A 461373-nucleotide genomic window follows, 5' to 3' on the forward strand; every position below is an offset into this window, starting at 1 on the left:
GGACCGGCTGGCACCGGTGTTCGTGTCGGAGCCGCTGACCGAGCTGCTGAATCGGTACGCCGCCGACGTGCCGGTGTCGTTGGAGGTACTCAACCCCGAGCCGCACCGCGAGGCGGTATTCAACGCGATCCGCCGGGAGCGCGAGCAGCTGCGTGAAAGCCGCAGGCGCTCCTACGATGAGCTGGCCCGTATCCTCAACACGTTCGATACCGCGTTTCCCGACGCGATCCCCAACGACAGCGATGTGTTCGACGAGCGGGTGCACGACTACGTCGCCCTGTGTCGGCACATCGACGAGCGCGAGCTGCCCGAGGCCTACGAGCGGATGATGCGCCTGGTCACCGAGCAGGCACCCGACGCCATCCTGACACTGCACCGAGTCGCCGAGCAGGAGACACGGCGGATCAGCGAGCAGATCGACCGGGTCAACACCGGGCTAGGTGCCGTCGAGTTCAACAACGGCACCCGGCTGACCCTGCGCGCCACTCCCCGCAGTCTGACCGCGGTCGCCGAACTGACCGAGATCGTCCGGGCCATCTCCCGGCGCATCGCCGAAGTCGGACTCGGCGACAAGCAGGCGATCCTGGATCAGTACGCCGACATTTTGCGGTTGCGCAACCGGCTGGCGTCGACCGCACCGGAGGACAAGGCCTGGACGCGTGACGCACTGGATGTCCGCAACCGGTTCACCTTCGACTGCGCCGAATGGGACGTCCGCACCGAGGAGCTGATCCGCACGCACAGCAATGCCGGCGACAACTCCGGCGGCGAGCAGGAGAAGCTGATGGCGTTCTGCCTCGCAGGCGCCTTGAGCTTCAACCTGGCCAGCCCCGACAGTTCTGACAACAAGCCGGTTTTCGCGCAGTTGATGCTCGACGAGGCGTTCTCCAAGTCGGACCCGCAGTTCGCCCAGCAGGCGCTGCAGGCGTTCCGGAAGTTCGGCTTCCAGCTCGTCATCGTGGCCACCGTGCAGAACGCCACCACGATTCAGCCCTATATCGACAGCGTCATCATGGTGTCGAAGACCGAAGCCACCAGCCGCAACGCCCGCCCGGTGGCTACTGTGGCGGCCAAGACGATCTCCGACTTCACCACGTTGCGGGCCGAGATGCGCAGTTCGGCGGCTCGGGAGCGAGTGCCTGCGGGGGTGTGATCGTCGATTTCCCGGCATCCGCCGAATCGGTGAGACGGAAATTTGCCGCAGGTGGCATGTTGCCGGAGGTGAAGATGAGGCTGCGCAACACGCGCAGTCGGTCCCAGGTGTCGTGACCTCATTTGCCGTCCGGATAGGATGTGGCGCGCGGGCGACTTGCCCCAGCTGGTCAAACAGGGGGTGAGGCGTGTGATATCGCGGCAGTTGGCGGATGGTGAATTGCTCAACGAGCTACACCACGTCGCGGAGGACAACCTCAATCGCCATCTGTCGGTGGCCACCGAGTGGCATCCGCATGATTACGTGCCGTGGGATCTTGGCCGCAACTTCGCGGCGATGGGTGGCCAGGACTGGTCGCCCGAGCAGTCGCAACTCAGTGAGATTGCGAAAGCGGCCATGATCACCAACCTCCTGACCGAGGACAATTTGCCCTCGTATCACCGCGAGGCGGCGCAGTATTTTTCGCTCGACAGCGCATGGGGAACATGGGTGGGTCGGTGGACGGCTGAGGAGGCTCGGCACAGCATCGTGCTGCGCGACTACCTCGTCGTCACCCGCGGAGTCGATCCGGTCGCACTGGAGCGGGCCCGGATGGCGCACATGACGACCGGTTTCGGCGCGACCGCTGAGGAAGAAGCGCAGCACAAGACGGACTTCCTGCTGTCGATTGCCTACGTGTCTTTTCAGGAGCTCGCCACCCGGGTCAGCCATCGCAATACCGGAAAAGTGTGTACCGATCCCGTCGCCGACCGGATGCTTGCCCGCATCGCGGCCGACGAGAACTTGCACATGATCTTCTACCGGAACGTGTGCGGCGCCGCGCTCGACCTCGTACCCGATCAGGCCATAGACGCCGTTGCCGCCGTTGTGGAGAACTTCCGGATGCCCGGCCGGGGAATGCCCGACTTCCGCCGCAACGGCGTGTTAATGGCCAAGCACGGTATCTACGATCCTCGTCAGCATCTCGAAGAAGTGGTGACCCCGACGCTGCGTAAGTGGCAGATATTCGAACGCACTGACTTCAGCGCCGCCGGTGAGAAACGCCGCGAACAACTCGCCGTGTATTTGACGAAACTGCAGGCCGAAGTCGTCAAGTTCGAGGAACAGCGCGACCGCCTGCTGGCCCGCGAGGCGAAGAAGAGGGAACTGCAGGCAACCTGAACGAGCCGGTAGCTTCGCACGCCCGCTGTGAGTGTGCGGTTTCGCACGCAACACGCCGGCGCGAGCGGATCGAGATGCACACTCGCTGCGGCTGCAGCGCTACTCAACGCTTCAAGCTCGACTGGGCCGCCGCAACCGGCCTCTAGACGCGAAAAGGCCGGGGGCTCAACACCCCCGGCCTCAGCGCAAGCGATTACTTCAGGTCGGGCAGGGCTGCCTGGATCGCAGCAACCTGGGCCTTACCGACGGTCTCGGTGTAGTCCTGCGGGACCGGGTTGAGGTCGCCGGGTCCGCTACCGAACACGATCACCGCGACGGTGCGGTCGACGGTGAACAGCAGCGCCGCCATCGCGGACTTGCCGTCGGGTGACGTTCCGATGGTGACGGTCGCGTCGGGGCTGACCGCAGGCAGCGGCACCGCGGTACCGGTCACCTGGGACGGAACGCTGTTCGCGGCGCCGGTGAGTGCCGTCGCGGCCTGCGCGGCGTCGTCGGCGATGATGATCGACACGTTGATGGCATTGGTCCCGGACGTGAAGGTCTGGGTGACGTCCGGCGGCGCGGGATCAAGGGTGGTCTTCGGCGTATCGCCGACCCACGGTGCCCCAATCTCAGGAATGGCTGAGGCCTTGATCAGCAGCGACTCGTAGTTGTGCTCGCCCGCGGGCGCTGCCGCAGCGCTGGTGGTGGTCGATGTCGAGGTGGACGTCGACGTCGATGTCGAGGTGCTTGTCGACGTTGAGGACGACTTTTCCTCATCCTTACCGCAGCCGGCTACGACCAATCCCAGGGCGACGGCCGCCGCCGTGACTCGGACGATTCCTCGCGTGCGTACAGGACTCATAACGGCGCGCTCCCATCTGGCCACCCCCCTGTGGAGCGCCAGGTGCAGCCTAAACGACGAGGTGGCCAGCTCGCTTTGTTTCACAGATTCGTTGCAATCCTGCCACCTACCGGCGATGACGGGTTAGGCAACCGCTTGCGGAGTCACGAGGAATTTCTCCCCCGTCGCCCGCTTGACATAGTCGTTGAACGCATCCGGCTGCAGCATGCCGGCCAGCGACACCTCCCGGGTATAGCTGCTGGCGAATGTCGTGGTGAGTTCCGCGGCCACCCGAGCGCGCAACCGGCCGATGGTCTCGGCTCCGGCGCCTGCCAGGAACGGCGTCAGCAGCCAGCCACCGACGCCCCACGCCATGCCGAAGTTCCTGGTGAGAATCGTTGGACTGGTGTCGAGTGCACCGTAGATATAGACCTGTTTATGGACGTTCGATCCGTAGCGGGAGTACTCCGATGCCGTGGCGTTGGCAGCATCTTCCATGCCATTGAGGATCTGGCTGGCCAGCGTTCCACCGCCCGTCGCGTCGAACGCCAGTGTCGCTTTGGTCTCTTTCAGAGCGTCGACGAGGTCGGTGGCGAACGACGGCGATGTCGAGTTGAGGACATGTGTGGCCCCGAGCGACTTGAGGAGCGCTTCTTGGTCGGGCTTGCGCACGATATTGACCAGCGGTATGCCGTCGTTCTGGCAGAGCTTGACCAGCATTTGCCCGAGGTTGGACGCGGCCGCGGTGTGCACCAGGGCTGAATGTCCTTCGCGGCGCATCGTTTCCGCCATACCGAGCGCCGTCAATGGGTTGACGAACGACGATGCCCCTTCCCGGGCCGTGGCGCCTTCGGGCAAGACCAAACACATGCCAGCGTCGGCTGCTCGGTACTGCGAGTACATCGCGCCCCCGGCAATCCCCACCGTCTTTCCGAGCAGAGCCTGGGCCGCCGGAGACGACCCGGCAGCCACCACGGTGCCCGCGCCTTCGTTGCCCACCTGGAGTGATTTGTCGAGCCGCGCCGCAAACGCTTTCAGGGCACCGTCACCGAGTGGCGCGGTAACGACAGGACGCTCCGGCGTGCCCGTCACCGTCGCCGTTGTCATGTCCGCACCGGCTACCAGGAGGCCCAGGTCGGACGGGTTGATCGGCGAGGCCTCGACCCGCACCAGTACCTCGTTGTCGGCTGGCTTTGGCACGTCAACCTCGTGTAGCGACAGTTCGAGCGTGCCAGCTGACGTGACCAACGAGCGCAGCTCGAGGGCTTTTTCAGGCAGATCTGCGGCCATGGGCGGCGCCTCGTTCCTGGTTGTGGCTGATGCTCAAACCATACGAACTCAAGACACCGGACCAAAAATTTCCGCATTGGTAGGGCGGGCGGGGCTCGAACCCGCGACCAATGGATTATGAGTCCACGGCTCTAACCGACTGAGCTACCGCCCCCTGTAGGTTTACCTGCACGCATGCAGGTCCCAGCTAACTTCCTACGTACCTCCCCGAATCTCGATACCGGTAGGATACCGGTGTTGCATCTCTCGCCTTGCTCAACGCCGCAGCGGAAGGGGCGAGGTCGTCATCGAACAGGTCGGGTTGGCTGGGGACTTCTCCGGTTGATTAAATCCGTCGTTGCAGATCACCAGGCTTGCCTTGAATCCCATTGCTAGGGCTCTCCTGACATTCCGTCGCTGATTGAGCGCATCGAAACGAAGGCGAACACTTTGCGCAGCCTCTCGCCCCAGGTGTAGCCGTCTGCGGTGACCCGCCACCAGGTCGACTCGTTGCGACCCTTGTAGTAGATATGGCGTTCCCATCCGACCGGATGCCTGACCTTGCCTTCATGCCATAGGCGGTCGAGAATTTTGCCCATCGTCTCGTACGACGTGTCGAAGTCGTGCGCAAGCGATTCAGTCAGCCGGAAGTTGGACGGCGAACTGCTGATGACACCGAGTACCAGCTCAGCATTGATGTGGCCTTTCGGCCGAATGTCGTAGTGCTCCAGTAAGAATGGAGCCAGATTATCGCCGATTTCCCACGCGTCTTCGCGCCCGAGCAGGTGCGATGCGATGGATGTGCGCAGTTCTTTTTCGTCGTTCATCTGCGATACCTCTTCCACCAGAACCGCCAGATCCACCTCGGATCGTCGCCGCTCTGGTAGTCGTCCCAACTGTCCTTGACGCGTCCCCAGAATTGCCGGATGTCCCACAACGACAGCGATGGGCCGACCAGGTTGCACCGGGCTCCGGCATCGTCTTCCTGCTCAACGAGCCCTGTAGCCAGGAGCGCAGTTTCCCCTGTTACCGTTCCGACGGTCAGCTTTTCGATTCGCTCGGCGTTGCTCATTGACCCCCTAGCAAATGTCTGTGTGTCGGCCCCGTTTTTATACACACTGGGTCCGCGCCACAGGTCGAGTAGTCGACTACGCATTTCAGGTACCCCCACTTGTGGTACACGATAACCTGGTCAGGGGCGGCACCTGGGGTGACCAGCATGGTTGGCGTCGTGCCCTCGACGAGGTCGACCTCGTGCTCACGGAAAAACTTAACGGCGTAGGGGTCGCCCCAACGTGGAGTTTGAGCAACCACCCGCTATTACTACCCGTGTCGCCCAAAGCTCACGTGCGCGACGTTGGTGATTCCGTCGGCCACTCGGCCAGGAAATTCGTCCATGTCTTTGGCGCCGAGCTCGCGGACGACGGCACCAACCCCCGGGCGTACCAGGACCGGCTCAGCCCAGCGCGGTGTCGTCTTCGCGGACCACGTCCTCAACGTCACCGGCGAACGCGGCCAGCTCCGAGCGCTGCTCGTCGGTGTAGTCGCGCGCCGAATCGTCAAGCACGCACACTGTCCCGACGACCTTGCCCGAACCGTCGTGAATCGGCAGCCCGAGATAGTTGTGCAGGCCGAACTCCACCTCGTCCTCGTTGCCGGCGAACGTCGAGTCCTCGCGGGAGTCGCGGACGAACACCGCGCCGTCACTGTCGACCACGCGCTCGCAATACAACGGAACCCGGGTGGCATCGGTGAGAGCCTTCTTACCGGCCGCCCCGACGGTGTAATGCTGCGTGGCCTCACCCGCGGTGGCGGCAACCACCATGGAATCCGGCTCGGAGCGCATCACCAGAACCGACTTCACCCCGAGCCGCTCGGCGAGGTGATCCAGTCGTCCCGCCAGCGGGGCGAGCCCTGCCGTGGTGTCGGTCTTGTGAGGTTCGGCACCGGCCATGCCCACATTGTCACGGCGGGCAATCGAGCGGGCAACCCTTCCACTCACGACGAGTGAGGACACAACCAGTGACATCATGGACAGGGTGCCTGCCGTGCCTGCCGCGTCCACCGCGTTCGCCTCCGACAACGCCGCCCCCGCACATCCGAAGGCCCTCGAAGCGATCTTGGCCGCCAACGATGGCACCGCCGCGTCGTACGGTGGCGACCCGATCACCCAGCGCGCCGCCGAGCGCGTCAAAGAGCTCTTCGACTCCCCTAACGCCGAGGTCCTGTTTGCCTTCACCGGCACCGGTGCCAACATCATCGCGCTGGCCTCTGCGGTCCGGCCCTGGCACGAAATCCTCTGCAGCGATATCGCTCATTGCCTGCTCGACGAGGCCGGCGGTCCCGTCCTGGTCTCCGGCGCGAGCCTTCTCGCGCTACCAAGCGACGATGGCATCATCGACCCGGCCGTGTTGGACCGCCGCATTACCCGCCGCGGCGACGTCCACCACTCCCAGCCCCGCATCGTCACCATCACCCAGTCCACCGAGAACGGCCGGCTCTGGCAGCCCGACGCCATCGCCGAATTCATCGACCACGCCCACGATCTCGACCTGCTGGTCCACATCGACGGCTCCCGGATCGCCAACGCGATTGCCGCCCTTGATGTTCCGCCGGCCCAGGCCGTCGGCGACGCCGATATCGTCACCATCGGCGGCACCAAGAACGGCATGCTGTTCGGCGACGCGATCCTGGTCCGCCGTCCCGAGCATTTCACCGGCATCGAGTTCGTCCAGAAGCAGATCGGCCATCTGGCAAGCAAACATCGTTATGTCTCAGCGCAATTCGACGCCATGCTCGCCGACGACGTATGGCTTGAGGCGGCCGCCCACGCCAATGCGATGGCTGCCCGGCTCAGTACCGGCATCACCGGCCTCGGCCTGCATCTGAGCTCGCCGACCGAGGCCAACGAGGTGTTCGTCGACCTCCCCGCCGAGGCGCTGTCTGCGGTACGGCAGCGCTTCGCTGTGCATTCACCCGACCCACACAAGCTGGCGGTAAGGTTCGTCTGTTCGTGGGCGACCACCGACGACGACGTCGACACCGCCCTGCACGCACTGTCGAAAGCCCAGGATCGCATCGTCTAAGGAGCGACGGGATGTCAGTCACCACGGTGTATCTGGCCCGGCACGGCCGCACCGCTTTCAATGTCGAGGACCGCATGCGGGGCCTGAGCGATCCGCCACTCGACGATGTCGGCATTGCCGAAGCCCAAAAACTGGCGAAAGCGCTGGCCGACGAACGCCCGGCCGCTGTGATCAGCAGTCCGCTGCAGCGCGCGGTCGCCACCGCGCAATCGATCGCCGACGCCGCCGGGGTGCCTACGACCGTCGACATCCGCCTCAACGACCGCGACTATGGCCCGCACACCGGCGCCAAGCGTGCCGAGGTCATCGCTCGCTTCGGCAGCATCGACAACGCCCCGGGAGTCGAGCCGCCGGCGGCTGTCCGGCAGCGAGCCATCGCCGCGTTCACCGCGCTGGTCGACGAACATGACAGCGGCCCTTTGGTTCTCGTCTCGCACGACGCGTTCAATCGCGCGCTACTCGGCCAGCTCGACCCCACCCTGACCGACGCGCCACAGCGCACCGCGTGCTGGAACAAGCTCACCAGGGTCGGCGGCGTGTGGCGCGTCGCAGAATACGACCAGAAGCCGGACTAGAGCTCGGCGAAGACTGTCTGGCCGTCGGCGTCGATGCTGTAGCGGTCGGTACCCTCGGCGACCCGAGCCTGATCGGCCTTCAACGACACCGCGATCTTGTTGCTCGCGTTGCGCATCACATCCAGCGTCAGCTCGCGGGCCTGCTCATGCGAGAAGTGCTCCCGCACACCGGCAGCCACCGCGGGGCTGATCCGCGCCGGTGACCAGATCAACGCGTCGGCGTAACGCAGCGCCGCCTTGTGTGCATCGGTCAGCAGCTCGGAGGACTCGAAGTGCTCGATGTCGTCGTACATCGACTCGCTGCCTCCGGCGTCCAGCGCATTGCTCTCGCGCAGCGACTTGCACAGCCGGCAGTCGTGCGCGACGGCCCCGCGCAGCCGGACCACCTCGGTGGTGACCGGGTCCACCGACTTCAGCTTCGCCACCCCCGGCAGCAGCTGGTTGAACAACACGTCGGCGGCGTCGATGCCCGGGTCCCAGACCGGATTCTCGGGCACCCAGCCCACCGGTAGGCCCAGCACCTCCAGCCCGTTGCGCACCCGCGGCAGGAAGTCGGCGAAGAACATCTGCGCGACAGCCCCGAACACCCCTGCCCCCAGTGCGGTGGTCAGCGACTCCCGCTGGCGATCGGTGATCGCGGACACGTCGACGCAGAACTGCTCGGCGAACTCGGCCACCACCTTCTCGGCGTCCGTCTCCGGCGCGCTTACCGGCGTCTGCGCGGGCAGCGGCGTCAGCGACAGCGTGTTGCCGCATGTCGCGCGGATCAGTCCCACCAACCGCTGCTGATCGGCCGGTGACTGCACCACCAGCTTGGTCAGTACTGCAGCAAGATGGTCAGCCATCTTTGGATTATTGCGCTTGGCTGACCGAGGACATGTGGAAGTCGGGGATTCGCAGCGTCGGCATCACTGCGCGGGTGGCCCAGTCACCCCACTCCCGGGGCAGGGTCGGCTCGGCCACGCCCGCCTCGGTGGTCCGGCGCAGCAGATCCAGCGGGCTCTCGTTGAAGCGGAAGTTGTTGACCGCCGCGGTGACTTCGCCGTCTTCGATCAGGTAGACGCCGTCGCGAGTCAGCCCGGTCAGCAGCAGCGTGGTCGGATCGACGGTCCGGATGTACCACAGCGTGGTCAGCAGCAGCCCGCGCTCGGTGGCCGCCACCATATCGGCCAGCTCGGCGCTGCCGCCGGTCATCAGCAGATTGTCGGCCGGTACTGCCGGTGCGGTCCCGAACTCGATGGCCGCCGCCCGCGGGTAGGCCAGCGCGTTGATGACGCCGTCGCGGATCCAGTCCACCCGCCCGATGTCCATCCCATTGTCGAACACCGAGATCGTCTCCGATCCGCTGGCGGCCGCGACGAACGGCGCGCACTGAAGGCCCGCCGCGTTCGGGTCGGAGTACATCGTCAGCGGCAGCCCGGTAAGCTTCTCCCCCACCCGGGTTCCACCGCCGGGCGCCGACAACGCGGTGCGGCCCTCTTCGGCGCCGCGGCCGTCCATCGACCAGCCCAGGTAGATCATCATGTCGGCCACCGTCGAAGGCGGCATCAGCGTCTCGTAGCGGCCCGCGGGCAACTCGACGGTGCGGGCCGCCCAGCCCAGCCGCAGCGCCAGGTCGTCGAGCAGAGCATCGGTCGAGACGTCGACGAACCATGGCGTGCTCACCCCCGCCCACGCGCTGGCACCGTCGCGTTTGGCGTTGATCTCCACCGAGCCGGTCGGCTGGGTGAAGCGCCGGCGGATCCCGGTGGAGGTGGCCAGGAACGTCGTCTCGACGACGTGGTGGGCGTAGCCATAGAGCCGGTCGGTGCGGCCGAAGCCACGCGACAACGATTCGGCGACCTCGGCGAACACCGCAGCACCGGTCTGCGGCACCGGCTCATTCCAGCCGTCGGGAGTACCGGTGCCGGTCAGCAGTGGTGCGCTGTCCCGGGCGTCGGGAGCGGCGTGCGCGGCCTGCTCGGCGGCGGCCACCAGCGCACCGATCGCCGCCGGGTTGACGTCGCTGGTGCGGATCGCCCCGGTGTGCGAGGTATCACCTTTGCGCACAATGGAAATCACGGTGGTTGACCGGGTTGTCGAGACGCCGTTGGTGGTCATCGAGTTGCCGGCCCACCGCAGCGAGGCCTCGGCGCGGTCGGTGACGATGACGATGGTCTCGTCGACGGTAGCGGCCTGCAACGCCAGCTCGACTACCTGCTGTGCGGGAATCATCGGGCCCACCCCGATTTGGCCTCTTCGCTGCCGCTCATCGGCCGGACTCCTCCCGCGTATTGAGCACGTTCACACCTCGGAACAGGGCCGACGGGCAGCCGTGGCTCACCGCGGCGACCTGACCGGGTTGGGCCTTGCCGCAGTTGAACGCCCCACCCAGGCGCCAGGTCGACGGGCCGCCAACGGCTTCCATCGAATTCCAGAAGTCAGTGGTGGTGGCCTGGTAGGCCACGTCACGCACCTGGCCTTCCAACCGACCGTGCTTGATCTGATAGAACCGCTGCCCGGTGAATTGGAAGTTGTAGCGCTGCATGTCGATCGACCAGGACTTGTCTCCGACGATGTAGATGCCGTCATCGACTCGGGCGATCAGGTCGTCGGTGCTCAGATCATCGGTGCCCGGCTGCAGGGACACGTTGGCCATCCGCTGGATCGGGACGTGGTGCGCGGAGTCGGCATACGAACAGCCGTTGGAGCGGGCCTGACCCAGCCGCGGCGCGAACACCCGGTCCAGCTGATAGCCGACGAACATGCCGTCGCGCACCAGGTCCCAGCTCTGGGCAGCCACCCCTTCGTCGTCGTATCCGATTGTGGCCAAGCCGTATTCGACGGTACGGTCGGCGGTCACGTTCATCACCGGCGAGCCGTAACGCATCGTGTTCAGCTTGTCCGGGGTGGCGAACGAGGTGCCCGCGTAGGCCGCCTCGTAACCGATCGCGCGGTCATATTCGGTGGCGTGCCCGATGGATTCGTGAATCGTCAGCCACAGGTTGGTCGGATCGATCACCAAGTCGGTTGGACCGGCGACCACCGTGGGCGCCTTCGTCTTGTCGGCCAGCAGGATGGGCAGCTCGGCCAGCTCGGTACTCCAGTTCCACACGTCGTCACCGGCGACTGCCTCCCAGCCGCGGGCCATCGGCGGGGCCAGCGTCCGCATCGATTCGAAGCTGCCCGCGGCGGCGTCGACGGCCACCGCGTCCAGCGCCGGCATCACCCGCACCCGCTGCTGGGTGATCGACGACCCGAAGGTGTCGGCGTAGAACACCTGCTCCTTGACCGCGTTCACCGTCGCCGAGACATGGTCGACACCGTTGCTGGCCAGCAGCCGCCCCGAGTACTCCCCCAGCACGGCGATCTTGTCGGCGGTCGACACCGTGAACGGATCGATGGCATAGCTCGACACCCAGGTCACATCGGCGTACACCGGCTCGGGCGCCAGCTCGATGCGCTCGGCATTCAGCGCGGCCAGCGAGGTGGCCACCTCGACCGCGCGCCGCGCCGTGTCGGCGGCAACCTCGGGGGCCAGCTCGGCATGCGAGGCGAACCCCCAGGTGCCATCGACGATCACCCGCACCGCCAACCCGATCTCACGGTCGGTGACCGCGCTCTGCAGCTCACCGTCGCGCAGCTGCACCACCTCGGTGGTGATGGCATGGATGCGCAGGTCGGCGTAGCTGGCGCCGGCCGCACGGGCCGCCGACAGGGCGGCGTCGGCGAGCGCATGGCGCGGCAGGGCCAAGAAGTCGGCGTCAACATCACGAGGACTCACGGCTACACCGTAACTGCCATGTCGGCGGACCCGCTTTAATGGCCAAGGTGACCACTCGGCGTGTGCGTTCCACCCTGCTGGGGTACGCGCTGTTGGCGCCGAGTCTGTTCGGGGTGGTGTGCTTCCTGCTGCTGCCGATGCTGGTGGTGGTGTGGCTGAGCCTGCATCGCTGGGATCTGCTGGGCCCGATCCGCTATGTGGGGCTGGATAATTGGCGCTCGGTACTCACCGATGCCAGTTTCGGCAATTCGCTGCTGGTGACGCTGGTCTTCATCGCGATCGTCGTTCCCGCCCAGATCGTCCTCGGTTTGGTGGCCGCCGCGCTGCTGGCCCGGGAGCTGCCGGGCAGTGGCGTCTTCCGCACCGTGTACGTACTGCCGTGGGTGTGCTCGCCGCTGGCGGTCGCGGTGCTGTGGCATTGGATCCTGGCGCCCACCGACGGTGCGGTGAGCACCCTTGCGGACCGCCGCATCGAATGGCTGACCGATCCGGGGCTGGCGCTGCCGGTGGTCTCGGCGGTGACGGTGTGGACCAACGTCGGTTACGTGACGCTGTTCTTCCTGGCCGGTATCCTGGCGATCCCCCCGCAGATCCACGCCGCCGCGCGACTCGACGGCGCGACGAGCTGGCAACGGTTCTGGCGTATCACCCTGCCGATGCTGCGCCCCACGCTGTTCTTCGTTTCGGTCACCGGCATCGTCAGCGCGGCCCAGGTGTTCGACACCGTGTACGCGCTGACCGGGGGCGGACCGGCCGGCCGCACCGATCTGGTGGCTCACCGTATCTACGCCGAGGCGTTCGGCGCCGCGGCGATCGGGCGGGCCGCGGTGATGGCGCTGGTGTTGTTCGTCATCCTGGTCGGCGCAACGATCGTCCAGCATCTCTACTTTCGCCGCCGGATCAGCTATGACCTCACGTAACGCGCTGATCTACCTGGGGCTGCTGGCCGGTGCGCTGATCACCCTGGCCCCGTTCGGGTTGGGGCTTTTGACGTCGTTCACCTCCGCGCAGCAGTTCGCCACGGGCACACCGCTGTCGCTGCCCAACCCGCCGACGCTGGCCAATTACGCCGGGCTCGGTGACGCCGGCTTTGGCCGGGCGCTGGCGGTCACCGCGCTGATGACAGCGATGATCACGCTGGCGCAGCTGACGTTTTCGGTACTGGCGGGCTACGCGTTCGCCCGCTTGGAGTTCGCCGGCCGCGATGCGTTGTTCTGGGTGTACATCGCCACGCTGATGGTGCCTGGCACCGTCACGGTCATTCCGCTCTATCTGATGATGGCCGAGCTGGGGTTGCGGAACACGTTCTGGGCGTTGGTGTTGCCGTTTCTGTTCGGCTCGCCGTATGCGATCTTCCTGCTGCGCGAGTACTTTCGGGGCATCCCCGCCGACCTGGTCAACGCCGCCCGCCTGGACGGGGCCAACACCCTGGACGTGATCGTGCACGTGGTGCTGCCGGCCAGCAAGCCGATCCTGGTGACGCTGACGTTGATCACCGTTGTCAGTCAGTGGAATTCGTTCATGTGGCCGCTGGTCATCACCAGCGGCGGCACCTGGCGGGTGCTGACCGTTGCGACGGCCGGGCTACAGACCCAGTACAACGCCCAGTGGACGCTGGTGTTGGCGGCGACGACGGTGGCGATCGTCCCGCTGATCGCGCTGTTCCTGGTGTTCCAACGCCAGATCGTGCGCTCGATCGTCGTCACGGGGCTGAAGTGAGCTGGCCACCGCGGTTCTCCACCCGGATGCTGGCCGGGCTGATCACGGCCGCGTTGCTGCTCGTGGCCGGCGCACTGGTACTGGGCCGGACCGACGAGTCGTCCGGGAAAATCATTGTCACGGTGCGGCTGTGGGACCCCGCAGTGGCCGCCGCCTACACCGAGTCGTTCGCGGAGTTCAGCCGCACTCATCCCGATATCGAGGTGCGCACCGACGTCGTCGCCTACGCCAGCTACTTCGACACCCTGCGCACCGACGTGGCCGGCGGCGGCGCCGACGACATCTTCTGGATCAACAACGCCAACCTGGGCGAATACGCCGACAACAACCGGCTGATGGCCATCGAGCCCAACCCGGACTGGGACCCTTCGGTGGTCGCCCAGTTCACCCGCGACGGCAGGTTGTGGGGTGTTCCGCAGTTGACCGACGCCGGAATCGCCCTGTACTACAACGCCGACCTGCTGGCCGCCGACGGTGTCGAACCGGCCGAACTGGACACCCTGCGCTGGGATCCCAACCCAGGTGTGGACACCCTACGGCCGATGCTGATGCGTCTGACTCATGGCAGGCAGTGGGGCTACAACGCCGCCAACGACTTACAGGCCATCTACCTCAACTACATCGGCTCGGCGGGCGGGATATTCTCCGACGGCGACCGCTTCGCTTTCGACAACCCGCAGGCAGTCACCGCATTCCGTTACGTCATCGGCCTGATCAACACCGATCGAGTCGCCCCTCCCGCGTCGGACACCAACGACAACGGCGACTTCTCCCGCAACCAGTTCCTGTCCGGTCGGATGGCGCTGTTCCAATCCGGCACCTACAACCTGGCCCAGGTGGCGGAGCGCGCGACGTTCCGCTGGGGTGTTGCGCTGCTGCCGGCCGGACCTGCGGGCCGGGTCAGCGTCACCAACGGCATTGTCGCCGCGGGCAATCCGGCCAGCCGCCATCCTGAGGCAGTACGCCAGGTGCTGGCCTGGCTGGGCGGCACCCGAGGCAACGAGTATGTCGGCCGCCACGGTGCAGCCATCCCTGCGGTGCTGCCGGCCCAGGCGGTCTATTTCGACTACTGGTCGGCCAAGGGGGTGGACGTGCGGCCGTTCTTCACGGTGCTCGACGGTCCGCGCATCGCGGCGCCGGGTGGGGCCGGTTTCGCCGCCGGGTATCAGGCGATCAAGCCTTATTTTGACGAGATGTTCCTGGGCAGAACGCCCGTGCCCGAGTCACTTGCCGCCGCCCAGCGGGCCGCCAACGCCGCCGCCGCGCGTTAGATCCCGGCGAGCACTGTCGCCTGGAGAACCACCGACACCACACACACCACCGCCGAGACGGTCAGTACCACCCAGTCGGCCCGTCGCGGGCGCGACGGTGCCGCCGAAATCATGCCGGTCCCGCCACGTGTGGTGATCGCATCGCCCATCTCGTCAGCGCGGCGCAGTGCGACCGTGATTCCCGCTGCCAGCAGATCCACCATCTCGATGGACCAGCGCCGGCGTCGGGCCCGCCGGCTGGTCAGCACTGGTGGTGGCCGCAGCCGACGCGCCGCGTAGAGCAACCGGAACTCGTCGAGCAGCATCGGAAAAGCCCGCAGCGACAGGGCAAGTGCGACCGCCCAGTCGTCGACCGGGATACCGAAGACCTTCAGCGGCCGGCCCAGTCGCGCCACCGCGGGTGCGACATCGGCGACGTTCGTCGTCCACGACACCAACATGCCCAGCGCCAATAGCACGATCGACACCACGGTGAAGCGCACAAATTTCAGGAGGCCACCAAGCGCGATGCCGTAGGGCCCCAGGTGGAATTCCGGGGACCCGCCTCCGATTGTCGCGGTGACGGCGCCCAGCAGCAGCAGAATCCACAGCCACCTGGGCACCGACGGCACAGCGCCGCGCGGGATTCGCGCCAGCCGGATCGCGATGCCTATTCCGATCGTGACCAGCGCCAGTGGCACCCAGTCCGGGTAGAACGCCAGCAGGGCCGAAAACCCGAGGACGACAATTATTTTGGTGCCCGCCCACAGCTCGTGGATCGGCGAGGTGCCGGGTACCGGACGCAGCAGCACCACCGGGCGGGTTTGACGTGCAGTCGTCATGACGACCCCTCGGTCAGCACGCCCTCGCGCAGATGCAGGGTGCGCGGACACAGTTCTTCCAAGCCGACGAAGTCGTGCGAGATCACCACGACGGTCAGGCCACTGTTGCGGCGCAGATCGCTGAGCAGCCGCAGTAGGCCGCGCTGACTGGCAGCATCGAGCCCGGCCAGCGGCTCGTCGAGGATAAGTGCCTGCGGCGAGCGGGCCAGCAGCCCGGCCATCACCACCCGGCGCATCTGCCCACCGGAGAGCTGGTCGATCCGGCGCCCCGCCAGCGACGCGTCCAACCCAACCTTCGCCAGTGCGGCACCCACCCGGGCGCTGTCGTGGGGTGAAAACCCGGCCGCAGAAGCGACTTCGGTGTCCACGCGGCTGCGCATCAGCTGCAGCCGGGCGGCCTGGAATGCGATCGCCACGTCGCCGACGCACTCCGACGCGGGGCGTCCGCGCACCAGGCAGGAGCCGGTGGTCGGCGTGGTCAGCCCCGCCATGATCCAGGCCAGAGTGGACTTTCCCGAACCGTTGCCACCGTGGATCAGGACGCCTTCGCCTTCGTGGACGGTGAAGTCGATATCGTGCAGAGCAGCCTTGGACCACGGTGTGCCACTGGCATATTCGTGGCCGACATGCTCGAGCTGCAGTACCGGCTCAGCCCCACCCGGCGCGGCGTTGACCGTCGGCGTGGGTGCGGCGGTGCTCTCGACCAAGTGAGCGTTGTCCTGCGACTCGCTGAGCTTGACGATCCGGTCGGCGGTATCGGCCTCGTTGTTGTAGTGGGTGATCTGCACCAGCGCCATCTTGTGGCGTTCGGTAAGGCCGGACAGCACGCTCAGCAAGGCCTCCCGCCCGCGTTGATCAACCATGCTGGTGACCTCGTCGGCGATCAGCAGCGACGGCTGACGCGCCAGCGCGGCGGCGACCGCCAGGCGCTGCAGCTCGCCACCGGACAATCCGCCGGTGTCGCGCTCCTCCATGCCGGCCAGGCCGACCTCGCCGAGCAGTCCCGCCACGTCGGTCTCCGTTCCCGGTGGCAGACCCCAGACGACGTCGTCGGCGACTCGCGTTCCCAGTACTTGACTTTCGGGATGCTGCATGATGACCGCCGTCCCGCCCAGCTGACCGAGACCGACCGCACCGGGGCGCTCGATCACGCCGGAGGTGGGTTCACGCCCGGACAGCAGCAGCATCAGCGTGGTCTTCCCGGACCCGTTGGCTCCGGTGATCGCCACGTCCTCTCCCGCGTCGACAGTCAGGCTGAGCGGTCGCAGCGCGTCGTGCGTGGCGTTGGGGTAACGAAAGCGGGCGTCGACCAGCCGCACCGGAACCGGTGCGACAGGCCCGGTTTCGTCGGGGGTCTCGAGCTTGTGCACGTCGGGGATACCGCTGAGCCGATCCAGTACCCGCGACAGTGCCCACCACCCGACCAACGTCACGATCATGATCGAGAACATCGCGTAGACCATCAACAGCAGCGGCCAGTACTGCAGCGCGACACCGAAGAGGTGCCTGGCGTCTTGGGCCGCCGGCCGGAACGGCTCGAAGTGCGACACCACCGACACGACGCCGTCGAAATTCGCGGTCATCGCTGAGAAGGTCAAGGAGCGCAGCCGCACCAGAACGGTCAGCGCGGCGACGATGAAGAGCCCGAAGACCACGCCGGCCACCAGGCCCACGGCGATGACGGTGGGGGTGCCGCGCCCACGGCGTTTCATGATGCCGGCCAGCCCACCCACGTAGGCGCAGTTGACCACCACCATCAACCCGCTGACACCAGCGATCAGGAACGCGACGACACTCGCCGCGAACGTCGCGGCCACCAGCACGCGCAGCCGGTAGCGGTAACCGAGCAGTCCCATCGGAACGGTGGTCAGCAGCGACAGTCCCCCGGCAAACGGAACGACGACGGCAATAATCGACAATGCGGCCGCGAGTGCGGCCATCACGGAGGCCTGGGCCATCTCCACCGGTGACAGCGCGCCACTTCGGCGGCGATCGACCGCTGACTCGGAGGGCTGCGCCGCAGTAGCCTCCGGTCTGGTCGCGGTCATCACCCGATTCTGCCAGCCGTTGCGACCGGGCAGTCGGGTCGACCTGCCGCCGCCAGGCCACCTGTGGACATCCTGTGAGGAAGGCCACCAGGCCGCTAGGCGACAACATAGTATTTCTATGTAAATATGGGAGGTATGAATCCGACGCCCACCCAGGAACGGCCCGGTGCCGCATCAGGACTGGGATCCGAGCTACTCACGGTGGTCGCGAGGCTCAACCGGCTGGCCACCCAGCGCATCCGGCTGCCGCTGCCCTGGGCGCAGGCCCGACTGCTCGGCACCATCGACGACCAGGGCGAAGCCCGTATTTCCGATCTGGCCGAACTCGACCACTGTTCCCAACCGACGATGACCACCCAGGTCCGCCGTCTGGAGGACGCCGGCCTGGTGGCCCGCACCCCCGATCCTGGTGATGCGCGCGCCGTCCGCATCCACATCACCGGAAAGGGCCAGACGATCCTGGCTCAGGTCCGGGCAGACCGCGCCGCGGTGATCGACCCACGCATCGAGCGGTTGTCTGACGAAGACCGCGAAGTTCTGTCGACCGCCATCGGAGCACTGCATCGCCTGCTCGACGACCTCGACACCTCCCCGAAGTAGTGAGGCCCGAAATAGTGAGGAGTGAGCCACTCATGTGGCGTCAACCCAGGGCCGTTTGGGCAGTCGCGTTCGCATCCGTCGTCGCCTTCATGGGCATCGGGCTCGTCGACCCGATCCTGAAACCCATCGCCGACAATCTCGACGCCACCCCGTCACAGGTGTCACTGCTGTTCACCAGCTACATGGCTGTCATGGGTGTGGCGATGCTGATCACCGGCGTGGTGTCCAGCCGCATCGGCCCGAAACGCACACTGCTGCTAGGCCTGGTGATCATCATCGCCGGCGCCGGACTGGCCGGGATGAGCGACACCGTGATGGGCATCGTCGGCTGGCGCGCACTGTGGGGCCTGGGTAATGCGCTGTTCATCGCGACCGCGCTGGCCACCATCGTCAACTCCGCGCGCGGCTCGGTGGCCCAAGCCATCATCCTCTACGAGGCGGCGCTGGGTCTGGGCATCGCGGTCGGCCCACTGGTCGGCGGTGTGCTGGGTTCGATCTCGTGGCGCGGACCGTTCTTCGGGGTGTCTGCACTGATGGCGGTCGCACTGGTGGTGACGACCCTGCTGCTACCCGAAACGCCGCGCCCGCAACGGGTGACGACATTGGCCGATCCGTTCCGAGCGCTGCGGCACCGTGGCCTGCTCGGCGTCGCAATCACCGCTCTGCTGTACAACTTTGGGTTCTTCACGCTGCTGGCGTTCACACCGTTCCCGCTCGACATGACCGCCCATGAGATCGGGCTGATCTTCTTCGGCTGGGGCCTGTGCCTGGCGTTCACCTCAGTGGTGGTCGCACCCAGGCTGCAGCACCGCTTCGGCACCGTGCGGGTGCTGGTGATCAATCTGCTGTGTTTCTCTGCGTTATTGGCGGTGATGGCGGTGGCCACCGACGACAAGGCCGTCCTGGCCGCATGTGTGGTGGTCGCCGGTCTGTTCATCGGTATCAACAACACGCTGATCACCGAGACCGTGATGAAGGCCGCGCCCGTCGAGCGCGGGGTGGCCTCGGCCGCGTACAGCTTCATGCGATTTGGCGGCGCTGCCGCCGCGCCGTGGCTGGCTGGGGTGCTGGGCGAACGGGTCAGCGTGCACCTGCCGTTCTGGGTGGGCGCGGGTGCAGTGCTGGCCGGCGCCGGCGTCCTTGCTCTGACGGCCCGGCATCTGGGCGCTCTTGACACTTCCGGTGGGCAGGAGCGAAGCGAATCGGGGATCACCGGGGAAGATGCGTTGGAGGAGATCACCGAGCAGGCCACTGCGGTGACCATCGGCAGCGACAGCTGAGCGGCGCGGGAAACCGCGGCCGGCGAGAACATTGTCGCCCAGTGCCGTGAACGCTCACATCCAGATGGTGGCCTTCGGCCCCTCCCTGGGCTGAGCGAGCGGATGGCCGGCGCCGAGCAGGTTGCCGGAGATCACACTGCAGAACCGGTACATCGCAATGTCGAAGATGCTGTTGCTCATCGGTGTCTCGATGAAGTGCCCGAGTCGTTCGGCGCCGATGAACACCACCATCAGTAGCAGTCCGATCACGACGCCGGCATAGGGGTGGGCGGACCCGTCCAACCGGCTGAAAGCCATCACCGCGAAGAACCAGGCCAGCGAGCGAATGAAGATCTCGTACTGCAGCGGGATCGGCTCGTTGCGGATGCGCTCCAGGCCGCTCTGCGCGCTCACCAGCGCGGTGTTGACGCTCATCAGCATGACGCGGGCCTGGTTGTCGATACTGCCCGCGGCCGACAGCGCCTGAATGTCGACGGCCTGGCGGGTCATCAGGTCGACGGCGGTGGCGTCGGCAGGATCCTCCGGCGTCAACTCGACGACCCCGGGAACCGGGGTGACGCCACGCAGCTCGGCGGCGAGCTGCCAGGAGTACCGGACCTGCCGCCGGCGCATCCGGTCCAGGATGGGGGTCATCTCGGGCGCACCGGAGTCCACCGAACACAGGGTGTTGTGGGTCGCGCGGGAGTTGATGATGATGTTGCCCCACAGCGTGCGGGCCTCCCACCATCGGTTGTAGGCGGTGGTGTTGCGAAAGCCGATGAACACCGAAGCGCCGATGCCCAGTACGGACAGCACGGCTGCGGCGTAGTCGATCTGGGTGGGATCGGGAATGGGGATCAGTGCGGCGGCCACCACAACGATCGCCAGCAGATCCCATCGCATCTGCTGGCATACCAGCCACGACACCTTGAGTGGGCCCAGCTTCCCGACGCTACGAATCACCGCGTCAGCGTATTACCTGGGCCGGCCCAGGTCGGGCAGATACGGCGGGCCCGCCACGATGAACGCATCTTCGCCGAGCACCCGACCGCAGCGCCGGCTCCGGCGTGCGGAGTGGCGTGTGGCCATTGAACGCCAGGCGGCCGGCTCACATTCATTGAGGTTGGCCTGCGTTTGCCACATCCGCGTTTACGGAAAGGGCCGCGGGGATACTTTCGGGGGATGACCACCACTGCGGAACACCTGCGAAACGCCCTCGACGGCCGCTGGCGCGACGTCAAGAACGAAGTGCGCGCCGAACTGGCCGCCGAGGTTTTCCGGCCGCACTACACCCCCAACACCGCCATCGCCCGCGCGAAAGTGGCCGAGCAGATGAAGATCATGGCCGCGGCCGGCGCCGCCGAGGACGGGTTCCGAAAAGAGCACGGCGGCAACGGCGATGTCGGCGCAGCGGTTGTCCGCATCGAGATGCTCGCAATGTCCGACCTGTCCCTGATGGTCAAGGCCGGGGTGCAGTGGGGGCTGTTCGGTGGCGCCATCGAGAACCTCGGCACCGAGCGCCACCACAAGGCCTACGTGCAGCGCATCATCGATCTGGACCTGTTGGGCTGTTTTGGGATGACCGAAACCGGACACGGCAGCGACGTGCAGTCGCTGGAGACGACCGCCACCTACGACCCGGCAACCGAAGAGTTCGTGATCAACTCCCCCACGCCGTCCTCACGCAAGGACTACATCGGCGGCGCGGCCGAAACCGCCCGGGTGTCAGCGGTTTTCGCTCAGCTGATCACCGGCGGCGAAACGCATGGCGTGCACTGTTTCGTGGTGCCGATCCGCGACGAGGACGGAAACGACCTGCCGGGCGTGACCACGTCGGACTGCCTCTACAAGGGCGGGCTGCCCGGCGTCGACAACGGCCGCATCATGTTCGACCACGTCCGCGTTCCGCGGGAGAACCTGCTGAACAAGTACGCCGATGTCGCCCCCGACGGCACGTACTCCTCGCCGATCGAGAACCCCAACCGACGCTTCTTCACCATGCTGGGGACCTTGATCCGCGGCCGGGTCACCGTCGGCGGCAGTGCGGCCGCCTCGGCTCGGGTGGCCCTGGACATCGCCGTGCGATATGCCCTGCAGCGCAAGCAGTTCAGCGCCCCGGGCGACGAGGACGAGGTGCTGATCATGGACTATCTGGCCCATCAGCGCCGCCTCTTCCCGCTCATCGCCCGCTCGTACGCGCTGCAGTTCGCCCAGAACGAGTTGGTGGCCAAGCTGCACGATGTACAGACCGCGGACAGCGCTGACGCCGAGGAGCAGCGCGAGCTGGAGTCCCGTGCCGCAGGCCTGAAGGCAGCCAACACCTGGCATGCCAGCGCCGCGATCCAGGAAGCCCGTGAAGCATGTGGCGGCGCAGGCTATCTCGCCGAGAACCGGCTGATCGCCCTGCGCGCCGACACCGACGTGTTCACCACCTTCGAGGGTGACAACCACGTACTGACCCAGCTGGTTGCCAAAGAACTGCTGACCGCCTACGCCGACGACATCAAGAGCATGAGCCCGGTGGAATGGGTGCGCTTCGCCGCTAACTTCGCCGGCGACCGGGTGCTGAAAAGGACTGCCGCCGAGACGATCATGCAGACCATCGTCGACTCGCGCCAGGACAACGAAGAGGAAGGCAGCCTGTTCAACCGCGGCACCCAGGTGAAGATGTTCGAGGACCGCGAGCAGTATCTGCTCTCGTCAGTAGCCCGACGGTTGCAGAGCAAGTCCAAGGAGATGTCGGCGTTCGATGCGTTCAACGCGGTGCAAGATCACGTGCTGCACACCGCCAAGGCGCACATCGACCGAATCGTGCTCGAGGCATTCGTCGCGGGTATCGATGCCTGCGAGGACGAGGAAGCCCGCACCATTCTCGGGTTGGTGTGCGACCTGTACGCGCTCTCGGTGATCGAAGACGACAAGGCCTGGTTCGTCGAACACCGCTTCCTGTCCACCGAGCGAGCCAAGGCCGTCACTCGCGGCATCAACGAACGCTGCCGGGCGCTGCGGCCGTATGCCGAACTGCTGGTCGACGGATTCGGGGTCCCCGAGCAGCTGCGCTACGCGGCGATGCTGCACCCCGAGCAGCTGGACTAGCAGGCCGGTTGTTTTGACAATTTTGACAAAACACCGGCGCTGACCCCGTAACGTCGCCGCCGTGGAATTGACGCTGCAACGCATCGGCGCGTGGTGCGGGACCATCATGATCGTGCTGTACGGGACGAGCCTTTCGGGGATAGCGCGGATGTTTCCGCCGCTGTCACCTGTCGCGTCTCCCGAGGAGATCGCCGACTTCTACATCGACCACAAGATCTGGATCCGCATCGGCGTCGCCGGGTGCCTGCTGACGTCGGTGATCGCGCTACCGTTCCTGGCCACCATCGTGCTGCGCATCCGCCGCATCGAAGGGCAGTGGGGCATGCTGTCGATCACGCAGCTGTTCGCCGCGACGATTTTCGTTCCCGCCCTGCTGTTTCCGTTCCTGATCATGGCGGCGGCTGCATTCCGTCCCGAATCCCGGCCACCGGATATCACCCAGGCACTCAACGACGTGTTCTGGCTGATGTTCATCGGCATCGTCGGGACGATCATCGTGCAAAACATCACCCTGGCGATCGCGTCCTTCATCGACAAGACCGAGCCGCAGACGTTCCCGCGCTGGTACGGCTACCTCAACCTGTGGGTGGCCCTGCTGTCGCTGCCGGGGTGCGTGGTCGTGGTGTTCAATGACGGCCCACTGGCCTGGCACGGGGTATTCGCGTTCTACATTCCGGGTGCGGCGCTGACGATATGGATGTTCTCGACAACCTACGTGCTGAACCGCGGCATCAAGGCCCAGCAGCTCGCCGAAGCACAATGACGGCGGTGGGACAACCACCAGCCAGCGCGCGACGCATTCCCGGCGAACAGGGCACGTGGGTATTCCTGTTCGGCGACATGCTGGTGTTCGCCGTGTTCTTCGCAACCTTCATGGTCGAAAGATCCAAGGCACCAGAAGTTTTCGACGTGGCGCGCAAGACTTTGCATGTCAACATCGGCCTGGTCAACACGCTGGTGCTGCTGACCAGCTCGCTGTTCGTGGTGGCCGCGATCGGCGCCATCCGCACCGGTGCGCGCTCGATTGCCGCCCGCGCGCTGCTGATCGCGATCGGCTGCGGTGTCGCGTTCGTGGCCCTGAAGGTGACCGAGTACGTCTTGCTGGGCACTGCCGGGCATGGGCCGGGCGCCAACCACTTCTACCTCTACTACTTCATCCTGACCGGGCTGCACCTGCTGCACGTCCTCATCGGGCTCCTGGTGCTGACGTTGATGTTCACCCAGACCCGGCGGACCGAACTCTCGGCCACCCGGCTTGCGGTGATCGAGGGCGGCGGCTGCTTCTGGCACCTGGTGGACCTGTTGTGGATCGTCTTGTTCCCACTCCTGTACCTGGTGAGCTGATGTTGCAGTACGTGCGTAACCGCGCCGGCGTGAGCTGGCTGATCCTGGTCGCCGCCACCCTCGCCTCGTTTGCACTGGGCGCCGACCACGGCACCGGGTCCCTGGTCGCGGTCGCCGTGTTGGCGATCGCGGCGATCAAGGTGCGGCTGGTGGGCCTGGACTTCATGGAATTGCGGCACGCCCCGATTCCGTTGCGGGTGGCGTTCGAGGTGTACTGGGTGACGCTATGGGCGCTGCTGTCCGGCCTTTATTTGTGGCTCTGACGCGATCGCCTTGGAAGGTCTTGCTCCCCCGCTTGGACTCGAACCAAGAACCGTCCGATTAACAGTCGGAAGCTCTGCCAATTGAGCTACAGGGGACTATCTTCTTCCCGCGCCAGCGCGCTTGCGCTGATGCGGACCGGAGAGTGACTCTAGCCTATCGGGCACCCTCGACGCCAAAACGGGTGGGCGGGCGCCAACCCGGTCGCGTCAGGCAGGATGGTGGGGCGGGGTTTCGATGGAGGGAGCGCAGTGATCCGGTTTCTAGCCGCACTTGGAGTGGGCTACGTGTTGGGCACCAAGGCCGGTCGTAAGCGCTACGAGCAGATCGTCGGCACCTATAAAGCGCTGACCGGTCATCCCGCCACCAAAACCGTCATCGACGCCGGGCGCCGCAAGATCGCCGACCGGGTGTCACCGGATCCGGATCCGAAGATGGTCACACTGACCGAAATCGACGCCAACACCACCGTGGTGGAACCACAGCGGTCGGAGAACTAGGCACAACGAGATCGACCCTAGGGTCGTCAGTAGAAGAGAATCACAGCCCTCGTGTCGGTCTCGACGACCGACCGACGATTAGCCCAGCGGAATGCTGATGGTCTGACCCGGCAGCAGCGGGCCAGTGCTGACACCGATACCGCCGCCACCGTAACCCGGGCCGCCCGCGTCCGGGCCCCAGACGCCGAGCTGCGGGGTGCCCACGCTGACGTTGTTGTTCGAGTAGCTCAGGCACTGCCCGTCGCCGCGGGAACCGAACCACGCCAAGCAGGTGCCGCCGGGGTTCGCCGACGCGGTCGGGGCGGTCAGTGCAGCCACAGCCGGGACCGCAGCCGCAGCCACGGCGAGCGCGCCAACAACGGCGATACGCCGAGCACGAGTATTCGCGGTAGTCATATCTGACCTTTCGCTCCAGACAGGCAGTCCGTTAACCATAGCCTGCTGACTCTTCTCACGCAGTCAGGTCGTCGCCGCTCGCTTGTTCCAGCAGGCTGCGCCGATACGCCTCCAGCGCCACCAGATCGCCGAACAAGGCGTGATATTCGTCTCCCTGTTCCACCGGCGACATCCGCTGCAGCTTGGACTTGACCTCGGCGACTTGGCGGCCCACCCAGACCTCCTGCAGCCGGGCCAGCACACTGCCGATGTAGCGGGGCAGTTTCTCCTCGTCCTCGACCCGGATCGTCTCCACCCCGAGCTCCATGATCAGGCCTTCTGTCGCAGCGGCGCCGCTCTGTTCGCGCACCGTATCGATCCACTGACCGCCGGTCATGCCCGACGACGTCCCACCGGCCACCTCGATCGCGGTGCGCACCGCGGCATAACCGGGATGGGTGAAGCTCTCCACGGTCAGCGAATCGAAGACCGGTCCCGCCAGCGCGGGATACTGCAGCGCGGCCTTGAGCGCTTCACGTTGCGGCCACAGCGTCGGATCGCGAGGGTCAGGACGGCGGGCCGCACCATCGGCAACCGGTTTGGGCCCCCCAGCGGCCGCGCGCCGGTTGTCGCCTCGGGCCCCAGGCTTGTGGCCGGCCTCCTCACGGACCCGTGCGATCACCTGGGCGACATCCTCCCAGCCGACCCAGCCGGCGAGCTGGCGGGCGTACTCGTCGCGCAACGTCGGGTCCTTGATCTGGGCGACCATCGGCACGCACCGACGTAACGCCGCCACCCGGCCCTCAGCCATGTCAAGGTCGTGCTCGGCCAGCGCGGTGCGGATGGCGAACTCGAACAGCGGCGTGCGCCGGGCCACCAGATCGCGCAGCGCCGTGTCGCCCTGCGCCAGCCGCAGATCGCACGGGTCCATGCCGTCGGCCGCGACGGCCACGAAACTCTGGCCCGCCAGGTTCTGTTCACCCGCGAACGCCTTCAGGGCGGCCGCGCGGCCGGCTGCGTCTCCGTCGAACACGTAGATCAGTTCGCCGCGAAAGAACTTGTCATCCATCATCAGTCGTCGCAGCATCGACAGGTGTTCGTCGCCGAACGCCGTGCCGCAGGAGGCGACCGCGGTGGTCACCCCGGCCAGGTGCATGGCCATCACATCGGTGTAGCCCTCGACGACGACGGCTTGATGGCCCTTGGCGATGTCCCGTTTGGCCAAGTCGATGCCGAACAAGACGTTGGACTTCTTGTACAGCACGGTTTCTGGGGTATTGACGTACTTGGCTTCCATCTGGTCATCGTCGAAGATCCGGCGCGCGCCGAAGCCGACGACCTCGCCGCTGGCGCTGCGAATCGGCCACAGCAGCCTGCGGTGGAAGCGGTCCATCGGACCGCGCCTGCCCTCCCGGGACAACCCGGCGGCTTCGAGTTCCTTGAACTCGAAGCCTTTTCGGATCAGATGCTTGGTCAGCGAATCCCAGCCCGACGGCGCGAATCCGCAGCCGAACTGCCGCGCCGCGGCGGCGTCGAAGTTGCGCTCGGTGAGGTAATTCCTGGCCGGCGCGGCTTCCTCGGATTCCAGTGCGGCAGCATAAAACTCCTGCGCGGCGGCGTTCGCGGCGGTCAGCCGGCTGCGGCTGCCGCGGTCGCGCTGCACGCTCGTGCCGCCGCCGCTGTAGGTCACGGTGTAGCCGATGCGGTCGGCCAGCATCTCCACGGCTTCGACGAAGCTGACGTGTTCGATCTTCAGGATGAAGGCGTAGACGTCACCGCCCTCCCCACAGCCGAAGCAGTGGAAGTGGCCGTGGTTGGGGCGCACATGGAACGACGGCGATTTCTCGTCGTGGAACGGGCACAAACCCTTCATCGAATCGGCACCGGCGCGGCGCAACTGGACGTAGTCGCCGACGACGTCTTCGATGCGGACTTGTTCGCGGATGGCGGCGATATCGCGTTCGGAGATGCGGCCCTTTCGGTCCCCGCTCCCGCTTACCGCTGTCACCATCGGCACAGTCTAGAGCTCGATGCGCTCCAGCCGGCCTTCGGTGAAGGACGCGATCTGATCGACAACAACGCGCATCCGGGCGGCGTCGTCGGCAGCGCCGTTGAATTCGGGCGCGAACACCGGATCCAGCGTCGCTGGCGCGCCGTCGAGCAACCAATGCGCCACCTGGTGAATGCGCTCCCGCTGCCGTGCCTGCAGTTCGAGGTGCCGTGGGTCGGACATGATGAATTGCAGAGCCAGCGTCTTGAGCAGCGCGACCTCGGCCCGGACCGTCGCCGGCACCTGCAGATCAGCCTGATAACGCACCAGCGGCTGCGGCCCGGCCTGGTCGTGGGTGAGCCGCACCGCCGCCGAGGCGAACCGGCCCACCAGTTCACTGGTCAGCCGCTTGAGTGCGACCGACGCCGCGAGGGTCCCGTCGTACTTGCCGATGCCGGCCACCACCGGCAGCTGGGACAGCCGGCGCGCCGCGGCCTCCAGATCGTCGGCGCTCACACCGCTGGACTCCCCCAGCCGGCCCAACGCCGCCGCGGCGTCGTCGTCGGCCAGCACCCGCAGGTCGATCCGGCCCGACACCACACCGTCCTCGACGTCGTGCACCGAGTAGGCGACATCGTCGGCCCAGTCCATCACCTGGGACTCCAGACAGGGCCGCTGCGACTGTGCGCTTGTCCGCACCCAGTCGGCGAGCGCCCGGTCGTCTTGGTAGAAACCGAACTTGCGTCCGCGCTCACCACGGAACCACGGGTATTTCGTGACCGCGTCCAACGCCGCGCGGGTCAGGTTCAGTCCGACGCTACGACCCTGCCCATCAAGCACTTTGGGCTCGATGCGGGTCAGGATCCGGAAGTTCTGGGCGTTGCCTTCGAATCCGCCGCAGGCGGCCGCGAACTCGTCGAGGGCGCGTTCGCCGTTGTGGCCGTACGGCGGGTGACCGATGTCGTGGGCCAGTCCGGCCATGTCCACCAGGTCGGGATCACAGCCCAGCGGCACCGCCATGCCTCGCCCGATCTGAGCGACCTCCAGCGAGTGGGTCAGCCGGGTGCGGGGGTTCTCACTCTCCCGGGGTCCGACCACCTGGGTCTTGTCGGCCAGCCGGCGAAACGCAGCGCAATGCAGCACGCGCGCGCGGTCGCGGGCGAAATCGGTGCGGTGCTCGGTCGACGTACCGGGCAGCCCGGCAGTCTTCGGGGGTTCATCCACCACCCGCTCACGGTCGGCCTCGTCGTACTGGCCATGCTCATTCGTCCTCACCGAGGCATAGTCTGCCAGCCCAGCCCTACTACATTTGACGCTCATGCGCCTCACTCGTGTGCTCAGCCTGCTTGCGGCCATCCTGACCGCTGCCACCTTGGTCGCGCCCGCCGCGGTGGCCGACCCGCCATTCCGGCTGCCGAACTACGTCACCGACGATCTCGGCATCCTGACCCACAATCAGCTCACCGAAGTGCAGCAGGCGGTCGACGCGCTGTATCGCGACCGGCACATTCGTCTCTGGGTGGTCTACGTCCGCTCCTTTTCGCCTCAGACCAGCATGGGCTGGACTCAGGCGACCCGACAGGCCAGTGATCTCGGCGATTTCGACGCAATTCTGGCAGTGGCAGTCCTAGACCGCTCGTATTACTTCCAGGTGCCATCCGACGCGGTCGGTGGCGCTGCGGCGGAAGTCGATGCACTGCGCCGCGACAAGATCGAGCCCGCGCTGCACAACGACCACTGGGCGGATGCTGCGATTGCTGCGGCTGATGGGCTGACCACTGTCGGCACCGGCAGTTCCAACAGATCCTGGTTGAAGCCGCTACTGATTGTTCTGGCGGTCATTGTGCTGGCGATCTCAGCGCTGCTGTTGTGGAGCTACCGGCGCTCACGCAAGCGGCACGAAGCCCAGCTAGCGGCCGCCAAGCGAGTGGACCCGACCAACGCCAAGGCGCTGGCCGCGGTCCCCCTCGACGTGCTTGACGAACTGTCCCGATCGATCGTCGTCGATGTCGACAACGCGGTGCGTACCAGCACCAACGAATTGGCATTGGCTGCCGAGGAATTCAACCACCAACAGACAGATCGGTTCAAAAGGGCCGTCGAGAACGCGAAGTCCACACTGCAACAGGCGTTCAATGTGCGCCTCGTACTCGACGACGAATATTTCGAAACGCCGGAAGATCGCCGTAATCTGCTCACCCGGGTCGTGGTCGCGGCCGCGCGAGCCAACCGCGAACTGGACGCCCAGACGAAGTCGTTCCACGAACTCCGGGATCTAGTCATCAATGCCCCCGACCGGCTCGACAGTCTGACCCAGAAGTTGGTGGACATCAGCGCCCGCATTGACCCCGCTAAGGCAAAGCTGACCCAGCTGCATGGTGAATTCGCCGAGACCGCGCTCGTGTCGGTGGCCCGCAACGCCGACGCCGCCAAGGAGCGGCTGGACTTCGCCGACCACTCGATCAGCCGCGCCCGCGAGTTGGTGGCCAGACCGGCAACCGGTGGGCAGAGTGAACTGGTCGACTGTGTGCGCGCCGCGGAAGCCGCTCTGCAGCAAGCCGGTTCGATACTCGATGCGGTGGACAGTGCGGCAAGCGACATCCGGCGCGCGGTGGCCACCCTGCCGGCCGCCATCGACGACACGCAGCAGGGCATCAACGAGGCCGTGGCCCAGCTAACCCAGGGCGGACTGTCCAACGCCGAAGAGCTGACGAAGGGGCGCGATGCCGCAGTGGCAGCCGTTGCCGCCGCGCAGGCGAACGGGAGCGCCGATCCGCTGGGAGCATTCACCCAGTTGACCCAGGCCGACGCCGAGCTGGACCGGCTGCTGGCCGGCGTGACGCAGGAGCGCGCAACTGCCGAGCGGCTCAGCCGTTCGTTCGACAAGGCGCTGTTCACCGCGGAGTCGCGGGTGCGCTCGGTGACCGACTACATCGATACCCGCCGCGGGAGCGTCGGTCCCGAGGCCCGGACTCGACTCAGCGAGGCAGCACGCCAACTGGAGGCTGCACAGGCAAAGCAGAAGACAAACATCACCGAGGCCATTGCGCACGCCAACGGTGCGTCGAGGCTGGCCGCTCAGGCCCAGCAGTTAGCCAACGACGACGTCGAGTGGACCCAGCAGAGATATATGAATAACAACGCCGGACAGAGAGATCCGGTCGAGACGGCCGCGATGGTCGGCGGAATCATCCTCCGCGCCCTTGCGAACGGGGCTTCAAGCCCCAGATACCGCAGTGGCGGCGGATCGACCTCGAGCAGTGGCGGCGGATCGACCTCGAGCAGTGGCGGCGGTGGATGGACGTCGAGCACCTACGGCGGATCATCGGGATCCTCCGGGGGCGGGATGCTCGGCGGCGGCGGCCGCTTCTAGCCCTTGAGCCGGGTGGCCAGGTAGTCGACGACCGAATCGATGCCGATGCGTTCCTGCGTCATCTCGTCGCGCTCACGCACGGTGACCGCGTGGTCGTCGAGAGTGTCGAAATCGACTGTCACACAATAGGGCGTGCCGATCTCGTCCTGGCGGCGATAGCGTCGGCCGATCGCACCGGCGTCGTCGAACTCGATGTTCCAGTACTTACGCAGTTCCGCGGCCAGGTCCTTGGCCTTCGGGCTGAGGTCGGCGTGCCGGGACAACGGCAGCACCGCGGCCTTGACCGGCGCCAGCCGCGGGTCCAGCCGCAGCACCGTACGCTTATCCACCCCGCCCTTGGCGTTGGGCGCCTCATCCTCGGCGTAGGCGTCGACAAGGAACGCCATGAACGAACGGGTAAGTCCCGCTGCGGGTTCGATGACGTAGGGGATGTAGCGGGTGTCGGCAGCCTGGTCGTAGAACGACAGGTCGGTCCCCGAATGCTCCGAGTGCGTCTTGAGGTCGAAGTCAGTGCGGTTGGCGATACCTTCGAGCTCGCCCCACGGGTTGCCCTGAAAGCCGAACTTGTACTCGATATCGGTGGTGCCGGCCGAGTAGTGCGACAGTTTCTCCTTGGGATGCTCGAAGAGCCTCAGGTTGTCGCGATTGATGCCAAGGTCGATGTACCACCGCAGCCGAGTGTCGATCCAGTACTTGTGCCATTCCGGCGCGGTGTCGGGTTCGACGAAGAACTCCATCTCCATCTGTTCGAACTCGCGGGTGCGGAAGATGAAGTTGCCCGGGGTGATCTCGTTGCGGAAGCTCTTGCCGATCTGGCCGATGCCGAACGGCGGCTTCTTGCGCGAGGTCGTCACCACATTGGCGAAGTTCACGAAGATGCCCTGCGCGGTCTCCGGGCGCAAGTAGTGCAGGCCTTCCTCGGATTCGATCGGCCCGAGGTAGGTCTTGAGCATCATGTTGAATTCGCGAGGCTCGGTCCACTGACCCTTGGTGCCGCAGTCCGGGCAGACGATGTCGGCCATCGGGACCGATTCGGGGTCCGCGAGTCCCTTCTTCTCGGCGTAGGCCTCTTGCAGGTGATCCTGGCGATGACGCTTGTGGCAGTTCAGGCACTCGATGAGCGGATCGTTGAACACCTCGACGTGACCGGAGGCAACCCACACCTCGCGCGGCAGGATGATCGAGCTGTCCAGGCCGACGACGTCGTCGCGGCCGGTCACCACCGAGCGCCACCACTGGCGCTTGATGTTCTCCTTGAGCTCGACGCCTAGCGGGCCGTAGTCCCATGCCGACTTGGTGCCGCCGTAAATCTCGCCGGCTGGGTAGACCAAACCACGACGCTTGGCCAGATTGACGACGGAATCGATGACGGACGCCACGGTGGGTGCCACTCCTATCTATTGACAGACGCATTCTGCGGACGTGCAACAGCCCATACAGCCTAACGACACGCCAAACCGACTTTTGACATGCGTCATCGTGCATGGAAAAGTGGCCGGTAGTGGAAATCGTTTCCAATAACGCGGAGGTGACGACATGACCACACCCACCCACGGGCGGGTCGACGAACTGTCATCGCCGCGCGCCGACATCCTGGAACATGCCGGCGAGCTTCTACGCGCACTGGCGGCACCGGTGCGCATCGCGATCGTGCTGCAGCTGCGGGAATCCCAGCGCTGTGTGCACGAGCTCGTCGACGCCCTCGACGTCCCGCAGCCGCTGGTCAGCCAGCACCTGCGGATCCTGAAGGCCGCGGGGGTGGTGGCCGGCGAACGCTCCGGGCGCGAGGTGATGTACCGGCTGGTGGACGATCACCTGGCCGAGATCGTCGTCGCCGCGATCAGCCATGCCAGCGAGGAGCGTCCGTGACCGGAGCCGATATTCGTCCCCGCGCCACCGCGACCGGGGTACGCGCCACCCGCCAGCGGGCGGCGATCATCGCGGTGCTCGACACCGTCGACGAATTCCGCTCGGCCCAGGAGTTGCACGACGAACTGCGCCGCCGCGGCGAGAACATCGGGCTCACCACGGTGTACCGGACGCTGCAGTCACTGTCGGCGGCCGATCTGGTGGACATGGTGCGCACCGACACCGGGGAGTCGATGTACCGGCGTTGCGAGGGTGCGGACCATCACCATCACCTGGTGTGCCGCAGCTGCGGCGCGACGGTGGAGGTCAGCGGGCGCGAGGTCGAGGCATGGGCCGCCGAAGTGGCGCAGCAGCACGGGTTTTCGGATGTGAGCCACACCATCGAGCTGTTCGGCACCTGCGGTCAGTGCCGGAGCTGAGCCGGCAAACCTCGCCACCTCGAGGCGACAACCGCGCACGGCCAGGGGCGCCATCGCGAGATTGAACTCACGCAGAGAGTCACTCGCACTTTCTCCGCGCAGTGTCAATCTCGCGGGGACGCGACGATTGCGCGGCGGGCATCGGCTCCGCCGGCGAGCACCATCAGCACCAGCGTCTGCAACGCCTTGTCAGCCAGCCCCTCGCCGGGAAAGTTGTAGCGCAGCATCACATCTCCGCGCTTGCCGGACTGTTCAACGAAGGTCACAGTACCCAGCATCGTCGACTGCGCAAGGGCGGCAACCCGTTTGCGCAGATCGGCGTTGACCGGCAGATCCCACGCCAAAACCTGCGTCACCGAGACCATCTCGATGTCGTCGGCGATCGTGACCGTCCGCAGCGAGGCGAACGTCCCCTCGTAGCGCACCGTCAGTGCACCGTCGGGTTCCACCTCGACGGGGACCACCGCGGTCAGCACCTCGGCCAGCCTGGCCCCTAGCTCCACGATCAGGCCCGGCCGAAGCGCCGGTTTCGCTCGGCGTACTCTTCGCACGCCGCCCACAGATCCCGCCGGTCGTAGTCGGGCCAGAGCTTGTCCTGGAACACATATTCGGCGTACGCGGCCTGCCACAGCATGAAGTTGCTCGAGCGCTGCTCCCCCGACGTCCGGATGAACAGGTCGACGTCAGGAATGTCGGGCCGGTGCATGTATTCCGAGAGCGTGGCCTCGTTCACCCGTTCCGGGTCGACTCGTCCAGCCACCGCGTCACGGGCGATATTCTTTGCCGCCTCCGCGATTTCGGCCCGCCCGCCGTAGTTGACGCAGTAGTTCACCGTGATGACGTCATTGCCCACCGTCATGTTCTCGGCGACGTCGAATTCCTTGATGACGCTGCGCCACATCCGCGCGCGCGAACCCACCCAGCGCATTCGCACACCCATGGCGTCGAGGTTCTCGCGCCGCCGGCGTACCACCTCGCGGTTGAAGCCCATCAGGAAGCGCACCTCCTCGGCACTGCGCCGCCAGTTCTCGGTGGAGAACGCATACACCGTCAGGTGTTGCACGCCGATCTCGATGGCTCCGCAGGTGATGTCGATCAGCACCGCCTCACCCATCTTGTGGCCTTCGGTGCGGCTCAGCCCGCGCTGGGTGGCCCAGCGTCCGTTGCCGTCCATCACGACGGCGACATGCTTGGGCATCTGGTCGGCGGGGATCGCCGGCGGCACGGCCTTGGACGTGTGCTGGGGCGGGCGGCGCGGCCCACCGCCGGGTGCCGGCGGCAGCTCAGGGAACACCACCGGCCATACCGAGGTGTCGGGGAATATCGGGTAGTCGTCGGGCGCCGGGGGGAGCTGCGGAAACTGGTCCTTCCGCTTGCGCTCAGCCCCCCGCCACGAGCTGGTTACCCGGTTCATCGCCATGGGCCTCATCCTGCCTGAACATCTCCTTGACGTGATCGGCGGGCTGCCGGTAGACACGCTCCACCAGCGGCAAAGTGCGCAACTGGCGTTCCAGGTGCCACTGCAGATGCGCGGCCACCAGGCCGCTGGCGTGGCTGCGGTGCGACGCCGACGACGCCTCGGCGGCCTCCCAGTCGCCGTCGTGCAGCGCCGACATCAGATCGAGTACCGCCTGCGGCGGGGTGGTCGAACCCGACGGCCGGCAATGCATACAGACGCTGCCACCAGCGGCGATGTGGAAAGCGCGGTGCGGGCCTGGCGCCGCACACCGAGCACACTCGATCAGCGAGGGCGCCCAGCCGGCGATGCCCATGGCCCGCAACAGGTAGGCATCCAAGACCAGCTCACGAGACCGTGCCCCGTCGGCTACCGCCCGCAGCGCACCGACCGTGAGCCGGTGCAGCGCCGGCGCCGGGGCGCGCTCCTCGCCGGCGAGCCGCTCAGCGGTTTCCAGGATCGCGCAGGCGCTGGTGTAGCGGCCGTAGTCGCTGACGATGTCGGTGGCGAAGGCGTCAATGGACACCACCTGGGTGACGATGTCCAGGTTGCGGCCGGGATGCAGCTGGACGTCGATATGCGCGAACGGTTCCAGCCGGGAACCGAATTTGCTGCGGGTACGGCGCACTCCCTTGGCGACCGCGCGGACCAGGCCGTGGTCACGAGTCAGCAGGGTGACGATGCGGTCTGCTTCACCGAGCTTGTGCTGGCGCAGCACAACAGCCCGATCCCGATACAACCGCATCGGAGAAGTTTCCCACCGCAATGCGACATAAGTGCGGACGCGCGCCGTTAGTCTCGACGTCGCCATGACAGCTCATGCGAGTTTGGGCAGGCCGCCGCGGTTTCCCACCATCGGCGAGCAGCTCTACCAGCTGGCCAGCGGGACGGTGACCTCCACCGAGCTGGTCCGCCGCTCGTTGCGCGCGATCGCGGCCAGCCAGTCCACCCTCAACGCCTTCCGGGTGGTGCTCACCGAATCGGCGCTGGCCGAAGCCGCCGACGCCGACCGGCGTCGTGCCGCGGGCGAGCAGGCACCGCTGCTGGGGATCCCGATCGCGGTCAAGGACGACGTCGACGTTGCCGGGGTGCCGACCTCTTTCGGTACCGCCGGACCTATCCGGCCGGCCACCGAGGACTCCGAGGTGGTGCGCCGGCTGCGGGAAGCCGGCGCGGTGATCGTCGGCAAGACGAACTGCTGCGAACTCGGCCAGTGGCCGTTCACCAGCGGGCCGGCCTTCGGCCATACGCGAAATCCCTGGTCGCGCAAGCACACTCCGGGTGGATCGTCGGGCGGCAGCGCGGCGGCGGTAGCCGCCGGCCTGGTGGCCGCGGCCATCGGATCCGATGGCGCGGGCAGTGTCCGGGTGCCCGCCGCCTGGACCCACCTGGTCGGCATCAAACCGCAACGGGGGCGCATCTCGACCTGGCCGATTCTCGATCCGTTCAACGGCATCACGGTCAACGGCGTGCTGGCCCGCACGGTCGCCGACGCCGCACTGGTCCTCGATGCGGCGTCGGGCAACGTCGAGGACGACCTGTACAAGCCGCCGCCGGTGCGGATGTTCGATTCTGTCGGCGCTGCGCCGGGGCCGTTGAAGATCGCGCTGTCGACGCGGTTTCCGTTCACGATCTTCCCCGCCAGGTTGCACCCCGAGATCCGGGCGGCGCTCACCGAGGTTGCCGAACAGCTTGGCATGCTGGGCCACACGGTGATGGAAGGCAACCCGAATTACGGGCTGCGGCTGCCGCTGTCGTTTCTGCCCCGTTCGACCGCCGGGCTGCTGGAGTGGGCCGAGCGCCTCGGCGACGACGTCACACTGGACCCCCGGACCGAGGCCAACATGCGGATGGGCCGGCTGCTGTCGGGTGCCCTATTGCGCTGGGCCAAGGCCACCGAGCCGCTCCTGCACCGCCGGGTCGGGGCGATCTTCCGTTCCGTCGACGTCGTGGTGGCTCCGACGACGGCGCAGCCACCACCGCCGGCCCGTAAGTTCGACGACCTCGGCGCAAGCGCCACTGACCGCGCAATGATCGCCGACTGCCCGGTCACCTTCCCGTGGAACGTACTGGGCTGGCCCTCGATCAACGTCCCGGCCGGCTTCACCTGTGATGGACTGCCCATCGGCGTGCAATTGATGGGCCCGGCCAACAGCGAGCCGCTGCTGATCTCGCTGGCAGCCGAGCTGGAGGCCATCAACGGCTGGGCCAACAAGCAGCCAGAGATCTGGTGGAACACTCCCCTGGCAACCGAGAGCTAAAACCCAAGCCGCCCAAGCTGTTTGGGATCGCGTTGCCAGTTCTTGGCGATCTTGACCCGCAGGTCGAGGTAAACCTTCGTGCCCAACAGCTTCTCGATCTGCGTACGAGCCGCCGTCCCAACCTCTTTGAGGCGGGCGCCGCCCTTGCCGATCACGATGCCCTTTTGGCTGTCCCGCTCCACGTAGAGCACGGCATGCACGTTGATCATGTCGTCGCGGTCGGGATGATCCTCGACCTCCTCGATCACCACGGCCAGCGAGTGCGGCAGCTCGTCGCGCACCCCTTCTAGTGCGGCCTCCCGGATCAGCTCGGCCATGAGCACCTCTTCGGGCTCGTCGGTGAGCTCCCCGTCGGGATAGAACGCCGGCCCGGGCGGCAGCTGACCGGCCAGCACATCGGTGAGGACATCGACCTGGTCGCCCCGGGTCGCCGAGACCGGCACGATCTCGGCGACAGTGTCGCCGACCAATTCCTGGACGGCCATCAACTGCCCTGCCACCCGGTCCTTGGTCACCTTGTCGATCTTGGTGACGATCACGACGAGTGTGGTCCTGGGGGCCACCTCGCGGATCTGCGCGTAGATCCACCGATCACCGGGCCCGATCGCCTCGTCGGCGGGAATGCACAGCCCGATCACGTCAACTTGCGAGTAGGTGTCGCGTACCAGGTCGTTGAGCCGCTTGCCCAGCAGGGTGCGCGGCCGGTGCAGGCCGGGGGTGTCGACGAGCACGATCTGGAAGTCGGGGCGGTGCACGATGCCGCGGATGGTGTGCCGAGTGGTCTGCGGCTGGTTGGCGGTGATCGCCACCTTGGCGCCGACCAGTGCGTTGGTCAGCGTCGACTTGCCGGTGTTGGGCCGGCCCACCAAACATACGAAGCCGGAACGGAACTCGCTCACTGCAGTGCCCCCGAGCGGTCGGTCACGACGATCGTCGCGGTCGGCGAGAGTTCCCGGACAGCGGCGACACCGTCGTCGTCAACCGAGCCGCCGACCAACACCGCGGCCTCCAAACCCGTTGCGCCACTGGACACTGCTGCAGCGACGGCCGCCTGCAGACCCGTCAGCCGCAGGGCCGACAGGGTGACCGGCGCACCGGCGTAGGTGCGCCCGTCGAGATCGCGGACCGCAGCCCCTTGGCCTGACTCAGCGCGCGCCATCGCGCCGCGCGCGAGCACGACCAGCTTCGCGTCTTCGGCCTCTAGCGCATCACTCATCTTCGTCTTCTTCCTCCAGGTCGGTCCGGCTGACCAACACGGTGCCAATGCGCAGCCGGCCGCGATGGTCGCGGCCGCCCTCGGCGCGCAGCCGCAGCCCATGGGACACCACCTCGGCGCCGGGCAGCGGAATTCGCCCGAGCTCGAGGGCCAGCAGCCCGCCCACGGTGTCGACGTCCAGGTCTTCTTCGAACTCGACGTCGTACAGTTCGCCGAGGTCTTCGATTGGCAGCCGAGCCGACACCCGGAACTTGTTGTCGCCGAGCTTCTCGACCGGCGCCACCTCGTCGTGGTCGTACTCGTCAGCGATCTCGCCGACGATCTCTTCCAGGACATCCTCGATGGTCACCAGACCGGCGATGGCACCGTATTCATCGACCAGCAGGGCCATGTGGTTGCGGTCGCGCTGCATCTCGCGCAGCAGTTCGTCGAGCGGTTTGGAGTCGGGAACGAAGACCGCCGGGCGCATGATCTCGGACACCTTGGCACCCTGGCCATTGTCGGACGAATAGTAGGTGCGCTGGACGAGGTCTTTGAGATAGACGACGCCGACCACGTCGTCGACGTTCTCCCCGATCACCGGGATGCGGGAATAGCCGCTGCGCACCGCCAGTGATGTCGCTTGGCTCGCCGTCTTGTCACTTTCGATCCACACCATCTCGGTGCGCGGGACCATCACCTCGCGCGCGGCGGTATCGCCGAGTTCGAACACGGACTGGATCATCCGGCGTTCGTCGTCGGCCACCACACCGCGCTGCTGCGCCAGGTCGACCACCTCACGCAGCTCGATCTCGGAGGCGAACGGCCCGTTGCGGAAACCGCGGCCCGGGGTGAGCGCATTACCGAGCACGATGAGCAGCCGACTGATCGGGGTCAACAGAATCGAGATCGCCTGCAGCGGAACCGCTGAGGTGAGCGCGATGGTGTAGGCGTTCTGGCGACCGATGGTGCGCGGCCCCACTCCCATGGCGACGAAGCTGGCGACTGTCATGATCGCGGCCGCCGCCACCAGGCCCCATGTCAGGCCGAGGTCGTCCCATAGGAAGGCGACCAGCAGTACCGTCGCCGCCGCCTCGCACGCAATACGCAGCAGCACAACAAGATTGATGTAGCGCGGCCGCTCAGCCATGATCCGGGCCAGCCGCAAGGCGCCGGGCCGCTCATCGCGCACCAGTTCCTCGACCCGCGCGATCGACACCGTACTGATGGCGGCGTCGATCGCGGCGAACAGACCACCCAGTGCTATCAGCGCGATCGCACCGAGAAGCGCACTGAAGCCCGTCACGGTTCGTCGAAGAACTGTGACTTATCGAGCAGTCGACGGTCCTTCTCGATTTGCCGATCCTGGTGGTAGGCCTGCACCTGCTCGCCGACCCACTCCTCGAGCAGCTTGCGCTGCAGGTCGAACATCTCTTTTTCCTCGTCAGGCTCGGCGTGGTCGTAGCCGAGCAGATGCAGCACACCGTGCACGGTCAGCAGGGCGAGTTCCTGGCCGAGGCTGTGTCCTGCCGCGGCGGCCTGGTCGGCGGCGAACTGCGGGCACAGCACGATATCGCCGAGCATCGACGGCCCCGGCTCGGGCGCATCGGGGCGGCCGCCGGGCTCGAGCTCGTCCATCGGGAAGCTCATCACGTCGGTGGGACCGGGCAGGTCCATCCAGCGCATGTGCAGATCGGCCATCGCACTGGTGTCCAGCAGCACCATCGACAATTCGGCGGCCGGGTTGACATCCATTCGGCGGATCACGAAGCGGGCGACACTGATCAGTTCCTCTTCGGACACGTCAAGGCCGGATTCGTTGGAAACCTCGATAGTCATGTTCGCACTCGCCCCTAACGCCGTGTCGAGCGACGTTGGGAGCGGTTCACCAGACCGGGCTGCTCAGCCTTGGCGTAGGCATCGACGATCTCCGAGACCAGCCGGTGGCGCACCACATCGGCGCTGGTGAGTTCGGAGAAGTGGATGTCGTCGATACCGTCGAGCACATCCATCGCCGCGCGCAGACCGGATTTGGCGCCGCCGGGCAGATCGACCTGGGTGATGTCACCGGTAACCACGATCTTGGATCCGAAGCCCAGCCGAGTGAGGAACATCTTCATCTGCTCGGCGGTGGTGTTCTGGGCCTCGTCGAGGATGATGAAGGCGTCATTGAGCGAGCGGCCACGCATGAATGCCAGCGGCGCAACCTCGATCACACCGGCACTCAACAGGTTCGGGATTGCGGTGGGATCCATCATGTCGTGCAGCGCGTCATACAGCGGCCGCAGGTAGGGGTCGATCTTCTCGGTCAGCGTGCCGGGCAGAAAGCCGAGGCGCTCACCGGCTTCCACCGCAGGGCGGGTCAGGATGATCCGGGTGACCTGTTTGGTCTGCAGCGCATTGACCGCCTTGGCCATGGCCAGATAGGTCTTGCCGGTACCTGCCGGGCCGATACCGAACACGATGGTGTGGGCGTCGATGGCATCGACATAGCGCTTCTGGTTCAGCGTCTTGGGCCGAATTGTCTTGCCACGCCGGGACAGAATGTCCAGGGTCAGCACCTCGGCCGGCGACTCGTTGTCGGCGCCGGTAACCATGGCGATGCTGTGTCGCACCGCATCCGGCGACAGCGTCTGGCCGCCGGCCACGATCGCGATAAGTTCGGAGATCACCCGCTCGGCCATCGCGACATCGGCCGCCTCACCGGACAGGGTGACGGTGTTTCCTCGGACGTGCAGGTCGGCTGACAGGCTGCGTTCGAGGGCGCGCAAGTTTTCGTCGGCGGAACCCAACAGGCCCATGACGAGGTCGGGCGGAACACTCATGCTGCTGCGCACTTGCGAGGCAGCGGTCGTCTCGCGGGGCGTCACGTGGTCTTCGATGCCTGCTTCCTGGGTTTCCGGTGAACGTTGCACCCAGTTTACCGCCAGGAAGGCACAGCTCTACCGGTTCATCCACGCGCTTCTACTCGCGGGTGAAAGCGTCGTGGGTCAGTGCGGAGTTCATGAAGTCGCGGAAGTGCAGCCACTTGCCGCCCCGCAGCGCAATGATGTGGGCGAACTCCGACTCCCAGGTGTGCCCGGTGGCTGTCCGAAGGAACGTCTGATGACCCCAAACCGCCAGGTTGTCACCGTCCTCGATGAACAGCCACGGTTCCATCGCCGTGATCTGGATGTGGCTGCCGACAATGGTGAAGAAGTCCACCGCCTCCTTGATCCCGCGGTAGTCACCGGCATACGGGATGGCGTCACTGCCGTAGTAGGTGATCCGGACCTCCGGATCCAGATGGCTCAGCGCGGTTTCCAGATCACCGGCGGGGACCGCGGCATAAATCGCCTTGGTGGCGGCGATGTTGCCGCTCTCGACCGTGGTCATCGGACCAGCTGCAGCGGCAGGCGGACGAAACCGTGGGTCAGCAGGCTGGCGGTCTGCCGCACGCCCGGTTCCTCGGAAAGGCCGATCGCCGAATAGCGGTCCAGCACCGCGTTGACGACCGCGAACACCTCCAGTCGAGCCAGCGGCGCGCCGAGGCAGAAGTGCAGGCCGTGGCCGAAGGCCAAATGCTGACGGATGTTGGGCCGATCCAGGTCCAGGCGTTCGGGATCTTCGAAGACCGCCGGGTCGTGGTTGGCCGCTCCGAAGAACAGCGCCACCCACTCCCCCTTCTTGATCTCGGCGCCGCCGATCTCGATATCGCGGGTCGCGATCCGGAACAACCGCTGCGGCCCGGTCAGCCGCGCGACCTCCTCGATGAAGGTGTTCACCAGCGAGCGGTCGGCCCGCAGCCGGGCGGTCACCGCAGGCTCACGCGCCATCGCATGCAGAACGCTGCCGATCAGATAGGTCGTCGTCTCGCTGCCGGCGACCACCAACGTCACGCAGAGCCGCACGATCTGCTCCGGGGTGAGCCGCTGCCCGTCGAGCTCAGCCCGCAACAGCGCCGAGATCAAATCCTCCGCCTCCTCGACATCCTGCGAATCATCAAGGCGGGCACTGTGTTCGATGACCCGTTCGGTGAACGCGGTCACCATGTCGGCATTGCTGGCCATCCGCTCCTCGGGTGTCATCGTCGACGACAACATGAAGGCGTTGGCCCAGTTCTTGAACCGGATATGGTCTCCGTCGGGCAACCCCAGCAGCCGCACCATCGCGCGGGTGGGCACTTCGTCGGCGAACTCCATGACGTCGGGATCACCGTCGCGGGTACGGGCGTCGAACTCGGCGAGCAGGACCGGTACCAGTTCGGCAAGCCAGTTCTCGAGCCGGCGGATGCGCCGCGGTGAGAAGGCCTGGCTGACCAGTTTGCGTTCGCCGGTGTGCGCGGGCGGGTCGGTGTTGACCAGCATCAGACTCGGGGCCGATGACGCCTCCTGGATGGGGTCGCGCGAGGAGAACGTCTCGCCATCACGGGCCGCCGCGAGGACCTGGTCGTAGCGGAACAACGCCCAGGCGGTCACCGGCTCGTCGGCGCCGGGCACGGTCCCCGGGGGCCAATCCTGGTAGCCCGCCACCGGCGAGGATTCCCGCAGTTGCTCGAAGAGCGGGTACGGGTTTGCGATCCCCTCGGGAGTGGTCAGCAGTTGGAGTGCAGAAGCGGTGGTCGAGGTCATGTGAACAGCTTCGATGCTCCTACGGGGCCGGTCGATCTCCCGATAGAGGTCAGTTGCGCCCCCGACCGGGCGGTTTTGCCACAACTACCCCCGTCGCGGTGAGACGATCGGCGCACTGTGACCGCCACCACTGACTCTCTTGACTGCCTGCCCGTGACCGCGCTCGTCGACGGCAATCACCCCGGCTGGGCCTCCAAACAACCGCCGACCAGCGCGGTGACGCGCCGCTACGACGAGGCCTGCCGGCTGGGCATCGTCGAGCGGGCAGACGATCCGATCCGGGCTGTCGCCGACACCGTCGACGCGCATGCCACCCTGGTGCGCGAGGCGCTGGAAAGCCTCGGCGACGAGAAGGCGCTGGCCGCGCTGGAGGCGGTGCTCGATCTATCGCTGCTGGAGCGCCAACTGATCGAGGATGCCGCCCGGCGCAGAACGCTGGCGCTGCTGCGTGTGCAGGAAGGGTTGTCCAAACTGCGCGGCATCGATGAGGTCGCCAAGATCGTCGACCGCGCCCCGCGCGAGCTCGTCGAGTCGTGCGGCTTCGACCGGGCGGTGCTGTTCCGGGTCCACGAAGGCCGAATGATGATGGAGGCGGCGTACTTCGGTGACGACGTCGAGGGTGCTGAGAAGATGGTCGCCTTCGCCCAGTCCGTCGCCCCGCCGCTGGACCACATGCTGCTCGAGACGCAGATGATCCGCAGGCACGCACCGGAAATCGTGCGCGACGCCCAGAACGATCCCCGCGTCAACCGTCCGATCATCGACTTCTCGCTGACCCACTCCTATGTCGCGGCTCCGGTCATGCCGACCGGAAAGGTGATCGGCTTCCTGCACGCCGACCGGCTGTACTCCGGGCGGACCGTCGACGAGATCGACCGCGACACCGTGTGGGCGTTCGCCGAAGGGTTCGGTTACGCCTTCGAGCGCACCGTGCTGATGGAACGGATGCGCCGCCAGCACGCCGAGGTGCGTAGCGCGCTGGCCACCGCCGAGCAGGCCGCCCAGGCATTGCAGGATGCCGATCTGGAATTGCGCAAGGTCGAGCCGGCCGAGCGCAGCCCGGCCAGTCGCCGGCTGGCCGAGGTCGAGTCGCGGGTCCATGACATGCTGACCCGCCGCGAAGCCGAGGTGCTACGGCTGATGGCCGATGGCCGGACCAACCAGCAGATTGCCGACGAACTGGTGATCACCCCGGGCACGGTGAAATCCCATGTGAAGCGGGTGCTTCGGAAGCTGCATGCCAGCAACCGGGCCGAGGCCGCATCGATCTATGCGCGGCTAGCGGCCCGGACCGATCCGGCCTGACCGGTCCGCTCAGCTGATCGACCAGCGCGGCGTCAGTACCCCCAGCGCGCCCAGGGCGACGGCCGCGGCCGTGGTGGTGCGCAGAACCGTAGGCCCCAACCGGACCGCCATAGCGCCTGCGGCGACCAGCGCGTCGAGCTCACCGCCACTGATCCCCCCTTCGGGCCCCACGATCAACATGATCGAATCCGCTTGCGCGACAGGGAGTTCAGCTAGTGGCCGGTCAGCGGATTCGTGCAACGCGAGGACCAGTCCACCAGCGGCTACCCGCTCGGCGACCTGCGCGACCAGCGCAGGCTTGGCCACCGGCCCGCTGATGTCCGGGATGTAGGCGCGCCGCGACTGCCGGGCAGCCGACCGCGCCACCGCACGCCAGCGACGCAGCCCCTTCTCCGCGCGCTCGCCGTCCCAGCGGGCGACACACCGCTCCGCCTGCCAGGCGATGAAGTCGTCAGCACCGGCTTCGGTGGCCAGTTCGATTGCCAGCTCTGAGCGTTCCGATTTCGGGATGCCTTGTGCGACAGTCACCGTCGGGGCGGGGCGGGCTGCAGTCCAGCACTCGAGCACCCGGGCGGAGAACCCCCGCTTGCTCGTTTCCTCGACCTCGCAACGGGCTAGTGCGCCGTTCCCGTCGGAGAGCACCAACGCCTCACCGGGACGGATGCGCCGCACCGTGGCGGCGTGGAAGCCTTCGTCGCCCTCGACGACGGCCCACTGCCCGACCGCCGGGATGGCGTCGGCGTAGAACAGGGTGTCGGCCAACGCCTCAGCGGCCGCTGAAGGTCTCGCGCAGCCGGTTGAACAGGCCGCCGGAATTGGCGGTCGCGGCGTGCGTGGATTTGACCTCGGCTTCGGCGTGGCTGCGCGTCTTGAACTCACTGAGCAGTTCCTTGGCCCGCGCATCGAGCTTGCCGGGGACCGTCACCTCGATGTGCGCGTGCAGGTTCCCGCGAACACCCGAGCGCAGATGGGGCATACCGTGCCCGCGCAGCGTCGTCACCGAGCCCGGCTGAGTGCCGGGCGCGATCGTGATCTCGGTCAGCCCGTCGAGGATGGCGTCAACGGTGACCGTGGTCCCCAGCGCGGCGTCCACCATCGGCACCGAGACAGTGAAGTGCAGGTCGTCACCGTCTCGGATGAAGATGTCGTGCTGCTGCTCGTGGACCTCGACGTAAAGGTCGCCCGCCGGGCCACCGCCCGGGCCCACCTCACCCTGAGCGGCCAGCCGGACTCGCATGCCGTCGCCGACTCCGGCCGGGATCTTGACGCTGATGTCGCGGCGGGCCCGCACGCGGCCGTCGCCGGCGCACCGGTGACACGGGTCGGGGATGACCTCACCGACTCCGCGACAGGTCGGGCAGGGGCGTGAGGTCATCACCTGTCCGAGCAGCGAGCGCTGGACGGTCTGCACCTCGCCACGGCCGCCGCAGGTGTCACAGGCGACCGGAGTGGAATCGGCATGGGTTCCCTTGCCCTGGCAGACGTCGCACAGCACGGCGGTGTCGACGGTGACCTGCTTGGTCACGCCGGTCGCGCACTCGGACAGATCCAGCCGCATTCGCAGCAGCGAGTCCGAGCCGGGGCGCACTCGGCCGATCGGGCCGCGCGATGCACCGCCGCCGCCGAAGAAGGCTTCGAACACGTCACCCAGGCCACCAAAGCCACTGAACCCGTTGGCCGCGGCGGCGCCTTCCAGCGGATCACCGCCGAGGTCGACGATGCGGCGCTTCTCCGGATCGGACAGCACCTCATATGCCGCACTGATTTCCTTGAACCGGTGCTGGGCGGCCTCGTCGGGGTTGACGTCGGGATGCAGCTCGCGGGCCAGCTTTCGATAGGCGCGCTTGATCTCCTGATCGCTTGCGCCCTGACTCACCCCGAGCAAGCCGTAGTAATCCCGTGCCACAGTTGACCTTTCGACAATCTCGCCGGTTATCCGGCCCGGTGTCCTAGGACATCGCCGATGTACATCGCAACCGCGGCGACATTGGCGATAGTTCCCGGATAGTCCATTCTGGTGGGCCCCAACACACCCATGCCGCCGTACACGGTGCCCGAACTGCCGTAGGTCGTGGTCACCACCGAGGTGCCGACCATCTGCTCGGCCTCGGTCTCATGGCCGATGCGCACCGTGACCTTACCTGCTTCCTGCTGGGCGGCCAGCAGCCGAAGGACCACCACCTGTTCCTCGAGGGCTTCCAGGATCGAGCGCAGCGAGCCACCGAAGTCGGCGGTGTTTCGGGTCAGGTTGGCGGTGCCGCCCATCAGCAGACGTTCTTCATTGTGTTCGACCAGCGACTCCAACAGGACGGTCGCCGAGCGGCCGACGGCGTCGCCCAGCCCGCCGGAGCCATCGAGCCGGGCAGCGAGGTCGGCCACCGCCGCCGAGGCCGCCGCGAGCCGTTTACCCTCCAACGCCTGCCCGAGCAGTTCACGCAACTGGGACAGCTGCTGATCGTCGATGGTGTCACCCAGCTCGACGATGCGCTGGTCGACCCGGCCGGAGTCGGTGATGACGACCATCAGCAGCCGGGCGGGCGTGATCGAGACGATCTCGAGGTGGCGCACGGTCGATGTGGACAGGGTCGGGTACTGCACGATCGCCACCTGGCGGGTCAGCTGGGCCAACAGCTTCACCGCGCGGCGCAGCACGTCGTCGAGGTCGACTCCGGACTCAAGGAACTGAAGGATCGCGCGGCGTTCGGGCGTCGACAGCGGCTTGACGTCGTCGATGCGGTTGACGAACTCGCGATAACCCTTCTCGGTGGGCACCCGCCCGGAGCTGGTGTGGGGCTGGGTGATGTACCCCTCGGCCTCCAGCACCGCCATGTCATTGCGAACGGTCGCGCTCGATACGCCGAGGTTGTGACGGTCGACCAGGGCTTTGGAACCGATCGGTTCCTTGGTCGCGACGAAGTCGGCGACGATCGCGCGCAGCACCTCAAAGCGACGGTCGTCGGCACTTCCCATCTGAGTACACCTCCAAGTTGCCCCCATTTTACGGCCAGTATCAGCTCAATTAGCACCCACGCGCTGCGAGTGCCATCACGCACCGTCGACACAAGCCCACCGTCGGCTGGCATTCCGGCCGCCAGCGACTAGCCTTGCTCGAATGTGGATGCGGAGTCGGGGGGCTGCGCTGGGGGCGACGGCCCGATGATCTTCAAGGGCGTTCGGGAGGGCAAGCCGTATCCCGAGCATGGTCTGACCTACCGCGACTGGTCGCATATTCCCCCGCGACAGATCCGCCTCGACGAGTTGGTCACCACGACCACCGTGCTCGCACTGGATCGTCTGCTGTCCGAGGACTCCACCTTCTACGGCGACCTGTTTCCCCATGCGGTCAGGTGGCGGGGCGTGGTCTACCTCGAAGACGGCCTGCACCGGGCGGTGCGGGCCGCGCTGCGTAATCGCACCGTGCTGCACGCCCGGGTCTACGACATGGACCCCGGCACCGACGGCCAGTTCTCGGGGAGCTGACCGGGCACGGGCGCTGACCCCGCAGGTAGCCGAACCATGAATACTGTTCTGCCCGGTCTAGATTCGGCCACAACGGTACCTTTGTGCGCCTCCACGATCGACAGGACGATCGCCAGCCCGAGGCCACTGCAGCCGAGTTCGCGAGACCGCGCCTTGTCGGCGCGGACGAACCGACCGAACAGATTGGGCATGATCTCGTCGGGAATCCCGGGCCCGTCGTCGGCCACCACCAGCTCGACCACCGTGCCGGTGCCTGCGGCGCGGGTCGACAGTGACGTCGTCACGGTCACCCCGTCGGGGGTATGCACTCGCGCATTACTCAGCAGGTTGCCCAGCAGCTGATGGAGCCGGGCACGATCACCGCGCACCCAAATCGCGTGGTCGGGCAACTCGGTGACGAAATGGTGTTCCGGTGCGGTCACCGACACGTCGTTGACGGCATCGGCGACAACATCGCACAGATCGAGATCCTCGAGCTCCAGATCGAGTCCCTCGTCGAGCCGGGACAGCAGCAGAAGATCCGCCACGAGTGCGGCCATCCGCCGCGACTCCGCCTCGATGCGCGCCAGGGCGTACTCGGTGGTCGGCGGCAGGACGTCGCTGTCTTGCCGGGTGAGTTCGGCATAGCCGAGGATCGCGGCCAGCGGAGTGCGCAGTTCGTGGCTTGCGTCGGTGAGGAACTGCCGCGTCCGCCGATCCGACGCCGCCATCTCGGTCAGTGCGGTGTCGACGTTGGCCAGGAGCCGGTTCAGCGTCTGCCCGACGACACCGACCTCGCTTTCCGGGTCGGTGTCGGCGTCCCCCACCCGTGCGGTGATGCGATGGTCCGTGGCATCCAGCGGCATCGCGGCGACCTGGCCGGCGACCGCGGCGACGCGCCGGAGTGGCTTCAGCGCATAGTTCACCGCCACGACGGTGCCAAGGGCGGTAGCCACCAGCGCGAGCACCACCAGTCCCACCACGGTCAGTACCTTGCCGGCCACGGTCTTGTTCGCTTGATGCAGCGATACCGCTGAAACCAGCCGCTCGCCGCCGGCGAAGTCGCGGTGGCCAACGCGATGCGAGCCAAGATCACCCAGCTCGACGGTTTGGGGATCCCCGTCCCCCCAGTCGATGGATTCCAACGCCCGCATGACGTCCGACGACGCCGGAAGGGGCTCGCCGTCGGTGAACACCGTGCCGTACACGGCGGTGTCGTTGCCCAGCATGGCGATGACCGTGCCCGGCGCCTGACCGGGGAAGTCGATCAGATCCCCGTGCGACTCATCGGCCGGCACCAGGGCGGTCTGACCCCGCTTGACCTTGGCATAGGAATAGCTGAATACCGCCAACGAGTTGGACACTTGACTGTCGGCCAGGCTGACAGCTTCATCTCGCAGGCTGATGACGGCGACCGCACCAACGCCGACCAGCGCGACGCTGACGATCACCGACACCCACAGAACCAGCCGCCGGCGCAGCGACCTCGGCCGCCACGACCAGGTTCGGGGATTCACTGCTGGGGCCGCAGCATGTAGCCGACCCCTCGAACGGTGTGGATCATCGGCTCACGGTTCGTGTCGATCTTTCGACGTAGGTAGGAGATGTAGAGGTCGACGATGCTGGACCGTCCACCGAAGCCGTAGTTCCAGACCCGATCCAGGATCTCCGCGCGAGGCAGCGCGCGCCGGGGGTTGCGCATGAGGTAGCGCAGCAACTCGAACTCGGTCGTGGTCAGCGAGATGGGTTCACCGGCCCGGCGAACGTCACGGCTGGCACCGTCGAGGACCAGGTCGCCCACCTTGAGCACCTCGTCCTCGGGGTCCATGGTGGCCTTGGCCCGGCGCAGCAGGCCGCGCAACCGGGCCACCAGCTCCTCGAGGCTGAAGGGTTTGGTCAGGTAATCGTCGGCGCCGGCGGTCAGGCCCGTCACCCTGTCGATCACCGAATCGCGCGCCGTCAGGAACAGCGTCGGCGTGTAGCCCTCCGATTCCCTGGTCATCTTCAGGATCTGTAGGCCGTCGGTGTCGGGCAGCATGATGTCCAGGACCAGCAGGTCCGGCTCGAAATCCCGAAACTTCTCCAAAGCGTCGTGGCCGTCGCCGGCCGTCTCCACATCCCAGCCCTCATAATGCAGCGCCATCTTGACCAGATTGGTCAACGCCGGCTCGTCGTCGACGAGCAGAACACGAATCGGCGATCCGTCGACCCGTGAGATGCGGGGCAGCTGGCCGAGAATCGCCTGGCGCGGCTGGAGTGGACGGGACGAAGTGGGTGCGACCGGTAGAGCCATATTTCAATTCTGTAGAAAACACACGAATCTGTCATGGAGCCCATATCTGTTTCATATTTTGGCTGGCAGCAGCGCATCACACGAGGTGACGTATTGCGTTCGCCGCCATGATCTTCCGCAAAGTTCTGTTACGCGCGACACAGTTTGATCACGACCGCGCACCGTTCATCGGATCCAGATATGGATCCGATATGGATTCCTTGAAGACTTTGCGACACCACACCTACTGTCGCGCTTGTGAATTCGATCCGCATCAGCGGCTCGATACGCGAATCGCTTGTTACTGAAAAGATCTCGCATGCGCAGACAGGAGTCTTACCTTGCAGCGTTCCACCGAGCCGACCACGGGTTCTGATGACCCGGGCAGGATGTCCACGATCCTGCGCCATGATCTACCGGCCTCGCTGGTGGTCTTCCTGGTGGCCTTGCCGCTTTCACTGGGTATCGCGATCGCCTCCGACGCACCGGTGCTGGCCGGCCTGATCGCCGCGATCGTCGGCGGCGTGGTCGCCGGCGCGCTAGGCGGATCACCACTGCAGGTCAGCGGCCCTGCCGCCGGGCTGACGGTCATCGTCGCAGGCCTGATAGCCGAATTCGGCTGGGCGGTGACCTGCGCTGTCACCGTCTGCGCCGGACTCCTGCAGATACTGCTCGGGGTCAGCCGGGTCGGCCGTGCGGCGCTGGCGATTTCACCGATGGTGGTGCACGCCATGCTGGCGGGCATCGGTGTCACGATCGCACTGCAGCAAGTCCACGTCCTCCTTGGCGGCAGCTCCGAAAGTTCGGCCTGGCGCAACATCACCGAACTGCCCGATCAGCTCATCGCCGCCGATGGGGCCGGGTTGGCCGTCGGCTTGCTGGTGATCGGAATCCTCGTGGCGTGGCGCTGGGTCCCCGCACGGATTCGCAAAGTGCCCGGCCCGCTGGTCGCCATCGTCGTCGCCAGCGCGGTATCGGTGCTCTTCGCCTTGAACGTGCCCCGCATCCAGCTCAACGGGTCGCTGCTCGACGCCCTGCAGGCACCCGGCCTGCCGGCGGGCCATTGGGGAGCGTTCGCGACGGGCGTCATCACTGTCGCGCTCATCGCCAGCGTGGAAAGCCTGCTCACGGCCGTCGCCGTCGACCGCATGCAAGACGGTCCGCGGTCGAACCTGAACCGTGAACTTGTGGGCCAGGGTGCGGCCAATGTGGCCTCGGGCGCTGTCGGCGGACTTCCGATCACGGGTGTGATTGTGCGTAGTTCGGCCAATGTGACCGCAGGCGCCAAGACCCGTGCATCGTCAATCTTGCACGGCCTGTGGGTGCTGGTCTTCGCCCTGCCGTTCGCCGGCCTGGCCCAGCAGATTCCGACCGCGGCGCTGGCCGGTCTCCTCATCGTCATCGGTATCCAGCTGGTCAAGCTCACCCACATCAAGACGGCCCGACGGACCGGCGACATCGCGGTCTATCTGGTGACGATCACCGGCGTGGTGTTCCTCAACCTGCTCCACGGCGTCCTGCTCGGGCTGGCGTTGGCGATCGTGCTGACCGTGTGGCGGGTGGCGCGTGCCAGGATTCACGCCCAACCCGCCGACGACGCGGACAACGATGATTGGCGCGTCGCCGTGGAGGGGTCGTGCACGTTCTTGTCCCTGCCCCAGCTGCACAAGGCGCTGGCATCCGTGCCGCCGGGCGTGCGCGTCACGCTGGAGGTATCGGTGGACTTCATCGACCACGCCGCACACCAGGTGCTCGAGGATTGGCAGCGTCAGCACGAGGCCTCCGGCGGCAGCGTACTGGTGCAGGAAGTCGGTTCCGTCGAGCTGCGCAGCGCGCTCACCGGTCCGCCGCAGCGCGCCTTCACGCTCATCGACAAGAGGCTCGGAGTCGTGCCGTGGAGTTCGTGGCAGGACCCGCATACCAAGAACGGCCATGAACGGCGCGATACCCCGCCTCAAGCGGTTCTCGACGGCCTGGAGGTGTACCACCGCAGGACCGCGCCTCAGATACGCCCGCATATGGCGAAATTGGCGCATACCCATCAGGCCGAGACACTGTTCATCACGTGCACCGACGCCAGGATTGTGCCCAATGCGATCACCAGCAGCGGCCCCGGTGACCTGTATACGGTGCGCAACGTCGGCAACCTGGTACCCGCCGATCAGCTCGACCCTTCCGTGGAAGCGGCAGTCGCCTATGCGGTCGGCAGGTTGGCGGTGTCCTCGATAGTCGTGTGCGGCCATTCCGCTTGTGGCGCAATGCACGCCGCTTTGCGTGAGCAGGGCGTCGCCGCCGAGCGAGTGCCCGGCGAGGAACACCTGCGGTCCTGGCTCAAGTACGCACAGCCGGCTTTGGACGCCTTCGACGAAGGCCGTCACCCCATCGCCCTGTCGGCCGCTGATCAAGGATTCAACACCGTGGACCAGCTGAGCATGGTCAGCGTCGCGGTCCAGGTCGACACTCTGGTACGGCATCCACTGGTCCGTGGACCGCACGAGGAGGGCCGACTGAAGGTCGTCGGCTTGTTCTACGACATTGCCAGCGCACAGGTGCTCCACGTCGACCCGACCACCACCGCGTCGTTGCAGACCAATGGAATTGCTGTCCGATGAGCGAGATCTGCTGGCCATCAACATATTTGACTCCGATATGAATAGCGTGACGCGCCAAAGTCCATCGCATATGTTGGAGATATCGGGCAGATACCACGAAACCTGCACTCCCCCAATGGGTTTCTCTTCCCGAAACACGAAAGGACGACCAATGACCATCAAACTCCGCCACCTCGCCCCCCTCGTCGCAGCCGGTGCAGCCGCACTTGCCGTCAGCCTCGCTCCCAGCGCTGCGGCAGCACCCAATCCGATGGACTGCCTTCAGAAGGGCGGCGCGACCATGTGCCAGAAGCAGGGCCACGCCCGGATTCACGCCACACCCCCTGTCACCTCGCCCCAGCAGGCATTCGGATTCAACGGAATTCCGGTGTGGGCGCTGGGCTAGACGGCAGGCCCGCCGAGCAAGGCCGCGGGAAGTGCCTACCCCCCAAGGCTTCCCCGCGGCCTTGCCATGTCCGACCTTCAGTCGTCGAGCACGTCGCGCACCACGGCGTCGGCCAGCAACCGGCCGCGGTCGGTGAGCACCAATCGGTCACCTGCGTGGATCAGCAGGCCGGAAGCCACCGCGTCGTCGGCCCGCAGTCGCTCGGAGTCGGTCAGCGCCGCAACCGGCAGCCCGGTACGCAACCGGATCTGCAGCAGGACGTTCTCGATGTGGCGGGCGTGGGCGTTGAGGCGCTCGAACTCCGCGGCCGGCAGCTGACCACCGGCGAGCGCTTCGGCGTAAGTGCTCGGGTGCTTGACGTTCCACCAGCGGGTGTCACCGACGAACGCGTGTGCGCCGGGCCCTGCCCCCCACCACTGGCCGCCGTTCCAGTACCCGACGTTGTGCCGGCACTGCCCGTCGGGACGGCTCCAGTTCGACACCTCGTACCAGCTCAGCCCAGCCGCCGACAGCCGCTGGTCGAGCAGTTCGTAGCGGTGCGCAAGCACGTCGTCATCGGGTGCGTCGATCTCACCGCGCCGCACCCGGCGGGCCAGCGCGGTGCCGTCCTCGACGACCAGCGCATAGGCCGACACGTGGTCGACGCCGGCGGTGAGCGCCGCGTCGAGCGAGCGCAGCAGATCGTCGTCGGTCTCCCCCGGCGTGCCGTAGATGAGGTCGATGTTGAGGTGTTCGAAGCCGGCCGCCGTCGCTTCGGCGGCGGCATGCAGCGCCCGGCCCGGTGAGTGAGTCCGGTCCAGCACCGCCAACACCCGCGGCGCGACCGACTGCATGCCCAGCGATACCCGGGTATAGCCCGCGGCGCGGATCTGCGCGAAAAACTGCGGTGACGTCGACTCCGGGTTGGCCTCGGTGGTTACCTCCGCGTCGGGGGCCAGGACGAAATTGCCCCGCACCGCGTCGAGCACCTCGGCCAGTCCGGCGCCCCCGAGTAGCGACGGTGTGCCGCCGCCGACGAACACGGTGTCGACAGGCACCGTGCCCATCAGGTCGGCGGCCAGTTCGAGCTCGGTACGCAGCGCGGTCAGCCAGCCCTGCGGGGATGCGCCGCCGAGCTCGGCGGCGGTATAGGTGTTGAAATCGCAATACCCGCAGCGGGTGGCACAGAACGGCACATGAACGTAGATGCCGAACGCCGTGCCGGGAGTCAGGACGACTTGCGGCAGGGCGGCCAGTGCGGGACGGACCGACATCCGTTCAGTGTCCCAGAGCCGACTTTTACTCACCGCGAACCAAAATTTGTCCCGGTTAGAGCTACCGGCGCGGTTCGTGGCAGAATGGCCGGCATGCCCGCCCCCCAGAACCTGCGCCCGGTGGCTCTGGTGGTTCGGCGGCATGTTGATTTCAAGCGCGTCTGTACCTGTTGTTGTCTGGCTTGACGCCGTAGACCCGCCCACCTGCACTTCAGCTGGCCGCCGGATCTGCGCCGCCGGTACAGCTCACCGGTGGGCCGCGCGATTCGAACGCCAGCTCCTTGACATATGAGGAGCACAATTCATGAGTCAGCCGACCAAAGCCGCGCCGAAACCGCGTGATGAGGGCCAATGGGCCCTGGGCAACCGCGAACCCCTCAACGCGAACGAGCAGAGCAAGAAGGACGATAACCCGCTCAATGTGCGGGCACGGATCGAGGACATCTACGCCAAGAACGGCTTCGACAGCATCGATAAGGGTGATCTGCGGGGCCGCTTCCGCTGGTGGGGTCTCTACACCCAGCGCAAACCCGGTTATGACGGCACCTGGACCGGTGACGAGAACACCGACATGCTCGAAGACGAGTTCTTCATGCTGCGGGTCCGCAGCGACGGCGGCGCCCTGACCACCGCGGCACTGCGCACGCTCGGCGGCATCTCGACCGAGTTCGCCCGCGACACCGCCGACATCAGCGATCGCGAAAATGTGCAGTACCACTGGATCCGGGTCGAGGACATGCCTGAGATCTGGCGTCGGCTCGACGAGGTCGGCTTGCAGACCACCGAGGCGTGCGGTGACTGCCCCCGCGTGGTGCTGGGCTCCCCGCTGGCCGGGGAATCGCTCGACGAGGTCATCGACGGTACCCCCGCGATCGACGAGATCGTCAAGCGCTACATCGGCAAGCCGGAGTACTCGAACCTCCCCCGTAAGTTCAAGACCGCCATCAGCGGCCTGCAGGACGTGGTGCACGAGGTCAACGACGTCGCCTTCATCGGGGTCAACCACCCCGAGCACGGCCCCGGTTTCGACCTGTGGGTCGGCGGCGGATTGTCCACCAACCCGATGCTGGGTCAGCGGGTCGGCGCCTGGGTGCCACTCGACGAGGTGCCCGACGTGTGGGAAGCCGTGGTCAGCGTGTTCCGCGACTACGGCTACCGCCGGCTGCGCGCCAAGGCGCGGCTGAAGTTCCTGATCAAGGACTGGGGTGTAGAGAAATTCCGTCAAGTTCTCGAGACCGAATACCTCAAGCGCCCGCTGACCGACGGACCCGCGCCCGAACCGGTCACCCGTCCCATCGATCACGTCGGCGTGCAGCGGCTCAAGAACGGGCTCAACGCCGTCGGGGTGGCACCGATCGCCGGGCGTGTCTCGGGCACCATCCTGACGAAGGTCGCCGACCTGGCTGAGGCGGCCGGCTCCAGTCGGGTCCGGTTCACCCCGTACCAGAAGCTGATCATCCTCGATGTCCCCGACGACAAACTGAACGAGCTTCGCAGTGGGCTCGACGCCATCGGCTTGCCGTCGACACCCTCGCACTGGCGGCGAAACCTGATGGCCTGCACGGGAATCGAGTTCTGCAAGCTCAGTTTCGCCGAGACCCGGGTACGCGCTCAGAGCTTGGTGCCCGACCTTGAGAAGCGGCTCGAGGACATCAACTCCGACCTCGATGTGCCGGTCACGGTGAACATCAATGGCTGCCCCAACTCGTGCGCTCGGATCCAGATCGCCGATATCGGATTCAAAGGCCAGATGGTCGACGACGGCGACGGCCCGGAGGAAGGATTCCAGGTTCACCTGGGCGGCAGCCTCGGCCTGGACAGCGGTTTCGGCCGCAAGCTGCGTCAGCACAAGGTGCTCTCCTCCGAGCTCGGCGACTATATCGAGCGGCTCGTTCGCAACTTCGTGAAACAAAGACACGAAGGAGAACGTTTCGCCCAGTGGGCGGTACGAGCGGAAGAAGATGATTTGCGATGAGTATTGGGGTGGGTGAATTGACGGAGGCCGACCTACGGCAGCTTGCCGAGCAGGGCGCCGCCGAACTGGACGGCGCCAGCGCGGCCGAGCTGCTGGCCTGGACCGACCAGCATTTCAGCGGCGAATACGTCGTGGCCTCCAACATGCAGGACGCGGTGTTGGTCGACATGGCAGCCAAGGTGCGCCCCGGAGTGGACGTGCTGTTCCTGGACACCGGCTATCACTTCGCCGAGACGATCGGCACCCGTGACGCGGTCGAGGCGGTCTATGACATCCACGTCGTCAACGTCACACCCGAGCACAGCGTGGCCGAACAGGACCAGCTGCTGGGCAAGGATCTGTTCGCCAGCAACCCGACCGAGTGCTGCCGACTGCGTAAGGTGACTCCACTGCGCACGGCGCTGCAGGGATATTCGGCCTGGGTCACCGGCATCCGCCGCGTCGAGGCGCCCACCCGCGCCAACGCGCCGCTGATCAGCTTCGACGAGGCGTTCAAGCTGGTGAAGATCAATCCGCTGGCGGCATGGACCGATGACGAAGTAGACGCCTATATCCAGGCCAACAGCGTGCTGGTGAATCCCCTTGTCGAAGAAGGCTATCCGTCGATCGGCTGCGCGCCGTGCACGGCGAAGCCGATCGAGGGCGCGGACCCGCGCAGTGGACGCTGGCAGGGTCTGTCCAAAACCGAATGCGGCCTCCACGTTTCGTGAGGCTCGTCTTGACGGCACACGGCAGTGCTGATCCGCGCTCATCGGCCACCACACATGCGGTGGCCGAGCTCATCCGCGCGCTGCGGCCCGAGCTGGACGTCCGAGTAGCGTTCTGCGAACAGAACTCTCCGAATCTCGGCGACGTTCTGCGCACTCTCGATGGTCCCGCCGTCGTCACGCCCCTGCTACTGGCCAGCGCTTACCACGCCCGCACCGATATCCCGGCGATGATCGCCGACTCCGGCGCCGACGTGATCCAGGCCGACACCCTCGGTGAGGATCCTCGGCTGCTCCACGTCATGCGGGAACGCCTGGCACAGCACCAGATTCACCAATTCGAGCGCGGCCTGGGCGTGCTGGTGGTGGCGGTCGGTTCCTCACACGCCGCCGCGAACGCCCGCACCTCGGCGCTCGCGGACACACTGGCACGAGGGACCCGATGGTCCGGGGTCCAGGTGGCCTACGCCACGGGACCCCAGCCATCGGTCTTGGACGGGGTCGAATCGCTGCGCCGCCAGGGCGCCCGGCGAATCGTCGTGGCACCGTGGTTCATCGCGCCGGGACGGATCACCGACCGGGTGGCAGCCATCGCGGACGCCGAGGGCATGTCGATGGTCGCGCCACTGGGCGCACATCCGTTGGTGGCCCAGACCGTGCTCGACCGGTTCGACCACGCGGTGGCCGCCAGGGCCGCGGCGGCCTAACTCGCCGCAACCTGCACTTCGCCGGCGATCGGCGGCACCCGGGTGGCCCGCACATACACCGAGTCGCCCTCTTTCAGCCCCAGGGCCTCGGCGTCGCCGCGAGTGATCTGGGCGGTGAACGGCGCGCCATTGGTTGCGCTGGTCAGTTCGACTCGCACCTCGAAGCCCAGGTACACGACCCGGTCGATGGTGGCTCGCACAACACCCGTGGACTCCGCGGTGCCGTCGCCCGCGGCGATCGCCATCTCGGGGTTGCGTCCGACCCGAATATCGTGCGGGCGCACCAGGATTCCGTTGAGCGACGACACCGTGCCCAGGAACGACATCACGAACGCGTTGGCCGGGCTGTCATAGACATCGGTCGGTGAGCCGACCTGCTCCACGCGCCCCTTGTTGAGCACCGCGATCCGGTCCGCGACGTCGAGCGCCTCGGCCTGGTCGTGGGTGACGAGCACCGTCGTGACGTGCACCTCGTCGTGCAGCCGGCGCAGCCAGGCCCGCAGATCCTCGCGAACCTTGGCATCCAGCGCGCCGAACGGCTCGTCGAGCAGGAGCACTTCGGGATCGACGGCCAACGCCCGGGCCAGTGCCATCCGCTGGCGCTGGCCGCCGGAAAGCTGGTTGGGATAGCGGTTCTGGAAGCCGGCCAACCCGACGACCTCAAGCAGATTGTCGACCTTGTCCTTGATCTCGGCTTTGGGCTTCTTGCGGATCTTGAGCCCGAACGCGACGTTGTCGCGCACGGTCAGGTGTTTGAAGGCCGCGTAATGCTGGAACACGAAACCGATACCGCGACGCTGTGGCGGCACATTGGTGACATCGCGACCGTTGATGGTGATGCTGCCAGTGTCAGGCTGGTCCAGTCCGGCGATGGCGCGCAGCAGCGTGGACTTGCCCGACCCACTGGGGCCCAGCAGCGCAGTCAACGACCCGGCGGGTACCACGAAGTCGACGTTGTCCAGGGCCGCGAACTCGCCGTAATGTTTGTTGGCGCCGGTAACGGTGATGGCATTGGTCATGAGAGTCGTTCTCCTAGTTGGATTACTCGCTCGCCTTGGCGCGCCGAGCATCGAGGATCACTTGAACGATGAGGACGATCACGGCCACCGCCATCAGCAGTGTGGAGATCGTGTAGGCGCCGTATTGGTCGCCGCGACTGTAGCGGTCGGACACCAACAGCGTCAGGGTCTGCGAGGTGCCCGGCAGATTGGACGACACCATGATCACACCGCCGTACTCACCGAGTGTGCGGGCGATCGTCAATACGACGCCGTAGGTGAGTCCCCACCGTATCGACGGCAGGGTGATCCGCCAGAACGTCTGCCACCAGCTGGCTCCCAGCGTGGCGGCCGCCTGCTCCTGGTCGGTGCCGATCTCGTGCAGCACCGGTTCGACCTCACGGATCACGAACGGAACGGTGACGAAGATGCTGGCCAGCACGATCCCGGGGAACCCGAAGATGATCTTGAAGCCGAGGCTGTTCTCGACGAACCCGAACACTCCCGCGCTGCCCCACAGCAGGATCAGTGCCACACCGACAACCACCGGCGACACCGCGAAGGGAAGATCGATGATCGCCTGCAATGCAGACTTTCCGCGGAATTTGTTGCGCGCCAGCACCAGCGCGGTGGGTATCCCGAAGATCACATTGAGCGGCACCACGATCGCGACCACCAGCAGCGAAAGCTGCAATGCCGATATCGCGGCCGGCGTGGTGATCGAGTGGTAGAACGCAGTGATTCCCGGCTCGAATGCCCGCAAGAGGATCAATCCAACGGGGACTATCACCAGCACGGCGACGTAGGCCAGCGCGACATAGCGCAGGAGGTACTTAACCAGCGGTGACAGTGTCACTGTGCCAGCTCCTCACGCTTGGCTGCCCGCGATCCGATGGTGCGCAGGATGAACAACACGATGAAGGAGACAAGAAGCAGCACAATCGAAATCGCCGCCGCACCGGTCCTGTCATCATTCTCGATCAGCGTGCGGATCCACTGCGAGGACACCTCGGTCTCCCCCGGCACCGCGCCACCGATCAACACCACCGAACCGAACTCGCCGATGGCACGGGAAAACGCCAGACCCGCACCGGACAACAGCGATGGCAGCAGCGCGGGCACAATCACCTTGGTGAAGATGATCGTGTTGCTGGCGCCCAGCGATGCGGCCGCCTGCTCGACCTCGCGGTCGAGCTCGAGCAAGACCGGCTGAACGGAACGCACAACGAAGGGCAGCGTGACGAACAGCAGCGCCACCCCGACACCCCACTTGGTGTGCTGCAGATGGACGTCGATCGGGCTGTACGGGCCATACAGCGCGAGCATGACCAGGCTGGCGACGATGGTGGGCAGCGCGAACGGCAGGTCGATCACGGCATCGACCAATCGCTTGCCCGGGAAGTCATCGCGGGTCAGCACCCAGGCGACCAGCAACCCGAAGACCGCGTTGACCAGGGTGACGCCGATCGAGATCGTGAGCGTCACCTTGAACGACTCCAACGCGGCGTTCGAGGTGACCGCCAGCCAGAAGAGGCGCCATCCGCCCTTTGCCGACTGCCACACGATCGCGGCCAGCGGGAGCAGGACGATGACACTCAACCAGATGGACGCCGCCCCAACCCGCAGGCTGGTCGTGCCGTGCCTGCGGCCGCCGAGGCGGGACGGCCCGCCCGAGTCACCTCCGGTGAGCTCGGGCCGGACCGCCTGCGGATTCGGTTCGATGGCTGCTGTCATCCAGTGGCCTGCTTGTAGATCTTCGTGATGGAGCCATTGTCCTTATCGAAGAGCGCCGGATCCACCTTGCTCCAGCCGCCGAGGTCGGCGATGGTCCACAGCTTCTGCGGAGTCGGGAAGTCGGTGGCGAAGTCAGCGGCCACCGCGGGATCGACCGGACGGAATCCGGCCTGCGCCCAGATCTTCTGCCCCTCGGGGGTGAAGAGGTAGTTGTTCAGCGCGGTCGCCTTGTCCACATGCGCGCTGGTGGTCACGACCGCGACCGGGTTCTCGATCTTGAACGTCTGCGGCGGGTTGATGTGCTCAACCGGCTTGCCCTGACGCTCGGTGTTGATGGCCTCGTTCTCGTAGCTGATCAGAACGTCACCGGTGCCCTGCAGGAACACGTCGGTGGCTTCCCGACCGGAGCCCGGACGGGTCTTGACGTGCTCGGTGACCAGCTTGGTGATGAAGTCGAGGCCGGCTGCGTCATCCTGACCGCCGTTGCTCTTGGCAGCGTAGGGCGCCAACAGGTTCCACTTGGCCGATCCCGAACTCAGCGGGCTCGGGGTGACAACCTCGATGCCAGGCTGCAGCAGGTCGTCCCAGTCCTTGATGTTCTTCGGGTTGCCCTTACGGACAACCAGCGAGACCACCGAGCCGAACGGGATCCCCTTGGTGGTGGCCTTGTTCCAGTCGGCGGAGACCTTGTTGGCCTTGACTAGGCGGGTGATGTCCGGCTCGACCGAGAAGTTGACGATGTCGGCCGGCTTGCCGTCGACCACTGCGCGCGACTGGTCACCGGAGGCGCCATAGGACGTCGTCACTGCCACGCCCTTGCCTTCCGGGGTCGCGGCGAACGCGGGGATGATCTTGCTCCAGCCAGGTTCGGGCACCGCGTAGGCAACCAGAGTCAGGGTGGTGTCAGCCTTGGGTTGGTTACCGCCGCCGGCAACATCGCTCGAACCGCCGCCGCCACAGGCGGCGAGCACCGTTGCGGTCGTCGCGAGCGCGACTGCTGTGCTCCACCGTCTGACGGGGACGTGAATCTTGGGCATTGCTGGCCTTTCTCATTGCGGGTTACGGGAATCGAGCCCCGTCGCAACGGAATGGCGATGTTTGACAACTAAAGCCAACGACCATCACCGACACCAGACCGCGGACGGGTAGAGGGTGTCAGCGACAACAAGCAACATCAGCAACGGCCAACGCACCGACGGCAATAAGGGCCAAAACATGGCCCTCGCCGTAACCGGTCGCCGCTTGCATGGCGCGAAGCTTAACAGACATTTTTTCGGCAGCCAGCCGGGGTATCAGCGGTTGATCAACCACACGACGACGACGAGAATCAACAGCGCGACCAGGGCCAGCGTCACGCGCGAACGCGGCATCCCGCTCATCGGAGCCGCCGGTCGGGGCCGCGCAGCCGACGCAACACCCGGATGCCGTTACCCAGGATCACGTCGATGACCAATGCGATGGCGTAGGCGAGCATTAAAACCACGGGCATCACGATTATCGTCTGGAGAACGAAACCGAGGCCGGACAACCACAGTTCGACGCCGTCCCACCAACTCAACAGCCCGTGCACGGCACCAGCGTATGCCGCGCCCGTCACCGCGTTGTCACCGGCAGTAACAGCAAAGCCACGGATCGGCGCATAAGTGGACGCCGCGTGGCCCCGCGGTTGATGATGTCCCCATGGTTCTGCAAGCCCAGCCGGCCGGCGAGGACACTAGAGACGTGGCCATCGACTCAGCCCCGCCGCCGTTGTCCGCAACCGCCCCGGTGCCGTATGCCTCGCCCGCTGCGCTGCGCAACCCATTCCCACCGATCGCCGACTACGCCTTCCTGTCCGACTGCGAGAACACCTGCCTGATCTCGTCGGCCGGCGCGCTGGAATGGCTGTGCGTACCGCGACCGGACTCCCCCAGCGTGTTTGGGGCGATCCTGGACCGCGGTGCCGGGCATTTCCGGCTTGGGCCCTACGGCGTATCGGTGCCGGCCGCCCGCCGCTACCTTCCCGGCAGCCTCATTCTGGAGACCACCTGGCAGACCCACACCGGCTGGCTGATTGTGCGGGATGCCCTGGTGATGGGTCCGTGGCACGACATCGATACCCGGTCCAGGACGCATCGGCGCACCCCGATGGACTGGGACGCCGAGCACATCCTGCTGCGCACCGTGCGGTGCGTGAGCGGGACGGTGGAGCTGGTGATGAACTGCGAGCCGTCCTTCGACTACGCCCGGGTCAACGCCAGCTGGGAGTACTCGGCCAACGCCTATGGCGAAGCGATCGCGCGGGCCAGGAAAGACCCGGACGCCCATCCCACGCTGCGCCTGACCACCAACCTGCGGATCGGGCTGGAGGGCCGCGAAGCACGCGCCCGCACCCGGCTCAAAGAGGGCGACAACGTGTTCGTCGCCCTGTCATGGTCGAAGCATCCGTCGCCGCAGACCTACGAAGAAGCCGCCGACAAGATGTGGCAGACCAGCGAAGCATGGCGGCAGTGGATCAACATCGGTGACTTCCCCGACCATCCGTGGCGTTCCTACCTGCAGCGCAGCGCGCTCACGCTCAAGGGCCTGACGTATTCGCCGACCGGCGCGCTGCTGGCCGCCAGCACTACGTCGTTGCCGGAGACTCCGCAGGGCGAACGCAACTGGGATTACCGCTACGCCTGGGTGCGTGACTCGACGTTCGCGTTGTGGGGTCTCTACACCCTGGGCCTGGATCGGGAAGCCGACGACTTCTTCTCGTTCATCGCCGACGTGTCCGGCGCCAACAATGGTGAACGGCATCCGCTTCAGGTCATGTACGCCGTCGGCGGGGAACGCGAGCTGGTCGAGGAAGAACTCAACCACCTGTCCGGCTACGACAACGCCCGGCCCGTCCGCATCGGCAACGGCGCTTACAACCAAATGCAGCACGACATCTGGGGCACCATGCTCGACTCGGTGTACCTGCACGCGAAGTCCCGCGAACAGATCTCCGATCAGCTGTGGCCGGTGCTCAAGGAGCAAGTCGAAGAGGCGATCAAACACTGGCGGGAACCCGACCGCGGTATCTGGGAAGTGCGCGGTGAGCCGCAGCATTTCACCTCATCGAAGGTGATGTGCTGGGTGGCTTTGGATCGCGGCTCCAAACTGGCCGAGCTGGTCGGTGAGAAGAGTTATGCCCAACAGTGGCGGGCGATCGCCGAGGAGATCAAGGCCGACATCCTGGCGAACGGGGTGGACAAGCGCGGAGTCCTCACGCAGCGCTACGGCGACGACGCGCTGGATGCGTCGCTGCTGCTGGTCCCGCTGGTGCGGTTCCTGCCATCCGACGACCCCAGGGTGCGGGCTACGGTTCTGGCGATCGCCGACGAGCTCACCGAAGACGGGTTGGTGCTGCGGTATCGCGTCCACGAGACCGACGACGGCCTGTCCGGCGAGGAGGGCAGCTTCACGATCTGCTCGTTCTGGCTGGTGTCGGCGCTGGTCGAGATCGGCGAGGTCAGCCGGGCCAGGCATTTGTGTGAGCGGCTGCTGTCGTTCGCCAGCCCGCTGCACCTGTATGCCGAGGAGATCGAGCCACGTACCGGCCGGCACCTGGGTAACTTCCCGCAGGCATTCACCCACCTGGCTTTGATCAACGCGGTGGTGCACGTCATCCGGGCCGAAGAAGAAGCCGACAGCACGGGGGTGTTCCAGCCGGCGAACGCGCCGATGTAGGCGGATGGCCTACAAACAGGCAGATGTAGGCGGATGGCCTACAAACAGGCAGATGTAGGCGGCGTCAGCCCAAGCGGCCGGCCACCAGCCCCGCTTCGACGCGCTCGAGCAAGGCCTTGGCTGATGCCACGTCCTGGAGGTCGCCGCCCAGCGCGCTTGCCATCTGATCGGCCCACTGCCGACGCAGCCGCTTGAGGTTGTCGGCGGCCCGGTCGGTGGGAAACAGATTGATGCCCCTGGCGTCGTGCGGATCGGTGCGACGCTCGACGAAGCCACGACGTTCAAGCGCGCGCAGCGCGGTGGACAGATTGCTGCGCTGCAGGCCAGTCGCGCGCGCAACATCGCTCGGTGTGACGCCAGGATGGTGATCGATGTGCCGCATGACGTGGGCTTCCTGTGCGGTCAAGTGGATGACAGCCGCATCAGATGTCGCCGGCCCAGTGGCTCCGGCCTCGATCCGCAGCCGAAGTTCTCGCCCGACGCCGAGGATCGCTTCGGCCAGATCGGCCAGCTCACTATCCATGGACAAATCCTACCTCACTAGTTATGATTCAATAGTTATAGTTTCATAGCTAACCAGACTGAGGACTTCATGCCCGCCGCAGTGCAACCCGCCCCCAATCCCGGCCCGATGTCGCCGGCGGAGCGGCTCCAGCCGCGCGAAGGCGTCATTTCGCCGTGGCTGCTGGTCGTCCTCGCCCTGCTGAGCGCCGTCGCACCGGTGGCCACCGACCTCTACCTTCCGGCGTTCCCCGAGATGACCGCGGAGTTACAGGCGAGCGCCACCACTGTGCAGCTGACGCTGACGGCGTTCCTGCTCGGGCTGACCTTCGGACAGTTGGTGTTCGGCCCCCTCTCCGACCGACTCGGCCGGCGCCGCCCGCTCGTCGTCGGCGCCCTGCTGTGTGTGGTCGCGAGCATGATCGCGGCCACAGCGCCGAATATCGGCATTCTCATCGCGGCGCGGTTTGCCCAAGGCTTCACCGGCGCCGCCGGCATGGTGATCGGCCGCGCTGTGATCTCCGACCTCACCACCGGTAAGACCGCCGGGCGGGCGTTCAGCCTGATGATGATCGTCGGCGGTGTTGCGCCGGTGGTTGCGCCGTTCGCCGGGGGCCTGCTGGTGAACTCACTCGGCTGGCGCGGCATTCTCTGGGTGGTCTGCGCCATCGCGGTGGCGATGCTGATCTCCATCGTGGCAGTGGTCCGCGAGTCGCACCCCGAAGCGCGCCGAGGCGAGCTGAAAGCCGATGCTGCTCAGGGCATCTCACCGTGGTCTGCGTTACGGTCCCGAACCTACCTCGCCAACACACTGGCCTTCGGGTTCGGCTTCTCGGTGATGATGGCCTATATCTCAGCCTCGCCGTTCGTCTACCAGGTGATGGTGGGCCTCACGCCAATGCAGTACGGCATCGCCTTCGGCGTCAACGCGTTGGGCATGATCACCGTCAGCGCGGTGTCCGCACGGCTGAACCACACCATCTCCAGCGCCAAACTGCTCGGCGTCGGGCTCGGGCTGACCCTGGCTGCGACGCTGGTACTGCTCGCGTTGGTGCTCACCGGCATGCCGGCGCGGCTGATCATGATCCCGATTTTTGTCGCGGTCGCCTGCCAGGGCCTGGTCCTCGGCAATGCCACCGCCTTGGCGTTGTCCGCCGTTCCGCGTGCGGCCGGGTCCGGCTCGGCCGGCCTGGGCGCCCTGCAGTTCGGGCTCGGCGCTGCCGTCTCACCCTTGGTCGGCCTCGGCGGCGAGCACACCGCCCTGCCGCTGGCCGTGGTGATGGTGACGATGACAGTGCTGGCACTGGCGGCCTACCTGGCCGGCCGGCGGGTCAGCTGACCAACGCCGGCTCATGGGCGGCCGAATACTCCTGCCACGCAACCAGAACGGCCTCCAGCTGTTCGGTCGAGTGCCGGCCCAGACCGCACTCGGTGGATATTCCGAACTCGGGCAGGAACTCAGCCGCCAAATCCGCGCGGGTCTTCGCCCCCTGCGCGCCGTCCTCGGCGTGCAGCAGCCCAAGGTAGAACTCGGTGCTGGGCTCCAGCGCCAGATCGGCCAGCGGCTGCCAGTGTGCACGTTTGGTCCAGGCGGCCATCGTTGCCGCCTGAATCGCATCGATGCGCCGGGTTACGTGACGAGACAAACCGTTGGCCAACGCGACGACGGCCGACGCGTCGCGGGGCAGGATGTGCCGTCCGCCGCGGGCGGCGGCCTCCTCGTTGGGCGGTGCACCCATGAACGGCGAGGCACCGAACTTCGAGTCGCCGTAGCACAAATGGAAGGTCAGCTCGGCCTCGGGACGGACCCAGTCGCCCACCCGCCCGGTCGCTGCGAAGATCGGTTCCAGGCTTCCGTAGGGATTGTCGAACCAACCTTCGACTGTCGCGAGCTCGGTCGGTAGATCCCACTGAATAGCCAGGTCAGCGGGTGGAATGGCATCCTGGATCGCATCGACGCTGTGCCGCAACGCCTTCTCGTAGGCATAGGCCACCTGAACGCGGTCGGCGAACTCGACGAACGAGTTCACCGCGTTGAACGGGGTCGGAATCGACACCAGAAACCGCGAATCCGCCGCGAGTACGCCCTCGTCGCGGGCGCGGCGGAAGCTGGCGTACGACTCGGTGGCAATGCTGTGGTAATCCACCGGCCCGAACTCCACTGGCACCCCGGGCCGGGTCCTGACGCGGTCCCCGACGACCTCCAGCGTCGGATTCTTCTGGAAGTGGTCAGCCTGGGTGAACACCCAGTTGGCCCTGTCCCCCGGTTCACCGTCGGGCACCCGGCGGACGCCGGGCTGCAGACGAGAACCAACCAGCCGGAAGGCCTCGTCGACGGTCGGAACATTGATGCTGCCGGTCACGTAGAAGGTGGTCATCGAAACTCCAATGATTGCACTGGTTTACAACAGGACACCGAGGCGCGGCGGGAAGGTGCCGCGCAGCGTGAAATTGCCGAGGTGGACGTATTTCCACCGGGCCGGGTCGTGAAGGGAATGCACCCGAACGTTGCGCCAGTGCCTGTCCAGGGCGAGTGCGCGGTCGGTGGCCGAGGAACCGGCGAGTTCGAGGACCCCGCTGGCGATCTCGACCGCGAACTCCTGGGCCAGCGCTTTAGCCGCCGCCACCTGCAGCGAGGCGGCGGCCGCAGACTCGCGCGTCAGCTCCGGTTCAGCCAGCGCTTTGTCGACGAGTTCCGCACCGTGCGCCAGCAGCGCCTCCAGCGCGAACAACCGCGCGGTGAGCTCACCGAAGCGCCGCACCACGTGTGGTTCCTCGGCCGCCGAATCGACCTGCGCCTCGAACCACGGCCGGCTCCTGGTGCCGACAAATTGCGCACCGTCTTCCAGCGCAGCCCTGGCGATGCCGATGTCGACGGCGGCGTGCAGCGCCTGGTCGAACGCGCCGAGGACCGACGGGTCCGCTGTCACCGGATCGGGTGCCGGCCCCTCATCGAGGACCAGAGCGTCGTCGACCACGACGTTGTCGAAAACCACCTCGCCGCTGGCCGTACCGCGTTGGCCGAACGATGACCACTTCTCCAGATTCAGCGTCACGCCCGGGTCGTCGGTACGGACGAACACCGTTGCACCGTGGGCAGGTTCGGTGCCCGGGATGCGTGCGGCGACACCAATCCACGTCGACCCCAGGGTGCCGGTGGCGTAGTACTTCGTACCGTTGAGCAGCCAGCCCCCCTCGGGCCTGCGCGCCACGGTGGTCAGCCGATCGACCGAGAGGCGGGTGCCACGTTCGACGGTGGCGTTGCCCAGCTGGGCACCGGCCAGGATGTCGGCGAAGATCCGGGGCGCGGGGTCGGTCTGACCCAGTCCCCGTATCGCCGCGCTGAGCACGAAGTGCGCGAGCAACAACTGCCCAACGGCCGAGTCGGCCCGGGACAGGATGCGCAGTACCTCGACCGCGGTGGCCCGCGGCAGGTCTGGACCGCCGTGTTCGGCGGGCACGATGATGCCGAGCAAGCCTGACGACGCGACGGCGCGCAGCTGTTCGGTCGGCAAGGTGCCGTCGATCTCGCGCTGGACGGCGCCGGCGGCGATGTCAGCGGCAACCTCAGCGGCGACTGCCAGCGCGTCGTCGACCGACTGCAGCACAGGGGTTTTCGATTCAATGGTCGTCATACAACTCACTCCTCGGGAAAGGTGTACCGAAATATTAAGGGGCGCTGCGCTATCGGAGAGTAGGCGTCAAGCAACGCTGGATGGGCGTGCAGGAACGCTGTACACGGCATCCGCCGCCAGGCGTGCACCGACGCCCTGCAGGAGCGCGACCAGAGTGGCCAAGGCAGTCCCCTGTCCCGGGGGTGCTGCAGTCGCCACCGCGATACGTCGCGCCGGGCGACGGCCCGCCACCCGGCGCACGGCCACATCTGAGCGGGCGCCGGCGGCGGCAAGCGAAGGCACCAACGACACCCCCAGGTTCGCCGCAACCAGACCCTGCACCGTCGAGTAGTCCTCGGCACGGAACGTCACCGAAGGCTCGAAACCCGCATGACGGCAGGCATTGTGGAAGACGCGGGTGTCCGGACAGGTGCCCGTTGCCGAGCTGACCACCCACTGCTCAGCCGCCAGTGCGGGCAGCGCCACCTCGGCGGCCGCAGCCAACCGGTGATTGGGTGGCAGGACGACGAAGAACTCGTCGTCGTAGACGGGTACAGCCACGACGCCGGTGTACCGGCTGGGCTCACCGGGAACCTCGGTGATCATCGCCGCATCGGCGCCGCCGTTAGCCAGTAGCGCGACCCCGTCGTCGGGGTCGGCATCGACGAGTTGCACCTCGGTGCATGGGTGCCGGGGCCGAAACCTGGCCAATGCTCGCGGCAGGATCGCCGCGGCAGCGCTGGTGAAGGACGCCACCCGGATGAGGTCGGGCCCTGCGGTAACCAGGCTTTGGAGATCCTGCTCGGCCTGGGTTACCGCGTCGAGGATGCGTTCGGCGTGCTCCAGCAGCTTCGTCCCGGCCGGCGTCGGGCGGGCGCCAGAGGGGCCGCGCACCAGAAGAACGGTACCCACGTCACGCTCAAGCGCGGAGATCTGTTGGGACACAGCTGAGGTCGTGTAGTTCAACACCGCGGCGGCAGCACTCAGCGATCCGCAGCGCGCGACCTCCTGCAGTACCCGCAGCCGTCGCACATCGAACATCCTGGCCAAACTAGCCGCTGCCGGCAGAGCTGCCCATGGTTGTGATCAGGGCGAAGTAATCGCCCGCACCCTCAATAGGAAGTGGCCGCGCCGGCCGGTTTGATTCCGTGGTGCAACTCGGCGACGTCGGGGTGCGCACGCGTGCGAGATTTCCACGCGTTCTCGCCGTAGGTGTTGAAAATCGGGTTGTTGGGATCGGCTTCCACACCTCGCGAGCGCGCGGCAAGCTCGGGCGGCAGATCGATGATCGGGATCGTGGCGTCCAGCGCCGGATTGACGAAGTACGGAATGGACACGCGGTCGACGCCGGGCCGCGGTGCCAGCACCCGATGCTGGGTGGCGCGCAGGTACCCACCGGTAGCTACCTCGAGTAGTTCACCGATGTTGACGACGAACGCCCCGGCCAGCGGCGGTACGTCAAGCCACCGTCCGTCGGCCAGCTCCACCTGCAGCCCCGTCGAATCGGACTCGAGCAACAGTAAGGTGAGGACACCGGAATCCTTGTGGGCACCAACGCCTTGCGCGTAATCGTCGCGGCCGGGATACCGCACTACCTTGATCAGGGTGGCAGGCTTGTCGGCGAACGCGGGATCGAACGTGTCCTCGGCGGCGCCGAGGGACACCGCCCAGTGCCGCAGCAGTCGCAACCCCACTCCGGACAGGTTGGCATCCCAGCGTTCGAACGCGGCGCGAAAGCTGGCCGGGGTGGCTGGCCACAAATTGGGCCCCTGCAGCCGCCAGTATCCGGCGGCGCCGTCGATCGTCGGGCGTTGTGGCCCGATGTCGATCTGCTCGCGCCAGTCCACCTTGCCGTTGGTGAGTTCACCGCCGAGGCGGGAGTAGCCGCGAAACTGCGGGCTCTTCAGCTGGCTGATCTCGTTCTTGGCCTCCAGCGGTAGCGCAAAGAACGTCCGCGCGAGCGCCAGCACCTCTTCTATCTGAGCGTCCGGGACACCGTGGCCGACCAGATAGAAGAAGCCGATGTCGTGGGCGGCTTCGCGCAACCGGGCGCGGAATGCGTCTGCATCACGGTCGGCTTCGGCGAGGTCGAGTACGGGCAACACGAGAGCCATTGTGGGCCAATGTGGTGTCTGCGCGCCACAGGCGTTCACGACAACTGAACGGGTGTGAAGCAATCACGGTGCTTCGATTTCTTGCCAAGCCGGCACACCGGCGCGAACCATGGTCCCCATGAGCTATCGCACTGTCGACACGTCACGCCGGGTGATCGATCTGGCCACCGGGATTCTGGTGGGCCTGCGCGGGTGTTCGGAACGCGACGCGTTCGCCGAACTCGTGGCGGTGGTTCAGCGCACGGGCATCGGTCTCGGCAGCATCGCGCGGGCACTGGTGGCAATCGCCGGGTCCTCGGATGACTCGGTGCCCTACCAGGCAGAGGCATTCGATGCCTGGGCGGACCTGCTGGCGGCACGAGCGGTTGCCGCCGCGGCGCACTAGACTCGGGGGCGGCGGAACGTTGGGAGCACCATGACCACAGCCGAGGACACCACACCTGCGACCTTTACGGACGCGTGGATTGAGTGGCATCGCGAGCGGGAGCACTACTACGGCGATCCACTCGGCTGGGTGAGTCTGACCGGCTTGTACTGGCTCACAGATGAATTCACCTCAGTCGCCGACCTCCCCGGTCGGTGGCGAGCCGACGCCGAGGCCGTCTATATCGAAGGCATCGACGGGACCGAAACGCTGCAACCGGCCGAAGGTGCACCGGGACTGCTCGTCGAGTCCGGCGACCGGCGAATCGAGGTCATCCGCCGAACAGGTTCGGTCGCGCTGCGCGTGCACGACCCAGCATCGCCCCACCTGTCGGAATTCCAGGGCATTCCCGCCTACGCACCGGACGAACGGTGGCGAGTGCCGGGCAGGTTCACCCCGCATCCGCAGCCGAAGGTCGTCACAACAGGGGCCGTCGTCGAAGGCCTCGAACACCACCACACCGCGGTCGGTGTCATCGACTTCGAACTGTCCGGTACCGCTTTGCGTTTAGTCGCGTTCGGCCGCCCTGACGGCAGTCTCCATGTGCTCTTCACCGACGCCACCAGCGGAGTGACCACGTACCCGGCCGCCAGGGGGCTCGGCGTCGACGAGCCGGACACCGACGGCGCGGTCACCCTGGACTTCAACCGGGCGTCGAACCTGCCCTGCGCGTTCACCGACTATGCGACATGCCCGGTTGCGCCCGCGGAGAACCGGTTGTCCGTCGCGATCGAGGCTGGCGAGAAGAACCCCCGCTGAGCGGAATGCAGTCGGGATAGTCGGGACCCACCGTTTCCGGCCCGGTCCACAGTTTCTCCAGCCCAATAGTTTTGACACTTTCACTGTCGAGATAAACGCGCGGTGAGCAGAACTGGGTGCCGCAGGGCCTTCACAGCATGTTCGGCGGATTTCGGGATCTCCGCGCCGGGCCGGCGGAGCTTGGCGGTTGAGCCGACACCGGCGAAAGGCGCCTATCATCACCCGATGTCGACACGGGGATCCCAGCATTCGCCAGCGCGCCGGACACGGTCGGACCGCATCGTCGTCGGCGGCGGAGGGTTCAGCGGACCGTACCGTGGCTTCTTGCGTTGGGACCGCTATTGCGGGGTACCCACGCGGGCCGAAGAAGAGTGTCAACTGCAGCTGGAATACATGATCTGACCGTCGAGGAGGGAGTAGGTAGTCTCCGATCCTGCAGCGGTACAGCACTTTCCACAGATTCTTGTTCATCCACAGATGATTTTCGCGCGACTATTGTGTCGGTGGGTAGGAATCGTATTCGACACATGGGTTCGATCGTTGGTCTGCTGGATGCGCTCGACGAGGTTGTCGGGGAGCTGGCCGCGGTCGATTTCCAGATTGTGCCTGCGCCGGAGCGGTTTGCGGTCTTGGAGCGGGTGGAAACGGTCCAGCGTCGTCTGAGGGCGGTGTCTCATGCCGGGGTCGCTCGGTTGGAGCGGTTCGAGGGCTGCCCGCCGCTGCGGATCGCGTTGGCTGATGTGTTGCCGATCAGCCCGACCGAGGCGCGACGCCGGATCCGCGATGCCGAGCAGTTGGCGCCGCGGACGGCGTTGACCGGTGAGTTGTTGCCGCCGGTGCTGCCCGAGACGGCGAAGGCCTGGCAGGCCGGGCAACTCGATGGCGAACACCTCGAGGTAATTCAGAAGTTCGTCCATGCGTTGCCCAGCCATGTGCCGCCGGTTGAGGTGGAACTGGCCGAGAAGTCGTTGGCCGAGCATGCGGTGAACCTGCGCCCCGATCAGTTGGCCAAGGTGGCCACCCAGTTGAGTCTGGTGCTCAACCCCGACGGAATATTCTCCGACAGAGACCGTGCACGACAGCGCGGCTTCACCTGGGGTCGGCGCCGCGCTGACGGCATGCGGGAGGGCAAGCTGGTCGCTGACCCGGAGTTGCAGGCCGAGATGGAACCCTGGTTCGCGAAATTCGCCGCCCCAGGGATGTGCAACCCCGACGACGAGAACCCCACCGTGTTCGGTGCACCCACCGACGGGGCTGCCGTGCGGGATTCGCGCAGTCACGCCCAGCGCCAACACGATGCCCTCACAGCACTCGTCCGCGCCCGGTTGGGAGATCCGAAACTCGGTCAGCACAACGGGTTACCGGTCACCGTGATCGCGACCGCCACCCTGCAAGACCTGCACGCCAAGACCGGCCACGCCGTCACCGCCGGCGGCACCCTGCTCCCGATCCCTGACCTGATTCGGATGGCCACCCACGCCTACCACTACCTCGCCCTCTTCGACGGGATCAACGGGCGCGCGTTGTGGCTGGGCCGCACCAAACGCATCGCCACCGCCGATCAACGAATCATCCTGCACGCCAGGGATCGTGGGTGTACTCGACCGGGCTGTGATGCCCCCGGCTATCACAGCGTGGTCCATCACGCCGCCCAAGACTGGAAAAACGGCGGCACCACCGACATCAACGACCTCACCCTGGCCTGCAACCCCGACAACGAGCTCGTCGAAACCGGCGGCTGGGACACCCGAATACTGCCCAACGGTCAAACCGAGTGGATCCCACCACCCGGACTACCCATGCTCAAAAGCGGCATCAACGACTACCACCACCCCGAAAGACTGTTAGCCAACGACAGCGACCCACCATCCGACGACGCAGGCGCGGCCTAACCCGAGTCTTCGACCACCACATCGACGGGCCGCTGGGTCCGTTCCGCTCGATCGTCCGACTAATTGCCCTGTCCCCCACGGCCGAGTGACGCCAGATCAGCGACCGGATCGATGCGGTTGATCAGCCAGTCGCCGAGGATGCGCGCCTTGTAGACCCGGGGGTTGTGCGACGCCAGCGTGCGGGCGTTCTTCCAATGCCGGTCCAGACCGCGGCGTTCGGACACTCCAGATGCACCGAGCGCGTCGAAGATCTTCGTCGTGGCCGACAGCGCCGCCGCGATGATCACCAGCTGGGCTTGGTCGACGGCCACTTCTGCATCGATCAGCAACCGGCGCGCACTCGTCTCGTCGCCGACCAGCCGACCGGCCACAATACGGTCGAGCGCTGCGGTGCTACGGGACAGCGCCGCCTCGGCGGCGAACACATCAGCCGACACCTCGCCGACCACCTGCAGCAGTTGCGGATCGAACGACGGAACGGGCGTCAATCCCTGCGGGTAATTGCGGACTCGTTCGGCCAGGGCGACCGAACCGTCACGCAGCGCGGCCTTGGTGATTCCAGTCAGCACCGCGTGCATGGCGGTCTGATAAAAGTGCGCCTGGTAGCCGAACCGTTCGGTGGCCGGGAAGACATTCCCGGGCTCGGCGCGCGCCCGCTCGTACCGCGCGGTGCCACTGGCGGTGGTGCGCTGACCGAACCCGTCCCAGTCGTCGACGAGCGTCACTCCCGGATCGTCGCGGCGCACCAGCGCTGTCACCAGCGTGCCGTCATCACCGCGTCCGAGCACATCAAGCCAGTCGGCGTAAAGGCTCCCGGTGGCATAGTATTTCGCGCCGTTGACCACCCAGTGGTCGTCCTCGGCGGTGATGGTGGAGGTCAGATTGTCCAGGGTGACATTATTGGCCTCGGTCCAGCCGCCACCGACGAATTCACCGGCAAGGAACCGCTTGATCCAGGTGTCGTTCGTATCGGTTTGAGGTGCGTTGAGCCGATCCTCGACGAACGCGAGATGGTTGCGCCAGATGTGCGCGACGTTGGGATCCGCCTGGGCCAGCTCGGCCAGCAGCGCGAAGGTCTGCTCCAGCGAGGCGCCAAACCCACCGTGGATGACCGGAATTCGCACCGTGCCGAAGTCGACGTCGGCCAGCCAGCGGACCTGCTCATGCGGGAATACCCGATCACGTTCCCGCTCGAGGTTGCCCTGGGCGATCTTGTCGAACACCGGCCGGAAGACCGAGAACAGGCCTTCGTCGGAGGCGGTTGGGTCCACCAAATACGTCGCACTCACTGTCGAACCCCTGCATTGTCGATGCGATATGAGTATTGCTCCTCGACCGCGACGTACCCGAGGCGGCGGTAGAGCAGGTGCGCCTTGCTGCGGTTGTTGATGTCGGTGCCCAATGAGGCGACGGTCAACCCACGCCGCAGGGCGGCCAGCCAGATCTTCTGCAACAGCAACTCGCCGATGCCGTGCCGGCGCAAGTCCGGGCGCACCCCGATGTAATCGGTATGCGCGCTGAGTTCTTGGGCTCCGGCCACCCCAGAGGTGAACGTCGAACCCAGCACGTAGCCGACGACCTCCCCCGCCTCGTCCAGCGCAGCGATGCTGAAATCGGGCGTGAACGCCCGGCTGGCGATGTGGTGCTCCCAGTCCTCCGGACTCTTGGCCATATTGCCGAAATGCTCGAGGAAGGTGCTGTGCTGGAGTCGCCGGACCTGCTCGCCCAAGCCTCTGTTGATGACCTCCGGCCAGCTGATCACCGTAATGCCCGGCGCGCCGGAGCTCTCCAGCGCAGCACGGTCCTCTCCATGCAGCGGCTTGCGGGTACGAATGAACTCGGCTTCGCGCACAGCGCCACGCCGCTTCAGCGCATCGATGACCACGGGCTGATTGGCGCCGACGATCACCCGCAGATACGCCCCCGGCACGGCCGCGGCCTCCCGCTCAAACCGGTTCACTCCAGCGCGCACGACGTCGTCGATGATGTCGGAGGAGACATCGGGATCGATGACGTAGTCGCCGATGATTTCCGGCTCGGCACCGTGCGGACGATGCACGGCGGAGTAGCCGCGGACTCGTCCCGAAGCATCGCGCAACACCGCCGCCTCGAATGCCGACGCCAGCTGCTCGGCGACGTCGCGGGAATCGGCCGCGAACTTACGCCCGCTCAGCCCATAAGTGGTGGCCAGGAAGTCGGCGATCAGGGGATGGTCGGCGGTGCTGACCGGTGTCACCGACCAGTTCCCGGTCACCGTGACATCGAGCAATGTCATCGGATGCTCCTCGGAGCCGGTACCGAAATCCCTACCAGCGTCGCCTCATTGAGCCATGTCAGGGCGATCTCGGGGCGTGCATCGACCGGGACGACCGGTGCGCTCGCCCGCAGAAAACCCTCACGAAGCGCCGAGGCGATATCCCGTAGCCGGCTCATGGTGCCACCACCTCCTTGCCCTTGTCCTTGTCGCGGTCCGCCCGGGGGTCCTCGTGGCTCAGTACGTCGAGAATCCCCTCGTCGATGAGCCGCTGTTGTTCGGCCTCCGACAGCGTCTGGATACTGCCGAGTCGCGCGGCCACCTCAGGGCGAGTCGCCCGCAGGTACCAGAACCAGAGCAGACCCACGAAGAGCAGCCCGAAGAAGACGAACGGCAGGATGTTGAAGGGGAACTCGGGGACCGGGAAGAAGTTGGAGAAGATCACGTAGCCGATTCCGAGCGCGGCGGCCACCGAGATGACCAGCCGAGTGGTGTTGAGTGCCTTGATCTTTCGCAACCAGATCGGGGTGGCAATGACCACCAGCAGATAGCTGACCAGGAATCCCCAGTTAGCGACGTAACCACCGTAAACGTCGAACACCAGCCTGCCCACCGAGCTGAAGGTGGCTGTCACCGAGAACACGAAGGCCAGCGCGCCGACCAGCGCGATACCCACCCACGGCGTCCGGTGCTTGGCATGAACCTTCGTCAGCGCGCTCGGTAGCGCACCCTCGTGGGCAAGGGTGAACAGCGAGCGGGCCGCTGCGGTGGTGACCGCGGTGACGAACACGATGAACGCGATGGCCACCGCAGCACTCACCACGTAGTTGACCCACGACACGCCGGTCACGTCGGCCAGCTGCGGCAGGACCGCCTTGTCACCGTTGATGTCACCGAAATGCAGGATCTGCGGGTAGGTGGCGAAGATGTACAGCACACCGATCAGCAGCACGACCCGCAACAGGGAGCGCGCAATGTTCTGGTGCGCATTCTTGGCTTCCGCGCCGAGCGAGGCGACACTCTCGAAGCCCGCATAGGAGCCGACGGCGGTGACGGCGGCGATGAACGTCGCACTCGACCCCAAGTGCGCAAGGCTGAACTGCTCGGTGTCGATGTGGAAGCCATAGCTGACGTAGGAGGCCACGATGATCACCAGGATCGAGGCGATCGCCACCACCTCGAAGGCGAGCTCGTACTTGGCGGCGATGGCCACACCCCGGAACGGCAGGTACGTCGCCGCGGCCACCACGACGATCACCAGGAGTAAGCGGAACCACGTGGCCTGCGAGCCCAAACCGATGGACTCCAAGAACGAGTCCAGGTACAGCACTCCGCCGAGGGTCCCGGTGATTGCGAAACCGATGTAGCCCAGCAACAAGCTGAAGCCGGCCGCATAGGCGAATCCAGGGCCAAGACCGTTCCCGGTGTAGGTGCCCAGCGAGCCCGACGACACGGTGCGCCTGGCCTGGAAACTGATCGTCGTCGCGATGAGGATCGTCAGCGCCAGACCGACGATCACCGCCCAGGAGGCGCCCTCGCCGGCGGCGACGAACAACGAGTACGGCACCACGGCCACGGCGACGCTCGGCGCCGCCGCCGCGAGGCCCTGGGCGAAGACGCCCCACGGCCCCAATGCTTCTCGTTCGAGCCCGGTCGACTCCGCGGCGGTCAGTGAGCGGCCGCCGAGGCCGAATTGTGGTGTGGACATGAAGCCGCCTTCCCGCCCGCGTGCGCCATCAGCGCCACGCATTCGCTTGGCACGCAGGGATTTAACGTAGTGTTGATGTACCTGACACGGTGCCGGAAAATGGCCCCCTGCGTCAGTTATCGGATCGCCGAGATTCTTTTCCGCGGCGCCGCGCCGGGGTGCTCGTCGGGCAGCAGTGCCGTACCGTTCGGAAACAGCCTCTGCCGCAACGTATCCGAACGGTCCGCACTCACCAACCCGCGCCGCCGCAGCTCAGGGATGAGGAACTCGGCAACGTCAGCGAAGCTGCCGGGTGTGACGTGGTAGGCGATGTTGAACCCGTCGACCCCGGTTTCGGCGGCGAAGTCGGCCAGCCCGTCCGCGACGGTCGAGGCGTCACCCACGAACAGCGGGCCGCCGAATCCGCCGAGACCGCCGACATAGTCACGCAAGGTGATCCGCTGCCGAAGCCCGTCGGAATCGTCCACTGAGGCCAGGATGGACTGGCTGGCATCGGTGTCGAACTGCTCGATCGGCCGGTCGACACCGTAGGTCGACCAGTCCACCCCGCTCAGCGCCGACAGCAGGACCAGACCACCTTCGAGGTCGGCATAGCGGGACAGTTCGTCGGCCTTGGCCTGCGCCGCGCGTTGCGTGCTGTCGACGACGATCTCGACCGAGCTCAGAAACCGCACCGAGTCCGGGCTGCGACCGTGACTCACAGCACGGCGGCGCACGTCGTCCACCCGCGATCGCACGACAGCTGGCCGCGGATCGGACAAGAAGACGATCTCAGCGTTGCGAGCCGCGAATTCTCTTCCTGCGGTGGATGATCCGGCCTGGAACAGCACCGGCGTGCGCTGCGGAGATGGCTCCACCAGATGCGCTCCGGGCACGCTGAAGTATTGGCCCTCATGGCCGATCGGATGCACCTTGGTCGCATCGGTGAACACCCCGTTGGCGCGGTCACGCACCACGGCTGCGTCCTCCCAGGAGCCTTCCCACAGCTTGTAGGTGACATCGAGGAACTCCTGCGCGATGGCGTAGCGCTCATCGTGCGGAATCTGGCGCTGTCGCCCGATGATGTTGCGAGCAGCGCTGTCCAGCAGCGACGTGACGATGTTCCAGCCGATCCGGCCGCCGGTAAGATGATCCAGGGTGCTGAACTTGCGGGCCAGCAGGTAGGGACTCTCGTAAGTGGTCGACACGGTGATACCGAAGCCCAGCCGCCGGGTTGCGGCGGCCATCGCCGACACCGCGAGCAACGGGTCGGTGACCGGGGTCTGCACACCGTGTGTCAGCGCGGCGTTCGCACTGCCGCCGAACACGTCGAGCTGGCCGACCGCGTCGGCGATGAACAACAGGTCGAATCCGCCGTCGTCGAGCAGGCGCGCCAGATCCACCCAGTAGTTGAGGCTGGTGTACTGCGCGGTCCTGTCCTGCGGATGGCGCCACATGCCGAAGTTGCCGTGCGACACCGTCGACATCGAGAACGCCGACAACACAAATGGCGCTGGCACCCTCATGCCGACGCCTCTTGGCGTTCCGGAACGGACAGGCCCAGGTGCGAGCGCAACGTCGTGCCCCCGTACTCGTGTCGGAACAGCCCGCGCTTGCGCAGCACCGGGACCACCTGGTCGACGAAATCGTCGAGCTGTCCGGGCAGCCCGGAATCAGTCAGTACGAACCCGTCGGCGGCATGAGATCTGAACCATGCCTCGATCTCATCGGCGATCTGCTCCGGTGTGCCGATGACCTGGGCACCCCAGCCATTGATGGTGCGGTACAGGAACTCTCGCACGGTCGGATTGCCTTCCTTCGCCAGTGCACGGTAGCCGGCCAGGGCCGTTTGATGGGTTTCAGTGCTTTCGGGAAACGCCGTACTCGGCACCGGGCCGTCCAGGTCGGCTCCGACCACATCGACGTCGACCTCGAGCAGCCAGCCGGCCTGGTACTCGGGACTGAAATACTCGAATGCCGCCTGTTCGATGCGGCGAACCTCGTCCTCGCCTGCGCCGACGATGAACCTCAGCGACGGGGTGATCAGCGGTGGGGCCGGCCGGCCGACTCGGCGGGCCTCGGCATGAACCTGGCGGTAGAACTCCTGCGCACGAGCGATTGTGCCCTGCCCGGTGAAGATCACTTCTGCGTGCCGTGCTGCGAACTGCCGGCCGCGCGGGGACGATCCGGCCTGAAAGATCACCGGCCGCCCCTGCACCGACCGGGCGGCGCCGATCGGACCCGCGACCTGGAAGTGTGGGCCCTGGTGGTCGGCCACCTGAATCGCACTGACGTCGTTGAAGACGCCTCGTCCGCGGTCCTCGACGATAGTCTCGGCCCCCCAGCCGTCCCAGAGCTTCTTGACGACCTCGATTGCCTCGTCGGCGATCTCGTAGCGGGTGTCGTGCTCGATCACTCCCCTGCCGCCGAAATTCGCTGCCGCGGCGTGGGCAAAGCTGGTCACCAGGTTCCACCCGGCCCGGCCACCGCTGAGATGGTCCAGCGACAGCAATTGCCGGGCAAGGTGATAGGGATGGGCCAGCGTCGCCGACCCGGTGACCACCAGGCCGATATGCTCGGTCACCGATGACAGGGCCGCCGTCGCGGTCAGTGGCTCAAAGTCCTCAGTTGTCTTGTACGCCCAGGTTTCCCGTGGACCGAAGTTGAGCCCGTCGGGGAAGAACAGCGCGTCGAAGGTGCCCCTCTCGGCGGTCTGGGCACGCTCGATGAGCCGTCGACGCACCGCCGCGGTGCTGTTGTCGATCTGGGGGTGACGCCAGGGGCCCGCCGACCGGGTGCTGCCGAAAGTCAGGAGGTGCACTTCGCGGGACACCTGGGCAGCCTAAGGCCGTGCGTGCTCGACACACACCGGTTAAACCCGCGCCGAATTGAATTGCCGCCCAGCGGGAAGCAAGTCTGCTACGGCTACTTCCCCGCCGCGTTCTTGATCATCTCCGAGGCGATGCTCTTGGCCTCGTCGTTGATCGAGTTACTGCACGCCCAGGCCTCGACAACCAGATTGGACGCCGATGTCAGAGCGTGCTGGCAGCCCCATCCGCCGGCATTGCGCTGACTGGACTGCTGGGTGAGGATGTCGCCAGTTACGTTGGCCTGATCGATCTTCCAGGTGGAGTGCACATCGGAGTTATCGATATCGATCGATGTGCCGCCGCACTTCTCCCACGTCGTCCTGGAACCGTCGACGAACGCACTTGCCTTATCTGCCGACGGGAAGAGCACGGCGATCTGTTCGACCCAGTGCGCATTGTCGGTCGTCGGCTCCTGGAGCACCTCATCACGGACGGCGGCCCAGTCGCTGCCGTGGTAGACCAGTTCTTCAGCGCCGTAGATCGCGCCGAGGCAGTCGACGTCGGATACCCCGCGGGAATTGTCGCTCATATTCTGCGATGACGCCGTCACCCGGATTCCGGTGGCGTCCATGACGCCGTTCACCTCGCCGGCGCTGAGCAGCACCCGGTCGAGGTCGGACTCCTCGAGCTTGGGCACGGTGACGACGGTGGGGCCGGCATCCTGGCCGCGCAGCGCGGTACCGCTCACCGTGGACACGCATCCGGACAGCAACGCGCCGGCCACAACGGCGGTGCAGAACACGGGCGCACAGCGGTTCACGGACGCCATTGTCCCTCAGCCGGCAGTTTCTGCGTGCCCCAACCGTCGATTAACGTCCCTGATTCACCGCGTGCTGCATCGTCGCGGCCAGGCTCAGCGCCCGGCCGGATGGCCGCTGCTGAGCGAGCGTGCCGCCGGTGACCGCGACGTCCACATCGACGACGCAATCAGCCGCCAACCCGATGGCCCGCTCGGTGGGAAACATCGAGTCACCCTGGTTGTCGGAGTTGACCACCGTCGCCGACAGCACCGGCCCGTCCACCTTCACGTCGGTGATCTTCTGGTACAGCTCGATGTTGGCCGGGCTACGCAGAACGCTGCGCACCGTCTTGCCCTCACAGGCCTTCCATCGGGAGACAAAGGCACCGAACATCCGTTGAGCCTCAACCTCGGAGCTGAACTCGACGACCCCGGCGTCGACACTGGACACCGTCTGGCCGCCGCCGAAGTTCGAGAACTCCTGCCAGGCGGTGCGACGCACATCGCCGCCCTCGTACACCACACGCATGAACGGGGTGACCGGGCCCAGGCATTCGATAGGATTGGCGTCGCTGTCGTCACGAATCCCGTTGGGCAGCACATCAATCCCGCCGACTTCCGGGAATCCGTTGCTGGACAGCGGGTTTCCCGCAGCCTGACCGGCCTGCGTACTGTTCGGCAGGATCGCGGCGAGATCCCGCACCGCGCTGACAGGGTCCTTCCGCGCCACGGTGCCCTCGACCGTGCTTGTGCAGCCCGCGAGCACGGCGATACCCACCACGGCACCAACTATCGATCGCCCCCGAACGACATGAAGGTCGCGTGTGATGAAATCCCCTACTTCTTCGCCTTGTCGCCGGCCTTGTCGCCGCCGTCGGTGGACAGCGCGGCGACGAAAGCCTCCTGAGGCACGTCAACCCGCCCGATCGTCTTCATCCGCTTCTTGCCCTCTTTCTGCTTCTCCAGCAGCTTGCGCTTACGGGTGATGTCACCGCCGTAGCACTTCGCGAGCACGTCCTTGCGGATCGCCCGGATGTTCTCGCGGGCAATGATTTTCGCCCCAACGGCCGCCTGCACCGGCACCTCGAACTGCTGGCGCGGGATCAGCTCCTTGAGCTTAGTAGTCATCTTGTTGCCGTAGGCCTGGGCCGAATCCTTGTGCACGATCGCGCTGAACGCGTCGACGGCTTCACCCTGCAGCAGGATGTCCACCTTGACCAGTGCGGCCTCCTGCTCGCCGGACTCCTCGTAGTCCAGGCTGGCATAGCCCCGGGTGCGCGATTTCAGCGAGTCGAAGAAGTCGAAGATGATCTCGCCCAGCGGCATGGTGTAGCGCAGTTCGACACGCTCGGGCGACAGATAGTCCATGCCGCCGAGTTCGCCGCGCCGAGACTGGCACAGCTCCATGATCGTGCCGATGAACTCGCTCGGCGAGATGATCGTGGTCTTCACCACCGGCTCGTAAACCTCGCGGACCTTGCCCTCGGGCCAGTCCGACGGGTTGGTCACGATGAGCTCGGTACCGTCGTCCCTGATCACCCGGTACACGACGTTGGGTGAGGTGGAGATCAGGTCAAGATCGAACTCGCGCTCGAGGCGCTCCCGGGTGATCTCCATGTGCAGCAGGCCGAGGAAACCACAGCGGAACCCGAATCCCAGCGCTACCGACGTCTCCGGCTCGTAGGTCAGCGCGGCGTCATTGAGCTGCAGCTTGTCCAGCGCCTCGCGCAGATTCGGGTAGTCGGAGCCGTCGACCGGATACAGCCCCGAATAGACCATCGGTTTGGGTTCGCGATAACCGGTCAGCGCCTCGGTAGCGCCGTGCCGGGCAGTCGTGACCGTGTCACCGACCTTGGACTGGCGGACATCCTTCACGCCGGTGATGAGGTAACCGACCTCCCCGACGCCCAGGCCGTCGCTGGGTTTGGGATCGGGTGAGACGATGCCGACCTCGAGCAGTTCGTGGGTCGCGCCGGTGGACATCATCTTGATCCGCTCGCGCGGGTTGAGCTTGCCGTCCACCACGCGGACGTACGTCACGACGCCGCGGTAGATGTCGTAGACCGAGTCGAAAATCATCGCCCGGGCCGGAGCGTCGGCCTCCCCGACCGGCGCCGGGATCAGTCGGACCACCTCATCGAGCAGCTCAGCCACACCCTCACCGGTCTTGCCGGACACCCGAAGCACGTCGCCGGGTTCACAGCCGATGATGTGGGCGATCTCGCCGGCGTACCGATCGGGGTCGGCGGCGGGCAGGTCGATCTTGTTGAGCACCGGGATGATGGTCAGGTCCCGGTCCAGCGCCAAGTACAGATTGGCCAGCGTCTGTGCCTCGATGCCCTGAGCGGCGTCGACCAGCAGCACCGCGCCTTCACAGGCCTCCAGCGCGCGCGACACCTCGTAGGTGAAGTCGACGTGGCCGGGGGTGTCGATCAGGTGCAGGACGTAATCGGTGTCCCCCACTTTCCAGGGCAGGCGCACGTTCTGCGCCTTGATCGTGATGCCGCGTTCGCGCTCGATGTCCATCCGGTCGAGGTACTGGGCGCGCATGTCGCGGTCGGCGACCACGCCGGTGATGCCGAGCATGCGGTCGGCCAGCGTGGACTTCCCATGATCGATATGAGCGATGATGCAGAAGTTCCGAATCTGCGCCGGCGCAGTGAAAGTCTTGTCGGCGAAGCTGCTGATGGGAATCTCCTGGTCGGGTCGTGCTTCGAGGGGGCCCTCGGGCCTCTCCAGGGTATCGACTAGGGCCCTTCCGGACACAATCGCGCGCCGCAAGCTCATGTCGTTCCGCCTATGCTGTCGAGAATGGCGTCGCAGTGGAGGACGTTCCAGAAGTTGGCGGAGCACCTCGTGTTCAACGAGGCGCCCAAGTTCATTCGGCAATTGCCGATTCCCCAGGCGGTGCCGCGGACGATCCAGCAGGGCCTTCGGCTGGGCATCGAGGCACTGGTGGCCAGCTCGGTGTCCACCGAGCAGCCCACCGCGATCACCGCAGGTCGGCCGGTGACCAGTAGCAGCGTGCCGACCGCGCACCGCGCCCGCCGCGTGGCGTACGCACCCGATCTCGACGGCCGTGCCGACCCGGGCGAGGTCGTCTGGACGTGGGTGGTCTACGAGGACGACCCGACCCGGGGCAAGGACCGACCGGTGCTGGTCGTCGGCCGCGACCGTCAGACTCTGCTGGGCCTGATGCTGTCCAGCCAGGCCCAGCACGCCGAGGACCGGAACTGGATCGGTATCGGCTCGGGCGGCTGGGACTACGACGGCCGGCCCAGCTGGGTCCGGCTGGATCGGGTCCTCGACGTCCCCGAGGAGGGCATTCGTCGCGAAGGCGCGATCCTGGAAAAGTCGACGTTCGAGCTGGTCGCTGCCCGGCTGCGCGCCGAGTACTCCTGGAGCTAACCGACGACCGCGGGCTCCTGCACCAATGGCAGCACACCGGCGCCGAAGTGCTGGATCTCGTCGGTCTGCGGGTAGCCAGACAGGACGAACTCCGTCACCCCTAGCGCGGCGTACTCCCGCAGAACGTCTGCCACCGCCTGGTAGCTGCCTATCGCGGCGGTCCCGGCACCATCGCGCAGCAGGCTGGGACCGGCCCACAACCCCGGATACACCTCGAGGCTGCGCGCGTCGACAAGTTCGCCGTTGGTCAGCGCCGCCATCCGCCGCTGCCCCTCGGATCCGGACCGAACGAATCGTTGGTGGGCGGCGCGCACGGCACCGGCGGTCACGCCACTGAGCAACTCCTCGGCCCGCGCCCACGCCGCCGCCTCGTCGGGCCGCGCGACGGTATGCAGCCGCACCCCGTAGCGCAATGTGCGGCCGAACCGGGCCGCGGCCACGCGAACCTGTTCGATTTTCTCCGCCACTTGGTCCGGTGGCTCGCCCCACGTCAGGTACACGTCGGCATGCTCGGCGGCGATCTCGATCGCCTCGGGTGAGGAGCCGCCGAAATAGATGGTCGGCACGGACGTGACCGGATAGGCGATGCGCGCGTTCTCCACGGTGTAGAACTCGCCGGCGAAGGAGAACTCGCCGCCCTGCCACACCCCGCGTAGGACGGTGAGAAACTCACCGGTGCGCCGGTAGCGCGCGGCCTTGTCGAAGTGGTCGCCGTAGCGGCGCATCTCGGCTTCCTCACCACCGGTCACGATGTTGAGCGCCAGCCGGTTTCCGGTGAAACGCTGGTAGGTGCTGGCCTCCTGCGCGGCGAGCACCGGCGAGAGCACGCCGGGACGGAATGCCACCAGGAACTTGAGGTGGCGGCTGTGTTGAGCCAGCGCCGCGGTTGCGATCCAGGAGTCCTCGCACGCCGAACCGGTCGGTGTCAGGGCGGCCTCGAAGCCGAAATCCTCGGCCACCCGCACCAGCGACGTGAGGTTCTCCAACGTGGGTAGCAGGTGGGACTGCGCCCGCGCCTGGAAGTCGCTCTGGTTGTCGGCGATCGTGGTGGTGTCACCATGGGTGGGTAGATACCAATGGAATTTCAGCGGCTCACTCATGAAATCTGCTCAGCTCCAACTCTTTTCGGCGGGCACACCCCATGTGAGCATGGCCGATGATGCGTCACGGCACCAGGGTTGCAACCACGATGAGCACATCATCACCGGCCCAGTAAAGATCATCAAGATCACTACCCTGGTGGGTCCCAGCCGCTCGGCATAGCGTCAGGTGTCGTATGTCCTGCAGTGTTTCTGACAAGGCGGTCGGACTGCGGCGACACCAATCCACTTGTGATACTTCCTGGCATCTAAGCGAGCGTTTGTGATCGAAATCGAGAATCTGACAAAGCGATTCGGTGATCGAACCGTCCTTGACGACATCTCACTGTCGGTGGCCAGCGGGGAGATCCTTGCCGTCGTCGGTCCGAGCGGCGCAGGCAAGAGCACATTGTCGAGGTGCGTCAGCTTCCTGGAGCGGCCCAGCAGTGGCACGGTGCGGGTCGACGGTAAGGACTTCACCCGACTCGACGGCACCGAACTCATCGCGGCACGCCGCAGCGTCGGCGTCATCTTCCAATCGGCGCCGCTACTGAGGCGCCGCACGGTCTCGCAGAACATCGCCCTGCCGCTGGAATACATCGGAGCCACTAGCGCTTCCGCCGATAAGCGAGTCACCGAACTGCTCGACCGGGTCGGGCTGGCCGACCGCGCGTCGTTCTACCCGGCTGCGCTCTCCGGTGGCCAGAAGCAGCGCGTCGGCATCGCCCGTGCGCTCGCGCTCGGACCGTCCAACCTACTGTCCGACGAAGCCACCTCAGGGCTGGATCCCACCACCACCAAGTCAATCCTGGCTCTGCTCAGTCATCTTCGCGACGAGTACGGCCTGTCCATCATCCTGATCACCCACGAGATGGAGGTGGTCCGCGAGGTCGCCGACTCAGTGGCACGCATCGACAACGGTCGTATCATCGAAAGCGGCTCGGTGGAGGACATTATCCTGGACCCGGCCTCGGCCCTGGCTCACGAGTTGTTGCCCGACCGGCCCGCCGTGCCTGCTGCCAGCGACGGCGAAATCTGGGAAATCTCCTACGCCTCCCGGGACGTGCCGCTGGACTGGCTGACATCCCTTCAGAACATCCCCGGCTTCTCTGGAACTCGGGTCAACGTGCTCAGTGCCAGCGTCGAGGCGATTCGCGGCGTGGCAGTCGGCCGGGCCGTGCTGTCCATATCCCCCTCCGCCCCCGCAGGTTTCGCCGATTACCTGCGGCATCGTGGGCTGCATGTGCGCACCACCGGGGCCAAGGCCGGAGAGCAGGCGGCGTGACGACGTACTTCGCGCAGAAGGACTTCAGCACACCATGGGACAAGGTCCCCGAGCTGCTGCTGCCCGCCTACGGGCAGACCTGGCTGATGGTGGGAATCACTATGGTGCTGGTCGTCCTGATCGGGATACCGGTCGGGATCACCCTGCACAACACCTCCGAATTCGGACTGTTTCCCGACCGAAGGGTGTTCTCCGTCCTCGACACGATCGTCAACATCGGCCGTTCCCTTCCGTTTCTGATCCTGATGGCCGCGATCATCCCGGTGACACGGTTTTTGGTCGGGACGACCATCGGTATCTCGGCGGCGATCGTCCCGATGACGACAGCGGGCGTTCCGTTCTTCGCACGCCTCGTACAGAACGCACTGCGCGACGTCCGCTCCGACGTGACTGATATGGGGCAGGTCTCGGGCGGTTCGCATGTCCAGCTGATCCGTACGGTCCAGCTATCCGAAGCCCTTCCCGCGCTGGCCAGTGCGTTGACCGTCAACACCATCGCGATGATCGATTACTCGGCCATCGCCGGGTCAATCGGCGCCGGTGGGATCGGAAACCTGGCAATTACCTACGGCTACAACCGCTTCGATCACAACATCATGATCGCCACTGCGGCCTCCCTGATCGTCACCATCCAAGTGGTGCAGTTCGTGGGCGATCGCGTCGTCAAAGCCCTCACCCGCTGAAAGGACCACTCATGACCGATCAGATCAGCTCGCCCGTCGGCGGCAGCGTCGACATCGAGATCAAGAAAAAGAAACGGTGGCCGTGGATTGCCGCCACGGTAGCCGTCGTCGTGGCCGTCGCCGGCGGGGTGACATACGCGAAACTCTCGAACCGGGACAAGCCGTTCGGGACCACACTTCCGGTCGCCACGTGGAGCACCGATATCGCTGCTGAGCAACTGCTGCAATACATCTCGGCCAATGTGGCCCCGGATCACGGGATCACCATCCAACCAGTCAAGATCGACAACCTCGTCGAGATCAACCGTGCCGTCGACGCGGGCACCGTGGCCGGGAACTTCTTCGAGCACCAGCCGTTCCTCAATGACGCCATCGCGGCCAACGGATTCAAGCTCACCCTCGCTGCCCCGACCTTCACCTGGGACCAGGCGACCTACTCCAACAAGTACCGCAGCTGGGATCAAGTACCCAACGGCGCCAAGATCGCGTTGCGCGACGACCCGGCCGGGCAGGCCATCGCACTTCTGGACCTGGCCCACGACAAGCAGATCACGCTGAAGCCGGGCAAGGACACTGTGGCCGGGCTGCCGCAGCTGTCCGACGTTGCGTCAAATCCAAAGAATTACCAGTTCATTCAGGTTCCCATTGGCCAGCTGGCCCGCAGCCTGGCTGACGTAGATGCCGTCGTCGTGCATATCTCCGACGTGTATGCCGCCGGGCTGACCGAGAACCAGATACTGGCTCGCGAGCCCGCGCCTAAAGGCAGCGAGGGCGGACTGGTGGTCAGCGACAAGCACCTCAACGATCCGAACGTGCAGAAGCTGATCGAGACCTTCAAGGACCCGAAGGTCGCCGAGTTTTTGCAGACCACCGACAACCAGCTGATTCGCAACACACTCGGCCCGATCGGGCAGTAGGAGATATTCCCATGGCCAAGCGTCCCGCGAAGTCGAACGAAGAGAGACGAGCCATCAAACCCCTGTACTTCTCGGCGTTCGTCATGAACACCGCATCACATGTGCTGCATGGACTTTGGCGGTCACCGGAGGCACAGAACCACAAGTTCAACTCCCTTCGGCATTGGACCTCGGTGGCAAGCCAGGTCGACAAGGCCGGCTACGACCTGCTGTTCTTTGCCGACGTGTTCGGGCTGCGGGCACCGTGGAACGGCAACTGGCGCAAGTCGGTGGAGGGCGGAATCCAAATTCCGGTCAACGATCCCTCGGTGCTGGCTTCAGCGCTCGCGGCGGCGACCGACCATTTGGGGATCGTGTTCACCAGTTCGATCATCCAGGACCACCCGTTCAACTTCGCCCGTCGGATGTCCTCCCTGGACCATTACACCGACGGCCGGCTGGGCTGGAACATTGTGACGAGCTTCAACGAGAACATGTTTCGCAGCTTCGGCCACGAAGGCACCCTCGAGCACGACGAGCGTTACAGCTGGGCCTACGAATATGTCGATGTCGCCTACAAGCTGTGGGAAGGCTCATGGGACGACGACGGACTGGTCCAGGACAAGGATCGCGGCGTGCACTCCGACCCCGCCAAGATCCACAAGATCAACCACGTCGGCAAGCGCTACAACGTCGAAGGCCCGCACTTCGTCTCGCCCTCACCGCAGCGCACGCCAGTGCTCTTCCAGGCCGGATCCTCCCCTGCCGGACAGCTCTTCTCGGCCCGCAACGCCGAAGGCGTCTACATCAGCAGCCCCACCCCGGAAGCCGCACACGGACTGACATCCGAAACCCGCGCGCTGGCGGCCGATAACGGGCGGGATCCGTCGGACATCACTTTCGCCCAAGGCCTGTCCTTCGTGATCGGCGATACCCACGCCGAGGCGGTCCGCCGCAACGACGAGCTCAAGCGCTACCTGGATCTGGAGGGCGTCGCTCTGCACGCACTCGGCGACGCCGGGATCGATGCCGGCCGGCTGCCGCTGGACACCCCGATCAGCCAGCTCGGTGAATTCACCGGCATCAAGAGCTTCATCCGCTGGGCCACCGAGATTTCCGGCAGTGCCGAACCGACCATCCGCGACATGGCCTGGGCGCTCGAAGGGGCCAACCGCGTTGTCGGCACCGCCGAAGAAATTGCCGACTACCTCGAGGAATGGCGCGAAGCCGGTGTCGACGGGATCAATGTCTATCACGCGACGGTGCCCGGCTCCTTCCAGGAGGTCGCCGACCGGCTCTTCCCAACGCTGCGGGAACGCGGGCTGATCGCGACCGACAAATCAGGCACCTTGCGACAAAAGCTGCTGGGCCGCGGCGACCGGCTCCCCGATACCCACCCGGCTGCCGCCTATCGCGGCGCATTCACCGACAACGACCTGCTCAACGGCGTCGACGAGGACATCCGGGCGGCCGGCTAACCGCCCTGGGTGATGTAGGCCTGCAATTGCTGCTGCTCGGCCTGCAGTTGTTCCATCCGGTTCTTCACGACGTCGCCGATGCTGACGATGCCAACCAGCCGGCCGCCCTGCATCACCGGGACGTGACGTACCCGGTTATTGGTCATCAACGCACTCAGATCGTCGATCTGGTCGTCGGGCGTGCAGGTCACCACGATCTGGCTCATGATGTCGGAAACCGAGCTGCGTAGCAGCTCAGGGCCATGATCGTGGAGCTTGCGCACGACGTCGCGCTCCGAGACGATGCCCACCACACCATCGGGTCCCACCACGACCATTGCGCCGATGTTGTGGATGACCAACTCGGCAAGCAAACCAGTCACTGTGGTCGTCTCGGTGACCGTGGCCACCGCCGCGCCTTTGGTGCGCAAAATGTCTGCGATGCGCATCGCCACTCCTTGTGATGGATGTCACATCAGGCTAAGGCTTATCGGGGCCCTGTGGAAGCAAACCGCAACGGTTGCGTTAAGACAGAACGGGGCGAACCGAGGAGGTCGGCAATGGACACACTGCCTACAACGGTGTTGGGTGACGGACTCGCGGTGAGTGCGATCGGTTTCGGCGGGATGGCGCTGACCCCGGTCTACGGCGCGGTCGACGACACCGAGTCGCTGAGAACACTGCATCACTGCCTCGACGTGGGCATGACCTTCATCGACACCGCCAACGTCTACGGCGTCGGCGCCAACGAGCTGTTGATCGCGCAACTGCTGGCCGGTCGCCGTGACGAGGTCCAGCTGGCGACGAAGTTCGGCATCAATGGCGACCCGACGACGGGGAAGCTCAAGGCCCGCGGCGACGCTGCGTACGTGCGGCAATGCCTCGATGAAAGCCTGGGGCGGCTGGGCGTCGACACCGTCGACCTCTATTACATGCACCGCCGCGACGTGTCGGTGCCGATCGAGGAGACCGTCGGGGCGATGGCCGATCTGGTCGCCGCCGGCAAGGTACGCCATCTGGGTCTCTCCGAGGTGACCGCCGACGAGTTACGTGCCGCGGTGGCAGTGCACCCGATCGCGGCGGTGCAGAGTGAGTGGTCGATCTGGAGCCGCGATGTCGAACGCAACGTCGTGCCCACCGCCGCGAAGCTCGGTGTCGGATTCGTGCCGTATTCGCCGCTGGGCCGCGGGTTCCTGGCCGGCGCCGTCCGCTCGGCCGCTGATCTGTCGTCGGGTGCGGACCTGCGTAACTTGATGCCACGTTTCACCGGCGAGGCACTGGACGCGAATCTGGCTGTGGTGCAGGTGGTTACCTCGGTCGCCGAGGAGGTCGGCGCCACGCCGGCGCAGGTGGCGCTGGCCTGGCTGCGACAGCGCGCCGAGGTGCTCGGCGTGACGTCGGTGCCAATCCCGGGGACACGGCGCGCCGCTCGGGTCGACGAGAACGCCGGCTCACTGTCGGTGTACCTGAATCCCGAGCAGATGACAGCACTGGAGACCGCCGGCGCGACGGTGTCCGGCCACCGATCGATCGACCCGGGTTGGGTGTCGTCGGCCCGCGAATGACGATCCGGCGTGTAGTAATGACCGCATGATCGACATCACGCTGCTGGGCACTGGAAGCCCGATGATCGACCCGAACCGCGCCGGACCGTCGACCCTGGTGCAGGCCGGTGCTGCGACGTTCCTGGTGGACTGCGGGCGCGGGGCACTGATGCGCGCCGCCGCGGTCGGTGTCGGCGCAGCCAATATCACCGCGCTGCTGCTGACCCATCTGCACAGCGACCACATCACCGACCTGTCCGACGTCATCACCACCCGTTGGGTGACGACGTTCGTGCCCACCCCGCTGCCGATCATCGGGCCGCCGGGCACCAAGGCCGTCGTCGATGCGACGCTGGCCGCGCTGGCCCCCGACATCTCCTATCGCATCGGCCACCATCCTGACATCACCGAACCACCGTCGATTCAGGTGTACGAGTACACCGAGGGCCAGGTGTGGGATGACGGCGGTGTCCGCATCATCGCTGCCCCCACCGACCATCGGCCGGTCGAACCGACGCTGGGGTTCCGCGTCGAGTACGACGGCGCGACGGTGGTGCTGGCCGGCGACACCGTGCCGTGCACGGGCCTGGACGCTCTCGCTGTGGGTGCAGACGCATTGGTGCACACGGTGATCCGTGCGGATCTTGTCGCGCAGATACCGGTACAGCGACTCCGGGACATCCTCGACTACCACTCGTCGGTGGAGCAGGCCGCGGCCACCGCGGCCCGCGCCGGGGTCGGCACGCTGGTGCTCACCCACTACGTGCCGGCGCTGGTGCCAGGGCAGGAGGACCAGTGGCGGGCGCTGGCCGCAGGAGAGTTCAGCGGGCCGGTCGAAATCGGCGACGATCTGCTCCGGGTGTCCGTCGGGTCAAGGGCGTGACTGCGACCGCAGATCATCGGAGGGGCTGACCCCGAACTCCGTCCGATAGTCACCCGCAAACCGCCCGACATGCAGGAATCCCCAGCTGTGAGCGATATCCGTGACGCTCATGTCGTGGTGATCGGATGCCAAGAGCTGGCGACGCGCGCCCCGCAATCGAACAGTCCTGACATAGCGCATCGGTGACGTCCCGAGCACCTCGCGGAAGCTGACTTGCAGGGTGCGAACACTCACCCCGACTGAATGTGCAACCCCGGCCACGGTGAGTGGCTCCGCGGCGTGCGCCTCGATGTAGTCGACGGCCGCCCGAACCGATCGCGGCAGCAGCCGAGCCGGAGCACGTAACCGATCGCTGTACGCGTGTTCGGCAGCCAGCAGCAGACCGCCCATCAGCAGCTCGGCGAACGGGTCGACCACAAGGGGATTTGTAGCCATGATCCACGGGCGGTCGAGTTGACCGGTGATGGCCTCAACCACGGTCACCCACTGCCGTCCTTCCACCGAATCCAGATCTAGAGCCAGCCCGAAAGGGATCGGACAGTCGATCTCCACGCCGAGGTGGCGGCCCAACTGTTGTTCCAAGGCGCGTCTGTCGATCTTGACTGCCAGTACGGGCGATGGGTGAGGTGACGACCAACCACGCAGCAGCGACTGCGCATCGCACCGGTAGACCGCGCCACGATGGGGAGTTGCAACGGTATTCATGGGGCCGGAGGCCGTCAGCAGATGGCCGCGCATCGGTATGTTGACTTGATAGGCATCGGTAAGTTCGCTGGTGCGGATCTCCACCTCGGTGGAGTACTCCAGCCGTCCGAGCGTGATCGGACCGATCGAGGCCGCGACGAGTTTCATCTGGAAACCGGTCTCGTCGCCGTGCACCCGGATGTCGTGGGGATGGAATACATCGCTGCCGACAACCTGCGCATCCTCGGCCGTGGTGGCCACAAACACCCGCGTTCCATTGTCCCGGGCAGGACCTGAGGTCATCTCAGCCCCAATCGACCAAAGTTAGGGAATCACACGGCGACCCGCCTCCCCCGCGAACTGGATCAACGTCTGCGCGAAGGGGATGTCAACGTGTGTGAGTCACACCATACTCTCGGCCTCACACGATCGAAATCACTCATGACACGCCGAGGAACAATCAATGACTGTCGACGAGACTCCGCTGCGCATCACGTCACCAACCGGATGCCCAGTCTCCGCCCTGGCAACCGGGTTCAATCCATTCGAAGGCTCGTATCAGGTCGATCCAGGAAGTTCCTTGCAGACCGCGCGGGTCGAGGAACCGGTCTTCTACAGTCCCCTCCTGGACTACTGGATCGTCACCAAATATGAAGATGCCAAACAGATCTTCAAGAATCCCGACGTGTTTTCGGCATCGATAACCCTGGATCAGATCACGCCGATCAGTATGGAGGCGATGCAGATCCTGGGCAGTTACAACTTCGCCCCGGGGCCGACCATCGTCAACGAAGACGAACCGCTGCACACCCGGCGGCGTCGCCTCCTCATGCAACCGTTCCAGGCGGACAACGTGACAACCTTGGAACCCAGAATCCGCGAAGTGGTCAACTCCTACCTCGACCGGGTGGTCGCTGTCGGCAAAGCTGACCTAGTCGATGATCTGCTCTACGAGGTTCCCTGCATCGTGGCACTCATCTTTCTCGGCGTTCCCAACGAAGATATTGAAACCTGCCGTCATTTCGGCATGCAACAAACATTGTTCACGTGGGGCCATCCCGATGGAGACGAACAGCTGCGGGTCGCCACCGGAATGGGTAAGTTCTGGCAGTTCGCCGGCGAACTGGTGCACAAGCTGAAGTCCGACGCCGCCGCCCAAGGCTGGATCCCACACCTCATCGAGATGCAGCGCCAGCACCCGGATCTCTTCGATGACAACTACCTCCAGAACGTGATGATGAGTGGAGTCGTTGCGGCACACGAAACCACGACGAACGCCACCGGCAACGCCTTCCGCGTGCTACTCGAAAACCGGCTCGCTTGGGACGAGATATGCGCCGATCCGACGCTGATTCCCGGCGCCATCGAAGAATGCCTCCGCTACAGCGGATCAGTCGTCGCCTGGCGGCGTAAAGCGCTGGTAGACACCACCGTTAACAATGTGGACATCCCAGCGGGTGGCCGGATCCTCATCGTGACCGCATCGGCCAACCGAGACGACGACATCTTCACCGATCCGGACACATTCGACATACAACGCCCCAATTCGCGGCGGCACTTGACATTCGGGATAGGTACACATACATGCCTCGGCGCGACACTCGCGCGTCTGGAGATGCGGATCTTCATCGAGGAAACCGTGCGCCGCCTACCGCACCTTCGGCTGACCGAAGGCCAACAGTTCTCCTACCTGCCCAACACTTCCTTCCGTGGGCCCGCCCACCTGTTGGTCGAGTGGGATCCGCACGCCAACCCTGTGCTGTCGGACCGCCCGACACACGCCTGAGCCCCGGACGAGACAAGGGACCCACACGATGCCAAAGATCATCTATGTCTCCACTGCTGGAGACACCCACACACTCGATATCCCGACCGGAACACGAGTGATGCAAGCGGCTATCGCCGCCGGCATCGAGGAAATTGTCGGCGAATGTGGCGGACAAGCCATGTGCGCAACCTGTCACGTCTACGTCGACGAGCCCTGGGCCGGCAAGCTTCCGCCCCTTTCGGCGGAAGAGGACGCGATGCTCACCGAGACTGTCAGCCCACGGACCGACGCAAGCCGGCTGTCGTGTCAGCTAATCGTCAACGAAGACGTCGACGGACTCGTCGTACGGTTGCCGACGGCGCAGGTATGACGGCCGGGGTCGTCATCATAGGTGGTGGACAAGGCGGTTTCGAGACGGCAATACGGCTACGCGCCAATGGCTTTCAGATGCCGGTAACCCTGATCTCAGACGAGGACGAAGTCCCCTACCAACGCCCCCCGCTGTCGAAAAGCTGCCTTGTCGACGGCCTGGACCGCGACCTGCTGCGATTGCGCCCGGCGCGGTATTTTCCCGACCACGACATCACGCTGATCCGCGGTGTCGCCGCAACGGCTATCGACCGCCCACGACAACGCGTCCTGCTCTCCGACAGATCCCATCTCCCCTACGACCATCTGGTGCTCGCGCTCGGTGCCCGCAATCGAATCCTGCCTGTGGTCGGAGCCGGCGCTACAGGAGTGCACTATCTGCGTACCGTGGCCGATGCCGACGGGCTGCAGGCCGATCTCGGCCGTTGCGCTTCGATCGCGATCATCGGCGCGGGATTCATCGGCCTGGAGGTCGCGGCCGCCGCGCGCAAGCGCGGATTGAGCGTGACAGTTATCGAGTCACTGGCAAGGCCCATGGCGCGCGCCGTTTCGCCGATCGTGTCCGATTACTTCTTGAAGCAACACGCGGCGCACGGCGTCCGACTGGCCACGCGAACTGGAGTTGACACCATCCTCACGGAACGCGGCACCGTAACCGGAATACGTACCACCATTGGCGAGGACATCCACGCCGAGGCTGTTGTCGTGGGTATCGGGGTGATCCCGAACACTGAGCTTGCCGAAGAAGCCGGCCTGCCAACACAAAACGGGGTGATCGTCGATCGGCAATTACGCACCGTCGACCAGCGTATCTTCGCTATCGGCGACTGCGCTGCCTTCCCAGCTCGGTCAGGCAGCGAGCTGGTCCGGCTGGAATCAGTGCAGAACGCAGTCGACCATGCGCGCTGCGTCGCGGCCCAGCTGACAACCGGGCCAGACATGAGATACCAAGACATCCCGTGGTTCTGGTCGCAGCAATACTCCTACAAACTGCAGATCGCCGGACTGACATCGGCGGCGAGCGACTTTGTACTGCGAGGCTCGTTCGAGAGCGGGTCGTTCTCGGTGTTCTGCTACCAGCAAGAATCACTGCTGGGCGTGGAGTCGGTCAACGCCCCACACGACCACTTGGCCGCCCGAAAGATCCTCGCTGCCGGGATGCTGCTCACCCGTGAGCAAAGCGCTGACACAGGTTTCGATCTGAAGTCCGCGGTGAAGGGCTTGGCCCCCGCCACGGCCGGGTGACATCACCGCCTCGTCAAAGGCTCATACGATGACTACTGAGCGCAGGACTTCGCCGGTGTGCATCTTGTGGAAGGCGTCTTCGATGGCGTCCAGGCCGATGCGTTCGGAGACGAACTTCTCTAGCGGGAGGCGGCCCTGGCGGTAGAGGCTGATCAGGGTGGGGAAGTCCCGTTCGGGTAGGCAGTCGCCGTACCAGGAGGACTTCAGTGATCCGCCGCGGGAGAAGAAATCCACCAACGGCATGTCCAGGCGCATGTCCGGGGTTGGAACACCCACCAGGACAACGGTTCCGGCAAGGTCGCGGGCGTAGAACGCCTGCTTCCAGGTCTCCGGGCGCCCGACGGCGTCGATCACCACATCGGCGCCGAACCCGTCGGTCAGATCCTGGATGGTCTCCACCGCGTCGAGCTCGCGGGCGTTGACAGTGTGGGTGGCCCCGAACTCACGGGCCCAGGCCAGTTTGGTGTTGTCGGTATCCACCGCGATGATCGTGCGCGCACCCACCAGAGCGGCCCCGGCGATCGCGGCGTCCCCGACCCCACCACAGCCGATCACCGCGACAGTGTCGTCGCGGCCAATGGCACCGGTGTTGACCGCCGCACCCAGCCCGGCCATCACCCCACAGCCCAACAGCCCCGCCACCGCGGGGTCAGCCTGCGGATCAACCTTGGTGCACTGCCCCTCATGGACCAGGGTCTTATCGGCGAACGCACCAATACCCAGGGCCGGCGTCAGCTCGGTGCCGTCGGTCAACGTCATCTTCTGGGTGGCGTTATGGGTATCGAAGCAGTACCACGGGCGGCCACGCTTACACGCCCGGCACTGACCACACACCGCACGCCAATTCAGGATCACGAAATCACCCGGCACGACATTGGTCACGCCGGCACCAATCGACTCCACCGTGCCCGCGGCCTCATGACCCAGCAGGAACGGATACTCGTCGTTGATACCGCCCTCGCGATAAGTCAGATCGGTATGACACACACCGCACGCCATCACCGTGACCACCACCTCACCAGGCCCAGGATCGGGAATGACAATGTCGACCAACTCAACCGGCTGCTTCTTAGACCGAGAAATCACACCGCGCACTGTCTGACTCATGAGCTTTGATCACTTCCGAAGATGTTGCGAGTTGCCATCAGTTGACTCCACCGATCATGCGTTGACGTCGCCACAGTTCGGGGTGGTGGGGATGCCGTTGAACCGGTCAGCGATCCACTGCATCGCGCGTTCGCCGTCTACGAAGTACGGCAGTAGGTGGTTGATCGACAGCTTATTGAGAAAGGGCGGTTGTTCGTTCGTCCACAGTTGGACATCGGCTCCCTTAGCGCACCAGTCGGCCGCGAGCTGACGCGAGCCCTCCCAGGGACTGAACGAGTCCCATCGATTTGTCGAAATAAGCACGGGTGCAGACGGTTTCATACTTCCCAGCCGTTGGAGGTCGAGTATTCCCTTGAGGGGCTCGTTGTTTGCGAGCGCTATCGGATCCGTGGTGAACCAGAACTGGAGATGGCGGAAGGCGTAGTCGGCAACAGTCTGCAGCGTGCAGATGTTCTGCGACCAATCGAACATCTGCCTGCCGCGATCGGTGAGCACCGACAACAACCCGTCGCGCGCTTCTGGATAAGCGGCCACGATGCCATTCAGGATATAGCCGGTAGCACCGGCCAGCAGATTGCCGTCGACGAATGGCAGCAGGGCGGCAAGGTCCATGGGGGGCGCTCCTGACCACGCTCCCACCACCCGAAGATCGGGAGCGTATGTGGGTGCGAGTTCGGCGGCGGACGCTGAGGCCTGCCCACCAGAGGACCATCCCCAGAATGCCACGGGCCCAGCAGGATCCAGAGACGTATTGGGTAGCTGCATAGCGGCCCGGCCAGCGTCGATGAGTGCCGTCCCCGCAGCGATCCGATTGCCGAACTGCGGGACAGCGCCCGGAATACCAAGACCCACACCGTCGGTGACCACTACAGCGAATCCGCGGGCCACCATGGTAGCGACAAACGTCTCTTCGTAGCCGAACGTCAGGTCAAAGCCCTGAGAGAAGTGGATGCCCTGGTTGAACAACCGTGATGGGGCGCATTGCTCGCCCATCCCGTAGGGGCCGGTTGCGAACGCGATCAATGGGCGCGGCCCCTTGCCCGGCCAGGGATTGTCGGGTTCGAAGTAGGTGCCCGTGACCGCAACCGGGATACCACGCGCGTCGGTACTGCGGTACATGATGCGCGTCCCCGTCGCCACGTAGGCACCCAGTTGACCGGAAGGCTCGAGTACCAGCCGCGAGGGCTCGCTGCGGATCAGGTCGCCAGGCTTGCCGGGCGGCAGTGGGGCCGGCGGCGTGTAGAACTCCTGATACAGACTCTCGTCGGCGCGGGCCGGCCAGGCCCCCAATGAGGGCGACACCAACGAGGTCACGGCCATCGCCATCGCGACGAACACCGCCGCCCAGCGCATTGGAATTGGGCGTGCAAGGTCGGATCTCACAGTTGGCCACGGTCTGCGCATGGGACACCTTCGTCCTGTCTATTGTTTCGTCGTACCTGGAAATGGCGATGCAAATGAGCCGCAGTACGGTGTATGCGGCGAGCGGCCTATACGTCTCTGGTTCGGGCCCGCGCGAGGGGCCTGCGCAGGCTAGGGCGCGGTCGAGTTCGGCGCGAATACCTCGCGAAATATCAGCCGCGGCGCGATTCGGCGTCGCTTGAGCGCCCTGACCGCAGCATCCACCATGGGAGGCGGCCCACATAGGAAGGCGCTCATCCCCCGGCAACTCGCGAAATCGTTGGTGACCACTTCGGTGACCAAACCGGTCGCTCCGTCCCAGTCCTGTTCGCTGAGTGCGGGTCGATAGTGGAAGTTGCGGTGCTGGTGCGCAAGCCTCTCGAAGAAGTCGGCGTCGTAAAGGTCGCACCGTCGCCTGCCGCCGTGATAGAGGTACAGCTCCGGCACCAAGTCCTCACTCAAAGCGTGTTGGACAATCGATTTCAACGGCGCCAGGCCTGTGCCACCGCCGATGAGAATTGCCGGTTCGTCCTGCTTTTTGACCAAGTGGAACTGGCCGAGCGGTCCTCGTAGCGTTATTCGATCGCCCACCTGCAACGACCGGAAAATCCAGCCTTCGGTCGCAACGCCTCCGGGAGTCAGCTTGATGTGTAGCTCGAGATTGCGTGTCTGCGAGGGCGGGTTAGCCATCGAATATTGCCTGGCCACACCGGAACCGGGCACGATCAATTCACAGTACTGGCCGGCATTGAACGACATGTCGTCATCGAGCTTCACCACCAGCCGTTTCGTTGCGTGGGCGATGTCCTCGAGGACGATCACCGTGCCGCAGTAGTCCCGGAGCCGATGGTGGGGCACCTCGCCGTCGACGGCCGTCAATGGTTCGACGGTGAGATCAGACAACGGCGTGGCCATGCAGCTCAGTGCCAGCCCGCTACTGCGCTCAGCACAGGTGAGCGTGTAATCGGGAGAACCGTTGTGGCACAAGTCGCCACGGATCACTCTGATCTTGCAGGTACCACAGGTGCCCTGGGTGCAGGAGTGGGGCAGCCATACGTCAGCGCGCAGCGCCGCATCGAGTATCGATTGATTCCTGCCAACCGTCACCTCCGATTCCCTTGCGGGTGGACACTGGATCCGCACAGCGAAGGAGTCGGACACGTAATCGCCTACTTCCCTATATGGTCGCTTTTCCGGCGGCGCGATGACTGTGTCGAACGACTCGCCGTTCATACTTCCCATTGCACATACAGGCTTTTGGGTCCGCGGAACCCCCAGCCCCAGAAGTCCACTTCGTGTGCCTCGTCGCGTTCGAGATTGGGGATGGCTTCGAACAGCTCCTCGAGGCCAATCCGCATCACATGGTTAGCGAAATACGTTCCAGCGCAGGCATGCACACCGCCTCCGAACGTCATATTGGGAATGATGGTGCGATCGAGGTCATACTCAGTTGGTGCGCGGTAGGCGTGCTCGTCGCGATTCGCCGACCCGTAAGACAGCATCACGACAGCCCCCTCGGGCAATTCGACACCCCCGACGGTCACTGCCTTGGCCGCTCTTTTGACGGCAGCCGACCAGATGGGGGCCACCCACCGCATGCCTTCGGCAATCGCCCGAGGCAGCAATGTCGGGTCGTCCACCACCCGCTCGAGCTGATCAGGCTGGGTGAACAACCCCGCCAACGTGGTCGCCATCGCGTGTCCCGGTTCCTGCATCGCTCCCAGCAGGAACACATAAAGGTTCGGATAGATGACGTCCCGGCCTCGCGTCTGCCCGGCGGGCATACCGTCGTGCAACCAGTGAGAGATCGCCGAGTGATCGGGGTGGGCAATCCAGTGGTCGATCTTGGGGTCGACATGAGCGACGATCTCGGCCTTTGCCTCGTCCCCCGGGGCGAACCCATCGGGGTTGACGAACTCACCGCCTTCGTCGACGCCGGCGTTGGTGAAGGAGACACTGAGCTTGTGGAACCACTCCCGCAGCTTGTCGGTGCTGACGTCGTCGAGACCGAGTAGATCACCGAGGGCACGCACGCTGACCGGTTCGCAGTATGCCGAGACGATCTCGGCGCTACCGTCGTTCTCGAATTCCTCCAACAGCTTTCGTGCATAGGGACGAACCAGGTCGTCGACGTACGTGTCGACCATCGACGGTTGTAGGTGGGGTTCGACCATATCGCGCAGGGCGCGATGCTCGGCGCCGTTGGTATCGAGCAGTGCGCCCGGACCAAACGTGCGATGCCCTGCCGCCGAGATCACTGCCGGCCAATCTTCGCTGTCCCGGGCGATCTGCATGCACAGCTCTCGGGTCGAGACGATGTACATGCCCAGGGCCGGGACATAGGCGACGGGCGCCTCCTTGCGCAGCCGCTCATAGAACGGGTGCGGGTCGGCTTCGAGCTCCTCGATCGTGATCTCGTCGATGAAGCTGGGTGTGGTGGTCATCGCCAGAACTCCTGGGCTTGGGAAGGTGATGGCTTGATCGGCACCGACAGAGGTCCCCTCACGCGGGTGCACCCGCAACCGCGCCGACATCTCCGAGATCGAGTTCCTCGATCGACGTACCCGGGCCGAAATGCGCAAACTTCTCGATGTGTTGATCCAGTGCCAACGGGCTCGGTGTGCCGTACGTGAAGTATGTTTCCCACGGCAGATGGGCGCCGCCGACCGCGAGCCCGGTGTCGATATCAGACATCTGCCACGTCTTGGTCGTCGCATCGGGGTCCAGGTGCAGATAGCCCGCCTCACCGAACAGTTCGATGCGGTTGCCGCCCGGCTCGAACACGTACAGGAACTGCCCCTGGGTGATCCCGTGCTTATCCGGGCCCGCCTCGATCTGGATGTCGTACTCGCGGAACATCTCCACGGCGTCGGCAAGGTGCTGTCCAGTGCCGTAATAGAACGCCAGGTGGTGGAGTTTCCCGCGCCCACCGGTCATGTCCCGCATGCAGGCCACCTCATGGCCCAGCAGGTTCGAACTCATCCACGCACCGATCTCCACCGAGCCGTCGACGACCCGCTCGGTCGTGCGCAAGCCCAGGTGCCGCTCGAAAGCGCTCTTGACGGCCGAAACGTCCGACGCCATCAGATTGAGATGGTCGATCCGCTTCACCGGAATGCCCTGCAGTGGTTTGCGACTGGGCCGCGTGACGATCTTGCTCTGTAGTTCCGCTGGGGCGGAGTACTTCTCGGCTTCCCACAACAGCTGTAGCGGATGTCCGTCAGGTGATCGGAACGCGAAGGTCTTGCCATAGCCGAATTCGTCGTCGAACCACGTTCCCTCGACGTCGCCCTGCTTGAGGGAGGCGACCCGCCGCTCGAGCGCCTCGGATGAACTCGACCGCAATGCCGCGTGGCCCATACCCGCCGCGGACGCTTCGGTGACCTTCAGGCTCCATGGGTACGGGTCTTCGTAGCCCCTCAGGTAAACCGATTGGCCCTCTCGGTAGGTCACGTACATGCCCAGGAACTTGGTAAAGAAGTCCAAGGTCTCCTGCGGCCGTGGGCTCAGCAGTTCGGCTCGCGCGAGATGAGCGATGTCGAAACGGGCGTTGGGGTCGGTCATCGATACTCCTGACATTTGTGCCGTCCGCTCGGCTGCACTGGCAGCCCGGCAGGTGTCACCAGGATGTGGTGAGCCAGGTCACGTGGTGTGAACGATTCGGGATAGCCGAACGACCACACGGTTTCCCAGCGTCGTTGTCCACAAGGTCCGGAACACCTTCGGCCAGACGATGCGATCTTCCTAACGTCGAGTCCACACACCGCATAGCGAAAGGGCCCGCCCATGCGTCGATGGAAAGCGGCGATCATCGGCTCCGGCAATATCGGAACCGACCTGATGTACAAGCTGCTCCGATCACAGTGGGTCGAGCCGATCTACATGGTCGGCGTCGACCCCGCGAGCGAGGGGCTGGATCGCGCACGGCAGGCCGGCCTGGAGTCCTCTGCCGGAGGGATCGACTGGCTCCTATCGCGACCGGAGTTGCCCGACGTCGTCTTCGAGGCCACCTCCGCCAAAGTGCATACTGCCGCCGCACCTCGTTACGCTGCGGCCGGCATCACCGCGATCGACCTGACACCGGCATCGGTGGGACCGTATGTGGTTCCCGCCGTGAATCTCACGGAGCACCTCGGGGCCCCCAATGTCAACATGGTCAGCTGCGCCGGGCAGGCGACGATCCCGATCCTCCACGCCATCAACGCCGTAGCCGACGTCGCCTACGGCGAGATCGTCGCCGCGATCGCAAGCAAGAGTGCGGGCCCTGGCACCCGGCAGAACCTCAGCGAGTTCAGCGAGAAAACCGGTCGCGCACTGGCCCTCGTCGCCGGTGCGGACCGGGCCAAGGCCATCTCGGTGATCAATCCCGCCGAGCCCCCGATGAACATGCGAGACACGGTGTACGCCAAGGTGCGCCGCCCTGATCCGCAAGCCATCGAACGTGCCGTGGTCAATATGGTCGCCAAGGTCGCCGAGTACGTCCCCGGTTATCGCCTGCGACTCGTCGACGTCGAAGGTGACCTGGTCACGGTCATGCTCGAGGTGGTCGGTGCCGGTGACTTCCTACCAACTTATGCCGGCAACCTCGACATCATCACCGCGGCGGCAGCGCGGGTGGCCGACGTCATGGCCCACCAGAATCTCACGCAAGGAGCACTCCAGTGAGCGGCACCGAGAACAGCACCGTCAACAAGCCCCGGGTCACCCTTGTCGACACCACCCTCCGAGACGGAATGTCCTCGGTTTCACACCAATTCACGCCGGCTAACGTCGCCGACATCACCGCCGGACTCGACCGGGCCGGCGTCAGCACCATCGAAGTGGCGCACGGCATCGGTCTGGGCGCCTCATCAATCCAGTACGGCTTCGCCGCGGCCAGCGACCCCGAGTATGTGCGCGCGGCGGTTGAGGCCGCGGACAGCGCTGACATCGCGGTCCTGTACGTGCCCGGCATCGCTACCCTGCCCGAGTTGCAGAAGGCAGTCGATGCGGGGATCAGCACGGTGCGCGTTGCGGTGCACTGCACCGAGGCCGACTGCGCCGAACAACCCGTTGAATGGGCCAAGAACGCCGGCCTCACCGTGATGACGTTCCTGATGATGAGCCACAAACTGGGCGCCGAGGCGCTGGTCGAACAGGCTGCCAAGCTCGACTCCTACGGAGCCGACGTGGTGTACGTCGTGGACTCGGCGGGAGCGATGGTGCCCAGCCAGGCCGCGGGCCGCGTCCGCGCGCTGTGCCAGGCCATCTCGGCAGAGGTGGGCTTCCATGCCCACAACAACCTCGGGCTGGGCATCGCGAATGCGCTCGCCGCCGCCGAGAACGGAGCAACCTTCATCGACGGCTCGCTGCGCGGGCTCGGTGCCAGCGCCGGCAACGCGCAGACCGAGGTACTGGCAGCTGCCTTCGAGCGCGCCGGATTCGACACCGGCGTCGACTTGTTCCCGCTGATCGACACCGCCGAACGAATCGTCGCGCCGCTCATGACCGAACCGCAGATCGTCGACGAGACGGCACTGATCCTTGGCTATGCGGGCGTCTACTCAACGTTCTTCCATCCCACCAAGCGCGCCGCCAAGAAGTTCGGTCTACCCACCCGTGACATCCTGCTGGAGCTGGGCCGTCGAGGTGTGATCGGCGGCCAGGAAGACATGATCATCGACGTCGCCAATGAGCTGGCCGGACGCACCGCCGGCGTGCGCGCCCCGGCCACCGTGTGAGGTGAGGACACCAATGCCGCAACAACTCGCAGCCCCCGTTGCCGATATCAAGCACCTCATCGGCGGCCGATTCACTCCCGCCTCCGACTGCACAACGTTCGAATCCCGTGACCCACATGACAACTCGCTGCTGGCGCACGTCGCTCGCGGGACCGCCGAGGACGGATCTGCCGCGATCACTGCGGCCCGAGCCGCTTTCGACGACGGCCCCTGGCCGAAGATGACAGCCAAGCAACGCGCAGCGGTCTTGCATGCGCTCGCCGATGAGGTCGACGAGCATCGCGACGAGCTGGCCATGCTGGAAACGCGCGACGGTGGCAAGACGATCAATCAGTCGTTGCACGCCGAAATCCCCCGCGTGGCACACAATCTGCGGTTCTTCGCCGACTACGCTGCGATGGCCGCCAACGAGGCATACCCGGACGGCGATCTGCTCTCGTATGTGCTGTACCCCCCCGCCGGGGTGGTGTCCGCAATCAGTCCGTGGAACGCCCCGCTGATGCTCGCGACCTGGAAAATCGCTCCCGCGTTGGCGTTCGGTAACACCGTCGTGCTCAAGCCCGCCCCCCAAACGCCGTTGACGGCGCACCGTTTCGGCGAGCTCGCGTTGGCCGCCGGGCTGCCGCCAGGGGTGCTCAACATCGTTCACGGGTTCGGCGGTGAAGCCGTGGCCGGGCCGTTGACGTCCGACCCGCGCGTTGACCGCATCACGTTCACCGGCTCGAGCGCCACCGGCGTGAAGATCCTGCAGGCCGCTGCGGCGCACCACACCCCCGTCTCAGCTGAGCTCGGCGGCAAATCGGCCAACATCGTCTTCGCCGACGCCGACCTGGACGTCGCGGTGCCGATGTCGATTCGAGCGATCTTCGCCGGCAATGGGCAGGTGTGCCTCTCGGGCTCGCGACTGTTGGTCCATAACGACATCATGGACACCTTCCTCGACAGGTTCGTCACCGAAGCGGACCGGCTCATCGTTGGTGATCCCAAAGAAGCGTCGACATTCATCGGGCCTCTCATCGAGGAGCGCCACCTCGAAAAAGTGCACCGCTATGTCGAACTCGCCGAAGAAGAGGGCGGAAAGATCGTAACGGGAGGAGCACGGCTGGTGGACGACGCGCACCGGAACGGCTTCTACTATCCACCGACCGTGATCACGGGCTTGACCAACAACGCCCGCACCGCGCGGGAGGAGATCTTCGGGCCCGTTGAAACCGTTCTGGGCTTCGACACCGAGGAGGAGGCGCTGCGCATCGCCAACGACTCGCCGTACGGGCTGGCCGGCATGTTGTTCACCCAGAACCTCGACCGCGCACACCGGATGGCTGCGCGATGGCGCGCAGGCACGGTCTGGATCAATACGTTCTTCGAACGCGACCTTCGCCTGCCGTTCGGCGGCGAGGGTGCCAGCGGGTTGGGCCGCGAAGGTGGTCAGTACTCGCGGGAGTTCTTCACCGAACCACGCGCGGTGACCTTGCGACTGCACCCATGACGTCGCAATCTTCGTTGGCCGTCGTGGTCGGGGCCACCGGCGCCATGGGTGCCGAATTCACCGGGCGGCTGGTCGCGCGCGGATACCGCGTGGTGGCGGTCGCCCGGGACGGCTCAGCCCTGAATGCCCTTGCCGAGGTCCACGGACCGAACATCATCCCATGCGTGGCCGATGTCGGTGACGACAGCGCAGAGGCGGCGATACGGCAGTCGCTCGATGAGCAGGTGAAGATCGCCGTCTTCGCGGCCGGCCTACCGGTGCGGGGCTCGGCGGACGTCATCTGTCCCGCCGAACTCGCCGCTGCTGCCAACATCAAGGTTGGCGGGGTGGTCCGCCTCCTGCGTGGAGTACGTGACCACCTGAGCACCGGATCCCGCTTCATCACGATCGCCGGTTCGCTGGGGATCGAACCCGGTCCCCTCGACGCGGCGCCGGGTACGGTCAACGCGGCGTTGTTGAACCTGATGCGCCAACTATCGGTCCTCTACGGCGCCAAAGGCATTACGACGCACACCATCGCCCCGGGACCGATTGACACACCGCGATTACGTGCCCTCGTTGCCACCCAGGCCACCGAGACCGGCACCGACCCGGGTGAGGTCTGGCAGCGTTACGTGTCTCGGACATCACTCGGAAGACTGCCGGCCCTGCGGGAGATCGGCTGGCTGCTAGAGACGCTGTTGTCACCGGAGGCCGACGTGTTGCACGGCGCCGTGCTCAGCGCGGATGGCGGGACTCGGCACGGCCTGCAATAACAGGCGGCACACCGAACCGACCAGCCAGGAAGAGAAGGAAGTCCCTTGCCAGTAGCCCACTTCCACCTCATCGATGGCGCCTTCACCGACGCCCAACGCCATCGGCTGCTGACCGAAGCCAGCCGGTGCTACGCGGAGATCCTCGCATCCCCACTCGATCGAACACGTGTGTTCATCGTCGGCTACAAACCGGCCGATGTCGCCGTCGGAGGACTGATCGACCCCGAAACAAGCAATACCGCTCCATATTTCACCGCTATCGTGTTGGCTGGCCGGTCGGTCGAACAGCGCCAACAACTCGCCGCACGCTTCACCGACCTGCTCGAAACCATCATGGGAGTGCCCCGGGCCGCGATACGCGGGCGAATCATCGAGGTAGAACCGGAGAATTGGTCCATCGGCGGTCGATCAGCCGCCGAGCAACGCGCCGAGGAGATAGCGGCGCGCCGATAGCCTCGACTATCTAGCCGCTACGACCGTCAGCTACATCCGGAGCGTCAGCGCTCAACCGCTCTGCGAGGGTCACGTCGCCGGCAGCGAAGTGTGTTGTCGGGATCTCACGCAGCAAGACCCGGATGGCACCCAGCGGAGCATCAAGGGCGCGGTGGGTGGCCACGGTCAGTTCGTGGATGAGACTCCGCAGCTGCGCCGGATCTCGCCCAGCACTGATGGTGACCTCGATGATCGGCATTCATCGACCCCCGCACACGGTGATCGAGCCCAGATGGGTGAATTGGGCACTCACCCGCGTTCCCGCCTGCACGGCCACGGCATCGGTCATCCCTCCGGTGAGGACCACCCAGCCAGGCTGGAGTTCAATTCCCCGGCTAGCCAACGTGTTCGCGGCGAACGCCAGGGCTTCGGCCGGGTGACCATGCACAGCGGCACCAGTCGCCGAATCCACGACCTCACCGTCGACCTCGAGCACACACGCCTCCAACGCCAGATCGAGATCCAATGGACCGATTGCGACGGAGCCAGTGACGTAACGCCCCGAGGAATTGTTATCGGCAATGGCATCCATCATCGAGAACTTGTAACCGGAAAAGCGGCTATCGATGATCTCGACGGCCCCGAGGACGTGGTCGACGGCTGCCAACGCGGTGGCCGCCGATACGCCAGGACCCTTGAGCGGACGCCCGAGAACGAAGGCAATCTCCGGCTCGGCTCTGGGATGGATCATCGCGCCGCACGGCACAGGCTCGCCCATCGGCAGGATCATCACGTCGGTGAGCCACGCGGTCGACGGGCTGTCAACTCCAACCTGGCGCTGTTTGGCTTTGGAAGTCACCCCAAGTTTGACCCCCGTCACGACTTCGCCTCGAGCGCGCCGCATTTGGAGAGTGAGATCCTGAACTTCGTACGCTGCCGGCAGATCCAAGCCGTTCCACTCCGCCAGGATCGAGGTCAGTGGAGACGCGTCGCTCTCAGCGTGCAACAGCAGATCCGCAACCCGACTGTGACTCCACTCTCGGTCGTTGAACATCCTCACTCCCGTCCTGCCATCACCGCAGTCACGGTGCCCATGCCGCTGATCGTCGCCACCGCCGTGTCTCCAGCGCGGATCGGAAACGCGGCGGTCATGGAACCGGGCAGTATGACATGTCCCGGCTCGAGCGTTACACCTAGCGGACCTACTGTATTCGCGAGCCATACAAGGGAATTCAGTGGTGTTCCCAAGACCGCCCCGCCAGCGCCGGTAGCCGCGAGCCCGCCTCCGATGTGCAGTGTGCACCCAACGGTCCGAAGGTCGAGGGAGCCCAGTCGCACCGGACAGCTGCCGAGCACCACGCCACCGGACGACGCGTTGTCAGCGATGGTATCGAAGATGCCGATCCGCCAGTCACGGATGCGGGAATCAACGATCTCCAGCGCAGGTAGTACGAATTCGACTGCCCGTGCTGCGTCTGCGATGGTCAATCCAGGTCCGCTCAGTGGCCGCCCCAGGACGAAAGCCACTTCGGGTTCGACCCGGGGCTGCAGAAATTGGTCGGCCGGAATCGGTTGGTGTTCAAGGTGGAACATGCTCGTGGTCAGGTGGCCGAAGTCCGGTCGGTCGACTCCCATCTGCCGTTGGATCGCCCGCGACGCCAGACCAACCTTGTGCCCCTTCACGATGTCGCCTGCGCGCACCCATTGCTCAACCTGCAGCTGCTGGATCTGGTACGCCAGTTCGATCGAAGAGTCCGGATGCTCGGTCGCCACCGGATCGATCGGGCTGCGAGTACGGTAAACCTCGGCGAGCCGGTCTGCAGTCCGCTGTGCGGCCGGGTCAATTGCCATTGTCATTGTGCGCCCGTGGTTCACGATGCCCGTGTCGCGAGAGCGTGCAGGACTTCCCGGTCAGCCTCATCGCCCAAGGTGGCCGGCCGGTTGTCTGCCGCCGCGATCGCACTGGTGATGGCCCGGCAGGCCGCGACTACTGATTTCTCCAGCTGCGGGCGGTGGCGCGCGAACCGGCTCGCCGGCACGCTCACGCTGACAGCTGCTACCACAACGCCCATTTCGTCCCTCACCGGCCCAGCCACACAGTGCACCTCGGGGACGGTTTCACCTAGGTCGACCGCAACGCCATCCTGACGCACCTTCTCGAGGTTCGAGGCAAGCGCGTCAACACTGGTCACCGTCGATGCGGTCAGCCGACGTAGCGGACGCAGCGCAAGATACCGCTTCCGTTCGGCGTCATCGAGGTGGGCTAGCAGCACCTTGCCGACAGCCGTGCAATGCGCGTCGAGACGGGCACCGACACGGGCACCCTGCACCGTGATGTTGTGTGTGCCAAGGACCTTGTCCACATACAGCACATTCCAGCGGTCCATGACCGCCAGGTGGGACGTTTCGCCGTGTTGCTGAGTCAGTTGTTCCAACAGCGGGGCCGCGCAGGACCGGACATCGACGCTGCCCCGCAGCGTCTCGCCGAGCTCGACAATCCGCCAGCCCAACCGGTAACGGCCACGCGCTCGACACTGCAACAACCCGGTGTCCACCAGGCTCGACAACAGTGCATGCGCGCTGGAGCGTGGCAGCTGGGTGGCCGCAGCAACTTCGGACACTCCCCATTCGGGCTGTCGAACGGAGAACAAGTCCAACACCGGTCCGATCTTCTGTACTGTCTGCAACGTTGCCACGGCACGAGTCCCTTTCCCATTCCCAGCTGCGCGGAATTGTGTTGAGCTACCTCCCCACCGAATCCGCTTGTGATCTGGAACACTAGGACGCGAGAGGTGACACGACCATGGCTGACGACGCACGAATTACCGACTCTGCGCGCACCAGAGCCGGTGCGCTGGAGTCACTTGCCACTGGGCAACTGGATCCGGGGCAGGCTCGCGGCGAATGGTCGGAGACCTTGAACCGCCACTACGGCGAGCTCGACGTCGAGTGGCCCCGCGCCGACAGTTCTTTCGAGGCCCAATGGACTGGACGGGCCTTCGGGGACCTGCACATCAGCACTATTCACGCCCAACGGCACGGTGTCGTCCGTAGCCCCGCGATGATCAGCTCCGACGGAGTGCACGACTACCTCGTCGGCCTGATCGTGGACGGACAAGCCGAGATCACCCAGAACGGCCGCACCGCTCAGCTAGGGCCCGGCTCCTTCGTCATCCTCGATTCAGCCCAGCCTTTCCGTTATAGCTGTCCTACCGACTTCCGACAGATTGTCTTGACTGCCCCGCGCGCGCTGCTCACGGCCCGACTGCCAGATCGTTCTCTGCGGTCGGCCACCGCGCGCACCGTGTCCGGTACCAGCGGTGCGGGCGTCCTGGTCACGAGCGTCTTCTCGGGTATCGCCGACATCGACTCCGATATTTCGCCGGCCTCCACCGAAGCGCTGGTGTCGTCAGCACTCGACATCTTGGTGACCGCCATGACCGAAGCGCAGCTTCCCCTCAGCGCTCCGGCAACCGCGCGCGATCAGGACCTTGCCGTAGCCAAACATGCGATCGTCCGTCACCTGCACCAGCCCGACTTCTCTATAGGCGACGTCGCCGCCGAACTCGGCATGTCCGTGCGGTACGTCCAGAAGCTTTTCGCGGCAGAGGGCAGTTCCCCCAGCACGTGGCAACTCGAACAGCGCGTTGAGCGAGCCCGCAAATACCTGCTGACCACCAATCTCACCGTGTCCGAGATCAGCTCCCAGGTCGGGTTCCGCGACCCATCCCACTTCAGCCGACGATTCCGGCACGCCTTCGCGGTCAACCCGCAGCGGTTCCGCAACGATCACCGGGGTGCTTCAGTCGAACAAATCGGCACGGATCCTTGCATGTCCCCGTCGGCGAAATCCTCGGAAGTCACTGAACCACAATAGGTTTGGGCAGTTTTCCAACTCTCGGCGCGAAGCCCAGCTCCCGCCCGATCGGTTGACTGCCCACCCATCCGGCGGCTCTTGTCGGGCAACCAGTCCCGGTTCGCGCCAATGCCGACGGGCGGCGCAACGAGGGTTGGTCGGTGCCAAATCGGTCACATTGCGGAACCAACACGGCCAATTGTGCGACTGATGCCACGTCAGCACAATCTCGACCCCCACAACTGCCTGCCCTGCCCTAAGGATGCTATGACTACGACGGAAACTTCGACGCGACGCGCTGACTCCGCGGTGCTGCGCCGGATCTGGCGGCTGCACTTCTGGGTGGGATTGTTCGCGGCGCCGGTACTGGTAGTGCTGGCCTGCTCCGGTTTGGTGATCCTCTACAGCCAGCCACTCGACGCGTGGACGAACCGGCATCTGTTGGTGGTCGAGCCGGGACCGCAGACCGTGCCGCTGGATGCGCAGGTCGCCACCGCCAAACTGCACGTCAGTGCGACAGACACGCTGGAAGCGGTGACGCCGCCCGACGGCGCGAGCTCCTCGACGCGGGTGGACTTCGTGTCCGCGACCGCGCAGGGCTACCCGCAGGCCGAAGCCAACGTCACCCAGGTGTTCGTCGATCCCTACACCGGCGCGTATCTGGGCCAGCGCGACCAACTGTCGGGATTGGTGGGCTGGGCCAACCAGCTGCACCGGATGTTCGGCAACGACGGGCCGCATGTGCAGCTGCCGTCATTGGGGCACCTGATCAACCCGTCGGCGTATCCCGAGTCCACAATCCCGGTTGGGATCGGCAATCTCTGGATGGAGCTGACCGCGACATGGATTCTGGTGCTGCTGGCTAGCGGCGTCTATCTGTGGTGGCCCAGGGCGATCGAAGCCGCCAAGCCACTGCTGAAAGTCCGGTGGCACAACGGCGGCCGGGTCCGCTGGCGCGATCTCCATGCACTGACCGGCGTGATCGTCGCCGTCATCCTCGCCGGCTACGTCCTGTCGGGAATGACGTGGACGCGGTACTGGGGCGAGAACTGGCGGGCGGTGGCCGCGACGGTCACGCCGTCGACCGGAATCGATGCGCCGTCAACGCCGGCGAAGCTCGGCGACTACGACCGGTTGGGGCGCCGCATCGCCTGGGCCGCCACCGACGACCCCATCTACGCCTCACAACCGGACGGAACCGCGACCCGGCTGTCGTACGCCGATATCGACCGCATCGCCAAGGATGAGCACATGGTCCCCGGCTACTCGATCTTCCCGCCGTCGGACTCGACGCAGGACGGCGGGGAGGTCTACGGCAGCTATACGGTGGTCAATCGGTGGCCGCAGCGGGTTTCCGAACAGCGGACGCTCTACCTGAACCAGTTCACCGGAGCGACGATCACCAACGCGACCGCCGCCGCAGACGGGGCGCTGTCGCGGTTGACGAGTTTCGGGATCGCCATGCATATGGGCAACCAATTCGGTTGGCTGACCCGCATTTCGGCCACCGTCGCCTGCCTCGGTGTGCTGCTGAGCGTGCTCACCGGCCTTCTGATGTGGTGGAAGCGGCGTCCGTCGGGGCGTAGCGGTCTGCCCGGTCCTGCCAGTCCAGCCACTCGCGCCAACACCCCGAAGCGGGCAATGGTCACGGTGGCGGTCGTCGCCGTCGTGCTCGGAGTGCTGTTCCCTGCGTTCGGAATATCCCTGATCGTGGTACTGATCGCCGAGGCGATCGTCGCCGCTCGGCGTGATCACGCCAGCCGGGTTACCTCTACCACCACATCGAGGTCGGTGGATCCCTCGCCGGAGTAAATGCCCTTCAGCGGAGTGACGTCGGCGTAGTCCCGGCCGACCCCGACGCTGATGTACTGCTCGTTGATCTCCGAATCGTTGGTCGGGTCGTAGTTCCACCAGCTACCCGTCCACGCCTGAATCCAGGCGTGACTCTGTCCGTCGACGGTGTCGCCGACCACCGCGTTGCGCCTGGGGTGCAGATATCCCGAGACGTAACGCGCTGGAATTCCCATGCCCCGCAATAAAATCAGAGTCAGGTGCGCGAAATCCTGGCAGACGCCCTTGCCCTCACGTAGTGCGTCGATGCCCGACGAGTGCACCCCAGTGGTACCGGGAACGTATTCCAGTTCGCTATGCGCCCATTGAGCGGCCGCGATCACCGCTGCCTGCGGATCGTTCTCTTTCACGATGCGCTTGCCGACCCGCTCGATCCGCCGGCTGGCCGGCGTGTAGTGCGTGGGGGTCAGTACCTCATCGAAACGGTCTCGCACCGCCTCGGAAGCCAGTTCCTTCCACGACACTTCGCCCGTCGGAGCTTCCGGCTGCTCGGTCTCGACCACCGAGGACGCCGTCACCTCCAGCTCGGTGTGCGGCGCATGCAGGTCGAAAGCCGTTACCGCGGTGCCCCAATAGTCGACATAGCGATAGGACCGGGTGGCCGGAATGGTCTCGACACGGTTGAGGATGACGTTCTGCCGGGAATCCGAACGCGGCGTGAGTCGGGCTTCGTTGTAGGAGGCAGTAACCGGTGACTTGTAGGCGTACCCCGTCGCGTGCACAACCCGCATCCGCCACATCTAGATCTCACCTTCCTCGATGACCAACTCGGCGCCCTGCCCGGCATCCGACCACGCCACCCACGGCGCGGAGTGGAAGTACTGCAGCGCCACCGCTTCTCCAACATCACGACAGGTCTCTTGCAAACTGGCGAGCCGTTCTTCCAATGACTCGAGCAGCACCCCGGGCTGGATGAATTCCAGCTCGCTTCGGGCTCGCCCGAGCAGACGCTGCGCCTCGGCGGTGGACCCGATGCGGTTATGTGCGCGGTGCATCAGTTCGTCGAGACTGTGCTCGGCCAGCTTCAGCGAGTAGTAGATCGATCGCGGAAAAAGCCGGTCCAGCAACATGAATTCGACGACCCGGCTGGCGTCGAGCACACCGCGGTAGGTGCGCAGGTAGGTGTCGTGGGCACCAGCCGACCGCAGCACCGTCACCCACGCCGGCGAGGACGCACTGTCCCCGACGCGAGATAGCAACAGCCGCACCGTCATATCGACCCGCTCGATCGCCCGGCCGAGCACCAGGAAGCGGTAGCCGTCGTCGCGCGAGAGGGTTGAGTCGGCCAGCCCGGCGAACATCGCCGCCCGGCCCTCGATGAAGCTGAAGAACTCGTGCGGGCCCAGCCTGCGGGCCGCACGCTCGCGTTCGGCCAGCGCGTTGTAGGTGGTGTTCAGACACTCCCACATGTCGGTGGACGTGACTTCCCGTGCCGATCGGGCATTTTCGCGTGCTGCCGAGATCGCGTCGACGATCGAGCAGCCGCCCTCCAGGTCGCGGCTGAACGCCACCAGATCGGTCAGTGACCACAGGTCGAGCTGGTGTTTGGGCGGCTCGATGCCCAGCACCTGCAACAGCACCCGGGAGGTGTGGTCGGGGTCGACACTGGAATCCTCGAGCAGCTGATGGACGGTGATGTCGAGAATGCGGGCGGTGTCGTCGGCCCGCTCGACATAGCGTCCGATCCAATAGAGCGCCTCGGCGTTACGGGCCAGCATCAGTGCATCACCTGCTGTTGCTGCTGCTGGTTCTGCTGTTGGCCTTGCTGTTGCTGACTGGAGGACTGTTCGGAGCCCTTCTCTGCGACCTGCGCCTTGGACGGTTTGGGGATCTTGCGGACGACCTCGGCGGCGCCAAGCTCGCGAGCGGCCACCGATGTGCGCGAGGCCAGCACCCAGGTGTCCTTGGACCCGCCGCCCTGACTGGAGTTGACCACCAGCGAGCCCTCGGTAAGGGCCACCCGGGTCAGCCCGCCGGGCAGCACCCACACCTGCTCGCCGTCGTTGACCGCGAACGGGCGCAGATCGACATGGCGTGGCGCCAAGGCATCGCCGACCTTGGTCGGCACCGTCGACAGCTGCACCACCGGCTGGGCGATCCAGCCGCGTGGATCGCCGATGACCTTCTTGCGAATGGTCGCCAGTTCCTTCTCGGAGGCGTCCGGGCCGAACACGATTCCGTAGCCGCCCGAGCCTTCGACCGGCTTGATCACCAGCTCGTCGAGGCGGTCGAGCACCTCTTCGCGTTCGGTGTCGAGCCAGCAGCGCAATGTGTCGACGTTGGCCAGCAACGGCTTCTCGCCGAGGTAGTACTCGATGATGGTCGGCACGTAGGTGTAGACGAGCTTGTCGTCGCCGACGCCGTTACCCACCGCGCTGGAGATCACGACGTTGCCGGCGCGCGCGGCATTGAGGAGGCCCGCGACTCCCAGCACGGAGTCGGGCCGGAATTGCATCGGATCGAGGAAGTCGTCATCGATGCGGCGGTAGATGACGTCGACCTGACGTTCGCCCTCGGTGGTGCGCATGTAGACGACGTTGTCGCGGCAGAACAGGTCGCGGCCCTCGACCAGTTCGACGCCCATCTGCCGGGCCAGCAGGGAATGCTCGAAGTAGGCGGAGTTGAACGGGCCCGGAGTGAGGACGACGACGGTGGGGTCGGCCTCATTGGTGGCGGCGGCGTTGCGCAGCGCCCGCAGCAGATGTGACGAGTAGTCGCCGACGGCGCGCACCCGATGGGTGGCGAACAGGTTCGGGAAGACCCGGGCCATGGTCCGCCGGTTCTCCATGACGTAGGAGACACCGGACGGGGACCGCAGGTTGTCCTCGAGCACCCGGAAGGTGCCCTGGGCGTCGCGAACCAGGTCGATGCCGGCGACGTGGATACGCACACCGTTGGGCGGGTTGATCCCGGCGGCTTGCCGGTGGAAGTGCTCGCAGGAGGTGACCAACCGGCGCGGGATGACCCCGTCGCGCAGGATCTCCTGGTCGCCGTAAATGTCGTCGAGGTACATCTCCAGCGCTTTGACCCGCTGGGTGATGCCGCGTTCCAGCCGGGACCATTCGGCGGCAGAGATGACGCGGGGCACCAGGTCCAGCGGAAAGGGCCGCTCCTGGCCGGACAGCGAGAAGGTGATGCCCTGGTCGATGAAGGCGCGGCCCAACGCCTCGGCCCTGGCCTCGAGCTCCTCGGCGTCGGACGGGGCAAGCTCGGCGAAGATGCCTTTATACGGCCCGCGGACGTTGCCCTGATTGTCGAACATCTCGTCGAAGGCTTTGGCGTAGGAGCCCATGGCGTTGTAGCCGCCGAAGATATGGTCATGTCGGCGCGGCTGTCGCGAACCGTTACGTGACGTCCGACTGGCTTCCGAAGGCAGGGTACGAAGGCTCACCCGACACATGCTGCCCCAATCTCGCCGTTTCGGCAGGCCAGTGAGCTCCGCTTTGGGAGATTGAACCCCTAACTGGTACCCTGAGCAGTCGCTGCACGAGGGCCCGTCGGCCCCTGCAAGACCGAGACCCCCAAGCTTGAAGACGAGGAACTAACGCGTGGCCAACATCAAGTCGCAGGAAAAGCGGATCCGCACCAACGAGCGGCGCCGTGTGCGCAACAAGTCGGTGAAGAGCTCGCTTCACACGGCGATCCGCGGGTTCCGCGAGGCAGCTGCCGGTGGCGACAAGGACAAGGCCGCCGAGTTGCTGGCGTCGACCAGCCGCAAGCTGGACAAGGCTGCCAGCAAGGGTGTCATCCACAAGAACCAGGCAGCCAACAAGAAGTCTGCGCTGGCTCAGGCCTTCAACAAGATCTGATCAATCCCGGCCGCTGCCGGCGGCCAGGTGCGCGACCTTGCGCACCGCATCCTCAAGGGCGTAGTCGGCATCAGCCGCTACGCCTTTGACGTCTGCGTTCAGCGCCGCCACCAGCCGCATCGCCGTAGCCACCTTGTCGCGCGACCAGCGCCGCGACTGTTTCTGCGCCTTCTGGATGCGCCAGGGCGGCATTCCCAGCTCACCGGCCAGCCGGTAGGGATCGCCCGACAGCGGGGCCACCCGCGCGATTGTGTGCAATGCCTCGGCCAGCGCGTCGGCCAGGACGACATGCGGGACGCCGGCCATCATCGCCCACCGCAGCGCTTCGGCCGACCCGGCGATATCGCCCACCACGGCCTTGTCGGCGATTTCGAACCCGGTGACCTCCGCCTTGCCGCTGTGATAGCGCCGGACCGCGACGGCGTCGATCTGGCCATCGGTGTCGGCGACCAGCTGCGAGCAGGCCGCTGCGAGTTCTCGGATATCGGAGCCGACGGCGTCGAGCAATGCGGTGACCGTGTCGTCGGCGACCTTGATCTTCAGTGCGCGGAACTCGGCGCGCACGAAGTCGGCCCGTTCGGCGGCCTTGGTGATCTTGGCGCAGGGATGCACCTGGGCGCCGAGCTTCTTCAGCTGATCAGCCAGCGCCTTGGCACGCCCGCCGCCGGTGTGCACGACCGCCAGCACGGTGCCGGGCGGCAGGTCCGCGGCCGCCGTGGCGATCAGCCCGACAGCATCCTTGCCGGCTTCGGCGGCCGACTCGAGCACCACCACCCGCTCGTCGGCGAACAGCGAAGGGCTGAGCAGTTCGGCCAGCTCGTTGACCGAGACCTCGCCGGCGCGCAACCGGTCGACCGGGACGTCGGCGTTGCCCGCCATGGCGCGGGCGGCCCGCAGCACCTCGGAGATGGCGCGGTCGACGAGAAGCTCCTCGTCACCCAGGATCAGATGCAGGCCCGCCGTCTCGCTCACCACCCGATCGTTTCACGACCGGCCGACAGCGGCTGACACCGACCTTGATCCACCGCCACAGCACCACGACGGCCAGCGTCGTTGCGGCGACGGTCACGACCCCAGCGAGCCCGGAGGGCACCGACAGCGCGGCACCGGGCACCCCCGCAGCCGTCGACGCGACGTGCAGCAGCCACCACAGCTCGGGGCCGGTGAAACGGATCAGCAGCCCGGCGGCCGGCGGCATGAGCCAGCACATCGCCGCCGCGGCGGTGCCCAGGACGGTGATCGGTGGAATCACCACAGCGACAGCCAGGTTGGCGAGTACTCCGACCACGCTCAGGCGCCCGGAGATCGCCGCGACCAGCGGCGCGGTGACCAGTTGGGCGGCCAGCGCGATGCAGACCGCCTCCGCTAGCGGTTTCGGCCAGCCGTGAGCGATCAGCCGCGCCGCCCAGCCCGGCGCCAGCACGACGAGTGCGGCCGTGGCTGATACTGACAGCGCGAAGCCGGCGTCGACCGCCAATTGCGGCGCGACGATGAGCAATCCGAGGACGGTGGCCGCCAGCACCGGAATGGCTTGGCGCCTGCGGGCACTCACGATGGCCACCAGCGCGATGGCGCCCATCACCGCAGCGCGCAACACGCTGGCAGTCGGCTGCACGACGAAGACGAACACCATCAGCGCCACCGCCGCCAGACCGACCGCTGCGCGCGGTCCGACCAAGCCTGCCGACAGCAGTACCGTGCCGCAGACGATCGTGACGTTGGCACCGGATACGGCGGTCAAGTGGGTGAGCCCGGCTGTGCGGAATTGCGCTGTGGTGGTGCCACTTACGGCGGAAGTGTCACCCAGAACCAGCCCGGGCAGGATGGCGGCCTGATCGGCCGGCAGCACATCGCGGGACACTTCCGCGAAGCGCACGCGCACCGCCCGCGCTGCGCGCTGTAGCGGCGAGGCCCGGCCCAGCGTTGGCTCACCGGTGGCGTTGAGCATCGCCACCGTCAGGTCGTGCCGGGACGGGCGGGTGATCCGCGCCCTGAATCGGGCCGGCTGGCCTGCCATCAGCTCGCTGAAGCCCGACATCGACGCGAAGACAACAACGGTGCCCGATAGTTCGGTGCCGTTCAGCTCGGCCAACGAGCCGCGGAACATCAGCCGGCCACTGCCCAGCGGCCGGGGGTCTTCGGTCGGTGTCACAGTCACCGTGGCCACGGTGCCGAATCGTTGCGTGATGGGGTGGCCGCTGACGGCGGCGCTGCGCATCGTCGCCACCAGTGCGAAACCCGCTCCCACAACCGCGGTGCCGATCACCGCGACGGCGGCCGTCCGCAATACCGGCCGGGCGTGGCCATACCATCGGGCCAGCGCTACCCAGCCGAGCCCGACGGCCGCGCAGACCGCAGCCAGCAGCGGCCCGATCGGCCAGGTGATACCCGCTGCGGTGACCGCCCAGGCGGCCAGGGCCGCAGGCACCAACCGCAGATCCAGGCGTGCGGGCGCATCGATCACACCCGCACCAGCGCGCGCAGCTTGTCCAGCCGCGCCGGGCCGATGCCGTCGACATCGCCGAGTTGGTCGACGCTGCTGAACTTTCCGTTGGTGTCACGCCAAGCCACGATCGCGGCGGCCGTCACGGGTCCGACGCCGGGCAGTGCGTCGAGTTGGTCGACGGTGGCGGTGTTCAGGTCGATAGGTTCGGCTGGTGCCGCCTTCCCCGGCGCTGCCGGTGAAGTGGAGGCGGTCGAGGCTCCCCCACTGACCGAGCTACCCAGCGCAGTCGGTTGGCCCGCCGGGGTGCCGATGCCGACCACGATCTGCTCGCCGTCGGTGAGATGGCGGGCCAGGTTCAGCCCGAGCGTGTCGGCACCGTCGATGGTGCCGCCGGCGGCCGATACCGCGTCGGCGATCCGGGCGCCGGGGGCCAGCGTCACCAGGCCTGGTTTGGTGACCAGCCCGACGACACTGACGACGACCGGTTGATTGGCATCCGGGCTGGGCCGCGCGGACGCCGAGGACACCATCTCCACCGGCGGGAGTTTGGCCGACACGACGGGCGGTGGATCGTCGCGCATCAGGGTGAACACCGTGACGAGCACGGCGACAACGGCGATCACGGCCAGTGCAATGCCGCCGGAGCGGCCCGGGTCGGCCCGGATCGCAGCCAGCCAGCCACGTTGGGCGTGCCCGTCGGGAATCCAGCTCGGTACCGGAACCTCCTCGGCATCCTCGTCGCCGGCGGGCACGGCGTCACTCGCTTCGCCGGGGTGCAGGCGGCGGTGCAGGCTGGCGAACGGCTGCTCGGTGCGCATGCCGCGACGGTAGGTCCCCGCCGGGACGGCGTCCGCTCATCCGGGTGCGCCACAGCCGACCCTGTGGATGAAGTCGGGCCTGTGGATAGCGGCGTCGATGTTCCAACCGCCCGGTCCGTCGTCTGGTGAGACATCACCTACCGAGAGCGCGGTCCGCGGTGATAGACCCGTCAGGAGTATTCGCCAGCTGAGGAGGGCTTCCATGACCGCCACCGCCGACCGCCCCATTCGGGTGATCCAGTGGACCACCGGCAATATCGGCCGCCGGTCGCTGCACGCGATCATCAGCAGGCCGGATCTGGAGCTGGTCGGGGTGTACGCCCATGGCACCGACAAGCTCGGCGTCGATGCCGCCGAGCTGTCCGGCTGGCCCGAGCCCACCGGGATCACGGCCACCAACGATATCGACGCGCTGCTGGCGACCAAGCCGGACGCCTGCTGCTACAACCCCCTGTGGCCCAGCGTGGACGAGTTGGTGCGCTTGCTCGAAGCCGGGGTCAACGTGTGTTCGTCGGCGGCCTGGATCACCGGCGGCAAGCAGACACCCGAGGACCTGGCCCGGATTCGAAAGGCCTGCGAACAAGGCAATTCGACGATCTTCGGCAGTGGCGCCCACCCCGGGATGACGAACATGGTCGGCATGGTGCTGTCCGGTTCCTGCGAACGTGTCGACGAGATCCGCATCACCGAGTCGGTGGATTGTTCGACCTACGAATCGGCGGGCACCCAGTCCGCGATGGGGTTCGGCTGTGCCCCGGACACCCCGGGGCTGGAGGAAAGCGTGCGCCAGGAAAGCGAGGTGTTCGCCGAGTCGGCGGCGATGATGGCCGACGCGATCGGCGCCAAGCTCGACCGGATGACGTTCGATGTCACGTTCACCACCGCGACCGGCGACAGCGACCTCGGATTCATGACGATCCCGGAGGGCACCGTCGGCGGCGTGTACGGCTACCACCGCGGCTGGGTTGGGGACCGCAATGTGGTCAGCGTGGGCTTCAACTGGATCATGGGCAATCACGTCGTGCCGCCCAAGCCGCTCGAGCATGGCCACGTCATCCAGGTCTTCGGGGTGCCCAACATGCGCACGGTGCTGCATTGCCTGCCACCCAAGAACTGGCCCGAGCCCGGGTTCATGGGGTTGGGGATGATCTACACCGCCATGCCGGTGACCAACGCCGTGCCCGCGGTGGTCGCCGCGGCGCCGGGCATCGTGACGCTGGCCGACCTGCCCCCGGTGACCGGACGCTTTTCAGGGTGAGTTCACCGGGCGGGAATTAATCCGGACCGCAGTCCGGTTGCTTGAGCTGAAGTGCTGGACATCGGGTCCGGCACGCCCGGATCAAGGAGACCCCCCGATGACCGCACCGGCTCAGACCACCGATCTCAGCGCAGGAACCTGGGCGATCGACCCCGCCCACTCGTCGATCAGCTTCTCGGTACGCCACCTCGTCGTCAGCAAGGTCCGCGGCACCTTCGGCACGTTCAGCGGCGCTATTACCGTAGCGACCGATGGCACCCCGTCGGTGACTGCCGAGATCGACGTCGCCTCGGTACACTCCGGCAACGACCAGCGCGATGCCCACCTGCGGGCGGCCGACTTCTTCGATGTCGAGAAGTACCCCACCGCCACCTTCGTGTCCACGTCGGTGACCCCGGACGGCGAGGACTACCGACTGGAGGGCGACTTCACCCTCAAGGGCGTGACCCGACCGGTGAGCCTGGCCCTACAGTTCAACGGGGTGAATCCCGGCATGGGGCACGGCGCGGTCGCAGGCTTCGAGGCGTCGGTGGTGTTGAACCGCAAGGACTTTGGCATCGACATCGACATGCCACTGGAGACCGGTGGCGCAGTGGTCGGCGACAAGGTCACCATCACCCTCGAGATCGAAGCGCTCAAGCAGGCGTGAGCGGAGTGGGCGGGGTGGGATCGACGGCGACGACGATTCCCACCGCGCCGGCGCCGACGTGCACACCGAGTACCGGGCCCAGGTCGGCGATGACGGCATCCCCGCAGCCAGGCAGGGCGGCGGCCAGCGTGGCAGCCAATTCTGCGGCAACGGTCGGATTGTCGATGTGATGGACGGCGAGCGATGCTCGCTGCTCCCCCACCACCTCAAGCACCTGCTCGACCATCGCCGCTTGCGCTTTGGATGCGGTGCGCACCCGCTGAGCCAGCACCAGCCGACCCTGCTCGTCGATGCGCAGCAGTGGCTTGAGGGCCAGCGCGGTGCCGAGCCATGACGCGGCGGTGCCGATCCGGCCGCTACGCCGCAGGTTGTCCAGACGCTGGACGACAACGTAGGCACGCACCCGGGAGACTGCTGATTCCGCCTCGGCAACAACGGTTTCCAGGTCCGCACCTGCGACGGCAGCACGGGCGGCGGCCACTGCGACGAACCCGGTGCCCATCGCGGTCGACTTCGAGTCGACCACCCGCACGGCCCCGCCGAACTCGCGCGCCGCGTATTCGGCAGCACCCAGTGTGCTCGAGAGTTCGCCGGAGATATGCACGGCCACCACGCCGTCACCGCCGCTGTCGCGCAACGCGTCCCGGTAGGTTGCGGCGAGTTCGCTCGGGGTGGCGCCCGCGGTCGTCACGTGTCCGCGCTGGTACAGATCGGCTGGCACGGCGTCGACACCGTCGCGCAGGTCGCGACCGTCGACGAGTATGTGCAGCGGCACAACGCGGATATCGCCGGCGCGGACCTCATCGGCCCGCAGCCGCGCCGACGAGTCGGTGACCACGACGACGGCCATGGGTCAGTCGCGCGTGCTGTCGAGCGGAACACCAGCTTCGGCAAGCGCTTTGAGCATCAGATCGGCGACGCCTTGATGTGCTTCGAAATTCCAGTGGATGCCGTCGGGATTGCCGCGGCCGGCCATGACCTCTTCACCCACCGCAGCTTTCAAGTCGACCACCGGAATGTCGTGCTGGGCCGCCCATTCGTTGATCGCGGCGACCGTACCGGGCCGGCCGCGATGGGACATGCCGTAGGTGGGCGCGATGTGCACCGAGGGAATCGAGGCAATCATCGGGATGCCAGGCCGGTTGAAATCCAACGCACCACGAGTCATTTCGAGGTATTCCACCGTCAGGTGAGGTGGTAGTGCCGGACGTGCGATCGGCGACAGCTTCGGCTGCGCCCACCCATATCCGTCCCGGACCCAGCGGCGCAGCCACGAGGGGCGTACGTAGCGGATGAGTTCGCGCAGCGCGGTCGGCAGCGGCGAGGGCAGCGAATCCATGCCACTGGTCGCGAAGATCACCGCACCGGCCCGCGGTAACGCGGCCCATGCGCGCGGATCCTGAGTGGCCGCCCACCACACGTCACGGCTGGTCCACCCGATCCGGCCGATCAACTCGACGTCCCAACCCAGTTGGCGGGCAACAATGTTGGGCCAGATTCGCGGATCGTCGGAGGGCAGGCCACCTTGCGGGCCGTAATAGGATAGGGAATCGCAGAAGATCAGCAGAGTCCGGGGGTCCGGGGGTGGATCCAGTTGCTCAGAGGACATCGTTAGCCACCTGAGCCGAGGCGTTCCACACATCGAGGCGCCAGCGAATGGCCTTGAACGGCGCATCGTCGGCACTGTGCCCGGATAGTTGTGCCCAGCTGGCATTGCCCATCCCGCCCAGCACGGGCCAGCTTTCGACCGGCAATCCGAGAAGTGCCGCGCACAGCGCCGCGATCAACCCACCATGAGCCACCAGTACCAGCGGCCGGTCAGGATCATCTCGACCCCACTCCGGTTCTCCGGCAACCAAATCGGCAACCAGCGGCACGCTGCGATCCGCGACGTCGATGCGGCTTTCACCGCCGTGCGGGGCCCAGGTGGCGTCATCGCGCCAGGCCTGGCGGGCTCCTGGTGCGGTGTCGTCCACCTGGTGATGGGTGAGCCCCTGCCAGTCGCCGAGGTGGGTCTCTCGAAGCCGGGTGTCGACCTGCACCCGCAGCCCGGTGCGGTCGGCCAGCGCCACCGCGGTGTCGTAGGCGCGCCGCAAGTCCGAGGACACGATCAGCAGCGGCTGGCGTTTGGCCAGCACCTCAGCGGCGGCGACGGCCTGCGCCCGGCCCAGATCAGTCAGTTCGGTATCGAGCTGACCCTGCATACGGCTACCGGCGTTGTACTCGGTCTGGCCGTGCCGCAGCATGACCAGCCGGCGCACCGTCACGGCGTGTCCCCTGATGTCGCCGGCCCAGCGGCTCCGGCCTCTGATGTCGCCGGCCCAGCGGCTCCGGCCTCTGATGTCGCCGGCCCAGCGGCTCCGGCCTCGACGTCATCGAGGTCGACAGACAAGAACGGGCAGTCCCGCCACAACCGGTCCAGGGCGTAGAAGTTGCGCTCCTCCTGGTGCTGGATATGCACCACGATGTCGACGAAATCGAGCAGCACCCACCGGCCTTCCCGGGTGCCCTCGCGGCGCGCAGGCTTGTACCCGGCCAGCCGCATCTTCTCCTCGACCTCATCGACGATCGCGTTCACCTGACGCTCATTGGCCGCCGATGCGATCACGAAGCAGTCGGTGATCACCAGCTGGCCAGACACGTCGATGACAACGATGTCCTGCGCGAGCTTGGCCGCGGCGGCTCTGGCCGCCACAGTGGCCATCTGAACGGCTTCGTCGGTCGCGGTCACGTTGGAGTCTCCTCGAATGTCGTAACGGCGGGCCGGCTCGGTTGGCCGACTCCGCTGTAGAGGCCGCGCTTGGACACGTACTGCACGACGCCGTCGGGTACCAGGTACCAGATCGGTCGGTTGCCGGCAGCACGCACGCGACAGTCGGTGGACGAGATCGCCAGGGCAGGCACCTCGACCAGGCTCAGCGCTTCCTCGGGCAGCTGATCGAACGCCGCGACGATGTGCTTGGCGTTGAGTTCGTAACCGGGCCGGCTGACGCCGACGAACTTGGCGAGTGCGAACAGCTCCTCCCAGTTCTGCCAGGACAGGATCGACGCCAGCGCATCGGCACCGGTGATGAAGTACAGGTCTGCATCGGGATTGAGCGCGCGCAGGTCCCGCAGGGTGTCATTGGTGTAGGTGGGCCCGCCGCGGTCGATGTCGACGCGGCTGACCGAGAAGCGCGGGTTGGAGGCGGTCGCGATGACCGTCATCAGGTAGCGATCCTCGGGCGGGGTCACCTCCCGAGACTTCTGCCACGGCTGGCCGGTGGGCACGAACACCACCTCGTCGAGATCGAAGAGGGCGGCGACTTCGCTGGCTGCGACCAGGTGGCCGTTGTGGATGGGATCGAACGTCCCACCCATCACGCCGAGCCTGCGCCGAGCCGAGGAAACCACGATTGACCAGCTTACGGGAGGCTGTGGGACGGTTCGCGACGCTCACGAGCCAGCACCCCAACTGTGTGCTGGCAAATATCTGCCCAGGGAATCGTCGCAATTCAGGTAGCATTTCGCCCTGAGTCGAGTTATCCGATCTAGGGGTCAATGATGATGAAGTTCGGTAGCCGACGTCTGACACTGCCTGTGACGAGTGTGGCCGCTGTGGCCGCTGCAGTGGCGATGGGCCTGACCCCGACCGTGGCGTCGGCCCCGGTGCTCACCGCGGCGACCGTGGATTACCTTCGCGGCACGAACATCGGCTGGACGCCGACCGACCAGGAGTACCGCGACTTCATCTCGCGGGTGCTGGATGGCACCGACACGCCCGCCAACCCGCCCACCTCGAGTGGCTACGTCGACTACAACGCCGGATTCTGGCCGGTGTCGAACAACTACATCTTCGATCTGACGTGGAACGACTCCGTCGCGCAGGGCGTGCAGCGCCTCGAAGCCAAGAACCCCGAGGGCGATGTCGTCTTCGGGAACTCACAGGGCGCGGTCGTGCTGTCGCAGTACAAAGCTGCGCATCCCGAAGGAACCGGTAATACGTTCGTCCTCGTCGAGAACCCGAGCCGACCCAACGGCGGGGTGATGGAACGGTTTGCGGGGCTGCACATTCCGATCCTCAATATCAGCTTCACCGGTGCCACGCCCGACAACGGCGATACGACGGTCGACGTGGCCCGCCAGTACGACGGTTGGGCAGACTTCCCGACGTACCCGTTGAATCTGTTGGCCACGGCCAATGCCATCGCCGGCATGATCCTTGTGCACGGGCAGACGCAGACCGAGCTCACCGCCGCCGACATCGAAGCCGCCAAGGCCGGCGGCAACGCGTACTACCAAGTGCATGGCGATACAACGTATTACCTCATCCGCACCCCACTGGTACCGCTGCTAATGCCACTCAAGGGCATCGTGCCCGACCCGATTCTTGGCGCCATCGATCCGGTCCTGCGGACGTTCATCGAGATGGGTTACGACCGCACCGATTACAGCAAGCCGACCAAGGCCCAGCTGTTCCCGCCGATCAGCCTTCCCAGCCTCCCCTCGGCCGCCGCCGCGCAAAAGACCGTCACCCCGGCAGCGGCGGCCAGTACCGCAACGACCACCACGCTCACCACGAAAGCGCCTGAGGCCGCGGCGAGTACACCCAAAGCCAGCACCCCGAAAGCCAACGCATCACAGGCCGGTGCATCGAAAAAGACCACTAACGCCAGCAACGACGGCCACAAGAAGAGCACCGGCGGCAGCGCAAGACCGTCGAAGGCTAGCGACTAGGACAACTGAGCGATCAGCAGCTCGACCCGCTCGGCGGCGTGGCTCGCACGCAACCGGCCATTGCGAGTGAGACCGACCAGTCCGTGTAGTGCCGACCAGAGCACCTCGGCGAACGTGTCGGCGTCGGGCAGCTCGCCAAGGTCGGCAACTGCGTTGCGTAGCTCGTTGAACCCCGCTTCGAGTTCGGGCGGTGTGTCCTCGGCGGCGAAGTGCAGCGTGGTGGGCCGGGTGAACATCACGTCGTACAGGGCCGGGTTTTCGCCAGCAAAGCCGATGTAGGCGTGCGCAAGTTGCCGTAGCGCGTCGGCGGCCGTCGCGGCGCCGCTGCGCGCGGCGTTCAGTGCCTCGGCGAGTTCACGGAATCCGTCGATGGCGACAGCGTGCGCGAGCTGCTCCATGTTGGCGAAGTGCGCATAGAGAACCGGTTGGCTGTATTCGATCTCGGCGGACAGCCGCCGAGTGGTGACGGCATCCCACCCTTCGGACTCGGCCAGCCCGCGCGCCGTCGTGATGATCAGCTGGCGTCGCGCAGCACGCTCGCGCGCGCGCCGGTCCCCGGTAGGCATACCCGATTCTAGCACTGCTAGAACACCTAGCAATGCCATTGACACGCCCGGACGGCATTGCTAGCGTTGCTAGGACATCCAGCGACGCATCTTCGAGGAGTTCCGACGGCGACGGGCGAATGCCCGCACCGGGGGCGATCGGTCTCGTCGCGGCAACTCACGTTGATCGTCTGAAAGGACAGCTGAAGTCATGACAAAGCAACCGAAAACCCTTGGCCGACTGGTGATGCGCGCCGCGCCCCTGCTCAATGCACCGGTGGCCGCAATCGCTACCTCCCCACGCTTTGGTGGGTTGGTGAATCGCAACATCGCGATACTGCGCTACACCGGGCGGCGTTCTGGACGCACGTTCAGCATCCCCGTGGCCTACCGCCGTACCGGTGGCACGATCACCATCAACGCCAACCTGCCGCAGACCAAGACCTGGTGGCGCAACTTCCTCGGCGCCGGCGGTCCAGTCACGCTGCAGTTCGACGGCACCGAGCGCACCGGGCATGCGGTGGCCGCGCAGGATCACAAGGGGCGGGTCACCGTCACCGTAGGACTAGACGGGCAGTAACTGGTCGATCACCGCGGCAAGCTGCTTGGCCGAACGGCATTCGTGCATGGTGATGACGTCCTCATAGCGCGGCACCGCCGAGTCACCGCTGCCCCACAGGTGCCGCGGCTCCGGGTTGAGCCAGTGTGCGTGCCGGCTGGCACTGACCATATGAGCCAGGATGTCGACGGCGGGGTTGCGGTAGTTGGTGCGCGCGTCGCCGAGCACCAGCAGCGAGCTGCGTGGTGACAGCACGTTGTGGAAGTTCTCGGTGAACGACACGAACGCATTGCCGTAGTCGGAGTGCCCGTCGCGGGTGTAGACCCCCGCTTCCCGGGTGATGCGCTGGACGGCGACCGCGAGGTCGGCATCCGGTCCGAACAGGTGGGTCACCTCGTCGGTGGTGTCGATGAAGGCGAAGACCCGGACCCGGGAGAACTGCTGGCGCAGGGCGTGCACGAGCAGCAGGGTGAAGTGGCTGAAGCCGGCCACTGAGCCCGAAACATCGCACAGCACAACGAGTTCCGGCCGCGCCGGCCGCGGCTTACGCAGCACGACGTCGATCGGCACTCCCCCGGTCGACATCGACTTCCGCAGGGTCTTACGCAGGTCGATGGCACCGGAGCGGGCGCGACGGCGGCGAGCCGCCAGCCGGGTGGCCAGCATCCGGGCCAGCGGACCGACGACCTTGCGCATCTGGCGCAGCTGATCGCCAGAGGCCCGCAGGAATTCGACGTTCTCGGCCAACTGTGGGATGCCGTACATCTGGACGTGGTCGCGGCCGAGCTGTTCGGCGGTACGCCGTTTGGTCTCGCTTTCCACCATCCGCCGCAACTGCGCAATCTTCTGCGCGGCAAGCGCTTTGGCGATCTGCTCCTGAGTGGGGCTCGGGTCGTCGTCGTGCGGCGCCAGCAGGCCGGCCAGCAGCCGGCCTTCCAGTTCGTCCAAGCCCATCGCCTTGAGCGCCTGATACGACGAGTACGAGGGGCCGCGACTGGACGTGTAGCGGCCGTAGGCCTCGACGATCTGCGCGATCATCGCGACCAGCCGATCGTCCATGTCGCCGATGTCGGGGTTGTCGGCCAGCAGGTCCAGCAGCATCTGCCGCATCGCTTCGATATCCTCGGGCGGCAAGCCGTCCTGGGTGTCCTCGTCGGCATCCTCGTCGACCAGGACGGTGCGGCCACCCAACGCCGGCGGCCACCACAGGTCGAACAGCGCGTCATAGGTCTCCCGGTGGTCGGCGCGGCGCAGCACCGCACACGCCAGACCTTCGCGGAGGGACTCGCGGTTACCCAGGCCCAGCACGGTCATCACCCGGCCGGCGTCAACCGTCTCCGACGGCCCCACCGAAATCCCTTGAGCACGTAGCGCTTCGACGAAGCCCACCAGGTGGCCGGGCAAGCCGTGCGGGGCTAGCGGTTGTGGGGGGCGCACCCTGCGGACGGCCATCGGCTTAGTTCAGCCGCAGTTCGCCAGCGGCCCGCTGCTGGTCGGACTGGTGCTTGAGCACCACCCCAAGCGTCGCGGCGATGGTGGCGTCGTCGATGGTGTCGAGCCCCAGCGCCAAAATCGTGCGGCCCCAGTCGATGGTCTCGGCGACCGACGGCAGTTTCTTGAGCTGCATACCGCGCAGCACGCCGATGATGCGGACCAGTTCGGCGGCCAGCGACTCGGGCAGCTCGGGCACCCGGGACAACAGGATGCGCCGCTCGAGGTCCGCGTCGGGGAAGTCGATGTGCAGGAACAGGCAGCGGCGCTTGAGCGCCTCGGACAGCTCCCGGGTGGCGTTAGAGGTCAGCACCACGAACGGGGTGCGCGATGCGGTGATCGTGCCCAATTCCGGGACGGTGACCGCGAAGTCGCTCAGCACCTCCAGCAGCAGGCCCTCGATCTCGATATCGGCCTTGTCGGTTTCGTCGATCAGCAGCACGGTGGGTTCGGTGCGCCGGATGGCCGTCAGTAGCGGCCGGGACAGCAGGAACTCCTCGCTGAAGATGTCGGACTTGGCCGCGTCCCAGTCGTCGGACCCGGACTGCATCCGCAGGATCTGCTTGGCGTGGTTCCACTCGTAGAGCGCACGGGCCTCGTCGACACCCTCGTAGCACTGCAGGCGCACCAGGCCCGATCCGGTGGTCTGGGCGACCGCACGGGCCAGTTCGGTCTTGCCGACACCGGCCGGCCCCTCGACCAGCAGCGGCTTGCCCAACCGATCGGCGAGGAACACCGCTGTGGCGGTGGCGGTGTCGGGCAGATAGCCGGTCTCGGCCAGCCGCTTGGCGACATCGTCGATGTCGGTGAATAGCGGTGCCGGGCGTGCGGGGGTTTCGGTCATGGTTCTCCTGTCGTCGCCTCAGGCAGGGCGGGTGTGGCCGTCTCCCCAGACGATCCATTTGGTTGACGTCAACTCGGGCAGACCCATCGGGCCGCGTGCGTGCAGCTTCTGGGTGGAGATGCCGATCTCGGCTCCGAAGCCGAACTGCTCGCCGTCGGTGAACGCCGTCGAGGCGTTGACCATCACCGCGGCTGCGTCGACACGTTCGGTAAAGCGCTGTGCCGCAGCAAGGTTGGTGGTGACAATGGCCTCGGTATGACCGGTGCCGTAGGTGTTGATGTGCTCGATGGCGGCGTCGAGCCCGTCGACGGTGGCCACCGCGATGTCCATCGACAAGAACTCCGCTCGCAGTTCGTCGTCGGTCGGGTTGTCGTGGACGGTGACCCCAGCCTGTTGCAGCGCGGCAACCAATCGCGGCAGGGCCGTGCTGGCGACGGCTGCGTCCACCAGCAGTGTCTCTGCGGCGTTGCAGACACTGGGCCGCCGCGTCTTGGCGTTGAGGACGATCCGCTCGGCGACGTCGAGGTCGGCGGCGGAGTGGACGTAGACGTGACAGTTCCCCACGCCGGTTTCGATGGTGGGCACCGTGGCGTCGCGCACGACGGCATCGATCAATCCGGCACCACCGCGCGGGATCACCACGTCGACCAGACCGCGGGCCTGGATGAGGTGGGTGACGCTGGAGCGGTCGGCGCTGGGCAGCAGTTGCACCGCGTCCTCGGGCAGACCCTCGGCGGCCAGTGCGCCGCGCAGTGCGGCGACCAGCGCGGCGTTGGAGTGCGCGGCCGAGGAGCTACCGCGCAGCAGCACGGCGTTGCCGGATTTGAGGGTGAGGCCGAACGCGTCGACCGTCACGTTGGGCCGGCCTTCGTAGACGATTCCGATCACGCCGAGGGGGACACGCTGCTGACGCAGTTGCAGCCCGTTGGGCAGCGTGCGGCCGCGTAGGACTTCACCGATCGGGTCGGGCAGTCCGGCGACCTGACGCAGACCGGCGGCGATGCCATCGATCCGCTGCGGGTTGAGCGCGAGCCGGTCCAGCATCGCCTCGGCGGTGCCTGCGGCGCGGGCGACGTCGAGGTCGACGGCGTTGGCGGCCAGGATCTGGTGTGAGTGGGCCAGCACGGCGTCCGCGGCAGCGTGCAGGGCGCGGTCTTTAACGGTGGTGGTGAGCGACGCCAGGGTGCGCGAGGCGACGCGCGCCCGGCGGGCGGTGTCGAGCACCTCGTTCTTCAAGTCGTCAAGCTCGGCCAATTCCCGGGTCGCTACGCTCCTGCCCTCCGGCGCCGCCTGAACACTCATTACCCCAGGGTATCGGTCTCCCCACCAACCGGCAGGTGGGGCCCCGCACGGGGCACGTCGGTCATTAATCTGCACATTGTTGATTAAAATCGACGCAGCGTAGATTTCACGCTACGGTCGTTGGCAGTGGCATCAACCCGAGAGGAGGTGACCGGTGAAGACCTTTCTGATCACCGGAGTCAGTAGCGGCCTGGGCCGCGCATTCGCCGAAGCCGCACTGGAAGCGGGGCACACCGTCGTGGGCACTGTCCGTCGGCAGGCTGAACTCGAGTCGTTCGAAGCGTTAGCGCCCACCGCCCATGGGCGGCTCTTGGACGTGACCGACGAGGAGGCGGTGTTCGGCACCGTGAACGATGTCGAATCGACCGTCGGTCCTATCGATGTCGTGATCGCCAACGCGGGCTACGGACTCGAAGGCGTCTTCGAGGAAACACCCTTGAGCGAGTTGCGCGCTCAGTTCGACACCAACGTGTTCGGCGTTGCCGCGACCCTGCAGGCCGCCCTGCCTTACCTGCGTCAACGCCGCAGCGGTCATCTCATGGCCGTCACGTCGATGGGCGGGATGATGGCGCCGGCCGGCCTGACTGCCTACTGCGGCAGCAAGTTCGCATTGGAGGGACTGCTGGAAAGCCTGGGCAAAGAGGTCGCACAGTTCGGCGTCCACGTCACGGCCATCGAACCAGGTTCGTTCCGCACCGACTGGGCCGGTCGGTCCATGAGGCGATCAGAGCGAACGATCGCCGACTACGACGATCTGTTCGCACCGATCCGGGACGCGCGCGTTCAGGCGAGCGGCAACCAACTCGGCGACCCGGCAAAGGCCGCCGCCGCGGTTCTGCGCATCGCCGAATCGGACAATCCGCCACGACATCTGGTGCTGGGATCAGATGCACTGCGCCTCATCCGAACCGCGCGTCACGCCGTCGACGAGGAGATCGACAGGTGGGAATCCGTCTCTCGCACAACCGACTTCCCCGACGGTCACCAGATTGCCGCCGGCTAGCCATGCCAGCACACTCTCGACCGACCCGGCGTGGCGCAGCCACGCCGCGCAAAGGGGACCTGCGGGAGCAGGCGATCCTCGACATCGCCGAACGGCTCCTGGCCGAGCAAGGCTACGACGCCATGACGATCGCCGACATCGCCGCGGGTGCGGGGCTGACGCGGGGCGCCCTGTACTTCTATTTCGGGTCCAAACAGGACGTCGTCACCGCGCTCGTCGCGCGCACCGTCGAGGCGCTCAGGGAAAAGTCGCGCGCGGCCTCCTCCGACGCAGCGCGCGGTGAGTACGCCATCGACGAGGCGATGGCCAGGACCGAAGCTCTGTGGCGTCAACACGGAGTGGTGATGCGCACCGCGATCGACCTGGCGTCGTCGGTGCCCGAGATCGACACCCTGTGGACCGACACCGCCGACATCTTCATCGACGCGATCGCCGAGATCCTGCAGCACATGAATACCGAGCCGGACGTGACAAGCACCGACATCGCCGGGATGGCACGGGCCCTGTGCTGGATGATCGAACGCAGCTTCTACCAGGGCTCCAGAATTTCCGAGGCCGAGCTGGGCCGGGCCCGTGCGGCCTGCACCGAGGTCTGGCGCCGGACCGCCCGTTGACGGCCGATAAACGACCAGTTTTACCCAAAAGTCCGGAAGAATGCTGTGCGATGACACGGGTATGTGTGGTGGGCAGCGTGAACGTCGATCGATTCTTCACAGTCGCCGTTCTGCCGGGCCCCGGCGAGACCGTGCTCGGGTCAGCGGTGACCACCGAACCGGGCGGCAAAGGCGGCAATCAGGCGGTCGCGGCGGCCCGAGCCGGCGCCATCGTGCAGTTCGTCGGGGCGGTGGGCACCGACCCGGCAGGTGCCGAGTTGCGGACCCACCTGAGCGACAACGGCATCGGGCTCGACGGGCTGCAAGAGCTGCCGGTCGCCAGCGGCAGTGCGGTGATCCTGGTCGACAACCGCGGCGAGAACATGATCGTGGTGGCGCCCGGCGCCAATGGGCATCTGACGCTGACCTCGGCTGCTGCCCGCGCGGTGATCGCCGACTGCGAGGTGCTGCTCGTTCAGTTGGAGGTGCCGATCGCGACCGCAGTAGCGGCCGCGCGTGAAGCCCGCTCGGTCGGAGCCACCGTGATCGTCAATGCCTCCCCCGTCAGCGCCGACCCGGCCCTGAGTGACCTGGCCGACGTCACCGACGTCGTGATCGTCAACGAAGCCGAGGAGCCGCATTGGATCTGGCCCACCAGGCATCTGGTGGTCACCCGCGGTGCCCGTGGCGCGATTTACCGGGCAACCGGTGGAGACCTAGAGATACCCAGTCCCGACGTCGAGGCGATCGACACCACCGGCGCAGGAGATGTCTTCGCCGGCGTGCTCGCCGCGAACTGGTTGGCCGGCCACGAGCGCGCGCTTCGCCGAGCCTGCGCAGCGGGCGCGCTGGCGACGCTTGTTCCCGGCGCTGGCGATTGCGCACCGACCGCGGAGGCGATCGACGACGTCCTTTCACCTGAGGTGGGCGGCAGCACCTAGCGCCGTCTAGTCGTTGCGCACTGGACCTCGGGCATTCGCCCGATCACCGCGCTGGACCAACCACCACAACAGCACTCCGGCCGCCAGGATCGACACGGCGACACCCAGTTCCAGCAAGCCCCCATAGCCGGTGATCGAGAATCCGGTCGCGCCCACTACGAGCATCACTGCGAGCAGGACAGCCAGGCCCATCGACAGCGGGATGAAAACCCGCGGCAGACGGATGGGGCGCAGCGCATCCGGACGGTCCTTGCGCAGCAACGCGAAACCGGAGACAGCCAGCACGTGGGCCAGGATGTAGCCCAGATTGCCCGTCACGATGATCGCCAACGGCTGTTGTAGTACGACGAGCAGCACGATATTGAGTACCAGCATCACGTTCAACGCGCGCACGGGCACGCCACGCTTGTTCAGCTTGCCCATGGAGCGCACGGTGATTCCCTCTTTGCCCATGTTGAACAGCACTCGCGACGCATCGGCGACCGACGTCAGCATGACCAACAGCAGCGAGGCGATGAGGCACAGCACCATGACGCCGCCACCGGCACCGGTGAGCTTGGAGAAACTCGCCACGAAAAACGTCGAGGGGTCTTCGACAATAGCCTGCTCGCCGGCGAAACCGCCCAGAGTGAGCGGCACGATGAAAAAGACACCGAGGCAGAACAAGGCAGATGCCCGGATTGCGCGCGAGGTGTCCTTGACGGGATCGCGGTACTCCGAGGCGAAGGTGGCGCAGACCTCGACGCCCAATGTCGTCCACGCCATCACGTAGAGCCACACGATCGCGGTGTGCAATCCGCCGAGGCCGTGCAGTTTCCACGTCAGATCCATGGGTGCCCAGTCGGCGTTGAACAGCGGGAAGAAGACGAACACCGACAGGGGGATCATCAGGATTGCGGCGGTCACATAGACGAACGCCATGGTGACCCGCACACCGATGATGTTGATGCCGTAGAGGGCGAAGATGACGCAGAGCCCGATCAGGATGGGGAAGCTGAAATGGAGTGGGCCGATGTCATAGGTCCACTGTTGGTCTGGGAACCATTGCGACTGGACCAGCAGGCCGGTGAATGCTCCGTAGGTGGCCAGGTTGGATCCCCACGGCAGCCAGTACCCCACCCCGGCCAACGGTGCGAGCCACGGCGCGTATTTCTTCCAGGCCTCGGCGGCATACCCCGAGATGCCGCCGGATGCATCGGGGAACATTGCCGCGAGTTCGGTGTAGATCCAATTCACTGCCAGGGAGATCACCATGGAGATCGCCCACAGGACTGCGGCGCCCCAGCCGCCGAGCCCGGCGATCGAAGCGCCCAAGGTGGCCACGAGTGCAGCGGGCATGGTCATGGCCATCGCAAAGCCGTCGAACCAGCGCATTTTCCGCGGCAGTCGTTCTTCGGCCGAATGCAGCTCGGCAACACCGTCATTGATTGTCAAGGCTGAACCTCCATCGTGATGGGACATCGTGGCGTCACATTCATCGGCGCTACATTCATCAATGTCCGCCGTGCGGTGTTACAGATTGAGAGACAAGGATTTTCAGCCGGTCAGCTGGGACGAAACGAATCGTGGGCAGCGCGTGGAGCGTGCTTCACCATGATGTGCCGAGCGACGGTGTACTCGGCGACGGCCTCCTGGCTCATGTCCTTGCCGAAGCCGCTCGCCTTCACTCCGCCGTGGGGCGCCTCGGAGGCGATCGGAAGATGATCGTTGACCCACGTCACCCCCGCCTCGATGGCGTGGGAGACGCGTAGTGCGCGAGCCACATCCTGTGTCCACACCGAGGACGCCAGGCCGTAGCGGCAGTCGTTGGCCAGGACGATTGCCTGCGCCTCGTCGCTGAACGGCAGCACGACCAAAACAGGTCCGAACACCTCGTCCTGGACGATCTCGGCGCACTGCTGTGCCCCGGTGATCAGTGTGGGCGGGTAGTACGCTCCCGGCCCCTCGGGGACTGAGCCACCGATGTGCACTGTTGCGCCCGCGGCGACGGCACGTTCGACGAATCCATGGACACGCCCACGGTGTTCCAGGCTGACGAGTGGTCCGATGTCGGAGGTCGGATCATGGGGGCTTCCGACGCGGATGGCAGCGAACTTGTCCCGCAGGCGGGCCACAACGTCGTCGAACACCGATTCCTGGGCATAGACCCGGGTGGCCGCCGTGCAATCCTGTCCGGAGTTGTAGGTGGCACCCATCGCGATGCCGTGCGCTGCGGAGTCCAGGTGGGCGTCCTCGAAGACCAGGCACGGAGCCTTTCCACCGAGTTCCAGGTGCACCCGCCCGCCCCTTGCCGAGGCTGTTGACATCACCTGACGCCCGGCGCGGGTCGAGCCGGTGATCGAGATCAGTTGTACCCGTTCGTCTTCCACCAGGGCCTGTCCGACGGACTCATCGCCGGTCACCACTTCGAGGACACCGGCGGGGATCCCCGCTTCGACTGCCAGCGCAGCGATGTGGAGCGTGCTGCTCGGCGTCGCAGGTGCCGGTTTCACCACGATGGTGTTACCCGCCGCAATGGCGGGGCCAATCTTCCACAGGCCCATGATCATCGGGAAGTTCCACGGTGCGATGCCAACGACCGGTCCTACCGGCCGGCGCACGATCATGGACGTATAGCCCTCGCTGAGGACACCGGCTCCGGACTGCTCCAGCGAGCGTGCCGCACCTGCGAAGAACCTCAGATTGTCAGTGCCGAAAGGCAGTTCACCGTCGCGAAAGACCGCGACGGGCTTGCCGGTCTCGGCGACCTCAAGGGCAGTGAGATCGGCGGCGTGCGCATCGATCAAGTCTGCCCACCGCAGGATGGCCCTGGCCCGCTCGCCCGCAGTTCGGCCAGACCATTCGGGATAGGCCTCAGTGGCCGCGGTGACGGCCGCGCGGGCCTCGGCGACAGTAGCCTCCGACACTGTCGTGGTCTGCTCGCCCGTGGCCGGGTCGATCAGAATCCGCACCTGGCCCGAGCCCGGGATACGTTCGCCTCGATGGAAGCGTCCTGCGGTCATGCCCGTACTCCTTCAGCTGTTGAAGCCCACACCGAATCGGTCGAGTGTGCGCAGTAGTAGGCCGCGGCGGCCGGTCTCGTCCTCGCGGGCCAGGGCGGCCCGGGTGATCTCGACCGCGGGCCACCGCAGGGGTTCGGGCGGGAACGGCAGCGCAGCGGCAGTCACGGCCTTCAACCGTGTTCGTTCCGTCCTGCGCCCGGCAAGGAGATCGAGTGCGACCTGAGCACCGAAGCGCGTGGAGGCCACGCCGAGGCCGGTGAATCCAACAGCGTAGGCAACGCGACCACCATGTGCGGTGCCGAAGATCGGTGTAAATCGGCTAGTGGTGTCGATGACGCCACCCCACCGGTGGGTGAACGGCAGGTCTTCCAGTTGTGGGAATGTCTCACGAAACTGACGGGCGAGCAACAGATGCGAGGCGTCGCGCTGCTCCAATTCGGGGGCGACGCGGTTACCGAAGTGATAGATCGCGTCGTAACCACCCCAGATAATCCGGTCGTCACGCGTCCGGCGGAAGTAGTGAAACTGGTTGCCCGCGTCGGTGAGTCCCTGATTTTGCGCCCAGCCGATCGACGAGAGCTGCTCTGCGGACAGCGGGGCGGTCGCCAACACGTAGTCGTAGACGGGCAGCAGCCATGCCTTGAGGCGCCGCAGCAGCGGTGGAAAGGCGTTGGAGGCCAGCAGCACTTGGCCTGTCGTTACCGCACCCTGTGGGGTGCGTACAGTCAGAACGTCACCGGCACGGCTGATCCCGAGAGCCGGGGTCTGTTCGTATATGACGGCTCCGCGCTCTTCTGCCACCCGCCGCAATCCCAGCACCAACGCCACTGGATCGACCAAGCCGCCGGAGTGAATGCGCAAGCCGGCAAGAAACAGTGGCGAATCGATGTCGGCCCGAATCTGTTCTCGGTCAAGTAATTCGACCGCGACACCGCGGCGGGTGTGTGACGCGGCCGCGTTTCGCAGCGCCTCCACTTCATGCGGCGTCCGCGCCACGGTCGTTTTGCCGACCATACGCAGGTCGGCGTCGATCCGGTGAGTGGTTACGAAGTCGGCGATCTCGGCTACGTTGTGGCGTCCTAACCGCTCGAGTTGATCGAGTTCGTCGGGCCACCTTGCTTCGCCGTGCGCGATGCCATGTGTCAGGGACTCCGAGACGAAGCCACCGTTGCGCCCGGAAGCGGCTGATCCGGTCCAGGACTGCTCGAGGATCACGACGCGACGGCCCGGCTGTTCTCCCAGCGCCTCGATAGCCGCCCACAGGCCGGTGTATCCGGCGCCGACGATCACTAGATCCGCCGAAACATGGCCGGTCAAAGGATCAGTTCGTGGCCCGGTTTCCACGCCCTCCCACCACACCGGCCGGGGCGCGGCGTCGCGGAGCAGACGGTCGCTCACGACCGATCGTCCGCGCCGACGGTGGACGGCATCCGGCGGCGGTCCACCGGCTGCTCGGGCTGCGCGTTCATGGCGGCTCCGGAATCTGTGATCGAGGCTCAGGCATGCACGACGACGACGCATACTGCATCCTGATTCAGGGATTTAACACGCCAAATGTGCACGTGATGGAGGTTGATTAAACCAAACTTGAGCCAAAGTTCAAGGTTTTGTACCCAATCGGCGAGATTTTTGGCAGAGTGACGCCCAACCAAGACGAGGAGGTGACCGGCGTGGCAGTGAGCCGCAGTGAGCGACGCGCGAACCTTCTCCATGCCGCGCAGCGCGCGGTGATGAAGCACGGCGCCGACGTCCAGCTGAAACAGGTCGCGGCGGAGGCCGGATTGACCTCTGGGGCGGTTCTCTATCACTTTCCCGACGTCCAGAGCCTGTTGGTCGAGGCCAACCGCGCCGGCATGGAACGCTTCTACGACGAACGACTCAGAGCCATCGAGGGCATCGCGGAACCCGACCGACGACTCGTCGTGACCATCGAATCCGGACTCCCCGTCGACTCCGATGATCCGGCGGTGAAGCTGCTGTGCGAACTGGGCGGCGCAGCGGGTCGCTACCCGACCTACGGCGTCCTTCTCACAGCGCTCTTCGACCGACAGGTTGCGATGTATCAGGTGATCTTGGAATCCGGTGCAGCGCAAGGACAATTCACACTCAGCTCGCCGTCGCTGACCATCGCACGAAACATCGTGGCGCTGGAGGACGCATACGGCTACCGCATGATCGCACGCCATCCCAGCCTCGACGCCGACTCATCCGTCGAGCTGGTACTCGACTATGCCCGGGTGGCAACCGCTCACCCACTGCCCCGCATATCACCGAACGAAAGCAACCGCCAATGAGCACCAGCTTGACAATCATGTTCTGGCCCGAATCCGCTTACGGGCCAACGAATCAGTGCATCGGGATCGCCGCCAAGCTCCGGGACCGCGGACACCGAATCGTCTTCGCCGCAGAGTCATCCTGGGTTGGAAAGATCGGCCGGTTCGGGTTCGCTGAGGAACTCGTCGACCTCGCCGAACCCGCCGCCGGTGCGGCGGAGGAGGATGCGGGTCAGTTCTGGACGGACTTCATCACGGAGACCGCACCCGAATTTGCCAAGCCCACGATCGAACAGATCGCGACATTCATCAAGCCGACCTACCAAGCCCTCATCGACGGCGCCAAGTACTGCGAGCCCCGACTGCGCGAGATCATCGCAACCCACCAACCCGATGTCATCGTCGAGGACAATGTGGTCCTGTTCCCGGCGCTGACCACCGCGGGCAAGCCGTTCGTCCGGGTCATCTCCTGTAGCCCGTTGGAGGTTCCGGGACCCGATGTCCCGCCGCCCTTTTCCGGTCTGCCGAGCGATGACCGGTCCGAGTGGGCGGCCTACCGTGCCGAATTCGACTCGACCATCCGGCCCATGTGGGACGAGTTCGATACGTGGGTCCAGGCTCAGGGCAGCGCACCGCTCCCCGATCTCGAATTCATGCCGCGCGAGAACGCCGCAACGATCTACATCTACCCACAGGAAGCCGATTACACCGACCGGCGGCCGTTGGACGGCACCTGGACACGGGTCGACTCCAGCATTCGCGAGACCGATGACGAGTACGAGTTGCCCGCAGCGATGGCAGACCGCCCCGAGGGCAGCGCCCTGGTCTACCTGTCGCTGGGATCCCTCGGCGCAGCCGATGTTTCGCTCATGCAACGGCTGGTCGATCTCCTTGCCCGGACTCCGCACCGGTTCATCGTCAGCAAGGGGCCGTGCGCAGACCAGATTCAGCTCGCCGACAACATGGTCGGTGAGCAGATGCTGCCCCAGACCCGCATCATCCCACTGGTTGACGCGGTGATCTCGCACGGCGGTAACAACACCACCACCGAGGCCCTGCATTTCGGCAAGCCGATGATCGTGTTGCCGCTGTTCTGGGATCAATACGAAAATGCCCAACGCATCGACGAACTGGGTCTCGGTATCCGACTCGACACCTACCACTTTCCCGACGATCAGCTCACCGAGGCGCTCGAACGAGTTCTCACCGATGCTGAGATGCGCGCCCGGGTCGACCAGATCGGCGCGGCGGTACGCGCCCGCGACGGTCTGAGCGCAGCCGCCGACGTCATCGAGCGCGTCGGGCTCGGGCACCGCACGACGACGGCCTGATCGGTGCCACTTCACCCCACCGACCTGTTAGAACTCGGCGAGCGACATGCAGTCGCCGTCGTCCCATGCGACGGCGGCTTGTCAGCCGTGCCAGCACTTCTCGTGGATGGCGAGTGGCGGCGGGCCCAGGCCGGCGACGGGGCCGCCGAGGCACTCGTCCGCCTGCTCACCGCGGGGCACGGCCGATCCACCCGGGGAGCCTTCACCGTCGCTTCCTGGGCCCCACCGACACGCTGCACCGGTGAACGGGCCATCACCGTCGACCAGACGAACGAATCCGTCATCGTCGGCGAGCGCGCCGTTGCGAAGTGGGCCACCCACCTTGTGCCGGGCCCGCATCCCGCACCCGCTCGGCTCTCCACGCTGCATGCCGCCGGATTCACCGCGATGCCACCCCTCTGGGGAATCGTCACCTGGCAACCCGACGACGGACAGGCGACACTGATCGCCACCGTCACGGAGTACCTTCCCGGCGCGGTCGACGGTTGGACATGGGCGGTCGATCTCGCCGTCGCCGGGGCCCGGGACGGCGACATGACCACCATCACGGCGACGTGGACCGCGGTCGGAGAAATGATCGCCGACCTACACGCTGCCCTGGCAGGCACCGCCACCGTGTCGGGCGCCGGCGATGCGCGCCGCTGGCGCGACACCGCATTCGCCACACTCGCGGCGGCCCGCGCAGCGGCCAGCCCGGCGACAGCCGACTTACTGGACGATCGTCGAGCCGACGTGGAGCATCTCCTCGGACCCCTCGGCGATCTGAACGACGTCCCGATCCTCGCCGCCCACGGCGACCTCCACGTCGGCCAGATCCTGAAGGCACAGAACCGATTCGTGGTCACCGACTTCGACGGCAACCCGGTACTTTCCCCCGCCGAGCAGGCGCTGCCCGTGCCGGCAGCGCTCGACGTCGCAGGTATGCTGCAGTCGCTGGCCCACGTCGCGATCGTCGCGGCCACCAAGCACGATCTGAACTCGCACGCCGTTGCCCGCGCCGACGTGCGCGCGCGGTCGGCATTTCTAGACTCGTACACCGCGAGGATCACCCACCTCGGTCACGCCGACCTGCTTCTTGGTGAGGATGCGCTAACCGCGTTTCGACTGCAACAGGTCTTACGCGAGATCGTCTACGCCGGTAGACATCTGCCGCGCTGGATGTACGTGCCGGATCTGGCATTGCCCGCACTCTTAGAAGGAGTTTCTTGATGGACGCCGACAAGTTCGCCAACGATCTCGCCCGCAAGCCCGAAGTGCTCGCGGCACTGGCCGAGTCCCTGGGGAACCGCAACCCGTGGTCGGAAGTCCTTCCGGCGCACGTATCGCGCGTGGTGTTCTTGGGCATGGGCTCGTCCGCGTACGCGGCCGGAACCGCAGCGGCACGCCTTCGGGCACGGGGTATCACTGCCGTCTCGGAGATCGCCTCCTCCGAACTGCTTCCCGCTTGGGGACCGGACACCCTGGTCATCGCCACGTCCGCCTCGGGTGGGTCGGTGGAGACCCTGGATGCCCTCGAGCGCCTCGACCCTGCGGCGACCACCGTGGCGCTGACGAACTCTCCAGGCTCGGCCATCACCCAGAAGTGCGGCGCGGTGGTCGAATTGTCTGCCGAACTTGAGGCCGGCGGGGTTGCCTGCCGCAGCTACCAGCACACGTTGGCGCTGTTCCTAGCGCTTGAGTGCGCTCTCACCGCTGCACCGATGACGTCACTGGTCGCCGCCCTCGAAGCGACCGCGCACGCGAGCGAAACCTTGTTGTCCTCCGAGTCCGGTTGGCGCCCTGGGATTTCTGATCTTCTTCTCGGACCCGATGAGATTCAACTGTGCGCGCCCGCGCACCGGTTCGCCTCAGCGCAGCAGGGCGCGCTGATGTTCAGAGAGGGGCCCCGACGCGCCGCAATCGGCTGCGAGACCGGCGATTGGAGTCATGTCGACGTGTACCGCACCAAGAACACCAACCTGACCATGGTGGTGTTCGCAGGCTCGAAGTGGGAACGTCAGATGCTCGACTGGACCGAGGCACGGGGCACGACGGTGATCAGTGTCGGCGGCGAACTACCGTCAGCCACAGCGACACTGCGATACCCCGGTGACGAGAACGACGACGTGCGTCTTCTCACCGAGACGCTCGTTCCGGAACTCATCGCCGCGCGCGCCTGGCAGGCATCCCTGAAGGGATGACGGCGCACGACCACCGACCAAGAGGAGACAACCACGCGATGCAAAGCAGCTCGCTTTCAAGCCGCAACCTCTCGATCGCACAACACAAGATGCGCGAAGCCGGGGTGCCGGAACAGGCGATCCGGGTGTTCTCGTCGTTCTATCGACAACTCGAACAAGGATCCTGCGGAGTCATTGCCGAGGCCGAGATCGAACCGCTGGCCGATATCACGCACGTCGACCACCTCGATTTCGACAGCGGGAGTCTGCGCGCCGCCGCATCGGCGACGGTCGTGATCAAGCTCAACGGCGGTCTGGGCACGACGATGGGCATGGACAAGGCCAAGTCGCTGCTTCCCGTCAAAGACGGGCTGAGCTTCCTCGACCTGATCGCCCATCAGATCCGGCATCTGCGGTCCGAGCTCGACGTGACGTTGCCCGTGCTGTTCATGAATAGCTTCCGAACCCATCACGACACCCTCGACGCCCTCGGTCCCTATCCCGACCTCCGCGTCGACGATCTGCCGTTGGGCTTCGTCCAGAATCGCGAGCCCAAACTCACCGTCGGCGATTTGGCGCCCGTCACCTGGCCGGCAGATCCCGAGCTCGAGTGGTGCCCGCCGGGCCACGCGGATCTGTTCACCGCCCTGGACACCTCCGGCGTACTCGACATGCTGATCGACCGCGGCTACCGGTACGCATCCATCTCCAACGCAGACAATCTCGGCGCCTATCCGGATCCGGCGATGATGGCATGGTTCGCCGCGAGCGGCGCCTCGTGCGCCGCCGAGGTGTGCCGGCGCACCGCTGCCGACGTCAAAGGAGGGCACTTCGTCCTCCGTCGCGCCGACGGTCGGCTCGTACTACGCGAGAGTGCCCAGATTGATCCCACCGACTTCCCCGTCGCCTCCGACCGCTCGGTTCACCGCTACTTCAACACCAACAACATGTGGTTCGATCTTCGCGCTCTGCGGCGCGCGCTTGCTCAGGCTGACGGCGTCCTGGACCTGCCGCTGATTCGAAACGAAAAGAACGTCGACCCCTGCGATCCGCAGAGTCCACGAGTCATTCAGATCGAATCTGCTGTGGGAGCGGCGATCTCGCTCTTCGATACGTCTACGGCCATCGAGGTCGACCGGGCACGGTTTCTGCCCGTCAAAACAACCAACGACTTGGCGCTCATTCGATCCGACGTGTACGAGCTGCGGCCAGACCACCAGTTGCGTCCCGTGTGTAATGTGCCACCGACCGTCGACCTGGACCCGCGGTTTTTCGGCCTCATCAGCGATTTCGAGGCGAGAATGCCCACTCCCCCGTCACTGTGCGGCGCGACCTCCCTGTCCATCCGCGGTGACTGGCGAATCGGGGAAAACACCGCGGTGCGCGGCACCGTCACCCTCGATGCCGGCCAAGACCAGCGTCATCTGCTCCCCGGTACGGTGCTTGCCGGCACCTGAGGTGCAGCCGGTGATCAGTCCTCGGGAATCTGGCGTTCGATCTCGGTCAGCCAGATCCGCGCCGACATGTCCGAGGGCGCCCGCCAGTCGCCGCGCGGCGACAACGAGCCCCCGTGAGACACCTTGGGCCCGTTCGGCAGCGCGGAGCGTTTGAACTGGCTGAACGAGTAGTACCGCGAAACGAAGACCTGCAGCCAGTGCCGGATCTCCTTGAGCGAGTAGGCCGGACGCTTACCCTCGGGGAACCCCGGCGGCCAGTTGCCGCTGTCGGGATCACTCCAGGCGTGCCAGGCCAGAAACGCGATCTTGGACGGCCGGAAGCCGTACCGCAGCACCTGGAAGAGCGAAAAATCCTGCAGCGAGTACGGACCCACTTTGGCTTCGCTGCTCTGGATCTCTTCGTCTTCACCGGTGGGTACCAACTCGGGGGTGATTTCGGTGTCAAGCACCGACTGCAGGATCTCGCCGACTTCGTCCTCGAACTGCCCGGAGGAGATCACCCACCGAATCAGATGCTGGATCAGGGTTTTCGGCACGCCGGCGTTGACGTTGTAATGCGACATCTGATCGCCGACGCCGTAGGTCGACCAGCCCAGACCAAGCTCGGACAGATCGCCGGTGCCCAGCACGATGCCGCCGCGTTGATTGGCGAGCCGGAAGAGGTAGTCGGTGCGCAGGCCGGCCTGCACATTCTCGAAGGTGACGTCGTAGACCGCTTCACCCCTGGAGAACGGGTGGTCCATCTCGGTCAGCATGAGTGTGGCGGTGTCGCGGATGTCGAGTTCGGCGAATGTGACACCGAGGGCGCGCGAAAGCCTGATCGCGTTGTTCTTGGTGCGCTCGCCGGTCGCGAAGCCGGGCAGCGTGAACGCGAGAATATCGCTGCGGGGCCGGCCTTCCCGATCCATCGCGTGCGCCGCCACGATCAGCGCATGGGTCGAGTCCAGCCCGCCGGAAACCCCGATCACCAGCTTGGGGTAGTCCAGTGCGCGCAGCCGCTGTACCAGCCCGGCGACCTGAATGTGGTATCCCTCATAGCAATCCTGTTCCAGCCGGAACGGATCACTAGGCACGAACGGAAAGCGTTCGACCGAGCGCAGCAGCCCAATGTCACCGCTGGGCGGTTCGAGCCGGAACCCGATGCGCCGGAACGACTTCAACCGCTCTTGGTGGTGACGGCGATTGTCGTCGAAGGTGCCCATCCGGAGCCGCTCGGAGCGCAACAGATCCAGATCGACGTCGGCGACCGAGCGGCGCTCCCCTTTCGGGAACCGTTCGGATTCGGCTAGCAGACGGCCGTTTTCGTAGATCATCGTCTGACCGTCCCAGGCCAGGTCAGTGCTGGACTCGCCTTCACCGGCCGCGGCGTAGACGTAGGCCGCCAGGCAGCGCGCCGACGCTGAGCGGGCCAGCAGCTTGCGGTCCTCGGCACGGCCGATGGTGATCGGGCTGCCAGAGAGGTTGGCCAGCACGGTCGCGCCCGCCAACGCGGCCTCCGCACTCGGTGGCACCGGCACGAACATGTCCTCACAGATTTCGACGTGCAACACCAGCCCCGACACATCGTCGGCCGCGAACAACAGGTCCGGGCCGAATGGCACGTCAGCCCCACCGATGCGGATCGCGCCTTGCACATCGTCGCCGGCCGCGACCTGGCGCCGTTCGTAGAACTCCCGATACGTCGGCAAGTAGGACTTCGGAGCCACCCCGAGCACCGCACCGCGGTGGATCACCACCGCGGTGTTGTAGATGCGGTGCAGGTAGCGCAGCGGTGCACCCACCACCAGCACGGGAAACAGATCGGCCGATGCCGCGACGATATCCGCCACGGCATCCTCGACGGCGTCGAGCAGCGAGTCCTGCAGCAGGATGTCCTCGATGGAGTAACCGGACAGGGTGAGCTCGGGAAACACCGCCACCGCGACGCTCTCATCGTGGCAAGCCCTGGCGATCCGCAGCACCGACTCGGCGTTGGCGGCGGGGTCCGCAAGCACCGTGCGGTGGGTGCAGGCGGCCAGCCGCACGAAGCCGTGCTGGTAGGCCGAGTAGAAATCCATGCCCCATTGTCGCCCGTCGCCCCCGGCGCGGAAACGAGAACCCGCGCTTCGGGCAATCAACCCCCTGCGACGTGACCTGGGTCACATCACTCGGCCGAGTGGTCGGCAGTGCCACCGTCGTTGTCGCTCAGGGCTTTTGCGTGGCGGGTGCGCGGATTTCGAGTATGGCTCTACGCGTTCCCATCCGTCGTCGCGGTCGTAGTTTTCTTTCATGAGGCGCGAGAATCGCCGGCCGACCAGATCAGGGGATCCGATTATGTTGTCAGTACCCGCTTCTGTCCCGCGACCCCCAACAGCGCAGATTGCCCGCGTCGTCGACACCCGGCCGACCGTGTTGATCACCGAGCAGGAAGTGAAGCTGCTGAAGGCGGCCGCCACCGCGGCGACGACGCCGGCCAGGCCAGGCCTGTTCACGAGGTGGATGGCGGCTCATTGGCCGACCCGTGCGGACCACTGAGGCGCAAGTAACGGCAGCGCATACCCGTGCGATTACCTGGGCAGTAATTCCAAACGGGCCGGAGGAAGCGTGCGACGTCGATGGAAGGCCGCCTGCGGCGCCCTGATCCTGGTTGTCGCCGCCGTGTTCGGCGAGTTCGTTCCCGCTGTGGCTCAAGCCGACCCGGCACCGGTACCCGCACCCGCCGCCAAGGACTTCTCCAAGCCGGCGATCGTGGTGCTGGGATATGGCCTGCAGCCGGACGGCTCGATGCGGATGATCCTGCGCCGCCGCGTGCTGACCGGACTGGCCGTCGCCCAGATGTACCCGCAATCCCCGATCATCGTCACCGGCGGCAATCCGCAGAACGGTGTGACGGAAGCCGCGCAGATGCGCCGCATGCTGTTGCTGCTCGGCTTCCCGGACAGCCGGATCATCGTCGAGGACAAGGCCAACAGCACGGTGCAGAACGCCCGGTTCTCGGTGCCACTGGCCAAGCAGGCCGGTACCTCGGGCATCATCCTGGTGACTTCGTCGACGCATCAGGACCGCGCCGACGGCGATTTCGTCGACGCCGGCGCCAACCTGCTGGCCACCGTGAGCTACCCGGACGGGAGCCCGACGCTCAACATCACCCAGTTCGCGCACGACGTACTCAGCCCGCTCACCAACTTCGGCTGAGCACATACCCTGGAGAGCGTGGAAAGCCCCGAACTCGTCGCGCTGTTGACGGGGCGTCGCGTCGCCGTGCTGACCGGGGCCGGGATCTCCACCGACTCGGGCATTCCCGACTATCGCGGCCCGGACTCGCCACCGGCGAACCCGATGACGATCCGCCAGTTCACCTCAAGCCGCGCGTTCCGTCAGCGCTACTGGGCGCGTAACCACCTGGGCTGGCGACATATGGCTCAGACCCTGCCCAATGCTGGGCATCGCGCGCTGGCGCACCTGGAGCGAGCGGGTGTGGTGAACGGCATCATCACCCAGAACGTGGACCTGCTGCACACCAAGGCCGGCAGCCGAAACGTCATCAACCTGCACGGCACCTACGCCCAGGTGGTGTGCCTGGACTGCGGGCACACGATGTCGCGCGCCGCGCTGGCCGACGAACTCGAGCTGGCCAATCCGGGATTCGCCGAGCGCGCCGAACGACTCGGCGGCATCGCCGTCGCTCCCGATGCGGACGCCGTCGTCACCGACACCGAATCGTTTCGATTCATCGACTGTCCGTCGTGCGCCGGCATGCTCAAACCCGATATCGTCTACTTCGGCGAGAACGTGGGCAAAGAGATTGTTGCGCAAGCCTATTCGCTGGTCGAAGAATCAGATGCCCTGCTGGTCGCCGGAAGCTCGCTGACGGTGTTCTCCGGGTACCGGTTCGTCCGGCAGGCCGCCGCGCTGGGCATACCGGTCGCGATCGTGAACCGCGGCGCCACCCGAGGCGACGACCTCGCGACGGTCAAGGTGGACAGCGGTTGTTCGCCGATGCTGGCGCTGCTCGCCGACGAACTGTCTGGGCTGACCTCAGCGAGCTAGACCGCTACCAGATCGTCGGCGTGCACGGCAGGCCGGCGCATGTCGGCCGGCAGGTCCGAGGTCGACCGGCCGATCATCGTCGTCAGTTCGGCCGCGTCGTAGGCCACCACCCCGCGGGCCACCATTTCCCCGTCCAGGTCGCGCAGCTCGACGACGTCACCGCCGAAGAAGCGGCCCGCCACCTCGGTGATGCCCGCCGCCAGCAGTGAGCGCCGCTGCTTGACCACCGCGCGCACCGCGCCGGCATCCAGCGTCAGGGCACCGGCTGATTCCGCGGCATAGCGAACCCAGAACCGCCGTGCCGACATCCGGTCGGGCCGCGGGGCGAATACCGTACCCACCGACGCATCGGTCAGCGCGGCAGCGGCGTCGGCCGCGGCAGCCAGCAACACCGGAACCCCGGCGTCGGCGGCCAGCAGCGCCGAGGACAGCTTGGACCGCATCCCACCGGTGCCCAGCCGGCTGCCCTGACCGGCCACCACGCCGTCGAGGTCGTCCGGCCCGGCCACCTCCGGGATGAACCGCGCTGGATCGCTATCGGACGACTTGCGGGGATCGCCGTCGTAGAGCCCGTCGATGTCCGACAGCAGGATCAGCGCATCCGCACCCACCAGGTGGGCCACCAGCGCCGAGAGCCGGTCGTTGTCGCCGAAGCGAATCTCATTGGTGGCCACGGTGTCGTTCTCGTTGACGATCGCCACCGCGTGCAAGGCCCGCAGCCGGCTGAGCGTGCGCTGGGCGTTGGTGTGCTGCACGCGCATCGAAATGTCGTGTGCGGTCAGCAGCACCTGCCCGACCGTGCGGTCGTAGCGGGCGAAGGCCGCACTCCAGGCATTGACCAGCGCCACCTGCCCGACACTGGCCGCGGCCTGTTTGGTCGCCAGATCGGTCGGGCGCCGATTGAGGCCCAGCGGCTCGATACCGGCCGCGATCGCGCCTGAGGACACGATGACGACATCGGAACCCGCCTGCATCCGCGCCTCGATCGCATCGACGAGCCGGGCCAGCCGGCCGGCGTCGAATAACCCCGACTTCGTGGTCAGTGCGGTGGTGCCGATCTTGACGACGACGCTGCGCGCGGTGCGAATGGCGTCGCGGTACTGGCTCACTGCCCGACCTCGCGGGCTCGGTCGGTGCGTGCCACCTGTTGGTTCGCTCCGCAAGCGTCGCTCACGCGCCGTCCTCGTGCTCGCGACGCTGGCGACGGGCCTCCTTGCGCTCGTCGGCACCGACCCGGTCGGTTTGTTCCAGCCGGACATCCGTGCCACGACCGGTCGGGACGACGTCGACACCGGCCGGGGTCTGCGGCTCCCAGTCGAAGGTCATATCGCCGATGGTGACCGCGCAGCCGGGCTTGGCGCCCAGCCGAAGCAAGTGGTCTTCCACCCCGAGCCGGGCCAGCCGGTCACCGAGATAGCCGACGGCTTCGTCGTTGTCGAAGTTGGTCTGGACGATCCAGCGTTCTGGGCGCACCCCGCGCACGATGAAGCCGCCGGGGTTCGCGCGGTCGGGCTCGACGGTGAAACCAGTGCGGTCGACCGGGACCGGCTTGATCACCGGGCGGCGCGGCACCACCTCAGGCTGTGCAGCCTGGTAGGCGGCCACCATGTCCCACAGCGCAAACGTCAGCTCCCGCAAGCCTTCCCGGGTCACGGTGGACACCTCGAACACCGGCCAGCCACGCGCCTCGACGTCGGCGCGCACGAAATCGGCCAGCTCCCTGGCCTCGGGGACGTCGATCTTGTTGAGCACCACCGCCCGCGGGCGGTCGGCCAGGTCACCGAGTGTCGAATCGCCTTGCAGTGTCGGCCGATACGCGGCCAGCTCGGCCTCCAGCGCATCGATATCGGAGACCGGGTCGCGGCCGGGTTCCAGGGTGGCGCAGTCGACAACGTGGACCAGCAGCGCACACCGCTCGATGTGGCGCAGGAAATCCAGGCCCAGCCCACGGCCCTGCGAGGCGCCCGGGATCAAACCGGGGACGTCAGCGACGGTGAAGGTGTGATCCCCCGCCGACACGACGCCGAGATTGGGCACCAGCGTGGTGAACGGGTAGTCGGCGATCTTGGGCTTGGCCGCCGAGATCGTCGACACCAGTGAGGATTTACCAGCGGACGGAAAGCCGATCAGCCCGACGTCAGCGACGGTCTTGAGCTCCAGGGTGAGCTCGCGCTCCTCGCCCTTCTCGCCGAGCAGCGCGAAACCCGGGGCCTTGCGGGCCCGGGATGCCAGCGCGGCGTTGCCCAGCCCACCGCGGCCGCCCTCAGCGGCCACGAAACGGGTGCCCGCACCGACCAGATCGGCCAGGAGCCGGCCATCGGCGTCGACCACGACGGTACCGTCGGGAACCTTGACCTCGAGATCGGAGCCGTTGGCCCCTTCGCGGTTATTGCCCATCCCCTGCGTGCCGGATGGCGCAGCGACATGCGGATGGAAGTGGAAGTCCAGCAGGGTGTGCACCTGCGGATCAACGATGAGTACGACGCTGCCGCCGCTGCCACCGTTACCGCCGTCGGGCCCGCCGAGTGGCTTGAACTTCTCCCGGTGTACCGAGGCACAGCCATTCCCACCGTTACCAGCACGGGCATGAATGACGACGCGGTCGACGAAACGGGGCATCGGAGAGTCCTTTCAACCGCTAAGTGTGAACGTGATGCGAGATATCGGCCTCAACCTCGCAGTGGTTTCACACTCGCGATGCAGACCTACTCCGGTCGCGCGACGCGAACGATGTTGACCGTCCTGCGTCCGCGCTTCTCGCCGAACTCGACGGCGCCGGGTGCGGTGGCGAACAGGGTGTCATCGCCACCACGACCGACGTTCACGCCGGGGTGGAAGTGCGTGCCGCGCTGGCGGACGAGGATCTCGCCGGCCTTGACGATCTGGCCGCCGAACCGCTTGACGCCGAGACGCTGTGCGTTGGAATCGCGACCGTTGCGTGAGCTGGAAGCGCCCTTCTTATGTGCCATGTCAGTTCGCTCCCTCGACTACTTGATTCCGGTGACCTTGAGCACCGTCAACGGCTGACGGTGGCCCTGCCGCTTGTGGTAGCCGGTCTTGTTCTTGAACTTGTGGATGCGGATCTTGGGGCCCTTGGTGTGCTCGAGCACCTCACCGGTGACGGCAACCTTCTCCAGCGCCTTCGCGTCGGAGGTGACCTTGGCGCCGTCGACCACCAGGGCGACGGGCAGGGATACCGAACCGCCGGCCTCGACCTCGAGCTTCTCGACCTTGACTATGTCTCCAACGGCGACCTTGTACTGCTTGCCGCCGGTCTTGACGATTGCGTACGTCGCCATCGTTTCCTCTGCCTTGCTCTGCGGGCGCGCGCTAACCGAGGCTGCGTGCGCGGGTCTTGGGGGTGCGGGATCTTGAGCCCGCTGCCACCGGCGTCGGACGCCTGGCGACAACTGTTCAAGGTTACGTGACCAGCACCGGGAGGGTCAAACCGCCACTCTAGGAAGCTGGCGGTCCAGCCGGACGTGCTGCCGCCCGGCGCCGCTGCCGGCCGGCCGACACCACCGGTGCCTGGGTCACGACGGGCTGGTCGACGTCATATTCGTCCTCATCCTCGTCGTCATCCTCGTCGTCATCGTCATCGTCGACGACGTCCAAGTTGTCCTCGTCGAGGTCCTCGTCGTCTTCGTCCAGGTCGACGTCGATATCGTCGTCGTCGTCCTCGTCGTCCTCGTCCAGGTCGTCGTCGGCTTCGTCAAGGTCTTCGGTGGACTCGTCCTCGTCCTCGTCCTCGTCGGAGTCGACTTCGTCCTCGGTATCCAGGGCGGACTCGGCGTCGGCGACCCGCTCGACGGTATCGACGTCTTCTTCGGAGATCGTCTCCCGCTCGAGCTCGTCGGCCAGCTCTTCCTCGGCCTCGTCGTCCTCGTGCTTGCCGTTGGCAGCAGCCATCGCCTTGAACATCGGGTGCTCACTGGAGTGCTGGGGCACCTTCGCCACGGCCGCGACCTCTTCGGGGCGGCCCCGCTTGCCCCGCTTGCCCCGCCGCCCACCGCTGGTGCTGGCAGCGCCCGACTCAGACTTACGTCCGGCGGCCTGCGCGGTGTCGACCGGATCGGCGTGCAACACGATGCCCCGACCGCTGCAGTGTGTGCAGGTGGTCGAGAACGCCTCCACCAGCCCGGTGCCCAGTCGCTTACGGGTCAGCTGGACCAGTCCGAGCGAGGTCACCTCCGACACCTGATGACGGGTGCGGTCGCGGCCCAGCGCCTCGGTCAGCCGCCGCAGCACCAGGTCGCGGTTGGACTCCAGCACCATGTCGATGAAATCGATCACCACGATGCCGCCGATATCGCGCAGTCGCAGCTGACGCACGATCTCCTCGGCGGCCTCGAGGTTGTTCTTGGTGACGGTCTGCTCGAGGTTGCCGCCGGCACCGGTGAACTTTCCGGTGTTGACGTCGACGACCGTCATGGCCTCGGTACGGTCGATCACCAGGGTGCCACCCGAGGGCAGCCACACTTTGCGATCCAGCGCCTTGGCCAGCTGCTCGTCGATGCGATGTACCGCGAACACGTCCGGCCCACCAGGGCCGCCCGGCGAGTCGTACTTCGTCAGCTTCGAAATAAGGTCGGGCGCAACGGAATTGACGTAGTCATGGATCGTCTCCCAGGCGCTGTCGCCGGAGACGATCAGGCCGGAGAAGTCTTCGTTGAACAGGTCGCGGATCACTTTGACCAGCACGTCGGGCTCTTCGTAGAGCGCGACAGCGGCGCCGGCGGCCTTGGCTTTGGTCGTAGCGGCCTGCTCGGCGATCGTGGTCCAGCGTTCCTGCAGCCGGGTGACGTCGCCGCGGATGTCTTCTTCCTTCACGCCTTCCGAGGCGGTCCGGATGATCACACCGGCATCGTCGGGCACCACGTCGCGCAGGATCTCCTTGAGCCGCTGACGCTCGGTGTCAGGCAGCTTGCGGCTGATGCCGGTCGACGACGCACCCGGCACGTAGACCAGGTAGCGCCCGGCCAGCGACACCTGGGTGGTCAGTCGCGCACCCTTGTGGCCGACGGGGTCCTTGCTGACCTGAACGAGGACGTAATCACCAGGCTTGAGGGCCTGCTCGATCTTGCGCTGCGCACCACCTAGGCCGGCGGCTTCCCAGTTCACCTCACCGGCGTAGAGCACACCGTTGCGACCACGGCCGATATCGACGAACGCGGCCTCCATCGACGGCAGCACGTTCTGCACGATGCCGAGGTAGATGTTGCCGACCAGCGACGCCGACGCGGCCGATGTCACGAAGTGCTCGACGACGACCCCGTCTTCCATGACGGCGATCTGGGTGTACCGGGCACCCTCGTGCGGGGGTTCGGTGCGGATCTTGTCGCGCACCACCATGACACGTTCGACGGCTTCGCGGCGGGCCAGGAATTCGGCCTCGGACAGGATCGGCGGGCGCCGGCGGCCGGCGTCACGGCCGTCGCGGCGGCGCTGACGCTTGGCCTCCAGCCGGGTGGAGCCGCTGATGCCCTGGATGGCGTCGGGGTCGCGGTCCTTTTCTTTGCGCGGAGCGCGCTCGTGGACCACGGTGTTCGGCGGGTCATCCGACGACCCGCCCTCGGCGTCATCGCCACCGTTGGACTTGCGACGCCGCCGCCTGCGGCGCCGCCGGGTCGCGGCCTCACCGCTGCCCGACTCGTCGTCACCCTCGTCGTCGCCCTCGGACTCCTCGCCGGCCTCGGCGTTCTCGTCGGCGCCTTCGGGCCGCTCGGAATCGTCGCGGTCCTCGCCGTCCGGACCGCCCTGCTCACCACGGCCACGGCCACGGCCACGGCGGCCACGGCGGCGGCGCCGGTTGGCCGGGCGCTCGGACTGGTCGCCGTCGGTTTCGGCGGCGGACTCGTCGTCCTCGTCGTCGTCATCCTCGTCGTCGTCCTCGTCATCACGGGCGACGGGGCGTTCGGCCTCGACCGGCTGGGGGGCGACGAATAACGGCATGTATGCCGCCTGCTCGACCGGGGCGGTCTCCAGGATCAGCCGCGACTCGGGCTCCTCGAAAGCTGCGGCAGCCTCGGGGGCCTCGGAGGCCTCGGCAATCCCGGCGGCTTCTACAGCCTCGGTGTCGACCTCGAGCACCTCGTTGACCTCAAGTGCCAGGGCCTCCTGCGCCGCGGGCTCCGCGGCGCTGCCCTCGTCGCCGGCCGCCAGCACATCGCGGACCCGCACCGCATCGGTGCGATCCACGCTGGAGTGCGGACTCCGCGTGCGGCCGTCGAGCTCGCGCAAGGCGTCGAGCACGCGTCGGCTGGTGGTGCCAAGCACCCGTGCCAGCGAATGCACCCTCAGGCGCTCAGGCAGGTCGTGACCCGCGGCGACTGCCGGGGGTCCCCACTCCGTCTGGGGTTCGTTTTCGGGTAGTTCCTGAAAGAGGTCATCGTCGGCCACGTATTCTCCTCAAGCCCCCGGGCGCGTCACATCGACGCGGCCACGCGAGGGCTTCCGCTATTTGCCCGGGTTGATTCGCCCGGACTTGTTTATGGTCTCGCTCCGAACTGTTCATGGGGAACGCGCCCGGTGCCTGGCTGAATGACGGCTGTGACGGTCGGCGCCTCACCAATGGTGCAGTGGTCGCGCACGTCGTAAGTCTTCATCCGGATGCGCCTTGTGGGCACATCCGGCATCAGTATCCCACACCACACACCCTGTTCGGACGACAGTGGCGCGGGAAAGCCGCTCAGATGCCGGGAAACCAGAGGCCGATCTCGCGCTCGGCGGACTCTGGAGAGTCCGAGCCGTGCACGAGATTGAACTGCGTTTCCAGGCCGAAATCACCGCGGATCGTGCCCGGTGTGGCCTTCTCCACCGGGTCGGTTCCACCGGCGAGCTGGCGAAACGCCGCGATCGCACGGGGGCCTTCCAAGATCGCCGCCACCACCGGGGCTGAGGTGATGAATTCCAGCAGCGAGTCGAAGAACGGCTTGCCGTCGTGCTCGGCGTAGTGCGCACGGGCCAGCTCGTCACTGACCTGCTTGAGCTCCAGGGCAGCGATCGTCAGGCCTTTGCGTTCGATTCGGCTGATGATCTCGCCGACCACCCGTCGCTCGACGCCGTCGGGCTTGATCAAAACCAGGGTCCGCTCAGTCACGGGCGCCGCTCCTCCTCATCGCTTCGCTCTGCATCGTCACCGGCGCAGTCACGGCGCACAGCGTACCCGTCAGCCAAGTGGCTACTGCTGGCCGGGCAGTAGGCCGCGGCGCTGCCTGCGCAGGACCTCGACGCGGAGGTAGGCGATGATCCCCCAGACGATCGCGAATACGAGCCCGACCATCCCGACGGCGGGGTACACGACGAACCCGGCGACCAGGATCAGCTGGACACCCAGATTCAGCCAGACCGCCCACGACCGCCCCTGCACGCCGGCCAGCAGCACCAGGAACACCGCAAAGCCGACGAGATAGGCCGTCGACCAGGCGGTGAGCCCACCGCCGACCATGTTGACGACGGGCAGCGCCAACAGGACCACGATCGCTTCGAGGATGAGCGTGCCGGCCATGACGCCGCGGAAGGACTTCCAGGGATCCGGCGGTGGAGCCGCCGGGCCGGCGGCATCGGGCTTGGGCACCTCGGGCGTGTCGGTCATTGCGGGTCCTTCCCGAACAGGGTGCGTGCCGCGCCCGCGGTCACCACGGATCCGGTGATGACGATTCCGGCCCCGGAGAATCCGTCGGATTCTCCCTGCGAGTCCTCGACCAATGCAGTGGCGACCTCGATCGCGTCGGGCAGCGTCTCGGCGCGCACCACCCGGTCCGGCCCGAAGATCTCCTCCGCCCGCATCGCCAGAGCATCGACCTCGAGTGCGCGGGGTGAGCCGTTGTGTGTGACGACGACCTGGTCGAACGCCGGCTCCAACGCGGTGAGGATGCCGGTGACGTCCTTGTCCCCCATCACCGACAGCACTCCGACGAGGAATCGGAAGTCGAACTCAGTGCCGAGTGCGTCGGCGAGAGCGGCCGCGCCGGCAGGGTTGTGCGCGGCATCGATGAACACCGTCGGCGCGCTGCGCATCCGCTCGAGCCGGCCGGGGCTGGCCGCCGCGGCGAATCCGGCTCGTACCGTGTCGATATCCAGCTGCCGGTCGGAGCCGGCGCCGAAAAACGCTTCGACCGCGGCCAGCGCCACGACGGCGTTGTGGGCCTGATGCTCACCGTGCAGCGGCAGGAAGATGTCGGGGTACACCCCGCCGAGACCTTGCAACTGCAACACCTGCCCACCGACGGCAACCTGGCGATCCAGCACGGCGAACTCGGAATCCTCGCGGGCCACCGCAGCGTCGGACGCAACCGCCTGGGCCAGAAGCACTTCCATCGCTTCGGGCGCCTGGCGACCGATGATCGCGACGGTGTCGATCGGGACCAGATCGCCGCGCGGCGCACCGATGATGCCGGCTTTCTCGGCGGCGATCTCGGCAACGGTGTCGCCAAGGTACTCGGTGTGATCGATGCCGATCGGGGTGATCACCGCCACCGGCGCGTCAACGACGTTGGTGGCATCCCAGCGCCCACCCATCCCGACCTCGATGACAGCGACGTCGATGGGTGCGTCGGCGAAGGCGGCGAACGCCATGGCGGTGAGCACTTCGAACTTGCTCATACGCGGGCCACCGCTGGCTTCTGATTGAGCGTCGACCATCTGAACGAACGGTTCGATCTCGCGGTAGACCTCGACGTAGCGCGCCGGGCTGATCGGCTCGTTGTCGATGGCGATGCGCTCGACGGCGGACTGTAGGTGCGGGCTGGTGGTGCGCCCGGTCCGGCGGCTGAACGCCGTGAGCAGCGCATCGACGATGCGAGCCACCGACGTCTTGCCGTTGGTCCCGGCGATGTGGATGCACGGATAGCTCAGCTGTGGTGAGCCGAGCACCTCCATCAGCGCCTCGATGCGGGTGGTGCTGGGCTCCAGCTTGGTTTCCGGCCAGCGCTGATCGAGCAGATGCTCCACCTGCAACAGCGCGGCGATCTCGTCAGGCGTCGGCGGCTGGGTCTCAGATCGCCCGTCCAGCGGCTCCGGCAGGGTCATGCCAGCGCAGCCAGCCGTGCGGTGATCCGCTCGACTTCCTCGCTGGCCAGCTGCTGACGGGACCGGATCTTGGCGACGATATCGTCGGGCGCCTTGGCCAGGAATGCCTCGTTGCCGAGTTTGGCTGCGGTGCCTGCCAATTCCTTCCGCGCAGCGGCCAGATCCTTCTCCAGGCGGCGGCGTTCGGCGGCCACGTCGACGGTGCCCGAGGTATCGACCTCGACGTTGACGGTGCCACCCGAGAGCCGCACCTCGATGTGGGCGCTTGCCGTGAAGTCCGCACCCGATTTGGTCAGCCAGGCCAGGGCGGTGACCGGGGCGACCTGACCGTCCAGCCCGGCGGCATCGATCCCCGAGAGCCGGGCCGGCACCTTCTGCCGGTCGGCCAGACCCTGGTCGCTGCGGAACCGCCGGATCTCGGTCACCAGCTTCTGCATATCAGCGATCCGCCCCGCCGCAACCGGATCCAGTGCGATCCCGGAGGCCGTCGGCCACTGCGCGATCACCAGTGATTCGCCACCGGTCAGCGCTTTCCACAGCACCTCGGTAACGAAGGGCATCACCGGGTGCAGCAGCTTGAGCAGGGTATCCAGCACTGCGGCGAGCACTGCGGTGGTGCGCGAAAGCCCCTCGGCCAGTTGCACTTTGGCCAACTCCAGGTACCAGTCGCAGAACTCATCCCAGGCGAAGTGGTAGAGCGATTCGCACGCCCGACTGAACTCGTAGCCATCGAGCGTCGAATCCACTTCGACCCGAACCTCTTCCAGCCGGCCCAGGATCCAGCGGTCGGCGTCGGTCAGGTCGGCGGCATCCGGCAGCGGTGCCAGCGCGGCGCCGTTCATCAGCGCGAACCGGGTCGCGTTGAACAGCTTGGTGGCGAAATTGCGGGAGGCCCGGGCCGCGTCTTCGCCGATGGACAGATCACCGCCGGGGCTGGCGCCGCGAGCCAGCGTGAACCGCAAGGCGTCTGCGCCGAACAGTTGCACCCAGTCCAGCGGATCGATCCCGTTGCCCCGGGACTTGCTCATCTTGCGGCCGTGCTCGTCGCGGATCAGCCCGTGCAGGAAGACGTTTTCGAACGGCACCTGGGGTCCACGCGCGCCGTCGAGGGTGATGGTCTCGTCGCCCGACACGAACGTGCCGAACATCACCATGCGGGCCACCCAGAAAAACAGGATGTCGTATCCGGTCACCAAAACGCTTGTCGGATAGAACTTCTCCAGTTCTGGCGTCCGCTCAGGCCAGCCCATGGTGGAGAACGGCCACAGCGCCGAGGAGAACCAGGTGTCCAGCACATCGGGGTCCTGCTCCCAGCCCTCCGGCGGGGTGTCGTCGGGCCCGACACACACCTTCTGACCGTCGGGACCGTGCCAGATCGGAATGCGATGCCCCCACCACAGCTGACGAGAGATGCACCAATCGTGCATATCGTCGACCCAGCCGAACCAGCGCGGCTCCAGGCTCTTCGGGTGGATCACAATGTCGCCGTCCCGCACCGCGTCGCCCGCCGCCTTGGCCATCGATTCGACCTTCACCCACCACTGCAGGCTCAGCCGCGGCTCGATCGGCTCACCGCTGCGTTCGGAGTGCCCGACGCTATGCAGGTATGGCCGCTTCTCGGCGACGATCCGCCCCTCGGCGGCCAGCGCCTCGCGGACTTTGACCCGAGCCTCGAAGCGGTCCATACCGTCGAATTGCGTTCCAGTGTCGGCGATCCGGCCTTTGGTGTCCATGATCGAGGGCATCGGCAGGTTGTGCCGCATCCCGATCTCGAAGTCGTTGGGGTCGTGAGCGGGAGTGACTTTGACTGCGCCGGTGCCGAACTCGGGGTCGACGTGCGCGTCAGCAACGATCGGGATCTGCCGGTCTTGAAATGGGTGGGGTACGGTGCGTCCAATCAGGTCCCGGTAGCGCTCGTCGTCGGGATGCACCGCGATCGCAGTATCACCGAGCATGGTCTCGATCCGGGTGGTGGCCACGACAAGGTGCGGTTGGGAGTCGTCCATCGACCCATACCGGAACGACACCAGCTCGCCCTCGATGTCCTCGTATTTGACCTCGAGGTCGCTGATCGCCGTCTCCAGGACGGGCGACCAGTTCACCAGCCGCTCGGCTTGATAAATCAGCCCAGCGTCGTAAAGGCGTTTGAAGATCGTGCGCACCGCCCGCGACAGTCCGTCGTCCATGGTGAACCGGTCCCGGCTCCAGTCCACCCCGTCGCCGAGCCGGCGCATCTGGCCGCCGATGGTGCCACCGGATTGACGCTTCCAGTCCCAGACCTTGTCGACGAACAGCTCGCGGCCGAAGTCCTCTTTGGTCTTCCCGTCCGCGGCGAGCTGCTTCTCGACCACGCTCTGGGTGGCGATACCGGCGTGGTCCATCCCCGGCAGCCACAGCACCTCGTAACCCTGCATGCGCTTGCGACGGGTCAGCGCGTCCATCAAGGTGTGGTCCAGCGCGTGACCCATGTGCAGGCTGCCGGTGACGTTCGGGGGTGGCAGCACGATCGAGTACGCGGGCTTGCCGCTCGTGGCGTCGGCCTGGAAATAGCCGGCATCGACCCAGCCCTGATAGATCTGCGTCTCTACCGCCCCGGGTTCCCAAGACTTGGGCAGGGCGTCGGCGCGAGAGTCGTCAGTGGTGGTCACCCGACAAGTCTAAGAACGCGGGAGACCGACCCGGCGGGCGACCTGTGCCGCCGTGACCTGTGCTACTTCTTCCCGCCCAGCAGCCCGCCCAGGATGTCGCCGATCGCGCCGCCCTGTTTGCCCCCGAGCACATTGCCCAGAATGCTGCCGAGCGGGTTGTTCGCGCCGCCGGATCCGCCGCTCGCCCCGCCCAGGATGCTGCCCAGCACGTCGCTGAGCCCACCGCCGGACGTCCCGCCCGCAGCCGTACCGCCGGCCGACTGCTTGCCCAGGTAGGCCAGCACGATGGGAATCAAGATCGGCAGCAGCTTCTTGATCAGGTCACCGCCGCCGGCACCCGACCCGGACAGCGCCGAGGCCACCTGGCTGGTGTCATTGCCGCCAAAGATCCGCGCGACGAGCTGTTCGCCCGCACCCGTGTCCACCTGGTCGACGTTCACGCCGCCGTCGAGCAGACCACTGCCACCCTCGGTGGCGATAGCCGATTCGAGCTTGCTGGAGTCGACGTCGTCCGAGGCGACGTTGTGCTGGATGCTGCCGACGAGCGTGGGCACCAGGGTCTGGATCGCCTGGTTGACTTCCTCCTCAGGGGCACCAAGCCTGCTGGCGATATCCGCCACGGGAATTTGACTGAAGAGATCGTCGAAACCGGCCATGGTGTCCACCTTCATTGCTGGATTGTGCGGCGCTAGAAGCCGAACACTAGTCCTTGAGGCGAACCGTCACCAGGGAAATCTCCGCTGCCGGAAACCGGTCGAGCAGAGCGTCACCCATGGCGGCGGCGGGCGTGAGCACACCGCGCAGATCAGAGAGCTTGTCACGGTCGAGTGCCAGCGCCAGCCCGCATTCGCCGAGCATCACCGAGGTTGCCTTGTAGCCCGGATCGCCCTGCTGGGAAATGGTGGCCCGGTAGCGCGCACCGGTCGTGGTGGTCGTGTAGGTCTCGGCGCGGTAGTAGCCGCGGTCGCGGGTCTGCTCACTGGGGCCGGTGCCGGGTTTGGGCGCGACGCGCTCCACCAGCCGGCGCGGCAGGAAGCGGAAGAACCGGCTGCCCAGCGCGACGACACCATTGTTCGCCGCACTCGCCAGCGCCGATGCCACCGGTGCCGCGACTGAGGAGCCGACACTCATATTCTCCGCGTAGCGGAACCGGCGGCCGTACGCGTAATCCAGAAGTGCGTTGCTGCGCCGCACGATTCGGGTGTTGTACATCGCCATCACGAAGCCCGTGGTCCACACCCCGGCCAGCTCGGGCGCAATATTGCCGCCGCGGCGCCACGGCAGGTCGGGCTGGGGGCCGAGTTCGGGCTCGACAGCTCGGTCGTCGGTCAGCGTGTAGGGGTCCTCGAGCATGCGCCGGGTGTTCGGGTCGTTGGAGGAGGCGCGGAAGACCTCGATCATCGAGGCGACCGTGCCGCCCGACACCCCGCCGGAGAAGCCGCGCAGCACGAAATCGGTGTCCCCCAGGTCGCCGGTGCCGTCGCGCTGGGCCTGCCGGTAGAGCGCGAACACGCTCATATCCGAAGGGATGGAATCGAATCCGCACGCGTGCACGATCCGCGCCCCGGTGTCGACGGCCTGCTTGTGATAGTCGTCAATGCTCTGCCGCACGAACATCGCCTCGCCGGTGAGGTCGGCGTAGTCGGTGCCCGCCGCCGCGCAGGCGGCCACCAGCGGCAGGCCGTAGCGGGTATAGGGCCCGACGGTGGTGATGACGACACGGGTGCGCGCAGCCATATCGTTGAGCGATGACGGGGAGCCGGCGTCGGCAGTCAGGATGGGCCAGGATTGCGCTGATTCGCCGAGGGTCTGCCGAACCGCCAGCAGCTTGTCCGGCGACCGGCCGGCCAGCGCGACCCGGACATCCCCGCCGGCGCGGGCCAGGTACTCGGCGGTGAGCTTGCCGACGAATCCCGTGGCCCCATAGAGGACGATGTCGAATTCCCGCTGCGGTGCCGTCATATGCGCCAACATACCGGGGGTGATTCACCCCAGGGTTTCGGGCAACTGCGCCTGCTCCCCCAGCACGTGCTCAGCCAGGAACGCCGTGACCACCTGGTACCAGATCTTCGCGTGCTGCGGGGACAGCACCCAGTGATTCTCGGACGGAAAATACAGGAACCGGTGCGACGTGGTGCCGTCGGCGGCGGCGGGCAACCCGGATTCGGTCAGCAACTGGTACCAGAGTCGCAGCGCCTCGCCGATCGGCACTCGATAGTCCTTGTCGCCGTGGATCACCAGCATCGGGGTGCTGATGCGCTCGACGAAACGGTGTGGCGAATTGGCTTGTGCCATAGCCGGTGTCATCTCACGAGCCCAGTAGTAGGCACCGTCGGTGGTCGGGCCAAACTGGTCGAGTGCCCACAGGCTGGCATGCGTGACGATTGCGGCGAAGCGGTCGGTATGGCCGGCCACCCAGTTGGCCATGTAGCCGCCGAATGAGCCGCCCATCGCCGCGGTTCGCTCGGCGTCGATGCGGGGGTCGGCCACCGCAGCGTCGACGGCCGCGATCAGGTCCTGATACGGGGGTCCGCCCCAGGCACCCCAACCACGTTGGATGAATTGCTGCCCGTAGCCGGTGGACAGCGCCGGATCGGGCAGCAGCACCGCATACCCACGCGCAGCCATCAGCCAGGGATTCCACCGCCAGGACCATGCGTTCCAGCTGCCTAGCGGTCCACCGTGAATCCACAGCAGTAGTGGCACTGGTTCTTTCGCTCGGTTGCTTCCCGGGTCGCTCCGCTCCTGCCCGCCGGCCGGCAGCACCAGCCAGGATCGCACCGGCGTGCCGTCGCCGGCGGTGGCGACGATCTCGGTGAGTTCGCCAGGCAGCGCAGGCAGTTCCACGCACGGCAACGCGGTGAGCGAACCGGACGGGTCGATGCGCACGGGGTGCGGCGGCGCCGCGTACGAGGACCGCAGCGCATAGATGACGCCGCCGGGCGCGGCGGCCACGTCGGTGTAGCTGAAGTCGTCGGTGGTGAGCTGCCGGACGTCGCCGTCGAGGCTGATCTCGAAGATCGGGCAGCGGCCGTTGTCGTCGGCGGTGACCAGCAGCGCCGCACCGTCTCGAGTCCACGTCACCGATGCCGGCCAGCGGTCCCATCCGGTCGCCAGCTGCGTCCACTCCCCCGAGTGCAACCTCAAGTGGCACAACGTGATTTGGGGCGCCTGCTGAGGTGTGGACACGGTTTCGCGGGTGAACGCCACACTGGCGCCGTCCGGTGAGATGGCCGGGTGTTCCAGGTCGGCGGCGAGGTCCTCGGCGATCACCGAACGCTCACCGGTCTGCAGGTCGATCCGCATCAGCACCGACCGCAGCGCCGCGCGCGGGGCGGGAACCCGCCAGGTGGCAATGGCATAGGTACCGTCCGGGCTCACCGCGAAGTCGGCGTCGCCGAGTGCGGCCCCCGGCTGGCGGGTGAGGTCGGTCAGGCCGCCGTCGGCAGCGACCCCGAACAGGTGGGTCTGGCCAGGGCCGAGGTCCTTGTCCCAGTGCCGCACCGGATATCCGGTGTGCAGGATCGCGCTGATCTTGTTGTCAGTACGCAGTTTTCGCAGCCGACGCTCGTCATCGACGGTGCCGGCCGAGGGTAACAGCGGCGCGCCGATCACGATGGTGGCCGCGGTGCGCGCGGCCCGCACGGCGGTGATGCCGGCGGGCAGCTCGGCCAGCCGGGCGGCCTCCCCGCCCGCGGCCGGCAGTCTCCACAGCGCGGCAGGCGGTTTGTCGTCGTCCTCGCCCGCCCGCACCGAGGTGAACAGCAGATCCCCGTCTGCGGTGAACGTCGGCGCGGCTTCGCCCTTGGCCCCACGGGTCAGCCTGCGGGCCGGCGCCGCCCCGGCCGGATCCAGCTCCCACACCGCGGTGATGTATTCGGTCTTGGTGGCGTTGAGTTCGGCGATGGTGGTGACGACTCGCGATCCGTCCGCCGACACCGCCAGTCCGGAGACTCGCGGCAGGGCGAGGTAGTCGTCGAGGTCGTCGAATGGGCCCGTGGTCATCAGCACACGTTACGTTTTACCCATGGCCGAGATCGCTGTCGTCGGAGCGGGGATCGCCGGACTCGCCGCCGCTGCGGCGCTGCACCTGCGCGGCCATTCCGTCACAGTGATCGAAGAGCGGACCGACACCACCTCCGGCGCCGGCATCAGCATCTGGCCCAACGCGCTGGCTGCTCTCGACCAACTCGGCCTCGGCGACCAGGTGCGGGCGGCCGGCGGCCGGATCACCGCGGGTGCGATGCGTTGGAAGGATGGCGCCTGGCTGCGCCGCCCGTCCGGCGAGCGGATCGTCACCGCACTGGGCGAGCCCTTGGTCGTCTTGCAGCGGGTCACATTGCGGGACATCCTGGCCGGCGCACTGGCACCCGGCGCGATCGTCGATGGGGTCGCGGTGCGCGAGCTGAACACCGCCTCCGCCGGGGTTCGGCTACATCTGACGGATTGCTCGACGCGCAACGTCGACGCGGTGGTGGGCGCCGACGGCACCGGATCGGTGGTGGCCCGCCACCTCAATGGCCCGCTGCCCCACCGCTACGCCGGCTACACCGCGTGGCGCGGGGTCTCGTCGCTGGCCATTGATGCCGATCTGGCCGGCGAGACCATGGCGGCCGGGGCGGAGGTCGGCCACGTCCCGATGGGGCCGGACCGGACGTATTGGTTCGCCACCGAGCGCGCGCCCGAGGGTGCTGCCTCACCGCAGGGCGAGCTGGCCTATCTGCGCACCAAGCTGGCGTCGTGGGCCGCGCCCATTCCGGCGATGCTGGCGGCCACCGATCCCGCCGAGGTGCTGCGCAACGATCTCTACGACCGCAAGACCGCCCGACGCTGGGCGGCCGGACCGGTAGTGCTGGTGGGCGACGCCGCCCACCCAATGCGCCCGCACCTGGGCCAGGGCGGCTGTCAGGCGCTCGAGGATGCCGCCGTGCTGGGCGCGTTCGTCGACCTGTCCCCCGACCTGCCCAGCGCATTCGCCGCCTTCGCAGCGTTCCGCCGGCGGCGGGTCCGCGCCATCATCGCCGAATCGCGGCTGATCGGCCGGATGGTGAACCTGCGGCCACCAGCGCTGAGCGCGCTGGCCAGCAGGGCCACTGTGGTGCTGCCAGAGTCCGTGGTGACCCGCCACCTTGCATCGATCGCGGCCGGCTCGGCGTTTCGGCTGCCCACACGCAACGACGCCCAGTCGGCTTGAGCCGGCTGGGCGTCGTCAGCGAAGTTATTTAGTGCAGACCGAGGGCGTTGGCGATGGCGCGGCCCGGATCGTGGAAGGCCTGGCACATCTTGTTGAAGTCGATCGACTTGAACGGGCCGCTCAGGACGTTCGAGCAGGCGCCCTGGGCTGGCGCAGCGCCGCCGGACACCGGGGTAGCGAACGCCGGGGTACCGGCGGCCTGGCCGCAGGACGGCCACGCGCCCATGCCCTGCTTGCGGGCGACGTTCTCGGCGACCCGGATCTGCTCCTCGCGGGATGCGTGGGCCGCGCTGCCGACGCCGCCGTTGGCGGCCCAGGTCGCGTCGCTGAACTGCAAACCGCCGGAGAAGCCGTTGCCGGTGTTGGCGGCCCAGTTGCCGCCGGACTCGCACTGTGCGACCGCGTCCCAGTTCACGCCGCTGTCGGCGCTGGCATTTCCGATGCTCAGAACGAATCCGGCCAGTGCCAGCGCTCCGGAGATGACTGCCAGGGTGACGATCCTGCGCAAAGTGCTCATTGGTATTTCCCTTCCCGACAAAGGGGGCACTGGTGTGCCGCTGTGAGGTGAATCGCAGCTTGTGATGCAGCCGTTACAGGCGTGTCGGTTGTTTTTTCTGAGATTTTTGATAAGGGAGTTCTCTTAGAGACACGAGTGGCGCCGAGTCCGTAGACCCGGCGCCACTCGTGAAAGCGCTAGCTCAGCCGCGACGGCCGCAGACCGGCCAGGCGCCCCGCCCCTGGCTGCGCAGGACGTTCTCCGCCACGCGGATCTGTTCATCGCGCGACGCCATGTGTGGGGAACCGCTGCCGCCATTGGAACGCCAGGTGCCCATGGTGAACTGCAGGCCGCCGAAGTAGCCGTTGCCGGTGTTGATTGCCCAGTTGCCGCCTGACTCGCACTGTGCGACCGCGTCCCAGTTCATGCCGTCAGCCGAGGCAGTACCGGTGCCGAGGACCATCGGAGCCACCACGGTGGCGCCGCCGATCGCGGCCATCCCGAGGGAGCGTGCGAGTGTCTTGCGGACGTTCTTCAACAGTTTTCCTTTCGCCGTGCATGCACCGAATGCCATCCCCTCGCCCTCGGACGGGGGTGCAGCCCGTAGCGGGACTGCTGGAGTTCGGGTCGCGCCGTCTCGGTCGGGCACGACAGCGCGGCCGGCTGGCATCACCTCGGGACTTGGTCACCCGGTGATCCACGAAAGGCCCTTCGGACCTCCCGGCCCCGCACACACGCAGGGTTCGAATGTGTGGAGTTATGGGTCGAGATGTTTGCTCCCAAAGGGAACGGGTAGGACCGTACGGAGCCGATCACATGAAGTCACATCAAAGAGAGGCTTATATCGGTTCGATAACAGGACAATCACGACTGCAACCTATGAGTTGTCTATGCAGGTCAGCCCAGCATTTCGCGACCAGGCATTACATTGACATGCCTGTGAATTTTGTGATCTAAATCACGCATTATTTGTGGGCTGGGCCACAGGATTTCGATAACGGAACACACCGATGCCGTTGCTCCAAGGCACCTACCGTCCACTTTCCGGGCCTCGAGCGCCCCGAGGCGCCGATCCCATTAGCTGGACACCTCTGCCAGTGCCGTATTCGCTGGGAGATCAAATCCCTTGCCAGAGAGCGGCTTTCATAAATCCGCGTCGGGCGGCCCAACCATGGGCCGATGGCCGGGCGATGGCGGTCCCGGCCGCTCGAGCCCAGAATGCCTTGCGCGCCAGGCGTGTTCAAGACGGCCGAAATGCTGCCCGGAGCCGCCAGGCACGACCCCCATCCAGCGCACCGCCCCGTCCCCACGCGATTCCCTGTCCGGCGCGAAACCAAAGGCGAAATGGCTGGATATCGCGGCTCTTCAGCAACGCCGACGAGTGAAATACGTTCTGGCCCAGTAGATCTTGCCGCTCAAAAACCCAGAATGAACGCAATATGTCGATTCGATAAACAGGATTTCGAAATTCGCGCCTAAATTGGATGAAAATACAGGTTTATTGTGCTATTTGCTGTTGCAGATCGGCCGGAGAATTGACGTTCGCCAGGACCGGGCCGACCGGAATCACGACCCGCTGGGTGACGACCGTCTCGGCCAGCGCCCGCATGCTGCGCTCGCCCGCGGCGACCAGGGCGTCGATGTGGTCAGCGAGGTCAGTGCGGTAGATGCCGGCCAGGTAGTGATCGCGGCCGTCCCAGGGCAGCACGATGTCCACTCCCTGGTGCCCGACCAGCATGTCGATGACATCGGTGGTCAGGAACGGCATATCGACCGCGCTCACGAACGCCCGGTCCAGGCCCGCCGCCGCGGCCGCCCGAAGGCCGCGGCCAGTGGCCAGCAGCGGCCCCACCCCGCGAACCTCGTCGCGCAACACCTCGGCTTCCAGCGCAGGCAGTGCCTGGCCGGGGGCGGCGATCACGAATACCGGTGCACAGCGGGACCGGAGAACGCCCACGGTGTACTCGACCATCGTGGTGCCGCCGTCGGGATGCGCCAACGTGGCCTTGTCCCGGCCCATCCGGCGCGACGCCCCACCAGCCAACACAACGGCGGCCAGCGGGGCGGGCGTGCTCACGGCTCGGTCTAGTCTCGGCTAGTCAACGGTCCAGGTGTCGCGACCGCGCAGCAGCGATTGCAGCGCATGCCGGTCATGCGGCGTTGCCTCCCGTGCCAGGCGGACCTGGTCGCGGGCGGCGTCGTCGTAGCTCGGCCGGCTGACCTGGCGGAAAACACCCATCACGGTGTGCTCGAGGTTCTGCTCGGATAGCCGCGACAGCGCGAAGGCGTAGGCGGAGTCGGCGATGGTCGCGTCGTGCACCACGATGTCGCTGGCCGCGACGTCGGCAGTCTTGGCGACGTCCAGCCCGAACCCGGTCTTGACCACGCAGTACTCGCCGTTGGCGCCGAAGGTCACCGGCTCACCCTGGCGGACGTTGATGATCCGCTCCTCGGCGCCTTCCTTGCGGAGCAGGTCGAACGAGCCGTCGTTGAAGATCGGGCAGTCCTGCATGATCTCGACCAGTGCGGCGCCACGGTGCGCGGCGGCCGCCTTCAGCACCTCCGACAGACCCTTGCGGTCGGAATCCAGCGCGCGACCGACGAACGTCGCCTCGGCGCCCAGCGCCAACGACACGGGATTGAACGGATAGTCCAGCGAGCCCATCGGGGTGGACTTGGTGACCTTGCCGACCTCGGAGGTCGGCGAGTACTGGCCCTTGGTCAAACCGTAGATCCGGTTGTTGAACAGCAGGATCGTGATGTTGACGTTGCGGCGCAACGCGTGGATCAGGTGGTTGCCACCGATCGACAGTGCATCGCCGTCACCGGTGACCACCCAGACCGACAGATCCGGGCGGGCCAGCGCCAGCCCGGTGGCGATGGTCGGGGCACGGCCGTGGATCGAGTGGAAGCCGTAGGTCTCCAGGTAGTACGGGAAACGACTGGAGCAGCCGATGCCGCTGACGAACGCGATGTTCTCGCGGCGCAGGCCCAGATCCGGCAGGAAGTTGCGGATCGTGTTGAGGATGACGTAGTCACCGCAGCCGGGGCACCAGCGCACCTCCTGGTCGCTGGTGAAGTCCTTGGCTTTCTGCGGCTCGTCGGTGGTCGGCACCCACGCCGTCTTGGACACACCAGGTGCCAGCAGATCCGAGCCGATCAGGTCAGTCATCCGTTCACTCCTGCGCCAACTGTGCCGGTACTCACGGTAGCTGCCGCAAGTCTGGCGAATTTCGCTTTATCGCTTTCCTTTTCGGCCAGCGTCCCATCCAGGGCGGCGTCGATGATGCCCTCCAACTCGTCGGCCAGGAACGCCATGCCCTCCACCTTGGTCACCGAGTGGACGTCGACCAGGTATGTGCCGCGCAACAGCAACGCCAACTGGCCGAGGTTCATTTCCGGGACGACCACGTTCGGGTACTTACGCAGCACCTCACCGAGGTTCGCCGGCATGGGATTGAGGTGGCGCAGGTGAGCCTGGGCGACCTTGATCCCGCGACGGCGCGCCCGGCGGCACGCCTCACCGATCGGGCCGAAGGAACTTCCCCAGCCCAGGATGAGCAGCTCGGCATCGCCGGTCGGGTCATCGACCTTGATGTCGGGCACCTTGACCCCGGCGATCTTGGCCTGCCGCAACCGGACCATGAGGTCGTGGTTCGCCGGCTCGTAGGAGATGGCACCGGAGCCGTTGGCCGATTCGAGGCCGCCGATGCGGTGCTCCAGACCGGGGGTGCCGGGAACCGCGAACTGGCGGGCCAGCGTCTCCGGATCGCGGGCGTAGGGCTGAAAATCCTCGCCGGCCTTGGCGAAGTTGGGCTCGATCGCCTCGAAGGAGTCGATGTCCGGGATCCGCCACGGCTCGGAGCCGTTGGCGATCGCACCGTCGGACAGCAGGATGACCGGCGTCCGATAGGTCAGGGCAATGCGGGCGGCCTCGATGGCCACCTCGAAGCAGTCCGAAGGGGTACTGGCAGCCAGCACCACCACCGGCGACTCCCCGTTGCGGCCGAACATCACCTGCAGCAGGTCCGCCTGCTCGGTCTTGGTGGGCAGGCCAGTCGAGGGGCCGCCGCGCTGCACGTCGATCACCAGCAGCGGCAGCTCAGCCATCATGGCCAGGCCGATGGCTTCGGACTTCAGCGAGATCCCAGGGCCCGACGTGCTGGTCACGCCGAGGGCGCCGCCATACGACGCACCGATCGCGGCGCCGACGCCGGCGATCTCGTCCTCGGCCTGGAAGGTCAGAACGTTGAAGTTCTTGTGCTTGGAGAGCTCGTGCAGGATGTCCGACGCCGGCGTGATCGGGTAGGTGCCGAGCACCACCTGGATGTCGGCGAGCTGACCGGCGGCGATCACGCCGTAGGCCAGTGCCGTGTTACCGGAGATCTGCCGGTACTCGCCGGGAGCCAGCTTGGCCGGGGCGATCTCGTAGGTGGTGCCGAACGCCTCGGTGGTCTCGCCGTAGTTCCAACCGGCCTTGAGCGCCAGGACGTTCGCCTCGGCGACGTCGGGCTTGCGGGCGAACTTCTCGCGGATGAACGTCTCGCTGGTCTCGATCGGCCGGCCGTACATCCACGACAGCAGTCCGAGCGCGAACATGTTCTTGGCGCGCTGGCCGTCCTTCTTGGATGCACCGATTTCCTCGACGGAGCCCAGCGTCAGCGTGGTCATCGCGACGGCCTGCACAACGTAGTCAGACAGCTCGCCGCTTTCCAACGGGTTGTTCTCGTAGCCGACCTTGGCGAGGTTGCGCTTGGTGAATTCGTCGGAGTTGGCGATCACCAGCCCACCGCGTGGCAGGTCGCGAATGTTGGCCTTCAGCGCCGCGGGGTTCATGGCGACCAGCACGTCGGGACGGTCACCCGCGGTGAGGATGTCGTAGTCGGCGATCTGGATCTGGAACGACGAGACGCCGGGCAGGGTGCCCTGAGGAGCGCGGATCTCGGCGGGGTAATTCGGTTGGGTCGCAAGGTCATTGCCGAACAGCGCGGCCTCTGAGGTAAACCGGTCACCGGTCAGCTGCATGCCGTCGCCGGAGTCACCGGCGAATCGGATGACGACCTTTTCCAGCTTTTGCCGGTTGCCCGGAGCACCGTTGCCGTTGGGACCCACGTCCCCGCCTTTCGTCATGTCCCGCCAGGTGTGGATTCCGCGTCGCTGTCTCAGGTGGACGCGCCGAAAGAATCGACAGCCCAGGAGTTGCTGTCACTCGCAGTACCGATTATTGCACTTTCTTAGGCAAGCCAGACCACGACCAGAGGCCGACACGCCGCCGGGCCTGCGTAGAAGTCACAGCTCACAGAGTCAAGCCGCCGCCAGATGAGACAACAATGTGTCATTCGTCACTTTTTGAGAATGGCATTCTCTAAGAGAAGAACTACTCGCGGGTAGCTCTCAGTTACCGCCGCGCTCGCAGGCGTTTATCCAGTTCACTGGCGACCAGTTCGCTGGCCTCTTTCGCCGCGGCGCGCGGATCGGCGCCGGCCGCACGATTTGCCACATAACAGGTGGTGAACATGTCACCGGCCCCGGTGGTCTGCACACCCTCCACCCGCCAGGCGGCCGGCACCCGCACGCAGCTGTCGCCGGTGTAGATGTCACAGCCCTCGGAGCCGTAGGTCACCAGGATCTCGGGCACGCCCAGGCGCGCCGCGGTCGCTTCATCGAAGGGTCCGTCGGCGACGATGACGGCCTCATCCTCGGCCAGCTTCAAGATGCTGAGGTGGGCCAGCAACTCCGGCGGGTAGTGCCGGTCCACGACCAGCGGCCCGAGCAGGTCGGCGCGCACCAGGCCCTGGCCGTCATAGGCGACCCGATGGCCCCGCTGCGCCAGCAGAGCCAGCGTCTGGGCGGGAAAGTCGGTGCGCAGCAGCGGTGCGAGGTGCACCCACGTCGTCCCAGGGGCCGCGGCTTCAACCTCCGCCTGGCCCCACACCGGGCCGACGGCTTCCACCGACATCCGGCGGTGATCGACGTCGTCGTAGTCCAGTCGGAACGAGCTGGTGCGGTCCGCCGTCAGGATCCGGATCATCGACCCGAAACGCTGCAGCAGCGGGTCGAACAACGGCCGGTCCGCGGCGGCGGCGAGCGCGACGATGCCGCCAGGTACGCCGGCGGCCTCCATGGCCACGCCAGAGAACGACGCGCACCCGCCGGGGGTCTTCGGGCCGCCGTTGATCACGTCGATGGCCAGATTCCCCAGCACGGTCACGCCGGCGACGAGCTCGGCGCGCTGTTCTGGCACGGAATGTCTCCTCTGAGATTTGGGCGTCGGGCACGTAGGTGCATTCATCGTCGCCGTCGGCGCGAAATGCTAGTCGGGATTTCCTCGAATCAGCGACTTGGTGAGTTCAGCCGGGAAGGTTGTACGGGGTGATCACCTGGATCGGGACGGGGCGGGCGGGCTCGCTGGGCAGCGCCCCGTGCTGCTGCAGGATCAGTCGCATCGCGAGCCGGGCGTCGGCGCGCAGGTCGTTGTGCAGCACCGCCGAGATCCGGCCCTCCCGCAGCAGTCGGCGGTTGTCAAGGTCCAGGTCATGAGCAATAAAGACTCGGCACACGCGTCCTAATTGGTCGAACGCCGCCACTGTGGCGGTGTTGCCGCCACCGACGGAATAGACGGCCTCCACCGCGGGGTGCCGTTCAAGGGCGTCGAGCACCAGGCGCTGGTTGGCGGCGTCGATACCGTCACTGCCGCTGACCTCGACGATGCCGCGCCCCGACTTGCGCAAGGCGGTCCGGAAGCCGACCTCTCGTTCGGCCTCCCCACGAAACACCGTGCGGCTCAAGGTGATCAGCACGTCGGCGGGCTCCTCACCCAGCCACTGGTCCATCAGGTAGGCGGCGGTGACGCCGGCGCCGTGGTTGTCGATACCCACATAGGCACAGCGCGAGCTGGCCGGGATGTCGGTCGCATAGGTCACCACGGGCACGCCGGAGGCCGCCAGCCGGTCAACGGCCTCGGCGACCTCGGGTTCGTCCTGGCCCTTGAGCACCACGCCGTGGCTCCCCTTGATCCGCGCGAGCGTCTCCACGGTCTGCTCCGTCGACCCGGACTCCCACAGGTGGAAGCGCGCACGCAGCATCGCCGGGGCGAACGCGGGTAGCTCCGCTTCGACCGCGGCACGGAAGGCGTCGGAGAACCGCTGCGGCGTCTGCATCACCACGTCGAACAGATAGCGCCGTCCGTTGAGCCGCAGTTGGGCACGCTGTTTTTCCAAGTCCTCTATCGCCTGCGCCACCTCGGCGCGGGTGGTCTCCCGTACCCCTGGGCGATTGTTGAGCACCCGGTCGACGGTGGCCTCGGAGAGCCCCGATTGCTGGGCGATCTCGCGGACCTTGAATCGGTGCGCCATGGGGTGGACCCTATCGAACTGATGGGTTTTTGATGGTTTTCTGGTGTTGATTGCGGGCCGCCTCACCGCAAGACTTGCCGCATGGTCGAAGTGAGCGCACGGGTAGAGCCATGGCTGGACGAGTCGGCATTCTCCCTCGATGAGCTGCGAACGTTGACCGACCGGGACACCGATCTCGACGCGTACCCGCATGCCGCCGAGGTCCGGCAGAACGTGCTGGTCTACTCGGCCACCGAAATGCTGCGCGCCGACCGGCGAGCGCTGCAGGCCGAGCTGATCACCGCGCTGGCCGACGGTCCCGGCGTCGTGGTGTTCGCCGGCGCTTTCCCCGCCCGGGTGGTCGATGCGGCCAGCGTGGCATTCGGCGCACTGATCGACGCCCAGCGGCAGGCCGGCGGTGCGGCCGGTGACCACTTCGGCGCCGCGGGCGCCAACGACCGGCTCTGGAATGCCGCCCAGAAACTCGCCGTGCACTCCCCGGCGGTCTACGCCGACTACTACGCCAACGATCTGCTGGCCCTGGTCTGCCAGGCCTGGCTCGGCCCCCGCTATCAGGTCACCTCCCAGGTCAATGTCGTCAATCCCGGCGGTGCAGCTCAGGTTCCGCACCGCGACTACCACCTCGGTTTTGTCGCCCCCGGCCAGCTCACCGACTACCCGGCGCACGTGCATCGGCTGTCGCCCATGCTGACCCTGCAGGGCGCGGTCGCGCATACCGACATGCCGCTGGAGAGTGGGCCGACAATGTTGCTGCCCCACTCCCAGCTCTTCGGGGGCGGGTACGTGGCGTTCAACTCACCGGAATTCATCGACTACTTCGCCAACCGCCGGGCGCAGATCCCACTGCGCAAGGGCGATGCGGTGTTCTTCAACCCCGCGCTCTACCACGGCGCAGGATCCAATACCTCGGCCGACCTGCGGCGGATGGCCAACCTGCTGCAGATCTCCTCACCGTTCGGCCGGGCAATGGAATCCCTCGACCGCACGGCGATGGTGCGCGCGGTGTATCCGGCGTTGCGCGCCATGAAGGCCGCGGGCCGCCCCGCGGCAGAACTGCTCAACGCGGTCGTGTCCACCGCCGAGGGATATCCCTTCCCCACCAACCTCGACCACGACCAGCCGCTCGGGAGCCTGGCTCCACGCAGCCAGGTCGACGTAGTACTCGCGGCGTTGGCCGACGATCTTTCCCTCGATGACCTCGCTGTCGCGCTGCGCGACCAGAACGAACGGAGAATCCCATGACCACACTCGGTGTCATCGGCCTGGGCCGAATCGGTGCCTTTCACACCGAGACGCTGAGCAACCTCGACGGTGTCGACTGTCTGGTCGTCACCGACGAACGCCCCGATGTGGTTACCGCCGTCGCGACAAAATTCGGCGCCAAGCCGGTGAATTCGGTTGCGGAGCTGCTGAATTCGGGCATCGACGGCGTGGTTGTCGCGGCCGCCACTCCGGCGCACGCGGAGCTCACTCTGGCCGCCGTCGCCAAGGGCCTACCCACGTTCTGCGAGAAGCCCATCGCATCCACTGCCGCCGAGAGTGCCCGGGTGGCCGAGGCCATCCTCGCCTCGGGTGTCCCCGTGCAGGTCGGTTATCAGCGCCGCTTCGACGCGGCGTTCGCCGCCGCCAAGGCCGCCGTGGACGACGGCTCGCTCGGCATCCTGCACACCGTGCGCAGCACCACCATGGATCCTGCTCCCCGCCGATGGACTACATCAGGGGTTCGGGCGGCATCTTCCGCGACTGCGCCGTGCACGACTTCGACATCATCAACTGGATCACCGGGCAGCGCGCCGTCGAGGTCTTCGCCACCGGCACTGTCCAGGGCGATCCGCTGTTCGGCGAATACGACGACGTCGACACCGCTGCCGTCATCGTGAAGTTCGATGGCGGCGCGCTCGGCGTGGTCTCCAACGCCCGCTACAACGCCCGCGGTTACGACTGCCGCCTCGAGATCCACGGCTTCGGCGACAGTGTTGCGGCAGGCTGGGATCAGGGCGTACCCGTCCGAAACACTGATCCGCACAACACTTTCCCTGAAGGGCCCGCACACCACTTCTTCATGGACCGGTTCACCGACGCGTTTCGCACCGAGTTGGCCGCCTTTGTCGAGGTGACCAAGGGCAATGCCATCCTGGGAGCTACCGTTGCCGATGCGGTCGAGGTGGCCTGGATCGCCGAGGCCGCCACCCAGTCACTGCACCGGCGCGTGCCGGTGCTGATCGAGGAGATCAAGACCCGATGACTGCCATCAAAATCGCCGGCGCGCCGATTTCGTGGGGCGTGTGCGAGGTGCCCGGCTGGGGCTACCAGTTGCAGCCAGACCGGGTGCTGACCGAAATGCGCGGTGCGGGGTTGACCGCCACCGAACTCGGACCAGAAGGGTTCCTTCCGTCGGATACCGATGAACTGAAAACCGTTCTGCGGGAAAAGGACCTGGAGTGCGTCGGCGGTTTCGTCCCCGTCGTGCTGTTCAAGGACGACCACGATCCCGCCGACGACCTGGCCGGACCACTGGAATCGTTGGTCGCCGCAGGCGCCGGTGTGGTGGTGCTTGCCGCGGCTACGGGATCTGACGGCTACGACTCACGACCCGTCCTCGACGACGGTCAGTGGTCGACGCTGTTCGCCAACCTGGACCGACTGGCGGGGATCGCCGCCGCCCGGGGTCTGCTCGCGGTGCTGCACCCGCACGTCGGCACGGTCGTAGAAACCAAGGACGATGTCGACAAGGTTCTCGCCGGGTCGTCGATCCCGCTGTGCCTGGACACCGGTCATCTGCTGATCGGTGGCACGGATCCCCTGGAGTTGGCGAAGTCCGTGCCAGGCCGCATCGCCCACACCCATCTCAAGGATGTCGACGCGACGCTGGCCGAACGCGTGCAGTCCGGTGAGCTCACTTATACCGAGGCGGTCGCCCAGGGCATGTACACGCCGCTGGGCACCGGCGACGTCGACATCGCGGGCATCGTTGCGGCGCTGCGGGACAACGGCTTCGATGGCTGGTTCGTGCTCGAGCAGGACACCATCCTGGGCGGCGAGCCCCAGGGCCAAGGCCCGTTGCGTGACGTGCTGGCCAGCGTGGCTTATCTGCAGAGCGTCGTGGGCGGCGTGCCGGCATGAGCCTGCGAATCGGCGTGCTTGGCGCATCCCGAATTGCCGAACACGCGATCGTTGGACCGGCCCACGAACTGGGTCATCGCCTGGTCGTGGTGGCCGCCCGGGATCCGCAGCGGGCCAAGGCCTTCGCCGATACCTACGGTGTCGAGCGGGTCGCCACCGGCTACGCCGACGTGGTCGAGGACCCTGAGGTCGACGTCATCTACAACCCGCTGGCCAATGCGCTGCACGCGCCGTGGAATCTCGCGGCGATCACGGCAGGCAAGCCGGTGCTGACCGAAAAGCCCTTTGCCCGCAACCACACCGAGGCACTAGCTGTCGCCGATGCCGCCGAGCGCTCCGGGGTGAGCGTCCTGGAGGGCTTCCATTACCTGTTTCATCCGGTGGCTCAGCGGATCTTCGAGCTGGCCACCGGCGGCGAGCTCGGCAATATCCACCACGTCGAGGTACGGATGGCGATGCCCGCGCCGGCCACCGGTGACCCCCGCTGGTCACTGGAGCTGGCCGGTGGCGCGCTGATGGATCTCGGGTGTTACGGCCTGCACATCATGCGCCAGCTCGGTGCCCGCGGGCTGGGCCGGCCGGCGATCACCGCCGCGCACGCCTCGCAACGAGGCCCCGGCGTCGACGAGTGGTGCGACGTCGACCTGAGTTTCCCGTCCGGGGCCACCGGCCTGTGCGCCAACAGCATGACCGCAGCGCACTTTTCGTTCACCATCAACGTCGTCGGAACCAAGGGTGACGCCCTGGTCCACGACTTCATCAGGCCCCACGCCGACGATCGGATCACCGTTCGCACGCCGGCGGAGACCCGCGTGGAACACCTGGGCACGCGGCCGTCGTACGCCTACCAACTCGAGGCGTTCGCAGCGCACATCCTCGACGGCGCGCCGTTACCGATCGGCATCGATGACGCCGTGCAGAACATGCACTACGTGGATGCCGCCTACCGTGCGGCGGGGATGTCACCACGCTGATCGGGTTCTGCATCGGGCCGCCATCGGGCACGATGACAGACATGCCGCAAACCTTCCCGGAGGGCCACTGGGGACGCGAGGACATCTCGCCTGTGTTCAAGCCCGTATACGCATTCGCCTCAACGGCACTCGGTTCGCGCGTCATCAAGGCGCTCGTCCCGCTCGATCGCCGCGTGCTGAAGGCGACCAACGGGAAGTACACGCTGTTCGGCCCCACCTCGATGCCCGAATTGCTGTTGACCACGACCGGCCGCAAGTCCGGCCAGCAGCGGGTGTCGGCGCTGAGTTATCTACGCGACGGCGACCGGCTGCTGGTCCTCGGCAGTAATTTCGGCGAGCAGCACCACCCGGCCTGGACCCTGAACCTGATCGCCGACCCGCAGGCCGTCGTGGCGATCAACGGCATTGACATTCCGGTGACCGCCACCCTGCTGTCGGGCGCCGAGGGAGAACCGGGCCTACAGCGCTTTCTGGCCTACCCGATGTACCAGTCGTATCGCACCCGCACCGATCGCGATTTGCGGCTGTTCGCGCTGACGCGCCGCTAGGTCAGGCGCCAAAGGCGGATAGGTACCCATACGACCAGCCCTTTGACTGCCTCATGGGCTGGTGACAAACTGCGGCCGAGTACGACTGGTACACAACGACACACGGAGCAAGATTGAACAGGTCGCCGAGCGAGCGTCCCCCGTCCGAATGGTCTTGCTGAGCTTCTTTGCACCGCTTAGGATCGGCTCTCCAGTTAGGACTGATACTCCGCGTTGTTTGAATCAGTGGCAATGGGCGCGATCAGCCAAGAACGACGTTCGATCAAGGGTCTGCAAGTGCGACAGCGACCAGGCTGGATGTGCCGTTAGATTCCGCGCACGCAGCTAGGGTGGCGATTCATGCGGTGGATAGGCCCTGCGGCCGGCGGCTTCATCTGGCTCGCTCAGCGACTCTGGTCACGATGTCGTTCGACGGCAGGCACCACCAGTGGATCAGACAGACCTCGACGAGGAGGGGTGATGCTCGTTCGTCAACACGAGAGTGTCGTAGAAGAACTCAGCATGCAACTGCAGTTCCGCGATCCGATCACAAGCAGCGGCTCGATTATGACGCTACCCGCAGCGACAGCGGACCTCAGAGATTGGGTCGCCGATCGGCGCAAGTTCTTGTCCATCCAATATGCCGACTGGATGCAGGTCATCGGCGACTTCCGCGACAGTCTCTCAACGGCCGGCCCGAAGCTCCGCGCCATCGTTGAGTCGTCAACAGCGCAAATTGACTCGCAGCTGCAGAATCTGTTTTCGTCAGCGCTAGACGCGGCCGGGAAAACTTCTTACGACATTGACGCGAACGTGCGAGCTGCCACGCTGCAGTCGCTAGAACAGCTTGAAGCCGAATTAGCCACTGAGACAGCCATTGTCGAGGCCTGGCGTGATCTAGTGAAATCGGTCCAGACGCCGAATCGCTCCGTTGAGGAGATCTCGCGTAGACGCGACACACTATTCGCCATTGCGGAGCTTCGGAACCTCGATGTCGTGGGCCCCTTCGGCACTTTCAGCAAGGTAGATGCGGTCCTGACTGACGTAGCCGACGCGGTCCAAGCAGAACTTGACGGCGAGGCGGGCGTCGAGAACCGACGAATTTTCCCACCGAGTTGGGACCCCAGCGGCCAGCCCACCTGGAGGCGGCTGCAACTTTGCGAGCGAGTTTTGACCCGCCCGGCTTTCCGGGGTGATTGCATCGTCTGGCTCCGACTAGAGCCGACATTTCTACCACGCGGCGATGTCAGTCATGGGCAGGTTACGTTCTACAACGCATCGCATTTGAGTGCCTTCGTTCGGCAACCCGAAGGTGCGGACCAGTTCTTTGATGTAGTGCCAACAGAGGTTCTCACATCCCCCCCATCTGAACGCGCACCGCTCTTGAGAGGGGGTGACTCCGAGTGGGAAGATAACTGGAACATGGCCTACGCGCGTATTGTGCTGCCAGGCATCGAGGTTCACACCGCAGAGGCGAAGGCCATCGCGCTAGTGGAAGCCCTCAAAGCGGTGAACCACGCCACGAAGGACACCTGGAAGATGCTCAGGGGCCACCTTCTATTTGTCGATGGCGAACTAAGATCACGATACTCCTGGGGCCCAAAAGAAGAGCGGCCCGAACACTACTATCCGCAGAACGATTGGATGGCCCGAGATTTGCGCCGAATGGCGCGGGCAAATCAGAGCCTCGATCCACAGTCGATACACGACCTGCAAGACGCCATGAATATGAGCACGGCGCTCAAAGCAGCTTCCGACGAAAGCCCACAGGCGGTCGTGATGGCGTCGGTTCGGGCAATCGAGCATATGAACGCGTGGACCACGGGCGGTGTAAAAGACTGGGCGGACTTCGTATCCAGCTACTTCAAGAAGGCTCAGGCTCGGGTAAGGGTCGTTGAGTTCATCAGCCACTTCACCAGGGAAGCCATCGACCACCAGCCCGATCGGCGCCCAGGTGCGCCACGCGCCCCCCAGCAATCGCTATTCGACATCCGCTCACGCCTAATGCAAACAGTGGGAGCACACGAGTATTTCAACGCTCGTGGCGCTGTCGATGAGGTCGCCGCGTTGCGCAGCATCTACGCCGACCATTTTCTGTCCCGCGGGCTAGGGGAAGTCGATACTATCTTGGCAACGCCCGAAGGGATGTTCGGTCAACTTGAGGAGCAATGCCGGCGATTTGACCGTCTGCTCGCTCGCCTTAAGCGGCTGCGCAACTCCGCGATTCACGGCGGCCCGATATCGGAGACTGCGTGCCAGTCGGTGGATACGTTCGCCTTCAACCTTGGTCACCAATGCCTCAACGAGGCCATGCGAGCGCTGCTTGTCGGGACCGACATCGTCTCGCATATAGATGCGTACCGAGCCGACCACATCGACAGGTTCCAGCGTATCGAGACGTCCGGCGAGATCGACGCATTGTTTGTCGAGTATGACCCCGAAGACGACGTCCTCTGAGCACTTCTCCGTGGTCATGGCCGATACTCGCCGTCCGCTCGGCGGCCTCGACATTCCCGACACCCGATTCGCTAGACGACCACCCGCTGACTCAGCGACCCAGCTCGTGGGTGAGCGCCTCGAGCTCGTCGCCGCCGGCCATTTCCTGGGTCAGATGCTCCAGAGTGATGTCGTCGTATGTGCAATCCAGCTTCTGGCGGCCGCGGTTGAGCAGCACGAAGTGGTCGCCGACCATGTGCGCGTGGTGCGGGTTGTGGGTGATGAACACGACGCCGAAGCCGGCCTCTTTGGCCGCAGTGATGTATTTGAGCACGACACCGGATTGCTTGACACCCAGTGCGGCCGTCGGCTCGTCGAGGATGAGCACCCGCGCACCGAAGAACACCGCCCGGGCGATCGCCACACACTGGCGCTGACCGCCCGACAGGGAACCGATGGCCACGTCGACGTCGGGAAGGTCGATGCCCATCTTCGACAGCTCGGTGAGCGTGGTGGCTCGCATGGCGTTGGCATCCAGCGCCCACGGGAAGCTCTTCTTGCGAATCTCCTGTCCCAGGAAGAAGTTTCGCCATACCGGCATCAGCGGAACGACGGCGAGGTTTTGATAGACGGTGGCGATGCCCTTGCCAAGGGCATCGGCCGGTGAGCCGAACTTCGTCGGCTCACCGTCGACCAGGAGCTCACCTTCGGTCTGCTGATGCAGTCCCGCGATGATTTTGATCAACGTGGACTTGCCCGCACCGTTGTCACCGAGGATGCCGGTGACCTCGCCGGCGTGCACCCGTAACGAGATGCCTTTGAGTGCAGTGATGTTGCCGTAGCTCTTACCGACTTCCCTCAGCTCGACGAGAGGTACTTTGCCGCCGGACGGGGCTTCTTCAGTGGGACGGTCCATGGTTGCGGTCACTTCTCTTTCACCTCTTGGCGGCGTAGTTGCGGAAGGCGTTGTTGGCGATCACCGCGAACAGCAGCATCGCGCCCAGGAAGAACTTGAACCAGTCGGGATTCCAGCCTGCGTAGACGATGCCCTGGTTCGTCATGCCGAAGATGAACGCGCCGATGGCGGCCCCGACAGCGGTGCCGTAACCACCGGTCAGCAGACAGCCGCCGATGACCGCGGCGATGATGTAGAAGAACTCGTTGCCGATACCCTGGCCGGACTGAACGGTGTTGAACGCGAACAGCAGATGCATGCCAACAAACCAGGCGCAGAACCCGACGAACATGAACAGCCCGATCTTCACCTTGGTCACCGGCACACCGACCGCGCGGGCGCTGTCCGCGTCGCCGCCCACGGCGAAGATCCAGTTGCCGATCTTGGTCTTGAACAGCACCCAGGTGGCCACCGCGGTGAACACCAGCCACCACACGACGGTGATCCGGATGCTCACGCCGAACAGGGTGAATGACGAGGCGAACACCTTCTGCGCCGAGTCCCAACCCTGCATGTCGTTCACACTCTGCGTGGCGACCTGGCCCGAAACCAGCTTGGTGACAGCGAGATTGATACCGGCGAGCATGAAGAACGTGCTCAGTGTGATCAGGAACGACGGGATCTTGGTCTTCATCACCAGGTAGCCGTTGAAGAAGCCGACGGCCAAGGCCAGGATCAGCGCCAGGCCGGCACCGGCCCACAGATTGAGGTGCAGATTGTAGGCCAGCATCGAAGCAGCCAGCGAGCTGAACGTCACCGCGACACCCGTGGAGAGGTCGAACTCGCCGCCGATCATCAGTACCGCGACACCGCACGCCATGATCCCGATGGTGGAGCTGGCGTACAGGACGGTGGCCAGTGACGAGGCCTGCCGGAACGGATCGGCCACGATCAGGAAGAAGACGAAGATCCCGATGGCGCCGATTCCCGCGCCCATCTCGGGCCGAATCAGCAGGCGTTGCAGCCGGTTCCGCTCCTTGACCCGTTCATCGCGGACGACTTTGCGGTCGGCGATCTCGAGATCTGATTGCGTAGTCATGTCTTTTCCCAGGCTCGCTATCGGGTCCCGCCCTTGGCCAATTCGGCCACGGCGTCGATGTTGGACTTGTCAATGAAGGAGGGGCCGGTCAGAGTCGCCTGACCGCCACCGATCAGGTTCTTGTTGCTCAGGTACAGCCACAGCGAATCGATCGCGAGGTAACCCTGCAGGAAAGGCTGCTGGTCGACGGCCCACTGCACGTCGCCCTTCTGGATCGCGTCGACGAGTGCGGCATTGGTGTCGAAGGTGACGATCTTGGCGTTGCTGTTGGCGTTGTTCTTGGACTGGACGGCGGTGAGTGCGATCGGTGCGCCCAGCGCGACGACAGTGTCGATCGACGGATCCTGTTGCAGCTTGGCTGTGATGGTGGACTCGACCGACGGCATGTCCTTGCTGTTGACGTTCAGCAACTCGGTCTGACCCTTGAAGCCCTGGGTCACACCCGCGCAGCGGGATTCCAGCGCGACCTGACCCTGCTCCTGAATGACACAGAGGATCCTCTTGGCACCGTCGGCGGTCAGTCGCTCACCGGCCGCGATGCCCGCCAGCTTCTCGTCCTGGCCGAAGTACTCCTGGACGCCCATGGCCTTCCAGCTGTCGTAACCGGAGTTGAACGCCACCACCGGAATGCCCTTGGCCTCGGCGGCCTTGACCGCGGGGGCCATCGCGTCGGGCTTGGCCAGCGTGACGGCGATGCCTTTGACCCCGCTGTCGATCGCGCTCTGGACCAGGTTGGCCTGGTTGGGCGCCTCGGGATCGTTGGAGTAACGAAGCTCGATGTTGTCCTTTTTGGCGGCTGTCTCGGCACCCTTGCGAATCAGGTCCCAGAACGAGTCGCCGGGCACCTCGTGGGTGATCATCGCGACGGTCATCCGTGGCGTGTCGACGGTGCCGCCACCGGAACCGCCGCCGCTGTCCCGTGGCTTACCGCCGGTGGCAGAACAGGCAGCAAGCCCGAGGACGAGCGCACTCGCGCCTGCCACCGCCGCTAGCCGAATGAACCTCATGACGACTCCTTGTCCATCGCGCAGCACACGCTGATCCCTCGATGTAATACGGCTCACAGCGGAAAGTCAATACTTTGTTCGGACATTAGGACTGCAGGTCAAATGCTAGGGTGCTGCCATGACCGATTTCGACCTGGCGGTATGCGCCGAAATGGTGTTCCGCGACCTGCCAATTCTGGAGCGGGTGCGACGCATCGACGAGCTGGGCTTCGCGGTGGAGATCTGGAGCTGGGACGACAAAGACCTGGCCGCACTGGCCGGCACCGGAGCCCGGTTCTCATCGATGACGGGCTACCTGCAGGGCGACCTGATCGATCCACTGAGTGCCGACGAGGTGGTGCGGACCGCCGAGTTGAGCATCAAAGCCGCTGAGACACTGGGTGTTCCGCGCCTGAACCTGCACACCGCCGAGCTCGTCGACGGTCGCGCCGCCCGCCCGCGGCAGCGGGCCACCGGACAGATGTGGCTCACGGCGCAGCGCTCGCTGGAGCGGATAGGCGAACTCGGCGCTGCCGCCGGCGTGACGTTCTGCGTGGAAAACCTCAACTCGATCGTCGACCACCCCGGCGTCCCGCTGGCCCGGGCCAAGGACACCCTCGCGCTCGTCGAGGGCGTAGGCCACCCGAACGTCACGATGATGCTGGACCTCTACCACGCCCAGATCGGCGAGGGGAATCTTGTCGAGTTGGTCCGCCGGTGCGGCGCTGCCATCGGTGAGATCCAGGTGGCCGATGTGCCTGGTCGCTGCGAGCCCGGTACCGGCGAGATTCACTACCCCGCGATCGCGAAAGCATTGCGCGAGATGGGGTATGCCGGGCCGATCGGTCTGGAGGCGTGGGCGTCCGGCGACAGCGAAGCCGCACTCGAGGCCTTCCGCGCGGCGTTCTCCTGACGCTCTACCGGTCGACGAGTGTGGTGTCGAAGTAGTACCGCGAGGCGCGATAGCAATGGGTGCCGAACTCGACCGCACGCCCGGAATCGTCGAACGCGGTGCGGTCCATGGTCAGCAGCGGGGCGCCGGGCTTCTCGTCGAGCAGCCTTGCCTCGCCTCGGCTGGCAGCCTTGGCTCCGATGCGCTGGCTGGCCAGCCTGATGTGCACCCCGCGCGAGCGCAGCGACTGGTAGAGACCGTTCTGCTCGAGTTCCTCAGCGTCGGGCGCGATCTCGACCGGAAGGTAGTTGATCATCAACGCCAGCGGTTCACCATTGGCGCACCGCAGGCGCTTGATGCAGGCGACCTCACGGTCTTCGGCAATGCTGAGTTCACGGGCGACGTCCTCACCGGGAGGCCCCACGTGGTACGCCAGCAGCTGGGTGGTCGGTTCCTGACCGGCCCGGGCCAGATCGTCGAACAAGCTGGTCAGCTCGACCCGTCGGTGCACCGGATTCTGAACGACCTGAGTCCCCACGCCGCGCTTGCGAACCAGCAATCCCTTGTCGACAAGCTCCTGGATCGCCCGCCGAGTGGTGGGCCGGGACAGCGTGAGGCGCTTGGCCAATGCCAGCTCATTCTCGAACCGATCGCCGGGCGCAAGTTCGCCACTGCGGATGGCGGCCTCGATCGCCTGAGAGAGCTGATAGTAGAGGGGAACAGGGCTTGACCTGTCCAGCTCAACCGTCAACGGCACATCGACTCCGATCTCGAACTCGAAATCCCAACAGTAGCTGAAGTCTAACACCGGCTGTGCAAAAGATAGAATGTCAGGACAAAGTATTGACAGACCGCTGTGGCGGGGGCACAGTCGTAACAAGTCCCCATCGAGCCCTGAAGAGAGCTGACGTGACTACTAACCCACCCTTCGATGTACTCGCCGTCGGGCGCAGTGGCGTCGACGTCTACCCGCTCCAGGTCGGTGTCGGCCTGGAGCACGTGGAGTCCTTCGGCAAGTTCCTCGGGGGCAGCGCGGCCAACGTCGCTGTCGCAGCCGCCCGCCTCGGTAACCGCACCGCATTGATCTCGGGCGTCGGAGCCGACCCGTTCGGCCGGTACGTACGAGCCGAACTCGATCGCCTGAACGTCGACAACCGCTACGTCAACGTCCACCCGGAATACCCGACCCCGGTGACGTTCTGCGAGATCTTCCCGCCCGACGACTTCCCCCTGTACTTCTACCGCAAGCCCAGTGCGCCCGATCTCCAGATCACTGCCGACGAGCTCGATCTCACCGCGATCCGCGATGCCCGGGTGTACTGGTCGACACTCACCGGCCTGTCCGAAGAGCCCAGTCGCGGTGCACATTTCGCGGCGTGGGAAGCACGCGCACGCAAACCGCTGACGATCCTGGACCTCGACTACCGCCCCATGTTCTGGGACTCCCCTGCCGCCGCCGCCGAGCAGGTTCAGCGCGCGCTGGGCCACGTGACCGTGGCGGTGGGCAATCGGGAAGAGTGTGAGATCGCCGTCGGAGAGACCAATCCACACAAGGCCGCCGACGCGCTGCTTGACCTCGGCGTGCAGCTGGCGATCGTCAAACAAGGCCCACGCGGAGTGCTGGGCAAGACCCGAAGCGCATCGGTAACGGTGCCGCCTGTCGACGTCGACGTGATCAACGGCCTAGGCGCCGGGGACAGCTTTGGCGGAAGCCTGTGCCACGGTCTGCTGCACGGATGGCCGCTGGAGAAGACCTTGCGCTACGCCAACGCCGCCGGCGCGATCGTCGCATCGCGGCTGGAGTGCTCGACAGCGATGCCGACGGCCGAGGAGGTCGCCGCACTGGCCGAGCAGACCGCAGTGGAGGCCGTCAATGTCTAGTGCCTGCAAGGATTACGCCGATATCACCGAACTGCGGGCGGGCGATCCGTCCGCGATCGCGCGGGCGTGGCAGACCCGCACCACCCGGCCGGTCGTGCGCGGCAACGGACGGCTGATGATCGTCGCCGCCGACCACCCCGCCCGGGGGGCGCTGGCCGTCGGCTCGCGACCCACCGCGATGAACAGCCGCACCGACCTCCTCGACCGGCTGCGCACCGCGCTGGCCGACCCCGGGGTCGACGGTGTGCTCGCCACCTCCGACATCCTCGACGACCTGCTGTTGCTCGGCGCGCTCGAGGACAAGGTGGTGTTCTCGAGCTTCAACCGCGGCGGGCTGGCCGGTGCGGGATTCGAGTTCGACGACAGGATGACGGGCGCCACTGCGGCATCGACCGCCGCGGCGAAGATGAACGGCGGAAAGATGTTGTGCCGCATCGCGCTCGACGATCCCGGCACGGTGGCGACGATGGCGGCGTGCGCTCAGGCCGTCGATGAACTGGCCGCGCACGGCCTGATCGCCATGGTCGAGCCGTTCATGTCGGCCCGCGTCGACGGGAAGGTCCGCAACGACCTCAGCCCGGACGCGGTGATCAAGTCCATCCACATCAGCCAGGGGCTGGGGTCTACCTCGGCCTACACCTGGATGAAGCTGCCGGTCGTCGACGAAATGGATCGGGTGATGGAGTCCACCACGTTGCCCACGCTCCTCCTAGGTGGTGACCCCACCGACCCCGACGAAGCCTTCGCCAGTTGGGAAAAGGCGCTCTCGCTGCCGTCGGTCCGCGGTCTGATCGTGGGTCGTACCCTGCTGTACCCGGCCGACGAGGACGTGAGTTCCGCCGTCGCGACCGCCGTGTCGATGGTGAGATGACTGATGCACAGCAAGTACTACATCCCCGCCCGCAGTGCCGAGCTGCCCTTCACGGTCGACGTGACACCCCAGTCGGCAGGCTGGGCCGAATCCTCGTTGCAGGTGCTCGAACTCGACGATAGCCAAAGCGCCGAGCTGCACACCGGCAGCACCGAGGTGATGGTCCTGCCGCTGGCCGGCGGCGGCACCGTCGCATGTGGCGGTGAGACGTATCGGCTGTCGCGCCGCGAATCGGTCTTCGACGGCCCCGCCGACATGGTGTACCTGGGCATCGATCAGGAGTACGTGGTCGCCGGCGAAGGCCGGTTCGCGATCTGCGGCGCCCGTGCTTCGCGGTCGTTCCCGAACCGCCGGGTGGCCGCTGCCGACGTCGCCGTCGAACTGCGCGGCGCGGGCAACTGCAGCCGTCAGGTACACAACTTCGGCACCGCAACCACATTCGAGGCCGACTCACTGATCGCCTGCGAGGTGATCACCCCCGGCGGCAACTGGTCGAGTTACCCCGCGCACAAGCACGAGGAGAACACCGACGTCGAGACCCAGCTCGAGGAGATCTACTACTTCGAGATCGCCGACAGCCCGGCGGGCACGTCGGGGTTCGGCTATCACCGGGTATACGGCACGCGGGAGCGCCCGATCGAGGTGCTTGAAGAAGTCCGTTCCGGTGATGTCGTGCTGGTGCCGCACGGTTATCACGGCCCGTCGATAGCGGCACCCGGCCACCACATGTACTACCTCAACGTGATGGCCGGTTCCGGCCCGAACCGGGCCTGGCTGATCTGCGACGACCCCGACCACACCTGGTTGCGCAACAGCTGGGAACACCAGGAGATCGACCCCCGGTTGCCGATCGGCAGCCCGTCCGGGATAGGAGCCTGACCGTGGTATCCACCGCACCCAAGGGTGGCGAGAAGCTCCCCGACGCCGAGGTCACCGTGCGACTCACGGTGGCCCAGGCCACCATTCGGTTCCTCGCCAATCAGTACATCGAACGCGACGGAGCACGCAGCAAGTTCTTCGCCGGGTGCCTCGGCATCTTCGGTCACGGGAACGTTGCCGGGCTCGGCCAGGCGCTACTGCAGGACGAAGTCGAGTCGCGCGAGGCCAGCCGCGAACCCGGCCTCAAGTACGTGCTGGGCCGCAACGAACAGGCGATGGTGCACACCGCAGTCGCCTACGCGCGGCAGAAGGACCGGCTCGAGGCCTGGGCCGTCACCGCCAGCGTCGGACCCGGCTCGACCAACATGCTGACCGGCGCCGCATTGGCGACCATCAACCGGCTCCCGGTGCTACTGCTGCCCGCCGACACATTCGCCACCCGGGCCAGCTCCCCCGTGCTGCAGGAACTCGAGCTACCGTCGTCCGGCGATGTGACCGTGAACGACGCGTTCAAGCCGCTGTCCCGCTACTTCGACCGGGTGTGGCGGCCCGAGCAACTGCCCGCCGCACTACTCGGTGCCATGCGCGTACTGACCGACCCCGTCGAAACCGGTGCGGCAACAGTGTCGATCCCCCAGGACGTCCAGGCGCAGGCCCACGACTGGCCCGAATCACTCTTCGCCGAACGCACCTGGCACATCGCTCGCCCCTTGCCGGAACGCTCGGTGATCACCCGCGCGGCCGAGATCATCGCGGCCGCAAGACAACCGCTGATCATCGCCGGCGGCGGTGTGCACTACTCCGAGGCCGAAAACGCGTTGGCCGCGCTCTGCGAGCAGACCGGTATTCCGGTCGCCGAAAGCCAGGCCGGCAAGGGTTCGCTGCGCTTCGACCATCCGCAGAACGTCGGCGCCGTCGGTTCCACCGGCACCACCGCCGCCAACACGCTGGCCGCCGACGCCGATGTGGTCATCGGGATCGGCACCCGCTACAGCGATTTCACCTCCGCGTCGCGCACCGCGTTCAACAACCCGCAGGTACGGTTCGTCAACATCAATGTGGCCTCGCTCGACTCCGTCAAACAGGGTGGTGTCAGCGTCGTCTCCGATGCGCGGGAGGCCATCGAGGAACTCGCGCCGGCGCTTGACGGCTACCGCGTTAGCGACGAATATCGTGCCCGCATAACCGAACTCGCCCAGGGCTGGGAGGACACCGTGTCCTCGGTGTACGCCACCTCCGACGACGATACGGGGTTGACTCAGAACCAGGTCATCGGGCTGGTCAACACGCTCTCGGAGCCGGGCGATGTCGTCGTGTGCGCCGCTGGCTCGATGCCCGGGGATCTGCACAAGTTATGGCGCACCCGGGACCGCAAGGGCTACCACGTCGAGTACGGCTACTCCTGCATGGGTTATGAGATCGCCGGCGGCATCGGTGTGCGGATGGCCGCTCCCGACCGCGACGTGTTCATCATGGTCGGCGACGGCTCCTATCTGATGATGGCCACCGAGCTGGTGACCGCCGTACAGGAGGGCATCAAGGTCATTCCGGTCCTGGTCCAGAACCACGGATTCGCCTCCATAGGTGGCCTTTCCGAGTCGCTGGGTTCGCAGCGGTTCGGCACGTCCTACCGGTATCGCAGCGACGACGGGCGCCTCGACGGCGACAAACTGCCCGTCGACTTGGCCGCCAATGCCGCCAGCCTCGGAGCCGACGTCATCAAGGTGACCACGGCCGGCGAGTTCGCCGACGCCGTCAAGGCCGCCAAGGCCGCCGACCGTACCACCGTCATCCACGTGGAAACCGACCCGTTGATCTACGCGCCGGACAGCCAGTCCTGGTGGGATGTGCCGGTCAGCGAAGTCTCCAGCCTGGAGTCCACCCAGACCGCCTACCAACGCTACGCGGACTGGAAGAAAGTCCAACGCCCCCTGGTCAACCCGTCCGATCGCTAAGAGGAACATCGTGAGCACCATTCTTGTCGGATCCGCCCCCGACTCATGGGGCGTGTGGTTCGCCGAAGATCCGCAGCAGACGCCCTACACCCGGTTCCTCGACGAGGTCGCCGCCTCGGGGTACCAGTGGATCGAGCTGGGGCCGTTCGGTTATCTGCCGACCGATCCCACACAGCTCGCCGAGGAGCTGGCGACCCGCAATCTGAAGCTGTCGGCGGGAACGGTGTTCGAGCATCTGCATCAGGATGACTCGTGGGAGGCGGTCTGGAAACAGATCGAGGACGTCGCGAAACTGACTGCCGCCGTTGGCGGTAAGCATGTCGTGGTCATCCCGGAGATGTGGCGCGACCCGTCCTCGGGTGCGGTGTTGGAAGACCGGACCCTGACACCCGAACAGTGGCGCAAGAAGACCCGGGGCATGAACGAACTGGGTAAGGCGATGTTCGAGCAGTACGGGGTGCGTGCGCAGTACCACCCGCACGCCGACAGCCACGTCGACACGCAAGCGAACGTTTACCGCTTCCTCGACGACACCGACGGCGAGTTCGTGAACCTTTGCCTGGACACCGGACACATCTCCTACTGCGGTGGCGACAACATCGCCATCATCCGCCGAGCACCCGAGCGGATCGGCTACCTGCATCTCAAACAGGTCGACCCCGAAGTCCGGGCCAAGGTCGAGGCCGAGGACCTGCCGTTCGGCGAGGCCGTCAAACTCGGCGCGATGACCGAACCGCCGCGCGGAATCCCGGATATGCCATCACTTCTCGCCGAGATCGAGAAGCTCGGCATCGATGTGTTCGCGATCGTCGAGCAGGACATGTACCCGTGCGAGGTCGACGCTCCGCTGCCGATCGCCACCCGCACCCGCAACTACCTCGGATCCTGCGGTATCCCCGCAGTCCGCTTCTAGATCAGGAGATTGAGAACCATGTCTGACCTTCGTGTCGCCGTTCTCGGCGTCGGCGTCATGGGCGCCGACCACGTCGCCCGCATCCAGAACAAGATCTCCGGGGCCCGAGTGGCCGTCGTCAACGACTACCTCACCGAGAAGGCCGAGCAGATCGCCGCGGGTATCCCAGGCTGTCGGGTGATCGCCGATCCGCTCGACGCCATCGCCGACGCACAAGTCGACGCCGTCGTTCTCGCCACTCCCGGACCGACCCACGAGAAGCAGCTGCTCGCCTGCCTGGAACACACCAAGCCGGTGCTGTGCGAAAAGCCGTTGACCACCGACGTGGAGACCGCACTCGAGGTCGTCCGCCGCGAGGCGCAACTATCCACCCGCCTTATCCAGGTGGGCTTCATGCGACGCTTCGACCACGAGTACGCCCAACTCAAAGCGCTGATCGATAGCGGCGACCTGGGCACCCCGCTGGTGCTGCATTGCGCGCACCGCAACCCGTCGGTGCCTCCGAGTTTCGATTCGGCGATGATCGTCAAGGACTCGCTGGTGCACGAGGTCGACGTCGCGCGGTTCCTGTTCGGCGAGGAGATCACCTCCATTCAGATCATTAAGCCGGCCGCGAATCCGTCTGCGCCACATGGCGTCGCCGATCCTCAGATCGCCATCATGCGCACCGCAACGGGCAAGCACATTGACGTCGAGTTGTTCGTCACCACCGGTGTCGCCTACGAGGTCCGCACCGAACTGGTGGCCGAGCGGGGCAGTGCGATGATCGGCCTGGACGTTGGGCTGATCCGGAAGAGCTTCCCCGGCACCTGGGGTGGCCAGATCACCCCGGGCTTCCAGGAGCGTTTCGGACAGGCCTACGACTCGGAGGTCCAGCGTTGGGTGAACGCCGTACACAACGGCCGGTCGACCGGTGATTTCACCGACGGACCGACAGCATGGGACGGCTACGCGGCGGCGGCCGTGTGCGCGGCCGGAGTCGAGTCACTCGACAGTGGCGATCCGGTCGAGGTCACCATGGTTGACCGGCGGTCAGTGCCGAGGGCCTGATGAAGATCACCCTGGATCCGACCCCGTTTCACCATGACTATGAGCTCCTCGAATTCCCGCGGCTGGTAGCCGATCTGGGCTACGAGTACCTGCAACTGACACCGCACCGGGACTTCATCCCGTTCTTCAACTGGGACGAGTTCTTTTCCGGTCTCGCCGAAATCGGCTTCTACGACCGGCGCGCCACCGACTGAGTTCGCGCCCAGAGTGCACTTGTTGTACGGAGATTGCGGGTAGCGGCGTGAACAACTGCACTCCCGGCGCGCCCTTGGCGGCGACGGCGCGACCACCCGCGCTCTACTCTGAGCGCACTGGGCGTGCCAAGATGCCTGAATGGAGACCAGCTTTCCCGCCCCCGCAGGCCCGCTCCCGGCGTATCAGGTCAGGCCGACCGGGACGGGGCCGTGGCCCGGCGTCGTCATCGTGCACGACGCGATGGGTATGACGCGCGACGCCAAACGCATCACCAACCGATTCGCCGACAACGGCTACCTGTCGATCACGCCGGCGCTCTACCACCGCGGCAATCGGCTGCTGTGCGTCGTGCGCACGTTGCAGGCGTTCCGCAACGGCGAAGGGACCGCCGTCGACGATCTGCTCGCCGCTCGCGATCACCTGGCAGCTGATCCTCAATGCACCGGAAAGATCGGCATCATCGGGTTCTGTATGGGCGGCGGATTCTGCCTGGTGCTCGGCCCGAGTGGGGCTTTCGACGCCTCGGCCCCGAACTATGGCGAATGGCCCAAAGACATTTCCAAGATCGCGAATTCATGCCCGACCGTCGCCAGCTACGGCGCCAAGGACCGCATGCTTCCCGGCGCGGCCGCCAAGCTCGACGGGATGCTCGCCGCCGGTGGCGTGACCCGAGACATCAAGGAATACGCAGGAGTCGGGCACTCCTTCATGAACCAATTCCCCACCCCGGGACCGTTGAAGGTCATCGAGCGCGTCGCGGGACTGGCCTACTCAGAACCCGAGGCCGAGGATGCCTGGCAACGCATCCTGGCGTTCTTCGGCGAACACCTCACCAGCGCCGAGTCAGCCGGTAGCTGAGTCGCAGGTGCACGCCGATGTCTAGCGGATAAAGATGGTGTCGATGAGCACGTAGGCAGCCACGGCGAAGACCAGGTAGGCGAACCAGTGCTGCAGGCGTCGGGTGTCGAGTCTGATGCCGAGATGGCCGGCGACCAACGAACCGACGATCGCGGTGCCGACGAACGCGCCGGTGATCGCCCAGTCGATGCTGCCCACGCTGACATGTGAGACGACCCCCGCCGCCGAGTTGACGACGATGATCAACAGCGAGGTGCCGATGGCGATGGGCATCTCCACTCCGAGCATCAGCACCAGCGCCGGAATGATCAGGAAGCCTCCGCCGACACCGAAGAGCCCGGTGAGCAGGCCGACGAGGAACCCGGCGGGAATGGATCTGGGGGCGCAGCGACGCCAATTGATTCCAGAATCGCCGACCTTGCACGCGGTGCCGGTGTCGCCGTTGTCTTGTAGCAGTCGGATCCCCGCGACCACCATCACCACCGCGAAGCCGATCAGCAGGACCGATTGGGGCAGGTGTCTGCCGATGGCGGTACCCACGAAGGTGGCGGGGATGCCGGCTGCCGCGAAGATCGCGGCCAGCCGCCACTGCACTTGCCCGGCGCGAATCTTGGGCAGTGCGCCCACCGCCGAAGCAGTGCCGACCACGATGAGCGACATCGGAATGGCCTGATTGATTCCCAGCCCGAGCACATAGACCAGCGCAGGAACCGCGAGAATGGACCCGCCGCCGCCGAGCAGGCCTAGCAAAACGCCGATGACGGCGCCAAGGGCCAGGGCAATTCCGATGGTCATCGAACTCCGCTCACCTGCTGCACATCATCGAATTGCTAGGCCAGGCCCTTGAGCATGAGGTTCCAGTACATGAATGGGAGCCCGTATTTCTTCAGGTACCAATACGCCCGATGCGGCGTCGTCGGATTGAGCAGTGGGAACGTGGGTTCCAGCTGCAGGTCGTAGTCGAACTCGGCGAGCAGCATCGCGTGCGACGAGGTGACGATCGGACACGAGGAGTATCCGTCGTACGACGCGCGCAGTGGCTGGCCCTTCAAGAACGCGTCGATGTTGTCGACGACCACGGGGGCCTGTTTGCGGATCGCGGCGCCGGTCTTGGAGTTCGGCGTCGAACCGGCGTCACCCAGGCTGAACACGTTCGGGTACCGCCGGTGCTGCATGGTGTGCTTATCGATGTCGACGTAACCCATTGCGTCACCGGTCGACAGCGGGCTGGCCTTGATCCAGTCCGGCGCCGACTGCCGCGGCACGGCGTGCAACACGTCGTAGGGCAGCATGGCGTCCGTCCCGCCGGCGGCGACACTGGTGATGCCGACTTTATGCGACGCCGCGTCGACGGATGTCACCTCAGAGTTGGTGTGCAAGGTGATGCCGTAGTCGGCGATGACCTTGTCGAGGCTGTCCGCGATCGCCGGAATCCCGAACGGCCGCGCCCCCGGCATGATCAGGTGGACGTCGATATCTTTGAGCACGCCCTGCCTGCGCCAGTAGTCCGACGCCAGGTAGGCGATCTTCTGCGGAGCGCCGGCACACTTGATCGCGCCCGAGGGAACGCTGAAAACCGCTGTACCCGAACGCATCGTGCGGATGAACTCCCAGGTGCGCGGCGCCAGATCGAACCGGTAGTTCGACGACACCCCGTCGCGGCCAAGGGCATCCTCGAGTCCCTCGGTACAGTTCCAATCGAGCTGGATGCCCGGACAAACGACGAGTACGTCGTAGCCGTAGGTCGACCCGTCGGCGCAGGCCACCGTATTGCTGTCGGGATCAACGGCGCTGGCGGCGTTCATGATCCACGTCGCACCCTTCGGCATGACCGAGGACTCGTCACGCTCGGTGGTCGGCGCCATAGCCTGTCCCCCACCGACCAGTGTCCACAGCGGTTGGTAGTAGTGCTTGCTCGACGGCTCGATGACCGCGACATCGGGGTAACCCTTGCGGAGCATCCGCGCCGCAACGGTGATGCCGGCAGTTCCGCCGCCGACGATCAGGATCTGGTGTTTGGCGGTGATGGTCATGGTGGCAGTCCTTCTTGGAAATCAGGCGCTTTGGTGCGCTTCGTCCCAGGCGCCGTAGCCGCCCAGGATGTCGCTCACGTCGGTGAAACCGTGCTGGCGCAACAGACTTGCCGCGACCGAGGACCGGTAGCCACCAGCGCAGTAGACGACGGTCGGTTTGGCGGGATCCAGCTCGCCCATGCGGGCGGGCAGCTGGCCCACCGAAATCGCGATGGCATTCGGGATGGCGCCGGCGGCGACCTCGCCCGGGTTGCGCACGTCGACGAGTTGCAGACCGGCCAGCTCAGCTGCGCGCTGATCGAATGCCTGGGCGGTCAACCGGGAGGCAACAGCAACGTCGCCGCGGTTGTCGAACATCACCTCGAAGGGCTTGTCGAGGTAACCGATCACCTGGTCGAAACCGATGCGTGCGAGCCGATTCTTGCCTTCCAGTTCCTGGCCGGGGTCGGTGAATAGCACGATGTCGACGTCCGACGGAAGCACCGACCCTGCGAACTCGGCGTATCGACCTTCCAGGCCAATGTTGACCGCGCGGCGCAGATGGCCGAGAGCGAACTCCTCGGGAGTGCGTCCGTCGACCAGCACAGCGCCGCCGTCGATCGCGGCGCGGACCTCGTCATAGGTCATCGCCCTGGGCATCTTGGTCTCGTCGAGCAGTTCGCGGTCCTTACGGTTGAGGATCGCGTTGTAGACGAAGTAGCCGGGAGCTGGGGGCTGACCCTCGGTGACCAGATTCATGAAAGTCGCCTTGTCCGGCGCCCGCAGAGCGTAGTTGGTCGCCTTCTGATCACCCATGGTCGACCACAGGTCGGTCGACAGGTTCTTGCCACACGCCGATCCGGCGCCATGCGCGGGGTAGACCCGGGTTGCGTCGGGCAGGGTCATCAACTTGTCGTGTAACGAGTCGTAGAGTTTGTCGGCGAGTTCCTCGCGAGTAAACCCGATGGAGGCCAGCAGATCGGGTCGGCCAACATCCCCGATGAACAGCGTGTCACCGGTCATCACACCGTAAGGAACGGTGTCATCGGCATGCTCGTAGACCACGATGCTCAACGACTCGGGTGTATGCCCGGGGGTGTGGCGAAACTCCAGCGTCACATCGCCCAGCGAGTAGCGCTCGCCGTCGGCGACACCCATCGACTCAAACTCGGTCTGCGCAACTGAGGAGTAGACGATCTTCGCGCCGGTGGCCTTCGCCAGTTCCAGATGACCGGACAGGAAGTCGGCGTGGAAGTGAGTCTCGATCACCAGCTCGATGGTCAGCCCCTGATCTGCGGCGTCGGCCACGTACTCGGCCACGTCGCGCTGCGGGTCGACAACGACTGCGCGGCCGGTGGTTTCGTCACCGATTAGGTACGAAGCATGGGACAGGCAGTCCAGGTAGTACTGCTGCAGGATCATCGTCGTCTTCTTTCTCTTGACGCCTCGGTAATGCCATCCTGGCATATACCCCTATGGGTATGTCAAGTACCCTGGGGGGTATCTTATTCCCGAGGCTCTGACACCAGTGCGCGCGGGACGCGACGCGCGTTATGAGGTGCCCTGCGCGGCCTTCGGCCGCCTGAACCATCTCCTACGAGCTGGAGACGCGGAATCGAAACTCGGGTGACCGGCACACCACTGGCCGGCGGGCACGCTGCGCCTGACGGCGTCGACGTGCATCCCGCATCCCGACCAGGTGGTCTTGCCGCAAACGCGGCATTTGACGGCACGACACATGGGAACTCCCTTTCGATTCAATCAGGGCCTAGGCGAGGCTCAAGAAGAGTTTTTCCAGCTCTTCCATGGTCAATACCTCGCCCCGACCGTCCTTCCCATCGGTCGCATCGAGGCAGTGACGCAGCCCGGAGGCGATGATGGTGAAGCCGGCACGGTCCAACGCTTTGGACACTGCGGCAAGTTGAGTGACGACGTCTTTGCAACTGCGACCCTGCTCAATCATGGAGATCACTCCACCGAGTTGGCCTTGCACACGACGGAGTCGGTTGAGGGTGGCCGCCAAGTCGGCATCGCACCGTGATTGCTGGCCACTCATACTCGCGGCACTCTCCTCGACCCACGCGGTTATCGTCGCCAACAATACCGTACCCCCTATGGTATTTTTCGGCGACGCCCGAGGGAGATCACGATCCCGTTCACATACCCCACCGGGTATAGTCCCCACTAACCCCGAGTGAGCCAGCGGGTCGGTCAACATTTTTCAGATAGGGAACGCATGATGACGAAGCCGCCGATAATCGGTTGGTTGAAACGGTTCTGGGTAATCGTGGTGGTCGCGGTCGCGCTCGTTGCCGCCGGAGCCGTTGTCGGCCGACTGCGCACTTTCTTCGACACCGATCAGCCCCTTGCGCCCGGGGTCGGGCATGCCGACGCCATCGTCGCGTTCAACACCAAAAGGGTGACCTACGAGATCGTCGGTCCGCAGACTGCGACCGGCCGGATCAGCTATCTGGATGTCAACGGCAAAACCCTGGAGGCGGGGTTCACCAGCCTGCCCTGGTCGACCACCGTCACCACCACAGCTCCCGGCATGCTGGCCAACGTGGTGGCACAAGGCGACACCGATGGACTCGTCTGCCGAATCCTGGTCAACGACAAGGTTGTTGACGAGAACCATGCTGTTGGCCGCGATGCCCAGGCCTTCTGTCTGGACAAAGCCGCATGAGCTCCCCCGCCGCACGTCCAGTCATCCCCCGCACGATCCGGATGGCCGCGGTGCCGATCATCCTGATCTGGGTGGCAATCACCGCCGCGCTCAATCTGTTGCTGCCGCAAGTGGAAACCGTCGGCAAGCACAACGCGGTATCGATGTCGCCGCAGGACGCGCCTTCGGTCATCGCCGCCAAGACGATGGGCGCGAAGTTTCAAGAATTCACCTCCGACAGCATTGCGATGGTCGTGCTGGTCGGCGATGAGAAACTGGGCGAGCCGGCACACCAGTACTACGACAACCTGATCGGGAAGTTCGAACAGGACACCAAAAACGTCCAGCACGTCCACAATTTCTGGGGTGACCTGATCACCGCCGCCGGTGTCCAGAGCAGCGACGGCAAGGCCGCCTACGTCCAACTCAATCTCGCCGGTGACCAGGGCAGCACCCAGGGCAACGAATCGGTGGAGGCAATCCGCGACATCGTCCATGACACGCCCCCACCGCCCGGCCTAAAGGTCTACGTCACCGGGCCTGCCCCGCTGACGACGGACACCCTCGACAGCGGCGACAAAAGCATGATCAAGATGACGGTGGTCACCATGATCGTCATCACGATCATGCTGCTGCTGGTCTACCGCTCGATCAGCACCGTGTTGCTCATCCTGGCCGTCGTCGGTATCGAGATGGGATCGGCGCGCGGCGCGGTGGCCCTGCTCGGGCACTTCCGGCTGATCGACTTCTCGACGTTCTCCGTGCCGTTGCTGACAGCGCTGGCGATCGCGGCGGGCACCGATTACGCGATCTTTCTCATCGGCCGCTACCAAGAGGCACGCCAGAGCGGTGAAGACCCGGAATCGGCGTACTACACCGCATTCCACGGCGTCGGTCACGTCATCCTTGGTTCAGGCTTGACCATTGCCGGAGCCGTGCTGTGTCTGCGGCTGACACGGCTGGCCTACTTCAAATCGCTGGCCTACCCGTCGGCGATCGGATTGATCGTCGTCGTCGCAGCAGCGCTCACCGTGGTCCCCGCCATCATGGTGGTGGCGACTCGGTTCGGCCTGATGGAGCCGAAGCGCGCGATGAAGACCAAGGGATGGCGGCGGGTCGGCACCGCGGCGGTGCGGTGGCCCAAGCCGATCCTGGCGGCCTCGACCGCCGTCATCTTGCTCGGCATCCTCGCCATGGTCGGCTACAAGACCAGCTATAACGATCGTTTCTACGTGCCCGCCGACGTCCCGGCGAACGTCGGCTACACCGCGGCCGAAAAGCACTTCAGCCCAGCGCGATTGAACCCCGACATCATGATGATCGAATCCGATCACGACATGCGCAACCCCACCGACATGATCGTGCTGGATCGGATCGCCAAGGCACTGTTCCGGATCCGAGGGCTCGCCATGGTGCAGAGCATCACCCGGCCATTGGGCTCGCCGATCGCGCACAGTTCAATCCCGTATCAGGTCAGCATGCAGTCGGTACCGATCACCCAGAATCTGCAGTTCCTCGAGCAGCGGGTGGCCGACATCAGCAAGATGTCGGACGATCTCGGCGGAATGATCGCGTCCATGACCGAGATGCAGAACCTGATGAACCGGTTCTCCGATGCCATGCACCGCACGGTTGGCGGCGCTCACCAAACCCTCGGCACCGCCCACCGCACGGTCGACGACCTGAACACCATGAAGGCCTCGGTGGACCAGATGCGCGACCACCTGTCCGATTTCGACGACGCGGTGCGGCCTTTCCGCAACTACTTCTATTGGGAGCAGCACTGTTTCGACATCACGGCATGTTGGGGAATCCGGTCAGCATTCGACGCCGTCGATGGTGTCGACGCCCTCAGCGGCAACATGGCCACGGTCGTCGGTGATATGGATGCGATGGTGCGGGGCGCGGACGGAGTGGTCAACGGCATGGACCAGATGGACACGCTGGCTCCGCAGCTGGTCGCGCAATTCGGCCCCATTATCCAAACAGCCACCGCGATGCAGCAGACCCTGCAGACCATCCACGGCAGTTTCGGCGGCCTCATCAACCAGATGCACCAGATGACCGACACCGCGACGGCGATGGGCGAGGCGTTCGACGCTTCCAAAAGTGACGACTACTTCTACCTGCCACCGGAAGTCTTCGCCAATCCCGATTTCCAAAAGGGATTGAAGCTGTTCCTGTCGCCCGACGGCAAGGCAGCGCGCTTCATCATCACTCACGACGCCGATCCAGCAACCGAGGAAGGCATCTCCACCGTCGACGAGGAGGTCGTCGCGGCACACGAAGCGGTCAAGGGAACTTCCCTGGCGGCGGCGAAGGTATACCTCACCGGCACCGCAGCGACCTACCGCGACATCCAGGCGGGCGCGAAATACGACACCATGATCGCTGCGTTCGCCGCCCTGACACTGATCTTCCTGGTCATGCTCGTCATCACTCGGGCTTTCATCGCCTCCCTGGTCATCGTGGGGACGATTGTGTTGTCGCTGGGCGCCGCCTTCGGTATCTCGGTTCTGGTCTGGGAACGCATCGCGGGAATCGAGCTGAACTGGATCGTGCTCGCCTTCGCGGTGATCATCCTGATGGCCGTCGGCAGTGACTACAACCTGCTCCTCGTTTCGCGCTTCAAGGAGGAGATCGGCGCCGGCATCAACACCGGGATCATCCGCTCGATGGGCAGCACCGGCAGCGTCGTGACCGCCGCCGGACTCGTCTTCGCCTTCACCATGGGTTCCATGGTGTCCGGCGACCTGCTCAACGTCGGCCAGGGTGGCACCACCATCGGAATCGGGCTGCTCGTCGACACCCTGATCGTGCGGTCTTTGATGACCCCGTCCATCGCAGCGCTTCTCGGTCCATGGTTCTGGTGGCCATTGAAGGTGCGTTCACGACCCGCATATAGGGCGCCGAGTCGATTCCTCGCCCAAGCTCCGTCGCCATCGGAGGGCGATGCTGTTTCTCCCGGAGCCGGCTGACGTGGGCCATCGTTGGCGGGCGATACCTGGGCGATCCAAGTGAAAGGTGATGCGTGATGGATGTATTGGAGATCGACCCCGCAGGTGTGATGGCGCTGGTCGACACGTCCGGCGCCATCCTGCTGGACGTTCGAGAGGACGATGAGTGGACCGCCGGACATGCTCCCGGTGCCGTTCATGTACGACTCGGCGCCCTGGACGCGCGCACCTTCGAGGCCGCCGTACCGATCGTGGCGGTGTGCCGGTCGGGAGGCCGATCCGGTTTGGCGGCAACCAGACTCGCGGCAGCTGGGCTAACTGTTTACAACCTGGTCGGCGGCATGGGAGCGTGGCAGCGGAGCGGGCAACCGGTGATCCGCGATGACGGCGCGGCCGGTACGATCATCTGATCGAGAAGCGCCCGGGGCGCAGACTGTCGGCAGACGTTCAGGCTCAGCCGAAGACACGTTCGACGAACGTGTCCGCGCCCTGTTTCCAGGCAACAACGAAGTTGCCGACGTCATCGCGGCTGATCGCCAGACCGGGGCAAAACCAGTCCCCGCCGTCCTCGGTGAAGAAATGCGGTGAGCCGACTACGCCACGGGCGCGGCCCTCGTCCCAATCAGCTTGGACCGCTGCGGATGTGGTCTCTACATCGAAGGGCTCGAGGCCGAAGCGACCAGCGATGGGCTCGATGACGTCGAGCCGGCCGATATCGAGCCCCTCTTCAAAAAGCGCATTGCGCAGCGCTAGGCCGACCGCTTCGACCAGCACGGGATCGCCCACGCGGTCCGCAGCAGCGGCCAGCGCGTATGCGGTCATCGACGTTTTCGGGAAGGCATCGACGGAGAAGCCCCCGAACAGGTCGGGACGCACCGACGCGCGAAGCGCCGAAATCTCGGCACCAACGTGGTGGCCCTCAAGCGGGTTGCCGTTGATCAGCTCGAGTGGCCAGGCCCGGATGCGCAGGCGCGGTTCAGTGAGGCCACGCTCGCTGCGCCGGTCGATCAACGTCCGCAGCCCGACGTGGGTAAACGGACACAGGATGTCGGCAAAGACCTCGACGGTGCGCATGGCGGCGACAGTACCCGGCCGATTTCCGAACAGTCGATGTTACGACGCCTGACCTGCCGCGGCGTCAGCGAACTCGCAGAACGCTGTGTAGGCACGCGCGCCGTAGATAGTTGCCGGGCCGCCATGCATCATGATGCTGACACCGATGACCTCGGCCGCCTCCTGCTTGGTGGCACCCGCGCGGACTGCGCCGCGCGCGTGAGAGGCGATGCATCCGTCGCAGCCCTGGACGACTCCGATCACCATCGCGATCAGTTCTTTGGTCTTGGCCTCGACCGCACCGGTGCCCATCGCGGCCCGGCTCAGCGCACCGAACCCCTCGTATACCTCGGGAATCATCTGCCGCAGGGCGCGATGCTGCGGGTTCAACTCGGCCAGCACATCGGAGTGGTGGGCGTGATCTGTCATGGCCCAAACATATGTCGCGAGAATACGATGCAGCAGAGACTTTCGGCCCTGGTGTGGACGATACGGAATCACTCAGTTGGGGACCAAAGACGACGCCGACGCCCCAGTTGTCCGGGGCGCCGGCGTCGGCGAAGCATCTCAGAGGATGTAGAGCATCTCCTGGTACGTCGGCAGCGGCCAGAGGTCGTCGGCGACAACGCTTTCCAAGGTGTCAGCGGCCGAGCGCACCGCATCCATCAAGGGCAGCAGGCTCGCCGCGTGCTCGGCCTCTTCCTTACCGGTATCGCCGCCGTGCGCACCCAGCGCTGCCTTGAGCGCGGCCAGCGCCCCGGTCAGCTCCGAGATCGGCGTGGATACCGTCTCGAGCAACGTGGTGTCCGCGGCCAGCCCGGCCGCCTTCAGCGCCGCGACGTTCTGCGCCAGCTCGGTCTGGTACCGAACCGCCGCCGGCAGGATCACCGTCGCGCCGATCTCCAGCGTCAACTTGGCCTCGACGTTGACGGTCAGGGCGTAGGTCTCGTAGCGAACCTCTTCACGGCTGTGCAGCTCGCGCGAGTTGAAGACGCCGTACTTCTCGAAGACCTCGATCGCCTCCGGTGTCACCAGCTGCGGGATGGAATCGAGCGTCGTCTTGAGGTTCGGCAGGCCACGCTCGGCCGCCTCGACCTGCCAGTTATCCGAATAGCCGTCACCGTTGAACACAACGGCGCCGTGCTCGGTGATGATCTCGGTGAGCAGCTTCTGCACAGCCACATCGAAGTCCTCGCCACCGGCGACGGCTGCCTCCAGCACGTTGGCCATGTAGTCGAGCGAGTCGGCCATGATCGTGTTGAGGATGATCATCGGCACGTTGATCGTCTGCCCCGAGCCCGGCGCGCGGAACTCGAACCGGTTGCCGGTGAACGCGAATGGGCTGGTGCGGTTGCGGTCGCCCGGATCGGTCGGCAGCTCGGGCAGGGTGTCGACACCGATGATCATGGTGCCCTTGCCCTTTGACGACGTGGCCGCACCCTTGGCGATCTGGTCGAACACGTCGGCCAGCTGATCTCCGAGGAAGATCGAGATGATGGCCGGCGGGGCCTCGTTGGCACCGAGGCGGTGATCGTTGGTGGCCGAGGCCACCGAGACCCGCAGCAAGCCGGAGAACTTGTGCACGGCCCGGATAACGGCCGCGCAGAACACCAGGAACTGGGCGTTCTCGTGCGGGGTGTCACCCGGTACCAGCAGGCTGCCGAATTGGGCGTTGCCCAGCGAGAAGTTGACGTGCTTACCCGATCCGTTGACGCCGGCGAACGGCTTCTCGTGGAACAGGCATTCCATGCCGTGCTTCTTGGCGATGTTCTTGAAGGTCGTCATCAGCAGCTGCTGGTGGTCGGCGGCGATATTGGCCCGCTCGAACATCGGAGCGATCTCGAACTGTCCCGGCGCGACTTCGTTGTGCCGGGTCTTGGCCGGGATGCCGAGCTTGAACAGCTCCCGCTCGGTGTCCATCATGAAACCGAGCACCCGGTCAGGGATGGCGCCGAAGTAGTGGTCGTCGAATTCCTGACCCTTGGGCGGCTTCGCACCGAACAGTGTGCGCCCGGCGTTGATCAGGTCGGGGCGTGCCAGGAAGAAGTGCCGGTCGACCAGGAAGTACTCCTGCTCAGGCCCGCAGAACGACACGATGTGGTCGAAATCCTTGTGCCCGAACAGCTTCAGGATGCGCTCGGCCTGGGCGCCCATGGCCTGCTGGCTGCGCAGCAGCGGCGTCTTGTAGTCCAGCGCCTCACCAGTCATCGAGACGAACACCGTCGGGATGCACAGCGTGTTGCCGTTCGGGTTCTCCAGGATGTACGCCGGACTCGTGACATCCCAGCCGGTGTAGCCGCGAGCCTCGAAAGTGCTACGCAGACCGCCGGACGGGAAGCTGGACGCGTCGGGCTCGCCCTGGATCAGGGTCTTGCCGGCGAACTCGGCGAGTGTGGTCCCGTCACCAACCGGATCGAGGAAGCTGTCGTGCTTCTCGGCGGTCAGCCCCGTCATCGGGTAGAAGACGTGTGCGTAGTGGGTCGCCCCCTTGGACAGCGCCCAGTCCTTCATCACCGAGGCGACGGCGTCGGCGACGGCCGGATCGAGCTTCGCGCCCTTCTCGATGGTCGCGACGACCGACTTGTAGACCGACTTGGGCAACCGCAACCGCATCTCCGCCAGCGTGAAGACGTTCGATCCGAAGATCTCGCCCGGTGCCTCGCCTGGATCGAAGCTGATGGGGGGAGGCTCGTAGGCCTCGACATTGGTGATCGCCTGGAGACGGGCCGCGTTTCCGCTCAACTGAGTCTTCCTCTACATCCGAGACGCCCGCGTCTAGTTCGTGGGCATACGACCGGCCAACGGTAGGTCGCTTCGATGCCGAACTCGTTACGCCTACGTCAACGTCAGAATGCGGCGCTGATCGGGAACAAGTACACGCAAACTCAATTTGGGCAAACAAATGCGTATTTGAATCGCATATCTGCACGTAAACGTGCGAAAAAACTAAATGAATTTAATGTGTCGTTCGAGCTCAGCAAGGACTCGACGCGTCGTATAACCAATAGTGTCCATGTATTGGATACATCTGGGGGTCAGGGGTTTTTTATGTCCACATCACGTGTCATCGCACCATTTGCCATATGCGCCGTCGTCGCGTCAGCGGCACCGACACTCGGTCCGCTAGATTCGCCGATCTCCGCTTCGGCGGCCACGCTGACGAGCGCATTCCAGCTCACAAGCGTGGATAGCGTCGACTGGAAACAGTCCCCACCGGCCGCGGTAAAAAGCGTCTCCGGGGGTTCGTTCACCTTTGGGCTAGCCGAAGTTCTGTGGATCATGAACGCGCTGGCCGCGTTCACCCCCGGTTCTGCCGCAACGATGCACTCTGTGACCACAGCATTGCTCGACGAACTGGCTCACGGCACGCCGCTCGGCGAGGCCCTGGTCAACGTCAGCCTGCAGCTGTCCCCATCGGTCGGCGGCGGTCCGGCCTCTCCGCTCGAACCGATTCTGAACCAGATCGGCCCGATGTTGGCGTTGGCGCCCACAGTGCTCGGCGGGGCGATGACAGTTCTCGCCGCCATTCCCGAGGCGGTGATACCGGTGGTCGGGGCGGTGGCGGTCGCCGTCATCAACACCGCCACCGCAGCGGGTTCGGGTGGATTCGCCGCTGCCGTCCAGGCGGGTCTCTATGGCGTGATGACCGCCGCAGCCAAGGGAATAGCCACGATGGTCAACGTGGTCGAGGCAGTGCTGCATGACATCGCGGCCGTCGTGACCGGCGGATCTACCTCGAGTGCCGCGGCCGCAGCCGCGGCCAAGGACCTCCGCGCTCCGGGCGGTGGCCAGGCATCCGCCAACACGACCAAGACCGACACCACGGCGAAGCGCGCTTCCACCACGCCGGCCAAAGGCGTCGCCGGCCCGCGGTCGAGGCACTCGGCTCCCACATCGGCGGCGGCCAGCGGCAATCGGTCCACCGGTTCGGCTCGAGCCACCGGTAAGCGCGACGCGCGCCCGGCCAGCACCAAGGCGAACGCCACGTCAGCCAGGTGAATGCGGGAGGCCGGGGTCCACAGCCTAGATTTGAGGGTATGAGCACCGGCCGCGACATCCCCGCCGATTACGACGAGCACGCGGTACACGTCGGCGATCCCAAACACGAGGCGGCCGGGGTGAAGGCCGTGATGGTCAGCATGCAGCGCGGCCTGGCCGAGATGGGCCCGGTCCGCACGTTGGCGACGTTGTCGCGGCTCAATCAGCGCCACGGATTCGACTGCCCAGGCTGCGCGTGGCCCGAGGAACATGGCGGCCGCAAACTGGCGGAGTTCTGCGAAAACGGCGCCAAGGCGGTGGCCGAGGAGGCCACCAAGCGGCGAGTCACCCCGGACTTCTTCGCTCGCCACACGGTGGCCGAGCTGGCCGCCAAACCCGAGTACTGGCTGTCCCAGCAGGGCCGGCTGACCCACCCGATGGTCCTGCGGCCCGGCGAGCAGCACTACCAGCCGATCGGCTGGGACGAGGCCTACCGATTGATCGCCGAGCACCTGCGTGATCTCGGCTCGCCGCACGAAGCGGTGTTCTACACCTCGGGGCGAACCAGCAACGAGGCGGCGTTCCTCTACCAATTGCTGGTCCGCAGCTTCGGCACCAACAACCTGCCGGACTGTTCCAACATGTGCCACGAGTCGTCGGGCACCGCCCTGGTCGACTCCATCGGCATCGGCAAGGGCTCGGTGACCGTCGATGACGTCGAACACGCCGACGTCATCGTCATCGCCGGACAGAATCCGGGCACCAACCATCCGCGGATGCTGTCGGTGCTGGAGAAGGCGAAAGCCAATGGGGCAAAGATCATCGCCGTCAACCCGCTTCCCGAAGCCGGCCTGATCCGGTTCAAGGATCCGCAGAAGGTGAACGGCGTCGTCGGCCACGGTGTACCGATCGCCGACGAGTTCGTGCAAATCCGCCTCGGCGGCGATTTAGCGTTGTTCAAAGGGCTGGGCCGGCTGTTGGTGGAGGCCGAGGACCGCGCTCCCGGCAGCGTGATCGACCGCGAGTTCATCGACGCGCACTGCCACGGCTTCGACGAGTACCTCGCCGACGCCCGCACCGTCGACTTGGACACCGTCACCGAAGCCACCGGCATCACCCGGCCACAGCTGGAGCGAGTTGCGGGCATGCTGGCCGCCTCGCAACGCACCATCGTGTGCTGGGCCATGGGTATCACCCAGCACACCCACGCTGTCGCCACGATCACCGAGATGACCAACTTGCTGTTGTTGCGCGGCATGATTGGCAAGCCCGGCGCCGGAGTGTGCCCGGTACGCGGACATTCCAACGTCCAGGGCGACCGCACGATGGGCATCTGGGAGCAGGTCCCCGAGACCTTCCTGACCGCACTGGACAACCGGTTCGGCATCATCAGTCCCCGCAAGCACGGCTATGACACGGTCGACGCCATCCGGGCGATGCGCGATGGGCGAGCGTCGGTATTCCTGGCCATGGGCGGCAACTTCGCCTCGGCCACCCCAGACACCGCGGTGACCGAGGCCGCGTTGAGCGCGTGCGCGCTGACCGTCCAGGTCTCCACCAAACTCAACCGCAGCCACCTGGTGCACGGGCGCACGGCGTTGATCTTGCCCACCCTGGGCCGGACCGACCGTGACCTGGTGGGTGGCCGCAAACAGGTTGTCTCCGTCGAGGATTCGATGTCGATGGTGCACCTGTCACGGGGCAGCCTCACCCCACCGAGCGACGAGGTGCGTAGCGAAGTCGCCATCATCTGTCAGCTGGCCCGCACGGTGCTCGGCGCTGACCATCCGGTCCCGTGGGAAACCTTCGCCGCCGACTACGACACCATCCGCGACGCAATCGCCGCTGTGGTGCCGGGCTGCGCCGACTACAACGCCCGGGTGCGCCAGCCCGACGGCTTCCAATTGCCGCATCCGCCACGGGATTCCCGCGAGTTCCCGACCATCACCGGCAAGGCCAACTTCGCGGTCAACGAGCTGAACTGGGTACCGGTGCCGCCGGGACGTCTGGTGCTGCAGACATTACGCAGCCACGACCAGTACAACACCACCATCTACGGGCTCGACGACCGCTACCGCGGGGTCAAGGGCGGCCGTCGCGTCGTATTCGTCAACCCGGCCGACATTGCGTCGCTCGGGCTGGCCGATGGCGACCGCGTCGACTTGATTTCGGAGTTCACCGACAGCCAGGGCGAGCTACAGGAGCGCCGCGCCAAGGATTTCCTGGTGGTGCCGTACTCCACCCCCGTCGGCAACGCCGCCGCCTACTACCCCGAGACCAATCCCCTGGTGCCGCTGGATCACGTTGCCGCCAAGTCGAATACGCCGGTATCGAAGGCCGTCGTGATCCGGCTGGAGCGCGGTGGGCAGGAAAGTGGCGCAGCATGGGGAGGGTGACGTCGCGGCGGCGGGCCAGCCACGTCAACGACGGCACGGCCACCGACCGCCCGGAGACGCTGGTCGTCGAGGAGCCGTTGGAGATTCGCGTCAACGGCACGCCGCTGAGCGTCACGATGCGCACACCGGGTTCCGATGTCGAACTCGCACAGGGCTTTCTGCTGACCGAGGGCGTCATCACCCACCGCGACGACGTTCTCACCGTCCGCTACTGCCGCGGCTCAGAGCATCGATCCAACCCCGAGTCGCTACGCTCCAGCCCGCCGGAAGACGGCACCAACACCTACAACGTCCTCGACGTGACGCTGCACCCCGATGTCCCGATGCCCGAGGTGGACGTCACCCGCAACTTCTACACCACATCATCGTGTGGGGTATGCGGCAAGGCCTCGATTGACGCGGTCCGGCTGACCAGCCGGCACTCCCCCGGCGATGACCCGTCGGTCGTCACCGCTGCGACACTGACCGCGATGCCCGCCCAATTACGCTCGGCGCAAAAAGTTTTCGCCAGCACCGGCGGGTTGCACGGCGCGGCGCTATTCGGTGTCGACGGCACCATGCTGGCCGTGCGCGAGGACGTCGGCCGGCACAACGCCGTTGACAAAGTGATCGGTTGGGCACTGGAAGCCAACCGCGTGCCGCTCGACGGCACCGTCCTGCTGGTCAGCGGACGCGCGTCCTTCGAACTGACCCAGAAGGCGGTCATGGCCGGCATCCCTGTGCTCGCCGCGGTGTCGGCGCCTTCCTCGCTGGCCGTCGATCTGGCCACCCAGTCGGGGCTCACTCTGGTCGCTTTCCTGCGTGGTGAATCGATGAACATCTATAGCAGGGCCGACCGCGTCCAGCACTGAGGGCGACAACGCGATTCTGTCAGTCGGCCGGCCGCACCGGTACGAAAAAGCCCCCCACGGCGTGGGGGGCTTTTCTCGTGTACGTATCAGGCGGACTTGTCGCGACGCTCGGGACGGGCCGGCTTGCGCGGGACGATCGTCGGCAGGACGTTGTCCTGGACGGTTTCCTTGGTCACCACGACCTTGGCGACATCATCGCGGCTGGGGATGTCGTACATCACCGGCAGCAGGACTTCTTCCATGATCGCGCGCAGGCCGCGAGCACCGGTGCCGCGGTGGATGGCCTGATCGGCGATGGCGTCCAGCGCGTCGTCGTTGAACTCCAGCTCGACGCCGTCCATCTCGAACAGCCGGGTGTACTGCTTCACCAGAGCGTTCTTCGGCTGGGACAGGATCTGCACCAACGATTCTTTGTCCAGGTTGGTCACCGACGCCACCACCGGCAGACGGCCGATGAACTCCGGGATCAGACCGAACTTGATCAGGTCCTCGGGCATCACTTCGGCGAAGTGATCCTGGGTGTCAATCTCGGCCTTCGACTTCACCTCGGCACCGAAGCCCAGGCCGCGCTTGCCGACGCGGTCGGAGACGATCTTCTCCAGTCCAGCGAACGCACCCGCCACGATGAACAGCACGTTGGTGGTGTCGATCTGGATGAACTCCTGATGCGGATGCTTGCGGCCGCCCTGTGGCGGGACCGAAGCCTGGGTGCCCTCGAGGATCTTCAGCAGCGCCTGCTGCACGCCCTCACCGGATACATCGCGGGTGATCGAGGGGTTCTCGCTCTTGCGGGCGATCTTGTCGACCTCGTCGATGTAGATGATGCCGGTCTCGGCGCGCTTGACGTCGTAGTCGGCGGCCTGGATCAGCTTGAGCAGAATGTTCTCGACGTCCTCGCCGACGTAGCCGGCTTCGGTCAGGGCGGTGGCGTCGGCGATGGCGAACGGCACGTTGAGCATCTTGGCCAACGTCTGCGCCAGGTAGGTCTTGCCGCAGCCGGTCGGGCCGAGCATCAGGATGTTGGACTTGGCCAGCTCTACCGGCTCCGAGCGGGAGTCGCGGTGCTTCTCCTGCGCCTGGATCCGCTTGTAGTGGTTGTAGACCGCCACGGCTAGGGTGCGCTTGGCAGTGTCCTGCCCGATCACGTAGCCCTCTAGGAATTCGCGGATCTCCGCAGGCTTAGGCAGCTCATCGAGTTTGACGTCGTCGGCGTCGGCCAACTCCTCTTCGATGATCTCGTTGCACAGATCGATGCACTCGTCGCAGATGTAGACGCCCGGACCCGCTATGAGCTTCTTCACCTGCTTCTGGCTCTTACCGCAGAACGAGCACTTGAGCAGGTCACCGCCGTCTCCGATACGCGCCATGGTGGTGGGGTCCTACTTTCCTTCGCCGGGTCTTCGATCGCTGCCAGTCAGTCAGTGCCGGTGTCTGTCCCGACGCTACCCGCTCGCTCTGCCACGGTGCGACAGATAAAGCCGAATCGCGTCATGGTATTCGTGCGTGATGGTGAACATATCGCCTGACGCGGCTTCCGTCGCCCCGGAACGCTTAGCTGTGTTTTTGGCGTGTCGCCGCCGTAACCTAACCGACGCGTTGAGCTGCGCCGAAAGTAAAGTTGCGTTGTGGCGTTCGCCGTTCCCCACACTACCGTCCTGATCCTCGATGGCGGTTTGGCCACTGAGCTGGAAACCCGTGGTCACGACCTGTCCGACGACCTGTGGTCGGCCCGGTTGCTGGTGGACTCCCCCGCCGAGATCGTCGCCGTTCACGAGGCCTTTTACCGGGCGGGCGCCGATATTGCGACGTCTGCTAGCTACCAGGCGTCCTTCGAGGGTTTCGCGGAGCGCGGATTCGCCAGGGGCGAAGTCGCCCGGCTCCTGGTTCGCAGCGTCGAATTGGCCAAGACGGCCCGGGAGAACGTCGGCGGCGGCGGCTGGGTGGCCGCGTCAGTGGGGCCCTACGGCGCGGCCCTGGCCAACGGCGAGGAATACGTGGGTCGCTACGGCCTGACCGTCGCCCAGCTGGCCGATTGGCATCGCCCGCGGCTGGAGGTGCTGGTGTCCGCCCAGCCTGACGTGCTGGCCCTGGAAACGGTGCCCGATATCGACGAGGCCGAGGCCCTGGTGAGCCTGGTCCGCGAGTTCCGCGTGCCTGCGTGGCTCAGCTACACCATTGCCGACGGGCAGACCCGGGCCGGCCAACCTCTGGAGCAGGCGTTCGCGGTGGCCGCCGAGGTTCCCGAGATCGTCGCCGTCGGGGTCAACTGCTGCGCACCCGCTGAGGTGCTCAGTGCCGTCGAGGTGGCTCGCGCGGTCACCGGAAAGCCGGTGATCGTCTACCCGAACAGCGGCGAACAGTGGGATCGCCAGCGGCGAACCTGGGTGGGCTCAGGCCGTTTGGCTGGCCACTTCAACGCGAACGCCGCGGCCCAGTGGGCCGCGGCGGGCGCGAACATCATTGGCGGATGCTGTCGGGTGAGCCCGGCAGACATCGCCGCGATCAAGCTTTCTCGGGCCTAAGCGTTCTGGGCCGAGAGCTTCCGGTACTCCAGGACGGTGTCGATGATCCCGTACTCCTTGGCCGCCGCGGCGGTGAGGATCTTGTCCCGGTCGGTGTCCTTGCGGATGATGGCCGCGTCCTTACCCGTGTGACGGGCCAGTGTCTCCTCCATCAGGGTCCGCATCCGCTCGATCTCGGCGGCCTGGATCTCCAGGTCGGAGAACTGACCCTGGATGACGCCCCCGAGCGACGGCTGATGGATGAGGATGCGCGCGTTCGGCAGGGCCAGGCGCTTGCCGGGCGTGCCGGCGGCCAGCAGCACCGCAGCGGCCGAGGCGGCCTGACCGAGGCACACCGTCTGGATGTCGGCACGTACGTACTGCATGGTGTCGTAGATCGCCATCAGCGAGGTGAATGAGCCACCCGGTGAGTTGATGTACATGGTGATGTCGCGGTCAGGATCCAGCGACTCCAGGACCAGCAGCTGGGCCATGATGTCGTTGGCCGAGGCGTCGTCCACCTGCACGCCGAGGAAGATGATGCGTTCTTCGAACAGCTTGTTGTACGGGTTGGATTCCTTCACACCCCAGCTGGAGTGCTCGACGAACGAGGGAAGGATGTAGCGCGCCTGCGGTGCGAGCCGCGAATCTGTGTAGTCAGGCATTGGACACTCCGTTGAAGTGGGCGCGGGTGATGATGTGGTCGACGAACCCGTACTCCAGCGCTTCCTGCGCCGTGAACCAGCGGTCGCGGTCGGAGTCAGCCTCGATGCGCTCAAGAGGCTGGCCGGTGAATTCGGCGTTGAGCCGGAACATTTCCTTCTTGATGAGCGCGAACTGCTCGGCCTGGATGGCGATATCGGCCGCGCCACCAGTGATGCCGCCCAACGGCTGGTGCATCAGGATGCGGGCGTGCGGCAGCGCGTAGCGCTTGCCCTTGGCCCCGGCGGCGAGCAGGAACTCGCCCATCGAGGCGGCCATGCCCATGGCGTAGGTGGCGACGTCACACGGCACGAGCACCATGGTGTCGAAGATCGCCATGCCGGCGCTGATCGAGCCGCCCGGCGAGTTGATGTACAGCGAAATGTCTTTGGACGGATCCTCGGCGGCGAGCAGAAGAATCTGCGCGCACAGCCGGTTGGCGATGTCGTCATCGACCTGGGAGCCCAGGAAGATGATGCGCTCGGCGAGCAACCGCTCATACACCGAGTCGGAAAGATTCAGCCCTGGCATGCCCGAACGCATATCAGTCACGACTTGATACCTGCTTTCTACGGACTTCGTTCTACCCGACCCTAACCAACGCAGCGCGCAGCGCACTCCCAGGAGAGTGCGCTTTCGCTGTCGGCGTTACTCAGCCTTGTCGGCCTGCTGCTCAGAGGCCTCGTCGCTCGCGTCGGCCGTGTCGCCTTCGGCGATCTCTGCACCCTCGGCCTCGGCCGGCGGGCCGAAGAACTCGGCGGTGTCGACGACGTTGCCGTCGGTGTCGGTGACGGTGGCCGCCTCGACCACAGCGGCTACGGTCAGCCCGCGGCGCACGTCGGCGAACATCGCCGGCAGCTGGTTGTTCTGCTGCAGGATCTGCAGCAGCTGGGCCGGCTCGATGCCGTACTGGCGCGACATCAGAACCAGCCGCTCGGTGAGGTCGTTCTGGCCGACCTGGATGTCGAGGTCGTCGGCGATGGCGTCCATCAGCAGCTGGGTCTTGACGGCCTTCTCGGCGGCTTCGCGGGTTTCGGTGTCGAACTTCTCCCGCGAACTGCCCTCGGCCTCGAGGGCCTCGGCGAACTTGTCTTCGTCGTGGTCGAGGCCGTGGATCGCGTTGTGCACGGTCTGGTCGACCTGGGCCTGGACGATCGCCTCGGGCAGCGGCACCTCGGTGGTCTCGAGCAGGAGCTCGAGCGCGTTGTCGCGGATCTTCTCGGCCTGGTGGATGCGCTTGACCCGCTTCACCTGGTCGACGAGGTTCTCGCGCAGTTCCTCGATGGTGTCGAATTCGCTTGCCAATTGCGCGAATTCGTCATCGGCCTCGGGAAGCTCGCGCTCCTTGATCGACTTGACGGTGACGGTGACCTCAGCGTCCTCGCCGGCATGCTCGCCCGCAGCCAGCTTGGTGGTGAACACCTTCGACTCACCTTCGGCGAGGCCGACGATGGCGTCATCGAGGCCCTCGATGAGCTGGCCCGAGCCCACCTCGTGGGACAGGCCCTCGGTGGCAGCGTCGGGAAGGTCCTCGCCGTCGACGGTGGCGGACAGGTCGATGGAGACGAAGTCGCCTTCCTGGGCGGGACGCTCGACGCCCTTGAGGGTGCCGAAGCGGGCGCGCAGTGACTCCAACTCGGCGGCGACCTCGTCGTCGGTGATCTCGATGGGCTCGACCGAGATCTTCAGCGTGCTCAGGTCGGGCAGCTCGATCTCGGGCCGCACGTCGACCTCGGCGGTGAAGACCAGTTCCTCGCCGTCCTCGATCTTGGTGACCTCGATGTCGGGCTGGCCCAGCGGGGTCACCTCGGTGGCAGTGACGGCCTCGCTGTAGCGGCTGGGCAACGCGTCGTTGACGACCTGCTGCAACACCGCGCCGCGGCCGACGCGGGCCTCGAGCAGCTTGGCCGGGGCCTTGCCGGGCCGGAAGCCGGGCAGCCGTACCTGCTTGGCGAGCTCCTTGTAGGCCCGGTCGAAGTCAGGCTGCAATTCCGTGAAGGGCACCTCCACGTTGATGCGAACCCGGGTCGGGCTCAACTTCTCGACGGTGCTCTTCACTGCGGTACTCCTCGGGTCGAATCTTCGGTCGTTTGGGTCGTTCGTTGGGCGTGTCGGGGTGACAGGATTTGAACCTGCGGCCTTCCGCTCCCAAAGCGGATGCGCTACCAAGCTGCGCTACACCCCGGTGCTGCATTTCTCGCGCCCGAATCCTACGGCCCAACGCCTGTTCAGCGGCAATCGACCTCGATGATGCGCTCTCAGGTGGGCCGATTGGATTTGATCAGGTCGGCGCCGGTACATTTGGGTCCGCAACAAGCACGCGGGCGTAGCTCAATGGTAGAGCCTCAGTCTTCCAAACTGATTACGCGGGTTCGATTCCCGTCGCCCGCTCTCAAGAACCGCCCCCCCTGGGGCTGTTTTTGCTGTTCTATCCACTGTCGGCTGGCCTTTGCCGCGCGGGACAGCGCACCGCATTCACCGAGATACGAGGCCACGACGCCCACGGCGGGCAGCATGGCCACGTACCGGAACGGGGCGCGTGGGTGCGGTCGCTTCGCCAGCTCGTCGCCGATGGCATCGAAAACCCCGGCCAACTTCCACAACGCTTTGGCAATGCCGACCGGCGTGAACGGGATCGTCGCCGGCGAATGACGGTTCTCGTGGACCACCACTGACAGATCCCGCCCGCACAGCACCGAGGCGAGCATCCGGACCTGACGCCGATAGTCGGTCACACCCAGCTCACGGGCCACGGCGCATAGCACGATGGCCTGGCTGGCGAATCCGAGGAGATCCTGAATCGGCAGTCGTCGGCCGAGGACACCCAGCACCCCGGGGAACGCCACCACAACGGTGTTCAGCGCACCGACCCGCCACACCCACCAGCTGATCCGGTCGTCGGTGTTCAGGTCGTCCCATGCGAGCGTGCCCGGGACGTCGGCCGCGTTGAGCACCCAGGAGACCGCGTTCGGCGGGGTTCGTCGCTTCAGCCCGAACGGGTCTGTCCCCCACAACACGTCCAGCAGCGGGTTGATGACCGCGACGGCCCGCGCCAGCGCGTCTTCGACGTCGGAGTCAGCGAGTGTCACCTCGGGGGTCGGTAGCAGCTTCACCGTCCCATGATGTCCGATTCTTTGAGTGCTCAAACAGCCGAAATTGTCGCGCACGAATGTCATGATCGATTCGCCTGTCACGTCGCCGACGACCCAAAGGTAATGATGCGCCGAGGATTCCAGAGCACCGCCGTTCGTCCCTACACCGCTGCTGCAGCCGTCGCGAGCGCCGGCATCCTCACGCTGGGTTTGGTGACCGCACCGCCCGTGACCGGTGCGGCGCTCCCCCGCATCGAAGTTCACGCGGTACAGCTCGTGGCCGTCACTGCGGCCGACCTCAGCGCTACGGTGCTCCAGACCGCGACGCCCACATCGGCGTCCCGACCGGCAGCAGCAAGCCCAACCGGCCCCGACGCGACTGCATCAGACACCCCGGACTTCCTCGCGTTCGCGGCTGAGATCCTGACTTACCTGAACAGTCTTGGCCTCGGCGCGGGCCCCGGTCTGGCGGCCATTGGGCTCAGTGGCTTCGCGGTGGCTTTCGCCGCGACCGCATACGCCTGGAACGCGTTCGCCGACACCGTCAACCCCGGACTGAGGTTCCTCCACATCCCGAGGGTGCCGAAGTTTCCGGTCTGTTTCACCGGTCAGAGCTGCGCCGGCAGCGCTTCGGCCGCCACCTCGGCGCAGGTGCGGGTGGTTGCCCCCACCAGCGGTCCGGTCAAGCCCGCCGGCCGTGGGGTGGCCACATCGAAGCGCGTTGCCTCCACCCCGGACAGCAACAAGCCCGCGCCGACGAAAGCCCGCAGTGCCAAGAAGTCGACGCCATCCTCCGCGTCTGCCGACGGTAAGGGCAGCAGCAAGCGTGGCGCTGCCTAAGCCGGGGTCAGCGATATCGGCAGCCAGTGGGTGCCCGGCCCCTCATCCGGGCAGCCGGCTCCGCCGATGACGAGGGTCCGCTCCCCGAAGAAGCTGCCGTCAGGGTTCGGGATCCAGTAGTCCGAGCGAGTCGCGGGCACAGCGCTCTTGGGGTCGCGCTTAGGGCAACCGCGCCGACCGACCGCACAACCATCACATACTCCGTTGCCATGATCGATACACCACCCGGCCGACCGTCGCGGGATCGGGCTCAGGTGCGCGCATCGAGGCATCGAGTCCCGAGTGATCTTCTAGGGCAAGAACTTCGCGAAGATGAAACGCCACATCACCCTCGGCGTCGCGATCCGGCTTCTTGAAGTACCACGTCTGCGCTGCCCCCGGCCGCAGTCGCTGCGGAAGGTTGCCGCTGACCGCAATCTCGCGGATACCCGGCCCGAACAGCGGGCGAAGCACACCGCCGAACCAGTCACCGCGAATACTGCCGCGGCGCACCGGAAACCAGATGTTGGTCCAGCGGGTCACAGCGAACGGCGACTGTGCGCCGAGGACTCCGGAACCCCCAGAGCCATAGGTCGCCGGCCCCGGCTCAACAACATCGACCGGCGAGGCCTCCGACCGAGGTGGGCACCGCACCACCACGCCCCTGCGGACCAGCCGGTCGAAAAGCTCACGCCGCCGATCGTCGGAGCGACTGAGGCCGCTGAAGATGGGCGGCCGGCCGATGAAGAAGTCGGCCAACGCCATCGGCGTTCCAACCGTCACGAAGTCTGTTATCCGCCAAGGGTTTCCCTGAGCACGCGCATCCTGCCACAAGTCGAACTGCTTGGCCCGGAACTCGTCGAGTGCACCATCTGAGTCCGGCTCGACCGCCAGCCGGTCGGCGGCCGCCTCAAGGCTGCCCAGCGTACGAAGTCCACCCGGGCTCTGGGCCGGTGCCGCACGCAACTCGTGCATCTCCTCCCACAACGTCGTCAGCGCGTCGTAGGCGATGTAGCCGCCGATGCCGTGGCCCACCACGACAATCCGCGCATAGCGGCCCTGGTGCAGGGTGTACAACAGGTCGACGAGCCCGCCACGGATCGCCCGCCGCGCCGCATGGGACTCGGGCACAGCCGGATCGAAGTAGCGGGCGACGTTGACGAAACCGGTGGTCAGAAAGCTGCGGGTCAGCGCCCGCGGCAACATGCGGAACACCGCAAGGACAACACTGAGCACCACCACGCTGGTTACGAGCCCGATGATCCACCCGGCAATCCCCGTCTGCAGGAAGTAACCGCCCACCACCAACAGCCCCGCCAGCACGGCGAGCGGCACGAGCAGCACCAACCACACCGCGCGCCAGATGCCGAACACCTGGTCGGGCACGTGGCGAGGGCGTCGCAGGAACAGCCGGGCCAGCGCGGGCATGAAGCCCGCGTATCGCGTGCTCGTCATCAGGAATGACCAGTCGTACTCGTACAGTTCGACTCCGCTCGCGGGGGCGACGTAGCGGCGCGCCTCGTAGGAGTCGGTGATCTCGATGGGTTGGGGGTAGTACTCCCAGCGGCCCTCGTGCGGAGCCAACACCGTCTTGGCGAAATCGTCGAAGGTGTCCATCGGCCGGCGTTCGAGCAAGCCGTGCACGAAGACCACGGCGGTGCGTACGGCGTTGTCGGTGCTCAATCGTCCTCCTCGGACCGCGCGGCCCGCAGGTTAGCACTTTGCCAAAACGCCCACAGGGCGTAGACAGCCAGGCGCACCATGAGCCATGGCCGATGTGGACTTTTGCGTGGTCGGCGCAGGCTTCGCCGGACTCACCGCTGCATTGCGACTGAAACAAGCGGGCCGATCGGTGGCCGTTCTGGAAGCCCGCGACCGCGTCGGCGGGCGGACGTTCACCGTCGAAGGCCCCGAGGGCACTTGGATCGACCGTGGCGGTGCCTGGATCGGACCCGGCCAGGATGCCATCTACGGGCTGATGAAGGAATTTGGCGTCGCCAGCTACAAGCAGTTCATCGAAGGCCAAGCCATGATGGTCGTCGACGGCAAGCACTACCGCTACGAAGGCACCATTCCGCTGACGATGAGCCCGTGGGCGGCACTCAATATGGGCGCGGTGTTCCTCGATCTGACCCGGCTGTGCAAGACGATTCCTCTGCAGGCGCCCTGGGAAGCAAAGAACGCCGACAAGCTGGACCGCATCAGTTATGCCGAATGGCTGGACAACCACACGCTGTCCAAGCCGGCCCACACGTTGCTGGAAGCCGCGATTGCGGGCCTGTACACCTCGGCGGCGTCCGAGACCTCGATGTTGTTCGTCCTCCGCCAGCTGGCCTCCGGCGGCGGCCCGTCCTTCGTGCTCGGTATCAAGGACGGATCCCAGGATTCCCGCGTCGTCGGCGGCATGGGTGCGGTCTCCGGTGCGATAGCCGCCGAACTTGGGGATGCGATCCAGCTGAGCACACCGGCACGGCGCATCATTCACAACGACGACGGCATCACCGTGGAAGCCGACAACACGACCGTGCGGGCCCGCCGTGCCATCGTGGCCGTGCCGATCGCGATCGCCAGCCAAATTCTGTACGAACCGATGCTGCCGGCGGATCGGTCGTTCCTGCATCAGCGCATGCCCAGCGGTGCCGTTGTGAAGATCAATATCGTGTACGACGAACCGTTCTGGCGTAACGACGGGTTGACCGGTCAGACGTTCGCGCCCAACACACTGGCCACGTTGACTATCGACGCGTCCACCGACCAACCCCGTCCCGGGGTGATGTGCGTGATCACCGAGGCCGGCGCGGCGCGCAGGTATTCCCGGATGGACCATGACGAGCGAAAGAAGGAAGTGCTGGCGAATCTGGTTGAACGATTCGGCGGCAAAGCCGCCGACCCGGTGGCCTACCTCGACCAGGACTGGTCGGTGGAGCGGTACTCCGGCGGCGGCATGCTCAGCCACTGCCCACCCGGTGTGCTCACCGAGTTCGGGCCTGCCATAACCCAACCCTGCGGTCGCATCCACTGGGCGGGCACCGAAACCTCGGCGGTCATGCACGGCTGGGTGGACGGCGCCGTGCGCTCCGGTGAGCGCGCAGCCAAGGAAGTGATGCGACTTGAACCGGCAACGGCCGCCTGAACGAACGAATGGCTCGACATCATCTGTGCAACAACAGATTTCACGGAACTGCACGGCAGTGCGGCACCCGCCACTGACGAGCGACTCGCCACACCCACACCCAGGACGCCTACCCGAATCACGTAACGCACCCACCCGAAAACCTTGACTCAGCTAATTGCTCTCTCTAACTTGTTTCTTGCATCCTTGAGCCGACTGCAATTCACGAGGTCGACGCCCTGGGTGACACCAGGGGGGAATAACGTGGTCGAGCGCCGCTTGCGCAATCGTCGGATACCGCTGCAGCTGATCCTGCCCGTGACCTATGCGGTCGTGGCGGGGGGCGCGTTGACCGGCGGCATCGCCGTCGTCATCGGCGCCTCGGCGACCGGCTCGCAGGGACCCGCCGTGGCGTTGACATCGACTGAGTTTGCGTTGATTCCGCAGAGTCCGGCGACCACAACCGACAACGACCTCTGGTTACTCGACCACAATGCGAAAGCTCCGGCGGCCTCCGGGGTCCCGTCGCGCGCACTGGCGGCGGCCGCCAACGTTCAGCCCGTCATCGGCTACGGCGGCTGGCTCATCGGCAATGGGGTCGACGCCCCATTGAATTGCACGGGCACGGCATGCAACGGCGGAAACGCCGGCCTGCTGTGGGGCAACGGCGGTAGCGGTGCCAATGGCGGCAACGGCGGTAGCGCAGGCCTGCTGTTCGGCAACGGCGGCAACGGCGGCAACGGCGCGGTAGCCATCTACAACAGCGACGGATCCTTGTATTCAGAGGCGACAGCGGGTGGCAACGGTGGTCGCGGCGGCCTCTTCGTCGGCAACGGGGGCGCGGGCGGCGACGGCGCGATCGGGCTGTACCGCAGCAACGGGGACTCCGCGCCCACGAACGGCGGAAATGGCGGCGCGGGCGGTGGTCTCCTCGGCAACGGCGGAGCGGGCGGTAAGGGCGGCGACAATTTCAATCCGTACCGGAATGTCCAGCTGACGTCCGCCGGTGCCGGCGGCAACGGCGGCAAGGCCGGTTGGCTCGGCAGCGGCGGCGCCGGCGGCGCCGGCGGCAGCACCTATGCGAATTACGCGGTTACCGGCGGGGCCGGCGGCGCCGGCGGGAGCGCCCAGTTCGGAAACGGCGGTGCCGGTGGAGCCGGCGGCTCGGCTGAATCGGTGCTGTCGCGCGCCGACAGCGGCATCGGCGGCGCTGGCGGCTCCACCTTCGCCGGGACCGGCGGCGCCGGCGGCGCTGGCGGCGGCGCCTTGTCGCAGCAGTGGCATAGCTTCGGCGCCATCGGCGGTGGCGGTGGCGGCACCGTCATCGGAACCGGCGGCACTGGTGGCGCTGGCGGATATGCCGAGACCTGGGGCACCGGGACTGCCACTGCCGGCAACGGCGGTACCGGCGGCAACAACTTCGGCGGCGTCACCCCCGTATTCGGCACCGGCGGTCGTGGCGGCAATGGCGGCGACGCGCGTGCGCGCGGAAACGGCAACGCCATAGCCGGCCAAGGCAACGCCGGCGGCCCCGGCGGCGAGATCCTTGGAACCGGCGGCAACGGCGGCAACGGGGGCTTCGCGAGAGTTGACGGCGCCGGATCCGCCGTTGGCGGCGCCGGCGGATCCGGCGCGTTCGGCGGACAGTTCGGCGGCAGCGGCGGCAATGGCGGAAATGGCGGCGACGCAAGTGCACCCACGCAGGACAAATCCACACCCGGCGTGGGTGGGCGTCCGGGCTACGCCGGCATCCGCGGTCACACCGGCCGCGTGGGTCGCGCTGGTGTGCGGCGTTAAGGCGAATTGGGGACAGCCATGAATCAGACCTTGGACGAGTTCGCCGGCGAGACGGGCGCGCCGCGCAAGCGGGCACGCCGAACGCGCACGCCCTACGCGTGGCTCGGCGCCGGTGCGCTCACCCTCGGTATCGGCGCCGCGCTGGTGTCCGGCAGTGCGATCGCCAATGCCGACACCGGGCAGTCCGGAACTTCATCGGGCAAGGCGGAATCGTCGGCTGCCAGCGCTAAACCCCGCACCGCCGTGGCTCATTCGCGCCCGAAGGCCGCCCGAACTGTCGCCGGCCCGGTGCGATCGGCGTCGGCGACAGCCTCGCAGCGTTCAAACGTCAGCGCCGGAACCGCTCGTGCGAGCGCGACCGCAACGGTCACTGACGTGGCCGACATTTCTCAGAGCGCAGCCCCAGACGGTTACGGCGGAACCTCCTATCTGCCCGACAACGCGGTTGTGGTGCCCGGCAGCGCAGTGCGCTTGTCGCTGCAACAGATTGGCCAGACCCAACAACTGCTCCAGTCCACAACCTGGGGGGCGGGCAACGTCGCTGCCGGGTTGGCTTCCGTTGTGCCCCAAATGTTTTTGGCACAGGCCGCGTGGTCACTGACCACCTGGCAGAACTCCATCGAGCCGGCCAAGGCGGCGGTGGCCAACACCGTCGGTGTTCCGGTTGCGCATCAGCTGGCGCAGCTGTCGCTGTTGGGTACCTTGATGCTGCCCACCGTGGCCGGCATGGCTCTCGACGCCGCGACGCTCACCATGCCCCTGGTCGGGCTCCTCGGTGCGCCCACCGCCGCATCCGAGGCGAAGGGGCTCGTCGGTGCGGCAAAAACCAACGGTCAGGTCTACGCCGTTCGGCTGATGAAGACCGTCTACACCACCCAACAGATCGTCTACATCTCGGTTAACGGCGGGCCCGTCGTCCCCGTGCTGTTGGACACCGGTTCGTCCGGACTGACCATCATCAACAAGTACGTCGGTCAGAAGGACCTCGGCCCACCGGGTGAAAAGGGTACGAGTGGATACGGCGACTCGACCGCGTCCGTCAGCTACAGCTACACCAAGTATTCGACGAAGGTCGACTTCGGCGGCGGCGCGGTCACCGCCCCCTTTGATGTGCGGGTCGTGGACCCAAGCTCCGAAGCGTCGTACCTGAACTACTCGAACGCCGGCGTCGGCGTCGTGGGCACATTGGGAATTGGGGTCAATACCGCGTCGGGCCCGACGATGACCGCGCTGCTCCCCGGCGAGCTCAAGGACGGGGTGCTGATGTACGAGAACATCATCGGCCCGTACGGCCTGGTGGTGTTCGGCCCCAATCCACTGCCCTCGAAGGGGTCGATCAGTGGTGGACCGATCGGTGATTTCCAGGTGAAGATCAATGATGAGACGCCGGTACCGCTACGGGGCAACGTCGATTCCGGTGGCGTCTGGGGCGGCCTGCCGGATTGGGTCGCTGGAGACGCCGCCCAAGGATCGAAGCTGAAGCCTGGCACTCGAGTATCGGTGTATACCGCTGACGGGCTGATCCTGCTGTACACCTACGTCATCGGCCCGTCGAAGAAGAGCCCAGACATCTACAACTCGCAGACTGCGACGAGTTCGCGGCCGAATACCGGCAACATCCCCTTCCAGCTCGGCCCGGTGTACATCGACAACGGCACCCCAGATCGCCTGGGCGCTACGCACTTCGACATCTGGTGAGTGCTATCGGGGTGGATCACCCTTCCACTGAAAGCTGTTGATGTACTTGCCCAGATCCTGGGCAAGTTGCAGGTTGGCGCCCGACGGCAGGCTCGGGCCGTCGCCGGGCCGGAACGGGTGATACGGGCCAATCGCGCCACCGACGAGCGCGAGGTCGTTCTTGACCGCAGCCATCACGATAATGCGGGTCCGCCGGGTGACCCCGCTGGTGCCCTGCGGGTAGACGTCAAGGACGGCGCCGTACCCGAGCTGATAGCCGACCGTAGCGTTCGGCAGCACGTAGGCCACTGTCGCGTCAGGCTGCTTCTCGTGCAACAGATCGTCGACGACCTGTTCGGCCGTGCGGCCCTTGGCAGGGACCGCGAACAACTCCATCGCGCCGCCGTCACCGCCGGTGAACACCGCATTGACCCCGTCATCCTCCTTGGTGATGGCGTAGGCCGCACCAGGCCCCGGGTAAGCCACCGACCACGAGCCGTCGGCCGGCGAGAACCGCGGATTGGCTTGCACCGGAACACCGGTCGGCGGCCGTCCGCAATCCGGCGGGCAGGCGTAGCGGACCGGCGGAGCCGCGGTCAGTAGCGAGGCCGTGGTCATCGCACCCACCACGACCACCAGCCCCACCGTCAAGAGGAGCAGCAACCGCCGAAGCGGCGTGTACGGCAGCGGCCGCGCCACATACGATCCCGACAACACGGAGTAACCGGGCACCAGCTCGCGGGACACCGACGGCGCGCTCATCGCCCCACCAACTCGGTGCCCGGTACCGGCCGGTCCTGTCGGCGGGCCTCCCTCGAGGAACGTGACGCGGCGTGCGCAGCGACACCGCACGCCGGGCAGAACGCCATGTCGGGAACAACGTGCCCGCACCCCGGGCACAGGATCGGCAGCTCGGGATGCAGCGGGTCCTGCGGCTCGTGCAGTACCGCTACCTGAATTCCCACTCGCAGTGCCACCACCGCCGCCAGAGCCAGCCCCACATGCACCAAAAGTTGGAGTTCCGAAGCGATCTGAAGCACCTCGACCAGACCGACGTTGGCGTAGGCCGCGGCGGCGACCACCAGGACCAGCACGCCGCTGGCCACATGGCGAACGCGGGATGCATCCGGTCGTCGCGTGTACCACAGCCAGATCCCGAACAATCCGCTCACCGTGGCTGCCGTGAGCGGCATGGTGAGACCTCGCACACCCGCCTCGATCAGCAGGTCGGTGACGGACTGATCGCCAAGCGCGATACCGGCGTCAATCTCCTGGACCAGCCGGACCATCGTCGCCGTCACCGCAAACACGGTCGCCCCCAGAACGCCGATGACAAAGCCGTACAATGACTCTCGAATCGGCGGACGAGTCAGCCGGACCACCACGGTGGGCAACTGCATCACCAGCAATCCCCCGAACGGGATCACCAGCGCATCGCGCACCAATATCGTCGTCGGCACTTCGGTACCCAGCCCGAGGCTGTACGACTCGGCGACGATAGAGGCGGTCAGCAGCGTCCACCCCACTCCGGCCGCGATACCCAGCACAACAGTCAAAGCCCAGACCCGCCAGGACAAGTCGGCGATCACGCCCGCTTCGTGCAGATAGATCACGAACAGCAGCAGCGGGGCGAACGTGGCTACCGCCACCATCGGCACGTACCAATGCAGCACGCAGAACACGACCAATAGGAGGAACACCAGTGCCAGTCCGACGCGGAATGTGCCATGCGAGCGCCGCGGCAGGTGCGGGAACAATGAACTGACCAGCGAAGGCTGCAGCACGTTCTCGCCCGGTGCCGCGATAAATGCGTTGATCCGCAGCCAATCTGGACCGCTGCCCTGTTCGCGTACCAGCCGGGCGCCGCACCGGCCGCAGAATCTGCCCGCCGGCACATCGTGCCCGCACACCCGGCACGGCATGGTCTCGGGTTGTTCGGTCACGCCACCCCCCGCTGAACATCGAGGATGTCTCGTGCCAGGTTGTCGACGTTGGGTGTGCCCAAACCGGTCACCATGTCGTAGCCCGGGCCCGCGACGGCGACCGCGTTGGTGCCCAGGACGATGTCATGGAAGGCGGGCCGGATGGCCCCACCTGCGATGCGGTACAGGGTCGGATTGAATTCCCCCAACCGGCGGCCGCCGTTATCGAGCAGGAACTGGGTCATCACCGCCGCAATGCCGGCCCACAGCGGCGCCGCCTGCGAGGTGCCGCCCCCCACAACCAGCTGCTGGCGCAGGACGATGACGGCGCCGGTGGCGGTGTCGGCGACGGCCGAGACATCCGGTGTCAGGCGGCGCAACGCGGTCTCGGGTGCCGCGGTCTGCCACGGCGGCCGCTCGAACAAGGCCGAGATCCCGCCACCACTGCCCTGGGTCAGCGGCCCGTCGCTCCATCCGTGCTCGGCGAGCCAGCGGTAGTGCTCGTCGGTCGACAGGGACGTGCCTCCGACCGTCGTCACCTCCGGAAGTGAGGCGACCGCGTCCAAGCCGACATCGGACGGGCCGGGTGGGGCCGACCAGTCGTGGCCGCGTTTGCATTCCAGACCCGCAAGATCGCCGCTGGCGTTGAACACGGTGGTGCCGCTCGACACGGCGTCGGCCACCGCTTCACGGACCGGAGTCAGGTCGGCGGCGGTGATCATCCGGTCGCAGCCCCAGCCGATCGACAGACTCCACACCGCGCCCGGGAAGCGGCGGGCCGCGTCCTGCATCATCTCGGCGATCTTGACGTAGGTACCCCCGCCGCCAACCGTCGGACGGGCATTGACCAGGACCTTGCGCGCGTCCGGCGCCAGCGCGTGGGCCACCTGTAGGTCCATCGAGGCCTCGTTGTTGCGCTGCTCGGGCATCCCGCCGACCACTTCGGGGGTGAACTTCGGCAATCCGTAGGTCTGGGCATACATGTCGAGGTCGGCCTGATCGAAACCGTCGAACGCGAACACCACGATCGTGGTGCCCTTGCCGGTGTAGCCCGCGTCAGCCAGCGGCCGCACGTTGTAGATGGTGCGCAACGCGTCCGGCGGCAGACTGTGGTCGGGCACATCAAGGGGCCGAATCGACGGACTGCTCGAGTGATACGGGGTGTAGCTGAGGATGCGACCTAGCCCCGACACCGAATCACGCAGCGCCGCAGGCACTGACGGCTGCTCGGGCGAGGCGTAGAACTGCTCGCCGAGCGGGGTGCGGTAGTCGCGGACCGGCACACTCAACGCGGCAGCGACACTGGCCGGCGGGCCCTGCAGCACCGCCCACCCCGCACCCTGCTGCCACCGGACCGACAGACCGTTGGCCACCGCCCATCGCTGCAACTGGTTCGGGGGCTGGGTACCGCGGAGTTCGGCGGTGAGCTGCACCACCGAAGCGCTGGAGTCACCGAGGTTGGCAGAGGCCTCCAACAGCAGCGCATACGGTCCGGTAATCGCCTGTGCCGAAAGCGAATCGGTGTCTGGCCGTGCACCGCATCCGGCAAGCGCGAGCACGCCCACCGATAGCAGGGCCAGCACCGTACGAGTCATGGGTGAACCGAACCATAATGCACTGACGTGCGATTTGTGCGGCCTTGGCTATGCGGGTTCGATCACCGCCGCGTCACGGCTGGAAGCCGTTCCACTTCGGGTTGTAGCCCAGCGGCCGCCACTTCGGATTCGATTGGCCCGCGGACGCGGGCAGCGCGTGCGGTGCCGCGTAGATCTGCGCATTGCCTGGCGCCTGACAATCGGTCGATCCTCCGGTTGCCACGCAGCTCGAGTTGTCAGCGGCCGTTGCCACCGGCGCCGAAATCACTGCCGAAACAGCGACGGCGACCAGTACACCGGTCAGATGCTTCACGCTCCTGGCCATCTTGACCCTCCTCACATCCTGGCCCCACTATACCCCATGGGGTATATACCAAGTCTTCCGCCAGTCTGGAGTCCCTCGGTGCGCGGAGCCACCTACACCGGAATCGAGCGGCTCACCGGTTAGCGCCGCGGCCGGCGGTTCAGCCGAAGACGCTAAGCGCGGACCTGACGGCGGTAGGTCAGCTTGTCGAACTCCCGGCCGTATTCGTCGACGGCCGTCACATCCATCTCGCTCATCAGGTTTCCTGGCCGCACGTCGACGCGAATGAACGCGTAGTTGCGGAACCGCACCCGTGACCAGTCGACCGCCTCGGCCTTCTTGTGACCGTCGGACGTCCAGACATAGCTGTTGGGCACGAAGGTGTCGGGTAGCTCGTGGCCGCGGTAGCTCTCCTGCTCCCCCGGTTGGAAGTTGTAGCGGCGCCGCCCGCCGGATCCCACGGTGTAGTAGACCGTGCCGTCCGTTTCCGGGTAGACGATGGCGTTGTCCTCGGCAACCCTGGTGGGCGCACCGCCCCGGATCGGATCGGTCCGTTCGAAGGCATGGTTGTGGCCTTGAAGCACCAAGTCGACCTGGTGGCGGTCGAACAACGCACCCCAGGCGGCCCGTACGCCCCCGTCGCTGGCGTGGTCGGAGACCGTGGAGTACGCGCAGTGATGGAAGAAGGCGACGATGAAGTCGATGTCGGGGTTCGCCCGATGCGCTGCCAATGTCGTTTCCACCCAAGCATTTTGGGCTCCATGGGAGTAACCAGTATTGGCGGTGATCTCATCGCTGACATCGTTGGCGTCCAGCGACAGCACCGCAACATTGCCGTAGGTGAACGAATACACCGACGGGCACCCCGCCGGGCCATTGCCCGGAAAATCCAGCCGCGCCAAATGTCCGCCGTAGCCGTGCACCGGGTAGGCGGCTTCCATGTCGTGGTTACCGGTGGCGAACATCCACGGGGTGGTCGACACACTGGCCTCAATAGAATTGAGGTACACGTCCCACACGTACGGGTTGAACTTGTCGAACCCCTTGGGGGGATTTCCTTTTCGGACGAATGTCGCGGGTTTACCCTCCCCGCTGGGATCGGCGTAGGCGATGTCACCGGCGAGCACGTGGAAGTCCGGACGCGAAGCGATGATCTGGTTGAGCACGTTGTCTGCATGCGCGACCGACGGGTCGTTGTCGGGCTTGTAGGAGTTGTCGTCGTAGTCGCCGGGGGCGAGCCCGGGTGGAGCCGACGGCGTTTCGTTGGTGCCCTGGTCGCCCATCATCGTGAATCGGAACCAGCCCAAGGCATTTCGCGCACTGGGCATCGCCGTGGTCGCGGAGCGTATGTCAGACACGAAACCGTCATCGGTGCGCCACTGGTAGAAGTGCGGTGTGCGGCCCGGCAACCCGTCCAGCGGCGCGTGGACGTAGAACTGCTCGGCTGAGAGCACTCCGCCGCTGCTGTCGGGAATCTGGGTGAGCAGGTTGCGGACTTCGGCCTCGACCGTCGCCCCCAATCCCGGCGTCGGGCCGTGATCGAGGAAGACCTTGGTTGCGCCGGGATTGCGCGACAGCTGCGCGGCCAGCCTCAGCTGACTCGACGCATCCGAGCCGTATCCGACGCGGCGGCCCGCCACCCCCAGGGGTGCGTCTTGGGCGTAGGCCCGGTGCCCGAACGGACTGGTGCCCAGGGCGGCCACGGCCGCGGCGGCTGCCGACCCGCGCAAGAAGCTGCGCCGGGAAACCCGGTGGCGACGCAGATTCCGCTGATGCCATTCGTGCTGCTCGGCCATCGTCATGCGGGCGGCCAGAGTCGGCGGTACGCCGGTGTCGGGAATCTCCACCCCTGGATCGTGACGCAAGCACCTACGAGAACGTGGAATCGGCAGGAAACTCCGCATGAACAAATTTCTGAGGAACCGCGCTGATCACGACGGGGTTGCAATTGCGCTCCAATCGTCCTCCAAGCTTTTCTGGCTACTGTCATCTCCGTAGATTCGGCTGTGATTCCCGCGGGCAGGACCCGGGGAGATATCCCGGCGGCCGCCCCGGTTGGGACTGTCGGCTAGGAGGCGCGTTGAGCGACCAGATACCCATCGGCGGTACATGTACCGCGGGTTTTGGCGCGGTCCGGGACGCCTTCGAGAAGAACTTCACTTCCTGCGACGAGGTCGGCGCCGCCGTGGCGGTGTGGGTCGACGGAGACCTGGTGGTCAACCTGTGGGGCGGCTACGCCGATGCCCGACGGCGGCGGCAGTGGCGGCAGAACACGCTGGCCAGCATCTTCTCCGGAACAAAGGGCCTGACCAGCACCTGCGTGCACCTACTGGCCGACCGCGGTGAGATCGACCTGTATGCACCGGTCGCGCAGTACTGGCCGGAGTTCGCCCAGCACGGCAAGCAGGACATTACGGTCGCATCGGTGCTCGGGCACCGCTCGGGCGTGATCGGACCGCGCACTCGCCTGCACTGGAGTGACACCTCCGACTGGGATCGGGTGTGCGCCGATCTGGCCGCCGCCGAGCCGTGGTGGCCGCCGGGCACGGCGCAGGGGTACCACATGGTGACCTTCGGCTTCATCCTCGGCGAGGTGGTCCGCCGCGTCACCGGGCGCACCATTGGCCAGTACCTGCGGACCGAGATCGCCCAGCCCATGGGCATCGACGTACACATCGGTCTGCCGGTCGCCGAACACATGCGCTGCGCCGAGATGGTCAACAAGCCGCACATCCGCGACGTCCTCGCCAACGGCCAGGCGCCCAGCCATCCGACCTCGCTCGACGAACATCCGATGGCCGGGTTGTCGATTGCCATGGGTTTCGTCCCCGACGACGAACTCGGTTCCAACGAACTCACACGGTGGCGCTGCAGCGAGTTCCCGGGCACCAACGGTCACGTCTCGGCGCTGGGTCTGGCCACGTTCTATAACGGGCTGGCGCAGGAGAAGCTGCTCAGCCGCGACCATCTGGAATCCGTGCGCGTCTCGCAAGGCGGATTCGACGCCGACGTGGTGCTGGGGGCCCGGGTCGCCGATCACGGCTGGGGCCTGGGCTACATGCTCAACCAGCGTGGGGTTGCCGGGCCGAACCTGCGCAGCTTCGGCCACGGCGGTTCGGGCGGCTCCTACGGCTTCGTCGACCTCGAACACCGGATCGGCTACGCCTACGTGATGAATTACTTCGACGCCACCAAATGCAATGCGGACCCGCGCAGCACCGCGTTGAGTGACGCGGTCTACCGCGCGCTCGGCGTGCTCTGACAAGCAAATTCTCGTTCTCCGGAGCACTTTCACAGGATCGGTACTGTGGACGCCATGAACGGTGTGCTGCTGGTGCTCATCCTGGTCGTGGTCGCTGCGATCGTGCTGGCGGTGGTCAGTTCGTCGCGGGCCTCGGGCAATCGCAATGCCGCCTCACTGGCCGATGCCAAAGCTGAGGCGCGGCGGTTGATCGAACGTCTCGGCGGCCAGGTGCTCAACCTGTCCGGGAACAACGACGCCTCCACCCAGGCGCTGGCCGACGCGTCGGAACGGTTCACCGCCGCGTCCTCGCAGATCGAGCAGGCCACCACCGCCAAGCAGGCGATGCTGGCCAAGGAGAGCGCGATCGAGGGGCTGTACTACGTGCGCGCCGCGCGCACCGCGATGGGCATGGATCCGGGCCCCGAGCTTGAGACGATGGCCGGCCAGAAGTCGGCGGGTGCGGTCACCGAGGACCGCAAGGTCGCGTTCGAGGGCCGCGAGATCGAGGCCTCCCCCGTGCCGAGCCAGCGCACCCCGAACTACTACCCCGGCGGCCGGGTCGCGGGCCGTCCGGTGCCGGCCGGCTGGTATTCCGAGCCGTGGTGGAAGACGGCGCTGGTCGCCGGGGCCTGGGGCGTGGGTTCGGTACTGCTGTTTGACGCGTTGTTCTCCGGTATGGGCGGGGTCGGTTACGACGCTTCCGGATTCGAGAACGGCTACGGCTCGGGCTTCGATCAAGGCTTCGACCAGGGTTACGACCAGGGTCTGGACGCGGGCGGCGGCCAAGACGCCGGCTGGGGCGGTGACGGTGGCGGCTGGTCGGGCGATGGCGGTGGCTGGGGTGGTGACGGCGGCGGCCTCGGCGACAGCGGCGGCTGGGGCGGCGACTTCGGCGGGGGCGACTTCGGCGGCGGGTTCGGCGACTTCTAAAGCCGGCGGGCAGGAGCGAAGCGACCCGGGGATTAGAGTCTGCTCTCCATCCGGGCGGTCACGCTCGCCTCTTGCAGATCGAGGCGCCCGAGCATGGCGCGCACGGCCTCGTCGTCGATCTGGCCGGCGTCGCGCTCTCTGATCAGCGCGGCCCGCTGGGCAGCCAGCACCTCGCGATACAGGGTGGAAAACACTTCCGCACGCAGGTCGTGCTCCTCGGGATCCGGCATCTCGTCGGCGTCCTTGGAGTGCCGGGCGATCCAGTTTCGGATGTCGGTCAGCACCTGCGGATCGAGGCCTCCGGGCGGATTCGCCTCGAACCAGGCGAGCACCTCGTCGGCCGCGGCGTGGACCGTGCCCTCGGCCTTGAGGGTCTCCTCTCGGTCGTAGGCGCGGTCGTCCTCCTGCGACGACAGCTTGAGCCGGCGGATCAGCGGCGGCAGCGTCCACCCCTGCAGCAGCAGCGTGCCGACGGCCACGACGAAGGCGATCGCCTGAATGGTGGCGCGCTCCGGAAACGGTTCACCGCTGGCGATGGTCGGCGGGATACCGGCCGCGGCGGCCAGCGTCACCACTCCGCGCATCCCGGTCCAGGACACCACCACGTTCTCCTGCCAGGTCAACGAGGTGTGGTCGATCATCGACCGCCACTTGCCTTGTGGCCGCGCTCGTTTGCGCACACCGAGCGCGCCTCGGCCGCCGCGTTCGGGGATCGGCACACTCAGTTTGCGATCGACGTGTCGGAACAGAACGCCGCGGCCGAACATCACGAACACCGACAGCGGACGGATCACCAGCACGATCGCCAGCACCACGGCGGCCGCGACACCGACCTCCACCAGCGACTCGTAGGCCTCGCGCAGGTCTTCTAGGACGAACCGCAGATGCAGGCCGATGTAGGCGAACACGAACGCCTCCAGCAGCACGTCGACCGAGTGCCAGACGTAGCGCTCTTGCAGCCGGGTCTGGTAGCCCGCACTCAGCGTTCCGCTGCCGACGACGAACCCGGCGGCCACCACGGCCAGCACTCCCGAAGCATGAAACCGTTCTGCGGTGATGTAGGCGGCGAACGGCACCACCAGGCCCTGGATCGTCTCCAGGCTCGCGCTGTTCAGCCGGTCGCGGATCCACAGCGTGATGTAGCCAAGCGCGACGCCGACTGCCGGGCCGAGCACCGCGCTATAGCCGAACAACAGCAGCGGGTTGTCGATGAAGGTGTGGGTGCCGGCGACCTGGGCAACCGCGATCGAAAACAACGCCAGCGCGGCGGCATCGTTGATCAGGCTCTCGCCGGTGAGGATCGTCATGACCCGCTTGGGCAGGCCCAGTTTGCGCCCGACCGCGACGGCGGTGACAGCGTCGGGCGGCGCGACGATGGCGCCCAGGACCAGCGCGGTCGCGAAGGTCAGCGGCACCACGACCAGCCATGCGGAGACGGCGGCGACGGTGAAGGCGGTGACCACCACCAGGGCGACCCCGAGGCCGAGGATCGGTTTGATGTTGCGCATGAATGCCGGGAACGAGAAGTCCAGCGCCGCCGAGTACAGCAGCGGCGGCAGCACCACGGTGAGCAGGACATGTGAGTCCAGTTCAGGTGCGGTGAATCCCGGCAGGAACGACGCGGCAATGCCGACGAGGACGATCATCAGAGCGGGCTCCAGGCCACGCTGCTTTGCGATCGCCGCTACAGCGATGGCGCCGACGACGACGAGAATCAGTTCCATACGAAGATTGTCCCGTCCGCCCTATGAGTCCGCCCGGTGTGGTTACAAACCGGGCGTGAGCCAACAAATCGTCCGGGTTTCTTGGATCGGGAAGGCAGGCATGAAGTCGTCGGCGAAGGGTCTCGGTGGCCATCGGCGATTCGCAACGACGGGATCGCTCAGCAGTCCCGAGCGAGACCCCGGTACTTCGGCGGCTTTCGCGTTGGCGGGGCCAGCATCGGTGAACATTCAGATCGACCATGTACTGAGCGCCTGGCAACCTGGCGGCGCTTGTCTACTCGAGGATGCCGTAATGAGGACCGGAGGAACCGCCGCGCAACCGAATGGCTCTGAATTTCGAATCAGCCTGGGCCGCCTGCAAATACGGTCGACCCGGCTTACAGCAAGCTGCTCAACTCAACGTACCGATAGCAGACCTTATGTCAAGTATAAGCGAGAGGTGTTGTCCCCCAACACAGTTGGTGTTGTTGTTTGGTGACCACCGATGTCGTCGTCGTCATCGTTGCCTCTGCTTCATCATCCGGTCCACTGTCTGTTGCGTTACTCCCTGTGGCAATGAAGTTACCGTTGTTGGCAGCAACGTTGTGTCCTTTCGGATTCGGCTGTTTTCGCTGTTGGCATCTCGGTTCGGCGTCGAGAATTGCTCGGGTGCAGCGCCATTCGATTGACTAGAGCAACGGACCGACGCACGCATTGATGCATCAGATGAAGCGATGCCTCGGCTTTGTGCGAGCGGCTACGGATGAGGTCGTCCAGGCTCCGATGGGACATAGGGAACAGCGCAACCGCTCCCCCGGCGGGGGATAGGCGTCTGTGTTCAGCATCTAGGTCGTCAATGCATTCGTTTCGCGCTGCCCGCCATAATGGGAAAATTATGAGGTTCAAACGCCGCAATTCGGAATCGCTCGCAGACCTGATCTGCGGCAACGTCGGCTCCGATGCCCCGACCGTCGGCGTCGAGCCGAAGTACTTCCCCTACCGGTCGAGTATGTACATCACCGAGTTCTTCCGCGACATGGACACTGAGTACCAGCACGACGGTTCGACCCGACATCGGTGGGTGGCTGACGTGATCGACATGATGCTGGACGAGCCGCATGAAGGCCCCGCACACCCGCCCGAGGTGTTCTGCCGCCTCATCGACCACCTGATGACCACGGCAGATGCCATGAACGAAGGTGCCGACCGCCCCAACGCGCTGCGACTGCTCAATGAGGTACTGACCCGTGAGGGGTTCGAGGCGTTCTACGGCGATGACCGGCACTGCTACCTGCGACACGTCGGCTCGAACACCGTCACGGTTCTGCAGGCCAATCCGCACCGGCCATTGTCAGCGGCCGAGCAGAAGCGCCGCGACCAGCTCGAGGGATACCTCGACTTCTGCAGCGAGGACGAGCTGATCGAGGAGGTTTTACTACCTCTGTTCCGGCAGTTGGGATTTCACCGCGTCACCGCGGTCGGACATAAGGACAAGGCACTTGAATACGGCAAGGACGTGTGGATGCGGTACGCGCTGCCGACCCAGCACCGTCTTTACTTCGGTATCCAGGCGAAGAAGGGGAAGCTCGACGCGTCCGGCGTCACTAAGACCGGCAACGCCAACATCGCCGAGATCCACAATCAGGCGTTGATGATGCTGGCGCATGAGATTTTTGACCCTGAAACCAATCGGCGAGTGCTGGTCGATCATGCATTCATCGTCGCTGGTGGCGAGATCACCAAGGCGGCACGCAACTGGCTTGCCAATGCCCTCGACGCTACGAAGCGCAGCCAGATCATGTTCATGGACCGAACCGACATCGTGAACCTGTACGTGGTGACCAACCTACCGCTGCCCGCGAAGGCGCTGCCGCAGGAGACCGATCCATGGGGTGCCGAGCCGCCCTTCTGACTGGCTCAAACGCAGAAACGGCCAGGCCGGCCTCATCCCCCGGGCAGATCAATCCCTCGCCTCAGCGCTGAGGAAGCAGGAGGCACGCGGCGAGCTGCGCATCCTGCCGCGGGCCGAGATGGGTTTGGGCTCAGCGGAGTAGGTCGTCAGCCCAGCGGTTCGGTGTACACGCCGACCTCAGCCAGCCCTGGCGCTCACCAGCCCCACGCCAGGTCACCGTTCAGGTCTGCCTTGCAAGTGGCGATCCCGTCGGTCTGCACGACACGGGCGCGCGCCCCCGGCTCGCTGCACGCCGACCCGACCTGGACCGCCGGCCGACTCTCGTGGGTCTTGTCTCTCCACGAACCCGTCTCCATGCTGCAGTACAGCGTGCCGTCGGGTGATACATCGCCGGACTCCGCTGGGGTGCACGGCTTGCCTTCGTAGAGGAAGGGAGCCGCGGTGGTCGTCGTCACCGCGGTGCGGGTCGAAGTGACCGCGGGCGTTGCCGGCTTGTCCTCCCCGACGTAACCGGCTCCGCCCCAATGTAAGTCCTTGTCGGTCCATGTCCCGTTGGCGCACGAGGGTGTGCAGTCGTTCTGGTGTTCGCGAAGTACGTATCGTCCGTCGACGCCGGGACCGATCAGCTCGGTGTCGAGCATGTCCTCACCGGTGGTCCTGAACCCCTGTGCGGTCGGGACCAACACCAGAACCATTGCAGGGTTGTGCGCTCCGCCGCCGTGGTAGCGAATGAAGAGATTGCCGGTGAGATCGGTCGCTGGCTCGGCAAACTCGAATCCGTAGCCGAACTTGACGGGAATCGGCATGAGAACCGAGCCGGCAGCGGTCACAGCAGAGATGCAGGCGCCGTCACCGACCGCGGCGCCGTACGACGGTGTCTGGGGGATGATGAAAACCCGCATCCGGCCCACATACGGATGCTCGAGGTCGTGGTGAGAGGTGGCGGTGCCTGGGCAGCCTGCGTTTGGTGATGGGTTGTCGGGCAGCGGCGCAGCCTGCGCCGATGACGGCGGCGCGCTCACCGGGGGCACGGTTGCCGTTGTCGAAGTCTCCGCCGTCTTGGCCGCCGGCGCCGCAGCTTCATCGCTCCCACCACGGGTGGCGTAGATGCCGACCGCCGTCGCAGCGACTGCGACCGTCGCCAGCACCGCAGCGGCGGTAGGCGCCGTCCGAGACTTCGGCTGCGGTCGCGGCAAGGCCTTCGCTACAGCCTTCCGCACCTGCGTCGGCTCGTTCGACGGCTGCGTGACCGCTGCCATGGTCGGCGCGAACGCTGCAACTTCTCCGCGAGCCGCCTCCTGCAGCGCGGTGATGAACTCCGCACAGGACTGGTACCGGTCGTCGGGGCTCTTCGCCAGCACCCGTTCGAAGACCGCGTCCATACCCTCCGGAAGGCGCGCGTTGGCTGCGGTGATGGACGGCACCGGCTTGGTCAGGTGCGCGGACATCGCCGAGGCGATCGAGGTTTCCGTGAACGGCGGCTTCCCGGTGAGCAGGTGGAACGCGGTGCAGCCTAGGGAGTAGATGTCCGACCGGTTGTCGACCTCCTCGCCCTCGATCGCCTCCGGCGAGATGTACTGCATCGTCCCGATCGTCATCCCGGTGGACGTCAACGAGGTGGACTCACCGGCGGCCTTGGCGATGCCGAAATCCGCGAGCTTCACCGACTCAATCTGCGGCGCCCCATCGGTCTCGTCGATCCCGACCAAGATGTTCGCGGGCTTCACATCGCGGTGCGTCACGCGTTGCTTGCGCCAGGCGTGGTCCAACCCCGCGGCCGCGGCACCTACCAGCTGGACCGCAAGGTCGGGTTCCAGCGGACCGTCGACCCTGAGCAACTCCGAGGCGTCCGTGCCGTCGATGTACTCCATCGTGATCCACAGCCGGCCCTCGAACTCGCCGCGGTCGTGCAGCGTGACGATGTTCGGGTGGCTCAACTGAGCGAGCAGGTCCGCCTCGCGCTGGAACCGCACCTTGAAGTCGTCGTTGCGGGAGACCCCGGCGTCGAGCAGCTTCAGCGCGTCCTGCCGCGGTAGTCGCGGGTGCTGCACGAGGAACACCTGCCCCATCCCGCCCGCACCGAGCTGACGGATGACGCGGTACCCCGCGATCTCGGTGATTTGCACGCTGTGAGTGTGGCAGGCGCGTTCGCTCACGGGACCGGATCCCGTGGGCCAAGCACGGTCAACATGGCTCCTCATGCTGGTGGGGTGTATGGCGCGGCGCCGAGAAAGTTGCGACGAGTGCGGCGATCACGAACCCGACGATTGCGAGGGCGAGGGTGAGTGCTGTCCCCCGCACTGAAATCGTAGGTGGAGGCGTCTCATATCCTGTCTCCAATCCTCACGCGGTCAGCCGGCGACCCGCCCACCACGCCATCAGCTCGATCCGCCAGCTCAAATGAGACGGCCGTGCACCGATGCGTCTCACTCAGCCTGGCGGTTCGCTGCATCAGGCCGCCGGGTCAAGTGAGAACGGACAGTCTGATGTAATTCCGCTCCCCAACCTTTGATGACATCCTCCCCCGTCGGTGATGCCCGTCGCCGAACGTCACGGCAACCGGCTCCACCTGCCCTAGGCGGCCTCGGGCAGTGCGCGGGTCTCGGTGCGACTCATGGCAGACGGAGTTGCCGAAGGTCCACTGAGTTTCGGACGCGAGGAAGATCTCCAGCTCCCCTGCGGCGCCTCAGGTTTCGCGATCGATGCCCGCCATTACGCAAGTGACAAATTCATTGAGACGAGTCTGACCGCGATCGTCTCAGTGAACTTGGCACCTTCGCAGCTGGCGGGTGACAACTCCATTGAGACCGGACATTTCGGAGGAATCGTGGGAATCCGATCGCTCATCGTCGATACCGTGAGGCATCCTCGACAAAAGAATTTAGTGTCGCCAGCAGCCTCATGTCGTTGACGGTCCGAGCGCGCGTGTTGAGTAGTTCCTCGGTGCACACCAGATAGGCGAGACAGCGCGCTCGGCTGACCGCGACGTTCAACCGGTTACGCGAAAACAAGAAGTCGATGCCGCGGACGATGTCTTCGCCGCTCGATGTCGCCATGCTGAAGAACACGACCGCTGCTTCCTTGCCTTGGAATTTATCCACCGTGCCCACCGGCACGCCGGCAGTGACAGCGTGCCGCGCGAGCCCGTCACGGATCGCACGCACCTGGTCGTTGTAGGGCGTGACGACCATGAAATCAGTTGTTATAAGCGGTTTCGTACACCCGTCGAAGTCGGTCCATTCGGTGCCGATTAGCTGACGAATCTGGTCGACGATGACGTCTGCTTCCTCGGTCGAAGAGGTCCCGTTCCCGTCGTGCGCTGCCTGTAGCCATCGCAAACCTGTTCCCGCGGAGGTTGATTGTCGCTCGCAGTCGGGGTGGTGCGTGAGCCGCCCCTCGTAGATTTGCTCGGAGATGAAGCCACAAACGTCCGGGTGCATACGCCACGTCTCCGTGAGGAACACACCACGGTCATCGGCCAGGGTGACGTTCTCCCCCACGATGTGCTCAAGGACACTGCGCCCGCTTCCACGTGGGTGGACCGCTTGGGCGACTTGAGGCAGTTGCAGCGGATCTCCTAGCACAATCAAGTTGTGGGCAGCTCGCGATGCAGCGAGCGTATCGGCCAGCGACATTTGGCCTGCCTCGTCCACGACGAGTACGTCGACCGGTTCGGCAGCCATGGCGTTCGACGCGAATAACCACGTTGTTCCTGCAACGAGGTTGAAGTTCGAACCTGCGCACGCCGCATTCGTCGTGGCACTAGTGGCTCCGATCGGCGAGGGAACACCCTCGGGCCCTTTGTGCGCGGCGCGTAGGTCAATGAGGCGACCGTTCCGAGTGAACACGGCGATCACCTTCTGCAAGAGGTGGGTGATGGCGACGTGGCTTGTAGCAGTTATTCCGACCCGCATGCCGGCGGTGATCAGCGTGTAGATGAGGTGCGCGGCGTTGTGGGTCTTCCCCGCGCCCGGCGGACCTTGAATCGCGACAAAACTGTGGTCAAGCTGGGTGACCCATCGTGTCATGTCGACGAGGTCGTCGATGAACACCCCGTCGGCCGGCCCGCCCGCGGTGAAACGCGGGAGTTGTCGGTCAATCAATCCAACAGTGACAGGGTTCGGCGGGCGACCGGCGAGTATGTCGTCGGCAAAGGCCTGTAGAGCCAAGGCCTTCGATTTGGGATCGACCCAGTCGTCGAGAACGACGGATGCAGGCACACAACCCGATTCGCGCAACTTCTCCCCCCAGATGAGGTCTACCTCGCCCGACGCGCGATCCAGGCGCTCGATGGTGGAATACAGCCGCTTGCCATCCAAATCGAGGAAGATGACTGTGCCACCTCCGCGCGGAAAGCGTTCCAAGTTCTGGGCCGGGAAGCTGAACCGCATCAGCGGACTGATCGGCCGACCTCGTTTGCCGATTCTCTCAATTCGCGTGACAAATTCCATGCAGGCCAACGCTTCAGGGTCTGTCAGGAGGTCGTCAGGGTCGGCTTGGAGCTTGAGTGTTCGGGGGACGATGTACGCCTTCCACTCGCGCCACCAATAGCCCAGCAGGTCTCCGAGGAAGAATTCTCGGGTGCCCTCACCAAACTCGTGGAGCCGGACGACGCGTTCGTTGAGTTCCGGGATGCCCTGTTCGGGTTCGGTGACCGCGTCGCGGAAGGCCAGGCCAGCTGGGCGATTGTCCAGCAGCCAGTGCCGCAATGCCCGTGTCGCGCGGACGTCGTCTTCGTTGTAGGCAGCGATTGGTGCCAGTGTCGCTTCATCGCCGTCCACCATGTATTGCTCGTATTGGACAACGGCCCCGGCGCCCTTGTCGATGTCGTGGCTGCGTTGAAACTTGGCGAGCCGCTCCAGCGATTTCAATCCATAGGACTCGGCGCCGACTTGAAAACTATTGAGTGCCACCGCATACAGGTCCACAAACGCGCCAGTATCCACCAGTTCGGTCAGCTCAGCCTCAGTGACTCCGTAGGATTCGGCTAACCCCCTCAACGCCGAACGCTCGGTGTGGTTGTAGTGATAAACATGCATGCCCGGGTACAGATTGCGGCGCTCACGCAGATAGACGACCAGCTCTCCAACCGCGTCAGCTTCCTGCCCCTGGTCATGGGCCCACCACGCCCGATAGGTCCAATCACTGCAACCGTTGCGCTCAAGTAGTCCGAAGAGAAAGAACAGCCCAGTATCGGGCCGCCAAAACGGATGACCCTCAAAGTCGAGGAACACGTCGCCGTCGTCCGGTGCGGGCAACTGCTCCAGCCCACGGCCCCACACCGGTTCATTACTCGGCGCGATTATCGAAAACGGTGGTGGCCCAGCAAGATCGACGCGTGCCTGCAGTTGCAGAGCTGCCTGCCCAACCAAGCGAGTCAGCCGCGTGGGATTCATGCCCTCGACGGGATCGGTAGCTCCCGCCAGCTGAGTCAGCGTCGGCAGGTCAGCTCCGGTCAGAGTGGTGATGTCACGCTGACGGATGCCGGCAACGTAGACCAGTGAGTCCTCGCTGCGCCAACGCTCCTCACACACCGAGTCGAACTCGCAGTAATCGCAATGCAGACATGGTTGTGGGACCGTGGCTGCATCAGGTCCGCGCACGATCGCCTCGGAGAGCTGAGTACGCAACCGACGCCAATACGACCGGAACTCATTGACGCGCAGCGACTCTAGGTGCCCGGAGCCCAACCAAAGGTGCATTCGATTGACCGGCGTGTGTGTGAGCGCCCTGAGGGCTTCGGCGTAGAAACACAGCTGCAAGACGTGTCCTGGCTTGGCTTCGACGCGAGTCAGCTTGGCGTCAACGGGCTCGTACGAGACTGTGCCCGTTTCCGAATCGTGCCCGCGGATCACGAAGTCGGCGATGCCCTGGATGCCGTCGTGGATGAATGGCATCTGGTAGAAAACGTCGTAAACGCCCGCCAACGGGTTCCCAATCCGCTCGACCCAGTCGGAAAAGCGTTCACCCTCTTGCCGCTGAGGAACCTCCAGGATCGACTTGCCTTGACGGCGGTAGTTCTCTAGACAGTCGCGTTCATGCGCGATCCCTTTGTCGGCGACAAGTCGCGCGAAGGACCCGAACACCGGTTTGGGGTCGTCAATGAGGCCGCCGTCGACCTGCCCGCGGAGCGTGAGATAGTGAGGGCACTCTAACCAGGCAGTGACCTTCGAGGGCGTCATCGGTCTTGGTGGCACGGCACCTCCACGAGTGGGTTCAAACCGTTAAAGGATCGCATTGACCGGACCCGAAAAGGGACGTCTAGTGTGCAAAACGAAGACGTTGTTGCCTCGGCTCGGTGCTCCTATTCCAACACAGTGCTGGGACCAAAGTGCACACTTGCAATTTCCGACGCGCTCGACCACGCGGTCACTCGATGACTCGGGACTGGGATTCCCCCGACCGTATGTCATTCTGCGATCGCGGCTCCGAGACAGTCATTCACTATCCCCAGATGGCGAATGAACATTCTTTGGGCATGGTGCAAACATCAGACATTCAGGGTCAGAGTAGGCCGGGGTAACGTTTTGCCCTAGCCAATGTCCGCAAACAACGCGAGTGAACTCAGGTTTGAGGCGAATCGCCCTAGGTTCCGACGGCCGCTCGGCGTCATAACTAATGACCCACGATGTTATCTGAGTGACACCTGCCGAAACCTGCCGAGCCTCGCCCATCCAACGCACGTCGTTGGTCCTCTCGCCAGCGCGTGGGTCGCCATGCAACGCCCCGCCCACAAATGGCAACGGAGACGCCCAGCAAATGAAAGGGCGCGTGCCTCGGCCACGCCGCGCCTACCGTCTCCCATAAGCCCCGGGGATCGGACTGGTGCTGCGGAGATCGGCAAGGCCGCTCGGTTACTTCGACAAAACGTCGGCGTGCTGCGTAGGCCTGCTAGTCTTCGCCCGCGGCCACGCCACCTAGGCCGTCATGCGGCTACCGATACGCGCACAGCCGATGAACTATCGGACGGCGCTCGGGGCGACAACCCTTGGAGGCGCGGTGGGATACAACATCGAGTGGGACGGCCACACCGTCACATTTCCGCCAGCGGGTGATCCAGAGGGCGCGGTGTCATTTAAGCCCTTTCGTGAAGGTGTGCTTCGGCTGAGGAGGTATGCGGTCGCCATGTTCAATTCGGCCGCCGGCCGTCCGATGCGAATATCGTTACCGGTTGTCCTCATCCCCCTTGGCGGACCCTACGACCGTGTGTCGGTCGCGGCACCGCAATCCGTCGGGGGCGACAAGGAAGTCCGGCACATTGGCTTTCTAGACGACAAGTTCGTTCGGTTACTCGAACGCAGCGGACGCGACGCCATATGCCGGCTTGCTGAACGGTCCGGCGGCGAGATTGGTTGCACCGCAATCATTGTGCGTGACAATGACTACGACGGCCTCGACTTTGACAATCCAGGCGACCTCAAGCGCGCCTACACCGATATCAAACTCGACTTGCCCAGTGCCGCTGAAGTGGCCGGTGCCATCGAAGACTTCGGGCGTCTGCGCACCGATCATGTGCTCGACCGCTTGCGGACGTTTGAGACCGCAGAAATAGAGATTGGTGCATTGTCCGTGACGCTTGAAGAGGGAGTGTACAAACAACCCAGTACGCTCAACGTCGTCTCCGACGGCGTGCACATCGGGTGGGTCGCGCTAGGTTGCCTTTTTCTCAAGGATGACCGTCAGCGCGCCGCAGTCCTCGACGGCCTGAACAAACTTGGAATCCCGGCAGCAGCGCCCCGAGAGCCACGACCAGAAGCCGCTGAGAGCCCGGAATGGGATCCCAACGAGGTACCAAACGTGTTCGTTTCATGGGCTGCTGGCGGGCACAGCTTCACGTGGGTCCCGCCAGCTGACCTCCCGACAGTCCCAATATTTCGACGCACGTTCGCGCACTACAACCCCACGACAAAGACTCTGTGGGTTGAGGACGAGAGGCTCGTCGCGCCCACCTGTCTAGTCGCAGCCCGCGTGGGCCTGGACGTTGTGAAAATTGGTCTGCCTCAGCAGAGTTGGAGCTTGTGGCAGCAAGTGGATCGAAGTGAACTGCGGGACCTGTCCTACGATCATCACCCCTACAAAGTGCGGGAGTTGCACCCGCGCGTAGCCGAGCTCGTGCCGAAAGACCTCTTCGACCAACAAGACTTAGAGCGCTTCGCCCCTCCCGAAGGGAAGACCGGCCAAGAGCCAACAGAGTTGTTGGAGAGGCTCACCCTCCGCCGGCTCGCCCTATTTCCGAACCACACGTATCTCGATGAACTAGGCACATGCCGGATCTGTGGACGCCCGGCCGGCCGATTTCGCATACCCATCTGCGCCGAGACCCTCGCGTATTGCCACCGCTGCCTCGCCATCGCCGACAAAGGCCTTTCGGACGGCTACCTGAAGAAGCGATCCATCCCTCGAGCGACAGTCGCAGTGCGGGCCCTCGCGGACCACGAGTTCGGCGGCGCCGCGTTCGTCGAGGCCCAACTGGCCACCGTCCACGGTGACCCTAAACACCCCGTGCAAGCACGCGACATCGACCGCAGGCTGATACTGCGTATTGCCATCGTGCGCCGACAACTCGCATGGACCCACATCCTGATCGACGTCGGTCTGGCCGAAAACGGTGTCCGGCTGTCGCGTGGCACGGTCCTCAAAGCGATGGACGGGCACATGTGCTATTCCATGCTCGAGAAAGCTGTCGACGACTTCCTACACGAGCACGGCATCGACCACGTGCGAGAACCGTTGTATCCGTTCGACGAACAGCTCAATCCAAACACCCGCCGCCGCGCCGACTGGTTACTCAGCGACGACGGAACATTCATTGAAATGTGGGGCATGGTCGACGACCCGGCTTACGCCGAAAAGATGCGCGAAAAGATCGAACTGGCGGCTCGCCACCAGCTGCGCCTTATCGGAATAACCCCAGCAGACACGGGGAGCCTGAGCGCTATCTTCGCCGATTGGACAAGAAAGTAGCCCTTCGCAGCCGAGCCGTGTTGTTCATGTTGTATCGCAGCATCGCGGCTGGTTCTGAGGTCAGACGCTGACGTCCCCCGCATGCGTGGATGCGATCAGTATGTGTGTGGTGGGATGGCGTGTGTCGTCGGTGGAGATGCGCAGTGCGCAGAACCGATCGATGAGTTGGTGTGCCGCCCAGCGATGGTCGATCAGCGGGCTGAGGAGTTGGGCGCGTGCGAGTAGATCGATTGTTTCGTCCCAGCTGAGCAAGTAGTCCCCGAGCAGGTGGTAGGAGGTGCCGGATCGTAGGAGGTAGCCGCCACGGATATCGAGGGCCGTGGCGACTTCGATGGCGATGTCGTCCGCGCTGGAGCTGTGCGGTACCGAAAAGTCCAGCATGGGAACATGTCCCGAGCCATCCGCGGTTTCGATCCGCGAACTGAGCGACACCATATCCCGGGCCGAAAGACCAAAGAAAGCCCCTTTCCGCAAGTCTGTGACGAACTTCCCGACTGGGACGGCCGTGGGCGGTGCGGCGTTGTGCTGGATAACGCGCGACAGCAGAGCGCGCCGGGTTACCTCGTCAGCGTGGATGGCGGTGGTGAGCAGGCTGTCCCAGAATCCGTATCCTCGGGCGCGGTACTCAATTCGCGCGGCCCGTATGAGCTCGTCTGCCGTCGGTGTGAGGTCCCCGGTGTGCAGCGAGAAAGGTCGCTGCAAATAGATCAATGCGATACGCAGTGCGCCGATGCCGTTCAATAGCTCGGGCAGGACCGAAACCAGATCGGCGGGCACGTCTGTGCGCCGCCAGGTGCTCGGCGGTGTTTGAGAAGACGTCATGGCGCGAGGTCTCTTGTTCGGGTCCGTACAGCGTGGATGTACACGCTGTAGGAGTATGCAGCGCGTTTCAGCAAATTCTGTGTGATCCCGTGAATTCGAGGCGGTGCTGCCAGCCGTCAGCTGACGATCGGGCTCGTCGACCAGGTGAATCCGGCCGCAATCTGTCGATCCCACAGCGCCTGGGCGTCCGGGTGGAATTCCGTCCGTATGCGGCGGGCGATGGTGAATGCGCCGGTGATGATATGTCCTCCCCCGCGCAGGGCCGTCGCTGCGCTATTGATGTGGGCCCCCGTCGTGTAGACGTCGTCAACCAGCAGCACCCGCTGGGGTGTTTGGTGGGAGGCCAGTCGATAGCCGTCCGCTGCAGGCTTGTTGAAGTCGAGATCACCAGGACCACGGACGAGCAGCGGAACCACTGGCACGGGTAAATCGATTGTTGCTAATGCCTTTTCGAGTGGGTGCGGAGGTGGGCGATGGGTGGAAGGAACCACCACGATGCAGTCGAGTCCGCCACCGCGAGAGATGAGGCGCTCAGTGTGATCGTTGAAGAACTGCCATAACAGCGCTTGGATTTTCTGCTCGTACTCCGGGACGTAAGGATCGTCGCTGTCTGGGCGCCCCTTGTATGAGGTGAGCCAGTCTCGCAGCAGGGAGGGTTTGCGGTAGAGCGTGATGACGTCAACTGTGACGGCGGCGTCGGTGAGGACGTCCTCGACGAGCATGCAGTTGCTGCACACCGTCTGATCTGGTTGGTCGTTCCATGTCCGGCACGTCGGACAAATTCCTGGACCCGGTCGAGGCGGGGATACCAGCTCCGGCACGAGTGTCTGGGCATGCAGCTGCAACTGTTCAGCCGATGGGCGCATCGCGGTCAAATCGCGAGTCCTATCCGATCCAGGACCTCGTCAGTTGAACTGACGAACATGCCCCGCCCGGTGCTGACCAGTTCGTGTGCCCAGGGCTGAGAGGCCAACACTGGTTCCCACAGAAGGGCCGGTCGGCCGTAGGCCACTGCTTGTTCGATCTCGTGGCGGCTGCCGCTGCGGCAGCGCCCGTCGATGATGAGGCTGACGTCCGACAGCCCAGCGATGACATGGTTGCGGCGTAGAAACGTCGTTCCGGTGCGCGGCGCGTCGGGCGCGAACTGCGAGATGAGGACGCCTTCACGGCGTATCCGCTCGCTTAAAGGACCGTTCTCGGCGGGGAAGACACGCCGAATGCCAGTCCCGAGAACGGCGATGGTGACGCCGTCGGCCTCGAGAGCACCGGCGTGCGCCTGGGTGTCCACGCCGGCAGCGAGCCCGGAGATCACCACCACGCGGTGCTGGGCCAGCGTGTAGCCGAGTTTCTGTGCGTCAGACAATGCGCGATCACCCGCTTCGCGGCTGCCGATGATCGCTACCGCGGGTCCATCGGGCACCGCACCGGTGGTGAATAAGACCGGAGGCGCATCCCAGCACCGAGCCAGTCGGGCGGGGTATTCAGCCGTCCCGGCCAACACGGGGCATGCGGTGTTCGACTCGACCGTCTCCGACAGGGCTTTGAACCACCATTCGCGGCGTCCGACGTCGATTTGCTCGCACAGGTAGCTGACGAGGTCGCCGCACGAGGCGTGGTGGTCTAGATCGAGCAACGCCTGACGTTCTGCAGGGTTGCGCAGGATTTGGGTCAGGTCGCTGGGGCTGGCGGGCAATAATTCCTGGGCAGCCATGATCGTGGCCACTTCCATGAGGGCGCCGGTATCCATGGATCCAACTGTAAGTCAGGGGTGTGACATCTCCTCGTATTTACGGGATGAATGCCCTGTTCAGCGTCTATTTCTGCGGGGTGTACATGGCTTGTTTCAACAGGGCGTGGGCGGCGCGGGCCGCGACGGCATGCTGATCGCTGTTGAGGTTTGACCAGATTTGCTGATCAACGGTTTGGCCGCCGAGCGCCGGGGGCGTGGTGGTGCGCTCCGACCAGTAGTCCTGCGCGGCGCCGCCGGATGCGGCGATAGGAATGATTCCGACGCCGCGGGCTTCTGCCCATCGGATTTCCTCGGCGGTTCGCTCCCCACCTCGGATCACGATCAACGCACGGCACTCATCGAGGAGCTGTCCCACGAGTTGTTCGCGGGGAAGGTCGGTATATACGGCTGTGCCCAGACGCATTTCCATTGGGGGCGGTGGTTCGTCGTTGGCCCGGAAGTGAAACGTTAACGCGTCGGGGTCGTAGGTGCCCTCGGCGCGGCGGGCTTGCGCGACTCCGCTAGTGACATCCCATCCGGCAGGGCCGCCCAGTGAGGTCAGCTGCCATCCGGTCTCCCCGATCAGCACGTCGGCGACGGCTTTGCACCAAGGCACGATGATGTCGCGATCAGGGTCCCCGCCAGCGGCTGCGGGCTTCTGGCTGCCTGCCACAAAGATTCGGGGTGGCCGAGTCCTGCGGACCAGATCATTGAGCAGCGGGACGATTTCGTCGTACCCATCGATTTCGTGGACCCTGACGCCGCTGGATTCCAGGTCTTTAACGCGCAGATCATGAAGCCGTCGTGGCGTCGAGTCGTCGGCCGGCCGTCGCAGAACGGTCATATGCCGATCGTGCACATTGGTTCCCAGTGTTCGTGCCAGGCGGAGAAGGATCTCGATGTTCGGGTCGGTGAAGCTGAATCCGAGGAACAAGAAGGTGCGGCTCAAGTACGCAGCGCGAAGCAGCGACCAGGTACGCGGACGGTTGATCTCGTAAGCCTCGTAGTCGCTGCGCGTAATGACGGGTTCTTTCGCCCAACGCCTTTCGGCAGTCACAACGCTGCCGTGCATCTTGATGATCGTCGCGGTGGCGCTGCCGATCGACTGGATTTGTTCTTCTTGGATGGCGACTGACGCGCCGGGCACCGCTTGTTCGATCAGCTCGTCGTAATTGGTCGTCCAGATTTCCTTGACCCGCAGCTTCGGGATCAAGCGGTGGCTGTCGGTCGGGGTGGGGTTGGCACCGACGATTTGGTCAAGAATGTGATGCTCGAGGCGGTCGCGGCCACCGTGGCGCCGGTCGGCGTCGATGTATTCGGCCACCAGCGGTAGGTCGGTCAGCTCCGCAGGGACTTCGCAGTCGCTGCGCAGCGAGTCCAGCAGATCCGACCAGTTCGGCACGCCGGCATCCAGCGACAAGCCGGCGCCGACGAACAGCGCCGCGTTGCCCTCCAACACTGCAGCGCCGAACGTATCGATCAACTCGAGCCTGTTCATCGCTAGCCCCCGTCCAACCGCTCGCACTCCGAACCCCACAAGTTAACAGGAGCGGTGGGTCCAAGCCTGTAAAGCGCCATAACGTTGTGTGGCAGCGCGACGTCTCGCCGCCGAGATGGGATCGATGCCCCCTTTGGCGGAGTCCATCACGAACGCCGCACGGTGCCAGGCATGGGATCTCTCGCGGGGACTGCGCAAGAAGCACTGCTGTTGAGCGGCCGCGAATCACAGACCAGGCAGACCAGCTGCACCGCGCCGACCACCGCAATGCCGATAACTGCCGAATATGTCAGCCTCAGTTGGCCTGCGGCGCAAGCCCTGGCCCAATGAGCGCAGGGCATTTCCCGATTTTCGGGCGCGACTACACCTGGCAGCTGGGACACCAGAAGACATTGCGGCCCTCCAGCACGGCGGTCAGGATTCCGGTGGCGCACACGCGGCACGGGTCGCCGGCGCGCCGGTAGACGTAGGTGCGCGGTCGGTTCGGCGCATACGACGGTGCGCCGTGATCGTGCTCGGGTGCCACCACCACGATCTTGCCCGTGCGCACACCGACCTTCATCAACGCGACCAGGTCGGTCCAGGCGTCGGCGAATTCCACGTCACTGACGTCGCGGCCCAGCCGGTAGGGGTCGATGTGGTGCCGGAACAGCAACTCGCTGCGGTACACATTGCCCACCCCGGCGATCACGCTCTGGTCCATCAGAAGTGCTCCGACAGTCTTGCGGGACTTGGAGATTCGCGCCCACGGCAGCGCCGGGTCGGCGTCCCGGCGCAGCGGGTCGGGTCCCAGCCGCGCCACGATGGCCGACACCTGCGCTTCGTCCACGACGTCGCAGGCCGTCGGGCCGCGCAGGTCGGTGCCGTACTCAGTGCCCACGACCCGCATGCGTACCTGGCCGACGGGCAGCGGCATCGGCACCGGCGCCTCGGTGAAGGTGCCGTACAACCCCAGATGGATGTGCACGATCGGGCCGCCGTCGTAGTGATGGAACAGGTGCTTACCCCACACCGATGCGCGGGTGAACACCCGGCCGTTGAGGATCGCGGCGTCGGTGAACCGGCCCTGCGGGCTCGATACGGCTGCCGGGGCGCCGGCGAAGCGGCGCTGATGCAGCCGGGCGAGCCGGTGCAGGGTGTGGCCTTCCGGCACGGGTCAGGCCGGCGCGCCCGGCACCGGTGGCGGCACGTGGGTGCGCTCGTACTCATCGAGGATGTCGATACGCCGTTGGTGGCGTTCGGCTTTCGACCACGGGGTGGCCAGGAACGCGTCGACGAAGGTCAGCGCTTCCTCAACCGGGTGCATGCGGCCGCCGATACCGATCACTTGAGCGTTGTTGTGCTCGCGGGCCAACGACGCGGTCTCCACGCTCCATGCCAGCGCGCAGCGGATGCCGGGCACCTTGTTGGCTGCGATCTGCTCGCCGTTACCGGAGCCGCCGATGACGATGCCGAGGCTGTCGGGGTCGGCCAGCGTCCGCGTCGCGGCGGCGATGCAGAACGCCGGGTAATCGTCCTCGGCGTCGTAGGTGTACGCGCCGCAGTCGATCGGCTCGTGACCACCCTTTTTCAGGTGTTCGATGATGGCTTGCTTGAGTTCGTATCCGGCATGGTCTGAGCCGAGGTAGACACGCATGGCGTTAACCCTACTTCTGCCCGCCGGCACTCATCGGGTCGCCACCAGACCGTCGACCAGCAGGTCGAGCATCCGGCCGGCCTGCTCGGACGAGTGGCTGGCCAGGAAGATGCCGATCAGGCTGGACACCACGTCGTCGCCACTGACGTCGGCCCGCAGACTGCCGTCCGCAGCACCCGCCGCCAGCAGGGTGGTGACTGCGCTCAGGACGCTCTCCCTGGTCTGACTGGGCTGCACGGCACCGGAGGCGAACATGGCATGTAGTGATTCGGCCATCCCCCGTTTCGCCGCGACGAAGCCGGCGTAGCGATCCATCCACCGGCGCAGCGCCACGGTGGGCGGATAGCGGTCCAGCAGTTCGCCCGCCGAGGCAGCGACCTCGGCGAGTTCAGTGCAGAAGACGGCTTCCACCAGCGCCTCGCGATTCGGAAAGTGTCGGTACAGCGTGCCGATCCCGACGCCGGCGGCCCGGGCGATCGCCTCCAGCGAGACGGTGGTGCCGTTGCTGGCGGTGAACGCGGCAGTGGCCGCCGCGACGAGACGCTCCCGGTTCCGGTGCGCATCAGCCCTGACCCGCTCAGCCATAGCGGAGGCTCCTCCGTTTCTGCTACGTTCGAATAAGCGGAGGTTCCTCCGCCTCTGTCGAGTATGCACCGAGGAGCACCATGACACCCACCCAACCCCCCGGCGGCGTCGGCCACATCGGCGAACGACCGGTCGCTCGGATCGGCTACGGCGCCATGAGCCTGGCTACGGGCTCCACCGACGACAGCAGCGCCCTGCTGCACCGCGCTGCCGAACTCGGGGTCAACCACATCGATACCGCGTCGTTCTACGCCGACGGCGAGGTGAACCGCCGAATCCGGCAGGCGCTGGCCCCGTACCCGGACGACCTCGTCCTCGTGAGCAAGGTCGGCGCGCGCAGCGTCACCGGCAACACCCCCCTGGCCTTGGCACAGAAACCCGCCGAACTACGCGGGGCCATCGACCTCGACCTAGCCGGATTGGGCCTCGACAGCATCCCGGTAGTGAACCTGCGACGCGCAGATATCGGACCTGGGCTGGTCGCCGAGGGGGACCAGGTCGTCGACCTCGACGACCAGCTGGCCGAGATGATCGCGCTACGCGACGAGGGCAAGATCGGGGCGATCGGCATCAGCAATATCGACCTGCCAACGCTGCGCCAGGCGCTGCCCGCGGGGATCGTCTGCGTCCAGAACGCGTACAGCCTGCTCGACCGCAAACGCGAAGACCTGCTGGAACTTTGTGTCGAGCAGGACATCGCCTGGGTGCCGTATTTTCCGCTCGGCTCGGCGTTCCCGGGATTTCCCAAAGTGGCTGAAAACCCTGTCGTGCAACGCATTGCGGCCGAAATCGATGCCACGTCCGCTCAGGTCGGGCTGGCCTGGCTGCTCTCCCATGCGCCCAACACACTACTAATCGCGGGCACTGCGTCGATCACGCACCTGCAGGAGAACCTGCGCGCTGGCGAGCTACGCCTGAGTGCGGATCAGCTCGCCGACCTCGATGCCGTTCCGAGCGGGGACCTACCCCACGGTGATGGCGTCGAGGCGTTCCTTGATAAAGGCTGAACATGTCACGGGATCCAGCCCGGCCACCCGCCCGATCGGCGGTGCCAGCGGAGTGACCAGTGCATCGTGGTTGGCCTCGTAGAAGTAGATCAGCGAGATCAGGTCCTCCTCGGGGGCATGCGGCTGCGGGGGCAGCACCCGATGCCGGCCCGACGGCCAGCGCCGTCCACTCCAATACTCGAGTAGGTCGCCGATGTTGATCGTCAGCGCCGCCGGATCATAGGGGGCGTCAGCCCAGCCATCGGCCTCGGAAAAGACTTGCAGCCCACCGGCTCCGGGCTCCCGATCGAGGATCGTGACGGTGCCGAAGTCGGTGTGGGGCCCGATCCGGAACTGCCCGGGCTCGGGCTCCCCGACGACGCTGACCGGCGGGTAGTGGTTGATGTTCATCGTCCACGTCGGCCGATCGGCCAGGGTCGCGAACGGATTGTCCGTCAACCCGAGCGCATGGGCCATCAGCGCCAACAGATCGTCGGCCAGCCGACGCATGGCCGCGGTGTAATCGGTCACCACCGACTGCAGTTCAGCCACCTCGTCCGGCCAGACGTTGGGCGCGAACCAGATCCGGTCGACCTCGGGATCCCCGACCGCGGTCTCCGCGCCCAGGCTGTAGCTCTCCTTGAGGTCAGGCGGTGTCTCGGTGCCCTCGGCGTAGGCGTTGGCCTCCGCACCGGGTGCGATCCAGCCATGGCCACCGACCGCCACCGAGTACCGCCGTTTGACGTCGTCGGGCAGGCTGAAGAATCTTCGTGACGCCGCCCGCACCCGGGCGGCCAGCTCCGGGTCGATGCCGTGGCCGGTGACCAGGATGAAGCCGGCCTGCTGCAGCCCCTCGTCGAGGTCGGCGGCGACGGCGTCGGCCTGCGCTCCCCCGGCATACCAGCGGGAGATATCGATGGTGGCGATCACTCGGCCACTCCGATGTCTTCGTTCCACAGTTCGGGATTCTCGGCGATGAACTCGGTCATCATCGTCACGCAACGTTCGTCGTCCAGCACCGTCACGTCGACACCGTGCGCGGCCAGCCAATCGTGGCCACCGGTGAAGGTAGTGCTCTCCCCGATCAGCACCGCACCGATGTTGAACTGGCGCACCAGCCCGCTGCAGTACCAGCACGGCGAGAGCGTGGTGACCATGATCGTCGAGCGGTAGTCACGCTGACGGCCGGCGGCCCGGAAGGCATCGGTTTCGGCATGCACCGACGGGTCGTCCTGCTGTACGCGGCGGTTGTGACCGCTGCCCAACAGCACGCCGTCAGCACTGAACAGCGCAGCCCCGATCGGAATTCCGCCTTCCGCCAATCCTTTTCGAGCCTCGTTATAGGCGACTTCGAGCATATCCAGCGACGTCATACCGCTGCGCGTTCGGCGGCTATCTTCGATCGGCATAGCACAAGATAACTCGCGCCGGCGATCAGGAAGCCCACGAAGAACGTGATGTCGCCGAGCTGGGGCAGCGTCCTGGCGATGTAGCCGACGAACTTCTCCTGGTTGGAGAACAGCAGCACCGACACCACCAGGCCGACGGCGAAGGACGCGAATCCGCCCCAGTTGGCGTAGCTGCGGTCATAGAGGAATCCGGCGATCGACTGGCCCTGGCGCAGATATTGGTCGGCGAACACCACGCCGAGCCACGGACCGATCCAATAGGCGATGATCAGCAGGAAGGCTTCGTAGCTGGCGGCCGCATCAGCCAGGGCCCACCAGGCGATCAGGAAGCCCGCGACGCCGAAGAACACCGTGACCAGCGCACGTGCGATGTGGTGCGGAAGCTTGACGCCAATGGTGACGAAAGCCATTGCTCCCGAATAGATGTTGATCGCATTGGCCGCGATGGCACCCACGGCGATGGCCAGCAGGGTGGCCTTGGCCAGCGGCGAGGCCAGCTCGCTGGTGAACGCCTCGGTGGGATTGTCGGACAGCGCCGGCCCGATGGTCACCGATGCGGCACCGACGGTCTCGAGGATCACGCACGACAGGAATAGCCCCATCGAGGCGAACAGCCCGGTGCGAGCCGTCGACACCGTGGCCGGCAGATATCGGGTGTAGTCGGCGGCGTAGGGCGTCCAGCCCGCGGCATAGCCGAAGGCGGTACCGACGGTCAGCAGGAAGCCACCGAGACCACCGACGCCACCGTCGACCGCTGGCGCGTCGAAGTGCGATTTGGTCAGGATCACCACGGAGGCGACGGCGAAGATCACCGCGAGCACTGGGAACGACCAGCGTTCGAAGGCTTGGACCAGGTTGTGACCGAAGAATGCGAAGGCTGTCTGGATCAACACGATGATGACGAGCGCCGGCAGCGGCCCGATGTGGAACAGAGTGGACAGGGCGAATGCGCCGCTGACGCTGTTGGTGGCGAACCACCCGACCCCCGCGGTCACCGACATCAGTACCGACGGCACCGCGTTGCCCTTGAAGCCGAACGCCATCCGGCCCAGCACCATCTGCGGCACACCGTGCAACGGGCCGCGGGCCGACAGGAAGTAGTGCGCGACCGCGCCCAGACCGGTGCCGATCACGATGCCGGCGACGGCCTGCCAGAACGACATCCCGTAGACGGCCACTGCGAGCACACCCACGAAGATCGTCGCGAATTCGAGGTTGGGTGAGGTCCACGTCCAGAACAGCTGACTCGGCTTGCCGTGGCGGTCTTCGTGGGCGATGAACTCGTTGCCACCGGGTTCGACGGCCACCAACTTGTCGCGGTAGGTGCCGTCGGTCTGCACGCTCGGCTCAGTCGGGTCAGCCACTGTCATGGCTACAAGGTTGTACCTGACGCCCCGGCGCGCAACCGGAAGGCGAAAGTTAGTCGAACTTGGGGCGCCGCGATCCGCGTCCGCTTGAGCTCCCAGACGTGCGCGGCCCTCGGGTAGGGCGTCGCTGCACGTGACGACGACGGCCTGACCCGCGACGCCGAATTCAAGGCCCACCACGTCGTGGCGCTAGTGATGGGGGGCATCCACGCCGAAACCGAGGTCGGCTGGCCGGCCTCGTGTCGGACCTGACGCACAAATCTCCCCGGGTTCGGATCCGAATTGTCCTGGGCTCGCGGCCGAACATAATTCGACATATCTTTGCGCTAATAACTTTCGGCAGTTAAGTGTCAACATCAATAACGGCTACACAAATTTGCTGTTGAAACGATATTAAAATACTAGAGAGTTTCGGCGAGAGCATCACATCTTCTGTCTGGGTTACCGAGGTGCGGCACCCTGTCCACGTCGTTTCCTTCACCCCTTAGCGTTAACTAAGCTATCCAATATGGCCATACTGTTTCGCGTAGGTGCAATCACTCCGCTGGCGCTTGCTGCCGCATTTTTTCACGGCGCGGCGAATGCAGGCGTCGACGTAAACGGGACCTACTAGGACACGACGTCGGGCGTCTTTCGGGCGCCGATTATCACAACCTCGGTTACCGGCACCGCAGCGGGCTCGGTGACTGCGCGCTCACCAGTAGTCATTTCCGTTGCATCGGCTCAATTTACGGTCTGGTATTCGACATCCGGTTTCCGACCACAAATATCAGCAACATGAAGATGCTCATCCAGATCCGGCGAATTCGATATATGTGTGCGCTAGCACATCCGGCAACACCGTCTCCGGCCCGACGGCTTTAGGAGGTGATATGTCGCGCAGACCATACCCGGCCCAATTCCCGGTGGCTCGTCCTGCACGGCGTCTGCGGTCACCGTGAACGCGTCGGTCACCGCCGCCGGCTCGGTTGCCAGCCAGTATGCCGCCACTAGTTATATAACCTCGGCATGAGCTTCGACCACTATCATTGCGGGAATGCACCCGTGACAACGAACCGCTACCCGGGTCCTCGCCAGCGCGACCGCTGCCCAACTCTGCAAGTCGGACAGACCGGCGGATAGCGGACGACAAACAGCTGACTGTACGCATGGTCGGCGCTGACCGAGTTGGGGTCGGATTCAGCGGGTGATGTGGACGACCGTAGCGGTGAATGGCTCTCGACGTGGCAGCCCAGTCGGGCGTCGTTGCTATTTCCCAGTCGCAGTCGAATGGCGGCCATCCTCTCCCCAGTTCTTTATCGGAGCTTTTGAATTCGTCCGTCAATGGTCCTGTACCGCGCCATCGGCGACTCTCGGGAGATAGCGTTTACCATCTGAATTTGCCAAACATATTTCCATAAATTCGGGAGAATGGAAGGACAACTGATGCCGTTAATAACGCGCGATTCACACTCGCGTTTTCGGACAAGGACTCCAACTCTGCGGGGTTATGAAACACCAATCAGCCGGGTTGCATACAGGACTGCGCTCCCCGATGAGACGATCGCGCGCACCGGTCTTGGTTGCCGAATACCGACACACGCTGGCACAATTCGGCCCAAACCCCACGTTGCCCGCAGGCCCGACCGCACCAGTGTTGGTGTGGCGCTGCGGCTGAATCCGTCAGCGGCGCATGTTGCCAGCCAAGTTCGCTGTCGCCCCTTCGAGTACACGTGTCGATAAACGCCACGAAGGCCACTCGATCATGCGTATGATGAAGCTCCACCACAAAGAAAAGCCAACGGTCAGCAGAACCGGGTCAAGCCCAGGCTGGGGAGGTCTTTTCATCGGATGCCAACCGAACTCGCTCGGATCTCGGTAATGCTCAAGAGAACAATGGAAGCGCTTCATGCGTCCTCCGACGACGTAGCCCGCGAACTGGTGCGAGTGCTCGGCGTCAACCAAACAGACCGACGCGCCCTGGAACTCATCCTCTGCGCCGGCGAGAAGGTCATGACACCAGGACTTCTCGCCGACCAGCTCGGCCTCACCGCCGCCGGCACCACGATCGCCCTCGACCGCCTCGAAAAACTCGGCTACGTCACCCGATCCCAACACCCCACCGATCACCGCCGAGTAATCGTGGTAGCCACCGAGCTCGCTGCCCACCGCGTCTCCGAACTCCTCTCCCCCCTATTGAGCCACGGCGGCAAGGTGCTGTTCAGCCACTACAACCCAGCCGAACTCGCCCTCATCATCGACTTCCTCACCCGCACCGACGAACTACAACAAGCACACGTGAACCGAATGCGCGAACTCGATCCCTACCCCCACTAGGGTTCGCCCGCTCAGTCGAATTGCGGCGGCTCCATATGAGACCGCTTCAACTCCCAAAGTGCGGATTGGCCGCAAACGTCACCGAGACGTCCCACAGCTTGCCGGCTTCATCACCGCGCGGACTGCGCGGACTGTGCGGCGACACCGAACCACGGAAACGCGACCCCGTTTGAGGTGAATCGTCGGCGTGATGACGCTTGCGCAGAGCGTCGTCATACGACGGATCCGTCGCAGCCTCGGCCAATCCGGCGGGAAGACCGACTCCGTCCAGCGACTATGCGACGGCCGATCCAGGCTCGAAAATGGTTGCCTTATCGCGTGATTGCGCTCACCTGGACCACGTCGGGTCTATCAAGCACCGGAATGTCCACCGCCGCCCGGTGGTTTGTTCCCTCCGACTTTGGGGATTGCGCTTTCGCCGCCGGAGCATATTCAGCATTCAACATCGTGGCGTCAATAGCTTTACGCAGTTAACTACCTAAAGTCGATAACTTTCTGCCGTTAACTTTCAACATGAAATAACGACACGGGGTTTGAGAGTTTCTCCTGACAAGACACCAACCCAGCTGAGAAGTTCTCAAAAACTCCGATGGAATCGGCCCCGACAGCGATCGGGGTGAAGTAATTTACGAGATCGGGTTACCGATGATTGAGGGAGAGCAATGCAAACGTTTGTACGGACCAGCATGACCGGCGGCGTGGCACTGATCGGAGCGAGCGCCATCGCGCTGTCACCGCTAGTGGTGACACCGCAGCAGGTGCACCTGCCGGCGATCCCGGTCTCGAGCATCGCGGCCACGTTGACCGCGTCGACGACCTCGATGGTCGATCCCTTCACCGAGTGGGTGCAGGTCCTGACGACCACGTTCAACAACCTGGCGGCCATCGGCCAACAGATACAGGCCAGCCCTGCTCCCATCCTCAAGCAGATCATCGCCAACCAGATCGACTACGCCACCACCATCTCCACAACGCTCGGCAACGCCGGCGGCGCCTTTGTCGCGGCCGCGACGGCACTTCCGTCGGCTTTCCTTCAGGCAGCTCAACAAATGGCCGCCGGCCAGATCAGCGCTGGCCTGTCCACGGCATACAGCGCCGCGCTCGCACTGGTGGTATCCCCCGGCTTCGCACTGATACAAAGTCCGATAATCAACATCCCCGGCCAGGTTCTGCAGAACATCACCAACTTCGTCAACCTCGTCCCCGGTTTTGTTTCGATAGTGGGCCTTTCTGCGCTCAACACGGCTAGCGGCGTCGAGAGCGCGTTTGGGGATACCGCGCAAGCGGTGTACGACGCGGTGGGCGCCGGCGATTTCGGGGCGGCGGTGAACGCGATCGTCAACGCCCCTGCCGTGCTCACCAACGCCTTCCTCAACGGGTATGCACCGACGGCGTCATGGGGGATTCTGACTCCGGTCACCACCGGAACTGGCTTGGTCCCCGTACTGGTCGCCTTTCGCGACCTCTTCGCCCAAGCGCTGGGCGCACCGGTGTCATCCACGGCGGCGGCGGTCACGTCCTCCCGCGCGGCCGCAGCCCCACCGACACCGGCCGCCACGGTGACACTGGACACCACCCCCGCCACCGCCACCGCCAGCCCACGAACCACGACGAGCACGCGCGGCACGGCGAGCACAAAAGCCACACCCGCGGCAGCCGACAACACCAGCGCGGGCAGCGAAAACAACACACAGCCCGCCGAGACTCATAACACCCACGGCGCTGCCGCTGGCGGTTCCACAAGCACCGGCTCCTCAGCACGAAAAGCGGGACACGCCAACCGCACACACTAGGAACCCACCCCGTCAGCCGAACTACAGCGGCCCAGGACGAAACCTATCCACCGCGCGGAATACGGGACAACACCGGACCGAAAAGCGCAACCCCGCCGACATGAAGCATCGGCATACCGACATCCCCGCCGACCGCGTCCAAAACCCCGGCGACGACCGCCGTCACCAAGGACGGCAGTAAGGCGGTACCGGACCATCTCGTTCATGCGGGCTCCATTCGCGATGTTCTGCGTCCGCGGCCAGGTCTCGGGCGTCGATGCGTTGGGCGGCGAGGACTGCGAGATCGGTAGCCTCGGCGTCGACAACGCAACGCCTTCGACGGCGAAGCCTGACACATCCGCCAGAGCGGACCTGCACCCCGACAGGTCCTCGACTTTTCGCCCAGTCCCCGGAGTGCACGTCCACGATAATTCCGTATTCAATATCTTTGCAGCAATAGCTTTCATTTGCGAATTATTAATAGAAAATAATCACTCCCGCGAATTATTAATAGCGAATAATGGACGCGACACTGCCATCGAAACGTGTTCAAAATGTGCCGGGAATTTCCGCGGAGGCGAGATACATTTTATCCGCGGCGCGGCACCCTGGCTACGTCGCTACCTTCACCCTTTGGAGAAGAATATGCGATCGAATACATCCACGCTGCTTCGCGCCGGCGCCATCACTCCGATGGCCCTTGCCGCCGCACTTTGTTTCGCTGGGACGGCAAATGCAGCCGTCTCCGTGAACTGGAGTTGCCAGGCCTCGGCGGGGACATCGAGCCAGACGGCGTCGGTTACCGCCACCGCGCCGAGCACGGTGACAGCGGGTTCTCCCGTGGCCATTACCATTGCACCGGGTTCATCGACGGTTCCGTCGTCGGTGGGCATCATTACGATCACCAACATCAACTCCATGAAGATGCTCATCCCGGTCCCGGCAAATTCGACATATGTCTCCTCCAGCGCATCCGGGGGTGGGTCTTACCCAGGGACGACGAGCTACAACTCGACAACCGGCAACGTCGAACTTGACATTCCCGGCCCAATTCCCGGTGGCACGACATACACCCCGCCCTCCGTCACGATCAACGTGACGGCCACCGCTCCCGGCTCGATTACCAGCAAGTATGCCGGCACCAGCTATTCCAACCCCGGCATGACCTTCAACACCAAGATTCTAGGTGCCAACATCGCAACCTCCTGCTATCCGAATCCTTCTCCGACACTCACCACCACGACTGTCACCTAACCTTGCGGGTCGAATAGACCAGGTGCTGATCGGTTAGGCGGTGTGGGGAGGCTGCGGCCTCCCCACACCGTCTTGGTTTGGTAGCCGCCATCTCCTCACACTGACCTGACCGTTGACAGGAACACCCAACCCCGCACCAACAAGCCCCGAGATCAAACCCCAAAACGCCGGCCACACAACGCAATTTGGATACAGTCAGCCTTGCGCCTCAATGGAAACTGACTCGACCAGTCGGCACGGGCCGCTTGCCCTGGTATCGACGAACCGGGTCAAGCCCAGGCTGGGGAGGTCTTTTCATCGGATGCCAACCGAACTCGCTTGGATCATCGACGACGAACTACAACAAGCACACGTGAATCGAATGCGCGAACTCGATCCCTACCTCCACTAGGGTTCGCCCGCTCAGTCGAATTGCGGCGGCTCCGTACGAGACCGCTTCAACTCCCAAAAGTGCGGGTAGGCCGCAAACGTCACCGAAGCGTCCCACAACTTGCCGGCTTCCTCACCGCGCGGAATGCGCGACAACACCGGACCGAAAAACGCGACCCCATTGACATGAATCGTCGGCGTGCCGACATCCTCGCCCACGGCGTCCATCCCGGCGTGATGACTCTTACGCAGAGCGTCGTCGTACGACGGATCCGTCGCAGCCTTGGCCAACTCGGCGGGAAGGCCGGCCTCGTCCAGCGACTGCGCGATGACCTCGTCGAGGTTCTTGTTGTCCTGGTTGTGGATGCGGGTGCCCATAGCGGTGTAGAGCGGTCCGAGCGCCTCGGCGCCGTGGGCCTGCTCGGCGGCGATGGCGACCCGCACCGGGCCCCACGCCTTCTTCATCATCTCTTGGTACTGCTCGGGCAGGTCGCGACCTTCGTTGAGCACCGCCAGGCTCATCACGTGAAAGCTGACATCGATATCGCGGACCTTCTCCACCTCGAGAATCCAGCGGGAAGTGACCCAACACCACGGACACAGCGGGTCGAACCAGAAATCGGCGCGTGACTTCTCGGACATGCGGGCTCCTCCTCGCGGTTGACGCAGATCTTCATCACAACTCATGTCAATAGAACACTGTTCCCACTCCCGCTAGGTTGGACGCGTGGCACTTCCCAACCTCACCCGTGACGAGGCCATCGAGCGCGCTGCTCTGGTCACCGTCGGCAATTACCGCATCGATCTGGACCTGACTTCCGGGGAAAAGACCTTCCGGTCCACCACGACCGTCGAGTTCGAGGCGGTGCCGGGCGCCGCCACCGTCATCGACCTGGCCGCCGACACCGTGCACAGCGCCGTGCTCAACGGCGTCGAGGTCGACGTGTCGGGGTACGACGAGTCCACCGGCATCCCGCTGGAAGGGCTGGCCCAGACCAACGTCCTCGTCGTCGAGGCCGACTGCCGCTACTCCAACACCGGCGAAGGCCTGCACCGGTTCGTCGACCCGGTCGACAGCGAGGTCTACCTGTACTCGCAGTTCGAAACCGCCGACGCCAAGCGGATGTTCGCCTGCTTCGACCAGCCTGACCTCAAGGCGACCTTCGATGTGACGGTCACCGCGCCGTCGCACTGGCAGGTGATCTCCAACGGCGCGACCAGCACCGTCGAGGAAAACGGCAAGGTGAAGGCCCACACCTTCGCCACCACCCCGCGGATGAGCACCTATCTGGTCGCGCTGATCGCGGGTCCCTACGCGCGCTGGGATGACGTCTACGCCGACGAACATGGCGAGATCCCGCTGGGCCTGTTCTGCCGGTCCTCGCTCGCGGAGTACATGGACGCCGAGCGGCTGTTCACCGAGACCAAGCAGGGCTTCGGGTTCTATCACCGCAACTTCGGCGTGCCGTACGCGTTCGGCAAGTACGACCAGTTGTTCGTGCCCGAATTCAACGCCGGCGCAATGGAGAACGCCGGTGCGGTGACCTTCCTGGAGGACTACGTCTTCCGCTCCAAGGTCACCCGGTACAGCTATGAGCGCCGGGCTGAGACGGTGCTGCACGAGATGGCACACATGTGGTTCGGCGATCTGGTGACGATGACCTGGTGGGACGACCTGTGGCTCAACGAGTCGTTCGCGACGTTCGCCTCGGTGCTGTGCCAGGCCGAGGCCACCGAGTATGACCAGGCGTGGACGACGTTCGCCAACGTGGAGAAGTCCTGGGCCTACCGCCAGGACCAACTGCCCTCGACCCATCCGGTCGCCGCTGATATCCCCGACCTGCACGCCGTCGAGGTCAACTTCGACGGCATCACCTACGCCAAGGGCGCCAGCGTGCTCAAACAGCTCGTCGCCTACGTCGGGCTGGAGCACTTCCTGGCCGGGCTGCGCGACTACTTCGCCGCGCATGCCTTCGACAACGCGACGTTCGACGATCTGCTGGGCGCGCTGGAGAAGGCCTCGGGCCGCGACCTGTCGGACTGGGGTCGGCAGTGGCTCAAGACCACCGGGCTGAACACGCTGCGCGCCGATTTCGACGTCGACGCCGACGGCCGCTTCACCCGGTTTGCGATCGCCCAGGGCGGTGCGGCACCTGGCGCAGGCGAGACCCGCGTGCACCGGCTTGCGGTCGGCATCTACGACGACGATCCGACGACGGGCAAGCTGGTGCGGGTGCACCGCGAGGAGCTCGATGTGTCGGGTCCTCTCACCGAAGTCCCTGCACTACAGGGAGTTTCGCGCGGCAAGTTGATCCTGGTCAACGACGACGACCTGACCTACTGCTCGCTGCGGCTCGACGAGCTGTCGCTGCGGACGGCACTGAGCCGCATCGCCGACATCGAGGAGCCGCTGCCCCGCACGCTGGTGTGGTCGGCGGCGTGGGAGATGACCCGCGACGCCGAGCTGAAGGCCCGCGACTTCGTGGCACTGGTGATGAGTGGCATTCAGGCCGAGTCCGAGGTCGGGGTGGCCCAGCGGCTGCTGCTGCAGGCGCAGACCGCGCTGAACTCCTACGCCGACCCGGCGTGGGCGTGCGCCAACGGCTGGCCGGCTTTCGCGGATCGGCTACTGGATCTGGCCCGTGAGTCGGCCCCGGGTTCGGATCACCAGCTGGCGTTCGTCAACGCGCTGTGCACGTCGGTGCTGCAGCTGCACCACATCGCGGTGCTGGCGACGCTGCTGGACAACGAGCCCGCCGAGGTGAACCTCGCTGGCCTGGTGATCGATACCGATCTGCGCTGGCGCATCGTCACCGCACTGGCTGCCGCCGGCGACATCGACGGCGACGGTATCGCGAGCCCGTTCATCGATGCCGAGGCACAGCGCGATCCGACTGCGGCCGGTCGCCGCCATGCGGCTGCCGCCGCGGCGGCCCGTCCGCAGCTCGCGGTCAAGAACGCCGCGTGGCAGGAGGTGATCGAGGACGACACGCTGGCCAATATCACCGCACGGTCGATCATCGGCGGGTTCGCGCCGGCCGGGCAGAGCGCGCTGCTGCAGCCGTTCACCGCGCGCTATTTCGAGGCGATCCCGGGGGTGTGGGAGCGCCGCTCCAGCGAGGTGGCACAGACGGTCGTGATCGGGCTGTATCCGTCGTGGGACATCACTGAGGAGGCACTGGCGGCCGCGGACACATTCCTGGGCGGGGAGCTGCCGTCGGCGCTGCGCCGGCTGGTCCTCGAAGGCCGGGCAGGCACCGAACGCGCGTTGAAAGCGCGCGCCTTCGACGCGGGCTGACTTCGCGCTGCAAAAATCGGGCCATGGCAGCCACCAACAGTCGGCGGGCCCGCGCAGCACGCAGGCGGACCAAGCGGGTCAAGGCCGTGGTCAACGACCTGACCGAGGCGCAGTGGTTGGCGATCAAAGCCGCCTGGAACGGCTGCGCCTACTGCGGCGCGACGGGTAAGCCGCTGCAGCGGGACTGCGTCATGGCGATATCGCGTGGCGGCAGGTACACGGTGGACAACGTGGTGCCCGCGTGCGGGGCGTGCAATGCGAGCAAGTGCAACGACGAGGTGACGGGGTGGCTGCGCCGCAAGCGGCTGGATGAGCGCGGCTTCCTCGAACGGTACGTCCAAATCCGCGCGGAACTACGGTGATTTCGGCGCGTTTTCGTTCGCTGCGCGAACGTTTCCGCGCCGAAATCGCTACGGGCGAGAGATCGCCGCAGACATCACTCGCACGGCACTGACCAGCCCGTCGATGAGGTTGCCCTCTTTGAAGGCCGACGCGGCCGCCGACACCCCGAGTGGAGCCGCCGACTCCGCGCCGCGGCCACGCACGTCCGCGCCGTAAACCACCTCGATCGCCCGCTGATCGGGCGACACGGCCAGCAGCACCGCATTGTTCGGGGTGGGAACGTCGGCGAGGATCTCGCGCGCGCGGTCCGCGGTATCGCTGCCCAGGTCGCCGATGTAGACGGCGAAGCGGGCCTTGGACTGCCGACTGCCGTACTTCAGCGCTTCGTCGAGCTCGACCAGCTGGCTGATCGGGAACGGGTAGTGCACCGACAGCTCGCCCGGCTCGGTGACACCCGAAATCCGTCCGCTGGTGGTCAGCGCATAGCCGTACGGCAGGTCGGCCGGATCAACGGTCGCTACCGTCCCGTGCTCACCACTTGCCACTTGCTTGACCTCCCACACTTACCTCGGCCGCACCGTGACCGTGATGGCCACCGCCCGGAACCACCTCGTCGACGGCCGCCCAGAGGATCGGCGCGTGCGTCCAAGGCTCGGACAACTTGTATGTCGCGGCGTGCTTACTCTTGCCAGGCAAGATCAGGAGGGCCAGGACGGCCGCGAGCCCAAACGGGATGCCCACGAACAAGCCGTGGATGACAGCTGCATTCACGAGGCAAACCGTAGCAGTCTCACGCCGCGCCCTCACCTAGGTAGCGCACCCAGGCCGGGTCGAGTTCCTTGATGGTGCACAACAGCCGCCAGTGCTGGCCCTTCGGCGGCATCGGCACCAGCCGCAACGTCCAGCCCAGCTCGGTCAGCAGCTTGTCGGCTTTGCGGTGATTGCATGTCGCACAGGCGGCCACGCAGTTCTCCCACGAATGCTCACCGCCACGGCTGCGCGGCACCACGTGGTCGACGGTGTCGGCCTTGGAGCCGCAGTACGCGCACCGGAACCGATCTCGGTGCATCAACGCAGCCCGGGTCATCGGGATACGCGCCCGGTAGGGCACCCGGACGAAGCTGCGCAGCCGGATCACCGACGGCACCACAATCGCCCGCGTAGCCGAATGGATCACCGGCCCGTTGGGGTCGTCGTGGACCACGTCGGCCTTACCGCACAGCAGCATGATCACCGCCCGGCGCATGGGGAGCGCCGTCAGCGGTTCGTAGGTCGAATTAAGTAACAGCACCCGGCGACGTCCCCACACTGATCCGTCGGCCGGGCTGGGTATGTGAGGGTCGGCGTGCAGGCTTGAGCTCGGTTGGGACCCGGTCGGGCCCGCCGCGGCGAGGTGACCGCGGTTCCGTTTACGCTGCGCCATTCGTCCTCCGGCAACCAGTGCACCACGGATTCGCGGCGATCGCACGGTTATTTGTGCGGTGTGCCCAGGTCAAATCCGTGAACATCGGGTGACGTCGGTGGCGGCCGAGGCGGATGTACACAATGGTGGGGTGACAGAGACTCAGGCCAACGGGGATCCGCAGACGTTTTACGACGCGGTGGGCGGCGCTGAGACGTTCCGCAAGATCGTGTCCCGCTTCTACGAGCTGGTTCGAGAGGATGAAGTGCTGCTTCCGCTCTACCCGCCAGACGAGCTCGACGGCGCCGAAGACCGCCTGCGGATGTTCCTCGAGCAGTACTGGGGCGGCCCGCGAACGTACGGCGAGCAGCGGGGCCATCCCCGGCTTCGGATGCGTCATGCCCCGTTCCGGATCGGCTTCCTGGAGCGCGACGCCTGGCTGCGCTGCATGCACACCGCCGTCGCGTCGATCGACTCCCAAACGCTCGACGACGAGCACCGCCGTGAACTCCTGGCCTATCTCGACATGGCCGCGCAATCGATGGTCAACTCCGCCTTCTAAAGGACGCCTGTGACCCACGCTGCTGGCGCCCCGTGGTGGGCGAACGCGATTTTCTACCAGGTCTACCCCCGCTCGTTCGCCGACAGCAATGGTGACGGGGTCGGCGACCTCGACGGCGTGAGCGCCCACCTCGACCACTTGAGCCAGCTCGGTATCGACGCGATCTGGCTGAACCCGGTCATGGTCTCCCCGATGGCCGACCACGGCTACGACGTGGCCGACCCGCGCGACGTCGATCCTCTGTTCGGCGGTCTGGTCGCACTGGATCGGCTGATCGCCGAGGCACATGCCCGCGATATCCGGATCACGATGGACCTGGTGCCCAACCACACCAGCTCTGCGCACGCCTGGTTCCAGGCCGCCCTGGCCACCGCCCCGGGAAGCGCTGCGCGACAACGCTATATCTTCCGCGACGGTCTCGGACCCGACGGCGAAATCCCGCCGAACAACTGGGTATCGGTGTTCGGCGGGCCGGCCTGGACCCGGATCACCGAGCCGGACGGCACACCTGGCCAGTGGTACCTGCACCTCTTCGATGCCGAACAGCCAGATATCAACTGGGACAACCCCGAAGCGTTCGAGGATCTGGAGAAGACGCTGCGGTTCTGGCTCGACCGCGGTGTGGACGGATTCCGGATCGACGTCGCGCACGGCATGGCCAAGCCACCCGGGCTGCCGGACATGGCCAACCCTGACATCGAGATGCTCACCCTCGACGACGACGATCCCCGCTTCAACCACGATGGTGTGCACGCCATCCACCGCGGCATCCGCTCGGTGCTCGACGACTACCCACACGCGGTGACCATCGGCGAGATCTGGGTGTTCGAGAACGAGGACTTCGCCAAGTATCTGCGCCCCGACGAACTGCACATGGGGTTCAATTTCCGTTTGGTACGCGCCGAATTCGACGCCACTGACATCCGCGAGGCAATCGAGAACGCGCTGGCGGCAGCCTCCCTCGCCGACGCCAGCCCGACCTGGACGTTGTCCAATCACGACGTCGAACGCGAGGTCACCCGCTATGGCGACGGCGCGACGGGACTGGCCCGGGCCCGCGCCATGGCGATGGTGATGCTGGCGCTGCCGGGGGCGATGTTCCTCTACAACGGCGAGGAACTCGGCCTGCCCAACGTCGACCTGCCCGACGAGGTGTTGCAGGACCCGGTCTGGGAGCGCTCTGGGCACACCGAGCGCGGCCGCGACGGCTGCCGGGTGCCGATGCCGTGGACTGGCGACGCTCCCCCGTTCGGGTTTTCGTCCAACCCCGACACCTGGCTACCGATGCCGGCAGCGTGGGCATCGCTGACGGTCGAGCGGCAGTTGGCAGATCCGGATTCGACGCTGGCGTTCTTCCGCACGATTCTGCAGTTGCGGCGACGGCGTTTTCACTTCACCGATTACGACGTTGAATGGCTGCAGTTGCGCGACGACGCCGTGGCGTTCCTGTCCGGCGGCGTGTTGTGCGTGCTGAACACGGGGAGCACCGCGCTGCCCCTTCCTCCCGGCGAATTTCTCACGGCCAGTGCGCCGTTGGTCGGTGGCGAGCTGGCGCCGGATTCGGCCGCGTGGATCGCGACGGACTAGAGGCCCGAGGCGATCAGGTTCACCACCGAGGCGACGATGACCGCGCCGAACACGAACGACAGCAGTCCGTGCCCTAGTGCGGTAGCGCGCATCCGGGTCGAGGTGAGGTTGGTGTCGGAGATCGCGAAGCTCATCCCGACCGCAAAGCCGACGTAGAAGAAGTCCTTGTAGCAGGGTTCGTCTTTCTGCCCCGGCGGACTGTTGAAGTCGATTCCGCCGGGGCGCGCTGGATCGAAATAGTGCTTGGCATAGACCATCGCGTACAGGGTGTGGATGGTCAGCCACGACAGCACGACACTGCCGATGGCCATCCAGCCCGCGCCGGCATCGACGTGGACGCCCTGGGAAGCCTGCTGGCTGCGGCCCAAGAGGATTCCGACGCCGACCAGGCTGGCCACCGCGCCGCCGAGCACCAGGGAGAAGACGACCCACGGCAGGGGTTGCTCCTGACCTGCATGACCCGCCGTCTCGTCGGCATCGAACGGCCACAAGGATATCCACGTCCAGCCGGTGAAGATGAGCGCCAACGCCGTCCAGCCGCCGAGCAATGACAGCATCCCATTTCGGTCCCAGAGCACTGCCGTCACGACCGCGCCGACCACAACGCCGACGGTGACCCGGGCCGCCGGGCTCTTCCAGAACGGCAGCTTGCCATGCACGGTCTCAGCCATGCCCGACACTAACGCAGTACTAGCGCGGAGTCTCCTACTGATACTTATTCAGCAACAGCGATTTTCGGGTTGTCCATAAAACGCGTGAACGCCGCTACGGCATCCCGGTCCGTGTCCTCGCGCATCGCGGTGCGCTGTGCGGTTACCGACGCCTTGTACGCTCGGACCTGACGCATCTGGTCGGCTGGCGACCAGCCCAGAACCTGGCCACCGATCGCCGCGACATCCTCGACACAGGCCAGACCCGCATCCTTACATTGGATGCGAATACGGGTGCGCCGTTCGAGCACGTCGGCCACCGTCAGGGCGCCCTCGCAGAGAAAAGCGTACATCGCTTCGACTCTTGTGTACGGTGCCGCACCTGCGAGTGGCGCACCGAGCGCAGGGTCCGCAGCGACCAACGAAAGCAGCTCTTCGGTGACGTCGCCGTACCGGTTGAGTAGACGCTTTACAGCGGTAGGCGTCATCTTGGCTTCCCCGGCCAACTTCTGGTGGTTCTCCAGGAGGTCGCGGTATCCGCGTGCTCCAACCAGTGGCAGCTTGGACGTAGCCGATGGCCGGCCCACCCGCAGATCGTCGGCGACAACATCCATCACATCCTTGGCCATTACCCGATAGGTCGTGTACTTGCCACCGGCAATCACCGAAATGCCCGGCAGCGGAGTGCTTATCGAATGTTCCCGGCTGATCTTGGTGGTGTCGACCTCGTCACCTGAATGCACCAATGGCCGAAGACCGGCGAACACACCCTCGATGTCGTCTGTGCTCAGAGGGTGCTTGAGTATCGAGTTCACCTTGGATAGTAGGTATTCCACGTCGACTCGGGTCGGCAGCGGCGTGCCCGTGTCCTCGCGCCACTCGGTGTCGGTGTCACCGATGAGCCAATGGCCATCCCACGGGATGACGAACAACACGCTCTTCTCGGTCCGCATCAGCACCCCGGCTTCAGACTCGATCCGGTCGCCGGGCACGACGATGTGAATTCCCTTCGAAGGTCGGACGGCAAAGTCGGCCTGGCGCCCAGGAATCATCTCCAGGACGTGCCCAGCCCATGGACCCGCGGCCACGACAACGTGGCGCGCCTGGACGTCGAACTCGGTATCGGTGAGCATGTCGCGCGCGTGCACCCCGCACACCCGCCCCCCCACGACGGATAATCCCGTCGCCCGCACCTTCGTCAGCATCGCAGCTCCCCGCTCAGCGGCGGTGCGCGCGACGGTCATTGCGTACCGGGCATCATCTTCGATGGCGTCATAGAACTGGATTCCACCGACATAGGCCTGCGGGTCCAACCCGGGCGCCGTTCGCCGCATCCGCCGCTTGCTCAGATGCCGGTGCACCGGCACCGCACCGGCACCACCCATCGAGTCGTAGAGCGCCAGACCCGCCCCGAGATAGCCACGCTCCCATACCCGATGGGTGAGAGGCCATATGAGTGGTACCGGCTTCACCAGGTGCGGTGCGATGGTCTCGAGAAGCAGCTTGCGCTCGCGCAGGGCTTCGCGGACCAGTGCGAAGTCAAGCATCTCCAGGTAGCGGAGACCGCCGTGAATCAGCTTGCTGGACTTACTCGAAGTGCCGGAGGCGTAGTCATCGGCTTCCAACAGCACTGCCGAGAGACCGCGAGATTCCGCGTCCAGCGCGACGCCCACCCCGGTGATGCCCCCGCCGATCACGGCGACATCGAAGATCTCTGTCTCGGCGCGGGCCCGGTCGGCGATGCGCTGCTGGCGGGACAACCGTCCGGGACGCTGAGTGTTCTCGTAATTCATGGGATCCGCGTGCCTATCTAAAGTATGACGTCTGACAATTTCGGGACGGCAGCCGTGTGCCTGGAAAGTTCTCTCGTAGGCGCCTAGCGCCCCACCGAGCGCCCACCCACGATGGTCGCCACCGCCGCGATTCCTTCGATGGCGTCCGGGGCGACAGCCAGCGGGTTGGCATCGGCAACGGTGACGTCAGCCCGAGTGCGCTCGACAAGGTACGCCTGCGTCGGGTCTCCGCCGGCCATCCACTCGGCGGACCCGGTATACATCGTCAGGGCCTCAGCCGGAGTCAGCCGTTCCGCGTGCTGCGGATGATTAACGGCAGAATGGATGCCCAGGAACGGGTCCGCACTCGTGACGTCACTGTCGGAACCGCCCGAGACGATCAAACCCGCGTCCAACAGGGTGCGCAGCGGATACGCCGCCGCCAGGCGTTCTGCGCCGAGCCGCGATGCGTAGACGCCGTCGCGCTGCCCGCGCAGGTAGGCGAATCCGGGCTGCGTGGATACCCCGACCCGGACCTCGGCGGCTCTGGCAATAACCTCCATCGAAGGCATGCCGAAGTGCTCGACACGATGCCGCAACGGATTTCCCGGCGCACAGACCGCGGCGATCGCTTCGACCGCGTCGGCCACGGCAACATCGCCGATTGCGTGCACCCCGAACTGAATGCCCAGTCGTTCGGCATGGGAGAACAACGCGATGAGTGTGTCGCGGTCACGCAGCGTGACACCCAGCTCCTCAGGGGCATCGTCGTAGGCCACGCTCAGCCGCGCGGTGCGCGATCCCAGAGACCCGTCGGCGCAAACGTCACCTCCCCCGTGCCGGTAGCCGGCTGCGGCGATCGCCGCGACGTCTTCAGTGCTCCACAAAATGTGCACCCGCACAGGGAGATTGGCGTGGAGGTTGCGCAGCACCGCAACATCGCGGTCGTCGAACAGCTCGCCGCCCTCGATGGCGTGCAGGGTGGTCAAACCCAGGTCGGCGGCGTACTGCGCCGCAAAGCGCAAATTTTCCTGCGCGTACTCCAATGGCAGCACCGCACCGAGCCGCTCCTTCGCCAGCCCGCTGAGCGACTCCTGCATGCGTCCGGCGTAGTCGCGGGCCGCCGCTTGCAGGTCCAGCAGGTCCGCCGCCACCGAGTTGATGAGCGAATAGTGCAGCCCCCGGTCATTGATGTAGAGCGGTCGGTCGGGGCAAACCTGGTCAAGTTCGGCGAGCGTCGGTGCACGCCCCTCCTGCAACCGCGCTTCGTCGAGTTGCCCTGCGATGACCCAGTCCGTCCCGGCGGCTGCCGGCGCACAAGCAACCCGATCCAGAACCTCGGCCACGCTCTGACAGGAGGAAAGGTCAACGGCACGCTTGTTGGCACCGGTGCTCATCATGTGAAAGTGCGTGTCGTGCAAGCCCGGTAGCGCAACCGCACCATCGAGATCGTATACCGGTATACGGTCATCGAAGAGGTCCGCCTGGTCTCCGATGGCGACGATCTGCCCGTCGGCAATATGCAACGCCCCGCATATGGTGAAGGCATCGCCGCCAAGTATCGACCCGCCCGTGAGGATGTACTCGGACGGGGCGTCGGTTTTCAGCGACGCCAAAGGACGGGCGGAGTAAGCGCTAGACAACGTGCGCACCTTTCATTCGCTCGTACAGGTCTTCGTAGGCCATTCTTCTTGCAGCAAAAGCGGTTTCGGTCTGCGGGTTTGGGACGAACGACTCGAAAGAGGCGGCGCAGGCGATGCTGGCTTCCGCGGCTGAGGCGTGTACTCCCAAGCCGACGAGTACGACCATCGCGGCGCCGAGCGTGCTGGCCTCCGCGCTCGATGCCCGCTCTGATCGCAGCCCCGAGGCATCCGCCTGTAGCTGGCACCACTGCGGCGACACGGCCGGACCGCCGGCAAGGCGAACCACCGACGCGGGCTCTCCACACACGTCATCCATCGCATCCACGATCTGCCGCACGCCAAACCCGTTGCTCTCTAGTACTGAGTAGGCCATGTCTGCGCGAGAGGTGCACAGTGTCAGACCGGTCCAGGTGGCCTGCGCACCATCGTCGAAATGCGGGCTGCGAGCACCCGAGAAGTACGGCGCTAACAACGGTGCGCGGCGACCGGACTCGCGTTCCCAAACCTCTTGGAGCAACTGCTGCGAAAGCTCCCCGCGCCCACTGCATGCGACGTCGACGTGATCGACGAACCAGTTCCACGCCGCACCGGACACATAGTGCATACCCATGAGGACGTACCGCAGGTCACCGACGCCCCGATTGAGGACGAACCGGAAGTCGGTGACCGGTGTCGCGACGGGCCTGACCACGAAGGTCCCGGTGCCGGTCGTGACAGCGACCTGGTCAGCCCGGACCACGCCCATCCCCAAAGCGGCGCAGGGTTGATCACTTCCTGAGGCAACGATCGGGAGGCCTGCGGGCAGCCCGAGACGTTGCGCCACCCGCGGCCCGAGTGCACCGATTGCGCTGCCCGACGGCGCCACCTCAGGCAGCAGTGAAACATCCACGCCGACCTCCACGCCGAGGCCGCGGTCGTAGCTGTCAGTGTGGATGTTCATCAGCGAGAAGCAAGCGTTAGACGGGTCGGTGACACGTCTACCCGCGAGGCGGGAGTAGACGAACGCGTCCGCTGTCAGGAAGGCGTCGGCGTTGGCAAACACTCGAGGCTCGCGGTCGCGCCACCACAGGGGACGAGCGATCGACCACGAACTCGACACCGGGCTACCCGTGATGGCACACACCTTGTGGCGCACGGGCGCTGGCATCGCATCGAGAATCTCGTTCGCGCGCTGGTCCATCCATAGCATGGCGGGAGCCAGGGGTGCACCGGACCGATCGACCGCAACAGTGCTGATCTGCTGGTTAGTTACGGTGAGCGCGCTGACCCCAGCGCTGTATGGGGCAACTTCGGCCAGCGCCCCAGCGGTGGCCGACCACCAGTCCTCTGCATCTTGCTCGGCAGCACCTGGAACGGGGCTGCACAGCGCCAGAGGGCGCGCCGCATGGGCGAGGAATGCACCGCTCGCATCTACTACTGTCGCCCGGACCGACGATGTCCCAACGTCGACCACCAGTACTGACGGGGCGTTCATGCGCCTGGCGCCATCGCCTCGACCACGGTAAAGGCCTCTCGCACATCGCGTTCACTGATCGGACGCGGCATGTTGCGCATAGAATCATCTGGGCTGCAGGCCCGACGTACGATCGCGTCCATCACCGCGTCGTCAGCAACGGGCAGATCGATGTCGGCGGCAGCGGCCGGAAGTCCCACCGTGCGGTTGAACGCCAGCACCTCGTTGAGCCCGTTTTCGTCAGCGACCAAGACCAGGTGCACCAACAACCCATAGGCAACCAATTCCCCGTGCAACGCGGTGGACCGCGAAAACGGTTTGATCGCGTTGTGGATCGCATGGGCGGCGGCCAGACCACCACTCTCGAAGCCCAGACCGCTCAACAACGTATTGGCCTCCACCACGTTCTCGAAATCTCGGCGTCGATCCCGATCCCCGTCGACGAAGGCCACCGCTCCCACGGCTGCGTCCAGGAGAGTTGATCGGCACTGCTCGGCGATTCCGCGCGCGGCGATGGTGCCAAGTCCTCCGGCGAGCACCGGGGCCTCAGCTTCAAGACACGCCCGTGCCTCGAATGTTGTGGCCATTGCATCACCCATACCCGAAATCAGGTACCGCGCTGGCGCTTCCGCGATGATATCGGTGTCAACGACGACTGCCGCGGGGCCTTCGGCATAGGTCTCGATCGAGACGACGGTCCCGGCGTCGTCGTAGATCACCGCCGCCGCCGCCGTCGGTGCGTCGGTGGACGCCAGCGTCGGCAGTACCGCAACCGGACGCCGCGTGCGGTGGGCACACGCCTTCACGGTGTCGATGATGGTGCCACCACCCACTCCCACAACAAAGTCCGCTCGCGCGCGCTCGACTTCATCTTCGACTGCCGCGATTCGTTCGAAGGTGCACTTCGAGGGCACCGCGACGAAGTCGAGGACCAGGCTGCCCGCCCCAGCGCGCATCCGATCCTCATACAACTGTTGCGATCTCGCCGAGAGGACCACGATCGCGCGAGATCCCAGATTTCCCAACCTATCCGCGATTCGATCTATCTCGCCAGGGCCCTGCCAATATCGCGTTGGTGCCCGAAAAGCCCGTGTCGGTGTGCAGTCCGGACTTGTCATGCCACCAACATTCCGCCATCGAGGGGCACCGTCACACCGGTCACGTAATCGGATGCCGGCGAGGCTAGGAACAGGACGAGATTCGCCGCTTCCGCTGGAGTACCGTACCGGCGCATCGGGATGCGGGAGAGCAGGCGTTGATCCAGTTCGGCGTCCTCCTTGACGTACGCTGTCATCGGCGTCATCACGAAGCCCGGGGCGATCGCGTTCACCTGCACCCCGGCCGCGCCAAGCTCGACGGCCATCGTGTTGGTGATCGCGACAACGGCAGCCTTACTGGCGTTGTAGCTGAGAAAGTCCTCGTACCCGACGTATGCGCATCGGGACGCGAAGTTGACGATCTTTCCGTGACCGCGCGCAGCCATACCGCGCGCAAACTCCTGGCTCAGGAAGAACAATCCCTTTGCGTTGACGTCGAGTACGGGGTCCCAATCTGCTTCGCCGATATTGATGGCGGGGCCGGGACGGGTGATCGCGGCGGCATTGACCAGTACGTCAACCCCGCCAGTGGCCTGCTCCACGTCCGCGGCGACGGCGCGCACGGCGTCGTATTGACTCAGGTCGGCCGGGAAATAGTGGTCAAGTGCCACATCGCTATTGTCATTCAAATCAATGCCAACGACCGCGGCCCCGACACCTTTGAGCGCGTCGGCAATCGCGCCCGCTATACCGCCGTTCACACCCGTAACCACCGCAGTTTTGCCGGCAAGCATCTGGTCACTGAAGGTCGTCATCTGTTGTTTCTCCTGTGTGGTTGGGGTGAACGGGTTGATAACCAAAACTAAATTCGGGCTCGTATGGTGGAGCGCGCCGCCTCGAGCGCCGCGGCGATGATCAGTACAACTCCAGTAACAATGCCACTGACCTCAACCCCGACGTTCATGAGAGTCAGTCCGTTGTTGAGCATCCCGATGAGCCAGACGCCGAGAACCACGCGCCAGATGCTGCCCCTGCCACCGGTAAATGCGATGCCACCCAACAGGATTGCCGTCAACACGGTGACCTCGAAACTGAGTCCGAGGCTGGACGACGGCGCGCTGTTGAGCCGGGCGACTTGGAGAACACCGGCGAGACCGGCTGCGGCGCCCGTCGCCGCGTAGAGAACGAGAATCAGACGCTTGACGTCGACGCCGGAAAGGTACGCCGCACGCCGATTGACACCCGTGGCGATGATGTGTCTGCCGACGGGTAGCAGCGTCATCACAGACATGCAGACGACGATAATGATCGCGGCTATGAGCACCAGGTACGAGATTCCTGCGATCGTGCCAGACCCGAAGTCGCCGACCGCGTCGGGGAAACCGAATAGCGAACCGGGGGCTAGGAATTGGGCTAAACCGCGAGCGGCTGCCAGCATGCCTAGGGTGACGACGATCGGCGAGAAATTCCAATACCCGATGAAAAGGCCATTGGCCAGCCCAGCCCCGAGGCCTACGGCGAGGCCAACCAGGATGCCCGGCACGAAGCCAAGGGCGAGAAAGGCCAGCCCCGAAGCCACGCCCGCCAGCGCCATCACCGATCCCACCGAGAGGTCAGCGTATCCGGCCATCAGAAGCATCGCGGCCACCACGGCGACGGTGAACACGTGCGCGTTCTGGGTCGCAATGGCGGTCAGGTTCTCGAAGGTCATGAACTGTGAAGTCACGACCGCGAAGTAGGCCATGAGAAGCGCCGTTCCCACCGGCATGACCCAGTCCGTGGCGCGCAGCGCAATTTCGGAATACGAGCGACGTCGTTCGGTGAGTAGTTCCTCACTTGCCCTTGCGGTTGCAGTCATGATCATCCCTGGGGTGTTGTGGCGTGTGGTGGGCATGGGCAGCTAGTGGTGGGCAAGCGCGAGCAAGCTCTGCTCGTCGAGTTCGGCGGCATGCCGGATCGCGACGATGCTGCCTTCAGCAAGAACAACGACTCGATCCGCCAGGAGAAGCAGTTCCTCGGGATCGTTCGAGGCGAACATGACCGCGCGCTCACCCTCGGCGACGAACTGCCTTACCAGGTCATAGATCTCGTATCTGGAGCCGATGTCGACACCCTGAGTTGGATCGTCGAGCAACAAAAGCGAGATCGGTCTCGGCTCCACACCTGCTACCCACCGCGATAATACGAGCTTCTGTGCGTTGCCACCCGACAAGTAGGCCGCCGGGTACTCCGCGGAGGACGGTTTCAAATTCACCCGTGCCGCTGCCTCGGCGAATAGCCGCCCCTCGGCCCGCATTCGCCGCGGTCCGGCGCTCAACGCACCAAAGTGCGGCATGAGGAGGTTTTCCAACGCCGACATATCGCCGAAAATCGCCTGCGCCTTGCGATCCGAAGGCACGAAGGCAATACCGGACGACGCGGCTGCGCCGGGCGAGCGTGGCGACTTGCGTTCGCCGCCTATCGTGAGTTCACCCTGCCGGTGTCCGCCGACGCCGGCGATTGCCTCGAGCAGATCGGTACGTCCGCAGCCGAGTACACCAAACAGGCCGACAACCTCACCAACGCCGACTACCAGGTCGACGGGCCCGGTGAAGCCGGAATGATAGGAGTCAAGGCGCACCAACGGCGTGCGCGTGCCCTCCCGGCACTGGCGCTCCGACGTCGGCGCGTTCGGTGAGATGCCTTCGATGAGATCGGCCATCGTGGTCGATTCAATCGTGCGCGTCCACAATTCGACACCGTCGCGTATTACGGTGACGACGTCGGCGGCGTCCATGACTTCCCTGAGAATGTGAGTCACGAAAATGACGGCCAAACCTCTGTCGTGCGCGAGATGCCGCATGGTCGACAGCAGATTCTCGGTTTCGCTGTCGCTGAGCGCCGCGGTCGGTTCATCGAGAATTAGGACTTCGGGTTCCTCGACGAGGGCTCGGGCGATTTCGACCAGCTGCTGCTCGCCGACAGCAAGGCCGCCGACGAACCGGCGGACATCGATGTCGACGCCGAGGGATCCAAGCGTCCGCTCGGCCAACTCAACTTGACGGGACACGTCGACCACGCCTGAACGCTTACGAAGCTCGCGACCTAGGAACACGTTGTCCGCGACGGTGAGATCGCTTGCCAATTGGGCGTGTTGGTAAATGATCGCGATGCCTGCTTCGCGCGCCGTGCGCGGCGTGAGGGAGTGGAAAGTCCGTCCGCCGACGATAATCTCGCCGCCGTCTGGGGACTGAGCCCCTGTGATGCACCCCAGCATCGTCGACTTGCCGGCCCCGTTCGGGCCGAGCAGCGCATGGATCGTGCCTGGCGCGAATGCCAGGTCAACGCCCTTGAGCACCGCGTTGCCCCCGAACTCCTTGGTCAGACCGCGCACTTCGAGAGATCTCGACATCATTGACTCACCAATCCCCTTGCGTGCAATGTCAGTTGTACTGGGCGATCAGTTTGTCAAGTTGGGCGGGATCACGAAGCGTTGCGAGTTCGACGGCCGATTCGCTGTTGGTGACCCCGTTACCGGTCACGGCGGCGATCGACGTGTCGATGATCGACTGCGCCAGGTCAGCAAGCAGGATCGCCGCCGATGCGCGGTAGGCACCACCCTTTTTCACAGCCTCCAGGCCATCGATGTTGCCGTCCTGGCCCGCGATGTAGACCGTCTGAGGGTCGACGCCCGCGTTGTTGAAGGCGCGTAGCGCGCCGAGCGCCGCATCGTCGTTCAGACCGATGAAGACGCGCAAGTTGGGATGCTCGCGCAAGGTGTCTTCCGCAATGCGCAGGCCGCACGCCTGGTCCAAACACTGCTGATAGGACACGACATCAATGCCGGCTTCCGGCAATAGCTTATTGGGGATGGCGAACCGGCCATTGAAGCCAACCAGAGGGCTCGTCGTGATCGCCGCCGTCAGACCTCCGCCAGGATATGCGTGGCCGGCCCACGCTATCGCGTCGTTTGCCACCATGGTGCCGCTGGCGTCGTTGTCGAAGCCGACCGAACCGTCGGCTCCCTCTGTGAGGCCTGCGTAGGTCAGCCACTTGGTGCCCTGGGCCTGTGCTCGTTTGCGAAGACTTTCGACCGAGGCGTTGTCGACGGGAAGGACGACGATGGCGTTAACCTTTTGCGCTACCCAGCTTTCGAGCGTTGCTCGCTGGTTCTCGAGGCTCTCCCCCTGAGTGTTATCAAGCAGCACCTTCACGCAGCCGTTGGCCTGAGCTGCCTGCTCCACCTTCGACTTCAACGCCTTGACGAACGCAGCCTGACCGCTCGGATGACTAAAGCCGATCGCATAGGTCTGCGCGCAGTCGGCGTTTGTTGCGGTATCCCTAGCGGCACACGCGTTGAGCGACATCACCAGGACACTCGCCGCGACAAGGGCTAACCCCCGGCTGCGTTTCTGCAACTTGTGAACCATCCGTTTCCTTCCGACTGTCTGTGGTCGCGACCATCCTCGGCGCCGAGTGTGCGTCTGGGTACCAGAGTTTAGATAGTGAGCAGACGTCAGGCAACTGATTGACATGTGTCAATTCCTGATAACGCTCTCGACAGGCGAATATGAGGGATCTGTTGGATACTCTCTCGCCCTTCGCGCAATCCCGGTGATTGCATATTGACCAGACGTCTGACAACCTGGCGTGGTCACAATCCACTCTCGCCAAGGAGACGCAATGGCTGAGTTCATCTTCATGCTCACCCACAACGACCGCACCGTCGACCACGCTCTAGACGCCCTACACGTAGCACTCAAGGTGGGCGTGAGACACGTTGGATTCAAAGACGTCGGGTCGACTCCCGAACGTCAGGTCGAGCTCGTCAGCACCGCGCGCGAAGCCGGCGTCACCACCTACCTTGAGGTGGTAGCGGAGACTCGCGACGCAGAGTTGGCCGCAGTATCTGCCGGCATCACGGCGGGCGTCGACTGGATCCTCGGCGGCAAGGCTGCCACCGACGTCGTCGATATGCTGCGCGGTCGAAACATTCGCTACGCGCCGTTTTGCGGCCGCACTGTTGGTCACCCAAGCGTGCTGGAAGGCACTGTGGATGAAATCGCCAGCGACGCAGCAACACTGACCGCCATCGATGGCGTGGACGGTGTCGACCTGCTGGCCTACCGCCACCGCACCGCGGACATCGGCTCGCTGATCTCATCGACCGTCAGCCGTAGCGCCGGTCCGGTGATCGTGGCCGGCTCGGTTACCTCAGCCGAACAAGTGCGAACCATCGCCGACGCCGGGGCCTGGGGATTCACCATCGGCGGCGCTGTCTTCAGCAACGAGCTGGACGCCAGGCCCGGCCTAGAGTCTCAACTCACCACGGCGCTCCAGTACGCTTCGGACACCCAGCAAGATTACTGAGACGGGAGCAGATCATGGCCAGCCGTCGACCATCACTCGTCGATGAGGTTCGCGACGACATCCTCGGGCTGATGAGCGCCGGCACGTTGAAAGTTGGCGATCAACTCCCCAATGAGCAAGAGATGTGCGAGCGGTGGAATGTCAGCCGTGCAACGATTCGCGAAGCGTACCGTTCTCTGATCGCTGCCGGTTTCCTCCATGCCAAACGAGGCTCGGGGACCTTCGTTCTTCGATCGCCCAATCAGCGCAGCCTTGATACCTCCTTGAGCTACATGGCGATGATTGCGGATGCCGGGCATACCCCCGGCATCCGCCTCATCCGCCGCGAAGAGCGCGCGGCAACAACTGGTGAAGCCGAACGACTTAAGTTGCCCCACGATTCGCGACTTCTCGTCGTCGACCGTATTCATACCGCCGATGACCACCCGGTGATATTCAGCCGCGACCGCCTGCCTAGCGAACTTGTCTCACCAACTGCGTTCGCCGATATGACGGGGTCGCTGTTCTCGATGATGGAGACAGTTGGGTACGAGCCTCGCAGTGCCCGGGCTCGGCTCACACCCGTGCGCACCGATGAAGTTCTGTCGCAGCTTCTCGCAGTGCCCGAAGGGGCGCCACTACTGCACATCGACGAAATCGACTACGACACTGACGGCCGCGCCGTGCTGTACTCCGAGGAGTGGCATGTAGGTGACGTGTTTCCGCTTTGGCTCAACCGTCGGGTGACCCTGCACAACGATCCGTACTGATACCCCGGCCAAATCTGTACGTTCAGCGACGGGCACGGGGCCATGGAGGCTCCTAACGCAGTACTAGCGCGGGGTCTCCGCGTCGTCGATACACCGATCCGAACCGTGCGTCGACGCGCAGCCAGGTGGGCGATAGCCGCACCCGCACGATCTCCTCGGCACCAGGCGATTCGGGCACGAACCCCATGGCGGTCAGGGCGAAGACGCAGCGCATCGGCACGCCGACCGCGGCGTCGCCCGAACTCACCTGCAGCACATCCTGGTCCAGCAGCGAGGCGGGCGGCCCGTGTGCGCTGCTGTGTTCCTTGGCCAGGCCAGCGCCACGCCCCGCCAGATCGATGAGCACGGCGGCCGGTACATCGTCGACGTGGGTGAATCCGGTGTCCGGCGGTAGCCCACCACGCCACGCGGAATCCATCTGATATCCGGGATCGATGTAGCCCGAGTCGTCGGCGCCGCGCAGTCCACGAGCCAATGCATCTGCCCCGCAAGATAAGTCGCCCGGGGTGAGCTGACCGGCGACGACCCGTACGGCGAGTACGTCCAAGCCGGTGGCCACCCAGGCTGCCACCAGTCCATCGGAACGGGCCCGCAGCCGGACCACCGCGGCCTCGTCGAGGCGCAGAGCGCGCTCGACGAACGCTGCCAGATCGCCACGCCCGGCGGCATCGGCGATCACCAGGCCCCGTTCGGGAGTCATCGCTGCCAGCGCTGCAGGTACTCCCGATGCTTGGGCGAAAGGCGAACCAGCCGTTGTTCTTCGATGTGCACCGCGGCCAGCTGAGTCTCGGCCATCACCGCCGGCCGTGAGTCCGGTTCGGCGGTCAACGAGCGCACCTCGTAGCCGAGGGTGAAGTCCACCGCACGCAGCCGTTTGGTCCACATCGTCACTTGCAGTGGTGAATCAGCCAGGCGCAGCTGGCCTTTGTAGAGCACCTGCACCTCGTGGATGAGCAGGCCGATGGTGGCGATGTCCTCGGCGAACGGCTCGCGTAGGAAGTCCACCCGCGCCTCTTCCAAGATCGTCACCATGGTGGCGTGGTTGATGTGCTGGTACATGTCGATATCCGACCAGCGCACATGCACGCCGGTGGTGAACCCGTTACCCACTTGATCCTGTCCCACTCGTTCTCGCCATGCTGCGGATCTGGCGTGCCGCCACCGATAGCGTGGCCAGATCGCGTTCATCGTCGGCGTAGATCTCGGCCAGCGTGCGGCGGGCTCGTTCGACCCGTGAGCCGTTGGTGTGCTCCCACTCGGCGATCTTCTGCTCCCCCGTCTCCTCCGGCTCGCCGACGGCCAGCACGTCGAAGCACAAAGCTCGCAACGACCCGTAGATATCGTCACGAATTGCCAAGCGGGCCAACGAATGCCAGCGATCATCGCGCGGGAGCCCGGAGACCGCGGTCAGCAGCCCGTCGGTGCCCAGGTGATCCATCAGCGCGAAGTAGGTGTCGGCCACCTCGACGGAATCGCGCTCAACGATGTCGGCGATGTCGATCACGTCGAGCAAGCTGTACTGATACAGCCCGCTGGCCACCGTGTACGCCAGATCCGTCCGAGCACCGTATGCGGCGAATTCGCCGGCTTCCTTGGTGACGATGGCCTTGTCGTCGCCGCGCAACCAGTCCGGCATCCGCGGCGTCAGCTCGGTGACTTTGGCGGCGAACCGGTTGATTTCGGCGCCGACCGCAAGCGGCTGCGGGCGGTAGTTCAGCAGCCACCGGGCCGCCCGGTCCAGCAGCCGGCGTAGGTCCAGCGTCATCCGGTCGGACACGTTGACCGGCACCTCATTGTTACGCGACGCGTCGAGAATGCGCTGCCACACCTGGCCGATTCCAAAGATCGCATCGGCAGCCACGAACGTGCGCACTGCGTCGACGTATCCCACGCCGGTGTCTTCGGTGACGCGGTAGGCGAACGAGATACCGCCGATGTCGACGACGTTGTTGACCAGCATCGTGGTGATGATCTCGCGACGCAGCTGGTGGGTGCGGATGTCGGCGGTGAAGTGATCACGCAGCTGGCTCGGGAAATACTGCGGCAACCGAGCGGCGAACACCTCCTGATCGGGTAGGTCGCTGGCCAGCACCTCGTCCTTGAGCGCGAGCTTGACGTGGGCCATCAACGTCGCCAATTCCGGTGAACTGAGCCCGATTCCGACTTCCTGACGTCGGCGGATCTCCTTTTTCGACGGCAGTGCTTCCAGTTCACGGTTGAGCCCGCGCCGCGCCTCGAGCTCGGCGATCTGGCGGGCATGCACATTGAGCAGCGTGGCCGCGTTGGCCCGGCTGGTACCCATCAGGTCGTTCTGGTGGACGTTGTCGGTCAACACCAGCGCCGAGACCTCGTCGGTCATCGAGGCCAGCAGCTCGGTGCGCTCGGCAGCGCTGACCTTGCCCGTGGTGACCAGCGAGTCGACCAGGATCTTGATGTTGACCTCGTGGTCGGAGCAGTCCACACCGGCGGAGTTGTCCATGGCATCGGTGTTGATCCGCCCGCCACACAAGTCGAACTCGATACGACCCAGCGATGTCACCCCGAGGTTGCCGCCCTCGCCGATCACCTTGGCCCGCACCTGGTTTCCGTTCACCCGAACGGTGTCATTGGCGCGGTCGCCGACTTCGGCATCCGATTCGGATTCAGCCTTGATGTAGGTGCCGATACCGCCGTTGAACCAGAGGTCGACCGGGGCCTGCATGATCGCCTTCATCAGGGCCGGCGGCGTCATCTCGTCGGCATCGCTATGCAGACCGAGGGCCGCACGGATCTGCGGGCTGATCGGAATCGCCTTCTGCTGGCGGCTGAACACACCGCCGCCCTCGCTGATCAGTGCGGGGTCGTAGTCCTCCCAGCTCGAGCGCGGCAGGTCGAACAACCGGCGGCGTTCCGCCCACGACCGCTCCGCAACGGGGTTCGGGTCGATGAAGATGTGCCGGTGGTCGAACGCCGCGATCAGCCGGATGTGGTGCGACAGCAGCATGCCGTTACCGAAGACGTCGCCGCTCATGTCGCCGACGCCGGCGACGGTGAAGTCCTCGGTCTGGGTGTCCACGCCCATTTCCCGGAAGTGCCGCTTGACGGACTCCCAGGCGCCCTTGGCGGTGATGCCCATGGCCTTGTGGTCGTAACCCACCGAGCCGCCGGAGGCGAATGCGTCGCCCAGCCAGAAGTTGTAGGACTGGGCGACGTCGTTGGCGATGTCGGAGAACGTGGCGGTGCCCTTGTCGGCGGCGACGACGAGATAGGCATCGTCACCGTCGCGGCGGACCACTCCGGGCGGGGTGATGATGTCGCCGGTGGCCCGGTCGACGTTGTCGGTGACGTCGAGCAGGCCGGCGATGAACAGCCGGTAGCACGCAATTCCTTCTACGCGGAGCGCATCCCGGTCGGCAGCGGCATCGCCGAGCGGTGCCGGCGGCTTCTTGACGACGAATCCGCCCTTGGCGCCGACGGGCACGATGACGGCGTTCTTGACGGCTTGTGCCTTGACCAGGCCGAGGATCTCGGTGCGGAAGTCTTCGCGGCGATCCGACCAGCGCAGCCCACCGCGCGCGACCTGACCGAATCGCAGATGCACACCTTCGACCCGCGGCGAGTACACGAAGATCTCGAATTTCGGTCTCGGCAGCGGCAACTCGTCGATGAGTTGGGGATTCAGCTTGAGCGACAGGACGTTTTGGGCGTGCGCCGAGTCCGGGCTGGTGACGAAGTAGTTGGTGCGCAGCGTGGCCTGGATCATCGCGGCGAATGCCCGCAGCACCCGGTCGGTGTCCAGGCTGACCAGCGCGTCGATATCGGCGGCGACGGCGTCCGCCGCGGCCAGCGCGTCCAGACCTTTGTCGGCCGAGTCCGGATCGAACACCGCCTCGAAGAGGCTGACCAGCGAGCGCGTTGTTCGGGGATTTCCGTTGAGGACCGACTCGATATGCGATTGACTGTACGGAAAAGCCGCCTGCCGCAAGTACTTTGCGTAGGCCCGCAGCACGGCCACCTGCTGCCAGGTCAGCCCGGCCCGCAGCACCAACTCGTTGAACCGATCGATCTCGGCACGGCCCTGCCAGATCGCCGTGACAGCGTCGGAGAACCGCTGGGCGGTGGCGTCCCATTCCTCTTGGCTGGCGGCGTCGGGCATGGACGCGTCCGGCCGGATCTTGAACTGGTAGATCCAGACCTTCAGCCCGTCCGGGCGCACAACGGTGAACGGGCGCTCCTCGAGCACCAGCACACCCATGCACTGCAGCATCGGCAGCAGGTGACTCAGCGAGGCTGTGGACCCGCCTAGGTACCAGGTCAGGAAGGCCTCGTTGGGTTCGTCGCCCTGCTCGAACTGCAGTTTGACCGAATCCGCTTGCAGCGCTTCGATGATGCCGATGTCGGTGATTGCCTCGGTCGAGGTGACGGCCTGTTTGAACTCTTCGGGCAACGCGTCGGCATAGTGCTCGGCGACCGCCAGGTCGATCTTGCCCGCCCGCGCCGAGCCGATCAGCCGGTCACCCCAGGTGCGCAGCGCCTCGGTCAACAAACCCTGCACGCGAGTCCGGTTCGCCTCACCGTCGTCGATCGACGCACGGGTGGACCCGTCCGGCAGACGGACCGTGAAATGCACTACTGCCCAGGGCGATTCACTGACCCGTGCGGTGTAGTCGATGCTCAGCCCGCCGAACTCGCGCACCAGGATGTCCTGCATGGCCAACCGCACCGCGGTGGTGTACCGGTCGCGGGGCAGATAGACCAGACAGGATACGAAGTGACCGAGCTGGGCCGCGCGCAGGAACAGCAACGCCCGGCGGCGCGAGCCGAGGTCGACGACGGTGGTCGCCATATCGAGCAGCTGTTCGGCGCCCAGCGAGAACAGCTCCGAGCGCGGGATGGTCTGAACGATGTCGAGCATCAGCTGACCGGGGTGGCTGGGGTCGTTCTGCGACAGCGCCAGCACGTCGCGGACCCGCCGCGAGATCAGCGGGATGTCAAGCACATTGGCGCTCATCGCGGTGGCCGTGAACAACCCGACGAACCGGTGCTCGATGTCTGGGCCGTCGGCGCGGTGCTCGCGGATCACCACAATGTAGGGATACGCGCCGTAACGCAGGAAGCTGGGCATCGTGGCCTGAGCGAGCACCAACAGGTCACCGGGATTGGTGAGCTCCGGCAGCACCTCGGTGCGCAGCCGCGCCACTCCGAGACGGCTGGACTCTATGACGGTGGCCGTCCCGTCGCCCACGGTGCAGTCCTGGCAGCCCAGCAGCACGAAGTTGCCCACCGACAGCCAGCGCAGCAGGTCGGCGACGTCCTCGCGGTCGGCACCGGCGAAGCGGGTTCCCGAGTCGTTGTCGAGGTCGCGGGCGAGGTGGTGCAGCGCGGCACTCAACGCCGACGAGTCCAGAGCCACCTGTCGGGCATCGGCCACCACCATCGGCAGCATCCGCTCGGCCTCGGCCAGTGCCTTGCGGTTGACCGATGGCGACAGCTGCACGTGGATCCAGGACTCTTCGATGCCCGGTGAATCCGAACCGGCTGCATCCTCAGCCGACGTCCGCACCTCGAGTAGTTCCCCACCTGCGCTGCGCCGCACCCGGAACACCGGGTTCATCAAGGCGACGTAGGCGACGCCGACCCGGTGCAGCAGCACCGTGACCGAGTCCAGCAGCATGGTGGCCTGGTCGGTGACGATCTGCAGCGCGGGCCCGAAGCCGCCGGGATCGTCGCTGGGATAGATCGCGACGAGGGTCTCCCCAACCACCCGGCTGTGTGCCAGCCGCTCCTGGGCGGCGATCAGGCCCGAGGGAACCGCCTGGTCGGCGAACGCTGTCACCAGCGGACCGGTGTCGGTGGCGTCCGGGTCGGGAGCCCCGCCGTGGGGACCTCGATAGGTGGCGAAGTAGGCCTCGCCTATCGACTCGGTAGTTGTGGGGTCAACCGTCATACCTGCCGCTCCTGATCAGCATGCGAACCGGCGCTGGTCCGCAGCGCCACATTAGTCGCGTGTGAGCCTGCGGTGGGTGACCCTGTGCGGACGGGCCGCGTCGGCTCCCAATCGCTCGAGTTTGTTCTCCTCGTAGGCCCCGAAGTTTCCTTCAAACCAGAACCACTTGGCTTCGTTGTCGTCGTCGCCCTCCCACGCCAGGATGTGCGTGCAGGTGCGGTCCAGGAACCAGCGGTCGTGGCTGATCACCACCGCGCAGCCGGGGAAGGTCTCCAGCGCGTTCTCCAGCGAGGACAGCGTCTCGACGTCGAGGTCGTTGGTGGGCTCGTCGAGCAGGATCAGGTTGCCGCCCACTTTCAGGGTGAGCGCCAGGTTGAGCCGGTTGCGTTCACCACCGGAGAGCACCCCGGCCGGCTTCTGCTGGTCGGGTCCCTTGAACCCGAACGCCGACACGTAGGCCCGCGATGGGATCTCGTTCTGACCGACCTCGATGAAGTCGAGTCCGTCCGAAACCACCTGCCACACAGTCTTTTTCGGGTCGATGCCGGCACGGCTCTGGTCGACGTAGCTGAGCTTCACGGTGTCACCGACCCGCACACTGCCGCTGTCGGCCTCTTCCAGCCCAACGATCGTCTTGAACAGGGTCGTCTTACCGACACCGTTGGGACCGATGACGCCGACGATGCCGTTGCGGGGCAAGGTGAACGACAGGTCCTTGATCAGGACGCGACCATCGAAACCCTTGTCGAGGTGTTCGACCTCGACAACGACGTTGCCCAGTCGCGGCGGAGCCGGGATCTGGATCTCCTCGAAATCGAGCTTGCGGGTCTTCTCCGCCTCGGCAACCATCTCCTCGTAACGGCCGAGACGGGCCTTGTTCTTGGCCTGTCGGGCCTTGGCCCCGGAGCGGACCCAGGCGAGTTCCTCACGCAGCCGCCGCTGCAGCTTCTGGTCCTTCTTGCCCTGCACCTCGAGGCGGTCGGCCTTCTTCTCCAGGTAGGTCGAGTAGTTGCCCTCGTACGGGTAGGCGCGGCCGCGGTCGAGCTCCAGGATCCATTCGGCGACGTTGTCGAGGAAGTACCGGTCGTGGGTGACGGCCAGGATCGCGCCCTTGTAGTCGGCGAGGTGCTGTTCGAGCCACAGCACACTCTCGGCGTCGAGGTGGTTGGTCGGTTCGTCGAGCAGCAGCAGGTCGGGCTTGGACAGCAGCAGCTTGCACAGCGCGACGCGACGCTTCTCACCACCGGACAGATGCGTCACCGGCTCGTCGGGCGGCGGGCAGCGCAGCGCGTCCATCGCCTGCTCCAACTGGGAGTCGATATCCCAGGCGTCGGCGGCGTCCAGCTCCTCCTGGAGCTTGCCCATCTCGTCCATCAGCTCGTCGGTGTAGTCGGTGGCCATCAGCTCGGCGACCTCGTTGTACCGGTTGAGCTTGCCCTTGATCGCCACGCCGTCCTCGACGTTCTCGCGGACAGTCTTGGTCTCGTCCAGCTTCGGCTCCTGCATGAGGATGCCGACGGTGGCGCCGGGCGCTAGCAGCGCATCGCCGTTGTTGGCCTGGTCCAGGCCGGCCATGATCCGCAGGACGCTCGACTTACCGGCACCGTTGGGGCCGACGACGCCGATCTTGGCTCCGGGCAGGAAGGCCAGCGTGACGTCGTCGAGGATGACCTTGTCGCCGTGCGCTTTGCGGACCTTCCGCATGGTGTAGATGTATTCCGCCATTGCCGCGGTGTTGCCTTCCGTCTGGTCGTGAATTGCTCGCCGACCATCCTAGGCGCGCGTGACGAAAGCCTCGCGGCCGCGCTGGCCAGCCCAGCGCGGCCACTGCGGCTGCCTACGCGGACAACGGGAGGTCCGTGGTCTCCTCGGCGTCGTCGACGGCGTCGGATTCCAGGGGATCCTCGGCCTCGGGCTCGTCGACGGCGGGTTCGGCCGGCCTGGGCTGAGGCTGCTCGAAGCGGATGATGGCACGGGACAAGTCGGGGCCGACCGCGCTGGCCCGCATTTCCAGCGACGAGCGCCGCACGCCCTCTTTGTCCTCGTACTCGCTGGTGAAGACGTCGCCGACGACGATAACCGGGGCGCCCTTGTAGAGGCCGGCGCCGACGCCGGTGACCAGCTTGCCCCAGCAGTTGACGGTGATGAACAGCGAGTTGCCGGGCTCCCAGGTGCCGTCACCGGTGCGGCGGCGGGAATTGCTGGCCACCCGGAAGCTGATCAGTTCCTGGCCGCCGACGATCCGGCGGCGAGGGTCGGTCACGACGCGACCGACGACAGTCAGATGAGTTTCGAACATGGCTGTGGTCCTTTCGTTTCTCTTGGGTTGTGCGCCTCCAGTGAGCCGCCGGACCCCGACAGCGACGTCCGCATTGCGTCGAACCGGCTGTGGGTTGGGGATGGATCTCGGACTGGGGATGGATTCAGTGATTGCTGCCGCTGGCATCGCGGCGGGCCATCTCGGCCAGCATCGCGTTGTAGGCGGCCAGGTCTGCGTCGTCGTCGCGGTCGGCGGCGCGATCAAGCCGCTTGGCCGTGCGCCGGTCGCTGCGACTCCACTGGACCAGCAGCGCGATCATCACCACCACGAGCGGGATTTCGCCTGCCGCCCAAGCGATTCCACCGCCAAGATGCTGATCACCGATCAGGTCGGTGTGCCAGCTCAGCCGCAGCGACCGGTAGAAGCTCTCCCCCAGTACCCGCGGCATGCCCATCATCACCACGCCGAAGAATGCGTGCAGCGGCAGCGAGGCGAACACCATCGCGATCTTGGCCACCGGCGGCAACGGCCGCGGGGTGGGGTCGACGCCGATGACGACCCAGTAGAACAGGTAGCCGCTCATCAGGAAGTGCAGGTTCATCAGCACATGTGCGCCGTGATCGCTGACCGCCGCGTCGAAGATGCCACCGAAGTACAGGCCGTAGAACCCGGCGACGAACACGATGGTGGCCACGACCGGATGGGTGAAGAACCGCGACCACCTGCTGTGCAGGGCGTCGAGCAGCCACTCCCGCGGCCCGGGCGGGTTGCCCTTGCCCGCCGTCGGCAGCGCCCGCAGTGCCAGGGTGACCGGCGCGCCCAGCACCAACAGGACCGGCACCAGCATCGACAGCAGCATGTGCGCCGCCATGTGCATGCTGAACATCGCCGGCATGTAGCGCCCCAGGCCCGACGACGTGGTGAACAGCAGCACCGCACAACCCAGCAGCCAGGCCACGGTCCGACCCACCGGCCAGGCGTCACCGCGGCGGCGTAGCCGGATCACCCCGGCCACGTACACCGCCGCGAGGACGATCGCGGCCGTGCCGAAGGCCAGGTCGAAACGCCAGTCCAGCAGGATCCGCGCGACCGTCGGTGGACCGGCGAAGTCGTAGCCGATCGCCACGTCGGCCGGGGATGGGTTCGCGTCCAGTGGCGCGGGCGGCGGGGTGCGGCCCAAGCCGACCGCGATGCCGAACGTGAGACCGAACACCAGCGCCTCGACGGAGGCCAGCCGGATCAGCAGGCCGCGCGCCTGCGGGTCGGCCTGCAGGGCGGCCACCGGCCCGCGGCGTTGCCGCCACCCGATGACGCCCAGGGAACACAGCGCGACGATCTTGGCCACCACCAGCCAGCCGTACTCGGTGGCGAACAGGTCGGACAACCGCATCCGGACGAAGGCGTTGATCACACCGGAGAGCGCCATCGCGATGAAGCACCAGAACGCCACCGCCGAGAAGCGTCGCGCCGCCAGGCCGGCATGCTCGCCGCCGCGGAGCGCATGGGCCAGCAGGGCCAGCAGCCCGCCCGCCCACAACGCCCCGGCCAGCAAGTGGATCAACAGGCTGTTGGTGGCGATATCGTGCGCGCCGCCCGCCGACGAGTGCCCGGTGAGGCCCAACGGGACGAGCGTGATCAGCGAGCCGGCCAGCAGGAACGGCGTCCATGACCAGCGCAGCACCGCACGGCCCGCCATCGCCACCGCCAGCGCCAGAAACGCCGTCCACCGCCACGCCCCGGCGGTATCGACCAGGCTAGTCACCGACCACAGCTGGACTGGGTTGAGGTGGTCACTCAGTGGCTGACCGGAAACATCGGAGACGGTCAGCGGAATCAGCAGGACAGCGCACACCGCCCACACCCCCGAGGCGGCGACGCCCATCTTCAGCGCACGGTAGCCGGCGACATCGAGGACCCCGCTGTCCTGCGGCGGGACGAAGAATGTCGCGAACAGGAACGAGCCGACCGCCAGAACCGCCGCGATCTCACCGGCGGCGCGCACGAACGGCAGACCCAACGTGGTGACCGGCCCGGGGTCGGGCAGCCCGGTGGCGGTCAGGGCGTCAGCCAACGACAGAGCCCCGATGCCAGCGGCGGTGATCCCTGCGAGCAGCGCCACCATCCATAACACCGGCCATACCGCGCTGCGGCGGTCGGCGGGTGCGGTCATGGATTCAGCGTAGGTTCAGGCGCCCTGCTCACGTAATTTCAGCTCGCGGGCGGCGAACTGGTCGGCGGACAACCTGCCGATGCGGATCATGTCCGTCAGGATGCTGCGCAGCTCGTGGCGGAAGTCCTCCCGCCGCTGCCGCAGGTCGGGAGCCGGCTCCAGCAGGTGCTGGTCGGCGGCCACCTGCCGCGCGGTGGCGAACAGCAACGCCGACACCGACTCGTTGCTGCGGATCCGGCCCTGCGCCGCGTACTGCGCCCCCACGCCCAGCGCCAGCTTGGTCAGGTCCTTCTCGTCGATGTCGGTCGGCGCGTCGCACAGCACGTCGGCGACGATCTCGTAGGCCTCGAGGAACGGCCGCAGCATGGCGTGCGACATCAGCGGCCGCTTGGCGCGTAGCAGGTTGTCCACGGCGTCACCGCCGGCGGCGACCTGTACTTCCCAGTCTTCTTGCCACGACATCTCCTCGGCGAGATGCTCGCGGAATGCCGCGGAATCGGCGAAGTAAAAATCGAACTTCAGCAGATCACGCAAACGCATCGCCTGGTCCCAGAACACCGCGACCCGGTCACCGTCGGGCGCCCGCCCGGCGTGGGCCAGCGCCAGCTCGGTGATCGCGGTCTCCAGGAAGGCGTGAATCAGCGTGTTCCGGTAGAAGGCCGCCTCGTGTTCGTGCTCCGGGGCGATCCGCCACACCGGCTCGTGCCCGCCGTCTACCCGGGTGACCGGATGGCCGTTGGACAGGGCGTCGACGGCGGCCCGCACGCCTTCGGGGGTGCGCAGTCGCAGCGCGCTGTTGGTGACCGGATTCTGTTTGCGTTCAAGGTAATCCAGCGAGTCCTGCAGGGTGTGGTGCAGCTGGCTCAGCGTCAGCGCACGACCGCGGGTGGTGAGCAGTAACGCCGACACCAGCCCGGTGGCGTTGATCGGTGTCACCCGCAGGATCCGCCATGCCACCTCGAACGCCATCTTCTGCATGGCCAGACGTTTGGCGGCCTCATCCGAGGCGACCGGCCCACCCGGCTCGCCGAGGTATTGCCGCATCGACACCGCGTCGGGGAAGCGGACATAGATTTTGCCGTAGTTGCGCTCCCCCTGCGCCTTGATGAAGTTGAACAACCACTCCGCGCTCTCCGGGGTCTTCTCCCCACCGCGGGCGTAGTTGGCGTACTCGGTGGTTTCGTGCAGCTGGTCGAAGCTGATCGACACCGGCTGCAGCAGGATATCCTCGCTACGACCGTCCAGATAGGCGTCGGCGACGTAGGCGAGCAGACCGAGCTTGGGCGGCAACATCTTTCCGGTTCGCGACCGGGTTCCCTCGATCGACCAGCTGAGGTTGAACCGCTTCTGCACGATGAACCCGACGAACTGGCGCAGCACATACTTGTAGAGCGGATCATCGAGCTTGCGGCGCAGGAAGATGACACCCGAGCGGCGCATCAGCGGCCCCATGAACCCGAAGGACAGGTTGATCCCGGCGAACGTATGCGCCGGGGGCAGCTTGTTCTCCTGCATGGCCACCGGGACGATCACGCCGTCGAGGTAGGACCGGTGCGACCACAACAAGACTGCCGGATGGTCCTCCAGCCCGCGCCGCATGGACTCGATTTCCATGGCGTCGTAGTCGATTCGGGGATCGAATCCCCGGCTGAAGATGGCGCGCCCGAGGTTCGGGATCAGGTCGACGGAGAACCTGCTCCACCCGGTGGCCAGCTCGTTGAGCATCTCCTCGGCCTTGACCGGGGTGGCCCCGGGGATCTGCTCCAGGCCCTCCATGAAGCGCGAGGACGCCATCAGCTCGTCGGTGATCAGTCGGGGCGACTTGTATTCCGGCCCGAGTAGGCGCAGTTCCATCCGCTCGACCGCCAGCGCCGCGCGGCGCAGCACGAAGCGTGCGAAGTCGCGCGGCCTGTCGCCGACGGTGTTCTCCTGCCACAGCTGACGCAGCTCGGACACCTTGGCCGGTTCACCGGCGACAATACGGGCGCGGGAGGGGTCCTTACGAAGGATGTTGCGCTGCAGGAGTTCCGGCGGTCGGTAGGTGTCACGACCGGAGAGCAGGCCGACAATCTTGACCCGGGTGGGCAGGCCGCCGGGAACCCAGAACACCCGCACCGGGACGACCAGCCGGTCCTCCCCGACCCCGAGCTCTTCGACGAGCTGGGCCACCACCCCCGGCGGCGGATCGCCGGCAGGTAGGCGCAGCACCTCGACCTTGGTGTCGGGGTGTGCGCGGCGTTGGGCATGCAGCCAGTCGTTGAGCAGTTCGAACTCGGCCTTCGAGGACACCGACGCCAGCACCAGCGCATCGTCGGTAGTGCTGAAGTCGGTCAGATGGTCGGTGTGGGTCATTCGCGGCCCTCGGCATTCGGCGACTCTGCGGCGGGAGCTTTCTTGGCCGGCACCTTCTTGACGGGCGCCTTCTTGACCGCCGCCTTCTTGGCGGGCGCCCTCTTGGCGGGTGTCTTCTTGGCGGCCTTCGCGGGCGCCTTCTTGTAAATCTCGGGCACCGGCAGTTCGCCCTCCGGCCAGTCCTTGAGCGTGTCCAGATACAACTGGCGAACCTCGTCGATGCGTTCCGGCAGATCGTCGAGCGTCCAGTCCGCGACCGAAAGTGGCGGATAGACAACGATATCCACTTCGCCCGGATTCATGGTCGAGGAATCGCGGGAAGCGATCACCTCGGCGTTACGGATCACGATCGGCACCAGCGGAACTCCGGCGGCCATCGCCAGCCGGAAGGGTCCCTTCTTGAAGGGGCCGACGGTCCGGGTGTCCAGCCGGGTGCCTTCGGGCGCAATCATGATCGACAGGCCTTTGGCCACCATCTTCTCGACCTCATGCATCGTTTCGACGGCAGCCTTGGGGTCGTCACGGTCGATGAACACGGTGTCGACGAGCTTGCCCAGGGTGCCGACGACGGGGTCGCTCTGCAATTCTTTCTTGCCGACGCCGGTCCAGTTGTCCCGGAGCAGCGACGCCGTGATGACGGGGTCGGCGTTGTTGCGGTGGTTGAAGATGAACACCGCGGGGCGCTGCTTGCGGAGGTTCTCTTCGCCAAGGACGTTGAGCCGCACGCCGTTTGCGAGCAGCAGCAGATTCGGGAATGCGGTGGTGAAGAAGTTCAGCCCGCGCCGCCGGCTGCGGGTGAGTGCTCCCCACCAGATCGCGCCGGTCGCGGCAGGCACCAGGGCGCCGACACCGAGCAGGGTACGAACCTGACCCATCAGCCCGCCGCCGCCGCGGCTGTGGAACTGCAGGATCGGCCAGCCCCGCCGGCGGGCCACCGCGGCCATCTTGCCCTCGGGGTTGGTCGGCCGCGGATTGCCGACCAGATACATCAGCGCGACGTCCTCGTCGCCGTCGGCGTAAAAGTAGGAGTCCTTGAGGTCAATGTCGTTGTCGGCGGCGAACTTCTGCACAGCGTTGGCCTTGCCCGGCCCCCACAGGATCGGCCGGACCACGTCACCGGTCAGCACGTCGTTCTCGTCGACCTCGAACCGATTGGTCAGGGTGTTCTTGATCCCCAGGAAGTTCGCCACCGGTTCGACCTGGATGGTCAGCGCCGACGAGCTGAGCACCACCGTGTGCCCGCGCTCCATATGCGCATGCACCAGCTCGCGCATCTCGGGATAGATCCGGTTTTCGATCTTCTGCACGAACATGCGCTCGCCGATTTCGTGCAGATCGCTTATCGCCCGCCCACGCAGGGCCTGGGACGCCTTGGTGATCAGTTCTTCGAACTCCAGCCGGCCGAGCTGATGGTTGAGGCCGGCGGCGATCATCGTGATCAGCTCACCGATACCCATATCGCGGCTGCGGAAGCGTTCCTGGGTGAGGATGACCGCGGTGAACCCGGCCACCAGGGTTCCGTCCAGATCGAAGAACGCTCCGATCTGCGGCCCTTCCGGGCTGGCCATCACCTCGGCGACCGACCCGGGCAGCCGCATCTCCTTGTCGCTCATCAGAAGGCCACCGATCCGTTCGTGGAGGGTTGGGCGGAGTTGTCGGCCTGATCAGGGAATGACGAGGGCACCACGCGCGGTGGCGGATCGCCGGCCAGCGCCAGCACCTCGTCGAAGCCCTCACGCAGGCACTGCGCGAACAGGCTCTCGTCGGTGATCGATGCACGGTCGTAGCGAGCGGTCACTGTCGCAAAGCCGCCCCGAGACACCAGCACGACCATCATCGCCACCCCGGGAAGCGGGCCGATTCCGAACTGCCGCAACACTTTCGCTCCGGCGATATAGGTATCGCCGGCGTAGACGGGCACATTGCTGGCCTGCACATCCGAGGCGATCACCGAGCCGGTCATCGCCTCGAGGACAGCGTCGGGCAGCAGCCCGACCACCGGCGCGACGGCGCCCATCAAGTCGATGGCCGCCTCCTCGCGCCGTGAGGTCATCTGCTTGCGGATCTTCTGAATCCGCACGCCCGCGTCGACGACGGCGATCGGCGCGGCGAGGTTGACCCCGGCGAACCGGTTGCCACCGGCCGGGTCCGCCTCGGCGCGCAGGCTCACTGGGACCGCCATCGGCAGGCTGTTGATCGGGACGCCGAGCGCCTCGTGGTAGCGCCGCAGCGCCCCGCACAACCCGGCCAGGTAGGCGTCGTTGATCGAACCGCCGGCGGCGTGTGCCGCCGACCGCAGGTCGGCCAGGCGCATCTCGATGGCTTCGCTTCGCGACGACAGGCTTCGGCGCCGCAACAGCGGGGACGGCTCCGCGGCGCGGCCGAGGACGCGGCGTCCGGAGCGGGCGTAGTCAACGACGTCCCACACCGCCGTTCCCGGGTTGCGCACCACCCGTCCGACCACCGAAATTCCGCCCGAGACGGCGCCGAACAGTCCGCTGACGATGGCGCCGGGCAGCTGGTTGATCCCTTCGCGCATCAGGTCGTTGGGCGTGAGGTCTTGCGGCACCGGCATCGGCGGCGCCGGCTTGGGTGCCGGTTCGCGTTCCAGGTCGTAGATCTCGGCGAACATCGCGGTCGCGCCGACACCGTCGGTGATGGCGTGGCTCAGGTGCAGCAGGGTGGCGGCCTTGCCGCCTTCCAGACCTTCGACGAGGGTGGCCGTCCACAGCGGTCGCGAGATGTCCAGCGGCGACTGCAGGCTCACCTCGGCCAGGTCGAGGACCTCGCGCAGCGTGCCGGGCTCGGGCACCCGCACCCGGCGGACATGGAAGTCGAGGTTGAAGTCGGGGTCGACGACCCAGCGGGGCGCGGCCGTCGGCAGGGTCGGCACGACCACCCGTTGGCGCAGACGGAGCACCTTGCGCGAGGCGTTCTCGAAGCCCGTCCGGAACCGATTCCAGTCTGGTGTGCGGTCGAGGATCTCCAGGGCCATGATGCCCGACCGGGTCCGCGGATTCGCCTCGCCGCGGTGCAGCAGCATGTCCAGGGCGCCGAGTTCGTCAACGGGTCCGCTCATCGGTCCACCCTCATCGACACCGCCAGCCTCTCTTTCCCGGATCCGTCCACGCGGTAACCACGCTAGTCGGCGCACAGGAGTGGCGGGTCTCGATTGTGAGACGGCTTGACGTGCCTGGCCTGCCGCGGCAATCGATTCCGCCGCACACCTTCGGTGGATTCCGCGAAAGGGCCAAGGACTCAGTCGAGTCCGACTGGGCCACGCACAGCGGCGGCAGCAGTGCGGCCACTACGTAGGCATCCATGTCGACCTCGACCGCCGTTTAGCGTTATCTTATTTTTACCTTAATTTTCTTAGAGTTCGTGTAGTCTGGGCCGTGCCGCAGCAACGGAAGGAACCCGCCATGCAGCAACCCGCACGCGTCGTCCTGATCACGGGCGCATCGAGAGGCATCGGAGCCGAGGTCGCACGCCAGCTCGCCTCCCCCGACACCCACGTCATCGTGAACTACCGCGAGAAGGCGAACCGGGCGAACGCGGTCGTCGACGCGATCCGTGATGCCGGCGGGAACGCATCAGCCCTGGGCGCCGACATCTCCGACGCCGCCGAGGCCGCGGAAATGATGGACTACATCGCTACCCACTTCGGGAAGTTGGATGCACTGATCCTCAACGCATCAGGTGGCCTCGAGATGGGCGCGGATCCCGGTTATGCGATGCGGCTCAACCGCGATGCGCAGCGCCGACTGGCGATGCTGGCCATGCCGCTGATGCCCGCCGGGGGCCGGATCGTCTTCGTCACCAGCCACCAGGCCCACTTCTATCCGCACAAGGCGGTGCCAAAGGGATATGCGGGCGTGGCCGCAAGCAAGCGGGCGGGCGAAACTGCGCTCTACGCAATGCGTTCCGCATTCGATCATGCCGGAATCCACTTGACGGTGGTCTCCGGCGACATGATCGACGGGACCATCATCGTCCGGCTGTTGCAGCGCCGAGACCCCGAAGCGGTGGATTCCCGTCGCCGGCAGGCCGCGCTGCCGACGGTCGAAGAATTCGCCACCGCGATCGTCAATGCCGCGATCACTCCGAGCCCGTCGACGATCGTCTATATCGGCGGCGCCGACTATCTGATGACGGTGGCCTGAGCGTCAGCTCGCTGAGCTGACCGCGGCCCTTCCGGTGCCCTTGCCCGCGGCGACGTGCCGGCCGTACACGATGCCCAGGAAGCTCGCGACGGCCTCGGCCGCCAGCTGGCAGCGCAGTGTGGCGATGGTGTCGAACGCGTGGTGCGCGTTGGGCAACTCGGCATAGGAAACAGTGCGGGGCCCGGACTTTCGCAGTGCAGCGGTGAAAGCCCGCGCCTGCGAACTCGGTATGACGGCGTCGCTTTCACCATGCAGCACGAAGAATGGCGGGGCGTTGCGGTGGATGCGGTGCATGGGCGACGCGTCCCGGTACAGCTTGGGCTCATCGGCCAGGCGACGTTGCATGACGACGTGCTCGAGCAGCGGCATCATCAGCGGGTGCATGTTGTCTGAGTTCGTCAGGTCGTAGACGCCGTAGTAGGGAGCGGCGGCCTGCACGCTGGTGTCGGCGTCCTCGAATCCCGGCTGCAGAGTCGGGTCCCCCGCGGTGAGCGCGGCCAGCGAAGACAGGTGCCCGCCGGCCGAGCCGCCGGTGATGGCGATGAAGTCGGGGTCTCCCCCGTACTCCGCGATGTTGTCCCGTACCCAGGCGATGGCGCGTTTGACGTCGATGATGTGTGCCGGGAACGCGTTGCGCGGGCTGCGGCTGTAGTTGATCGAGACGCAGATCCAACCCAGCTCGGACATCCGAGTCATCAGCGGATAGCCTTGGCCCCGTTTGTCATTGACCGACCACCCGCCGCCGGGCACGTGGATCAGGACGGGTGCGCGATACCCCGCAGGCAGGTCGGGGCGGCGCCAGACGTCGAGTAGATGATTACGCCCACCGGGCCCGTAGGAGATGTTCCTGGTCTTTTTTGCGTAGCGGCCGCGATCCCGCATGGCGGCGAGGACGCCGCCCAGATTGGGGCGACGAGCCGCGTACGCCTCGAGCGGGTGGTGCACGGCGTCGGTGTAGTTCGCGCCGAAGGAATCTTGAAGCGCGGCGTCGAGGACGGTATCGGCCTTCTGGACAGCCAGCGCGCAGGCGATCTTCTCCAGCGGCGAGGGAATGGCTGAGAGTGCGTGACCGGTGAGGACGTGCGGCGCAAATTCGGCCGAGAGCCAGCCAAGCACCCAACCCGCGGCAGCCGGCGACCCCCGCAGCAGCAGCGAGCCGGTATGGAACGCCTGCGCACAGCGCGCGGTGACCTGCTCGATCGGGCTGCTCATAGCTGAAGACTCCCTTGTCCTTAGCTCGTCTAACGCGTTTGCCAATGCCCCGGCGTGTGCCAGTCGTCACACCATAACTCAACTTTTGCCGAAGCTGAGGAATTCTCAGGTTCTAGTTTGTTTTGACGCTGTTCGCGCAGGCCAGACGCCAAGGTAACCGGCGAATCAAGTTAGGTTGCTCAGCCAGGCCGCGTGTCGGCCCGGCAAAGTGAACAACCGGTGGCGTGACGCTGTCTGCCGGTTTGACTCCCAGGAAACGTCAAGCGATTCCCAGCGATGATTTGACGATGCTCCTCGAGAACCCGTACTCCGCAGCTGTTGGCGCCCTGGCCGCCCGCACCGAGCCGACGTACGTCGCGCACCTGTCCGCGCCGTTGAGCCGGCGGTTTCCGCGAAAGTCGACGGAGCATGCGTCTCATCCCAACGATGCAGCTCAGGCCGGGCTGTTCAACGAGCTGATGCAGGCCGAGATCGATGATCTCGAGGACCTGATCCTCGTTGCCGAGCGCCGCTGGTCGAGCCGGGTCGACGCCGGCTGGGGTGCCGAGCGGACGCCCGAACCAGTGTTGCGGCTGCGGGAGAAACTGAAGGAAGTGCAGCGGCTACAGAAGGCGTTGCAGGCCCGATTCGGCACCGATTGAATACTCGCGCGGATCTGCGCTCATCAAGATTGCAATTCACAGAGCGCTACACACGCCCCAGCTGGCAAACCAGTCCCGCTAAACTATCGGCGCGCTGCCTCCGTAGCTCAGTTGGATAGAGCAAGGGCCTTCTAATCCCTAGGTCGCAGGTTCGATTCCTGCCGGGGGCGCTGGTCAGAGATGGTATTTAGCCGTACTAAATAAGCTCGGTCGGCGTTTATTCGGCGTTTATAGCGGACCTGAGTTGTCGGCGACGGCGTTGTCGAGCAGATCTGCCACCTGGTTGTGGACGCGGCCGCGGCTCATGTATCGGTCCTGGGTCATCGAGACTTTGGCGTGGCCAAGGTGGTCGGCACCAATTCTCGCCGACAGCCCGGCGTCATCGATGAGCGTCGCGACTGTCTTGCGGAAGCTGTGCGAGCTGATGTCCGGGACGCCCAATTCATCGCGGATCCTGCGCCACTGCCCGGCGAAGTTGTCGGGGTCGCGCAGCGTTCCGCTGGTGGACGGGAAGATGACGGATTGCTGGCCAAGGTACGGCAGGTTCCGGCGCTCGGTGAGCGTCGCTATGGCGAAGGCTGGCAGCGGGATGACCCGTCGGCCGGCGGCGGTCTTGGTCTCGTCAACCCGAACGAGGCCGTTCGCCTTCTCCCGGATGACTTTGCCGGAGACCGAGATAGTTCCGGCATCGGCGTCGAAGTCGGTCCAGCGCAGCGCCAGCAGTTCGGAGCGGCGTAGGCCGGTGGCGATCAGGAGGGTGATCGGGTCGGTCAGATCGCGCTTTTGGCACGTTTCTGAGGCCTTCAGCTTGGCGAGGAGGTCACGCAGTTGGTCCGCGGTGAGCGCCTGGGCGCCTTTGGGCTGTTCCTTGGACTTGATCGCCTGAACGTCGCGCACCGGATTGGCGCCGAGGACGTTGTTGAGGACCGCGAGTTGGAGTGCTCCGCGCAGCAGGGTCCTGGATTGGCGAGCCATGACAGCCCCGTGAGCGGTGCGCATGGACCGCAGGGCCGCGTCCAGTCTGGCGGCGGACGCCTCCCCCACTTTCACGCCGGCCATGAACTTAGTCAGCTTGGTGGCGGTGTAGCGGTAAGTGTCGAGTGTGCGGGCAGAACGACCGTCTTCGGCCAACCGTTCGATGTGTTGGTCCACCAGAGTCATGACCAAGGTCTCCAGGCCGATCGAGCCTGCCCCGGAGGGCGGTCGACGATCGGCGAGCGCCTCGATTAGTGCGTCAGCGGCGAGCTTGCCGTACTTGTCATATTCATCGGGCGGTCCAAGCCGTTGAACCTTGCGCGTGACGCCGTCGGCGTCACGAAAACCGGCACTGCGCCAACCAGATTCCGCCGCCAAGGTGCTTGCGCGTGATGTTGCCGTGTTGGCCGATGCGCAATGATGGCCGGCCGGCCACGACTTATTCCTGCCCCGGCGAGCGTTGCGTCGCCCGCTGGAACTCTGATACCGCGATCATTGACCGATCATACTTAAGCCGAGTCGCGCTTGCCTTCAGCGAATTGCTTTCTTTCCCAGTCAATTACGTCGCTTAGCAGGTACCGGACGTGCCGCCCGAACTTGGCGTACCGCGGACCAGTCCCCTTCGAGGCCCACTCGGCCGGCGTCTTGACTGGCAGCCCGTATCGGTCGGCGAGATCTTGGCGGGTAAGCCACTTGTCATCGGGGTTCTCATCCATGGCGGTCACTTCCTTCGGGTCCGCCCCAGGTCGGGTGATTCAACTGTAAGTCGGCCCGTGGGCAGTAGCTGCGGTGATTTCGGACAGGATCGCCCCCGGCGCCCGCGGACTATCGGAAGTAGCCAGCCCCGGACCGACCTCGCAGCTCATCCGTGCCGACGCAGTCTTATCGATTCTCACGTGAGCCCATCCGTCCTCCGCCCGGCTGAACCCTTGGCACTTGTGCACTCATGCGATTTCCCAATATGTTCGGCCACAAATTGCCGGCTTACGTCGGTCCAGGCCTTTGTTCTCTGGGTCCGACCGAGAGAATTAAACCTGCGATCGCTCGATCCCCGGGCCACAACACTGAGTTCGCGCGTATTAGCGCGCAGCTACCCAAAGAGCGTTAGCCGACCAGCGGACTCCCCTCGTCATCCTCATCGTCAGAGACCTCGACGCGGGCGAGGACCTCTCCCGTGGGACCGTAAATCGTCACCGCAACAATCGGTTTCGCTTCACCTTCGGCTACAGGTGGTTCACGACGGATGCGCTTGCGGGCCCAGGCGACTGCACCGCGGACCGCGGCGGTGGACAGGTCGCCGATCAAGCCTGAGGTGGCCGCTCCTGCAATGAATATCGCTACTGATTCCAAGATCGGGCCTAGGCCGCCCGGCTCTCGGTAGTAAAGATCGGCGGCCAGTCCTTCGGCGGCGAGAAACTCCGGCAGCTCCTCGACGAGGGCAACTTGGTCGGGTTCCATATAGTCGGTCCGGCCGAGCACCTCAACGTGGACCGAGGGACGCTTAAAAGTTGAGTTCTCGACCGGATCGCCGACCAGCATGTTGACTTCGTCGTTATTGATAGCGACCTTTCGCAGGAGTTCACCATTCGGCCCGAATATCGACACGCTTACTGTCGGCCGCCGGTCGGCAGTGGGGTCGTCGTCGGGGCCCGTGGCGCCGGTTGGCACACGCGCACCCGGCGGTTCCCTGCGTATCCGCTCGCGCGCCCACTTGATCGCCCCAGTCATCGACGCCCACGCGACGCCACCGATGAGACCCGCGGCGACGTTGTTTCCGATGAACACCGAGAGGGTCTCGATCGGCGCCCATAGATCTGCGCCGCCCGCCCGGCGATAGTGAAGGCGAGCCGTCACACCCTCAGCGGCAAGGTACGCGGGTAACTCGTCCAGGAAAGCCCGTTGGGGTGGACTCCCGTCGTGGATACTGCCGAGCACCTCGACGTCCACGACGATCTGCGTGCTGGCTGCCTCGACCGGGTGACCCGTCATACCAAAGAACCCTATCGGCGGCGCCGTCGTCGGCCCTGACTCACCGCAACGGCGTCGCGCCATCATCACGACTGCGAACGGGCCGGGGCGGCAGTCGGACCTTAGCGTTGTACTCGACCGGTGCGGCTTCGCGGCGGTCGCGGACAGCTTCACCGAGGCTGCACCCGACGGCCGGCGCCGTTGCTGTGAATCGGCGCACTCGGCTGAGCACTCCCGGCAAAAGCCAGCGCTGATGGTCTGATGGTGTCCCTGGCCCGTGCGACGCTTGGACCGTGACCGACGGCGCCGCGCCACGCGAACAGCGATTTAACGCGGACTGGGACGACCAGCAGCGGTTTGAGGGCGTGGTCGCATTCTCGTTCGTGCTGCCATTTCTGCTTCCGCTGGAACCGCAGACGATACCGATCGGCGTCGACGACGAGTACCTGCGAATCCGCGGCGTGACACCAGCCGGGATTGACGACGCCTGGATGCAGATGCCGCTCAGCTGCTTGACGATGTGGTCAGTGGCGGCTGAAGAAACGAACCCTGTCGTCGAGGACGCGACGGTGGCATCCGCTGGGCTGGCCCAAATCACCGGCCGAGAGCCTCTGCCCGCTCCGCCGCGCAGCGATGACTACGGCCGGAGACGCTCGGCTGTGATCGTTCTGATGCCGGTCAAGAGCCGCGCCGCTGCCCTCACCCCACCGCACGACGGCAAAGTGGATCCGCTTACGCTCGCGCACTGGCTGATCGCCGATGCTGTGCGGTCATCGCGGATAGCTTCCATGGCCCCGATCCCGGAGCTGCACTACCGATCACTGAACCCGATCGTCCCCGCCACGTTCGGAGCTGTGGGCGAAGGTGGACAACTCAGATTCGACGACAAGCAGACAGTTATCTTCCTCGACCACCTCCCCGCGAAGCTCGCTCCGCCGCCGACAATCGACCCAGCTGTGGCCGGCAGGATCTTCGGGGAACTCACTCGCGGCAGCATCAGCGCGCTGGTCCGCGATCACTTCGCTCGCGCGTACGCCGAACACTCTTCGGGCGACCGCAGAGCGTCGGTCCTCAGTCTCGCCATCACATGTGAGCTGATGCTTGACAGCACCCTGGCTGCGATGCTGTGGGAAGAAGGTCAGACGCCCGTCCAGGCCGCGCAAGTGTGGGCCAACACTAGTTCGATCACGCAACGGGTGAAGTCGTTTTATGCGGGCCGTCTCGGCGGCAGTTGGCACGTCGACGGCGACGGTCCGGTCGGTCGCTGGCGTGAACACATCGTCGATGTCCGAAACAGCGTCATCCATTCCGGCCGTACCCCGTCGGAACCGGAGTCGAAGCACTGTGGGGAGGTGACGTCCGAGCTGCTCACCTTCGTGAGCAAGCGCTTGGTGCTCAAGTGGAAGGCATACCCGAAGACGCTGGCGGTGTTGTGCGGGCCGTCGTCGGTCGAAAATCACGCCTCAAAGAAACAGCGTGACAGGGTATTTGCGGAGCTCGAACGCTGCTCAACGTTCGCCGTCGAATTCCACAGATGGCGCGATGAGTGGCTGCGGGAACGCACCCTGTTGTAACCAATCGGCTCCTCGGTTCACCGCTCCTAATCCGCCTGCACCACGTTGCCCCCGCGGTCCCGCAGCTCCAGCCTCAATGTCATCCCGTGCGGCCGCCCTGTGGTGCGGATGCGGTACAGGCACCACGCCTGCTGCACTACCCGCCGCGCTATGGCGAGCTCAGTGAGGAACAGACCAGTGTTCGGTACCCGCGCGCTCATCCGTCCGTGCTCGTACATGGGCTTGCTGTCCACCTCAGCGGTCACCGTGCTCAGCGCCCAGGTCTTCGCGTGGCTGACGCCTGAACAGATCCGCCAAGCGGTAAGGAGGGACTCCGGGTGCCCGGGCAGGTCATCGATCGATGCGATCAGATTCTCAAATCCGCCGGACCTCCCGGCCGCCAAGCTAATGCCCAACTTCTGCGCGGCTTCGGTGGCCCATTGCTGTCGTTCCTGGTGTTCACCGCCGTCGTCGAGAGGTGTTCCGCTGTACGCCTTCTCTGAGTACCGCCACGACTCGCGGTGCTGCCAGACGAGCCTGGCGAGCCGAGTATCGACGTCCTCCGGCATGAGCAGCCAGACTGCGGCGCCAGCTGACTCATAGGCTGCCCGCAGGAGTGCGAACTGCGGAGTTGTCCACTGCCAATTGAGCATCAAGGTGCAGGCGGCCTCGACGTTCTCGACGGCGTACAGGATCCCACGGCGGGCCAGGCTCGCCGCCCAGATGTCAGGGAAGCGGGCTTCGTCGTCCGCGAGGTCACTGTTGGGCTCGGCGTGGTGACCGGGCTTCTGCTCCACGAGTGATCCGATTTCGAGTACGCGGTCCAGTTCGCTACGGATGTCGCGGTCGATGTCGGCGCTGTTCGGGTCGGTCATCTCAAGGCTCGCCGCGTCCCGTCCGTCCGGGCATTGCTGTCATATCTGTGGTTGCTTGCCCATCCTCGGTTGGCGTTTCCGGCGTCGTACCACGCCCCTGCGCGGCCGCTCGCCGACTACGTCCCCTACCGGTCGTGTTCTCCGCCGGAGACTCCCCCAGAATCAAAAGATCGCTCTTGAACGCGGAGTGCAGGTCGTCGCGTAACTCCAGGTAAGACTTGCCGTCTAACGAATCCGCGACCGCCCCGCCCGATCCGCGCGCGTGGTCCTTCGCGATGATGTTCGATAGGTAGGTGAATCGGTGCAGGGCAGCGCATGATTCGTCAGCACCCAGCACCAAGAGGATATTCGTTAGGGTACGTGAGCGCTGCGTTAGCTCGTTGAATGCGTGTTGGTCTGCGACGCCCCACTTGTCGAGCGGATTGCGCGTGTTGCTACCCAAGAGGTCCTCCAACGAGCGGACGATTCCGAGAGCTTCTGCCATCCGCTCAGCAAGCTGAGACTGGCGGGCGAGTTTTGCATCTGCGACACGGTTGCTCCTCGAGTCTTTGGCTGCCGCACGGATCTGCCACCAAATCCCCCCAAGGGCAATAAAGGCAGCCAGAACGGTGATGCAGGCCGCGATGATTGTGGCCCATGAGATCGGCAGTCCGGTTTCGTGGGGCGAGAGCTTATCGACAACGTCGCTTGGCAGATTAACGATCACCACCTGCGTCGGAGTTGGGGTTGGCACGGGGATGGATGGAGTTGGCGGCGCGGTCGGAGACACGCTTGGAATTATCGCTTCTGTCGGCGGTGATCTTGCGCGCAACGCCTGAGGTAACACGCACAGCTTCCGAAAGTCCTTGGCCACCTTTATAGATCGCGCGGGCCTGTCGGCGGGTATCGGATCAGACCACCTAGGGCACTCGCGACCCTCGAAGACAAAAGATGTCTACATGTCGCACGCCCTCTTGATCGGGTCAGATTGTCGAATCAAAGTTCAAGTCCGTAGTCAGTGCTGCGATCTTGATTTCCGCTGATGTGCCGTTCCGGGGCTTCGGCCATGCCGCGGTTGTGTTCTTCGCGCTGCGCCTTCCAACTCCCGTAGACCGCTTGTCGCCGTTCCGTAGCCGCCGCGCGCATATTGAGTAGGTCGCGGACGCGATCGGGAAGAGCTTCCTCGGAGGCTTTTCCGGCGTAGTCGTGCGCGGTGATGGTCGGCTCGGCGCAGGCGAGGATACCGTGAATGAGGGTGGCAGCTTCTGAGCTATCACCTCGCTGCGTGAGATGAGTTCCGGCAGGTTTTTCGTGCCCGAATTCGCTTGCTTCGGTGCTCCGTTCGTAGATGTGGGCGATGTTGGCGTGGCGCCCGCGGGTCATGGCGACGTAGAGCAAATTGCGGCTGGCGGTGTCGCTGAGGACGGCGTGGCACGCGTCGGCGGTGACGCCCTGGGCGGAGTGCACAGTGACGGCGTAGCCGAGGCTCACGTGCTCCCGAACGTAGTCGTTTTCGAAGACGACACGGGCGTTGTCATCGAGACGCTCTGCCGCAACACGATTCGTCTTGGCATCGATTGCAGCGACCCGCCAACGGTTTCCGTTGCGCACAGACGGTAACGACTCTGCGTTGGGCGTCGAGTGGTGAAAGGCGATGGTGGGGTCGTTGCGGCGGCTGATGATTAGGTCTCCAACGCTGATGTGTTGGCCTCGTGCGCCTACAACAGAGCGGGCATTCCGGTCGATTCGGTCGTTGTGGATACGGAGGTTGAGCGCATCGGCCATTTCCGTGGTGTCGCAGACGAGTAGGGCGTCACGGCCGACCTCTGCGTCGGCCGTGTAAGCGGCAAGCGCGTCGGCTGCCATGGTGATCGCATCGCCGTGGTGCAGCCGATCGTGGCTGCGATACCAGTCCACAGCGTCGCGGCGCGCAGCTGGCTCGCCGTCACGCAGCGCGAGGGACGCGGTGCGTTCTTCCGGGTCGCTCATCCGCCACACCTCGGAGAGGCGCTGCGTCCACGGAAGGTCGGTGCAGAGTTGGGCGAACATGCCGCCGCGGGCCTTGACCGGTGCCAACTGGCTGGCGTCACCAACGAGGACCGTCTTCGCACCCGCCCGCGTGGTAGCGGTCAAGAGCTGTCGCAGATCGTCGGTGCCGACCATGCCGGCTTCATCGATTACCACGACGGTCGCCTCGTCCAGCTTCAAGGTGTTGTCGTGTAACAACCGCAGCGCCTTGGCGACCGTCAGGCCGTCATCTCCGGCGCCTTCGCGCATCGCGACGTCGACAGCCTGGCCGGTCGGCGCGAGGACCAGAACGCGCGCACCGAACCGATGGTGTGCCGCGCTGGCGAGCGCGCGGAGGGAGGTGGTCTTGCCTGCTCCCGCCGGCGCCGAGAGCGGTTGTACGAGCCAGGGCGACTCGCCGATGTTCTGCACGGCAGTCGTCTGATCCAGCGATAGTCCGGCGGTGTCGTCGTCACGCACCCAGAAGATTGCGCGATCGTTTGTCGCGTCGACCAGGCGGAGTAACGCGCCAGGGTAAAGCGCTCATGGCCCTCCCGCTCGTGAGCGGCACGCGGCGCAGTCAACCGCATCCCGATCTCGTCAACAGCGGCTTCCACCACGGCGCGCGGCGACTGGTCCCCATCGACCGGAAGTTGCGCGCCAACGATCTCGACAAGGTCTGCGCGAGTGAACACCGCCTTCTCGATCTTCTCCGCCGCCGCGGCCAAACTCGCGCCGTCGAACGCAGTGTGCGCCGCGGCACGGCGCGCCGCACGCGCTTCCAGAAAGGCGGCGCGGTCCAGAACCAGACCCCGCGCGTCCTCGCGCCACTGCCGTTGCAATTCGCTCCACGCGAGCTCTTCCGGTTTAGCGGGCCGGGTGGCTTTCTGTGCCGCCGCAAGCTGTGCCGCTCTCAACGGGCCGTCCACCGAAACCAGGTTGTGTGCCGCCCACTCTCGTAGCTGCGACGAGCGCCGGGACCACGCAGTGATGGTGTCGCGATCAACTCCCGCCGTCTCGGCCATCCCCGTTCCCGGATCTACCGGCGCCCACTCGATCCCCAGCGATTGGTGTAGTTCGCGACGCAACGTGGCTTGATAGATGACACCCGCTGCACGGGCTTCGTGATACACCGACGTTCCGTCGATCGACACCAGCACCCCATCAGTCCGGGCCTGCCGATTCGGCACGAGCACATGGGTATGCAGATGCGGATCTCCGCACCGCGACGTCTCATGCTGATAGGCCACCGCGATTAATCCCGACAACTTCACGAGGTCCTTCTCCCCCGTCACGCTGTTATGTACGCGGGTGTAGCCGGCATGCGCGGCCACGTACTCCATCGCCTCCGCGAGCGCGGTCGAATGCGCGGCAGCGATCGCCTTTTGGACCACATCATCGGCGCGCAATGCGCGCAGTAGTGACACGCTCTTGGGCGCGGCGAAGGTCAAATCGAAGCCGTGCACACCGCGGCTACCGAAGGCGCGTCCGCGCGCGCCGTTCGGCGCGACACCGTCGTCGAGCCAGCGCGCCACGGCCGCCGAATCGGCTTCCCCTCCGGCGCGCTGAACATCGGTCAAACCCACCAACCGGGCCACGGTATCGGAATCGCCCGCGCACAACCATACTGGGGTGCGCGTCTCATGTTCGGAGTAGTACTCCCCCAGGCCACCGTTGGCTCTTTTTAGGTCGGAACTGGCGCGCCCGGCTGCCTCGGCGGTGTCGATGTAGTAGCTCACCGACGACCGCTTCAACTTCGAAATTGTCAGCATCAGGGCGCCTACTCGAAAGCGGAGACATCGACGCTTAGTGCGCCACAACCAGTCTCGCACCTCCTGTGCAAATGTGCCAAGGGTTTAGATACTAAATATCAAGTGCTGCAGTACTTTTAGGATACAACGAGAGGAGACAAGAAGAGGTATCGGATGATTGGGAGGGGCAAGGAAACGATGAGACTAGCAGCCTCATGGATTGGGAGGAAGGAGAATTGAGCGTCCACAGCGACGACGCGGCTTGCGATTTCGCGCGCAACACGTCTCCCCTCCCCAGCCTCGTCACACCGGCGGCTACTGGCCGTAGGTGTAGCGCAAGTTGGCGTTGATGAGCTCTCCGATGCGTTGGCGCATGTGGCTGATCATGCCGGTGTCGGGCACCGGGTCGCCAACAAAAAGAGTCCAACGCAGATCGGTTCCACCGCGGGCCGCGGCGAGGTCGAAACGCACGGACGCATCAGGCCGCTTGGTCCACAGCGAAGACCAGGTAACGTAACGCGGGCGCACGGCGTCGACAATCTCTGGTTCGACCTCATCGTCGAGAAGGTGCAGCCACGGTCGCGCCGGTTGGCGATGGGGGTCGCAAAGATCCTCAAACACAGCCCAACATGGTGCGGGCTGGTGTCGCCGGCGAGAGCCAATCTCGCGCATATCCTCTCCTTCTCCCGGCCCCAATACCATTGTCTTCGCACGGTCAGTCCGGCGCGGATCAATACATCATGGTGATCGCGCCCCAGCTCGTTTTTGTAGAACACACTGGGAACCGCGACCACCGAAGGAGATCACGCATGAGCATCACGCCCACCCCGCCGCTGCGCCCCGACTACGGCCCGAGCAGCCCCGACCAGGTGATCGCGCACGTTCATTCCGATGGACGGATGGCCATCACACTGACCGAGGGCACCTGCCTACAGGTGCCAGACCTGGACGAGTGGCAGCTTCTGGGCCGCGTGCAGATGCGCAGCGATATGCCAAGCGAGCTCAAGATCAACGTGGTGGCGTACCACCGCCATACCGGACGACTAGCACGCTTTTACATGATCCGGCCGAAGCATCCCGATGGGCTTGATCCGCTGGACTACAGCTCCGATCCCGATGACCTGCCTGGTTATGCAGCCTGGAAGCAGCAGGGAGACCAGGAGAACGCCGCCGTGCGGTACGAGACCGATAAGCCGCTGTGGGACTTGGTATCCCGGCTACCCGAGATCACCGATGTGTTCATCGGCACCGTTAAGGATCTGCGCAATAGCAACAAGGAGAACGCATGACTACCAACACGTCAATCAGCTCGACGTCTCAGATCTAGTGTTTCTCGATTCTCCAAATTCGCCGCAAAATTTCACGCCTACAGCAACCGTTACGTGTCGGAGCCTTCCGCCTTGGAGTCGGAATCTCCCCATGTCAAAGCCGCTGTCGGCCACGAGCGTCGGGTCCACAATTGATGAAGGTTCGACTTAACTGACTCGGCTCCTCGTGGAAGCTCGACCTGTTCGACCGAGCTGTACACGCGCTCCATGCAAGTCCGTACCGCGACACGTGCTCGTTGCGTCCCCATTCCCCAAGATGTGGCTTCGGCCACCAAGTCATCGATATTGATGTTGTTGATACTCGTCTTGCCGTTGATAACATGACCTGTGCCGTTGAACGCCGGGTCGAGGTACCTCACCGGGGCAGCGTCGTAGATCGGCGCCAGGGACACGCTTCCATCGCGACCAATCATCACTGAGTAGTTTTTGGAATGGGCGTCAGCGTTTCCAATCACGACGTTGAACGTCACAGCTTCTAGCAATGCCGACCGAAACCCATCAGGATCCAGAGCCCTCGGTGCAGCTGCGCGCGCTATGCGTCGTAGCCTCGACCCCGAACGGGTTGCTTCGCCAGTGCTCTCATACTTGGCCTGGGGGTCGAGACCTAGCGCCTGACAGAAATCCTCTTGATGCAGCCGGTTTCCATCAGGCCTTCGGTCATATCGGGTAACGACAATCGCCTGGCGCTCTTGAAACCGTTCCACCCGCGACTCTGCAGCATTCATTCTTGCCTCGCGCGCGACTCGCAATGCCCAATCTTCTGTCTGAATCAGATGTTTCACTGGGCCACCGTGCGGCTCTGGCTTGATGATGTGGGTCGAGGCTGCACCGGCTTCGGGCCAGCCCCAACTGCCATCGGGAAATGCCACCAATAGCACCTTGTCTTGAATGCCCGCTAACGATGCCTGCGGAGTAGTGCCCTCAGGGAGGTGGTAAGTCGGCAGATCCGTGATAAGACTGTCGACTTCCTGTTTGGTCAGGGGTCGGACGTGGCCAGCGTCGGGCTCTGTACCGTCGGTGAGAATCTGGACAGCCCCGGCGCATTCCGCGCCTACCCGTTCCAATAGCGTCATCGTGTCGTTGACTGGTACGCGAGCCTCAGTGGCGATGTGACGGCGCAGGTTTCCCTCGGGCAGAAGGCCCTCGATGAATGCCGACACCTGCCGCGCGCCGTTCTTATCTTGAATGGGCTTTAGCGAAACAGGCAACGCCAAAGACAGGACTCGGCTCCCCTCGCCGAAGGTGTCGAGCGCATCCTCGGTGAATTCCAAACGCAGGCGGAATCGGCGCGGCTCACTCAGCCTGGCGACGTGGACGCCGTACAACCAAACGTCGAGTGCCTTAGCCGCCATCGGTCACCGTCACTCGGGAAAACTTTGGCACTAGCGCGAGCGCGATGCCGCACTCCGATAGAGCGCGGAGCGCAATGTCGACGCTGACGGATTCCCCTCGCTCAAGACGCGAGATAGTCATACGGGTGACTCCGATACGATTAGCAAGCTCATCCTGATGGAAGCCTCTTGCCTGACGCACGCGCCGCACGTGTTCGCCGAGTTCGATGGTGTCGTACACCAGAGGTAAAGGGTGATGCATATTTCGATCATACGACCAATATGGCTACATGATCAATATTTCGATCATGAGATCGAGTTGCATGGATGATCGATATTTCGAGCATCAAGGCCTGGAGCACTGATGCTCAAAATATGCAGCACGCCCATCGATCGAATCCGGTCTCGAAACCAGAGAACGAGGACACCTCGGCCTCTACAGTTCCCCGGCCGGAGAAGCCAGGTCGAGGCGTCTCATTTCTCGTCACACTCGTGTCTCGGAGCTGTGGTGTCAGTGCTGGGTGAGACAGTCGAGGGCATGACGTTGACCCTCGGGCATGCAAGAGTGAGCACCAGCAGGACCTGGATGTTCGGGGTAAGCAGGGCAACGTCATACCGCTACCTCGCCGAACTCAATTCTCAACCAGGAGCCATGCCATGACTGCGAAGGATCTGCACCCCGCTACTCACCTGCGGGCAGCAGCGTGGGTTCCAGACGACGATCCGCAGCGTCCGTGGGAGGAAGCAATTTCCCTTGCAGCCCAATGGCTTTGGAAGCAGAGCGAGGCGGAAGGAGTGCCACCACTGGTGGTAAGCAACGCGCGAAACGCCGCCGGTTGGGGTTATACGGACCTCGACGAGATTATCCGAGCAGGCGGGCACGCCACCCCGAAGAGCCGGACACGACCCGACCGGGGGCCGGTGCTCGCCTTCGCCCCGATCGAAGGCTCACTGCAGTTGGCGATGGACCTCGCCCGCGGTTACTCCCTGGCGGTGGTTGAGGGCTCGCTCCTGCCCTTAGCGGAATGGGCGGCCAGAGCGGGGGCGACCAACCTGGTGACCGATCAAGCCACAGCATCGCAAATTCCCGATGACGTGCGGGAAGACCTCGACTCCGTGGTTTTTTACGGCGGCCGCAACGGATGGACCGGCCCCGACGAGAAAGTTCAGGCGAAGCGATTCTTGAGCCCCCACGTCCGAACCGGCCGACTGACCCCTAACCAGGCCGCTGCCTACGCGCTGGCATCCCAGTCTGTATCTGACCGCGGCGCCAAACGGTTACGCGATCTTCTCGGCCGTGGCCGTTATTCCAGTAGGGGCGTCTAGGGGAGCGCCATGAATTTGGTGGACCCTCGGACCGAGGACGACTTGCAACAGTTGGCCCAGAACGGCCTTCTGGAGGAAAACCACTGGCTGGATCTCAAGAGAGAGCTGAGACCTGGCAACGCAGCCAACAAGGATCTCGCGAAAGATATTGCCGCCTTCTCGCTCGACGGGGGAACGATCCTGATCGGTGTCGACGAGGACACCTCACCGCCTCGACTCTGGCCGGTACCCCTAGAGAACCTCGCTGAGCGAATCGAGCAGATAGCGCGCATGAGGGTCGACGAGGCGGTACAGATCCGAACGACGGTCATCAACTCGACAAGCGACACCAACTATGGGTACGTCGTGGTCCACGTACCGCAGTCAGTCCGCGCGCCACACATGGCCGACGGCCGCTATTACGGCCGTGGCGACAAGACGAACCGCGTGCTGCACAACACCGAGGTCGTTCGGCTCCTCGACCGGCGCTTGGCGGACCGCCGCGATCTGCGAACTGAAGCACGCTCGATCCGTTCCGAACTCGTTGGAGATGCGCCTCTGCTGGTGGTAGTGGCCGACCCGCTCGGCGCCCGGGAAGACATGCTCGTCTCCCTCGCCGAAGCGTCTCAGTGGCAAGAAACCGTCCTCCAGCTCGTACACTCAGTCACAGGCGATGATCAGCGCAAATACGCACCAACTTTGGCCCAGGCGAGTGGTTTCGCTCGCCGCCCCGGCGGCGTGGCGTTGACCACCGGCATGTACGAGGGGAAGCGCTTCGCGGGCGCTGACTCCGCCGCCGAGGTCGTGTTCTATGAGTCCGGCCGGCTCGTTCTGGCAACAGAGCGCGCCGTGACGACTCTGTCGTTCCAGGGGCGCGTCTCCCCGCCCCCACCTGATGCCATTGTTGTGTTCGAAGAGTTGATCATCGGAAACGTCAGCCTGCTTGTCCATGTCGCCGCTGCGGTATCGCACCGTTGGGGATACACCGGCAGTTGGCGGTTCGCCCTCTCGATAAATGGCCTTCGCGATTCGATGTCATGGATGATCGCCGACCGGAGTTTCGGCGACAGGGGACCGATCTACACAGAAGACGTCTACGAGCGGGCAACTGAAGCCTCGTTAAACGACCTCGACGAAGACCCCGACCAGGTAGTGGCAGCACTCACCGCTCCGCTCCTCCGGAGCATCGGCAGCTATCCAGCCTGGGCAAAGCGCTTCAAACAGGAAACCTAAGAGACCGCACCCCCGACATCCGTGTCCGACACCGTGGCCAGTAGGGCAGCTCCCACGCTCGCAACCTTCTGGTTAGTAGTAACACCCATGTGAGACCCAAGGTCCACAGTTCGACTGCAGGCTGCCAAGATACTGGGCGTGGGGATGGACCTGAACCTGCCCGAGTGGTACGGGCACAGCGACGACACAATAACGGCGATCCTCCAGACGGGGACCATCGCTCTCGACGCAAATGTCATGCTTGACCTTTATCGCGTCGGCCACGGACAGCGAGAACAAATCCTCGATGTTCTGCAAAAGGTGAAGGAACGCCTGTTCATTCCGTACCAGGCTGCCCTTGAATTTCAGCGCAATAGGCTAGAAGTTGCCTTTAAGATGCAGCAATTAGTCAAAACACTTCCGGAGCGGTTGCGAATCAAAGATTCCGATCTCAGTGACATCCGTGATCCGATCCTAAAGGCCGATATTCAACGGCTTGCTGACGAGGCAGCTGCAAAGTTTGAGGGCGAGGTGACAAGGCTTTGGGAAGACCACATGGTCGCGTATGACGACGTTCGTCGCAGTGATCCGGTTCGCGATGCTCTAGATGCTTTGCTCAGCGCAGATAGCGTAGGCGACCCACCCGCTCAAAAGGAGATCGAAGAACGATCCAAGACGGCGCTGCAACGCTTCGAAGACCGCATACCACCCGGGTACATGGATGCCTCAAAAGATCCTCTCAAAGCCGTCGGTGATTACCTAATATGGCGCGAATTACTTGACCACTTCGGCACTGCAGATCGCCCTCTCTTGTTCGTTTCACGGGACGAAAAGGAAGATTGGTATACGATCGTCCGCGGGCAGAAAATTGGCCCGCGCCCGGAATTGCGGTCCGAAATGCGAATTGCGTCTAGTGCGCACCCCTATCATCATATGAACCTAGCGTCATTCTTAGCACTGGCCAATAAACACTTGGGCGCCAAAGTCGACGAAACCACTATCGAGACCGTTGAGACTATGACACGCGAGGCGAACGAGAGCGAGCGTAAGCGATTGCCGCCCGAAGTCCTAGATCAAGCTAGGCGGAGCTTCAAGGAGGTACTAGCAAAAGACCCGGAGTTCACGAAGAAATTACTAGAAACGTTTCAAGCTGATTTACCACCCGGCCTCAGTGACAAATTCTGGCTCATTGCCAGCCCACGAATATCTGAGAAGTACAAGTTCGAACCGCCACGTGGACTGTTCGAGAGCTATCAGTTCGATCCTCCGCCCGGCCTGTTTGACACGAAGTGGATCGACCCCCCTGCTCAAGACACACCCGATCCAGGCGACGACACTGACCAGGCAGATTAGGCGCAGCACGAGTGCGAACGGCCGCCTACAGAATTCAGGCTGACTAAGAGCCTGCTGCGGCTCCTGGCAATGCCGCGTCAACCGTAGCGCAACCCAATCGCGCGATGAATCCCCAGCGACTGACGCGCGGCCGGAGGGACTCGACCCCTAAATCTTCTGATCAGGCGTGCTGGATTACGGACTTTCACTGAGACGTGAGTTGCGCCGAGCACTGTCTCATCGATGACTTCTGGCGCCGTCCTGCTATGCCGAACGTCCGCTCTAACTTCACTTGTGCACCTACGTGAAGTTAATCGGGCGGGCGGACTTCAGATGGAGACGACGGTTGGCTGAACCGTTTCGGAGTCCGTGGCGCTCGTGGCGTATGAGCAAATACGGATCCCTCTCCGGAGCGCCACAGCAGCCATGGGGTCCAGCCACGCGGGCACCTACTGGACGCGATGAGGATCAGCCGGTTGCGGCCGCGCGGCGGGCGGCCTCGACCAACGCCTCGGCCGCCCGTCTCGACCGCTTGCGCTCATCTGCAGTGGCCGACTGATGCGTGTACGACACTTTGGACTTCACATTCAGCAGCGCTCGCAGGTGCTTTTCTGCCCCGTTGTCGGCCTTCGCAAGTAAGGCAACGGCGTCATTGTGGTTCTCACCGGCGGCGTATATGCCAAGGCGCACAACGCATATGACGTCGGCGGCGGCGATGCCGGCGTTGACCAAGAGGGAGACGGCTGCGTCGGGCATATCGACATCGATGAGGATCGCGCCATCAAGGAACTCGATGGCTTTCTTGAGCCGGCCGCGTCGGATGGTCTCGGTGTTGGGTCTCGTGCGTTCACTCATCGATCACCCCTTTCCGTGCGCGGGCGGGTTTCACCTGCTTGAGAAGCCACGCACGCGATCCGGCCACGGTGAGCCCACGATCGAGGACGTCGTGCACCATTGGTTCGGTTCTCGCGCTCTTGAGTTCGATCTCCGTGTGCTCCACAACGCGGGCGTCGTTGCCCGTCCAGGCTGTGACAGCTGATGCAAACTCATTTACCTGCTGCGCCCAAACGGCGTCAGGCGTACCAGTCGCACTGACCAGAAAAAGGTCTATGTCGCTGTCCGGAGCCATCGTGCCGCGCGCAGCTGAGCCAAACACCGCGGCGTATACGGGTGGGTACTGCCACCGGCCGAGCTCCTCTTCGAGCCGCTTGAGGAACGTGTCGAAGAGCTTCGCCAGCTCCAGAATCGGCTTTGCCGCGAGATGCGCAGTGTTCAGGCGGTACGTATAGGTATTGCCGATGCGTTCTGAGAGCACGATGCCCTGTGAGACGAGTCTGGCGAGGACCTTTCGAATGCCTTCCTCGGAGAAGGAATTCAGGACGCGGTGGATCTGACCGGTTGTGAACGTGACATCGTGCGCTGCCAACACAGCCAGGACATCCCCGTCCAGAGTCGGCGTGACCGTCGCGAATGGGCGGTTCATCTCCATGGCTCACCTCCAACCTGCCAACTATAGTTGGCCTACCCGTACTATAGTACGGCAACTAGATTCCGCACCCACGCGCAATCACACGCTGTTGAATTCTCGAATCTCGTTGCCGTTTATTCGGCGGTAATGACCAAGAATCGGCCGGAATCAGCCCGTCCGAGCCCGAATCAGCCAGAGACAAAAACCATCATCTACCAGCACACACAAGCACTTTTTCGGAAGCGGTCGGAGCCCCCAATTCCAAATCCCTAGGTCGCAGGTTCGATTCCTGCCGGGGGCGCTGGTCAGAGGTGGTATGTAGCCCGGCTTAATAATGTCGGTCGTCGTTTATAGCCGACCCGAGTTGCCGGTAACGGCCTGGTCGAGTAGTTCCGAGGCCTGGTTGTGGATGCGTCCGCGGGTCATGTAGCGGTCCTGGGTCATCGACACTTTGGCGTGCCCAGAGGTGGTCGGCGCCGATGCGAGCCGACAGGCCGGCATCGTCGATGAGCGTCGCGACGGTCTTGCGGAAGCTGTGTGAGCTGATGTCCGGGACACCTAGTTCGTCGCGGATTCTGCGCCACTGACCCGCGAAGTTGTCGGGGTCGCGCAGCGTTCCATTCGTGGACGGGAAGATGACGGACTGCTGTCCGAGATACGGCAGGGTCCGACGTTCGGTGAGGGCGGCGATCGCGAAGGCGGGCAGGGGAATCACCCGGAGTCCCGCCGCGGTCTTGGTCTCGTCGACCCGGACCAAGCCTCTGGCCTTCTCGCGGATGACTTTGCCGGTGACCGAGATCGTTCCGGCGTCGGCGTCGAAGTCGGTCCAGCGCAGCGCTAGCAGTTCGGGGCGGCGGAGACCGGTGGCGATCAAGACGGTGATCGGGTCGGTCAGGTCGCGTTGACGGCCTTCTCCGAAGCCCTCAGCTTGGCCAGCAGCTCGCGTAGCTGGTCCGCGGTGGGCGCCTGGGCACCCTTGGGCTGTTCCTTGGATTTGATGGATTGGACGTCGCGTACCGGGTTGGCGCCGAGGACGTTGTTGAGGACCGCGAGCTGGAGCGCTCCGCGCAGCAGGGTCCGGGATTGGCGGGCCATGACGGCCCCGTGGGCGGTGCGCATCGACCGCAGGGCCGCGTCCAGTCTGGCGGCCGAGGCCTCCCCCACTTTCACGCCGGCCATGAACTTGGTCAGCTTGGTGGCGGTGTAGCGGTAGGTATCGAGGGTCCGGGCTGAACGGCCATCCTCAGCCAGCCTCTCGATGTGTTGATCGACCAACGTCATGACCAAGGTTTCGAGGCCAATCGAATCTGCGCCAGATGGCGGTCGACGGTCGGCGAGGCCCTCAATCAAAGCGTCGGCGGCGAGCTTCCCGTACTTGTCGTGCTCGTCGGGCGGCCCGAGTCGTTGAACTCTGCGGGTGACGCCATCTGTGTCACGAAACCGGCACTGCGCCAACCAGATTCCACCGCCAAGATACTTGCGGGTGATCTTGCCGTGCTGGCCGATGCGCAACGACGGCCGGCCCGCCACGGTTTACTCCGGTCCTCGCGAGCGTTGCGACGCGCGCTAGAACATTGAGACAGCGATCATCGACCAATCATACTTAGGCCGTGTCGCGTTTGCCTTCGGCGAATTGCTTTCTTTCCCAGTCGATTACGTCGCTCAGCAGATACCGGACGTGCCGGCCGAACTGGGCGTAGCGCGGGCCAGTGCCCTTGGACGCCCATTCGGCTGGCGTCTTGACTGGCAATCCAAACCGATGGGCGAGATCCTGGCGGGTAAGCCATTTGTCGTCGGGGTACCCATCGATGGCGGTCACTTCCTTCTGGTCCGCCCCAGGTCGGGTAATCCCACTGTAAAGCGGCCCAGCGGCGCTAGCTGCGGTGGTTTGGGACGGAATTGGCACGGCGAGCTGCTTGATATTGGAAGTGGCGCAGCCCTGTCCCCCGTCCGCGGAGCCCACCCGTGCCGAACTAGTCCTGTCGTTTCTTGTCTCAACTCATCCGTTCTAGGCGCCGACTCATCGTTCTACGCGCCGACGAACACTTCGCATTTGTGCACTACGTTTCGCCCTCTGCCAACTACCGGCGTCTCAAGTCGCAGTCGTCAGCATGTGAATATGCAGGGGCCAGATGACATCGAACACGCGTCTCCTAAAAACACGCAGTGTCTGCTATTACGAGTCGTGCGACGATGATGATCGTGAATTCCGACGGCCGCGCTACGCCACTGTTGGGTCGGCACCGTGAACAGAAAACCCTGGCAGACCTGCTGGATTCCATCCGACAAGGTCGTAGCGGTGTGCTCGTCATTCGGGGCGAGCCTGGCATCGGCAAAACAGCCCTGCTCGATGACGCACTCCGCAAGGCAGTCGGAATTCGCACCATCCACATAACGGGGGCGGAATCCGAGATGGAGTTGCCCTATGCCGGCCTTCAGCAGGTGTGCGATCACCTGACGGAGTTTTACGGCAAATTGACGGATCTCCAAGAACGGGCCCTCTCCGTTGCGTTGGGAACTGTCGAGGGTGACCTTCCTGACCGACTGATGCTCGGCATGGCTCTGTTGACCCTACTGAGCGCAGCCGGCGCGGATCGCCCGACGTTGTGTGTGGTTGATGACGCTCAGTGGGTCGACAGCGTCTCGATGCAGGCCTTGGCTTTCGTGGCGCGCCGGACCTTGGCCGACTCGGTGGCGTTGGTTTTCGCTGTCCGCGACGGCGGCTCAGGCAGCGAACTGGCCGGCCAGCCAGAAATGACGTTGCAGGGCCTCGACGACCACGATGCTCATAAGTTGCTCGCGACGATGGTCCTCGGTCGGGTGGACGAGATGGTTCGGGCGAACATCGTCGCTGAAGCGGGCGGGAACCCATTGGCGCTGATGGAGTTTCATAAGGCGTCACGGCCGCAGGAATTGGCGGGCGGCTACGGGCTGGCCAACGCGAAGCCATTGACCGCCCGAATAGAACGGACCTTCGGTCGCCGATTGCGTGAGCTTCCGCCCGAGACCAGAATGCTGCTGCTGATCGCTGCTGTCGAACCTGCAGGGCGGGCTGAGTGGGTGTGGGCGGCTGCCAGGCTTTTGGGCATCGGAGTCGAGGCCGCCCGGCCCGCCGAACAAGCCGATCTGATCACCGTGGATGAGGGAATCCGTTTCCGCCATCCGCTGATTCGAGCAGCGCTATACGGCGATGCTTCAGTGTCGGACCGCCGTCGCGTGCACGCCGCGCTCGCCCAGGCAGTGGTCGGCACGGTGGCCGACGAGTGCCGCGCATGGCACCGCGCGCATGCTGCGGGAGAGCCAGACGAGGGCCTCGCCGAGGAACTTGTGCGCGCTGCGGAGGCTGCCCGGGTTCGCGGCGGCGCGGCAGCCGCCGCGAGCTTCCTGGCGTGTGCGGTGAACCTGTCTGCCGACCCCAATCGCCGCGCGGAGCGGGCGCTCGATGCGGCGCAGGCGAAACTCGACGCGGGCGCGCCCGAGGCAGCTTCGGCGTTGTTGGCGATGGCCAGGGACGTCCTTGTCGATGACGAATTTCTCAGCGCACGAGATGAATTGCTACGCGCCAAACTTGCGTTCGCAGCCAGCCGCGGAAACGATGCCCCGCCCCTGCTGTTGAGGGCCGCCAAGAGGCTGGAACATCATGACCGCTCGTTATCCCGCGAAACCTACCTTGAGGCCGTCATGGCGTCGGTCCTGGTGGGCGGGCTAGCCATTAAACCGCAAAGCTCAACTGCAGCAGTGGCCGCCGCCGCGCAGAGTGCACCCGCGTCCACGACACCCGTGCGGGCGATCGACCTCCTGCTCGACGGCCTGGTCGTCAGACTGACCGACGGCTACATTGCCGCCGCCCCGCTGTTGAAGAACGCCATCAGTGAACTCTTGCGGGAGGAAGAAGCAGGAATCGCAGATCCGCGCTGGCATGACATCACGCATCGCGTCTGTCTTGATCTGTTCGATCAGGACTCCTACAACTTCCTGGTGCTCCGCCAGGCCGAGGAGCTACGCGCGGCCGGAGCACTGACCCTGCTGCCGGTGACTCTCGTGACCGAGGCCGGACTGTGTGTGACGTCGGGGGAGTTCGAGCGGGCGCAGTCTCTGCTGGCTGAAGCCGAAGCCATCATTACCGCGACGGGCGGCACGGTAGCGCAGAGCTCCATCGATTGTTATCTGGCCGCCTACCGCGGCCAGGAGCAGGTGTGTCGCGAACTTGTCGACCTCACGATCGACCGTGCTAAAGCGCACGGGCAGGGTTTCGAAGTCGCGACAAGCCTCTACGCCTCGGCGATTCTCTTCAACGGCCTCGGCCGCTATGCCGATGCACTCGCGGCGGCGACGGCCGGGGCGAACTACGACGACATCGGAATCTGCGGCTACTTGTTATGCGAGCTGATCGAGGCCGCCACCCGATGCGGAGAACATGTGGTCGCCGGCGACGCGCTTCGCCTGCTCGTCGCGCGGGCCGAGGCAAGCGGCACCGCCACCGCGCTGGGCATGGCGGCTCGGTCTACTGCCCTTACCAATGAGGGGTCGGTCGCCGACGCGGCGTACCGAGACGCCATCGAACACCTCGAACGCAGTCCCGTCACCTTGTATCTGGCGCGCACACATCTGGTCTATGGCGAATGGCTACGCCGTGAAAAGCGCAAAGCTGACGCGCGCCAGGAATTGCAGACAGCCCACGACATGTTCGACAAGATCGGAGCTGACACCTTCGCGGCGCGCGCCCGCCGTGAACTCAATGCCGCGGGTTTCACCGTCTACACGCGTGCGGCAGGCGCAGCAGTTGCGCTGACAACGCAGGAAAGCAGCATCGCGCGGCTCGCCCGCGAAGGTTTCACCAATCCCGAGATTGGTGCGCAACTGTTCCTGAGTCCACGCACCGTCGAGTGGCACCTGGCGCGCGTCTTCGCCAAACTCAGCGTCACCTCGCGGCGAGAACTGCGCAACGTCGCCTTCTGACGCACAGCGCGGACTCTTTCACGCCAGGACCAGGGATTGCGACTGGTTCGTACTGGCACCATTCGCTGAGATGCTCAATTCGTAACCTATCGGCAGCGAGGACGGCGCTCAGTTTCGTCAAGCGTCTGGAGAATCTCACTGCGCCACTGAATGGAGTGACGATGACATCGACAGAGGCGAATCCAACGGGTGGAGCGGCGGGCAGCTACAGCAACAGTGCGATCACCATGTTGGGCGCCACGTCGCCTACCGGGTCAGCTGCCGACCAGATCGTCGCCGCCAAGATCGCGCGCGCCCGGTTGTCCGGACCGCGTCATATCACTGCACATGCGACTGTGGCTGAGATGGATTCGGCGGGCGATCTCATCGTGCTGCAGGCTGGGACCAACAATTGGACGTGCTTCCCCGGTGACGAGAATGTCATCGGCAACGTACCGATGTGCGCCGACCCGATGGGTCTTCAGTGGATGATGGACGCGATGGCCAAGAAGCCGGCCCCGACAAACACCACTCCGGGCTTGATCTACATGCTGTGTGGCGCGACGCAGCACAGCAACACTGATACGTCCGACACGACAAGCCCGGCGGTACCAATCGGACCACACTGGATGATCGTGTGGCCCTTCGATTCTGCGCGCGACGGGCTTCCCAGCACCGTGCGTGACGCGGGCGCCTGGGTGATGTTCGACGGAACCCCGTATGCCTATCTGCACATCTGCGGCACACCTTGGGTCGGTAACGAGTACACCCCGGACCTCGTACCGATCTGGACCATGCGATACGGAACCAGCGGGGAGCCATCCGTGCCGGCAACCCCGAACTGAGTTGAGCGGCCGCTAGGGCAGATCCGCCTTGGATAGCTGAGGGTAGAGCCCTTCGATGGGACCCGAGAGTGCGCCTTTGACGAACTTGCTGCGCCAGTCGGCGACGACTTCATAGTCACCGGCCAAGAGCCCGTCGTAGGCGATCCGGACGATCTCGGCAGGGCTCTCTTTGCCTTCCTCCTCGATGGTGGTGATCATCGGGGTGTCGGTGTAGCCCAGGTGCAGCCCCAGGACATGCGTGCCCTGGCCGGCCAGTTCGAGTCGCAGCGAGTTGGTCGCTGACCAGAACGCCGATTTCGATGCGCTGTAAGCACCGTGACCACCGGATTGGGGGTCGTTGGGATCACCGACAACCCAACTCAGCACCGAATGCACGTGCAGGAACGCGCCGCCACCGTTTCGGCCCACGACAGGGGCGAAGGTGCGAGCCACTTCGAGTGCGCCGAAGAAATTGGTGTCGAACGTGCGCCGGACGTCGCTCATCGCCAGGTACAGCAGACGGTCGGGCAGGATCAAGATGCCGGCGTTGTTCACCACCACGGTGGTGTCTAAGGCGGCTGTGGCCGCGGCGTTGATCGAATCGCTGTCAGTGACATCAAGTGGCAGCGGAACGATACGCGGGTCATCCCAGTCGTGTGGACGGCGCGCGGTGGCGTACACCTTGGCGGCACCACGGTCTAGAGCCTGCCGGACGAATTCGACCCCCAGGCCACCATTGGCGCCGGTGACCAGAACTACTGCCCCATCAAGTGCGTACATGTGTTGAACCCCTTTCCGGTTCGCTATCGAACATGTCGGTGCAGATCACCAGTGAATCCGGGGATCGCCTGGCGGGCGCCGTGGCAGCTGGCCTTGACTCGATGCTGCCCGTCCCGATCACCCCGCGTACCAGGCAAAGTCCCGGGCATGTTCCCGGGGAATGCCCGCAGACCGCGCCAGCGGCTATCGCTTTGTCGCATCGCCGCTACTGACCCTCAAATTCGGGCGCAGAAAACGGGCGGCCAGCATCCACTGCCTGTGCAGCTGCCTGCAGTCCGGCTTGGGCGTCGCGGCTGTCGAACACTGGCATCGATGTGTCATACAGCGCGCGGCGCGCGGCGCGCTCCCCCACCTCGCTCTGCAGGCGCCATAACTGTTTGGTGGCCGCGTAGGCGCGGGTCGGCCCGGCGGCCAGCCGACCAGCGAGGTCGCGTGCCGCGTGCGCCAAGGCGTCGTCGTCGACGACCGTGTTCACCAGGTTCCAGGTGCAGAGCTGCTCGGCCGAGATCGGTGTCGAGAGGAACACCAGCTCGGCCGCACGGGTCCGACCCAGCCGTGTCGCCAAGTCCAGCATGCCGCCTTGCAGGGTCGTGATGCCCAGCAGCGCTTCAGGGCTCGAGAACCGCGCCGACCGTGCGGCGATGATCATGTCGCAACTTAATGCAATCTCGAAACCCCCTCCGGCACAGTGGCCTTGGACTGCCGCGACGGTGGGTATGTCGAGGTTGCCGATCCAGGCCAGGGCGGTGGCCAGCACCTCGATCCTGGGTCGCAGCTCGTCAGTCGGCACGCCTACCCAATCACGGACGTCACCGCCCAGACAGAAGTCAGGGCCATCCGCATCGACGAGGAGAGCGCGTGCGCCGCTGCCGGCAATCCGGTGCACCGCGGTGTTGAGCTCGTCGCGCATCGCGAAGCTGATGCGATTGCCACCTGGTCGGGTCAGGCTCAACACCGCCAACGGCCCGTCGAACTCCAGGCGAGTTACGGCCACGAATCCTCCTGTGCGGCAGACCAACCGAGAAACACGAAGATCCGGTCTTTACGCCTTGAGGAATGCGAGAAGATCGGCGTTGATGACGTCTGCGTGGGTGGTGGGCATGCCGTGCGGGAAGTTGTCTCGGTAGGTCTTGAGGGTCCCGTTTTTGAGCAGTGCGGCCGACTTCGGGCCGGCTGCCACGTAGGGAACGATCTGATCGTCGACGCTGTGCATTACCAGCGTCGGGATGGTGATTGTCTTGAGGTCCTCGGTGAAATCGGTCTGCGAGAACGCCACGATCCCGTCGTAGTGGGACAGGGCGTCACCCATCATCCCTTGGCGCCACCAGTTTTCGACGATCGCCTCCGACGAATCCACGTCCGGCTTGTTGAAGTTGTAGAACGGACCCGACGGCAACGCGCGATAGAACTCCGAGCGGTTCGCCGCGAGCTGGGCCTGTAGATCGTCAAAGACGCTCTTGGGCAGACCTTCTGGATTGGCGTCGGTCTGCACCATCAACGGCGGCACTGCACTTATGAGTGCGGCATTAGCGGCCCGGCTCTCCCCGTGGCGGGCGAGGTAACGCACTACCTCGCCGCCGCCGGTGGAGTGCCCAACGTGGATGACATCGTGTAGGTCGAGGTGCTCGATCACAGCAGCCAAATCGTCGGCGTAGTGATCAGCGTCGTGCCCGCCGGGGGTTTGCGTCGACCTACCGTGCCCGCGGCGGTCGTGAGCGACCACCCGGTAGCCCTGCGCGAGGAAGAACAGCATTTGGTTATCCCAGTCATCGGACGACAGCGGCCAGCCATGGCTGAAGACGACGGGCTGACCCTGACCCCAGTCCTTATAGAAGATCTCGGTGCCGTCAGCGGTGGTGATGGTGGACATGCAGTGACGCTGACACGACGGATACTCCCGCCAACCCGGGTGAATACCTGGAACACCGGACCCGGGTAAGCGACGGTGGTACATCAGCGTCATTGGCTGCTTGACTCAGATCCATGCCCGAATCTCATCCACCGGTCCCGCCGTTCACCCTCGACACCGCACTGACCAAGGTCCAAGGCGCCGAAGACGCGTGGAATTCGCGCGATGCGCACCGCGTTAGCCAGGTGTACACGGAGGACAGCGTCTGGCGCGATCGCGACACTTTCCTCACCGGCCGCGCTGCCATTGTCGAGTTCCTCACCGCGAAATGGAGCCGCGAGCTGGACTACGCACTGCGCAAGAACCTGTGGGCATTCCACGGCAACCGCATCGCGGTCCGATTCCAGTACGAATGGCGCGACCCCGCCAACGGTTGGCACCGAAGCTACGGCAACGAACTCTGGGAGTTCGACGACAACGGGCTGATGCGTCGCCGCGAAGCCAGTATCAACGACATCGCCATCTCCGCATCCGAACGCCGATACTTCGGCCCCCGAACCGCTCAAGAACAGGCCACCCCAATCACCGAGATCCCCCTGCAGTAGCTAGCCGGCTCACCCGGCAGTCGTCCACGCAGAATCCCAGCACTGGACAGGAACGCTCTGATGGCTCGATTCGGTTCGGCAACGTTGCGCCTGAGCACCCTGATAGGCGTCACTACCGTCATCGGATTGCCGCTGGCAGCGTGCACAGCGCCTGAAACGCCTGCGGCACAATCGAGCTCCCTTACCGTTGTCAGCGCTCCTGCTGCGCCGCCACCGGGCGCGGTGAAGCCGACGATCGTGTTGGTGCACGGCGCCTGGGCCGAAACGTCGAGCTGGGATGGCGAAGTCGCCGAACTGCAGAAGCAAGGCTACGACACGCGGGCCATCTCGAACCCGCTTCAGAACCTCACCACTGACGCCGAATCCGTGAAGAGTTTCCTGGCCACCCTCGCCGGGCCAATCGTATTGGTCGGCCATTCCTACGGCGGTTCGGTGATCACCAACGCGGCCGAGGGCAATCCGAACGTCAAGGCGCTGGTGTACGTCGACGCCGCCGCTCCCGAGGTGGGCGAGACAACGAAGTCGCTCAGCGGAAACGATTCGGTGCTGAGTACCCATACCGATGCGCAGCTGTTCGATAGCGTCCCTTACCCGGGCGGCCCGGCGGGTGCGAGCGACCTCTATCTCAAGAAAGACATTTTCGTCGGAAACTTCGGCAACGATCTCCCGACCGATACTGCGACGCAACTATGGGCGACGCAACGGGCAGCATCAACGGTCGCGTTCGGCACCCGATCACAATTCGCCGCGTGGAAGACGATCCCGTCGTGGTACTTCATCAGCAGCGGGGACCAGATCATCACGCCCACTGCGGAGAAGGCAATGGCGGCGCGAGCTCATTCGCAGGTCACCGTCTTCGACGGGGGCTCCCACCTGACGCTGATCTCACATCCCGACGCGGTGACCGCCGTGGTCGACCAGGCGATCGCGTCCGTGCGTTGATGATGACGAATACGCAGGCAGCTCAGCATGTCTGGGACTCCCGACGGACCGCGAAAGCCGAGCGGATGCGGGCCGGGGCCGCGCACAGCGACGCCAAGGTGATCCGACCAGGTGAGCTGGCGGATCTGTTGCACGTTGTGATCCGTCCTGGTGACCGGGTCGCTCTCGAGGGTGACAACCAGAAGCAGGCGGACTATCTGTCACGAACCCTCGCCGAGGGCGACCCCAAACGCCTCCACGGACTGCACATGCTGATCTCGTCGGTATCCCGCCCCGAGCACCTAGACCTGTTCGAACGCGGCATCGCCGACAAACTGGACCTGGCCTATGCCGGACCACAGAGTGTGCGGATCGCGCAGATGGTCGAGGACGGCACCGTACAGATCGGCGCCATCCACACCTACGTCGAGCTGTACGCACGGATGTTCGTCGACCTCGCGCCGCACGTCGTGCTGCTATGTGCCGAACAGGCCGACCGGGACGGCAACCTCTACACCGGACCCAACACCGAGGACACCCCCACGATTGCTGAGGCTGCCGCCTTTCACGACGGCGTGGTTATCGTCCAGGCCAACGAGATCGTGGACACCACTGCGCTACCGCGGATCGACATCCCCTGCAGCTGGGTTGATTTCGTGGTCGCCGCCGACCGGCCGTTCGCCCTGGAGCCGTTGTTCACCCGCGACCCACGGCACATCGGTCCCGTCGAGATCCTCAAGGCGATGATCGCCATCCGCGGTGTCTACGAGCGCCACGAGGTGGTCTCGCTCAACCACGGGGTCGGATTCGACACCGCTGCAATCGAACTGCTGCTGCCCACCTACGGTGAGAGGCTCGGGCTCAAAGGGCGGATCGCCAGACACTGGGTACTCAACCCGCACCCGACGCTGATCCCGGCCATCGAGTCCGGCTGGGTCGAATCGATCCACAGCTTCGGCGGCGAGTCCGGGATGAACAAATACGCCGCGGCCCGGCCCGATGTCTTCTTCATCGGGGCCGACGGCTCGCTCCGGTCCAACCGGGTGTTGGCCCAGTTGGCCGGCCAGTATGCCATCGATATGTTCATCGGTTCCTCGCTGCAGATCGACGCCGACGCGAACTCCTCCACAGTGACCGACGGCCGGTTGTCGGGGTTTGGCGGTGCCCCGAACATGGGCCACGATCCGCACGGCCGACGGCACTGCTCGACAGCGTGGCTCGACCTCGCCCACGGTGAGGGCGCTAGCAGACGCGGACGCAAACTCGTCGTGCAGATGGCCCAAACATTCAGGGCCGGCGGTGTTCCCACGTTCGTCGAGACCCTGGACGCGGTCAACGTCGGCAAAGAGACCGGTATGCCGCTGCCACCGGTGATGATCTATGGCGACGACGTATCCCACGTGGTGACCGAAGAAGGAGTCGCCTACCTCTACAAGGCTCATTCCCTGGCTGACCGCCGCGCGGCCCTGGCCGCGATCGCCGGTGTCACCCCGGTCGGTCGCCGGGCGGAGGCAAAGCGGACCGAGGAGCTGCGACGCGGCGGGCTGGTCGCCTTCCCCGAGGACCTCAAGGTCGAGACCCGCCTTGCGAACCGGTCGCTCCTGGCCGCCCGGAGCATCGAAGATCTCGTCGCCTGGTCGGGCGGACTCTATGACCCGCCTTCACAGTTCAGGGACTGGTGACCTCGATGATCACCACCACGCTGCGCACGGACATCGAGATCGCCGACCTGGCTGTGGCTGCTATCCGGGCCGAAGCCGATCTCACCCCCAAACCAGGACTGGTCGACCGACGGGGGTCCGGCGCACACACCGACATGGACCTTGCCATGTTGTACGCCTCGGCCGATTCCTTGCGTACTGCCTTCGCCGAATGTTCCTCCACGGCAGAACAATCCCTGGACGCAGTTGATCTGCGGATCCAACTTGGCGCGATCGGGCGGACCGCCGAGCAGGAAATGCTGGCGACGACCGGCGGGGTGAACACCCATCGTGGCGCTCTGTGGGCATTGGGCTTGCTGAGTGCGGGGGTGGCGCGCGGAGGAGGCCTCGAAACCGCCATCGATAGCGCGGCGCGCTTGGCCGCGATCCCCGACCCGCACGCCCCCGCCACAGCGATCTCACACGGAGCGCACGCCCGCCTATGCTACGGCGTTTCGGGCGCCGCAGGCGAAGCGCAGCAGGGATTCCCGCACGTTCGACATTATGCTCTGCCCGCCCTGTGGGCCGCCCGCCGCTCCGGCGCTGACGAGGGGTCTGCGCGGTTGGCGGCACTTCTGGCGCTGATGGCCACCCTGGACGACACCTGTGTGCTGCACCGCGGCGGCCCCGAGGGCCTGCGCATGCTGCAGTCGGGCGCACAGGCCGTGCTGGATGCCGGCGGCATCGGCACACCGCAGGGTCGACGGAACTTCACCGCGCTGGACGCTATGTGCCTCACGCGGCGGCTGTCGCCTGGAGGGAGCGGAGATCTGTTGTCGGCCACACTGTTTCTCGACGCACTGGACGAAAGGGGAGCTGATCCATGCAGACCCTGAACTACCAGTTCCCGGCGCACGGCGTCGCGGCCAGGTCGGTGCACATCGGTGTCGTGGCCTCCGGGGATCTGGAGGTACTACTGGAGCCGCCGGCAGCTGGTGACGAGCCGGAGAGCGTCATCGTGCGGGTGCGCACCAGCGTCAACGGATTCGACACCGTATGGCACGACGTGTTGCAACGGTTCTTCAGCCGCACGCCGTTGGCTGGTCGCTGGGAACTCAACGACTTCGGCGCGACACCGGGAGTGGTGGATCTTCGGTTACGCCAAGCGTCAGAAGCTGCGAGCGGACGGACCTCATGACTGAGGGCGAGGGCGCTACTGATCTGCTGGCAGGCCGGACGTGGCAGGAACTCCTTGCCCGACGTAGCTTCATCGAACTCGACGCACTCGGTCGAGCAGCTGCTCTGCTCGATTCCGACTCGCTGCGGGTGTTGGCGGGCCCCTTCGATCGACTCGAGTCCCCCTGGCTGGCACTACAAGGCATCACACCGCAGGCCGACGACGGCACTGTGATCGCCCGAGGCACGGTCAACGGGAGCCCCGTCGTGATCGCCGCCATTGAACAGGGCTTCCAGGGCGGCGGAACGGGTGAGGTGTCCGGAGCCAAGATCTCCCAAGCCCTGCTGCTGGCCGCAGCGGACTCCCAGGCGGGTACACCTACTTCCGGGGTGATCCTTTTCGAGACCGGCGGCGTCCGGCTGCAGGAAGCCAACCTCGGGCTCAACGCAGTCGCCGAAATATGTTCGGCTGTACTGGATCTGCGCCCGCATGCACCAGTGATCGGGATGGTGGCAGGCACTGTAGGCTCGTTCGGCGGAATGAGTATCGCCGCGGGCCTGTGCACGCGGCTGATTGTCACCCCGCAAGCCCGGATCGGGCTCGACGGACCCGCCGTCATCGAACAAGAAGGTGGCGTGGACGAATTCGACTCGCACGACCACACCCTCATCTGGGCAGTCGACGGCGGCGAGCAGCGTTACGCCACCGGATTGGCTGACGACCTCGTTCCCGACGACACGGACCGGCTACGCGCTGCACTGATCGACGCAATCAAGGCCGGGGTGACGCAACCTGGACGCCACCGCAGCGAGCGCCTCGACGTCATAGCGTCCCGGCTCGCGACACTAGATCCCGCCGCTCAGCCCTGCGATCCGCGTGACCTGCGCACGCTGTGGGGTCGCTCGTACGAGCCGGTCGCCAAGGCTCCGCCGGTCAGCGCCACGTCCCTCACCAGCGCGCAACCGCCAACCACACGGGGTCGGACCTGGTTGCGGGCGCTTAGCGGGACGGCCACAGTCGAGGCGGTAATTCCCTCGGTCCTGTCGGCTACTACAGCCGAAGCCCGCTATCTGGCCGTAGTTCCAGACCCCGGTAACCGCTTCTACCGCGCCCGTGAGGGCGAGGTAGGCGTGACCGAAGCACTGGCGCTGGCTGAGGCTGTCCGCGATCTGGTCAGGGCAGACATGGCGACAAATACAGAGCTCAAGCGAGCGATCATCGCCGTCGTCGATCTGCCCAGTCAGGCCTACGGCCGATATGAGGAGATGGCAGGCCTGCACCAGGCAATGGCCGCCAGCACCGACGCCTACCACACCGCACGAGTCGCCGGCCATCCGGTAATAGCCGTCGTCGTCGGCACCGCCCTGTCGGGTGGCTTCCTCACTCACGGCCTGCAGGCCAACCAGATCCTGGCTCTCAATGATCCCGGCGTTGAAATTCACGCCATGCACAAAGCAGCCGCCGCCCGGATCACCCTCCGCACAGTGGACGAACTCGATGAGATCGCCAAAACCGTTGTGCCGATGAGCTACAACGTCACAGACTGGGCAAGACTCGGGTTCTGTGACGCGCTGCTGAAAGTCGAGAATGCCGACGAACCAACGTCACACGACATCGAGGCTGTCGACACCGCGATCGCCGGCGCCGTCCAGCGCGCCCGCGGCGGACCTGTCGACCTGTCCAACCGGTTCGACTCGGACGCAGCCGTGAAAACCAGGCAGGCTTCGAGGGCAGTCCGTGAACTGCTTGCCCGGCAATGGAATACGGCAGTCTGATATGGCGATGCCTGGACCGCACGACTTGCTGCGGCTGTCCACAGCGGTGCCGGCCACCGGCGCTCCGGAGTGGATTGCCGAGACGCTGCGCGCCGCACCGTGGGTCGTCGTTCGGCGCGGCATCGCACCGAACGGGCTGATACCTGTCGGGGTGCGCGGAATCAATCGATCCGAACGGTACGCCACCGAGGTGTACCCCGGGGTTATCTGCGAGATGGTGGCTCCTGAGGATCTGGCGCACGTCGCGGTGTCTGACGAACTGCCCGCGCTAAGCACACTGAAAAATGTTCGATGTCTGCTTGCCGACGCCGACCTGCCGTGGGGACCGACCGGCAGCGTCGGCTTCGCACTCGCTACCGGGTTGGCTACGGCCACACCCGACAGCGATCTCGACCTGCTGGTCCGGGCCCCCCAAGGCGTGACCGAGGCATTGCCTGCGTTGGTCCAGCTACACGACCAATTCCGTTCGCTGGCGGCACGAGTGGATTGCCAGGTCGAAACACCGAGTGGCGCAGTCGCGCTGGCCGAACTGGTCGGCAGACAACCTGACATCATGGTGCGAACAGCGCGGGGACCTTGTCTCATGCCGCGCATCGTCGCTATCTCGTGAGCCTCGCGTTCCTGTTCCCCGGCCAGGGGTCGCAGCAGTCGGGCATGCTGCACAACCTGCCCGACAGTCCGGCGGTTTCGGAGGTACTTGCCGAATCACACTCGCAACTACACGCACTCGGCCTCGCCCATGATCTCGACAGCGATTCGGCCCTCGAGAGCACCGTCAACGTCCAGCTTGCTCTACTGATCGCAGGCGTGGCCTGTGCCCGAGCGCTTATCTCCGACCACGGCCTGAGTCCGCAGTTCGTTGCCGGCCACTCGGTTGGCGCCTTCGCTGCCGCCGTCACCACCGACGTCATCACCCTCACCGACGCTATGGTCGCGGTCGCAATCCGCGGCCAGCTGATGGAACTGGCTTGTGCACAAGGTGACTGGGGTATGGCCGCACTGAGCGGCCTACCTACCCGCGCCGCCGTCGAGATCGCGCGGGAGGTCAGCACCGACGACGAACCGCTCTGGCCGGCGAACATCAACAGCGCCACCCAGACCGTCTTCAGCGGCACCGCAGCGGCGTTGCACGCCGCCGCCGACGCTGCCAAGCGAGCAGGCGCGCTCAACTACGAACGGCTCAATGTGTCGGTAGCCTCCCACTGCCCTCAGCAACAGGACACCGCAAGGCAACTCGCAGCACACCTGACGCGGCTACCGCGTCGCATGCCCACCGCCACCTACCTCATGAACACCAGTGGCCGGGCAACAAAGTCAGGCGAGGCAGTGCTCCACGACCTCGCACACGCGGTGGCGCTGCCGGTTCAGTGGTACGACGCCACCCAGCTGATGGCCGAACTCGGCGTTACCTGCGCAATCGAGTCCCGACCGGGTCATGTGCTCAGCCGGCTAGTGGCGTCGTCTATCCCCGAAATAAGGGCCATCGCAGTCGAAGACGACGACTTTGCGCTCGCTGCACGCCGCGCTCGCCGATTCTCAGGCCGCGACCCCTATCACCTAAGCGACTGATGCGGTGGCCTGCTCGCGTGGCGTCCGAGTCGCCGCGCCTAGCTGGAGGCGGCCTTCACCAGCTGTGGGTATACACCTTCAATGGGGCCGGAGAGAGCCTCCTTCACCGTCCTGCTGCGCCAGTCGGCGACGACTTCAAAGTCACCGGCCAAGAGCCCCTCGTATGCGATCCGGACGATATCGGCGGGGCTTTCTTTGCCTTCCTCGTCGATCGTCGCGATCATCGGGGTATCGGTGTAGCCCAGATGAAGTCCCAGCACATGGGTGCCCTGGCCGGCCAGCTCGAGGCGCAGCGTGTTGGTCGCCGACCAGAACGCCGATTTCGACGCGCTGTAAGCGCCGTGGCCGCCTGATACCGGCTCGCTGGGGTCACCGACGAACCAGCTCAACACTGAGTGCACATGCAGGAACGCGCCCCCACCGTTGTTGCCGACGACTGGCGCGAAGGTGCGCGCCACCTCCAGTGCGCCGAAGAAGTTGGTGTCGAACGTCCGTCGAACCTCAGCCATGGGCAGATGAAGCAACCGGTCCGGCAGGATCGCGATCGCCGCGTTGTTCACCACGATCGTGGTATCCGAGGCGGCTTCGGCCGCAGCGTTGATCGAATTGCTATCGGTGACATCGAGGGCCAACGGCACGATGCGGCTGTCCTTCCAGTCGCGCGGGCGCCGCGCAGTGGCGTATACCTTGCTGGCACCGCGGTCGAGGGCTTGCCGGACGAACTCAACGCCCAGACCGCCATTAGCGCCGGTGACCAAAACGACTGCCCCATCAAGAGAAGTGGACATCAAAACAACCTTTCGAATGACGACTGACTAACCAGGCAGGCGCGCAACGGATCCCGAGCTGCGAGCTCTATGCCACATGCCACATGCCAGAGGAGACCGCGTACCGGTCTGTTACCTCCATGCGTGTTACGCCAGCATATAAGGCTGAGTTGCGTTTTGCAATGTAGAGTGGAGCGCATGAGCTTCGCTGCGCATCCCCGGGATGGGCAGGGGTTGTGCCCACATGGCAGCGGCGTTCCCGTGCCGTATGAGATCAATGCACATACCAATTACGCTGAGGACGTGGACACTTCGCCCCCGCGTTTCGAGCCGCCGAATGCGGTTTGCGCAATCGAGCGGGCACTGGCTGTCATAGGCGAACGATGGTCGCTGCTGATACTTCGGGAGTGTCATATGGGAGTCACCCGGTTTGCCGACTTCCGGGACAACCTTGGGATCGCCACGAACATCCTCAGCGCCCGACTCGACAAGTTGGTATCCGCGGGAGTACTGGACAGGGAGGACTATCAACGTCCTGGCGAGCGCCCCCGCCAGGAATATCACCTGACCCAGTCCGGCCGAGACCTCTTGGTGGTGCTGGGCGCGCTCCAACAGTGGGGCGATGAGCACCTGCCGTTACCAGCCGGGCCGGTGAGCGCTCGGTGTCACCGCGACAGCGGCAGACCGGTGGCTGTCCAGTTTGTGGATGCATCTGGGCTCGCGCTCGACGCCGAGGAAATCCAGCTCGACGGCCCAGTTCACCAGTGACGCCGCCCGTTGCCGATCGCCAGAATGGTGGCTTGCGAGAAGCTCTCGACGATCGGCGCGGCGTCACCGTCGCGATAGCTCGTCAATGCGGCGAAGTACGCGCCGGTGTCGGCCAACAGCCCAGCTGAGACTGGCACCGTCACCTGACGCGTCAAACCCTTGGTGCGCAGCATCGCTTGCACCAGCGCGCGGCCCGTACGGCCGTTGCCGTCGGTAAAGGGGTGGATGGTCTCGAACTGCGCGTGGCTCACCGCGATCTGCGGCAGGGCGGGCACGTCGACCCGGTGCGCGAACGCGATCAGATCGCTGATCGCCCCAGGGATCAGCTCATGGCGCGGGCCGACGAACGTCGCACCGATCGGAGTGGACGGCCGCCGCTCCACACCGGCTCGGCGCGGAACTCACCTGGGGTGTGGCGGGGATCGTTGAGCATCAACGCGCGGTGCATCGCTCGGATAGCGTTCGCGTCCACGGTGTCGGACAGCGCGACCACTGCTTGCATCGCAGCGGTGTTGGCGACGACCAGGGCCGCATTTTTGCTTGGCCTTGCCACTGGGCAACTCGGCCTCGCCGATGGCTCGTTCTGAGGCGGTGTGGTTTTCAATCTGCGAACTGGCAGCGGACTCCGACCGCAGCAACACTGACGCGAACGGTGCGATCTCGCGGCTGGCCGACTCAGCGTCGGCCAGCACCGACGGCGGCAAGTCGAGGGCCGGGTCGGCGATACTGGCGGGCACAGCGGGGCGATAGGTGCGGTACTTGGGCAACGCTCGCCCCGCATGCCTCCCCTGCGGCTCCCCAACGGACGCCCTCGCGATCGACAGGGCTAAGTGAAGTCACCACCGCGGTTTAACTTCATTTATCGGACTAGGTGAAGTTGCTTTGCAAATCTGACTTCAGCTAGCAAATCAGTCGTGTGCCCGATATCCGGGCCAGCCCCACCAACCCTCTCTGCAAAAGTGCGAATCGCGGCACCTCGGACTATGTCCCGGACACCGGCGGCGTGGGCGTGTTTCACGGTCGCCAGTCCAATTCCGGCGCTGCCGCCGATCAGAACAACGGCCTGTCCGGACAGCTCATTGGTCACGGTGGTCTCCTCACCATTGCGGCGCGCAGTCCGGCCACTCTAGCTAGCTGTGAGAATACTGTGCGAGAGCGTGTTTGCGCTGCTCACACCGTAGACTCACCCCGACATCAAGCTCGATAAGAGGGCAAGGTGAGGTGAATCCGTCCAGAGCGCTATTGGGGCGCACCGTCGAGTGCCGGGCGCTCGATGACTTGGTGGAGACAACACGTGCCGGGCGCAGCGCCGTGCTGGTCCTTCGCGGTGATGCCGGCATCGGCAAGACCGCCCTCTTGCGTTACCTGACCGACTCAGCCCGCGGCGTACTGGTCACCCGCTGCACTGGCGTCGAGTCGGAAATGGAGCTCCCGTTCGCGGCGCTCTACGATCTCTGCGCGCCGATGTTGGACGGCCTTCAAAAGCTGCCACATCCCCAACGCCGCGCTTTGAATGTTGCGTTGGGTCAGGAGGCCGGAGATAACCCCGACCGACTGTTGGTGGCGCTGGGAGCGCTGGGCCTTCTTGCCGCGACGTCCGCAGAAACCCCGCTCTTATGCGTTGTCGAAGATGCCCATTGGCTTGACCACGCTTCGGCCCAAGTAGTCGGATTCATTGGGCGTCGACTCTTAGCCGAACCAATCGGACTGGTGCTCGCCTCGCGCGCGCCGGTGTTTCAACCGGACCCATTCGTCGGATTACCCGAGCTCGCTGTCTCCGGTTTGGACACCCAGGCAGCGCGCCATCTCCTGGCGTCGCTGCATTCCGTACCCATCGACGAGCAGGTGCGCGACCGCATCATCGATGAGGCACAAGGCAATCCATTGGGGCTACACGAATTCGGGACCCGTGTGCGGACCGCCGGGTTCGGCGGTGGGTTCGTCAGCGCGGACGCGGTGACGCTGTCGCGCCGGATCGAAGACGAATACCTGGCTCAGCTATCGGCGATGCCACGCGACACCAGGCAGCTGTTGATCCTTGCGGCCGCCGACCCAGTCGGAGACACCGCCCTGATCGCACGGGCCAGCCGCCAGCTCGGTTTGAGCATGGACGCTGCCACCGCTGCGGTCCACACGAGTCTGCTGACGATAGGAGCGTCGGTCCGGTTCCGACACCCGGTGTTGCGCTCGGTGGTCTACCGCATGGCCAGCGCTGACGAGCGGCGAGCGAGTCATGCGGCACTGGCTGCGGCCAGTGATCCGCAGACCGATCCCGATCGGGCGGCGTGGCACCGCGCCCATGCGACCAGTGGGCCTGACGAAGCTGTGGCCGTCGAACTCATCGCCTCCGCTGGCCGGGCGCAGGCCCGCGGTGGTGCTGCTGCGGCGGCGGCGTTTTGGGACCGGGCCGTGGTGCTGAGCCCCGATCCAGCGGACCGGATCTCTCGGGCGCTGATCGCTGCGCAGGCGAAGTTGCTCGCCGGCGATCTCGACGCTGCCCAACGACTCCTGGCCGAATTGAGAACCGGAATAGAGCTATCCGACATGGAGCGGGTCACCGTGGACCTGCTTCAGGCTCAAGTGGCCTTCCTGCGCCGCGATCGTGATGCTCCGGAACTCTTGTTCCGGGCCGCACAGCTCCTTCAGGCACTCGATCCCGCATCTGCGTGGCCGACCTACTTGCAGGCGCTGATCGCGACGTCGTATGCGGGCCGGCTCGGAAGTACTCAGGTGCGTCTGGAGATCGCGAATGCTGCTCTGGCACTACCCATGGCACCAGCACCGACTCCGACGGTGCAGCTGCTTGTGCACGGTGTGGCTACATGGATGGCGCGCGGGTACGTCGCAGCCGCACCGACGCTCAAGGAGGCGGTGCACCGCTATCGCAGCGAGGCAGCCGACCCCGGATTCCTCGGCTTCGGGTTCAACGTGATGGCCATGCATCTCTGCGACGACGAAGCTTGGTACGCGCTCGTCGCCAAGCAGGTAGCCGCCGCCCGCACGAGCGGAATGCTCAGCTGGCTGCCGTTCATGCTTGATGGATTGGCTGAGATTCATGTCCATGCCGGTGAGCTGAACGAGGCCGAAACGATCCTCACCGAGGCTGAACGAATCGATCCCCTCGTCACCGCATCGACGCCGCCACGCATCGCATTGCTATTGGCTGCCTGGCGAGGTGATGCGCCAGGGGTTCGCACCTGGACAGAGCCGCTGTCAGAGGCGGCCCATCACCAGGGTCAGGGATGGCTGCTGGAGTATTCGTCGTACGCACAGGCGGTCCTGCACAACGGCTTGGCCGACTACGCCACCGCGGCCAACATGGCCGAAAGTGCCTGCACCAGCGTCAACGTCGTACCTGCGGTGGCGATCCGCGCGCTTTACGAGCTGGCCGAAGCGGCCGCCCGAGCTACGGAGGTCGAACGCGCCGGCGAAGCGGCGCGGCAACTCACGGAGCTCGCCGCGGCATCCGGCACCGACTGGGCCCACGGGATGGCCGCACGCAGCATTGCGTTGGTAACCGCTGGGCCTGCAGCTGAAGATCGATTTACCGAGTCAATCGAACGGCTCGAACGGACCAGGATGGCGATTGACCTAGCACGAGCGCGGCTCAGTTACGGAGAGTGGCTGCGTCGGCAGAATCGCCGAACTGATGCGAGGGTGCAGTTGGCTGCCGCCCACGACGCGCTGTCGGCGATGGGGGTAAGGGGGTTCGCAGATCGCGCCCGGCGGGAACTACAGGCCACTGGGGAGAAAGTACGGGCGCGCGCGGCGACCACCGATGCTGAACTGACCGCCCAGGAGGAGCAGATCGCCCAACGGGCGCGATTGCGGCGCACCAATGCCGAGATCGGCGCCGAACTGTTCCTCAGTGCCCGCACCGTGGAATGGCATCTGGGCAAGATCTATACCAAAATGCAGATCACCTCCCGGCGCCAGCTCGACGATGCACTGCGCCGCCGCGATCAGCTCTAAGCAACCGGGGCAGGTCCAGCCACCGACGACCCGGGGTTTTCCCTGGCGCGAACATCCCGGGCACAAGTGATGCTCAAGGCATGACCGATCCGGCAGAGATCTATAGCCCTGAAGACACGGCGCTGCTCATCATCGATCCCTACAACGACTTCATTTCCGAGGGTGGCAAGTTGTGGGATGCCGTCAGGGAAGTTGCCGAAGGCATCCAGCTGCTCGACCATATGCGCGCTGTTCTCGCCGCAGCCCGCGAGCACTCCATCAGAGTATTTATCGTCCCGCATCACCAAACCGCACCCAACGACTACCGCAGTTGGGATCACCTCTCCCCCACCCAACGTCGGGTGCTGGAGCGCCAAACCTTCGCCGTCGGGAGCTGGGGGGCACAGTGGCATCCCGACTTCACCCCACGAGAAGGCGAGCTGATCGCCTCGCAGCATTGGGCTTCAAGCGGTTTCGCTAACACGGACCTGGACATGCTGCTCAAACAACACCGCATCACCAAGGTCGTGATCATCGGGATGAAAGCCAACACCTGCGTGGACACCACCGCACGCTTCGCCCAGGAACTCGGCTATCACGTCACCCTCGTCCGCGACGCCATCGGCGCCTTCAGCTGGGACGAGATGGCCGCCACCTTCGATCTCAACGCACCCCAGTACGCCCACGCCATCCACACGACCGACGAACTCCTGCAGATCCTCAACGACCGAAAGGCACTCGCATGACCACCGTTCAGCAAGATCTGTTGCTCGCCCGCTCGGCCTTCCAGGCCCGGATCAACGCCCCTGTCGACAAGGTCGATATCGGCACTTGGTTACTCGGCATCCCTGACGCCGAGTACCAGCGATGCGCCCCACCTGACCACATCGCCGCCGGCTACACCACCACCGACGACGGCCGGCCGATGTCCATCAACGTCGAAAAGGTCGGTGACTCCCTGATCATTGAGCACTACGTCGGCGAGATCGTCGAGCCGCTGCACGTCAAGATGGTGTCCATCTCCGACGTCTTCGCCGAGGACGGCACCCGTACCAACATGCAGGTGACCTGGGAACTGACCGCCGAACCCGACGGCGACGGACTGACTTTCACCAACGAAGTGGTGGTCCGACCCACCGATGACTTCCTGGCCTTCCTCGACAGTGCCGGCCTCACCCTGGAACAAGCCGCCGCCGCGCACGCCACCGCGTCGGCGCGTCACAACGCGCTGGAAACCCCTCGGTTCGCGGCCAGCATCGAACGTGCGGCGCTCAAGAGCGCCGTGCCGGCCGGCCGCTGAAGGCGAATTGGTCATGGACCTCAAACTGGAAGTAGTCGTCCTGCCGGTCACCGACGTCGACCGGGCCAAGCAGTTCTACGAATCACTGGGCTGGCGACTGGACGCTGACGTCCCCACCGGCGCCGACTTCCGCGTCATCCAATTCACCGCACCGGGGTCACCGTGTTCCGTCATTTTTGGCACCGGCGTCACCGAACCGGGCTCCGCCCCCGTGACCGGACTGCACCTGGCAGTCACCAATATCGATGTCGCAAGAAAAGAACTGCTTAATGCCGGCGTCGACGTCAGCGAGATCTTCCACGACGCAGGCGGGGTGTTCCACCACCCGGGTGGCACTGCCCGACTGAGCGGACCGCACCCCGACCGCAGCAGTTACGGATCCTTCGCGACCTTTCCCGATCCCGACGGAAACCGTTGGTGGCTGCAGGAAATCACCACCCGACTACCCGGCCGGGTCGAAAGCACCGCATCGTTCAGCTCGGTCGCCGACCTGGCCGCAGCCCTGCGGCGAGTCGCCGACGCCCACGGAGAACATGAAACCCGGCTCGGGCGAGAAGACCCCGATTGGCCCGACTGGTACGCCGCCTACCTCATCGCCGAACACAACGGCACCCAACTCCCGAACTGAGGACCACATGATCAGCACCGAGACCCTCGACCTTCGCGTCGACAACAGCGTGCTCTACGCGACCCTTGACGCCCCGCCGCTCAACCTGATCGGGCCCGAACTGGTCCGAGATCTGGTCAACCTAGTGCTCTACCTCGAATCCCACGACGACATCTCCGTAGTGCTCTTCCGCAGCGCCAGCAGCGAATTCTTCAGCGCACATGTCGACATGTACCGCGCATCGGAATTAGGCGCCGAAGTCTCCCGCCTAGAACCTGGGGCACCTCTGGGTGAGCTCTACCGCCGCATCAGCGCCCTCAACCAAGTCTCCATCGCCGCCATCACGGGGCGAGTCCGTGGAGCGGGAAGCGAATTCGTCCTGGCCTGCGACATGCGCTTCGCCGGAGAGCATGCAATGTTCGGACAACCGGAGATCGGCCTCGGCGCAGTACCGGGGGCTGGTGCGCTGCAACACCTGACCCGTCTCATGGGCCGCGGCCGGGCACTCGAAGCACTCATCGGTGCCGAGGACTTCCCGGCCGATCTGGCCGCACAGTATGGCTGGATCAACCGCGTGCTGCCCGAAGACGAACTGCCCGCCTTCACCTCCGCGCTCGCCCACCGGATCGCACGCTTCCCCACCGCGGGAATCGCCGACGCCAAACGCCGCGTCAACGCCCTCACCCTTCCCGACCCTGACGCCCTGCACGAGGACAGCCAACTCTTCCTAGCCGGACTCGGTCGCCCCGAAACCAAAGCCAGGATGCAACAACTGTTCGCCGCAGGAATGCAAACTGACGGTGCGTTGGAAGCGGGGTTCGGCGCCGGTCTCGACGATCTCGCACCGAGCCGCTTGTAAGCACCGACGTATGCCAGCTTCGTCAAGCACCGGGCCTCGAACACGGCTTCGCATCGGCCGACAGGAATATCCGTGCGGGGCCGCGACTCGCCGCCGCTACCTTGATAGCAGTAAAAAACCCACAGCCTCGTCCGGGTAATGATGTCCGATCCGGGGTGGCTCACGGGAGCGCCAGCGGACGGGAGCGATCCAGGCGTAGATGTCCTCGAGCATGCCTTGTCGGCGCATCCAGGCCCCAAGACTGTCCGGAGGCGACCTGAATACTCAAGGGGCTGCTCCCGCCCGCCCGAAGGCGCTTGGACACGATGCGGACTTATAGTCATACTTATGACCATGCCGGAGATCAGTTCACTGGCTGAGACGAAAGCCCACCTGTCGGAGTTGGTGGCGCGGGTCGGAGAGCAGCACGAACGCGTGACGGTCACCGTCCATGGGCGGCCGGCCGCGGTCTTGATCGCCGTCGACGATCTGGAGTCACTCGAGGAGACCATCGCAGTCCTGTCCGATTCTGCGGCGCTGCGCGCACTAAGCGAGGCCGATGCCGAACTGGCCCGAGGAGAGAGCGTGAGTGAGGGCGATCTCGCCGCGGCGATGCAGGCTCGTCGAGCTGGGAAGTGACCGACCGGCGCTACGAGCTGGTCGTTGCCCCGACTGTGCGACGGCAGTTGGCCGAGACCCTGCCGGAGGCGGTGACGTTCGCGGCCTACAAGTTCATCACCGGACCATTGCTGGACAACCCGCATCGGGTCGGTGAGCGATTGAGGCCGCCCCTGGAAGATCGTCGCAGTGCCCGCCGGGGCACGTACCGCGTGATCTACCGCATTGACGACGCGCACCGACGCGTCACGGTCGTGGGTGTGTTCAGCCGCGCCGACTCCCACCGCAAGCAGTGATGATCGGCCGGCGGCAAATACCTCGAACCGCGTTGCCGTCTATTCGGCGCGTACGACCAAGAATCGAGCGGATTCAGCCAGTCCGTGCTCGCATCACCCGGAAGAGAAACTGCCATCTACCAGACAAACAAATACTCTTCGGGAAGTCGTCGGCGGCGTTGATGGTTCTGATGGTGAGGTCCTGGACGAGGATCAGGACGCGCGTGTAGTGGATGCGACCGACGCCGATGTGACCCCTGGCGCGTGCGCCGATCCTCACCCATCCTGAGAAGAAGCTGATAAATTCCGCGCCATATGGATGGCAGCTCGCCAATCGGTTTGCGCCCTTTGTGTTTCCGTCACACTGACGGCGGGTGTGGTGTCAGTGTCTCCGCCGGCCGTGGACGTGGCACCTCGGACAGAGCTGATTCACGTCGTGCACCTCAGCGATCTGGCCTTGGCGGCATCCGGTCACCGACAGCCACCCGGCAAGGCAGATCCCCGTGATGTGCCCTTAGCGGCGGTTTCATCTTCGTCGTTGCCGTCGAATGAGGTGACCCGCGCAGATGTTCTGAAGCCGTTTGTGCAGCTTGCCGATTGGGTGGGACGTTGGGTAGAGCTGGGGGCGTTCATTGCGCTAGCGCCGGTGTTTGCGCCGACCCTCGAACTCTTCCACTATGCGACGGCGGGATTTACCCCCGGGTACCTCGATACAGTTCGGTGGTTTGTTGAGAGAGCCCTGACGAACCGGTTCAAAATCGCCACCGGGGCTGCCGCCACGGGCAATCACGTTCAATCGTCATCGGTGACCGCATCGACTACCGATGCTGCCCAGCAACTCGGTCCCAGCGATGCGGCCTTGACGGCACCAGCGGCGGCCAGCCGTACGGCGACGAACAACATCGCAGTCTTTCCGGAGCGGATCGATCGGGCGATTCGAAAGGCGTTGTTCATCATCACGTTGCCGGTCTCGCTGCCGATAATCGCAGCCGGGTTCGTTACGAATTTCCTATGTGTCACGGGCTGCTCACAATTTGTGCAGCAACTAGCCGATCTCACCGCGCGAGTGGGCTCCTTTTTCTTCCCGTCGCCAAGTGCCTCAGTCTCCGTCACTGCAGCGTCTGTGGTCACCAACCGCGAGATGAGTTCGGCGGCCGCGGATTCCGCTAACACAACTGCGCCAAAGGCATCGTTAGCTGCTTCCCGACGCTCACACTCGACTGGTGCGGATCAGGGCAGTGCATCGAAACATCTTGCAGCCAAACAGGATAGGACTGTCGTTCGGGTCGCCGCCAAGCAGGCCGATCCCCAGAAGGCTGGTACGCGCCGCGCCGAACGTCGCTCCGGCCAGGGACACGGCACAAAGGGTAGCGCCAACTAATCGGTCCAGCCGCCTTGGCCCCAATATGGCCTAGCTGTTGCGGGACAGGACGTTGAGGTCGATCAAACCGCCTTCAGACCCGGTTGGGGTGCGACGAATTCAAAGCTCCAGCGCAGGCTGGAGCAGACCTTCGCGCCAGGCGGGCGGGTGCTGATGTTCCATAGACCGCGGGAAGTTGCGACGCAGGTCGGTTCCGTTGGGTCCAGGGCGACCACAACGACGGAGTTGCGGACGACGTCAAGCAATTCTTGACGAACGTATGCATGTCAATCTAACGTTGACGCATGTCCGGTTCGTTCACTATGACTGGCCAACAGCTTCACCGCCAGCTCGGCCAGATCTTGGCCGCCCCCGTCTTGAACAGCGAGAACGATCCACTCGAGTTGGTGCGCGCGGCGCACGAGATTCGGGACAAGGCCGAGACATTGCTGGCCGAGGCCGTGGAGCAGGCACGGGCGGCAGGTCGAACCTGGCAGGAAATCGGCGGAGTGCTCGGCGTATCGCGCCAGGCCGTCTTCCAGCGTTACGGAAAACCAATTGATCCACGAACTGGAGAAACCATGAACACCACACCACTTCCTGGAGCCGACGAACTCGCCAGGACCGTCATCGAGGACCTTGTTCACACCCGGTGGGCTGATATCCGCGCGCGCTTCGACGCCACGATGCACGACGGCCTAACCGAGGAAGGCCTCGCCGAGGCATGGGCTCACATTGCGGGCACGGTTGGGGCCTACGAGAGTCACGGAGATACCGACGCCAAGCGCACCGGCCTCTTCACCACCACAAACACGCCATTAACCTTCGAGGCAGGCGATTTCGTCGCTCGCATCACCTTCCGTGACGATCGGTCGATTGCCGGGCTGTACATCCTCAGTCCCGATGAGGCCGGCGGCGCCGGCGAATCAGCCGCCACGTGAGCCAGTAAGCCAAGCGACACCGGCAACACGATGAAGCTTTCAAACTTCCAGGTGTCTTAGGCAAGCCTCGATTGAGAGAAGCGGGACTGTTCAGATCCTGCCTCAGATCTTGTCCCTCAGGGATTCTGTCGCGTTTTTCCACTGTCTCGGGGGCTGACCGTAGCGACGGCGGAAGGCCCTACTGAAGGCGGCTTCGGATGAGTAGCCGACCTGGTTGGCGATGGCTGCGACGGGTGTGGTGCTGGTGCGAAGTAGCTCGGCGGCGTGACTGAGCCGACGGTCGGCGATGTAGGTCAACGGCGGTCGGCCGAGCAGTCGAGTGAACCGCTGGGCCATCGCAGTCCGGGAGACGTTCGCAATGGTGGCAAGCTGAGCGACCGACCATGGGTAACTGAGGTCGCGATGGATAGCCGTGAGGACGGTGCTCAGCGCGGGATCCATTGCAGCGGTTAGCCATCCAGCATTGGTGGGTTGCTGTCGGGACCATTCGCGCAGGGCGTGGATGAACAACAGGTCCAACAGCCGCGAAATCATCGCTGAGGAACCTGGGCTTGGTGACGTGACCTCGACAAGCAAGAGTTGCAGAGTCACCGGCAACCATTCCTGACCGTGCGGCTGGGAGCTCACAACGATCGCGGAAGGGAGTACCGAAAAGACGGGATCTGCGATGGTGTCGTTGGCGGTGAAGGTGCCGGTCAGCCATCGCGGCGCCCGGGCGTCGCTGAGGAGGGCGGCATTGGGTGGGCTGTCGGTATCCCGGAGCGTCCGTGCGCTTATCGGATCACCAGCTTGTAAATGATGGCCATCCCCGCGGGCGCACAGTACGAGGTCGCCGGCGTCCAACAACTGGGTGGGCATACCTAGGGCCTGGATCCGGATCGGGCCTTGTTCGACGATGTGGAACCAGCGGGTCCCGGCCGGCAGGGCGATGTTGAAGGGGGCGCGCGAGGCGTACCGCGCGACAGACCGACCCTGGAGCTGCACGACGTGCAGAATTTCCGAGAGCGCATCCTCAGCTTCAGGTGATGATGCCTGCCACTCTGCCGAAGATGGTGGTTCGGCAAAGTAATCCGAGTTTTCAGTCATTGTTCTTGGCCGATCGTACACATAATATCGGACGAGACCGGCGATGCTGTCGACCAACTTTCTCAAGGTAATTCAGTGCGGTCTGACTGTGAGTTCGTTTGCGCCACAGAGGAAGTGCTCCGTTTTTAACGCGCGCCGGTTGATCATTCGGAACTAGCACATTTACACACCGTGCAGGGCAACATTGCCTGCCTCTCCATCACGGCAGGCCCCAACGAGAAGGAGCAACCGTGCCCACCATTACCACATCGGACGGCGTCGAGATCTTCTACAAGGACTGGGGTTCAGGCCAGCCGATCGTTTTCAGCCACGGCTGGCCGCTGACGGCCGACGACTGGGACGCCCAGATGACGTTCTTCCTGCAGCAGGGTTACCGGGTGATCGCCCACGACCGCCGTGGGCACGGGCGCTCCGATCAGGTCGGTACCGGCAACGACATGACGCACTGGGTGGCTGATCTCGCCGCGTTGACCGAGCACCTCGACCTGCACGATGCCGTCCACATCGGGCACTCCACCGGAGGCGGTGAGGTGGCTCGTTATGTCGCGGGCCACCAGGATCGGGTCGCCAAGGCGGTGCTGGTGGCCTCGCTGACGCCGAATATGCTGCGCAGCGAGACGAACCCCGGCGGTCAACCGCAGGAGTGGTTCGACGCAGTTGAGGCGGGTGTGCTGGGGAACCGATCGCAGTTCTACCGCGAGGTGCCCGAAGGCCCCTTCTACGGCTTCAACCGTCCGGGTGCGGAGCCCTCCGAGGCCGTCATCGCGAACTGGTGGCGGCAGGGCATGTCCGGTAGCGCCCAAGCGCACTCCGCGACGGTGTTTTGCTGGCTCGAGGACTTCACCGAAGATCTGCGGAAGATCACCGTCCCGGTGCTGGTGATGCACGGCGACGACGACCAGATCGTTCCGTACGCCAGCTCCGTACCCCGCGCCGTCGACCTACTCGAGAACGGCGCGCTGAAGACCTACCCCGGCTATCCGCACGGAATGCTGACCACGCACGCCGACGTCCTCAACCCCGATCTGCTGGCCTTCATCAGATCCTGATCGCCGCCATCGGCGCTCTCCTGCACAGGTCCACGATTCCACAACGTCCGACCGACGCCCCGCAGGTACGAGTCGCGTGGTCAGCCCCGACGTCCGGCGCGGAGGGCGAACGCATCGAGAGCGTGCAGCACCTCGGGTGCGCGCCAAGCGCGATTGCGCGACTGGTCTGTGAACTCGACGATGATCCCCGCCTTGATCAATGGGTCCAGATAGCGGTAGACGTTGCTCATCGGGATGTTCAGTTCACGCGTCAATAGTTTTGCGTTGACGACCGGGCGTTTGATCAACATGTCGGCAATACGGTGAACCGCGGAATCCCGGCGAGCGGTGATCTTCGATGCCCAGACTTTCCTGATTGCTTGCAAGTCGCCGACGAGGTGGCGACCATTGGCGACCGCTAAAACAGAGGCCGCAGAGAGCCTTTCGACGATCGGAGCGGGGTCGCCCTCGCGGTATGCGTTGAGTGCCTGGAAATAGGAATCGGTGTCAGTGAGCAGCCCCGCCGAGACCGGGACTGTGACCTGACGAGTCAGCCGCTTGTTGCGCAACGTCGCCTGGATGAGTGCCCTGCCGGTGCGGCCATTCCCGTCTGGGAACGGGTGAATGGTCTCGAACTGTGCGTGCGCGATAGCGATCTGAGGAAGAACGGGGATATCGTCGCGCCCGGAGAACCTGATCAAGTCGTCGATGGCGCCTGGGACCCGACTGTGCTGGGGCGCGATGAAATCTGCGCCCCGGGGACCGAAGTCGCCGCCACCGATCCACACCTGCTCGGTTCGCCACTTGCCGGCGATGTCCGGATTGCTGGCGTTCATCAGCGCGGCGTGCATCGCGAGGATGGCGTCGCCGTCGACGCAGTCGGCCAGGGCGACGGCGGCTTGCATGGCCTCGGTGTTGGCGACGATCACCGAGGCATTGCGGCGGCTGGAATGCCCGAGAGTCTCGGCTTCAGCGATAGCGCGCGCGGAGGCGGTCAGATTCTCGATCTTGGAGCTGGCGGCCGACTCTGAGCGGAGCAGTACCGAAGCGAAGGGTGCAATCTCGTGGCCAAGTTCGGCGTCGAAACGAGCGATCTCCTGGCTGGCTTCCTCCGCGTCGGCGAGGACACGGGACGGCAGGGACACCTCAAGTTGGGCGATCTCTGCCGGAATCGCCGCCCGATACTCGCCGGACTGCCGCAGCGCTGCGCGCACGTTCTGCCGCCCGTATCCAGCCTCGGTCGGCATATCCCATGTCAGGGTCTCGTACTCGACGGCAGTCCTAGCGTCATGTGATGACACGCGGTCAGGTTATCATCACTTAGATGCTTAACTGATAATAAGCGGACGTTTGTTATCACTTCCCGCACGGCGCCTCATCGAGCCCACAGCCGCCGCGGACGGCCCTTAGGTGGCGGTGGTGCGCGGGTTGCCTTGTGACTGGCTACCGGCATGCATCAACTGGGCGAAGAACTTCGAACCGGAGGCATGGACGCCGTCGACGACTCGCCTCCAGGCCGCGGCGTGGGAGAGGTTGGCGATGCCGGGTTGGAAAAAGTGGCCCTGGCTGGCCTGGTTATCGATGTAGAGGCCTTCGGTGATCAGCAAACCAAAGCCACCGTCGGCGAAGACCCGGTAGTAGCCGCCGATCCGATCGGTGGGCACACCATCGGCTCCCGCACTCACTCGGGTCATCGGCGCCAGAGCGATGCGGTTGTCCAGTTCTACCTCACCGATAAGAGTCGGGCTGAAGAGATTGGCTTGGCGGTGCGTATGTTGCTGAATAGACACGGAGACAGTCGCTTTCGTGGTCGAATTGGGCGCGAGGGCCAGAGATCGCCATTCGGCGTCTCCACCCGTTGACGGCGCGGTAGTCGCCTCGCCTGGTCAGCCCCCGGAGGAGTTGCGTCCCAAATAACACGCAGTGCTATCGGGGGGTCGCTCAATGTGCGTCCGGATGTGCGGACACGTATTTGACGAAGCCGGCTACGTCGTCGGGAACGAGCCGTCCGATCGCCCCGCTCGAATACACGGCCAGGCACACCGTCCCATCCGGTGCCAGGATGACGCCGGTCGACTGCAGATAGTGCGGGTCTTCGTTGACGTAGGCACCGATCGCGGTGGCGACCTGGTCGGCGTCGGCGCCGTATCCGACTGGAAAGTGCAGCTTGCGCTTGGCGACCAGTTCCGCGGAGGTGTCCTCATCGTCGACGGAGAGGGCGACGACTTTGACGTTGAGCTCGCTCAGGGTGTCGAGTGCGCGCGAGAACGCGCCGAGTTGTGCGTTGCAGTAGGGGCACCAGGACCCGCGGTAGATCAGGATGACGCCGTAGGAGCCGGCGAGGTCGCCCGGCAGGCTGATCGTGCCGCCCCCTACGGCGGAGACGTCGAGCGGGGGGAACTGTTGGCCGTTGACGAGGCGCGAGATAGAGGTTCTTCCATCGTGATTCGTTGACACCGTCATGACGAAGCCGATTGCGGTTGCGCGGTCTCCGCTTGCTCTTGGAGCCGGCGGCTATGGCCTCGATAGGCTTGGTAGAGATTCACGACCGCCAAGAACATGACGAACAGCGGGATGTACGGGGTTTTGATCCCGAGGGGCAGGACGTTGGCCGGTACATCGGGTTGCAGGTGCACGTAGGTCGCAATTCCCATGTTGACCACGAGCCCGGCTGACGCGACGAACACGATTGGGCGGTACAGGTTTGGGGTCTTGTGCCTGAAGCACGCCGGCAACAGCAGGCCGAGGCCGATCGCCATTTCACCGACTTTGCCCAGGGGGATGCTGAGCCGTGGCAGGTCACTTTCGGTGATCTGCACGTCGAACATAGTGCGAAACGGCTCGAAATTTTTCAAGAACCCAAACATGAACATGAACACGCCGAGAAACATCGAGTTGTATTTCAATATCTTGGCGTCTTGGGTGCGATTCACAAGTCCCTCTCGATCGGTTTGTACTAATTCGAGCCGCCGGATTGGTGTTAACGGTCGGCAGTTGTGGGCCATAGGCGGTGTCGCGCCGAAGGGCTGACGTGGCGAGGGAAGGGGCATTGTTCGAGGCGCGATGTCGAAGTCCCTCCCGGGCGATGCGTTGGCCACGCTGGGGATCATGCCGAGGGAAAAGTGGACCGACAATTCCAATTCGGATACCGTCCAGCCGTGGCGACAAACGAACGTGGTTCGGCGCCGCGACTGACGGCCCGCGGAGCGGTCACCAAGGCGCGGATCGTGGCTGAAGCCACATCTCTGGTCCGTGAGCGCGGCGTGGCAGGAACGAGCCTCGACGCAGTGATGACGGCCAGCAATACCAGCAGGTCGCAGCTCTATCACTACTTCGCCGACAAAGACGCCCTTATCGGCGAGGTAATAAAGACTCAGCTCGGGCGGGTCATCGCCGCACAGGAGCCACGCCTACGTGAGGTGACATCCTGGAGCGGTCTGCAGCGTTGGTGCGATCATCTCGTCGCCATGACGCGCACAACACAAGGGATCGGCGGCTGCCCCCTTGGCTCCCTCGTGAGCGAGCTCGCCGACAGATCTGACTCCGCGCGCCTCGAGCTCGCGCGGTCCTTCGCCGAATGGCAGTCCTATTTATCCACCGGCCTCGCGGCCATGCGCGACAACGGCGAACTCATCGTCGAAGCCGACCCGGACGAATTGGCGTTGACGATGATGAGCGCACTGCAGGGCGGACTGCTCATGGCGCAGACCACACGCAGCGCCCGTCCCCTCGAACTGGCCCTCAACATGGCACTTGGGCACATCGCCGGATATCTGTCCAACCCCGATCCGATGAATACCCGGTTGATCAACAGATAGCCCAACCGACGCAGGTCGGTTCCATTGGGTACAGGGCGACCACAACGACGGAGTTGCGGACGACGTCAAGCAATTCTTGACGAACGTATGCATGTCAATCTAACGTTGACGCATGTCCGGTTCGTTCACTATGACTGGCCAACAGCTTCACCGCCAGCTCGGCCAGATCTTGGCCGCCCCCGTCTTGAACAGCGAGAACGATCCACTCGAGTTGGTGCGCGCGGCGCACGAGATTCGGGACAAGGCCGAGACATTGCTGGCCGAGGCCGTGGAGCAGGCACGGGCGGCAGGTCGAACCTGGCAGGAAATCGGCGGAGTGCTCGGCGTATCGCGCCAGGCCGTCTTCCAGCGTTACGGAAAACCAATTGATCCACGAACTGGAGAAACCATGAACACCACACCACTTCCTGGAGCCGACGAACTCGCCAGGACCGTCATCGAGGACCTTGTTCACACCCGGTGGGCTGATATCCGCGCGCGCTTCGACGCCACGATGCACGACGGCCTAACCGAGGAAGGCCTCGCCGAGGCATGGGCTCACATTGCGGGCACGGTTGGGGCCTACGAGAGTCACGGAGATACCGACGCCAAGCGCACCGGCCTCTTCACCACCACAAACACGCCATTAACCTTCGAGGCAGGCGATTTCGTCGCTCGCATCACCTTCCGTGACGATCGGTCGATTGCCGGGCTGTACATCCTCAGTCCCGATGAGGCCGGCGGCGCCGGCGAATCAGCCGCCACGTGAGCCAGTAAGCCAAGCGACACCGGCAACACGATGAAGCTTTCAAACTTCCAGGTGTCTTAGGCAAGCCTCGATTGAGAGAAGCGGGACTGTTCAGATCCTGTCCCTAAGGTGAACGCATTGAGCCCGATGCGCTCGTCGAGGAAGTCGAAGAATCGTTGGGCGGCGAGAGCCCGGGCCATTGGCTGGCAATGTCCGGCAGCACCTTCGGTCTCGGTGAACCGAACGAGTTCTTTCTCACCCGGGAGCATCTCGTAGAGGCGTTGGGGTTGGCCGGCGAAGTATCCTTCGTTGTCAGGATCGGCGACGAGCGCTGGCGTCGTGATCTGCTCGGCAAGCTCGGGTGTGATCCGATAGCGCAGCACCTCTTGATACGTGTCGAACATGCTTGGGCACCCAAAGGGCTTGGCCGGCCAGGTGATGACTCGCTTGGCGTTCGCCGGAAGAAAGTCCATCGCCGCGTTGAACCGGACCGCGCTCACCCCAGCACCGAGCTGGTCTTGAGTCACAAACATCCCGAGGAAGCACGGGCGACATCCGATCGCGCCGACGCGATGACTCTGGCCAATATCCTTCACGTGGATGCCCACCTGCATCGCCGACTGCCGGCCGACACTGAACTGGTGCCAGGCGATCGCGGTTCTGGCCCGCGCCCATCAAGATGCAACTTGGCGACGAATCAAGGTCGCTGCCGCAGCATGAATACCGTTGTCACGCGTGAAGGAGCCGGTTGACGAGCTGACTCGAGCCCGGCCCGGACAGCTGGTCAAGTAGCGCCATGCGACCCGAGGCCGCGAGGAGCAGCGCAACCGCCGGACCCTTCACCAACGGCCCGTCGCCGATGGAAAAGTCGGTATCGGTCGCAGTCAGAGCGAGACCCTTGAGGCGTTCTTTGCCCCCCGACGATCGGTCTCCGAAGAGATACCCGACCGCCTCTGCAATCCATGTCGTCGAATAGACGTGGTTGATGCCCAACGGGCGCCGGATGTCTTCCCCGTGAACCACGATCTCAATGACGCGTGTGATCAACGGAAGCGGCGGCGAGACAGCGCAACCCGCGGCGGATCGCAGCGCCGTCAACGACGCTGACGCCTCCCGTTCGCGTGCACGGGCCAGCTGTCTTTCGACGATTCGATCGACACTGAACCTCGCCCGAACGAACTCCCGAACGAAACCGACGCGCGACAGTTCCGCCGTGGCCGCAAGATGCGCCACGACGTCACGAACGGCCCAACCGGCACACAATGACGGGGTCTCCCACTCCGCGGTCTCGAGCCCGATCAGGTCCTCAACTAGGGCCCGACGCTCAGCGTGCACCACAGGCCAGATAGAAGACTTCGTGCCACCCACAGTGGCAGCAAATCACACTGACTATCTTGCGTCAGGCCGAGGACAACCAGACACTCGCGCGCGAGCACCAACGAATCTGCGGCTGCTCGGCCTACGCCCCTTGACTTTTAACGTAATCAGAGGTCTAGAGAAACGAGACTGATCACAGCTGGCCTCGGCGCAGTGCACGCGACCCTATGCCGGTGCGCCGCACGCTGACGTGGTGGTTTTAGATCCCGGCGGCCGTCAGCCATTCGCTGTAGAAGAGCGCGATCCCGAGCCCGCAGGAGATGGCGGCGATCAGCCAGAACCGAATGGTCAATGTCGTTTCCGGCCAGTCCATCAGTTCGAAGTGGTGGTGCAGCGGAGAGTTTCGGAACACCCGTCGGCCGGTAGTACGGAACGAGATCACTTGGATGACGACCGAGGCCACTTCGGCGACGAATAACGCACCCAGGATGATGGCCAGGGTCTCGGTACGACTGGTTACCGAGAGCCCGGCGATGATGCCGCCCAGCGCCAAGGAACCGGTGTCGCCCATGATGATCTTGGCGGGTGCGGCGTTCCACCAGAGGAACCCGATGCACGCGCCGGCCGTCGCGGCGGCGACAAGGGCCAGGTCGAGTGGATCACGGACGTGATAGCACCCAGGTGCGGTGACGATGGCGCATTGGTTTCGGAACTGCCAGAACGTGATGAGGACGTAGGCGGCGGCCACCATTGCCATGGCGCCCGCGGCAAGCCCGTCGAGACCGTCAGTGAGGTTGACGGCATTCGACCAGGCAGAGACGACCACGATGCAGAGCAGCACGAACAGCACAGGCGGCAGTGTGACCGCAGCGATGTCACGGACGTAGGACAACGCAGTGCTGCCAGGAGTGAGACCGTTGGCGTTGCGGAATTGCAGCGCGAGAACGCCGAAAAGAATGGCCGCGATGAGTTGGCCCGCGCTCTTGGCTCTCTTGTTCAAGCCGAGGTTGTGGGCGCGCCGGAGCTTGAGAAAGTCATCGGCAAAGCCGACAGCACCTAGTGCAGTGGCCAATCCGAGGACGAGTAGTCCTGATGCCGTCGGGCCTTCACCTCCGAGCATAAGCTGGGCAAACAGAGTGCTGGTCAGGTAGCTGGCCCAGATCGCGGTGAGGATTGCCAAGCCACCCATCGTCGGCGTTCCCCGCTTACGTTGGTGACTTTCCGGGGCCTCGTCACGGATCGGCTGGCCTATCCCGCGTCGGGCGAACACCCGTATCAACACAGGAGTCAGCAGAGCGGCGACCACCAGGGCTACACCCGCGGCGATAAGTATCGATCTCATAGATCGACACACGTCTCTCGCGCGCAGATCGATCGATCACAGCTGCGCGGCAGCGAACCCCAAGCCTCCACCGAGCCAGTATGGCGGAGCCCCCTACGTACCGCCCTAAGCGATGTCCGTTGTGTCTCGTTCCAAAAACCAATCTGAGCGGCACATTCCCACCGTTTGGCGCTGGGTCGCGATGTCTCGTTCCTTGTGTATGGCAACATGATTCAGATCAGGTTCAATTGATGCATCATTCCGACCGCGGATCGCAAGTGCCTATCGCTGGCCTACACAGACCGCCTGCCCGAGCTCGTGATCGCACCCTCGGTTGGATCTCGCGGCGATCGCTACGACAACGCCCTCGCTGAAGCCCTTAATGGCGCCCACAAGACCAAGCTGTTTACCGCGGCAAACCATCGCGCACCGCCGGCGAAGTCGAGCTTGCGGCCGCAGGGTAGGAGGCCTGGTACAACCAGGAACGCCCTGCAAGAAGTCCTCGGCTGCATTCAGCTGGCCGAGCAGCAGGCCGCCCCACCGGCACCTCACACCCCGCAGCCAGCCAACCCCATCCAGGAACAAACCTGGGCCACTTCAGGGATTGAGTCAACTCACAGCGAACGTGGAGACTGGTGCAGATATCCGGCAGACTGAGGCAACGCCGATTAGGGTGTGACTCGGACAGAACACACCTTGGCGCCGATTGTTGGGTTCGCTTGCACGCGTGTACTTACCCTCCACCGTCGCATCGAATCAGCAAATGAGCTGCGCTATGGCAAACGCATCCGCACGGTGCGGCGCCGAAGGAATTCATCCTGGCGCTCACATGGGTTCGCCGAGCCCTCCGGTGGGACGACGGGATGAGATTGCCGCCGTCAGCGCCCTGCTTACCGCCTCGGCCGACACCAGCGTGGGGATCGTCATCGAAGGCGAACCCGGCATCGGAAAGACAACAGTTTGGCTGCATGGGCTGCATCTGGCTCGCGCCAACGGATTCCGAGTACTTGCAGCGCGAGGCGCACCCGCCGAATCGGTGCTGGCCTACGCGGCGCTCGCCGATTTGCTCGCTGACGTCGATCCGGCGCTGTGGGCCGACCTGCCGGCACCGCAGCGCCACGGGTTGGCGGCGGCCCTGCTGCGAGAACCGGACACCGGAATCGCTGTGGTCGATCAACGGGCCGTCGGCGCGGCACTGCTGACTTTGGTCGATCGGTTGTCCGCCAAGTCGCCCGTCGTGCTGGCCATCGACGACCTGCAGTGGATCGACGCGTCCAGCATCGCAGCGATCCGCTTCGCCGTTCGCCGGCTGACCTCTGGGGTGGCAGTGGCGTGCACCCTGCGCAGCGGCGCCGGTGCGGCCGACGCGCGGATAGAGCTCGCCGCCCCGGATGCGTTGACTCGAATCCATTTGCAGCCGTTAACTGCCGGCGAGCTGCAGGACGTGCTCGCCGCGCAGCCTATGGGTCGCGTGAGCCGTTCACGGGTGCTACGCATTCACCAGCTCTCGGGCGGAAATCCTTTCTATGCCCTGGAATTGGCGCGGGAGGCCGATCAGCACGGCGATAGCACCGATCTCGTGCTGCCCGACAGCCTGACTGAACTTACCCACGCGCGGATCGGGAGGGTTGAACAGGGTGCCGAGGACGCCCTGCTAGCCATTGCGAGCCTGGCGACGCCGACGTTGCCGGTGGTCGCCGCGGCCATCGGGGTGACTCCACAGCGTGCCATCGCCATGCTGGAACTTGCCGAAGCTCATAGTGTCGTCGCCATCGATGGAAGCCGCGTTCAGTTCACCCATCCTCTACTCGCCCACGCAGTCGCGTCGGCTGTACCCCCGGCGCATCGCCGCGCGATGCATCGGCGACTTGCCGGCGTCGTAACGGCGCCCGAAGTCCGTGCTCGTCATTTGGCGCTCGCCGACCCGACCGGCGAGCCAGCGACATTGGCCGCACTTGACGACGCCGCCAACATCGCCCGCGCCCGGGGTGCCCCCGCGGCAGCAGCCGAGTTGCTGGAACTGGCGATCCGACTCGGTGACGGTTCCGCACCTCGACGAATTCGATTGGCACAATGCCTCTTTGCTTCTGGCGACCTTCGTGAGGCTCGTCGCGTACTCGAGGCGGTGGTTGCCGAGCTGACACCGGGGCCGACTCGCGGCGAAGCTCTGGCGTTGCTGATGTTGGTGCGCCTCCACGACGACAGCTTCCTCGAAGCCGCCGAGTTGGGCCGGCGTGCGTTGGCCGACTCCCCAAGTGCCTCGACGCTCCGGGTGCACCTTCTCACGGCGGTGGCATTCGCCCAATTGAACACCGGTCAAGTCGAATCCGCATTCTCGACAGCCGAGCAAGCAGTCGCCACGGCCCGGCTGCTGTCTCAACAGGAGCCGCTCGGCCGGGCGTTGGGCATGCGGGCCATGATGCAGTTCATGATCGGCGACGGCTTCGCCGCCACCGATCTGCAGCAGGCATTGGCTCTCGCCGGGCCCGAATCTGATATGGCTCTGGCCTTTCGGCCCAGCATCCAGAATGCGCTGCTGATGGGCTGGACCGGGCACCTCCAGAGTGCCCGGGATGCCCTGTACCGGGCGGAGCAGAACTGTGTCGCGCGCGGCGAAGAAGGCGAGCTGATGTTCATCGCCTTCCAACGGACCGTATTCGACATTTGGAGTGCCGAATTGGACCGGGCCGCCGAGACCGCCGATGAGGCCCTGCATCGCGCTCGCCTCATCGGCGGGGACGCATCGACGTTCATCGCGTCATCGCTGCAGGCCGCGGTCGCGGCTTATCAGGGCCGCATCGACGACGCCCGTACTCACATCGAGGAGGCGATGGCCGCAGGCCAAGGCAGCGGCTACGTGTTCATGCTGTCCTGGACGGTCGCCATCCACGGATTTTTGGAACTGTCCCTGGGGAACCATGCCCAAGCGCTCGCGGTGTTGTCACCGCTGATGCCGATGGTGGAACTGATGCCCCGCTGCACCGAGGTGCTCACAACCGGGTTTCTCCCCGATGCGATCGAAGCGATGATCATCCTCGGTCGACTCGATGAAGCCGAGACGAGGATCGCCGTCCTCGAACGCAACGGTCACCGACTCGATCGGCCGTGGGCGCTGGCTGTCGGTGCCCGCTGCCGAGCCATGCTGTTGGCTGCGCGCGGTGAGGTGGGCGCTGCGGCGACGTCGGCTCGTCACGCTCTCACGCAGCATGACCGGGTGCCCATGCCTGTCGAACGAGGGCGCACCCTACTCCTGCTCGGCAAGCTCGAACGACGCCTGCGCCATCCGGGCGCCGCTGCGGCGGCGTTGGGTGAGGCTCTCAGCATCTTCGAGAATGCCGGTATGCCGCTGTGGATCTCACAGGTTCGCACCGAGCTCGACCGTGTCGCGCGCCGCGGTGTCCACCCGTTCGGGCTGACACCGACCGAGCAGCGTATCGCTGACCTCGCAGCTGGCGGTATGAACAATCGTGACATCGCCTCGACGTTGTTCATCACCAGGAAAACGGTCGAAGTCAACCTCACCCGCATCTACCGCAAACTTGGGATTCACTCCCGCAGCGAGCTCTACCACGTCATCGCGGTGGACCCGTAGTCATGTCCGTGACCGGGGTAGCGGAAGTTCAGATTGTAGTAATTTCCCAGATGTAGCCGACCTCTCCGCATGGCTAGGGTCATCCCGACAGATCCGAGCGGGGGCGGACTGTTGTTGATGGCTTCGCCTCGCCAACAGCGCCGAAGGACATCGACATGGCCGCACGATCCCGTGCCAACCGAGGCAAACCCCGTCATCGCCCCGCAAAAACACGTTCCGTTGCCACCTGGCTACGGGCGGGCTCTGTTGCGGTCGGGCTCGGTGCCGCCATGGCTGTCGGACAGGGCGTCGCTAGTGCCGACACCGCATCAGCAGCACCCGGCGGTACCGCCCACCGCCCCGAGGGGCCGTCGGCCACGACCGGCACCCGCGCGGCCGACCTTCAGCGCAACCGGCACGCAGCCGCCACCGGCGGGTACGTCGCCCACCAAATCGCTGACGCTTCGATCGCACCCACGCCGGCGGCCACGCAATCACCCCTCCACCGGCCAGCCACAGCGCCCGTCTTCGCGGTCGCCGCTGTCAGTCCGACAGCCGACACGACCGGTCGCATCACTGTCGCCTCCCTGACGCCGGCCGCCGCCTACCCAGCACCCGTGACTGCCCCGGTCACCCTCGCCGGGATCGTCTCCGACGTTCTGAGTTGGACGGGACTGTCTGCCTTGGCCCATCAGCTGCCCATTCCGGCGCTGCCAGTCCCCGAGCCGCTGGCCGCCGCATGGACCGCCGTGCGGGAAATTGAATACCGCATCAACAATCGCTACCCCAGCGCCAAACCCACCATCACCGCCGAAGATCCGAAAACCGGTGTCGTCACCGGAAGTCTCAACGCCACCGACCCCGACGGCGACCAAATCACCTACACCGTGACCACCCAGCCCGCAAAGGGCACTGTCACAGTCAACGAGGACGGATCGTTCAGCTACACGCCAGACGCAGCCGAGGCCGCCAGCGGTGGAACCGACATATTCCGCGTCAAGGTCAGCGACGCCAACGCCGCCAATCCTGCCGCCATCCACGGGTTGCTCGGCCTGCTCGGCGTGACTTCAGAGCCGACTGTCGCGGTCCGCCTGACCGTCACCGCCGTCGGCGCCCCCGCCACCACCGTGACGGTCAACGCCACCGCCGGCACCCCCGATCCCCATACCGGGGTCACCATCATCACCGTCATCAGCAGCGATTCGGCCGGCAATCCGGTGACCTACACGGCCACGAGTCTGCAGGGAACGGTTAGCCCGAGCCCCACCCAGGCCAGCACCCTGACCTTCACCCCCGGCGCGGGATACACCCCGGCCGACGTCGTCACCGACCCCGGCCACGCCACCGACACCATCACGATCACCGCCACTGATACCGCCGGCGCAACCTCGGCGGCGGTCGTCACTATCACTCAGACGGCACTGGCCGACACCCCTGTCGCCGGTACGCCCACCGTGGGAACGCCAGCCACTGATACCGGAACTGTTACCGGCACAGCCAATTTCACCGACCCAGCAGGACGCACGCTGACCTACAGCATCACTTCCAGCCCCAGCCTGGGAACGCTCAGCCTCACCGGGAACGGCGGCTTCTCCTACACGCCGACGACCACAGCGCGGACCAACGCCGCCTCCGGCGGCCCCACGACCGATACCTTCACCGTGACCGCCACCAACGCGACCGGCGCCTCGGCGAACGAAACCGTCAGCGTGCCAATCAGTCCCACGGCAAGCAGCACCGGTCCGATCAAAATAACCGTCGGCACGAACCCCGAACAACTTGCGATCTCGCCCGATGGTGCGCATCTTTATGTGACCAACAACGGCAGCAAGTCGGTGTCGGTCATCGACACAGCCACCAACACCGTCGCCACCACCATCGCGGTCGGCAACTCCCCCACCGCAATCAAAATGGCTCCGGACGGAAAACACGTCTACGTCACAAACTTCGACGACGGCACCATCTCGGTGATCAGTACCGCCACTAACACCGTCACCGCCACCGTCACCGTCGGCGGCAACCCGGAGGGACTTGCGATAAGCGCCGACGGCAGCACCCTCGACGTCGCCATCGACGGCAACAACATCACCCAGGCCGCAGTGACACAGATCAACACCGCCACCAACACGGTCAGCACCACCACCCTACTCGGTGACGGCGAGACCATCCGACCCAGTGGCGTCGCCAGCGTCGGTGGAACTCTGTACGTAACCGACTACAGCTCCAACTACATGTTCGTCATCCCCAGCCCGGGAACCCTGACCGGAGCGACCCGGATCTACGTCGGTGGCCAAGCCGTCGACCAGGTCAATCCACTAGACCCGGTCCTCAGCTCCGACGGCACAACGCTTTACGTCGCAGAGCGATTCGTCCCGAACATCGGACCGGCGATCGCAGTCGTCGACCTGTCCTCCGCGACCACCACGCAGCACATACACATTCCGGCCGCAGTGCAGGAGATCGTCAAAAGCCCCGACGGCGGCTCGCTGTTCATCACCAATGGCGGCAACACGGTATCGAAACTGGACCTCGCTACCGGCGCGGTCACCACTGTGGCGACCTATGACGACGGCGCTGGCACGGGGATCGCCGTCAGCCCCGACGGCACCCACCTCTACGCCACCAACTATGGGAACGGCACCGTCGAGGTCACCGCGCTCTCGTAACCCACGATGCACAGTTGGCTCATGAGTGCCGTAAAAGGCCCTCCCAGTTCGGCAGCTGACCTTGAAGCCATGACTTTTACTGTTCCGGTGTCACCGAAAGAACTCGGCACCTGAGCTGAAGAACCCGACGGTGCGATGAAGAACGGGCCGCGCTGCAGCGCCTGAATCGCATCGCCAGATCGTCTGCCCGACATACGCCACCGAGTCACGTGGTGGACAGGTAGGCGGCGATGCCACGGACGACGGCGGCGGCGTACGCGGCCTGTCCCTGCTGGCTGGTCAGTACGTTCGCGTCGCCCAGGTGTTTCATGTTGCCCATTTCAATCAGGATCGAGGGATAGGCCGCCAGGTTGAGCCCAGCCAGATCGGCACGCCCGTACAGGCCGTCGCTGCCGCGATAGGTGGAGGGTTGCATGCCTGACGCGACAAGCTGGTCGCGCATGGTGCGGGCGAAGGTCACCGCCGGCGGGGCCAGCGTCGTCGCGCTGATGCGCGGTGAGGCGTATCTGACGGATATCCCCACGTCTTAGCGCACAGTCAATTCCCAGGGAACCGCGCGAACCGTTGCGCCGACCATTGGATGTGGGAACCAAACTCCCACTGTCCCAGGGAAGGCCAGCGAACCGATATGAGAACCAACAGCATCACCGCCAAGGCCGCGCACGTCGTCGTGTGCGTTTCGGCTCTGAGCGTCGTCGCTGCAATGGCCGCGGCACCTGCGTGGGCACACGTTCACGTCGATGCCGATCACACCACCCCCGGTGAGGACGCCATCCTGGCATTTGAAGTCCCCAACGAGTCTGACAAGGGAGCGTCCACGTCTGAAGTGACTGTCGCCCTTCCCGATCTGACCGAGGTCAGCGCCGAACAGATCCCGGGCTGGGCGGCTCGCCTGGACCGCAACGTGGCGGCAGGCACCGTCAAATCCATCACCTGGACTGCGGCACCCGGCGCCGGCATCGCGCCCGACCAGTTCGTTCTGTTCCGGGTGGCGGCCACGCTGCCCACCGGCGCCAGCGCCTCCTTCCCCACCACCCAGACCTATAGCGACGGCACCGTCGTGCACTGGGATCAGCCCACTCCGGCAGGGGGCACCGAACCCGAACACCCCGTTCCCATATTGACTCTGGGGACCACACCACACGAGGCCGCAGACCAGCCGTCGGCCACCGTATCGGCGAGCCCTGCCCCCGCAGCACCGGCGGCGTCGGCGTCGGCGCCCGCCTCGGACAACACCTCACGCTGGCTGGCCGGGGCCGCCCTCGTAATCGCCGCGGCAAGCGTGGCCATCACCTTGGTGACGCGGCGACGGTCATGAAGGCGGCGGCGGTGTTCGCAGCGTTCTGCATCATTGCGCTCGCCGGTGCGCCCGCAGCGTCAGCGCACGCCGTGCGCATCGCCACCGACCCGGCCGTCGACGCCGTACTCACCACGGGCCCCGTCCAAGTCAGCGCCACGTTCAACGAACGTCTCCAGACGACGTTCTCCGCGATGACCGTCGTGGGACCCGACGGGAACCTGTGGTCCACCGGGCAACCTCATCTACAGGGCGCCATCATTTCCGTCGATGTCCTGCCCCTCGGTCCGGTCGGCACCTACACCGTCAACTATCGCGTCACCTCCGCCGACGGACACGTCGTCTCCGGATCATGGCCATTCCATCTCAGCACCGCCGGCACAGGCCGACCCGGACCATCCGCCTCTTCGCCTTCTACTGCCTCCCAAGGGATTCCGATATGGCCCTTCTTCCTCGCCGCAGCGGTGGCCTTGCTCGGGGGCGCAGGATGGTGGGCACTGCGACGGCGAAACTGACTTCAGTCAGGAGCTACATGGTGTTCGGCTGTCAGGGCAGCACGAGATATGTTCCGTGCCCCTCGATGACCAGGCCGTCGGCGAATCGCAGAATCTCGTTGACCTGGCCGCCATCTTGGTTGCGGTAGTTGATCACGATGGTGTCGATTCCGTCATAGACGCCTTCGACCACGAAGTGAAGGTTGGCGACGTGCTGGAGTGCACTGATCCAGTAGTCGCGTAGTGCGGATTTGCCCCGAATCACCCCGGCGGTGTGCGGCAGGAGCTTGGCAGCCACGGGTGAGGTGAACACCACGTTGTCGTCAAAGTGGACGAGGACTGACTCAACGTCGTGCGCATTCCACGCCGCCACCCACAGTTCACTAAAGACGACTGCGTCGGGCTTCATGGTCGAACACGGTAGTCGCGGCGGCTTCCAGCGCGCCAATGGTTTTGACGTCCGGCCCAGCTCCGAATGATTGAGGGCTCACTTTTTCGAGTTGAGGGTCTGGTGCCTGACATGGCCAGCACCTAAAGTCCTGATGGCGAGGCAACGTTGCCACGCGGTTCATGGGGGAACTGATGATGGTCGATACGCTGCCACCGGGCCCGCGACTCCCCATGGCCGTTCAAACCGCGGCGTGGATCGCGCGCCCCTGGGAGTTCATGAAGCGTTCTGCTGCCCGGTACGGCGACACGTTCACCTTAAAGCTCGCTGGCGAGGGAGCCATGGTGATGGTGTCGCATCCCGACGCCGTCAAGGATGTCTTCACCTTGTCTCCTGATGTCGCCAACGCTGGCGAGGCGAACCGCATCCTTCTGCCGGTCGTCGGCGGAAGCTCGGTCCTGTTGCTTGATGGTGATGCGCACAGGGAGCAGCGCCGCCTCCTCATGCCGACGTTCCGTGGCAGTCACTTGCAGAGCTACGCCAACACCATGACCGACATCGCTGAGGCTGAGATCGCTCGGTGGCCACGTGGTGAACCCGTGAGGCTGCATCCCCGGATGCAGACTTTGACACTGGAAGTCATTCTGCGCGTGGTGTTCGGACTCGATCACGGACAACGTTTGGACGAGCTACGGGCAGCGCTGCTACGCATGCTCGCACCGCTGTCACATGCCCTGGGCCAATTGATGCTGTTGGTGGTCGGCCCTCAACAAATGAGAACCAAGCTCGCCCAACGATTTCTACGCGACGTAGATCGACTTCTCTACGAAGAGATCGGCGCACGGCGGCGGGTGGACAACCTCGACGAGCGCACTGACGTGCTATCGATGCTGCTGCGAGCGGAGCACGCCGACGGCCATCCGATGAGCGACCGCGAGATCCGCGATGAACTGATCACGCTGCTGTTGGCCGGCCATGAGACGACGGCATCAGGGCTGGCCTGGGCGGTCGAGCGGATCGTCCGTTACCCCGACATCCAAGCGCGTTTGATCGAGGAGACGCGCGCCGATAGCGATCGATACGTTGACGCCGTGGTGAAGGAGTCACTTCGGCTGCGACCCGTGGTCGCCTTGGTAGGCAGACGGCTCCAAGAGCCTGCGGTGATCGGCAGAGTGTCATTGCCTGCCGGCGCGGCCGTCGTACCGTCGATCTACCTGATGCATCGGCGGCCCGAAATCTACCCCGACCCTGAACAATTCCGTCCCGAGCGATTTCTGGACAATCACTTCAGCACCCACACGTGGATTCCCTTCGGAGGAGGTGTGCGCCACTGCCTCGGTGCGGTTTTTGCCGAGCGTGAAATGCGAATCGTGCTCAAAGCATTGTTCGCGCATAACCAGATACAGCCCGACCGGTCCGCACCCGAGCCGGTACATCGCCGTGGTGTCACCCACGTTCCCGGTCGTGGCACCACCGTCGTCCTGACGTGAACCACCACCAAGATCATGCCGAGGTGGTGCGGCTGTACGGCCCATGGCGAGCCCGCACCCCTCGTGAGGCGGCCAGCTTCCTTGACGGTTATCCAGGTAGGTGGTGGATCGCTGGTGGTTGGGCGATTGATGCGTTCACCGGTACTTCGCGCGCCCATGGCGACCTCGACATTGGTATCCCGCGCACGGAGGCGGAGGGTTTCATCGAGTTCGTCGGAGCCACCTTGGATGTGTGGGCGGCGGCGGGAAGCCTGACACCGCTGCCTCGCCACGGCGCGAGCATTTCGGATGACTGCGGCAACCTTTGGTTGCGGGCCAACGGCGCCGACCCGTGGGAGTACGACGTGCTGCTCGAAGATGTTCGCGGTGAGACCTGGGTCTATAAACGCGCCACGCACATCTCGCGCCCGATCAATGATTGTTTGTGGTCCCACGAGGGCATCACGTACCTACGGCCCGAGGTTCAACTCCTGCTCAAAGCTAGGCACGCCCAGTCGAAGGACGATCTCGACTTCGAGCGGTGCCTCCCAAAGCTCGACGACGCCAGCCGCTGTTGGTTGGCTCAATCAATGAGCGAGGAAGAACCGGGCCACCCCTGGGGACGCAGACTGACGGCCTAGCTATCGAACATGACAGCACCGCACCGGATCTGAAATCATCGGACCCACGATTCGGACCGCGCAGGCTCAGATCGTCGCCCGGATTCGGCCGGTCGCATGTGTTCGGTTGATTTACGTCAGCAGGATGTCGGCGAGGGACGCCGTCTTGACGAATGCACGTGCCGCTGCGGCGAGTTCGTCGTTCAAGGTAACCAGCGCGTCGGCCTGCAGCTGGGTCAGCACGATGTACTCGACTTGATGTACGTCCGGCCAGTTCAGCTTGCAGGCCAGCCGCCAAGCATTGTCCTCCAGGGATCGGTCGCCGAGGAACCGGATCCGCAGGCCGCGGATACCGTCGAGAATCTGGCGTCCGGCGCGTTCGTCGATCTCGCCGCGGCGCACCGATTCGTACACCAGGCTCAGGACCTGCGAGCGCAGCAGGGTGGGTGCGGTCAGGCTGTGCTGCGGGGGTATAACAGCGTTATCTGTGGCAAGTTTCACGGCCACCGGTGCATCGATGACAAACGTAGACATCCCCGCGCCTTCGGATGGTTCACCGCTGTTGTGCCGGCTGACCTGCAGCTGTACTCGTACGAGATCACCGTCATCTATCCCTTCGGGACGGCGCAGGGCGATCTTCAGCGGGACCAGATACACCCCGTCTTTGGGGATCAGGGATGTGGTCACCTCGGTGGTGCCGATACGGACGTGCGCGGGGATGACTCCCCAGCCGTAGGTGAGCTCGCCATGGTGCGCGTGCAGGAACTCATCGACGTGCGCGGGTGTGGCGACGAAGAAATACGGTGCGGGGCCACGCCACTGGAACACCTCGGCCTCAAATTCCCAGTCCACAGCCACCCACGGTAACGCCGTAGAAGCTCCAGCGCCGGCGAAATCGCGCAGTACCGTCCGGGGCCCCGTTCAACCTGCCATGGACGGACCAGCCTGTTTACCCTGAGGGGATGGCAGCTGTGGGTGGGGCGCGTCCGGCCGCGGTCCTGGTGACGGGCATGTCGGGCGTGGGTAAGTCAACGGCGTTGGACGAGCTTGCCCGTCGCGGCTACACCACAGTGGACACCGACGATGGTCCGTGGATCCAGAGCGTCGACGGCGAGCCATTATGGCGCGAGCCGATGATTGAGGAGCTACTGCAACGGCCCCGCGCGACAGCCCTATTCGTTCAAGGGACGGTCGCCAACCAGGGTCGGTTTTATCACCGGTTCGACGCGGTCGTACTTCTCACCGCGCCGCTCGATGTCGTGCTCGACCGTCTCGAGCAGCGCACCAATAACCCGTTCGGCAAGCAGCCGGACGAACGTGCGCGGATCCTGTCGGACATCGCCACCGTTGAGCCGTTGCTGCGGCAGAGCGCTACGCACGTGATTGACACCACCCGTCGGCTGCCTGAGGTTGTTGACCTTCTGGTCGACATCGCCCTGGCCAGTGGAATGCCATGAGACGCTTCCCTCGTCGATGGCTCAGGATCGACGCCGGTAGTGGTCCCAAGCCCCATGGACTAACGGCACCGTGACCGTAGCGAGATGCCGAGTCGCTGCTATCCACCGGCCAGTTCGGCGCGTATCTCCAGGGACGCCGGGCGACGGAGGTCCTGCCGCATCTGGGTCCAAAGACCCTGGCTTTAACTCTCGGGGCGCGCCATAGTTCGCAGACATAGGAGGAAATTTCATGTCTCGAACTGTGTTGTGCCGCGATGTCATCGCCCAAGCTGTGCATCGTGCGTGCCGAGCGCCCTCGATCCACAACAGCCAGCCATGGCGGTTTGTCGGTGACAACACCGGCGCGCTGCAGCTGTTTCTGGACCGTGATCGTCTCGTCGACGCCGATTCTTCAGGGCGGCAGGCATTGTTGAGCTGCGGTGCGGTACTTGACCATTTGAGGGTCGCCTTGGCGTCGGCTGGATGGGCGGCAGACGTCGACTATTACCCCAATCCCAACGATCACACCCACTTGGCGTCGATCGGCTTCATTCCCATGGAATTCGTCACCGACGCCCATCGGCGCCGAGCCGACGCGATCCTCGCACGACGCACCGACCGCCTGCCTTTTGACGCACCTGCCGACTGGGATGCCTTCGAGCCAGCGCTGCGCCGTCAGGTCGGTGATGACATCGCTTTGTTGGATGTTCTCCCCAAGGATGCACGCCCGCAACTGGCCGAAGCATCCCAGCTCACTGAATCGTTGCGTCTATACGATTCGTCCTATCACGCTGAATTATCTTGGTGGACAGGTCAATTCGGAACAACAGATGGTATACCACACAGTTCGCTGGTCACGGCAGCAGAAGGTGATCGAGTGGATATCGGCCGAAACTTCCCCGTCACCCACCATTGCGAGAGACGTTCTCAAGTGCCAGAAGACAACTCGACGGTGGTTGTGCTGTCTGCTTTGGATGACACCCACCGCGACATTCTCACCTGCGGAGAGGCGCTCTCGGCGGCGCTCCTGGAGGCCACCATGGCGGGCTTTGCAACGTGTCCGCTGACCCATATGACCGAGGTCGCGGCCAGCCGTGACATCATCAGCCGACTCTCCGGACGCGCACTCCCCCAGATCTTGATCCGGGTCGGCTCGGTGCCGGCGGACACCGACGTGGAACCGCCGACCCCTCGCCGCCCGCTAGACGAAGTGCTGACCTGGGCTGCGGCATCGCGAGATTGAGTTCGGTAACCCGACGGCACCGCCGCGAGGGTCATACATCTTTCGGGCCAAGGTCGCTGGACCCACTTCCACGAAGTCACATCGCGGCCTGATTTTCCCCGGTATACGGTGGTTCCACCACCATGGCTTTCCCGCCACCGACCCGCTTGGCCTGGTACATCGCCTCATCGGCGCGCTGCAGGATCGCATCGAGATTGAGCTCGGCTGCGCCGATCGGCTCCCAGGTGACGCCCACACTGGACTGCAGCGCCAGCCCCGCCTGGTCACACAGCATCAGACTCTGCGCCCGTCTGACGAAGCTGTCCAACTCGTGTGCATCCAAAAGCGCAGCAACGAGCACGAATTCGTCGCCACCGACCCGCGCGGCAAGGTCGCGGGTCCGGATGGTCTTGGTCAGCTGCTCGGCGACTGCCTGCAACGTGGCGTCTCCCCTGCCGTGTCCGTGGTCGTCGTTGAGCTTTTTGAACCCGTCGAGGTCGATGAGGACAACGCCGAGTACGGCACCGCGCGGACTTCGGGCGAACATCAGCCCTGCTTCGGTGAACAGCCCGCGCCGGTTCAGCAGCCCGGTCAGCGGATCACGATTGGCCGCGTACGCGGTGGCACTGAGCCCACGTCGGGTGCCTTCGATGATCATGGCTGCGACCGCAGGCATCACAACGACGGTGGCCAGCGCCGGCAGGAAAAACAGCGACAGCTCCGCCAGGTCAGCCCCGTCGTGGGTGACGCCGATCCAGGTGAACGCCGCGATGGTCGCCATAGCAAAGCCGCAGTGCAGGAACAGCACCCGATACCCCAACAGCACCGCGGTGAACGCGCCGATCAGGCACATATAGACAGTGGCCGACAGCCGCGCCTCGGGCACGGCGAGCGTCGCGCCCGACACGGCCAGCGCGACGTCACCCCACACCGCGAATGCGATCGCCCACCGGTGATTCGGCCACGGCCTCACCAACCACAAGATGCCGATGATCAGCGCCGATACCAATATGCCTAGGTGGATGGCCCTGGCCGGGATGCCATGCGGGCCCAGCGGCTGCACCATGTGGAACTGTTCGATGGCACTGAGTAGGCCCAAACTGATGCACAGCACCCCGATCAGGATCCGGATGCGCCCCAAGAAGCCGGTGGCGCGCAGCACCGCGGTAGCGATGGCGAACTCGCGCCCACCCATGCGTCAGCCCTCGGGATATCGTGTCGGTATGTGTGACGAATAGTATCGGACACTACCGTCAGCGGCTACACCCCGGTCCCGTCGGCCGCGGTGTACGCCCGCCACCCACCGAATCGAGTGATCTCCTGCTGGCCCTCGACCAGCGCGGGCTCGCCGATCACGCCGAGCACGGTCGACCCGTCATCGAGGCGGACCTTCCCGATCGACAACCCGGGTGGCTCGGCGAGCAGGATACCGGCCAGGCCCGCAGCGGGCACCGCCCACACCTCGACCGCCACCGCGACCCCCGAGCCGTCGGTGACCCGGATCATCGCGGGGTGGTCATCGTTGATCGTCCACAGCCGGTACACCGGCTCAGTGGTGGCCTCCCGGACGAACGCGGCGCCCGCGGCGGCCATGTTCGGTGAGAGTTTCAGCCCGCGCATCAATGTGCCGTTGACCGCTAATAGCACTGCCTCGCTGTCATTTTCGTCGTCATGCACAGCTGCAACAGTAGCGCCGACGATTCGAGTTCCCGACGTGCCGGCCAGGATCGCCGGGATCTCCTCGGCCGCCCCGATGACCCCGACGGCCCCGGGCGTCGCGGCCACGAAATCGGCGACGGCCTCCACTTTGGGTTCCATCGACCCCTTGCCGAATTGGCCGGAGGCGAGGTAGGCGCGGGCTTGCTCAACCGTGATCGTGTCGAGCCACTTCTGCGACGGCGTTCCGAATCCGACGGCCACTCGCGGCACACCGGTGGGGATCATCAGTAGATCTGCACCTAGTTCATGGGCCAGCAGGCCGGAGGCGATGTCCTTGTCGACGACGGCTTCCACGCCGACCACGGTGCCGTCCGGTTCGAGCGCCACCGGGATGCCGCCACCGCCCACCGCGACGACGATCACGCCGTCGTCGAGCAGCCGGCGGATCACCTCGGTCTCCAGGATCGTCGTCGGCCGGGGCGAGGCCACCGTGCGCCGCCAGCCCCGGCCGGCGTCCTCGGCTATCGTCCACCCCTGGCTGGCGGCCAGCGCCGTGGCTCTGGCCTCATCGAGGAAGGAGCCGACCGGCTTGGTCGGATTACCGAAGGCCGGATCGTCGCGGCTGACCACCGAGTGCGTCACCACCGCGACGACCGGCCGGGACAGGCCACGGCGGGCGAGTTCGTTACGCAGGGCTTTGACGAACATGTAGCCGATCGCGCCCTGGGTGTCAGCGACGGCGTAGTCGACCGGGACCGGATCAACCTCGTCCTTGGCGAGTTCAGAACGGCGCAGGATGAATCCGACCTGTGGCCCATTGCCATGGGAGACAACGAGTTTCCAGCCTTGTTCCACCATGTCGATGAGCGGCGCTACCGCGCGAGCGACCGTGTCGTACTGTTGCGGGATCGAGTCGTGATCGGCATCGGTGACCAAGGCGTTGCCGCCGAACGCGACGATGGCAGTGCTCATTTGTCAGCTCCCGACGCCAGCGCGGCCAGCGCTTCGTTGAAACAGGCCATCGGCGCGGTGGTGATGCCAGCGCCGATCTGCCCGACGCCGGCCTGCCGGTGCGCGATGCCGGTGTTGATGATCGGCAAGACACCGGAATCGACCACCAGGCGGGCGTCTATTCCGGCCGGCGTACCGCCGAAGTTCAACGGCGGCAACGTGAACGCCGGATTAGTGCCCAGCGTGATGGACAACATGCGACGGCTGTTGGCCGTCGCATCGGCCGGGGTGCCACCCACGAATTGGACGATCGCGGGTGAGGCGGCCATCGCGAACCCGCCGAGCCCGTTGGTCTCGGTGATCGCCGAGTCGCCGAGGTCGGCGGCCGCGTCGTCGACCGAGTAGCCCGGGAAGTACAGCCCGTCAACGGGATTGGCGGGAGCCTGAAACCACTGATCGCCGGTGCCGGACAGCTTGATCCCGAAGTTCACCCCGTTGCGGGCCATTACCGTGACCATGCTGCTGCCCGGCACGCCCGCCGCGGCGTCCGACATCGACTTGGAAGCGGCCATCGAGATGTTGAGGAAGAAGTGGTCATTACCGGCGACGAACTCCAACGCACGGCGCACCGCGTCGGACGGCAGGTCGGAACCCAACAGCGACAACGTCAGCCGCTTGAACAACAACCCGGACGCAGCAGCATTGCGGTTGTGCAGCTCGTCGCCCATATGCAGTGCCTGGGCCATCAGCGGTTTGAGATCGGGGTCGGTCAATCCGCGCACCGCGACCTGCATGGTGGCGAAGAAATCGCCACCCAGCCAGCGCAGCCGGTCGAGCACATCGGGCGAGTTGGCGCCGAACCGCAGCACCTTGCCCAGTCCCTCGTTGAGGTTGCAGAAGGCCCGGTTTCCCGCCGCGGTGTTCTCCACCACCCACACCGGCATCGACGGGCTGATGATGCCCGCCATCGGCCCAACCGCGCTGTGCTCGTGGCAGGGTTCCAGCGCTATTTCCCCACTCTCGACGAGCCTCTCGGCGGCGTCGAGGTCGTGGGCCCACCCCTCGTAGAGGATCGCTCCGGCGATGGCGCCGCGCTGCGGTCCGCACATGTCGGGCCATGCGATCGGTGGTCCGGAATGCAGGATGCGGCGCTCGCCGGGGCCGAGGCCTGTGATCGCCTCGCCAGCGCGCACCAGATCGATCAGGCGTGGCTGCGCGCCCAGATAACGATCGAAGGCGATCTGGTTGGCCGCCTCGATGCGCGGGTCTGAAACCAGCGTGGCCAGTGTCCAGCCCAGCGCGGGATCGGCGCCCGCGGGCGGCGCCCACGTGACGTTGGTGGCCTGACCCCCGGCGGCGGTGACATTGGTCGCGAAGCCCTGCAGGCCGACGTTGACGACCTTGAGGTCCTGTTCGAAAAGCTTCTTCACCGCTGTCCTCCGAGCGCGCCGATCAGGGTCGCCGACCACAGGGCCGCCTCCGCGTTGCTGGACGCGACCAGCACCCCGGCGGACTGCAGGCCGGCGACCGCCGTGGCACGATCCTGCGGATCGAGGTCGGTGCCGCACACGTGGCCGATGAAGGCCACCGTTCTTCCGTCAGCACGGGCCGCGGCCCCAGCGGAGTCGATGATCGACATCAGTTCTGCCGTCGGATCGTCGGCCGAGCCGTAGCCGAGCACCACGTCGAACAGCACGACGGCTGTCGTCGGGTCGGCGATCTCGTCGCGGATCCGGGCGTCCTTACCCGACGGGTCGATCATCGGATGGGGTCGGCCCTGGGTGAATTCGTCGTCGCCCATGTCGATGATGGTGTGCTGCAGGCTGGTTCGGATCTCGGTCAGCGGGCTGTTACCCACCACCGGGGTGTTGGAAAAAGCGATGATGCCATGGGCCCGGTGCACCAGCTGCGCTTCGAAGCAGAATGTGCCGCCAGAGAAGATGCCCCGCACATACCGCTGGTCCGGGGCCATCGAGTCTGCGAGATCGGTAAGGGTGCGCCGCATCTCCGGTGAGATCGCGATATCGCCGGCGCTGGGCTGCTCGCCGCGGGCCAATTGCACAGCCATATCGGCGGCCTGGGCGAGATACGCCGCGCCGTAGACCCCGTCGCCAGTGATCGACTCCGGATCGGCGCCGAGGAAGATCACGACGACAGGTTTGGCGCTAGCCCCAGCTGCGGCAAGCACTTTCGCGGCCACCGCGGCCGAGGGCGGCTTGGACACCAGGACGATGACCGTAGTGGCCGGGTCATCGTCGAGGGCGGCCAGGCCGTGCAACATCGAGATGCCGCCGATCACGTCGGCGAGGTCGTGACCACCGGTGCCCAGCGCTTGCGACACCCCCGATCCGTTCTGGTGGATCCGGACGGTGACCTCTTGGGTGCCGGTGCCCGAAGCGCCGACCACCCCGATCGGCCCGCGCCGCACGACGTTGGCGAACCCCAGCGGGATCCCATTGACGATCGAGGTCCCGCAGTCGGGGCCCATCACCATCAGGTCGGCTCCGCGGGCGTATTGCTTGAGCGCCAGTTCGGCTTCCGCGCTGACGTTGTCGCTGAACACCATCACGTCCAGGCCCAACCGCAGTGCCTTCATCGCCTCGGCGGCGGCATAGTCGCCGGGCACCGAGATCAAAGCGAGGTTGAGCGTCGGGTCTTTCGCGACGGCCATCTGAATGCTGGTGGTGGGCGCGGCGGCAGCCGGTTCACCGCTGTCGCCTGCCGCCGCCGACAGCAGCTTGTCGGCGATCGCCAGCGCCTCGTCGCAGGCTTCATCGGTGCCCGACACGGCGACGACGAGGTCGTTGGGCCGAACCTCGAAGGCACCGAGACCGGCCGCGACCAGGTTGTCGACATTGGTGGCCGAGGCCATCACCACCGACGCGGCCTGGATACCCGGTATCGACGTCACCCGCGCCGACACCGTCATCAAGGACACCGAGTCCTTGTACAGGTTGGGATAGAAACGCGAACTGATTCCCATGCGTCAGGACGTCGCGGCGATGAACTCGTCGGCGTCGGACACCCAGCCGAAGATCCCGCCTTGGGCCTTGATCATCTCCAATGCCACCCGCTGGAATTCCGGAAAGTACGACGCCACACAGTCACTGAGCACCAGACATTCATAGCCCCTGTCGTTTGCCTCGCGCACCGTGGTGTGCACGCAGACCTCCGTCGTCACCCCGCAGACCACCAGCGTCTTGATGCCACGGTCGGACAAGATCTGACTCAGGTCGGTGGCATGGAAGCTGCCCTTACCCGGCTTGTCGATCACGGGCTCGCCGTCGATGGGATACAGCTGGTCGATGATGTCGTGGCCCTTCTCGCCGCGCACCAGGATGCGGCCCATCGGACCGGCCTCGCCGATGAACGTCTTGCCGCCACGGTGCAACTTCGCCGGCGGACAGTCGGTCAGATCGGGACGGTGCCCCTCCCTGGTATGGATGACCAGCATGCCGATCTCACGGGCCTTGGCCAGCACCCGCCCGATCGGTTCCACCGCGGCGAGCAGCAACGAGGTGTCATTACCGAGAGCCTCGCCGAAGCCGCCGGGCAACACGAAGTCACGCTGCATATCGATGATCACCAGCGCGGTGCTCGCGACGTCGAAGTCCAACGGGAAGGGCTCCGCATTGATCGTGGCCATCTGAGGTCCTCCTGAAACGCCGACGGGGCGGATCCATTGAAACGTAACCGGCAGCTGATCGCGCGGGTGAACATTTCTGCGGTGTAAACAAGGGAGCCGAGGTGCCGCAAGTCGATCGCAAGTGCCTTGCAAGTGTCGGCGGACATCGTCGTCACATGAAAACACCACAACCGCTCACCGTCACTCCCCGCCAACCCCACGATCCCGAGCCCGAACTTGTCGGCATCACGGTGGCGCACCGGGCGATGCTCACCGACGCCGGGCGGCTCGTTACTGCGGTGACCGCCATCGGCGAGTCCCGGCAGCGCTGCTCGCCCCAGCGTGCCCAAGCGATCGCCCGCTACGTCGACTTACTCTGCGAGTCCATCCATCACCACCACACCGTCGAGGACACCGTGCTCTGGCCGGTGATCGACGCCTGCGCCGGCGGTATCGTCGACCTCACCGAGTTGACCGAAGACCATGCCGCGCTGGATCCGCGCCTGGAGATCATCCGGCACCGGGCCAACGCATTCAGGGTCGCCGGCGGCGATCGCCGCACCGCTGCCCTGCTAGCCGCCGAACTGGCCGATCTGCGCAATCTGCTCACCGAGCACATCGCCGAAGAGGAGCGCGATATCTTCCCGGTGATCCGCCGGCATGTTTCGGTCGGCGATTGGCAGGCCGTGGAGAAGACCGCCCAGCGGACGGGTCGGCTGACGTTCGACGGGCCACGCACCATGGCAGCGGCCACCGACGACGAACGTTCGGTCCTGGGCGCGGAGGTCAACCCGGTCCTTAGGCTGGTGTTGACCGTATTAGCTCGGCGACACCGCAGATTCGAAGACGAGGTGTTCAGCGGCTGACTCGGTCGACGAGCTGTGCCGCCTCCGAAGCCAGCTGACTCTTCAGCGCGGTGGCGGCGGCCCGGTACCGTCGCGCCTCGGCGTCATTGCCCACCAGGTCGGCGACCGCGGCTAGGGCGTCGTCGACGGGACCGGCGAGCAGGCTGCCGTTGTCCAGGCCCGCCATCCGGCCCGAATAGGGCTGCAGGGCAACGGCGCAACGATTCGCGACATCTGGGTCACCCAGTGCCGCTGCGGCGTGGGCCCGCAGCGTAGTCATGGCCAGCCAGTAATAGGACCGCTCGACCGGCTCCCCGCTCGCCCAGATCCGGCGGGCATCCTCCTCGCGGCCGGCGCTCATCAGCGCCAGTACCGCGCCGTCGGCGATAGTGGTCGAGACGTAGGTGTGTACGGCAAGCAGGTCGTCGGCCAGCGGCGCCAGATCGCCACGGGCCAGCGCGGCGGTGAACCGGCCGACCAGGCCCATCTGGGCACCATTGGCCGTGCCTTGCTCAGCCAGCTGACGCGCGGCCGCGACGTAGCGGCGCTCACCGTCGTCGACTCGGCCGGCCAGCACGCTCAGCTGAGCCGTGAACACCGCCAACACGGTCAGCAACGGCGCGAGTTGGCCGGTGCCCGCTCGGGCCACCGCAAGGTCGACGTGGTCATGGGCCGCAACCAAATCAGAGCGCCCGGCCGCCGACAAGAAGGCCAGCCAATGCGCCACGGCCTGGTAGTCGACTGCGGCGGCGGCCTCGGCCGCGACCAGGAATTCTTCCGTCAGCTGCTCGCGAGCATGGGCCAGATCCGGACCCAGCGCGGCGTAGGCCCGCGCGTTGAGCGCGGCGCACAGCACCCGGCCGTGCGCTTGCCGATCCTGTTCGTACAGCGCGCGCGCCAACGTCAGCGCCTCCTCGCTGGCCGCCAGCGCAGCAGCATGATCGGCGCCTTCCAGCTCGGCAAACAGCGTGGTCAGCAGCCGGACCCGCACGGCAGGCGCCAGCTCGCCGTTCAACACTCGCTGCAACGGGTTGACGATCTCGGTGTCGGCTTCGTCGCTGATCCGGACCCGCCAGATCAACGGCGCGTGCCACGCCGTCAACAACCGGGCGGTCAGTTCGTCGGACCCGTTGGCCAAGGGCAGCGCCTCTTTCAGCGCGTCGCGGGCGGCGACGACATCGCCGACCCGGGCCGCCGCGGCCACCCATCCGCAATAGGCCGCCAGGATCCGCTCGACGTCTGGCTGCCCGGTCTCGGCGCGGCCGGCCAGCTCCAGCATGCGTACCGCGGCCCGCCATTGCCGAGTGGCTTCCACCGGTGCGCCGACCCGGTCGGCATCGCGGCCGGCGGCCATCGCCAGTTCTGCCGCGGCGGCCGCGCTGGCCGGTGTCGCAGCCGCGACCGCGTGATAGGCCAGCGCCGCCGGATCCGCTGTCCGGCCGGAAGTCAACAGCAACTCCAGGGCCGCCCCGTGCAGACGAGACCGGCGCAGCAGGGAGGTGTCTTCGTACAAGGTGTCACGCACCAGTGCATGCGCGAAGCGAACCCGTCCGGGTCCGGGCTCCTCCAGGAGACCGATCAGGACGGCCGGTTCCAGCGCATCGAGGACGTCGTCCGGGTCGCGGTGCGCGAGTTCGGCGAGCAGGTCAGTGTCGACGTCCCGGCCGAGCACCGCCGCTTGGCGAAGAGCCGTTACCGTCGCACCCGGGAGCCGTATCAGCCTGCGCCGCAGCACATCTGCCACCCCAACCGGTATCGCGACCCGGGCGGTGTCCAGACCCTCGGACATCATCAGACGCGCCAACTCCCGCACGAACAGCGGGTTGCCGCCGGTCCGATCGTGCAGCAGCCGCGACTCTTCCTCGGTGAGATCGGTCAATCCACAGTCGGCGGCCAGCGCGGTGGCGGCGCGGGCGTCCAAGCCAGCGATGCTCAGATGCGCGACGGTGCGCACCGCCAGTGCAGCGCGGGCGGCCGCCAGTTCGCTGTCCGACTCTGACGGGCGGTAGGTGGCAACGACCAGGACCGGACGGTCCCGCAGTTCGTGGGTCACCAGGCGCAGAAGTTCCAACGTCAGGCCGTCGGTGCGGTGCAGATCGTCCAGGACCACCGCAACCGGCTGGACGCTGGCGGATTGGGCGATCACCTCGGCGACGGCATGTGCTGTCCAGAAAGTACTTTGAGCGATGTCGGCGGTGGGTTCGGTTTCGTGCAGCAGCGGTGCGAGAGCGCGCAAGCGACGTGGATCGGCCGTGGAGAACGAATCGCTGAAGTGACGCAGCACCTCGGTCCACGCCCAGCCCGGTGGTGCACCGTCGACCTCGGGGCACCTGCCCGCCGCAACCGTCCAACCCACGGAGCGCAAGCGAGCCGCGGCCGCGTCGGTGACGGTGGTCTTTCCCGCACCCGCCTCACCGCTGACCCACACCACGCGGCTGCCACCTAATCGGGCTTCCTGCGCCGCATCGTCGATTGCCGCGAGTTCACGGGAGCGGCCATGTGGCGCCTTGGGTTCGGGGCTGCTCGGCGGCTGCGCCGGGGCCACCAGGAGCGGCAGCGCCGCCGGTTGGCCATCGTCGAGGCTCGGTGCATGGCTGAGGATGTCGCGTTCGAGATCGCGTAACGCGCGGCCCGGCTCGAGTCCCAGTTCCGCGGACAGATGAATACGCGTGTTGCGCAACACGTCCAAGGCGTCGGCTTGCCGACCCGCTCGGTACAGCGCGGTGGCCACGATGGCGGCTGCACCCTCCCTGGTGGGATGTTCTCGGACCACCCATTCCAGCTCTCCGATGACAGCGCTGCGGTGGCCCATTGCCAGCTCGGCGGAGGCTCGTAATTCGATTGCGGCGAGGCGTAACTCAGTCAGGCGGGCGATCTCGGCGATGACCCACGTGGCGTCCGACATTTCGGCGTAAGGCTCGCCAGCCCACCTATCCAAGGCCGCGGCGAGGAGCCCGGCCCGTTGCAGCGGGTCGGATTCGAACTGGGCTGCCCGGACTTGCTCGTCGAACCACCACACGTCGACGGCATCGGTGGGCAGTTCCAACCGGTAGCCCGGCGCGGCGCTGACGATGATCGCGGCCGGAGCACGCCGCGCCCGGCCGGGTTCGAGCGTCCGCCGCAGATGCGACACGTAGGCCTGCAGCGCCGACAGCGCTTTCGGCGGGGGTTCGCCTTGCCACAGGTCCTCGATCAACCGGTCGACCGACACCACTTGCCCCTTGGCCAGCACCAGTCGCGCCAGCAGGGAACGCTGCCGCGGTCCGCCCAGATCGACCGGCGCCGACCCCCGCCAGGCCCGGACGGGCCCCAAGACGGCTAACCGCATGGGTTGCTCATCGGGCGCCGTCATAGTGGAACGACCCTAACTGCTAGCCTCCCGATGGTGGTGATTCGCAATGCCTGACCTGGTGCTCTACGAAGTCATAGATCGCGTCGCGCTGATCACGGTCAACGATCCCGACCGGCGCAATGCCGTCACCGAAGCCATGTCGCAGCAGCTGCGCTCGGCGGTCGAGGCCGCCGAGGCCGAGGCCAACGCCGTCGTGATCACCGGCGCGGGCAAGGCATTCTGCGCGGGTGCGGATCTGTCTGCCCTCGGCGCGGCCGCCAAGGAGGGGCTCGAACGCATCTATGCCGGCTTCATGGCCGTCGGCCGCTGCACCCTGCCGACCGTCGCTGCGGTCAACGGCGCCGCCGTGGGTGCGGGACTGAATCTGGCTCTAGCCGCCGATGTTCGCATCGCCGGGCCGCAGGCCCTCTTCGATCCGCGGTTTCAGAAGTTGGGCATCCATCCCGGCGGCGGCGCCACCTGGATGCTGCAGCGCGCGGTCGGGCCGCAGGTAGCCCGCGCCGCCCTGTTGTTCGGCATGCGCTTCGACGCCGAGGCCGCCGTGCGGCACGGCCTTGCCCTGACCGTCGCTGAGGATCCCGTCGCGGCCGCGCTGGAACTGGCCGCGGGACCCGCGGCCGCACCGCGTGAGGTCGTGCTGGCCACCAAGGCGTCAATGCGCGCCACCGCCATCCCCGGCTTCCTGGACACCGACCACCACGAGGCGGCCAAGGACATCGAGCTCGGCCCGCAGGCCACCTCGATCGAATCGCCGGAATTCAAGGCCCGACTGGCCGCCGCGCAACGCCGCTGACGTTAAGCGACTCACACCCGCCGAGCGTGGGAGTTGCCGGCGCTTGACGGGTCGATTCGTCGACGAAAACCCACACGTTCGGCGTGGCCTCTCCTAGAGTCCGAAGATGACTCACACCACGTCGAGTCGATACGCCCGTTATGTCGGCCGAGTCGGGGCGCTGGCGTTCGCGCTCGGCGTCGGAGTCGCGGTCGCCGACAACCCCGGGGTCGCGGTGGCCGACACCGGGAGCTCCGGTTCGTCGACGTCAGCAGCGGCACACACGGCCGGACCCGCCGGCGCGCGAAGTCAATCCCTGACCGCTGCCAAGCGCGCCGGCACTGCGGAACCACGCGGCCGTGCGTCGGCCCGCACGGCCCCAGCACTCCCCCGCACCGCCATCACCCTGACCGATGTCCTCGGCTACGCGCGCCGCGAGGCGAAACAGATCACCCAGCAGCCGCCCGCCACCATCGGCAACATCTTCTTCGCCCGCACGCCCACACTGGCCTACAACGCCGCCCAGAACGTCCAGGCCGGCGACGGCGTCATCACCGGCACGCTCAACGCCCGACAAGCCAACGGGTACGCGCTCACCTACACCGTCACCCAGGCACCGCAACACGGCACCGTCGACATCCACGACGACGGCACCTTCACCTACACCCCCGACGGACAGTTCACCACGCTCGGCGGCACCGACACCTTCGCGGTGAAGGCCGACGACCAGCCCGGAAACCAGACCCATTGGCACGGTCTGGCAACACTTTTCGCACCTAACGGTGGCTCGACCGCAACAGCGAAGGTCACCGTTCTGGAGAATCCGGGAGCCGACGCGCCGACATCGGTGCTGTCCACCACCGATCAGCTCAACGCCGAGCAGATCGCCACCCAGATCGCCAACTCACCGTTCGTCCGCCTGGCCAAGGAGATCCTCAAAGTCGGCTGGTGGCTGGCCGCGCAGAAGAACTTCACCATGATCGGCGGGCCGGACAAAGAGAACATGGCCCAGCTCGATCAGGCGGTCACCGAGTACGCCAACCAGGCCGCGATGGAAGTGCTTCTGCTGAACTCCAACGCCCCCAAGTTCTTTCAGCAAGTGGCACCCAGCCATAGTTGGTATCTGCAGAGTTTCGCCGGTTCGCGGATCTGGTACGACAACCCCGACACCATCTACCGGTTCGTCGGAGTGAACAACGCATCGTCGTATGTGATCACCGGCAAGTTCGACGGATCGCTACCCGCCGACACCAACTTCAGTGTGCTGACCGGCTTGAACGGAGCCACGGCCGACAACATCAACGGCAAGGACCTGGTGCTGAACCCCGACGGGAGCTTCACCATCACGGTGGATTCGACGCCGACGCTGCCGGGGCAGACCAATCATCTCTATCTGCCACCGGGAACCAGCCTAATCACCACACGAAACACGTTGTCGGACTGGACCACCCAGGACCCAATGAGCCTATCGATCCTGCGAGTCAGCGGACCACCGGATAGCCTCTTCAGTCAGGTCGGTGGATTTGCGATCCCAGGCATCGGCCCACTGGTGTCGGGCAATCCGCTGCTGACGTCGCTGGTGTCGCTGATCCCGCCGCTACCCGCACCACGGCTGCTGCAGTCCGTCGAGGCCGCAGTGATCATGCTGCTGCTGGGCATCAGTGGCGAAGACAAGTACATGTCGGTCGCCACAAAAGACGCCACCTCGGGCCAGACCAAGCCGCCGAATGTGCTGTCGGATCCCGATCACAACGCGTCTTTCCTCGCGACGCAGTTGCAAAGCGTCGGCTACTTCCAGCTCGCCGACGATGAAGCCCTGGTCATCACGATCAACCCCGGCAAAGCGCGGTATTTCAGCGTTCCGGTGACCAATGACTGGACGATCACCGACAACTACTGGGACCAACAGACCAGCCTGAATGTCAGCCAATCCCAGAAGAATGTGCAAGACGACACGTACACGATCGTGGTCTCCCCCACCGATCCCGGCGTGGCCAACTGGGTGTCCACCGGCGGCCTGAATCAGGGCACGATCTCCATCCGGTTCCAGGACTTCGATCCGAACTCCACGATCGACCCGACGGTGAGCTCGCAGGTGGTCAAACTCAACGAGCTCGACGGCGTGCTCCCCGACGGCACCGTATTCGTCACTCCTGACGAGCGGGCGGCTCAGATCGCCACACGCCAACTGGGATACAGCAAGCGCTACACGCCCTACCCGCAGGCCTGACTTTGAGCGATTTCGGCGCTCAAATCAGAGGTCGAGTAGCGCCGTCTCCGGCGCCTCGATCAGCCCCCGCAGGTCGGTCAGGAACGCCGCGGCTTGCGCGCCGTCGGCGACGCGATGGTCGAACGCACACGTCAGCGTCATCGTCGGCCGGGCTACCACCGCATCGTCGACCACAACAGCCCGGGGCTTCAGCGCGCCCATGCCGAGGATCGCGGCCTCCGGGTAGTTGATCACCGGGACACCGTCGTCGAGTCCCAGCGCACCGAAATTCGACACCGTGAACGTCGATCCGCTCAACTGGGTGGGCGCCAGTGTGCCGGCCCGGGCCCGCGCCACCACATCGTCGACGGCCGCGGCCAGTCGCCGCGTGGAGCACTCCCGGGTATCGACGACCGGCACCACCAGGCCACGCTCGGTGGCCACTGCGACCCCCAGCCGCACGTCAGGATGTAGCCGAATCTCCGGTCCGGCTTCGGATTCCACCCAGGTCGCGTTGAGCATCGGGTGGCGCTCCAAGGCGATGACCAGCAGCCGCAACGTCAGCGCGAAAGGCGTCACCCCGAGCGCGTCCCGAAGCCGCAGCAGCGCCGAGCAGTCCACCTGCACGCTGGCGTGCGCATCGGGGATCTGGCTGCGCGACAACGCCATGTGGGTGGCCATTCGGGCGTGGACACCGCGCACCGGAACCGTCTGCGACGGCGGGGCCGTACCGGCAGCGTGCAGCACATCATCGCGGGTGATCACCCCGTCGGTACCCGAACCGGGTTGCAGCTCCTGCAGATCCACCGCGAGGTCGGCCGCCAGCTTACGGACCTTGGGGGCCGCGCGGGCCCGCCTGCTGCGATCCATACCGTTGTCGATGCCGTAGCCGACCAGTACCGGTGTGCGCGCCTCGGTTTCGACACGCACCAACAGGGTGCCCACCGCCAAGGTTTCCCCCTCGGCGCCACCGAGCTCCACGATCCGGCCGGCATAGGGACTGGGAATCTCGACTTCCGCCTTGTTGGTCTCAACGGTGCACAAGGTCTGGTTGAGTTCGACGACATCGCCGACGGCGACGGCCCAGCCGGTGATGGTGGCGTCCTCCAGGCCCTCGCCCAGGTCCGGAACCAGGAAGTCACTCATGGCCGTCGCATCGCTTTCTCGACGCAGTCGAGCAGCCGGTCCACTCCCGGCAGCCAGAGTTTCTCCATCCGGGCAGGCGGGTAAGGCGTGTCGAATCCGGTGGCGCGCAGCACCGGTGCCTCGAGGTCGTAGAACAGTTCTTCGGAGATCCGGGCCGCCAGCTCAGCTCCGAAGCCCAGCGTTCGTGGGCCTTCGTGCATGACCACCGCACGGCCGGTTTTGCGGACCGACGCCGCGACAGTGTCGAAGTCCAGTGGGCTCAGCGAGCGCAGATCGATGACTTCCACACTGCAGTCTGCGATTTCGGCTGCATTCAGTGCTGCGCCGACCAGCCCACCATAGGTGATCACCGTGACGTCGTCGCCGCTGCGCCGAACGGCGGCGTTGCCGATGGGTGGTCCCGGCACGGCGAGGTCGACGGCTTCGCGGCCCCAGTAGCGTCGCTTGGGTTCCAGATAGATCACCGGATCGCGGGCGGCAATCGCGTGCCGAAGTAGCCAGTAGGCATCCGAGGGTGTCGAGGGCACAACGACTTTCAGCCCCGCGGTGTGCACCCAATAGGTTTCGGTGGATTCCGAGTGGTGCTCCACCGCGCCGATACCGCCGAAGGACGGAATCCGCACCGTGACCGGCATGTCGACCTGGCCGCGGGTACGCATCCGGTACTTGGCGAGGTGACTGACCACCTGGTCGAACGCCGGGTAGGAGAAGCCGTCGAACTGGATTTCCGGAACCGGCACGAAACCGCGAATCGCCAGGCCCACCGCGACACCGATGATCGCTGACTCGGCCAGTGGAGTATCGAAACACCGCTGCTCGCCGAAGGTATCGGCCAGTCCCTCGGTGATCCGGAATACCCCGCCCAGAGCGGCGACGTCTTCGCCGAACACCAGCACCCGGTCGTCACCGGCCATCGCGTCGTGCAGGGCACGATTGATCGCCTGCGCCATGGTGAGGGTGGTGACGGTGGGCAGCCCGGTCAGGATCGGGCCGTCCGGCTGCGGTGTCCCGTCACCCCGCAATGGTGGCCGGTCGATGATCTGGGTCATCTCATGCCTCCTACGCCAATTCGGCGCGCAATTGCGCGCGCTGGGCCGACAACACCGGTGTGATCTCGGCGTAGACGTGGTCGAACAGCTCACCCACATCAGGGTCGGGCGCGCCGACCACCGCGTCGCGAAGCTCCGCACGCAGCCGCACCGAGCGGGCTTCCACCCGCTTGTCGACTCGCTCGGTGAGCACCCCCTTGTGTTGCAGATAGGTGCGGTAACGGCTGATCGGATCGCGGGCCGACCATTCGGCGAGCTCGGCAGCGCTGCGGTAACGGGTCGCGTCATCAGAGGTGGTGTGCGGTTCCATCCGATAGGTGACCGCCTCGATGAGGGTGGGACCCTCACCGGCCCGCGCGCGTTCGGCAGCTTCGGCCATCACCGCATAGCAGGCCAGGATGTCGTTGCCGTCCACCCTGATTCCCGGCATTCCGTAGCCGATCGCCCGGTGGGCGATGGTGGGCGCAGCGTACTGGCGGCTCGCCGGCACGGAGATCGCCCACTGATTGTTCTGGATGTAGAACACGCAGGGCGCCTTCTCGACGGCGGCCAGGTTCATCGCCTCGTGTGAATCCCCTTCGCTGGTGGCGCCGTCACCGAGGAACGCCACCGTCAGCGAATCTTCGCCCAGTCGTTGAGCGGCCATCGCTGCGCCGACGGCGTGCAGCGCGTGGGTGGCGATGGGGATAGCGATGGGCGCACAACACCTGCTGGTGAAATCCAGGCCACCGTGCCAGGCGCCGCGCCAGACGGCGGCCACTTGCGGCGGTGCAATGCCGCGGACCAGGAAGACACCGAGTTCACGGAATTGCGGGAACAGCCAGTCGGTCTTGCGCAGGCATGCCGCCGCACCGACCTGCGCGGCCTCCTGACCGCGACACGAGGCGTAGAGCGCCAGCTCGCCCTGCCGTTGCAGATTGACGAACTCGGCGTCGAGATCCCGAGTGACAACGAGGTTCTCGTAGAGCCAGACGAGGGTTTCCGGCGGGAGGTCGCGACGATATCGACTCTCGGCCGTCGCGCTTCCGTCCGGTGCGATGAGTTGAATCGGTTGATCCATAACCGCCTCCTCTACCGGTGCGGAGGCGGTCGAAGCAAACCTGTTGTGGCAGGCTCCAGCTAGCGGCCGGGGTCGGGCGCTAGCTGGACTATGCGCTCTGCTCGCCGAAGCACCGGGGCATCCACCATTATGCCCTCGAATTGGAAGACACCGCGTTCATCGCGGGCCGCCTCAAGCACGTGTCGCGCCCAACCTACCTGTTCAGCGCTGGGAAGGTAGCCCTCCCTTATCACCGCGATCTGACTAGGATGGATCGCCACTTTGGCGTCGAAACCGACGGCTACCGCGTCGTCGACTTCGGCCTTCAGGCCGTCGCGATTCTTGATGTCGAGGAACACCGAATCCAGCGCGAGCCGGCCATATGCCTTGGCCGCTAGCAAGCTCTGAGACCGCACATGCCGTGCGACTTCGCGGTAGGACCCATCGGGATAGCGGTTGGCGGTACCGCCCAGAACGGCGAACAAGTCCTCGGCGCCCCACATCACCGCCAATGTGTTCTCGGCCCGGGTCGAATCGACGACGTTGAGTGCGCCCAACGGAGTTTCGATCAAAACCACGACATCCAGCGGCGCCAGCGCGGCCACCTGCTCACGGGATTCGGTCTTGGCCAGCATCACGGTGGTGTACGGCGTGCGGGCCAGCGTTTCGAGATCGAGCGGATGGTCAGGCGTGGTGGACGGGTTGACCCGCACGACGGTGCGGCCGGGATCGAGCTGGGTTGCCACCAACGCTTCGCGGGCGGCCTCCCGGTCCTTGGCCGCCACCCCGTCCTCGAGGTCGAGGATTACGACATCTGCTGTGGCAGCGGCCTTCTCGAATCGCTCGGGGCGATCGGCGGGGCAGAACAGCCACGCAGGACCTGGGTTGTCGAGTGCCATCAGGCGGGCTTCTTTCGCACCATGGTCTTGCGGCTGGCCGTCGCGACGATGTCACCGTGCTGGTTGCGGGCGGTGTGCGCGAACGTGACGATACCTTCACCGGGACGGCTCTTGGACTCGCGTTTGTCAGTGACGACGGTCTCGGCATACATCGTGTCGCCGTGGAAAAGTGGCTTGGGGAAGGCGATGTCGGAGAAACCGAGGTTGCCGACGATGGTGCCCTGCGTCAGCTGCGTCACCGACAGACCCACCAACGTGGACAGGGTGAACATCGAGTTCACCAGCCGCTGGTTGAACGGCGGCAGTGCGTCGGAGAACGCCGCATCGAGATGTAGCGCCTGGGTGTTCATCGTCAAGGTGGTGAAAAAGACGTTGTCGGCCTCGGTGATGGTGCGGCCGGGGGCGTGCACGTAGCGCACACCGATCTCGAATTCCTCGAACCACAAGCCGCGCTGGACGACGACCTTCTCCTCAGAGGACTCGCTCACCTACAGTCCCATCTGCCGGGCGACCACCATCAGCTGCACTTCGGTTGTCCCTTCCCCGATCTCGAGGATCTTGCTGTCCCGGTAGTGCCGGGCCACGGTGTACTCGTTCATGAAACCGTAGCCGCCGTGGATCTGGGTGGCGTCGCGGGCATTGTCCATAGCGGCCTCGCTGGCGATCATCTTGGCGATCGCCGCCTCCTTCTTGAACGGCTTGCCCGCCAGCATCAGGGCCGCCGCGTCGTAGTAGGCGGTGCGGGCCACATGCGCGCGAGCCTCCATGCGGGCGATCTTGAACTCGATGGCCTGGAACTTCCCGATCGGCTGGCCGAACGCGGCTCGCTCGGCGGCGTACTTCACGCTTTCGTCGACGCAACCCTGCGCCGCACCCACCGACAGCGCCGCGATCGCGATCCGCCCCTCATCGAGGATCCGCAGGAAGTTGGCGTAGCCCCGGCCACGCTCGCCGAGGAGGTTCTCCGCCGGCACCCGGACGTCATCGAAGGTCAGCGGGTGGGTGTCTGAGGCGTTCCAGCCGACCTTGTCGTAGGCGGGCTCGGCGGTGAAGCCCGCGGTCGGCACCGGCACCAGGATCGAGGAGATCTCGCGGTGGTCACCGGAGCCCCCGGTGACCGCGGTGACGGTGACCAGACGGGTGATGTCGGTACCGGAGTTGGTGATGAACTGCTTGGTCCCGTTGATCACCCAGTGCCCGTCATCCAGGCGCGCGGTGGTCTTGGTGGCGCCCGCATCGGTGCCGCCACCGGCCTCGGTGAGACCGAACGCCCCGAGGGCCTGACCGCTGGTCAGCAGCGGTAGCCATTCTTGCTTCTGCGCCTCGTTGCCGAACCGGTAGACAGGCATCGCGCCCAGCGAGACCCCGGCCTCCAGCGTGATCGCCACGCTCTGATCGACCTTGCCAAGCTCTTCGAGCGCCAGGCACAGGGCGAAGTAGTCGCCGCCCATGCCGCCATATTCCTCCGGGAACGGCAGACCGAACAGGCCCATCTCGGCCATCCCCGCCACGACCGCGTAGGGGAACGTGTGCTGCGCATCGTGTTCGGCCGCCACCGGGGCGACCACGGTGCGCGCGAAATCGCGCACCGTCTTGGCCAGCTGAGCGTACTCGTCGGGAAGTGTTCCCGTGGAAAGGAAGTCAGTCATTGTCGCACCTTCTCTACTTCTCACTTTTCTGGGTGGCCGTGACCTTGGCCAGCAGCTGTCCCACCTTGACCTGATCGCCGACAGAGACGTGCAGTTCGACCACCCCATCGACCGGTGCGGTCAGCGAATGCTCCATCTTCATCGCCTCGACCGCGACCACCACGGTGCCCGCGATGACCTGGTCGCCGTTGGAAACACCCACCGCCACAACCGAGCCGGGCATCGGGCTGAGGAGTTCGGCGTCACCGCCAACCTCGTCATCGGCGCGCACGGGCGCCTCTCGCATCTCCTCCAGCACCACCGTCCGGCCGGCGCCGGCCAGCCAGATCTGGTGACCGTCAACGGCCACCGTGTAGATGCTGCGGATGCCGTCGACGGTGACGGCGAGCTCCTCGCCGACCAACGCGACCGACAGTGAACGGCTTTCACCATCTTCGATGAGGACTACCGCGTCGGCTGGTGTGCCGGTGATGTGCACGTGGTCGGTGCGCTGGCCACCGCGCAGCCGAATGCTCGTCGGCGCGGGCGCGCCGATCCGCCAGCCCGACGGCACATCCCACAGGTCAGCCGTCCCGGCCGGCCAGCGCTGCAGCCAGCGGCAGGCCGCCGCGGCGATGAACGCGTGGTCACCGAGCGGCTCGCCGGTGAACACTGTGCGATCGATCAGGCCGGTGTCGAGCCGCCCGGCGGCCACGTCGTCGTCGGCCAACAGGAAACGCAGGAACTCGATGTTGGTGCCGACCCCCAGCACCGCGGTCTGTGAGAGCGCACGATCGAGGGTGCGCAATGCGGTGGCCCGGTCCGCGCCGTAGGCGATCACCTTCGAGAGCATCGGGTCGTAATCGCTGCCGACCGTCATACCTTGCGCCAGGCCGGAATCCACCCGAATGCCGGTCCCGGACGGCTCCAACAGTCCCAGTACCGGCCCACCAGTGGGCAGGAAGCCGGCTGCGGGATCCTCGGCGTAGATGCGGGCTTCGATCGCATGCCCGTCCATCACAATGTCGTCTTGGGTGATGGGCAGCTCCTCCCCTGCCGCGATGCGCACCTGCCACTCGACGAGGTCGTGTCCGGTGACCATCTCGGTGACGGGGTGCTCGACCTGCAGCCGGGTGTTCATCTCCATGAAGAAGAACTCGTCGGGCCGGTCGGCGGAGACGATGAATTCGACGGTGCCCGCACCGACGTAGTCGACGCTGCGGGCGGTGTCACAGGCGGCCGCGCCGATGCGCGCGCGGGTATCGGGATCCAGCAGCGGGGACGGCGCTTCCTCGATGACTTTCTGGTGACGGCGCTGCAAACTGCACTCCCGCTCACCGAAATGCAGCACGGTCCCGAATCCGTCGGCCAGCACCTGGACCTCAATATGCCTGGGCCGCAAGACGAAGCGCTCAAGGAACAGCGTGTCGTCGCCGAATGCCGCGCCGGATTCGCGCCGTGCCGCGGCCAGCGCGGCGGGCAACTCAGTGGCGTCATCGACGCGTCGCATGCCCTTGCCGCCGCCGCCCGCCGACGGCTTGACCAGGATCGGGAAACCGATGTCACCGGCGGCCTCGATGAGTTCGGCATCGGTCAGACCCGGACGGGCGATGCCCGGCACCACCGGAACCCCGAACGCCGACACCGCCGCCTTGGCGGCGATCTTGTCGCCCATCGTGCGGATCGCGCCCGACGGCGGCCCGATGAACGCCACCCCCGCCCGTTCCAGTGCGGCGGCGAAATCAGAGTTCTCCGAGAGGAATCCGTAGCCGGGATGGACAGCCTGCGCACCGGTGCGCAGCGCCGCGTTCACGACTGCGTCGATGTCCAGGTAGCTCTGCCGGGCCGGCGGGGGGCCGATGCGCACCGCGACGTCGGCCTCGGTGACATGGCGGGCGCCGGCGTCGGCGTCGCTGTAGACGGCGACCGAGCGGATGCCCCTCGTCTTCAGCGTCCGGATGACGCGCACCGCGATCTCCCCGCGGTTGGCGACTAGCACAGTGGTAAACATCGTCACATCCTGAAGACGCCGTAGGACACGGATTCGACGGGCGCGTTGGCGGTCACCGAGAGTGCCAGCCCCAGAACAGTTCTGGTGTCGGCAGGATCGATAACGCCGTCGTCCCACAGCCGTGCGGTCGAGTAGTACGGGTTGCCCTGATCTTCGTACTGGGCGCGGATCGGCGCCTTGAAAGCCTCTTCTTCTTCGGGTGTCATCTCTCCGCGCACGGTGGCCAGCACCGACGCCGCCTGCTCGCCACCCATCACCGAGATCCGGGCGTTGGGCCACATCCACAGGAAGCGGGGCGAATAGGCCCGCCCGCACATCGAGTAGTTGCCGGCGCCGTACGAGCCGCCGATCACAACGGTGAGCTTGGGCACCCGGGCGCAGGCCACCGCCGTCACCATCTTGGCGCCGTGCTTGGCGATACCGCTGGCCTCGTAGTCGCGGCCGACCATGAAACCGGTGATGTTCTGCAGGAACAGCAGCGGCACCATCCGCTTGTCGCACAGCTCGATGAAATGCGCTCCCTTGAGCGCGGATTCACCGAACAGCACGCCGTTGTTGGCGACGATGCCGACCGGGTGGCCGTGGATGTGGGCGAATCCGGTGACCAGGGTGGTGCCGTATTCGGCTTTGAATTCACTGAATTCGCCGCCGTCGACGATGCGGGTGATCACCTCGTGCACGTCATAGGGCACCCGGGCGTCGACCGGGACGACGTCGTACAGCTCATGCTGATCGGCGATCGCCTCGCCGCCGGGCCGGACGTCCCACGGCCGCGGTTCGCGCGGGCCGAGCGTGGCGACGATGCGGCGGACGATGCGCAGTGCGTCGCGGTCGTCGTTGGCCAGATGGTCGGTGACGCCGGAGGTCTTGGAATGCAGGTCGCCGCCGCCAAGCTCCTCGGCAGTGACCACTTCGCCGGTCGCGGCCTTCACCAGCGGCGGGCCGCCCAGGAAGATGGTGCCCTGATTGCGCACGATGACGGCCTCGTCGCTCATCGCGGGAACATAGGCGCCACCGGCGGTACAGGAGCCCAGCACGGCGGCGATCTGCGGGATGCCGGCCGCACTCATGGTGGCCTGGTTGTAGAAGATGCGGCCGAAGTGATCGCGGTCGGGGAACACCTCGTCCTGGCGGGGCAAGAAGGCACCGCCGGAGTCGACGAGATACAGGCATGGCAGCCGGTTCTGTAGCGCAATCTCCTGGGCGCGCAAATGCTTTTTGACCGTTACCGGGTAGTAGGTGCCGCCTTTGACCGTCGCATCGTTGGCGACGATCATGCACTCCCGCCCGGACACCCGGCCGATGCCGGTGATGATCCCGGCGGCCGGGCATTCGTCGTCGTACATGCCGTCGGCGGCCAGCGGGGCAACCTCCAACAGCGCACTGCCGGGGTCCAGCAGCCCGTCCACCCGGTCGCGCGGCAGCAGCTTGCCGCGCGCGACATGTCGCTCACGCGCACGTTCCGGCCCGCCGAGGGCGGCCGCGGCCAGCTTGCCGCGCAGCTGCTCGACAAGTTGCAGATGCGCCTCACGGTTGGCGGCTGCTGATGTCATCGTCGATGTCCCGTCGAATTGAGTTAATGACGACTAACTCGTGTAAGGTTAGTGAAGATTAACCGAAACGTCCAGACGTCTTGTCGGAGGGCCCCCATCGACACCCCCACCCGCCGAAGCAGGCAGAAGTCGGATCGCCGGTCTGCGCTGTTGGCAGCCGCGGAGCGGTTGATGGCAGAGCGTGGTTTCCTGGCCGTACGGCTCGAGGACATCGGCGCCGCGGCCGGGGTCAGCGGCCCGGCGATCTACCGCCACTTCCCCAACAAGGAAGCGCTCCTGGTCGAACTCCTGGTCGGCATCAGCACCCGACTGCTGGCCGGCGCCCGCACCGTCGTCGCGCAGGCCGATGAGCCGGTGGCGGCATTGACCGGCCTGATCGAGTTCCACCTCGACTTCGCCCTGGGCGAGTCGGATCTCATCCGTATCCAGGACCGCGACCTTGCACACCTGCCGGTCGCGGCACAGCGTCAGGTCCGGCGCGCACAGCGCAGCTACGTCGAGATCTGGGTGGACGTGCAACGCGAAGTGAATCCGGAGCTCGACGAGGCCGATGCCCGGCTGATGGCGCATGCGGTGTTCGGTCTGCTCAACTCGACCCCACACAGCATGAAGCCCCTGGCGACCAGAGCGGCCGACCAGGGGCGTTCACGCGATGTGTTACGGGCTATGACGATGGCGGCGTTACGCTCGGCCGACCATCACGCCCGTGGTGGCGTTGGTCAATACCAGTAGCGCCGGCCGCCGACCGGACGTCCGATACTGCCCAGCAACCACAGCACCGCGCCAACCACGAGCAGGATGACGCCGATGGTCCACAAGATCGGAATATGCAGGACAAACCCAAGGATGAGCAGGATTGCTCCAAGAACGATCATTGCTTCCTCCAAATAGTCACTTGCTGAACTCTTTTCACCCCTACTGGCTGGGCTTGGGCAGGTTGCAACTCCCCACGGTGGGATTGACTCCCGCATAGTTGAGCGGACCCGCCACCACCGTCAGGGCGATAGACCCCGCGGTAGCACAGTTGGCTTCGCTGTTAGAGAAGTAACCGCGCTGCCAGGTAGCAAAGACTCCAATCAGCAGCCACACGATCACAATCGCGCCTAGGATTCCGCGCCCTCGCATGGTGTCCTCCTTGAACGTCCGTAGCACTTGGCGCACAAGGTTTTACCCAGCCGACAGTTTCCTAAACATCACGCCCGTCAAACGCCGCAGCCAGCCAATCAGCCACCGCACGGGCCAGTGCGGCGTGGTTCTCGCGCTTGACGATTTCGTGTCCGTCGTCATCGAAGAGCAAATAGCGCACGGTGCGGCCGCGTAGGCGCAATGCCTCGACGATCTGCTCGGATTCGGTGACTGGAACATTGGTGTCGGTGCCACCGTGCACCACCAGTAGGGGGGCAACCAACGCATCCACCCGCTGCAACGGTGACAGTGCCTCGAGAAGCTCCCGGTCGGCGACGGGATGACCGTATTCGGGATAGGAGGCGGTCGCGATCCACGGCTCGGTGTTGCGGTAAAACGTGCCCAGATCGCTCATCCCGCAGATGCTGACCCCGGCCACGAACAGCTCGGGGTGGAACGTCAACGCCGCCATCGTCAGATAGCCGCCGTAAGACCAACCTGCACAAGCGATCCGGCTCGGGTCAGCCAGACCGCGGGCGGCGAGATAGCGGGCGCAGTCAGCCACATCGTCGATGGCGGCGAACCGCTTGTCCTTGTCGTCGGCCTGCACGAACTCGCGACCTTGACCGCCCGACCCGCGCACGTTCGGGGTGAACACCGCGATCCCCTCGTCCAGCAACCCCGGGAAAATCTCACTGTGCGAAGGACGGGCCTGCCCCTCCGGGCCGCCGTGCAGGTAGATCATCGTGCCGACCTGCTCGACACCGGACGGCGGGCAATAAAGCCAACCGAACAGCGAACGACCATCGCGCGCGGTCACCGTATGCAATCTGGGGCGCGCCGACACCGGACCGACACTGGGCTTGCGGTCGATGCGTTCCCACTCCCGAGATCGGGGGTCGACGAGTTCGACGGTACGGGGCAGGTCAGCGCCCTGCACGGTCAAGGCGACCATCGATCCACCCGCACTGATGGACAGTTCACCGGCGACCAGGTTGGGCAGCGCGATGGGCTCGGTGAGCGTGTTGTCCACATACTCGAGTATCTGCAATTCACTGCAGCCGTTGATATTCCACAACAGCGCGACCGTCGACAGGTCGTCGCTGACCACGAATTCGTCGAGGTCGTATCCGGGCCGCTCGGCGGCCACGTGATAAGCGACGCCGTCGGGGGTGACGGTTACTTCGAGCAAACGGCTATGTGTCGCACCGTTATCGCTGCGAATCAGCGCGCGCACATAACCGTCCGCGAAGTCCGGGCCGTAGGTGTACGCCGGGTGATACAGCGTGGTGTCCTCACCGTCCGGCCCCGACCGCAGCCGCCGCGGGTGATGATCGTCAAGGATCACGCCCATATCGGTATTGGAACCGGGATCTGAAGGCAGTAAAGCGATTTCGGTCAGACCGGTCAGCATGATCAGCTCGCGATAGCCGCGGGGACCAACCCGGATCAGCGCCGAACCAGCCCAGGCATCGACGAGCCGACCGCCGGACCGGCGATCCAATACGGTGACGCTGCCGTCGGCGGGGTCAATCAGGCAGGACTGGCCGACACCGTCCTCACCGGTGAGGATCGCGCAGACCCGGGTGCCGTCCCAGGCGATCAACTCGGCGGTGCCCGCCATACCGTCCTCGCCCATTCCGTCGATACGGCGGGCCATCCGGTCGTCGGGGTCGGTGGTGACCACCCATATCTGGCTTCTGGTGCTGCCCTCTGGGGCGACCTGGCAGGCCAGCCAGTGCCCGTCGGCGGAGTGGATGACCTTGGTCACCGGCCCCAGCACCGGCAGTTCGACGTCACGTGACGAACTGGCCCGCCAGCCCCGCAGGAACCGTTGGACGGCACGCGGATATCCCCCGTCGTCCACGATGTAGGCGAACGCCGTCGCATCGGGCGACAGCGATGCGCCGTACGTCGCACGAACGTCCTGTTCCACTCCGCCTCGCATTCCGCTGGCCATCAGTTACTCGGTATTAGGTTCCACGGCTCTCACCGGTGGTAAACACATGCAGAGCATGCAGGGACCGGACGAGGGCTGCCGCGCGCAGGTAGCCTGGGCAACCATGAGGTGGGCATGAACGATCCGCGTCGACCAGGATGGTCTGACCCGACGCAGGCCGGCGGCGGCTATTCGCCGAACCCCGATCCCGCGTACGCCGGTCAGTATTACGGGGCCGGCTATGGCGCACCGGGCTACGGCCAGAGTGGCACTCAGCCCACCGAGCAGCTGCCGTCGTACTGGCACCAGGGTGGGGGTTATCCGCCTGCCGAGCCGCCCCAGCCGCCGCCCGGCCCGCCCAAATCGCCCAAGTGGTTGTGGATCGCGGCGGGCATCGCGGTGCTTCTCGTGGTGGGGCTGGTGATCGCTCTGGTGATCGTGTCCAGCTCGGCCCGGGAGACGACGGTGGTGGCGCCGCTGCCGCCGCTGTCCGAGACCCCGTCCGCGCCGCCTCGGGCCAGCACCTCGATACCGACGACGACGCTGCCCCCATTGCCGACGACCAGTGGTATTCCGGGCGCGCCGACGGTGCCTGGTGGCGGCACCACCAGCCCGACCGGGACCGACACCGTTGTCTACAACGTCTCCGGCGACGGCCGGGCGATCAACATCACCTACGTCGACACCGGTGGCGTCATGCAGACCGAGTTCAACGTGATGCTGCCGTGGAGCAAGGAAGTCAGCCTGCCCGCGCCAGCACGGACATCGGCCAGCGTCGCCGTTGTCAACGTCGGACGCGACGTGACCTGCAATGTGTCGGTGAACGGGGCACAGGTGCGCGAACGCACCGGCCGTGGCCTGACGATTTGCACCGGAGCCGGTTAACGACGTGAGCGGCCGTCGTTGGGCACCTTGACCAAAAGCATGCCCAGCAGCCCGACGGCCAGCACCAGGCACAGCCCACCGAGGCCGGCGCGGTCGGCGTGGAAGGCGTCCACGAAGACAAAGAACAGCCACGGCGCGAGGAACGACGCCGCCCGTCCGGTGGTGGTGTAGAGACCGAAGGCGACGGCCTCCTTCCCCTCGCTGACCATCCGCAGCAGCACCGTACGTGCCGACGTCGTGACGGGTCCGACGCAGAGCGCCAGCAGTAGCCCGCAGATCCAGAACACGACCGGCCCGGACAGCGACAGCAGGGTCACGCCGACGACGATCATCAACGCCAGCGAGGCGACGATCACCGGCTTGCCGCCGATCCGATCGTCGACGGGACCGGCGAGAACCGCACCGAGGGCCGCCATCGTGCTGGCGATCACGCCGAAGATCAGCACGTTGGCCTGCGAGATTCCGTAGACACTGACGCCGAGCACCGCGCCGAAGGCGAATACCCCGGCGATCCCGTCCCGGAAGATCGCGCTGACGATCAGGTAGTAGACCAGGTTGCGATCGCGTCGCCACTCGGCCCGCAGGTCGTTCCACAGCCGTCGATAGCCGCCGAGCAGGCCGACAGTCTGGGCATCCGGGTCGACTGCCGGGGCGAACTTGTGCGCGGTGATCAGCAACGGCAGGGCGAGCACGACGAACCACACCGCGGCCATGAGCATCGCCGCACGCACGTTCTGCCCATCGGTGACCGGGACTGAAAGCAGGCCGCGATTGGGGCCGTCGCCGGCGATGAACGCGACATAGATGAGGATCAGGAGCGCGACGCTGCCGAAGTACCCGGCAGCCGCCCCGATCCCCGAGATGCGGCCGGAATTCTCACGCGTGGTGAGCTGCCGCAGCATCGCGTTGTAGGGCACGCTGGCCAGGTCTCCGCACGCCGCGGTGAAGGCCAGCAGTAGCAGCCCCATCGCAAAGTAGGCCGGATCGGCCCGGATCAGGCTCATCGCCGCGGTGGCCAGCACCGCCAGGCCGGTCAGGGTGGTCAGCGCGGCGCGGCGCCGGTGCGGCGCCTGGACCAGAACCCCGGTGAGCGGAGCCAGCACCGCGACAGTCAGCCCGGCGGTGGCCAGGGCTCGGCCCAGCCAGCTGGCCGGTGAGGTGTCGCCACCAAGGCCCTGGCCGACGGTGCTGGTCAGGTACACCGAGAAGACGAAGGTGGTGACGATGGCGTTCATGCCGGTGGAACCGCAGTCCCACAACGCCCAGGACAGAACTTTCGACCGGCCGGCGGTCTGGGCAACCGGCGGGGGGCTGGTCATGCGGGCCACAATATGCTGGCCGCATGCCAGTCCCCGCACCCGCCCCGGACAGCCGAGCCGTCGTCACCGGTGCCTCTCAGGGCATCGGTGAAGCGCTCGCCACCGAACTCGCCGCCCGCGGCCATCACCTGATCATCACCGCGCGTCGCGCCGACGTGCTGCACGCGCTGGCCGCGAAGCTCACCGAGCGCTACGGGGTGATCGTCGAGGTGCGTCCGGTGGACCTCGCTGACCCTGCCGCGCGGACCGCGTTGGCTGACGAGCTGGCCAGTCGCGAGATCTCGATCCTGTGCGCCAACGCGGGCACCGCCACGTTCGGGCCGGTGGCCAAGCTGGATCCGGCCGCCGAGCAGGCGCAGGTTCAGCTCAACGTGCTCGGCGTGCACGATCTGGTGCTGGCCGTGTTGCCGGGGATGCTGGCCCGCAAAGCCGGCGGGATCCTGATTTCGGGATCGGCCGCCGGGAACTCGCCGATCCCGAACAACGCCACCTACGCAGCGAGCAAGGCGTTCGCGAACACGTTCAGCGAGTCGCTGCGCGGCGAGCTGAAGGGCTCGGGCGTGCACGTGACCGTGCTGGCCCCCGGCCCGGTACGCACCGAGCTCCCCGACGCGGCGGAGCAGTCACTGGTGGAGCGCCTGATCCCCGACTTTTTGTGGATCAACACCGAGTACACAGCGCGGATCTCACTGGACGGCTTGGCGCGCAACAAGATGCGGATCGTACCGGGGCTGACGTCCAAGGCGATGTCGGTGGCGTCGGGGTACGCCCCGCGCGGGATCGTCACGCCGATCGTGGGCGCGGTCTACAAGAAGCTGGGCGGCGACTAACTCGCGAATCTAGCGCCGGCGGCCCGTGCCGAAGATGCTGCGGGTGATCTCGCGGCCGATGACCGTGCCAGCCGAGCGCATCGCGCTCTTGAACGCCGGGCTGTTCATCACCTGATCGAGCACACCGGGCTCGGCCTTCGCGGGCTTCGGCATTGGCGGCAGGTCGATGCCGGTCGGCAGCAGCGGCGGCAGGTCGACCGGCTCCTGCGGCGGCGGCGCCAACTTCGTCGCTAACTTCTCGTAGGCGGACTCGCGGTCGATGGTCTGGCCGTACTTGGCGAACAGCGGACTGGATTGGGCCGCGGCCTTGATGGCATCAGGTCCGATGGTGTCCATCAACGACTGCGGCGGGCGCAGCCGGGTCCACGCCACCGGAGTCGGTGCGCCGCGTTCGGAGAGCACCGTGACGATGGCTTCGCCGATGCCCAACGACGTCAAGTCCGTTTCCAGGTCGTAGAACTCGGTCTTGGGATAGGTACGCACCGTCCTGGACAGCGCCTTCTGATCGTCGGGGGTGAACGCCCGCAATGCGTGTTGGACCCGCGCACCCAACTGGGACAGCACGTTATTGGGCACGTCGGTCGGCAGCTGGGTGCAGAAGAAGACGCCGACACCCTTGGACCGGATCAGCTTCACCGTCTGCTCGACCTGCTGCAGGAACGCCTTGGACGCGTCGGCGAACAACAGGTGAGCCTCGTCGAAGAAGAAGACCAGCTTCGGCTTGTCGATATCGCCGACCTCGGGCAGGTAGGTGAACAGGTCGGCCAGCACCCACATCAGGAATGTCGAGAACATCACCGGCCGGGCGGCCTGGTCACCCAGTTCGAGCAGGGTGATCACACCGCGCCCCTGCGCGTCGACGCGCAGCAGGTCGGCCGGGTCGAGCTCCGGCTCGCCGAAGAAGGTGGCACCACCGTCGGCCTCGAGGTTGACCAGCGCCCGCAAGATGACCCCCGCGGTCTGCGGGGACACCCCGCCGATCGTCTTCAGGACTTCCTTGCCCTCATCACTGGTCAGGTAGGTGATCACCGAACGTAGATCTTTCAGATCCAGCAGCGGCAGGCCCTGCTGGTCGGCCCAGTGGAAGATCAGACCGAGGGTTGATTCCTGAGTCGGATTGAGCCCCAACACTTTTGACAGCAGAATCGGCCCGAATGCCGAGATCGTGGCGCGAACCGGGACACCGATACCATCAGTGCCCAGCGACAGGAACTCCACCGGGAACGGCGCACCGGTCCAACCGTCGTCGCCGGTGTCCTTGGCTCGTTGCAGGGTGCGGTCACTGGGCTCCCCCGCCCGCGACAGACCGGACAGGTCGCCCTTGACGTCGGCCATCATCACCGGGACCCCCGCGGCGGACAGCTGCTCGGCGATCACCTGCAGCGTCTTGGTCTTGCCGGTACCGGTGGCCCCGGCGACCAAGCCGTGCCGGTTCATCATGGCCAGCGGGATCCGGACCTGCGCCGCGGGGTCGACCACACCGTCGACGACGACCGAGCCGAGATCGAGCGCCTCGCCCGTGGTCGCATAGCCCGCGGCGATCTGCTGGGCAGGCGTTACCGTCGATTCGCTGGTCATGGCCCGCCTCCGTTGTCGCTCGGGTGATAGCCGCTACGACACTACAAGCCAGCGGGGGCTTAGGGTTGAGCGCTGTGCGTGAAGAATTGGTGTGGATCGACTGCGAGATGACCGGGCTGGACCTACGGACCGACAAGCTCATCGAAATCGCGGCCCTGGTGACCGATGCCGAGCTCAACGTCCTCGGTGACGGCATCGACGTCGTCATTCACACGGACAACGAGGCGCTGGACGGCATGGTCGAAGTGGTCGCGCAGATGCACCACCGGTCTGGGCTCACCGAGGAGGTCCGTGCGTCGACGATCGACGTGGCGGCCGCCGAACAGCTCGTTTTGGACTACATCCGCGGTCACGTGAAGCAGGCCAAGACTGCGCCGTTGGCGGGCAATTCGATTGCCACCGATCGTGGGTTCATCGCCCGGGACATGCCGGCGCTGGACTCCTACCTGCACTACCGCATGATCGACGTCAGCTCGATCAAGGAACTCTGCCGGCGCTGGTACCCCCGGATCTACTACGGCCAGCCGGAAAAGGGGCTCGCGCACCGGGCCCTGGCTGATATCCAGGAGTCGATCCGTGAGCTGAAGTACTACCGGCACACCGCGTTCGTGCCCCAGCCGGGACCGTCTACCAGCGAAATTGCCAGCGCAGTCGCCGAGATCGACGGAACCGGTGGTGCGGATTCGGCCGTTGAGGCAGACAACGGCTAGTATCGACGACGCTGCTGCCGTCCGAAGGACGGTGTCCAGCAATGGTGGCTGTAGTTCAGTTGGTAGAGCACCAGGTTGTGATCCTGGCTGTCGCGGGTTCGAGTCCCGTCAGCCACCCAGCAGGTCAGGGGCCCTTTTGGGCCCCTGACCTTTTTCTTTTTAAATAAACTCGCTTAGTTGCTACACACGCCGATTTCGCAGGCTTCACACAGGTTGGATCCAGTCATTAATAGCGCTTTACCGTAACTGGATTGCCAACCGGCGGGGCGCTTAAAACGGTCATCACAATGACCACGGATCCAAAAGCGCAATCGCGACTCTGGACCGCGTCGGCCGCTCTAGCTGCGAAGGAACCGTGGATTCCCTTCGTCGCTACGGTCCTCGGCCGCCGATTACCTAGGGCAAAACACCGAAACGATAAAGATTTAGTCTGATTCCGCCAGTTAAGCGGGCCGATTATCTGGCCGTCGATTACTGTCCACCAATAGATGGCATGGCTTGGCTGGGGAGGGCTGAATCATGGACGATGATCACCACGAAAGCGCGCCCGGGGGGGTCACCCCGGACGAGGAATGCCTCCGCGTCTGGGTCGACCGGGTCGACGCGTTCCTGCTCACGCTCGGTGCCATCGATGCTGACGATCCTTTCGACTTCTGCGCGGAGGCCTGGGAGATCTGGCAGAGCGCTGTTGCCGCCGATCCCCCGCCTGAAACCAGCCCCGCGGTGCTGGTCGCCCTTGGCGGGCTGCAGGCCGTGGCCCACGCCATCACGGCGGCGACGCTCGACTACTACCGCACGCCCGTCGCCCGGGATCGCACGACGCTATCGACCATGCACGCTTCGCTCAAGGCTTGTTTGGGCACCCTCCGAAAGGAGTCGGCCCGGTGGTTGCTGGACGGTCTACCGGCCGCCGATGAGATAAAGACACGGCGTGCAGCTTTGGTGGCGAGCCTGCAATCGACCGACTCTCCGAGCGCGGCGCCGACATCGGACTCCGGAATCGTGTTCGACAAAGTCTGCGCGCTCACCGACACCGAGAACCGGCAGTATCGGGAAGCATACGATCGGCTGCGCACAATGCTGAACCGGGAGTCGTTGCAGCGCATCACCGATGAGAGCGACACCCTCTCTGATGTCGTGCTGGGGATCGTCCTGGATCTGCAGGCCAGTCGGGGTTCCACGTTCGATGAGCACGTCACGGCCGACCGCAGAAGCAAAATGCGCTCAGCCTTGGTCGCCATCACCGGAGCACTGCACACCCACCACGAACAATCGGTCACAACCGCGACAAAGACCTTCGGTTACGACAGCGCCGAAGCCAAGGCGGTGGAAAGACTGTTCGACGATGTCAAGTGCTCCTCGTTCGCGTACCGCATGCTCGACGAGCTGTACGAGCCACTACAGCGTGGCGACGGTGCCGCGGTGCAGTATCAGTTCACCGCGCGGCGGCACGGCGAACCGGATGTGGATATTCGCCTGAATCGCGACTACATGGCCCGGTTCGCCAAGTCCAAGAAGAAGTGGCTCGGCCCGGACGAGCTGGTGCTGATGGGCGGCGATCCCAGCGTGCTGGACATGATCAAAGCGATTCAGCCCAAGGTGAATTCACTGCAAGAACAGCTCGACGCGATCCTGTACCCGAACGTGGCCGAGGATGTTGCGGCCGTCAAGGAACTGATCGAGCGGTTCGGGGGCCGGAACGGCCTGAACGCGTTGCATTCCGCACCCGGCGCCATGAACAAGCCGTGGATGCCGCCGCACCTGTCGCCGCGCGTACTGTCCTTCGTGCGGACTTTCGAGTAAGCCGCCTCGGGTGCTGTCACCCACCTCACCGCCTGCTCAGCAAACTCTTTTGATTGAGCCCGTTGGCTGACGGGTACAGGCCATATGTCGCGGAAAACCGCTGCACAATGGCTCGGCGTCCGGGGGGACGCAATCGCGAAGGGACGTACGGACATGGGCGTTCGACTATTGACAGACCCCGACGGATCTCTTGACCCCGGTATCTGGGTGAACCGGCTCGACGCCTTCGTGTCAGCGATAGACGCAATCGACGCCGACGACCCGCTGGCCTATTGCGAGCAAGCCTGGGACATCTGGGACAGCACCGTGCACTCCGATCCTCTACCGGACTCTCATCCCGCCATGCTGATCGTGCTCGGCGTACGGCATGCGCTGGCAAGCGTGATGGCGTCGACCTATCGCAACACCGCCGCGGCCAGAGATCGGCTGACCCTCACAGCTGTGCACGCCTCACTGACCGAAGAGCTGGCGGCCGTCCAGCATGAGTGCGAGCGTTGGCGCCACGAAGGCCTGCCGTCTGCCGCTGAGGTCAGAGCCCGCAGCGCAACCGCGGCGACCGGCCTGCACATCGTCACCAAGCGATCGGCGTAATCGGACTTAGTGCTCTTCGTGCGCGGTCAACTCGGTCGCGACGCTAGGCATTCGCATTGCCCGCTTTCCACTGCGACCACGGAATGTTCCAGTCGCCGAGGCCTTCCGTTCCCGGAAGTGTCGAACCCACGGTATTTCGAACCTCGACGATGTCGCCGCGCTTGGTGTTGTCGTAGAACCACCGCGCGTTGCTCGGGCTGGCGTTCAGGCAACCGTGGCTGGTGTTGGAGTAGCCCTGCGCCCCTACCGACCACGGCGCGGAGTGGACGTAGATGCCGCTGTAGGACATCTGGGTGGCCCAGTCCACCTCGGTGCGATATCCGTTGGGCGAATTGGACGGAACGCCGTACGTCGACGAATCCATGATCATGTGCGACAACCGGTCGCCGATGATGTAGACGCCGTTGTTGGTGGGCGTGCTGTTCTTTCCCATCGAGATCGGAATCGTCTTCTCGACCACACCGTTGCGCCGGACGGTCAGCGTCTTGGTGTCGTCATCGGCGGTCGCGATCACCTCGTCGCCGATGGTGAAGTGCGACGTCAGATTCTGCTGGCCGAACAGACCGTCGCCGAGATCGACCCCGTAGGTGTTGACCGCGACGTCGACGGTGGTGCCGGGCTTCCAGTAGTTCTGCGGGCGCCAGCGCACCTCACGATTGTTCAGCCAGTAGAAGGCGCCCTCGACGGGCGGCTTGGTAGTCACCTTGATGGCGCGCTCGGCGGCGAGCCGGTTGGGAACGTTCTCGTCGAAGCGCACCGCGATGGGCTGCCCGACGCCGACGGTCTCGCCGTCACCGGGCAGTAGGTACGGCATGGTCAGGTTCTCGGGTGACTGCGTCTCGAAGGTGATCTTCTCGGCCGACACCCCGCCGAGGCCCAGCGACTGGGCGGTAAGCGTGTAGCTCTTGTTGTAGCCCAGCGGCTCGGTGGTCGCCCACGTCACGCCATCGGAGCTGAGCTTGCCCTCCACCTGTTTGCCGGCCTCGTTGACCATCATCACCGAGCCGAGCACCCCACTGGTGGCGCTGACCGTCACGGGCCGGTCCAGACGCACATCCACCGCGCCGTCCTTGACCGACGCCGTCAGCTGGGGAACCAGCAGGTCGCCGTAGGGCGTCCCCTTATCGGCGATGACCTTGACCGGCGGGGGTGCCGCCGGTTCGCTGCCGCAAGCGCTGAGCCCGATCAGCAAGGCCGGGACCATCGCGAGCGCAGCAAGCCGACGTCGCGACCGTGGGCGGTGTGCCGAACCGGCCTGTCTCATATCACTCTCTGTCTTGCTAGCTGTGTGAACGCTGGGGGTGATTGGCAATATTCTAAGGGAATACGGCAGTGCTGGCGACTGCACAGGTCAGCGGGCCGGGGCGGTCACCAGCGCAATTTCATGTTCGGCAGTGGTGTTTGTTATTGTCGCTGACGCAGTGACGCGCCGTTAGCTCAGTTGGTAGAGCAGCTGACTCTTAATCAGCGGGTCCGGGGTTCGAAACCCTGACGGCGCACAGTACGAGAGCCCCGGAGAATTCCGGGGCTCTCGGCCGTTTCCGGGCCGGTTGCGAACCCCTGATCATCTGATCAGCGAAGCTCTGCGGCTCCAGATCCACCGCGCAACTTCGCGATTCGACCGGCCAGCTAATCCCGAGCACGATAAGGTGCGACTACTCCATTCATGTCGGACGGCCGGGGGGCTTGATGAAGCGTCGGACGCTAGCAGCGGCTTTGACGGTGGCACTGCTGTGCACTGCCACCACGGGCAGTTACTCCATCGCGCCACCGGCCACGTCACGCGGCCATGCAGTCGCCATCCCTGTCGTGCTCACCGGCGCGGTCAACGAGGCGCCGACGACGCTCGGCGTCGCGGACTCGACGCTCTACACCCTGTCCCAAGCCGATGTCGACGCCACCCTCGACCATCTGAAAGACATGGGCGTCAACGACATTCGCATCGCAGTGCCGTGGGTGTACATGCAGCCCCAAAACAACGAAAACTACGACTGGTCCAAGATGGACTACGTCGTGCATGCGGCCAGCGAGCGCGGCATCAACATTGTCGGGGTCATCAGCGGCACACCGACCTGGGCCGGCTTCCCCCTCAACGGGCATTCCGATCCCGCCGACTATGCGCGGTTCGCCTCAGCGGTGGCCGCCCGCTACAACGACGCGAGCACGATCGGCACGATCGACGACTACGAAATCTGGAATGAGCCCAACGGGGCGTTGTTCTACAACCCGGTGAGCGCAGCGTCCTACACAAAGATGCTGCAGGCGGCCTATCCGGCCATCAAGGCAAGCAACCCGAACGCCGTAGTGATCGCGGGTGTGCTGGGGGCGGTCCAAACGATTTCCGGGCTATCGGTGGCACCACAGACCTTCCTCAAACAGATGTACGCCTCGGGCGCCGGAGGTTATTTCGACGCCCTGTCCTATCACCCCTACCACTACACGCTGCCGTTCTCGCTGGGCACCGGTGTCGCCAATTCCCCGTTGGAGCAGGTGAAGGCGCTGCGGGCGCTGATGGACGCCAACGGCGACGCCGACCTCAAAATCTGGGCCACCGAATACGGTCTGCCGACCAATTACCCGATCACACAAACGCAGCAGGCCGCCTTCATTCACGACTTCGTCGTGGCCTGGCAGAACGTCGAAGGCGCCGGACCGATGTTCATCTACACCACGCGGGACTCCAACACCGGCGGCTTCGACGACGAGGAGAACTTCGGACTGTTCAAGACGAACTGGAGCCCGAAGGCAGCGGTCGCGACCGTCGAAGAACTGATCCGCCAGCTAGCAACCGGGACCCTGCAGCCGTTCGATGTCACTCCGTACGCCAACAAGATCGACTTCCTGGGGGCGGCGGTGATCGTCATCCGCCAGGTCATCAACTTGCTTCTGATCGTGCCCAAAGCGATCTACCAGCTCGCGAATTCCGCGGTCACCGCGATCACCCGCGCGATCGGATCGGCTCTGGGGATCATCCCGCCGGCCGCTACCGCAGCCAGCACCTCGGCGAAGTCCTCTGACGCCAAGGCCAACGAAGTCCCATCGACGGCGAAAGTCACTGCCGCACAGCCGAACCGCAAGGCCGTCGCGAATGCGGCGCCGCGGCCGACGCTGTCGGCGCCGCGCACCACAACGGCCGTTGAGTCCGCTGCCGCCACGACCACATCCAGCAAGACCAAGACGGCCAAGGCGGGCGTCTCGGCATCGACGTCTGCAAAGCCCAAGGCTCGCGGGACCGGCGGGCCGGCGCTACGTCCGTCCGCCGCGGACTAGTCAGCCGCACTACCGAAGAACATCGATAACGAGCTCGGGCTGTTCCCAGAGGCGACTACAGTCGGACCCCATGGCCGATCTCGCGGCACTCTTCGCCGACATCGTCGGCCCCACTCACCTGTTAACCGGTGACGCCATCTCCGAGGACTACGGCCACGACGAGGCGCTGACCATCCCGCCGCAACGCCCCGCCTACCTCGCCAAGCCGGCCACCGCCGACGAGGTCGCCGCGCTGCTCAAGGCCGCGACCGCACATCACGTGCCAGTGACCGCACGGGGGTCGGGTTGCGGCCTGTCCGGCGCGGCCCAGCCCGTCGCCGACGGCCTGCTGATCACGTTCGAGCGGATGAACGCCGTACTGGAGATCGACACTGCCAACCATGTCGCGGTGGTGCAGCCGGGCGTGACGCTGACCGAGCTGGACGCCCAGACCGCCAGGGCGGGACTGAGCTATACGGTGTATCCCGGTGAGCTGTCCTCGAGCGTCGGCGGCAACGTCGGGACCAACGCCGGTGGCATGCGGGCGGTGAAGTATGGCGTCACCCGGCACAACGTCCTCGGTCTGCAGGCTGTGCTGCCCACCGGCGAGATCATCCGCACCGGCGGCAAGATGTCGAAGATCTCGACGGGTTATGACCTCACCCAGTTGATCATCGGCTCCGAGGGCACGCTGGCGCTGGTGACCGAGGTGACCGTGAAGCTCGTCCCGCGACTGGCACACAGCGCTACTGTGCTGGCCCCGTTCGGCGACTTCGACCAGGTGATGGCTGCCGTCCCGAAACTCATATCGAGCGGGCTGAACCCGACCATCGTCGAATACATCGACAACGTGGTGATGGCGGCGATCGTCAACGCCGAGAACCTGGAGCTGGGAATCCCCGAGGCGATCCGGGAGACATGTGCGGCCTACCTCGTTGTCGCGCTGGAGAACAACCACGCCGATCGTCTCGACGAGGACGCCACGGCCCTCGGCGAGCTGCTCAGCGACTGGGGTGCATTGGATGCGTATGTTCTGCAGGGAAATTCGGCCCGGCGGCTGATCGTGGCGCGGGAGAACGTGTTCTGGACCGCCAAAGCGATCGGCGCCGACGACATCATCGACGTGGTGGTGCCGAGAGCGTCGATGCCGGAGTTCCTGCGCCGAGCCCGGGACATCGCACTCGCCGAGGGTGTCGGAATGAGCGGCTGCGGGCATGCCGGCGACGGAAACGTGCACGGCGTGCTGTTCTGCAAAGACCCGCAGATCCGCAAGAAAATCCTGACCGCGGTCTTCGCCATGGGGATGTCGCTGGGCGGGGCGATCTCCGGTGAGCATGGCGTCGGGCGGGCCAAGGCCGACTATTTCTGCGAGCTGGAAGACCCGGCGAAGCTGGCGTTGATGCGGCGGATCAAGGAGAGCTTCGACCCGGCCGGCATCCTCAACCCCGGCGCGGTGTTCGTCTAGTCGCGACCCGCGAGGGGCGGGTTGCCCTCGACGAGCTGCTCAGCCACTTCGTGCACTGGCACATCGACCGCGCCAACGCCTGCCGATCGCGCTTCCCTGATCGGCATATGACGTTGCCCGAGATCACCGGCGCACATCCCGGGAGCGGTGTGAGATGAGTCGCTGTGAGTATGCTGAGCGACCCGTTAAGACGGCTGACTGACCAGCGGGTATGTGTGTCAATAGATAACCGGCGGCCCGTTCTGAACCGAAAGACAACCCATTGTGCTGCAGTAATGTCACGAACGGTGTTATAGTCGCCGTTAGCTGAACTGACCATCAGCCGCCCACGGACATGATGTCCAGTGATCAAGTAAGGACTTAGCCGCATGGCGCCGGAAAAGCTCGTTCCTAGCCCCGCAGGCGAAGTAGCTCCGCAGTCCTCCGCGCCGGTCACCCCGATGCACATTCACAGCTGCAGCCGGATCGGCCTGACGGCCAATCCCCCGGGTCTGCGGCGTTCGCTCGGCGACTGGTTACGCCGCCGCTGATCGCTATCCGTTACGGATTCGGCGGATCACCAGCACCACTGTCACCACACTGACGCCAGCCAGCGCCGCGACCACCGGCGGTCTCTTCACGAAGCGCAATACCGCGGACCTGACGTCGTCGGCGATGCGCTGCGGATTGGCCCGTTCGGCCAGCGAGTCCACCGTCACCGCCAACCGGTCACGAGCCTGATCGATCTCAGCCTTGATGACCTCGGGATCCCGGTCCGCCACTTCAGTCCTCCAAACTGCCGCCCTGCCGAACTACCCTAGATCAACCCGGGCCAACCCCGATGCACCGGTAGATGAAGGGACCATTTAGGTGACGGACACAGCACGCCTCGAAGTCGGCGACAAAGCACCGGCATTCAGCCTGCCGGATGCTGAGGGCAACACCGTGAAACTGTCCGACTTCAAGGGCCGCAAAGTGATCGTCTACTTCTACCCGGCCGCGATGACCCCGGGCTGCACCAAGCAGGCCTGCGATTTTCGGGACAGTCTGGCCGAGCTGAACGGCGCGGGCATCGACGTCGTCGGCATCTCGCCCGACAAGCCGGAGAAACTGGCCAAGTTCACCGACCGCGACCAGCTGACGTTCCCGCTGCTGTCCGACCCCGACAAGAAAGTGCTCACCGAGTGGGGCGCCTACGGCGAGAAAAAGCTCTACGGCAAGACCGTGCTGGGCGTCATCCGCTCGACGTTCGTGGTCGACGAGAAGGGCAAGATCGAGGTCGCCCAGTACAACGTGAAGGCTGCACATACGTCAACATTCATCCAGAAGAAAATCCTTGCAACCTAGTCTTCCAAACTGATTACGCGGGTTCGACTCCCGTCGCCCGCTCCAGGAACCGGCCGGTAGAGCGGTTTTAGCAGGTCGAAAGCCCCTTCGGGCGGACTCGGCTGTACATACTCTTGCCCCGATTCGTCGGGGCTAGGTGCGATAGTGGTCGCCAGGGAGGCGGGGAATGCTGGCACAGAGGCTTCTATGGGGCGGCGGCACTATCACGTCGGCCGTCATGACCTACCTGGCGTTCGCACAGGTCGAGAACCAACTTGCGCGATGGTCGTTCGGACTCGTATTTGGCCTGCTGCTCATCGCGTCGTTGGTCATGTTCCCCTGGGGCCAGAATGCTGACGGCTCGGGGCGAAGTATCGCGACGACGATCCGCGGCCAACGGAACGCGTCGCTGGTTTCCGGGGATGGCTCGACAAATACCGGAAACGTCACGAACTCTGGCGATGGTGCCGTCACCACGATCAATCTCCATGGGCTGCAGGTCACGGTCACGGAACTTAGACAATTGACGCTCGATGCCAGCCGCTCGGTTGTGTTGCCTGAGGCGAGAACCGTCGCGAAGGAGGTCGCGAGCGAGACTGCCGGGCACGCCATCGAGGAGCGCTCAAGCGCACTTGTTCAGAAAGTCATCGATCGATTTAACGAAACCAATCCTGAACTATTCGCGCGGTGGGATGACCCCAGATTTCTGGCCGCCTTGACGGTCGCCCAGCGAGGCTACGCGGAGACCGGCGATGAAACATTGGCGGATCTCTACGCCGAATTGCTGACCACACTTGCATCTCAGAAGGTGCGTACTAGACGCGAGATTCTTGTACGTCAAGCTATTGATGTCGCCGGTCGGTTAACTACAGAACATGTCAACGCCCTCGCCGTCAAACTCTATATATATTATTTCAAATATACTGAACCGTGGGACACGGACCAATTTATTGCAGCTTATGACACGTTATTAAGCCCCTACTATGGCCGAATTCCGACCAGTCCGCTTGACTATCAGTACATGAGTTCAGCTGGGGTCGGTTACATCGATCAATTGCAAGCATTTGCGAATACCCCCTATCAGCAGATCTGGAAATCCTATCCTAACTCGATGTACCCGGCGTTTACCTTTGCGGAGATGCGAGAAACTCTGCTGAGCGACGACTATGAATACCTCGACGAAGTTCAAGAACTGCTCGGTATGATCGGAACTAATCCAGATAACTTTGTTCAGACCGGCACAGGCACCATGGTCAAATCCGAAGGGATCGAAGAGCTACGATTCCGCGTCGCACCGGATGCGATAGGTACCGTTCTGAGCACCGATAAGAACGTAGTGAACGGGCTGACGGAGCCGCAGAAACTACTGCGTTCCATGATCGAAGAGCGCGCTTTGAGCGTCCAACAGTTTGCTGTCCGAGTCCGCGAGCTGAAGCCTGATTTAGCGGATTTCTTTGACTCTTTCAATAAGCAAGGAGGCTTCGGCGGCTTCCAATTGCATCCGGTGGGATTCATCCTCGCTCAAAATGAGATAGCCGATCAAGCACCCCAACTAGCAGCGCTGATCGATTCAGCTATCGATGACGGCTAAACCCCCGAAACGGCACCGCGCCTTCTTCCTTTCAGTGTCGAACAATCACCGGAGACAGGTCGAGATCTGGTCGGCCTGGCGCGTGCCGATCAACATCCCGACCTCCGAGAGCGGTTGGCAGTCAAGGCAGTTCGGATAACGGCTCGTGTGTCCCAGAACGGCACAGAGCCGGGCTCGTATCCGATCGGATACCTCGCGTGCTGCCGCTGACAGTGGCTTGCTGGCAGGCACCGGGGTTCCCTCGATTCGGGCTCGCAAGATGTCCACGATCGAATGCGTGGGTACTTCCGGTTCTGAGATCCGCTTCCACGGCTTGCCAGCCCTCATCGCTTGTATCTCGCTGCTGCCGCCACGCGTCCAACCTCGCTGCGGGTTAGCTTGCGGCCGAATGCGTCGTCGTCCTCGACGCGGATCGCCTTAAGCATCGCCAGGAGCAACTGTTGGTTGCGCTGTACGTCTTTGATCTCGGGCATCGAATCGGGCTGACCGTTGTAGCCCGACACTCGAGTGTCGTCGCCGGCTCTGCGGATGACCCTGCGTTGTCGTGCGATCTCGTCAGCGAGGTAGCACGCTTCCTCGATCACAGTGACGGTCTCGGGGCTGCCGCTGAAATCGCCTGATTCGTGCATCTCACGCCACAACCGCTTGCCGCGTGTCTTCAGCCCAGTCGGGTACCTCGGGATGACTGGCGATTCTGTGTCGTTATCGGGCATGTTTTGCCTACTTTCTGGCCGGTTTTTGGGCCTGTTCTGAGCGTTCGAACCGGGTCGGACGCTGTTGCATCTGTGAGGAAATATCTTGCGGTAGAACGGGACACGTTTGCCGGTCCCGGTTGGACGCCTAGCTGGCGAGTGGGAAAAACCAGGGCTATGCAATGCATCCGATGGCTGAGCCGCATAACCGACCGGTCGAGACCGGGGGGCAGGGGGTCACCCCCCAGGGGTGCATCCTGGCTGGTCAGCAAGGCTAAGGCTGCGCATTTTCCGACTGTTGCGATAACGATCCACCGCCTCGCATATTGTGTTGCGACGACGTCAATAACAGGGGGGCGTCGAGCGGACGGGGGTCTAGTGGACTACAACAGCGGCAATTCCGGCGAGCGAGCCTACGAGTACCCGTACGGCTACGCGGACAGTGACTCCGATACCTCGCCGAAGGTCGATACAGCAGCGTTGCCGTTACAAACAAAGCGGTTCCGGTTCGGGGCACTGGGCGGCTTTATCGCCGCCGTGGTGCTGATCGCGGCGGGAGTGGGTGCCTACTTCGGCATCACCGCCCTGACGGGCAAGGATGAGAAGCCGCCGTTCACGATCAACGGCACGCTGTCTTTACGAGCGGATAGCGTCACCACCACGGGGCTACCACCCAGCTTCGCGTGCGCTGGAAAAGGTGGGTACAACGACATTGGGCCGGGGGCGGATGTCACCGTTGCCAACGAGTCGGGCACTCTCCTTGCCAAGGGCAGACTCGACGGTAGTTTTGGCGAAAAGGACTGGTGTGTATTTACTTTCACTGTATCCGATGTGCCAGCCGGTGCGAAGTTTTACAAGGTCACGGTTTCTCACCGAGGCGAGATGAGTTACACCGAGCAGGAGGCTCACGCTCGCATCGAATTGAGCCTTGGCGACTCGCCGTCTGAGACGACTGTCGCTGCCGCGCCACCCGCGTCGCCTCCAGCGGCTGCGCCGGCACCGAAGCCCGTTCCCGCTGATCCAGCTGTGCCGACGTACGCAACACAATGCACGTCGGGTGTAGCTGTCGGAAGCTCGGAAACCTCCTGCGCTTTCGCGGCGAACGTCAACAACGCTTACTGGAGCCAGCCGAACCACGGCGGGAGCGTGAGGGTATGGGCGTTCAGTCCTGTGACCGGACAGGCCTACCTGATGACGTGCAGCGGTCAACGTGTCGTTACCTGCTCGGGTGGGAACAACGCAGTCGTGTATCTGTATTGAGACTTAGCCCAGCCCCGCACGATCAGGAGACGCGGCCCGATGAACGAGACGAGTGACGGCATGCCTCCCTCTCATGGAGCGGCAACCCCTGGTTGGTACCGCGACCCGGCGGGAACAGACGTGCCCGTCTACTGGAATGGGCGCGAATGGGCGGCCCGCGATCAACGCGGGGTGTTCCCCCCGCCGGGCTGGTATCCCGACTACTCCAATGGCGGCAAGACTGCTTACTGGAATGGGCGCGAATGGAGCGAAGATCCCCAGACGCTGCGGACATTCCTTATCGTGATCGGGCTCGTCGTGGCCGCTTTCCTATTCCTGGTGGTGTTTTTCGGGGTTCTGGCACTCGTCAAATGAATTGATAGATCCGGTACCGCCGGCCAATGCGGCCCGAAGGACGGCTGAGCCGTTGAGCGGAATGTGCTTGCTCGGACCGCTTGTGTTTCCCTGTGCCGCAATCGCTGCGGCCAGGACTCCTGCCGTGGTGTGCGGTCTCTTCGCGGCTTCCTCCTCGGCCTGGCGTTGAGCTTCCCGCTGGGCTTGGAACTCTTCGTTGCGGCGGCGCAACTCAGTGACGATGTCCAACCAGTCCAGTTCCGCTGGCTCGTCAGGCAGACCGGCGACTTTTGTAACTCCTCGGCTCTCCATCCTGCGAGCTACCGCTTGAACGAATGGGTCAGTGATCGTCGCCGCGGGCTTGCCCTTGGTCGAATTGAGCTGTCGGGTAAGCAGCCTGGCGGCACTGGATTGCTTTGTGATTGTCACGCTGCGGTGTCTTCCATCCGGGTAGTGGGCGAAAGTCGCTGAGGATGGCGCACAGCGCCTGCCACGCGCTTCTCTGGCTGGCGTGGGTCGGTCAACAACCCCTTAGGCGGTTCCGAGCGTTGGTATCGACGCATGAACAACTCGCGCCGTTGCTCGATGTCTGCCGTCCACGGCGTGTCACCGTTGGCGATCACCGCAGCTTCATAGGGCTGCCCGTGCGTTTCCCACCACGTCAGGAACGCTGCCTCACGTTCGGCGGATTCGCGGTCGGTACTGGCCTGCTTCCAAAGTGGATCGCGGGAGGGTTCGTTGTATTCGTTTTCAGTCATGAAATTCCTTGTGGTGGATACGAAAAGGCCCCCAGCGTGATGCCGGGGGCCGATCTCGTAGGAGGGTGTGGTTAGCGTCGGAAGCTGCTGGGGCTGACGGCCAGCGAGTCACGAAGATCTCGGGCCTCGCGCAGGGTGTTGATGGCGAACTCAACACCGCGCCGCGCGGCCGTGAACAACACCGGATCGATCGCAGCCACCACCGGGTCGGCAGGCGTCTGGTGCGCGGCGTCGATCTTGATCAAGTCCAGCGCAGTCGACGGACGCAAGATCCGAATCGTCGTCTCGGTGATGCCTGCCAGAGCACTTGTGCTGGCAACCCAACCGCTGATCTTGTCCAAGTACGCCGCTTCGCGTTTGGCGTCACCGTAGGCGGTGACAGCATCCGGTCCAGCCTCAAGCAATGTTTCCGGTGAGATCTCTTCGGGCAGTTGTTCAATCGCTGCGATATAGGCAGCGGCGTGCTCATCGAACTCGGGGGTTAACTGTTTGATGATCTCGGGGACGGCAGGCAAAGCCACCTTGTTGACCTTGCGGGCGGCTTCTTCCAACGCGTGTCGCTTCGCGGCATCGAGTGGCGACCAACCGCCGCCGGCCTGCGAGGCCCGCACCGCGAGTTGCTCGGCGAGGTTGAAAATCAGTTCCTCGACGTTCTCGGGCGTGGCGTCTTCGATCGCGAACGCCGGTTGGTACGAGACTTCGGTGTAGCGGATTGCCTCGAAGACGGCGATTGCGTTGGTGAGTTCCTCGGGCAGCTCGACGCCCAAGCCCGTCCAATAGGTGACCTGGTGTGCGCCGTCGATAGAGCGAGTGTTCATAGGTGTTTGATTCCTTCGGGTTGATTGCGCCCTGGAGATCAGGGCATCAAAAAATGCCGCCTGTCCGGGCGGCTAGCGGGATTTCGTTGCACTCGTGGGTAGTTGACTACCCCGGTGAATAACCGGCTGCGAGAGCCGCAGCGAGCTGCTGTAGGTCAACGGGCGGTTCGGAGCGCGTCACGACGACGCCGTGTGATTCCAGCGCCAGCGCCAGTTCGAGGGCAGCGCGCTGGCGGCTGCGGTAGACGACGTTCCGGGTCTTACGGCATCGCTTGCAGAATCCATCCGCGTCACGGTCTGCTGCGGATCGGATCTGATGGCCTGCTGGGCATTCTGTAGGGTTCGTGGTTCACCTCCTATCAGGTGTCTGTTCGAACAGGAAATTGGTCAAAAGAAACTGCCCCAGCTCAATTGAGCTGAGGCTGAGGTCGATCCGCACAAGACAGACCCCGACCCGCCAGGAGGCGTAAGGGTCGGGGCCTGACTCGGAGTGCAGCAATCAACCGGATGAAGGCGGTCTTGCGCCTACACCCCTTCAGTAATATTTCGGAACAGAGGTACTGGTCAGAACCGGTCAAACGGTGAGCGCACACCACGGCGCTGTTGAAACCGGGATGCCGCTTCCTTATCCTCCCGCGCCCACGCTGCGTCGCGTTCACGAATTTCGCGCACCTTCGCTTCGCCTGCCTCACGCTGCCTCCGCTCCGACGGAGTTTCACCCCCAAGTGGTATCGGCTGCCCGTCAGCCGTCGCGGCTACACCTTGGCGCGGAGGCGTGTCACATCCATCAGCCAGCAGCTCGGAGTTGCGATCTTCGTACTGCCGCTCACGGACTCGACGCATCCGGCTACGCGCGCCGTCGTTGTGCTTCTGTTTGCGGATGTCGCGGCAACCGTCGCAATACTTCGGCCAGCGGCCAACATTGGTCTGCCCTCTGCGGTGGTAGATGCCGCCGATGAATCGGCACGCGGTCACGAGATCGCCGCAGTCGACGCACTCACCCCGGTAGATCCTTGCGTCCCACATCTGCGTGACGTAGCCGTGTGTGGCCTTGGCAGGCCACTGGTGAGTAACGCCGGGGTTCTCCCGGCGCCACCGGTCGACCCGGTTAGGTACCCCAACGTGCTCAGTGGCCGCACCCCCCAGCGGGCGCACGAACTCCACGCCGGATGTGGTCGTTTCGACCTTGCCGATTTGTGCGGCCTCGTGCTCACGCTGCAGCCGCTTGGCTGCTAGGTAGAGCTGCCGTTGGCTCGTCACTACTTGGTTGTTCCTTCCTTCAGATCGGTGCTGAATTTGTATGAGGTCATGCGCTACGGCTGGCCAACGAACCACGTCTCGCCTTGCTTGGTCCAGGCGTAGGTACCGTCAGCCTGCCGCCTCCGCTTCTGGCCTCCGGGGTAGGTGAATTCATCGAGCAACTCGCCTTGCTGGGCTCGCAGCAGTTTGGTCGCTGCTGCTCGGGAGATGGCTAGTTGCTTGGCTACTCCGGTCACGGTGAGCGGCGCTCTTCGCTCAAGCGTTGCCAGCCACTGCGCGAACTCGGCGGTGATGTCTCGTCTCGTGTGTCGCAGTTTGGGTGATCTATCTTTTGCAGCTGTTAAAGATAGATCACCTGTTTTGCGACAACCTTCGGCCAGCCCCGGACACCGACACCGTGCCCTCGATCGGTTGCATCCGGGTAGGTGCTTTGGTTTGGCCTCGGGTGTCCATTCAACGTCGACAGCCCACACACGTCCGTGCCCTTGCACGCCGTCATAGGTGACACCGGAGAAAAAACCCCCGGCCATTGTGGTGCTCCACTCGCTAAGTACCCGACCGGCAACCGGGTCGGCCACCCCCACCGCGCCCGCCAACAGCGGGCCGGTGATTACCGGCGTCAGTGTCTCGAACTTGTGGCACAACGCGATAGCGCCGAGCAAGTACCTTTCGTGAGTCACACCGGAGCCCGCGATGCGAGCTGCTAGCTCGTGAAGAGGGTCAGGGTCGAATTCCTTCGCCCGCACCCCAGGCACATACGACTCTGCGGCGGCTTTAGCGCCGCTGGTGATGTGATGCTCGGTCGCGTTGGGTCGGCCACTGCTGCCTCGCGGAAGCGAGCTTTCGTGCGGATGGCCTAATACCCAATCCACCGCGTCGAACTCGTCGCACTCGCCGTTGCGGAGTCCCCACGCGGCCAGCTCGTAGGCCAACCGGTACACCTCGTCGGTATCGCTCGCGTCGGAGAGGTCCGGCTTGTCAGGTCGCGACGCCAGCATCGGTGCCCTCCAGGGCTCTGTTGATCTGCGCTCGCAGGAGTTTGAGTTCGTCAGCGTTAAGCAGGACGAACCTTGACGTGTTGGCGGGTTGAATCCGGTAGGTGAGCGTCCTCCTTTCGAAGTCCCACCTAGATGACAGCAACGGACTCACCCGGCAGTCGCTAATGATGTGACGTAGACGGATATCTCAACCTTGCCGAACATCCAATCGGGATCCTCGAACGTCTCCCGCGACGCAAGCGCGAGACCCTGCTCGGCGATGTACTGGAGAACAGGATCCAGCCAGTCGTTGTCATCGCGGACAAGCGGACTCCGCATAACCTCGACTTGAATGCCATCACCGACCGCATACAGCCAACCTGGGTGGACGATCTCCAACTGCGAGGCGAACTCCAGCGACAACGCGGGGCTACCGGTCTCGTTGGGCCACAACGAGGTCCAGAATCGTCGGTACGCACCGTCTCGGCGCTCGACATCCAGTACCCGGCATCCCTTGTGTACCTTGCGGACTCCGACCACGGTGGTGGTGCCGATCTTGTCGCCGACCCCGAAGGGGCGGGCGGCGGTGTTACCCGCCTCCCGCATCCCCGTCGCCATCAGCCGAGTACCTCGGAGGCCACCTGCTCCTGGGCGTTCTTCAGCGTCGCCAGAGACAAGCTCAGGTGGAACCCCGCTGCGATCCACATCGCGATGGCCTGATGGTCAGAGGCGTCCACGCTTTCCGTGGGCTCTTCTTTCTCGAATCGAGTCGCCCCGAGCGGGTCGATCTGGATGACGACCGGCGCATGCGGGTGCTTCAACGTCACCACGGACGTATTCACGCCGAGGTAGGCGACCTCATCAACTTCAACTACCCACAGCAGCGCACGCCCAAGATCTGCGTAGCTGATTTCTGGCTTCGTCACCACAGTTGTTGCCTCCATAGTTATTGCTTCCCTTCGTGTTTCAAGCGCGGCACCTTGCCGCCGATCTGCTCTTGTCGTCGGGTGACGACCAAACTGCGACGGTGTCCATCCCGTCGTTCTTCCTCGCTCCTGTCCGTTTCGGTTCGCGGTACCGCCGCCTTCGCGATCTCCGCTGTTTCTCAGTCCCGCGCCAGCCGAGACGCGGAACCGAAGCCCCTCTGACGGGCGACTCTGACCGGGGCTACCGGCTGACTCTTGGATTGGAGAACTACAGTGAGTATTGCATGGCTCAACATGTTGTGACAACACATGTTCAGCCACGGCATGTATTTCCACGGCATGAGTTGGTAGATTCATCGCTATGAGCAGCGCGGACGACACCAAACCCCCCTTGCGGTCGGTGATGCAGCCAGTAGGTGACGATTGGGTCGTCGTCATGGAATGGCCGGATGGCGTTACGGATGGCGGGCCGTCACGGCTGGTGATTGAGCCCATCGACAAGATGCCGGTGGGAGGGCTGTCGTCCACTGTTCTGCGGCACATTGACTTCCGCAGCGCCATCGACAACTTTCGCGACCAGATAGCCCAGTCGTCAGCACGAGGCAGCTTCGACATGAACGCTCTGTATGCGTTCGACCGCGAGCAACTGCGGTCGGCCTTGCGTGAAGGAGTCACCCGTGAATACCTGGCGCTGCTGGCATCGCACTACGTCTGGGCTGTGGATCGCGGGCAGGCGAATATCAACGACTTCCTAGCCGAGTTGGTCGGCAGGCCGGTCGGCACCGTTCGCGGACACCTGATCCGTGCAAGGCACGAAGGGCTGCTATCAGGCAGTCACGGCAAGAAGGGCGGAGAACTCAGCGACGAAGCCGAGGAACTAGTAGAGCCATTTGCGCTCGCTCGCATCGATGAGATTGGCCGGCTCGACAGTCTGAGAAGACGCCATTCGAAGAAGGCGATCACACCGCGCACCGAAACTTGACAGCTAACAGCGCAAAGCTGGCCCGACGAGTGACGTACACTCAGCTACTTCACAGCGACCGGGGGGTCAGATGCTTCGTCTTGCAGTATCCGCCGCATCCGTTGCGGCAGGCTTGTTCCTCGCTCCGGTAGCCCACGCCACCCCGGACACCCACGTCCCGAACGGTGACGCTCTGTGGTGCTGGGGCGGCAAGGGGACCATCGCACTGGTGACTCCGTATTGCAACGGGGAGACGTTCCCCGACGGGAGTTACTTCCACCAGACCGGGTTCATGCAGGGGATGCTCCAACCTCTCGGCTGGAATCCGCCCTTCTGTGTGGACGCCGCAGGCAACCCGTTCCCTGACGGTTGCAAAGCTTGACGTGGGCTCGCGTGCGGCAGCGACGGTGGCCGGGTCTTGCGATGGATAGAGTCTGAGAACGTGGGTGAATGGTGGGGGATCCTCCGTTGCAGAGCCTGGAATGCCTGGCCTGAGCGGGCGACAAGCGACTTGGCAATGACAAACATCGACTATGGCGCGGCGTCTCCGGTTGAGGTGCGAACGTTTGTGGACGCGTACGACCGGGCTCAACCAAATGTCATCGAGACATCAGTGCTGGGGCCAACTACCTGGCCGGGTTATGAACCTGGCATACATCGAATTTGGAATTCGATGTTGCTCGGCGTCGGCGAGCAGTATCAGCTGGAACCGCAGCCGCTTCGCCATGCCCATCGAGGAGAACTCGATATTCGCCTAAGCTTCCGACTCGCCGAAAGCCCGCCCGAAGCCTTACGTGAAGCCCTGAAGGAACGTGCGTACGAAATCGTGGGCCTTTTGAATCTGGGTCAGGGCGATTTTGTAACCCCCTCGGCACCTTTTCAACTGCTAGAGGTCTTGGCGGGTGGTCAGACCGCGACTGAAATGCCGATTGCGGTGACGACACGGGATCGGCACGTTCTGGATCAGCAGGAGCTCAACGTCTTCTTGGCGAGAGCTCGCGGCTTTCTGACTGGCCCGATCTACGGGCCAAAGCATCGTGTTGCGTTGGAGCTTTATGCAGCGCATTTCACAGAGAGCCAAGTGCGCGTTCGGTTCATCCTGCTCGTTATCGCGATGGAGGCCCTGGCTGAGGAAGCGCCGAAACATCAAGTGGCGCTTGATCTCCTCGCTAGGTGGAAGGGCGAACTCGATACAGAGCTAGCAAAGTACGATGACCAGTCTGAAGAGTTCTACAGCCTTAAGGCGCTGTCTGGGGAGCTTAGTTTCCGCAGAGGCGACTCGATCAACAACCAGGTTCGCAAGTTGTTCGCCGCCCTTCCAGGGTTACCCGACGCGGAATGCAAGGCGTTGCAGCGCCGTGCAGTTGCCGTCTACAGCAAGCGGAGCACACTCGTGCATGACGGGTATTTACCCCCGAGTGAACTGCCGGGGTTAGAGACCGAGGCGCGCGAGCTGCTAGAGACGCTCTTTTCCTGTTACCTCCAAAGTCAACCGGAGGAATAGGGTCGATGGCCAACCGATACCGCTAAATACGCGCGGCGGAATCATCACCGGGTATCGGCTCGACCTCGGGTCGGGGCCAATCATCAGGCACCTGTATTCCCCACGGGATCAGTTTCGACTTCGTCTTCGTGGTCGTGCCGTACGGCTGAAAGTGGGCCACCAGACGAACCTTCGCGTCCCGCAACACCTGCCGGCGGTCGGTGCCAGGATCGTCCCACAGCTCTCGGAATGTCTTGCCCGTGCCGACCGGCTCCCAGCGCGCTGGCACAACCGTGTTCGCGGACAACTCGGCTTTGCGGGCGACTAGCGCCGCCAGGCGCGACCGGTACAGCATCTCGTCGTCCACCAAGCCGTTGTCGGACTCCCAACGCAGCCGCTCCAACGATTGCTCCGTCTGGCCCAGCTCCCGGCTGTGATCCTCGCCGGGGACGAAGACCATCTTCGTCATCTCCCGGTCTCCGTAGGCATCGAGGAACCGACCCGCGAGATAGCTCTCGATTTCGTCTAACCGCACCGCTCCCCGGCAGCCGGTGCCCTGCCTGCCGCACCTGACGTAGGTGTGAACCGTGCCGCTGGACGATTTCCGGCGGTGCAGCGACAACGAATACCCGCACTCCGGGCAGTCGCATCGCTGCGGAATCCACAATCCCTTGTGAGGGCATCCCGGGCGGTGCAACACAGCACCGCAGTATCCGATGCCCGCCAACGGATTCGGCGTCATCTGACGCGCCCTGCCGCTGCTGGTGCGCTGCCCCAGCGCCTCTTGCAACCGATTCCAGTCCTCTTCGGTGAACGTCGGCTCAGCCATCACGATCGGCTGGCCTTCGGGGTCAAGAACCAGCTTCTCCCCCACCCTTTTCTTGTGGTCGGGGTTCGCATCGGTTGGGGCTGGCTCGAACACGGCCATGACTCTGTAGCCCTGTGTCCGTTGGGATGTCAACGAGCGCTTGAGTGTGGACACCGACCACTTCTTCTCCCCACCACGGGCACGGGAGACGTTGGTCGTCTTGCCCTCTTTGTTGAGCCACCGCACGACGCTGGTGAGCGATTCGTTCTCGTCAACCAGCTTCGTCTTGATCTGATGGAGCAGCGCGTACCCTTCGGGATCGCGCGCCAAGGCCTTACCCTTCCCACTCGGATGCGGGACCGTCCGGTATCCCAAGGGCGGCACACCATGGCTGACGCGGTCGGTCATCCGCAGCACGTCTAGTCGATCGGTTGCGCGAGTCTTGAACCGCGATAGCTCGATCGCGGCGAAGAAAGATCCGACGTAGATGAAGAACTCCGACATCATCTGATCGAGCGAGTCTTTCTGCGGGTGCAGATAGTCCAGCACCACGCCATCGCCTGCGAAGGCGAGGATCTTCTTGTTCGCCTTCGTCCACTTGGCGAACTCAACGCAGTCGTTCGTGGATCGAAACGCGCGGTCGATCTTGGAGAAAACCAGCACGTCCCATTCGTGCAATCGCTCCGGTGCCAGCCACTTACCGAGATCTGGGCGCTCGAATGGCGTGGTCTTGCCGGCAGAGATACCGAGGTCTTCGAACGTGCCTACGACCTCGTAGCCCTTCGATTGCGCCCACCGCTCGCCCTCTTCGGTCTGGGCGATGTGCGACACCTTGCGGGTGTTCGCTTTATCGTCGTCTAGGTGAGAAACCCGAGCGCCGACCACAGCGCGAAGCTGCCTGGCAGTGTTGTCCACAGTGCAGCACAGTACAACGTCAAGGCCACCGGTCACGTCGCCAAATTGCGCAGGGACATCTCGGTCTAGGTCAACTCCCCCAGCTTCCCCAACAACAGCGCCTCGGTGGTGGCCGCGCGCTCCAGCACGCCGAGATGCAGGCTCTCGTTGACGCTGTGCGCCTGAGTGCTGGGATCCTCCACCCCGGTCACCAGGATGGTGGCGTTCGGGAAGGCGGCGGCGAACTCGGCAATGAACGGGATCGAGCCACCCATGCCCATGTCGACGACGTCGGTGCCCCAGGCCTGCCGGAACGCGGCGCGAGCAGCGTCGTACACCGGCCCGCTGGCGTCGATCGCGTAGGGCTGACCGACATCGCCCGGGATGATCTTGACGTGCGCGCCCCAGGGCGCGTGCTGCTCGAGGTGCCGGCGCAGCGCGTGGAGGTGGGCTGCAGCGTCCCCGCCGGGGGCCACCCGCATGCTGACCTTCGCGCTGGCCCGCGGGATGAGCGTGTTCGACGCCTTGCCGATCGGCGTGGTGTCGATGCCGATGACAGTGATCGCGGGCTTGGCCCACATGCGTTGCGCTACAGGGCCCGAGCCGATTTCGTGCACCCCGTCGAGCAGTCCCGACTCGGCGCGAACCCACTGCGGTCCGCGGTCGACATCGGTAGCAGTCGTCGCGTACAAGCCTTGCACCGCAACGTTGCCGTCGTCGTCGTGCAGGCTGGCGAGCAGTCGTACCAGGACGCTGAGCGCGTCGGGCACCACGCCGCCCCAGAGCCCCGAGTGCAGGCCGTGATCCAAAGTCGCGACCTCGACCACGCAGTCGGCCAACCCACGTAACGACACCGTGAGCGCCGGGATCTCCGAAGTCCAGTTGTCCGAGTCGGCGATCACGATGACGTCGGCGGCCAGCTTGTCCTTGTGGGCGGCCAGCAGCCGGCCCAGGGAGGGCGAGCCGGACTCCTCCTCCCCCTCGACGAACACCGTCACGCCGACCGGCGGGTTGCCATCGTGCGCACGGAACGCCGCCAGGTGGGTGGCGATACCGGCCTTGTCGTCCGCGCTGCCGCGGCCGTAGAGCCGTCCGTCACGTTCGGTGGGTTCGAAGGGATCCGAATCCCATTGCGATGGTTCACCTTCCGGCTGAACGTCGTGGTGGGCGTACAGCAGCACCGTCGGCGCGCCGGGCGGGGCGGGGTGATGCGCGATCACCGCGGGTGCACCACCCTCGGCCACGATCTCGACCTGGTTGAAGCCGGCCTGGGTCAGCAGGTCCGCGACGGCCCGTGCGCTGCGGTGCACCTCGTCGCGACGGGCCGGGTCGGCCCACACCGACTGGATGCGGACCAGATCTTCGAGATCGGCACGCACCGAGGGAAGCACGGCCTGCACGCGGGCGACGACATCAGTCATGGCGTCGACCCTACCGAGCAGCTACAGCGTCTCCAGGATCGCGACCGCGGCGGCGGTGTCGCCCTCATGGGTCAGCGACACGTGAATGGTCACCTCGGCCAGATGCTTGGCGATCTCACCGGTCAGGCGAACCTTGGGCCGGCCCCACATATCGGTGATCACCTCGATGTCGCGGTGGATGCCTTCCGGCAGGACCGGACGCTGCGCAAACCGCGAGCCCGACCAGGCCTTGATGACGGCTTCCTTGGCGGCCCACCGCGCGGCCAAGTGCCGCGCCGCCACCGAACTCTTGTCGGCGGCGTCGCGGCGCTCACCCGGGGTGAACGTCTCGGCGAAGACCGTTCCCGGCTGATCCACCTGCTCGGCGAAATCGGGAATGGAGACCACATCGATCCCCACACCGACTATCGCCACGCGAGCACCCTAGCGGATGCACCCATGCTCATCGCAGGTAGGTGTCGTGCGCGCCCAGCCGTGCCGCCGGGTCCAGCAGCATCGCCGCCTCCTGCCGCTTCTCGGGTGCGTCGTGATCGAACCGGCGATCGGCGGGCTTCTCGTACATCGGCGGCCCACCGGCGATGGCCGAGGCCAGTCGCCGCTGACCAGCCAGCACCCGATCGTTAGCCCGCTTGGTGTAATCCGCCCGCTCCTGCTCGCTCAGCGAGGCCAGGAAGGCCTGCGGATGAACCAGCGCGACCAGACCCGACACGTGACCGAAGCCCAGGCTGGTGACCAGCCCCGCCTTGAGCGGGAACTTGTCGCCCAGCCGCAGGGTCTCGCGCGCCCACACGAAGTGACCCGAGCTGGCCAACTCGTCGTCGACACAGTCCAGGCTGCGGTTCGGCGGGATGACACCGTCGCGCAGGATCTGGCACAGACCCATCATCTGGAACACCGCCGCACCGCCCTTGGCGTGGCCGGTCAGGCTCTTCTGGGACACGATGAACAGTGGCGCCCCGGCGGCGCGCCCCATCGCGTCAGCCAGCCGCTCGTGCAGCTCGGTCTCGTTGGGATCGTTGGCCAGCGTCGAGGTGTCGTGCTTGGAGATCACCGCGACGTCGTCAGCCCCGACCCCCAGCTTGGCCAGCGAGCGGGCCAGCAGGGAGTCCTTGCCGCCACGACCGGCGCCCAGCGCGCCGAGCCCCGGAGCCGGGATCGAGGTGTGCACGCCGTCGGCGAAGCTCTGCGCGTAACCCACCACCGCCAGCACCGGCAGGCCCATCTTCAGCGCGAGGTCACCACGGGCCAGCAGGATCGTGCCGCCGCCCTGTGCCTCGAGGAAGCCCAGCCGGCGACGGTCGTTGGCGCGGGAGATCTTCGAGTCGCTGATGCCCTTGGCTCGCATCATCTCGGTGTCGGCGGTGGCCGACATGTCGCCGAAGCCAGTGATGGCATCGGAGGTCATGTCGTCGAATCCGCCGGCCACCACCAGTTCGGCCTTGCCGAGCCGGATCTTGTCGACGCCTTCCTCGACCGACACCGCTGCGGTGGCGCATGCACCGACGGGGTGAACCATCGCGCCGTAGCCGCCGACGTAGGACTGCATCACATGGGCAGCAACGACATTCGGCAGCACTTCCTGCAGGATGTCGTTCGGCTTCGCCGCACCCAAGAGGTTGCCGTGGAACATGGTCTGCATGCTGGTCAGGCCGCCGATGCCGGTGCCCTGGGTACTGGCTACCAAGCCGGGGTGCACCCAGCGCATCAGCTCGGTCGGGGTGAAGCCGGACGACAGGAACGCGTCCACCGTGGCCACGATGTTCCACAACGCCACCCGGTCGGCCGAACTGACCATGTCGGCGCTGATACCCCAGACCGTCGGGTCGAAACCGGTGGGGATCTGGCCGCCCACTGTGCGGGATAGCTTCGCCTTGCGGGGAACCCGAATCTCGGTGCCCGCCTTGCGGATCACCTGCCAATCCGACGAGTCCGGCACGGGCCGGACGATGGTGTGTTCAGGGTCGGCCCGCTCGAACGCCCGCGCCTCGGCCTCCGAGGACACCACGAAGCTGAAGTCCTTGTCCAGGAAGACGCTGACCAGCAGCGCTGGGGAATGATCCGCCCCGATTGCGCCGTCGTCGACGAATTCCCTTACGCCGCAACGTTCCACGACCGCATCGTGGTAGCGCTCGACCAGATCGGCCTCGTCGACCAGATCGCCGGAGGCGGTGTCGTACCAGCCCGGCTTGGGGTCGTCCTCCCACTTGATCAGTCCGGTGGTCCAGGCCAGTTCGAGCACGCCGGACGCCGACAGCTCGTTGTCGACCTCCATCTCGAACCGGGTGCGCGATGATCCATACGGCCCGAGTTCGGCGCCGCCGACAATCACCACCAAGTCGGCCGGGTCGACGTCGAGATCGGCCCAGGCCGGCGGGGTCGACGCGGCGTAGCCGCGCGGCGGCGACGGCAGGGCGGCGATGGTGCCCGCAGCCGGCTCGTCGTCGGACGCGTCCGCCTCGGCGCTCATCTGCTCACGGGCCTTGGCAGCCAGCTCAGCCATGTCCAGCTGAACATCGCCAAGGCCACCGGTCAGGTCGACTTTCAGCGGCGCGTTGGCCGCGGCGACCTTGGCATCCACCGAGCACAGGTCGAGCAGCATCGCGGCCATCTCGGCAGTGGAGTAGGTGGTCACCCCCGCTTCCTCGACCCCATCGACGATGACATCGTTGTGGCCCATCAGGCCGGTCCCCTTGGTCCAGCCGATCAGCGCGTGAGCGAAGCTGACCCGCTGTGCCCAAGACGATTCGGCGTTCCACCGGTTGACCACCGCGTCAAGCGCGGACTTGGACTCGCCGTAGGCGCCGTCCCCGCCGAACATGCCGCGGTTGGGCGAGCCGGGCAGCACCACATGCAGACGCGAGGCGATGTCGCGCTCGGCACCGATGGACGACAGCCCGCCGATCAGCCGCTCGACGGCCCACAGCAGGACTTTCATCTCCATCTCCGAGCGCGAGCCGGCCTCGGACATATCCCCGGCCACCCGCGGTGCGGCGAACGGGAACAGCAGCGTCGGGTTCTGCGCATCCTTGAGGTGAATCGACTGCGGACCAAGGCTTTCGGTCTGCTCGCTACCGACCCACGACACCAGCGCGTCGATGTCGGCGTAGGACGCCATGTTGGCCGGCACGATCCAGAGCGCCGCGCCGTAGCGGGCGTGGTCGCGATAGAGCTTCTTGTAGAAGTCCAGCCGGTCGTCGTCGAGCTTGGACGTGGTGGCGATCACCGTGGCGCCGCCGTCGAGCAACTGCGCGACCACCGAAGCGGCGATGGATCCCTTGGACGCACCGGTGACCACGGCGATCTCGTCGCTGGAGCGGCCGCTATCGGGATTCTCCGCACCGGCGGCGATCCGGCCGAACAGCGACGCGTGGATGTTGCGGCCGGCCGCCAGCGCCTTGCCCTGCCACCAGTTTGCCTGGGTGGCAACGACATTGCCCGCACCTTCGAACCGCTGCGACAGTCCCAGCCAGTCGGCGTCGATATCACCCTCGTCGGCCAGCCACAGCTTGACCAGATCCTCACGCGCACTGGCCCAGCGGTCGTCGAGCAGCACCGCCTTCTTGGCGTCGAACGCCGGCGCGACGAGCCGGGGCCAGTCCGAGCCGAGCTCGGTGGTCACCAGGTCGATCAGTTCGGCATCGGTGGCCACGGACGGCACCGAGACCGGGTTGTCCAAGCCGAGCTGACCGAGCACCAGGCGGGCAGCCGAGGCCAGCACACCGTCGCGGCCGGTGACCTGCTCGGCGAACTCGGTCAACGCGGCCGAGTCGACCACGCCACCGGCGGCACCGCCGGCCGACGGCAACGACACCGCAATACCCTTGCGCGCGGCCACCGAGGCGACAGCGGCATCGATGGCCCTGTCCACGGCTCCGGCGTCGGCCAGCGCACCTTCGTGCAGGCCACCGAGCGCACCACCGCGCACACTGCTGCCCTCACGGGTACCCAGCGCCAGTTCGGCGGTGACGTGCTTGACCCATCCGTCGCCGAGTTCCCAGGTCTTCTTGACTCGTTCGGCGATCGCCGCCGGCCGCTTGCCGGACGGGCCGAGCACCGTGCGCAGCTGATCGTTGATCGCATCAGAGAGCACCGGACCGAACGGCTTGTAGGTGCGGGCCAGCTTGGTGACCTGCCCCTTCAGCGACGCCAGGTCCGCCTCGGCGGCACCGTCGATGGCGCCCAGGTTCAGCTCCGAACCGAGATCGACCAGCAGCTGGTTACGCCGCGAGGACGCACCGTCGGTGATCGACTCGATCGAGTCCAACGACTCGATCTGGTCGATGCGCATCTTGGCGCTCAGTGCAATCAGCGCCAAAGTGGCGTCACCCGCGTCGAATCCGATGTCATCCGGTCGCGGCCCCCCGGAAGGTGCGGCGGCCGGCGCCGGCGCCGACGCGGCCTCGACCGCGGCGGCTTCGACCGGAGCCGCCGACTCGGGGGCTTCCTCGATGTCGGGCTCGGGATCGGTGTCGTTGGCGAACAGCACCGCGGCGTCACGCTCGGAGTTGAGCACTTCCACTGTGCTGTGGGCATATTCGGGCAACTTCAAGGTGTTGCTCGCCAGGCCGGCCACGGTCGGCGCGGATTTCACCCCGATCTCGACGAAGCGCTCGACACCCAGACCACCGGCAGCCTCTTCGATGAAGAGCAGGTCCTGGGTCTCGATCCAGCGCACCGGGCTGGCGAACTGCCAGGCCAGCAGCTCGATGACGACCTTGCGGCACAGCTCGCGCGGCCTCTCGTTGAGCCAGGTGTCGTAGTCCGCGAGGATCTCGTCGAGCGGCTCGGCGGGCACCAGATCGCGGATCTCCTGGACAAAGTCGCGGTCCAGAGTGAACGGCCGCGGCACCAGGTTCGGGATGTAGCGCCCCAGCAGCAGGTTCGGGTCGGCGTCCTGCGGCATGACCCGCTCCAGCGCCCGGCGGAAGTCGTCGACACCGACCCGCAGCACCTCGGAGTGGAACGGCACGTCGATGCCGGGAACCAGGATGAACGACCGCTTGCCGCCGCTGATCTCGCGGCGCCGCTCGACCTCTTCCTCCAGGGCCTCCAGGCCACGCACCGTGCCGGCGATCGCATACTGCGAGCCCCGCAGGTTAAAGTTCACGATCTGCAGGAATTCACCTGTCCGATCGGCAATTTCGGCGACGAACTGGGTGACGTCGGCGTCCGGCAGGTCGATCTGGGAAGGCCGGATGGCGGCCAGCCGGTAGTTCGACCGGCCCAGCTCGTCACGCGGGACGATGTCGTGCATCTTGCTGCCTCGGTGGAACACCACCTCCAGCAGCGCCTCCAGCTCGTAGACGCCGGACACGCACGCCAACGCGGTGTACTCGCCGACCGAGTGGCCGCAGGCGATGGCACCCTCGACGAATGCACCCTGCTCGCGCATCTCAGCGACCTGGGCCGCGGCCACCGTCGCCATCGCGACCTGGGTGAACTGCGTCAGGTAGAGCACACCCTCGGGATGCTGGTAGTGCACACCGGAGGCGATCAGGCTGGTCGGGTTGTCGCGCACCACATGCAGCACCGAGAAGCCCAGCGTGTCGCGGGTGAACTTGTCGGCCTTATCCCACACCTTGCGGGCCGCCTTGGACCGGGCACGTACCTCCATGCCCATGCCCTTGTGCTGGATGCCCTGACCGGGGAACGCATACACCGTCTTCGGTGCCGCCAACCGGGCGGTGGCGCTCATCACGAGGTCGGTTCCGACCTTGGCGGTGACCTCCAAAACCTCAGCGCCCAAATCGATTCCGACCCGGTCAACGCGGAAGTCAATCTCGTCACCGGGCTTGACCATGCCCAGGAAACGAGCCGTCCAGCCGATCAGCTTGGCCGGCGGGACCGGCTTGCCGTCGGTGGCGGTCACCACGTGCTGCGCGGCAGCCGACAGCCACATGCCGTGCACGATCGGCGAATCCAGACCGGCCAGCAGCGCGGCGGCCTGATCGGTGTGGATCGGGTTGTGGTCACCGGAGACCACAGCGAACGGACGCATGTCGACCGGGGCGCCGATGACGACGTCGCGGCGACGGCGGCGCGGAGTGTCGGTGGCGTTCAACGACACCGCTCCCCCGGCCCGAACCGGGTCGGTGAGCTCCTTGGCCCCGGTGCGCCCCCGGATCGCGAAGCGCTCCTCAAGGACTGCCAGGATCATCCCCTTGGCATCGGTGACGTTCACCGTCACCGGCACGACACGGCCGACCTCGGTGTCGGTGGCCACCGAAGCCGTTGCGGTGACGGTCAATTGGGTCGGTTCCTTGGGCAGCGGCTTGAGCAGCTGGGCCGCGTGGTCCAGGTGGACCAGGCTCAGCAGACCTTCGACGACCGGGAACCCGGAGTCGGTGGCCGCGGCGCCGATCGCGGCGAACACGGCCGGCCAGCAGCGGCCGACCAGCGCGTCGGGAACGATCGTCAGTGTCGGCGCCAGCGGCGTACCGAACGTCGCCGTCACACCGGTGTGGTCGGCGACCCGCTCGGGATCCCATTCGAAGGTGACCGTGGTGGAGCCGTTGACCACCGGCGGTAGCGCGTCGGGGCCGTCCACCCCGGCGGCGATCGCCAGCACGGCACGCATCGCGGCAGCGGCGTCATCGGTGCGCACCACCGGGGTGCCGCCGTCGATCACCGTGGCCGGCAGCGTGTAGGCGATGTCGATCCAGGTACCCGACAGCGGGACGCTCAGGACGACGCGATCGGCGGCCACCACCTCGAGCCGGGCTCCGGTGGAATGGTTTGTCGCGGAACGATTGTCGTGCACCAGCCAGTCGGTCGGCGCCGCGATCCGGTGCACCGGGTTGGTGGCGGTACGGCCCGCCCACAACACGTCGGGCGAATCCAGCACGATGGCCAGCGGACCGGTCACGTCGGTGCGCACCCGCAGTCGCGCTGCGGCCGGCTCTGGGGCAGCGCCCGAGGCCAGCAGCTCGTCGACAGCGGCCTGCTCGAAGCGGTCGAGCAGCTCGCCCACCGGCTCGTCGACCCGGTCGATGCCGACGACGGCCTGGGTGCCAGGAATGACACAGACCTGATCAGCGGTGTAGCGGGCATCATGGGCCTGCCACAGCGAGTCACTGCGCCACCAGCGCCGCACATCCTTGTCGATGACCGGGACGAAGTTGACCGGCTTGCCCAGCGTCTTGCACAGCTGCACGAAGAACGGCACGTCGGCCGGATGCAGCAACACCGATGCAGCGTCGGGATAACGGGACAGCAGGGCCGTCAGGGCCTGGTCCGGATTCTCCAGCAGCCATTCGCCGTCGGCCACGGACGCGTCGAACAGCGTCTCGATCGGGCCGGTGTCTTTCGCGTTGAGCCGGGCCTCGGCCCGCTGCAACATCTCGGCGAAGCGATCCCGCCAGGAGATGTCGAGCCACGGTGAGTCGGGGGTCTTGGTGTCGGCGGTCGAGTCACCGTCGCCGATCGCGAGCTCGACGTAGCGCTGCAGCCACTGCAGGTAGCTCATCTCGGCGACGTCACCGAAGTACGGCTTGGCGGTGACCGCCATCGCCGCGATGATCTCCTCGCGCCGCGCCGCGACGGCCTCGGCGTCACCGGCGACATCGTCGAGCAACCGGCCGCAGCGGGAAGCCGCGTTATCGATCTCGTGGATGTCGGCACCGAGCTGGCTACGCCCGGAAGCCATACCGTTCAAGGCTTTTCCGGCGCCGACCCAGGTGTCGGTGCCTGCCGTGTCGACCAGCAGCTGCTTGACCGCCGGCGAGGTGGTGGCCTCCAGGCAAGCCATCGCTGCGGTGCCGACCAGGATGCCGTCGACCGGCATCAGCGGGTAGCCGTATGCCGCCGACCACCGGCCGGACAGGTACTCCGCCGAGCGCTCGGGCGTGCCGATGCCACCACCGACGCAGACGGTGATGTTGGCGCGGCCACGCAGTTCCGAGTAGGTGGTCAGCAGCAGATCGTCGAGGTCTTCCCACGAGTGGTGGCCACCGGCACGGCCGCCCTCGATGTGGACGATGACCGGCTTGGTGGGCACCTCGGCGGCGATCCGGATGACCGAACGGATCTGCTCGACGGTGCCCGGTTTGAACACAACGTGGGCGATGCCCACGGTGTTCAACTCGTCGATCAGCTCGACGGCCTCTTCCAGATCGGGGATCCCGGCACTGACCACAACGCCGTCGATCGGCGCCCCGGACTGACGTGCCTTCTGCACCAGGCGCTTACCACCCAGCTGCAGCTTCCACAGGTACGGGTCGAGGAACAGCGAGTTGAACTGGATCGTGCGGCCCGGCTCTAGGAGCTCGACCAGCTCTGCCACGCGCTTGTCGAAGATCGGCTCGGTGACCTGGCCGCCACCGGCCAACTCCGCCCAGTGTCCCGCGTTGGCTGCCGCGGCGACGATCTTGGCGTCGACGGTCGTCGGCGTCATTCCCGCCAGCAGGATCGGCGAGCGGCCGGTGAGGCGGGTGAACTTCGTCGACAGCTTCACCGAACCGTTGGGCAGGCGGATCACCGAGGGCGCGTAGCTCGACCAGGGCTTGGCCACGTCGGGTACCGCACCAACGGTGAACAGGTTGCGCTGTCCGCCACGGGTGGCGGCCGGCACGATGCCGATGCCCAGCCCACGGATCACCGGCGCCGTGAGCCGCGTCAGGATGTCGCCGGGGCCGAGATCAAGGATCCACCGGGCGCCGGCCTCGCTCAGCGCGGTGACCTCTTCGACCCAGTCCACCTGTCCGACCAGGATCGCATCGGTCAGGGTGCGGGCCAGCTCGACGTCAAGGCCGACCGCGGCGGCCCAGCGGGCGACGATGTCGATGCCGTCGGCCAGCCGCGGCGTGTGGAAGCCCACCTCGACCTGGACCGGATCGAACATCGGCTTGAACACCGCGCCGCCGCGCACCTTGTTCTTCCGGTCGGCCGCTTCGGCCTCGGCGATCTGGTCGCAGTACAGCTCGAATCGAGACAGCTGTTCCGGGGTTCCGGTGATGACGACCGAGCGCCGGCCATTGCGGATCGACAGCACCGGAGGCAGCACGGTACGGACATCCTGAGCAAACTCTTCGAGTAGCTCGAAAATGCGCTCGGGGTCGGCGTTGGTCACCGAGACCATCGGCGGACGGTCACCGAGGACGGAGATGCCGCGCCGACGGGCGACCAGCGTGCCCGCGGCGCCGATCAGCTGGGCCAGAGCCAGCAGCTGGACGTCCTTGGCGCCGGCGGCGCGCAGCGCCTCCACGGCCAGCACGCCCTGGGAGTGGCCCGCGACGGCCACCGGCGGGGCGGCGGCCAGATCCAGTCCTTGGCGGCTCAGCGCGCGGATGGCGGCGATCTGGGTCAGCAGGACGCCGGGAACCGAGACCGCAGCCGAGGTCAGCTGCTTGGCCGCGGGCACGGGTTCCTCGGCGGCCAGTGCGCGCACCCAGCGCAACGGCTCGAAACCGATGGGACGAACCACCACCAGTTCGTTGGCGACGGGCTCGAGCAGCAGCTCAGCCTCACCGGCCAGGGTTGCGAGCTCGGATTCGATGCCGGCCGAGGTGACCAGCTCTTCGAGGGTCTCCAGCCAGGCGCTGCCCTGCCCGCCAAAGGCCACGGCATAGGGCTCGCCGGCATTGAGCCGGTCGACGAGAGCATGAGTACTGGTCTGCTTGGCACCGCCGCGCCATGATCCGTCGCCCGTGGACAACCTGTCGTGCTCGTGGATCGTCACCTTGTGTATCTCCCTGTCGTGCTCGTCATCGCGTCTTCGCGTCTTCGCTCGTCTGTGTTGGCGTGTCGGACCTGCGCTGCCCTGCGGAGGTGTTGTCGGCGATTCCCCGTCGAATCTCGGCGTCCGCGCGGTCTCCCTGTCTCGGGGTCTGCGAACATCCCGGCTGCACTAAGAGTGGCATAAGAACCAGCACCATTTTCCGTCCGATATTGGTTACTGGCGAGTTCTACGCACGGGTAACAGCACAACGGGTAACACAGCGCCGAACGGCCACCCAGACCATCCGGGACAAACGTCCTGCATGCAGGTGGTTACGGTTGAGTAGGCGCAATAGCGCAGATCAAAGCACGATTGTTATCGAATCGTTACCTGTGATTTCCCCGCCAGCCGAGGCGTGCGACGACGTCCGGCCAAGCACTTGCTCGGTTTTTCAGTCCACAATTGTTCACCAAAATGGCGTCAAAAAGTTTGCTGGCAAATCCTTACCGGCGGGTAAGTTTTATGTTTTGGTCAGTCCCACTGCCCGAATTGGGGCTTCATGATGTTGTTCAGGTCGACCCCGACGCCGGCGACCTTGCGCGCATCGATCTCGACCTGGTGCAGGTGTGCGGCCGGATGGGTGTAGCCCTGCGGGGAACCCCAGTTGTGCTGCCAGAACCACGATCCGATGCCGTCCTGCAGCGCCCAGTCGATCACCTTGGAGTTTCCGTACACGCCCACCAGCTGGTGCCCGATCACCGATTCCCAGGCGCGCAAGTATGGCGCGACCTGCGTTGTGTACTGATCGAGGCTGGGATTGTCGTCGATCGACACGTAGATCGGGGCGGCCACCGGACCGCCGGCTGCGGTGTGCAGCGCCCACCCACGCTTGGCGTGCATCAGGCCGGCCTGTTGCCCACCGAGCCAGTCTGCGCTGTCCGCCTTGCCGAACTGATAGTTGGACACGATCTTTAGCCCGGCTTGGTAGAGATCGCGCGCCTCAGCCAGCTGAATCGGCTTGCCCAGCATCCAATCCCCGCCGGGGCGTCGATCAGAGACGTACCGGATGGCGCCGAGCGCGCCGGAGGCCTTGAGGTCGCTGGCACTGATGACGCCGGCCGCGTAATCCAGCAACACGCCCAGCGGGGCGGCGTTGGCAGTCGACGGAGCCAGGGCCGACGCCAGAGTCCCCAGACCCAGCGCGGCCGGGGTTGCGGCGGCCAATTTCAGCACGTCGCGGCGCGACACAGACACGAGCCTCAGAATACGACAGCGACCTCACCAATCTCATCAACGCGACGTGTCACATCTGCATCACCTTTCGGCAATTGCCGTTTGATCGCGAATCCGGTGGTGTGGACCCGCCGCGACCGGCGATGTCCGTTATGGGCCTGCGGTTCGACAACGCAATCCGTAGGATCCACCCATGCCGTCCCGTCCTCCTCGGTCACCACAGATCGAGTTGCGCGGGGTGCGGAAGGTGTTCGGCGACGTGACCGCCGTCGAGGGCGCGGACCTGACCGTCGCCGACGGAGAACTGTTCGCAATCCTCGGCCCGTCGGGTTCGGGCAAGACCACAGTGCTGCGGATGATCGCCGGCTTCGAGCAGCCAACCGCAGGCACCATTCATCTCGGCGGCACCGACGTCACGGCGCTACCGCCGGCCAAGCGGGACACCAACACCGTCTTCCAGGACTACGCACTGTTCCCGCACATGACGGTGGCTCAGAACGTCGAGTACGGGCTCAAGGTGAAAGGGGTGGCCCGCCCCGAGCGCCGGGAGCGCACCGCGGCCGCCCTGGACATGGTGCGGCTGTCCGGACATGCCGCCCGCAAGCCCACGCAGTTGTCGGGTGGTCAGCAGCAGCGCGTCGCCCTGGCCCGCGCCCTGGTGGGCCGGCCCAAGGTCCTGCTGCTCGACGAGCCACTGGGTGCACTGGATCTCAAACTGCGCGAGCAGATGCAGGTGGAGCTCAAGGCAATTCAGCGCGAAGTCGGCATCACCTTCGTGATCGTGACACACGATCAGGACGAGGCGCTGACTCTGTGCGACCGGCTTGCGGTGTTCAACAACGGCCGCATCGAACAAATCGGTGCCGCCCGCGAGGTCTACGAAAACCCAGCCAACCGGTTCGTCGCCGATTTCGTCGGGACCTCCAACGTGGTCGACGGCACGACAGCCCAAGCACTCGTCGGCCAGGCCGGGACCTTTGCGATCCGGCCTGAGCGGATCCTGCTGCTGGCGCCCGATGCGCCCGTTCCAACCGGAATGCGCAGTGTCGCAGCCGAAGTCGCCGAAGTGGTGTACGCGGGCCCGATCACTCGAGTGGCGGCCGACGCAGCCGGGGTCCGGTTGACCGCGACGCTGCTGTCGGCCGAGGCTTCCACCGACATCACCCACGGCGCAACCGCCGTACTGGCGTGGCCACCGGGTGCCGTTCGATCCCTGTCCGAATAACGAAAAGGAGCTCGCCATGAGAACCACCACCCGTCGCCTCGGCGCTGCGCTGGTCGCGTGCGCCGCACTGGTTGCCGCCTGTTCGAGCTCCACCACCTCCGGAGGCGGGAGTTCCACGGCGCCACCCAAGATGGAGCCGCTGTCGGCGCTCGGTAAGGGCGAGGGCCAGCTCAACCTGATCGCGTGGCCGGGTTATGCCGAGGACGGTTCCAACGACCCGAAGGTCGACTGGGTGCACCCGTTCGAGCAGAAGACGGGCTGCAAGGTCAACGTCAAGATCGGCAACACGTCCGACGAGATGCTGCAGCTGATGCGCACCGGCCAGTACGACGGCGTCTCGGCGTCCGGCGACGCCACCCTGCGGCTCATCTACGCCGGCGATGTGGCGCCGGTCAACACCAAACTCGTCCCCAACTACGAGACCATCTCGGCGTTCCTCAAGGACAAGCCGTGGAACTCGGTGAACGGCCAGATGTACGGCATCCCGCACGGCTGGGGTGCGAACCTACTCATGTACAACACCGACGTCGTCAAGGGCGCCCCCGACACGTGGGGAGCGGTCTTCCCGGGGGCGCCGGAGTACAAGGGCAAGGTCACCGCCTATGACTCCCCCATCTACATCGCCGACGCCGCGCTGTACCTGTCGAAGACGAAACCCGAACTGGGAATCAAGAATCCGTACTCGCTGACCGAGGACCAACTCAACGCTGCGGTCGATCTGCTCAAGGCCCAGCACGGCAATATCGGCGAGTACTGGTCGGACTACACCAAGGCGGTCCAGGCCTTCGAGTCCGGCACCTCGGTGATCGGCACCACCTGGCAGGTGATCGCCAACATGCTGACCACCGACGCCAAGGTCAAGATCGCCACCGTGTTGCCCAAGGAAGGCGCGACCGGATGGTCGGACACCTGGATGGTGTCGTCGAAGGCCAAGAACCCGAACTGCATGTACCAGTGGATGGACTGGATCACCTCACCGGAGGTCAACGCTGCGGTCGCCGAGTACTTCGGCGAGGCCCCGGCACAGACCAAGGCCTGTGATTTCACCAGCGACAAGACGTTCTGCGAGACCTACCACGCCACCGACGCCGCCTACGCCGAGAAGATCAGTTACTGGACAACACCGCAGAAGCAGTGCGTGGACGGCAGCGGGGACAACTGCACGGCCTACAGCGAGTGGGTCGACAAATGGCAGCAGATCAAGGGCTGACACCAGGGATGAGCCGGCGGATCCGCCTCGCTTTTCTCCTCGTTCCGCCACTGGCCTGGCTGGTGGTGGCTTATCTGGGCTCGCTTGGTGTACTGCTGCTTTCGGCCTTCTGGAGCACCGATACCTTCACCGGCGCGGTGGTGCGGTCCTACACCAGCGACAACTTCGTGCGAGTTCTCACCGACGCGGTGTTCCGTACGGCCACGCTGCGCACTATCGGAATTGCGTTGAGCGTCACCGTGATCTGCATCGTGCTGGCGGTTCCGCTGGGGCTCTACATGGCCAAGGTCGCCTCGCCCCGGGTGCGGCTGGCCCTGGTGGTCGCGGTGACGACACCGCTGTGGGCCAGCTATCTGGTGAAGGCCTACGCGTGGCGGATGCTGCTCTCACCGGAGGGCCCGCTGCACTGGGTGGCGGGCTACACGCCGGGCTACGGCTTGATCGCCACAGTGCTCACCCTGGCCTACCTGTGGCTGCCCTACATGGTGATCCCGGTATTCGCCGCCTTCGAGCGGGTGCCCGATCCACTGATCGACGCCAGCGCCGATCTGGGCGCGTCGGATCTCACGACGCTGCGAACCATCGTGGCGCCACTGGTGTTTCCCGGTGTCGCGGCCGGCTCGATCTTCACGTTCTCGCTGTCGATGGGTGACTACATCGCGGTGACGATCGTCGGCGGCAAGACCCAGATGCTGGGCAACATCATCTACGGGCAGCTGGTGACCGCCAACAATCAGCCACTGGCGGCCGCGCTGTCGCTGATCCCGTTGGCCGCGATCGTGCTCTATCTGTTGGCGATGCGGCGCACCGGAGCATTGGAGAACGTCTGATGCTGTCGCACGGGATGCGCCGCCTGGTCCGGAGCTGGACCGTGCTGGTGTTGGTTTTCCTGTACGCGCCTTTGCTTCTGGTCGTGGTCAACGCGTTCAACTCGTCCAAGACATTCGCGTTTCCGCCCACCGGGTTCACGTTGCAGTGGTGGGCCAGCGCCTGGGCCAGCGAAGGCATGTGGCATTCGCTGGGTAACTCGGTGGTCGTGGGGGCGTGCGCGACGGCACTGGCCCTGGTGCTGGGCACGATGGCGGCGTTCGCCGTGCAGCGCTACCGCTTCTTCGGCCGGCAGACCATCAGCTTTCTGGTGGTGTTGCCGATCACGCTGCCCGGGATCGTGACCGGTATCGCGCTGAACGCGACGTTCACCTCGGCGCTGGGCATGACGTTGGGGTTGGCGACTGTCATCGTCGGGCACGCGACGTTCTGCATCGTGATCGTGTTCAACAACACCCAGGCCCGGTTGCGCCGACTGGGCACCGGACTGGAGGACGCGTCGGCCGACCTGGGTGCATCGGGTTGGCAGACCTTTCGGTACGTGACCTTTCCGATGATGCGCGGTGCGCTGTTGGCCGGCGCGATCCTGGCCTTTGCGCTGAGCTTCGACGAGATCGTCGTCACAACATTCACCGCTGGCCCGAGGGTGCAGACGCTGCCGATCTGGATATTCGGCAACCTGTTCCGGCCCAATCAGGCCCCGGTGATCAACGTCGTCGCCGCGGCGTTGACCCTGCTCGCGGTCATCCCGGTGTGGCTGGCGCAACGCTTCGGCGGTGATCCGGCCTCGACGAGGGTCTAGCGAGAGAATCAATTTGCGTCGCCGGGAGATGATTGGTTCAGGCGAACCGGTGAGAGGGTGATGGGTAGTGCGGGCCTGGATTGTGTGGTCGACGGGAGTGTTGGCCTACGTCGTGGCCGTGCTGGACCGGACCACGCTCGGGGTCTCCGGGCTGGATGCCGCCAAGCGGTTCTCGGCCAGCCCCGGTGTGTTGTCGACCTTCGTCGTGCTGCAGGTCATCGTCTACGCGGCCGCGCAGATCCCCGCCGGCCTGCTGCTGGATCGCTTTGGGTCCAAGGTGATGATCGTGTCCGGCGCGGCCCTGATGGTGGCTGGACAGCTGGCACTGGCGTTCACCGTCTCACTGCCCGCGGCGATCGGCGCGCGTGCGGTGGTGGGGCTGGGCGACGCATTCACGTTCATCTCGGTGCTGAGGCTGGTTCCGCACTGGTTCACACCGCGCCAGATCCCGTTGGTGACCCAATTGACCGGTATCTCAGGGCAACTGGGCCAAGTGCTCTCGGCAGTACCGTTCCTGTCGCTGCTGATCAGCTCCGGGTGGACGAGGGCGTACACGACCGTCGCGGCATTTGGCGTGCTGTCACTGGTACTGACTCTGCTGCTGGTGAAGAACACCCCGCCGGGCGCCGCCGTCCACGACCCGGTGATCAGCCTGCGCGAGACGCTGGCCAGCGTGAAGACAATCTGGATGCGCCCGGGCACCCGGTTGGGATTCTTCACGCACATGGGCACCCAGTTTTCGGTCACGGTGTTCGCGTTGATGTGGGGCGTCCCGTATCTGACGGTGGCGCAAAATCTTTCCCGCAGTGAGGCGGGCACGCTGCTGACGATCTCGGTGGTCTCCGCAATCGCCTTCGGGGTCATCATCGGCATGGTCACCGGCCGACACCCCCACCGGCGCTCATGGGTGGTGCTGGGCATCGTGATCAGCAACGCCCTGGTATGGACAGTCGTGCTCGCGCTGCCGCACGCCGCGCCGCACTGGCTGTTGGTCGTACTGATCGTGGTGATCTCGTTTGGCGGCCCGGGCTCCATGGTGGGCTTCGACTTCGCCCGCACGTTCAACCCTCGTTCCACGCTGGGCACCGCCCAGGGCGCGGTGAACATGGGCGGTTTCCTGGCCTCGCTACTGGTGATGCAGGCGATGGGCATGATCATCGGCGCGACCGGCGGCTACTCGTTCGACTCGTTCCGGCTGGCGTGGTGCGTGCAGTACGTGGTGTGGGTGCTGGCCATCGCCGGCATCCTGATCACCCGCAGGAAGGCGCTCCGCACGATCGGGGACATCGAAGAGAGCCGCTACCTGCTCGAGTTCTTCAGCGACGCTCAGCTGGCTCCGGTATCCCGCCGGGAGCGGTAACACTCCGCGGGCGGGTGCCGATATCCCAGTCAGCCCCGAGCTGCCGTGCAAACCCGACTCCACGGCAGCCCGGGCTCCAACTTTCCCGGGCCTTTCGGCAGGTTTGATCATTCGGTACCGGAGGTATCAACCAGGCATCGAAGGGATGCACGATGAGCCTGGACCTCACGCCGACGACGGCACAGCACGACCTCGCGCGTCGAACACACGAGTTCGCCGAACACTGCATCCGCCCGGTTGCCGCCGAGTACGACCGGCGCCAGGAATTCCCCTGGCCAGTGCTCGAAGAGGCCGCGGTTCGGGGGTTCTACAGCCCGCTGTTCTACCGGGACCTGATCGGCGACCCCACCGGGCTGTCACTGCCGATGTTCATGGAAGAACTGTTCTGGGGTTGTGCCGGAATCGGTTTGGCGGTGGTGATGCCCGCACTGGCGCTGGCCGCCATTGGCCAGGCCGCCACCCCGGAGCAGATGCTGACCTGGGCACCCGAGTGTTTCGGCACACCAGGCGATCTGAAGTTGGCCGCGCTGGCGATCTCCGAACCTGAGGGCGGCAGCGATGTCCGCAACCTGCGTACCAGGGCCCGCCGCGATGGCCCAGAAAAGGATGCGGACTGGATCATCGACGGGCACAAGATGTGGATCGGCAACGGCGGCATCGCCAACGTGCACGTCGTCAACGCCGTCGTCGACGAGGAGCTGGGTCACCGGGGGCAGGCGTTGTTCGTCGTGCCGGGCAGCACACCGGGTTTGGAACTGGTCCGAAAGCTCGACAAGCTCGGATGCCGCGCCTCGCACACCGCCGAGCTGAAGTTCTCTCAAGTGCGGATACCGGCCCAGAATCTGCTCGGTGGACAGGACCGGTTGGAACGCAAGCTCGCCCGTGCCCGCGAAGCCATGGCGGGTGGCCGGCGGTCCGGTTCGGCGACGTTGGGCACGTTCGAACAGACCCGCCCGATGGTGGCTGCCCAGGCGCTCGGAATCGCCCGCGCCGCATTGGAATACATGACGGCTTACGCGAATCGCCGGCAGGCGTTCGGCTCCCCCATCATCGACAACCAGGGCATCGCTTTTCCCCTGGCCGACCTGGCGACCGGTATCGACGCTGCCCGGCTACTCACCTGGCGTGCATCGTGGATGGCCGCCAACAGCGTGCCGTTCGAACGCGGCGAGGGCTCGATGGCCAAGCTGGCCGCCAGTGAGATCGCGGTGAGGACCACCGAGCAAGCCATCCAGACCCTGGGTGGCTGGGGGTACATCAGCGATCATCCGGTGGAGAAGTGGTACCGCGACGCCAAGCTGTACACGATCTTCGAGGGCACCAGCGAGATCCAGCGGATCGTGATCTCCTCAGCTCTCGGCGCCGCCGACGGCGGGCCGCCCATGCACATCGACCTGGAACCATCCGGCGGCCCGCTCAACCGGCTGTTCGGCCGTGGCACCCCGGCCCGCGGCCGGATCGGGAGTGCCGCCCTGGCTATGCGCGACCGCGTGCCCGAGCCGGCGATGCGAATGGTGATGAAAGTCCTCGCCCCACCGCGGCGATGAGGCCCATCATCCGGTGACTTCCGGCCCTGCCGTGGCGCGACCGGCCGCAGCACACTTGGTGGCGACCGGAACGGGAAGAGGCTGAAATGGCTCGAAAGGTCCAGCACCTGACGACATTGGACGCCGGGTTCCTGCAACTCGAGGACACCGACCATCACGTCAGTCTCGCGATCGGCGGGGTTGCGGTGCTGGAGGGTCCCGCACCGGAGTTCGGGGTGCTGCTCGAAACCATGGGCGCACGTTGCCTGTCCAATCCGCGCAGCACCCAGGTGTTGCGCACCCATCCGCTCGATCTGACCGCACCCGAATGGGTCGAAGATCCGACCTTCGACCTGAACCATCACGTGCGGCGCACCGCGCTGCCGCATCCCGGCGACGACGCCGAACTGTATGCCGAAATCGCCTCGATCATGGAGCGCCGACTAGATCGTGAGCGCCCGCTGTGGGAATGCTGGGTGATCGAGGGCCTGGCCGATGATCGCTGGGCGGTGCTGATCAAGGTGCACCACGCGCTGGCCGACGGGATCGCCGCCACCAACCTGCTCACCGGACTGTGCGACGACGTCAACGTCACCAGCTTCGCCACCGCCATCGGGGCCGCGACGCATCCGGGCCGTCGGTCCGGTGTGCCGCTGCCCAGCTTGAATCCGTGGAATTGGCTGGGTGATTCGGTGCGGTTCGGACTCAGCGCGGGCAAAGTCGCGCTGCGGGCTGCCACCGGCGCCGCGGAGATCACCGCCAATATGCTGCGCCCGGCGCCCCGCTCGTCGTTCAACGGACCGGTCGGCGACCTGCGCCGCTACAGCTCGGCCGTGGTGAAGCTAAGCGACGTCGAGGAGATCGCCCATACCTTCGGAACCACCATCAACGACGTCGCGCTGGCCGCGGTGGCCGACAGCTATCGGGCAGCGCTGCTGCGCCGCGGTGAGCAGCCCCGCCCGGACTCGCTGCGCACCCTGGTCCCGGTGTCGGTGCGCGCCACCGACGCCATGGACGTTCCGGACAATCGGGTGTCGCTGATGCTGCCGCTGCTGCCGGTCGACCTGGCCGATCCGCTCCAGCGGCTGCGGACGGTGCATGACCGGCTCAAGGTCGCCAAGTCCAGTGGCCAACGGCAGGCGGGCAGCATCCTGGTGTGGGCGACCAACTTGATCCCATTCACGGTGACGGCGTGGACGGTTCGGCTGTTGTCGCGGCTTCCCCAGCGATCGGTGGTCACCGTGGTGACCAACGTGCCGGGACCGCGCCAGCCCCTGACCGTGATGGGCCACAAGGTGGTTCGCCTGCTGCCGGTTCCACCGATCGCGGCGGGCTTGCGCACCGGCATCGCCATCCTCAGCTACGCCGACGAGCTGGCCTTCGGGCTGGTGGTCGACTTCGATGCCGCCCCGGACGTCGACGAGCTCGCCATCGGCATCGACCGCGGGGTGCAACGGCTGCATCAGTTGGCCAAGACCAGTGGAGCCTCGCGCCGCAAGGGTGGTCTGCGGCTGTTGTCCGACGGCTAACTCAGGGCTCCGCGCTTCGGGAGCGGTCCACTGTGACTGAATCGCGCTGCGCGCCGATGGATGCGATGCTCGCGACCCCGGGTGCGCTGCGCCGCGTCGCCCGCCCGCACCGGCTCTGCGTAGAAGACCTTCTTGGTGATCTCGACCAGAACCAGGTAGGCCAGCGTGAACAGGGCCAGCGCTCCGAAGAACTGCCACGGTAGCGCCGTGAAACCAAGCGCTCGCGCCAATGGCGACAGCGTCAACGCGATACCGATCGCGATGACCAACAAGGTGGTCAGCGTCAGCCAGCCGCCCGGCCTGCTGCGCAGGAACGGAATCCGCCGGGTGCGGATCGCGAAGATGATCAATGTCTGGGTGGCCAGCGATTCGACGAACCAACCGGTTCGGAATTCGACCGGTCCGGCGTGCAGCACGCCGAGCATCAACCCGAACGTCAGAAAGTCGAACAGCGAACTGATCGGGCCGAAGGTCAGCATGAACCGCCGGATGAAGGCGATGTTCCAGTGCGATGGCGCCTGCAGCTGCTCGTCGTCGACGCGGTCGGTGGGAATGGCCAGCTGCGAGCTGTCGTAAAGCAGGTTGTTCAGCAGGATCTGGCTCGGCAACATCGGCAGGAAGCTCAACACCGCCGAGGCCGCCGCGGCGGAGAACATGTTGCCGAAGTTGCTCGACGTACCCATCAGCACGTACTTGATGGTGTTGGCGAAAATGCGCCGCCCCTCGGCCACGCCACTGGCCAGCACGCCCAGATCTTTTTCCAGCAGCACCACATCGGCGGCGTCCTTGGCGACATCAGTAGCGGTGTCGACCGAGATGCCGACATCGGCCGCGTGCAGCGCCAGCGCATCGTTGACACCGTCGCCGAGGAATCCGACCGACCGACCGTGGTGCCGCAGCACGGTGATGAGCTTGGCCTTCTGCTCGGGCGAGATCCGCGCGAAGATCGTGGCATTCTGGGCCGCCGACTCGAACGCGGCGTCGTCGAGTTCTTCGAGCTGTTTGCCGGTCACCGTGCCCTTGGATGCCAAACCCAATTCGTTGCAGACCTTTTCGGCCACCTGGGGGTTGTCGCCGGTCGCGATCTTCACTTCGATACCCAAGTCAGCCAATCGCTGCAGCGACGCGCGGGCGGCAAGTTTGGGTTGGTCGGCGAAGACCAGGAAACCGTCGAGCCTCAGACCAACTTCGTCGGCGGCAGTGATCGCGGACAACTCCGGCGCCGGCCTGCTGGCCACCGCGACCACCCGCCGCCCCTCGGCGAACAAGGCGCCCATCAGGTCGTGTGCCGCCGGGGGCACCTCGATGCAATGGTCGAGCACCTGTTCGGGTGCGCCCTTGACGATGAGCCGCCGGACACCGCCGTCGTCGACCAGAGCCGACGTCGCGCGCCGAAGGTGGTCGAACGGCAGCTCCGCGAGTCGGCGCGCACCGCGGGTGACCACCTGCCGTCCGGCATCGGAGTCCCACAGCGCGGCATCCAACTCGTTGGCGCTCGTGCCGCCGCAGTCCGGATCGACGTCGGTGGCCAATAATCCGGTGCGCAGCACCGTATCCGAGGCAGCACCGGAGGCATCGACGGCCTCGATGAGCATGATCCGGCCTTCGGTGAGAGTTCCGGTCTTGTCGGTGATGAGGATGTCGATGTCGCCGAGATCCTCGATGCACACCAGCCTTTTGACCAGCACCTTGAGCTTGGCCAGCCGGCGCGATCCGGTGGCCAGGCTGGTGCTGACCACCGCAGGCAGCAGCTGCGGGGTGATGCCCACCGCGATCGCCAGGGCGAAAAGCACCGAGTCGATCACCGGACGGTGCAACAGCAGGTTGGTCACCAGGATCAGCACGGTCAGGACGATCGCCACCTGCAGCAGCAGGTAGGAGAACCGCCGCAGCCCGGCCTGGAAGTCGGTCTCGGGCTGGCGCTCTCCCAATCCTGCCGCGATCCGGCCGAACTGCGCGTCCAGCCCGGTGGCGTACACCACGGCGGTGGCGGAGCCCGCGCTGACGACGGTGCCCATGAACGCCAGGTCTCCCGCGTCGGCCAGGGCCGTGTCCGGCGGGGTGGGTGCAATGGACTTCTCGGATGCCGTCGATTCGCCGGTGAGGATGCTCTCGTTGCACTCCAAGCCGTTGACGGTGAGCAGCCGCACGTCGGCCGGAACCAATTCACCGAGCGCGAGTTCGATCACGTCGCCCGGTACCAATTCGTTGACGTCGAGCTTGACGAAGCTGCCGTCACGACGGACCACCGCGTTGTGGCGGACGCTCGAATGCAGCGCGGCGCTGGCACGCTCAGCGCGGTATTCGTTGATGAAGCCCAGGCCGATGCTGACCGCCAGGATGATGCCGATGATGACGGCCTGGGTGCTGTCGCCCAGGAAATAGGACACGATGGCCGTCACCGCCAGTAGCGCGAGCACCGCGTTGTTGAGCTGCCTGCGCAGTACGGCCCACGCGCTAACCCGATGGGTGCGAAGTGAATTGGGCCCAACCCGGGCCAACCGGGTGGCAGCTTCGCCGCTCGACAGTCCTTCGGTCGAGCTATCCAGCCAGCCCAGCACATCGTCTGGCGGCGCGGCCGCGACGGCCGCTGCGGTCAGCGCCGGCGAGCCGGACGCCGAGGGGCGTTCAGCGGGGACGGTTGCCGTCACCGGCCAGCGCCGCTTCCAGGAGCAGGCGTCGCTCGGCTGCGGCGACCGTGCGCCGGGCCAGGCCGGCCGCGTCGGGGTTCACCGAGACCGACGTGATGCCCATCCGCACAAGATTTTCGGCAAAAGCGGGCTTGCTGGAGGGCGCCTGTCCGCACAGAGACGATGTTATGCCCATCCGACGCGCAGTACTCACGATCTGGCCGATGGCGTCGAGCACGGCCTCGTCGGACTCGTCGAACAGCTCGGCGCAGATATCGGAGTCGCGGTCGACGCCCAATATCAACTGGGTCAGGTCATTGCTGCCGATCGACACCCCGTCGATTCCCATGCCCACGTACTCGGGCAGCCAGTGCACCACCGAGGGAACCTCCGCCATCACCCAGCGGTGCAAGCCGCGTTGGGCGCCCAGCGGGCTCGCGTCGACTAGTGACAGGCACTCCTCGAGCTCCCATTTCGTCCGCACGAACGGAATCATCAAGTGCAGGTTGGGGTTCTGCTCGCGGACTCGGGCCAGCGCGCGCAGTTCCAGCGCGAAGACGTCGGGCTCCTTGACGTAGCGGTAGCAGCCGCGGTAGCCGATCATCGGGTTGTGCTCGACGGGTTCGTAGGCCTGCCCGCCCTGCAGTCCACGGAACTCGTTGGTGCGGAAGTCGGTCGCCCGGTAGACCACCGGCCGCGGTGCGAACGCCGCCGCGATCCGCCCGACCGCGGCCGCCAGCGCGTCCACCAGGGTCTCCTGCTCACCCCGGGCGATCAGGTCGCGCGGATGCCGGTTGCGCAGTGCGTCGGTGAGGATGAACTCCGCCCGCAGCAGCCCGACCCCGTCGACGTCGGCGGCGGCAACCCGTTCGGCACTATCCGGCATGGCGAGATTGACGTAAATCTTGGTGGCCGTCACTTCGGAGACCGGAGCGGCGGGAGCCTGCGCGACGGGAGTTGTCTGGGCGCCACCGGCTATGACGCGGCCGGTCAGCACCCGGCCATGGGTGCCGTCGACGGTGACGACCATGCCGTCCTTCAGATCGGTGGTCGCGGTGCGGGCCCCGACAATGCAGGGCACGCCGAGCTCGCGGGCCACGATGGCCGCGTGGCAGGTCATTCCGCCGGTATCGGTCACCAGCGCCGAGGCGCGGCGCATGGTCGGCAGCCAGTCCGGGTTCGTCATCTGGGCCACCAGCACCTCACCGTCGAGCAGCTTGCCGCCCTCCGCGGGAGTGAGCAGCACCCGGACGGTGCCGGCCGCCTCCCCCGGGGCGGCCGGCAGTCCGCGGGCCACCACGTCGTGGCTCTCGGGAGTGGTCATGGTGGCGTGGTGCAACGTGGTGATCGGGCGGGCCTGCACCAGCCATGCCTTGCCCTCGGCGATCGCCCATTCCGTGTCCTGCGGACATCCGTTGTGCCGTTCGGTGGCCATCGCCAGCTCGACGATCTCGCGGACCTCGTCGTCGCTGAGCACCCGTGCCTGCGCCTGCTCCGCGCTGAGGTCAACCGAGAGGTCGTTGCCGTCGGGCCCCCGCACGATCTTGAAGGACTTGTTTCCCAGCCGGGTACTGACGATCTCCCTGGTGTCCTTGGCCACGATGTAGGTGTCGGGTTCGACCGAGCCGGACACCACCACCTCGCCCTGGCCAAATGCCCCTTCGACGACCACGCGGTCTTCGGCGCCGGTGCTCGGGTCGGCCGTGAAGGCCACCCCTGAGCGCTCCGAGGCGATCATCACCTGCACGACGACGGCCATCGCCGGGTCGCCGGTGAACTTGCGGCTTGCTCGGTAGGTGACCACCCGCGGGCTGAAAAGTGAAGCCCAGCAGCGCTGTACCGCCTCGATCAACTCATCTTCACCGCTGATGTTGGTGAAGGTGGCATTCATTCCGGCGAACGAAGCGTCGGCGCCGTCCTCACCGGTCGCCGACGACCGAACCGCCACCACCGCACCTGACCCAAGCTTGCGGTACGCAGCCAGCACTCGGCCGCGGACCTCGTCGGCTACACCGGCCTTCCATACCAGCGCCTGCATCCGCTCGCATGTCTCGGCCAGCTCGGCCGGATCACCTGAGAGCGCGGCGCGGTGCGCGGCGTTGAGTTCGTCGGCGACTCCCCCCTCGCGCATCGACTCCAAATAGCAGTCCCGCAGCAGGACGAAACCGGGTGGCACCGGGAGGTTTGCGGCGACCATCTCGCCCATGTTGGCGCCTTTACCGCCGGCCTCCTCGGCGTCGGTGATCCGCAAGTCGGAAATGTCTTCCACATAATGGCTCGGCATCGGGCCCTCCTCGGGTGTCGCCGGACTTCTCAGATGGCCAGCGAGCACATTGCCCGGGCCTGCGCCACGGAGTCGGCCTGCGGCCCGGTGGTGTCGATGGGATGCGCGCCCGCCCACGCGTCCTCGACGCGGTCGGCTAACGCTGTGGTGATATCGGGCGTCACCTGCGAGGTGGTCTCGGTGCGGTTGCGCACGCGGGCGACGGTGGCATCAAGCGGCGCGGTGCAGGAGAATTCGACGACCACCGCACCGGCATCGGCGCCCAGCCGCCGGGCCAGCTCGCGATGGCGTGGATCGTGCCAGGTGCCGTCGAGGACAACGTTGCGCCCCTCGCACAGCCCCAGATGAGCCCGGCGCAGCACACCGTCGTACACCGCGTCGATGTTCTCCCGGGCGTAGAGGCCTTCGTCGAGCACCCCAGGCGTGCCGGTGATCTCACCGAGTCTGACCATCTCGGCGCGCACGTCATCAGTGGAAATAACTTGTGCGCCAATATCGTCAGCGAGCGAGCGGGACAGTGTCGTCTTGCCGGTGCCGGGGCCGCCGCCCACCAGGATCATCCGGACCGCGCCGGCCCGCAAACGGTCGCGGGCGATATCGAGGTGCCGACGAGCGTCGCCGGCAGCGTGGGCGCTGCCCTGGGTGTACCGCACGCAATCGACCTTGGCGCGCACGACCGCACGATAGGCCACGTAGAAGTCGCGCAGCGAGGCCGGCGCGTCGTCGCCGGACACCCGGGTATAGCTGCGCAGGAACAGCGCGGCCAGATCGGGCCGGCCCAGGAATTCCAGATCCATCGCCAAGAATGCGGCGTCGTCGATGACGTCGACGTAGCGCAGCTGGTCGTCGAACTCCAGGCAGTCCAGCAGTGCCGGACCGTCCTGCAGGCAGAATATGTCGTCGGCCAGCAAGTCGGCGTGCCCGTCGACGATCTTGTGCTCGCCGATGCGCCGGGCGAACAGCACCGCGCGCCCGTCAATGAAAGTTCTTGCCAACCGGCTGATTTCGGATACCACCTCCGGGTCCAGGCCCGGGACGACATCGTCGGCATAGCGCGCAAGCTCGGCGATGTTCTCCTGCCAGCGCGCGGTGATCGCGTCCACCCTGCCCTGGTCGTCCACCTCGCGGCCACGGGAGGCGCAGGCGTGAAAGCGCGCGAGCACCACCGCCACTGCCGTGAGGTGGTCCTCGACCGGTTCACCATCACGCACCATCGTGGCCAGCCGCAGCGCGTCCGGGTGACGACGCATGACGATGACCGGTTCGGGATCCCCGCCGGGCGGGGTGAAATGGCCCAGGCCGAGGTAGCTGTCGGGCGCCAGCCGGCTGTTGAGGACCAGCTCGTGGGCGCACGCATGTTCGCGGCTCTGGAGAGTGGAGAAGTCGAGGAAGTCGGTGACGACGGGCTTCTTGATCTTGTACGCCCGGTCACCGACCAGGAACACCATCCCGGTGTGGGTTTCGGCGATCTGCGATCCCATACCGTCGATCCTTGTCCGCAACCCGCGCGCACACAGCGGTACTACGACCACACCTGAAGTGACTTCTGGCCCCTGGCATCCCGGCTCGGCGATCCTATTGTTGATTGAGCACAGAAAGCGGTGGTTGCCCATGGCCAGATCGGCGCTCGATCCCCAGCTGATTGCGAATGCGGTGGAGTTGGCGTGCCGGGCACCGTCGGTGCACAACAGCCAGCCGTGGCACTGGGTGGCCGAGGGATCCGCCCTGAAGCTCTTTCTCGAAGCCCACCGAGTGCCGCACGCGACCGACCTCACCGGTCGGGAGGCGATCATCAGCTGCGGCGCAGTCCTCGACCACCTCCGGGTCGCCGTCGAGGCGGCCGGCTGGCAGGCCAACGTGTCGCGGTTCCCCAACCCCAACGACCCCGACCACCTGGCAAGCATCGACTTCAGCCCACTGGCGTTCGTCACCGACGCCGTCCGTGCCCGCGCCGACGCGATCCTGACGAGGCACACCGACCGGCTGCCATTCGCGCCGCCACCCAACTGGGCCGCCTTCGAGCCGGCGCTGCGCAGCACGATCGACACCGAGCGGGCGGCGCTGCACGTGCTGCCCGACTCAGCGCGTCCCCAACTGGCCGAGGCCTCCCGGCTGACCGAGTCGCTACGCCGGTACGACTCCTCCTATCATGCCGAATTACAGTGGTGGACAGCACCGTACGAGCTCTCCGAAGGCGTGCCGTACAGCAGTCTGGTTTCGGTTGCCGAGCGTGATCGCGTCGACGTCGCCCGCACCTTCCCCGCCGAAGAGCACCCCGACCGCCGGCCAGAGATCGACCACGACGAGTCGGTGATCGTGGTGTTGTCGACCTACAGCGACTCCCGCCGAGATGCACTGGGCTGCGGCGAGATTCTCTCCGACGTATTGCTGGAGGCAACCCTGGCCGGGCTGGCCAGCTGCACGCTGACCCACATGACCGAACTGGCGGCCAGCCGCGACATCGTCCGGGCGTTGATCGACGCCGACGACTATCCGCAGCTGCTCATCCGCATCGGGCTGGTGCCGTCGGCCGCACAGGTGCCGGTGCCCACTCCGCGCCGGCCTCTGGCGGACGTGCTGGAATTCCGCGGCTGAGCCTTCACCCGACGTGCGGCAGGGCCTTCTGCCCACCGTGACAGGACTTCGGTCCCTACCGGCGATCTGGGCCGAGTGGTCGGATCGAGGGATAGCGAGGGGACTGACATGGAGCACGACGAAACCAAGCACTCGGTGGTGTTGATCGCTGTCGACGAGGACGCCGACCGCACCCGGGCCACCGCCCGCCTGTCCTGGCGGAGCACGACCCTGCAGGGTATCGGCGTCGCCCGGATGGACGCTGGTGATGCACACACGGTGGAGCTTCGCGATGAGGTAGCCGTCGCGCGGGCGTTGTCCAATCTCGCCAACCAACTCTTCGCCACTTCGATGTCGGAGATCGAGGCTGTGGATGTGCGGCGGCCTCCTTTGACCGCACTCAACGGAGGTAGACGGTGACCCGATCCATCGGCATTCGTCGACAGCAGCCACGACGGGTGTTCAAGGACCGGCGTGAGGCCGGCCAGGTGCTCGCGGGCCTGCTGCAGGCTTATCGGGGTCGCCCGGACGTGATCGTGCTGGGCCTGGCCCGCGGCGGTATTCCGGTCGCCTACGAAGTGGCGAGCTCCTTGGGCGCACCGCTCGATGCGTTCATCGTCCGCAAACTCGGCGCACCCGGGCACGAGGAGTTCGCCGTCGGCGCCCTGGCCAGCGGGGGGCACATCGTGGTCAACGACGACGTGCTGCGCGGGTTGCGGGTAACCCCGCAGCAGCTGCGTGAAGTCGCCGAGCGTGAGGGTCGCGAGCTCGTCCGGCGCGAGGCCGAATACCGCGAGGGGCGCCCGCCGGTGCAGGTCACCGGCAAGACCGTGATTCTCGTCGATGACGGGCTGGCCACCGGGTCGAGCATGCTCGCGGCCGTGCAGGCGTTACGCGAATCCGAGCCCGCAGAGATCGTGATCGCCGTGCCTGCCGCACCCGAGTCCACCTGCCGCGAGTTCGCCGGCCTCGTGGACGACGTGGTGTGCGCCTCGATGCCCACGCCGTTTCTCGCAGTAGGCGAATCCTTCTGGGATTTCAGCCAGGTCACCGACGACGAGGTGCGCGAGCTGCTGTCGCGGCCAACCATCGGCAGGCCGGTGCCACTGGCAGGGCAAAGCGCCGCAGACCTCGTCGCGCATGCCGCGATCAACGCCCCCGCCGGAGTCCCGCCCCGCGAGGTTCTCGACGACCTGATCGGCGACGCCCGCGTGGTGTTGATCGGCGAGAGTTCGCATGGCACCCACGAGTTTTACGAAGCCCGCGCCGAGATCACCAAGTGGCTGATCGAAGAGAAGGGCTTTAATGCCGTTGCCGCAGAGGCAGATTGGCCAGACGCCTACCGGGTCAACCGCTATGTCCAGGGCCTGGGTAACGACGCCACCGCCGAAGAGGCACTGCGCGGTTTCGAACGGTTCCCCGCCTGGATGTGGCGCAACACCGTCGTGCGCGACTTCGTCGGATGGCTACGTTGGCACAACAGCCGTTGCGCCGCAGACGGCCGCAGGCAGACCGGCTTCTATGGCTTGGACCTCTACAGCCTGCACCGGTCGATGCAGGAGGTCATCGCTTACCTCGACACCATCGACCCCAAGGCCGCGGCGAGGGCCAGGACCCGCTACGCCTGTTTCGATCACTCCACCGGTGACGACGGCCAGGCCTACGGCTACGCGGCAGCCTTCGGCGCCGGCGAATCCTGCGAGCGTGAAGCCGTCGAGCAACTGGTGGAAATGCAGCGCGATGCGTCGGTCTATCTGGCCGACGACGGCGAACTCGCAGAAGACGAATTGTTTTACGCCCAGCAGAACGCGGCGACCGTGCGCAACGCCGAAGCGTACTACCGCGGCATGTTCAGCGGCCGAGTCACCTCGTGGAACATGCGGGACAAGCACATGGCCGAGACGCTCGACGCTCTGGTTACGCACCTGGACAAGCACCCCGGCCCGCAACCGGCCCGAATCGTGGTGTGGGCGCACAACTCTCACGTCGGCGATGCCCGCGCCACCGAGGTCTCAGCGGATGGCCAGCTGACCATCGGGCAACTGGCCCGCGAGCAGTACGGTGAGCAGTCCCGACTGATCGGCTTCTCGACGTTCAGCGGCACCGTCACCGCGGCCAGCGATTGGGGCGGGATCGCCGAACGCAAGGTGGTGCGCCCGGCATTGGTCGGCAGTATCGAAGAACTGCTGCATGAGACCGGCAAGCCGGCTTTCCTCGTGCCCATGCATGACGGCTCGCCGGCCGCAAAAGCACTGGAGGTGGTCCGGCTCGGCCGGGCGATCGGCGTGATCTATCGACCGGAGACTGAGCGCCAGAGTCACTATTTCCATGTGCGCCCGTCGGACCAGTTCGATGCCATGATCCACATCGATGAGACTCGTGCCCTGGAACCGCTGGAGCCCACGAGCGGGTGGATCGCGGGGGAAACGCCCGAAACCTATCCGACCGGCCTGTAGGCGATGAACGACTACGCCGTGACGGGGCACCGGATCGTCACGCTCACGATGAACCCTGCCCTGGATATCACCACGAGCACCGAGGTAGTGCACTCGACGGACAAGCTGCGGTGCACCGCAGCCCGATACGACCCGGGCGGCGGCGGCATCAACGTCGCGCACATGGCCGAGGTGCTGGGGGCCTCAGCTACGGCCATCTACCCCGCCGGCGGTTCGGCCGGCGACACGATCAACGAACTGCTGAACGCCGAAGGGGTGTCGGTGCGCCCCATTCACAGTGGCGGATCGACGCGGGAAAGCCTCACCGTCAACGAGCGTTCCACCGGCAGGCAGTTCCGATTCGTGTTGCCCGGCCCCGAGCTCACATTGGCCGAGCAGACCGAATGCCTGCTGCAACTGCGCCGCGCAGCCGCGTCGGCTGCGATCGTGGTGGCCAGCGGCAGCCTTCCGCCCGGGGTGCCACCGGACTTCTATCAGCAGGTCGCCAACGTATGCCAGGAGATCGGCGCTCTGTTCATCCTTGATACATCCGGTGGTGGACTCAAACACGTCACCTCGGGTGTGTTTCTTCTGAAGCCCAGCCTCAGGGAACTGCGCGAATGCGTGGGCCAAGAGTTGGCGACCGAATCCGAGCAAGTCTGCGCCGCTCGTGATCTGATCGGCCGGGGCTGCGCTCATCACCTCGTCGTGTCCCTCGGCGCCGAGGGTGCTCTGTTGGTCAGCCCGGACAGTGCGTACCGCCTCGCGGCGGTTGTGGTGCCGGCCGGCAGCGGTGTGGGTGCCGGCGACGCCATGGTGGCCGGTATCGCGGTCGGCCTGACCCGCGGGTGGCCGCTGACCAAATCGGTCCGGCTGGGCATCGCCGCAGGTGCGGCCAAACTGCTGACCCCCGGGACGGCCCCATGCACCCGCGAGGACACCCAGCGATTGTTCGAGCAGACCGAGGACCCGGTGAAGCTGGAGCTGGTGACCGGTTAGATATCTGCCGTTTTCCCCATGACTGGGGACTTTCTGCTCTCAGAGTCCCACCGCGGTGGCGATAACGTCGGCAGAATGGAGACCGCCACCCGGGGGGAGCCACAGATGCCCGAACCGTTCACAACGCCGGCGATAGTCGTCGGCATCGACGGGTCACGGGGCGCCGTGCTGGCCGCGTTGTGGGCCATCGATGAAGCTGTCAGCCGCGACATCCCGCTACGGCTGGTGTATGCAATCGAACCGCCGAGCTCCGATGCGGCCAGCGCACCGGACGAGGCGCGCCAACTGGCCGGCGCGGAATCAGCGGTTCGTCACGTGGTCAATACGATCGAGGCCACTGAGCGGCCGGTCAAGCTCGAGATCGAGATCCTGCAGGGCAAGCCGATCGCCACGTTGGTGGATGCGTCCCGCGCGGCGGCGATGGTCTGCGTCGGCGAGGTCGGGCTCAAGCACTTCGACCACGATCGCATCGGGGCCACGGCCACCGCACTGGTCACCACAGCGCACTGTCCGGTCGCAATCGTCCGCGGCTCGCAGCGGCCCACCACGCCCGGCCCAGGCTGGATCGCGGTCGAGCTCGACGAATCCCCCGACAGCGCGGCCGTGCTGCAGTTCGGGGTGCAAGAAGCTCGCTTACGGCATGCTCCGCTGCGCGTACTCAGCTCGTGGCAGTCGCGCTACACCGATGTGCACGACTCGCATGCGGTGTCCGACGGCAATCGGATGGTGCGCGCCCAACTCGATCGCCGGCTCTCGCATTGGAAGCACAAATACCCCGATCTCGACGCGCGCCCGGTCGCCATCCACGGCAGCGTGGTGAACTATCTGGCCAAGCACGGCGAGGAGATTCAGCTGGTCGTGGTGGGTGTCCGCAACGCCGAAGGCATCGAGGAACTGCTCGGCCCGACCGGGTCGGCAGCCCTGCACAACACAGACTGTTCGGTTTTGGTGGTCGACCGTCAGCGCTTGTTGTGACCTGTTGGAGGCCTTTGCCCGATAGTGTTGGTGCATGGTCAAGGTCTTTCTGGTCGACGACCACGAAGTCGTTCGCCGCGGACTGATCGATTTGCTGTCCACCGATCCCGAACTCGAGGTGATCGGCGAGGCCGGCTCGGTCGCTCACGCGCTGGCGCAGATCCCGGCGCTGCAGCCCGATGTCGCGGTGCTCGACGTGCGCCTGCCCGACGGCAATGGCATCGAATTGTGCCGTGACCTGCTCTCCAAGATGCCCGACCTGCGCTGCCTGATGCTGACGTCGTTCACGTCCGACGAGGCGATGCTGGACGCCATCCTGGCGGGCGCCAGCGGCTACGTCGTCAAGGACATCAAGGGGATGGAGCTGGCCCAGGCGATCAAGGAAGTCGGTGCGGGCCGTTCCCTCCTGGACAATCGGGCGGCGGCGGCGTTGATGGCCAAGCTGCGCGGCGCCGCCGAGCGCTCCGATCCGTTATCGGGTCTCACTGAACAGGAACGGGTGCTCCTGGACTTGCTCGGTGAGGGCCTGACAAACAAGCAAATCGCCGCACGAATGTTCCTGGCCGAGAAGACGGTGAAAAACTACGTATCGCGATTGCTGGCAAAGCTCGGGATGGAGCGGCGCACGCAAGCAGCGGTCTTCATCTCCAAGCTCGACCAGAGCCAACACTGAACAAGATTGACGCGCCGCCGCCGTTCTGGTGGCAGCATTGGTTTGATGACCGCCAGGGTCGGCCCGGAAATGAATCAGAAGGTGACACCACCGCTGCGCGACACGTTGTCACAGTTGCGATTGCGTGAGCTGCTGGCGGAGGTGCAGGACCGCGTCGAGCAGATCGTCAAGGGCCGGGATCGCCTCGACGGGCTCGTTGAAGCGATGTTGGTGGTGACCTCAGGCCTGGAGCTGGACGTCACGCTGAAAACCATCGTTGGTACCGCCATCGACCTGGTGGACGCCCGCTACGGCGCGTTGGGCGTGCGCGGCCACGACCATGAACTGGTCGAGTTCATCTACGAAGGCATCGACACCGAAACTCGTGACCAGATCGGGCCGCTGCCCTCGGGTCGCGGCGTGCTCGGCCACCTGATCGATGAACCGAAGCCGATCCGGCTGGACAACATTCTGCAGCACCCGGCCTCGGTCGGCTTCCCGCCGAACCATCCACCGATGCGCACTTTCTTGGGCGTACCGGTGCGCATCCGCGACGAGGTGTACGGCAACTTGTACCTCACCGAGAAGGTGGACGGGCAACCGTTCAGTGAGGACGACGAGGTCCTGGTCGAAGCGCTGGCCGCCGCGGCGGGCATCGCGATCGACAATGCCCGCCTTTACGAGCAGTCCCGCACCCGGCAGTCGTGGATCGAGGCCACCCGAGACATCGGCACCGAGCTGCTGGGCGGTGCTGATCCGGCGCGGGTCTTCCGCCTGATCGCCGACGAGGCTCTCCAACTCACCGCCGCCGACGCGGTGCTCGTCGCGGTGCCCACCGACACCGAACTACCCACCGATCAAGTCCGCGAGCTCATCGTGGTCGAGACGGCCGGAGTGATCGGCCATGCGCAGTCGATGGATCCGATCACGGTGGCGGGCAGCATCATTGGCGAGGCCTTCGCCACTCAGACGCCGCAGCGGTTCGAGAATATCGGCGACGAACTGTCGGCGATGCCCGGGGCGGGCCCGGCGATGGTGCTCCCGCTGCGCACCACCGAGACCGTCGCGGGCGTGGTGGTGATTCTGCGCTGTCACGGCCGGCGGAGCTACAGCGACGAAAAGCTGGACATGATGGCGGGTTTCGCCGACCAGGCCACGCTGGCCTGGCAGCTGGCCACCACCCAGCGCCATCTGCGCGAGCTCGACGTGCTCTCCGACCGCGACCGCATCGCGCGCGACCTGCACGATCATGTGATCCAGCGGTTGTTCGCGATCGGTTTGACGCTGCAGGGCACGATTCCCCGCGCCAAGGTGCCCGATGTGCAGCAGCGGCTGGTCGCCACGGTCGACGAGTTACAGGGAGTCATCCAAGAGATCCGGACCGCGATCTTCGATCTGCATGGCGGGTCGGCGGGCACCACCCGGCTGCGCCAGCGCCTCGATGACGCGGTCGGTGCGTTCAGCGGTTCGGACGTGCGCACCACGGTCCAGTACATCGGGCCGCTATCGGTGATCGAAGCCCCGCTCTCCGATCACGCCGAGGCGGTGGTCCGCGAGGCGGTCAGCAATGCGGTACGCCACGCGAATGCCGAAACCGTGGCCATCACCGTGCGAGTGGAGGACGAACTGGCGATCGAGGTGGTCGACGACGGCCGCGGCATGCCGACCGACATCACCGCCAGCGGGCTGAACAACCTGCGCCAGCGGGCGAGAGAAGTCGGCGGGGACCTGCACCTGGGTGCCGCGCCGGGCGGCGGCACCATCCTGCGATGGACGGCGCCGCTGCCCTAGTTCTGCCGCTGGTGCTAACGCGCCACGATCACCGGCATCCGCGCGCCATGCACCACCGCGGTGCCGACCGAGCCCAGCAGCATTCCGGCGAAGCCGCCGCGGCCGTGGCTGCCGACCACGACCAGTTGCGCCGACTCCGATTGTTCGATCAGCTGACGAGCCGGGCTGTCGGCGACGACGACTCGGCGCACCAGCACATCGGGATAGCGTTCCTGCCAGCCGGCCAGCCGCTCGGCGAGTGTCTCTTCTCCGAGGGTCCGCATCGTCGACCAGTCGATGCCCGGGAACTCGAACACCCCGGTATCGCTCCAGGCGTGCACCGCCACCAGGTCGACCCCCCGGAAGGAGGCTTCCTCGAACGCGATCTCCACAGCTCGCTCGGACGCCGGCGAGCCGTCGACTCCGACCACCACCGGGGCCTTCGACGGGCGCGAGGTCAGCGGGTCCTCGTCGTGGATGATCGCCACCGGGCAGTGCGCGTGATGAACCAGTCCGGTGCTGACGGACCCCAACAAGCCGCGAACCAGCGCGCCGCGACCGCGACAGCCGACCACGACCAGGTGCGCATCCTTGGACAGATCCACCAGCGTGGGCACTGCGGGACCGCTGACCATCTCGGTGGTCACCTCGACCCTGTGGTCCTTGGTCGCCTCGGCGACGGTCTTGCACGCGTTGTCGAGGATTTCCCGACCCGCATCCTCTTGCCAACGCAGATAGCCCGACGGCACCGGCACCTCGGGAAAAGTCATGACAACCGGTGGGTTGAGAACGTGCACCAATCTCAGCGCTGCACCGCGCAGCGCCGCGCTCCGCGCGGCCCAGTCGACTGCCACCTTCGACTCCGGTGACCCATCAACACCGACAACGATGACATTCCTCATTGCGGGAGTGGACATTTGATGCTCCTTCCGACTCGTCACGCGACCCGGCTCCTGGCGTGTTGCGAACCGATATCGCCTGCTATCACACTAGGTCTGCTGCTCGCCGTCGTCATGAGGCGTTGGTCCCATCCGGCATGGCCACAAGGCCCTGATCACGGACGTCAGGTTGTGGCAGTGTCAGTACCATGTCAAGCGAGAGCCCGTTCAATGGGCTTGTCGGAAGAGTTGGCGCCCCGGGCATCGGCTCACCGGTCGCCATCGATCCGCGCTATCACGACGCCGTGCTGTTCGACCTCGACGGCGTGGGGGTGTCGATGTCCGAGTCGACTCTGGCGCTGGTCCGCCGGCTCGACGAGCTCGGGGTGGGTACCGCGGTGTACTCGGCCAGTCGCAACTGCACGGCGGTCCTGGAGTCAGCCGGCATCGGCGGCTATTTCCCGGTTCGGGTCGATGGTGTGACCGCCGAGGAGCTTGGCCTGCCGGGCAAGCCGGACCCGGCGATGTTGTTGGAGACCGCGAAACAGCTCGGCGCCAGGCCCGGCCGCTGCATCGTCATCGATGACGGCGAGGCAGGGGTGAGCGCCGCGTGCGCAGGTGGATTCGGTCAGGTCATTGGCGTTGACCGGACCGGAACCACCGCGGAGAGCCTCTTGCGGTGCGGAGCAGACGTGGTGATCGGTGACCTCGCCGAGGTCATGGTGCGCGCCATCGACCGGCGGATGTCCACCCTGCCCGACGCCTTACTGTCGTTCGGTCAGTTGGCCGGCGTGATGTCCGCTCGACAGCCGTTGCTGTTCTTCGATTTCGACGGCACGCTGTCCGACATCGTCGCCGATCCGGCTGCAGCCGCTCTGGTGCCCGGTGCGGACGACGCGCTGAAATCGTTGGCTGCGCTTTACCCGGTTGCGGTGCTGTCCGGTCGCGACCTCGCCGACATCCGGTCGCGGGTCGGCATCTCGGGCCTGTGGTACGCCGGCAGTCACGGGTTCGAAGTTGTCGCTCCAGACGGCTCGCACCAGGAAAATGAGGTCGCCGCAGCGGCAGTGCCGATTCTCGACAACGCCGCCAAGGAACTGGCCGCCGAGCTGACCGGGACTCCCGGAGTTGTCGTGGAGCACAAGCGATTCGCTGTTGCGGTGCATTACCGCAATGCCGCGCCGACAGCCGTCGCCGCCGTGACGGCCGCGGTCCACCGGGCCGGCGGCCGCCACGGACTCAAAGTCACGTCCGGTCGCAAGGTCGTCGAATTGCGCCCAAACATTGATTGGGACAAGGGCAAGACGCTGGAGTGGATCACCGAGCAGGTCGCGGGCGCAGGGCCGTCACTGCCGATCTACGTCGGCGATGACCTCACCGACGAGGACGCCTTCGATTCGGTGCTGCACGATGGCATCGGAATCGTGGTGCGGCACAACGAGGACGGCGACCGGTCCACCGCGGCGCGATTCTCGCTGGCTGATCCGGCGCATGTCCGCGAGTTCATCGAACGGGTGGTGCGCGAGCACAATGTCGACCGCCAAATATCCTCCAGTCCTTGGTCGTTCACCTTCGGTGGCTACCTCCCCGAACAGGAGCGGCTGCGCGAGGCGTTGTGCACTGTCGGCAACGGCTACCGCGCTACCCGGGGATGTGCCCCAGAGGCCGACGCTTCACCGTTTCACTATCCGGGCACCTACGCTGCCGGCCTCTACAACCGGCTCATCGACGAAATCGGCGGTGTCCGGATCGAAAACGAGAGCTTGGTCAATCTGCCGAACTGGCTGCCACTGAAGTTCCGGATCGATGGTGGCGACTGGTTCGACATCGACACTGCCGACATACTGTCCTACCGGCAGTGCCTCGATCTGCGTCAAGCCGAGCTGACTCGTGAATTCCGGTTCCGGGACAGCTCCGGGCGCACCAGCAGGGTCGTCCAGCGTCGCATCGCGGCGATGCACCTGCCGCACGCCTGCGCGTTGGAAACGACGATCTGGGCCGAGAACTGGTCGGGCACAATCGAATTCCTGGCACTCATCGACGGCGACGTACGCAATAGCGGCGTTGAGCGTTACCGGGACCTGGCCAGCGATCACCTTGTCGCCACCACCACCGAAGAGCTGTCGCCGAATTCGACACTGCTGGTCTGTGAAACCGTGCAGTCGCGGGTTCCGATCGCGGTGGCGGCGCGCACGAGGGTATGGCGCAGCACCGCGCAACTGGAGACCGACGGGACTTTCGTCGACGAGCATCGCCGCTGCGGACACGATTATGTGGTCACCATCTCCGCCGGTGAGTCGGTCACCGTAGAGAAGATCGCCACCACCTTCACTGGCCGCGACCACGCGATCTCCGACCCTGGTGACGCTGCCCGGCGACTGCTGAGCCGGCTCGGCCATTACGACGATCTGCGCAGCGGGCATGCCCGCGAATGGGCCCAGCTGTGGGAGCGATTCGATATCGCGTTCGACGACAACGCCGACGCCACCCGGGTCGTGCGCCTGCATCTACTGCAGCTGCTGCAAACCGTGCCCAACCGCGCCGTCGACCTCGACGCCGGAGTGCCTGCGCGGGGGCTGCACGGCGAGGCCTACCGCGGCCATATCTTCTGGGACGAGTTGTTCGTCTTCCCCGTGCTCAACCTGCGAGCACCGGAAACCACCCGATCGCTGCTGCGGTATCGCTACCGGCGCTTACCCGAGGCACGCCGCGCAGCGCGGGAGGCCGGCCTCGCGGGTGCCATGTTCCCGTGGCAGTCGGGCAGCGACGGGCGTGAGGAAAGCCAGAAGCTGCACCTCAATCCCAACTCGGGTCGGTGGAATCCAGACGCCAGCGCGCGCGCCCACCACATCGGGAGTGCCGTGGCCTACAACGTGTGGCAGTACTACCAGGTGACCGGGGATCTGGAGTATCTGATCGAGAACGGTGCGGAGATGCTCGCCGAGATCGCCCGATTCTGGGTCAGCCGAGCCGAATTCGACAACACGTTGGACCGTTATGCGATCCGCGGCGTGATCGGCCCGGACGAATTTCACTCCGGCTATCCCGACGCCCCCTACGACGGTGTCGACAACAATGCTTACACCAACGTGATGGCGGTGTGGGTGATCGTGCGCGCGCTCGACGCCCTCGATGCGCTGCCGCTACGCGATCGGCTGGATCTCATGGAGCGGTTGGGAATTCGCGGTCGAGAGCTCGATACCTGGGACGACGTGAGTAGGCGAATGTACGTTCCGTTCCACTCCGCCGGGTCGGACTCCGGTGACATGGTGATCAGCCAATTCGAAGGGTATGGCGAATTGGCCGAACTCGATTGGCAGGCTTACCGCGAGCGCTACGGCAACATTCAGCGACTCGACCGCATTCTGGAGGCCGAGAACGACAGCGTCAACCGCTACCGGGCTTCCAAGCAGGCCGATGTGCTGATGCTGTTCTATCTGCTGTCTGCCGACGAACTGCGGGAGTTGTTCGCCCGGTTGGGATATCGCTTCACCCCCGAGCAGATTCCGAAGACCGTCGACTACTACCTGCACCGGACATCCCACGGGTCGACGCTCAGCGGGGTGGTGCACGCCTGGGTGCTGGCCCGCGGCGACCGCGAACGAGCGATGCGGTACTTCCAGCAGGTGCTGATGTCCGATGTCGCCGACATCCAGGGCGGTACCACCGCCGAGGGAATTCACATCGCGGCGATGGCCGGCAGCATCGACCTGCTACAGCGCTGCTTCACCGGCCTGGAGACTCGCGCTGACCGGCTGATCCTGTCCCCGATGTGGCCGGAAAGCCTTGGCCGCCTTCGGCTGCCGATTTACTACCGGGGCTACCGTCTGCACCTGACGATCCACGGGCGCACTGCCGAGATCAGCGTCGACCCCACCGATCATCCCGCCATCGAGATCGAATGCCACGGGAAGGTGCAGCGACTCACCCCGGGGTCATCGCTGCAATTCTCGTGACGTGCTAGCCCGTCTGGGTCACCGGCCCGACGACAAAGGGTCTGCCGTCGTCGAGCCATTCAGCGACGTCGGCCAACGGGCGGCGAGGTGTTGCCGGCAGCGGGTCGGCGTTAACCGCAGCCCAACCCACTCGCAGCATCATCTGGGGATAGCCACTGGTGCCGAACACGTCGGAACGCACCGCCTCGCGCGTTTCGGGGATCTCGAGCGGCTCGGTCACCGGGCACGTCGCCAGTCCCATCGCCGTCGCCGACAGCAGCACAAGACTCGTTGCCTCCCCGGCACGCAGCCGGGCCAGGTCGTCATCGGTCTCAGTGCCCAGCGCGAGCAGGACGGCGTTGTCCTCGTCGGGGGAGGTCTCCACCGGCTGAGCCAGCACCGGACCGGCGAACACCCGAGCCGGGACCGCGGCGTGCGCATCCGATGTCGGGGTATTGCGCGCGGGCACCCCGGCCACTGACCCGTACCGACCACTCCAGGCGTTGAGTTCCAACAGGTAATCAGTGTCATCGGTGTGCTTGCGCACCGACGCAGCGATGATCGCGCTGAGATGGGGCAGCAGATCGAGTTGGCGCAGCATGACCCCGGCGCGGGCCGCGCGGGCACCCATCAGCGCGATATCGCCACCGGGCACCGGCCACGCGCTGTAGTTGCGCCGATCCGTGCGGCGCCGGGCGATCGCGGCCGCGAGCGTGATGTCGAGCTCCCCCGGTCGCTGCGGGTGTACCTCGATCGACGCCAGGTGATCGGGATCGACGGGGTTGGGGAAGCGGCGGATCTTGGCCCCCCAACCCATCGCGGCGAGCGCGACCGCGCAGTGGTGCAGGACGGCACCGCAACTCACCAGCAGGTCACGCCGGTCGGGGTCGACTTTCGGCAGGTGCCGGCTGCGGTCGGCATACAGGTGCAAACTGTGCGGTCCGACTTGCCAACGCCATGGCTGCGAGTTGTGCACCGAGGGTGCCTGCGTCGCGAGGGTCAGAACGGCCCGAACCACATCAGGGTCGGGAAACTGCGCACTCATGTCTCCACTGTCGCCCGCACCCCCACGATCTGACAGAGACGTAAGTCCCTTGCTCCGGGGACTTGTGCAGCCGGACCGCGAGGTGGCCCACCCCGGCGGTGTCACCCGCTTCTGCCCCCGCGCCAGCCCGAGTCCGCCTCCGCGTCCGCCTTGATCTGGCGCAGCGTGGCACGCAGGATGTGGGCCACGAACGGCCGGATCAGCCACCAGTACCGCGCGAAGCGTTGACGAGACCGGGGATCGGTTGTCGCGGTGCGGCATTCGTAGCTCAGGAGGGTCGCGTCCACCCCGTAGGGCAAAGCCGAGAAGTTGGCGGCGATCTTGCCCCAGCCCGGCTCGGCAAAGCCACGGAATTCGGCGGCGTCGACGCTGCGCCACTCGATGACCGGCTGCCAGAATCGGCCTACGGCACCGAAAGCGATCTCGGCGCCGTCACGTTCGCCCAGTACCAGCCACCCCGGCATTCCGACGCCCTCACCGACAACCAGTCTCGGCAAGGTCGGCACCGGCCGGCCGGTCAGCCGCGATGGCAACAGTCGCACCCACATCGCCGCGTCGAGCAACGGGGTGTGCACTGTCAGTAAATCGAGTCCGCGGGCGGCACGATAGGTGGTCGCGAGATCTGTGCGAACCAGGATGTGTTCTGCGATGGCCACGTCGTACGACGGCATGGCCGAATCGATGACCATGCCTTCGGCGCCGGTCGTCATGGCTCGATACTGGCCGAGTCCGGCGTGGCGAGGTAGGGGCCGACGTCCCGCAGGAAAGGGACCATCGACCCGGCGCTCACGGGTGCCTGCTGGTCACTCCCCCGTCGACGACCAGATGGGATCCGGTGACGAACGACGCCTTCGGTGACATCAGGAACGCGACCGCCGCGGCGACCTCTTCGGGATCGCCCAACCGGCCCATCGGCGCGGCGGCTTCGAAACCTTGGCGCACCTCGTCGATGTCCAACGCGATCTGCAGCATCGGGGTACGGATGAACCCGGGGCACACCGCGTTGACCCGGATACCGTCGGGACCCAGTTGCGCCGCCATCGAGCGGGTCAGACCCAGCAGGCCCGCCTTGGAGGCGCAGTAGGCCGGGATGAACGGATTGGCGGTCAATCCCTCGATGCTGGAGATCCCGACGATGGCAGGCCCGGCACCGGCCCGCGCGGCCTCTTGCAGGTGCGGCAGGATCAGCTGCACCAGGATCGCCTGGGCCTTGAGGTTGACGTCGAGGACGGCATCCCAGGACTCCGCGGTGTAGGCCCCCACTGGCTCCGGAATGACCCGACCGGCCGCGTGCACCAGTCCGTCGATTCCGTCCAGCGCCGTGGCGGCCGCGTCGACGGCCGCACTCAGCGCGACGCCGTCGCACACGTCGATCACCGCGTGCGGCATGCCGAGACCTTCGGCCACCTCGGCGACCGCCGGCGCGATGTCCCAGAGCGCGACGCGGCGCCCGTCGGCGATCAGCGCTTCGGCGGACGCCCGGCCGATTCCCGATGCCGCTCCGGTGACGATGACACCGCTCATGCCTGCTCCGCCTTCTCTTGCAACTCCGCCCGCCGCTGCACACTCGGCGGTTTGCCGAACCAGAGGTTCACTTTGCGCAGCTGCTTGCTGCGCCATCCGGGTTCGGTGCGGACCATAACGTGGTGGCAGTAGCCACCGCACGCGTTTGTCTCAGTCGCGCCGGGCAGCAGCAGCGGGCCGCAGAACGGACCCCCGATGACGCTGTCATCGAGCCCGGCCTCGGCGCTGATGCGCTGGATGTGCATTGCTCGCCCCTCGGGCGGGAAACCCTAGGGACGCTGGGACTCTGCTACCCCGGTCGCCTCGATGATGGCCCGCACCGTGCGCCGGCAGCGGCCGCATTCTGCCCCGGCGCCGCAGGCACTGGCGACCTGCTTGGTGGTGGTCGCTCCGGCCTCGACGGCCTCGGCCACCACCTGGCTCGTCACACCGTTGCACAGACAGACGAACATCCCGGGATTCTCAGTCGGTCTCGTCCATGCGCATGATGTGCCGCAGCCGGCCGACGAATACCGGTGGGTACGCGCCGATTCCGGTGCGGCCCATCCATTCCGCCGCCACATCGGGGTGGTCCACCCAGGCGATGGCGTCGGCCTCGTCGTCGAGTTCCTGCAGAATCATCAGCTCATGTTCATCGTCGAACGCCCGGAAGATCCGGACCGCCCGAACCCCCGCCGCGGCGAATCGGGGCAGGCCGTGGTGGACGCCTTCGATCAAGGCCGGCACATCCTCGATCGCGGCGATCGCCCCGACGATCACCCCCGGCGGCGTTCCCTCGGGTGGCTCGACCAGCGTCATCTTGTCCACCGTCTCCCCAGCGAAAATGGCGGGGATGTCATCGAGCCCGACGGCGTCGAACCAGTCGAGGAACGCCCGCGAGCGCAGCACCTCGAGGATGGGCTCTTTGCTGCGCAGCGAGATGGTCACCATGACGCGGCCCGGGTCCCGGGTGGAGGCGTAGACGAGGACGTAGTGGGCGCCGAGGTCGACGAGCGCAGGCCTGCTGCGCTGCAGCACCGGCCACACCCGCCCTGGATCGGGAACCCGGTAATCCATGGCAAGGACGAGCGTATGGGTCTGGCGCTGGGCCGTGCCGTCCACGCCGACGCCGTCTAGTCGCTGGCCGGCAGTGGTTTGGCGGTCTTCTGCTCCAACAAGGTGGTGCCCACGCTCAGGCTGCCCGCCCCGGCCTTGGTGACCAGCAGTTCGGCGCCGCTGGCATCGACGTAGCGCTTGCCCATCGCGGTGCCGTCGGCGAAGCCGGGATCCAGTTGGGCCCCTTCGGTTTTCTCGGCGTCCAGCGGGATCATCGCAACACCACCGGCGCGCAGGTCGTCGAGGCTGTCCGACGAGCGCACGACGATCACCTGGGTGTCACAGACCTGACTCTGCAGGCGGGTGCCGGTCTTGATCATGGTTGTCCTCCTGGGATCACTGGATGGGCGTCGGCGACTTGAGCTCGTCAGCCAGTTGGCGGCGCAGCACCTTGCCGGTCGGCGTGGTGGGCAGTTCGTGGCGGAACACGACTCGGTCGGGCGTGCGCGATCCGCGCAGCTGGGTGCGCACGTGCGCGCGCAGGTCCTCCGGGTCCGGGGTGATGTGTGCGACGGGCACGACGACGGCGACCATGATCTGGCCCCACTCGTCGTCCTCGACACCGACGACGGCGACGTCGCGCACGTGCGGGTGTTCGACAAGCACGTCCTCGACCTCGGCCGGGGCGATGTTCTCGCCACCGCGGATGATCGTGTCGTCGGAACGTCCGCCGATGAACAGGTATCCGTCGGCATCCAGGTAGGCGACGTCCTTGGTCGGGAACCAGCCTTCGGCGTCGAGCACCGAGCCGATCTCGGCGTAGCGGCCGGACACCTGATCACCGCGGACGAACAGCTCACCGATCTCCTCGGGCCCCAGGACCGTGCCGTCGTCGGCGCGGATCTGGACCTCGATGCCCGGCACCGGCTGTCCGACCGAGCCGAGCCGTCTGCGGGCGGCCTCGTCGGCGGCCTGGTGCGCCTCCCGGTGGTCGTCCGGGGTGAGAACCGCGATGGTGGAACTGGTTTCGGTCAGGCCATAGGCGTTGACGAAGCCCACCTCGGGCAGCAGTCCGAGCGCCTTACGTACCAGGGGCAGCGCGACTTTGGACCCGCCGTAGGCCAGGGTACGCAGCGCGGGTAGCGAGATCGGATTGGTCTCCAGCTCGGTGATGATGCGATCGAGCATGGTCGGCACCACGGTCGCGCTGGTAACCGCCTCCGCGGAGGCAAGCCGGATCCACGCCTGCGGATCGAACTTGCGCAGGTACACCATTTTCCGGCCGGCGTACAGATTCGACAGCGCAGCACCGACACCGGCGATGTGGTAGGGGGGCACACAGATCAGCGCCGCGTCTCCCGGCTCAGCAGAGGCGAACTCCACGGTGCCGGTCACATAGCTGGTGAGGTTATTGTGGGTCAGCTCAACGGCTTTGGGCCGAGATGTGGTGCCCGAGGTGAACAACACCACCGCCACGTCGTCGGGGTCGGGGAACTCGGCAGCCGGTTCGGCGGCCGCGGCGGCGGCCAGGAACGCCTGAGATTCCAGGCGTGCCGTACCCAAACCCGCTACCACGTCGGCATATTCGGAATCGAAGACGATGAGCGGGTCAGGCAGCCGCTCGATCAGTTCGGCCAGTGCCTCGCCGGAAAGCCGGTAATTCAGCGGTGTGAAGGCCCGAGCGGCCCGAGCGGAGGCGAAGATCAGCAGCGGCAGCATGGCACCGCCGAGGCCCACATACACCACACTGCCGGCACCGCAGGCGGCAATGACCCCTGCCCCGCCATCGGCCAAGGCGTTGAGCTCGCCCACTGTCAGCCGCTGGTCATCGGTGACCACCCCGACCCGCTCGGAGTCGGAGGCCGCCATCTCCAACAACAGTGCCACGCTCATCGATCGACCTCTCCTGCCGCCCCGCGCCTAGACCGGGTTGAATTCCGAGATCAGCCAACGACCGTCGGCGTTGGTCAGCTTCACCACCACGCTGCTGGTCGCCAGTGCCGGGTCGGGCCGGTCCTTGCTCGTCGTCACCTGGTTGACGAATACCAGCACCACCGCACTGTCGGCATGCAATTCCGAGACCGCCGCGCGTGCGACGGTCGCCTCGGTTTTGACGCCCTTCTGCCGGGCCGCCGGAGCCACGATCTGGTCGGTGAATTGGCTGTAGTACTTGAGGAATTCACCGGTGAGATGAGACTTGGCGTTGGCCAGGTCCTTGTCGAGGGTGTCCGGCGCGTAGGACAACAGCGCTACCGTGCCGTCGCGCGCCGCGCCAGTGACCTGCCTCTGCCGTTCCTGGATCTGGCTGTCGACAGAGTCGGTGGTAAAGAGGTTGAGGCCGAAGGCCTTTTGATCCGG

The 461373-nt window shown here is 65.4% G+C and carries 407 protein-coding genes, 7 tRNA genes and 7 pseudogenes (2 of these 421 running past the window's edge); 181 read left to right on the plus strand and 240 right to left on the minus strand.

Annotated features, from left to right (window positions below):
• Positions 1-1153, plus strand: the final stretch of a protein-coding gene (locus G6N38_RS00275; protein ID WP_163745725.1) for an ATP-binding protein. The gene continues 2219 nt to the left of window position 1, outside the view; 1153 of the gene's 3372 nt are visible here — the last part of the coding sequence; its start codon lies beyond the left edge, outside the window; it ends in the stop codon at positions 1151-1153.
• Between the two features lie 192 nt (positions 1154-1345).
• A complete protein-coding gene (locus tag G6N38_RS00280; protein ID WP_163751709.1) occupies positions 1346-2314 on the plus strand; it encodes an acyl-ACP desaturase in 969 nt (322 codons plus the stop codon).
• A gap of 193 nt (positions 2315-2507) precedes the next feature.
• On the opposite strand, the gene G6N38_RS00285 is transcribed toward G6N38_RS00280, so the two are convergent.
• The 5 genes from G6N38_RS00285 to G6N38_RS00305 all read right to left on the minus strand — a co-directional run bounded on the left by G6N38_RS00285 (position 2508) and on the right by G6N38_RS00305 (position 6360).
• Positions 2508-3158 (minus strand): hypothetical protein, encoded by a 651-nt coding sequence (locus G6N38_RS00285; RefSeq protein ID WP_163745726.1) that lies wholly within the window; start codon positions 3156-3158, stop codon positions 2508-2510.
• 123 nt (positions 3159-3281) lie between these two features.
• The gene (locus tag G6N38_RS00290; protein WP_163745727.1) at positions 3282-4427 is read right to left on the minus strand and encodes a zinc-binding dehydrogenase; all 1146 of its coding nucleotides are present in this window, start codon (positions 4425-4427) and stop codon (positions 3282-3284) included.
• 77 nt (positions 4428-4504) lie between these two features.
• Positions 4505-4581: transfer RNA gene (locus G6N38_RS00295), tRNA-Ile, on the minus strand.
• 217 nt (positions 4582-4798) lie between these two features.
• The gene (locus G6N38_RS00300; RefSeq protein ID WP_163745728.1) at positions 4799-5269 is read right to left on the minus strand and encodes a hypothetical protein; all 471 of its coding nucleotides are present in this window, start codon (positions 5267-5269) and stop codon (positions 4799-4801) included.
• A gap of 593 nt (positions 5270-5862) precedes the next feature.
• Positions 5863-6360: a GAF domain-containing protein gene (locus G6N38_RS00305; RefSeq protein WP_163745729.1), complete on the minus strand. Its 498-nt coding sequence runs from the start codon at positions 6358-6360 to the stop codon at positions 5863-5865.
• 76 nt (positions 6361-6436) lie between these two features.
• On the opposite strand from G6N38_RS00305, the gene G6N38_RS00310 reads away from it, so the two are divergent.
• Both G6N38_RS00310 and G6N38_RS00315 read left to right on the plus strand, forming a co-directional pair.
• Entirely contained in the window at positions 6437-7492 is a 1056-nt protein-coding gene (locus G6N38_RS00310; protein WP_163745730.1) for a threonine aldolase family protein, read from the plus strand.
• An 11-nt stretch (positions 7493-7503) separates the two neighbouring features.
• Complete coding sequence (locus G6N38_RS00315; RefSeq protein WP_163745731.1) at positions 7504-8067, plus strand: histidine phosphatase family protein; 564 nt, start codon at positions 7504-7506, stop codon at positions 8065-8067.
• On the opposite strand, the gene G6N38_RS00320 is transcribed toward G6N38_RS00315, so the two are convergent.
• From G6N38_RS00320 to G6N38_RS00330, 3 genes are read right to left on the minus strand one after another with little or no spacing between them, the layout of a single operon-like run.
• Positions 8064-8912, minus strand: a complete 849-nt coding sequence (locus G6N38_RS00320) for a carboxymuconolactone decarboxylase family protein (RefSeq protein ID WP_163745732.1) — start codon at positions 8910-8912, stop codon at positions 8064-8066. The genes G6N38_RS00315 and G6N38_RS00320 overlap by 4 nt on opposite strands.
• Before the next feature lie 7 nt (positions 8913-8919).
• Entirely contained in the window at positions 8920-10281 is a 1362-nt protein-coding gene (locus G6N38_RS00325) for a metallopeptidase TldD-related protein (RefSeq protein ID WP_163745733.1), read from the minus strand.
• Positions 10282-10315: 34 nt separating this feature from the next.
• Positions 10316-11830 carry a TldD/PmbA family protein gene (locus G6N38_RS00330; RefSeq protein WP_163745734.1) on the minus strand — a complete coding sequence of 505 codons (1515 nt, stop codon included), beginning with the start codon at positions 11828-11830 and terminating at the stop codon, positions 10316-10318.
• Positions 11831-11868: 38 nt separating this feature from the next.
• Here G6N38_RS00330 and G6N38_RS00335 point away from each other — a divergent pair, with 38 nt between their 5' ends.
• Genes G6N38_RS00335 through G6N38_RS00345 form a run of 3 tightly spaced genes read left to right on the plus strand, consistent with a single transcriptional unit; the run spans position 11869 to position 14820 of the window.
• Entirely contained in the window at positions 11869-12750 is an 882-nt protein-coding gene (locus G6N38_RS00335) for a carbohydrate ABC transporter permease (RefSeq protein WP_163745735.1), read from the plus strand.
• Positions 12737-13549, plus strand: a complete 813-nt coding sequence (locus G6N38_RS00340) for a carbohydrate ABC transporter permease (RefSeq protein ID WP_163745736.1) — start codon at positions 12737-12739, stop codon at positions 13547-13549. The genes G6N38_RS00335 and G6N38_RS00340 overlap by 14 nt, the downstream gene beginning before the upstream one ends.
• 26 nt (positions 13550-13575) lie before the next feature.
• Positions 13576-14820 (plus strand): ABC transporter substrate-binding protein, encoded by a 1245-nt coding sequence (locus G6N38_RS00345; RefSeq protein WP_163751710.1) that lies wholly within the window; start codon positions 13576-13578, stop codon positions 14818-14820.
• Here G6N38_RS00345 and G6N38_RS00350 read toward each other — a convergent pair.
• Both G6N38_RS00350 and G6N38_RS00355 read right to left on the minus strand, forming a co-directional pair.
• Complete coding sequence (locus G6N38_RS00350; protein WP_163745737.1) at positions 14817-15641, minus strand: CbiQ family ECF transporter T component; 825 nt, start codon at positions 15639-15641, stop codon at positions 14817-14819. The two genes, G6N38_RS00345 and G6N38_RS00350, sit on opposite strands and share 4 nt — an antisense overlap.
• Positions 15638-17689, minus strand: coding sequence for an ATP-binding cassette domain-containing protein (locus tag G6N38_RS00355; RefSeq protein ID WP_197748115.1), 2052 nt, complete (start codon positions 17687-17689; stop codon positions 15638-15640). The genes G6N38_RS00350 and G6N38_RS00355 overlap by 4 nt, the downstream gene beginning before the upstream one ends.
• Before the next feature lie 135 nt (positions 17690-17824).
• Between G6N38_RS00355 and G6N38_RS00360 the strand changes: the two genes are divergently transcribed.
• Both G6N38_RS00360 and G6N38_RS00365 read left to right on the plus strand, forming a co-directional pair.
• Positions 17825-18289, plus strand: coding sequence for a MarR family winged helix-turn-helix transcriptional regulator (locus G6N38_RS00360; RefSeq protein ID WP_407662876.1), 465 nt, complete (start codon positions 17825-17827; stop codon positions 18287-18289).
• A gap of 32 nt (positions 18290-18321) precedes the next feature.
• Positions 18322-19569 carry an MFS transporter gene (locus tag G6N38_RS00365; protein ID WP_163745739.1) on the plus strand — a complete coding sequence of 416 codons (1248 nt, stop codon included), beginning with the start codon at positions 18322-18324 and terminating at the stop codon, positions 19567-19569.
• Positions 19570-19623: 54 nt separating this feature from the next.
• Here G6N38_RS00365 and G6N38_RS00370 read toward each other — a convergent pair whose 3' ends face one another.
• The gene (locus G6N38_RS00370) at positions 19624-20511 is read right to left on the minus strand and encodes a bestrophin family protein (protein ID WP_163745740.1); all 888 of its coding nucleotides are present in this window, start codon (positions 20509-20511) and stop codon (positions 19624-19626) included.
• A gap of 219 nt (positions 20512-20730) precedes the next feature.
• On the opposite strand from G6N38_RS00370, the gene G6N38_RS00375 reads away from it, so the two are divergent.
• From G6N38_RS00375 to G6N38_RS00390, 4 genes are all read left to right on the plus strand, one after another.
• Complete coding sequence (locus G6N38_RS00375) at positions 20731-22644, plus strand: acyl-CoA dehydrogenase family protein (protein ID WP_163745741.1); 1914 nt, start codon at positions 20731-20733, stop codon at positions 22642-22644.
• 106 nt (positions 22645-22750) lie between these two features.
• On the plus strand, positions 22751-23407 hold the full coding sequence (locus G6N38_RS00380) for a hypothetical protein (RefSeq protein WP_163751712.1): 657 nt from the start codon (positions 22751-22753) through the stop codon (positions 23405-23407).
• A complete protein-coding gene (locus G6N38_RS00385) occupies positions 23404-23988 on the plus strand; it encodes a cytochrome c oxidase subunit 3 (RefSeq protein ID WP_163745742.1) in 585 nt (194 codons plus the stop codon). Before G6N38_RS00380 ends, G6N38_RS00385 begins: the two co-directional genes overlap by 4 nt.
• The gene (locus G6N38_RS00390) at positions 23988-24251 is read left to right on the plus strand and encodes a cytochrome C oxidase subunit IV family protein (RefSeq protein ID WP_163745743.1); all 264 of its coding nucleotides are present in this window, start codon (positions 23988-23990) and stop codon (positions 24249-24251) included. Before G6N38_RS00385 ends, G6N38_RS00390 begins: the two co-directional genes overlap by 1 nt.
• 23 nt (positions 24252-24274) lie before the next feature.
• On the opposite strand, the gene G6N38_RS00395 is transcribed toward G6N38_RS00390, so the two are convergent.
• Positions 24275-24347 (minus strand) — tRNA-Asn (locus G6N38_RS00395).
• 153 nt (positions 24348-24500) lie between these two features.
• Between G6N38_RS00395 and G6N38_RS00400 the strand changes: the two genes are divergently transcribed.
• The gene (locus G6N38_RS00400; protein ID WP_163745744.1) at positions 24501-24749 is read left to right on the plus strand and encodes a hypothetical protein; all 249 of its coding nucleotides are present in this window, start codon (positions 24501-24503) and stop codon (positions 24747-24749) included.
• Between the two features lie 78 nt (positions 24750-24827).
• Here G6N38_RS00400 and G6N38_RS00405 read toward each other — a convergent pair whose 3' ends face one another.
• From G6N38_RS00405 to G6N38_RS00415, 3 genes are read right to left on the minus strand one after another with little or no spacing between them, the layout of a single operon-like run.
• The gene (locus G6N38_RS00405) at positions 24828-25145 is read right to left on the minus strand and encodes a DUF7155 family protein (RefSeq protein ID WP_163745745.1); all 318 of its coding nucleotides are present in this window, start codon (positions 25143-25145) and stop codon (positions 24828-24830) included.
• 55 nt (positions 25146-25200) lie between these two features.
• Positions 25201-27135 carry a DNA primase gene (dnaG, locus tag G6N38_RS00410; protein ID WP_163745746.1) on the minus strand — a complete coding sequence of 645 codons (1935 nt, stop codon included), beginning with the start codon at positions 27133-27135 and terminating at the stop codon, positions 25201-25203.
• A gap of 9 nt (positions 27136-27144) precedes the next feature.
• Complete coding sequence (locus G6N38_RS00415; protein ID WP_407662878.1) at positions 27145-28434, minus strand: deoxyguanosinetriphosphate triphosphohydrolase; 1290 nt, start codon at positions 28432-28434, stop codon at positions 27145-27147.
• Here G6N38_RS00415 and G6N38_RS00420 point away from each other — a divergent pair.
• The gene (locus G6N38_RS00420) at positions 28433-30487 is read left to right on the plus strand and encodes a TPM domain-containing protein (protein ID WP_163745748.1); all 2055 of its coding nucleotides are present in this window, start codon (positions 28433-28435) and stop codon (positions 30485-30487) included. The two genes, G6N38_RS00415 and G6N38_RS00420, sit on opposite strands and share 2 nt — an antisense overlap.
• On the opposite strand, the gene G6N38_RS00425 is transcribed toward G6N38_RS00420, so the two are convergent.
• Positions 30484-31866: a glycine--tRNA ligase gene (locus G6N38_RS00425; protein ID WP_246227556.1), complete on the minus strand. Its 1383-nt coding sequence runs from the start codon at positions 31864-31866 to the stop codon at positions 30484-30486. The two genes, G6N38_RS00420 and G6N38_RS00425, sit on opposite strands and share 4 nt — an antisense overlap.
• A gap of 157 nt (positions 31867-32023) precedes the next feature.
• Here G6N38_RS00425 and G6N38_RS00430 point away from each other — a divergent pair, with 157 nt between their 5' ends.
• Entirely contained in the window at positions 32024-32356 is a 333-nt protein-coding gene (locus tag G6N38_RS00430; RefSeq protein WP_163745750.1) for an ArsR/SmtB family transcription factor, read from the plus strand.
• Between the two features lie 11 nt (positions 32357-32367).
• On the plus strand, positions 32368-32775 hold the full coding sequence (locus G6N38_RS00435) for a Fur family transcriptional regulator (RefSeq protein ID WP_163751713.1): 408 nt from the start codon (positions 32368-32370) through the stop codon (positions 32773-32775).
• Positions 32776-32879: 104 nt separating this feature from the next.
• Here G6N38_RS00435 and G6N38_RS00440 read toward each other — a convergent pair whose 3' ends face one another.
• From G6N38_RS00440 to recO, 3 genes are read right to left on the minus strand one after another with little or no spacing between them, the layout of a single operon-like run.
• Positions 32880-33278, minus strand: a complete 399-nt coding sequence (locus G6N38_RS00440; protein WP_163745751.1) for a hypothetical protein — start codon at positions 33276-33278, stop codon at positions 32880-32882.
• Between the two features lie 2 nt (positions 33279-33280).
• The gene (locus G6N38_RS00445) at positions 33281-34195 is read right to left on the minus strand and encodes a decaprenyl diphosphate synthase (protein ID WP_407662879.1); all 915 of its coding nucleotides are present in this window, start codon (positions 34193-34195) and stop codon (positions 33281-33283) included.
• Positions 34155-34976, minus strand: a complete 822-nt coding sequence (recO, locus tag G6N38_RS00450) for a DNA repair protein RecO (protein ID WP_163745752.1) — start codon at positions 34974-34976, stop codon at positions 34155-34157. The genes G6N38_RS00445 and recO overlap by 41 nt, the downstream gene beginning before the upstream one ends.
• Positions 34977-35040: 64 nt before the next feature.
• On the opposite strand from recO, the gene G6N38_RS00455 reads away from it, so the two are divergent.
• Positions 35041-36492, plus strand: a complete 1452-nt coding sequence (locus G6N38_RS00455) for an amidase (protein ID WP_163745753.1) — start codon at positions 35041-35043, stop codon at positions 36490-36492.
• Here G6N38_RS00455 and era read toward each other — a convergent pair.
• The 7 genes from era to G6N38_RS00490 all read right to left on the minus strand — a co-directional run bounded on the left by era (position 36489) and on the right by G6N38_RS00490 (position 42297).
• Positions 36489-37391 (minus strand): GTPase Era, encoded by a 903-nt coding sequence (gene era, locus G6N38_RS00460; RefSeq protein WP_163745754.1) that lies wholly within the window; start codon positions 37389-37391, stop codon positions 36489-36491. The two genes, G6N38_RS00455 and era, sit on opposite strands and share 4 nt — an antisense overlap.
• Positions 37388-37708, minus strand: a complete 321-nt coding sequence (locus G6N38_RS00465; protein WP_163745755.1) for a cytidine deaminase-like protein — start codon at positions 37706-37708, stop codon at positions 37388-37390. Before G6N38_RS00465 ends, era begins: the two co-directional genes overlap by 4 nt.
• Positions 37701-38993: a hemolysin family protein gene (locus tag G6N38_RS00470; protein ID WP_163745756.1), complete on the minus strand. Its 1293-nt coding sequence runs from the start codon at positions 38991-38993 to the stop codon at positions 37701-37703. Before G6N38_RS00470 ends, G6N38_RS00465 begins: the two co-directional genes overlap by 8 nt.
• Positions 38990-39526: an rRNA maturation RNase YbeY gene (gene ybeY, locus G6N38_RS00475; RefSeq protein ID WP_163745757.1), complete on the minus strand. Its 537-nt coding sequence runs from the start codon at positions 39524-39526 to the stop codon at positions 38990-38992. The genes G6N38_RS00470 and ybeY overlap by 4 nt, the downstream gene beginning before the upstream one ends.
• 14 nt (positions 39527-39540) lie before the next feature.
• A complete protein-coding gene (locus tag G6N38_RS00480; protein WP_407663033.1) occupies positions 39541-40557 on the minus strand; it encodes a PhoH family protein in 1017 nt (338 codons plus the stop codon).
• Positions 40558-40651: 94 nt separating this feature from the next.
• Positions 40652-41062, minus strand: coding sequence for a nuclear transport factor 2 family protein (locus G6N38_RS00485; protein WP_163745758.1), 411 nt, complete (start codon positions 41060-41062; stop codon positions 40652-40654).
• The gene (locus G6N38_RS00490; protein ID WP_163745759.1) at positions 41059-42297 is read right to left on the minus strand and encodes a cytochrome P450; all 1239 of its coding nucleotides are present in this window, start codon (positions 42295-42297) and stop codon (positions 41059-41061) included. The genes G6N38_RS00485 and G6N38_RS00490 overlap by 4 nt, the downstream gene beginning before the upstream one ends.
• Before the next feature lie 117 nt (positions 42298-42414).
• Between G6N38_RS00490 and G6N38_RS00495 the strand changes: the two genes are divergently transcribed.
• Positions 42415-43602, plus strand: coding sequence for a LuxR C-terminal-related transcriptional regulator (locus G6N38_RS00495; protein WP_163745760.1), 1188 nt, complete (start codon positions 42415-42417; stop codon positions 43600-43602).
• Positions 43603-43611: 9 nt separating this feature from the next.
• Here the strand turns inward: G6N38_RS00495 and G6N38_RS00500 are convergent, their stop codons facing one another.
• From G6N38_RS00500 to hrcA, 3 genes are read right to left on the minus strand one after another with little or no spacing between them, the layout of a single operon-like run.
• The gene (locus tag G6N38_RS00500; protein WP_163745761.1) at positions 43612-44364 is read right to left on the minus strand and encodes a 16S rRNA (uracil(1498)-N(3))-methyltransferase; all 753 of its coding nucleotides are present in this window, start codon (positions 44362-44364) and stop codon (positions 43612-43614) included.
• A 4-nt stretch (positions 44365-44368) separates the two neighbouring features.
• The gene (gene dnaJ / locus G6N38_RS00505) at positions 44369-45508 is read right to left on the minus strand and encodes a molecular chaperone DnaJ (RefSeq protein ID WP_163745762.1); all 1140 of its coding nucleotides are present in this window, start codon (positions 45506-45508) and stop codon (positions 44369-44371) included.
• Positions 45509-45534: 26 nt separating this feature from the next.
• Entirely contained in the window at positions 45535-46572 is a 1038-nt protein-coding gene (gene hrcA / locus G6N38_RS00510; RefSeq protein WP_163745763.1) for a heat-inducible transcriptional repressor HrcA, read from the minus strand.
• Positions 46573-46758: 186 nt separating this feature from the next.
• Here hrcA and G6N38_RS00515 point away from each other — a divergent pair, with 186 nt between their 5' ends.
• Positions 46759-47082, plus strand: a complete 324-nt coding sequence (locus G6N38_RS00515; RefSeq protein ID WP_163751716.1) for a type II toxin-antitoxin system VapB family antitoxin — start codon at positions 46759-46761, stop codon at positions 47080-47082.
• Here G6N38_RS00515 and G6N38_RS00520 read toward each other — a convergent pair.
• A complete protein-coding gene (locus G6N38_RS00520) occupies positions 47037-48578 on the minus strand; it encodes a sensor histidine kinase (RefSeq protein ID WP_246227560.1) in 1542 nt (513 codons plus the stop codon). The two genes, G6N38_RS00515 and G6N38_RS00520, sit on opposite strands and share 46 nt — an antisense overlap.
• Positions 48575-49354 (minus strand): response regulator transcription factor, encoded by a 780-nt coding sequence (locus tag G6N38_RS00525; RefSeq protein ID WP_163745764.1) that lies wholly within the window; start codon positions 49352-49354, stop codon positions 48575-48577. Before G6N38_RS00525 ends, G6N38_RS00520 begins: the two co-directional genes overlap by 4 nt.
• A 368-nt stretch (positions 49355-49722) precedes the next feature.
• Between G6N38_RS00525 and G6N38_RS00530 the strand changes: the two genes are divergently transcribed.
• Together G6N38_RS00530 and G6N38_RS00535 are read left to right on the plus strand one after the other, a co-directional pair.
• Positions 49723-51945 carry a SulP family inorganic anion transporter gene (locus tag G6N38_RS00530; RefSeq protein ID WP_163751718.1) on the plus strand — a complete coding sequence of 741 codons (2223 nt, stop codon included), beginning with the start codon at positions 49723-49725 and terminating at the stop codon, positions 51943-51945.
• A 151-nt stretch (positions 51946-52096) separates the two neighbouring features.
• Complete coding sequence (locus G6N38_RS00535) at positions 52097-52330, plus strand: hypothetical protein (RefSeq protein ID WP_163745765.1); 234 nt, start codon at positions 52097-52099, stop codon at positions 52328-52330.
• A gap of 77 nt (positions 52331-52407) precedes the next feature.
• Here the strand turns inward: G6N38_RS00535 and hemW are convergent, their stop codons facing one another.
• A complete protein-coding gene (gene hemW / locus G6N38_RS00540; protein ID WP_163745766.1) occupies positions 52408-53583 on the minus strand; it encodes a radical SAM family heme chaperone HemW in 1176 nt (391 codons plus the stop codon).
• A 304-nt stretch (positions 53584-53887) separates the two neighbouring features.
• Between hemW and G6N38_RS00545 the strand changes: the two genes are divergently transcribed.
• From G6N38_RS00545 to G6N38_RS00555, 3 genes are read left to right on the plus strand one after another with little or no spacing between them, the layout of a single operon-like run.
• A complete protein-coding gene (locus G6N38_RS00545; RefSeq protein ID WP_163745767.1) occupies positions 53888-55558 on the plus strand; it encodes a nitrite/sulfite reductase in 1671 nt (556 codons plus the stop codon).
• Entirely contained in the window at positions 55555-56268 is a 714-nt protein-coding gene (locus G6N38_RS00550) for a phosphoadenylyl-sulfate reductase (RefSeq protein ID WP_163745768.1), read from the plus strand. Before G6N38_RS00545 ends, G6N38_RS00550 begins: the two co-directional genes overlap by 4 nt.
• The gene (locus tag G6N38_RS00555) at positions 56265-56972 is read left to right on the plus strand and encodes a sirohydrochlorin chelatase (protein WP_163745769.1); all 708 of its coding nucleotides are present in this window, start codon (positions 56265-56267) and stop codon (positions 56970-56972) included. Before G6N38_RS00550 ends, G6N38_RS00555 begins: the two co-directional genes overlap by 4 nt.
• Here the strand turns inward: G6N38_RS00555 and G6N38_RS00560 are convergent.
• From G6N38_RS00560 to G6N38_RS00580, 6 genes are all read right to left on the minus strand, one after another.
• Positions 56969-57991: a sulfate/molybdate ABC transporter ATP-binding protein gene (locus tag G6N38_RS00560; protein WP_179968468.1), complete on the minus strand. Its 1023-nt coding sequence runs from the start codon at positions 57989-57991 to the stop codon at positions 56969-56971. The genes G6N38_RS00555 and G6N38_RS00560 overlap by 4 nt on opposite strands.
• A gap of 22 nt (positions 57992-58013) precedes the next feature.
• The gene (cysW, locus tag G6N38_RS00565) at positions 58014-58826 is read right to left on the minus strand and encodes a sulfate ABC transporter permease subunit CysW (protein WP_163745771.1); all 813 of its coding nucleotides are present in this window, start codon (positions 58824-58826) and stop codon (positions 58014-58016) included.
• On the minus strand, positions 58823-59704 hold the full coding sequence (gene cysT, locus G6N38_RS00570; protein ID WP_163745772.1) for a sulfate ABC transporter permease subunit CysT: 882 nt from the start codon (positions 59702-59704) through the stop codon (positions 58823-58825). Before cysT ends, cysW begins: the two co-directional genes overlap by 4 nt.
• On the minus strand, positions 59701-60741 hold the full coding sequence (locus G6N38_RS00575; protein WP_163745773.1) for a sulfate ABC transporter substrate-binding protein: 1041 nt from the start codon (positions 60739-60741) through the stop codon (positions 59701-59703). The genes cysT and G6N38_RS00575 overlap by 4 nt, the downstream gene beginning before the upstream one ends.
• A gap of 118 nt (positions 60742-60859) precedes the next feature.
• Positions 60860-60973, minus strand: a complete 114-nt coding sequence (locus G6N38_RS31140) for an Ms4533A family Cys-rich leader peptide (protein WP_407663034.1) — start codon at positions 60971-60973, stop codon at positions 60860-60862.
• Positions 60974-61079: 106 nt separating this feature from the next.
• Complete coding sequence (locus G6N38_RS00580) at positions 61080-61274, minus strand: hypothetical protein (RefSeq protein WP_163745774.1); 195 nt, start codon at positions 61272-61274, stop codon at positions 61080-61082.
• A 110-nt stretch (positions 61275-61384) separates the two neighbouring features.
• Here G6N38_RS00580 and G6N38_RS00585 point away from each other — a divergent pair, with 110 nt between their 5' ends.
• Complete coding sequence (locus G6N38_RS00585) at positions 61385-63400, plus strand: glycoside hydrolase family 15 protein (RefSeq protein ID WP_163745775.1); 2016 nt, start codon at positions 61385-61387, stop codon at positions 63398-63400.
• A gap of 64 nt (positions 63401-63464) precedes the next feature.
• On the opposite strand, the gene G6N38_RS00590 is transcribed toward G6N38_RS00585, so the two are convergent.
• Positions 63465-63923 (minus strand): MarR family winged helix-turn-helix transcriptional regulator, encoded by a 459-nt coding sequence (locus tag G6N38_RS00590; protein ID WP_163745776.1) that lies wholly within the window; start codon positions 63921-63923, stop codon positions 63465-63467.
• Positions 63924-63992: 69 nt separating this feature from the next.
• Between G6N38_RS00590 and G6N38_RS00595 the strand changes: the two genes are divergently transcribed.
• Complete coding sequence (locus G6N38_RS00595; RefSeq protein WP_322790550.1) at positions 63993-65240, plus strand: multidrug effflux MFS transporter; 1248 nt, start codon at positions 63993-63995, stop codon at positions 65238-65240.
• Here the strand turns inward: G6N38_RS00595 and G6N38_RS00600 are convergent.
• The 4 genes from G6N38_RS00600 to G6N38_RS00615 form a co-directional block, all read right to left on the minus strand.
• Positions 65233-66279 carry a hypothetical protein gene (locus G6N38_RS00600; RefSeq protein WP_163745777.1) on the minus strand — a complete coding sequence of 349 codons (1047 nt, stop codon included), beginning with the start codon at positions 66277-66279 and terminating at the stop codon, positions 65233-65235. The two genes, G6N38_RS00595 and G6N38_RS00600, sit on opposite strands and share 8 nt — an antisense overlap.
• Before the next feature lie 24 nt (positions 66280-66303).
• Positions 66304-67536, minus strand: a complete 1233-nt coding sequence (locus tag G6N38_RS00605; protein ID WP_163745778.1) for an acyl-CoA dehydrogenase family protein — start codon at positions 67534-67536, stop codon at positions 66304-66306.
• 66 nt (positions 67537-67602) lie between these two features.
• Positions 67603-68556, minus strand: coding sequence for a LysR family transcriptional regulator (locus G6N38_RS00610; RefSeq protein WP_163745779.1), 954 nt, complete (start codon positions 68554-68556; stop codon positions 67603-67605).
• A 71-nt stretch (positions 68557-68627) separates the two neighbouring features.
• On the minus strand, positions 68628-69620 hold the full coding sequence (locus G6N38_RS00615; protein ID WP_163751720.1) for an isopenicillin N synthase family dioxygenase: 993 nt from the start codon (positions 69618-69620) through the stop codon (positions 68628-68630).
• Positions 69621-69747: 127 nt separating this feature from the next.
• Here G6N38_RS00615 and G6N38_RS00620 point away from each other — a divergent pair, with 127 nt between their 5' ends.
• The 3 genes from G6N38_RS00620 to G6N38_RS00630 all read left to right on the plus strand — a co-directional run bounded on the left by G6N38_RS00620 (position 69748) and on the right by G6N38_RS00630 (position 72704).
• Entirely contained in the window at positions 69748-70014 is a 267-nt protein-coding gene (locus G6N38_RS00620; protein ID WP_163745780.1) for an ANTAR domain-containing protein, read from the plus strand.
• 30 nt (positions 70015-70044) lie between these two features.
• Positions 70045-70812: a DUF1684 domain-containing protein gene (locus G6N38_RS00625; RefSeq protein ID WP_163745781.1), complete on the plus strand. Its 768-nt coding sequence runs from the start codon at positions 70045-70047 to the stop codon at positions 70810-70812.
• A 527-nt stretch (positions 70813-71339) separates the two neighbouring features.
• Complete coding sequence (locus tag G6N38_RS00630) at positions 71340-72704, plus strand: HNH endonuclease signature motif containing protein (RefSeq protein ID WP_163745782.1); 1365 nt, start codon at positions 71340-71342, stop codon at positions 72702-72704.
• A 59-nt stretch (positions 72705-72763) separates the two neighbouring features.
• Here the strand turns inward: G6N38_RS00630 and G6N38_RS00635 are convergent, their stop codons facing one another.
• From G6N38_RS00635 to lepA, 9 genes are all read right to left on the minus strand, one after another.
• Positions 72764-73993 (minus strand): acyl-CoA dehydrogenase family protein, encoded by a 1230-nt coding sequence (locus G6N38_RS00635; RefSeq protein WP_163745783.1) that lies wholly within the window; start codon positions 73991-73993, stop codon positions 72764-72766.
• Complete coding sequence (locus tag G6N38_RS00640) at positions 73990-74979, minus strand: GNAT family N-acetyltransferase (protein ID WP_163745784.1); 990 nt, start codon at positions 74977-74979, stop codon at positions 73990-73992. Before G6N38_RS00640 ends, G6N38_RS00635 begins: the two co-directional genes overlap by 4 nt.
• Positions 74976-75137 carry a hypothetical protein gene (locus tag G6N38_RS00645; RefSeq protein ID WP_163745785.1) on the minus strand — a complete coding sequence of 54 codons (162 nt, stop codon included), beginning with the start codon at positions 75135-75137 and terminating at the stop codon, positions 74976-74978. The genes G6N38_RS00640 and G6N38_RS00645 overlap by 4 nt, the downstream gene beginning before the upstream one ends.
• On the minus strand, positions 75134-76666 hold the full coding sequence (locus tag G6N38_RS00650; protein ID WP_163745786.1) for an APC family permease: 1533 nt from the start codon (positions 76664-76666) through the stop codon (positions 75134-75136). The genes G6N38_RS00645 and G6N38_RS00650 overlap by 4 nt, the downstream gene beginning before the upstream one ends.
• 116 nt (positions 76667-76782) lie before the next feature.
• Complete coding sequence (locus tag G6N38_RS00655; protein ID WP_163751721.1) at positions 76783-78165, minus strand: NtaA/DmoA family FMN-dependent monooxygenase; 1383 nt, start codon at positions 78163-78165, stop codon at positions 76783-76785.
• A gap of 2 nt (positions 78166-78167) precedes the next feature.
• A complete protein-coding gene (locus G6N38_RS00660; RefSeq protein WP_163745787.1) occupies positions 78168-79478 on the minus strand; it encodes an NtaA/DmoA family FMN-dependent monooxygenase in 1311 nt (436 codons plus the stop codon).
• A gap of 92 nt (positions 79479-79570) precedes the next feature.
• Positions 79571-80284 (minus strand): sensor domain-containing protein, encoded by a 714-nt coding sequence (locus tag G6N38_RS00665; RefSeq protein WP_163745788.1) that lies wholly within the window; start codon positions 80282-80284, stop codon positions 79571-79573.
• A gap of 40 nt (positions 80285-80324) precedes the next feature.
• Positions 80325-81035, minus strand: a complete 711-nt coding sequence (locus G6N38_RS00670) for a sensor domain-containing protein (RefSeq protein WP_163745789.1) — start codon at positions 81033-81035, stop codon at positions 80325-80327.
• Between the two features lie 56 nt (positions 81036-81091).
• Positions 81092-83041, minus strand: a complete 1950-nt coding sequence (gene lepA / locus G6N38_RS00675) for a translation elongation factor 4 (protein ID WP_246227565.1) — start codon at positions 83039-83041, stop codon at positions 81092-81094.
• A gap of 24 nt (positions 83042-83065) precedes the next feature.
• Here lepA and G6N38_RS00680 point away from each other — a divergent pair, with 24 nt between their 5' ends.
• A complete protein-coding gene (locus G6N38_RS00680; protein WP_246227567.1) occupies positions 83066-83662 on the plus strand; it encodes a type II toxin-antitoxin system PemK/MazF family toxin in 597 nt (198 codons plus the stop codon).
• Here G6N38_RS00680 and G6N38_RS00685 read toward each other — a convergent pair.
• On the minus strand, positions 83659-84762 hold the full coding sequence (locus G6N38_RS00685; protein ID WP_163745791.1) for an LLM class flavin-dependent oxidoreductase: 1104 nt from the start codon (positions 84760-84762) through the stop codon (positions 83659-83661). The genes G6N38_RS00680 and G6N38_RS00685 overlap by 4 nt on opposite strands.
• 262 nt (positions 84763-85024) lie before the next feature.
• Here G6N38_RS00685 and G6N38_RS00690 point away from each other — a divergent pair, with 262 nt between their 5' ends.
• From G6N38_RS00690 to G6N38_RS00705, 4 genes are read left to right on the plus strand one after another with little or no spacing between them, the layout of a single operon-like run.
• Positions 85025-86026: a methionine ABC transporter ATP-binding protein gene (locus tag G6N38_RS00690; protein ID WP_163745792.1), complete on the plus strand. Its 1002-nt coding sequence runs from the start codon at positions 85025-85027 to the stop codon at positions 86024-86026.
• Positions 86023-86709, plus strand: coding sequence for a methionine ABC transporter permease (locus tag G6N38_RS00695; RefSeq protein WP_163745793.1), 687 nt, complete (start codon positions 86023-86025; stop codon positions 86707-86709). Before G6N38_RS00690 ends, G6N38_RS00695 begins: the two co-directional genes overlap by 4 nt.
• 11 nt (positions 86710-86720) lie before the next feature.
• Positions 86721-87626, plus strand: a complete 906-nt coding sequence (locus tag G6N38_RS00700) for a MetQ/NlpA family ABC transporter substrate-binding protein (RefSeq protein WP_163745794.1) — start codon at positions 86721-86723, stop codon at positions 87624-87626.
• An 11-nt stretch (positions 87627-87637) separates the two neighbouring features.
• A complete protein-coding gene (locus G6N38_RS00705; protein ID WP_163745795.1) occupies positions 87638-89083 on the plus strand; it encodes an NtaA/DmoA family FMN-dependent monooxygenase in 1446 nt (481 codons plus the stop codon).
• Here the strand turns inward: G6N38_RS00705 and G6N38_RS00710 are convergent.
• Positions 89080-89511, minus strand: a complete 432-nt coding sequence (locus G6N38_RS00710; RefSeq protein WP_163745796.1) for a CBS domain-containing protein — start codon at positions 89509-89511, stop codon at positions 89080-89082. The genes G6N38_RS00705 and G6N38_RS00710 overlap by 4 nt on opposite strands.
• 111 nt (positions 89512-89622) lie before the next feature.
• Between G6N38_RS00710 and G6N38_RS00715 the strand changes: the two genes are divergently transcribed.
• Positions 89623-90627: an aldo/keto reductase gene (locus tag G6N38_RS00715; RefSeq protein ID WP_163745797.1), complete on the plus strand. Its 1005-nt coding sequence runs from the start codon at positions 89623-89625 to the stop codon at positions 90625-90627.
• Between the two features lie 25 nt (positions 90628-90652).
• Positions 90653-91489 carry a ribonuclease Z gene (locus G6N38_RS00720; RefSeq protein ID WP_163745798.1) on the plus strand — a complete coding sequence of 279 codons (837 nt, stop codon included), beginning with the start codon at positions 90653-90655 and terminating at the stop codon, positions 91487-91489.
• On the opposite strand, the gene G6N38_RS00725 is transcribed toward G6N38_RS00720, so the two are convergent.
• On the minus strand, positions 91478-92476 hold the full coding sequence (locus G6N38_RS00725; RefSeq protein ID WP_163745799.1) for an AraC family transcriptional regulator: 999 nt from the start codon (positions 92474-92476) through the stop codon (positions 91478-91480). The genes G6N38_RS00720 and G6N38_RS00725 overlap by 12 nt on opposite strands.
• A 160-nt stretch (positions 92477-92636) precedes the next feature.
• Between G6N38_RS00725 and G6N38_RS00730 the strand changes: the two genes are divergently transcribed.
• The 3 genes from G6N38_RS00730 to G6N38_RS00740 are packed head-to-tail and all read left to right on the plus strand — an operon-like array spanning position 92637 to position 95555.
• Complete coding sequence (locus G6N38_RS00730) at positions 92637-93959, plus strand: cytochrome P450 (protein WP_163745800.1); 1323 nt, start codon at positions 92637-92639, stop codon at positions 93957-93959.
• A 28-nt stretch (positions 93960-93987) separates the two neighbouring features.
• Entirely contained in the window at positions 93988-94311 is a 324-nt protein-coding gene (locus G6N38_RS00735) for a 2Fe-2S iron-sulfur cluster-binding protein (protein ID WP_163745801.1), read from the plus strand.
• Positions 94308-95555 (plus strand): NAD(P)/FAD-dependent oxidoreductase, encoded by a 1248-nt coding sequence (locus G6N38_RS00740; protein WP_163745802.1) that lies wholly within the window; start codon positions 94308-94310, stop codon positions 95553-95555. Before G6N38_RS00735 ends, G6N38_RS00740 begins: the two co-directional genes overlap by 4 nt.
• Before the next feature lie 21 nt (positions 95556-95576).
• Here G6N38_RS00740 and G6N38_RS00745 read toward each other — a convergent pair whose 3' ends face one another.
• The 5 genes from G6N38_RS00745 to G6N38_RS00765 all read right to left on the minus strand — a co-directional run bounded on the left by G6N38_RS00745 (position 95577) and on the right by G6N38_RS00765 (position 101627).
• On the minus strand, positions 95577-96662 hold the full coding sequence (locus G6N38_RS00745; RefSeq protein WP_163745803.1) for an S-(hydroxymethyl)mycothiol dehydrogenase: 1086 nt from the start codon (positions 96660-96662) through the stop codon (positions 95577-95579).
• Positions 96663-96716: 54 nt separating this feature from the next.
• Positions 96717-98015, minus strand: coding sequence for a lipase family protein (locus tag G6N38_RS00750; protein WP_163751723.1), 1299 nt, complete (start codon positions 98013-98015; stop codon positions 96717-96719).
• 180 nt (positions 98016-98195) lie between these two features.
• Positions 98196-99170, minus strand: coding sequence for an FAD-binding oxidoreductase (locus G6N38_RS00755; protein WP_322790551.1), 975 nt, complete (start codon positions 99168-99170; stop codon positions 98196-98198).
• A gap of 122 nt (positions 99171-99292) precedes the next feature.
• Positions 99293-100507 (minus strand): cytochrome P450, encoded by a 1215-nt coding sequence (locus tag G6N38_RS00760; protein ID WP_163745805.1) that lies wholly within the window; start codon positions 100505-100507, stop codon positions 99293-99295.
• A 58-nt stretch (positions 100508-100565) separates the two neighbouring features.
• Entirely contained in the window at positions 100566-101627 is a 1062-nt protein-coding gene (locus G6N38_RS00765) for a VOC family protein (RefSeq protein WP_163745806.1), read from the minus strand.
• Positions 101628-101849: 222 nt separating this feature from the next.
• Here G6N38_RS00765 and G6N38_RS00770 point away from each other — a divergent pair, with 222 nt between their 5' ends.
• The 5 genes from G6N38_RS00770 (at position 101850) to G6N38_RS00790 (ending at position 106480) form a co-directional block, all read left to right on the plus strand.
• Positions 101850-102728, plus strand: a complete 879-nt coding sequence (locus G6N38_RS00770; protein WP_163745807.1) for an acetaldehyde dehydrogenase (acetylating) — start codon at positions 101850-101852, stop codon at positions 102726-102728.
• Positions 102729-102796: 68 nt separating this feature from the next.
• Positions 102797-103783: a 4-hydroxy-2-oxovalerate aldolase gene (gene dmpG, locus G6N38_RS00775; RefSeq protein ID WP_246228129.1), complete on the plus strand. Its 987-nt coding sequence runs from the start codon at positions 102797-102799 to the stop codon at positions 103781-103783.
• A gap of 13 nt (positions 103784-103796) precedes the next feature.
• Positions 103797-105272 (plus strand): aldehyde dehydrogenase, encoded by a 1476-nt coding sequence (locus G6N38_RS00780; protein WP_163745809.1) that lies wholly within the window; start codon positions 103797-103799, stop codon positions 105270-105272.
• Positions 105269-106027: an SDR family NAD(P)-dependent oxidoreductase gene (locus G6N38_RS00785; protein ID WP_163745810.1), complete on the plus strand. Its 759-nt coding sequence runs from the start codon at positions 105269-105271 to the stop codon at positions 106025-106027. The genes G6N38_RS00780 and G6N38_RS00785 overlap by 4 nt, the downstream gene beginning before the upstream one ends.
• 45 nt (positions 106028-106072) lie before the next feature.
• Complete coding sequence (locus G6N38_RS00790) at positions 106073-106480, plus strand: tautomerase family protein (protein WP_163745811.1); 408 nt, start codon at positions 106073-106075, stop codon at positions 106478-106480.
• A 10-nt stretch (positions 106481-106490) separates the two neighbouring features.
• On the opposite strand, the gene G6N38_RS00795 is transcribed toward G6N38_RS00790, so the two are convergent.
• From G6N38_RS00795 to G6N38_RS00810, 4 genes are read right to left on the minus strand one after another with little or no spacing between them, the layout of a single operon-like run.
• Positions 106491-106718 carry a tautomerase family protein gene (locus G6N38_RS00795; protein ID WP_163745812.1) on the minus strand — a complete coding sequence of 76 codons (228 nt, stop codon included), beginning with the start codon at positions 106716-106718 and terminating at the stop codon, positions 106491-106493.
• Positions 106719-107513, minus strand: a complete 795-nt coding sequence (locus G6N38_RS00800; RefSeq protein WP_163745813.1) for a 2-keto-4-pentenoate hydratase — start codon at positions 107511-107513, stop codon at positions 106719-106721.
• Positions 107514-107515: 2 nt separating this feature from the next.
• Positions 107516-108310 (minus strand): 2-keto-4-pentenoate hydratase, encoded by a 795-nt coding sequence (locus G6N38_RS00805; RefSeq protein WP_407663035.1) that lies wholly within the window; start codon positions 108308-108310, stop codon positions 107516-107518.
• Between the two features lie 20 nt (positions 108311-108330).
• Positions 108331-109155: an IclR family transcriptional regulator gene (locus tag G6N38_RS00810; RefSeq protein ID WP_163745814.1), complete on the minus strand. Its 825-nt coding sequence runs from the start codon at positions 109153-109155 to the stop codon at positions 108331-108333.
• Between the two features lie 107 nt (positions 109156-109262).
• Here G6N38_RS00810 and G6N38_RS00815 point away from each other — a divergent pair, with 107 nt between their 5' ends.
• Positions 109263-110336 carry an AraC family transcriptional regulator gene (locus G6N38_RS00815; RefSeq protein ID WP_163745815.1) on the plus strand — a complete coding sequence of 358 codons (1074 nt, stop codon included), beginning with the start codon at positions 109263-109265 and terminating at the stop codon, positions 110334-110336.
• Positions 110337-110582: 246 nt separating this feature from the next.
• Positions 110583-112127 carry a PepSY-associated TM helix domain-containing protein gene (locus G6N38_RS00820; RefSeq protein WP_163745816.1) on the plus strand — a complete coding sequence of 515 codons (1545 nt, stop codon included), beginning with the start codon at positions 110583-110585 and terminating at the stop codon, positions 112125-112127.
• On the opposite strand, the gene G6N38_RS00825 is transcribed toward G6N38_RS00820, so the two are convergent.
• From G6N38_RS00825 to G6N38_RS00835, 3 genes are read right to left on the minus strand one after another with little or no spacing between them, the layout of a single operon-like run.
• A complete protein-coding gene (locus tag G6N38_RS00825; protein WP_163745817.1) occupies positions 112067-112906 on the minus strand; it encodes a transglutaminase family protein in 840 nt (279 codons plus the stop codon). The genes G6N38_RS00820 and G6N38_RS00825 overlap by 61 nt on opposite strands.
• Positions 112907-113884: an alpha-E domain-containing protein gene (locus tag G6N38_RS00830; RefSeq protein ID WP_163745818.1), complete on the minus strand. Its 978-nt coding sequence runs from the start codon at positions 113882-113884 to the stop codon at positions 112907-112909.
• Complete coding sequence (locus G6N38_RS00835) at positions 113884-115566, minus strand: circularly permuted type 2 ATP-grasp protein (RefSeq protein WP_179968470.1); 1683 nt, start codon at positions 115564-115566, stop codon at positions 113884-113886. The genes G6N38_RS00830 and G6N38_RS00835 overlap by 1 nt, the downstream gene beginning before the upstream one ends.
• A 148-nt stretch (positions 115567-115714) precedes the next feature.
• Between G6N38_RS00835 and rpsT the strand changes: the two genes are divergently transcribed.
• Positions 115715-115975, plus strand: coding sequence for a 30S ribosomal protein S20 (gene rpsT, locus G6N38_RS00840; RefSeq protein WP_163745819.1), 261 nt, complete (start codon positions 115715-115717; stop codon positions 115973-115975).
• Here the strand turns inward: rpsT and holA are convergent, their stop codons facing one another.
• From holA to G6N38_RS00855, 3 genes are read right to left on the minus strand one after another with little or no spacing between them, the layout of a single operon-like run.
• Positions 115976-116947 carry a DNA polymerase III subunit delta gene (gene holA, locus G6N38_RS00845; protein WP_163745820.1) on the minus strand — a complete coding sequence of 324 codons (972 nt, stop codon included), beginning with the start codon at positions 116945-116947 and terminating at the stop codon, positions 115976-115978. It abuts the gene before it with no gap.
• On the minus strand, positions 116910-118439 hold the full coding sequence (locus G6N38_RS00850) for a ComEC/Rec2 family competence protein (protein WP_163745821.1): 1530 nt from the start codon (positions 118437-118439) through the stop codon (positions 116910-116912). The genes holA and G6N38_RS00850 overlap by 38 nt, the downstream gene beginning before the upstream one ends.
• The gene (locus G6N38_RS00855; RefSeq protein WP_163745822.1) at positions 118436-119239 is read right to left on the minus strand and encodes a ComEA family DNA-binding protein; all 804 of its coding nucleotides are present in this window, start codon (positions 119237-119239) and stop codon (positions 118436-118438) included. The genes G6N38_RS00850 and G6N38_RS00855 overlap by 4 nt, the downstream gene beginning before the upstream one ends.
• Before the next feature lie 202 nt (positions 119240-119441).
• Between G6N38_RS00855 and G6N38_RS00860 the strand changes: the two genes are divergently transcribed.
• Positions 119442-120497 carry an NAD(P)H-dependent amine dehydrogenase family protein gene (locus G6N38_RS00860; RefSeq protein ID WP_163745823.1) on the plus strand — a complete coding sequence of 352 codons (1056 nt, stop codon included), beginning with the start codon at positions 119442-119444 and terminating at the stop codon, positions 120495-120497.
• Between the two features lie 97 nt (positions 120498-120594).
• Positions 120595-121146, plus strand: coding sequence for a YceI family protein (locus tag G6N38_RS00865; RefSeq protein ID WP_163745824.1), 552 nt, complete (start codon positions 120595-120597; stop codon positions 121144-121146).
• On the opposite strand, the gene G6N38_RS00870 is transcribed toward G6N38_RS00865, so the two are convergent.
• From G6N38_RS00870 to nadD, 5 genes are read right to left on the minus strand one after another with little or no spacing between them, the layout of a single operon-like run.
• Entirely contained in the window at positions 121133-121996 is an 864-nt protein-coding gene (locus G6N38_RS00870) for a DegV family protein (protein WP_163745825.1), read from the minus strand. The two genes, G6N38_RS00865 and G6N38_RS00870, sit on opposite strands and share 14 nt — an antisense overlap.
• Positions 121997-121999: 3 nt before the next feature.
• The gene (octT, locus tag G6N38_RS00875; RefSeq protein ID WP_163745826.1) at positions 122000-122755 is read right to left on the minus strand and encodes a diglucosylglycerate octanoyltransferase; all 756 of its coding nucleotides are present in this window, start codon (positions 122753-122755) and stop codon (positions 122000-122002) included.
• Positions 122745-123413 (minus strand): glucosyl-3-phosphoglycerate phosphatase, encoded by a 669-nt coding sequence (gpgP, locus tag G6N38_RS00880; RefSeq protein ID WP_163745827.1) that lies wholly within the window; start codon positions 123411-123413, stop codon positions 122745-122747. Before gpgP ends, octT begins: the two co-directional genes overlap by 11 nt.
• Positions 123410-123877, minus strand: coding sequence for a ribosome silencing factor (gene rsfS, locus G6N38_RS00885; protein ID WP_163745828.1), 468 nt, complete (start codon positions 123875-123877; stop codon positions 123410-123412). Before rsfS ends, gpgP begins: the two co-directional genes overlap by 4 nt.
• Complete coding sequence (nadD, locus tag G6N38_RS00890; RefSeq protein WP_163751726.1) at positions 123874-124506, minus strand: nicotinate-nucleotide adenylyltransferase; 633 nt, start codon at positions 124504-124506, stop codon at positions 123874-123876. The genes rsfS and nadD overlap by 4 nt, the downstream gene beginning before the upstream one ends.
• A 237-nt stretch (positions 124507-124743) precedes the next feature.
• Here nadD and G6N38_RS00895 point away from each other — a divergent pair, with 237 nt between their 5' ends.
• Complete coding sequence (locus G6N38_RS00895; RefSeq protein WP_246227570.1) at positions 124744-125862, plus strand: PE-PPE domain-containing protein; 1119 nt, start codon at positions 124744-124746, stop codon at positions 125860-125862.
• Here G6N38_RS00895 and G6N38_RS00900 read toward each other — a convergent pair.
• The gene (locus G6N38_RS00900; protein WP_163745830.1) at positions 125859-126428 is read right to left on the minus strand and encodes a TetR/AcrR family transcriptional regulator; all 570 of its coding nucleotides are present in this window, start codon (positions 126426-126428) and stop codon (positions 125859-125861) included. The genes G6N38_RS00895 and G6N38_RS00900 overlap by 4 nt on opposite strands.
• Before the next feature lie 190 nt (positions 126429-126618).
• Here G6N38_RS00900 and G6N38_RS00905 point away from each other — a divergent pair, with 190 nt between their 5' ends.
• On the plus strand, positions 126619-126987 hold the full coding sequence (locus tag G6N38_RS00905) for a nitroreductase/quinone reductase family protein (protein WP_246227572.1): 369 nt from the start codon (positions 126619-126621) through the stop codon (positions 126985-126987).
• On the opposite strand, the gene G6N38_RS00910 is transcribed toward G6N38_RS00905, so the two are convergent.
• From G6N38_RS00910 to G6N38_RS00920, 3 genes are read right to left on the minus strand one after another with little or no spacing between them, the layout of a single operon-like run.
• On the minus strand, positions 126973-128418 hold the full coding sequence (locus tag G6N38_RS00910) for a vWA domain-containing protein (protein ID WP_163745831.1): 1446 nt from the start codon (positions 128416-128418) through the stop codon (positions 126973-126975). The genes G6N38_RS00905 and G6N38_RS00910 overlap by 15 nt on opposite strands.
• Before the next feature lie 4 nt (positions 128419-128422).
• Positions 128423-129301, minus strand: coding sequence for an AAA family ATPase (locus tag G6N38_RS00915; protein WP_163745832.1), 879 nt, complete (start codon positions 129299-129301; stop codon positions 128423-128425).
• 18 nt (positions 129302-129319) lie between these two features.
• Positions 129320-130603 carry a glutamate-5-semialdehyde dehydrogenase gene (locus G6N38_RS00920; RefSeq protein ID WP_163745833.1) on the minus strand — a complete coding sequence of 428 codons (1284 nt, stop codon included), beginning with the start codon at positions 130601-130603 and terminating at the stop codon, positions 129320-129322.
• Between the two features lie 154 nt (positions 130604-130757).
• On the opposite strand from G6N38_RS00920, the gene G6N38_RS00925 reads away from it, so the two are divergent.
• From G6N38_RS00925 to G6N38_RS00935, 3 genes are read left to right on the plus strand one after another with little or no spacing between them, the layout of a single operon-like run.
• A complete protein-coding gene (locus tag G6N38_RS00925; protein WP_163745834.1) occupies positions 130758-131606 on the plus strand; it encodes an oxidoreductase in 849 nt (282 codons plus the stop codon).
• Between the two features lie 2 nt (positions 131607-131608).
• Entirely contained in the window at positions 131609-132220 is a 612-nt protein-coding gene (locus tag G6N38_RS00930; RefSeq protein ID WP_163745835.1) for a TetR/AcrR family transcriptional regulator, read from the plus strand.
• Positions 132221-132270: 50 nt separating this feature from the next.
• On the plus strand, positions 132271-133140 hold the full coding sequence (locus G6N38_RS00935) for a ribokinase (RefSeq protein WP_163745836.1): 870 nt from the start codon (positions 132271-132273) through the stop codon (positions 133138-133140).
• Between the two features lie 6 nt (positions 133141-133146).
• Here G6N38_RS00935 and G6N38_RS00940 read toward each other — a convergent pair whose 3' ends face one another.
• From G6N38_RS00940 to G6N38_RS00950, 3 genes are all read right to left on the minus strand, one after another.
• The gene (locus G6N38_RS00940; protein ID WP_246227575.1) at positions 133147-134574 is read right to left on the minus strand and encodes an APC family permease; all 1428 of its coding nucleotides are present in this window, start codon (positions 134572-134574) and stop codon (positions 133147-133149) included.
• Between the two features lie 110 nt (positions 134575-134684).
• Entirely contained in the window at positions 134685-136142 is a 1458-nt protein-coding gene (locus G6N38_RS00945) for an aminobutyraldehyde dehydrogenase (RefSeq protein ID WP_163745838.1), read from the minus strand.
• 12 nt (positions 136143-136154) lie between these two features.
• Positions 136155-137540: an NAD(P)/FAD-dependent oxidoreductase gene (locus G6N38_RS00950; RefSeq protein ID WP_163745839.1), complete on the minus strand. Its 1386-nt coding sequence runs from the start codon at positions 137538-137540 to the stop codon at positions 136155-136157.
• 239 nt (positions 137541-137779) lie between these two features.
• On the opposite strand from G6N38_RS00950, the gene G6N38_RS00955 reads away from it, so the two are divergent.
• Genes G6N38_RS00955 through G6N38_RS00975 form a run of 5 tightly spaced genes read left to right on the plus strand, consistent with a single transcriptional unit; the run spans position 137780 to position 143362 of the window.
• Positions 137780-138436: a TetR/AcrR family transcriptional regulator gene (locus G6N38_RS00955; RefSeq protein ID WP_246227577.1), complete on the plus strand. Its 657-nt coding sequence runs from the start codon at positions 137780-137782 to the stop codon at positions 138434-138436.
• Complete coding sequence (locus G6N38_RS00960; RefSeq protein ID WP_163745840.1) at positions 138433-139746, plus strand: glycosyltransferase; 1314 nt, start codon at positions 138433-138435, stop codon at positions 139744-139746. Before G6N38_RS00955 ends, G6N38_RS00960 begins: the two co-directional genes overlap by 4 nt.
• Positions 139747-139749: 3 nt before the next feature.
• The gene (locus G6N38_RS00965) at positions 139750-140955 is read left to right on the plus strand and encodes a glucosamine kinase (RefSeq protein WP_163745841.1); all 1206 of its coding nucleotides are present in this window, start codon (positions 139750-139752) and stop codon (positions 140953-140955) included.
• Positions 140955-141926 carry an SIS domain-containing protein gene (locus tag G6N38_RS00970; protein WP_163745842.1) on the plus strand — a complete coding sequence of 324 codons (972 nt, stop codon included), beginning with the start codon at positions 140955-140957 and terminating at the stop codon, positions 141924-141926. The genes G6N38_RS00965 and G6N38_RS00970 overlap by 1 nt, the downstream gene beginning before the upstream one ends.
• Before the next feature lie 38 nt (positions 141927-141964).
• On the plus strand, positions 141965-143362 hold the full coding sequence (locus G6N38_RS00975; RefSeq protein ID WP_163745843.1) for a UTP--glucose-1-phosphate uridylyltransferase: 1398 nt from the start codon (positions 141965-141967) through the stop codon (positions 143360-143362).
• A gap of 14 nt (positions 143363-143376) precedes the next feature.
• Here G6N38_RS00975 and G6N38_RS00980 read toward each other — a convergent pair whose 3' ends face one another.
• The gene (locus G6N38_RS00980) at positions 143377-145419 is read right to left on the minus strand and encodes an NAD(+) synthase (RefSeq protein WP_163745844.1); all 2043 of its coding nucleotides are present in this window, start codon (positions 145417-145419) and stop codon (positions 143377-143379) included.
• Positions 145420-145675: 256 nt separating this feature from the next.
• Here G6N38_RS00980 and G6N38_RS00985 point away from each other — a divergent pair, with 256 nt between their 5' ends.
• The 3 genes from G6N38_RS00985 (at position 145676) to G6N38_RS00995 (ending at position 147391) form a co-directional block, all read left to right on the plus strand.
• Positions 145676-145876 (plus strand): hypothetical protein, encoded by a 201-nt coding sequence (locus tag G6N38_RS00985; RefSeq protein WP_163745845.1) that lies wholly within the window; start codon positions 145676-145678, stop codon positions 145874-145876.
• 69 nt (positions 145877-145945) lie between these two features.
• Complete coding sequence (locus tag G6N38_RS00990) at positions 145946-146536, plus strand: YdcF family protein (protein ID WP_163745846.1); 591 nt, start codon at positions 145946-145948, stop codon at positions 146534-146536.
• 18 nt (positions 146537-146554) lie between these two features.
• The gene (locus G6N38_RS00995) at positions 146555-147391 is read left to right on the plus strand and encodes an NAD-dependent protein deacetylase (protein WP_163745847.1); all 837 of its coding nucleotides are present in this window, start codon (positions 146555-146557) and stop codon (positions 147389-147391) included.
• On the opposite strand, the gene proB is transcribed toward G6N38_RS00995, so the two are convergent.
• From proB to G6N38_RS01055, 12 genes are all read right to left on the minus strand, one after another.
• Complete coding sequence (proB, locus tag G6N38_RS01000; RefSeq protein WP_163745848.1) at positions 147388-148500, minus strand: glutamate 5-kinase; 1113 nt, start codon at positions 148498-148500, stop codon at positions 147388-147390. The two genes, G6N38_RS00995 and proB, sit on opposite strands and share 4 nt — an antisense overlap.
• A 61-nt stretch (positions 148501-148561) precedes the next feature.
• Positions 148562-150010: a GTPase ObgE gene (obgE, locus tag G6N38_RS01005; protein ID WP_163745849.1), complete on the minus strand. Its 1449-nt coding sequence runs from the start codon at positions 150008-150010 to the stop codon at positions 148562-148564.
• A gap of 86 nt (positions 150011-150096) precedes the next feature.
• Entirely contained in the window at positions 150097-150360 is a 264-nt protein-coding gene (rpmA, locus tag G6N38_RS01010) for a 50S ribosomal protein L27 (RefSeq protein ID WP_094481314.1), read from the minus strand.
• An 18-nt stretch (positions 150361-150378) separates the two neighbouring features.
• On the minus strand, positions 150379-150690 hold the full coding sequence (gene rplU, locus G6N38_RS01015; RefSeq protein WP_108053820.1) for a 50S ribosomal protein L21: 312 nt from the start codon (positions 150688-150690) through the stop codon (positions 150379-150381).
• Between the two features lie 157 nt (positions 150691-150847).
• Positions 150848-153790 carry a ribonuclease E gene (locus G6N38_RS01020; RefSeq protein WP_163745850.1) on the minus strand — a complete coding sequence of 981 codons (2943 nt, stop codon included), beginning with the start codon at positions 153788-153790 and terminating at the stop codon, positions 150848-150850.
• 289 nt (positions 153791-154079) lie between these two features.
• Complete coding sequence (gene ndk / locus G6N38_RS01025; protein WP_163745851.1) at positions 154080-154490, minus strand: nucleoside-diphosphate kinase; 411 nt, start codon at positions 154488-154490, stop codon at positions 154080-154082.
• Positions 154491-154571: 81 nt separating this feature from the next.
• On the minus strand, positions 154572-154985 hold the full coding sequence (locus tag G6N38_RS01030; protein ID WP_163745852.1) for a DUF4233 domain-containing protein: 414 nt from the start codon (positions 154983-154985) through the stop codon (positions 154572-154574).
• A complete protein-coding gene (gene folC, locus G6N38_RS01035; RefSeq protein ID WP_163745853.1) occupies positions 154982-156421 on the minus strand; it encodes a bifunctional tetrahydrofolate synthase/dihydrofolate synthase in 1440 nt (479 codons plus the stop codon). The genes G6N38_RS01030 and folC overlap by 4 nt, the downstream gene beginning before the upstream one ends.
• Positions 156418-159069, minus strand: coding sequence for a valine--tRNA ligase (locus G6N38_RS01040; protein ID WP_163745854.1), 2652 nt, complete (start codon positions 159067-159069; stop codon positions 156418-156420). Before G6N38_RS01040 ends, folC begins: the two co-directional genes overlap by 4 nt.
• Before the next feature lie 62 nt (positions 159070-159131).
• Positions 159132-159725, minus strand: coding sequence for a DUF937 domain-containing protein (locus tag G6N38_RS01045; protein WP_163745855.1), 594 nt, complete (start codon positions 159723-159725; stop codon positions 159132-159134).
• Between the two features lie 46 nt (positions 159726-159771).
• A complete protein-coding gene (locus G6N38_RS01050) occupies positions 159772-161031 on the minus strand; it encodes a saccharopine dehydrogenase family protein (protein WP_163745856.1) in 1260 nt (419 codons plus the stop codon).
• A 24-nt stretch (positions 161032-161055) separates the two neighbouring features.
• A complete protein-coding gene (locus tag G6N38_RS01055) occupies positions 161056-163074 on the minus strand; it encodes a S9 family peptidase (protein ID WP_163745857.1) in 2019 nt (672 codons plus the stop codon).
• 22 nt (positions 163075-163096) lie between these two features.
• On the opposite strand from G6N38_RS01055, the gene G6N38_RS01060 reads away from it, so the two are divergent.
• The gene (locus G6N38_RS01060) at positions 163097-164263 is read left to right on the plus strand and encodes an FAD-dependent oxidoreductase (RefSeq protein WP_163745858.1); all 1167 of its coding nucleotides are present in this window, start codon (positions 163097-163099) and stop codon (positions 164261-164263) included.
• 28 nt (positions 164264-164291) lie between these two features.
• Here the strand turns inward: G6N38_RS01060 and G6N38_RS01065 are convergent, their stop codons facing one another.
• The 7 genes from G6N38_RS01065 to G6N38_RS01095 all read right to left on the minus strand — a co-directional run bounded on the left by G6N38_RS01065 (position 164292) and on the right by G6N38_RS01095 (position 172114).
• Complete coding sequence (locus G6N38_RS01065) at positions 164292-164780, minus strand: transglycosylase family protein (RefSeq protein ID WP_163745859.1); 489 nt, start codon at positions 164778-164780, stop codon at positions 164292-164294.
• Between the two features lie 181 nt (positions 164781-164961).
• Positions 164962-165297: a transglycosylase family protein gene (locus G6N38_RS01070; RefSeq protein WP_163745860.1), complete on the minus strand. Its 336-nt coding sequence runs from the start codon at positions 165295-165297 to the stop codon at positions 164962-164964.
• 960 nt (positions 165298-166257) lie between these two features.
• Positions 166258-166836, minus strand: coding sequence for a molybdenum cofactor guanylyltransferase (gene mobA / locus G6N38_RS01075; RefSeq protein ID WP_163745861.1), 579 nt, complete (start codon positions 166834-166836; stop codon positions 166258-166260).
• 18 nt (positions 166837-166854) lie between these two features.
• Complete coding sequence (locus G6N38_RS01080; protein WP_163745862.1) at positions 166855-167931, minus strand: 2-oxoacid:ferredoxin oxidoreductase subunit beta; 1077 nt, start codon at positions 167929-167931, stop codon at positions 166855-166857.
• Positions 167928-169871 (minus strand): 2-oxoacid:acceptor oxidoreductase subunit alpha, encoded by a 1944-nt coding sequence (locus G6N38_RS01085; protein ID WP_163745863.1) that lies wholly within the window; start codon positions 169869-169871, stop codon positions 167928-167930. Before G6N38_RS01085 ends, G6N38_RS01080 begins: the two co-directional genes overlap by 4 nt.
• 286 nt (positions 169872-170157) lie before the next feature.
• Positions 170158-171003 (minus strand): PfkB family carbohydrate kinase, encoded by an 846-nt coding sequence (locus G6N38_RS01090; RefSeq protein WP_407662887.1) that lies wholly within the window; start codon positions 171001-171003, stop codon positions 170158-170160.
• A gap of 106 nt (positions 171004-171109) precedes the next feature.
• Positions 171110-172114, minus strand: a complete 1005-nt coding sequence (locus G6N38_RS01095; protein ID WP_163745864.1) for a LacI family DNA-binding transcriptional regulator — start codon at positions 172112-172114, stop codon at positions 171110-171112.
• Between the two features lie 81 nt (positions 172115-172195).
• On the opposite strand from G6N38_RS01095, the gene G6N38_RS01100 reads away from it, so the two are divergent.
• The 6 genes and pseudogenes from G6N38_RS01100 to G6N38_RS01125 all read left to right on the plus strand — a co-directional run bounded on the left by G6N38_RS01100 (position 172196) and on the right by G6N38_RS01125 (position 179195).
• Complete coding sequence (locus tag G6N38_RS01100) at positions 172196-173356, plus strand: phytanoyl-CoA dioxygenase family protein (protein WP_163745865.1); 1161 nt, start codon at positions 172196-172198, stop codon at positions 173354-173356.
• Positions 173353-174359, plus strand: a pseudogene (locus G6N38_RS01105) (Gfo/Idh/MocA family protein). The gene G6N38_RS01100 and the pseudogene G6N38_RS01105 overlap by 4 nt, the downstream one beginning before the upstream one ends.
• Positions 174356-175237, plus strand: coding sequence for a sugar phosphate isomerase/epimerase family protein (locus tag G6N38_RS01110; protein WP_163745866.1), 882 nt, complete (start codon positions 174356-174358; stop codon positions 175235-175237). Before G6N38_RS01105 ends, G6N38_RS01110 begins: the two are co-directional and overlap by 4 nt.
• A complete protein-coding gene (locus tag G6N38_RS01115; protein ID WP_163745867.1) occupies positions 175234-176211 on the plus strand; it encodes a Gfo/Idh/MocA family protein in 978 nt (325 codons plus the stop codon). Before G6N38_RS01110 ends, G6N38_RS01115 begins: the two co-directional genes overlap by 4 nt.
• 41 nt (positions 176212-176252) lie before the next feature.
• Complete coding sequence (locus G6N38_RS01120) at positions 176253-176759, plus strand: nitroreductase/quinone reductase family protein (protein ID WP_179968473.1); 507 nt, start codon at positions 176253-176255, stop codon at positions 176757-176759.
• 501 nt (positions 176760-177260) lie between these two features.
• On the plus strand, positions 177261-179195 hold the full coding sequence (locus G6N38_RS01125) for a hypothetical protein (RefSeq protein WP_163745869.1): 1935 nt from the start codon (positions 177261-177263) through the stop codon (positions 179193-179195).
• A gap of 91 nt (positions 179196-179286) precedes the next feature.
• On the opposite strand, the gene G6N38_RS01130 is transcribed toward G6N38_RS01125, so the two are convergent.
• From G6N38_RS01130 to G6N38_RS01140, 3 genes are read right to left on the minus strand one after another with little or no spacing between them, the layout of a single operon-like run.
• On the minus strand, positions 179287-180090 hold the full coding sequence (locus G6N38_RS01130) for an ATP-binding cassette domain-containing protein (protein ID WP_407663036.1): 804 nt from the start codon (positions 180088-180090) through the stop codon (positions 179287-179289).
• A 19-nt stretch (positions 180091-180109) separates the two neighbouring features.
• Entirely contained in the window at positions 180110-181168 is a 1059-nt protein-coding gene (locus tag G6N38_RS01135) for an ABC transporter permease (protein ID WP_163745871.1), read from the minus strand.
• A 17-nt stretch (positions 181169-181185) separates the two neighbouring features.
• On the minus strand, positions 181186-182175 hold the full coding sequence (locus G6N38_RS01140) for a substrate-binding domain-containing protein (protein WP_163745872.1): 990 nt from the start codon (positions 182173-182175) through the stop codon (positions 181186-181188).
• Positions 182176-182293: 118 nt separating this feature from the next.
• Here G6N38_RS01140 and G6N38_RS01145 point away from each other — a divergent pair, with 118 nt between their 5' ends.
• The gene (locus G6N38_RS01145; protein WP_163745873.1) at positions 182294-183067 is read left to right on the plus strand and encodes a TIM barrel protein; all 774 of its coding nucleotides are present in this window, start codon (positions 182294-182296) and stop codon (positions 183065-183067) included.
• A gap of 4 nt (positions 183068-183071) precedes the next feature.
• Here G6N38_RS01145 and G6N38_RS01150 read toward each other — a convergent pair whose 3' ends face one another.
• Positions 183072-183803, minus strand: a complete 732-nt coding sequence (locus tag G6N38_RS01150) for a GntR family transcriptional regulator (RefSeq protein ID WP_163751730.1) — start codon at positions 183801-183803, stop codon at positions 183072-183074.
• Between the two features lie 152 nt (positions 183804-183955).
• Between G6N38_RS01150 and iolC the strand changes: the two genes are divergently transcribed.
• The 8 genes and pseudogenes from iolC (at position 183956) to G6N38_RS01190 (ending at position 191648) form a co-directional block, all read left to right on the plus strand.
• Positions 183956-184927, plus strand: coding sequence for a 5-dehydro-2-deoxygluconokinase (gene iolC, locus G6N38_RS01155; RefSeq protein ID WP_163745874.1), 972 nt, complete (start codon positions 183956-183958; stop codon positions 184925-184927).
• Complete coding sequence (locus G6N38_RS01160; RefSeq protein WP_163745875.1) at positions 184920-185798, plus strand: Cgl0159 family (beta/alpha)8-fold protein; 879 nt, start codon at positions 184920-184922, stop codon at positions 185796-185798. Before iolC ends, G6N38_RS01160 begins: the two co-directional genes overlap by 8 nt.
• Before the next feature lie 3 nt (positions 185799-185801).
• The gene (iolB, locus tag G6N38_RS01165; RefSeq protein ID WP_163745876.1) at positions 185802-186677 is read left to right on the plus strand and encodes a 5-deoxy-glucuronate isomerase; all 876 of its coding nucleotides are present in this window, start codon (positions 185802-185804) and stop codon (positions 186675-186677) included.
• Between the two features lie 2 nt (positions 186678-186679).
• A complete protein-coding gene (iolD, locus tag G6N38_RS01170) occupies positions 186680-188632 on the plus strand; it encodes a 3D-(3,5/4)-trihydroxycyclohexane-1,2-dione acylhydrolase (decyclizing) (protein WP_163745877.1) in 1953 nt (650 codons plus the stop codon).
• A gap of 10 nt (positions 188633-188642) precedes the next feature.
• A complete protein-coding gene (locus tag G6N38_RS01175) occupies positions 188643-189545 on the plus strand; it encodes a sugar phosphate isomerase/epimerase family protein (protein ID WP_163745878.1) in 903 nt (300 codons plus the stop codon).
• An 18-nt stretch (positions 189546-189563) separates the two neighbouring features.
• Positions 189564-190595, plus strand: coding sequence for a Gfo/Idh/MocA family protein (locus G6N38_RS01180; RefSeq protein WP_163745879.1), 1032 nt, complete (start codon positions 189564-189566; stop codon positions 190593-190595).
• Positions 190595-190726 (plus strand): annotated as a pseudogene (locus G6N38_RS01185) (sugar phosphate isomerase/epimerase); the annotation flags it as partial. The gene G6N38_RS01180 and the pseudogene G6N38_RS01185, both read left to right, overlap by 1 nt.
• A 202-nt stretch (positions 190727-190928) precedes the next feature.
• On the plus strand, positions 190929-191648 hold the full coding sequence (locus tag G6N38_RS01190) for a dienelactone hydrolase family protein (RefSeq protein ID WP_163745880.1): 720 nt from the start codon (positions 190929-190931) through the stop codon (positions 191646-191648).
• A 21-nt stretch (positions 191649-191669) separates the two neighbouring features.
• Here G6N38_RS01190 and G6N38_RS01195 read toward each other — a convergent pair whose 3' ends face one another.
• The 4 genes from G6N38_RS01195 to G6N38_RS01210 form a co-directional block, all read right to left on the minus strand.
• On the minus strand, positions 191670-192443 hold the full coding sequence (locus G6N38_RS01195) for a sulfite exporter TauE/SafE family protein (RefSeq protein WP_163745881.1): 774 nt from the start codon (positions 192441-192443) through the stop codon (positions 191670-191672).
• A gap of 35 nt (positions 192444-192478) precedes the next feature.
• Positions 192479-193681 carry an NAD(P)/FAD-dependent oxidoreductase gene (locus tag G6N38_RS01200; protein WP_163745882.1) on the minus strand — a complete coding sequence of 401 codons (1203 nt, stop codon included), beginning with the start codon at positions 193679-193681 and terminating at the stop codon, positions 192479-192481.
• Between the two features lie 21 nt (positions 193682-193702).
• A complete protein-coding gene (locus G6N38_RS01205) occupies positions 193703-195082 on the minus strand; it encodes an MBL fold metallo-hydrolase (protein ID WP_163745883.1) in 1380 nt (459 codons plus the stop codon).
• Between the two features lie 346 nt (positions 195083-195428).
• Positions 195429-195716 (minus strand): metal-sensitive transcriptional regulator, encoded by a 288-nt coding sequence (locus G6N38_RS01210; protein ID WP_163745884.1) that lies wholly within the window; start codon positions 195714-195716, stop codon positions 195429-195431.
• Positions 195717-195926: 210 nt separating this feature from the next.
• Between G6N38_RS01210 and G6N38_RS01215 the strand changes: the two genes are divergently transcribed.
• Genes G6N38_RS01215 through G6N38_RS01225 form a run of 3 tightly spaced genes read left to right on the plus strand, consistent with a single transcriptional unit; the run spans position 195927 to position 199692 of the window.
• On the plus strand, positions 195927-196346 hold the full coding sequence (locus G6N38_RS01215; protein ID WP_246227583.1) for an MmpS family transport accessory protein: 420 nt from the start codon (positions 195927-195929) through the stop codon (positions 196344-196346).
• Positions 196343-199303 (plus strand): MMPL/RND family transporter, encoded by a 2961-nt coding sequence (locus G6N38_RS01220; RefSeq protein ID WP_246227584.1) that lies wholly within the window; start codon positions 196343-196345, stop codon positions 199301-199303. Before G6N38_RS01215 ends, G6N38_RS01220 begins: the two co-directional genes overlap by 4 nt.
• 56 nt (positions 199304-199359) lie before the next feature.
• Positions 199360-199692, plus strand: coding sequence for a rhodanese-like domain-containing protein (locus G6N38_RS01225; protein WP_163745885.1), 333 nt, complete (start codon positions 199360-199362; stop codon positions 199690-199692).
• Positions 199693-199735: 43 nt separating this feature from the next.
• Here the strand turns inward: G6N38_RS01225 and G6N38_RS01230 are convergent, their stop codons facing one another.
• From G6N38_RS01230 to G6N38_RS01240, 3 genes are all read right to left on the minus strand, one after another.
• Positions 199736-200356, minus strand: coding sequence for a DsbA family oxidoreductase (locus G6N38_RS01230; RefSeq protein WP_163745886.1), 621 nt, complete (start codon positions 200354-200356; stop codon positions 199736-199738).
• A gap of 39 nt (positions 200357-200395) precedes the next feature.
• The gene (locus G6N38_RS01235; protein ID WP_163745887.1) at positions 200396-200764 is read right to left on the minus strand and encodes a carboxymuconolactone decarboxylase family protein; all 369 of its coding nucleotides are present in this window, start codon (positions 200762-200764) and stop codon (positions 200396-200398) included.
• A gap of 138 nt (positions 200765-200902) precedes the next feature.
• The gene (locus G6N38_RS01240; RefSeq protein ID WP_163745888.1) at positions 200903-203077 is read right to left on the minus strand and encodes a glutamine synthetase III family protein; all 2175 of its coding nucleotides are present in this window, start codon (positions 203075-203077) and stop codon (positions 200903-200905) included.
• Positions 203078-203383: 306 nt separating this feature from the next.
• Between G6N38_RS01240 and G6N38_RS01245 the strand changes: the two genes are divergently transcribed.
• Genes G6N38_RS01245 through fdhD form a run of 3 tightly spaced genes read left to right on the plus strand, consistent with a single transcriptional unit; the run spans position 203384 to position 207560 of the window.
• Positions 203384-204334 (plus strand): hypothetical protein, encoded by a 951-nt coding sequence (locus tag G6N38_RS01245; protein ID WP_163745889.1) that lies wholly within the window; start codon positions 203384-203386, stop codon positions 204332-204334.
• Positions 204335-204372: 38 nt separating this feature from the next.
• Positions 204373-206709, plus strand: a complete 2337-nt coding sequence (locus tag G6N38_RS01250) for an FdhF/YdeP family oxidoreductase (protein WP_163745890.1) — start codon at positions 204373-204375, stop codon at positions 206707-206709.
• Positions 206697-207560 (plus strand): formate dehydrogenase accessory sulfurtransferase FdhD, encoded by an 864-nt coding sequence (fdhD, locus tag G6N38_RS01255; RefSeq protein ID WP_163745891.1) that lies wholly within the window; start codon positions 206697-206699, stop codon positions 207558-207560. Before G6N38_RS01250 ends, fdhD begins: the two co-directional genes overlap by 13 nt.
• Positions 207561-207646: 86 nt before the next feature.
• Here the strand turns inward: fdhD and clpX are convergent, their stop codons facing one another.
• Positions 207647-208927 carry an ATP-dependent Clp protease ATP-binding subunit ClpX gene (gene clpX, locus G6N38_RS01260; protein WP_163745892.1) on the minus strand — a complete coding sequence of 427 codons (1281 nt, stop codon included), beginning with the start codon at positions 208925-208927 and terminating at the stop codon, positions 207647-207649.
• A 288-nt stretch (positions 208928-209215) separates the two neighbouring features.
• Between clpX and mmuM the strand changes: the two genes are divergently transcribed.
• A complete protein-coding gene (mmuM, locus tag G6N38_RS01265; RefSeq protein ID WP_246228131.1) occupies positions 209216-210082 on the plus strand; it encodes a homocysteine S-methyltransferase in 867 nt (288 codons plus the stop codon).
• On the opposite strand, the gene G6N38_RS01270 is transcribed toward mmuM, so the two are convergent.
• The 4 genes from G6N38_RS01270 to G6N38_RS01285 form a co-directional block, all read right to left on the minus strand.
• A complete protein-coding gene (locus G6N38_RS01270) occupies positions 210079-210726 on the minus strand; it encodes an ATP-dependent Clp protease proteolytic subunit (RefSeq protein ID WP_163745894.1) in 648 nt (215 codons plus the stop codon). The two genes, mmuM and G6N38_RS01270, sit on opposite strands and share 4 nt — an antisense overlap.
• Positions 210719-211306, minus strand: a complete 588-nt coding sequence (locus tag G6N38_RS01275; RefSeq protein ID WP_163751732.1) for an ATP-dependent Clp protease proteolytic subunit — start codon at positions 211304-211306, stop codon at positions 210719-210721. Before G6N38_RS01275 ends, G6N38_RS01270 begins: the two co-directional genes overlap by 8 nt.
• Positions 211307-211411: 105 nt before the next feature.
• Positions 211412-212821, minus strand: a complete 1410-nt coding sequence (tig, locus tag G6N38_RS01280; protein ID WP_163745895.1) for a trigger factor — start codon at positions 212819-212821, stop codon at positions 211412-211414.
• 53 nt (positions 212822-212874) lie between these two features.
• Positions 212875-212948, minus strand: a tRNA-Pro gene (locus tag G6N38_RS01285).
• 135 nt (positions 212949-213083) lie between these two features.
• On the opposite strand from G6N38_RS01285, the gene G6N38_RS01290 reads away from it, so the two are divergent.
• Both G6N38_RS01290 and G6N38_RS01295 read left to right on the plus strand, forming a co-directional pair.
• Positions 213084-213154: transfer RNA gene (locus tag G6N38_RS01290), tRNA-Gly, on the plus strand.
• 824 nt (positions 213155-213978) lie between these two features.
• Positions 213979-214695, plus strand: coding sequence for a hypothetical protein (locus G6N38_RS01295; protein ID WP_220101377.1), 717 nt, complete (start codon positions 213979-213981; stop codon positions 214693-214695).
• Here G6N38_RS01295 and G6N38_RS01300 read toward each other — a convergent pair.
• Entirely contained in the window at positions 214692-214835 is a 144-nt protein-coding gene (locus tag G6N38_RS01300; protein WP_163745671.1) for an Rv2253/PknI dimerization domain-containing protein, read from the minus strand. The two genes, G6N38_RS01295 and G6N38_RS01300, sit on opposite strands and share 4 nt — an antisense overlap.
• A 52-nt stretch (positions 214836-214887) precedes the next feature.
• A complete protein-coding gene (locus tag G6N38_RS01305) occupies positions 214888-216357 on the minus strand; it encodes a hypothetical protein (protein WP_163745897.1) in 1470 nt (489 codons plus the stop codon).
• 85 nt (positions 216358-216442) lie between these two features.
• Between G6N38_RS01305 and G6N38_RS01310 the strand changes: the two genes are divergently transcribed.
• The 3 genes from G6N38_RS01310 (at position 216443) to G6N38_RS01320 (ending at position 221281) form a co-directional block, all read left to right on the plus strand.
• On the plus strand, positions 216443-217807 hold the full coding sequence (locus G6N38_RS01310) for a flavin monoamine oxidase family protein (protein ID WP_163745898.1): 1365 nt from the start codon (positions 216443-216445) through the stop codon (positions 217805-217807).
• Positions 217808-218050: 243 nt separating this feature from the next.
• Positions 218051-219583 carry a hypothetical protein gene (locus G6N38_RS30945; protein ID WP_163745899.1) on the plus strand — a complete coding sequence of 511 codons (1533 nt, stop codon included), beginning with the start codon at positions 218051-218053 and terminating at the stop codon, positions 219581-219583.
• Positions 219584-219601: 18 nt separating this feature from the next.
• Positions 219602-221281: a PecA family PE domain-processing aspartic protease gene (locus G6N38_RS01320; RefSeq protein ID WP_163745900.1), complete on the plus strand. Its 1680-nt coding sequence runs from the start codon at positions 219602-219604 to the stop codon at positions 221279-221281.
• A 3-nt stretch (positions 221282-221284) separates the two neighbouring features.
• Here the strand turns inward: G6N38_RS01320 and G6N38_RS01325 are convergent, their stop codons facing one another.
• The 5 genes from G6N38_RS01325 to G6N38_RS01345 form a co-directional block, all read right to left on the minus strand.
• Entirely contained in the window at positions 221285-222022 is a 738-nt protein-coding gene (locus tag G6N38_RS01325) for a hypothetical protein (protein WP_170314139.1), read from the minus strand.
• On the minus strand, positions 222019-223203 hold the full coding sequence (locus tag G6N38_RS01330; protein ID WP_246227586.1) for a zinc ribbon domain-containing protein: 1185 nt from the start codon (positions 223201-223203) through the stop codon (positions 222019-222021). Before G6N38_RS01330 ends, G6N38_RS01325 begins: the two co-directional genes overlap by 4 nt.
• Positions 223200-224777, minus strand: a complete 1578-nt coding sequence (locus tag G6N38_RS01335; RefSeq protein WP_163745901.1) for a S53 family peptidase — start codon at positions 224775-224777, stop codon at positions 223200-223202. The genes G6N38_RS01330 and G6N38_RS01335 overlap by 4 nt, the downstream gene beginning before the upstream one ends.
• Before the next feature lie 73 nt (positions 224778-224850).
• Positions 224851-225102: a hypothetical protein gene (locus G6N38_RS01340; protein ID WP_163745902.1), complete on the minus strand. Its 252-nt coding sequence runs from the start codon at positions 225100-225102 to the stop codon at positions 224851-224853.
• A 152-nt stretch (positions 225103-225254) separates the two neighbouring features.
• On the minus strand, positions 225255-226985 hold the full coding sequence (locus G6N38_RS01345; protein WP_163745903.1) for a metallophosphoesterase family protein: 1731 nt from the start codon (positions 226983-226985) through the stop codon (positions 225255-225257).
• A gap of 176 nt (positions 226986-227161) precedes the next feature.
• Between G6N38_RS01345 and G6N38_RS01350 the strand changes: the two genes are divergently transcribed.
• Positions 227162-228343 carry a serine hydrolase domain-containing protein gene (locus G6N38_RS01350; protein ID WP_163745904.1) on the plus strand — a complete coding sequence of 394 codons (1182 nt, stop codon included), beginning with the start codon at positions 227162-227164 and terminating at the stop codon, positions 228341-228343.
• A gap of 54 nt (positions 228344-228397) precedes the next feature.
• The gene (locus tag G6N38_RS01355; protein ID WP_163745905.1) at positions 228398-229255 is read left to right on the plus strand and encodes a DUF1542 domain-containing protein; all 858 of its coding nucleotides are present in this window, start codon (positions 228398-228400) and stop codon (positions 229253-229255) included.
• Positions 229256-229287: 32 nt separating this feature from the next.
• Here the strand turns inward: G6N38_RS01355 and G6N38_RS01360 are convergent, their stop codons facing one another.
• The gene (locus G6N38_RS01360) at positions 229288-230979 is read right to left on the minus strand and encodes a cation:proton antiporter (RefSeq protein WP_163745906.1); all 1692 of its coding nucleotides are present in this window, start codon (positions 230977-230979) and stop codon (positions 229288-229290) included.
• Positions 230980-231853: 874 nt separating this feature from the next.
• Here G6N38_RS01360 and G6N38_RS01365 point away from each other — a divergent pair.
• Positions 231854-232870 carry a PDDEXK family nuclease gene (locus tag G6N38_RS01365; RefSeq protein ID WP_163745907.1) on the plus strand — a complete coding sequence of 339 codons (1017 nt, stop codon included), beginning with the start codon at positions 231854-231856 and terminating at the stop codon, positions 232868-232870.
• Positions 232871-233064: 194 nt separating this feature from the next.
• Here G6N38_RS01365 and G6N38_RS30530 read toward each other — a convergent pair whose 3' ends face one another.
• Together G6N38_RS30530 and G6N38_RS01375 are read right to left on the minus strand one after the other, a co-directional pair.
• A complete protein-coding gene (locus tag G6N38_RS30530; RefSeq protein WP_246227589.1) occupies positions 233065-234996 on the minus strand; it encodes a serine/threonine-protein kinase in 1932 nt (643 codons plus the stop codon).
• A 717-nt stretch (positions 234997-235713) separates the two neighbouring features.
• Positions 235714-239052, minus strand: a complete 3339-nt coding sequence (locus G6N38_RS01375) for a TM0106 family RecB-like putative nuclease (protein ID WP_163745908.1) — start codon at positions 239050-239052, stop codon at positions 235714-235716.
• An 817-nt stretch (positions 239053-239869) separates the two neighbouring features.
• Here G6N38_RS01375 and G6N38_RS01380 point away from each other — a divergent pair.
• Positions 239870-241834: a hypothetical protein gene (locus G6N38_RS01380; protein WP_163745909.1), complete on the plus strand. Its 1965-nt coding sequence runs from the start codon at positions 239870-239872 to the stop codon at positions 241832-241834.
• Positions 241835-241894: 60 nt separating this feature from the next.
• Here G6N38_RS01380 and G6N38_RS01385 read toward each other — a convergent pair whose 3' ends face one another.
• From G6N38_RS01385 to G6N38_RS01415, 7 genes are all read right to left on the minus strand, one after another.
• The gene (locus G6N38_RS01385) at positions 241895-242656 is read right to left on the minus strand and encodes a primase 1D-like protein (protein ID WP_163745910.1); all 762 of its coding nucleotides are present in this window, start codon (positions 242654-242656) and stop codon (positions 241895-241897) included.
• Positions 242657-242772: 116 nt separating this feature from the next.
• On the minus strand, positions 242773-243378 hold the full coding sequence (locus G6N38_RS01390) for an amidophosphoribosyltransferase (protein WP_246227593.1): 606 nt from the start codon (positions 243376-243378) through the stop codon (positions 242773-242775).
• Positions 243379-243527: 149 nt separating this feature from the next.
• Positions 243528-244403 carry a DNA-processing protein DprA gene (locus G6N38_RS01395; protein ID WP_163745911.1) on the minus strand — a complete coding sequence of 292 codons (876 nt, stop codon included), beginning with the start codon at positions 244401-244403 and terminating at the stop codon, positions 243528-243530.
• 67 nt (positions 244404-244470) lie between these two features.
• The gene (locus G6N38_RS01400) at positions 244471-245883 is read right to left on the minus strand and encodes an SIR2 family protein (protein ID WP_246227596.1); all 1413 of its coding nucleotides are present in this window, start codon (positions 245881-245883) and stop codon (positions 244471-244473) included.
• A gap of 361 nt (positions 245884-246244) precedes the next feature.
• Positions 246245-247036, minus strand: coding sequence for an Fpg/Nei family DNA glycosylase (locus G6N38_RS01405; RefSeq protein ID WP_163745913.1), 792 nt, complete (start codon positions 247034-247036; stop codon positions 246245-246247).
• Between the two features lie 3 nt (positions 247037-247039).
• Entirely contained in the window at positions 247040-247519 is a 480-nt protein-coding gene (locus G6N38_RS01410; RefSeq protein ID WP_163745914.1) for a ribose-5-phosphate isomerase, read from the minus strand.
• A gap of 30 nt (positions 247520-247549) precedes the next feature.
• A complete protein-coding gene (locus tag G6N38_RS01415) occupies positions 247550-248104 on the minus strand; it encodes a TetR/AcrR family transcriptional regulator (protein WP_163745915.1) in 555 nt (184 codons plus the stop codon).
• 80 nt (positions 248105-248184) lie between these two features.
• On the opposite strand from G6N38_RS01415, the gene G6N38_RS01420 reads away from it, so the two are divergent.
• Positions 248185-249111, plus strand: coding sequence for an aldo/keto reductase (locus G6N38_RS01420; protein ID WP_163745916.1), 927 nt, complete (start codon positions 248185-248187; stop codon positions 249109-249111).
• Here the strand turns inward: G6N38_RS01420 and G6N38_RS01425 are convergent.
• From G6N38_RS01425 to G6N38_RS01435, 3 genes are read right to left on the minus strand one after another with little or no spacing between them, the layout of a single operon-like run.
• Complete coding sequence (locus G6N38_RS01425) at positions 249067-250020, minus strand: isopenicillin N synthase family dioxygenase (RefSeq protein WP_163745917.1); 954 nt, start codon at positions 250018-250020, stop codon at positions 249067-249069. The genes G6N38_RS01420 and G6N38_RS01425 overlap by 45 nt on opposite strands.
• The gene (locus G6N38_RS01430; RefSeq protein ID WP_163745918.1) at positions 250017-250463 is read right to left on the minus strand and encodes a nucleoside deaminase; all 447 of its coding nucleotides are present in this window, start codon (positions 250461-250463) and stop codon (positions 250017-250019) included. Before G6N38_RS01430 ends, G6N38_RS01425 begins: the two co-directional genes overlap by 4 nt.
• A complete protein-coding gene (locus tag G6N38_RS01435) occupies positions 250460-251869 on the minus strand; it encodes a purine-cytosine permease family protein (RefSeq protein ID WP_163745919.1) in 1410 nt (469 codons plus the stop codon). Before G6N38_RS01435 ends, G6N38_RS01430 begins: the two co-directional genes overlap by 4 nt.
• 1857 nt (positions 251870-253726) lie before the next feature.
• On the opposite strand from G6N38_RS01435, the gene G6N38_RS01440 reads away from it, so the two are divergent.
• Positions 253727-254182, plus strand: coding sequence for a MarR family winged helix-turn-helix transcriptional regulator (locus tag G6N38_RS01440; protein WP_246227598.1), 456 nt, complete (start codon positions 253727-253729; stop codon positions 254180-254182).
• Positions 254183-254193: 11 nt separating this feature from the next.
• Here G6N38_RS01440 and G6N38_RS30535 read toward each other — a convergent pair.
• Positions 254194-254456, minus strand: a pseudogene (locus tag G6N38_RS30535) (mycothiol-dependent nitroreductase Rv2466c family protein); the annotation flags it as partial.
• Positions 254457-254844: 388 nt separating this feature from the next.
• Here G6N38_RS30535 and G6N38_RS01445 point away from each other — a divergent pair.
• On the plus strand, positions 254845-255975 hold the full coding sequence (locus G6N38_RS01445; RefSeq protein ID WP_163745920.1) for a hypothetical protein: 1131 nt from the start codon (positions 254845-254847) through the stop codon (positions 255973-255975).
• A 49-nt stretch (positions 255976-256024) separates the two neighbouring features.
• Here G6N38_RS01445 and G6N38_RS01450 read toward each other — a convergent pair.
• A pseudogene (locus G6N38_RS01450) lies at positions 256025-256117 on the minus strand (mycothiol-dependent nitroreductase Rv2466c family protein); the annotation flags it as partial.
• Between the two features lie 62 nt (positions 256118-256179).
• Here G6N38_RS01450 and G6N38_RS30540 point away from each other — a divergent pair.
• Complete coding sequence (locus tag G6N38_RS30540) at positions 256180-257208, plus strand: hypothetical protein (RefSeq protein WP_163745921.1); 1029 nt, start codon at positions 256180-256182, stop codon at positions 257206-257208.
• 402 nt (positions 257209-257610) lie between these two features.
• Here G6N38_RS30540 and G6N38_RS01460 read toward each other — a convergent pair whose 3' ends face one another.
• Positions 257611-258219 (minus strand): mycothiol-dependent nitroreductase Rv2466c family protein, encoded by a 609-nt coding sequence (locus tag G6N38_RS01460; RefSeq protein ID WP_163745922.1) that lies wholly within the window; start codon positions 258217-258219, stop codon positions 257611-257613.
• A gap of 85 nt (positions 258220-258304) precedes the next feature.
• On the opposite strand from G6N38_RS01460, the gene pepN reads away from it, so the two are divergent.
• Both pepN and G6N38_RS01470 read left to right on the plus strand, forming a co-directional pair.
• Complete coding sequence (pepN, locus tag G6N38_RS01465; protein WP_163745923.1) at positions 258305-260875, plus strand: aminopeptidase N; 2571 nt, start codon at positions 258305-258307, stop codon at positions 260873-260875.
• A 23-nt stretch (positions 260876-260898) separates the two neighbouring features.
• Positions 260899-261237: an HNH endonuclease gene (locus tag G6N38_RS01470; protein WP_163745924.1), complete on the plus strand. Its 339-nt coding sequence runs from the start codon at positions 260899-260901 to the stop codon at positions 261235-261237.
• A 48-nt stretch (positions 261238-261285) separates the two neighbouring features.
• Here G6N38_RS01470 and G6N38_RS01475 read toward each other — a convergent pair whose 3' ends face one another.
• From G6N38_RS01475 to G6N38_RS01485, 3 genes are read right to left on the minus strand one after another with little or no spacing between them, the layout of a single operon-like run.
• Complete coding sequence (locus G6N38_RS01475; protein ID WP_163745925.1) at positions 261286-261762, minus strand: DUF5130 domain-containing protein; 477 nt, start codon at positions 261760-261762, stop codon at positions 261286-261288.
• Positions 261749-261988, minus strand: a complete 240-nt coding sequence (ctaJ, locus tag G6N38_RS01480; protein ID WP_163745926.1) for an aa3-type cytochrome oxidase subunit CtaJ — start codon at positions 261986-261988, stop codon at positions 261749-261751. The genes G6N38_RS01475 and ctaJ overlap by 14 nt, the downstream gene beginning before the upstream one ends.
• A gap of 19 nt (positions 261989-262007) precedes the next feature.
• On the minus strand, positions 262008-262640 hold the full coding sequence (locus tag G6N38_RS01485; protein ID WP_163745927.1) for an HNH endonuclease: 633 nt from the start codon (positions 262638-262640) through the stop codon (positions 262008-262010).
• A gap of 130 nt (positions 262641-262770) precedes the next feature.
• Between G6N38_RS01485 and G6N38_RS01490 the strand changes: the two genes are divergently transcribed.
• Positions 262771-263181: a globin gene (locus tag G6N38_RS01490; RefSeq protein ID WP_163745928.1), complete on the plus strand. Its 411-nt coding sequence runs from the start codon at positions 262771-262773 to the stop codon at positions 263179-263181.
• A 9-nt stretch (positions 263182-263190) separates the two neighbouring features.
• Positions 263191-264768, plus strand: coding sequence for a glycoside hydrolase family 13 protein (locus G6N38_RS01495; RefSeq protein WP_163745929.1), 1578 nt, complete (start codon positions 263191-263193; stop codon positions 264766-264768).
• Here G6N38_RS01495 and G6N38_RS01500 read toward each other — a convergent pair.
• From G6N38_RS01500 to G6N38_RS01540, 9 genes are all read right to left on the minus strand, one after another.
• Entirely contained in the window at positions 264765-265439 is a 675-nt protein-coding gene (locus G6N38_RS01500) for a DUF1345 domain-containing protein (protein ID WP_163745930.1), read from the minus strand. The two genes, G6N38_RS01495 and G6N38_RS01500, sit on opposite strands and share 4 nt — an antisense overlap.
• Positions 265440-265483: 44 nt before the next feature.
• The gene (locus G6N38_RS01505; RefSeq protein WP_163745931.1) at positions 265484-267211 is read right to left on the minus strand and encodes a glycerol-3-phosphate dehydrogenase/oxidase; all 1728 of its coding nucleotides are present in this window, start codon (positions 267209-267211) and stop codon (positions 265484-265486) included.
• 83 nt (positions 267212-267294) lie between these two features.
• A complete protein-coding gene (locus G6N38_RS01510; protein ID WP_163745932.1) occupies positions 267295-268833 on the minus strand; it encodes an amidohydrolase in 1539 nt (512 codons plus the stop codon).
• Positions 268826-270307 (minus strand): xylulokinase, encoded by a 1482-nt coding sequence (locus G6N38_RS01515; protein ID WP_163745933.1) that lies wholly within the window; start codon positions 270305-270307, stop codon positions 268826-268828. The genes G6N38_RS01510 and G6N38_RS01515 overlap by 8 nt, the downstream gene beginning before the upstream one ends.
• On the minus strand, positions 270304-271404 hold the full coding sequence (locus G6N38_RS01520; protein WP_163745934.1) for a glycerol dehydrogenase: 1101 nt from the start codon (positions 271402-271404) through the stop codon (positions 270304-270306). The genes G6N38_RS01515 and G6N38_RS01520 overlap by 4 nt, the downstream gene beginning before the upstream one ends.
• A complete protein-coding gene (locus tag G6N38_RS01525; protein WP_163745935.1) occupies positions 271401-272138 on the minus strand; it encodes an SDR family NAD(P)-dependent oxidoreductase in 738 nt (245 codons plus the stop codon). Before G6N38_RS01525 ends, G6N38_RS01520 begins: the two co-directional genes overlap by 4 nt.
• 47 nt (positions 272139-272185) lie before the next feature.
• Entirely contained in the window at positions 272186-273181 is a 996-nt protein-coding gene (locus G6N38_RS01530) for an ABC transporter permease (protein WP_163745936.1), read from the minus strand.
• 42 nt (positions 273182-273223) lie between these two features.
• Positions 273224-274696 (minus strand): sugar ABC transporter ATP-binding protein, encoded by a 1473-nt coding sequence (locus G6N38_RS01535; protein WP_163745937.1) that lies wholly within the window; start codon positions 274694-274696, stop codon positions 273224-273226.
• A 49-nt stretch (positions 274697-274745) separates the two neighbouring features.
• The gene (locus G6N38_RS01540) at positions 274746-275732 is read right to left on the minus strand and encodes a sugar ABC transporter substrate-binding protein (RefSeq protein ID WP_163745938.1); all 987 of its coding nucleotides are present in this window, start codon (positions 275730-275732) and stop codon (positions 274746-274748) included.
• A 253-nt stretch (positions 275733-275985) separates the two neighbouring features.
• Here G6N38_RS01540 and G6N38_RS01545 point away from each other — a divergent pair, with 253 nt between their 5' ends.
• Positions 275986-276672, plus strand: coding sequence for a 1-(5-phosphoribosyl)-5-((5-phosphoribosylamino)methylideneamino)imidazole-4-carboxamide isomerase (locus G6N38_RS01545; protein ID WP_163745939.1), 687 nt, complete (start codon positions 275986-275988; stop codon positions 276670-276672).
• Between the two features lie 14 nt (positions 276673-276686).
• Entirely contained in the window at positions 276687-277421 is a 735-nt protein-coding gene (locus tag G6N38_RS01550; RefSeq protein WP_163745940.1) for a GntR family transcriptional regulator, read from the plus strand.
• 52 nt (positions 277422-277473) lie between these two features.
• Here the strand turns inward: G6N38_RS01550 and G6N38_RS01555 are convergent, their stop codons facing one another.
• The 9 genes from G6N38_RS01555 to G6N38_RS01595 form a co-directional block, all read right to left on the minus strand.
• The gene (locus G6N38_RS01555; RefSeq protein ID WP_163745941.1) at positions 277474-278121 is read right to left on the minus strand and encodes a DUF8010 domain-containing protein; all 648 of its coding nucleotides are present in this window, start codon (positions 278119-278121) and stop codon (positions 277474-277476) included.
• Positions 278118-278531 (minus strand): acyl-CoA thioesterase, encoded by a 414-nt coding sequence (locus tag G6N38_RS01560; protein WP_163751737.1) that lies wholly within the window; start codon positions 278529-278531, stop codon positions 278118-278120. Before G6N38_RS01560 ends, G6N38_RS01555 begins: the two co-directional genes overlap by 4 nt.
• Positions 278524-283347, minus strand: a complete 4824-nt coding sequence (locus G6N38_RS01565; RefSeq protein ID WP_163745942.1) for an NAD-glutamate dehydrogenase — start codon at positions 283345-283347, stop codon at positions 278524-278526. Before G6N38_RS01565 ends, G6N38_RS01560 begins: the two co-directional genes overlap by 8 nt.
• Before the next feature lie 51 nt (positions 283348-283398).
• Complete coding sequence (gene ettA / locus G6N38_RS01570; RefSeq protein ID WP_163745943.1) at positions 283399-285072, minus strand: energy-dependent translational throttle protein EttA; 1674 nt, start codon at positions 285070-285072, stop codon at positions 283399-283401.
• Positions 285073-285184: 112 nt separating this feature from the next.
• Positions 285185-285646 carry a single-stranded DNA-binding protein gene (locus G6N38_RS01575; RefSeq protein ID WP_163745944.1) on the minus strand — a complete coding sequence of 154 codons (462 nt, stop codon included), beginning with the start codon at positions 285644-285646 and terminating at the stop codon, positions 285185-285187.
• Between the two features lie 124 nt (positions 285647-285770).
• The gene (locus G6N38_RS01580) at positions 285771-287777 is read right to left on the minus strand and encodes a bifunctional copper resistance protein CopD/cytochrome c oxidase assembly protein (RefSeq protein ID WP_163745945.1); all 2007 of its coding nucleotides are present in this window, start codon (positions 287775-287777) and stop codon (positions 285771-285773) included.
• A 15-nt stretch (positions 287778-287792) separates the two neighbouring features.
• Positions 287793-290129, minus strand: a complete 2337-nt coding sequence (locus G6N38_RS01585; RefSeq protein ID WP_163745946.1) for a glycerol-3-phosphate 1-O-acyltransferase — start codon at positions 290127-290129, stop codon at positions 287793-287795.
• Positions 290126-291742, minus strand: a complete 1617-nt coding sequence (locus G6N38_RS01590; RefSeq protein WP_163745947.1) for an HAD-IB family hydrolase/lysophospholipid acyltransferase family protein — start codon at positions 291740-291742, stop codon at positions 290126-290128. The genes G6N38_RS01585 and G6N38_RS01590 overlap by 4 nt, the downstream gene beginning before the upstream one ends.
• Positions 291742-293208, minus strand: a complete 1467-nt coding sequence (locus tag G6N38_RS01595) for a wax ester/triacylglycerol synthase family O-acyltransferase (protein ID WP_163745948.1) — start codon at positions 293206-293208, stop codon at positions 291742-291744. The genes G6N38_RS01590 and G6N38_RS01595 overlap by 1 nt, the downstream gene beginning before the upstream one ends.
• A 343-nt stretch (positions 293209-293551) precedes the next feature.
• Between G6N38_RS01595 and G6N38_RS01600 the strand changes: the two genes are divergently transcribed.
• A complete protein-coding gene (locus tag G6N38_RS01600) occupies positions 293552-294292 on the plus strand; it encodes an SDR family oxidoreductase (protein WP_163745949.1) in 741 nt (246 codons plus the stop codon).
• A 3-nt stretch (positions 294293-294295) separates the two neighbouring features.
• On the opposite strand, the gene G6N38_RS01605 is transcribed toward G6N38_RS01600, so the two are convergent.
• On the minus strand, positions 294296-295504 hold the full coding sequence (locus G6N38_RS01605) for an alpha/beta hydrolase (protein ID WP_163745950.1): 1209 nt from the start codon (positions 295502-295504) through the stop codon (positions 294296-294298).
• A gap of 287 nt (positions 295505-295791) precedes the next feature.
• On the opposite strand from G6N38_RS01605, the gene G6N38_RS01610 reads away from it, so the two are divergent.
• Positions 295792-296145: a hypothetical protein gene (locus G6N38_RS01610; RefSeq protein ID WP_163745951.1), complete on the plus strand. Its 354-nt coding sequence runs from the start codon at positions 295792-295794 to the stop codon at positions 296143-296145.
• 96 nt (positions 296146-296241) lie between these two features.
• Positions 296242-296315, plus strand: a tRNA-Arg gene (locus G6N38_RS01615).
• Positions 296316-296373: 58 nt separating this feature from the next.
• Here G6N38_RS01615 and G6N38_RS01620 read toward each other — a convergent pair.
• The 3 genes from G6N38_RS01620 to G6N38_RS01625 all read right to left on the minus strand — a co-directional run bounded on the left by G6N38_RS01620 (position 296374) and on the right by G6N38_RS01625 (position 299109).
• Complete coding sequence (locus G6N38_RS01620) at positions 296374-297498, minus strand: site-specific integrase (RefSeq protein ID WP_246227600.1); 1125 nt, start codon at positions 297496-297498, stop codon at positions 296374-296376.
• 131 nt (positions 297499-297629) lie between these two features.
• Positions 297630-297836, minus strand: a complete 207-nt coding sequence (locus G6N38_RS31145; RefSeq protein ID WP_345229295.1) for a helix-turn-helix transcriptional regulator — start codon at positions 297834-297836, stop codon at positions 297630-297632.
• Between the two features lie 388 nt (positions 297837-298224).
• Positions 298225-299109 carry a hypothetical protein gene (locus G6N38_RS01625; protein WP_163745952.1) on the minus strand — a complete coding sequence of 295 codons (885 nt, stop codon included), beginning with the start codon at positions 299107-299109 and terminating at the stop codon, positions 298225-298227.
• A 272-nt stretch (positions 299110-299381) separates the two neighbouring features.
• Between G6N38_RS01625 and G6N38_RS01630 the strand changes: the two genes are divergently transcribed.
• Positions 299382-300662 (plus strand): hypothetical protein, encoded by a 1281-nt coding sequence (locus G6N38_RS01630; RefSeq protein ID WP_163745953.1) that lies wholly within the window; start codon positions 299382-299384, stop codon positions 300660-300662.
• A gap of 26 nt (positions 300663-300688) precedes the next feature.
• Here G6N38_RS01630 and G6N38_RS01635 read toward each other — a convergent pair whose 3' ends face one another.
• The 4 genes and pseudogenes from G6N38_RS01635 to G6N38_RS01650 form a co-directional block, all read right to left on the minus strand.
• Positions 300689-301516, minus strand: coding sequence for a hypothetical protein (locus tag G6N38_RS01635; protein ID WP_163745954.1), 828 nt, complete (start codon positions 301514-301516; stop codon positions 300689-300691).
• A 1-nt stretch (position 301517) separates the two neighbouring features.
• A complete protein-coding gene (locus tag G6N38_RS01640; protein ID WP_163745955.1) occupies positions 301518-302285 on the minus strand; it encodes a hypothetical protein in 768 nt (255 codons plus the stop codon).
• Between the two features lie 206 nt (positions 302286-302491).
• Positions 302492-305274, minus strand: a pseudogene (mobF, locus tag G6N38_RS01645) (MobF family relaxase).
• Positions 305275-305568: 294 nt separating this feature from the next.
• Positions 305569-305925 (minus strand): hypothetical protein, encoded by a 357-nt coding sequence (locus tag G6N38_RS01650; RefSeq protein WP_163745956.1) that lies wholly within the window; start codon positions 305923-305925, stop codon positions 305569-305571.
• A gap of 137 nt (positions 305926-306062) precedes the next feature.
• On the opposite strand from G6N38_RS01650, the gene G6N38_RS01655 reads away from it, so the two are divergent.
• The gene (locus G6N38_RS01655; RefSeq protein ID WP_163745957.1) at positions 306063-306542 is read left to right on the plus strand and encodes a hypothetical protein; all 480 of its coding nucleotides are present in this window, start codon (positions 306063-306065) and stop codon (positions 306540-306542) included.
• An 89-nt stretch (positions 306543-306631) separates the two neighbouring features.
• On the opposite strand, the gene G6N38_RS01660 is transcribed toward G6N38_RS01655, so the two are convergent.
• Positions 306632-307933, minus strand: coding sequence for a type II toxin-antitoxin system HipA family toxin (locus G6N38_RS01660; protein ID WP_163745958.1), 1302 nt, complete (start codon positions 307931-307933; stop codon positions 306632-306634).
• Positions 307923-308153 (minus strand): type II toxin-antitoxin system RelB family anti-toxin, encoded by a 231-nt coding sequence (locus tag G6N38_RS01665; RefSeq protein WP_246227602.1) that lies wholly within the window; start codon positions 308151-308153, stop codon positions 307923-307925. Before G6N38_RS01665 ends, G6N38_RS01660 begins: the two co-directional genes overlap by 11 nt.
• A 416-nt stretch (positions 308154-308569) precedes the next feature.
• On the opposite strand from G6N38_RS01665, the gene G6N38_RS30320 reads away from it, so the two are divergent.
• The 3 genes from G6N38_RS30320 to G6N38_RS01680 all read left to right on the plus strand — a co-directional run bounded on the left by G6N38_RS30320 (position 308570) and on the right by G6N38_RS01680 (position 311782).
• Positions 308570-309238 carry a hypothetical protein gene (locus G6N38_RS30320; RefSeq protein WP_179968474.1) on the plus strand — a complete coding sequence of 223 codons (669 nt, stop codon included), beginning with the start codon at positions 308570-308572 and terminating at the stop codon, positions 309236-309238.
• Positions 309239-309247: 9 nt separating this feature from the next.
• Positions 309248-310450: an AlbA family DNA-binding domain-containing protein gene (locus tag G6N38_RS01675; protein ID WP_163745960.1), complete on the plus strand. Its 1203-nt coding sequence runs from the start codon at positions 309248-309250 to the stop codon at positions 310448-310450.
• A 144-nt stretch (positions 310451-310594) separates the two neighbouring features.
• Positions 310595-311782, plus strand: a complete 1188-nt coding sequence (locus G6N38_RS01680) for a PIN-like domain-containing protein (RefSeq protein WP_246228133.1) — start codon at positions 310595-310597, stop codon at positions 311780-311782.
• 447 nt (positions 311783-312229) lie between these two features.
• On the opposite strand, the gene G6N38_RS01685 is transcribed toward G6N38_RS01680, so the two are convergent.
• The 5 genes from G6N38_RS01685 to G6N38_RS01705 all read right to left on the minus strand — a co-directional run bounded on the left by G6N38_RS01685 (position 312230) and on the right by G6N38_RS01705 (position 315048).
• Complete coding sequence (locus G6N38_RS01685; protein WP_163745962.1) at positions 312230-312616, minus strand: hypothetical protein; 387 nt, start codon at positions 312614-312616, stop codon at positions 312230-312232.
• Positions 312609-313250 (minus strand): nucleotidyltransferase domain-containing protein, encoded by a 642-nt coding sequence (locus tag G6N38_RS01690; RefSeq protein WP_163745963.1) that lies wholly within the window; start codon positions 313248-313250, stop codon positions 312609-312611. The genes G6N38_RS01685 and G6N38_RS01690 overlap by 8 nt, the downstream gene beginning before the upstream one ends.
• A 307-nt stretch (positions 313251-313557) precedes the next feature.
• Positions 313558-314103 carry a site-specific integrase gene (locus G6N38_RS30550; RefSeq protein ID WP_246227605.1) on the minus strand — a complete coding sequence of 182 codons (546 nt, stop codon included), beginning with the start codon at positions 314101-314103 and terminating at the stop codon, positions 313558-313560.
• Between the two features lie 17 nt (positions 314104-314120).
• Positions 314121-314759, minus strand: coding sequence for a hypothetical protein (locus G6N38_RS30555; RefSeq protein WP_163745964.1), 639 nt, complete (start codon positions 314757-314759; stop codon positions 314121-314123).
• Positions 314760-314832: 73 nt separating this feature from the next.
• Positions 314833-315048 carry a helix-turn-helix transcriptional regulator gene (locus G6N38_RS01705; RefSeq protein ID WP_246227608.1) on the minus strand — a complete coding sequence of 72 codons (216 nt, stop codon included), beginning with the start codon at positions 315046-315048 and terminating at the stop codon, positions 314833-314835.
• Between the two features lie 377 nt (positions 315049-315425).
• On the opposite strand from G6N38_RS01705, the gene G6N38_RS01710 reads away from it, so the two are divergent.
• Together G6N38_RS01710 and G6N38_RS01715 are read left to right on the plus strand one after the other, a co-directional pair.
• On the plus strand, positions 315426-318188 hold the full coding sequence (locus G6N38_RS01710; protein WP_163751740.1) for an ATP-binding protein: 2763 nt from the start codon (positions 315426-315428) through the stop codon (positions 318186-318188).
• Positions 318189-318349: 161 nt separating this feature from the next.
• A complete protein-coding gene (locus G6N38_RS01715; RefSeq protein WP_163745965.1) occupies positions 318350-319012 on the plus strand; it encodes a hypothetical protein in 663 nt (220 codons plus the stop codon).
• A 12-nt stretch (positions 319013-319024) separates the two neighbouring features.
• Here G6N38_RS01715 and G6N38_RS01720 read toward each other — a convergent pair whose 3' ends face one another.
• The 3 genes from G6N38_RS01720 to G6N38_RS01730 all read right to left on the minus strand — a co-directional run bounded on the left by G6N38_RS01720 (position 319025) and on the right by G6N38_RS01730 (position 321641).
• Positions 319025-319771: an SDR family oxidoreductase gene (locus G6N38_RS01720; RefSeq protein WP_163745966.1), complete on the minus strand. Its 747-nt coding sequence runs from the start codon at positions 319769-319771 to the stop codon at positions 319025-319027.
• Positions 319772-319976: 205 nt separating this feature from the next.
• Entirely contained in the window at positions 319977-320765 is a 789-nt protein-coding gene (locus tag G6N38_RS01725; protein WP_163745967.1) for an enoyl-CoA hydratase/isomerase family protein, read from the minus strand.
• Between the two features lie 48 nt (positions 320766-320813).
• A complete protein-coding gene (locus G6N38_RS01730) occupies positions 320814-321641 on the minus strand; it encodes an alpha/beta fold hydrolase (RefSeq protein WP_163745968.1) in 828 nt (275 codons plus the stop codon).
• A gap of 113 nt (positions 321642-321754) precedes the next feature.
• Between G6N38_RS01730 and G6N38_RS01735 the strand changes: the two genes are divergently transcribed.
• The 8 genes from G6N38_RS01735 to G6N38_RS01770 are packed head-to-tail and all read left to right on the plus strand — an operon-like array spanning position 321755 to position 329307.
• Positions 321755-322225 carry a nuclear transport factor 2 family protein gene (locus G6N38_RS01735; RefSeq protein ID WP_163745969.1) on the plus strand — a complete coding sequence of 157 codons (471 nt, stop codon included), beginning with the start codon at positions 321755-321757 and terminating at the stop codon, positions 322223-322225.
• A 60-nt stretch (positions 322226-322285) separates the two neighbouring features.
• Positions 322286-323167: an alpha/beta hydrolase gene (locus G6N38_RS01740; protein ID WP_163745970.1), complete on the plus strand. Its 882-nt coding sequence runs from the start codon at positions 322286-322288 to the stop codon at positions 323165-323167.
• The gene (gene mdcA, locus G6N38_RS01745; protein ID WP_163745971.1) at positions 323167-324828 is read left to right on the plus strand and encodes a malonate decarboxylase subunit alpha; all 1662 of its coding nucleotides are present in this window, start codon (positions 323167-323169) and stop codon (positions 324826-324828) included. The genes G6N38_RS01740 and mdcA overlap by 1 nt, the downstream gene beginning before the upstream one ends.
• A 5-nt stretch (positions 324829-324833) precedes the next feature.
• Complete coding sequence (locus G6N38_RS01750) at positions 324834-325682, plus strand: triphosphoribosyl-dephospho-CoA synthase (RefSeq protein ID WP_163745972.1); 849 nt, start codon at positions 324834-324836, stop codon at positions 325680-325682.
• Entirely contained in the window at positions 325670-325984 is a 315-nt protein-coding gene (mdcC, locus tag G6N38_RS01755) for a malonate decarboxylase acyl carrier protein (RefSeq protein WP_163745973.1), read from the plus strand. Before G6N38_RS01750 ends, mdcC begins: the two co-directional genes overlap by 13 nt.
• A complete protein-coding gene (mdcD, locus tag G6N38_RS01760; protein WP_163745974.1) occupies positions 325981-327738 on the plus strand; it encodes a biotin-independent malonate decarboxylase subunit beta in 1758 nt (585 codons plus the stop codon). Before mdcC ends, mdcD begins: the two co-directional genes overlap by 4 nt.
• Before the next feature lie 7 nt (positions 327739-327745).
• Positions 327746-328348, plus strand: a complete 603-nt coding sequence (locus G6N38_RS01765; RefSeq protein WP_163745975.1) for a malonate decarboxylase holo-ACP synthase — start codon at positions 327746-327748, stop codon at positions 328346-328348.
• Positions 328345-329307: an ACP S-malonyltransferase gene (locus tag G6N38_RS01770; protein ID WP_163745976.1), complete on the plus strand. Its 963-nt coding sequence runs from the start codon at positions 328345-328347 to the stop codon at positions 329305-329307. Before G6N38_RS01765 ends, G6N38_RS01770 begins: the two co-directional genes overlap by 4 nt.
• A 38-nt stretch (positions 329308-329345) precedes the next feature.
• Here the strand turns inward: G6N38_RS01770 and G6N38_RS01775 are convergent, their stop codons facing one another.
• On the minus strand, positions 329346-330095 hold the full coding sequence (locus G6N38_RS01775) for an SDR family oxidoreductase (RefSeq protein WP_163745977.1): 750 nt from the start codon (positions 330093-330095) through the stop codon (positions 329346-329348).
• Between the two features lie 177 nt (positions 330096-330272).
• Between G6N38_RS01775 and G6N38_RS01780 the strand changes: the two genes are divergently transcribed.
• A complete protein-coding gene (locus tag G6N38_RS01780; protein WP_163745978.1) occupies positions 330273-330842 on the plus strand; it encodes a winged helix-turn-helix transcriptional regulator in 570 nt (189 codons plus the stop codon).
• Here the strand turns inward: G6N38_RS01780 and G6N38_RS30560 are convergent.
• Positions 330833-331225 carry a Fic family protein gene (locus tag G6N38_RS30560; protein ID WP_246227615.1) on the minus strand — a complete coding sequence of 131 codons (393 nt, stop codon included), beginning with the start codon at positions 331223-331225 and terminating at the stop codon, positions 330833-330835. The genes G6N38_RS01780 and G6N38_RS30560 overlap by 10 nt on opposite strands.
• An 838-nt stretch (positions 331226-332063) precedes the next feature.
• Between G6N38_RS30560 and G6N38_RS01790 the strand changes: the two genes are divergently transcribed.
• From G6N38_RS01790 to G6N38_RS01830, 9 genes are all read left to right on the plus strand, one after another.
• Complete coding sequence (locus G6N38_RS01790; protein ID WP_163745979.1) at positions 332064-334814, plus strand: AAA family ATPase; 2751 nt, start codon at positions 332064-332066, stop codon at positions 334812-334814.
• Positions 334815-334894: 80 nt separating this feature from the next.
• Positions 334895-335539: a cysteine hydrolase family protein gene (locus G6N38_RS01795; RefSeq protein ID WP_163745980.1), complete on the plus strand. Its 645-nt coding sequence runs from the start codon at positions 334895-334897 to the stop codon at positions 335537-335539.
• On the plus strand, positions 335536-336093 hold the full coding sequence (locus G6N38_RS01800; RefSeq protein WP_163745981.1) for a hypothetical protein: 558 nt from the start codon (positions 335536-335538) through the stop codon (positions 336091-336093). Before G6N38_RS01795 ends, G6N38_RS01800 begins: the two co-directional genes overlap by 4 nt.
• 13 nt (positions 336094-336106) lie before the next feature.
• Positions 336107-336721 (plus strand): VOC family protein, encoded by a 615-nt coding sequence (locus G6N38_RS01805; protein WP_163745982.1) that lies wholly within the window; start codon positions 336107-336109, stop codon positions 336719-336721.
• A 7-nt stretch (positions 336722-336728) separates the two neighbouring features.
• The gene (locus tag G6N38_RS01810) at positions 336729-337559 is read left to right on the plus strand and encodes an enoyl-CoA hydratase/isomerase family protein (protein ID WP_163745983.1); all 831 of its coding nucleotides are present in this window, start codon (positions 336729-336731) and stop codon (positions 337557-337559) included.
• Positions 337560-337886: 327 nt separating this feature from the next.
• The gene (locus G6N38_RS01815) at positions 337887-338177 is read left to right on the plus strand and encodes a type II toxin-antitoxin system Phd/YefM family antitoxin (protein ID WP_163745984.1); all 291 of its coding nucleotides are present in this window, start codon (positions 337887-337889) and stop codon (positions 338175-338177) included.
• Complete coding sequence (locus tag G6N38_RS01820) at positions 338174-338452, plus strand: type II toxin-antitoxin system RelE family toxin (protein WP_163745985.1); 279 nt, start codon at positions 338174-338176, stop codon at positions 338450-338452. Before G6N38_RS01815 ends, G6N38_RS01820 begins: the two co-directional genes overlap by 4 nt.
• A 415-nt stretch (positions 338453-338867) precedes the next feature.
• Positions 338868-339812 (plus strand): hypothetical protein, encoded by a 945-nt coding sequence (locus G6N38_RS01825; protein ID WP_163745986.1) that lies wholly within the window; start codon positions 338868-338870, stop codon positions 339810-339812.
• A 284-nt stretch (positions 339813-340096) separates the two neighbouring features.
• Positions 340097-340732 carry a DUF3887 domain-containing protein gene (locus G6N38_RS01830; protein ID WP_163745987.1) on the plus strand — a complete coding sequence of 212 codons (636 nt, stop codon included), beginning with the start codon at positions 340097-340099 and terminating at the stop codon, positions 340730-340732.
• A 102-nt stretch (positions 340733-340834) separates the two neighbouring features.
• Here the strand turns inward: G6N38_RS01830 and G6N38_RS01835 are convergent, their stop codons facing one another.
• Entirely contained in the window at positions 340835-341818 is a 984-nt protein-coding gene (locus G6N38_RS01835; RefSeq protein WP_163751741.1) for an AraC family transcriptional regulator, read from the minus strand.
• A 230-nt stretch (positions 341819-342048) separates the two neighbouring features.
• On the opposite strand from G6N38_RS01835, the gene G6N38_RS01840 reads away from it, so the two are divergent.
• Entirely contained in the window at positions 342049-342867 is an 819-nt protein-coding gene (locus G6N38_RS01840; RefSeq protein WP_163745988.1) for an alpha/beta fold hydrolase, read from the plus strand.
• 80 nt (positions 342868-342947) lie between these two features.
• On the opposite strand, the gene G6N38_RS01845 is transcribed toward G6N38_RS01840, so the two are convergent.
• The 4 genes from G6N38_RS01845 to G6N38_RS01860 form a co-directional block, all read right to left on the minus strand.
• Positions 342948-344093, minus strand: coding sequence for a Fic family protein (locus G6N38_RS01845; RefSeq protein WP_163751742.1), 1146 nt, complete (start codon positions 344091-344093; stop codon positions 342948-342950).
• A 159-nt stretch (positions 344094-344252) separates the two neighbouring features.
• Positions 344253-344636 (minus strand): oxidoreductase, encoded by a 384-nt coding sequence (locus tag G6N38_RS01850; RefSeq protein WP_246227619.1) that lies wholly within the window; start codon positions 344634-344636, stop codon positions 344253-344255.
• Positions 344637-344787: 151 nt separating this feature from the next.
• A complete protein-coding gene (locus G6N38_RS01855) occupies positions 344788-345309 on the minus strand; it encodes a peroxiredoxin family protein (protein ID WP_246227620.1) in 522 nt (173 codons plus the stop codon).
• A complete protein-coding gene (locus G6N38_RS01860; RefSeq protein WP_163745989.1) occupies positions 345306-345779 on the minus strand; it encodes a hypothetical protein in 474 nt (157 codons plus the stop codon). Before G6N38_RS01860 ends, G6N38_RS01855 begins: the two co-directional genes overlap by 4 nt.
• Before the next feature lie 225 nt (positions 345780-346004).
• Between G6N38_RS01860 and G6N38_RS01865 the strand changes: the two genes are divergently transcribed.
• Both G6N38_RS01865 and G6N38_RS01870 read left to right on the plus strand, forming a co-directional pair.
• On the plus strand, positions 346005-346664 hold the full coding sequence (locus G6N38_RS01865) for a TetR/AcrR family transcriptional regulator (RefSeq protein ID WP_163745990.1): 660 nt from the start codon (positions 346005-346007) through the stop codon (positions 346662-346664).
• 112 nt (positions 346665-346776) lie between these two features.
• Entirely contained in the window at positions 346777-347412 is a 636-nt protein-coding gene (locus tag G6N38_RS01870) for a DUF3887 domain-containing protein (RefSeq protein ID WP_163745987.1), read from the plus strand.
• Positions 347413-347468: 56 nt separating this feature from the next.
• Here G6N38_RS01870 and G6N38_RS01875 read toward each other — a convergent pair whose 3' ends face one another.
• The 3 genes from G6N38_RS01875 to mraY all read right to left on the minus strand — a co-directional run bounded on the left by G6N38_RS01875 (position 347469) and on the right by mraY (position 350050).
• Positions 347469-348005 (minus strand): hypothetical protein, encoded by a 537-nt coding sequence (locus tag G6N38_RS01875; RefSeq protein ID WP_163745991.1) that lies wholly within the window; start codon positions 348003-348005, stop codon positions 347469-347471.
• A 115-nt stretch (positions 348006-348120) separates the two neighbouring features.
• Complete coding sequence (locus G6N38_RS01880) at positions 348121-348759, minus strand: maleylpyruvate isomerase family mycothiol-dependent enzyme (RefSeq protein ID WP_163745992.1); 639 nt, start codon at positions 348757-348759, stop codon at positions 348121-348123.
• Positions 348760-348967: 208 nt separating this feature from the next.
• Positions 348968-350050, minus strand: coding sequence for a phospho-N-acetylmuramoyl-pentapeptide-transferase (gene mraY / locus G6N38_RS01885; RefSeq protein WP_163745993.1), 1083 nt, complete (start codon positions 350048-350050; stop codon positions 348968-348970).
• 227 nt (positions 350051-350277) lie between these two features.
• Between mraY and G6N38_RS30570 the strand changes: the two are divergent.
• From G6N38_RS30570 to G6N38_RS01895, 3 genes and pseudogenes are all read left to right on the plus strand, one after another.
• Positions 350278-350473: pseudogene (locus tag G6N38_RS30570) on the plus strand (IS3 family transposase); the annotation flags it as partial.
• Between the two features lie 406 nt (positions 350474-350879).
• On the plus strand, positions 350880-353621 hold the full coding sequence (locus G6N38_RS01890; protein ID WP_163745994.1) for a helix-turn-helix transcriptional regulator: 2742 nt from the start codon (positions 350880-350882) through the stop codon (positions 353619-353621).
• A 269-nt stretch (positions 353622-353890) separates the two neighbouring features.
• Complete coding sequence (locus tag G6N38_RS01895; protein WP_163745995.1) at positions 353891-356266, plus strand: cadherin-like domain-containing protein; 2376 nt, start codon at positions 353891-353893, stop codon at positions 356264-356266.
• A gap of 205 nt (positions 356267-356471) precedes the next feature.
• Here G6N38_RS01895 and G6N38_RS01900 read toward each other — a convergent pair whose 3' ends face one another.
• Complete coding sequence (locus G6N38_RS01900) at positions 356472-356789, minus strand: N-acetylmuramoyl-L-alanine amidase (protein WP_246227625.1); 318 nt, start codon at positions 356787-356789, stop codon at positions 356472-356474.
• 105 nt (positions 356790-356894) lie between these two features.
• Between G6N38_RS01900 and G6N38_RS01905 the strand changes: the two genes are divergently transcribed.
• Both G6N38_RS01905 and G6N38_RS01910 read left to right on the plus strand, forming a co-directional pair.
• On the plus strand, positions 356895-357584 hold the full coding sequence (locus tag G6N38_RS01905; protein ID WP_163745996.1) for a YcnI family protein: 690 nt from the start codon (positions 356895-356897) through the stop codon (positions 357582-357584).
• Positions 357581-358078: a copper resistance CopC family protein gene (locus G6N38_RS01910; RefSeq protein ID WP_163745997.1), complete on the plus strand. Its 498-nt coding sequence runs from the start codon at positions 357581-357583 to the stop codon at positions 358076-358078. The genes G6N38_RS01905 and G6N38_RS01910 overlap by 4 nt, the downstream gene beginning before the upstream one ends.
• Positions 358079-358109: 31 nt before the next feature.
• On the opposite strand, the gene G6N38_RS01915 is transcribed toward G6N38_RS01910, so the two are convergent.
• Positions 358110-358466 (minus strand): nuclear transport factor 2 family protein, encoded by a 357-nt coding sequence (locus G6N38_RS01915; RefSeq protein WP_163745998.1) that lies wholly within the window; start codon positions 358464-358466, stop codon positions 358110-358112.
• Between the two features lie 173 nt (positions 358467-358639).
• Between G6N38_RS01915 and G6N38_RS01920 the strand changes: the two genes are divergently transcribed.
• Both G6N38_RS01920 and G6N38_RS01925 read left to right on the plus strand, forming a co-directional pair.
• Complete coding sequence (locus tag G6N38_RS01920) at positions 358640-359935, plus strand: cytochrome P450 (protein ID WP_163745999.1); 1296 nt, start codon at positions 358640-358642, stop codon at positions 359933-359935.
• Positions 359932-360555: a nucleotidyltransferase domain-containing protein gene (locus G6N38_RS01925; RefSeq protein WP_163746000.1), complete on the plus strand. Its 624-nt coding sequence runs from the start codon at positions 359932-359934 to the stop codon at positions 360553-360555. The genes G6N38_RS01920 and G6N38_RS01925 overlap by 4 nt, the downstream gene beginning before the upstream one ends.
• A gap of 111 nt (positions 360556-360666) precedes the next feature.
• Here the strand turns inward: G6N38_RS01925 and G6N38_RS01930 are convergent, their stop codons facing one another.
• Entirely contained in the window at positions 360667-361386 is a 720-nt protein-coding gene (locus G6N38_RS01930) for a type II toxin-antitoxin system VapC family toxin (RefSeq protein WP_163746001.1), read from the minus strand.
• Positions 361387-361496: 110 nt separating this feature from the next.
• On the opposite strand from G6N38_RS01930, the gene G6N38_RS01935 reads away from it, so the two are divergent.
• Together G6N38_RS01935 and G6N38_RS01940 are read left to right on the plus strand one after the other, a co-directional pair.
• Positions 361497-361991, plus strand: a complete 495-nt coding sequence (locus G6N38_RS01935) for a shikimate kinase (protein WP_246227628.1) — start codon at positions 361497-361499, stop codon at positions 361989-361991.
• 229 nt (positions 361992-362220) lie between these two features.
• Entirely contained in the window at positions 362221-363213 is a 993-nt protein-coding gene (locus G6N38_RS01940) for an Acg family FMN-binding oxidoreductase (protein ID WP_163746002.1), read from the plus strand.
• Between the two features lie 76 nt (positions 363214-363289).
• Here G6N38_RS01940 and G6N38_RS01945 read toward each other — a convergent pair whose 3' ends face one another.
• The 5 genes from G6N38_RS01945 to G6N38_RS01965 form a co-directional block, all read right to left on the minus strand.
• Complete coding sequence (locus G6N38_RS01945; protein ID WP_163746003.1) at positions 363290-364387, minus strand: GGDEF domain-containing protein; 1098 nt, start codon at positions 364385-364387, stop codon at positions 363290-363292.
• Between the two features lie 65 nt (positions 364388-364452).
• Positions 364453-365823 carry a carbamate kinase gene (locus G6N38_RS01950; protein WP_197748116.1) on the minus strand — a complete coding sequence of 457 codons (1371 nt, stop codon included), beginning with the start codon at positions 365821-365823 and terminating at the stop codon, positions 364453-364455.
• The gene (locus tag G6N38_RS01955; RefSeq protein WP_163746004.1) at positions 365820-367232 is read right to left on the minus strand and encodes a YlbE family protein; all 1413 of its coding nucleotides are present in this window, start codon (positions 367230-367232) and stop codon (positions 365820-365822) included. The genes G6N38_RS01950 and G6N38_RS01955 overlap by 4 nt, the downstream gene beginning before the upstream one ends.
• Positions 367229-368785: an acyl-CoA synthetase FdrA gene (gene fdrA / locus G6N38_RS01960; protein ID WP_163746005.1), complete on the minus strand. Its 1557-nt coding sequence runs from the start codon at positions 368783-368785 to the stop codon at positions 367229-367231. Before fdrA ends, G6N38_RS01955 begins: the two co-directional genes overlap by 4 nt.
• A 3-nt stretch (positions 368786-368788) precedes the next feature.
• Positions 368789-369448: a cysteine hydrolase family protein gene (locus G6N38_RS01965; RefSeq protein WP_163746006.1), complete on the minus strand. Its 660-nt coding sequence runs from the start codon at positions 369446-369448 to the stop codon at positions 368789-368791.
• Between the two features lie 155 nt (positions 369449-369603).
• Between G6N38_RS01965 and G6N38_RS01970 the strand changes: the two genes are divergently transcribed.
• Positions 369604-370293 carry a hemerythrin domain-containing protein gene (locus tag G6N38_RS01970; RefSeq protein ID WP_163746007.1) on the plus strand — a complete coding sequence of 230 codons (690 nt, stop codon included), beginning with the start codon at positions 369604-369606 and terminating at the stop codon, positions 370291-370293.
• Here the strand turns inward: G6N38_RS01970 and G6N38_RS01975 are convergent.
• Positions 370283-373600, minus strand: a complete 3318-nt coding sequence (locus tag G6N38_RS01975; protein ID WP_246227631.1) for an ATP-binding protein — start codon at positions 373598-373600, stop codon at positions 370283-370285. The genes G6N38_RS01970 and G6N38_RS01975 overlap by 11 nt on opposite strands.
• 70 nt (positions 373601-373670) lie before the next feature.
• Here G6N38_RS01975 and G6N38_RS01980 point away from each other — a divergent pair, with 70 nt between their 5' ends.
• Both G6N38_RS01980 and G6N38_RS01985 read left to right on the plus strand, forming a co-directional pair.
• Entirely contained in the window at positions 373671-374417 is a 747-nt protein-coding gene (locus G6N38_RS01980; protein ID WP_163746009.1) for an enoyl-CoA hydratase, read from the plus strand.
• A 106-nt stretch (positions 374418-374523) separates the two neighbouring features.
• On the plus strand, positions 374524-376626 hold the full coding sequence (locus tag G6N38_RS01985) for an Ig-like domain-containing protein (protein ID WP_163746010.1): 2103 nt from the start codon (positions 374524-374526) through the stop codon (positions 376624-376626).
• A gap of 24 nt (positions 376627-376650) precedes the next feature.
• Here G6N38_RS01985 and G6N38_RS01990 read toward each other — a convergent pair whose 3' ends face one another.
• The 8 genes from G6N38_RS01990 to G6N38_RS02025 are packed head-to-tail and all read right to left on the minus strand — an operon-like array spanning position 376651 to position 385930.
• Positions 376651-377751 carry a dihydrolipoamide acetyltransferase family protein gene (locus G6N38_RS01990; RefSeq protein WP_163746011.1) on the minus strand — a complete coding sequence of 367 codons (1101 nt, stop codon included), beginning with the start codon at positions 377749-377751 and terminating at the stop codon, positions 376651-376653.
• Positions 377748-378800 (minus strand): alpha-ketoacid dehydrogenase subunit beta, encoded by a 1053-nt coding sequence (locus G6N38_RS01995; protein WP_163746012.1) that lies wholly within the window; start codon positions 378798-378800, stop codon positions 377748-377750. The genes G6N38_RS01990 and G6N38_RS01995 overlap by 4 nt, the downstream gene beginning before the upstream one ends.
• Positions 378801-378810: 10 nt before the next feature.
• Complete coding sequence (gene pdhA, locus G6N38_RS02000) at positions 378811-379860, minus strand: pyruvate dehydrogenase (acetyl-transferring) E1 component subunit alpha (protein WP_163746013.1); 1050 nt, start codon at positions 379858-379860, stop codon at positions 378811-378813.
• A gap of 59 nt (positions 379861-379919) precedes the next feature.
• The gene (locus tag G6N38_RS02005; protein ID WP_163746014.1) at positions 379920-380738 is read right to left on the minus strand and encodes an HpcH/HpaI aldolase/citrate lyase family protein; all 819 of its coding nucleotides are present in this window, start codon (positions 380736-380738) and stop codon (positions 379920-379922) included.
• Positions 380738-381226, minus strand: a complete 489-nt coding sequence (locus tag G6N38_RS02010) for a MaoC family dehydratase (protein WP_163746015.1) — start codon at positions 381224-381226, stop codon at positions 380738-380740. The genes G6N38_RS02005 and G6N38_RS02010 overlap by 1 nt, the downstream gene beginning before the upstream one ends.
• Entirely contained in the window at positions 381227-382387 is a 1161-nt protein-coding gene (locus G6N38_RS02015) for an acyl-CoA dehydrogenase family protein (protein WP_163746016.1), read from the minus strand.
• A 13-nt stretch (positions 382388-382400) separates the two neighbouring features.
• Positions 382401-384377, minus strand: coding sequence for an acetyl/propionyl/methylcrotonyl-CoA carboxylase subunit alpha (locus G6N38_RS02020; protein WP_163746017.1), 1977 nt, complete (start codon positions 384375-384377; stop codon positions 382401-382403).
• A gap of 2 nt (positions 384378-384379) precedes the next feature.
• Positions 384380-385930: a carboxyl transferase domain-containing protein gene (locus G6N38_RS02025; RefSeq protein ID WP_163746018.1), complete on the minus strand. Its 1551-nt coding sequence runs from the start codon at positions 385928-385930 to the stop codon at positions 384380-384382.
• A 96-nt stretch (positions 385931-386026) separates the two neighbouring features.
• On the opposite strand from G6N38_RS02025, the gene G6N38_RS02030 reads away from it, so the two are divergent.
• Complete coding sequence (locus tag G6N38_RS02030) at positions 386027-386662, plus strand: SACE_7040 family transcriptional regulator (protein ID WP_163751747.1); 636 nt, start codon at positions 386027-386029, stop codon at positions 386660-386662.
• Here the strand turns inward: G6N38_RS02030 and G6N38_RS30170 are convergent.
• From G6N38_RS30170 to G6N38_RS02040, 3 genes are all read right to left on the minus strand, one after another.
• Entirely contained in the window at positions 386650-386805 is a 156-nt protein-coding gene (locus G6N38_RS30170; protein WP_170314140.1) for a DUF6131 family protein, read from the minus strand. The two genes, G6N38_RS02030 and G6N38_RS30170, sit on opposite strands and share 13 nt — an antisense overlap.
• Positions 386806-386845: 40 nt before the next feature.
• Positions 386846-387055, minus strand: coding sequence for a hypothetical protein (locus G6N38_RS30575; RefSeq protein ID WP_163746019.1), 210 nt, complete (start codon positions 387053-387055; stop codon positions 386846-386848).
• 61 nt (positions 387056-387116) lie between these two features.
• Positions 387117-389015, minus strand: a complete 1899-nt coding sequence (locus G6N38_RS02040; protein WP_246227634.1) for an alpha/beta hydrolase family protein — start codon at positions 389013-389015, stop codon at positions 387117-387119.
• 114 nt (positions 389016-389129) lie between these two features.
• Here G6N38_RS02040 and G6N38_RS02045 point away from each other — a divergent pair, with 114 nt between their 5' ends.
• Positions 389130-389879, plus strand: a complete 750-nt coding sequence (locus G6N38_RS02045) for an MmpS family transport accessory protein (protein ID WP_163746020.1) — start codon at positions 389130-389132, stop codon at positions 389877-389879.
• Here the strand turns inward: G6N38_RS02045 and G6N38_RS02050 are convergent.
• Entirely contained in the window at positions 389876-391198 is a 1323-nt protein-coding gene (locus tag G6N38_RS02050) for an MFS transporter (protein WP_163746021.1), read from the minus strand. The genes G6N38_RS02045 and G6N38_RS02050 overlap by 4 nt on opposite strands.
• Positions 391199-391221: 23 nt before the next feature.
• On the opposite strand from G6N38_RS02050, the gene cmrA reads away from it, so the two are divergent.
• A complete protein-coding gene (gene cmrA / locus G6N38_RS02055) occupies positions 391222-392028 on the plus strand; it encodes a mycolate reductase (RefSeq protein ID WP_163746022.1) in 807 nt (268 codons plus the stop codon).
• 9 nt (positions 392029-392037) lie between these two features.
• Here the strand turns inward: cmrA and G6N38_RS02060 are convergent, their stop codons facing one another.
• On the minus strand, positions 392038-393606 hold the full coding sequence (locus tag G6N38_RS02060; protein WP_163746023.1) for a helicase HerA-like domain-containing protein: 1569 nt from the start codon (positions 393604-393606) through the stop codon (positions 392038-392040).
• A gap of 74 nt (positions 393607-393680) precedes the next feature.
• On the opposite strand from G6N38_RS02060, the gene orn reads away from it, so the two are divergent.
• The 4 genes from orn to G6N38_RS02080 all read left to right on the plus strand — a co-directional run bounded on the left by orn (position 393681) and on the right by G6N38_RS02080 (position 396710).
• On the plus strand, positions 393681-394316 hold the full coding sequence (gene orn / locus G6N38_RS02065) for an oligoribonuclease (protein ID WP_163746024.1): 636 nt from the start codon (positions 393681-393683) through the stop codon (positions 394314-394316).
• A 44-nt stretch (positions 394317-394360) separates the two neighbouring features.
• Positions 394361-394433 (plus strand) — tRNA-His (locus G6N38_RS02070).
• A gap of 402 nt (positions 394434-394835) precedes the next feature.
• Positions 394836-396119, plus strand: coding sequence for a hypothetical protein (locus G6N38_RS02075; protein ID WP_163746025.1), 1284 nt, complete (start codon positions 394836-394838; stop codon positions 396117-396119).
• A 153-nt stretch (positions 396120-396272) separates the two neighbouring features.
• Entirely contained in the window at positions 396273-396710 is a 438-nt protein-coding gene (locus G6N38_RS02080; RefSeq protein ID WP_163746026.1) for a hypothetical protein, read from the plus strand.
• A 43-nt stretch (positions 396711-396753) separates the two neighbouring features.
• Here the strand turns inward: G6N38_RS02080 and G6N38_RS02085 are convergent, their stop codons facing one another.
• Complete coding sequence (locus G6N38_RS02085) at positions 396754-397974, minus strand: L,D-transpeptidase (RefSeq protein ID WP_163746027.1); 1221 nt, start codon at positions 397972-397974, stop codon at positions 396754-396756.
• 162 nt (positions 397975-398136) lie between these two features.
• Here G6N38_RS02085 and G6N38_RS02090 point away from each other — a divergent pair.
• The 3 genes from G6N38_RS02090 (at position 398137) to G6N38_RS02100 (ending at position 401424) form a co-directional block, all read left to right on the plus strand.
• A tRNA-Lys gene (locus G6N38_RS02090) sits at positions 398137-398209 on the plus strand.
• A 190-nt stretch (positions 398210-398399) separates the two neighbouring features.
• The gene (locus G6N38_RS02095) at positions 398400-399980 is read left to right on the plus strand and encodes a cellulase family glycosylhydrolase (protein WP_163746028.1); all 1581 of its coding nucleotides are present in this window, start codon (positions 398400-398402) and stop codon (positions 399978-399980) included.
• A gap of 70 nt (positions 399981-400050) precedes the next feature.
• Positions 400051-401424 (plus strand): FAD-binding oxidoreductase, encoded by a 1374-nt coding sequence (locus G6N38_RS02100; RefSeq protein WP_163746029.1) that lies wholly within the window; start codon positions 400051-400053, stop codon positions 401422-401424.
• 533 nt (positions 401425-401957) lie between these two features.
• Here the strand turns inward: G6N38_RS02100 and G6N38_RS02105 are convergent.
• Positions 401958-402185, minus strand: a complete 228-nt coding sequence (locus tag G6N38_RS02105; protein ID WP_163746030.1) for a DUF3618 domain-containing protein — start codon at positions 402183-402185, stop codon at positions 401958-401960.
• 88 nt (positions 402186-402273) lie between these two features.
• Between G6N38_RS02105 and bcp the strand changes: the two genes are divergently transcribed.
• Both bcp and G6N38_RS02115 read left to right on the plus strand, forming a co-directional pair.
• Complete coding sequence (gene bcp / locus G6N38_RS02110; RefSeq protein WP_163746031.1) at positions 402274-402750, plus strand: thioredoxin-dependent thiol peroxidase; 477 nt, start codon at positions 402274-402276, stop codon at positions 402748-402750.
• Between the two features lie 166 nt (positions 402751-402916).
• Positions 402917-404320, plus strand: coding sequence for an LPO_1073/Vpar_1526 family protein (locus G6N38_RS02115; protein ID WP_163746032.1), 1404 nt, complete (start codon positions 402917-402919; stop codon positions 404318-404320).
• Positions 404321-404643: 323 nt separating this feature from the next.
• Here G6N38_RS02115 and G6N38_RS02120 read toward each other — a convergent pair whose 3' ends face one another.
• The gene (locus tag G6N38_RS02120; protein ID WP_163746033.1) at positions 404644-405033 is read right to left on the minus strand and encodes a hypothetical protein; all 390 of its coding nucleotides are present in this window, start codon (positions 405031-405033) and stop codon (positions 404644-404646) included.
• 357 nt (positions 405034-405390) lie between these two features.
• On the opposite strand from G6N38_RS02120, the gene G6N38_RS02125 reads away from it, so the two are divergent.
• Positions 405391-406272 (plus strand): hypothetical protein, encoded by an 882-nt coding sequence (locus tag G6N38_RS02125; protein WP_163746034.1) that lies wholly within the window; start codon positions 405391-405393, stop codon positions 406270-406272.
• A 39-nt stretch (positions 406273-406311) separates the two neighbouring features.
• Entirely contained in the window at positions 406312-406626 is a 315-nt protein-coding gene (locus tag G6N38_RS02130; RefSeq protein ID WP_163746035.1) for a hypothetical protein, read from the plus strand.
• Here the strand turns inward: G6N38_RS02130 and G6N38_RS02135 are convergent.
• From G6N38_RS02135 to G6N38_RS02165, 7 genes are all read right to left on the minus strand, one after another.
• Entirely contained in the window at positions 406582-407034 is a 453-nt protein-coding gene (locus G6N38_RS02135; RefSeq protein WP_163746036.1) for a hypothetical protein, read from the minus strand. The two genes, G6N38_RS02130 and G6N38_RS02135, sit on opposite strands and share 45 nt — an antisense overlap.
• The gene (locus tag G6N38_RS30330) at positions 407031-407363 is read right to left on the minus strand and encodes a hypothetical protein (RefSeq protein WP_179968475.1); all 333 of its coding nucleotides are present in this window, start codon (positions 407361-407363) and stop codon (positions 407031-407033) included. Before G6N38_RS30330 ends, G6N38_RS02135 begins: the two co-directional genes overlap by 4 nt.
• 71 nt (positions 407364-407434) lie before the next feature.
• A complete protein-coding gene (locus G6N38_RS02145) occupies positions 407435-408181 on the minus strand; it encodes a hypothetical protein (protein WP_163746037.1) in 747 nt (248 codons plus the stop codon).
• A gap of 564 nt (positions 408182-408745) precedes the next feature.
• On the minus strand, positions 408746-409441 hold the full coding sequence (locus G6N38_RS02150; RefSeq protein WP_163746038.1) for a hypothetical protein: 696 nt from the start codon (positions 409439-409441) through the stop codon (positions 408746-408748).
• Positions 409442-409494: 53 nt separating this feature from the next.
• A complete protein-coding gene (locus G6N38_RS02155; protein WP_163746039.1) occupies positions 409495-410439 on the minus strand; it encodes a hypothetical protein in 945 nt (314 codons plus the stop codon).
• 147 nt (positions 410440-410586) lie between these two features.
• Complete coding sequence (locus tag G6N38_RS02160) at positions 410587-411036, minus strand: hypothetical protein (protein WP_163746040.1); 450 nt, start codon at positions 411034-411036, stop codon at positions 410587-410589.
• Positions 411036-411362, minus strand: coding sequence for a hypothetical protein (locus G6N38_RS02165; RefSeq protein WP_163746041.1), 327 nt, complete (start codon positions 411360-411362; stop codon positions 411036-411038). The genes G6N38_RS02160 and G6N38_RS02165 overlap by 1 nt, the downstream gene beginning before the upstream one ends.
• 343 nt (positions 411363-411705) lie before the next feature.
• On the opposite strand from G6N38_RS02165, the gene G6N38_RS02170 reads away from it, so the two are divergent.
• The 3 genes from G6N38_RS02170 to G6N38_RS02180 all read left to right on the plus strand — a co-directional run bounded on the left by G6N38_RS02170 (position 411706) and on the right by G6N38_RS02180 (position 413809).
• On the plus strand, positions 411706-412326 hold the full coding sequence (locus G6N38_RS02170; RefSeq protein WP_163746042.1) for a hypothetical protein: 621 nt from the start codon (positions 411706-411708) through the stop codon (positions 412324-412326).
• Positions 412327-412396: 70 nt separating this feature from the next.
• Complete coding sequence (locus G6N38_RS02175; protein ID WP_163746043.1) at positions 412397-412687, plus strand: hypothetical protein; 291 nt, start codon at positions 412397-412399, stop codon at positions 412685-412687.
• Positions 412688-412822: 135 nt separating this feature from the next.
• Complete coding sequence (locus G6N38_RS02180) at positions 412823-413809, plus strand: globin family protein (protein ID WP_163746044.1); 987 nt, start codon at positions 412823-412825, stop codon at positions 413807-413809.
• 22 nt (positions 413810-413831) lie between these two features.
• Here G6N38_RS02180 and G6N38_RS02185 read toward each other — a convergent pair whose 3' ends face one another.
• Positions 413832-415427: a recombinase family protein gene (locus tag G6N38_RS02185; protein ID WP_246227637.1), complete on the minus strand. Its 1596-nt coding sequence runs from the start codon at positions 415425-415427 to the stop codon at positions 413832-413834.
• Between the two features lie 90 nt (positions 415428-415517).
• Here G6N38_RS02185 and G6N38_RS02190 point away from each other — a divergent pair.
• Positions 415518-415580: pseudogene (locus G6N38_RS02190) on the plus strand (peroxiredoxin); the annotation flags it as partial.
• On the opposite strand, the gene G6N38_RS02195 reads toward G6N38_RS02190, so the two are convergent.
• The 4 genes from G6N38_RS02195 to G6N38_RS02210 form a co-directional block, all read right to left on the minus strand.
• A complete protein-coding gene (locus G6N38_RS02195) occupies positions 415577-416911 on the minus strand; it encodes a dipeptidase (protein ID WP_163746046.1) in 1335 nt (444 codons plus the stop codon). The pseudogene G6N38_RS02190 and the gene G6N38_RS02195 sit on opposite strands and share 4 nt — an antisense overlap.
• 21 nt (positions 416912-416932) lie before the next feature.
• Complete coding sequence (acpS, locus tag G6N38_RS02200; protein WP_094482344.1) at positions 416933-417325, minus strand: holo-ACP synthase AcpS; 393 nt, start codon at positions 417323-417325, stop codon at positions 416933-416935.
• 28 nt (positions 417326-417353) lie between these two features.
• Positions 417354-426587 (minus strand): type I polyketide synthase, encoded by a 9234-nt coding sequence (locus G6N38_RS02205; RefSeq protein ID WP_163746047.1) that lies wholly within the window; start codon positions 426585-426587, stop codon positions 417354-417356.
• A 510-nt stretch (positions 426588-427097) separates the two neighbouring features.
• On the minus strand, positions 427098-427820 hold the full coding sequence (locus tag G6N38_RS02210) for a DUF1906 domain-containing protein (RefSeq protein WP_163746048.1): 723 nt from the start codon (positions 427818-427820) through the stop codon (positions 427098-427100).
• Between the two features lie 172 nt (positions 427821-427992).
• Between G6N38_RS02210 and G6N38_RS02215 the strand changes: the two genes are divergently transcribed.
• The 7 genes from G6N38_RS02215 (at position 427993) to G6N38_RS02245 (ending at position 436279) form a co-directional block, all read left to right on the plus strand.
• Positions 427993-429024 carry an ABC transporter ATP-binding protein gene (locus G6N38_RS02215; protein WP_163746049.1) on the plus strand — a complete coding sequence of 344 codons (1032 nt, stop codon included), beginning with the start codon at positions 427993-427995 and terminating at the stop codon, positions 429022-429024.
• Positions 429025-429040: 16 nt separating this feature from the next.
• Entirely contained in the window at positions 429041-430234 is a 1194-nt protein-coding gene (locus G6N38_RS02220; protein WP_163746050.1) for an ABC transporter substrate-binding protein, read from the plus strand.
• Positions 430213-431064: an ABC transporter permease gene (locus tag G6N38_RS02225; protein ID WP_163746051.1), complete on the plus strand. Its 852-nt coding sequence runs from the start codon at positions 430213-430215 to the stop codon at positions 431062-431064. Before G6N38_RS02220 ends, G6N38_RS02225 begins: the two co-directional genes overlap by 22 nt.
• Entirely contained in the window at positions 431064-431864 is an 801-nt protein-coding gene (locus tag G6N38_RS02230; protein ID WP_163746052.1) for an ABC transporter permease, read from the plus strand. The genes G6N38_RS02225 and G6N38_RS02230 overlap by 1 nt, the downstream gene beginning before the upstream one ends.
• A 67-nt stretch (positions 431865-431931) precedes the next feature.
• On the plus strand, positions 431932-433224 hold the full coding sequence (locus G6N38_RS02235) for an MFS transporter (protein ID WP_163746053.1): 1293 nt from the start codon (positions 431932-431934) through the stop codon (positions 433222-433224).
• A 152-nt stretch (positions 433225-433376) separates the two neighbouring features.
• Entirely contained in the window at positions 433377-434771 is a 1395-nt protein-coding gene (locus G6N38_RS02240) for an acyl-CoA dehydrogenase family protein (RefSeq protein ID WP_163746054.1), read from the plus strand.
• A gap of 86 nt (positions 434772-434857) precedes the next feature.
• Positions 434858-436279, plus strand: coding sequence for a WS/DGAT/MGAT family O-acyltransferase (locus G6N38_RS02245; RefSeq protein WP_163746055.1), 1422 nt, complete (start codon positions 434858-434860; stop codon positions 436277-436279).
• On the opposite strand, the gene mgtA is transcribed toward G6N38_RS02245, so the two are convergent.
• Genes mgtA through G6N38_RS02260 form a run of 3 tightly spaced genes read right to left on the minus strand, consistent with a single transcriptional unit; the run spans position 436276 to position 442674 of the window.
• Positions 436276-438930, minus strand: a complete 2655-nt coding sequence (gene mgtA / locus G6N38_RS02250) for a magnesium-translocating P-type ATPase (RefSeq protein ID WP_163746056.1) — start codon at positions 438928-438930, stop codon at positions 436276-436278. The two genes, G6N38_RS02245 and mgtA, sit on opposite strands and share 4 nt — an antisense overlap.
• Positions 438908-441193 (minus strand): phosphoenolpyruvate synthase, encoded by a 2286-nt coding sequence (gene ppsA / locus G6N38_RS02255; protein WP_163746057.1) that lies wholly within the window; start codon positions 441191-441193, stop codon positions 438908-438910. The genes mgtA and ppsA overlap by 23 nt, the downstream gene beginning before the upstream one ends.
• Positions 441194-441222: 29 nt before the next feature.
• Complete coding sequence (locus G6N38_RS02260; protein ID WP_163746058.1) at positions 441223-442674, minus strand: bifunctional aminoglycoside phosphotransferase/ATP-binding protein; 1452 nt, start codon at positions 442672-442674, stop codon at positions 441223-441225.
• 130 nt (positions 442675-442804) lie between these two features.
• Between G6N38_RS02260 and G6N38_RS02265 the strand changes: the two genes are divergently transcribed.
• The 7 genes from G6N38_RS02265 (at position 442805) to G6N38_RS02295 (ending at position 450619) form a co-directional block, all read left to right on the plus strand.
• Positions 442805-443788: an Acg family FMN-binding oxidoreductase gene (locus tag G6N38_RS02265; RefSeq protein ID WP_163746059.1), complete on the plus strand. Its 984-nt coding sequence runs from the start codon at positions 442805-442807 to the stop codon at positions 443786-443788.
• Positions 443789-443896: 108 nt separating this feature from the next.
• Positions 443897-444187: a dsRBD fold-containing protein gene (locus tag G6N38_RS02270; protein WP_163746060.1), complete on the plus strand. Its 291-nt coding sequence runs from the start codon at positions 443897-443899 to the stop codon at positions 444185-444187.
• The gene (locus G6N38_RS02275; RefSeq protein ID WP_163746061.1) at positions 444184-446223 is read left to right on the plus strand and encodes an erythromycin esterase family protein; all 2040 of its coding nucleotides are present in this window, start codon (positions 444184-444186) and stop codon (positions 446221-446223) included. The genes G6N38_RS02270 and G6N38_RS02275 overlap by 4 nt, the downstream gene beginning before the upstream one ends.
• Before the next feature lie 3 nt (positions 446224-446226).
• Positions 446227-447201 (plus strand): 1-phosphofructokinase family hexose kinase, encoded by a 975-nt coding sequence (locus G6N38_RS02280; protein WP_163746062.1) that lies wholly within the window; start codon positions 446227-446229, stop codon positions 447199-447201.
• Between the two features lie 105 nt (positions 447202-447306).
• The gene (locus G6N38_RS02285) at positions 447307-448176 is read left to right on the plus strand and encodes a universal stress protein (RefSeq protein WP_163746063.1); all 870 of its coding nucleotides are present in this window, start codon (positions 447307-447309) and stop codon (positions 448174-448176) included.
• A gap of 34 nt (positions 448177-448210) precedes the next feature.
• Positions 448211-448849, plus strand: a complete 639-nt coding sequence (gene dosR, locus G6N38_RS02290; protein ID WP_163746064.1) for a hypoxia response regulator transcription factor DosR/DevR — start codon at positions 448211-448213, stop codon at positions 448847-448849.
• Positions 448850-448894: 45 nt separating this feature from the next.
• Positions 448895-450619 (plus strand): GAF domain-containing sensor histidine kinase, encoded by a 1725-nt coding sequence (locus G6N38_RS02295; RefSeq protein ID WP_163746065.1) that lies wholly within the window; start codon positions 448895-448897, stop codon positions 450617-450619.
• A gap of 14 nt (positions 450620-450633) precedes the next feature.
• On the opposite strand, the gene G6N38_RS02300 is transcribed toward G6N38_RS02295, so the two are convergent.
• Positions 450634-451515 carry a universal stress protein gene (locus G6N38_RS02300; protein ID WP_163746066.1) on the minus strand — a complete coding sequence of 294 codons (882 nt, stop codon included), beginning with the start codon at positions 451513-451515 and terminating at the stop codon, positions 450634-450636.
• A gap of 170 nt (positions 451516-451685) precedes the next feature.
• Between G6N38_RS02300 and otsB the strand changes: the two genes are divergently transcribed.
• On the plus strand, positions 451686-455432 hold the full coding sequence (gene otsB, locus G6N38_RS02305; RefSeq protein ID WP_163746067.1) for a trehalose-phosphatase: 3747 nt from the start codon (positions 451686-451688) through the stop codon (positions 455430-455432).
• 4 nt (positions 455433-455436) lie between these two features.
• Here the strand turns inward: otsB and G6N38_RS02310 are convergent, their stop codons facing one another.
• The 9 genes from G6N38_RS02310 to G6N38_RS02350 all read right to left on the minus strand — a co-directional run.
• Positions 455437-456456, minus strand: a complete 1020-nt coding sequence (locus tag G6N38_RS02310; protein WP_163746068.1) for a nitroreductase family protein — start codon at positions 456454-456456, stop codon at positions 455437-455439.
• Between the two features lie 101 nt (positions 456457-456557).
• Entirely contained in the window at positions 456558-457166 is a 609-nt protein-coding gene (locus G6N38_RS02315) for a hypothetical protein (protein ID WP_163746069.1), read from the minus strand.
• 76 nt (positions 457167-457242) lie between these two features.
• A complete protein-coding gene (locus G6N38_RS02320) occupies positions 457243-457980 on the minus strand; it encodes an SDR family NAD(P)-dependent oxidoreductase (protein ID WP_163746070.1) in 738 nt (245 codons plus the stop codon).
• Entirely contained in the window at positions 457977-458225 is a 249-nt protein-coding gene (locus tag G6N38_RS02325; protein ID WP_163746071.1) for a hypothetical protein, read from the minus strand. The genes G6N38_RS02320 and G6N38_RS02325 overlap by 4 nt, the downstream gene beginning before the upstream one ends.
• 24 nt (positions 458226-458249) lie before the next feature.
• Entirely contained in the window at positions 458250-458432 is a 183-nt protein-coding gene (locus G6N38_RS02330; RefSeq protein WP_163746072.1) for a (2Fe-2S)-binding protein, read from the minus strand.
• A gap of 10 nt (positions 458433-458442) precedes the next feature.
• A complete protein-coding gene (locus G6N38_RS02335) occupies positions 458443-459036 on the minus strand; it encodes a fatty-acid--CoA ligase (protein ID WP_163751749.1) in 594 nt (197 codons plus the stop codon).
• A 56-nt stretch (positions 459037-459092) separates the two neighbouring features.
• A complete protein-coding gene (locus G6N38_RS02340; RefSeq protein WP_163746073.1) occupies positions 459093-459395 on the minus strand; it encodes a hypothetical protein in 303 nt (100 codons plus the stop codon).
• Positions 459396-459411: 16 nt separating this feature from the next.
• On the minus strand, positions 459412-460908 hold the full coding sequence (locus G6N38_RS02345) for a class I adenylate-forming enzyme family protein (protein ID WP_163746074.1): 1497 nt from the start codon (positions 460906-460908) through the stop codon (positions 459412-459414).
• A 27-nt stretch (positions 460909-460935) separates the two neighbouring features.
• Positions 460936-461373, minus strand: the 3' portion of a protein-coding gene (locus G6N38_RS02350; protein ID WP_163746075.1) for an Rv1363c family protein. It continues 282 nt past the right edge of the window; the window shows 438 of its 720 coding nt (coding positions 283-720); its start codon lies off the right edge, out of view; it ends in the stop codon at positions 460936-460938.

This window comes from Mycolicibacterium helvum (assembly GCF_010731895.1).
GTDB lineage: Bacteria > Actinomycetota > Actinomycetes > Mycobacteriales > Mycobacteriaceae > Mycobacterium > Mycobacterium helvum.

What these genes read in the sequence shown, in the direction of transcription:
- G6N38_RS01110 (WP_163745866.1), top strand. Translation starts at nt 174,356, where the DNA reads ATGACTGCCATCAAAATCGCCGGCGCGCCGATTTCGTGGGGCGTGTGC.
- G6N38_RS01335 (WP_163745901.1), bottom strand. Translation starts at nt 224,777, where the DNA reads ATGACTCGTACGGTGCTGGCCCTGCTATCGGTGGGCGTGCTCGCGCTT.
- G6N38_RS01730 (WP_163745968.1), bottom strand. Translation starts at nt 321,641, where the DNA reads ATGTCCACCATCACCACCGCTGACGGCACCGAGATCTTCTATAAGGAC.
- G6N38_RS00735 (WP_163745801.1), top strand. Translation starts at nt 93,988, where the DNA reads ATGCCAAAGATCATCTATGTCTCCACTGCTGGAGACACCCACACACTC.
- G6N38_RS01030 (WP_163745852.1), bottom strand. Translation starts at nt 154,985, where the DNA reads ATGACCGACACGCCCGAGGTGCCCAAGCCCGATGCCGCCGGCCCGGCG.
- G6N38_RS01145 (WP_163745873.1), top strand. Translation starts at nt 182,294, where the DNA reads ATGACCGATTTCGACCTGGCGGTATGCGCCGAAATGGTGTTCCGCGAC.
- G6N38_RS01610 (WP_163745951.1), top strand. Translation starts at nt 295,792, where the DNA reads ATGCTCCTCGAGAACCCGTACTCCGCAGCTGTTGGCGCCCTGGCCGCC.
- G6N38_RS31145 (WP_345229295.1), bottom strand. Translation starts at nt 297,836, where the DNA reads ATGGATGAGAACCCCGATGACAAGTGGCTTACCCGCCAAGATCTCGCC.
- G6N38_RS01600 (WP_163745949.1), top strand. Translation starts at nt 293,552, where the DNA reads ATGCAGCAACCCGCACGCGTCGTCCTGATCACGGGCGCATCGAGAGGC.
- G6N38_RS00800 (WP_163745813.1), bottom strand. Translation starts at nt 107,513, where the DNA reads ATGTTCAACGACCGAGAGTGGAGTCACAGTCGGGTTGCGGATCTGCTG.
- G6N38_RS01360 (WP_163745906.1), bottom strand. Translation starts at nt 230,979, where the DNA reads ATGGAACTGATTCTCGTCGTCGTCGGCGCCATCGCTGTAGCGGCGATC.
- G6N38_RS01210 (WP_163745884.1), bottom strand. Translation starts at nt 195,716, where the DNA reads ATGAGTGGCCAGCAATCACGGTGCGATGCCGACTTGGCGGCCACCCTC.
- G6N38_RS01565 (WP_163745942.1), bottom strand. Translation starts at nt 283,347, where the DNA reads ATGACGGTTGACCCCACAACTACCGAGTCGATAGGCGAGGCCTACTTC.
- G6N38_RS02045 (WP_163746020.1), top strand. Translation starts at nt 389,130, where the DNA reads ATGAACGATCCGCGTCGACCAGGATGGTCTGACCCGACGCAGGCCGGC.
- G6N38_RS30320 (WP_179968474.1), top strand. Translation starts at nt 308,570, where the DNA reads ATGACTGCGAAGGATCTGCACCCCGCTACTCACCTGCGGGCAGCAGCG.
- G6N38_RS01660 (WP_163745958.1), bottom strand. Translation starts at nt 307,933, where the DNA reads ATGGCGGCTAAGGCACTCGACGTTTGGTTGTACGGCGTCCACGTCGCC.
- G6N38_RS01100 (WP_163745865.1), top strand. Translation starts at nt 172,196, where the DNA reads ATGGTCGAAGTGAGCGCACGGGTAGAGCCATGGCTGGACGAGTCGGCA.
- G6N38_RS00630 (WP_163745782.1), top strand. Translation starts at nt 71,340, where the DNA reads ATGGGTTCGATCGTTGGTCTGCTGGATGCGCTCGACGAGGTTGTCGGG.
- G6N38_RS01685 (WP_163745962.1), bottom strand. Translation starts at nt 312,616, where the DNA reads ATGAGTGAACGCACGAGACCCAACACCGAGACCATCCGACGCGGCCGG.
- G6N38_RS01775 (WP_163745977.1), bottom strand. Translation starts at nt 330,095, where the DNA reads ATGTCCACTTCTCTTGATGGGGCAGTCGTTTTGGTCACCGGCGCTAAT.
- G6N38_RS31140 (WP_407663034.1), bottom strand. Translation starts at nt 60,973, where the DNA reads ATGTCTGTTAAGCTTCGCGCCATGCAAGCGGCGACCGGTTACGGCGAG.
- G6N38_RS00515 (WP_163751716.1), top strand. Translation starts at nt 46,759, where the DNA reads ATGATCTTCAAGGGCGTTCGGGAGGGCAAGCCGTATCCCGAGCATGGT.
- G6N38_RS30540 (WP_163745921.1), top strand. Translation starts at nt 256,180, where the DNA reads ATGCGGGCTCCATTCGCGATGTTCTGCGTCCGCGGCCAGGTCTCGGGC.
- G6N38_RS01140 (WP_163745872.1), bottom strand. Translation starts at nt 182,175, where the DNA reads ATGAGGTTCATTCGGCTAGCGGCGGTGGCAGGCGCGAGTGCGCTCGTC.
- G6N38_RS02325 (WP_163746071.1), bottom strand. Translation starts at nt 458,225, where the DNA reads ATGCACATCCAGCGCATCAGCGCCGAGGCCGGGCTCGATGACAGCGTC.
- G6N38_RS01515 (WP_163745933.1), bottom strand. Translation starts at nt 270,307, where the DNA reads ATGAACGCCCCGTCAGTACTGGTGGTCGACGTTGGGACATCGTCGGTC.
- G6N38_RS01055 (WP_163745857.1), bottom strand. Translation starts at nt 163,074, where the DNA reads ATGACCACGGGCCCATTCGACGACCTCGACGACTACCTCGCCCTGCCG.
- G6N38_RS00855 (WP_163745822.1), bottom strand. Translation starts at nt 119,239, where the DNA reads ATGCGCACCGAGCAGCCGTTCGCCAGCCTGCACCGCCGCCTGCACCCC.
- G6N38_RS00860 (WP_163745823.1), top strand. Translation starts at nt 119,442, where the DNA reads ATGACCGCCACCGCCGACCGCCCCATTCGGGTGATCCAGTGGACCACC.
- octT (WP_163745826.1), bottom strand. Translation starts at nt 122,755, where the DNA reads ATGTCCTCTGAGCAACTGGATCCACCCCCGGACCCCCGGACTCTGCTG.
- G6N38_RS02130 (WP_163746035.1), top strand. Translation starts at nt 406,312, where the DNA reads ATGAACGAGACGAGTGACGGCATGCCTCCCTCTCATGGAGCGGCAACC.
- G6N38_RS01310 (WP_163745898.1), top strand. Translation starts at nt 216,443, where the DNA reads ATGGCCGATGTGGACTTTTGCGTGGTCGGCGCAGGCTTCGCCGGACTC.
- G6N38_RS00420 (WP_163745748.1), top strand. Translation starts at nt 28,433, where the DNA reads ATGCGCCTCACTCGTGTGCTCAGCCTGCTTGCGGCCATCCTGACCGCT.
- G6N38_RS01135 (WP_163745871.1), bottom strand. Translation starts at nt 181,168, where the DNA reads ATGACTACGCAATCAGATCTCGAGATCGCCGACCGCAAAGTCGTCCGC.
- mdcA (WP_163745971.1), top strand. Translation starts at nt 323,167, where the DNA reads ATGATGACGAATACGCAGGCAGCTCAGCATGTCTGGGACTCCCGACGG.
- G6N38_RS01320 (WP_163745900.1), top strand. Translation starts at nt 219,602, where the DNA reads ATGAATCAGACCTTGGACGAGTTCGCCGGCGAGACGGGCGCGCCGCGC.
- G6N38_RS00625 (WP_163745781.1), top strand. Translation starts at nt 70,045, where the DNA reads ATGACCACAGCCGAGGACACCACACCTGCGACCTTTACGGACGCGTGG.
- G6N38_RS00910 (WP_163745831.1), bottom strand. Translation starts at nt 128,418, where the DNA reads ATGGCCGTCCGCAGGGTGCGCCCCCCACAACCGCTAGCCCCGCACGGC.
- G6N38_RS00865 (WP_163745824.1), top strand. Translation starts at nt 120,595, where the DNA reads ATGACCGCACCGGCTCAGACCACCGATCTCAGCGCAGGAACCTGGGCG.
- G6N38_RS00830 (WP_163745818.1), bottom strand. Translation starts at nt 113,884, where the DNA reads ATGCTGGCCCGTAACGCCGAGGCGCTCTATTGGATCGGACGCTATGTC.
- G6N38_RS02215 (WP_163746049.1), top strand. Translation starts at nt 427,993, where the DNA reads ATGCCGTCCCGTCCTCCTCGGTCACCACAGATCGAGTTGCGCGGGGTG.
- G6N38_RS00780 (WP_163745809.1), top strand. Translation starts at nt 103,797, where the DNA reads ATGCCGCAACAACTCGCAGCCCCCGTTGCCGATATCAAGCACCTCATC.
- G6N38_RS01985 (WP_163746010.1), top strand. Translation starts at nt 374,524, where the DNA reads ATGACTCACACCACGTCGAGTCGATACGCCCGTTATGTCGGCCGAGTC.
- G6N38_RS01970 (WP_163746007.1), top strand. Translation starts at nt 369,604, where the DNA reads ATGAAAACACCACAACCGCTCACCGTCACTCCCCGCCAACCCCACGAT.
- G6N38_RS01635 (WP_163745954.1), bottom strand. Translation starts at nt 301,516, where the DNA reads ATGACCGACCCGAACAGCGCCGACATCGACCGCGACATCCGTAGCGAA.
- G6N38_RS01435 (WP_163745919.1), bottom strand. Translation starts at nt 251,869, where the DNA reads ATGACAGTGGCTGACCCGACTGAGCCGAGCGTGCAGACCGACGGCACC.
- G6N38_RS01855 (WP_246227620.1), bottom strand. Translation starts at nt 345,309, where the DNA reads ATGACGGTGTCAACGAATCACGATGGAAGAACCTCTATCTCGCGCCTC.
- dmpG (WP_246228129.1), top strand. Translation starts at nt 102,797, where the DNA reads ATGTCCTCGGTTTCACACCAATTCACGCCGGCTAACGTCGCCGACATC.
- G6N38_RS02230 (WP_163746052.1), top strand. Translation starts at nt 431,064, where the DNA reads ATGCTGTCGCACGGGATGCGCCGCCTGGTCCGGAGCTGGACCGTGCTG.
- G6N38_RS01275 (WP_163751732.1), bottom strand. Translation starts at nt 211,306, where the DNA reads ATGCGTTCGGGCATGCCAGGGCTGAATCTTTCCGACTCGGTGTATGAG.
- G6N38_RS01355 (WP_163745905.1), top strand. Translation starts at nt 228,398, where the DNA reads ATGAACGGTGTGCTGCTGGTGCTCATCCTGGTCGTGGTCGCTGCGATC.
- G6N38_RS01415 (WP_163745915.1), bottom strand. Translation starts at nt 248,104, where the DNA reads ATGGCTGAGCGGGTCAGGGCTGATGCGCACCGGAACCGGGAGCGTCTC.
- G6N38_RS02335 (WP_163751749.1), bottom strand. Translation starts at nt 459,036, where the DNA reads ATGGATTACCGGGTTCCCGATCCAGGGCGGGTGTGGCCGGTGCTGCAG.
- G6N38_RS01445 (WP_163745920.1), top strand. Translation starts at nt 254,845, where the DNA reads ATGCAAACGTTTGTACGGACCAGCATGACCGGCGGCGTGGCACTGATC.
- G6N38_RS00985 (WP_163745845.1), top strand. Translation starts at nt 145,676, where the DNA reads ATGTTGTCAGTACCCGCTTCTGTCCCGCGACCCCCAACAGCGCAGATT.
- hrcA (WP_163745763.1), bottom strand. Translation starts at nt 46,572, where the DNA reads ATGGGAAGTGCCGACGACCGTCGCTTTGAGGTGCTGCGCGCGATCGTC.
- G6N38_RS01975 (WP_246227631.1), bottom strand. Translation starts at nt 373,600, where the DNA reads ATGCGGTTAGCCGTCTTGGGGCCCGTCCGGGCCTGGCGGGGGTCGGCG.
- G6N38_RS02085 (WP_163746027.1), bottom strand. Translation starts at nt 397,974, where the DNA reads ATGAGACAGGCCGGTTCGGCACACCGCCCACGGTCGCGACGTCGGCTT.
- G6N38_RS00550 (WP_163745768.1), top strand. Translation starts at nt 55,555, where the DNA reads ATGAGTATTGGGGTGGGTGAATTGACGGAGGCCGACCTACGGCAGCTT.
- G6N38_RS02245 (WP_163746055.1), top strand. Translation starts at nt 434,858, where the DNA reads ATGGCTCGAAAGGTCCAGCACCTGACGACATTGGACGCCGGGTTCCTG.
- G6N38_RS01895 (WP_163745995.1), top strand. Translation starts at nt 353,891, where the DNA reads ATGGCTGTCGGACAGGGCGTCGCTAGTGCCGACACCGCATCAGCAGCA.
- otsB (WP_163746067.1), top strand. Translation starts at nt 451,686, where the DNA reads ATGTCAAGCGAGAGCCCGTTCAATGGGCTTGTCGGAAGAGTTGGCGCC.
- G6N38_RS01540 (WP_163745938.1), bottom strand. Translation starts at nt 275,732, where the DNA reads ATGGTTCACAAGTTGCAGAAACGCAGCCGGGGGTTAGCCCTTGTCGCG.
- rpmA (WP_094481314.1), bottom strand. Translation starts at nt 150,360, where the DNA reads ATGGCACATAAGAAGGGCGCTTCCAGCTCACGCAACGGTCGCGATTCC.
- G6N38_RS00920 (WP_163745833.1), bottom strand. Translation starts at nt 130,603, where the DNA reads ATGAGTGTTCAGGCGGCGCCGGAGGGCAGGAGCGTAGCGACCCGGGAA.
- G6N38_RS01715 (WP_163745965.1), top strand. Translation starts at nt 318,350, where the DNA reads ATGACATCGACAGAGGCGAATCCAACGGGTGGAGCGGCGGGCAGCTAC.
- G6N38_RS00600 (WP_163745777.1), bottom strand. Translation starts at nt 66,279, where the DNA reads ATGACCACCTTCTACGTGACCGGCAGCATCAATGTTCCGACCGTCGAC.
- rplU (WP_108053820.1), bottom strand. Translation starts at nt 150,690, where the DNA reads ATGGCGACGTACGCAATCGTCAAGACCGGCGGCAAGCAGTACAAGGTC.
- G6N38_RS00765 (WP_163745806.1), bottom strand. Translation starts at nt 101,627, where the DNA reads ATGACCGACCCCAACGCCCGTTTCGACATCGCTCATCTCGCGCGAGCC.
- G6N38_RS02160 (WP_163746040.1), bottom strand. Translation starts at nt 411,036, where the DNA reads ATGGCGACGGGGATGCGGGAGGCGGGTAACACCGCCGCCCGCCCCTTC.
- G6N38_RS00650 (WP_163745786.1), bottom strand. Translation starts at nt 76,666, where the DNA reads ATGTCCACACCACAATTCGGCCTCGGCGGCCGCTCACTGACCGCCGCG.
- G6N38_RS00415 (WP_407662878.1), bottom strand. Translation starts at nt 28,434, where the DNA reads ATGAGCGTCAAATGTAGTAGGGCTGGGCTGGCAGACTATGCCTCGGTG.
- G6N38_RS01195 (WP_163745881.1), bottom strand. Translation starts at nt 192,443, where the DNA reads ATGACCATCGGAATTGCCCTGGCCCTTGGCGCCGTCATCGGCGTTTTG.
- G6N38_RS00815 (WP_163745815.1), top strand. Translation starts at nt 109,263, where the DNA reads ATGGCTGACGACGCACGAATTACCGACTCTGCGCGCACCAGAGCCGGT.
- G6N38_RS00805 (WP_407663035.1), bottom strand. Translation starts at nt 108,310, where the DNA reads ATGGCAATTGACCCGGCCGCACAGCGGACTGCAGACCGGCTCGCCGAG.
- G6N38_RS00590 (WP_163745776.1), bottom strand. Translation starts at nt 63,923, where the DNA reads ATGGATAGTGAGCTGGCCGATCTGGCCGAAGCGATCCTCGGCGTCGGG.
- G6N38_RS02330 (WP_163746072.1), bottom strand. Translation starts at nt 458,432, where the DNA reads ATGTTCGTCTGTCTGTGCAACGGTGTGACGAGCCAGGTGGTGGCCGAG.
- G6N38_RS01235 (WP_163745887.1), bottom strand. Translation starts at nt 200,764, where the DNA reads ATGACAGATCACGCCCACCACTCCGATGTGCTGGCCGAGTTGAACCCG.
- G6N38_RS02155 (WP_163746039.1), bottom strand. Translation starts at nt 410,439, where the DNA reads ATGCTGGCGTCGCGACCTGACAAGCCGGACCTCTCCGACGCGAGCGAT.
- G6N38_RS00490 (WP_163745759.1), bottom strand. Translation starts at nt 42,297, where the DNA reads ATGACCTCGACCACCGCTTCTGCACTCCAACTGCTGACCACTCCCGAG.
- G6N38_RS02040 (WP_246227634.1), bottom strand. Translation starts at nt 389,015, where the DNA reads ATGGCCAGCGGAATGCGAGGCGGAGTGGAACAGGACGTTCGTGCGACG.
- G6N38_RS01410 (WP_163745914.1), bottom strand. Translation starts at nt 247,519, where the DNA reads ATGCGTGTCTACCTCGGCTCAGACCATGCCGGATACGAACTCAAGCAA.
- G6N38_RS00530 (WP_163751718.1), top strand. Translation starts at nt 49,723, where the DNA reads ATGTCCACGATCCTGCGCCATGATCTACCGGCCTCGCTGGTGGTCTTC.
- G6N38_RS00820 (WP_163745816.1), top strand. Translation starts at nt 110,583, where the DNA reads ATGACTACGACGGAAACTTCGACGCGACGCGCTGACTCCGCGGTGCTG.
- G6N38_RS01870 (WP_163745987.1), top strand. Translation starts at nt 346,777, where the DNA reads ATGTCCGGTTCGTTCACTATGACTGGCCAACAGCTTCACCGCCAGCTC.
- G6N38_RS01190 (WP_163745880.1), top strand. Translation starts at nt 190,929, where the DNA reads ATGGAGACCAGCTTTCCCGCCCCCGCAGGCCCGCTCCCGGCGTATCAG.
- G6N38_RS00305 (WP_163745729.1), bottom strand. Translation starts at nt 6,360, where the DNA reads ATGGCCGGTGCCGAACCTCACAAGACCGACACCACGGCAGGGCTCGCC.
- G6N38_RS00930 (WP_163745835.1), top strand. Translation starts at nt 131,609, where the DNA reads ATGCCAGCACACTCTCGACCGACCCGGCGTGGCGCAGCCACGCCGCGC.
- G6N38_RS01095 (WP_163745864.1), bottom strand. Translation starts at nt 172,114, where the DNA reads ATGGCGCACCGATTCAAGGTCCGCGAGATCGCCCAGCAATCGGGGCTC.
- G6N38_RS02280 (WP_163746062.1), top strand. Translation starts at nt 446,227, where the DNA reads ATGAACGACTACGCCGTGACGGGGCACCGGATCGTCACGCTCACGATG.
- G6N38_RS00975 (WP_163745843.1), top strand. Translation starts at nt 141,965, where the DNA reads ATGCAAAGCAGCTCGCTTTCAAGCCGCAACCTCTCGATCGCACAACAC.
- G6N38_RS00795 (WP_163745812.1), bottom strand. Translation starts at nt 106,718, where the DNA reads ATGCCGATCATCGAGGTCACCATCAGTGCTGGGCGAGATCCGGCGCAG.
- G6N38_RS00785 (WP_163745810.1), top strand. Translation starts at nt 105,269, where the DNA reads ATGACGTCGCAATCTTCGTTGGCCGTCGTGGTCGGGGCCACCGGCGCC.
- G6N38_RS02050 (WP_163746021.1), bottom strand. Translation starts at nt 391,198, where the DNA reads ATGACCAGCCCCCCGCCGGTTGCCCAGACCGCCGGCCGGTCGAAAGTT.
- G6N38_RS01845 (WP_163751742.1), bottom strand. Translation starts at nt 344,093, where the DNA reads ATGCCGACCGAGGCTGGATACGGGCGGCAGAACGTGCGCGCAGCGCTG.
- pdhA (WP_163746013.1), bottom strand. Translation starts at nt 379,860, where the DNA reads ATGGATCAACCGATTCAACTCATCGCACCGGACGGAAGCGCGACGGCC.
- G6N38_RS01915 (WP_163745998.1), bottom strand. Translation starts at nt 358,466, where the DNA reads ATGAAGCCCGACGCAGTCGTCTTTAGTGAACTGTGGGTGGCGGCGTGG.
- G6N38_RS01485 (WP_163745927.1), bottom strand. Translation starts at nt 262,640, where the DNA reads ATGGCGCAGCGTAAACGGAACCGCGGTCACCTCGCCGCGGCGGGCCCG.
- G6N38_RS01065 (WP_163745859.1), bottom strand. Translation starts at nt 164,780, where the DNA reads ATGAGCACTTTGCGCAGGATCGTCACCCTGGCAGTCATCTCCGGAGCG.
- G6N38_RS01815 (WP_163745984.1), top strand. Translation starts at nt 337,887, where the DNA reads ATGACCATGCCGGAGATCAGTTCACTGGCTGAGACGAAAGCCCACCTG.
- obgE (WP_163745849.1), bottom strand. Translation starts at nt 150,010, where the DNA reads ATGCCCCGTTTCGTCGACCGCGTCGTCATTCATGCCCGTGCTGGTAAC.
- G6N38_RS02095 (WP_163746028.1), top strand. Translation starts at nt 398,400, where the DNA reads ATGAAGCGTCGGACGCTAGCAGCGGCTTTGACGGTGGCACTGCTGTGC.
- G6N38_RS01940 (WP_163746002.1), top strand. Translation starts at nt 362,221, where the DNA reads ATGTCTCGAACTGTGTTGTGCCGCGATGTCATCGCCCAAGCTGTGCAT.
- G6N38_RS02165 (WP_163746041.1), bottom strand. Translation starts at nt 411,362, where the DNA reads ATGGAGGCAACAACTGTGGTGACGAAGCCAGAAATCAGCTACGCAGAT.
- G6N38_RS01250 (WP_163745890.1), top strand. Translation starts at nt 204,373, where the DNA reads ATGAGCACCGGCCGCGACATCCCCGCCGATTACGACGAGCACGCGGTA.
- G6N38_RS00325 (WP_163745733.1), bottom strand. Translation starts at nt 10,281, where the DNA reads ATGATTCCCGCACAGCAGGTAGTCGAGCTGGCGTTGCAGGCCGCTACC.
- G6N38_RS00680 (WP_246227567.1), top strand. Translation starts at nt 83,066, where the DNA reads ATGGCGTCGCAGTGGAGGACGTTCCAGAAGTTGGCGGAGCACCTCGTG.
- G6N38_RS30170 (WP_170314140.1), bottom strand. Translation starts at nt 386,805, where the DNA reads ATGATCGTTCTTGGAGCAATCCTGCTCATCCTTGGGTTTGTCCTGCAT.
- G6N38_RS01585 (WP_163745946.1), bottom strand. Translation starts at nt 290,129, where the DNA reads ATGACCCACACCGACCATCTGACCGACTTCAGCACTACCGACGATGCG.
- G6N38_RS00585 (WP_163745775.1), top strand. Translation starts at nt 61,385, where the DNA reads ATGGTTCTGCAAGCCCAGCCGGCCGGCGAGGACACTAGAGACGTGGCC.
- G6N38_RS02060 (WP_163746023.1), bottom strand. Translation starts at nt 393,606, where the DNA reads ATGACCAGCGAATCGACGGTAACGCCTGCCCAGCAGATCGCCGCGGGC.
- G6N38_RS01340 (WP_163745902.1), bottom strand. Translation starts at nt 225,102, where the DNA reads ATGGCCAGGAGCGTGAAGCATCTGACCGGTGTACTGGTCGCCGTCGCT.
- G6N38_RS00980 (WP_163745844.1), bottom strand. Translation starts at nt 145,419, where the DNA reads ATGGATTTCTACTCGGCCTACCAGCACGGCTTCGTGCGGCTGGCCGCC.
- nadD (WP_163751726.1), bottom strand. Translation starts at nt 124,506, where the DNA reads ATGGGTGGGACGTTCGATCCCATCCACAACGGCCACCTGGTCGCAGCC.
- ybeY (WP_163745757.1), bottom strand. Translation starts at nt 39,526, where the DNA reads ATGACTATCGAGGTTTCCAACGAATCCGGCCTTGACGTGTCCGAAGAG.
- G6N38_RS01720 (WP_163745966.1), bottom strand. Translation starts at nt 319,771, where the DNA reads ATGTACGCACTTGATGGGGCAGTAGTTCTGGTCACCGGCGCCAATGGT.
- G6N38_RS02220 (WP_163746050.1), top strand. Translation starts at nt 429,041, where the DNA reads ATGAGAACCACCACCCGTCGCCTCGGCGCTGCGCTGGTCGCGTGCGCC.
- G6N38_RS02310 (WP_163746068.1), bottom strand. Translation starts at nt 456,456, where the DNA reads ATGAGTGCGCAGTTTCCCGACCCTGATGTGGTTCGGGCCGTTCTGACC.
- G6N38_RS00825 (WP_163745817.1), bottom strand. Translation starts at nt 112,906, where the DNA reads ATGTGGCGGATGCGGGTTGTGCACGCGACGGGGTACGCCTACAAGTCA.
- G6N38_RS00640 (WP_163745784.1), bottom strand. Translation starts at nt 74,979, where the DNA reads ATGACATTGCTCGATGTCACGGTGACCGGGAACTGGTCGGTGACACCG.
- G6N38_RS01470 (WP_163745924.1), top strand. Translation starts at nt 260,899, where the DNA reads ATGGCAGCCACCAACAGTCGGCGGGCCCGCGCAGCACGCAGGCGGACC.
- G6N38_RS01995 (WP_163746012.1), bottom strand. Translation starts at nt 378,800, where the DNA reads ATGACCCAGATCATCGACCGGCCACCATTGCGGGGTGACGGGACACCG.
- G6N38_RS00445 (WP_407662879.1), bottom strand. Translation starts at nt 34,195, where the DNA reads ATGGCGATGAACCGGGTAACCAGCTCGTGGCGGGGGGCTGAGCGCAAG.
- G6N38_RS01780 (WP_163745978.1), top strand. Translation starts at nt 330,273, where the DNA reads ATGAGCTTCGCTGCGCATCCCCGGGATGGGCAGGGGTTGTGCCCACAT.
- G6N38_RS00740 (WP_163745802.1), top strand. Translation starts at nt 94,308, where the DNA reads ATGACGGCCGGGGTCGTCATCATAGGTGGTGGACAAGGCGGTTTCGAG.
- G6N38_RS02300 (WP_163746066.1), bottom strand. Translation starts at nt 451,515, where the DNA reads ATGTCCACTCCCGCAATGAGGAATGTCATCGTTGTCGGTGTTGATGGG.
- G6N38_RS00575 (WP_163745773.1), bottom strand. Translation starts at nt 60,741, where the DNA reads ATGCCCAAGATTCACGTCCCCGTCAGACGGTGGAGCACAGCAGTCGCG.
- dosR (WP_163746064.1), top strand. Translation starts at nt 448,211, where the DNA reads ATGGTCAAGGTCTTTCTGGTCGACGACCACGAAGTCGTTCGCCGCGGA.
- G6N38_RS01125 (WP_163745869.1), top strand. Translation starts at nt 177,261, where the DNA reads ATGCAACTGCAGTTCCGCGATCCGATCACAAGCAGCGGCTCGATTATG.
- G6N38_RS01520 (WP_163745934.1), bottom strand. Translation starts at nt 271,404, where the DNA reads ATGACAAGTCCGGACTGCACACCGACACGGGCTTTTCGGGCACCAACG.
- G6N38_RS01050 (WP_163745856.1), bottom strand. Translation starts at nt 161,031, where the DNA reads ATGACGGCACCGCAGCGGGAATTCGACATCGTCCTCTATGGGGCCACG.
- G6N38_RS01420 (WP_163745916.1), top strand. Translation starts at nt 248,185, where the DNA reads ATGACACCCACCCAACCCCCCGGCGGCGTCGGCCACATCGGCGAACGA.
- G6N38_RS00385 (WP_163745742.1), top strand. Translation starts at nt 23,404, where the DNA reads ATGACGGCGGTGGGACAACCACCAGCCAGCGCGCGACGCATTCCCGGC.
- G6N38_RS02195 (WP_163746046.1), bottom strand. Translation starts at nt 416,911, where the DNA reads ATGACTGATGTCGTCGCCCGCGTGCAGGCCGTGCTTCCCTCGGTGCGT.
- G6N38_RS00375 (WP_163745741.1), top strand. Translation starts at nt 20,731, where the DNA reads ATGACCACCACTGCGGAACACCTGCGAAACGCCCTCGACGGCCGCTGG.
- G6N38_RS01595 (WP_163745948.1), bottom strand. Translation starts at nt 293,208, where the DNA reads ATGAGCGGACCCGTTGACGAACTCGGCGCCCTGGACATGCTGCTGCAC.
- G6N38_RS00345 (WP_163751710.1), top strand. Translation starts at nt 13,576, where the DNA reads ATGCTGGCCGGGCTGATCACGGCCGCGTTGCTGCTCGTGGCCGGCGCA.
- folC (WP_163745853.1), bottom strand. Translation starts at nt 156,421, where the DNA reads ATGACCCTGCCGGAGCCGCTGGACGGGCGATCTGAGACCCAGCCGCCG.
- G6N38_RS01530 (WP_163745936.1), bottom strand. Translation starts at nt 273,181, where the DNA reads ATGACTGCAACCGCAAGGGCAAGTGAGGAACTACTCACCGAACGACGT.
- G6N38_RS00335 (WP_163745735.1), top strand. Translation starts at nt 11,869, where the DNA reads ATGGCCAAGGTGACCACTCGGCGTGTGCGTTCCACCCTGCTGGGGTAC.
- G6N38_RS01060 (WP_163745858.1), top strand. Translation starts at nt 163,097, where the DNA reads ATGGCCGAGATCGCTGTCGTCGGAGCGGGGATCGCCGGACTCGCCGCC.
- G6N38_RS02315 (WP_163746069.1), bottom strand. Translation starts at nt 457,166, where the DNA reads ATGACGACCGGCGCCGAAGGCATGGTCATCGATTCGGCCATGCCGTCG.
- G6N38_RS00960 (WP_163745840.1), top strand. Translation starts at nt 138,433, where the DNA reads ATGAGCACCAGCTTGACAATCATGTTCTGGCCCGAATCCGCTTACGGG.
- G6N38_RS00595 (WP_322790550.1), top strand. Translation starts at nt 63,993, where the DNA reads ATGCCCGCCGCAGTGCAACCCGCCCCCAATCCCGGCCCGATGTCGCCG.
- G6N38_RS00835 (WP_179968470.1), bottom strand. Translation starts at nt 115,566, where the DNA reads ATGTGTCGGGTGAGCCTTCGTACCCTGCCTTCGGAAGCCAGTCGGACG.
- G6N38_RS01440 (WP_246227598.1), top strand. Translation starts at nt 253,727, where the DNA reads ATGCTCAAGAGAACAATGGAAGCGCTTCATGCGTCCTCCGACGACGTA.
- G6N38_RS00900 (WP_163745830.1), bottom strand. Translation starts at nt 126,428, where the DNA reads ATGCCTACCGGGGACCGGCGCGCGCGCGAGCGTGCTGCGCGACGCCAG.
- G6N38_RS00430 (WP_163745750.1), top strand. Translation starts at nt 32,024, where the DNA reads ATGACCACACCCACCCACGGGCGGGTCGACGAACTGTCATCGCCGCGC.
- G6N38_RS02345 (WP_163746074.1), bottom strand. Translation starts at nt 460,908, where the DNA reads ATGAGCGTGGCACTGTTGTTGGAGATGGCGGCCTCCGACTCCGAGCGG.
- ettA (WP_163745943.1), bottom strand. Translation starts at nt 285,072, where the DNA reads ATGGCGGAATACATCTACACCATGCGGAAGGTCCGCAAAGCGCACGGC.
- G6N38_RS01500 (WP_163745930.1), bottom strand. Translation starts at nt 265,439, where the DNA reads ATGGCTGAGACCGTGCATGGCAAGCTGCCGTTCTGGAAGAGCCCGGCG.
- G6N38_RS01945 (WP_163746003.1), bottom strand. Translation starts at nt 364,387, where the DNA reads ATGGGTGGGCGCGAGTTCGCCATCGCTACCGCGGTGCTGCGCGCCACC.
- G6N38_RS01205 (WP_163745883.1), bottom strand. Translation starts at nt 195,082, where the DNA reads ATGATCCTGCAGCAGTACTACCTGGACTGCCTGTCCCATGCTTCGTAC.
- G6N38_RS01390 (WP_246227593.1), bottom strand. Translation starts at nt 243,378, where the DNA reads ATGCTCGTCGAGGACGTCCTCACCGACGCCGCCGTCACAGTTGACGTC.
- mraY (WP_163745993.1), bottom strand. Translation starts at nt 350,050, where the DNA reads ATGAGATCGATACTTATCGCCGCGGGTGTAGCCCTGGTGGTCGCCGCT.
- G6N38_RS00945 (WP_163745838.1), bottom strand. Translation starts at nt 136,142, where the DNA reads ATGACCGCAGGACGCTTCCATCGAGGCGAACGTATCCCGGGCTCGGGC.
- G6N38_RS00380 (WP_163751712.1), top strand. Translation starts at nt 22,751, where the DNA reads ATGATCGTGCTGTACGGGACGAGCCTTTCGGGGATAGCGCGGATGTTT.
- G6N38_RS01545 (WP_163745939.1), top strand. Translation starts at nt 275,986, where the DNA reads ATGGCTGAGTTCATCTTCATGCTCACCCACAACGACCGCACCGTCGAC.
- G6N38_RS01795 (WP_163745980.1), top strand. Translation starts at nt 334,895, where the DNA reads ATGACCGATCCGGCAGAGATCTATAGCCCTGAAGACACGGCGCTGCTC.
- G6N38_RS00350 (WP_163745737.1), bottom strand. Translation starts at nt 15,641, where the DNA reads ATGACGACTGCACGTCAAACCCGCCCGGTGGTGCTGCTGCGTCCGGTA.
- G6N38_RS00610 (WP_163745779.1), bottom strand. Translation starts at nt 68,556, where the DNA reads ATGTTCGATGTGCGACGGCTGCGGGTACTGCAGGAGGTCGCGCGCTGC.
- G6N38_RS01555 (WP_163745941.1), bottom strand. Translation starts at nt 278,121, where the DNA reads ATGACTCCCGAACGGGGCCTGGTGATCGCCGATGCCGCCGGGCGTGGC.
- G6N38_RS02120 (WP_163746033.1), bottom strand. Translation starts at nt 405,033, where the DNA reads ATGCCCGATAACGACACAGAATCGCCAGTCATCCCGAGGTACCCGACT.
- G6N38_RS01325 (WP_170314139.1), bottom strand. Translation starts at nt 222,022, where the DNA reads ATGAGCGCGCCGTCGGTGTCCCGCGAGCTGGTGCCCGGTTACTCCGTG.
- G6N38_RS01950 (WP_197748116.1), bottom strand. Translation starts at nt 365,823, where the DNA reads ATGAGCACTGCCATCGTCGCGTTCGGCGGCAACGCCTTGGTCACCGAT.
- G6N38_RS00970 (WP_163745842.1), top strand. Translation starts at nt 140,955, where the DNA reads ATGGACGCCGACAAGTTCGCCAACGATCTCGCCCGCAAGCCCGAAGTG.
- mdcC (WP_163745973.1), top strand. Translation starts at nt 325,670, where the DNA reads ATGCAGACCCTGAACTACCAGTTCCCGGCGCACGGCGTCGCGGCCAGG.
- G6N38_RS00710 (WP_163745796.1), bottom strand. Translation starts at nt 89,511, where the DNA reads ATGCGCATCGCAGACATTTTGCGCACCAAAGGCGCGGCGGTGGCCACG.
- G6N38_RS01675 (WP_163745960.1), top strand. Translation starts at nt 309,248, where the DNA reads ATGAATTTGGTGGACCCTCGGACCGAGGACGACTTGCAACAGTTGGCC.
- G6N38_RS00315 (WP_163745731.1), top strand. Translation starts at nt 7,504, where the DNA reads ATGTCAGTCACCACGGTGTATCTGGCCCGGCACGGCCGCACCGCTTTC.
- G6N38_RS02100 (WP_163746029.1), top strand. Translation starts at nt 400,051, where the DNA reads ATGGCCGATCTCGCGGCACTCTTCGCCGACATCGTCGGCCCCACTCAC.
- G6N38_RS01200 (WP_163745882.1), bottom strand. Translation starts at nt 193,681, where the DNA reads ATGACCATCACCGCCAAACACCAGATCCTGATCGTCGGCGGCGGAACT.
- G6N38_RS00685 (WP_163745791.1), bottom strand. Translation starts at nt 84,762, where the DNA reads ATGAGTGAGCCGCTGAAATTCCATTGGTATCTACCCACCCATGGTGAC.
- G6N38_RS00760 (WP_163745805.1), bottom strand. Translation starts at nt 100,507, where the DNA reads ATGACCACCACACCCAGCTTCATCGACGAGATCACGATCGAGGAGCTC.
- G6N38_RS01680 (WP_246228133.1), top strand. Translation starts at nt 310,595, where the DNA reads ATGGACCTGAACCTGCCCGAGTGGTACGGGCACAGCGACGACACAATA.
- G6N38_RS01505 (WP_163745931.1), bottom strand. Translation starts at nt 267,211, where the DNA reads ATGAATTACGAGAACACTCAGCGTCCCGGACGGTTGTCCCGCCAGCAG.
- G6N38_RS00870 (WP_163745825.1), bottom strand. Translation starts at nt 121,996, where the DNA reads ATGGCCGTCGTCGTGGTCACCGACTCGTCGGCGCGGCTGCGGGCCGAT.
- G6N38_RS02265 (WP_163746059.1), top strand. Translation starts at nt 442,805, where the DNA reads ATGGCCAGATCGGCGCTCGATCCCCAGCTGATTGCGAATGCGGTGGAG.
- fdrA (WP_163746005.1), bottom strand. Translation starts at nt 368,785, where the DNA reads ATGGGAATCAGTTCGCGTTTCTATCCCAACCTGTACAAGGACTCGGTG.
- G6N38_RS30575 (WP_163746019.1), bottom strand. Translation starts at nt 387,055, where the DNA reads ATGCGAGGGCGCGGAATCCTAGGCGCGATTGTGATCGTGTGGCTGCTG.
- cysT (WP_163745772.1), bottom strand. Translation starts at nt 59,704, where the DNA reads ATGACAGCAGCCATCGAACCGAATCCGCAGGCGGTCCGGCCCGAGCTC.
- G6N38_RS01980 (WP_163746009.1), top strand. Translation starts at nt 373,671, where the DNA reads ATGCCTGACCTGGTGCTCTACGAAGTCATAGATCGCGTCGCGCTGATC.
- G6N38_RS01875 (WP_163745991.1), bottom strand. Translation starts at nt 348,005, where the DNA reads ATGCAGGTGGGCATCCACGTGAAGGATATTGGCCAGAGTCATCGCGTC.
- G6N38_RS01740 (WP_163745970.1), top strand. Translation starts at nt 322,286, where the DNA reads ATGGCTCGATTCGGTTCGGCAACGTTGCGCCTGAGCACCCTGATAGGC.
- G6N38_RS01920 (WP_163745999.1), top strand. Translation starts at nt 358,640, where the DNA reads ATGATGGTCGATACGCTGCCACCGGGCCCGCGACTCCCCATGGCCGTT.
- G6N38_RS02175 (WP_163746043.1), top strand. Translation starts at nt 412,397, where the DNA reads ATGCTTCGTCTTGCAGTATCCGCCGCATCCGTTGCGGCAGGCTTGTTC.
- G6N38_RS01735 (WP_163745969.1), top strand. Translation starts at nt 321,755, where the DNA reads ATGCCCGAATCTCATCCACCGGTCCCGCCGTTCACCCTCGACACCGCA.
- G6N38_RS01160 (WP_163745875.1), top strand. Translation starts at nt 184,920, where the DNA reads ATGTCTAGTGCCTGCAAGGATTACGCCGATATCACCGAACTGCGGGCG.
- G6N38_RS00465 (WP_163745755.1), bottom strand. Translation starts at nt 37,708, where the DNA reads ATGAGTGATGCGCTAGAGGCCGAAGACGCGAAGCTGGTCGTGCTCGCG.
- G6N38_RS01750 (WP_163745972.1), top strand. Translation starts at nt 324,834, where the DNA reads ATGATCACCACCACGCTGCGCACGGACATCGAGATCGCCGACCTGGCT.
- G6N38_RS00310 (WP_163745730.1), top strand. Translation starts at nt 6,437, where the DNA reads ATGGACAGGGTGCCTGCCGTGCCTGCCGCGTCCACCGCGTTCGCCTCC.
- G6N38_RS02005 (WP_163746014.1), bottom strand. Translation starts at nt 380,738, where the DNA reads ATGGCACTCGACAACCCAGGTCCTGCGTGGCTGTTCTGCCCCGCCGAT.
- G6N38_RS01575 (WP_163745944.1), bottom strand. Translation starts at nt 285,646, where the DNA reads ATGTTCGAAACTCATCTGACTGTCGTCGGTCGCGTCGTGACCGACCCT.
- G6N38_RS00620 (WP_163745780.1), top strand. Translation starts at nt 69,748, where the DNA reads ATGAGCTATCGCACTGTCGACACGTCACGCCGGGTGATCGATCTGGCC.
- G6N38_RS02025 (WP_163746018.1), bottom strand. Translation starts at nt 385,930, where the DNA reads ATGACATCAGCAGCCGCCAACCGTGAGGCGCATCTGCAACTTGTCGAG.
- G6N38_RS00700 (WP_163745794.1), top strand. Translation starts at nt 86,721, where the DNA reads ATGACCGATCAGATCAGCTCGCCCGTCGGCGGCAGCGTCGACATCGAG.
- G6N38_RS01765 (WP_163745975.1), top strand. Translation starts at nt 327,746, where the DNA reads ATGCCTGGACCGCACGACTTGCTGCGGCTGTCCACAGCGGTGCCGGCC.
- G6N38_RS01525 (WP_163745935.1), bottom strand. Translation starts at nt 272,138, where the DNA reads ATGACGACCTTCAGTGACCAGATGCTTGCCGGCAAAACTGCGGTGGTT.
- G6N38_RS01460 (WP_163745922.1), bottom strand. Translation starts at nt 258,219, where the DNA reads ATGTCCGAGAAGTCACGCGCCGATTTCTGGTTCGACCCGCTGTGTCCG.
- G6N38_RS00715 (WP_163745797.1), top strand. Translation starts at nt 89,623, where the DNA reads ATGGACACACTGCCTACAACGGTGTTGGGTGACGGACTCGCGGTGAGT.
- G6N38_RS00455 (WP_163745753.1), top strand. Translation starts at nt 35,041, where the DNA reads ATGACAGCTCATGCGAGTTTGGGCAGGCCGCCGCGGTTTCCCACCATC.
- G6N38_RS02180 (WP_163746044.1), top strand. Translation starts at nt 412,823, where the DNA reads ATGACAAACATCGACTATGGCGCGGCGTCTCCGGTTGAGGTGCGAACG.
- G6N38_RS01605 (WP_163745950.1), bottom strand. Translation starts at nt 295,504, where the DNA reads ATGAGCAGCCCGATCGAGCAGGTCACCGCGCGCTGTGCGCAGGCGTTC.
- G6N38_RS00770 (WP_163745807.1), top strand. Translation starts at nt 101,850, where the DNA reads ATGCGTCGATGGAAAGCGGCGATCATCGGCTCCGGCAATATCGGAACC.
- G6N38_RS01830 (WP_163745987.1), top strand. Translation starts at nt 340,097, where the DNA reads ATGTCCGGTTCGTTCACTATGACTGGCCAACAGCTTCACCGCCAGCTC.
- G6N38_RS01590 (WP_163745947.1), bottom strand. Translation starts at nt 291,742, where the DNA reads ATGAGCGACAAGGAGATGCGGCTGCCCGGGTCGGTCGCCGAGGTGATG.
- G6N38_RS00645 (WP_163745785.1), bottom strand. Translation starts at nt 75,137, where the DNA reads ATGAGCCGGCTACGGGATATCGCCTCGGCGCTTCGTGAGGGTTTTCTG.
- G6N38_RS00560 (WP_179968468.1), bottom strand. Translation starts at nt 57,991, where the DNA reads ATGACCAATGCCATCACCGTTACCGGCGCCAACAAACATTACGGCGAG.
- dnaG (WP_163745746.1), bottom strand. Translation starts at nt 27,135, where the DNA reads ATGGTGACAGCGGTAAGCGGGAGCGGGGACCGAAAGGGCCGCATCTCC.
- recO (WP_163745752.1), bottom strand. Translation starts at nt 34,976, where the DNA reads ATGCGGTTGTATCGGGATCGGGCTGTTGTGCTGCGCCAGCACAAGCTC.
- G6N38_RS02270 (WP_163746060.1), top strand. Translation starts at nt 443,897, where the DNA reads ATGGAGCACGACGAAACCAAGCACTCGGTGGTGTTGATCGCTGTCGAC.
- G6N38_RS02240 (WP_163746054.1), top strand. Translation starts at nt 433,377, where the DNA reads ATGAGCCTGGACCTCACGCCGACGACGGCACAGCACGACCTCGCGCGT.
- G6N38_RS00365 (WP_163745739.1), top strand. Translation starts at nt 18,322, where the DNA reads ATGTGGCGTCAACCCAGGGCCGTTTGGGCAGTCGCGTTCGCATCCGTC.
- G6N38_RS01910 (WP_163745997.1), top strand. Translation starts at nt 357,581, where the DNA reads ATGAAGGCGGCGGCGGTGTTCGCAGCGTTCTGCATCATTGCGCTCGCC.
- mdcD (WP_163745974.1), top strand. Translation starts at nt 325,981, where the DNA reads ATGACTGAGGGCGAGGGCGCTACTGATCTGCTGGCAGGCCGGACGTGG.
- G6N38_RS01385 (WP_163745910.1), bottom strand. Translation starts at nt 242,656, where the DNA reads ATGACGTCTTCTCAAACACCGCCGAGCACCTGGCGGCGCACAGACGTG.
- G6N38_RS30330 (WP_179968475.1), bottom strand. Translation starts at nt 407,363, where the DNA reads ATGACTGAAAACGAATACAACGAACCCTCCCGCGATCCACTTTGGAAG.
- G6N38_RS01990 (WP_163746011.1), bottom strand. Translation starts at nt 377,751, where the DNA reads ATGAGTGACTTCCTGGTTCCGGACCTGGGCGAGGGCCTGGAGGACGCC.
- G6N38_RS01130 (WP_407663036.1), bottom strand. Translation starts at nt 180,090, where the DNA reads ATGGACCGTCCCACTGAAGAAGCCCCGTCCGGCGGCAAAGTACCTCTC.
- G6N38_RS01295 (WP_220101377.1), top strand. Translation starts at nt 213,979, where the DNA reads ATGATGCGCCGAGGATTCCAGAGCACCGCCGTTCGTCCCTACACCGCT.
- G6N38_RS00720 (WP_163745798.1), top strand. Translation starts at nt 90,653, where the DNA reads ATGATCGACATCACGCTGCTGGGCACTGGAAGCCCGATGATCGACCCG.
- G6N38_RS00605 (WP_163745778.1), bottom strand. Translation starts at nt 67,536, where the DNA reads ATGACGACCATTGAATCGAAAACCCCTGTGCTGCAGTCGGTCGACGAC.
- G6N38_RS00545 (WP_163745767.1), top strand. Translation starts at nt 53,888, where the DNA reads ATGAGTCAGCCGACCAAAGCCGCGCCGAAACCGCGTGATGAGGGCCAA.
- G6N38_RS01550 (WP_163745940.1), top strand. Translation starts at nt 276,687, where the DNA reads ATGGCCAGCCGTCGACCATCACTCGTCGATGAGGTTCGCGACGACATC.
- G6N38_RS01580 (WP_163745945.1), bottom strand. Translation starts at nt 287,777, where the DNA reads ATGACCGCACCCGCCGACCGCCGCAGCGCGGTATGGCCGGTGTTATGG.
- G6N38_RS00340 (WP_163745736.1), top strand. Translation starts at nt 12,737, where the DNA reads ATGACCTCACGTAACGCGCTGATCTACCTGGGGCTGCTGGCCGGTGCG.
- G6N38_RS00320 (WP_163745732.1), bottom strand. Translation starts at nt 8,912, where the DNA reads ATGGCTGACCATCTTGCTGCAGTACTGACCAAGCTGGTGGTGCAGTCA.
- G6N38_RS01045 (WP_163745855.1), bottom strand. Translation starts at nt 159,725, where the DNA reads ATGGCCGGTTTCGACGATCTCTTCAGTCAAATTCCCGTGGCGGATATC.
- G6N38_RS00905 (WP_246227572.1), top strand. Translation starts at nt 126,619, where the DNA reads ATGACAAAGCAACCGAAAACCCTTGGCCGACTGGTGATGCGCGCCGCG.
- cmrA (WP_163746022.1), top strand. Translation starts at nt 391,222, where the DNA reads ATGCCAGTCCCCGCACCCGCCCCGGACAGCCGAGCCGTCGTCACCGGT.
- G6N38_RS01625 (WP_163745952.1), bottom strand. Translation starts at nt 299,109, where the DNA reads ATGACGGGTCACCCGGTCGAGGCAGCCAGCACGCAGATCGTCGTGGAC.
- clpX (WP_163745892.1), bottom strand. Translation starts at nt 208,927, where the DNA reads ATGGCGCGTATCGGAGACGGCGGTGACCTGCTCAAGTGCTCGTTCTGC.
- G6N38_RS00935 (WP_163745836.1), top strand. Translation starts at nt 132,271, where the DNA reads ATGACACGGGTATGTGTGGTGGGCAGCGTGAACGTCGATCGATTCTTC.
- G6N38_RS01655 (WP_163745957.1), top strand. Translation starts at nt 306,063, where the DNA reads ATGAGCATCACGCCCACCCCGCCGCTGCGCCCCGACTACGGCCCGAGC.
- G6N38_RS02020 (WP_163746017.1), bottom strand. Translation starts at nt 384,377, where the DNA reads ATGTTTACCACTGTGCTAGTCGCCAACCGCGGGGAGATCGCGGTGCGC.
- G6N38_RS00360 (WP_407662876.1), top strand. Translation starts at nt 17,825, where the DNA reads ATGAATCCGACGCCCACCCAGGAACGGCCCGGTGCCGCATCAGGACTG.
- ppsA (WP_163746057.1), bottom strand. Translation starts at nt 441,193, where the DNA reads ATGCCGAGCCATTATGTGGAAGACATTTCCGACTTGCGGATCACCGAC.
- G6N38_RS02170 (WP_163746042.1), top strand. Translation starts at nt 411,706, where the DNA reads ATGAGCAGCGCGGACGACACCAAACCCCCCTTGCGGTCGGTGATGCAG.
- G6N38_RS01115 (WP_163745867.1), top strand. Translation starts at nt 175,234, where the DNA reads ATGAGCCTGCGAATCGGCGTGCTTGGCGCATCCCGAATTGCCGAACAC.
- G6N38_RS01805 (WP_163745982.1), top strand. Translation starts at nt 336,107, where the DNA reads ATGGACCTCAAACTGGAAGTAGTCGTCCTGCCGGTCACCGACGTCGAC.
- G6N38_RS01375 (WP_163745908.1), bottom strand. Translation starts at nt 239,052, where the DNA reads ATGACGCCCTCGAAGGTCACTGCCTGGTTAGAGTGCCCTCACTATCTC.
- G6N38_RS02145 (WP_163746037.1), bottom strand. Translation starts at nt 408,181, where the DNA reads ATGAACACTCGCTCTATCGACGGCGCACACCAGGTCACCTATTGGACG.
- G6N38_RS02320 (WP_163746070.1), bottom strand. Translation starts at nt 457,980, where the DNA reads ATGAGCGGTGTCATCGTCACCGGAGCGGCATCGGGAATCGGCCGGGCG.
- G6N38_RS02295 (WP_163746065.1), top strand. Translation starts at nt 448,895, where the DNA reads ATGACCGCCAGGGTCGGCCCGGAAATGAATCAGAAGGTGACACCACCG.
- G6N38_RS01220 (WP_246227584.1), top strand. Translation starts at nt 196,343, where the DNA reads ATGAGCTCCCCCGCCGCACGTCCAGTCATCCCCCGCACGATCCGGATG.
- G6N38_RS02340 (WP_163746073.1), bottom strand. Translation starts at nt 459,395, where the DNA reads ATGATCAAGACCGGCACCCGCCTGCAGAGTCAGGTCTGTGACACCCAG.
- G6N38_RS01180 (WP_163745879.1), top strand. Translation starts at nt 189,564, where the DNA reads ATGTCTGACCTTCGTGTCGCCGTTCTCGGCGTCGGCGTCATGGGCGCC.
- G6N38_RS02015 (WP_163746016.1), bottom strand. Translation starts at nt 382,387, where the DNA reads ATGACTGACTTCCTTTCCACGGGAACACTTCCCGACGAGTACGCTCAG.
- G6N38_RS01080 (WP_163745862.1), bottom strand. Translation starts at nt 167,931, where the DNA reads ATGACTGACCTGATCGGCTCGGATCTGCTGGCACCTGGTGTGTCCAAG.
- G6N38_RS00730 (WP_163745800.1), top strand. Translation starts at nt 92,637, where the DNA reads ATGACTGTCGACGAGACTCCGCTGCGCATCACGTCACCAACCGGATGC.
- G6N38_RS01835 (WP_163751741.1), bottom strand. Translation starts at nt 341,818, where the DNA reads ATGACTGAAAACTCGGATTACTTTGCCGAACCACCATCTTCGGCAGAG.
- G6N38_RS01810 (WP_163745983.1), top strand. Translation starts at nt 336,729, where the DNA reads ATGATCAGCACCGAGACCCTCGACCTTCGCGTCGACAACAGCGTGCTC.
- G6N38_RS00705 (WP_163745795.1), top strand. Translation starts at nt 87,638, where the DNA reads ATGGCCAAGCGTCCCGCGAAGTCGAACGAAGAGAGACGAGCCATCAAA.
- G6N38_RS01225 (WP_163745885.1), top strand. Translation starts at nt 199,360, where the DNA reads ATGGATGTATTGGAGATCGACCCCGCAGGTGTGATGGCGCTGGTCGAC.
- fdhD (WP_163745891.1), top strand. Translation starts at nt 206,697, where the DNA reads ATGGGGAGGGTGACGTCGCGGCGGCGGGCCAGCCACGTCAACGACGGC.
- G6N38_RS00535 (WP_163745765.1), top strand. Translation starts at nt 52,097, where the DNA reads ATGACCATCAAACTCCGCCACCTCGCCCCCCTCGTCGCAGCCGGTGCA.
- lepA (WP_246227565.1), bottom strand. Translation starts at nt 83,041, where the DNA reads ATGAGCTTGCGGCGCGCGATTGTGTCCGGAAGGGCCCTAGTCGATACC.
- G6N38_RS00745 (WP_163745803.1), bottom strand. Translation starts at nt 96,662, where the DNA reads ATGAGTCAGACAGTGCGCGGTGTGATTTCTCGGTCTAAGAAGCAGCCG.
- G6N38_RS01935 (WP_246227628.1), top strand. Translation starts at nt 361,497, where the DNA reads ATGGCAGCTGTGGGTGGGGCGCGTCCGGCCGCGGTCCTGGTGACGGGC.
- G6N38_RS00355 (WP_197748115.1), bottom strand. Translation starts at nt 17,689, where the DNA reads ATGACCGCGACCAGACCGGAGGCTACTGCGGCGCAGCCCTCCGAGTCA.
- G6N38_RS02080 (WP_163746026.1), top strand. Translation starts at nt 396,273, where the DNA reads ATGGGCGTTCGACTATTGACAGACCCCGACGGATCTCTTGACCCCGGT.
- G6N38_RS01120 (WP_179968473.1), top strand. Translation starts at nt 176,253, where the DNA reads ATGCCGCAAACCTTCCCGGAGGGCCACTGGGGACGCGAGGACATCTCG.
- G6N38_RS02225 (WP_163746051.1), top strand. Translation starts at nt 430,213, where the DNA reads ATGGCAGCAGATCAAGGGCTGACACCAGGGATGAGCCGGCGGATCCGC.
- G6N38_RS01365 (WP_163745907.1), top strand. Translation starts at nt 231,854, where the DNA reads ATGAGGTTCAAACGCCGCAATTCGGAATCGCTCGCAGACCTGATCTGC.
- G6N38_RS02115 (WP_163746032.1), top strand. Translation starts at nt 402,917, where the DNA reads ATGCTGGCACAGAGGCTTCTATGGGGCGGCGGCACTATCACGTCGGCC.
- G6N38_RS00725 (WP_163745799.1), bottom strand. Translation starts at nt 92,476, where the DNA reads ATGACCTCAGGTCCTGCCCGGGACAATGGAACGCGGGTGTTTGTGGCC.
- G6N38_RS01345 (WP_163745903.1), bottom strand. Translation starts at nt 226,985, where the DNA reads ATGCGGAGTTTCCTGCCGATTCCACGTTCTCGTAGGTGCTTGCGTCAC.
- G6N38_RS00405 (WP_163745745.1), bottom strand. Translation starts at nt 25,145, where the DNA reads ATGACTACCGCGAATACTCGTGCTCGGCGTATCGCCGTTGTTGGCGCG.
- G6N38_RS01230 (WP_163745886.1), bottom strand. Translation starts at nt 200,356, where the DNA reads ATGCGCACCGTCGAGGTCTTTGCCGACATCCTGTGTCCGTTTACCCAC.
- G6N38_RS00285 (WP_163745726.1), bottom strand. Translation starts at nt 3,158, where the DNA reads ATGAGTCCTGTACGCACGCGAGGAATCGTCCGAGTCACGGCGGCGGCC.
- G6N38_RS01965 (WP_163746006.1), bottom strand. Translation starts at nt 369,448, where the DNA reads ATGGCCACGATCAATGCGGAGCCCTTCCCGTTGGACTTCGACGTCGCG.
- G6N38_RS00915 (WP_163745832.1), bottom strand. Translation starts at nt 129,301, where the DNA reads ATGACCGAAACCCCCGCACGCCCGGCACCGCTATTCACCGACATCGAC.
- G6N38_RS02260 (WP_163746058.1), bottom strand. Translation starts at nt 442,674, where the DNA reads ATGGGATCGCAGATCGCCGAAACCCACACCGGGATGGTGTTCCTGGTC.
- iolB (WP_163745876.1), top strand. Translation starts at nt 185,802, where the DNA reads ATGCACAGCAAGTACTACATCCCCGCCCGCAGTGCCGAGCTGCCCTTC.
- G6N38_RS02285 (WP_163746063.1), top strand. Translation starts at nt 447,307, where the DNA reads ATGCCCGAACCGTTCACAACGCCGGCGATAGTCGTCGGCATCGACGGG.
- G6N38_RS01245 (WP_163745889.1), top strand. Translation starts at nt 203,384, where the DNA reads ATGTCCACATCACGTGTCATCGCACCATTTGCCATATGCGCCGTCGTC.
- G6N38_RS00750 (WP_163751723.1), bottom strand. Translation starts at nt 98,015, where the DNA reads ATGCGCTGGGCGGCGGTGTTCGTCGCGATGGCGATGGCCGTGACCTCG.
- G6N38_RS00485 (WP_163745758.1), bottom strand. Translation starts at nt 41,062, where the DNA reads ATGACCACGGTCGAGAGCGGCAACATCGCCGCCACCAAGGCGATTTAT.
- G6N38_RS00290 (WP_163745727.1), bottom strand. Translation starts at nt 4,427, where the DNA reads ATGGCCGCAGATCTGCCTGAAAAAGCCCTCGAGCTGCGCTCGTTGGTC.
- G6N38_RS02075 (WP_163746025.1), top strand. Translation starts at nt 394,836, where the DNA reads ATGGACGATGATCACCACGAAAGCGCGCCCGGGGGGGTCACCCCGGAC.
- G6N38_RS01690 (WP_163745963.1), bottom strand. Translation starts at nt 313,250, where the DNA reads ATGGAGATGAACCGCCCATTCGCGACGGTCACGCCGACTCTGGACGGG.
- G6N38_RS01650 (WP_163745956.1), bottom strand. Translation starts at nt 305,925, where the DNA reads ATGCGCGAGATTGGCTCTCGCCGGCGACACCAGCCCGCACCATGTTGG.
- G6N38_RS01710 (WP_163751740.1), top strand. Translation starts at nt 315,426, where the DNA reads ATGATCGTGAATTCCGACGGCCGCGCTACGCCACTGTTGGGTCGGCAC.
- G6N38_RS01430 (WP_163745918.1), bottom strand. Translation starts at nt 250,463, where the DNA reads ATGACGTCGCTGGATATGCTCGAAGTCGCCTATAACGAGGCTCGAAAA.
- hemW (WP_163745766.1), bottom strand. Translation starts at nt 53,583, where the DNA reads ATGTCGGTCCGTCCCGCACTGGCCGCCCTGCCGCAAGTCGTCCTGACT.
- G6N38_RS01395 (WP_163745911.1), bottom strand. Translation starts at nt 244,403, where the DNA reads ATGGATACCGGCGCCCTCATGGAAGTGGCCACGATCATGGCTGCCCAG.
- G6N38_RS01270 (WP_163745894.1), bottom strand. Translation starts at nt 210,726, where the DNA reads ATGCCTGACTACACAGATTCGCGGCTCGCACCGCAGGCGCGCTACATC.
- G6N38_RS00525 (WP_163745764.1), bottom strand. Translation starts at nt 49,354, where the DNA reads ATGGCTCTACCGGTCGCACCCACTTCGTCCCGTCCACTCCAGCCGCGC.
- G6N38_RS00665 (WP_163745788.1), bottom strand. Translation starts at nt 80,284, where the DNA reads ATGGCGTCCGTGAACCGCTGTGCGCCCGTGTTCTGCACCGCCGTTGTG.
- G6N38_RS01905 (WP_163745996.1), top strand. Translation starts at nt 356,895, where the DNA reads ATGAGAACCAACAGCATCACCGCCAAGGCCGCGCACGTCGTCGTGTGC.
- G6N38_RS01400 (WP_246227596.1), bottom strand. Translation starts at nt 245,883, where the DNA reads ATGAACAGGCTCGAGTTGATCGATACGTTCGGCGCTGCAGTGTTGGAG.
- G6N38_RS01800 (WP_163745981.1), top strand. Translation starts at nt 335,536, where the DNA reads ATGACCACCGTTCAGCAAGATCTGTTGCTCGCCCGCTCGGCCTTCCAG.
- G6N38_RS00390 (WP_163745743.1), top strand. Translation starts at nt 23,988, where the DNA reads ATGTTGCAGTACGTGCGTAACCGCGCCGGCGTGAGCTGGCTGATCCTG.